The sequence below is a fragment of the Dyadobacter beijingensis DSM 21582 genome, from assembly GCF_000382205.1.
Lineage (GTDB): Bacteria > Bacteroidota > Bacteroidia > Cytophagales > Spirosomataceae > Dyadobacter > Dyadobacter beijingensis.
Genome location: NZ_KB907786.1, coordinates 1 through 461373, shown reverse-complemented (window position 1 = coordinate 461373; position 461373 = coordinate 1). Strand labels below are relative to the sequence as shown.

The following is a 461373-nucleotide window of genomic DNA, read 5'->3' as shown; positions in this document are numbered from 1 at the left end:
ATGGTTGTAGGCGGCAACAAGGCCAAGGCTCCTTCATCGTTCGAAGTGATGCTTTCCTATGCCCTGCCTTCGCCAAAACTGGGCAAAAAGGCACCCGTCCGCACGCCGCGTTTCCGCTTCTGACGGGCCGGCGCAAACGTGTCGGGCAATATTAATATTTTATCACCTAATTATTAAAAATCCAAGATTTGAATGTCAAATCGACGCTTTTTACAAACCTCTTGGTAAGTCGTGTGAAGCAGTTTGCGAAACTTTGATTTATATTTGTAAAATGTTCGGCTTCCATACCAATTGCATTATTCTTACGTTAAGTCGATAAACACCTGGTTTAGTAACTGATCCTTAGCGATTTCACCTTCGAAATCCGGGGTATACGATCTGACAGGCGTCTACATTTTGTTTTTATTTCAAGTATACTAGATATCATTCGTTGACGTTTTTAGGCTAGCATTTTATTATCAAAATTTACAAAACCACTATGAATGTGAAAGTGTTCTATCGGGATGGAGTCAAAAGCCTGCTTCTGGTAGCCGCATTGATGCTCTTGCAAAGCTGCGGTTTTCTTAAGAGCAAGTTTGGCAAGGGAGGAAAAGAAGAAAGCGGTATTCAAAACGGTGAGATTACTGCGACTGCCCGTAAAGGATTCAAGCAGACCACACCCGCCGGGATGGTCGTGATCCCCTCCGGTTCTTTTGTAATGGGCCAGGCAGACGAAGACATCGCTTCCTCCATGAACAACATGAACCGCCGCGTGACCATCAGTTCATTCTTCATGGATGATACCGAAATCACCAACAACGAATATCGTCAGTTCGTGAACGCGCTGCTGGTTGACTCTGTATCCGTATTGGGCGAGGAGGAGATCATGGCCAAATACTATCCCGACACCACCGTTTGGAAAAAAGACTTTGCCTACTCCAACGGCGATCCATTCGTAGAATACTACTACCAGCACCCGGGCTTCGATACCTATCCTGTGGTAGGCGTAAGCTGGATCGCTGCACAATACTTCTCAAAATGGCGTACCAACCTGCTCCACGACTTCCAGAACAAGGAAGGTCAGTTCAACTCGACAGGCTTCCGCCTGCCGACAGAGGCTGAATGGGAATGGGCAGCAAGAGGCGGCCGCGCCGTTGCCAAATACCCCTGGGGTAACCCATACACCATGAACGCAAAAGGTTGCTTCCTGGCAAATTTCAAACCGCAGCGCGGAAATTATGACGCCGACGGTTACCCATACACCGGGCCCGCCAATGCGTACAACCCTAACGACTTCGGTTTGTACAACATGGCCGGAAACGTGGCGGAGTGGACATCAGACGCTTACACCGACAATGCAACGGCGATCGTATGGGATATGAACCCGCGCTACGACAACCCGGATGAACCGCGTAAAGTGGTAAAAGGCGGTTCATGGAAAGATATCGCATATTACCTGCAGACAGGTACCCGTACCTACGAGTTCGAAACCGAAACCCGCGCATTCATCGGCTTCCGTTGCGTGATGGATAATGTCAACGACCGCGGAGGAGCTCGCGCCCGTCGTCGCTAAAAAACACTTTCACTTTAAAAGAAGCAGCGTTTATACTCTGCTTCTTTTTTACGATCAGACCGAGTCAATCTAACACCTTACTAACTATAATTTTTTCACTGTAACCGATTTCAATTCGTATGGCTAAGAGTAGCGGACCTAATTTTTTTTGGGATAAACTAGTACCAACAATTTATAGTGCGGGTGCTGCCGTGGTAATTTTAGGAGCTCTTTTTAAAATCCAGCACTGGGATGGAGGCGGCCCTATGCTAACAGCAGGTCTGGGCACCGAGGTTCTGATATTCTTGCTTTATGCATTGCAGACACTCACCCAATCCGTAGACAAAGAACCAGACTGGACCCGCGTATATCCTGAGCTGGCCGATGACTATTCAGGTCCGGCTATCAGCAGAAATGCAGCCCCTAGCAGCAATATCACTGCCAAACTCGACACGATGCTCGACAGCGCGAAGATCACTCCCGATATCTTCGACAGCCTTGGCAAAGGCTTCAAAAACCTGTCGGATACCGTTGGCAGAATCACTGACCTTACCGACGCAACCGTTGCTACCAACGATTACGCGAAGAATGTGAAGAATGCATCGACGGCGATCAGCGACATGAACAAGTCGTACGGTGTGGCGATCAATGCAATGACTTCCATGGCTGACGCTACGAAAGACGCGCAGTCGTACCGCGACCAGTTCCAGCAGATCACCAAGAACATGGGTGCATTGAACGCGGTGTACGAACTCGAATTGCAGGACACTACAAAACACCTGAAGGCGATGAACGCATTCTACGGTAACCTGACAGCCGCTATGGAAAACATGGCCGACGCTACGAAGGAATCGCAGGTGTTCAAAAACGAAATGTCTCGCCTGACTACCAACATTTCTTCGCTGAACAGCATTTACGGAAACATGCTGACGGCGATGCGCGGTGGCAATGCCTAACTGCCTTCTGGCAATGACTCTGCAATTCAAGGGATTGCAGAGTCATTGTTGTTAGTTAAATAATTCAATCACTGAAAACTGATTACACAACAATATGGCAGGTGGAAAAGAAACACCCCGTCAAAAGATGATTGGAATGATGTATCTGGTGCTTACGGCAATGCTCGCATTGCAGGTAAGTTCAGCGATCATCGAGAAATTCCTCCTTCTGAACAATTCATTGCAACTTTCTTCGGGAGCCGCTGACAGGATTAATCAAGAAACTGTGTTGAAAATCAAAGCGGCAGTTGAAAAATCAGGTAACCGGGCAGCCGACGTCGCCGTAATCAAAGAAGCCGAGGAGGTACGCAAGCTGTCTTCCAGTATGTCGAACGAGCTGAATGCATTGAAAGATGAAATTATCAAAGATGCAGGGGCCGGCTACAATGAGGAAGGAGCTATCAAAAATCCACAGGAAGAAACAAAAGTAGCCGAGTTGATGATCGGCGTTCGCAAGAATGGTAAGGCATATGCATTGAAACAAAAGCTGAATGCATTTACCAACGAACTCAACAAGGTATCGCCTAACAAATTCCAGGCACTCGCGCTCGATGGTCGTGAAGATCCGCTCGCAAAAGGCAACAAAGACCAGCGTAACAAGGATTTTGCCGAACTGAACTTCGAATCGACGCCCGTCGCGGCTGCATTGGCCGTTTTGAGCCAGAAGCAAACCGATATCCGTCGGATGGAGGGTGAAGTACTGAACTACCTTGCCACCAAAGTAGGTGCCGCGGACATTAAGTTCGACCGCGTACTGGCGATGGTAAGTGCCGATGCCAAAACGGTGGTGGCCGGTACCAAATTCAAAGGACAAATGTTCATCGCCGCTTCTGCTTCGGGTATCACACCCCGCATGAGCCTGAACGGTTCTCCGGTGAAAGTTGAAAACGGCGTAGGGTTGATCGAATTCACGGCGCAAGGCGGTGGTTACAATGCGGAGGGTCTTGCCAAAAGAGAGCTTCGCGGACAGATCACCATCCCTACCCCATCGGGAAAAGACACTACTTACACCATGAGCCAGGAATACTTCGTCGTGAAGCCGTCCTATCAGATCGAAACAGGAACTTTGCCTCCATTGTACTTTGGCTGCGCCAACAAACTGAGCATCCAAAGCCCGGCATTGGGAGCGCTTTGGGCACCTAATTTCTCGACAGACGGCGGTGAGATTATCAACAGCGGTCAGAAGGGCAAATTCACGATTGTACCTAACAAAGCGAGCCTGAACATTACGGTAAGCAATGCAGGCAATGTGCTTGGTTCAGAGCCATTCAAGGTAAACCGTGTTCCGAAACCATCTTTGGAAGTTCGCGTGAACGGTGCTGCATTCGATGAGCGTCGTGGTGCACCGGCTGCGGGTACAAGAAGCATTCAGATCGTGGCGGTTCCTGACGAGAGCTTTAAAAACTTCTCGCCGGAAGATGCAAAATTTCGCGTGTCACAGGTTGAAGTGTCGCTCGCCCGCGGTACAAGACGGATAAACGGCGTGACGCTTAGCGGCGGCGGCGGCTCTATTTCCTCGCTGGCACAGCAAGCACAGCCTGGCGACCGCTACGTGATCCAAATCCTGAAAGTGGAACGTCAAAATTTCAAAGGTGCTGTTAGCGAAGTGGAAATGGGTAACCAAACTCGTACCGTAGCGTTATACTAATCCAGCACTTATAGTCGTTGATTGGACAATACAACTTTATGTATGATATGAGAAGAATGAACGGAAAAACGATTGCATGGTCTTTGCTGTCGCTGTCTCTTGCAAGTACTGCCGCATTCGCGCAGGAAAAGGAGGATTCGACTGCGAATCAGTTCTCATCACGCCCCATTTCTGATGGCGATGTGATGATGAAAAGAACGCTCTGGAGACGGGTCGATTTGAAAGAAAAGCAGAACATTTCCATGTTCTCTAAAAACAATGAGATCACACGTTACTTGTTGGATGCGGCGAAAGCAGGGTTGATCGATGCTTATACCAACGATTCCTGCGCTACCAAAATCACCGGTGACGAACTTCATAAACGTGTCCTGATCCCTAACCAAACCGCCGGCCTCTCTGCCGAGGAACTTGCGGCAGGTTTCGGTGAACCGGCCAAAGCCGATGGATGGGATGCCAAAGCCAAAACCGACCCTAGCAAGCAGGCAGCTGCCGACGATGGATGGGGCAATGGTGCCAAAAAAGATCCGAAGAAAGAAGCGGTGGTAGAAGATGACGGATGGGGTCCTCCCAAGAAGAAATCTTCGAAAAAAGGTGCTAAAACCGAGGTCGCCAAAGAAGAACCAAAGGTAGAAGCGCCCAAACCAGACACCACTTCTTTCGACACGCAAAGTTTGGCTGCAACAGAAGAAGAATACTTCCCGGATCAGCTGAGCATTCTCGAAGTGAAGGAAGACTGGGTGTTCGATAAGAAAAGATCACGTTTGTACAACGACATCCAGACGATCACGATCGTGCTTCCTGCCGAGCAAACTGCAACAGGTCTCGAACTTCCGGTAGCCTCGTTCCGCTGGAAAGATGTAGAAAGACTTTTCAGAAGCGATCCTAAGAAGTATATCTGGTACAACACCCATAATACTGCTCAAAACAAGAACCTCGCGGATGCATTTGACCTTCGCTTGTTCTACGGACGGATCACCAAGTTCTCGAACGCCAACGATAAGGCATTCCTCGATATCTACAACGGCGAAAAAGAGGCCCTTATCAAATCCCTGAACTACGAACAGGAGCTGATGGAACTCGAACACGGACTTTGGGAATACTAATCAAGAAATAGCTTATAATGCAAAAAGCGCTTCCGATCGGAAGCGCTTTTTGTTTATGCCTGATTTCAAATTATCTACCGATGATCTTTCCGTTTTTAATCTTCAATTTCAGCTTGTTCATTGTTGTTACATTCGCTTCTGTCAAGCCGAATGCGGCAATGGTTTTGTTATAGTCTTTGAAGTCGATTTCCGAGCTCAAACGGCCGCCGACTGGTACCACTGAACCTGGAAGAACCACCACGCGTACATCCTGGAACTTACGAATCGGCGGCTTTGTGGCCGTGCCATTCCAGTCGGTTTGGAATACTTCAACGAAGAATGTTTTCTGATCAACACCGTGAATGAATGTGAATGAGCTTACTTCTCCGCCGCCGAAGCTGATCAATCCCGGTGTAGCCCAGTACACGCCTTGTGCTTTCAAATAAACCAACACCACCGAATTGCTGAAAAGCGTATCCAGGTCCGGTGTAAGGTTGCTCTGGCCGGTAACGAATCCACCCGTCGTGTCGGTACTTACTTCACCCAGCGAGAGGATGATTGGTGTGGCACCACCTCCTGTACCATCTTCACCAGCAGGTCCTGCCGGGCCCGCTGGTCCTGCCGGCCCCTGGGCACCCGCCGGTCCTGCCGGGCCAACCGCTCCGTCGTCTCCCTTGCAACTTATCATGGCAATCATCAGCACTAACGAGGCGAATAGTAATAATTTTTTGAACATAACTGTTAAAGTTTAGAAAGTGATAAAAAGAAATTACACGACTGAATACGCAAACCATTCCCCTTCTGACGAGGACAGAGCCGTTTAACGCATAAATTATATAAAAAAAACAACTATTCCTTTGTGGTCCCCAAAGAATCGACCTGTGCTTCCACTGAGCGGTAATGTGTAAATTCTTTCAGCATGGCCACATTTCCGTCCGGCAACTTCAATTCAATCTCCCAGTTCATCGACGACGCCAATTGGAATATCATCAACTGCACCTGGTTCCCCGCAATGCGCGGCAAATCGCTCTCCATCGCCTTGTCGTTCATCGTCTGCTTGGCCTCGTTGAGAATCGCGGTGTAGTCTTCGCTGTGAAAACGGTTCAGCCAGCCCTGCTCGATATCATAAAACTTATAATCGGTATCGATCGAAAGAATTTCAGGAGCGGGGAAAAAGTCGATAACAAGCCTGCGTTCACCGTCCGGGCGGTGGAATTTCATTTTTCCAAAATCATAGCCGACGAGCACTTTGGCCTTCGCAATGATCAATGCCTTCTTTTTGTCATTAATGAGGTTCCAGATGTTCTTGTCGTTCTGGTAATTGTAGATTTCGGTGAAATAACCCTCCGCCATCACGACTTTGAATACCTTCTCGATCCGCTCGATCAAAACGGTCGCCTCCTGCGCCGATACATATTTCTTTGTCTTCCGCTTTTGCAGCCACCCTGTGAGTGTACTGCCGGCCAAGCCGCCGGCAACGAGTGAGATCATCAAAAAAACTAGTGTGGAGGCTTCCATATCTCTATTTTTGTGCTGATTAAAATTCAAATAAAAACGGCACAATGCCAAATAGCCCACAGAAATATCTGGTTACAATCGCCGGGCCAACGGCCGTCGGGAAAACAGCCCTGTCGATCAGGCTTGCGCAGGATTTGGGGACCGAAATCATATCCGCCGATTCGCGCCAGTTCTTTCGGGAACTCAGTATCGGTACCGCCAAACCCACGCCGGACGAACTGGCGCAGGCCCGTCACCATTTTGTGGATTCCCACTCCATTGCAGAAGCATACAGCGCGGGAGATTTTGAACGCGATGCATTGGCGCTCTTAGAAGTGCTGTTTCAAAAATATGATATCGTTGTCATGACCGGCGGGTCGGGATTCTACGTCAAAGCGGTACTCGAAGGTCTCGACGAGCTCCCCGCCCCCCTACCGGGCCTGCGCGAGTCGCTCATGGAGAAATTGAACGACCAGGGCCTGCCCGCATTGCAAGAAGAAATCACGCAGATCGATCCTGAATTTGCGGCTACACCGGAGCTTGCCAATCCGCAGCGCGTAGTGCGGGCGCTGGAAGTGTTTTACACGTCGGGGACACCCATCAGTCAATTCAAGCTAAAAAATACCGGTAACCGCCCGTTTACGGCCATTAACATCGCCCTCGACCGCGACCGGCCAGAGCTGTACCATCGGATCGATCAGCGAATGGACATTATGCTGCGAGAAGGGCTCGTAGAAGAGGCCAAAAGCGTGATCGCGTACAGAGACCATCACGCATTGAAAACAGTAGGTTACCGGGAGGTATATGCCTGCTTCGACGGCGAATACGACGAGGTGGAAATGGTGCGGCTTTTGAAGCAAAACTCCCGCAGATATGCCAAACGCCAACTGACGTGGTTCAGGCACCAGGGAAATTTTGAATGGTTTCATCCCGACGAATACGATCGCATTCTGCAATACGTGCGGGAAAAGGGAGGATTGTATAAAGGCATTTGACGGGAATGGTCCCGTCAAATGCCTGCCGGAATTAGTCTTCCAGCTCGCGGTAGGCCAGAATGCCGCCCAACACGTTGCGTACGTTTGAAAAGCCCTGCGATTCGAGGTAGCGCGCTGCCTTTCCACTGCGGGCGCCTGAACGGCAGTGAATGATAATTTCCTCGTCTTTCAACGGCTCCAACTCATCCAAATGGTCGGGAAGCTCGCCTAGCGGGATCAGTACCGCGCCGAGGTTGTCCTCTTCGTATTCGTGTTCCTCACGAACATCGTAAAAGTGCAGATCTTCGCCCTTTTCCAGACGTTCCTTTAATTCTTCAACTGTAATATCCATATTTCAAAAAGTTGTGAAGATAAGCTATTTAGAGATTAACATTTTTTGCACAAAAGAACGTTTCCCGTCGGTGGCTTTAAACAGGTAAATGCCCTCACTTAAATGCCCTACCGGCGCCGATTGCTGCTCGCGGGCAGGTGTGAGCGAATGCATCAGTTTGCCGCCCGAACTATAAATGTCGATCCGGCGGAGCGATTTGTTATTCCAGTGCACTTCGCCTTTGGCAGGGTTCGGGTAAAAGATCGCACTGATCTGACCGGCCGGTTCATTGCCGGTAACAACACCCTGCGCCCTCTTTCCGAGGTACGGACGGACCATGATCGATCCTTTCAGCGTCGTTTCCTTCGCCCATTCCGTGCCCAGATTATAATATACCGCATTCCTGCCGAGCAAAGAATTACGGTCGAAACCGACCGTCACCGGCTGATCGTTGATTTGCAGCCAGCCCACATAAAAAGTATCGGATACCGCCACCGGGGTCGTGAATGCGTAATCGACAAAACCATCACGAACAGCCGGGTACCGCACCGCCACCGAACGCTGCGCGATCATCTGGTCGGGCTTACCGCCCTTGTTGCCATATATCTGAATGGTAAACCCTTGTCCTGAAATATCCTTGTTAAAAGACACCATCGACATGCGGATGCCTCCGATCGTGTCAGCCCTGGTCAACACGTATTGGATCGCAACCCGGCCCAGCTTCTGGTTTACCTGCACACCGTATTCGGCGCTTCCGTCATCATATGCAAAGTAGTCCGACAATGCGGTGCGGGCGGTAATGGTATCGTTTGTTTTGAGATTGGCGCCGGGAATGGTATCAGTGGTAGTAATGTAAAACTTGCTGATCAGATTCAGGCTGTCGAGCTGCGCGGCGGGATTCAATGCGGACGTTTTTACCCCCAGTCTCTGGGATTTCAGCGATTCCACGTAGATCGAGCGCTGCACATTGCGCAGGTATTCCGTCCCGCGCTGCGCGTCCGTGAGCGTGAATGTGCTCGTGAGGATGTTGAAGTTATTGAAATGGTTGACAATGTCGGTCTTAACAGAATCGGCCGTCACCGCTGCCGGATTCACGCGGTACTGACGCAACGGCATCGCCGTATATTTCTTCAAAACGCTTGAAACCGGCTTCCGCATGGCTACATCAAACAGGTAGGGCTGCTTAGCCGACCGTTTCGCATTCAGATAAACGTAATCCAGGTGCCAGGTGTCATACGGTCCCGAACTGCGGCCGTACGACCTGAACCGGAATTGAAACGCATCATGGAAATAATTGGCATCCTTAATGACGACAAATTGCTGGTGAAACAGCGTATCGACCTGGTAGCCGAGCTGCGTCCAAACCGGCACCCACTCCTTTGTTTTACTAAAAAATTCCAACCGCAGGAAGTCGCTCGAATCGGGCAGCTCGCCGAGGCCTTTCGCAGCCCAGTAAAAGCTCAGGTACACCGAATCCGCAGCGACTTTTCCGGCCAGGTTGACCGGCTGCGAAGTGAGCGTGTCGGTATAGCCCTGGTTCAGTGGGTTGACGAGGTTGTAGGGAACTCCGGCGGCATTCAGCCCGTCGAATGTGGCTATATTCATCGACGGATGTGAACTGGTGAGCGTATTATTAATGTATACGCCGCTTCCCGGCAACCAGTAGTTCGTGTTGGGAGCGAGTGTTTTGGTCGTGGAAAAATCGTCGAAAAACGGCAGGTTGAGCGATGCCTGCGTGCGGAGACCGGCCTCGTCGTCTTCCGTAACCTGGAACCGGGCCTGATCGATCGGCACGATGCTTATCTGCGCGCGCAATGCGGTGCTATGCGCCAAGACGAGCGCACAAATCCATATTAAAATCCTGTGTGTGATAAATCCTTTACTGCTCCGGTTGATTTTCATTATCCGTCGATTCAGGCGCCTGCGGGGTAACCCACAGGTCTATTACGTCTCCAATTCTTACCTTATTTCCAGCATCGGGGTTTTGGCGAACGATAGAGCCCGGCGCCTGTCCTTCTTCGGCCGGCACTTCCATTACCTGCCCAACTTTCAGGCCTGCACCCACGATGGCGATTTTGGCTTCATCGAGCGGCATTCCGATCGCCGAAGGCGCTTCAAACTGGGCCGTACCCAATCCTTCGCCCAGTTCCAGGTCAATTTTGGTACCTTTCGCTACCGGCTGGCCGGGCAGGATTTCCTTCCCATTGTAAAGCTGCCGCAAGACCGCATTCTGCGCCATATCGGGCACGTAGGAAATGTTACCCTCTTCCAGCCCGACACTTTTCAGCAACATCTGCGCGCTGCGGTGCGTCATATCGGTCAGCTTCGGCATTTTGATCAGCGGGGCCGTGCGCGACACGACGGTCACGTAAATTTTCCGCCCTTCTTTCACTTTCGAGCCGGGCAATGGGTATTGCGAAATGATCGTCAATGCCGGTACATTGGTCACAAAAGTACAGTCGACCTCGTAGCGCAGGTCACGATCACCGAGAAAGTCTTCGAGATCTTCCACATTCTTCTTTTTCAGGTCGGGCACGGTAATGGCCTCGCCATGATTGGTTGTAAAAGGAAGGTAAACGAAGAAAAAACCCAGAAATAGGACCAAAAGCAGCGAGACAATGATTCCGATATGTATGAAAAGATCAGTTCTGGACTGTGTACTTATTTTGGCCATGAATGTGTTAGATGCGCTTTGGGATTATAAACGGGTAAAAATAAACGTAATATTCCAAGATGCCAATATCCTAAACGGTATAGGAACCCAGAATTCTCTTGATGTATTTGCCCAGGATATCGAATTCCAGGTTCACCGAATCCCCTGCTTTCAACGAATGGAAGTTCGTAAAGTTATAGGTATAAGGGATAATTGCCACCCGGAACGTGTTTTCACCGGAATTGAAAACCGTTAGGCTCACCCCGTTAATGCAAATCGAACCTTTTTCGACGGTAATATTGCCCTTTGACGCATCATACGCAAAATCAAACAGCCAGCTGCCGTCCCGCTCCTGCACCTGCGTACATGTGGCGGTCTGGTCCACGTGGCCCTGCACGATATGCCCGTCGAAACGGCCGTTGGCAGGCATGCAGCGTTCGAGGTTTACCTTGCTGCCGGCGCTCAGTTCACCGAGATTTGTTTTCAACAGGGTTTCCTCAATGGCCGTGACCTTGTATTCGTCGCCGTCGATGGCTACTACCGTGAGGCAAACGCCGTTATGGCTTACGCTCTGATCTATTTTGAACTCATTACCGATCGGCGACCGGAATGTGAAGGTTTTGTTGGTACCTTCCGTTTCGATATGCACTACCTCTGCGAGGGATTCTACGATTCCTGTAAACATTTCAACTAGGGATTATAATGCGAAGTTACAATTTCCTAACCGCTCTCCCATCCTGTAAAATTCCCGCATTCACCATTATTAGCGGTCAACTGCTTTTCAATTAGGCATTCTTTGCGAACTTTGCACCAAAATAAGCGCTGCGGAGTTCTGGTAAGGTGCTTGTAATCCAAAATCTGTTAATGAAAAAAGTACTATTCATCGATCGCGACGGTACGATCATCGTTGAGCCCCCTACCGATTTTCAGGTTGATTCACTGGAAAAACTTGAATTCCTGCCCAAAGCCATTTCCGCATTGCGCAAAATCGCGGACGAAACCGATTATGAGCTGGTTATGGTGACCAACCAGGACGGCCTCGGCACCGCTTCTTTCCCCGAAGACACATTCTGGCCCGCCCAGAACAAAATGGTGAAAACGCTGGAAGGAGAAGACGTCCGTTTCGCCAATGTTCACATCGACCGCAGCTTTCCCGAAGATAACCTGCCTACCCGCAAACCGGGCATCGGCATGCTCACGGCCTACTTTTCCGATGAGTACGACCTGGCTAACAGCTACGTCATCGGCGACCGTCTGACCGACGTGCAGCTGGCCGTAAACCTCGGCGCGAAAGCGATCCTGTTCCGCTCCGATCTGCCCGAAGAAGGCCTGTCAGATGAGCATCATGCAACAACCGCGCTGGTTAGCAGCGACTGGGACGCGATTTACGAGCATTTGAAGCTTCCTTCCCGCAAAGCGGCCGTAGAGAGAAACACCAAGGAAACGCAGATCAAAGTGGAGCTGAACCTCGATGGCAGCGGCCGTTCCGACATTCATACCGGCCTCGGTTTCTTCGACCACATGCTCGACCAGCTCGCACGGCATTCCGGCGCCGACCTGTCGATCCACGTCGAAGGCGACCTGCATATCGACGAGCATCATACCATCGAAGACACGGCCCTCGCATTGGGCGAAGCGTACCGCCAGGCAATAGGCGATAAGCGCGGTATCAGCCGTTACGGCTTCCTGCTGCCGATGGACGAAGCATTGGCGCAGGTGGCGATCGATTTCTCCGGCCGCCCGTGGATCGTCTGGGATGCTACATTTAAAAGGGAGAAAATCGGGGAAATGCCGACAGAAATGTTTTTCCACTTTTTCAAGTCATTCTCAGACACTTCGCTTTCGAACCTGAACATTAAAGTGGAAGGCGACAACGAGCACCACAAGATCGAATCGATTTTCAAGGCATTCGCGAAGGCGATCAAAATGGCTGTGAAACGCGACCTTAAAGCGCTGGATTTCATGCCGTCGACGAAGGGAGTGCTTTAATTTTTTCGTTAACCGCAGTCCGATGTGCTTTTTTTTAGCTATTTTTGCGCATCTTACGTTGCATTATAATCGAGTACAACTATGACAATGACCATTATTATGATTGCCTTCTATGTGGTTCTGTTAACCAGTGCGTTCCTGGTGGGGCGTTGGTTGGAGAACAATGAAAAGCAATGGAAAGCGAATAAGTAAGGGTTGTTGATTCAACCCTTTTTTTGTATCTTTTCGTTTTCCGCTTAACACAAAATTCGTTTCGAAACCATACTAAAAAGTAACTTGCCAAACGTTTTAGACGCGTTAAGTGTTACTTTGGCTCTTTAAAAACCGTTTTTCCGTGCTCAGGACGCTGTGTCTCATACTACTTACGGCCTTCCTCATCTGTAAAGCCACAGATGTTGCCAGCCTGCTGCTGGTCAAGGAAAAGGCATCTGTGGTTTGCGATACGGGAACCTGTGACAACGAGGAAAAAACGGAGGTCGAAAAGCTCAATGACGACCAGCTTCTCATTTCACATAGCGTTCAATTTGGCCGTTTCGTTACCCTGATCCCGGTCAAAAGCGCATTCTTCTACACTGCCAATTTCGATAACGAGATTTATCGGAACCTGTTATCTCCGCCCCCGGAGTTTATCTGATTTCTTCCTTAAAGCATTCATCCGAGTCGTAGCAACGCCGATGTGGCCTTTCCGCGTCTAACCCGGTATGTTCCTCTATTTTTCATCCTAATATTTATTTAAGAAATCATGATAAGGGCTTATAATCAATTATTTGAAAACAATAAGAAGTGGGCGGAAGAGACGACCAAAGAAAACCCCGAATTTTTCTCAACCCTCGCCAAAGGTCAGGCTCCCAAGTTCCTCTGGATCGGCTGTTCCGATAGCCGCGTTCCGGCAAACCAGCTCACAGGCACCCAGCCCGGCGACATTTTCGTTCACAGGAACATTGCCAACATGGTGATTCACACCGATATCAGCATGCTGAGCGTACTGGATTACTCTGTGAATGTGCTCGGTGTAGAGCATATCCTCGTATGCGGGCATTATGGATGCGGTGGCGTGATCACCGCTATGGGCAACAAACAGGTGGGCCTGATCGACAACTGGTTGCGTCATATCAAGGACGTTTATCGCCTGCACGCACAGGAACTGAATGCGATCGAAGACCTTAAACTGCGCGCCGACCGCTTCGTCGAAATCAATGTGCAGGAACAGGTACGCGACCTCGCCAAAACCACCATCGTACAAACTGCCTGGGCTAACGGCAAACCGTTGCAGGTGCATGGCGTCGTGTACGACATCGGCAATGGCATTCTGAAAGACATGGACGTAACCATCGACGCGAGCAACTACGCCGACGACGTGTACCGTCTCGACATACCGCACCTGGTATAATCAGCGGTTCTGCATTCTGAGTAGTCCAATTTTTGATCCTTACTGAATCAATCGTATGTCATTGAATAATAAGAATTTGTTCGCCAACATTAAATACGATTTTCCTTCCGGGCTTGTCGTATACCTGGTAGCGCTGCCGTTATGCCTCGGCATCGCGCTGGCCTCGACCGGGCGCTCCGACCTGCTGTTTTCTGGGGTAATCGCCGGTGTCGTAGGTGGAATCGTAGTAGGCTCGCTGAGCGGCTCCTCCCTGGGTGTGGCAGGTCCGGCAGCGGGTCTGGTTGTGATTGTACTCAATGCGCTCGATACCCTGGGCACCTTTGAGGCGTTTTTGCTTGCCGTGGTGCTAGCGGGGCTGTTACAGGTGATCGCCGGTTTCCTGAAAGCAGGTATTATCGGTTATTATTTCCCTTCGTCGGTGATCAAGGGAATGCTGGCCGCCATTGGTATTACACTCATTTTAAAAGAAATCCCCCACGCATTCGGGTATGACGCCGATTTTATGGGCGACGAGGCGTTCGAGCAGAAAGACGGCCGCAATACATTTACGGAAGTATATTATTCGCTTCGCTACAACAGCACGGGCGCGATCATCATTTCCGCCATTTCACTTGCATTGCTGATCCTGTTCGACAAGCCGTTCATGAAACGCATCCAGCTGTTCCGGTACGTGCCGGGCGCATTGTTCGTAGTGGTCACCGGCGTAGTGCTGAACCTCGTTTTCGGGACTGCCGCGCCGCAATGGGCATTGTCGGGCGATCATATGGTGCAGCTGCCCGTGGCTTCTAGTGCGTCCGAATTTTTCAGTTTTTTCAAAACACCGGATTTCTCTGCATTCAGCAAGCCGGAAGTTTACACGGTGGCCATCACACTGGCAATCGTGGCGAGCCTTGAAACGCTGCTTTCCGTCGAAGCTACCGACCGCCTCGACCCATTCAAACGCAGCACGCCTACCAACCGCGAGCTCGTCGCGCAAGGTGTCGGCAATATCGTATCCGGGCTGATCGGCGGTTTGCCGGTAACCCAGGTAATCGTCCGCAGCTCGGCCAATGTCGATTCCGGCGGCCGTACAAAGATGAGCACGATCATCCACGGCACCATTCTGCTGATTTCGGTCGTATTTATCGCCAAATATCTCAACTATATCCCGCTCGCATCGCTGGCGGCTATCCTGCTGATGGTAGGTTATAAATTGTCCAAATTCGAGCTCTACAAAGGAATGTACAAGCTGGGACTCGAACAGTTCATTCCCTTCGTAGTCACCATTATCGCGATCCTGAGCACCGATTTGCTCAAAGGCATCGGTATTGGAATGGTCGTGGCGATTTATTTTATCCTCAAAAAGAACCACAAGCATTCTTATCATTATATCAAGGAACAGCACCGCGATGGCGACGTGATCACACTGCTGCTGTCCGAAGAGGTGACTTTCCTGAACAAGGGCAGCATCAGCGCCACGCTCGATAACCTGCCCGACGGCGCCACGGTAGTCATCGACGGCAGCAAGTCGATGAATATCGATTACGACGTGCTCGAAATCATTCAGGATTTCCGGAAGCACCAGGCCCCATTGCGTAATATCAGTGTGGAAACACGCGGTATCGGCAAAGTAGAGGCCGTGGGCGCACATTAATGCAGCTTCATCAAAAAACAAAGGCCCGCCTCCATGACGGAAGCGGGCCCTTTTTTGGTTGTAATAAGTCGATAAGCAGGTTAAAACTTAATTCTTTTGCTTCAACCGCTGGATAAGCATATCGTTAAATGTACGCTCAGCCTTATACAATTCGATCACCTGGCTGGCGGTAATGACCTTTAAAAATTTATTCTGGTAATCTTTTTCCAGGTCCAGCTCTTTCTGGCGCAAGTCCTGCACTTCTTTCAAGTTGTTCAGCACTGCCTCGTCGTTCTGGCCTTCGGCTTTTTTGTCGTTAATAATTTTGCGTTGGGCGCGGTGGATTTCGCGTCGTTTCTGCGCATATTCATTGTAAATGGGCCAAAAACCGGTCGATTGCTCCGGCGTCAGGTTGAGGCGGTTGGTAATGATCGCCACCTTGGCATCCTGAATGCGTTTTATTTCTTCCTCGGAACGACGCTGAGCCTGGGCTGCCGACGCAGCACCGATGAATAGGAGCAAAAGAGCAAATGTGTTCCGATACCGTCTGAATTCAAATTGTAAGTTCATTTCGATTGTTCGTTAGGGTCAAATCTTGTCCGGGGCAACCATACTTTCCTCCAACTGCTGGCGAAGAATATCGTCGTCCAGGCCATCCAGGTAATTCAGCACCGTTGAGTCGGCGTCGAATGCCTTCTGGACCACCTTGTGTTCGCTTAGGTCGTAATAACTGATGTCCTGTTCTTCCAGGTAGCTGATGATAGAGGCGTTGCTGATGCCGCTCAATGGCTCCTGGCCCAGCGATCCCTGGCGCTCCGGCACGGTCACCCACACGAGCACGAGGATCAGCGCCGATGCCGCCACAAGGCCGACAGACCGCTGCCACGACCAGCTAACGAGGGGTTTGCGCTCAGGCTCCGCGGGAATCCGTGACTGGATCATTTGCGGCAAATTGTCAAAATAACCTTCCGGCACCTTAAAGGGCGTTTCCCTTTTCAGATCATCGAGCCGTATACGTTTTTTGTCCATGATTATTTATATTTCCTGTCTTGTGACGGTTTGACCAAAGTAAATGCAAATAGTTTAATCCGTGTCGTTCAAAAAATCCTCAATTTTTTTGGAAGCCCAATGATATGAGGCTTTTAGCGCCCCTACCGACGTTCCGGTGATCTCGGAGATCTCTTCGTAGGGTAATTCTTCAAAATATTTCAGGTTAAATACCAATCTTTGTTTTTCTGGTAATTTTAATATTGCCTTCTGCAATTTCAGCTGAATGGCGTCACCGCTCATTTCGGGATCGGCTTCCAGTTTTTCGCTCAGCTCATTTTCGACATCGTAAATCGGGATGAAGTATTTCCGGCGCTTTTTGTTGAGAAAATTAATGGCTTCGTTGCTCGCAATGCGGTAAAGCCAGGTATACAATTTAGCGTCGCCACGGAAATTTTCCAGCGCGGTCCAGGCCTTGATAAATACATCCTGGGTAATGTCGTTGGCGTCGTCGTGGTCCACAACCATCTTCCGCACCAGCCAATATACTTTTTGCTGGTACTTCCGCACCAGCTGATTGAAAGCGTTTCTCCGCGTTTCGGGATTTTCAAAAAGGGATAATAATTCTTCGTCGGACATTTAATCAGTATTAACCTGATCTGTATTACAGGGAATCTGCGTGACCAATAATAGTACCTGAGCCCGAAGTCAACGCCGGTCAATAATACTTCATTTTTTTGTGCAGGGCAAATAAAAAGAGCTCTGAGATAGCAAAAACAGCATTTTGCATTCCCAGAGCTCAATTCTTTTTATTCCCATGTCCGTCGACTTAGGCCGGCGGTTATTTTCTCGCGATGGCGCGTTTCGCGGCTTCTACGATGTGCTTCGCATCCAATCCGTATTTTTGGAGCAATTGCGCCGGCGTGCCGCTTTCCCCGAAGCTGTCGTTTACAGCCACGTATTCCTGCGGAACGAGTTTATTTTTAACCAAAACCTGCGCCACGCTGTCGCCCAGGCCGCCGATGCGGTTGTGCTCTTCGGCAGTTACCACGCAGCCTGTTTTCCCGATCGATTTCAGGATCGCTTCTTCGTCGAGCGGCTTAATGGTGTGGATATTGATGATTTCTGCATTGATACCCTCCGCTTCCAGGATCTCGCCGGCCTGGATCGCTTCCCATACCATGTGGCCGGTGGCGATAATGCTTACGTCCGTTCCCTCGTTTACCATCCAAGCCTTGCCGATTTCGAATTTCTGGTCGGCATCGGTGAATACCGGGATTACCGGCCGACCGAAACGCAGGTATACCGGGCCTTCATGCTCGGCAATGGCGATGGTAGCCGCCTTGGTCTGGTTGTAATCGCAAGGGTTGATGACGGTCATGCCCGGAAGCATTTTCATCATACCGATGTCTTCGAGGATCTGGTGGGTAGCACCGTCTTCACCCAAAGTCAAGCCCGCGTGCGAAGCGCAGATTTTCACATTTTTACCTGAATAGGCTACGCTCTGACGGATCTGGTCGTACACGCGGCCCGTCGCGAAGTTTGCGAAAGTGGTAGCGAAAGGAATTTTACCGCCGATGGTCAGACCTGCGGAAACGCCGATCATATTGGCTTCGGAAATACCGCATTGAACAAAGCGCTCAGGGTTTTCCTTGATGAATGCTTCCAGTTTCAGAGAGCCCACGAGGTCGGCGCAAAGCGCTACTACATTGGGGTTCTGCTGGCCCAGCACCTGCATTCCGGCACCAAATCCGGAACGTGTATCTTTCTTCTCAGTGAAGGTGTATTTTTTCATTGTCGTTTCTCAATTAATAATCTCCCAAAGTTTCTTCCAATTGAGCAAGCGCAGCAGCCAACTGTTCGTCGTTAGGCGCTACACCGTGCCATTTGTGGCTTCCCATCATGAAATCCACCCCGTAGCCCATGCCGGTGTGGAGCAGTACCATGATCGGACGGCCATGTCCGAGGCGGCCTTTCGCTTCGTACAATCCTTTGACGATCGAGGCCATATCGTTACCTTCTTCAATGGAGATTACTTCCCAGCCAAATGCTTCGTATTTCGCGCCCAGGTCGCGGTTGTTCATTACCTTCAGCGTAGGGCCGTCGATTTGCTGCCCGTTCAGGTCGATGAACGCGATCAGGTTGTCGACCTGGTGGTGTGGTGCGAACATCGCCGCTTCCCAAACCTGGCCTTCCTGCTGCTCGCCGTCGCCCATGAGCACATATACCGTTGATTTATCGTTGTTCAGCTTCTTCGACAATGCCGCTCCGATCGCCACCGACATGCCCTGTCCGAGTGAACCGGAAGCGATCCGGATGCCTTCGAGGTGCTCGTGCGTGGTGGGGTGCCCCTGCAAGCGGGAATCCAGTTTACGGAAAGTACCCAGTTCGGCGGTCGGGAAGTAACCCTTGCGGGCCAGTACGCTGTACCATACAGGAGAAATGTGGCCGTTCGAAAGGAAGAAAAGGTCTTCGTCCTTACCGTCCATATCGAATACAACCTTGCCATCCTGCTCTTTGAGCTTCATACGCTCGAAATACAGTGCTACCAACAAATCGGTACAACCCAGGGAACCTCCCGGGTGACCCGACTGACAAGCATGTACCATGCGTACGATGTCCCTGCGAACCTGGGAAGCAACTTTTTCTAATTGTTCAATTTCCATTTTTGTTTATTTTCTATTGGACTGTCCTTGATACCGTTACCCGAACGCTGGGACGATTTAGGCGGCGTAAATGTCCTGCTATTCGGAATGTTAAAATGACTGATTATTATTCAGTTTTTCCAAGAATTTGATCAGTGTGTTTCGACGATTCCACTTTGGAAATGATCTCTTCAATGATCCCCTTTTTGTTGATGACGAAAGTTGTGCGGAGTACACCCATATAAGTGCGGCCGAACGTCGTTTTTTCTCCCCAAACTCCATACGCTTCGATCATTTTATGCTCGGTATCAGCCAGTAAGGGGAAAGGAAGGCTGTATTTTTTGATAAACCGCTGATGCGACTTTTCACTATCCGGGCTCACGCCCAATACTTTATATCCTTTTTTCAGGAGCAGTTCATGGTTGTCACGAAGGTTGCAGGCCTGATTCGTACAGGTAGGTGTGCTATCTTTCGGATAAAAGTACAAAACGACTTTTTCTCCTTTGAAATCCGACAGTTTTACTTCTTTTCCATCCTGGTCTTTTGCTGAAAATGCGGGTGCGGGGTCACCGACTTGTAGTCCCATAATCTATCTTCTACGTTTTTTGGTTTTCTTAGGTTTAACAACCAGGTCCACCAATTCTGTTCGCAAGATAGTACTATTTCCTGCCCTATCCGTCACTTCCAGCACGAGTTCTCCTTCAAATGGCTGGCTATCATCGAGTTTTTCCGACCAGATATAGCCTTTTTTGAAATCATAATTCAGCAATACCCATTCGCCGTTCACCAATGCCTTGAAATCGGCCACGCCCGACAGGCCGTCGCCCACGAACCCGCGGATGCGATGCTGGCTATGCTCGACCAGCCGCACGCGCGGCGGTGTCGTGTCCGGCTGGATCACGAATGTACCCAGCTCACGGGTGTCGAAGCGGATCATATCCCCATCCCATTTCCCGCCCAGGAAGCGATAATCGCCGTTGAGGTAACGGTAAACGAAAGTACGCGACTTGTCCTCCGGCGACTTCTCCGGCGTGAATGTCGCGTGAATATAATCGTTCAATGCCGTACCGCGGTTATTGATCGTTAATGCGTTGAAATTCCGCTGGCCCATCAGGAACAATGTGTCAAACAAGCTGGTATTGCCAAAATCCACCGACCATTTCGCCTCCTTGAATGACGACGCAATGCCCGGCAGCACCTGGCTCCGCAGGAAAGTTTTGACGATCGTCGTGCCAACTTTCACCGAATCGGGCATTTTTTCGCGTAAATCCGTCAGGAAAACAGCGGACTCGCCGGCGTACAGATCGGGCTTTTTCTGTTCTTCTTTTCCTTTTGTATAAAAAGTCGCAAATGGCTCCTGGCTGCGGTAATACTTCGCCCGGACGATGAGCGTGTTCTCCTGAACTTCCGTTTGCAGGTATTCGGGGTTCACTTCGGTATTGTACACGGGCAGTTCAGGGTTCTGCTGCTCACCTTTGATGGTGAATATCAGCTCCGAAAAATTCTCGAAAGAGTCCGAAATGCGCACTTTCACCTCGTGGCTCAGCGTATCGGTAATATTCAGCTTGCCGTTGATCGCATTCGTCTTATATAAATTGAATTTATTCCCGTCGGGCACGTAGCATTTCAGGAAACGCTGGCCGGTCGCCTGCTCGGTTTCGTAGTCGATGAGATTGTTGTAATCGCGGGTAGAAGCATTGGGAAACACTTCGATGTTGTAGGAAAATACCTCCTGTCCGTCCATCCGGATTTCAATGCATTGCAAACCATACCGGAAACCGGTGCCGGTCATCTGGTCGTGCGCCACCATATCCAGCCCGATAATGCCCGTGGCCGTAACGGGCGCATTCAGCCGCCAGGTGCCGTCTTTCAGTTTCACAGGCGCATAAACTTTCCGCTCGAACTGCCCGTTCACCCGGCCATTTATATCCAGCGGCCTGATCGCCAGGTTGACGAATTTCGGCGGCGTCACATCCTGGATTTCATTAAACCCGAAATACAGCGGGTTCAGGTAATTATCCTTGGAATCACGCACCTCGAAGTGCAAATGCGGCCCCGCGGAGCCACCCGTATTGCCCGATAATGCGATCACCTCGCCTTTTTTGAAGGTAAACTGCCCGGCTTCCGGGAACAGGTCGATTTCGAATGTCTGTTTTTTATATTGCTCCTGCCGCACCCATGTCGCGAGCGGATCGCTGAATTTCAGCAAATGGCCGTAAACGGTCGTCTGCCCGTTGGGATGCCGCAAATAGATCACATTGCCGTAACCGGTGCGCTGCACGGCCACTTTATACACATAACCTTCCGCGGCCGCGTACACGGGCAGGCCCTCGCGCTGCTGCGTGCGGATATCCAGCCCGGCGTGGAAATGGTTGCTTCGCAGATCGCCCAACCCGCCGGCCAGCGAATTGGGTAGTCCGGGGCGGATGGGAAACTGGTAATAGCCTTTGGGATATGATTGTTTTTGGGCCAATGAAACCTGTGCAACACCTGCCAACCCCAATACAAACAGCCCTGAACGGACAAATGCCCGGAAATAATGACGCATGAAAAAGTGCATGAATAGCCGGTATACCGACCGGGTGATTTGAAGAGTACGGTTTACTTAACGAACAGTTCGAGCATCTTCTTGCCTTCGATCGAGGCCGTCAGCTTGTCACCGATCTGCACCGGACCTACGCCTTTCGGGGTGCCTGTAAAGATCAGATCGCCCGTTTTGAGCATGAAGAATTTGGATACGAACGAGATCAGGTAATTAATGCGGTAGATCATCATCGACGAGTTGCCGTTCTGCCGCGTTTCGCCGTTTAGGTCGAGACTGAAATTAATGTCCTGGATATCGGCAAAGTCCGCAACCGGCACAAAGTCCGAAACGGGCGCCGACCCGTTAAATGCCTTCGCCAGCTCCCAGGGCAGGCCTTTCGCTTTCAGTTCCGATTGCAGGTCGCGGGCCGTAAAATCGATCCCTATGCCGATTTCGCTGTAATATTTGGGTGCAAATTTCTCTTCGATATTCTTTCCTGCCCGGTTGATTTTCACGACCAGTTCCACTTCGTAATGAACGTCTTTTGAAAATTCGGGATAGTAAAAATCCTCTCCCGGGCGGAGCTGTGAGGTTTCAGGTTTCAGGAATATAACCGGGGAATCGGGCGTCTGGTTGTTCAGTTCGGCGATATGCTCTGCGTAATTCCGGCCTACACAAATAATTTTCATCAGGGGTCAAATGCTAATTTAAAAGGAATGAACGTCAGGGACAAAGCTACTTACAAAGGAGGGAGCCTACAATATCTGTCACAATTTTTCGGGACTAATGCAGTTAAAATAATAATGCTATTTTTGAAAAAAGTAATCAGGCCAATTCCGCTTACGCATGAAGAAGTACCTTTCCCCATCCCTTTCCTGCACGATTTTCACACTCCTGATCACGACATGGCTGTTTTCCTGCGACACGCTCCGCAAAACGCCTGAGCGCAGTTCGTCGTACCGAAGCTCACGCGCACCTGCATCGAGAAATACAGCATCGCGGGGAAGGACATCGCCGGCCCGAAAACCGGTAGCCAAAGCCCCCACCCGAAAACCTACTCCTGCCAGAACTACCACCCCCACCTACTCCCGCCCCGGCGATGCCAATACGGGCAATGTGCCGGAAGTGGTACAGATCGCCCGGACATACACCGGTACCCCCTACCGCTCCGGCGGCAACGATAAGCAAGGGATCGACTGCTCCGGCCTTATTTGTCAGGTATATTCCGAAATGGGCGTGAAAGTGCCCCGCATTTCGTGGCAGCAATCCGAATTCGGGCAGGAGGTCGGCAGCGTGGCCGAAATCAAACCCGGCGACTGGCTGTTTTTTGTGCCCGAGGCAGGCAAGGAAGGCTACGTATCACACGCCGGCATCGTCACCGATGTTCGCAGCCGCGAGGAAATCATATTCATCCACGCTTCCACTTCGAAGGGCGTCCGGGAAGACAATCTTTTTTCCACCTATTTCAAAGGCCGTTTCGTGAAAGCCATGCGGCCATTCTGACCGTTTACGAACTCCGCCCGATTTAAATACAGAAAGCCATAGGGGTAGCGCGGAATGTGATTGTCCTTTTCGAAATTTGCAGTCATCACTCAATTCCTCCGCAATATGCCCAACACCACTGCCCCACCGCCGTTTACCGGCGACCGGACATTGACCTTACAGGCCAGTCCGGGTATCCCGGCTTACATTTACGCCACCGTATTTGCCTCGTTCTGTGTGATTACCGGGCTCATCTGGGATATATGCTGGCATTTGAGCATCGGCCGCGACGGCCTGCTTTCACCGCCGCATTTGGTCATTTACCTCGGCGCTGTGGTGGCCGGGCTGTTTTCCGGTTTTGAGATTTTACGAAAAACATTCAAAGGCACGGCCGTCGAAAAAGCGGGCAGCGTCAAAATCTGGGGCTTTTTTTACAGCTCGCTGGGTTCGCTGTTCTGTGTTTGGGGCGCATTGATGATGCTCACCTCCGCACCGTTCGACGACTGGTGGCACAACACCTACGGCCTCGACGTGACGATCCTCTCACCGCCGCATACCGTGCTCATTCTCGGCATTATCGGCATCCAGTTCGGGGCGATGATCAGCGTGATCGCCGTAAAAAACCAGATGAAGCTCTTCGCCGGGCTGGACGAAAGCAGGCATTTGGACAAAATCCTTTTCTGGCTATTTGCATTGTCGGCAGGCTTCCTGCTGACGATCTGGTTTACATTAATTTCCGAAGAATTGGGGCGGATGCGCATGCACCGTTCGAGCTTCTACATTTTCGCGGGCGCGGCGTTTCCGCTGCTGCTGATGGCTGTCGGCAAAGCCGTTTCGCACAAATGGGCCATTACCGCCGTGTCTGGCGTGTACACGGCATTGATGCTGGGCACACTCTGGATCATTCCGCTATTCCCCGCGGAACCCAAGCTAGGCCCGATTTTGAACCACATTTCCCATTACCAGGGCTTTCATTTCCCGCTGCTGCTGATCGTGCCGTCCATCGTGGTCGATATCCTCCGCCACCGCTACGCGCATTGGAACGACTGGAAACTTACCGCGCTGCTCGGCACCGCATTTCTCGTGTCTTTTTTTGTAGTTCAATGGTTCTTTGGCGGGTTCCTGATGGAATCGCCCCATGCCCGCAACTGGTTTTTCGGCAGCCACTACTGGTATTTTGGCAATGACCCCAACTGGCAATACCGCTACAAATTCGGGCCGTGGATGGTCGAGGAAATCCCTGCGCTGCTCAAAGGCCTCGGTATTGCATTGGTATCAACATTAATATCCACCCGCATCGGACTGGCGTGGGGCAACTGGATGCACAAGATTCAACGATGAAAAAATATCTGATCCTCCTGATTTTATTGCTGCAAGGCATTGCCTCGTACGCACACGTAGGCAGCGCAGGCGTGCAAATGCAGGCGCAAGCCGGCGCATATAAGGTGCTCGTGAGCGTCACCCCGCCCGACGTGATCCCCGGGACCGCCCAGGTGACCGTCTATATCGAATACGGGGAAGCCCGCAAAGTGTCGGTACGGCCCATTTATTTCTATTCGGGAGACAAAGGCGCGCCATCCCCCGACCCGCTGATGCCCGTCCCGGGCCAGAAAGGCCAGTTTCAGGGTACGGTGTGGCTCATGGAATGGGGCTCGTCCAGCGCGCAGATCAGCATTGAAGGTATTCAGGGCGATGCCCAGCTCGTCATCCCGATCGTAGCCGTCTCCACGGCCGAGCGCGATATGCCCAAGGGCCTCGGCATCGGGCTGAGCATTTTCGGATTGCTCCTGTTTTTACTCATGATCACCACCATCGGCGCCAGCGTGAGCGACGGCTTGCTGAAACCCGGCCAGACATTAACCGTAGCACAAAAGCGGAAGCGGTGGATCAATATGGGCATTGCCACGGCCGTTTGCTCACTCATATTGTACGGCGGCAGCAGCTGGTGGGATAGCTGGGCAGCGGAATACAAGCAGTGGCTTTACAAACCGCTTAATGCCAAAACGGCTGTCATCGAAGCAGATTCTCAAAGGATATTCCAATTAAAAATCGATACGACAAAATGGGACCGGAGGTCGAAAGGCAGCATGCTGAGTACGCTCATCCCCGATCACGGAAAGCTGATGCATACATTCCTCGTCCGCATGCCGGGCCTGGATGCATTCGCCCACTTCCACCCCGACCGTAAGGATAGCCTCACCTTCCAGGCCGCATTGCCCGAATTGCCGGCGGGAAAATACCTCGTCTACTCCGACATTGTTCAGTATTCCGGCTTCGCGGAAACAATGGTGGATACCCTGGAAATCAGTGCGCCGAAAGCGAAAACCAGTGCCGCATCATCCGGCGAAGACACCTACATTATCACCGATCCGCTCGACACGCCCGGCCGCGTGCCGATGGGCGAGAATGTAGTCATTTGCGGCAAGCCGGGAACGAAAACGGTTTTCAAGGACGGCTCTTACGCCATCTGGGAAGGCAAGCCCGACAAGCCGCTCGAAGCCGGCAAACCGTATCAGCTTAATTTTGAAATATTCAACCCGGATAACAGCCCCTGCTTCCCCGAACCATACCTGGGTATGCTCGGCCACGCGGTGGTTATGCGCTCCGACGGCTCCGTGTACATTCACCTGCACCCGAGCGGCTCCTATTCGATGGCGGCGGAACAATCGTTCGAAAGCCGCATTTCCGACACTTCGCGCGTAGCCAAATGGCCGAAACCCGCCACTTTCCGCGACAGCATCGACCGCCACCTGGCCCACCTCAAAGCCATGCCGACGGTAGACCGGGAGATATTTCTCATGAAGGAAATGGGTATGTATAATCCGGCGGAGGGCGGCATGACGGGCATGGAACATGGCACACGCATCACGTTCCCCTATTCCTTCCCGCAAGGCGGCCAGTACCGGATATTCCTCCAAATCAAGCGGAACGACAAAGTACTGACGGGCGCATTCGACATTAAGGTCACCGATCCCGTCACATTATAGCGTTTCAAAACAGTGCAGCGATCTTTTCGTAGGAAAGGTCGCTGTAATCGTTTACATACAGGTTGCACGGCGGCAGCTCTTCCCGCGTGTGCGAGCTCAGCACGCCTACCACCCGCATCCCTGCATTCAGCGCCGCCGAAACGCCAGAAAATGAATCTTCGAACACAACGCATTGTGCCGGTTCCATACCCAGGTTCCGGGCGGAGGTGAGGTATACTTCCGGGTCCGGCTTATGTTTTTTCACATCTTCGCTCGCCAGGATCGAGCCCAGCATTTCACGGACAGGGACTTTGCTCATAATGAGGTCGAGGTTGGCACGCGGGGCCGAGGTTGCTACACCAAGGGCCGCTCCATTGGCTTTCAGGTCCTGCATGAATGCCACGATTCCCGTAATCGGCTCCACGTACGGCTCATACAATTCACGGAAAAGGCTTTCCTTTTCGTCCTCCATTTGCAGCAACTCATCGCCTTCGATCACCCGCTGTAAAAAGTGGCTCAGAATGTAGCTGTTGCTTTTGCCATACATATGTTGGGCAAAGTCTTCTTCGGTAGGTGAAAGGTTTCTTTTGGAGAAAAACGCGCGAAATGCGCGGGAATGGTAAGGATTGGTATGGCAAATCACGCCATCCATGTCAAAAATGACTGCTATCTTGTCTCTCATAGCGCAAAGTTAACCAGCGAAAACCATCCTGAAAGTGAAAAATGCAGGGATTTACAAAGCAGGAAACCAAGAAATAGTTCTAAGATCGACTACAAAGTTTTTAACCTCACCTAACCTTTTATTAATCTTATTACATTAAATTTACCCGTAATGCCTCACACTATTGACTGAAACTTCCTTAAATTCAACGTTATAATGCACGACCGATAACTTACCCGACCAACATCCGATTAATTAATTGCAGTGTATGAATGAATTAGAACGAGCCGGCAATGGCGTTAACGGCCAGGCATTATCCAAACCCAAGACACTCACCTCGCTCGAAGTGTATGATCTGTACGGTTCGATGGCCTATGGCATCATCCTTCAAATCCTGCCTCAGGTGCATTTGGCGCAGGAAGTTCTGGTAAGCGTATTCTCCTCCCCTCAATTGCAGTCCTGTAACAGCTATCCGTTTACATTTGCCGCCTGCGTGATCAAGCTCGCTCGCGCCAAGGCCGTGGAAGCAAAACGCAAGCTGACCGCCCTTGCGCCGATCGGAGAGCACACGAGCGGCGATGCATCGCCTCAAAGCATTTTCGACCTGGCGTTTCGCCAGGGTTTCACACCCGAGGAAGTGGCAGGAAAGCTGAATATATCCAAATCAGAAGTTCTGCGGTCTTTCCATGAGTTTTTCAAGTCTTACCGAAACGTCTAACCTTCAAACCATTGAGCAAGCAGGAATTTATCGAAAGCGGTATTCTCGAATCGCATTTAATGGGTCTGACCAGCGAGGAAGAACAGGAGCAAGTGGCAGAAATGATGCTATCGGACCGAGAGCTGTCCGAATATGTGACTGAGCTGGAAGACGATATCAAGCGCTATTTTGCAGAAGGGGCCGTGGCGCCGCCGGAAGCCGTGCGCGAAATCATATTACTGAGAAGCATTCGCGAGAAAAAAGGCCGCAGCAGCTACGACTCGGGCCAGACTACGGATACTGCCCAGTACCTCAACGTAGAAGTGAACGACACCCACATGAAAGTGCACAAGCTCTGGCGGCCTGCATTCATCGCGGTGTTCGTTTTGTCCAAGATCTTCCTCATCGCCGGTCTGTATTTCTATTTCAAATCGGTGGCACAGCAGGAAGAGATCGAAAAGATCAAAACTGAAATGCAGCTGAACGGCAAGTAAAATATTGACCTGTACACACGAAAGCCGGCGGACCAAGCGATCCGACCGGCTTTTTCATTTCGGGGCAAATGCCGTTTATTTCAAAAATGCGCGCAGCATCCACGCCATTTTCTCATGCTCTCTCAACAGGCCGGTCACGTAGTCGCTCGACCCGAGGTCTTTGTAAGAATCGGCAAATTCGGTGATGAGGTTACGCAGGATACGAACGATCGTTTCGTGGTCGTTCAGCAGGTTTTGCAGCTGGGTTTTCTCGTCGGTGGTGTATTCCGGTTCGAGCAGGTCGGTGAGTTTCAGGATGTCCACCAGGCGTGCTTCCGAGTAGTGGCCGATGGCGCGGATACGTTCTGCGATCTCGTCCATGATCTCCTGCAACTGCTCGTACTGGCCTTCAAACAGTTTGTGAAGTTCGAAGAAATTCATTCCGCCGATGTTCCAGTGGTAGTTGCGGGTTTTGGTGTAAAGTACAAACTCGTTGGCCAGCAGCTTGTTCAACTGATATGCAACAGCCTGGGTATGCTCATCCGATATTCCGATGTTAGTTTTCATGCGTTGAAAATGGTTAATGTAGTTAATTGTGCTGATTCATATACGTAACCAAAGCTAAGCGCTAAAAAGTTGCCCTGCAATGCCGAAAACAGCGATTTTAATGACTTTTTTAACCCCTAAAAAATAGCGGCAAACAAGAGCGTTACCAAAAACCGATTCTTCCGTATAGGTAGTAAAGAATTGTTATATTTGTTAACGTATGATTTATGAAAGACAGCGAAAGAATCAGTAATCTGGAAGAAATGGCAGCAGACATCTATCTTATTCTTGACCGGGTTGACAATGATCTTAAAAAGATACGGTTGCTTGACATTAACATGGCAAACGACATCCGGTCCGTTTCCAGCATGGCAGCGCGCACGAAGCGTCAACAGCAGATCTACGAAATGAGGCATGCCAAGTTACACAGGACACTTCTCGACGTATTTGCCATAACCCGCAAAAACGCCGAGCACATAGAGAAGTACGCAAGAAACACGCTCGCCAAGGATGATCTTTCGCTATTGTACGAATATATGATGAGAAAGTTCGATCTGGCCAGGGAGCATACCAGCCGGCTGGAAGCCGCATTGGCGAAGCACAGAGGAAAAGCCAGCAAGCTGGACCGCAGTATCGACGCCATTAAAAGAAAGTTAGATAACCTGTAATAATCCCCCCGAGTACAATCATTATGTCCCCTTTCCGCGTAGGCCAAGGCTACGATGTTCATCAGTTGGTAGAAAACCGGCCGTTCTGGCTCGGTGGCATTTTAATCCCCCACACACATGGTGCCAAAGGGCATTCCGACGCCGACGTGGTTTGCCACGTCATGTGCGATGCATTGCTCGGCGCAGCCAATATGCGCAATATCGGCTACCATTTTTCCGACAAAGACCCGCAATGGAAGGGTGTCGATAGCAAAATCCTGTTAGCCAAAGTGCTGGAAATGGTCCGGGCAAAAGGGTATGAAGTCGGGAATGTGGATGTGACGATCGTCCTGCAAAACCCGAAACTGAACCCGCACATTCCGGCCATGAAAACCTGCCTGGCAGAAGTTACCAACATCTCAGAAGAAGATATTTCGATCAAAGCGACCACGTCCGAGCACCTCGGGTTTGTAGGACGGGAGGAAGGCATTGCAGCGCATTGTGTGGCTTTGATCTATAAACCCGGCGCATTTCCGGGTAATGCCTAGTCAACGATCCTGCTAAATGATAGATCCGCAATGAAGAAAGTATTACTATTCCTCTCCGTTTCCATAGGTATCAATTTCAGCGCCTGCGCGCAGCAACAGTCGGCACCGCTTACCGAACAGCCGCTCGGTTTCGAAGAATACGACCCTATTTCGACCCTGAAAGTGGAAGAACACCCGCTGAAAAAGGCGAAATTCCCCTTTATCGACGTCCATAACCACCAGTACCAGATGCCGACGCAGGACCTGAAAGCGCTCGTCCAACAAATGGACGCGCTGAATATGGGCATTATGGTCAACCTCAGCGGCCGCGGCTGGTCGCAGGAATGGGCGGAGGGCACGGCCACATTGAAAGGTTCGCTCGAAAATGTGGCGAAGAACGAGCCGAAGCGCATTGCCGTTTTCACCAACTTGCAATTCAAAGGTTTTGGTGAAAAGGACTGGTCGGCCAAAGCGGTAAAGCAGTTGGAAGAAGATGTGAAAATGGGAGCGAAAGGGCTGAAAATCTACAAAAGCCTCGGTTTTGCAGGCATTAAGGATGATAAAGGCAACCGCGTGCCGGTGAGCGATCCGCGCTTGCAACCCGTTTGGCAGAAATGCGGCGAGCTGGGCATTCCGGTGCTGATCCACACGGCCGATGTGCCGTCCTTCTGGGACCCGATGGACCGCTATAACGAACGCTGGCTGGAATTAAAAACCCACCCCGGACGCAAGCGCGGCATAAACGACCCGATCCCGTTCGACTCGCTGATTGCCGAGCAACACCATATTTTTAAGATGAACCCCAAAACGACGTTCATTAATGCGCACATGGGCTGGTACCCCAACAACCTCAAAAAGCTCGATAGCCTGATGATCGCTTTCCCGAATATGTATGTGGAAATCGGTGCGGTAATTGCAGAACTCGGCCGCCAGCCGCGTACGGCGAAGAAGTTTTTTGACAAATACCAGGACCGCGTGCTATTTGGAAAAGACAGCTGGGTGCCCGCCGAATACGCGACCTACTTCCGCGTCCTCGAAACGGAAGACGAATATTTCCCGTACCACAAAAAATACCACGCATTCTGGCGCATGTACGGCATGGGGCTATCCGACGAGGTGCTGAAAAAGCTGTATTACAAAAACGCCCTGAAAATCATCCCGGGACTCGACAAAAGCCTCTTCCCGAACTGATTTTCATCAATATCGCCTCATTTGAATGCCTTGGCCTCCCGTACTACCGACCGGTATTCGGCTTTGCCAAGGCATTTTTTATAATACTCTTTGGCTTTGGCCTTGTTGCCCGCGCGTGCGGAAATGCGCGCCAGGCCCGCATACGCGAATGCGTGATATTCCTTCGTGTACTGATCGTCGTGCGGCGTTTTGAGCGCGGCCAGGTATTCCTTCTGCGCTGCGGCGTCATTTTTCCGGTCTTTTTCTTCCAGAATTCCCTGGAAGGTACGCCATGCTACCGGGTAAAAGCCGGCATTTTGCCTGCGAAGCAACTGCACACCTTCGTGCGCCGCATCGTATTTGCCCGAGAGCAGCTGCGCTTCCACGTGTTTCATGAGGAAAATCGGGTTCCGGGGATAGGTTTCCACGAGTTTATCCATATACACAGCCGCCTTCTCAGGCTTACCTTCGTATTTGAGATAAATGTGTGAAATGTAAAAGCACGATTCCGCCTTCGTAATCGTACCCACTCTGGTAGCCGTATCTATTTGTTTCAAACCCAATGCCTTATCTCCATTTTTAAAGAAAACCAGCAGCGGTTTTACGATCGGGTGTTCTTCCGGGTACACTTCCACATAATAGTTATACATCCCAGAGGTAAAATAGAACTCCGGATTCTTGTTCATCAGTTTGAAGCCTTCCACGAATGCATTATAGGCCTTTTTCCCTTCTCCCGCCGCCGCCATCATTTCGCCCCGGTAATTGTACATCATGGCCATGTAGCCTCGCGCCACCATCGTGTAAAATACCGCTTCCGGGTCGAGGCTATTCTTTCCGTAACGCTTATTGATCGCTTCCAGGCATTGGTCGAGCTTCTGAATATACTCCTTCGATTTCGCCGGGTTATCCTTGATAGGCAGGTATTTCCAATACAAAATAAATGAATCGAGAATGTAGGAAACGGGATGATTGGGATACTTTTTCTCGACCTGGTCGATGATCTGAACGGCCTCGTCGAACTCGTAATTGTAGATCTTGTCGAGGCCGCTTTGAATGTTTTTTAGAGAGGCAGGGTCATTGAGCAGCTGTGCATGGGCCTGCGTGGAACAGAGTGCAAGCAGTACCCATATGCATAGGCGACGAAGTGTAATTTGCATGGCTTTGAACTGAAATTGGTTTGGTGGTGTCCCAGCTGAACAGTAGCTTTGTTTATAACCCATATTTGAATCCGGTGGTTTCGGTCGCCGGTTTTATTTTGGCCAAAAAGTACTCACTCAACTTCCTTTTTTCGAATATATGATCCGCTATAAGCAGTTTACACTGGGTAATGGCCTTCGGGTTTATGTCCACGAAGACTTTTCGACACCCATGGCTGCGGTAAATATCCTGTACAATGTCGGCTCGCGCGATGAGGACGAAGAACGCACCGGTTTCGCGCATTTGTTTGAGCATTTGATGTTCGGGGGTTCCAAAAACATACCGAGTTACGATATTCCCGTGCAGAATGTAGGTGGCGAAAACAATGCATTCACCTCGCCGGATATCACCAATTACTACATCACATTACCGGCAGATAATGTCGAAACGGCATTCTGGCTCGAATCCGACCGGATGCTAAGCCTGTCGTTCGACCCGAACGTGCTGGAAGTACAGCGGAAAGTGGTGATCGAGGAGTTCAAGCAGCGGTACCTCAATCAGCCCTACGGCGACCTGTGGCTGAAACTCCGCCCGCTGGCTTACAAAAAGCACCCGTACCGCTGGGCGACCATCGGAAAGGACATTGGCCACATCGAACGTGCCACGATGGACGACGTGCAGGACTTTTTCTTCCGCTTCTACCGCCCGAACAATGCGGTAATGGTCGTGGCAGGTGCCGTGACCTTCGAAAAAGTGCAGGAACTGGCCGAAAAGTGGTTCGGCAATATCCCGGCAGGCCCGGCTTACGTGCGCAACCTGCCCGCGGAACCGAAGCAAACCGAAGCGAGGCATCTGGAAACCTCCGCCGCGGTGCCGCTCAACTCGCTCATCAAGGTATTCCATATGCCGGGCCGGTACGACGATGATTTCTACGCCAGCGACCTGCTGAGCGACATTCTGGGGCGCGGCAAGTCCTCGCGGTTGTACCAAAAACTGCTCAAAGAACGCGCCCTGTTCAACGGTATCAGCGCCAGCATTATATCTTCGCTCGATCCGGGATTGTTGATGATTAAAGGTAACCTGAACCCCGGCGTAACATTGGAAGAGGCAGATCAGGCGGTGACCGAAATTTTGCAGGAAATCGTGGCAAACGGCGCTTCGGAAGAAGAAGTGACGAAGGTCAAGAACCAGTCGGAAGCCTCGCTGGCATTCTCTGAAGTAGAGCTGCTGAACCGCGCCATGAACCTCGCATTCGCCGCAAATGCAGGTAATGTGGAATGGGCCAATGCCGATGCCGACATAATCCGCGCATTGACGCCCGCAGACATCAATAAGGCTGCCAAAAATATCCTTCGCCCGGAAAATTCCTCGACGATCTATTACCGAACCGAGGCGAAATAAAGACCCGTATCCCTAAAAAACGCCCTGCCGGTATGGTACCGGCAGGGCGTTTTTTAGGATGCCAAAAGTATAAGCCTACTCTTCCGGCAGGAATGTGAGGTAGCTGAAATTCTGCTCATTGAACAAATCAACGGCGATTTCCTGCAACTGCCCGGACGTAATCTGCTCGATTTCCGTAAAAATCTCGGGCAGCGAATCCACCTTCCCGGTATCGAGAATGCTTTTCGCCATCATCAGCATAAAACTCATATTGCTTTCCTCCGACATAGCGAGCTGGCCCATGAGCTGCACTTTCGTCTGGTGCAGCTGCAATGTCGAAAGCGGCACTTCGCGAATGCGCTTCAATTCCTTGTGGATCAATGCGATGCTCTTATTCAGCTGTTTTTTCTCCGTACCAAAGAAAATGCCCATGAAACCCGTGTCCAGGTAAGGCGTGTAATTCGCTTCAATCGAGTACACAAACCCGTATTTCTCCCGCAGCGAGAGGTTGAACCGTGAGTTCATCCCCGGTCCGCCGAGCAGGTTCACGAGCATGAAAAACGGCAGACGGCGCTCGTCGAGCAATGCGTAGGCGGGCTGGCCCATCGCGCATTGCGCCTGCTGAATGGGGCGCTCGCGTTCCTGGCGCACGGGCGTGTAAATGGTTGGTGCCACCCGTTCACGATTGGTTTTGCAATGCGGCACGCCGCCGAGGTACTTTTCGGCAATGCGGATCACCTTCGAAAACGGCAGCCGGCTCACCGACGACACGACGATCCGCTCGGTATCGATATTGTGGTTGATAAACTCGTACAGTTGTTCGCGCCCGAAAGAATTGACCGTCTCCGCCGTGCCCAGGATATTGCTTCCCAATGCATGATCGGGGAAAATCAGCTGATCGAAATCGTCCTGGATAGCATCTTCGGGCGAATCGACATACATCGACATTTCTTCCAGGATCACATTCCGCTCCCGCTCGATCTGCTTGTCGGGAAACACCGAATGGAACGTTATATCAGCCAGCAAATCCATCGCCTTCTCGAAATGATCATCGAGCACAGAGGCGTGGAAGCAGATTTTTTCTTTGGTAGTATACGCATTCAATTCGCCGCCCACGTTTTCCAGGCGGTTGATCACGTGGTAGGAACTCCTCTTCTCGGTGCCTTTGAAAGCCATATGCTCCCAAAAGTGCGCGAGCCCCTGCTGATGCGGGAGTTCGTCGCGGCTACCGATGTCGAGCATGATGCCGCAATGCGCTATTTGCGTGTAAGGAACCTGCTTGTGGGCAATGCGAATCCCGTTGGCCAGCGTGTGTATCTGATATTCTTCGGTTGTAGAAAGGGACGTTGCTTTGGGGTTAGCCCGTTTGCGGCCATTGTTTCTCTTCATTCCTTTGTAACACAAAATAGCCACCAATAATTTTCGGTGGTATCCGCAAAAATACGGACTTTTGCCCGGAAAGCCTTGCAGTTACACATGATGCGCATCGGATTTGACGCCAAAAGAGCGTTCGCCAACAAAACAGGTCTCGGAAATTACAGCCGCTTCATTCTCGGCGCATTGGCCGAGCACCAACCCGGCCACGAATACCTCGCTTTCACACCCAAAAACAACCGGAATCTCTTCGACGAATTTCCCAGCGGGTCAATCCATTATCCCATCGGCTTCATGGATCGCAAGCTCCCGGCCTACTGGCGTTATGCACGCATTACCCGCCAGCTGCGCGAGGAAAAAGTGGATCTTTACCACGGCCTCAGCAACGAAATCCCACAGGGCCTGCAACAGGCCGGGATACGATCGGTAGTAACGATCCACGACCTGATTTTCGAGCGCTTGCCGCAGTTGTTCAAACCGGTCGACCGGGCCATTTACCGCCACAAATTCCAATCGGCCTGCCGGCGTGCCGACTCGGTAGTGGCCGTAAGCGACCAGACGCGCCGGGACCTGATCGAGCTGTATGGTGTGGATGACGCGAAAATCCGGGTCATTTACCAGGATTGCAATCCGGTATTCCAAAATCGGCTTGCATTAGCCGAACGTGACCGCACTTGCGCTGAATACGGCATTTCAGGGCCGTTTGTGCTGTGCGTCGGCACGTTGGAAGAGCGGAAGAACCAGCACCGGCTGGTAGAATCATTTGCCCGGTTGCAAAACCACGATTTCACGTTGGTTCTCGTCGGCAGACCTACCGGATATGTGAAGAAGATACAGGAAACGATCAGTCGTTTGAAGCTCGAAAACCGTGTTAAGCTGCTCCATAACGTATCCACGCCGCATTTGCCCGCATTGTACCAATCGGCGGAAGTATTCGCCTACATTTCCATTTACGAAGGATTCGGCATTCCCATTGTAGAGGCACTGCACAGCGGCACGGCGGTGCTGGCGGCGAAAGGGTCGTGCCTGGAAGAAGCCGGCGGTCCCGGCGGATTATATGCAGACCCCTATCAAACAGAAAACATCAGCGAACAGCTGCAAAAGCTGGTCACCGATGTTCATCTTCGGAATGCGTTATCGGAAGCAGGCAGGGCGCATGTCAAAGAATTTGCGGGTAAAAAGATCGCCGCGCAAATGGTTGGGCTCTACGAAAGCCTGCGCTGATTATTTCTCGCGATACTGCTCGATAATACGGTACAATGCTTTTTGTTTTTCCAGATCGGGGAAAAAGTCGAAAAGCTGCTCGTGGCCGTCGTAATCGAGCGTCAGGCCGATTTCCAGGTTAACCAACGCCTCGCGGTACTGACCTGCGTGGATTTGATAAACGGCCATTCTGTAATATAGGTCCGCCTCTTCGGACATTTCATCGATCGCCGCCTGCAACAGGTCGCAAGCACGGGCATAATTACCTTGCTCGAACAGCACATACGACCATTTCAGCCAGATATCCGGGTTGGAAGGTTCTATTTCTGCCGCCTTTTCAAATGCTTCGAATGCCGACACGACATTACCTACCTTGAATTCGGTTTCTGCCAGTGCCAGCCAGTAGTCCGGGTTCAGCTCCGTGATCTGGATCGCTTTTCTCAGGAAACCAACGGCTTCATACCACCGGCCCAGTTCGCTGAAACAAATGCCGAGGCCATACCAGCCGTCGTCCCACTGGCTGTCCAGTTTCACGGTTTGGCGGTAGTATTTAATGGCTGTTTCAAATTCGCCTAACTTCTCGTAGCAGGTACCCAGGCAGCAGCACGTTTCGGGCTGGTCGCCTTCGAGCTCGATGGCGCGGAGATATTGCACTTTGGCATCCTCGTACTTTTCCAGGTTCATATAGGAATTGCCCAGCTGGAAGAATGCCGAAGCGAAATCGTCCTTGATCAGCGTCGCGTACTCGTAGGCGTGCACAGCATCCTCGTGGCGTTCCAGCTTGCTGAATGCGATCCCGAGGTTATACCAGGCATGGTGCGAGAACGGGTCACGGTCGACGAGGTCGTTATAATATCCCAAATGGCTCTCCAGCTGCCCTACCAGATCGAGGCAATGGGCGAGTTCGTAAAGCGCATTCTCGTTGTTCAGATTGTTGCGAAGCGACCGTTTGTAGTATTTGATCGCATCTTCATATTTACCCCAGTTCTGGTAAGTCTGCCCGATCTGGAAGTAAATCTCGTCACGGTCTTCGACCCTGCCGAGCAAATTTTCGAGGATTTCAATCGCTTCCTCATATTCTCCCATCATATTGGCGACAGCCACCTGCATGAAAGAAATTTCGATATCACCGGGGTGGAAAAGCGAGGCGCGTTCGAGTATTTCGAGGGCCAGTTCGTGCTCGCCGCGGTTGGCGTGGAGCTGCACCATGCTCAGCAGCAGGTCGAGCGAATAAGGGTAATCCGAGAGGCCCATCTCACAGGCTTTGAACGCCTTTTCCCAATCCCCCTTTTCAATGTAATGTACTGTAACCTTTTCGTAAGTATCCAAATCAAAAAAGACCGGCTCGTCGGTTTTCAGCATTCTTTCGAACCTGAGCAGTGTCTCCTTCATATAATCCTTCCTTTCACCGAAATTTTTCTCCATCATACGAACCGCTAGGTTAGAATCGAGGGCAAACGCACCACTATTAATGAAAGAAAGTTATAAAATAATTCCCCGGATTTCAAATCCTCCCGAGCAAACTTTCACTAATGCGCGACACCGTTTCCTCAACAGACTGAAATTGAAAATCTAATGCTTTCCGGACCTTGGCGTTGTCGTAAGTGATTTTCCGTGCGGCCGATTGCGCTGTTTCCCTGGTTATCAAAGGCTTCGTACCCAGCAACCACGTCCGCACCGCCTCCACGCGCCAGATCACCCCCGCCAGTCCCGGCCCGACCTTGAAAGAAGGCCGTTTGCGGCGCATTTTATCCGCTATCATATTGAACAAATTATGATACGAAATGCTCCCCGCATTCAGCAAAAAGCGTTCGCCGGTAATGTCCGAACCCGCCAACCGGTACACCACTTCGGCCACGTCTTTCACATCCACCACATTGGCGATACCTTCCGTGTAGAATGGCTTTTCTTTATATATGTATCTGAAAATCTGCGTACTACTCTTTTCCCAGTCACCTTCGCCAAGAATCAGCGTCGGGTTCACGATCACGGCATTCAAGCCTTCGGCAATACCGCGCCACACTTCCAGCTCGGCCAGATGTTTCGTTTTTGCATATTCCGAATTTTCCGGCGAATCCTCCCAGCGCTGGTCTTCATTGAGCACCACAGCCTGTGCAGCAGCCTGCTTTCGCTTGTCCGGACGGCCTATGGCGGCAATACTACTTACGTGTACCAGTTTTTGTGTTTTGTATTTCAAACAGACATTCACCACGTTGGCAGTACCTTCCTGATTTACCTTGTACATCCACTTGCGGTCGCGCGGCACAAAGGATACCACGGCGGCTGTGTGCACGACGTAATCGACCTGCTCTATGGCTTTTTCCAGGGACAGAATATCGAGGATATCGCCTTCTACCCAGGTCAGGCGCGGGTGTGCGTCCGCAAGCAGGCGCTTGTCGGCACCGGGGCGCGTTAATGCAAACACTTCATGATTTTCCGACAGGAACTTCCGGGCCGCTGCGCTGCCCACCAGGCCCGTCGCGCCGGTAATGAGAACTTTCATGTAAGTGAAACAAATTGTTTGGGTCAAAGTTCGTAGTAAAAAAGCAGTTTGTCACGCCATTGCAAGCCTTTTTACTAATTTTACACTCCGGTCGCACCGGGGGGCTATTCCGTCCCGACGATTGAACCATATTCAAAATCCCTGATTGCAAATGCCGATTTCAAATCCTAAAAGATATACCGTCACAGCTGCGCTCATCTACGCCAACGGCCCGATCCACATCGGACACCTGGCCGGTTGCTATGTACCTGCTGATATATACGTTCGCTATTTGCGCTCCTCCGGCAAGGAGGTGGCGTTCATCAGCGGCACCGACGAGCACGGCGTACCCATTACCATCCGCGCCAAAAAAGAAGGTTTGACGCCCCAGCAGGTGGTCGATAAATACTACGAGCAGATCGACGCGTCGTTCAAGGCATTAGGCGTTTCGTTCGACGTGTATTCCCGCACCAGCAAGCCTGTCCATCACGAAACTTCCCGCGAAATTTTCAGGGATTTGTATGATAAAAAGGTGTTCGTGGAAGAAACAACCGAACAATACTACGACGAAACCGCCCAACAGTTCCTGGCCGACCGCTACATTGTCGGTACGTGCCCCGTTTGTGCCAATCCCAACGCCTACGGCGACCAATGCGAACGCTGCGGCTCGACATTAAGTCCATTGGAACTGAAAGACCCGCGTTCGACGCTCTCGGGCTCGAAGCCGGTTTTGAAAGCGACAAAAAACTGGTACCTGCCGCTGGATAAAATGCAGCCGGACATCGAAGCCTACGTGAACGGCCATTCCGAATGGAAGACCAATGTATTCGGTCAATGCCAAAGCTGGCTGAAAGACGGGCTGAAACCCCGCGCCATGACCCGCGACCTCGACTGGGGCATTAAAGTGCCCGTGGAAGACACCGACGGCAAGGTGCTGTATGTGTGGTTCGAAGCGCCGATCGGCTACATTTCCGCGACCAAAGACTGGCTGATCCAGAAGAACGGCAGCGAAGAAGGCTGGCAGAAATGGTGGCAGCCGGGCAAAGACGCCGCGGAAGGCGAAACCAAGCTGGTGCATTTCATCGGAAAAGACAATATCGTTTTCCACTGCATTATCTTCCCGGCTATGCTGATGGCGGAAGGCAACTATATTCTGGCCGATAATGTGCCTGCCAACGAATTCATGAACCTCGAAGGCGACAAGATATCCACTTCCCGGAACTGGGCCGTGTGGCTGCACGAATACCTCGAAGAACTGCCCGACAAACAGGACGTGCTGCGCTACGTGCTCACAGCGAATGCGCCCGAAACGAAGGATAGCGAATTCACCTGGAAAGACTTCCAGACCCGCAATAACAGCGAACTGGTGGGCATTTACGGCAACTTCATCAACCGCGCCGTCGTGTTGACGCAGAAATTCTGCGACGGTAAGGTGCCGCAGCGCGGCGAATTGCAGGAAATCGATCAGGCTGCTTTGGCCGACCTGGCGGCATTCCCCGGCAAAATCGCCGAGTCGATGGAAAATTACCGTTTCCGCGAAGCATTATCCCTCATTATGGACCTCGCGCGGACGGGCAACAAGTACCTGGCCGACACGCAGCCGTGGCATGCGATCAAGACCGACCCCGGGCGCGTGAATACGATCCTGAACATCGCACTGCAGATTTCAGCAACGCTTTCGATCGTTTCAGAGCCGGTACTGCCATTTACAGCGGCGAAAATCCAGGATCAGCTGAGCATCTCCGGTAAAAACTGGCAGGACGCAGGCGACGCGGATTTGCTGGCCGTCGGACAGCCGGTTTTGGAAGGAAAACTCCTTTTCGAAAAAATAGAAGACAGCGTCATTGAAAAGCAGGTCCAGAAACTGCACGACGCCAAACGCCTCAATGAATTGGAAGGAAAAACAGTAGCGCCCGTCAAAGCCGAAATCCAGTTCGATGATTTCGCTAAAATGGATATCCGTATCGCGACCATCCTCGAAGCCGAAAATGTGCCTAAGAGCAAGAAATTGCTGAAACTGCTGATCGATATCGGTTCCGAGCAGCGCACGGTACTGAGCGGTATTTCGGAGCATTTCAAAGCGGAAGAGGTGATCGGAAAAAAAGTATTGTACCTCGCCAACCTGGCTCCCCGCAAAATGATGGGAATGGAAAGTCACGGAATGATCCTCATGGCCGAGGACCGCGACGGAAGCCTGGCATTTATGCAGCCGGGCAAGGATGTCTGGAACGGCGGGACTGTCAATTAAAACGTACTGGCCCTGCATTGGCGGAGTACCGTGCAGGGCCTTCTCTTATTGAAACTCCTTCCGCACCGAGTCGTAAATCGAGTGCACCCGCGCTACGAGCGACTGGCATTCGTTGTCGCTCAGGTGATCGATCGTGTTACTCACAGCATTCGAAACCACTCGGCCTTCCTCATTGACTTTGGCCCCTTTCTGCTTGATCATCGAAAGAATGCTTTCCCATTCCCCGATTAATCCTTCCGAAAAATACCTGGGTTCGATAATGTTGAAGTAGGCCGACTGGGATTTCAGTTTCTGCCTGATCTTGGACTGGTCGCCTTTAAGCTCATCGACCAGCTTGGTTAGTTCAATAAAAGCGAAAATATTAGACTTTTTCATAACGTTGAGAATGAGGAGCAATAAGGTATATGCATGCAAGATACAGATATGTCACTCCTTTTTTTGATAAAGTGTGGAATCTTTACTCAATCTTAATGCATTCTATTAAAAGGATACAACCGGCGCTGGAATAAGTACTATAACATCGCAATTATTTCCCGCATTATTTGTCAAAATCGCCTTCTGGGACGCTCAGGGCACAAAAAAAGCCCGGCTGATGGCCAGGCTTAAAGTGATAATCTGTAATGCGTTACCAGCGTTCGATATCTACCTTTCGGTGATAATCTCCCTGCTCGTCCCCAAAAGGGAGGAAAAGCACCAGCTGACGATGGCTGTCATCGTACCTTGCCGAGATATTATCTATATCCACTCCGTCGGGGATGACGAAGGTATTTATGAAACGGATTGTCTTCCACTGCTCGTCGTCGGACAAATTTTCCTGTGAAAAAATCGGCAGTAAGTGGAAAAGCTTCAAATTATTCGAGTTCCTCTTACCTTTTACAACTTCCAATTGCAGATCCTCAACTTCGATGCCTGGAATTTTCACAACAACTTCAAAACCGTCCGATCCTTTGTCAAGCTTGATAGAGGGCTCACTCATTCCACCGTTCACTGTGTTGATAAAATCTATGTTCATCAACATCTCCCGTGGTATTTTCAGTTTGCTTTCCATAGCTATCGCGTTTTAGGTTCACAAGTTTTACCTATTAACGAAAAACTGCGTGCCAAAGATCGAATTTCGGTAAAAAAGTGCAGTGAATAGCGTCCCTAAAAGTGCGCCTATGAACTGATTATCACCTATTGCGTCGAAATAGGCCAATTTGGGAAAGCATTTAACCGGGCTGCGGAACAAGCCGAAATCTCAATGCCAAAATTGCAGTATCACAGATTCCCGCCAGCCATAATGGCATTAAATCGGGCAGACCATCGCCTTAACGGTCGCTGTGGCCAAGGCTGCGTTCCGGCGCGATAATGTCCCGCACCCGCTGTTTGATTTCCTTGGGTTCAGGGAAATGGCCTTCGCGTTTCCTGTCCCAAAGCAGCTCTTCGCCCAAGGTAATGGTGTAACGCCCCGCCACTTCGGAAGGGCGTAGCTGCACGGCATGCAGGTCGTCGGAAAAAGTAGTGAGAAGCTCCTGGGCCATCCACGCCGCCCGCAGCAGCCAGCCGCATTTGGGGCAATATTCTATTTCGATTGTCGGTTTCATCGCGTTATTTTCTGAAAGGTCAAAAGTCGGCATTGAAACGGAAACAATCAAAAAAGCCGCCAGGGACATCCCTCGCGGCTTTCTGCTATAACCTAACCCTTTAATCTTGATGAGAAAGCTTTGTTACAAGTCTTCCCTAACGCTTTACAAATGTACAGGGCTATGAACAAGCTTTTTAGCGTCAAAAACCCTGATTTTCAATATGGGTAGGCTTACAAGTGCCACCTCGTAGTATTGCCCGGCGACTATACGTAAAATTACGCGATTTTCTGCCGCGCCGAACAAATTTGATTGATTTACAACTAGTTACAATTTTACCGTTAAATCAATTGCAATTCGTTACCTTGACCTTCCCTACCCTGCTCTTTACATTTACAATGCTTAATTGTTAATACTTTACCTAAAACCATGGAAACAAAAAGATTTACAGGTCGGGAGGGGCGATTGATCTCGGTATCCGAAGCCCAGGAGCTTACCCATCCGCATCAAAAGAAAGAGCGCGACTTCACGGCACGCGGCGAAAATTATGTGAAAGCCGAATTTTTTGGCATACACACTTTTAACGAGTTGATTAAACTTCACGGCGAAAACTGTGTTGGGTTCAGAGTATATTACGGTTTGAGAGATGAGGAAGAGGATGACGATTCTAAAACTGAAAAGTCAAAAAAACCAACACCTCGGCTGGTTCTCGTTCCTGTTGATGAAGACGGCAAAGACATTATGAGAGCTGCTGCCGGCGGATTGAAGGATATGCCGGTTCAAGGGGGAGCCATGACAGGCGGCCCACTCTGCCCACGCCAATGTTAAGAAGCTTTCGTTAATCGACCTTTGTATGTTCGATACCTATTCTGCATATATTGTAAATAATCCAATTTCAAGTATTGCAGTATTTATCACAGTATTACCATTAACACTCACTATCGCCAGAAGGGCATTTCTGGACAAATCGCTCCGCCTGCTTTTCTGTTACCTTGCTGTGAAATTGATTATTGACCTCGCGATGCTTCATTACGCATCCAACAGGACCAATAACATCATCCTATACAATCTGAGCATCCCGCTTTTTTACGCATTACTCGGCGGGATGTTCTATTTTAAATTTGCAGAGAAGCCCCGGCGGCAGTTCCTGATAATTTCCATTATCGGACTTTTCTTTTTTTGCGCTTGGGATATAGTCAACTCGAATGAAGACCTTCAAAATATGAGGGAGCACCGGGTTGTCCTCTACTCGAAAATGGTTGAAGGCGTTCTGATGATCCTGGTGATCCTGCTGTATTTTTATGAAATCATCAAATCGCTTCAAATACCTAACTTGCTGACATTTCCATTCTTTTGGGTTTGTTCAGGACTGCTGCTTTATTATTCGAGTCTGATATTTATTGCACCAGTCATCCATTATGCATACACGTGGAACAATACAATGGATCTGGGGATCACCGAATTTATCCCCAGTATTTTTGAAATTATTTGTGCCTTGTTTTTTAGCGTAGGCATCTATCACTATTCCCCGAAGGATTATGCAAAACAGTGAAGAACTAAAATGGGCACTACTAATAGCCTCTCTGGCTATGCTGGCCATGGCGTTTTGCATGATCGCCTTCGTGATGTATTACCAAAAGCGCAGGTTCGAAGAAGAAAAGAAAATCAGCGACATCGAAAAAAATTATAACCGCCTCCTGCTCGACACGGCGCTGAATTCCGAAGAAACCGAGCGGCGGCGGATTGCACAGGACCTGCATGATGACATCGGGACGATGCTCTCGCTGACGAAGCTTAGTCTCAATCAATTAAGTAAACTGGTGGCAAACTCGGGAAATGAGAAGGAGGAAAGTATTATGAAGAAATCGCAGTCGCTGGTGGAGGAAACGATCCTGCATGTGCGGCGCATCACGCGGGACCTCGTGCCGACAACGCTCGAAAGGTTCGGGCTCATGGAGGCGATCGAAGAGTTTATTCATAAATTGGAGGAAGATAACAACCTCGTCATTGCATTTCAGTCGAATACAGAAGAATTTCCGCGTCAGGGCCAGAAGCTGGAACTGACGCTTTACCGCATTATGCAGGAACTCGTGAACAATGCGATCAAGCATGCGAGCTGTTCAAAAATCGATATTGTGCTGGAAATTGACGAAGAAATGATAGGTTTGCGGGTTACCGATAATGGCGTCGGTTTCGACCCCGAAAAGATAAAGGAGAGCAACCTGGCGGGCCTGGGCTTGCTGGGGATCGAAAGCCGGCTGGCTATCGTTAACGGAACAGTCCAGTACGAACAACCTGCCAAAGGGGGTTCCAGCGCCATCGCGAGGATTCCGGTGAACCCGGTGTCCGGTAACAAACCTGAACCATTACATCCATTCCGCCGGGAAAAGGTGAATATTTAATGCTATGAGCACCCTTAAACTAGGAATCGCCGACGATCACGAATTGTTCAGAAAGGGGTTTATCTCCATGCTGAGCGGCATTCCCGATTTCGAATTTGTACTGGAAGCCGGTAACGGACAGGAACTCCTGGACCGCCTGCCCGCCAATACCCCCGACATTGTTTTCATGGATCTCCAAATGCCGGTCATGGACGGCATCCAGGCAACGGAAGCCGCGTTCGAGCGCTTCCCGAACATCAAGATCATCGTTGTGTCCATGTATAATGAGGACCGCTTCGTGATCCACATGCTCGAAAAAGGCGTGCAGGGTTATCTGCTGAAAGATACCAGCCCCGACGAGGTAGAAAAAGCGATCCGCCGCGTCCATGAGGAAGGATTTTACTATAACGACTTCGTTTCCAAGGCCATGCACCGGAAAATGGTGAACCGGCAGGTCAACAAGCACCCGTTCTTCCCGAATGCGTGCAACGTGGCGCTCTCGTCACGCGAGAAGGAAGTACTGCAACTGATCTGCGACGGCCTCTCGACGACCGAGATCGGCGACAAGCTGTTTATCAGCGTGCGTACCGTGGAAGGGCACCGTTTACGTGTTTTGGAAAAAACAGGCACCAAAAGCACCGCCGCAGCCGTGGCATTCGCCTACAAAAACCAGTTGCTGAGCTAAGCGCAATGCTTTCGTGATTTTCGCTGGAAACTTCCGGGCTTTGTGCTATATTTCCCGGCGGCCGTGCTATCGCGGTCATTTTAAGGGCCATTTCCACGCATTGCTATGAAAGTCCTGATCGTCTGCACGAATCACGATACCTACCCTGCCAAAACCTCCAAAACGGGTTTGTGGCTGAGCGAATTGACGCATTTCTACGATGTCATGGCCAAACGGCGCATTATCATGGATTTCGTAAGTCCGCTCGGTGGGGCCATTCCCGTGGACGAACGCAGCCTCGACCTGAAAGACGAATGCAATGCACGTTACTGGGAAGATTCTGCATTCCGGCAAAAACTGGCAAATTCATCGAAGCCTTCCGAAATCCACGCGAACGACTACCGGCTGATCTACTTCGCCGGCGGGCACGGCGCGATGTGGGATCTTACGGAAAACAGCGAGCTGCAAACGCTCACCAGGACCGTTTATGAACGCAACGGAATGGTAACCGCCGTGAGCCACGGTGTGTGCGGGCTGCTCAATATCCGCCTTTCCGATCATACGCTGCTCATTCAGGACAAGTATGTAACAGGCTACTCCAATGTGGAAGAAGCGCTCGTGAGCTTTGTGAGCGAAGTACCGTTTTACCTGGAAGACAAACTCAAAGAACAGGGCGCGCATTATACCAAAGCGATGATCCCTTTCGTGGAACACATCGAAATGGACGAACGCCTCATTACCGGCCAGAATTCACATTCGGCGCGAAAAGTCGCTTCCAAAGCCCTGGAAGAGCTCTTTGAGAAATAATTTCTGAAAATTTACCTGATCAACTCCCCAAACAACGAACGGAAAGTCGGCAGGATGAGGTCTTTCTCGGACACGATCGGATCGGTGATGCCCCAGTCGATATTCAAATCGGGATCGTTCCAGAGAATACCGGATTCGGAAGCCTTATTGTACAGATTAGTGCATTTGTAGCTGAAAATCGAATCTTCCAAAGCCACGAAACCGTGTGCGAAACCCTCAGGGATGTACGCGACATTGTTCTGCTCGCCGCTTAGTTCGAATACCTCGTGCTTTCCGAATGTAGGTGAATCAGGACGGATATCCACCGCCACGTCCAGCACTCTTCCCGTAATCACACGCACCAGCTTGCCTTGCGCGAATGGCGCATTCTGGAAGTGCAAGCCCCTTACCACGCCTTTTTTGGAGAACGACTGGTTATCCTGAACGAAGTTGACAGGCAATCCGAGTTTGGCAAAAGTCTCCTCATTATACGATTCAAAGAACATCCCACGGTCATCACCGAAGACCCTTGGAAAAATTTCAACTAGACCGGCAATGGAAGTTTCTCGAATCTGCATATATCGTTATGTGTTGGTTGGAGCAAAGTTTAATGTTGAGGCAAATTTATGAATCTATTGGAAGAGGTTGTAATTTCGTCGCAATATTTACAAAATCATGAATTATCAAGAGCTCTTCCGGCAAATTTCGACTAAAAGGTCCTATTTGAGTGTGGGTTTGGACACGGATATCCAGAAAATCCCGGCGCATTTGTTGAAAACCGCCGATCCTATTTTTGAATTCAACAAACAGATCATCGACGCCACCGCCGATTATTGTGTTTCCTACAAACCCAATATCGCTTTTTATGAAGCATTGGGACCGAAAGGTTGGGAGAGCCTTCAAAAAACGGTCGAATACATTCCCAAAAGCCATTTCACCATTGCCGATGCCAAACGCGGCGACATCGGCAACACGTCGGGGCTCTACGCCCGGGCGTTTTTCGATAAAGCATCGTCCGGCCTCGAATTCGACTCCATTACCGTGGCCCCCTATATGGGCAGCGATTCGGTGACGCCTTTCCTGGCATTCGAAGGCAAATGGGTGATCCTGCTTGCATTGACCTCCAACCCCGGCAGCGCAGATTTTCAGCGACTGGATGCCGGGGGCGCCGCATTGTACGAAAACGTCCTGCGCACGTCGCAGACATGGGCGGGCGCCGAGCGTATGATGTACGTCGTGGGCGCTACGCAAGCTTCCGATTTCCAGCAAATCCGCAGCATTATCCCCGATCATTTCCTGCTCGTACCCGGCGTAGGCGCACAAGGCGGTAACCTTGAAGAAGTGTCGAAATTTGGTATGAACAAAAGCTGCGGGCTGCTCGTGAACGCCTCGCGCAGCATAATCTACGCCGGCAACGGCACCGATTTCGCAGAAAAAGCGAAGCAGGAAGCCGCGGCGCTGCAACAGGAAATGGCCATCTACCTGGATAAATATTGTAATTAATCATTCCGGCACCCCGCGTGCCGCCCATATTTCGCAATGCAACTCTCTGACCATTACCCCTATTCGATCCAGGGAATCGACCCGATCCAGTTGATCAACCAGTACGGCAGCCCGCTTTACGTGTACGACGGCGCGACCATCCGCCGGAAGGCCGCGGAGCTGCAACACGCATTCGCAGGTGTGAATATGAAGATCAAATATGCCTGCAAGGCCAATACCAACCTGGCGATCCTGCGCCTGATGCGCGAGATCGGGGTGGAGCTGGATGTGGTATCGCCCGGTGAGCTGGAAATGGGCAAACTGGCCGGCTACGAAGGTTCGCAGATCACATTTACACCCAGCGGCGTCGATTTCGAAGAAGTACGCGAAGCGGTAGAAGCGGGGTCGATCGTGAATGTGGACAGTATTCCGCTGCTTGAATGGTTCGGGCAGACTTATGGAAATACAAAACCCTGCATGATCCGCATTAAGCCCAATGTGGCAGCAGGTGGCCACGCGAAAATCATGACGGCGCACGCGGATTCCAAGTTCGGGATTTCGGTATTGCTGCTGGAAGATATTCTCGCAGTCATCAAAAAATACGACATCAAAGTCATCGGCCTGCACCAGCATACCGGGTCCGACATCAAGGATGCCGAGCCGTTTTTGAAGGTAGCCGACATTCTTTTTGAAACCGCCAAACATTTCCCGGACCTGCAAGTAGTGGACCTCGGCGGTGGCTTCAAAGTGTCTTACCTCCCCGGCGATGCCATTACGGACATGGATTTGTTAGGTAAAAAAATATCGAAACGCTTCCAGACCTTTTGCCAGGAATACGGGCGTGAGCTGCAACTCTGGTTCGAGCCGGGCAAGTTCCTCGTGAGCGAATCAGGTTTTCTGTTTGTGACGACCAATGTCGTGAAGGAAGATCCGGCCCGCAACTTCGTACACGTGGATTCGGGCCTCAACCACCTGATCCGTCCGATGATGTATGGCTCCTACCACCACATTCTCAACATTTCGAACCCGAAAGGCGAATTGAAGCATTACAATGTGGTAGGCTACATTTGCGAAACAGACACTTTCGCTTCCGACCGCGAGCTCCCGGAAGTGCGCCAGGGCGACGTACTCGCATTCCTGAATGCAGGCGCGTACGGATTAACCATGAGCTCCAACTACAATGCCCGCTTTCGCCCCGCCGAAATACTAATCGACAACGCCGAAGCGAAGCTGGTAAGGCGCCGCGAAACGATGGAAGATTTGCTACGGACTCAAACCGGCATTTGAGCGATAGATTGAACAAAGACGCAAAGAAGCTGCATCCGACTCCCGGAGCAGCTTCTGGCTTTTCAGTGCACAAACCGTCGTTATCTATTGCCAATTTGTCCGAATCGCCCGCTTATCAGCGCTTTTTCAAGACAAAATTTCCGATTCAAACCATCGGCACAGCCTTTTTTGCATCGCATTGTATCATTAACAAAGCGATTCACGCCATGAACTTTAACCAATATACTATCAAGGCGCAGGAGGTGATCCAGCATGCGGCGCAGATGGCCCAGGGCAACCAGCAGCAGGCCATCGAAACCGGTCATGTGCTGAAATCCATTCTGGAAGAAGACCCGAATACGTCTTTATTTCTATTGAACAAACTCAATATCAGCGCGGACGTGCTCGACAGCCGGTTGCAAAAGATATTGGACGGCTATCCGCGCGTGAGCGGAGGCCAGCCCTATCTGGGCAACGATATGGCCGCTGCCAGCGGCAAGGCACAGAATTATCTGAAAGAATTCGGAGACGAATTTATCAGTATCGAACTGTTGATGCTGGGTATTCTCAGCGGAAAAGATTCCACAGCCACCCTCATGAAGGAGCTGGGATTCAAGGAAAAGGAACTCATCAATGCCATCAAAGAACTTAGAGGAAAGAATAACCCTGTGAAAGATCAAAACGCGGAAGCCAAATACCGCTCCCTGGAACGGTACAGCAAAAATTTGAACGAATTGGCCAAAGCCGGCAAAATTGACCCGGTGATCGGCCGTGACGAAGAAATCAGGCGGGTGTTACAAATCCTGAGCCGTCGCACGAAGAATAACCCGATCCTGCTCGGCGAGCCCGGCGTGGGTAAAACGGCGATTGTCGAAGGCTTGGCGCAACGCATTGTGCAGGGCGACGTTCCTGAAAACCTGAAATCGAAAACCATCGTGTCGCTGGACATGGGCTTGCTCATCGCCGGCGCAAAATATAAGGGTGAGTTTGAAGAAAGGCTCAAAGCGGTCATCAAGGAAGTGACCGATTCGGAAGGGGAAATCGTCCTATTCATTGACGAAATCCACACATTGATCGGCGCTGGCGGCGGTGGCGAAAGCGCTATGGACGCTGCTAACCTGCTGAAACCGGCCCTCGCCCGCGGGGAGCTGCATGCAATCGGCGCGACGACTTTGAAGGAATACCAGAAATACGTCGAGAAAGACAAGGCCCTGGAACGTCGTTTCCAGGCTGTTATGGTGGATGAACCAAACATTCCCGACGCCATCAGCATTCTTAGGGGTATTAAGGAAAAATACGAATTGCACCACGGTGTGCGGATTCAGGACGACGCGGTAATCGCGGCCGTGGAGCTTTCCAACCGCTACATCAGCGACCGTTTCCTGCCCGACAAGGCCATTGACCTGATGGACGAGGCTGCTTCTAAACTACGCCTCGAGATGGACAGCGTACCCGAAGAGCTCGACGAACTGAACCGCCGCATTATGCAGCTCGAAATCGAGCGCGAGGCGATCCGTCGGGAAAATAATAAGGACAAGGAAACCGTCCTGAACAAGGAAATCGCCGACCTCGGAGAGCGGCGCAACGCATTGAAGGCTCAATGGGAAAATGAAAAAGGCAAGGTCAATGAGGTTCGCGCATTGAAGGAACAGAGCGAGCAGCTTCGCCTCGAAGCCGAACAAGCCGAGCGTTCCGGTGATTTCGGAAAAGTTGCCGAAATCCGCTACGGACGCATTCCGGAAGTGAATGCAAAGCTGGAAGAGCTGCAAAAGTCCGAAAATTCGGAAAGCCTGATGCAGGAAGAGATAACGCCGGAAGACATTGCCGAAGTAGTTGCCAAATGGACGGGCATCCCGGTGAGCAAAATGCTCCAGAGCGACCGCGAGAAGTTGTTGCAGCTCGAAGAGCATCTGCACCACCGCGTAGCCGGTCAGGACGAGGCGATCGAAGTCGTATCCGACGCCGTGCGCCGCAGCCGCGCCGGTTTGCAGGATGCCAAACGGCCGATCGGCAGCTTCTTGTTCCTCGGCCCGACGGGCGTAGGTAAAACGGAGCTTGCCAAGACATTGGCCGAATACCTGTTCAACGACGAGAATGCGATGGTCCGCATCGATATGAGCGAATACCAGGAACGTCACGCCGTAAGCCGCCTCGTGGGTGCGCCTCCGGGATATGTGGGCTACGACGAAGGCGGCCAGCTGACCGAGGCCGTGCGCCGTAAACCATACAGCGTGATCCTGCTCGACGAAATCGAAAAAGCGCACCCAGACGTGTGGAACATCCTGCTGCAAGTGCTCGATGAGGGCCGGTTGACCGATAATAAAGGCCGTGTCGCGAACTTCAAGAACACGATCATTATCATGACGTCGAATATCGGCAGTCACATTATCCAGGAGAAATTCGCCGAGGATGAAGGCTGGAACCACACGTTGATCATCGAGGAAGCGAAACAAGCAGTACTCGACTTGCTGAAAGCTTCGGTAAGGCCCGAGTTCCTCAACCGGATCGACGAGATCGTACTGTTCGAGCCGTTGACGCTGAAAAACATCCGCAAAATCGTGGATATCCAGTTCAAAGGCATTCAAAGTATGCTGAAAGAACAAGGCATTACGCTCGACGCGACCGACGAAGCACTGACAAAACTCGGTGAAGAAGGTTTTGATCCCGCATTCGGTGCGCGTCCGTTGAAACGGGTGCTCCAAAGAAAAATCCTGAACGAATTGTCGAAAGGCATTCTGAGCGGACAGGTTGCGAAGGATGCGGTGATTATGATGGAACTGAACTCTAAAGGCGATCTGATTTTCGAGAACGTCGGTGGAGTGGAGATATAATCCCGGAATAATACTAACAGAAAGGGCGGCAGCGATGCCGCTCTTTCTGTTTTCCCCAAACCGTGAACTGCCGCATTCCTGTTTCCCCACCTGTGGAAGCCCCGCACAGGCCATACGCTGCGTGCTCGACCCAAATATAATTCTCTATTTAGGCATGATTTTTGTACAATTAATTGTTGCAATAATCTAACCCTGTAATCCCACACCAGAATCCATGGAACAATCGCTGAATTTGATCAAGGTCGCTGTGCTCGTTGCCGATGGATTCGAGCAGGTAGAGATGACCTGTCCCAGAAAAGTCCTAAACCAGCACGGAGCGACCACCCACGTTATTTCCCCAAACAAGGATAGCGTAAGGGGATGGAGCCATATGGATTGGGGTGAAAAGCACAAGGTGGACGTACCGCTGGATATGGCAAGGCCCGAGTACTACGATGCCTTGTTGCTTCCCGGAGGCGTCATGGGCCTGGACGCCCTGCGTATTAACCAGAAAGCTGTCGACTTCGTCCGCGCATTCTTTTTTGCCGGCAAACCCGTTGCAGCCATTTGCCACGGCCCGCAAATTCTGATAGATGCCGACGTGGTCCTCGGCCGTACGCTTACCTCCTATTCAGCCATCCGCCACGACCTCGAAAACGCCGGGGCGATCTGGGTGGACCAGGAGGTAGTGACTAACAATGGCCTCATCACCAGCCGCACTACCGACGATCTCTCGGCATTCGTGGACATGATGGTCAAGGAATTTAATATGGAATTTCATCATTAACCGCACTACACACTGATTCAAACGCTTGGCAAAGGCATCCGGAAACGGATGCCTTTTTGTTTCCATTTAAGGCCAAAAATGTGGTATTTGCCCTTTCATTACTTTGGCTTACGCATGACACTCATTTCGCTTCAAAACGTCTCCGTCCGCAAATACGAATCGACGGTCCTTTCTGAAATCAACTGGAATATCGAACATGGAGAAAACTGGGCCATCGTAGGCCCGAATGGCTCGGGAAAATCGGTGCTGCTGGAAGTGATCGCCGGGAAATGGCCGGTACTGTCCGGTAAGATCGCCTACCCGTGGACGACGCCTTTACGCGAAAACATCGAACTCGCGTCCAACGACTACTCGTTCAACCGCATTGTGAGCGCCGGGGCCGAGTACTACCAGCAGCGGTTCCACGCGTACGAAGCCGAGCGTGCGCCCACATTGCGCGCGATCCTGACCGACCAACTCAGACCGGTAGGAACCGTCGACGACAAATCGGTGAAGCTTGAACCGTCCAAAGTATCTGAGGACGAGCTCGCCCGCGTGACCGGGTTGCTTTCCCTCACCCATTTGCTCGACCACCCATTCGTAACATTGTCCAACGGCGAAACAAGGCGCATGCTATTGGCCAAATCCCTCCTGAAAAAGCCGAAAGTACTCATGCTGGACAATGCATTCAGCGGTCTCGACGTGCATTCACGCGAAGTACTGCGCAATGCCTTGACCGAACTGACCAGACAAGACGTGACGGTCATCATGGCGACCACCGCCACCGAGATACCTCCGTGCATTACAAATGTACTGGAACTGGAAGGAGGCAAAATCGCCGCTTTGACGCCGGCAGCGGAGTTTCGTACCGCCGATACCCACGCACGGCATTTTCCCCAGCCCGATCCGCAGAAGCTCGCGCATTTCGGCCACCCCGAATTCACCGGTTTTCAATACGCGCTGGATTTGAGAAATGTCCGCGTAAAGTACGGCGAAGACCTGATCCTCGACAATGTCAGCTGGAAGATAGCAAAAGGTGAAAAATGGGCATTATCCGGCCCGAACGGTTCCGGCAAATCAACGTTGCTCAGCATTATTACCGCCGACAACCCGCAGCGTTTTGCCAATGATTATGATTTGTTCGATCAAAAACGGGGCGGCGCAGGGGCATCGATCTGGGATATCAAACAGAAAATCGGCCACGTTTCACCGGAATTGCATTTGTATTTTCCGAGAAATACGACGGTTTTTAAAACCATCGCCTCCGGCTTCTTCGATGCTACGGGCGTTTTCTTCAAAAAACTGACCGAAACGCAGATCGAGCGGGTCCATGAAGTGGCCCAACTCCTGCACGTACACGATCTGATCGAAAAGGACTTTTCACAATTATCGAAAGGTCAGCAAAGAATGGTGCTGCTGGCGCGCGCATTGGTTAAAAACCCGCCGCTGCTCATCCTCGACGAGCCCTGTCAGGGCCTGGACGCCGACGCGATCGACTATTTCAAATCAGTCGTAAATGCGATTTGCGACACCGACGAGCGGACGCTGATTTACGTATCGCATTACCCCAACGAGATCCCGAGCTGCGTGACGCATTATTTGAAACTGGAAAAAGGCAAAGTTCTTCGAAATGGTCAGGCGTAGTTGAGTTATTGTCGGGGGTTGTCAAATTTGGTCAGGAATTGGCAACACCTGACAACCCCTGCTCCCGCCCGGCCACCAATACGGTCACTTACAGTCCTTCACGAACCCGTTTTTCAGGTTCATTACCACCGACAGCGAGCTGCTTCCGAAGCCGGGCACGTATTGCGCCCTTCCGTAGCCTATTTCGAAACGCTTCACGCGCAGCCAGGCCCCGAACGAGAAACCGGCCAATGCGCCGCGGTTGTTCAGGCGGAGCTCTTGCCTTTTCAAATGGTCATAACCGAGTAGTATGCGGAAGTTGGAATGCGCCAGAATCTCCGCGCCGAGCGACAGATGCCTGCCCAGTTTTTCGGCTATCCCTACCTTTTTAGCGAGTTTATTACCATTGATATCATAGGTAAAAAAGAGGTTGGGATCATTGTAAACCATATCGAAACGGTTCAGATGATGCGCCGTGAGCGACACCCGCACCGGCATATATTTTGGTTTGAAGGTGACGCCTACGCGCAGATCAAGTGGTAAAACAGGCGACGTGGCGCCATGGTAGTTTTGCCTTAAAAACCCAAAATTCCTCGCTGCAAAGCCAATCGTAAGGTCTTCGCGCGGGTGCCGAAATGTAGCGCCCCAGTCGAATGCCATTCCCCAGGTCCGATAACTTTCAATGGACGCGCCCACGAATTTGGCCGTCGCGCCGAGCGTAAATGCACCTATTGTGTGCCCGTAACCGGCAGACAGTCCATAGTCCGCCGCCCGGAACTCCCCGATTACATTGCCGATGTCGTCGGTTTCCGGCATCGTGCCGTAGTTCAGATATTGCAGGCCCACAGCCCAGGTGCCGCCTGTCCGGCGCACACGGTTGGCATAACCCAGGCTCACGAATTTCGTGTCCGCCAGATAAGGCATCAGGTTCAGCGATACATTATTGATCTTCGCGGAATCCAGCAATGCGGGGTTTTGGAGGAAGATCAGCGGGTCGTTACCCTGTGCGGTAATGTGGTTGGAGCCGAGCGCCGTGCTCCGTGACTGGGCGGGCAGTTGCAGGAAATCCATGCGCGTACGGCCGCCGGTAGATTGTGCATAAGCGGTATTCCATGGTGAACAAAGCCATGTGATCAGGAAAAGCAAACCGCAGCCTGTCGACCTCATAAACATCCAATATTTTCCCGAATCATTAAAAATTGACGCTATATTTATAACCCGTTCACCAGCAAATGTAACCATATCGCCTGTATTACATGGAATACCAATCGGCCGCCGCTTCAAAAAAAGAACTTTTAGATCAAAAAAATGCGGAGGCAGAGCTGGGCGGCGGGGAAAGCCGGATTCAGGCACAGCACGCGAAGGGCAAACTCACCGCCCGCGAACGCGTTTCCATCCTGCTCGATAAGGGCTCTTTTGAAGAAATAGGCCGGTTTGTCATGCACCGCAGCAAGGATTTCGGGCTGGATAAGGAGCATTACCTGGGCGACGGCGTGGTGACCGGCTACGGCAAGGTGAATGGCCGGCTCGTGTATGTTTTCGCGCAGGATTTCACCGTTTTCGGCGGCTCGTTATCCGAAACACATGCCGAGAAAATCTGCAAGATCATGGACCTCGCGATGAAAAACGGCGCTCCGCTCGTAGGATTGAACGACTCCGGCGGTGCGCGCATTCAGGAAGGGGTACTTTCGCTGGCGGGTTATGCCGATATTTTTTACAAAAACACCCTGGCTTCCGGCGTCATTCCGCAGATATCGGCTGTCATGGGGCCTTGCGCGGGCGGCGCCGTTTATTCCCCGGCTATCACCGATTTCATTTTGATGGTCGAGAACACAAGCTACATGTTCGTGACGGGGCCTAATGTGGTCAAAACCGTGACCCACGAGGAAGTAACGTCCGAAGAACTCGGCGGCGCGATGACCCACGCGACCAAGTCGGGTGTGACGCATTTCGTGTCGGCCAATGAGGTCGAATGCCTGCTGGCGATCAAGAAGTTGCTGAGTTATATGCCGCAAAACTGCGAGGACGATGCCCCGCGCCAGCCTTACACGCCCGGCGACGAGCTCCGGCCCGCATTGAACCACCTCATCCCCGAAAGTGCCAACCAGCCTTACGACATGCGTGAGGTGATCACGGAACTCTCCGATCCCGACAGCTTCTTTGAAGTACACGAAAATTTCGCCGAAAACATCGTCGTAGGCTTTTCCCGGATTGCCGGGCGCAGCATCGGCATCGTGGCTAACCAGCCAGCCGTGCTCGCCGGCGTGCTCGACATTCACGCAAGCCAGAAAGCCGCGCGGTTTGTCCGTTTTTGCGATAGTTTCAATATCCCTCTGCTGGTACTCGAAGACGTACCCGGCTTCCTGCCCGGCACCGACCAGGAGTGGAATGCGATCATTACCAATGGCGCCAAGCTGCTGTATGCATTCTGCGAAGCGACGGTCCCGCGTATTACCGTGATCACGCGCAAGGCGTACGGGGGCGCGTACGATGTGATGAATTCCAAACACATCGGCGCAGATATGAACTTCGCGTGGCCTTCCGCCGAAATCGCCGTTATGGGTGCGAGCGGGGCGGCCGAGATTATTTTCAAACGCGAGATCGCGCAGGCGGAAAATCCGGCGGAGAAATTGCAGGAGAAAATAGACGATTACACCCACAAATTTGCCAATCCCTACCGCGCCGCCCACCGCGGCTATATCGACGAGGTGATCCACCCCGACCAGACGCGTGCCAAGCTCATCCGGGCGTTCGAAATGCTCGAAAACAAGGTGGACGTATTGCCTCGAAAGAAGCACGGTAACATTCCGTTGTAACGAGCACGCAGCACGTATTGTCACTTTTTCGGGTTTTTTAATGCCATTCCGGGGCCTTGCCCGATTAATGTGCGGTAATGCCGGGCAATGCTTTGGCGCATTCCTGATATTGTCATAATTTCACAAGGACTTAACTATTACTTTTTCCTAAAAACCTTAACGAATGAAAGAGAAAGGAACTTCCGCGTCCCGCCGGAGCTTCATCAAGGGGTCGCTGGCGACGCTGGCGACGTTTTCGATCGTTCCCCGCCACGTGCTGGGGAAAGGTTACCTCGCCCCGAGCGACACGCTCACGAAAGCCATCGTCGGCACCGGCTCCATGGGCCGCGGCCACATTCCCTACGCAGGTACCAAAGTGGTCGCACTATGTGACGTTGACAAAAAGCACCTGGACATCGCCGTGAACATGGTGGACAAGGGCGTCAAAACCTTCTCCGACTACCGCGAGCTGATCCAGCTTCCCGAAGTGGACATTGTACACGTGGCCACGCCGCCCCATTGGCACGGTATCATCGCCGCCGACGCCGCGCGGGCAGGCAAGGACGTGTGGTGCGAAAAACCCATGACACGTACCATCGGTGAGGGCAAGCGCCTCGTGGAAGCCGTGCAGCAGCATGGCCGCGTGTTCCGGCTCAATACCTGGTTTCGCTTCGAAAGCAACTTCTACGGCATGAATACCACGGTAAAACCGATTAAGAAACTCGTACAGAGCGGATTGCTAGGCTGGCCATTGAAGGTCACCGTAAGCAAGCATACCGGTTTCGACTGGAAATTTTATTGGGTAGGTAAAACAAATAATGCCCCTCAGCCGGTACCGGCGGAGCTGGACTACGATATGTGGCTCGGCCCGGCACCTTATAAACCATATAGCGAGCACCGTGTGCACCAGACATTCCGCGGCTACTGGGATTACGACGGCGGCGGCCTGGGCGATATGGGGCAGCACTACATCGACCCTATTCAATATTTCCTCGGCAAGGACGATACCAGCCCCGTGAGCGTGGAAGTGGACGCGCCTCAGCAGCATACCGAAGCGGTAGGCACCTGGCGCCGCATAACCTACACCTATGCCGACGGCTGCCAGATCGTGCTCGACGGTGAGGCCAAGGACGAAAAAGTCCCTTACATCGAAGGACCGAAAGGCAAACTGTACCCCAATTTCAAATCGGATATCCCCGACCTGGAAAAGAAGCTCGCCGCATTCCCCGATCCCGAGCCGCAGGTTACCGACTTCGTGGATGCCGTGAAAAACCGCAAAAAGTTCGCGCTCAATGAAGAAAACGGTCACCGCTCGTGCACGATCGTCAATATGGGGCTGATCGCCCTGCGACTCGGCCGCTCGCTGAAATTCGATCCCGATAAGCAGGAGTTTATCGACGATGAAGGTGCCAACCGGCTCATTAATCAGCCTATGCGCGCTCCCTGGACCATTTAAGAACTCAAAAGCTGGCTGCGTCCGCAGGTTGCAGCAATGGCATTTCCGATGAAAAAACAACTATCCCATATACTAGCCCTCTGCCTGGCTTCCTCGCAGCTGATGGCCCAAACCGATAATTCGCTCGACGCCAAAGTGAAGGCGGTACTGGCGAAATTCCCCTCTCAGAACGAGGCGGCATTGAAGAAAAACATGGAAGAGCTCGCCCAGCTCGGTAAGCCCGGCCTGGTACAGATCGCTTCCATGCTCACGCCGCTCGGCAAAGGCGACAACACCAAAATCCAGTACGCATTGGGCGGCTTCACCTACTATGCGTCGCAGCCCGGCAAGGAAGCATTGCGCAAAGATGCCGCCGAAGCCTACGGCGAGGCATTATCCAAAGTAAACGACCCCGACAGCAAGAATTTCCTCATTTACCAGCTCCAAACAGTGGGTAAGGATGAATCGGTGGAGGTTTTGAAAGGTTATCTCAAAGACGAGCGACTGTCCCAGCCAGCTTCGCGCACGTTGTCGCGAATCGGCTCACCGGCTGCGGGGGAGGCATTGTTCCAGGCGCTCGGTAGTGCCAATGGACCGGCTCAGCTGGCCATTACAGAGGCATTAGGCGGTGCGCATTACAAAGAGGCCGCAGGTACCATCGAAAAAACAGCGGCGAGTGCTGAGCTCAATCTCCGGAAAGTAAGTCTTTATGCCCTTTCGGAAATTGGCGCGCCATCTTCGGAGGGCATTCTGGCAGGCGCCGCGCAGAAAGCCTCATACGGGTACGACGAAGCCGACGCAACGGCCGTTTACCTGAAATACCTGGCCCGGCTGGCAGCAAACGGCAATGGGGCTGCGGCAGAAAAATCGGCGCTGGCGTTGATCAAAAATACGCCGGATGTGAAGCAATCGGCGACGCGCTCATCGGCATTGAAGATTTATTCGGATATCAAAAAACGGGAATCCGTACCGGTACTGGTGAGCGCATTGCAGAGTACCGACGCCCAGTACCGCGCAGCTGCATTGAAATTGGGACAAAAATACCTGATGGCCGACGGTACCACGCCCTGGCTGAATGCTTATAAAAAGGCTAATCCCACCGTACAAGCGGAAATCATTACCATGCTCGGCCGCGCCGAATCGACGGACGCATTGCCGGTGGTGCTGAAAGCCCTTGCTTCCAAAGACAGTAAAGTAAAAACAGCGGCCATTTGGGCGGCGGGCAAAATCGGGAAAGAAAGCAGCATTGCCAAGCTGATCCCGGTTTTGAAAACAGCCAATGCGGAAGAAGTGGCAGCAGTAAAAAACAGCTTACTGACAATCAAAGGCGCATCCCTCGTAGACCAGGTGGCTGCGGCGATCCCTGCCGTTCCGGCGGCGGCACAGCCCGCATTGATCGACGTACTGGCGGCGCGTGGAGCGAGTTCGAAACTGCCGGTTGTGTCGGCGCAATTGAAGAGTACCAATGCGGAGGTGCGCAAATCGGCGTTCGGTGCCCTGAAATCGCTCGCTACGGGCAATGACCTGCCGCAGCTTTATGCATTGCTGAACAGCGCCTCGGCGCCAGAGGAGATTACTGCTACCCAGCAGGCGATCAGCGCAGCGGTGAAGGAAACCGGCGACGCCGGCAGCCAGACGGAAGCCGTTTTAAAACAAATCAGCGCCTCTCCGGCCGACAAGCAGGGCAATTACCTTGCCGTACTGGCCGGCATTGGCGGTAAAAAGGCGCTGGCATCGGTGGTATCGGCCTACGGAAGCGGCGACGCGGCCAAGAAAAAAGCGGCCATCGCGGCTCTTTCCGCGTGGACGGACGCGAGCGCAGCCAAAGAATTGCTCAGCATCGCCCGCAGCACTTCCGATTCCGACGATTTCAATGCGGCATTGACCGGCTATGTAGCTGCGACAGCCAAATCGGGCAAGACGGCGGCTAGCAAGGTGATTATGCTCCGCGAAGCACTGGCCATTGCGAAAACCGACGCGCAAAAGGAAGCGATCATCAAAGAACTGGGAAGAAACAGGACCTTTAATTCATTGTTACTAGCCGGAAAATACCTCGACAATGCCGGTTCGCAGCAAGCGGCGGCGCAGGCGGTCATGAGCATCGCACTGGCTAACAAAAACCTGTACAGCGCAGAAATCCGCGACCTGCTGGCCAAAGCGGGGCCGCTTCTGAAAGGCCAGGATGCCGATTACCAGCGTGAATCGATCCGCAAGCATCTGGCGGAGTTGCCGACTGGCGAAGGTTTTGTGCCGCTTTTCAACGGGAAAGACCTTTCGGGCTGGAAGGGATTGGTACAAAACCCGATCGCGCGGGCTAGAATGAGCCCCGATTCACTGGCTTACAAGCAGAAAAAGGCCGATGAAGCGGCATTCAAGGATTGGTTTGCCAAAAATGGCGAACTCGTATTCTCCGGCCACGGCGACAATCTTTGTACCGTGAAACAGTACGGCGACTTCGAAATGTATGTCGACTGGCAAATCCAGAAGGACGGCGATGCGGGTATTTACCTCCGCGGAACGCCCCAGGTGCAGATCTGGGACACGGCGCGCGTGAATGTGGGCGCACAGGTAGGCTCCGGCGGTTTGTATAACAATCAGAAAAACCCGAGCAAGCCGTCCAAAGTAGCCGACCATGCGATCGGCGAATGGAACACCTTCCATATCACGATGATCGGCGACCGGGTGTCGGTGGATCTGAATGGAGAAAATGTTGTGGATAATGTGGTGCTGGAAAACTACTGGGACCGTAACCTGCCGATTTTTGCCAAGGAACAGCTCGAATTGCAGGCGCACGGGAACGAAATACATTACCGTGACATTTACGTTCGCGAAATCCCCCGTCCCGAATTCGCATTGCCCGAAGCGGAGCAGAAAGACAATTTCAAGGTGCTGTTCGACGGTACCAACATGTTTGAATGGGTAGGCAACAAAACTGACTATTTCATTCAGAACGGCGAACTCGTCGTCGATCCTAAGAAAGGCGGCAAGGGTAACCTGTACACGAAAGACGAATACAGTGATTTCGACTTCCGATTCGAGTTCCAGCTGACGCCGGGCGCTAACAACGGCCTCGGTATCCGCACGCCGATGGAAGGCGACGCCGCGTATGTAGGAACGGAAATCCAGATACTGGACAACGACGCGGAGATTTACAAAGACCTCCACGAGTACCAGTACCACGGCTCGGCCTACGGCATTATCCCTGCGAAAAGAGGATTTTTGAAACCGCTCGGCGAATGGAACTACGAAGAAGTACGCGTGCAAGGTTCCAAGATCAAGGTGACGCTGAACGGGACAGTGATCCTGGACGGCGACCTGGCCGAAGCCAGCAAAAACGGTACCGTCGACCATAAGGAACATCCCGGCCTGAAACGGACCAGCGGGCACCTCGGATTTCTCGGGCACGGTTCCGAGCTCAAATTCAGGAACATCCGCATTAAGGACCTGACCAAAGCAGCACCCGAACCGGTTGAAACAAGCAAGAAAAAAACGAAGAAGAAAAAGTGATACCAGAAGCCCCGCCGAGTTTTGGCGGGGCATTTTTATTTAGTAAATTAGTGCAGAAATAGACTGACCATAGTCTAAATTTACACTATCATGAAAAAACACACACCAAAGACCTATCCCGAGCCGGACGAAAATGCCGGCAATATGCTCCAAGAGCCCTATGCGGCTCACTACGCTGCCAATCCCGCCGTAATCTTCAAAACCCCGTTGCAACGTCCCGAAAGCCAGATGACGAGTTTCCAGAAGATCGATATGATCCGGAGGGGAATCAGCAAGAACGATTTTGAAGGTTTCAAGAACAAAACCGGGCTTGACTATGATCAGCTGGCCAATGCGTTGTCGGTTGCCCGTGCGACGCTCATCAACAAAAAGGGTGATGAGAAGTTCAACCAGTCACTGAGCGAACGGATCGTCAGCCTTGCGGATATTTACTCCTATGGTTATGAGGTGTTTGAAGATGTGGAGCGCTTCAACAGCTGGGTTTTCAGGCCGAACAAGGCGCTGGGCGGTCAGCGGCCTTTTGATTTTCTGGACAATCAGTTTGGCCGGGAAGAGGTCAAAAATCTGATTGGAAGGATCGACTACGGCGTTTACTCCTAAGCGCCCTCAGCCCATGACAGTTTACCGGATCGGGCGTACACGTTACGCCCACGACCTCGACGGGGAAGGTGCGCGCCTGCACGGCGGCCGCTGGAACCACCCGCTCGTACCCTGCATTTACACCTCCGAAAGCCGGGCGCTGGCATTACTCGAATATACTGCCAATGTGAACATCGACGACATTCCGCGGGCACTGAGCATTACCGCATTCGAAATCGACCCGGCTTACCTGCTGGACCTGCCCGTGAGCGCATTACCGGGCGATTGGAGAACGGCCCCTGCCCCGGCGTCAACCAGGGATTTCGGGAGCAATCTGCTGAAAAAGGGGGACTACGGCATTATCAGAATACCTTCGGCCATCATAGGCGACGAATGCAACTTTCTGCTTAATCCGCTATTCCGAAAGGCTACAACCTACTCGATCACGTCGGTGCGGGATTTCGTTCATGATGTACGGCTTAAATTATAGAAAAAAATTAAAAAATGCCCTGTTGGATCAGATTGGGCAATTTTATTTAGCTTTGATATAAAGATCAGAAAATCAAGGTCGGGAAAAGTAAATAAGCCGGGTTTAGCTCTTGATATGAAGATGAACAGCACCCGGCGGCGCGCACAAGTTTCGCGGCGTATCGATTAAAATAAATATATTTATAACATCTAAATCAATTTAATAAACAAGGCGTTTCATGGACATTTTTGTTGGGAGTCTTTCCTTTAAGTTAAGGGAAAGCGAGCTGCGTGAAGCTTTCGAAAAGTATGGCAAAGTGAGCTCGGCGAAAATTATCATTGACAAGATCACGCGTCAAAGCAAAGGTTTCGGGTTTGTAGAAATGCCCGATGAAGTGGAGGCCAGGGCCGCCATTAACGCATTGAATGGGGCAGATATGTATGGCAGGCCACTCGTTGTGAATGAATCCCAAAAGAGAGAACCCAGAGGCGAAGGAGGAGGTGGTACCCGACCTGACAATCGCGGCCGCGAAGGGGGCTACAATCGGGAGGGTGGTTACAACCGCGAAGGTGGCTACAATCGCGAAGGCGGCTACAATCGTCCGCCAAGACCTGCCGGAAACACCGCACCAGGCAGCGGCAGGCCATACCCGACCGATGATAGAAATACCGGAAGAGGTTACATCCGACCGGCGTCGGCAGACGACGATCAGGACGACGACGACGATGCCCCCAGCAAACCAACCCCTCCGGACCGCAGTTTCACCGACCGTGGTTTTGCAGGCGGAGGTAGTGCAGGCGGAGCAGGCTTCCGGCAACCGGATAAACAGCGCGACAAAGGCCACCACGACCGTGGCCATAACGACCATAACCGTCACCAGCAAGGTGGCAAGCCCAAATTCGAAGACCGTTACAGCAGCAAAAAAGGCGGGGGCGGATCGAAAGATTACAGCCGCCGCATCAACGAGGACGACGACGATTGGTATTGATATTTCACAAAAAAGCCTGCAAGTTTCATCGCTTGCAGGCTTTTTTTATTTCCTGAATATGAAGTAAACCGCCAGGACAAGGAAGACGAACCCGACGAGATGGTTCCAGCGGAACGTTTCCGTTTTGAAAAAAACCAACGTAAAAACCGTGAAAATGACGAGGGTAATCACCTCCTGGATCACTTTCAGCTCGACGAGCGAGAATGGCCCGCCGTTTTCCTTGAAGCCGATGCGGTTGGCCGGCACCTGGAAACAATATTCAAACAGGGCTATTCCCCAACTAATGAGAATAACGGAGAACAGCCCCAGTTTGCTAAACCAGCCCAGCTCCTTGAATTTCAAATGCCCGTACCACGCCATCGTCATGAAGGCGTTGGACAAAATCAGAAGGCCGATGGTTATGAAGGATTTCATGCGGTGGCTTTAACCTTGTTATCCCGGAAGAACAACACGAAAAGCACGAGTACCACGGCGGCAATGCCGGCCGGCACCATCCAGATGCTCGTCCAGTTCTTCACATTGTCGACGGTGTACATATCAGCTACTACACCCGAAATCCACGAACCGATACCCATACCGATCCCGTAGGTGGCGATGGAGATCAATCCCTGGGCAGATGAGCGGTATTGCTCGCCGGCTTTGCTGTCGGTGTAGATCTGGCCGGTTACGAAGAAGAAGTCGTAGCAAACACCGTGCAGGACGATCGCCAGGTAAAGGAGCCATTCGCTGGAGGCGTCGCCGTAGCCGAAACCGACGAAACGGACGATCCAGGCGATCAGGCCGACTACCAGCATCCACTTAACCCCGAAACGCGCGAATGCAAATGGTATAAGCAGCATGAAAACAACTTCGGAAGCCTGACCGAGCGACATTTTGTTTTCTACGTTCGTCATACCCGAGTCGGTCAGCGACGGGTTGGCCATCGCATAGTAGAACGACAGCGGGATACAGATCAGCAGGGAAGAAATGAAGAAGATGGCGAAGGAGCGGTCTTTAAACAATTTGAACGCATCCAGACCCAGAATGTCCGAGAAAGAGGTGTGGGAGCTTGGTTTTGGTGGGGTATTGGGCAAGAAGAAGGAGTAAACGCCCAAAAACGCTGCCGTGAACATCGAGATTTTGAAGATCAACGCCGTACCACCTATCTCGTAGTAGCCGATAATGTTCGTTACCGCGATCCAGGCGACAGTTCCCATCACGCGGATGCCCGGGAAGTCTTTTTCAGAGTTGGTAACCTGCTGCATGGCGATCGACGTGGTAAGCGACATCGCAGGCGCAAATGTGATACAGTAGGCCAATATCACCCAGAAAAACGTGTCGGGGTCTTTCACTTCCGACAAGACATAGAGAATGCCGGCGCCGGCGAGACTTAATATGCCCAACACTTTCTGCGCGGCGAAATAGCGGTCGGCGATCATTCCGACAAAAAATGGCGCGATGATCATCGCAATGGAGAACGCCGCGTAGGCATTTCCCACCTGGACGCCCGTCGCACCCAGTTCGGTAAACATATACTTGCTCATTTGCCCATACCACGAGCCCCATACAAAATAGAGCAGGAACATCATGGCCATCAACTGAAAACGGGTCGAGTTTTTCATAAACTAGGTTATCGGTTATAGGAGATTTTGTATTGGTATTAAAAGTTAAAAATGGTATTATTTCTTGATCAGTTTCTGAAACTCGTTCAGTTTTAACAATGCCTCGATCGGCGACAATGTATTCACGTCCACGAGCGCAAGCTTTTCTTTGAGCTCTTCCAGTTTCGGATCGGCCGGTTCGAAAATGCTGAGCTGGAAGTTGTTTTTCGGAATTTCCTTCACGCGTTTTTTATGATCGTGCGCCACATGGTCTTTTTCCAGGTGCTGCATGATCTCGCTCGCGCGCAGCACGATCGGCTGTGGCATACCGGCGATCTGCGCCACGTGGATACCGAAGCTGTGCGCACTGCCTCCCGGTTTCAGTTTACGGAGGAAAACGACCTTGTTATCTACCTCCTTTACGGCCACGTTGAAGTTTTTGATGCGCGGAAAATCCTCGGCAAGCTGGTTGAGCTCATGATAATGCGTGGCAAAAAGCGTTTTCGCCCGGCAATTCGACTGGTTGTGCAGGTATTCGGTAATAGCCCAGGCAATGGAAACACCGTCATAAGTACTCGTTCCACGGCCGATTTCGTCCATCAACACGAGGCTCTTGCTGCTGAGGTTGTTCAGGATACTGGCCGTTTCCGTCATCTCGACCATGAATGTACTTTCTCCGCGGCTGAGGTTGTCGCTCGCTCCTACCCTCGTGAATACCTTGTCGACAATGCCTAACGTGGCCGCTTTCGCAGGTACGAACGAGCCCATTTGCGCCATGAGCACGATCAATGCCGTTTGCCGCAGTAACGCCGATTTACCGGCCATGTTCGGGCCGGTGATGATGATGATCTGCTGGCTGGAATCGTCGAGGTACACGTCGTTGGGGACGTAGCTTTCGCCGACAGGCAGCTGCTGCTCGATGACCGGGTGGCGGCCGTCCTTGATATCCAGCTCATTCCCGTCGCTGATGACGGGTTTGGAATACTTATTCTTCCGGGCGGCCAGTGCAAAAGAGCTCAGCACGTCCAATGCCGATATCACCAATGCATTCTGCTGGATGCAAGCCACGAATTCGGCCGCCTTCTGCACCAGCTCCGTAAAAATCCGGAATTCGATGGTTGCGATGCGGTCTTCGGCATTCATGATTTTTTCCTCGTACTCTTTGAGTTCCGGGGTAATATATCGTTCCGCATTCACGAGCGTCTGCTTGCGAATCCAGTCGGCAGGTACCTTGTTCTGATGCGCGTGGGTGACTTCGAGGTAGTAGCCGAATACTTTGTTATAGGCGATTTTGAGTGAACCAATGCCCGTCCGCTCGATTTCCCGGTTTTGAAGTTTGATCAGGTAATCCTTGCCTTCGTAGGAAATCGCATGCAGCTCGTCGAGTTCGCTATCGACCCCGCTCTTGATCATCCGGCCCTGGTTAGAGAGTACCGGGGCATCGTCGCGCAGCTCACGTTCGATTCTTTCGATCAACTCTTCGCACACGTCCAGCTGGGAGGCGTATTTGCCCAGAATGTCGCCCGTCAGCAGTGCTTTTACGCCTTTAATCGGGTTGAGCGACTTTTTAAGCTGCACCAGTTCCCGCGGGCTGATCCGCCGCACGGCTACCTTGGAAATCAAGCGTTCCAAATCGCCGATCTGTTTGAAATACTGTACCAGCGACTCGTGCAGATCCTCCTGTTTCAGAAAGAACTCCACTGTATCGAGGCGCTCCTGAATGGGCGCCTTGTCTTTGAGCGGCAGCACCATCCATTTGCGCAGCTGCCTGGCGCCCATGGGCGTAACAGTATGATCCAGGATGTCGATCAGCGGCACGCCGCCTTCCTGCTGCGGGTATACGAGTTCGAGATTTCTGACGGTAAAGCGGTCGAGCCACACATATTTCTCCTCTTCCAGGCGCGTGATGCGGCTGATGTGCGCCACCTCCTTATGCTCGGTCTCGCGCAGGTAATGCAGGATCACGCCGGCGGCGATGATGCCCAGGGGCAATGCCTCGATGCCGTAGCCTTTGAGTGTGGTGGTCTGGAAATGGCCGGTGAGCTGCTCGTAGCCGTAGTCGTAGCCGAAGCACCAATCTTCCAGATGAAAAGTGTGGTATTTGCCTCCGAAGAGGTCGTTGAATTCCTGCTTGTGCTTCTTGCAGTAAAGCACCTCCGCGGGGCCGAAGCCCTGCAACATTTTATCGATATAGGCGGCATTGCCCTGTGAGGCCATGAACTCGCCCGTAGAAATATCCAGGAATGAAATCCCGTACAGCCCGTCGTTGCCTACGTGCACGGCCGCCAGGTAGTTGTTTTTGCGGATATCGAGCACATTGTCGTTAAACGACACGCCGGGCGTCACCAGTTCGGTCACGCCGCGTTTGACGATACCCTTGGCTGCGGCGGGGTCTTCGAGCTGGTCGCAAATGGCCACGCGCTCGCCGGCACGTACGAGCTTGGGCAGGTAATTATCCAGCGAATGATGTGGAAACCCGGCCAGTTCCTCGTGCGCCCCGCCATTGTTGCGGCGCGTCAGCACGATGCCCAGGATTTTGGAAGCCCTTACCGCATCCTCTCCGAAAGTCTCATAAAAGTCACCAACCCTGAAAAGCAGCAATGCGCCCGGGTACTTGGCTTTGATCTGATTGTATTGTTTATTAAGCGGAGTTTCTTTGTGTGCCTTTGCCAATTATCAGCCTAATTTAAAGAACAAGGATTTGTACAAAATTAAGCCTTCTCCCCGGTTTGGCAAGTCGGGGCAAATGTTTTATCCCCTCGCTAAAAGGTTCTTTCATAAAAAAGTTTGGCCTCTTTTGGCGTAACTTCCCATACGTCCCCCGGGTTAGGAAAATTATTTTCTTTCCGGGCTAATGAAATTTTTCCGATAGCCCACCGCACGAGCCGCAAGGTCGGGAAACCGACCGCCGCCGTCATCCTGCGCACCTGCCTGTTCTTGCCTTCATGCAATGTAACCGCCAGCCACGAAGTAGGTATATTCTTCCGGAACCGGATGGGCGGATTGCGCTCCGGGAGCTCCGGTTCATCGATTTTCGCGATCTGCGCAGGGAGCGTTCTGTATTGTTTCCCATTAATCGAAATGTTGACCCCGGCGGAAAGCTGCCGGCAAGCTTCGTCCGTCGCCTCGCCTTCTACCTGCACGTAATAAGTACGCGTATGCCGGTTACGCGGTTCGAGCAATTTTGTTTTCAGAAAATTATCGTTCGTCAGCAGCAAAAGCCCCTCGCTGTCGGCATCGAGCCGCCCGACGGGGTAAATGTCTTTGGCAAATGTAAAATCCAGATCGGCCAGCGTCTGATGATCCCCCTCGCGCGAGAATTGCGAGAGCATGCCGAAGGGTTTGTAGATGAGGTAGTATTGGAACAAGGCAGAGAATGTTAGTAAGAGCAGGCATCTAAGCAACCCACCTGCTCAAATCAAGAGAAAAACCGGGTAATACACCCTCCCCGGAAAGGACCGTGGTAATAGCCACAACGTCCACCGACCCATCAGCACGAAATATCCGTACATTCTTTTCAAGTCGGTCGATCAGCCACCCAAGCTTGGTGCCGTTCCTGATGTACTCCTTCATTTTATCAATGACATATTTCAATCCGTCTGAATCGGAACGAACTTCCACGACAAAATCAGGACATATTGCTACAAAGCAATCTTTCTTTTTGCGTGCTACAATTTCTGCCCATCGCCCCTTTTCGATCCAGGCCATGTCGGGAGCTCTTACAGCACTGTTTGGCAATGTGAAGCCGGCCGCAGAATCGAACACTTCACCTAGATCGGATTCTGCGTTCCAATTGTACAATGCTGCCAAAATGTGGGGATGAAAATTACCTGTAAAGGTTCCTGTCGGTGACATAACAATAATATTTCCATGCGAGTCCCTTTCGAACTCTAGTGTGTCATTGATTTGGCAGAACTCAAAGAATTCGTCATCACTCATCGGCCTAACCGTTCTAAAAGTCACCAACATTTCGGTATCCATGGGTCATTGAGTTTTTGCTTCTACCAAATTTAAACAAATATCACCGCTATCGAAAACCGGGTAAGTTCCAATTCCCTACTCGATTTCTAACCATACCGGACAGTGGTCCGAGTGGATGGCGTCGTTGTATTGCCGGGCGGCAGTGATGCGGGATTTGAGAGATTCGGCGACGGAAATGTAGTCGATACGCCAGCCTTTGTTATTGCCCCGGGCGCCGGCGCGGTAGGTCCACCAGGAGTATTGGCGGAGAGTGGGGTTCATGAAACGGAATGCGTCGGTGTAGCCGTTTGCAAACCATTCGGTCATCCAGGCGCGCTCTTCGGGCAGGAAGCCGGACGATTTCTGATTTCTTACCGGGTCGTGGATGTCGATTTCAGTGTGGGCGATATTATAGTCGCCGCAGATGATCAGGTTCGGGCGTTCTTTTCTCAATTCATTTACCCAAATCAAAAAATCGGCGAGAAAGCGCATCTTTACACCCTGGCGCACTTCTCCGCTCGTACCCGACGGAAAATAGCAGTTGAGCACGGTAATGTCGCCAAAATCTACACGGAGTACGCGGCCCTCCGAATCATAAGCCGGAATACCGCAGCCCTCGATCACGCGATCGGGCTTCGTTTTGGAAAATATGGCCACGCCGCTGTAACCCTTTTTCTCCGCCGCATGCCATCCGGCAAGTTCGTAACCCAATGTGTTGAAGCCCGATAGATCGACCACGTCGGGCGTGGCTTTCACTTCCTGGAAACAAAGGATGTCGGCGGGCGTCGTTTGGAGCCATTCCAGCAGGCCGTTTTTCAATGCGGCGCGGATGCCGTTCAGGTTATAGGTCAGTATTTGCATAAACGAGGGTCGGCCGTTTCAGGCCTTAGTAAAACAGCACTTGCTTTCCGGTGTCCTCCGACTCCCATTGCCCCGATTTGCCGCGGGACATGATCCACGCTTGGTATCTGCCTTCGGGAAGCTTCGGTTTATAAAGCGCGTACTGGTAGTTGTTGCTATAATAAGTGGCTTTTCGCAAAAAATCACCGAACGTGTTCGGCACCGGCACCGCGGGAAGCACAATGCTACGCTGCGGTGATTGTAATACAAAGTAAAACGTTTCCCGCTGCTCCGTCTCCGGGGTCGCCGAAAATTTGAAATACTTCATATAGCGGTTATAGTCGCCATTGCGGTATTGAAACTGTGCATCGAATGCCCCTGCGAACAAGCGCCGTTTGGAGCCGGTTTTTTGAATAAGCTCTTCCTGCGCCGGCATATCGTAATAATGGTAAAAGTCGGTTAACCCGTCGGACTCGAGGCCGATCACGAGGTCGCGCATGCGGGTGGGGTGGTTCCAGAAAGGAATGTCCGTAAAGAGCTCCCCTACCGTGAGGAATGTCTTGTAATTTTTCCAGAAATAGCTGTCGATCACGAGCTCGTCATGCAGTTTGCGGACCTGCACGATCGACATGAAGTAGCTCACGAAATTCAGCACGACAAATGCGGCCACGCCGGCCAATCCCAATGCATTCTTCCATTTACCCTGATCCTTCAACAAAACCACGAGGCACACGTAGCAGGTCGCGAGCAATACCACACCGAAAATCATGTAGCGCCGCGAAAATACAGTGCCGCCATACATGACGTAATCCGGAATCGGCCGGCTGATGACGAACATCGCGCCCGTGCCCATGACGAACATCAGAGCGCCCCACAGGAACCATCCGGCCCAGCCGGGCTTGTGCGAAACGATCATGCGGATGGCCCATATGGCGAATACCAGCGCGATAAATGCACCCAGCAGCACACACGCAACGAGGTCTTTGTGAAATTCCGGCACCAGCGGGTGGCGGACATCCATAAATAATGCATTACCCCAGAATGCAAACACGTATAAAGTATTGAAAATGGGGTGGTTCCAGACCTTTTCGCCGGTGGACGGAATGAATGTGTAATCGAAAAAGAAGTAAAAAACGAGCACGGTAGCCATGCACAAAAGCCATCCGATCCCCTCTTTAATGCGCTTCTGAAAAGCCAGTATCACGAGCCCGACCATCCATGCCAGCATTCCGCTTCCGCTCGTGAAAGTGGTAAGCAATGCCGCGATCAATGCGATCTGCAAACCCTTCGAGTCCTGGCGCGCGAGGCCGTGGGCCGTCAGGAAAGCGAAAAAAATGAGGGGTGTATTCTGCAATGCGGCAATGCCCCAATAAGCGTTTTCGAAGTATATCAGGTTAAAAAGAATGTAGGGCACCGGGATGAAGAGGTACCACGAAATCTTCTCTTTTTTGAACCCCAAAAACAACAGCCAGGCGATACCCAGCAGGAACAGGTTACCGATGACGATCTGCGTTTTGATATTGACCGTCCCCGTGAGCAGGAACATGATCAGCATCACAATGCGCTCGAATGCGAACCTGTGCTGGTTGACCTGTTCGAAAAGTACTTTCAGCATTTCCACGAAGCCTCCCGCATTGCGCAGCTTCTGGACGGTTTCGAGCAGGTTAAAATCGTCGGTGTAAGGGATGTTGACGACGTGGGCGTCGAGCAGGACGTAGAAATAGACAACGGGCAATGCAATGAGGCCGATTCCCAGCCATTGCCGCCAGGGCTGCATTTTTTTGATTAAAAACGTAGTACCAAAAAGCAACAGCAGGGCGACGACAATGCTGTAATACTCAAACAAATGAGGATTTTCTAGAAATGACTTCAAAACAGTGTGGCAGTTGGATGCTTATGTGTAAATCAATTGCTACCGCGCTCCGGTGAGCATCTGGCTGGTTATCTCTTTTTCGAAAGTAATGTAGCCGGGATAATTGACCTGCTTGCCGGCAATATCCAACGTAGGCCGCACTTTCACAACGAATTTCGTCGGTTTCGCATCGGACTTGCCCGTGAGCGACAGGATCATGCTCACGAACTGGTCGCGGGTCTGGTCGTTGGAAATCAGCTGGTATGCATTCGTTTGCAGGCTCACGGGTACGCGTGTGGGTGTGGTGCCGGGCATTACCTCGATGAGCTGGCTCAGGTAACCGTTAAATATCTCGCTTTCCGTCAGCAGTACCTTGTATTCAAGCTGGTTGATCGCCGCGCGTTTGCGCGTTGGATTGGTAATATCGACATTCACGCGGAGGTTAAGCGGGACATTTTTGCGCAGCAGGCCCATCGCCAGCTGCGGGTACCGCGCCAGGTCCAGGTCGGCAAAACTTTTTACATTCCTGAATTCCCGGATATCGATACCGGCCAGGTACACGCTGTCGACCGACGCGATATTGTATTTGCAATCGCCGAAAACCTTCGCCTCCGATACCTGGCGGCTCACTCCACAACCCGTCATTACAGCCGCAACGAGCACGATAGCGGCTATCCAAATGTGTTTTTTCATTACAATATATTTTGCGCAAGTTAAACAGTAGGTATCAGAACGCATGCCTGCGGCGGGGATTATTACTTTGTGGAGTTATTTTTTGCGTGCTTTCGGGCCAGCCTCTACATTTGCAGACTCTAAATTTTCACCCAATCGACACAAACATGGCCAGCTGGTATTTAGGAAAAATTCGGTATCAAAAAGAAGATGAAGCAGGAAGGTTGAAAACGATCAACGAGACATATCTCGTTGATGCCGTTTCGTATACGGAGTCCGAAGCGCGGCTGTACAAGCAGATCGTGACCGATGCCAGCGATTTCAGCGTAACTGCCATTTCAAAAATGCGCCTGGCCGATCTTTTCGCCTACGAAGACGGCGAACAATGGTTCAAGGCCAAGGTAATTTACTTTTCCGTGGACGAAAAAAGCGGTAAAGAGAAGAAGATCGTGAATTATATGCTGGTCAACAGCGAGGGCATTCAGCAGGCGCTCGACCGTATTAACGAGAGCATGCGTAACTTCCTGATTCCCTACGAAGTGACGGACATCAACCTCACGCCGATCCTCGACGTGTTCCCATACTCCGCAGATGAAGATAAGGAGCCTGAAATACCGGCCAATATGCGGCCATTGAGTGAAGTAATGGCAGAACGTGCGGCGGCGGAGAATGCGGCCGAAGCGGTACCAGCCGAGAATGCATAAAATCAAAAATGGGCGCTATGGGCGCCCATTTTTGATTAATCGTTGACCTTCACCACCGCGTAACCTTTGGCATTAGCCGTGTAAGGGTCTTTCCCAAAGCTTTTCAGTTTCAAAACCACATCTTTCGAATTGATCTCCGAAAGCAGCAGGTCAGATGGCAGCAGGTTCATGTAATCGAATGAAACCGGCAGGCTGACGGCACTTTCCACAAATTCCAGGCCGTAGATCGGGTATACGCTGAATGGCGTTTGGGTGAGCCAGATCTTTTCCTGCGTGCCCGAGGTCGCATACGTGAGATCGTATTCCGTGCTGGCCAGGCCAAAGTCGTCCCGTTTGTTCCCGGTCGGCACTACATAAGTCTTGAAATCGTCCTGCTGCTGCTTTTTGGTATCGACATCGGGCTTAAATTCTTTCACAACCTCGTTCACCCGCACTTTTTTGCCGTCTTCGTCGGTGCCGCAAAAAATGTATTTCCCATCGGGAAAACCGATCACGAAATCGAAGCTCTTACCGCCCTGGCCGAAGCTCGTTTCTTTCACGAAACACATGCCACCCGTCACCGGGTCGACGTGGATTTTAAGCGTTCCGCTCGTTTTGTCGGATTTGTTCTGATAATCGAAAACGAGCGCGTGACTGAAATAATACTGCCCCTTGTCGGGCTTCCAGAGCAATGCGCGCTGCTTGTCGGCGGGGATCTTCTTCGGGGCCTGGGCAAATGCAGGCGCAAACACGGCCAGCAGGGCTGCCGACAGCATCAAAATGGATAGGTATCGTTTCATTTCACAGGTTCTTTAAATGAATGCAAGCTAGAAAGAGCCTTTTGAAAAACCATACCACCGCTACATTTTCACGAATTCCACCCGCCGGTTACCTGCTTTGCCTTCCGGAGTTGTGTTCGGCGTGGTAGGCTCCGATTCGCCCTTGCCGTCGGTTTGCATGCGTGAGCCATCCACGCCGAAGTCGCCCGACAGTGCCGCCCTAACAGCTTCGGCCCGCTTTTTGGATAATGCCAGATTTGCCGCATCGTCGCCGTCGGAATCGGTATGACCGATGATATTCACTTTCACCGTCGCATTCTCCGTCAGAACGGTGGCGATATCTTTCAATGTACCGTAGGATTCGGGCTTGATCGTGGCCGAATTCACATCGAAATGGATGCCCGTCGTCGAAAACTTGCCTTCGGTGATGAGCTTGCTGCGGGTATCGGGCGCACCTACGGCGAGGCGCAGGTTGGAGATAAAATACCGGTTGGCCTGCTCGTGGTAGCCGTGGTTGGAAAAGGCGATGAAATTGTACTTCCGCGCCGGATCGAATGCACGAGGCAAATCCCAAACCTTGTAATCATCGACATACAACCTCAAACGGGCTTTCTGCCGCCATACCGACACCTTGACCACATTATGCTCCGGCACATGAAAAGCGGGAAAGCTCTTTTCGTTGCGCATGATCGAAGCGCCGTCCTCCCCGAACACGTTGAATGCCGCCAGCCCCTGGCTGCCGCCGGCGTCTTTGGGATGGAGGCCCATTTCCACCCCGTTTTTCTTCCCGCCGTCATACCATTGCCACTTTGTAAATTCCTTCGAAGGCACACCGACTTCCGCAATGACCGTGCGCAGAAATCCCGTATAAAAACTGAATTCGGAGGTGGTAGCCAGGTTAAATTCCAGTGTAAAATTTTCGGGTAGCTCGGTGACGAATTCGGGATAAAACACACCCTCCGGCCCGAGCATCAGCCATTTGCCCTCGGTACCTTCGATCGTCACCACTTCCCCCGACGAATTGGTATTCCATTTGGCCGGAAAATCCCCTACGGCATCCTGTGCGAAATCCTCCACGGCTACAATTTTTTCCCCGGGAATAAAATCGAATTTGCTGTACGATTTCAATGTGGGCTTTTCCGTCTTCGCAGATGCCCCGGCAGCTTCATTTCCGCCATTTTCCGGCTGTTGACCGGCATCGGCATTACTATTCGGCTTATCGGATTCAGCCGGTTTCCCGGCAGCTTTCTTATCCTTTTTCTTAAACATATTCCCGATCCCTTCCTCCAATGAATCGAAACCCTTGTCTACCGCCTGATCGATCTTGCGGTTGGCCCGGTACTCGGCATTTCTCTCCACCACCCGGCCGGGGTCGTTGATCCTCACCTGCGCTGCCGACATTTCCGACACCGCAGCCAGCAGCAAAATACCGCCTGCAACCTTGTTCGTGATATTCTTCATGTGCGTTACTAGTATGGGGTGAACACTATACTAAATTTACACAATTGGTGGAAGTAGCTGATAATAATTGAGTTAGTGGTCTGCCGCCGCATTCATGCAAAGCATTTGGCGCGAACGTTGTAAATTGCGGGGCATTTGCCATTTGTATGAGCCTTCAATTCCAGCAAAAGAGCATTACGCTCGCACCCGGTCGCCGCATTTATTTTGCCTCGGATTTTCACCTCGGAGTTCCCACCGCCGCCGCCAGCCGGGAGCGTGAAAAACGCATTGTAGCCTGGCTCGATTCCATACGGCACGATGCGCAGACGATCTTCCTCGTCGGCGACATTTTCGATTTCTGGTTTGAATACCACCGCGCCATCCCGAAAGGATTTGTAAGGTTACTGGGGAAACTGGCCGAACTGGCCGACGAAGGCATTGAACTGATCATTTTCACGGGCAACCACGATATGTGGATGTCGGGCTACCTCACCGAAGAGCTCGGCGCCCCCATTTACCGCAACCCGGTGAGCTTTACTGTCCGCTCACCGTCGGGCGAGAAAAAGCTGCTAGTAGGCCACGGCGACGGACTGGGACCGGGAGACGACACCTACAAGTTCTTGAAAAGAGTATTTGAAAACAGCTTCTTTCAGGGTCTGTTCCGCATCGTACACCCTGATGTGGGCATGTGGATCGCCTCGGAATGGTCGAAACGGAGCCGGCTGGCTAATGTGAACAAGGGGGAAGAGCGGTTCTTAGGTGCCGACAACGAATGGCTGTTCCAATACTGCCGTGAAGTGGAGGCATCGCTGCCCCACGACTTCTACATTTTCGGACACCGCCACCTCGTACTCGACATGCACGTGAGCGCCCGCTCGCGGTACATTAACCTCGGCGAATGGGTCACGCAGCAGCATTACGCTGTTTTTGACGGGAATGAATTACAATTGCGGAGATTCGAACCGGCCGCCGGCTAGTTGCTGTTCTTCTTTCTGGCGTCGATCTCGCTCTGGCTGGGGACGATGAAGTCCTGCTTGGTGATATTCTCACGCGGGGTCGCATTCAGCTCCTTGCTCCAATCTTTCTGCTTCAAATCGCCGTTCTTGACGGATTTGATAAACTTAGCCCATGCGAACGGGTTCAGGAACGGGAAGCTGGTCGCGAAGCCCTTGTTAGCCGCCGATTCACGCCCGAACATAAGCTGGTCCATCGAATAACGGTAATTGGTTTGCGCATTGTTCGGCATTTGAGCGGCCAAACGGTTGATATAATCCGGATCGGTACTTTTCGCCAACGCGTCGCGCTCGGCCTGATCGGGCAGTTTCAAGGCAAGGAAAGCCTTTTTAAATTCTTCTTCGGTAGAATATGGGTAGATGGTCACGCCGGAGAGCGTTACCACGTCTTCGCGCAGGGCCACAATCGCCGAGTAAATGTCGGAATTGTAGCCTCTCGGCACCACGTGGTATTGTTTCTTATAACCCACGTAGCTGAACACGATGCTATCGCCCGGGAAAACGGGGATCGTGAAGGAACCGTCGCTTTTCGCCAGCGTTCCACGGCCTGCATTTACGATGAATATGGTTGCACCGGGCAGCCGTTCGGTAGTTTTACCGCCTACGACGACACCCGAGAAGATGATCGCCTTTTGTTCTCCCTGAGCAAAAGCCTCCCGGCCACACAACATTCCCGCCAGCACGAGGAAAAATATTAAAAAACTCCGTTTCATTCCTTCCAGATTACGCCCCGGGAACCCATTCCCGAAAGCTTTGATTTGCACGATGATAAATTTCCTTCCGATAGTGTCTGCCGAAAACTTGTAAAAATTCCGTTCCTTCATTTACAAACGACCCGGGTAACCGGGCATTGCCCTGCATTTTACACAAAGCCGCTTTGGTCAGGAAAATAACTTCAAAAATGTAACAATAAATGGTGCCGACAACAAAAGACCGTCGAAACGATCAAGAAAACCGCCGTGCCCCGGAATGCTGCTCCCCGAATCCTTGATGGCAATGCTGCGCTTGAACAACGATTCGACGAGGTCGCCGTAAGTACCCACCACCACGATAATGGCACCGATGCAATACCACTTCCAGGGTTCGAAGGTACGGAAATAATGGCCCAGCGCAAATGCAATAATCCCCGCAAAAACTGCACTGCCCATCGATCCCTCCCAGGACTTCTTCGGTGAAATCCGCTCGAACAACTTCCGTTTCCCGAACTTGGTACCGGCAAAATAACCCCCGATATCCGACGCCCACAACAACAGCAAGCTTCCCAGTACGATCTCGTAATTGTACGTCCCGCCGCGCAATGCCATCACGATGATCAAGGCAAATGGCAAAGCCACGTAAATAATGCCCAGAAACGTAAAACCAATGTTCGTAAAGGGTTTCAGGTCGTTCTTTTTATAGAGTTTGATAAAAAAGATCATCGACAGCAACGGGCTGATAATGAAGTAATTTTCAAACTCGACAATGTCCTGTTCTATCAAATACGCCAAAAGCATCATGACTGTGCCACAGAAGGTGCCATAATACGTCAGCGGCTGGTTGCCGTCCAGGCCCAGCAGTTTGTAAAATTCAAGTTGTGTCAGGGAACTGATCGCGCAAAAAAGCAGCAGGAAGGACCATTCGCTGTAAACAATGCAACTGATAATGACAACTACGCCTGCAAGTCCGGTGATGGTTCTTTGCTGTAAATTATTCAGAGTCTCTAAGCGCTTCTTCATTCTTCAGTATCGTTTGGGCCGTCGCGAGGTCGGCAGCGGGGACATGCACTTCAAAGTTGCCGAAAACCGGGTAGTTGCTATCCTTCTTGTCCACGATCACCGCTGCAATGCCGTTCTGTTCCAAAATTTCACGAGCTATTTCAGCCCGTATCGCCTGTCCGCTCTGGTAGGCTTTCGCCCAGGTATCCTCCATTATTTTTGAAATGTTAAATTATCTTAAAAGTTTCGGGAAGCGTCCGGTCCGCTGCTCTTTCGGATGATGCCGAGTATTACCGCGGACACCACCAGCGAAGCCAGGATGAGCAGGAACGGCATCGATTTCGACTCCTCGATATTGATCTCCACAATCCCCACATTATGCAAATACATCATTACCAGCACAAAACCGTTGTTCACGAAATGCGCGAGCACGGGCACCCATAAATTCCCGGTCCAATAATACAGATAGCCGAACAATGCACCAAGCATCATGCGCGGCAGAAACCCATAAAACTGGAAATGAATGGCGCTGAAAATGGCGGCCGCGAGCCAGATCGCCACGTGGATATTGCGCAATTCCTGGTGTAATTTCGTTTGGATCACGCCCCGGAACAGGAATTCCTCCCCCAGCGCTGGCAGCAGCGTCACTACGAATAATGCAATCAGTAATTGGCCGAAACTCTTGTAACTAGTCAAAAATTCGGTCATCACCGAAAGCTGGTCTTCCTTGTCGCGCATCCATTTTTCCAACCCCGACAATGCATCCGGCAGGTCCATTGCCGCATTCCATTCGATAAACTTACTGTTCACGGGTATAAATGCGAGTACCAGCACAAATGCCAATGCCCAGACATGCGCGGCCGGCGCACGGCCCGTACTGAACTGGGCGATCGTACGGCGTTCGATGTAAAACCAGTAAATGAGTGTCGGAAGCAGGTAGGAGAAGAAATGAACGGTACCCTGCATGATCATCAGCGCATTCCACCCATTCGGTATTTTTCCGGGATCGGCGAAGAGTTGCGTGAGCAGGGCCGTCACGCTTTCGGTGTCGGCTCCGAGGTAAATGGCGAGCGCCATCACTGCCAGGACATTGCCCACGGCCATGCCGATGAGCATGAAACCGACCAATACCAATAAGCTGCCCCAGGTGCCGGGTACACGGGATACGACCAGATTCGGGTTACTATTTTGCATAATTGGTGTAAATTTACAGTTTATTATAATACTGCGAAGTGCAGACGAAGGATTATGGTTAAGATTGGAAATATTGAGCTGAGTGAATTCCCGCTGCTGCTTGCGCCCATGGAGGATGTGAGCGACCCGCCGTTTCGTGCCGTATGCAAGGAAAACGGTGCCGATTTGATGTACACGGAGTTCGTGTCGTCGGAAGGTCTCATCCGGGATGCCGCCAAAAGCGTTCAGAAACTGGATATATTCGAATATGAAAGGCCGGTCGGTATCCAGCTTTTCGGCAGCGATGTGGAAACGATGGGCTCGTGCGCGGAGATCGCGTCACGCGTGAACCCCGACCTCATCGATATCAATTACGGCTGCCCGGTGAAGAATGTCGCTTGCCGCGGCGCGGGGGCCGCATTGTTGCAGGACGTGCCCAAAATGGTCAAAATGACCGAATCCGTAATCAAATCGACGCATTTGCCCGTCACGGTCAAAACCCGCCTCGGCTGGGACGACAATACCAAAAACATCCAGGAAGTGGCGGAGCGTTTGCAGGACATCGGCATTAAAGCATTGTCCATACACGGGCGTACCCGCGTGCAGATGTACAAGGGCGCGGCCGACTGGTCGCTGATCGCCAAAGTGAAGGAAAACCCGCGCATTACCATCCCCATTTTCGGTAATGGCGATATCGATACGCCCGAGAAGGCTTTGGAATACAAAAATACCTACGGCGTGGACGGCATTATGATAGGCCGTGCGACGATCGGTAACCCGTGGATCTTCAACGAGATCAAGCATTATCTCAAAACCGGTGAAAAACTGCCGCCTCCGACCATGGAGCAGCGTGTGGACGTCTGCCGCAGGCACCTCGAATTCTCGATCCGCTGGAAAGGGCCGGTAGCAGGTGTTTTTGAAATGCGCAGGCATTACACCAATTATTTCAAAGGGCTGGAACACTTCAAACCGTACAGAATGCGTCTCGTGGAAGCGCCTACGTTCGACGAACTCGACAGCATCCTCAAAGAAATCTCGAACGATTACAGCGAAATGGTATGCTGAAAATAAACGTGGGCAGCAAGCCGGGCGAGCAGCCTGAACAGACATTTGACCTAGACCAGCGGAAAGAAGGCTGGTTTATCGACGGCGACGCGTTCGGGGGCGACATCGCGCCGCTCGGCGGCAACCGCTTCCACGTGATCTGGAAAAACAAATCCTACAACATCGAAGTGCTCGACCGCGACCAGGCGGGCAAATCGGTGCATTTGCTCATCAACGGGCAGCATTACCATACCTCGGCGAAAGACGACCTGGATATGCTGCTGGAAAAAATGGGTATGCAAAACGGCGCCGCACAGAAGATCAACAACGTGAAAGCACCCATGCCCGGCCTGATCCAATCCATCGCCGTGGCGGAGGGCGACAGCATTGAAAAGGGCGACAACCTGCTCGTGCTGGTGGCGATGAAAATGGAGAACGTGATCAAATCCTCCGGCAGCGGCGTCATCAAAACGCTGAAAGTGGTGCCGGGGCAGATTGTGGAAAAAAACCAGGTATTATTGGAGTTTCATTAAAAACTTGTTATTCTGAGCTTCGTCCGCTTATTTTTACGGATCAAAACACCACATCACAACCATGCCGGAACCAAAATACAAACGTTTATTACTGAAACTCAGCGGAGAAGCACTCAACGGGGGCGATAAAGCCCAGGTCATCGACTTTAACATTCTCGACAATTATGCCAAGGAAATCAAAAGGATTACCGAGGTCGGCGTGCAGGTGGCAATCGTAATTGGTGGTGGAAATATTTTCCGCGGTGCTTCCGTGGAAAAATCGGGGATCGACCGGGTTCAGGGCGATCATATGGGCATGCTCGCGACCGTGATCAACGGGATGGCGATCCAGAGCTCGCTTGAAAAACACGGGATGAATACCCGCCTGATGTCGGCGATCAAAATGGAGCAGGTTTGCGAGCCATTGATCCGCCGCCGCGCAGTACGTCACCTTGAAAAAGGCCGTGTCGTTATTTTCGGTGCGGGAACCGGTAACCCTTACTTCACGACCGACACTACCGCAGGCCTTCGTGCCATCGAGTCGGAATCGGAAGTGGTTTTGAAAGGCACCCGCGTGGACGGCGTTTATACGGCCGATCCTGAGAAAGACCCTACCGCTACAAAATACGACCAGCTTTCATTTGATGAAGCTTTGTCCAAAAACCTTAAGATCATGGACCTTACCGCATTCACCTTGTGCAAGGAAAATGACCTGCCGATCATCGTATTCGACATGAACAAACCCGGCAACCTGTATGACCTGGTGATGGGCGGCAATGTCGGAACACTGATCTCGAATCAATAGAAAAATACAGCTTACTATAAAACAATGGAAGAAATAGACTTATATCTGGACGTCGCCAGGGATACCATGGACGGAGCGATCAAACACCTTATCATTGAATTGGGTAAAATCCGCGCCGGAAAAGCATCCCCTCAAATGCTGGAAGGTCTTCAGATCGAATACTACGGCTCCATGACGCCGATCCAGAACGTCGCGACGATCAACACACCCGACGCACGGACGCTGGCTATCAAGCCTTTCGAGAAAAAGACCATTAACGACATCGAGAAAGCGATCCGCAACAGCAACCTCGGCTTTTCACCTTCCAATGACGGCGAATTGATCCGGATATCTGTTCCCCCATTGAATGAAGAGCGCCGCCGTGAACTGGTGAAGCGTGCCAAGAACGAGATTGAAACAGCAAAAATCAATGTGCGCAACATCCGTCAGGATGCGAACAACTCCCTGCGTAAGCTGACCAAAGAAGGCGTTTCCGAAGATCTGGTAAAAGGCAGCGAAGAACGCGTTCAGAAACTGACAGACAGCTACGTGGCCAAAATCGAGCAAATATTCTCCGTCAAGGAAAAGGAGATCATGGAAGTATAATAACGACTGATTCCCTACCTTAACCAACAAAAACCCGCCTTCGAGCGGGTTTTTTGTTTGATTAAGGTCCCCGGACTGAAGTCCGGGGCAACAGGATCATATAGCCCCGGACTTCAGTTCGGGGAAACTAAATTATTTGTTGGCGCTGAAGCCTTCGAATCCTCTGTGGTTCGACTCTTCGTACAGGCGCTCTTTCGGCAGGCTGCGGAAGTAATCGTAGGTAATTCTGAGGCCCTCTTCGCGGGAAACTTTCGGTTCCCAGCCCAGCACTTCCTTCGCTTTTGAAATATCCGGCTGACGCTGTTTCGGATCGTCCTGCGGAAGTGGCTTGTACACCACTTTCTGGTCGGTGCCCGTCAGCTTGATAATCTCTTCGGCGAACTGGCCGATCGTGATTTCCTTCGGGTTACCGATGTTGACAGGCAACGAGTAGTCGCTCATCAGCAGGCGGTAGATACCTTCCACGAGGTCGTCCACGTAGCAGAACGAGCGGGTTTGCGTACCATCACCAAAAACGGTAATGTCCTCGCCGCGCAACGCCTGGCCCATGAATGCAGGCAATACCCGTCCGTCGTTGAGGCGCATTCTCGGTCCGTAGGTATTGAAAATACGTACAATGCGGGTTTCCAGGCCGTGGTAGCGGTGATAAGCCATCGTAATGGCCTCCTGGTAACGTTTCGCTTCGTCGTAGCAGCCGCGCGGCCCGATCGGGTTCACGTGGCCCCAGTAATCTTCGGTTTGCGGGTGCACCAGCGGGTCACCGTACACTTCCGAAGTGGAAGCGATAATGAAACGTGATTTTTTGGCACGGGCCAATCCCAGCAGGTTGTGCGTTCCCATCGCGCCTACTTTGAGCGTCTGGATAGGGATTTTCAGATAGTCGATCGGACTGGCGGGTGATGCGAAGTGCATAATGTAGTCGAGCTCGCCCGGTACGTGCACGTATTTGGTCACATCGTGATGGTAAAACTCGAAGTTCGGGTTTGGCATCAGGTGCTCGATATTGCGCATATCACCGGTGATCAGGTTGTCCATCCCGATCACATACATTCCCTCCTTTAAAAAACGCTCGCAGAGGTGCGAACCCAGGAAACCTGCTGCTCCCGTAATTAAAACACGTTTCATTAAGATGAGTAAGTTAGAGTATTTACTAGTTTAGATCAGGCCGGCACCACCTTTTCGCGACCGATGCTGTAATAGGTATACCCCATTTCGCGCATCTGTTCGAGTTCGTACAGGTTTCTGCCGTCGAAAACGACTTTGTTTTTGAGCAGTTTACCCATTTTTTCGAATTCCGGTGTGCGGAACTGCGGCCATTCTGTAAAGATCATGAGCGCATCCGCGTCGTCCAGCGCTGCATAAGGCGTGTGGGTGAAAGTGATTTGATCTCCCAGAATGCCCTTTACATTCGTCATCGCTTCCGGGTCGTAAGCGACCACTTTCGCTCCGGCTGCGAGCAATGCTTCAATGTTTTCCAATGCCGGCGCTTCGCGGATATCGTCGGTATAAGGCTTGAATGCCAATCCCCAAACGGCGATCGTCTTGCCTTTCAGGTCGCCCGAGAAGTAATTCTCTACCATCGGCAGCAATTTCTTCTTCTGATCGTAATTCACGTCCATGACCGATTTCAGAATACGGAAATCATAGTCGTAATCCTTCGATGTTTTGGCCAATGCCTGCACATCTTTTGGAAAACAACTGCCGCCGTAACCGATACCTGCGAAAAGGAAGCGCTTGCCAATGCGGCTGTCGGTCCCGATACCACGACGAATATCGTCCACGTTCGCACCTACTTTCTCGCAAAGGTTCGCGATTTCGTTCATGAAAGTGATTTTCATCGCCAGGAACGAGTTCGCCGCATACTTCGTCATTTCCGCCGAACGCTCGTCCATGAAGATAACCGGGTTGCCCTGGCGCACGAGCGGAGCGTACAACTTCTCCATGACCTTTTTGGCTTTTTCCGAGGTCGTTCCTACCACCACGCGATCGGGTTTCATGAAATCCTCTACCGCCACGCCCTCGCGGAGGAACTCGGGATTAGACACTACATCGAAATCCACTTTCGCGTTTTTCGCAACGGCTGCGCGTACTTTTTCGGCTGTTCCAACGGGCACGGTGCTCTTGTCGATGATCACCGCGTACTGATCGAGGATCGGGCCGAGGTCGTCGGCCACTTTGAGAATATATTTAAGGTCAGCAGAGCCGTCTTCGCCGGGAGGCGTTGGCAATGCGAGGAATATCACCTGCGCATCCTTGATACCTTCTGCGAGATTGGTCGTGAACAACAAGCGTCCTTCGGCCACATTGCGGTCGAACAGCACGTCGAGGCCAGGCTCGTAAATGGGTATTTCTCCTTTTTGAAGGCGTTCCACCTTTCTGACGTCGATGTCGACGCAAGTCACCTGGTTGCCGGTTTCGGCAAAGCAGGTACCTGTCACCAAACCAACGTATCCTGTTCCTACTACTGCAATTTTCATAAACGGTTAATTATTATATAGCTGTTTCGGCACTTGTTTAATAAAATCCGGGAATTGTACTTAACTAAGTCCAGTGCGTAAGGACGGTTGCAAAAGTAATTTTTTTAAGCGAATCTTCACCTTCGCCATTTGGATTTGTTCGTTAGTGGCTAGCGATTTTGTCGCATTCTCACTATCATTGGGTAATCACACAAATATAAGCATCAACACCTATGGACACACGAGAAAAAGACCTGACCAAGAACCCTTCCGACGAGATTTGTAACCTTATCAAAGAAACCGTCAGGGATTTCGCCACGCTGCACATCAAACCGCACATCCGCACCTGGGACGAACAGCAGCATTTTCCGAAAGATCTTTTCGAACAAATGGGCGAGCTCGGCCTGATGGGCATGCTCATTCCCGAAAGTCTCGGCGGCGCCGGTCTTGGCTACCGGGAATACGTCACCGCCATCATCGAACTCGCTAAGGTCGACCCGTCCGTCGCACTATCAATGGCGGCCCATAATTCGCTTTGTACCAATCATATATACATGTTCGGCAACGACGACCAGCAAGCGAAATACCTCCCCGGCCTCGCTGCGGGCTCGCTCGTAGGCGCGTGGGGCCTCACCGAGCCGAATACCGGTTCCGATGCCGGCAACATGCGCACGGTAGCTGTCAGGGACGGTGATGAATGGGTTATCAACGGCTCTAAAAACTTCATTACCAACGGCAAAAGCGCCGACGTACTCGTGATCATGACGCGCACCGGCGAACCCGGCGACAAGCACGGCGCGACCGCATTCGTGATCGATGCCAACACGCCCGGTTTCAGCGCGGGACGTAAGGAAGACAAACTCGGCATGCGTGCTTCGGAAACGGTGGAATTGCTCTTCCAGGACTGCCGCATTCCCGACAGCCAGCGCCTCGGCGAGATCGGCGACGGGTTTATACAGTCATTAAAAGTGCTCGACGGCGGCCGCATTTCCATCGCCGCACTGGGCGTAGGTACGGCCTGGGGCGCATATGAGGCCGCATTGGCCTATTCCAAAGAGCGGAAGCAGTTCGGGAAAGCCATTTGCGACTTCCAGGCAATCGCATTCAAGCTCGCGGACATGTATACCGACGTGCAGGCGTCTTCCCTGCTCACCTTCCACGCTGCTTCATTGAAAGACGCCGGCGAGAAAGTGACACTGGCCAGTTCGGTAGCCAAATACCATTCATCCGAAACCGCCGTGCGCGTAGCCAACGAAGCCGTGCAGATATTCGGAGGGTATGGTTTTGTGAAGGATTATCCGGCCGAAAAATTCTACCGCGACAGCAAGCTCTGCACAATCGGCGAAGGCACGAGTGAAATTCAGAAAATGGTGATTTCCAAAGAAATATTGAGGAATTAATTCCCGTTTCTCACAAAGCCTTTGTACCCGCCAGACTAATGTAACCGGATATGCCAACCGGCTAGTAAATAAGCCTTGCCGGTTGGCATTTGTCATTGATATTCGCAGCAAAAGGCACACATATCCTGTGAACATTCCCAAACAAACAGAATTGTTATGGGAAAATTCACATTGTTACTGATCCTGCTCACCCCAGCTTACGCCCATGCACAGCAAGCCGGGTCATTACCTGGCCAGCCCGTCATTTCACACACACCCCTGTCGGCGCAGGTGGTGCTGCTCACAATCAGCGAGCGGTTCGATACGACGGGATGCTACAACACGGGGCACTACGCCATTTCTTCGACGAATGATGCAGACTACCAGTCGGCCACCAATCCATCCCGCGTCGGGCGTCACAGTTTTGTGAAAGGGATTTCCGTTTCAGGTACACCGGAGATCAGATTTGAATTGTACCTGATTTTTTCAAAACCGCTTAAAAACGGGAAAGTCTATCACCTGAAAACCGACGCTATCCGCGACACCGAAGGGAATGGCTCGGCATTGGATGCGACATTTACATTCGATGACCACGAGATTCGCGGAAATGTAAAAGCCAATCAGGTCGGTTACCTGCCGGATAGTCCGAAGCTGGCGAAACTCGGCCGGTTTCTCGGCGATGCGTGGTATATGCCCGCCGATACCGTTGCACCACCACCATTTCAGATTGTCGACATAGCTGGGAAGACGGTTCTGACCGGAAAATGCCAATATCTGAAATCCGATCCCGCATTCAGCGGCGAGCGTGTATTCGAGATCGTCTTTTCATCGCTCCAGACGGCGGGGCAATATCACGTGTACGTGCCGGGTTACGGACGCTCCGAAACTTTTACGATCAGTCCCGAAGTTTACAACGATCTGTATTTCCAAACGGCGAGGGCATTATACTACCAGCGGTCTGGTGCCATCGACTCCCCGCATGGCGGTAACTGGGCACGCGCTGGCTTGCCTGCCCAAACGGCGGTCATCCACGCATCCCATACAGCTTCTGCGCTGTATGGGGCGACGGACTATCCCCCAGGCACCCAACTTCCCATGCAAGGCGGATGGCTCGACGCCGGCGACTACGGCCGCTATGTACCTACCGCTGCCAGTGCATTGTTCAGCCTGTTCACGGCCTTTGAACTATATCCTCAAAAATTCCCCGACAACCACCTGAACCTCCCTGAAAGCGGCAACGGCATACCCGACTGGCTCGACGAGGCCAGATACGAAACCGACTGGCTCATGCAAATGCAGGCGCCCGATGGCGGCGTTTATTTCCGCGTTACGCCCGCAACATGGTCGCAAGGCTTGCCCGGCGAGGAACACGGCACGTTTTATATTTCGGAAAAAACCACCCAATCCACTGCGCTGTTCGCTGCCGCAATGGCGATGGCTGCCCGGAATTTCAAAAAATTCAATGGCACGTACGCCGCATCATGCCTTGAAAAGGCCAAAAAAGCGTGGCTGTTCCTGAAAAGTCATACTACTCCCACGCCACCCGTCAACGTACCGGGCATCTCGGCCGGCCCCTACCCCGACCCGATCGACGCGGACAACCGCGCATGGGCTGCCGCAGAACTGTACAAAACCACCGGCGAAGCACAGTATAATGCTGATTTCAACCAATGGTACGGCCAGATCCCGCACCAGTTCCACGCCACCATGAGCTGGCAACAGCATACATTTAAAGCCGCATGGGCCTACGCGACCTGCCCTTTTCCGACCAGTCAGTTATTTGTTGATGAGTTTAAAAACAAGCTGAACAGCGAAGTGCTGGTCAACTATTACAACCGGACCATGAACATTCACGCTTATCACGGCGCTTACCATCATTTCAAAGGTTATATCGGCTACGGCTCATTCGGGATGGCGCAGAGTTATGCATTCGACTATATCCTTTTCGCCGCATTGCTCAAAAAGCCCGAATTGCTCGGTTATGCCAAAATACAGCTCGATATTCCGCTCGGCAACAATCCGCTTTCACAATGTTTCATCACTGGCGTAGGCAAAATTTCCCCGCAATATCCGCTGCATTGGTCCACCGTGCCCGGCAAGTTTCAGCAACCCGTTCCGGGCGTACCGGTTTTCGGGCCGGCGGCTTCCCTGCTTATGAACCGGCCTTCCAGTTTCGCGATCCAGGATTTGTCAAACCGGTATCCCGCCGGTTATCGCAAAGAAGACCCCTACCCGGTGCTCCGACGCTATACCGATGCGCGGCAGGCAGTAGAGATGTCGGAATTCACCGTGCAGGAAATCGCCGTCACCGCTGCCGTATTTGCTTTTTTCAGCAACGTTGTCGCCGATCCGTTACCAGTTCGCCTCCAATATTTTGAAGCAAAAGAAACAGCCTGCCAGGTAGGGCTGCGATGGACTACGTCCGAAGAAATCAATGCCGCATACTTTTGCATCCAGCGAAGCGGCGATGGCCGGGCTTTCTCTGAGATCGGCCGCGTAAATGCCTCCGGCACCAGCAGTACGGCACGGCATTACACATTTGAAGACGTCTCCCCGCAAGCCGCCAACTACTACCGGCTGCGCATCGTCGACGCGGATAGCACAGCCGAGCTTTCTTCCACACGCCATGTAATGCTCCCCTGCAAACAGCTGGAATGGTTCGTCGCTCCGGTTAATACACAGATTTACAGGATTTTTATCAAAAGTGCGGCGGACCCGTCCGGTAACCATCTCTGGGCTGGGCTTTACAGCCTGCAAGGCGTTCTGGTGCGGAAAACGACGTCGCGCCAGGGCCTCGCGTTCCATACCGGCGGCCTTCCCGCAGGCGTGTACATTGCACGGCTGCGGGCACGCACGGGAGAGGACTATGGAAGCCGGCGGCTGGCGGTCCCCTAACCATGTAACCATTTATCCGGGACATCGACCGGCGGCCACCGTAACCTTACATTGATCCGAGACCGGTAGGAATGCAGGTTGCTTCCTGTTATTTTCGCCATAGACCTTAAAACGACTTGTTATGACCCCTTTAATTGTCCTGCTAGTACTGGTAGTCCTTACCATTCTGATGACCGTGAAGGTCGTGCCGCAGCAAAGTGCTTACATTCTGGAACGTCTGGGAAAATTCTACGCCGTCCTGCAACCGGGCGTCAACTTCATCATCCCGTTTTTCGACCGCATTGCATATAAATACACGCTTAAAGAAGCGGCCGTCGACATTCCCGAACAGATTTGTATCACCCGCGACAATGTGCAGGTACGCATGGACGGCGTCATATTCATCCAGGTCATCGATCCGCGGAAAGCGGCGTATGGTATTTCGGACTATACATTTGCCGTGATCCAGCTGGCCCAGACCACCATGCGGAGCGAGATCGGTAAGCTGGATCTGGACAAGACGTTTGAGGAACGTATGACCATCAACCGTGCCGTGGTGGAATCCATTGACGAGGCCGCTACGGGCTGGGGCGTGAAAGTGCTTCGTTACGAGATCAAGAACATTACCCCACCGCAAAGCGTATTGAATGCGATGGAAAAACAAATGCAGGCCGAGCGCGAACGCCGCGCCGTGATCCTGCAATCGGATGGTGAAAAACAGGCGGCGATTAACGTGGCCGAAGGTCAGAAACAGAAGGTCGTGCTGGAATCGGAGGGTATCCGTTTACGACAGATCAATGAGGCCGAAGGGGAGGCTTCCGCATTGAAATCGGTTGCAGAAGCGACGGCCGAAAGTATCCGTTTGGTAGCTCAGGCGATCCGCGAGGAAGGCGGCGCCGAGGCCGTGCAATTGAAAGTGGCTGAAAACTACGTGGAGCAGTTCGGAAAGCTGGCCAAAGCCGGCAACACACTCATTCTCCCGGCCAACCTCGCCGATATGGGCTCACTCATCGCGACCGCATTAACCGTCGTCAAATCTGAACCTAAGAAATAGCATGGATTTGACCTTACCACAGATTTGGCTCATCGTTGGGCTGGTAATGCTGCTCGCAGAACTGGTCAGTGTCCTGCTCGTATTTGTATTCTTCGCGGTAGGCGCATTGCTCACATCCCTGCTCACTTCCATCGGGCTGCTACCCACCACCGAAAGCCAGATCCTCGCATTCTCGGCCATTTCATTGGTTTCGCTGCTGATCCTGCGCAAACAGGCCCGCATTCTACTCAATCGCCGTACTCACCCCGAATACAGCGAATTCACAGGCGAAACCGCCATGGTGATCAGGGATATTCCGGGTAACGGCGAAGGCCGCATTTACTACCGCGGCGCCGAATGGAAAGCCGTTTCGGAAACACATCAGCATATTCCCGCCGGCAGCAAAGTTGTGATCAAGAAAACAGAAGGCATTGTGCTGATCGTTGAAGAGTCCTGATTTTTGAAATACTGTATAACAAAAAAAGCCGTGGGTGACGTTAATGCATCCCCACGGCTTTCTCTTTGATGATAGCATCCTATTTCTTCAGCGCTTCCTCTACCGGAAGGCCGATATTTCCGCTGCCCGGCAAAATGTGCAGCAGAGCGGCAATGGTAGGCGCAATGTCGCAAACGGACGTTCTCTTCACCGTCTCGCCATGCTTAATGCCCCATCCGAACATCACGAACGGCACCTGGGTGTCATAATTGTAAGGCGTACCGTGCGAAGTGCCGGTGGAAGTGCCATAGAACCAGCCCGGCTGCGAAATCACCTGCAAATCGCCGCTGCGCTTCGCATTCACATTGTTTTTGTATAATTCCAGCTGATAGGTATTCAGCGGTGCCTTACCCATATCCGTCAGGTCGATCACATCGGCGATGCCGGGTACCGTCAATGCCGCTTCGCGCACCACGCTATGTACGGCCGCGATGTTGATGTTTTTCTTTTTCAGCAAAGCATGGTCGAAATAGAGCTGGTTGTTATCCGTTGCTACCACATATTTGTCTTTGCCGAATGCGCCGTTCAATGCCTCGGTCACGGAAGCCGTCAGCAATCTGCGGTCTACCAAGCCTGCCGGCAGCTTGTGTTCCAGCGCGAAGCCGGGGACGTCCACTACGCCATGGTCGGCCGTGAGGAACACGGTATATTCACCTTTGCCCACCCAGCCGTCGAGGAAGTTGAATAAATCGGCGAATTCGCGGTCGAGGCGCAGGAAGTCGTCCTGCTGCTCGATGGAGTTCGGGCCCGCGCGGTGACCGATTTTGTCCGTCGATGAAAAGCTGATCGCGATAAAATCGGTATCCTTGCCTTTGCCTAACTGCTCGCCTTTAATGGCTTCAATAGCGATCTCCTTGGTGAGCGTATTGCCCCAGGGCGTATCCGTCACCACGCCGAATGCGTCGCCCGACATACCCATCAGTTCATAGGGAAAAACAGGCTTTTTCGCACCCGGCAATTTGCCTTCCCACGCCACGTCGTCCGGCGAGCTTTGCGTGTAGGCATCGGCCGTCAGCAGCAACTCCCAGCCTTTTTTCAGGTATTCGGCAGGCATTTTTTTGGCGTTATAATCCTTGGCCCACTGGGGAAGGTCGTCCATATAATAGGTACTAGTCACCCAGTTGCCCGTTTTAGAATCGAACCAGTAGGCTGCATTGGCGGCATGGCCGGCAGGCAGGATCGAACCGCGGTCTTTGATCGCCACGCCGATCGTTTTGGAACGGAAGTTGGTGGCAATGCGGAGCTGATCGGTCACGGTGCTTACCAGCAGGTTTTTAGGCGACATTTTACCTACCGCCAAATTATTGCTGCCTACCGTTTTCACGGTGCTGTCTTCCACGCAATACACTTCCTGCTTTGCAATGGGATCGTACCATTCATTGCCCACAATGCCGTTGATGGCCGGGATAGAGCCGGTGTAAGCCGAAGCGTGGCCCGCTGCGGTGACCGTCAATGCATAGCTGTAATGGTTGTTGCGGCAGTTGAAACCCTCATTCATCATGCGTTTAAAGCCACCTTCCGTGTATTGGTCGTAATAGCGGTAGAGGTAGTCGTAGCGCATCTGGTCCACTACAATGCCTACTACCAATTTTGGACGGGCAATCGTCTGCGTAGCTGGCTTTGCAGCAGCTTTCGCGGGAGCTTTCTTGGGAGTTTGCGCATAGACGCCCGTAGACGCCATTGCAGCCAACACCCAGCAAGTCAATTTTCTCACGGTAAAGGATTTAAGATTAAAGATATTCAGGTTACTTTTTCAACGCCTCTTCCACGGGATTGCCGACGTTACCGCTTGGCGGCAGGATATGCAGCAATGCGGAAATGGTAGGCGCAATGTCGGCGATCGTCGTGCGGCGGAGCGTTTCGCCCTTGTTGATGCCCCAGCCGTACAGCAGGAACGGCACGTGCGTATCGTAGTTGTAAGGCGTGCCGTGGTCGGTACCAGTGCTCATCGTAGAGGCAAACCAGCCCGGCTGCACGAGTACCTGCAAATCGCCGCTGCGCTTGGCATTGACATTGTTTTTGAAAAGCTCCAACTGGTAGGTGTTCAGCGGCGCCCGGCCCATATCGCGGAGATTAATGAGGTCGGCCACGCCGTCAACGGCCAGCAAGGCGTCGCGGAGAGTCTGGTGTACGTCGGCGACGGAGATTTTCTTATCCTTCAAAATGGCCTTGTTCAGGTAAATCTGATAGTTTTCGAATGCAGTTACATATTCCGCTTCGCCGTAGGCATCGTTCAATGCCTTCACGATCGTGCGCGTGAGCGTGGTCGCGCTCATGAGGCCCGCGGGCAGTTTGTGCTCCTGCCAGAATGCCGGTACGTCCATCGCGCCGTGGTCGGCGGTGAGGAATACCGTATAATTGCCTTTTCCGGCCCAGCTGTCGAGGAAGTTGAAGAAATCCGCAAATTCCATGTCGAGTTTCAGGTAGTCATCCTCCTGCTCTACCGAGTTCGGGCCGAACATGTGTCCGATCCGGTCCGGGGAAGAGAAACTTACCGCCAGAAAGTCGGTATCTGCGCCTTTTCCCAGGTTTTCACCCTTGATCGCGGCAATCGCCATTTCCTTCGTGATGGTGTTACCCCAGGGCGAAGTCGTCATCGGGCCGTAGGCATCGCCTGCATTGCCTGTGAGGTCGTGCGGGAACACGGGTTTCGTTGCGGAAGACAATTTACCTTCCCAGGCCACGTCGTCGGGCGAGCTTTGGGTATATTGGTCAATCGGCAGCAGCGTGTTCCAGCCCTTGCCCATATATTCCGCCGGTTTTTTCAAAGTATTGTAATCCGTCACCCATTGCGGCAAAGCATCGCGGTAGTAGGTGCTCGTTACGAAATTGCCCGTTTTGGAATCGAACCAGTAGGCGCCGGACGCCGCATGGCCGGCAGGGAGGATGGACGCGCGGTCCTTGATCGCCACACCGATCGTCTTCGAACGAAAGTTCGTCGCAATGCGGAGCTGGTCGGTCACCGTACTGACGAGCAGGTTTTTCGGCGACATTTTGCCTACCGTTACATTGCTGCTGCCCACCGTTGCCACGGTGTTATCATCCGTACAATACACATTTTTGGCCTGCGCGACGTCGTACCAGTCGTTGCCCACAATGCCGTTAATGGCCGGCATGGAACCGGTGTACACCGCCGAATGGCCCGCGGCCGTGACCGTCAATGCGTAGTGGTAATGGTTATTGCGGCAGTTGAAACCGTCGTTGATCAGTCTTTTCAGGCCGCCTTCCTTGTACTTGTCGTAATAGCGGTACAGGTAATCGTAGCGCATCTGGTCCACGACCATGCCCACCACCAGTTTCGGGCGGGCCAGCTTGGTAGCAGGCGCTGCGGTTTTGGATTTGGTTTGACTGAAAACCGGCTGGGAAAGAACCAGTCCGGCGAACAAAACTCTGAGAAGCGGGTGGTATATCAATTTCATCGTTGAAGCTAATGACAGCAGTGAAGTTCGTTGTTAATACGGGGCAAAGATAAAGATGTACTACCGTTAAAAGCAGAAAACCGGCGCGCTTTTCGCGGCCGGCTTTCCGAATCTTAATGTTATTTTAATCTTATTTCTTCTCGCTTCCGCCAAGCTGGGCCGGTGCGCCGGCGGTCGGAGCGCCTTTTTTGGCCTTCTCGAAATCACCTGCCTTGATGATCACCAACTTGTTGTAATCGATATGCTTGTTGAATGCAGCCTTGATCTGATCGGGCGTAAGCGCCTCGATTTTCTTCTCAAAATCGGCATCCCATTGCATCGTCCGGTTCAGGTAAAGATTGCTTGTGAGCGTGGTCGCGAGCGAAGCGTCCTGCGAGCGCGCCACCTGCCGCGATTGCAGGTAACCCGATTTCGCCGCTTTCAGCTCGTCGGCCGTGAAGCCTTCCTTCATCACCTTCTCGATTTCCTCCTTGAATGCCGCTTCCAGCTTCTCGGCATTTTGCGGCGCATAAATAGCGTACGACGTGAAGGTACCGTTCTTATCCAGCGGGCTGGCCGAGAATTGCGATCCTACGCCATAGCTTAGCCCCTCTTTCTGTCGAATGCGGGTCGCGAGGCGGGAGTTCAGGAAGCCGCCGCCGAGCATATAGTTGCCCATAATGAGCGCCGGGTAATCGGGGTCCGTATCCTGCAATGGCATATTCAGGCCGGCAACGAACATTGCATTGGCCTTATCCGGCGTTTCAATGGCCTTGTTTTCGGCCTTCACTGCCTGGTAGGGCGATGCAATGCGGGTGAACGGCTTCGCGCTTTTCCAGCTTCCGAATTCGTCGGTCAGGATTTTCTGGACCTGTTCTTTATCAAAATCACCTACCACCGTCGCCGACGCATTGTTCGCACCATAAAAATCCTTGTGGAACTGGCGCAGCTGATCGATCGTCGTGGCTTTAATGCTTTCCACATCCTCGTCGAACGTCCCCACATAGCGGATATCGCTCTTGGCATAAGGCGACGTAATGCGGCGGTACTGGTTGAATGCGATCGCCTGCGGCTCGCTGCGCTGCGATTCGATGCCCGCCAGTTCTTCCTGTTTCAGTTTGTCGAACTCGTTTTCGTCGAATGCAGGTGTTTTCAAAACTTCGGCCACGAGTTTCAGCACGGCGGGCAGGTTTTCTTTCGTCGTTTCGACGCTGGCGCCGGCCTGGTTGGCTGCTCCGAAGAAGCTCACGCGCGCTTTCAGGCGGTCAAATTCGTCTTTCACCTGCTGGCGCGTTTTCGTTTTCGTGCCCTTATCGAGCATCGAACCCGTCAGATCGGAGATCGTCGCCTTATTTTGCAGGCTCTTTTCATCGCCGTAACGCAGGGTAATGCGTGCTGCCACCACGTTTCCACGGGTCTTTTTAGGCAGTAAAGCCGTTTCGATCACATTGGCTTTCTCCACACGGGCCGTACGGCTTTCCACATTCGCCGGTGAAGGGTCGAATGCCTCGCCTTCCGCTACCACGGCCTCGCCCTTGTAATTCTTCACGAGGTCGGCCACATTGGGCGCATCCGGGATTTCCGCACGCAGCGGGTTAGACTCCGGTACAAACGTTCCCAGCGTCCGGTTCGATGGTTTGAAATAATACTGGGCTACTTTGGCCACATCTTCCGGCGTTACCTTGCGGATATTGTCGCGGAAAAGGAATGCGAGCCGCCAGTCGCCCGTCGCGATGGATTCGCTGATGCTGAGCCCTACGCGTTCGGAATTCCGGAATTCCAGGTCCCAGTTTTTGAGAATGGTCGTTTTTGCCCGTTCCACATCCTCTTTGGAGGGCTTGAAGCTGGCCGTGGAATCGAGCGTGGCGGTAAATGCCTTTTTCGCTTCATCCAGCGATTTTTCCTTCAATACCTCCGCCCCAAACAATACAAACCCAGGATCGTACAGCTGGAAGGTGTATCCAAACTGCGAAGACGCTTTTTTGGTATCCACCAAATTCTTGTACAAACGGCCGTTCGGCTCGGTGGTCAGCACTTCGGTAAGCACTTCCATGGCCGGGTAATCGGCGTGAGAGCCGGGCATAATATGGTACATGGCCATCAGCATCTGCACATCGCCCGTCCGTTTCAGCTCCACGAAGCGCTCGCCGTCCTGGGTAGGCTCCACGGTGTAGGATTTCGGCAATACGCGGGTCGGTTTCGGAATTTTGCCGAAATAATCATTGATAAGCGCCAATGTTTTCGGCTCGTCGATCTTCCCGGCCACGGTCAGTACCGCATTGTCGGGCTGGTAATATCTTTTGTAAAATGCTTGCAGGTTTTCAATGGGCACCCGCTCGATGTCCGACCGGTTCCCGATCGTCGATTTGCCGTAATTGTGCCACAGGTAACCGCCCGAAATCACGCGCTGCATGAGCACGCGGAACGGGCTGTTTTCACCCGATTCAAACTCGTTCCGCACGACGCTGAATTCGCTGTCGAGGTCTTTTTTGGCAATGAACGAGTTCACCATCCGGTCCGATTCCAGGTCGAGCGCCCATTTCAGGTTCTCGTCGCTGGCCGAGAAGGTTTCGAAATAGTTGGTCCGGTCGTACCAGGTAGTCCCGTTCGGGCGTGCGCCGTGCTCGGTGAGCTCCTGGGGAATATTGGTATGCTTCGGCGATCCTTTGAATACAAGGTGTTCGAGCAAGTGGGCCATCCCGGTTTCGCCGTAGCCTTCGTGGCGCGACCCTACGAGGTAGGTCACGTTCACCGTGATGGTGGGTTTCGAAGGATCGGGGAACATGAGTACTTTCAAACCGTTTTCCAGGCTGTATTCCGTAATCCCTTCAACCGAAGTGATTTTGGTAACACCTTTCGGCAGTTGCTGCGCTTCCGAAGGCCCTGCCAGCAATGCAGCAAGCACCATTCCGACCAGCGAACCCTGCCTGAACAAATTTGTTCTTTTAGATTTCATGACCATGCTAAAATCAATTAGTTTAGATTTTCAATCCTTGAAAATAATGCAGAATATCGCATTTAGCAATGGATTGGTGACAAATGGAAAAATAATATACGTTGCAACATCATGTCGCATCCGCGGTGTAATGGTTGCAGTTTCAAACATATCCCTCGTTGGAAGAAAATGATCAATATCAAGAGTACCCGCTACCTGCATTGCTTTTTTGTTGCCGCCATGCTCTCGGCCTGCGCCGGCAACGGCATCCCCATTTCGTCGAATACCAAATATCCTATTGAGGTCCTGTACGATAGCCAGCCGCTGGAACGCCCCTATTCCGAGATCGGAATTGTGGAAATCGGCAGCGAGGACACGCTGACCGAGCGCCAGACGCAGGACAAGCGGATGATGTTCCGCGGGAACGACGCCAAAACCAAGGAACTGCTGACGGCCAAGCTCGTCATGAAAGCCCAGAAGATCGGCGCCGACGCCATTATCAATGTCAAATACAAATACTACACAAGCGTGAACAAGGAAGGCTATATGCTGAGTGGGCTGGCCGTGCGCTACCGCGGGGAATAATACGCTTCTGACAAAACATAACTTCAAACCATGCTCTTTACTGCCAAACTATCCGACATGCCCGTCGAAGCGGAATCGCGGGTGATCATCCGTTTCCAGGACTGCGACCCGCTGATGCATTTGAATAACTCCAAATACTTCGATTACTTCTTCAATGCGCGGGAGGACCAGGTTTCTAAATTGTACGGTTTCAGTTTTGAAGCGATGTTCCGCGAGCTGCGGACGAGCTGGGTCGTGTACCAGCACCAGATCGCGTACGTACGGCCCGCGCGCATCAGCGAATGGGTACGCATTACGTCACGCGTGATTTATTATAACGAGGACACGATGGTGACCGAGTATTTCATGACGAACGACCTCCGTACGGAGCTCAAAACCGTGCTTTGGACAACGTCGAAGCACATTAATGTCACCACCGGCCAGCGCGTGCCGCATGTACAGGAAATTATGGATTACCTGGGCGCTACCTGCGTGCCGGGCGTCGATTTCCAGCATTTGCATTTCAACGATCGCATTCACGCGATCAAGCAGGAGCTCGCGCAGGGCGCTAGTGCGTAGGTTGTTTCTCCGAAATGAGTTTGCCGGTCGTGTCCTGGCGGGTCGAATCCGGCAGGAACGGCACCCTTACACCCGGCTTCGGCGCGCGGGTGAAGCGGTTGAAGCTGTGGGTAAACTGCATGCTCACACCGCCCGTCGTAAATGTACCGCTGTTGAACATGAGGTTGTTCTGGATATTGCGGTTGTAGGCCTTCACCCGAACCGAACCTTTGGCATTCAGCCAGTACTCCAATGTCCATTCGCCGAGCAGGCTGGCCGCGTCGTACTGTGATGCGCCCGTCTGCGATTGCGCACCGGAAGTAAAGCGGCCGTCGCGGGTGACGCGGAAACGGTCGTTCAGGAACCGGTAGGAGAAACGGAGTTGCAGGTTGTTCCAGGCATTCTGGTCGAGCGAGAGGCCCGATACCCCCACTTCCAGGTTCTCGTTGATCCCTGACGCCCAGCGGCTGATCTGGTTCGAAACGAGCTCGCTGATGCTGCTTCCGAGGAAGTTCTGGCTGCCCACGGCGGCGAGGCTGCTTTCGGGCAGCAGCTGGTTCACGACGAGCAGGCTGCTCACCTGCCGGCTCAGCTCCTGTTCGTCGGATTTCAATTTGTTCTGAAATGCTTCCAACTGGCCCCGGTAGGTACTCAATGAGGGGTTATCGAGGATTTTGAGGTCGTATTTGATGGTCGGCGACATCAATCGCTCCGACAGCCCGATCGTCACCTCCACGGGGTACCTTCTCGACAATGCGTCGCCGCTGTTGGTACCCAGGTTACTCGTGTTCGGGAGCACTCCTGCGAGGGATACCATTTGCGTGTACCCGGCCTTAATGTCCAGCTGCGCGCCGTACGGGTCGCCTGCCCATACGATCCGGCTGCCGGGCTTAATGCTGAACTTCTTGTTGATCACGTTTTGCAGCGTGAAATTATACTCCCCTTTTTCGATTTCGTAAGTACCGGCCATCGTGAAATCGCCCTGAGTGTCAATATTCAGGTTGAGACGGCCGCTGCCGTTTCCGCGGAGCACGTCGCCGGTTTGGCGGTCGAAAATAATTTCGCAGGTCGCGTCGGGGGTGAGGTTGAAATTGAAATCCATTTTAATCCCGCCGGCGATCTGGCTGCGGGCGACGGAGTCGGGGCGGGCTTCGGAAGTGCTGTCGACGGCCACCATTTTACTTACAAACTGGATATAATCCTGCGTTGCCACCTCGGTAGCGCCGTCGAGCGGGATGTAGATACGCGTGCCCTTGTTACTGGTCACATTGGCCTCGATATTGAGGTTATTAATCGGCCCGAACACGGCCACAGGTCCCGTCACGTAGGCCGTTCCGTAAAACATATCGTTATCCTTCGCATTGGTATTCAGTATTTTAAAATTGCGAAGGTCGGCATTGAACCCGAGTGAGAAATACTTGAACCCATCGTGGAAAACCCCGCCGCGCAAGGTGGCGGTGTTGCCGTCCGAGTCGGTAACGAGGATGTTGTTCACGGTGATCTCACTTTCCGTAAAATTGATCTTGTCACTGAACGTAAATACCGATTGCAGGTAATCGAACTTCATGCGCCCCTTATCCACCGTGAGCGAGCCTTCCAGCACCGGCGCATCCACCACGCCTTTAATCGACACCACGCCTTGCGCCGTGCCGCTCACGCCCGAAATAAGCCCTTCCGCGAACGGTTCCAGCGCCTTGAAATCGGCCTGGTTGAATACCGCCTTCAAATTCAGGGTATTCGTTTCCAGTTTCGGGCGGTAGGAACCCACGAGGTTGAACACGCGCCTCGCATTCTTGTTGAGCTGCGCGTCGATCTGCAACTCGCTCGTCGTCTGGTCCCAGTCGCCCGTTCCCGAGAGGTTACCAAACTCGTATTGTCCGTAGCCGAGCCCTTCGATCGCGAAACCGGCGTCGAGGATCACGCTGTTGTAAATATCCTTCACCTTGGCCGAGCCGTCCATAATACCCGACAGCTTGGTACTGAAAACCGGGTTCAAACTCGCCAGTTTGAAGTTCTTGATGTCCAGCAAAAGGCTTTTCTCCGGATCTTCCGATGCTGTTCCGCTGAGAAAAATGCGTTGCTTGCCGCTTACCAGCCCGAGGTTCGACATGGTAATGTCATCGCCCACAATGGAAATCAGGCTCTCCGACGGCACGTTCCATTCCTCGTCGAGCAGGTACATTTTAGAATTTTTAAACCCGATATCCAGGCCAGCCGGCAGGAACCGGATCTCGCCCGCGAGATTGGCGCGGTTGGTGCTTTTCACCTGGTGGATCGCCCCGTTGAAATCGATGTGGTCCACGTCCCAGGTCCCTTCCAGTTCCATCTTTTCGGAAGGCACCATTTTGCTGATCTGCTGCTTGTCCGAAGTAACCAGAATGGAAGCCAGTACCTCGGCGCTATTCACGAATTTAGAGGTGGTAACGTCCACCTCGGCCTTCATAAACTGGTTTTTACCATACCTCACGGTATCCGACACCGCATTGAAAGTCAGCACGGCGGTATTATCCATTTTAAATATCCCCTCGGCCTTGGCACCCTTTGAAATGTAGATATCGGGGCTGAGAAATGCCAGGAAACGCGAAAGGTTGTGTGTCTCCACCGTGTAGTCGATCTGGTACCGTCGGGCCAGCTGCTTTAATGGCTTCCGGGCATAATAGTCGTTCCGCGCGGCTTCGTTTTCGAAGAAATAGAGCTTGTACTCGTCCAGCACCTGGCTCACGTCCTTCCAGGCCTGCGTGGGCAGGAAGTTCCCGTCGACGCGCGCCGTCAGGAATTCGCTATCGAGCTGCAAACGGCGCTTGCCGGCATGGTTCCGGGAAGACAGTACGAGCGTGTCCACCACGAGATTCCGCTCCTTACTGGTCATGACCAGGTAGGTATCGAGCAGTTTCGCATCGCCTGTCAGCTCGTCCACGGTATTGCCGACCACATTCACATTCAGTTCCGTACGCAGCGTAATGGGGTCTTTGCTGAAACCGAGCTCTTTCAGATTCGCCTTTTCGATGATCCCTTTCACATCGAACATATTCTGCTGCTTCGAAAGGTCGAACTCGCCGTCGAGCGTGACCGCGAGGTTGCTGTCGCGCGCGCTCACGAGGCCGTTGAAATACTGGTTTTGCAGGTTGCCTTTCAACCGGATATTCTTGTAATCGTAATTCCGGAAGCCTATGCGGTGCACCATCGCATTCATATCCGTGGATGCCGAGGCCAGTTCGAAACCTTTTCCGTACACTTTTCCTTCGAAATCCAGCTCCTGCCAGTTATCCTCGTCTTCCAGCAAAGTCCCCAGCCCGAATGCAGCCGTTTTCACCTCGCCTGAATAGGTCGTCGTTTTGGCATCGGCAATGTGGAAAACAAGGTCGCCGGAGAGCTCGCCGAGCTCGGAAGAGGACGAAGCATTTACCGCGAAATCCTCCAAAGTACCTTTGAATGTACCATCAAGAATGGTATAGCCGAATTTTTGCAAATCGGGGTGCATGTCCCATTCGGGGTAATACTGCACGAGGTCCGTCGGATCGATTTTCGAAGCCGACAGCCGGATGTCCATCAGCACGCCCTCGATCGTAGGCAGGCCTTTGAAACCAATGTCGCCGACGAGGCGGCTGTTTTTGCCAAATTGCAAATCCGTGTTGGACAGTACAAAATCATCGACTTTCCCATTGAAGTCGCCCGAAATAAGCCAGGTTTCATTCAATGCATCGATATAGCTCGAAAACAGCCCAAGGTCGCGCGAGTCCACGCGGCTGCCCACGAGGTGCCCTTTCATGCGGATTTTGTGGTTGAAGTCGCCCAGCTCGCCGGAGCGGTTATAGTAGAATATTACCTCGTCCTTCAAATGCGATTTGCCGATATGCGCGTCGAGCTCTTTCAGCTCCATTTTCTTTTGGCAAAAAAGGAACCGCGTATCGAGGTCGTGCATTTCGAGGCCCGTCTGCTTATCGACGGTTTTCAGGTTTTTGGCCAGAAACGAAATGGTATCGCCCCGGACGAGAAAGTCGTTCAGCTCGCCATACAGATGGTCGAGCCGAAAATGCGAGTAGTCGAACACGCGCGCGCCCCGGTCGCGGGGGCGGCGGGGATCGTCGTAACCGAAAGTGCCGTCGATAACCTTGGCTTTACCGATAATGAATGGCGTATTGTTCTCCGGCGCATTGGGCGGCCGGGGTACGGCGGGGGCGGTGAGTTCGTTGATGCGGGCAATGAACCCGTCGATATTGAGGTCGCCCGATTGGGGAACGATCACCAGATGCACATTCGGCTGGAAGACATTCACCTCATCGAGAAAAATCTCCTTGGCCGAATCGCGGATAATGTTGTTCACATTCAGGTTCACGTCGATTCGCCCGACGTCGATCATGTCCGCGCCCGACGAATCTTTCACCGAAACGCCTTCGAGCGAAACCACATCGAACCATTTGATGTTGACCTTATCGATCGTAATAGGATAGCCGAGTTTGCCGGAGATATTGGCCGTCAGGTAGCCTACGGCCCATGTTTGTACCGAAGGGAGCTGTAAAGCCGTGGTAGCAATCCCGAGCGCCAGGAGCACGAAGATCACCGTTACGATCAGACCATTACCAAGCGCCTTCAGGAATTTTAACATATATAGCTTCGCAGTGCCATACTGCTTATCTTATTGTTAATGCTTAATTTTGCGAATATTTTCCAGTGTATGAACATCCTCGCCATCGAATCGTCGTGCGACGAAACCTCCGCAGCGATAATATCAAACGGCCATATCCGCTCCAATGTTGTTGCCACGCAACTGATCCATACCCAGTATGGCGGCGTCGTGCCCGAGCTGGCTTCGAGAGCCCACCAGCAACACATTCTGCCAGTGGTGGACAAAGCACTGAATGATGCAAAAATAGGAAAAAAAGACCTGGATGCCATTGCTTTTACCAAGGGACCCGGTTTGCTAGGTGCATTGCTGGTAGGCACTTCCTTCGCGAAGTCGATGGCGCTGGGCCTGGATATTCCGCTGATCGAGATCAATCACATGCAGGCGCACGTGCTGGCGCACTTCATCGATGACCCGAAACCTGCATTCCCGTTCCTCTGCCTCACGGTGAGCGGCGGGCATACGCAGATCGTGAAGGTAACCGGCCCGCTCGACATGGAAATCATCGGCGAAACCCGCGACGACGCCGTGGGGGAAGCATTTGACAAGACGGCCAAACTGCTCGATCTGCCCTACCCGGGCGGTCCGCTGATCGACAAATATGCGGCTGAGGGAAATCCACAGGCCTATCCGTTCCCGCTCCCGGAAATGCCCGGACTAGACTTTTCTTTCAGTGGTATCAAAACCTCATTCCTGTATTTTCTGCAAAAACAAGTCCGTCAAAACCCGGATTTCATCAGGGAAAATACCGCCGACATTTGCGCCAGCATTCAATATACCCTCATCGATATTTTGCTGAAAAAGCTGAAAAAAGCGGCCCGTGAAACGGGGATTAAGGAAATCGCCATTGCCGGCGGCGTTTCGGCCAACTCGGGTTTACGTGCTTCATTGAAAGAACTGGGCGCGCAGCTGGGCTGGAACGTGTATATCCCGGCATTTGAATATTGTACCGATAATGCGGCGATGATCGCCATTGCGGCGCATTACAAGTTTGAAGCGGGCGAGTTCTGCGACCAGACCGTGAGCCCGCTCGCCCGAATGGAATTTTAATCAAAGAATGATGGCCATGAAACTGTCTGAAATCTGGATCTACCCCGTCAAATCGCTGGGCGGGATTCGTCTCCCCAAAGCATTGACCGAAGAAAGGGGCCTGCAATACGACCGCCGGTGGATGATCATCGACGAAAACAATGTATTTATCACCCAGCGTGCCCATCACCAAATGGCGCTTATCGACGTGGCATTGCAGGACAGCGGCCTGAAAATCTTCCTCCGTAATGACCCGGCGGACTTCGTCATCGCGCCTTACCAGCCCATTGCGGCAGTGCCCGTGAAGGTGACCGTCTGGGACGATGTGGCAGAAGCCGTGACGGTATCCGCGGAAGCCGACGAATGGCTCAGCCGGCATCTGGGGCTGAATTTACGCCTCGTGATGATGCCCGATTCGACCGAAAGAAAGGCCGATCCGCGCTACGCCCAACATAATGAAAATGTGAGCTTCGCCGACGGCTTTCCCTACCTGGTCATTTCACAGGCATCGCTCGACGAGCTGAATAGCCGCCTCGCCGAACCGATCACGATGAGGCGCTTCCGGCCCAACCTTGTCATCAGCGGCACGGAGCCTTTTGCAGAAGATCAATGGAAGCACATTACCATCGGAAACCTGCGCTTCGAGGTGGTGAAACCCTGCGCCAGGTGCGTACTGACGACCATTAACCCTGAAACTGCCGAAAAAGGCCCGGAACCATTGAAAACGCTGGCGAGCTACCGCCGGGCGGGCAACAAGATTTTGTTCGGCCAGAATGTGACGGCGCAGGATTTCGGGGAGATCAGCGAGGGGGATATTCTTCAGGTACAGGCATAAAAAAATGCCCCCGCAAAGCATTTCAGCTTTTGGGGGGCAACGTAGTGGAGGCATTAATATCTAAATGATCACGACTGGGCTTCGGTATCCGTAGTGCCGTTCGTTTGAAACGGACTTTTCATGATCCCTCTTTCCGAGTTGCGTATAAAGTTAATAATCTCGTCGCGCTCATTCGAAGGCGGCATTTCCAGTTCGATCTTTTGCAGCGCCTCCGCATTATTGAGGCCTCTCATATAGATGTACCGGTAGATGTTCTGGATATCCACAATTTTCTCATTGCTATACCCTCTTCTTCTCAAACCCACCGAGTTGATCCCTACATAGGAAATAGGCTCACGCGCGGCTTTTGTAAATGGCGGGACATCCTTGCGCACCAGTGAAGCACCGGACACAAATGCGTGAATACCAATCTTAACAAACTGATGTACAGCACTTAACGCACTTACAATAGCCCAGTCGCCCACGTGGACGTGACCAGCCATTTGTACATTGTTCCCGATAATGCAGTTGCTTCCCACGCGGCAGTCGTGCGCTACGTGTGCGTAGGCCATAATCAGACAGTCGGAACCGACGACGGTTTTCCAATGCTCCTCGGTACCGCGGCTGATGGTCGCGTACTCACGGATGGTCGTATTGTCGCCGATGATGGTCAGTGTGTATTCGTTATTGTATTTCAAATCCTGCGGGGTAGCCGAAACGACCGCACCGGGATAGATCTTACAGTTTTTACCGATCCTCGCTCCCGAATTGATTACGGCATGCGAACCGATCCACGAGCCTTCGCCGATCTCCACATCGCCGTGGATCATCGCGAAAGGTTCAATGGTTACATTCTGAGCGATCTTGGCGTCAGGATGGATATATGCTAATGATTGAGTCATTTTTTCTTTACCAGGCTTGCTATCATATCCGCTTCACATACCAGCTGTCCGGCTACGTATCCCCGGCCACTCATTTTGACGATCCCTCTCTTCATCGGGGATGTAAACTCACATTTGAAAATAACGGTGTCCCCCGGGAACACGTTACGACGGAAACGGCATGCGTCGATTCCGATCAGGTACGGCCAGTAATTGTCGGGATCGGGCACGCTGGACAATACCAGGATACCGCCCGTCTGTGCCATCGCTTCCAATTGCAAGACGCCGGGCATTACCGGGTTACCCGGAAAGTGGCCCAGAAAAAATTGTTCGTTGATCGTCACATTCTTTACCCCTACGACGCTGTTTTCGTCCAGGGCGATGATCTTGTCGATCATCTGGAACGGGTAGCGGTGCGCGAGCAGCTGGCCGATCTGGTTGATATCGAATACCGGCGCTTTGTTCGGATCGTATTGCGGAATGTCGCCTTTGCCCGATTTGATCAGTTTTTTGATCTTTTTAGCCAACGCCACGTTTGCAGCGTGCCCCGGACGTGCCGCCAGGATCTGCGCCTTGATAGGCCGTCCTACGAGCGCCAGATCGCCAATGAGGTCGAGCAGCTTGTGCCGCGCCATTTCATTGGAATAATGCAGGTCTACATTGTTGAGAATGCCTTTCGATTTGTCGACGCTAACTTTCGGCTTGTTCAGTAATTGCGACAAATGGTCGAGCTCACCGTCCTGCACCTCACGGTCCACGATCACGATCGCATTGGTCAGGTCGCCGCCTTTGATCAGGTTCTGCTTGTAGAGCGTTTCGAGTTCGTGCAGGAACACGAATGTCCGGCAGGATGCGATATCGTCTTTGAAGAGTGTAATATCATTCAAAGAAGCGTGCTGGCTGCTGATGACGGTAGAGTTGTAGTCCACCATCACGGTAAGGCGGTAGTCCGAGAGCGGCAATGCCACCAGCTCGGTATCCTTGTCCTTATTTTTATAATGTACGTATTCCGGTACTTCGAAATAGTTGCGGTAGGCATTCTGCTCCTCGATGCCCGCATCGAGCAATGCATCCACGAATTTGATCGAGCTGCCGTCCATAATCGGCGGTTCGGGACCGTCGAGCTGGATCAGCACATTGTCGATCTGCAATCCTACCAATGCAGCGAGTGTGTGCTCAACGGTATGAATGCGCGCGCCGTTCTGTTCGATGGTCGTGCCCCTGGAAAGGTCCACCACGTTGTCGACATCCGCATCGACGATCGGCTGGTCGGGTAAATCAACACGTTGAAACTTGTATCCGTGGTTGGCTGGCGCCGGCACGAATGTCATGGTAGCCACGACACCGGTATGTAAACCCACTCCAGTTACGGATACAGACTTAGAAATGGTTTGTTGTTTTTCGTTCATTATATCTATTTCCTTTTCTAAATAAGGTGCGCTCGGGCATGCGGGACGATGTTACTGAAAGTCGGACGTTTCCTGCTTGCGTTCCAGGTCTTTCAACCGTTCTTCCAGTTCGGGCAGCCTTCGCACCAATGCCATGGACCTCAAATGTTCGTTCAGGTCCCTGGCCGGGGAGCCGGACAGCGACAGGCCTTCCTTTTTAATGGATTTGCCGAGGCCGCTTTGTGCTCCGATTTTAGTATTGTTTGCCACCGTAATATGGCCTACCAATCCTACCTGGCCAGCGATCACGCATTGTTCGCCCACGGTGGTGGAGCCGGATACGCCGGACTGGGCCGCAATTACGGTATTTTTTCCAATCTCTACATTATGTGCGATCTGAACCAGGTTATCAATTTTCGCTCCCTGGCGGATAATGGTCGAGCCCATCGTCGCGCAATCGATCGTTGCGTTCGACCCGATGCTGACATTATCTTCAATGATCACATTTCCCAGCTGCGGGATGGTTTTATAGCTTCCGTCGGGCTGCGGTGCGAAGCCGAAGCCGTCGCTGCCGATGACGGTATTGGCAAAAATCGTGCAATTCTTCCCGATGATGGTGTTATCGTAAATTTTAACACCGGGATGGATCACCGAATAGTCGCCCACCTCGACGCCGTCGCCCAGCCAGGCTTGAGGGTAAATCTTTACATTTTTACCGATTACGCAGTTCTTGCCGATATACGAAAAGGCACCGCGGTAGCAGTTCTCCCCGGTCTCGCTGTTTTCTCCGATAAAGCTGGGCTGTTCTACGCCCGACTTGCTGCCGGCGATCCGTTTCTGGTATTCTTCAAGCAGGATGGTAAAAGCGGTGTAGGCATTATCGACGTAGATCAACGTCGCGGAAATATCTTTTTTGGGAACAAAATCTTTATTGACAATTACAGCCGAAGACAGTGTGGAGTAGATATAAGGCTCATATTTGCTGTTGGCCAGAAAAGAAATACAACCCGGCAGGCCTTCTTCAATTTTTGCAGCCGAATTAATTGTAATCTGATCATTTCCAACAACAGTTCCATTCAGCATCTGAGCAATCTCGCTGACAGTAAATTTCATATTTTATCGGCTAATTTCGGGTAATGGTATTCGAGTACGTTGTAAAAATTATTAATTCGGCTTTTCTTTTTAGCGTCCTGATTAACCACGCAAAGATACATTTTTACCCCAACATACATAGTACTTGCGTACAATCTTAGTCAGGGCCTCGATGGTCGGAAGATCGGATGCATCGGCAGTATCGAGCAAAGCCCCGCTTTTCATTTTCACGCGGATAGGGTCCTGCTCCTTGGCATAGGCGGAGTTGGTGGTTTCGCCCGTGATCAGGAAGTAGTCCATATGCTCCGCAGGCACGCCGGCCGCCGTAAGATGTGCTCTCAACGGCGCCAGCACCTCCTCGCCCGGAGGTTCATTGAAAAAACTGATTTTAAACAGGTTACGATTAAGCAGCATCTCGCACAAGGTCGACAATACAAGGTCCGGGTGATTTTTCCATCCTTTCACAGATGCCCATACGTCGTTATCGTCCAATCCGTTGAATGCTTCCAGCAAATCGGGCTGCTGGTAGAAATCAGCGAGGGTAAAACGGTTATAGAGAAAGCGTGCGAAGTCCGGCGTGGCAAATAGCTGGTCGCCATTTGCGGCGAGCTCGCGGGCGCGGTGCATGATCTGCGTGAGCATGGCCTGCGCGCTCAGGAGCGTCTTGTGCAGGTACACCTGCCAGTACATGAGCCGGCGCGCATGCAGGAAATTTTCGATGCTTAACAGCCCTTTTTCTTCCACCACCAGCTGGTCCTGGCTCACATCCAGCATTTTGATCAGCCTGTCGGCGCCGATGGCACCCTCCACCACGCCGGAGTAGAAACTGTCGCGGTTCAGGTAGTCCATCCGGTCCATATCGAGCTGACTGGAAATCATCTGATGGAAAAACCTGCGGGGATAAGTGCCTTCGAACATCTGGATGGCAATATCGAGCCGGCCGTTCATTTGGCGGTTAAGGTCCTTCATCATGGCGAGGGTGATCGCTTCGTGCGGCACGTCGGGGATCACCACGCTTTCGAGTACGTGGGAAAAAGGCCCGTGGCCGAGGTCGTGCAGCAGAATGGCCGCCTGGGCCGCTTCCATTTCCAGTTCCCAGATCAGATTTCCTTTCTCCTGCAATACCCGCAAAGCCTGGCTCATGAGGTGCATGGCGCCCAATGCGTGATGGAAACGTGTGTGCAAGGCCCCCGGGTAAACGATGTCGGCCAATCCCAGCTGCCTGATCCGGCGCAAGCGCTGGAAGTAAGGATGATCGACCAGGTCGTAGAGCAGGTCCGACCCGATGGAAATAAACCCGTAAACCGGATCGTTAATGATTTTCCTTTTATTCAAAATCAGTTTTTTGGCAAAAGTAATAAACAACCAACGGACAAAAGAAGCTATTCTTATTGTATTCGTTTGGAGATTTGAACCGTTTCGCTAATTTTGCATTCCAAATGGGCGTTAAAAACGGGCCAGCAGCTCACAAAGCGTTTGTCCAGTCAGCAACAGCGACTGACCGCACGGCAGCCGCTCATAATCAGCAGGTACCAGCGCCTCATTTGAATATTGAAAAGGGCCTATAGCTCATTCGGTTAGAGCAACTGACTCATAATCAGTAGGTGCCTGGTTCGATCCCAGGTGGGCCCACTTGAAAATCAAGCACTTACGAGTTAGACCTCGCTAAGTGCTTTTTTATTTGCAAACATTTTGATGGGAAGTTTTTAGCAAGTCAAGAGAAACAATCCAGCTTCTGTTGTCCTGAAAACGTTAACAGGTGTGGGGTATGCCAGAGGTGCAAACAGCCCCAATAAAAAATCAAATCTCCCGGAAAGTCCGGGAGATTGACCTTCACTCAACGTTTCCCGAAGCCTCGGCTAAGACTTTCGGATCATCCATTGAGTCTCAACGTAGTCCCCTATTCTATCACAAGGGTACCTGTGTGGCTCGAGCTTTGTGCCGGAACTCCTGTATTCGACCCCAGGGCTGGCCCCTGAGGGTTTGTAGTAAATATTGCATGGGTTCACTGATCACGAATCTTTGGTGTTGGCAGTTGCGAACAATCCTCCATGATTACTTCACTTTAGAAGACTTATTCCTGATCTGGATAAAACTTTGGCCCCAATCTATCGGCACAAGTGGTCAGCGCTAAAACATATGCCAAAAGTAAATTGTATCTCATTTGCTGAATGCTCTGTTGATGGAACGGAAAACTTTTGATATAAAAGTCCATCAATCTATTAAAGGAGTGGTATTGAAATCTTGCCTCATAACGGTAGTTATTCTGTCAAGTGAGAATAACCTGCTGGCTTATATGCTTTCACCTCATATTCTTTGGCTTGAACCTGCTCGGTGGCAAGTTCTATTTATGAAGTTAAAACATTGCGTCTGGTTAAATGCGGCCTCATCATTTTCACGGTCAATCTAAATTCAGCCCGTCTCAATTTACTTTTTGACAAGATTGTGCCGGTTCTTTGATAAGATCACTGCCTATCCATGTCCTAACATTTTTTGAATATTACAATGATTCAAAATAGTCACCCTGCGCCCTGGAGAATAACAAAACTGCCGGCATGTGAAATAAAAGCATTTTGCAATGCGAGGAGGATTTAATTTAAACGGCCGCTTTGCCTGACCCCTGTAACGCAGTCGAAACTACCGCTAAAATCCAGAATCAAATCAACATCAGACTTGACTTAATTCTGATGTTGAGCCCTTCTATAAATGAATCAAGGCTATTGATTTACACACCACTTTAAACTTCTCAATTAAATGAAAAAAGTCTATTGTATTAAACCATTTTTTAAAGGTGCATTGGCAATTTGTACGTATTTGATGGGCGTTCCCGTTAGCTGGGGACAAGAACCTACGGCATTTACCTGCACCAGCAGCGCGTATCAGGTGAGCGGGCCAAACACCGGCAACTCCACGCTTTACTCTTACAACGTATCAACGGGCACTCAAACGATAATAGGTGCATTGCCGGCAAGAATTAATGCTATCGGTTACAACACGCTCGACAATTACATTTGGGGTATCAATGTCCTGACTAATCAGGTTGTGAAGATCGGAGCGAATGCCGCCCTGTCCACGTATTCAGTTCCTAATTTACCTGCTCCGACGGTCACCCCATACTACAATGTCGGAGAGGTTTTTGGAGACGGCTATCTATTCATATACAGCAGGCTGGCAGCGAGATATTACGTAATCGATATTAATCCCGCCAGAACATCGACTTATCTGCAATTGGTTGATCCCACAGCTTCTTATGCATTGGATACCGCTCCGTTCGGAAATACTTTTGCCGGCGTAAGCAGTCTGGATATATCAGATATTGTCTATGACGCTTCAAACGGGCTGTTACATGGTATTATCGACGCCCAAAGTGCAACCAACGCATACCGCAGATTTACCATCAACCCGGTAACGCAGCAGGTAACAATCACCCCAACCACCGTCGCCGGAGGCGGGATACAAAATAATGAAAAGGTAGCTTTTGGTTCAATTTTTATTGATCAGACGCCCAATACATTTTATGTGTTTGCCAATACATTGGGAGGATTCTACCGGGTCGATGTAACAACCAATACCGCCACACTCATTTCAACGGCTTTAACCGGGGGAGCAAACAATAATGACGGGGCGAGCTGCCCTAATGCGCTCCTGGTAACCTCTATTTCGGGTATGGTATTGCATGACCCGGATGGAGGAAACGTTAACAACAGCACAGGGAACGCCAATTCAGTTCCCTCCGGGCTTTATGCCAATCTGATCGGCACTGACGGAAATGTTGTTGCTGTCGCTCCTGTAAACTCATCCGGATTTTACGGATTTAATAATATTCCTGTCGGAAATTACTACGTAGTCCTAAGCACAACAAATGGTACGCCGGGAACCCCTGCCCCACTGCCTGAACTTCCGGCAGGCTGGGCAAATACGGGAGAATTTATCGGACCTGAAAATACAGGAAACACAGCCCCAGCAGATGGAATAAGCCCTGTGTTTACGGTAGGCGGAAATAGTACCGACATTAACTTCGGAATCCAGCAGCCCCCAGTTGCCGATGTCAAATCGTATCTGGTGCCCAACGCGGCGTTTAGCGCCACCCCAATTGCCGGGTATCCGTCTTTACCAGGTTACCAGTCTATTCCGGCATCCTCGGCAAATTTGACGGGCTACCCCACTGGCGGCGCACTTTCGGGTTCCGATCCGGAAGACTGTGCAGGCCCCGGCACCTGTAACACCGGGACGGGTACCACTTTCAATATCGAGACCATCAACGGATCTACTGAATTGTATTACGACTTTGGAGCAGGCCCAGTAGCCATAGATGTTTCTGGCGGCCCCGTAAGTATTTCAAACTTCGACGTTGCGAAACTAGTGATCTACGGAATAACCGGAAGTGGCACAGGCGGTAACCTCATTGGTTTCACCTATTCCCTTACAGACAACGCCGGAGCAACAAGTTCCAGCGCGGCCTACTCCATTGAGACGGAAAGCCCGATGCCGGTAACACTGGTCAGCTTCAAAGCCCGTCTGGAGAGCAACACCGTGAATTTGACATGGATTACATCCAGCGAAGAAAACAGCAAAGGTTTTGAGATCGAGCGGAGCACCAACGCATCCGTCTGGGCCCGGATAGGGTTTGTACAATCCATTTCTCCCGAAGCAGGCAGCACGAATCAACTTGACTATCGCTTCACAGATCTTGCCCCTCTGCAACGTAAGAGCTATTATCGTCTGAAGATGATCGATTTTGACGGTAAATACACCCACAGCTCAGTAAGAGTGATCACCGCTGAAAATGGCGCGTCCGTCCATGCTTTTCCGAATCCGGCTATGGATGAGTTGACTATCGACGGCTTAACCGGCTCGGAGACGGTTAAGGTCCTGGATATTTTCGGGCGTACATTGGTAGAAAGTTCTAACAACGAAGCAGAAGTCAGAAAAACACTTGACATCAGGCATCTTCCAAATGGAACATACCTGATCAATATTAGAATGCCGGACGGCACTTCGGTGTCACAAAAATTGATCAAAAGCAAATAGAACCAACATATCGAGTAACCCCAGAAAATGTGTATTTTCTGGGGTTATTTTCTATTTGAATCTACTGTTGCCGAGCTTATCATTAATGTAAACCAGGATAGCTTCTTCTGAACAAGTAATACAAAGCAATATATCGAAGCTTGCAAGTCTTCGAACTCCAAGAAAATTGATCTGCTTACACGGAGTTGCTCTTCCTAACTTCGCTGGGATTTAGACCAAAAACCTTTTTAAACTCGTTGCTGAAATGCCTTGCGCTGTCATATCCAACTATTGAAGCTACTTCACTGACGTTGTAAACACCCGATTCCAGTAATTTTTTCGCCTCATTGAACCGGATCGTCTTCACAAAATCGTTGACCGTCATCCCTGTCAGCGAACGAACCTTCCGGTACAGAACTGACACACTCATCCCAGCCTGTTTCGCCAGTTCGTTGACCCCAAAGTCTGAATCGGATATACTTTCCGTGACCATATATTTCAGCTTCACAATGAAAGCTTCGTTTACATCCTGTGCGATGCTGCGGCCGGGATCCGGATCTTCTGCAGAAATCGAACTTCTATACCGCTCTTTTTGCTCATCCCGTAAGCGGATCAGATTGTTGACCTTTAATTGTAAAACCCGTGAGTCGAATGGTTTGATCAGATAGTCGTCTGCACCTGCCCGCAAACCTTCGATGACCTGCTCGCTTTGCATCCGGGCCGTCAGCAAGAGTACCGGGATGTGCGAGGTCGCTAAATTGGTTTTCAGCCGCATGCTCAAATCCAGACCATTCATTTCGGGCATCATCACATCGGATAAAATAATATCGGGAAGATGTTCTTCGGCCAATTCCAGACCCCGAAGCCCATTTTCTGCTTCCAGAACGTTGTAATTTGCGTGAAAAAGATCCCTGATAAATGCGCGCAGCTGCTCGTTGTCCTCAATGATCAGGATCGTGTTAGATCGTTTCGCAGATACAATGTCGGTTCTGGCAGGTACCCCCGTGGCATTGATTAGTTCACCGCTCAGAAGGCCAGTATCTTGCATCCCAATCTGATCTGGAGAGAAATGGCGGTTTTCTCGCAGCAAACGGATCGTTAACGAAGTACTTCCAGGCCTTGAATCAGTGGCAAGCCGACTTTCGGCGGTAAGATAACCGTGATGTTGCTCTACAATACTTTTAGACAGGGCAAGCCCTATTCCGTAACCCGGCTTCCCAGAGTCGGCCTGATAGTAATAGGTAAACAGCTTCTTCAAATGCTCCTCTGAAATACCTTTTCCGGTATCTTCTATGGTTATGGCTACTTCATTGGACATTTCAACAATTCGTACCGTCACCTGCCCACCCTCAGGCGTAAACTTGTAGGCGTTGCTCAGCAAATTATAGAACACCTTCTGCATTTGGGCGATGTCCAACCAAAGAAGGACGGGGGTATCCTGACAAACAAGTGATGTGTTGATTCCCTTTTCCCTGGCGATATGCTCAAATGCAGCTATAACACTGTTTACAATCCTGATCACGTCGTGTTGTTGCACCCGGAGCTGGACGCCGCCGCTCTGGATTTTACGAAAATCTAGCAATTCGTTGACCAGCAACATCAGCCGGTCTGAGCTGTCCCTGGCATAATTTACGTAATCAGCAGGATTTTCCCCTTCGTTCAGTTGCTGGTGGGCCTGCTCCAATGGCCCGCTGATCAGCGAAAGGTGAGTCCGGATCTCGTGCGAAACGTTCGTAAAGAAGTCCAGTTTGGCCTGGTTCATCGCCGTTTCTTGCCTAAATGAAGACCGTAACCAGAAGAAACGGTTGACCGCATATATGCTCGCGGCTGCTGCAATGAAATAAAAAAGATAGGCATACCAGGTTTTCCACCAGGGCGGCAGGATGGTGATTCTCAACTGCAATGGTTCTTTTACCCAGAAACCATCTCCATTGGCAGCTTTGACCTGAAAAGTATAAGTTCCCGACGGCAAATTTGTGTAGGTAGCGGAAGGTATCCTGACGTAATTCCAATCTCGGTCTATGCCGTCGATTTTGTACGCATAGTTGTTATGAGCAGAGCGAACATAATCCAGCAGCGCGAAATCGATCGTAAAAATACTCTGGTCATGCCGGAATGTAACCTCCTTGGTTTTCCAGAAAGGTTCCGGCAAAAGCCCGGTACTGTCGCCGGTGACAACTTCCTTGTTATACAGTTTTAGAGAAGTCAGCCTGATGGGAGGAATATTTTCATTCAAAGCAATAGCCGCCGGGTCAAACGAGAACATTTCCTGATTTGTCTCAAAATAAAGGCGCCCATCCGCGTCATGAACGCCGGTAGCTTGGATCAACTGGCTATTTTGGGGTAAACCGTCATCGTAGCCATAAGACTGAACCCTCCTATTCTTGGGGTTGTACCTCAGAAGCTGTTGGGCAGAATTGAGCCACAGGTAACCCTGATTATCCGGTACCACGTCCTTTATATTGCCTCCGGGAACGTCTTTGTTTGGTTCAAACCGGTTGCCTTTGGGTAAATATAAAAAAAGTGAGGAGGTTCCCGCCGCCCAGATGTCTCCATACTGATCTTCGGCTATCCGCCAAAAGTAGTTGGTTATCTCCTGCCCAACAGAGATTTTCTCCAGCGGTGGCGCTTGTGCCGAACCATTGCCTGGATTGATCCGATAAATTTCGTTCGCACAACCGATCCAGATATTCCGCCGCGAATCTTCGAAAATATGACGGACGCTGATGTCCGGCCGGGTTTGCTTAACAAATGTTCCCCGCTTTTCATCAAACAGAAGCAGGCCATAATACCCCCCGATCCAGAAACGTCCGTTGCTATCCTTTAAAATGGTGAAAGTCCTGGCATTTACAGGGGTAGTGGCACCTTCAATCGTAAGCGAGTAATGCTTGTAATTTCCTGTGCGTAGGTTAAAACTTGTCAATACCGCATTGCCTGCGGCCCAAAACACATCATTTTCATCGAGATAGAATGAATAATAATCGGCGCCTACGGGAAGTTTTAATGTGAATACTGAGGGGTTCTTACCGTAAATATCGAAGACCAGAAGCTTATCCTGGTTAGCAGAAACAGCCCAAATTTTTTTGGATTTGCCTTTTCCCAGCCAAGCGTTAGAGAACGAACGAATGCGCAAATCATCGGGGCCGAATGGCCAGGTAGTGAATCTGGGGGAGTCAAAATGGAGATAGCTGACACCGGTGTAAAAGGAACCACTCCACACGCCACCCTGCCGGTCCCTGAACAAGGAGAAAATCGAGGTGTTGGCTATGGTATTGGGGTCGCCGGGTCGATTAGTGTACCAATCGGCTTTCAAAGTGACGGGGTCTACATGCGCAAGACCTGAATACGTCGCTATCCAGTATTTGCCTCTGCCATCAGGCACCATTTTGGAGGCACGGGGAAATTCCCCGTTGGGAGCCCGGAGGGTTTCCAGGAATTTAAACTCCTCAGAATTCGGGTCAAATTGATATACCCCCCCATTTGTTCCCACCCATATGGTACCCTTATTGTCCGCGTAGGCGAAAATGAGTTCATTTACCTGAACTTCTGACTTTTGTGTCGGAATTCGGTACAGCTTCGGCTTGCTCCCGTCATTTCGCATCTTCACCAGTCCATCAGCAGTTGCCATCCAGATCATGCCGGCGTTATCTTCGGAAAGTGATCTTACCAGCAAGGTTAGGCCGGAGAATTCAGTTAGCAAATGCCGCGTGATCTTTATCTTACCGTGGTCGTTTATAATTCGTGACAAGCCATGCTGGGTACCTGCCCAGATTTGCTTTTTCCGGTCTACCAAAACGCAGTTTACAGAACTGTGCGAGAGGGAATTAATGTTCGATGAATCATGTTCAAACTGCCTAAAACTGTCTGTATTCGGGTCATAGCGAAATAAACCGGATGTCGTCGAAGCGATCCAGAGATTTCCCTCGGGATCAGTCAGCAGGTCTCTTATAAACTTCGGATTGTTCAGCTTGTCGGACCGGTATACGCTGAACGTTCGGCCATCGTACCTGTAAAGTCCCGCTTCGGTACCAAACCACATAAATCCCTGTTCATCCTGCGTAATCCCTAATGTGGTGGACAACGCAACTCCGTTTACTTCCCGGAAATTCTTAAAAACCTGTCCGTATGCACTAGCAAAAAACACTAACGAGCAGACCATTATTGACATTACACGCTGATAGACCGGCATATTGAAAGGGCGGCTGTAGGGGATCTTTCTTAGGACGAGCAAGCAGAGACCACACAAATTCATAGTGGCAAATATATGTTAAGTTCGCAGATGGTCGAAAGAAGCTTAGTCGCGAGAAAGACAGCAGTCAATTACCTCCGGACTGATTTCGAACTTTACTAGGGTTTTTCCCATGAATCCTTTTGAATTCGTTGCTGAAATAGCGGACACTCTCGTAACCTACCATCAACGCGACCTCATTTACCTGGTAACCACCTGACTCTAAAAGCTGAAGGGCCCTCTCCATTTTAACAGTCTTCATAAAATCGTTAACGGTCATACCCGTTAACGATCGTACTTTGCGATACAAAACCGACACGCTCATGCCGACTTGAAATGCCAATTCGTTAACACCAAAATTGGGCTGAGAGATGTTTTGTATCAGCAAACTACGAAGCTTTTCAATAAATTCTTCGTTGGCACCGGACGTTATCCATTCATTTGAACCAGCAGACTGGCCATTTCCATTTAAACCCTTGGTTACCGTACGGGCATTGATCAAATTTTGTATTTTTAGTAACAAAATGTTGATGTCGACAGGCTGAACCAGGTAGTCATCCGCCCCAGCCCGAAGTGCCTGAATTACCTGGCCCAATGCATTTTGTCCGGTCAGAAGGATAATCGGAATATGAGCTGTACGCGTATCCGCCTTTAACTGGCTGCAAATTTGTATCCCACCCTGTTGCGGCAGTTCCACATCACATAAAATTAGGTCAGGGAGATTGATAAGCGCCAACTTTAAACCGTCGGGACAGTTCGAAGCTTCCATCACCTGATACTTTCGGGAAAGCAGTTCAGACTCAAACGCTCTGAGTTCCTCATTATCCTCAATGAGCAATACGCTATAACGTTTCTCCGCCCGCGCCGAAGGCTCCGGCTCGTTGATTTCGTCGTCGTGAAAGCCCGGGGAATCTTTGAAAACGGCTTCGTCCATAGCGAGTTCGTTGCGAGAAAAACGGCTGCTGCCCGTTGTGGCGCCCGGCGGGAAAAGAGTTTGGCCATCCCATTCTCCATCATTGTTCAGGCCCCCGTTTTCCATCGTTTCGTAGGCGAGGAACCCGTTCAAAAGCTGGATGAGCTGCTGCGAGTTACTCCTGGCTTGCCCCAAATGATGTCTTGCCATCTGATCATCTGTCACCAGACGAAATGCCTTTTCGATACGCGCGTCGATGAGTGAAAGATGTGTGCGTGCATCCCGGGATATTTTTGCGAAATGGTCTACCTTGGTTTCGTAGCGCTCGCTCGTTTCCTTTAGGGCTGCCTTCACTCGAAGTAACCGTAAGTGCAAGTGAATAACGCCTCCCAAAACCACAACGCAGCAAAACACCCAATACCACTCTTGCCACCATGGGGAATGAGCTCTCAAAAATCGTATGCTATCGCCTTCTACAACCTGTCGTAAAATTCCGATAGGAACCTGCTCGTATTGCAAGCAGAAGATGCATAGCAACAATTCGATGAAATAGACAGATTTCAATGCAGGTAGTCGGATGGTGTGTCGAATTTTTTCTCATTCAACTGAGGTAGGGCAAACTTAAACACCTCGAATCAATTTGCATTTAGTGGTTTATGGTGCAAACCAGTTTATACAAGAAACATGCACATAATTGACAAGATAATGACCAAGATATGTAGCGCGACGCGCCAAGACACGGGTCCTAAAACGTTATAGCCATCCGTTTTTTTGCGGCATCCTTATCGATACATGAGACTCACCTGGTAGTAGAAAATACTCAATAAGGTATAGCCCAGCAAATAGGCGTGATTGGGGTAAGTTTCACTAGCTGTCGCCGTGCAACACGGATATTATAGTAAAGCGGAAGATTTCCTGATAAAGTGCCGATAATATAATCGTACAAAATTGACAACATTTCAATCATTCCCTTTCCAATGAAATAGAAATATTGCGATGCCAATTAATACAAGATAAAATGTATTTTGAATGATGAGCTCATCTCCCGTCTACGTAAACGTAGACTTAATTGCTGTTGTTGATTACCGGCCTTTGTTCAGAAAAGGTTTCAGGTATATTTTGTCCAAAACACGTAAATCCTTGACTGTAATCGAAGCGTCCAGTTGTCAGGAGCTAGAAAAAAAGTACGCCGGACAAGAACCGGAAATCATTTTTTTCTCGGGGGCAGGTCACTCAGACTTGGAAATCATTAACCTGGCCAACCGACTGAGGCGATATAGCCAGTTCGCGGGGATTGCCGTTTACGATAACCGCAGGTCCCTGGACTTCCTTATTACATTTTTTCAGGACAGTATCGGAGGATACCTGCCCGAAGATTTCGATGAGCGTGACCTGGATATGTGCATCAATTCACTAGCGGCCGGGCTGCATTATGTTAACAGCGAAATAGCCTACCGGCTTATTACCCAAAAACGTTCCAGTCATAAACAACCGCGTACAATGGCGCTCTCAGGGCTGGAAAGAAAGGTTGCCGGCTGCCTGATAAGGGGAATGACCACCTCCGAAATAGCCCATACATTGGATCGGAGAAGCTCAACGATCAGCACTGTCAAATCGAACATTTACAGAAAGACAAAAGTGCATAATATCATAGACCTTGCCGAAACGCTCAAAAACCAGGATACTTCGCTGGAAATTTCGGTCGACAAATGAGCTCCGCCGGATGGTTAGGGGGCAACATCCAACTTCGAAGGTCAGTTTGAACAAAAAAACGCACATCATTGACAAGATTACCACACGCCAGTTGCAAACAATGCAGAAATATTTGCAACTACGATCAACAAATTTCAAAGTTTCAAATATAACTATGTCTACATAACTATAAACGCCCCAATCCGACGTCCCTTGCCATGATTGCCTTGTTGGATTCGAAAAGATTCTACTAAACACCGATCTTAACGCACCTACGTATATAGCAATTCGTTTGCCATATGCATGAGCCTTTTTTGCCCTAGTTTTTCGCTATATACACTTAGTTACTGCTCAAAATCCCCCTCATCCAACGCAACGGATTGATTTTTTCAATTAAACAACCAACATATGAACAAAAAGTTACGAAGTGGCTTGGCGGCTCTTGCACTGACGATGCTTGGCCTTTCCGGGACCAAGGCACAGTCACCCGGGGGCATCTCCGCCAACTTGAAGATCTGGCTCAGACCAGAGACTTTCTCCCCGTCCACCTGGACAGATGCGTCAGGATCAGGCAACGATTTCACGCAATCCAATGCCAGCCGGCAGCCATTCCTGGCATCGTCTCAAGAATTGTACAATTTCAATTCGGCCGTTGACTTTGGTACGACCGGCTCCGACGCCCGGTTTATGGTAGTACCGGCAGGGAGGCCTTATAGCGCAAATGGCACTAGCAGTACACTCTTTACCATGTCGCTCAATCGAAATGTTTCGGGTTATTCGGACATCATCGGCTTTGGCGCAACAACAACAGGCACCGGGCTTATCAATGCAAATTCGCCGGTTTTTACTAATCTGTCTTCTAACGTTGTCATTTATCCTTACATTACCAATGCGGGATTACCGCAGGTAGAGGTCGGGAAAATGTACCTGAATGACGTCTCCTTCACCGTGGGTACAGCGGGGATTAAATATGGGCAGAACGGGCAGAACGGCACAGTGAACAACACGTTCACCGCCGGCAATGCAGATCACGCCAATGGCGCTGTGCTGGGCTCTCAGCCGGAGGTCAGAAACGGTCTGATAGGCGAAGTGATTGCCTACGAGCGCGATCTGACCGAAGCAGAAAAGATCCGCGTAAGGAGTTATCTTGCTATCAAGTACGGCCTCACATTGCCCCATGACTATATTGCCAGCGATGGTACGACCATTTTCTGGAACCAGGGCACGAACACAGGCTACAACAATAACATTGCAGGTATAGCCCGTGATGCGGGGAGTCTGCAAAACCAGAAGCAGTCAAAAAGTGTCAACGACGGCAAACAGGTGCTGATTTCCACAACCGGCCTGGCCGACGCGAATGCCGTGAATTCTGTGGAGCTCGCCCCGGGCCAGTTTTTGGCATGGGGTGATAACGGTCTGCCTAAAGCCCCAGCAGTAGCCCTTTCTGGTCCGGGCATCAATTTCCGGTTTGCCGCGATCTGGAAAGTTCAGCGGACCGGAAGCGTTGGTACGGTCCGCATTGCGTGGCCGGCAGGATTGACAAATCTGAAACTGATCCAGAGCTCTGATGAGACTATCGATAGCTCCGATCCCTCGACCGACATGAGCGCAACGCAGACTGTTAACGGTATCTCTTACAATTATGCGGATGTCAGCCTAGCAGACGGGCAGTTTTTCACATTCGCAGCCTTCGTACAGGCTCCGGGCGGAGTAGCAGCAAACCTTCTGATGTGGCATAAAGCCAACGACGGTGCTAACCCGGCCGGTCCTAAAAATGTATGGAAAGACATGTCCGTTAATGGGAGGGACGTTTCCCAGAATAATAATGCAGCCTACCAGCCAAGCCTGATAACAGATGCAACACATGCTGCTGACAGCAAAACCTATTCATTCAATTTCAATCCATTCTATTACTTCGACGGTTCCAACGACTTTCTCTATCGCGACAACGATGCCTATTTTCCGTCGCAGACCAGTCCAGGCTCAACTTATGGCGTCATGTACAACTCGGCTTCGGGCGGTTTCCGGACAGCTTACGGCTGGGGCGACGATGACCCGAACCTCGTGCGTGGCGATAACAATTATTATGTGGCCCGCGACAACGGAGTGACGATCAATGAGAATGTAGGCTTGAATACAACCCCTGCCCACATAGGGGGAATGGCATGGAAAGGCAGCGGCGCTGCGAACAATGGCATGTACCTCAATCTGAACGGCAAGATTTACAGCAGTACCAACACGAATATCGGCAATATTAACGACGCCAATAATTTCGCAATTGGTTCCGAAGGCATTAGCCTGACCGGAAACGGTAACGAATTGTATCAAGGAGGAATTTCCGAGGTCTTTGCGTACAGCACAGATCATCAGAACTCCGCAGGTGATGAAAAGCAGCGGATTAATTCGTACCTGGCCATCAAGTACGGCATTACGCTGAGCAACGATGCGGAAACGGGTGTGCCCAATTACCTCAGTAGTAAATCTGCGGTAATCTGGAATGCTGCGACCAATGCGGGTTACAATAACAACATCGCCGGTATCGCCAGGGACGAGAACAGTGCCTTGCATCAGAAGCAATCTTTCAGCGCCAATGCAGGCCAGCAAGTGACCATCGGGACTACCGGCTTAGGCAATACCAATGAAGGCAATACAGCAGGCCTTACCGAAGGCCAGTTTTTGATCTGGGGCGACAATGGCCTAGCCAAAGCTCCGGGTAATTACAGTGCGGGACTAGGCCACGGCGTTAATTTGCTTTTTAAAGCCATCTGGAAGGTGCAGAATACCAGCAGTGTTGGAACTGTCAGGATTGCCTGGCCCACCGGCTTGAATAACCTGACACTCGTGCAAAGCGGTGACGAAACATTCGACGGTTCGGATACCTTTACGCCAATGGCTTCTAATAGTCAAACGATCAACGGGGTAACTTATAACTACGCGGATGTCACTTTGTCAAACGCCCAGTATTTCACTTTCGCGACGGCTGTTGAACATGCGCCGGGTGGCGTATTCGCTGGACTTTCTCATTGGTACCGTGCCGATATAGACGCGGTAAATACGGGTGACGCGACGGATCTGACTTCCTGGACGGACTATGCATCAGGTGTAATTTCAACACAAATCGCAGGTTCTCCGCTTCCCAAATTCAAAACGGGAGCAGCAGATTATTTCAACTTCAATCCGGGAGCAAACTTCACGGCGACTAACCAAAAGATCGGTAACATCGGTGTTCAAACGCTGTCATCACTGAATTTCGACATCTTTACCTTGACCAAAGAAGGCATGGGTGGAGGCGGAAGATTCTTCAATATAGGAATGGATAACACCACTTTCAACGGCACCAACTGGGATCAGCCCGGGTTATACGAAAGTGGGGCATTTGCCAGACGCACTAACACCGGTAATCTGGTAGTAAACGGCGGCATTGGCGGCGGAAATCCAAATTTTGCTACCAACGCCCCAAGCATCATGTACCATACTTTCACCAACACCAGTGTAAGTAAAGGACTTAACGGAGCGAACAACGGAACCCCTTACGTCCATGGTGCAATAGGCGAAGTCACTGGAGGCCACATCTTCGGCGCCAACAATGGTGCGGGGTCTTCGGGGGACGATGGCGGCTTCATTGGTAGCATAGGAGAAACCATTATTTACGGTGCAGGTATCATTACCGCGGCCGAACGTAATAAAGTGGATTCCTACCTGGCGGTTAAATATGGCGTTACGCTTAGCAACACCAACAACTACATTACATCTGCCGGAGACACAATATGGTATGCCGCTTCGAGCGCTTCGTTTTACAACAACGTGGCAGGTTTAGGTAGAGACGACATCTCGGATTTGCACCAGAAACAAAGCCGCAGCCAGCATGCCAATACCAACAACCAGGTTACTATCGGATTGGGACAAATTGCTGCCACCAACACTGCAAACCCTGGCACAATCGCCAACCGCCAATTCCTGATCTGGGGCGATAATGGCCAAACGCAGGCGATGACCAACAGTAGCAGCAGCTATTCCGCATTTCTGTACAATGGAAGCACGGACAACGGCCGCATGACGAAACGGGCGTGGAAAGTCCAGAATACCGCTATGGGGCAGGAAGTGCTGATCCGCTTCCCGCAGGCGTCGGTAGGTAGCACAACTTTCCCTAGCGAAGGATGCAGTCAATTTGTCTTGATTCTGGCCGATGACGCCGGGTTTACTACAAACCAGTACGTGGTGGCGCTGACACAAAACGGGACCGATTACGAGGTGAGACATACATTCCCGGCAGGGGTCAGTTATTTCGCTTTTGGTAAGGTAAACGGATGGGCCCCGGGCGTGGTACAACTTCCCGCCACGGTCACTGCTGCGCCAGACTTCTCGACTTGTGCTTCCAATAGTTGGTACTATGCGAAACAAACAGCGGGCACCGACAAATACCTTGCTGTCCAAGGTATGACACCTGCCCAGCTGAACAACCTCAACGTAATCATAGACCCGGCAGGTGCAGAGTTTAATGGTACAATCCATACCAGATTAATGCCTCGCGTCGCCACGGTGGTCGATGCGGGAACTGGCACGTACACAGGCGTAAAAGTGCGGGTGTATTACAGCCAGAGCGAATTGGATGCAACCATTGTTGGAGGAGCTAAAAGAAATGGCTGGTTCAAGTTTGAAGGCGATGCCAACGCTGCCCGTGCGGACATCAATGCAGACGGCCTCCTGAACCCGGCAAATGCAATAGAGCTCGTTCCAAGTCGCACTGGTGTAGAGGATGGTATTAAATACGTTGAGTTTGATAACATTACCTCATTTTCTTCATTCGTCTACATTTCAACAACGAATGAAACGGCGCTACCTGTCACACTCATACGATTCGACGCGGCGAAAAGAGGCAACTCTGTATTGTTAACGTGGGATACTTCTGAAGAATCGTCCAATAAAGGTTTTGAAATCCAACGCGGCGGCGTGAACATTGGCTGGCAGACCGTAGGTTTCGTGGGAGGTCAGACAGAAGATGGTAACAGCAACGCACTGCTGCAATACAGATTTTCGGATGAGACTCCACAAGCAGGCAAGAACTACTACCGCCTGAAACAACTGGATTGGGATGGCAGCTATCAATACAGCCGTATTGTCGTCGTAGATTTTCCGACGGCTACGACGAGTCTGGTGCTGTATCCAAACCCGGTTACGGATGGCAACATTAACCTAGATTTGCCGGAAAACGGTATGCTCGAAGTGAAGATTTTTAATCTCTCGGGCCAGCAGGTGAGAACTTTCAAACAAAGCGGTCGTGTTCTGAACGTGAAAGGACTTTCATCGGGCAAATACGTTCTCCGAACAGTTTCAAGGAATGGCCAAGTTTATGAAAAGACATTCATTATCCCATAAGGCAAATTGTTAGTATTTGCAACCCTGGTAGCAACTATCACCGTATAGTTGCCACCGGGGTTTTTTGTCATTAATGTGACGGACCTTTTATTGCCACCATAACTAACTCCTAGTGCAAGGAATTTATTTGGGAACTGTTATGCAGAAATTTGTAGATGAGGGCAATTCCGCTCGATGAAAGCGCACCTTCCAATTGTTTCCAATTCACTGCCGATTTGCCGGCCATTCTAATCTGATCTGCCAGCTCGTAACGAATTTTTATCCTTTCCTCTAAGCTGGCCTCGGTTAACCAGCAGGCCCACAAAAAAGCACCGTCACCGGTGCTTTTTTCGTTTGCGGGAGATGCATTGGATGAAATCTCTGTCATTTTGTGACTTCGAAACGCACTGTTTCGCAGGCTTCGGTGCCGTTCGTAAAATTGGCACAGATGGTCATTACCATGTCCGTTGTTTTATTCACCGGATACGCAAATGCCCTCTCGATGTCCAGCGGCTGCTTGCCCTTGCATTCACAATAACCGGTGGCAGCGTAAATATCGCTTCCCTTCTTATCCTGAACCATAATGCGCCAATTCGCCACACTTGAATCCGACGGCGTAATGGTGGCCCTGATCCGCACGCTGTCACTCCCTGCAACCGACTGCTTTTTCATCGGTGATTCGATCGAAATGTATGGCGAATCAAATTCCTTCTCCTTGCATGAAAATACCAGCATGAAGCACAATGCTGCGAAAGCGGCTAATTTTTGAGCAGTATTCATAGGACTATTGGTTTGGTTGGTACTACCTTCCAACCCAATAAAAACGTGCGCTGCCATGCCGTATCGGTCACGTAATGTGTAACCGGCAGGACTCAGCTATTCACCGATGGAAATAGGGAGTTATTTGAAATACCGGTTTAAAAAAGTGGGGAGTAAAAGGACAAAGGTAAATCCCTGCCGATTGATAAGCCTATTTGATCCGTTCGCTAACTGTTTCTTGGCATTACACCTGCAAGCCTGCATTTTCGTATCTCCTTTACACTATTTGCAAGATACTTATGCTCACACTTTACATCATCGCCTTGCCTGTACTGGCTGCCGTTATGCTGGTTGGCGGAGGGAACTGGTTTCAAATGCGCGAAAGCCGCAAATTGAAAAGGGTACTGAAAAACGGCCGGGAGTACGAGGCCATTATCCTCGAAGCCTGGCCCATTAACCCTTCCGTTTTTTATACCGAAAACATCCGTCTCAAGGTACAGATCCTGTCCGAAACGCCCGTCGTAGTCGAATTCGATTTCGATGCCTCCTTTCCCGAATCCCAAAGAGAGCTCGTCGTCGGCAAGGTCATCACCGTCGATATCGACCCGGCCGATCCGCGGAATGTGCTGATCGTCCGCAAGTCTTCACGTCCATCGGCACTATCGCCTTCGAAAGGAAACTCGCTGCTCGCTATTTAAAGGATGACCATAATGTCCGGGTTCGGACGGTCCTTCTTTTCGAGGTATTCCCAGGATACAATGTCCTCTTCCGGGTAAATATTGCCCGTATCTTCCGGCCCCTCGTCGCCGATGGCTTCGATAAATGCTTTTGAAGCCTTTTTGTAAGTCCCCTCCCGGGGCACACCGTTCATATCCGTAAACAAAACCAGCGACTGGTCTTCGGGGAGTTTTCTATCTTTCATTGCTGTACCGGTTAAAGTCTTGCGCCCCGCGTCGGGCCCCATTCATTCTAAATGTCAAAATTTCGTACCTGCTACTTGTCCGAAGTGAATTTCTTCGCGAACCGGACGAAATTGCCCCAATCGTAAACCGTCATATTATGCTCGCCCTCGCGGTTATGATAGCCGAAATGCGCGCCTATGCTCGGCATATTAATACCCGGCTGCGCCGAAGGCAATTCGGGCCTGACACCATATAATGCATACACGGGTTCGGCCGCCTTCATCGCCAGGAATGTTCCCTTGGGATCAGCCCAGAGGTCTTTCGAGGCATTGGTTGCGTATACGGGCCGGGGTGCGATGAGCGCGATGAGCATGTGCTGATCCACCGGCAGCGCATTTTCCTTGTCGTTGTATTTTTTATAAGTATTGTTAAACCAATGCGGAAACGTGGCGTTAATGCGGCTGATCCGCTCGCCAAACTGCCTGCGGGACAATGCTGCCCCCGTGTTGCCCGAGCAATTGGTAATGCATGCCGCGAAACGCTGGTCCTCGGCCGCCGCCCACAGCGATGTTTTACCTCCTCTCGAATGCCCCACCACGATCACCTTTTTCGAGTCGATATCCCTGTCCGTTTCAAAATAATCCATCACCCGGCTCGCGCCCCACGCCCAGGCGCCGATCGCTTTCATGCCGTTGTCCATTTTCAATTGTTCGGGATAAAGTTTTTGCAAAACGCCGCTCGCATAAGTGTCCTTGTTGTCCGGCGCTAGGTCGCTCACCTGGAATGCGGCAATGGCGAAACCGCTGTCGATCACCATTTCGGCGGGCCAGAATTCGCTCTTTTTCACGCGCGTCGGATCGGTATTTTCCTTTCCGCGGTTGTTGATCAGCAAAAACACCGGCACCGGCTTGCGTGCCTGGGTAGGAACAAAAAGTACCACATTGATCTGCACCGATTGCCTGTTACGGAAAACCGTCACCGCCACCTGCTTCAACGTCGCCTTACCATTCATTTCAGGCACGTCGTCCTGCGTGAGCGAGTAGCGGATGCTATCGTAATCCGTCGGCATGCGGCCATAGATATTATTTTCAAAAAGTTTTAAAACTTCCGGCCGGCGCAGTTTCTCCCATTTATCTTCATTGCGGATCACTTTTCCTCCGGCGGTTTTCAGCACGTCGGGCAGCACGTAACGCGGCACTTTGGATTCATCGTAATTCTGCGCAAAAGCCACGGACTGCGACAGCAGCAACATCAGGGAATAGACAAGTATTTTTTTCATGAGGCGGTTAGTCAGGTCACTCATTGTAAATGTAAAACGATTTTTTTTCCCCTATACCCAACCTTCCGGCCATTCCTTGCAGTTTATTTTATTGACAGGGAGGCCTCCTGATTACATCTTTCAAAATCTTAAACAAATGATGGTCATGAGAAAAGAAAAATGGCTGGTATGGGGCATTGTGCTGATACTGATCCAAATGGTTGCCTGCGAGCGGAGTAAAATGGAAGAAAATGCGCCAGCACCGGTTTCGGCGCGGACGGGGGTGGACTCGCTGGGGGCGGACAGCACGCATACCGACAGCACCGGTACTGACAGCACCGCCGTGCCCGATTCCCTGACAAGACGTATTTACACGGAAAAAACGACCGGTATCGAGCAAAAATTCCCCGCAGTTTTTACATTGATCAACGGCAAAAGCCCATTCGTAAAATGGCGGGTATTACCGCAGGAAGTAACTCACAACAAGGGCATCAAAACCACTATCTATTTCCAAAAAGCCGGCAAATACCGCGTTTTGGCGATCGACAGCCTGAGTAATGACACGACATTCATCGACGTACAGGTGAGCGACCAGGTGTATCAGCTGCCCGCATCCGAGAAACCGCTCGCGGCCAACGACGTTTTGAATGTGGCGCCCGTAGCATTCGGGGATACGGTCGAAAACATGATCGGCCTCAAATTTGCCACCGTCCAAAGCTATCCGTGTTCGCAAAACTATCTTTCGGCCGTGTGGAGCAAAATCGGGAATTCGTATCAGATCAAAATCGGCAAAACGCTGACGGGGGCTCGATGTTACTCGCCTGAAAAATCGCCTGGTACCGGCTTTCAGTCGATTTACAACATTCCGGCTGATTTCAGCGGCACGGTGGAAATCCATTTCAACGACCAGGTCTATACAGGCACGATGACACGAAAAGGAAAATCCGGCTACACATTCGAATGGCCTTATCAAACCGGCGTGGTGTTTACCAAAAAAGAGTTGTAAGCGTTTAGTGTAAAATCCGTGTGGCCGGGGCTGGCCGGCCACACTTCTTATGCGTACTATTTGAATCCATTAACGGATATATTGGCGGGTTGCAGGCGTCAGGAACGCCAGAGTCAGGAAAAATTGTACCGGCAATTTTACCCTGTCCTGTTCGCGCTTTGCAAAAATTTCTTCGACGACAAGCACGATATCGTCACGGCGGTCAACAACGGGATGCTCAAAGTGTTCGCCAACATCGGGCAGTACGACGCGTCCAAGGGCGAGTTCTTCAACTGGATGTACACCACCGTCCGCAACGCGGCGCTCACCATGCTCCGCGACCGCAAGACGCAGGCATTCGATTACGTGGGAATCGAGGACAAAATGGGCTTCGTTTCACAGGAAAACCCCTTCGAACAGCTTTCAGGGACCGACATTCACGTGTACCTCATGCAGCTGCCCATTGCCACACGCCGCATTTGCAGCTTGTATTATATGGACGGGTTCTCGGTAAAGGAAATCGCGGACGCGCTGACGATCAGCGAAGGCACCGTGAAATGGCATTTGAGTGAAAGCCGCAACCGGCTGAGAATCATTTTTGAAAAATCCCTCTGATGAACAGGAAAGGCAAACATATCAACAAATATCTCCAAGCCCCGCTGCCCGACCCGGAAGTGCCGGCGGACGACGCCTGGGCGGAGATGAACGATATGCTGGGCGCGGCAGCAGGCCAGGCGGTACCTGATCCGGGCCAACCAGCACCCAATCCCGGCCAATTGACACAGGCGCTGAAAATAATTGCCCAATTCAAAGGTTTCCTGATCGCCGCTTCCGCTGTTGTTACGTCGGTGATGATTGCATTGATCCTCGTCCGGCAGGAAGCGCCGGTTGGGAAGGCTGTCCAAAAGCAATCGGCTCTGGCGACTGCGAAAGATTCTGTCGGGGAAAGTTTTGTGGAGGAAAATTTGATGAATGGGGATTCAGCCAATGCGCATTCGCTTGCGGGGGATTCCAAGGTACAGGATATTTCTGATGCAGGTAATTCCTCAAATGAAAACACAAACCCACATACCCCTGACCATCAATCAGCTAAAAACAATGCTAACCATCAACAGGCAGCCGACAGCCGCTTGACTAATACCGGCCGGGCTGAAAATCATCGCACGAACCCGCGTAGCGCCAGTGCGCTCGCCCGCGCTACGCCTGCACGAGACACCTATGTACCTGCACGCAGGCGCGCAACGAATGTCCAGCCGACGCCGGCAAATTCCGGCAGCATTGAAAACTCGCGCAGTACCGTCAACGAGCGCATTACCGACCATGATAACAGTCAAAACCCTCCGGTAGTCCCTCGTAACCCGGGCAGCGAAAACACGCCCGGCAGCCGAAACAACCTTGGTAACGGGCGTAATGCGGAGGGCAAGATCAATCCGGGCGGCCGAGCCAATTCACCCGATCAAAACCCCGTCGATCCCAGCACGCTGCCAGCGGCACGAAATGCATCATTTAGCCAGGAAAACACGCCGGCAACGGCAGCAAAATCCATATCCCTCAGCAGCCTGAGCCCGCTTCCGGGACATTTCAGCAGTGCGGTCAAAGATTTTGGTCCATACATTCAGAAACCTGCCATACCCGTGGCGAAGCCGCTGCCGAAAGCGCGCCGGCCCGTATTGAGCAGCCTGCATTTCGGGCCGGAATGGAACCTCACGCGGGGATTTGCCTCTACGGACTACCTCTTTGCCGGCGCCGACAGCGTGAAGCATCCGTGGCGGATAGCGATACCCGGCCTGTTTGTGTCCCAAAGCTGGAACCGGCATTCGGTAACATTGATTCTCAATCCGCTGCATTCGTATTTCGGCAAAAAAGAGCAGGTCGCGCAGCGCGTGGATACGGTACGTGTTACGGATTCGCTTTTTCACACGATTACCCACAATACCAATTTTATCAAATCATTCGGATTGAATTTCTCTCTGCAATACCAGTACCAGGCCCTGCGCTGGGTGTCGCTCGTCGGCGGCGTTTCCTACGCCCGGTACTCGTCCGCATTGCTTCGCCGAGAGACCTCCTATTCCACCGGGACCGTCGTCGACGAGTCGCATCTGGAGGTGAAAGGGCAGGAGTCGCTGAAAACTTACATTCGTCCTCAGCAATGGAACCTCCGTGCGGGTGTGCTGTTACATTTGCCGCAGCTGCTGGATAACCGGGTTCAGGTGGGGTGGACGGTGATTGTTCCCGTATCGAGCCTGTCGAATAGCGGGTTCAGGAGTGTCAGGTCGCCTAATATGCAGCTTTCGTTAAGGTTTTTAGTAAAATAATTGCGCGAACGTCTGCGTTCACGCCGTCAGTACTGCCCGGTACCCGGGTGGAATGTGCGCCAGCTATGCCAGAATTCCTGGTAGGCATTGATGCGTTTCAGGTCACTGCCCGCGCCGGTAAGGCGTTTGCCGAGCAGGTCATAGGCACCGTTGGGTGTGAAAATGGTGTCGTTTTTAATGGTAAACGGCTGGTCGGCACCTTTGTCGAATGCGAAGAAGCTGTTGTTGTCGGCGCTGATGGCCAATGCAACGGGTGTAGCACCGACCTGCGCGTTGATGATGCGCTCTTTTTTGAGCCGGTTCCAGTCGAATGCCTTCGCGGCGCTGCCGGACTGAATACCCACTACCCACGATTTATCCTTCCACGACAAGGTATCCGTGCGGGTAAGCGCCGACTTGCCCCTGCCCGATTCGTAACGGCTCATGGAATCGTATTTGGCCTGGTATACCGGGTCGGGCTGCATGATTTTGCTGTTAGGGTGCAATTTCAGCCATTGGCTCAATGACGTTTGCGTACTGGCGAGCTCGGGGAGCATTTTGCCTTTCAACGGACCGGCAATCGCCTCGCCATTGGCCTGCCGCCACCAGCTTCCCGTTTCGCCGTCTTCGAACATTGCATTGAAATGGTCCATTCCCACAAGCCTGAACACCTCCGGCTTGCCATCCACCACCGGCTCAAAAACCCGGCCGGTGCGGCAAACGGTGCAGTAGGTAACCATAATGGGTTTGCCGCCGAGTACATCGCGGACCTGGTGATGGTAACCAATGTACTGAATCGGGTACGCTTTGGCCTCGCCGTTCGCCTCCACGCCGATCACAAGGCGGTCCATATCCACCTTATTGGCAGCCGCATTATGATGGACCACCTGAGAGGGCTGGTAAAACATCGTATCTGCCGCCATTTCGTAGTTGGTAGCATAGGTAATCCCGGCGGCCAAAAGCAGAAAAATAGCCGGCAGCCATTTCATTTTACCCGAAAACACGGAAAATGCCCCGCCGACGACCATTACCCAGAACAACATCCGCAGCGGCCAGCGCCAGGTATGCAGGAAATAGGCGGCATCGATGCTGTTCATCCGCTGGCTGCCGGGCATAGGCATAATAAAGTATACTTTCGCGATTTCGTAAAGGATAATGCCGATGATTCCGAGATAGAAGAGCTTCTTCATAAGTAGGTTTGAAAGAAATCAGGAGAGGGAGGCGAAGCGTATTTCAAGTTAAAAAAAGAAATGGGTTCACCAAGCGGCGAACCCGTTTGCCTAATATATTAACCTATGATAATACGCAAAACCAATTCATTTGCTTCTGAACGTGACGATCAATGCAATTGCGAACGGCAGTGAGAATACCAGCAAGGCATTCCCGAACCCGCCCAGCACCGTCACCAGGGAGCCAATGAAAAACACCGCCGTGGCCGTAAAGAACCGCCCGACGTTGAAACAAAAACCGGTAGCCGTGCCGCGCACCGCCACCGGGAACAGCTCGGGAATGTAGCTGGACAATGCGCCCTGGCTGATCCCGAAACAAAATGCCAGCACCGCCGTCTCGAAATAAATGATGTTCGAAAAGGTACGGTTGGTGACGAACAGGATACCGCACATCACGACGCAGGTCGCGAAGGTGCCCATTAATGTGCTGCGTTTCCCGAAACGGTTCATGAGAATACCCGAGAAAACGCCGCCCGTAATGCCGCCCATACCCAGCAGGATCATGAGCAGGCCGCGCTCTTTCTGGCCGTCCTGCCCGCTCGCGAGCAACGTCTGTGCCCACGTAGGCAGCCACGAGAATATTCCCCAAAGGCCGATCAGCACAGCGCCGAAAATCAGCGAGCCTTTGAGCACATTAGGTCGGTTATGGGCGTCAAAAATGCTTTCCTGGCTTCCGCGAGCTTGTTTTACACCCTTCCATCGATCCGATTCCGGCAACAGCAGGAAAATCAGCAGCGCCGCCACGACCGGGATAAGCCCGATACCGAATGCGGTACGCCAGTTGGAAAACAGCAGGTTGAGGCTGCCGGTGGTCACAATCCCGATCGGGAAGCAGACGGCCAGCACGCCCAGGATTACCGCCCGGCCGCGGTCGTGCCAGATTTCGGAAATGTACACCGTCGTGATCAGCAGCACGCCGCCTACGCCCATACCGGCCGTGAAGCGGATGGCGAGCAAAGAGTACCAGTCGGGCACGATGGTGACGAGGCAGGTAGAAAGACCGTACAATGCCGTCACGAGCGTGAGCGATATTTTGCGGCCGATACGGTCGCTGATCACGCCGAACAGCAGGCCGCCGCACATCCAGCCGTAGAGGTAGATCGCATTCACATAAGCCCCTATTTCACCCAGTTCCGCCTCGCTTACCGCCGCGCCTTTCAGCTCCGGAATGGCCACGGGCAGGTACACCGACATCAATGTCGATACCGTGCCGCTCAGCGTGTACGCCACGACGCACAGCGCGAACGCCAGCCATTTCCGGCTTACGCTAATACTTTCCACGCGATGTATTTCCAATGTCTCCATAGCGGTCTAGCGGAAAATTTCGTCAAAATTCAGACTCACATAATACAGTCCCCCAACAGCGGGCGAGCCGTAGGCCTGCACGATATACTTGTTGGTGATGTTGGAACCTCCCAGTTTCACCACCGTTTTCAGGCTCGGGATGCGGTAGCTCACCTGTGCGTCGAGCAGATTGTAGGCATTCACACGGCCGGGGCGCATTTCGGTGAATGTGCCGTACCAGTCGAATGCTTCCTGCCAATGCCACGCCACGTTGAAACCGAGGCGGTCGGTCAGTTTTCCATTACCGAACATCACATTCGTTTTCCATTTCGGGGTGTTAAATGCGGGGATGTTGTTCGGATCGGCTTCGCCCATGTTGAAATCGATCCAGGTCGCATTGGCAGACAGTTTATAGCTTTTAGGCAAAGCGTAAGTCAAACCGGCGCTTACACCCTGGATCGACACTTTGTCTTTGGCATTGGTATACAACTGATACAACTGACGGCCGGAGCCGAGCAATTCCATTGCCGCCGCCTGGTTCACCGAGCCATCGGCGGCCAGGATGCCGGACGGTGCCGCAGCTACCACGGTGTTGATGATAAAATCGGTGTATTGGCTGTAATAGTAATTGACATCCAGCAATAATTTCTTGGCGATCAATCCCTTATAACCCACTTCGTAGCTTTTTACCTTTTCCGATTTGATATAAGGCACATTCGATTTCACGAGTTTATCCTTGTTGTTCGCCACCGCCTGCGGAAAAGGAATTCCTTTGGCCATATCCGCACCAAATGCCGAGGCAAATGCCGAAAACGAAGCGATCGTCACCGAATTGGAATAGGCATTCAGCTCCGTGGAATTCACCGGCGCACCACCGAGAATGATGATCGGCCCTACATTCAGCTTGATATACTGGTCGCCGATCGTCGGGTTACGGAAGCCCGTTTGGTAAGAAGCGCGGAAATGGTGATTTTCATTGGGTGAGAAAACGGCCGACGCACGGGGCGTAAAGCGGCCGTCGAAGTTCTCGTTTTTGTCGTAACGACCCGATACCGTCAGTTTCAAATGATCTTTGAATACCGATTTCGAAGCTTGCGCGAACACGCCGTATTCTTCGTTGGCGAGGTTCTTGTCCTTATCGTCAAATAGCGTACCGCCAGTATTCAGGAAGTATTTGCGGTAATTGCCGCCCACCTGGAAATTGACCACTTTCAATGCGGAGCTGAAATCGTACATGCCTTCGATGTGGTTCAGGCTGCATTGGCTCAGAATACCCGCACCCGCCAGTCCCCGCGTTTTGATCAGCTGGTCGCGGGCGGAGTCAAACGCCTGCGAGCCGGGAAGAATGCGCCCCTGGTCGGCGAATGAGCGCGCCGCCGTGTGGCTCTGCTGCGTCACGCCTGAGATCGCGCCGGTGTAGGCGGCTGTATAGCGCGCAAACCAAACCGAATCGGCCTTGTTCGGCGCTACCGTGTTGCCTGCCAGGTCTTTCACCCAGGTCCGGTTGATCTGCTGGCCCAATGCACGGGTATTATAGGAATTGGTCGAATACTCGTGATTGGTATAAGCGCGCACGTAAAAATTGCTGCCGCGCAATTCGAGCCGGTGCTGTACGAATTTGAAATCGTTGATCACAAACCTGTTGGAGCCGGTGTATTGCGCCGTACCCTGATTGTAATTACCCTGATAAATGGCTTCCAGCTTGTCGGTAATGCGATAATGCAGGGCTGCATTGAGTTTCAGGCTGTACACGCCGTACGTCGCCAGGTCTTTTTCCTCATAGCCCGTGCGCGACACGCGGCCGATGTTCGGCAATGTCTGCGCCACCTCGTCGCCATAGATATTCAAGGCATTGCGGCCGGGATTGTTGGGGCCGCGGTTTTCGGGGTTCGTATTAGGGTCAATGTCCGTGTAGTCGTTGGCATACCAGTCGGTGCCTTTCAGGTAGGAAGCATTGACCTTGAATGCAAACTTGTTATTGAATGCCTTCGCATAACGAACGGCGAGGTCGTACATCGGCTTGGCTCCCAGGCCGGTGCCGTCGCCGATGTGGTTCACGCCAAACTTCGTCTGTGCGCTAAGTCCCTGGTATTCAAATGGATTTTTGGTGCGTGTATTGAGCATTCCGTTGAATGCGATCGGCCCGTACAGGGCAGAAGCAGCGCCGGGGATCAATTCCGCGCTTTCCACGTCGATATCGTGCGGCCCGAAGAGGTTACCCATCGCGAAGCCAAGCCCCGAAGGCTGATTATCCACGCCGTCGACCAGTTGCAGAAAGCGGCTGTTGCCCGTCGTGTTGAACCCGCGGGTATTGATCTGCTTGTAAGTGAGGCTGCTCGTCACCATATCGAGCGATTTCAGATTGACCAAACCATCATAAAAATTCGCCGAAGGTGTCTGCTGGATCGCGCGCGAATCCATTTTTTCGATGCTCACCGGCGAGCGTAAAATGTTCTCTTCCACGCGGGAAGCCGTTACCACCACCTGGTTCAGTTCCTCGATGGCCGGTGCCAGGTTAATGCGCAGCGCTTCCGCCGACGCCACTTCTTTTTCCTGCCGCGCATAGCCTACAAAAGAGATGACCAGCGTCGCAGGGGTATTGGTTTTTAATTCAAAAAAACCTTCCGTATTCGTGATCGTGCCGGTGTTCTTGCCCTTTACAGAAACCGAGACGCCCGGAACGGGTTTTTGGGAGTCGTTGTCAAAAATGTGGCCGGAAATTATCGTACTCTGCGCGACTGCTGCCAGCGAGAAGCACAGGTTGATCATCAGGAGGAGGATGGGTATAAGTTTCTTCATAGGTTCGATTTAATGAGCGGTCAGGCTGGCTGGTTTTGTTTTTTCAAATGGTCGTAACCATTCGGAAGGCGGTTATAACCGTTGTCCACTAAACGTTGGCCAAGGCCTCTGTAAAATTGCGAATCGGCCGGTGCGACGGTCGCCATCCCGTCGACATAGCGGTTATAGAGGCAGAAAAGTCCGGCGATGAGCACGGTATCGTGGATTTCCACATCCGTAGCACCCTGCTGCTTCGCGAATGCAACGGCTTCGGGCGTCACGGCTTTACCGCTCACCTGCACCAGTTTCGCGATTTTGAGCAATGCTTTCATCTTGTCGCTCACCGGTGTGGCGTCGATATCCTGTTTCATGATCCGGCAGGTTTCGGTATCGCCCAGCAGCAAATCGGCGGCGGCGGTATGCGCGGCCGTACAAAAGCGGCATTCGTTGTGATGCGACACGACGGTCGCGATCAGCTCGCGCTCACCCGGCGACAGCGAGTTTTCGCCCCGCAGAATGAACTGGGTAAGCTGACGTATAGGCTCGGCAGTTACGCGGCTGTATTCCAGTAAGCCGGTAATGCCGGGCAAATGCTCCGGTAGTGGGATATGTGGCATGGTGCTTGGTAGTGATTTTGCTAAACTTCCGCGGTATCGGCCTTCACCGGAAACCGTACATAACCTGTAAATGCCATGCGCTGGCCCATTTCGCGGTATGCTTCGTTTTCCTGCGGCGCCCAGGTACCCAGCCCGTCTACATAGCGGTTGAACATGCTGAAGGCCGCGGCGATCAGTACCGTGTCGTGGATATCGCGGTCGCCGGCGCCTTCGGCCCGTGCGGCGGCAACGTCCTCATCGGTCACCGCTTTGCCGCTTTTCTGCACTTTGCCGGCAATATGCAGCAATGCGCGCAACTTCGGCGACACTTCGATTTGCTGAAAGCCATTCTTAATGTCGTCGATCAGGCTCAGGTCATAGCCCAGGTGTGCCATCGCGGCCGAACCGTGGGAGGTGTGGCAGAAATGCGTGTCGTTGAGCAGCGACACATAGGAAGCGATCAGCTCGCGCTCGCCGCTGGTAAGGGGCGATTCGCCACGAAGCAGGGTTTCCGCCAGCAATTGCAGCGGTGCGGCCGTTTCCGGCCGGAAGTTGAAGAGGCCGACAATGCCGGGAAGCGATTCGTCAGGCAGGGCAATATGCGCCATCTAAGGGAAGATTTCTGGTTAGTAAATCGGTCTTTCCTCCTGCATACGGGCATTCGCAGTCGTCATTGCATGCCTATTCGCATAACGCGGATACGCAAGGCGCATACGTAGGAACGTCCGGAAAAATCAGGAAGAATGGAAAGGATTAACTAGGCCAGGTCTGGCGGCGGGGATGGTATCGAAGAATATCTTTCTGGCAGGATAGATCTGACGGGAAACGGCACGGTCGCGAGGGAAGGCTCCCATTCCAGCACATAAAAGACATGCTGGCGCCCGGCGGTCATGTATTCTTTGAGAAAATGTTTTAAAATACTTGAATGCGTATCATTTTGCGGGTTGGTCGATTGCCCCGTCACCTGGTCGTTGATCTTCGATACCAGGTCTGAAAAGCGGTCACGGGCATTCTGATCGAATTCGCAATGCACGTACAGGGTGTCATTGATGAGCTGCTGGCTTTTCATTTGGTAAAACTGCCCTTCATGCTCAATCTGCCCCTGCACCGGCTCCGGCGCATCCCAGTTGTTCTGATAAGGGACCGCCACAGGCACTTTGATCACGATATCGGCAGAGCCGGCAGACTGCTCCACAAGGTCCTTCCCGGCAGCACTGATGCTACGACGCTCCTCCGACAAGTAGACTATCGAATAGCCTACCATATTGTAAAGCAGCAGCCCCAGCAGCAATATGGAAATGATCCTGCGCAATGTTGAAATATTGAAATTTTAAGCAGTTTACACAAATGTATGGAAATGAAGCTGAAATGCGAGAAATGGTCGGACAAATTTTTTGCTCCCGACTCCGATAGATCAACAACCTGATCCACTTGCTCATTAACATCTAACGTATACTAATTATGGTTACCCACCCAACCGCTCGTCCCGGGTTTCCCGCCGCAGAATAATTCCGCTCCAACCACTTGGACATTGAGGGGTTTTTGTATGGAAATACATTGAAAACGGGATTGTAAATAGCAGATGCTTTTGTGCCACACTATTTTACAACGATGCAATGAAAAACAGCTATCCGCGCCTGTTAATCCGTTTTCTGGCCATCATTTTCGCGCTGACAATCAGCCATACAACCGATGCACAGGTTAAAAGCGCGGCCAAACCCAAATCGCGAGCGGATAGCACCGCCCAAGTCCGTCCGTGGGATGTGAGTATGGATTTGTATGGTCTGTCAACAATCAACCTGGGATCATGTTGAAAATCGGAGTGAAGGCTACTCCCGCAAAGTTGGCGCGGGATTCAATCCATTCAAATCACTTCGCGTAGTGTATCACTTTTAACATTTTAACTTATGAAAAAAATTGTATGTACATCGCTCGTCATTTTATTGCTGGCATTTCAATTTGCCAAAGCCCAGGTAACCATTGGCTGCACATCTGGCTGCAACGCAGCGTTACCTAATGGCACGGAGCACGAATACGTCGCAACCGATGCGAGCTTTTCGGGTTGCAGCCCCAGTAAAGTAGGAGCATGTCGATTCAAATGGGTATAAATGCAGATAAAATTGCCCAGAGGCATCTATTTCCTGCACATCGTTCACGGAAGGATCGTCAACAAAAGCCAAGAGAAAATCCGGGTGCTTCTGGAATGACATTGCAAAGCAAAAAAGTTAGTCACCGCATGATCACTATTGGGCACCAAATTGTATTTTTAACAAATTGATAAACTTAAAACCAGACGCTAATATTTTGAAAAAGAACCTCTTTGTCCGTTTGCCGCTCTTTGGAATGACGCTGCTGCTATCTTGTTCGGGTGATGTAGAACCGACTGTTGCTTCTCAGTATTTACGTCCCGATGGTACCCGCGAAGAACAACGACGCCAGGCATTGCGTGAGCTATACCAGTTTTATTCCACTTCCGACAAGTCCAAAGTGTATTATGAAGTACTGGCGAAGAGAAATGGCAGGTTTATTCTCAATTATTACCCCACCGGCGAGTTGCTAACCTACTGCACAGATCCCGGCAGCGGATGGTCGGGACAGGTTACGAATGTGAGTACAGCACAACTTCAGCGACTCGCCAGCTTGAAGCTCTTATTGGACAGCCTGAAAGGTTTCGTCCAAAAAGACAGTGTGTTAAAACATTCCCAGCCATTTATACAGGTGAGGACAAACGGAAGTCCAAGCCTGTAAAGTGTTAATGACATCCGTTCACCAGAAAATATCAGGACGGCGCTCGTTGATTGGCTACCTTTGCCCATCAAACATCCAAACACCCAACCAACACCATGCCTTTCGTCAATTTCAAGACCAATAAAGTAGTCAAAATCTGGGATGGTATTTATGGGACGCTGGGGCATTCGGAACAGCAGACTTTCGGGCATTTTACTATCGATGCCGGAACGGTGCTGCCGGAACACAGCCATTTCCATGAACAATGGTGCCATATACTCGAAGGCGAGCTAGAATTTACCGTCGATGGCGAGACTATGCTGCTTACGCCCGGGATGACCGCTCATATTCCCCCGCACGTACCGCACTCGGCCGTTGCGCATACGCAATGCAAGGTGATCGATTGCTTTACGCCTGCCCGCCAGGATTTTATCGAGCTCGAAAAGCAGTCTTAGGTCTGCATTCTACTACCCGGGGGCGCCCTGTTATTAGAGCCGCACGCCGGTAGTACCGCCTTTTTCCATGGAAATATCGATCGGCATGTTGGTTTTCCAGGCGCCGCGGGTGAAGTCGGGAACGTCGATCGAATTGGAACGGTGCGATACCGACCATTCGCTGAGCGGGCCGACGGAACTCCATAAAGCGGCATCATACACATCCTGATCCAGCGGGAGGCCGTTGCGCAGGCAGTCGATCGTGCGCCAGTCCATGAGGAAATCCATGCCGCCGTGGCCACCGACCTGCTTGGCCGCCTCCCCTATTTTCTTCACAATGGGCGGTGTGTGCTGCCTTTCAAGTGTTTGATATTCCTCCGGCGATAGCCATTCATGCCCTTTGGCAATGCGGGCCGGCTCCGGGTATTTCAATGCGGCGCCTTTCGTGCCGCTTACCAGCTGAATGCGTGAGTAAGGCCGCGGCGACGCCACGTCGAACTGCACCATAATAGTCTTGCCCTTTTTGGTGCGGATCGTCGAGGTGTTCATCATGCCATTGAACGGCTTACCGACGAACGGTTTGAAATCCGCGTCGCTGGACGCCAGGCGCCGGGCGGTGCCGGCCATCACAAAATCGTTGTTAGACATCGATACGAGGTAATCCATCGCGTCGCCGCGGTTGATGTTCATCACCTGGCATATCGGGCCCAGGCCGTGTGTGGGGTAAAGGTTACCGGTCCGCTGCGAGAGCTCTTTCAGCTCCCAGAATTGATAAAAACGCTCTTTATCAAACACATATTCCTGCAAATTGTGGATGTAAGCGCCTTCCGCGTGGGTAATCTCGCCGAAAAAACCCTGCCGGGCCAGGTTCAGGGTAAGCAGCTCAGCGAAATCATAGCAGCAGTTTTCGGTCATCATACAATGCCTGCGCGTTTTTTCCGACGTTTCCACGAGCTCCCAGCATTCGTCGATCGTCTTCGCGGCGGGTACTTCCACGCAAACGTGCTTGCCGTGGTTCATCGCAAAAACCGCCATCGGCGTATGCAATGCCCAGGGCGTCACGATGTAAATCAGGTCGAGGTCTGTCCTTTCGCACAGCTTTTTCCAGGCATTCGGGTCGGTGTGGTAACCTTGCGGTTTATGCCCGTTGCGGGCCGTCAATTGAATCGCCTCGTTGACTTTGCTTTCCCGCAAATCGCAAACGGCCTTGATTTCCACGCCGGCGATCTTGTTCATCCGCTCCACCGCCGCCATTCCCCTGTTACCCACGCCGATAAAGCCAATGCGAACCGTTTCCAGCTTCGGCGCCGCATAATTGCACATATTGAACTGCTGCGCTCCGGCGCGGTGCCCGGCATGTTGTCCCACCCGGTCCGACAATACTTCAGACGAAAAATCAGCTGTACCAGAGCCATTTATGCCCATACCGGCCATCCCGAGGCTTGTCACCCCAAACCCTGCTTTTTTGATAAAATCTCTGCGGTCGTGATGCATTGAAAGCGTGGTTAGGAATGGGAAATCGATTCGGTCAAAAACTGGGGCGTGTAGCCGTTGTCCTTCGCCCATTGCACGGCAGTGCGGATTTTATCTCGAAAATCCGGCTGATAATTGAAATAGAACGGATAGAAATATTGCTCATGCACCAGCAGATCGAGGTAGGGAGGTTTGTGGCCGTTCTGCCCGTGTGCGTCGAGGTGCGGGCGGATGTCTTCCAGCTTTTTTGTGTCGATCACGATGCTGGCCCGCACGAACGTGATGTCCTCGGCCGTGTCGTGCCATACGAAGCGCTTTTTGAGGTGCCTGCGCTGGTCGGCAGTGAGGTAATAGGAAGCAGACGGCAGGTGATCATCCACGTTGAAATACCCCACCTGCCCCACGTAACCCGCGTCGCGCATCGCACGCGAGCCTTCAACGGTGGCCTCGCCCCAGTGAATGGTCGTCACCGAATGCATTACTTCTGCTCCCGCAAACCGCCGGATTTCACCCATAATGAGGTCGCAATCACGCTTTACCTCGTCATATCCCGCATTCACATAAGGCATATCCGGGAATTCCTGGTAGGCGTGAAAGCTCAGCCGCAGCCAGTCGGCATTGGCCTTCCATTCGGCTTTGTATTGGTCCGTAAAATCGGAGAGGTTGAAACCGTCGGTCTGGTAAAAGAGGTTCAGGTGGATTTTGGTACCGAACCCGACGTTGATTTCTTTCAAAAAACCCAAATAAGGATTCTCGAAAAGCGACGCATAACGGTTCTGCTGAATGTCGCGCAGGAACCAGATATTATCGTCGATCGACAGCCGGTAGTGCCCGGCGAAATCTTGGAGCAAAAACACCCTGACCTCCGCAGATTCCCCTGTTTTGAGGTTTTCGGCACGTAATGTATTGGCATACGCATCCAAAATCACCTCTGCTTCGAAATGGTCGCCCCGCCAGGTGGCCGGTGCTCCGTTCACCGCGATTTCAGCGTCGGTTGACGCCGCGATCTGCACGGCAATTTGCAATTTACCGTCCATCAAATGGCCGTCAAAGGCATGAAAAACGTCTCCTTCGAGGGGAGAAAGGAAGTTGATATTCATCGTAATGCGTTTTTGACCGGCGACGGCCGACCGCTGACCGCCGATGATTTTTACAATGGTTTTGTCGGGACCTGCGTAGCTCCGGAGGGGCATTCTGTTTCTAGCAACCAGCCGGATTACCACCCTCACCCCCGCGGGGTGTCCTGTGACGTGCCGCAGGAAGCCCCTCCTGGGCAACCCCGCCCTAATACGTGGCCCTGCCCCCTGAAAGATCGAAACAGAACCCTGTCGTAAAACTGTTGTCCGGCGAGACGATGAATGCTGCCATGTTGGCGGCTTCTTCGAGGGTGCCGCAGCGTTTCATGGGGATTTTGTCGGTCATGTATTTCACCTGTGCGTCGGGCATGGCATCCACGAGGGGCGTTTGGATCACGGCCGGGGCCAGCGCATTCACCGTAATGCCCGTTTCGGCATATTCCTTGCCCTGCACTTTGGCCATCCCGATCACCGCCGCTTTCGAAGCCGAGTAGGCGAGCATACCGGCATTTCCTTCCTTACCGGCAATGGAGGCGATATGCAATATGCGGCCGTAATTGTTTTTGAGCATATGGGGCAGCACGGCTTTGGCCGTAAAGAAGCTGCTCATAAAATTGACATTGAATACCTTCTGTAAATTGGCGGTATCTACCTCGTGACTTTTGATGTTCGTCGCGCCGGTGATGCCCGCGCAGTTGATCAGGATATCGATCTTCCCGAAGCGTTCCACGACGCGGCCCACTGCCTGAGCAACCAGCGCTTCGTCGGTAACATCCACGCCGATCAGCTCTTCGCGATCGGCATTTCCTACAAATTCTTCGTTCAACGCTTTCTCGTTTAAATCCAGCAGGCCTATCCGAGCTCCTTCATTCAGCATTTTATGGGCAATTACGAGGCCTAGCCCGGAAGCGGCGCCGGTGATCACGGCGACCTGATTCTCGAAAGTGTTCATCTTACCAGCTTTTTTGTTAGTGGGTTTATTGCTGGTTCTAAATGTACTTTTTTTACCGTTCTGTATCACGCTTTTGACAAGGTTGTTTCGAGTGACTTGATTTCCCACGTTTCGTCATTTACTATATCCAAAATCCTCTGGTTCAATTCTTTAATATAAGAAATAGAAGAAGGGTCCGGGATATACGCAGCCTTGCGCGCAATGCTGTTCCTGAGCACGCCGCGTGCGATCAAAAGCTCCTTTTCGGCGTAGTGGAATAGCTCCATGTTTTGCAGGGAAAAGAATATCTGCGGCATCACTTTTTCAAACAAATCGAACGCCCGGCGGTGTTCGCCCTGGTTACGGAGCGTAAATACCTTTTGCAAAATGTCCGACACCGCCAGACCTGGCATGACGCCGCGAATGCCCAGCGGGATCAGTTCCAGCATGTACAATCCACCCCAGCCCTCGAACAGGCCGATCTTCCCGCCGGTTTCTTTGATAATGTTTTCAAACTTGGGGGCACAAAGCGGCTCTTCCAGTTTGAGGTATTTGAAATTCGGGTGCCGGGCCATCAGCTCGCTGATCAGCCCGACGCTGATAGACGCACCGCCGGGGTTGAAATCCTGCACGAGCACCGGCGTATCCGGTACCGACTGCAAAAACCCGGAAAGATACTCCCGCAGCGATTCTTCCGGCAGGCTGAATATGCGCGGCACGGCGAGCGATACCACGTCCGCACCGGCCTCCACATTGGCCTGCGCGAGCCGGATCGCCTGTTTCAGAGACGGGTGGTTGGACTGCGCGACGATTTTCACGCGCCCCGCCGAATGGGCCACCGCTACCCGTACGACCTGCAACTTCTCGTCGTCCGTCAGTTTGTAAAATTCGCTCGCATACGCGGGCAGGCACACGGCCTCCACGCCGCACGAGACGGCGAAGTCGATCAGGTTACGGAGTGCGGGCTCGTCAATCTCCTCGTCTTCCGTGAACGGCGTCGGGATAATGGGTACCACGCCGAACAATTCATTTGCTTCATTCATACTAGTCAGGGTTTATGGATTGACATTAACCAGTTCTTCCGCAGCCTTTTGCCGGGCTGCTTTGCTATCTACAATTGTGAGTATCAATGTCGAGGCCAGCACGAGGATGCCGCCGATAATGGCCTGCGTTTTTAAGGTTTCCCCCAATACAAATGCCGCAATGGGCAGTCCCATGAAGGTGATGAGGTAATTGGACAATGCTACCTGCGTGGCATCGAGGTATTTGAGCACTTTAAAAAACATCAGCATCGACAGGAAGTTGTGGAACAGCGTAAGGGCGATCATACCCGTCCACGTCTGCGCGGTGTAATGCGGAATCACGGCGAACATGCCGGGCTCGTAATACCATACCAGCGGTGCCAGCAGGATCACCATCACGAGGTAGGTGTAAAAAACCATTTCCATTTCGGTGTATTGCTCGGCCACTTTTTTGCAGCCGACATTGTAATACCCATTGCCGAGGATCGCGAGGAAAATCAGGATATTACCCAGCGCGTACTGCGAGCTCATGTCCATATTCCGGATGTCGTCCGTCGAGCACAGGAGTACGCCCACGATCGCGATCCCAAAGCTGATCCAGCGGATGCGGTTCATTTTTTCTTTGAGTATAAAAAACGCAAACACGGCTGTGACGACGGGTAATGCGAGGATCAGGATGGCTGCATTGCTGGCAAGCGAATACTGCGTGCCCCAGGTCATAAGTACCTGCGAGGGAAATGCCCCGACGGCCGCGAGTTGTACGAAAATGAGTACGTCTTTCAGTTTTTTACCGCCTTTTTTGAAATCCCGCCATACGAACGGCGCCAGGAATACCGTGGCCAGCAGCATGGGCAGCCACACCGTAAAATACGGCCCCACCTGGTCCTGGGTGAGCTTAATGCACGTAAAATGGAACGACCATATCAGGTTGCACAGGAAAAGGATCGTCCAGGAGAAAACGGCTTTCTTCATGAATGCGCGGTGATGATTTTTCCGGTTTGAAATTTTTTAATCGCTTCTTCGTCGAGCGTTATGCCCAGCCCGTGGCCCTGCGGCACTTTGGCCGCCCCGTTTTCGAATGCAATGGGTTCGGAGATGAGGTCGTCGACGCGCACCAGCTCGCCGAAAATGTCCGACGGAATCGTACAGTTAATGCTCGCCGCGGCGATATGCAGGCCCATCGTCTCCGAAATGCCCAGATCCACCTCCGATCCCCGCCAGCATGCTTTGCCTTCCAGGTGCGCGATCTCCGCCAGCAGCACGCAATTGTAAGCCGAGCCATTGAAATTGTAGCCGTCGGCGGCATCTGCACGCACGAAAGTGATCATGTCCCGGATATCCTGCGTGTAGGGCAGCGAAATGTGGCGGTATATCGGGATGCCCAGTTTTTGTTTCAAATACTGAAAACCTTCCACATCCGCATGCAGAATAGGATCTTCGAGGCCCAGCATCACGTCCATTTCCACGCCTTCCATCAGTTTCATCGTCGTATCCACGTCGTTCCAGCGCTGGTTCGGGTCGAGCAGGACTTTGATGCCATCGCCGCATTTGCGTTTAATTTCTTCCGTCCAGAGCCGCACAGGATCTTCGTCGGAGCATTTGAATTTGAACACCTTATGCCCTTTCCGCATCGCTTCGAATGCCTTTTGCGCGGCATCTTCGGGGGTACGGCGGCCGGTCCAGCCCATGCAATCGATGGTAGCGCGGTAACCTCCGCCAAGCAGCTGGTATACGGGCACGTGCAGGAGCTTGCCTACCAGGTCGAGCACGGCGCTTTCGAATGCCTCGTAAATCCGCTGATCGATGACCGGCAGGCGGCGCCAGTTCAGTTTCAGCACATCCTGTCCGGCAAATGCCTGCATCGCTTCGCGGATCTGCTCGCCGGATGCGCTGCGGTAGGTTTCGCCAATGCCCGTGAGCCCGTTCGAAAGCGTCATTTCGACGATCCACTTCGGCTGATTGGCAAATTCCGTCCAGCTTTCGCCGGTCAGGAACTTTTGGGCAAATGCGCTGTCCTTGTCGAGCACCGTCTCGGAATTGAGGCTACCCGGTTTGGCAGGCACGATCACCTCGGTGGCGCGGATGGCTGTAATAGTTGTCATGCTCCTGAATGCTGCGGGTACTTTTCAGCCAGCTTTCGGATGTCGTAGCTGAAATCGATAAATGCTTTTTCCCAGGCTTCCGCCGATTCGTGTGTATAAGGGTAAAATCCTTGCGCGTTGCTCACGCCCTTCGCGCCCGAGGCTACCAGCTTTTCCATCATTTCAGGGGTCGACTGGCGGTTATCGAGGTCGGGGAAGAGGTCTTTCATCACGGTGAGGTAGGCCGGAATGCCCGTGAGGTCCATAAACCGGAACGGTCCGGCGAATGTGATCCAGTAACCCAGGTCGTTGCGCAGCGAGCGGTCCACGTCCTCCACCGTCGCATAACCATTCTCGACCAGGTTGAACGCTTCCCGCAGCATGGCGTACATAATGCGGTTGGTGATAAACCCCCGGATGTCCTTCCGCAGCAGCGACGGCTCCTTGCCCCAGCTTTCGGCCAGCTGCACGATCTGTTGCGCGTACAACAGCTCCGAATCCTTCCCGCAAATCACCTCCATAAACCGGGTAATATGCGCCGGTTCAGCCCAGTGAATGCCCAGCAGCCGGCCGGGATGCTGCAAGCCGTCCTGCAACACCGACACGGGAATGGCCGACGTATTGCTGCCGATAATCGCCGTGGGCGAAAGCACGGTTTCCAATGCATGGTACACCGCCTTTTTGGCTTCCACATCCTCGGTAATGGATTCGATCACGACCGAAATGCCGGCCAGGTCGTTCACATCGGTTGTAACGGTAATGCGCTGTGCCACTATTTCCGGTGTTTCATTCAGCAAGCCTTCTTCCGAAAGCTCCGTCAGGAAGCCTAGAATACGTTTACGGGCCGGTTCGGCCTCGCTGGCGTCCCTGACAAGCGATGTTACCGCATGCCCGGCCGCGAGGATGCAGGTAGCAATGCTGCTGCCCATCAATCCAAGTCCCACGGTGCCGATGCGTTGTTTCAAACTCATGGTATCAATCCTAAAACAGTTCACTAACCGATCAGCGCGATGGCGTCGATCTCGATTTTAATGCCGTCGCCGAGTACCGATTGTACAGTCGTGCGGGCGGGTAAAATGCCCTTGAAAAAAGACGCGTAAGCCGCATTGTAGCGGTCGAAATCGTTGATATCCAGCAAATGGACCGTACATTTCATAATATCGTCCACGGTACCGCCCGCCGCCTCCACCACCTTTTTCACATGTTCGAGCGTGAGCAACGTCTCTTCCTCGATGGTACCGCGCTTCACCTCGCCGGTAGCAAGGTCCAGCGGCCCCTGGCCACTCACGAACAGCAGTCCGTTTTTCAAAACACCGGCAGAATACGCGCCGGTGCTGACACTTTTATCAGGGTGCTTTATTTCTTGTTTCGGCATGTTGAAGTAGCTATAAGCTTTAAGCCTTAGGCTATATTTAGTGAAACATCATACAGAATCAGATCCTTGGTTATCGCTTACAGCTTACAGCCTATCGCTTACAGCCTTCCTCCAATCTCCCATGCCCCAAACGCCCGCAGGAACGTTACCAATGCTTGCGTCGCCTTAGCGATCAGGTGTGCGCCTTTTTCGGGGGTGGCTTTTTGGGGTTCGCCGCTGCTGCCGTTGCTGGAAATGAAAGCGGTCTGTTTGAATAGCGTCACGCCGCGGTAGGGCTCGTCGTCCTCCCAGGGAATGTAGCCGTTGCTGGCGGGCCTTGATGCGCGTTCTGCCCTATTCATCCATACTTTTTCCGGAAAAAGGTGCAGCATCATGCTCGTTTCGTATTCGCAGGCGTGGCTCAGGGCCGGGCTTTCCATCGGCAACTCGCCCGCGAAAGGCTTTCCGGCCAGCTCCCAGTAGGTCACCAATGCAATGTTGGCTGGCATAGTGTGATCGTAATCCTTGCTCAGGACCGCCAGCGCCTGCCTCACCGGCGTGATGTTACCGCCGTGGCCGTTCAAAAGCACGATCCGGCGAAAGCCGTTTTGCAGCAAACTGCCGACCATATCCACCACCACCTGCGTGTATAATGCGGGGCTGATGCTGATCGTACCGCCGAACGACAAATGGTGATGGCTCGAACCGAACGGCATCGTCGGGCAAAGCAGCACTTCGCCCGGCAGCGATTTCTCCGCCTCACGTGCCAGGTGCGTCACGATATCCGTATCCGTTGCCACGGCCATATGCGGCCCGTGCTGCTCGATGGCACCTAGCGGAAGTACCACCACGGCGCTGCCGGCTTGTTCACGGATTGCAGGATAGTTCAGGTCGGCAAATAGCATAGCGGGTTCGTACAAGAGCTGTTGTTCAAATGTATGACTTAATTTTTTGTTTACAAAATTTATATAAAATAGTTTACAAAAATAAATTCACCTGTTTTAATCCTGCTTTTTCACGGGAACATTAAAATATCCGGCAGCGCCCGTGAAGGCAGCGGTCTAATTCGCCAATCTTTAAAAATCAGGTTTGAACAATGCCTCGAATGACTGATCAGCTACGTGTTCCGGTTTATTTTCAATGCGGTAGTCGATCACTTTGAGGAACAGCTTCTGCCACAGCGCATATTCGACATCGAAGCGGCCCAGCATCGTATTCATCCGGTAAGGCAGGTATTCCGACTTCCACGCTTCCGAATAGGCCGTTTTCAGCTCTCCATTCTCGTCCATTACGTCGATCAGCAGGCCGTGGCAGAGATGGGTAATGTCGTATACCACGAAGTCGTTCTTCTTCCGCTGCAGCATCGATTCGTCCCACCGGTCGCTAATCGTTTTTGCCCACAGGAAACGCGTTGCCGAGTAAGCCATAAGCCGCGCCGTGACGATCATCGAATGGATGAACGCCGTGTCTTTCGGACTTGCAGTATGCAATGCGGTGATCAGCTCGCCCTGGGCCAACTCGCTCAGTTTGCGGGCATTCCGGAAATCGGCAACGTGTTCGGTGGTGTTTTTCAGGTAGTAAGGCAAAAACGGGTTCGACCAGCTTTCGATGATCGTTCCCCGCGGCATGCCGGCGGTATTGCGGCCGAGGCATTTATCGAGCGCCGCGTTCGACGCGGCCAGGTAATCGAATGCCTTCCCCATGCCGGCCGCTACCGAAGGGTACATGATTTGCGAATAACGTTCGGTAAAATCCTTTTTATCAGGCACTTTACCCTGCCAGGCACCAATGCAGCCATAAGCCATAAACAGCCACGACGCCCGCACAAACGGCTCCACGGGATCGGTCCATACTGAGTGAATAAACCCTAATGTGTTGTTGCGCATGCCTGCCTGCAGGCAGAGGTCGATGTTGGTATAGGTGTAATCCGCGTCGGGGTAAATATGGCCCCAGCCCGACACCGCCGGCTGGATAAAAAATGGTTTTTTCTCTTTCAGCACCGGGTTCAGGTAGCGGTTAATCTCCACCGTATCAGGCTTATACTCCCATATGACGGGAATGACCTCTTTCGGGATTTTCTTAATAATGTCGGGATAGTAGTTGTTCATATCCGTCCACGCCAGCACGGTTTTGCCGTACTTTTCGAGCTCTTTCTGGACGAATGTGAGCTGCTGTACCCAAAGGTTTTCGGAGCTGATCCGGCCGTCCCGGTCGTCGGCAATGCGCTTGGTTTCCCAGGTTTCATCGAAACCGACATGGATGAAAGGGCTTGGGAAGAGGTCGGTATATTGTTTGATCCAGTCTTGCAGCATTGCATTGATCGCCGGCTTGCGCGGGTCGAGCTCGTGGCCGTATTGACCGATAGCCAGATCGGCGTATTGCTCGCTCCGCAGCAGCTCGTGCAAATGCCCGTAGAGATTCAGGAACGGCACCACATCCATATGACGCTCCTTTCCGTATGCGACAATCTCCCGGATTTGCGCCTTCGAGTAGCCCGCGCGGTAGGCGACAGTCGGGTAACCTTTCAGCTCGATACTGACCTCATTGTAAAAGTAGTACTGGTTGGTTTTCCACATCGCCAGGAAATCGATCTGCCGCTTGATCTCGTCGACCGTCAGCAAGCCGCCGTGTGCGAAATCCATCATCACGCCGCGGTAGGCCAGTTTCGGACGGTCCTCGATGATCACGCCGGGGATAAATGCATTTTTGCCTGCACCACTTACCAGCTGGCGCAATGTCTGCACGGCATAGTACAATCCGGCCGACGTTTCCGCCTCCACCCGCACGCCCGCGCCCGACACGGTCAGTTTATAATGCTCCCGGCTGCTTTTTCCGTTTTTTTCGCCCGCATCGGGCAATGCACCGCCTTCCTTCGCGACCGCGTACCGGAATCTGGCCGCAGACGCAGAGTTCGACGTTTTAATGCCCACACCCGCCCGCTCGCCGACCAGTTTTTTTAGTTCCTGCAATGCAAACTGCACTTCTTTCGGCGCCTTGGCGGGAATCGCCACGGTGAGCGATGATAACGGCAATCTTTCCGACGTGTAGCGCACTGTTTCCGGTTCAGGGAAAAGTACAGGCGTATTTTGTGCAAAAACAGGTGTAACGAGCAGGCAGGCCAGTAAGATGCGGATGAGCATTGTTCAATGTTGAATAACTGAATGATCGAATGAATGACTGAATGTTAGTTCTTGTCCCACCAGAGCGGCGTAGCGGCATTGTCCGGGCCGTTGAGCATTTTCACGGCCTTCTCCACTTCCGCGGCGTTGGTTTGCTTTTCGGTGTCCAGGAATGGAATGCGGCGGATGAATTTACCGGCCGGCAGGTCTGTGTTTTCGCTGTGCACGATCGGGTAAAGTTCCGGCAGGCCTGAGCGGCGCACTTCCGACCATCCTTCCATGCCGTCGGGGAATAATGCGAGCCATTTTTGCTGGGCTACCTGCTTGCGGTTCATATCGGCGGAAGCTGCCCATTTGGCGGGATAATTGTTTACCGGCGGAGAGTTCTGTCCGTCCTGCGGCGCGATCGGCGTGGCCGGGTTTGCAATGTATTTCGCGATCACGGCCTGGTCGGTAATGCCCCATTGCGCCATCGACATTTTAATACCCGTTTCGTAAAGGCTCTGGGCGCTCTCACCCATATTCCAGCCGTTGAGCGCGCCTTCCGCCCTCAGGAAATATGCTTCCGCAGCATGCAGGATATTTTGAGGGGTATTGAAAACCGCCGTAAAGCTGCCGTTCCCGACATTCACCGCCCAGCGCGAGCCGAGGTTGGAGTTGAATTTCCGCGAATTGATATCCATTTGCTTCTCCACTACCAGCAAGCCGTTCCGAACGCCATCGTATTTACCCGTAAAACTGGCCGGCTGGAAGTAAATCGGCATCCGCGGATCGTCATACCCTTTCATAATGGACTCCATGGTGGAGCTCATGCGCAGCTCGTCCCACGCCACTATCTGCGACAAACCGTTGCGCTCTGCATACACGGACGATGATTTCGGCATATAAGCATCGTCCGCCGTGCTTGTCATCACGCCCGCCGCCACGGCCGCCTCCGCCTGCTGTTTGGCGAGCGTCGGGTTAGCTTTTGAAATACGTAATGCGAGGCGGAGGCGCAATGTGTTGGCGAATTTCGCCCAGTAGGCCGGAGATTGGTTGCCTTTCGCATTGTAAATCAGGTCAAATTTGTCGTAAGGCGTCGCGGCACCCGCGCTTTTCAATGTATTCGAGGCCGATTCCAGCTTTTTGAAAAAATCATAGTAGATCGAGTCCTGCGGCGTGTAGGCCACGGCATCGCCGCCATTGGCAGCCTGGAAGTATGGTACCGGCCCGAAATAGTCGGTCACGCGGTGGAACATCCATACCCACCACACTTTCGCGATCGCATTCTCGGGCAGCTTTTCGTCCGTATTCTCCATGATCGTTTTCAGCTGCGGTGCCGAAGAAATGTACACCGGGTTCCAGGCCGCGGGCATCCATTCCTGCTTGATCACGTAACGATCGGTAGGGAACGACATGGCGGCTTGTGAATAGAACTGCGAGTACACTCCGGCGACAGTGCCTTCGCCGATCTCGAAGTCGTTCGGCGCGAGCGTGGAGGCCATTAATGCATTGGCGAACATGTAGGGATATTCGGCCGCGCCCACCGAGCCCAGCTTGGTATTATCCGTGTTGATGGCGTCGAAATCGTCGGTACAGCCGATCATCAGGCCTGCACCCAGGAGCAGGCACGCGAGCGAAAGCTTATATTTTTGGATATTGAAATGCATGGTGATAGGTTGGCTTAGAATGAAAGTTTCAAATTGACACCCATACTTCTGGTGGACGGCAGGTTGTTGTACTCGATGCCCTGGTAGTTGCTGTTGCCGATGCTGACCTCGGGATCGAAATCCATTTTGCGCTTGCCGATGCCGGGAATGTCGAGAATGGCATTACCGCGGTAAATGAAGAACAGGTTACGCGCTACAAAAGAAATTTTCACGCTTTTGATAAACTTCGGCATGGATTTGAATTCGTACCCGAACGTGAGCTCGCGCATACGCACGGCCGTGGCGTGGTAGGTAAAAAACTCGGCCCACGAATAGTTGTTCTGCGAAACGGTCTGCCAGAATTTCTCCGCATTGATCGCCACATTGTTCGCGGCGCCTTCCGCCGTCACGCCCGGTAGCGTCCACGAGCCGGCATCGCGGTACATGGTCGTGTAGTCCGCATTCCCGAAATAGGCATTCTGCGCGGCGGTACCCGAGGTCACTACGCCGCCAAATTTACCGTCGACGAGCAGGCCTAGCGTAAAGTTTTTGTAATTGAAATTATTGCTGAAACCCGCCGTAAATTTCGGATTGTAGTTCCCTACCTTCTCGATCGCCGCCGTTTTTACCGGCACGCCGTTGGCATCCACGACAAACTGTCCATTCTGCCGCAGCCATTTATAACCGTACAAATCGCCGTAGCTTTCGCCTTCGATCACGAGCGGCGTAGCCGTGCGTACGTTCGTGGTCGAGCCCAGGTACACGCGCGGCACTCGCGGGTCGAGCTCCACCACCTTGTTGTGGTTCACCGCGTAATTCAAGCCCATATTCCAGGAAAAGTTACTGCCTTCCAGCACGCGGGCCGACAGCACGAGTTCCACACCCGTATTCTGAATATTACCCGCATTGAAATACCGGGAAGCATAGCCCGAAGATGCCGGCGCACTCACCGTCAGCAGCTGGTTTTTCGAATTGGTCTTATAATAGGTCACATCAATCCCGAAGCGGTTGTTTACGAAACGCCAGTCGGTACCGAATTCAATGGACTGGGTCAACTCGGGCTTCAAATTGCCGATCGACTTCGTAATGCTGCTCGTGACAAACCCGCCGAAAGAACCACGGGCATAGGTATACGTCTGGTTGATCAGGTAGGGGTCCGCGTCGTTACCTACCTTGGTATAGGAGCCGCGTACCTTCGCCAAACTCACCCAGTTGGGCAGCTGCACCATGTCCGACAGGATAGCCGACAGCCCGACCGACGGATAGAAGTACGAATAAGGCTCCGGCAATGTGCTCGACCAGTCGTTCCGCGCCGTCAGGTCCAGGAAAAGGTAATCTTTGAATGAAAACTGGGCCGTTCCATACACCGAATGCAGGTCGCGCTTCGTGGTGGTGGACGTCACGCCAAGGTTCGTCGCGAAGCCGAGGTCGAATTTATTGGGGATACCGAGGCCGTCGGCGTAGTTAACGCGGCGGCGCAGGTTGCGCATCAGCATGGAACCTCCTACATTATACGTAATCTTGATATCCGGGGTGATGCTGTTGGTACCGTTCAGCAACACTTCGAGGTTGCGTTCGCTGACCTGTGCATTCTCTTCGGCATAATAGCCTCCCGGCAGGCGGGCGTAGTTGGCGGTATTGTTGGCATAAGCGTGGGTATTGAAGTCGTTGTAAACGTCGGAGCTCACGCGGCCCTGGATGTTGAGCCAGTCGGTCAGCTTGTATTTGACGGCCAGCAAGCCGGTTACCCTGCTGCGGTTTTCGACGTGGCGTGTATTGTAAATCGTCCAGTAAGGGTTCATGTAAACCGGGTCGGGGTTGGTCCAGTAGCGTTGTGTTTCGATACCTGTCGAACTCACCGTTTTGTAATCCTTCAAATCTTCCAGGTTTACCGAGCGCGGAATGTGCGCCAAGTTCGCCACCACAAAGCCGTCACCGCCTACGCCGGGGCGGTTTTTCACCTTTTGCAGCGTGTAAGTCACCTTCGCATCCACCGAAAGCCGCTTGGTCAGGTCGATGCCCATCCGGCCGTTGAATGTGTGGCGCATGAGGTTGTTGGTAGGCACGATGCCGTTGGCGTTGTTGTTGGCGTAGGAAAGGTAAGTGGTCATCCGGTCGGTGCCGCCGCTGATACCGATGGCATTATTGGTCGACACGGCGGTGCGGTAGAAGTCGCTGATATTGTGAGGATAAGCTTGCAGGGGCACATTCTTTCCGGCCCAGTCGGTTACGCTCTGGCCGGTAATTTTAGCGCCCCAACTGCCGGTCCCCAGCGCCGAATAGATACCGCCGGCGCCCTGGCTGTATTCATTCTGCAATGCGGGGGTGGTCAATGCTTTTTCAAAGGAGACGCCGGAATTCACATTCACGCTCAACCCGCCGCTTTTTCCTTTTTTGGTCGTGATCATCATGACGCCGTTCGCCGCGCGGCTACCGTACAACGCTGCACCGGCCGCGCCTTTAAGAATGCTGATCGACTCGATATCGTCGGGGTTGATGTTCGCCACCCCATCGCTGCCGCTCGTTCCGCGGTTATCGTCGCCAGAGTCGTTGCGCACCTGGCCCGACACGGTAGAGTTATCGATCGGCACGCCGTCGACCACGATCAATGCATTGTTAGTCCCCTGAATGGACCGGTTACCGCGCAAAATAATGCGTGTAGCACTTCCCGGCCCGCTCGCAGAAGGCGTTACGGTAAGCCCCGCCACCTTACCCGACAGGGTATTGGTAAAGTTCGCATCCCGCACCTCGTTGATCTGCTCGCTGCCGATTTTCTGGGTGGCGTAGGTCAGCGTCTTGGCCGCCCGCTCGATCCCCAGCGCCGTTACCACCACTTCCTGCAAGCCCACACTTTCCTCCGCTAATGTAATGGTACCGAGGCTGGTGCGGTTACCGATCCCGACTTCCAACGTTTTCATACCTATATAGGAAATCACCAACACCGTAGCATTGTCGGGTACCGAAATGCTGAAATCGCCATCCTTATCGGCAATGGCGCCCATCGTAGACTGCTTTGCGACGATCGATGCGCCTGGAACGGGGGCATTCTTCGAATCGACGACTTTTCCTGTAATTTTTTTGGTCTGTTGTGCATAGGTCCGGCCGAAAAGCGCGGCAATGGCCAACAGGCACATTACCAATAACAAAATCCGGGAGCGGTTACGTAAACGGAGCGATGGCAAAGGATCTCCGGCTGAGAGGAGTCTGAGGAATTTTAGAGATTTTTTCATAAACAAAGATTTCGGAACAGTTAATGGGTTCAAAGGGCAACGAAACCTCTCCCCCGGCTGGGCGAGCAAAGCAAGAATAGCAAAAATTATGTTAACAAATATATTATTTTTTTGTCAACAAAAAGAATTTAGAAAAAATTATTCATGCTGATTTTCAGCAAATCTTCTATCGCGCTATCCGGCACAGGCCAAATACTCGTCGGCGTTATGACCATCGAAGCCAATTCCGAAGGGCACAAAAAAAGCCGGCTCCGTAGGATCAGAACCGGCTTTAATAGCGGCATGATGTAATTTGGGGCCATCAGGCCAGGTCGAGCGAGGCTACTTCCCCGCGGGTGAGGTGGCGGAGCAACGCGTCCTCGGCACGTTTGATATCACTTTCTTTAATACCCGTGACGATTTCGCGATGCTCCTGGTCTGTAAGTTCGTAATCATCCATATGGGTCTGTGTTTTACCCAGTTTCTGGTGAAATAGGGGGATATTGCTCGCCTGGTAAAGGTCAACAAGCTTCTCATTACCAGCAAATTCAATCAATGTTTCGTGAAATTTCACATCTGCTTCACATGCGCCGCCGAAGTAACCTCGCTCCACCATGGAGGAGAAATCGTCGCAAATGCGGTCGAGCTCGGTGATCTGCGCGGGAGTAATTTTCTGGATCAGCAGCCGTAATGCGCCTACTTCCAGTATTTCGCGCAGTTCGCGGATTTTATGACTATCTTCCAGGGTAAGTGTTTTCACAAAAAAGCCCCCTTTTTCGCCCTGTACGATCAATTGCTCGCCCAGCAGCCGCGTCAACGCCTCACGGATCGCCATCCGGTTCACATCCAGCTTTTTAGACCATTCATCCTCTTTCAACCGCGTACCGGAAGTGAGCTGGTTCGACAGTATCTTTTTCCGCAATTCAGTATAGGCCCTGTTCGATAGTGAGTCTTCCTTCATTTCAATGTAAACAAGAATTCAAAATTTAGTAAACCAAAACATTTATATAAAGGTAAGCAATAATTGCATAATCCGGTGTCCCGCGCCTTGGATATGCAGATGGCCTGAAAAAGGATCGGGCGACAAATGAACTGTGATGTTCATTGCCGCCCGGTGGTTCAAGTGTGTGAAAATTTTCGTTTAGTGTGTCTTCATTAACCTCTTCTATACTAATTCACTTTCATATTGCAACCCGATGTGTGCCGGTGGATAGCTTAGGATCCGGTTGAATTCTGATATGGTTTGATTGATGTGCCGCTGCGTGATACCGCTGTATTCCATTAAAAGTACCCTGGCCTGTTGCGCGCTGGACCGCTTCATCTTCCAGTATTGCGGGTGGTTGATCCCGATCGGGGTGCGGAAGTATTTTTCTTTGGGCTCCCGGATCAGTATCTCGCATTCCGTGTCGCGCTGGGGATTGTCGTGCAGGAAATAACTTTTAACGACTACCTTGACCTCCCTTCCGCTTTTTAGTTGAAAAATTTTCTCGTGAATCATGGCTGACTTCTTTATGTGTTAAGGATCGATGAATATGATGTGCTTGACTTTTTACAAAAATGCCAGGTCGGCTGTAAATATCAACAATCCGATTAGTGAACGGCACGATCAATGATTGATCGGTAACATATTGATTCATAAGCAGGTAAATTTACGCATTTCGCTTATCGCGTTCCGCTAATCTACGACGTGGCCTACAAACTGTGCCGTATTGTCGAGGATCTTTCCGCCCCGCCGGAAACCCAGCCCGCAAGCCTCACCTGCAAAAAACACGCCGGCCTGGTAAGTCCGCCCCTCGGCGTCGGTCGGAAAAGTGATGTACTCCTGGTAAATACGGGGCTGGTCGCCGTACTCGCCGGCCGCGGTTTCCAATACCTCGCCGCCCTTCTCGTGGATCGCGACGTTAGCGCCCTCACGACCCAGCAGCACCTTGCTCACCGACTTCTTGTGCGGCAGCAGGTATCGTTCCGTTTGCAGCAGCAACGGGTGATACGGATAAAGGTCCCACAGCACTTTCAGTATATATTTGGATTGGAATAACAAGGTATACGCCGGGTTGAGCACCACCGCCTTGCGATTTTTGACGATTTCCGTCAACATGCCGGCCAATTCGGGTTCGTCGGCGCCGATGTACTCCCAGGGCACCAGCTTAAACCAGAAATCGAACCGTACAAACTCCCCGTGCTCCGGCTCCTGGTAAAATATCCCTTCGCCATTCGAAAACTCCACGTCATCGACGTAAGCAAATTCCACATCGAAGCCCGCCTCCTTGGCTGCGCCCATCAGTACGGTCACATTCGTGTCGTCTTCCGGGCTGTCGTGCATGGTAGAGAAGAGCATGGAAGGCGTAAGATCGCTGTTTTGTTCCCTGAGGAAACTAAACTGGCCTACGAGCGTTTCAAACAGTGTATTGAACTGCCTCGATTCGTCCATACCGTTGATCCGCAAATGGGCCCATTGCACCACGGCTGTTTCGGGAATGCAGGTAGCGGTATCCGCATTGAATTCGATCAGTTTAATAGGCTCGTCGCCAAAGCCGCCCGCGAGGTCGAAACGGCCGTAAAGATGAATATGGCGATCGTCGTTCCAGGACAACTTGATGAGCTCCACCAGGTTTTGGGGAATGCCCATTTCCCTGAACAAGTCATGATCGATTGCGTACTGGCCTGCTTCGACCAGCATATCATATAATGTACCGGCCGCTTCGTAATAGCTCTCGGCCTGTTGCTCGGTGACGATCACCATGTCGTTCACCACGTAGGGTGTCGTGTCGGTACCCAGCGCCCAATCCCAGCCTGCCCGCTGCAATGCGGCCTGCGGCGGATTGGGGAGTGATTTAAGTGTTACCATTTTTAGGAGTTGAGGAGTTGATGAGTTCAAAGTCTATGAGTTAAATGTTACCCTCAACCTGGAACTCCTGACTTCAAACTTAGCCGCTGCTGCGGCCTGAGAATCGGCTGAAAAATCCTTTACGGCCACCGGATGGTCTTGCCTTCACGGTGCGCATCGAACGGGATGCGTCCACGCTTTGCGCGGCCATACGCGAGCTTGCCCAGGCCGTCGAACCGGAGTAAAACGAACGGCTGCGCTCGTCGCCCATGCGGTCGCGGTAGGAGTTCATGTAGGAATAGCCGGAATTGCGGCCGAGCATATAACCGATGCCGCCGTACAGCAGCATGCTCGAAAGCCCGCTGTGGTAGCCCATGTGCGGGTTTCTGCGGATTTCGTCGTCGATGAGCGCTTTCGCCGCCATCGGGTTCAGCGTGTCTTTGTGGCCGTCGAGGTAAGACACGATCGCCATAGAACTATCGGAAGGAACACTTTCCTCGTTCACGATCTTGAATTCGCCCGGGGTCACTTCCTTGATATACGACCGGATTCCCTTTCCGTAACTGGTCTCTTCGTAACTGTAATCGGATTCGTCCTCGTTCGAAGAGCAGGAAACGAGCGCGGTACCGGACAGCAAGGCCAGCGCCAGCGCGCCCCCCATGCCAATGTCTTTTACCTTTTTGATAAAAGAGCCCTTTCGTAACTGTGTCATATAAATGGTTTTCTGTTGAGGATTTATCAAAAGTAATGTATCAATTTTCCTATGACGAATGGAATCGTGCCAAAGGTTGCCTGGCCGGATGTCGAAACGTGTGGAATTACAGGCGGTAAAAAAAATCGGGCACGGCCGGTTGCCCACCCGACCATGCCCGTGGCATATTGCTATTTTAGCAGGTCATGCTTTCTTGGCAATCTTTTCCAGCGCGCCCACCAGCTTGTCCAGATCGCTCGTTTTGGTGTATACATGCGGCGTCACGCGTACGCAATGGATGTTTTCCCAATTGATACCCACGGTATGGATCTGATAGTCTTTCATCAGTTTACCATCGAGCTCCTCTGGTTTCATGCCCTCGATGCTTACGCCTGCGATCGCGCACGAGAATTCCGGTTTCAGTGAAGTATGGATTTTCACGCCCGGGATTTGCGCGGCTTTTTCTGCCCAGTATTTTTTCAGATAATGAATGCGGTCCTGCTTGCGCTTGTTACCGATGCCCTCCTGGAAATTGATGGCCTCGCCAATGGCCTGCTCGATGGGGAAGCTGCGGGTACCGAGCGTTTCAAACTTACGGATATTGCCGCTTTTCGGCTCGCTGTTGCAAAGCAGCGGCCATATCTTTTCGATTTTATCCTTTTTGATCCACATCATCCCGCTGCCCACCGGCGCGCTGAGGAACTTATGCAGGCTGGTACCAAAGTAATCACATTCAAGTTCGGGGATTTTGTAATCCAATAATCCGAATGTATGCGCACCGTCGCACACGACCTCGATGCCTTTGGCATGTGCCATTTGCGAAATCTCTTTCACCGGCATAATCTGCCCTACCCAATTGATAATGTGGGTAACGTGGATGATTTTGGTCCGCGGCGTGATCGCGTCGGCGTATGCTTTTACGATTTGTTCCTTGTTTTCGATGGGAAAATCGAAGGAAAGCTGCTTGTACACGATACCGTCCCGCATCTGGCGCTGTTTGTAGGCCTGTACCATATTCGGGTAATCCTGCAAGGTACCGATCACCTCGTCGCCTTTTTCCAGCGGTAGTCCGAAAATGATCGTGTTCAACGCCTCGGTCGCATTGCGGTTGATCGCGATTTCTTCGGCATCGGCGCCGGCGAGTTTGGCCAGGCGCTGGCGGAGCGGCTCGCGGCCTTTGTCCATGATGCGCCACATGTAATAGGAAGGACCCTGTGCGGCGGCTTTGTTGTATTTGTCCAAAGCTTCCTGCACCACGATCGGTGATGGCGATACGCCGCCATTGTTGAGGATAATCACCTCGCTTTTGCTGGCGGTGTAGGCATCCTGGATCACCGACCAGTATTCTTCATTGCTTTCGCTGAACGGGTCCCAGCGGGCTTCCGCTTCCAGGAAATGCTCCGCGTGGAGCTGGTTGAAAAGGCTGTTGATCCCGAAAGCGCCCATACCCAAAGCGGCACTCTTTCGGAAGAAGGAACGGCGATTGTTCATAAAAGTTCTGTTAAGGAATAGTAATGGAGTGAAGCACAATATATTGAATATCTACTTCATTCCCTATCACTCGCCCTCCAAAGAACCCTTCACTGCGGCTTGTTTAAGCCATTCGTAGGTATTTTCCGGCATCGGCAGGCCGTCGGCGTCCAGGTGCAGGTACATCAGGTGCAAATGCGTGGGGGAGCGCTTCTGGTAGGCATTGTAGCCGCTCCTCCCCATTTCAGAAATCTTGTCGCCGGCATTCACCCATTGCCCCGGCTGCACTTCCACGATATTGTTATGGGCATAGTAGAACAGCCCGTCGAGGCAGGGGTCGTAGATCCATATCCAGTTACCGCCGCGGTACTCGCTATCGTATTTCCAGCTCGTTTCCGTGGCTATCACCAGGCCCGAGGTGAATGCCAGTACGTCTATCGGCTTCCAGGTATGGTCGTCGAGCACGTCCTGGTCCTTGTCGCGCACAAACAGGTCGTGGGCCGGGTGGCTGCCTGTTACATTCATATCGAACAGGTCGAAGCCGTTGGGACGGTACCCGCGGCCCCGCGAACCGATGGATTCCCGCGGCGAGTAGGCGCGCACCGGGTAAACGAAATAGGAAGAGTCGATGCCCCGGCAGGTATCTCTTTTATACTCGGCGCGGAGATTCCGCATCACAGCCCCGAACGCCGCGCGGGCGGAGTCGGGCGAGATGGCACCGTCGCGGATATCTATCTGGATCTGATGAAAAGTTCGGCAGTATTCTGCAATTTTATCGGAAGATTCACTCTGGTTTGTCAAACCGGCAATACAGATCACCAACACAATCCCGGCAATTCTCTTGAATGTCATCAACAATGCATTAATCAACCCCTTATCTTTCACTGAAACCCTGTTTTGGAGGAATGGTAGGCACAAAACTCACTAATAAAAAAGTCGTGCAAAGGTATTCTTTCTAGGTTAAATAAATGCAGCAGAGTTCTTTAATGGTCTAACACTAAATTCAGATTACAATGCAAAAACGTCGTTTTGGACGAACCGGCTGGGAAATCAGCGAAATAGGTTACGGGATGTGGGGACTGGCGGGCTGGACTGGCTCCGACCGCAAGGAAACGGACGACTCCCTCGACCTGGCCGTCGAATCGGGTGTCAACTTCTTCGATACGGCCTGGGGCTACGGCGAAGGGCTGAGCGAGCGCATTCTCGGCGAACTTATCAAGCGCAATCCCGACAAGAAAATTTATGCAGCTACCAAAATCCCGCCTAAAAACCGCCAGTGGCCGTCGCGCCCGGAATTCGCGTTGAAAGACGTGTTCCCGGCCGATTACATTATCGAATACACGGAAAAAAGCCTTCAAAACCTAGGACTGGAACAAATCGACCTGCTGCAATTCCACGTGTGGGAAGATGCGTGGGCACAGGAAGACGAATGGAAAGAAGCCATTCAGAAGCTCAGCAAAGAAGGGAAAGTGGGTGCCTGGGGCATCAGTATCAACCGATGGGAGCCGGATAATGCATTGAAAACCCTCGAAACAGGGCTGATCGACGCCGTGCAGGTGATCTACAATATTTTCGACCAGGCGCCGGAAGATAATTTGTTCCCCCTTTGCCGGAAGCTAGACATCGGCGTGATCGCCCGCGTGCCGTTCGACGAAGGTACGCTCACCGGCACGTTGACGAAGGAAACGACTTTCCCCGCCGACGACTGGCGCTCGACCTATTTCGTGCCTGAAAACCTGAATGCGAGCGTAGACCATGCCGAAGCATTGCGCGCCGACATTCCGGCAGGTATGACGATGGCGGAACTCGCATTGCGCTTCATCCTCAACAATCCCGATGTGCACACGACGATCCCCGGCATGCGCAGGCTCGCGAACGTACGTGCGAATGTGGCCGTGAGCGACGGCGCAGCGCTCGATGCCACCGTGGCCAACCGCATGAAAGCCCATCGCTGGGACCGCCAGCCGACCAAATGGTCGCAATAGCAGTAGCAACAAAAATGCCTTCCCGAACAACAGGAAGGCATTTTGTTTTTATCACCAAGAAATACTAGCGATAAAGTTTCGCATCGACCGAAAACCGGCCCGGGCCCGTGAGCAACAATGAGATGTAGGCGAAAAGGAACAACAGCCCGTGCTCTTTCTTATCGATCGGATCGGGGCCGTGGACGATGAAAACGACGACGAGCATCGTAAAAATCAGTCCCAGCAGTGCCGCACGCGAGCCCAATCCCAGGATCAGCAGCAGGGAACAACCGAATTCCGCGGCAATGGTGAGCACATATGACGCTTCCTCGCCTATCCCGATCGGATCGGCGAAGGAGTGGTCGCCGCTGAGAAAACCCGTTAGTTTCGCGTACCCATGCGTGAGCATCATGCACGAGACACCGACCCGCAGGATCAGCACCGCCCAATCCACCGATGCCGGCAGCTTCATGGGCTTCAAAAATCTTTTAAGCATAGTGGGTTGAATTGGTTTATAGGTAAATCTGCATTCAATGTAGCATAACCCGTACCAAGCCGAAGATAGTTTCCACTGAAAATGATTTCATGTAACCAAATTTTTAATTTTTATATATCAAGTTTTATTTTTAGGTTTGTCTAAATTTATATTGAGATAAAAGGAAATTTATAATTCGGCCATACTATGAAACTACGCATACTCCTATTGCTCAGCTTTCTGACTAACCATGCATTTGCGCAGTTTACGTTGTCCGGAAAGATCGCGCTGGAAAATCAGTCCGATCCCGCATTCGGGGCATCGATATATATCAATGAATTGAAAACCGGCACCACTGCCGACACTGCCGGAAATTATCGCATTACCGGCATCCCAAAAGGTACGTATACGGTTAGGGTGAGCTTCGTTTCCATGCCGGCCATTACCGAGAAGAATGTGAAGGTGGAACGCAACATCGTGAAGGATTTTGTACTAAAATCAGGCGCCAATGCGCTGAACGAGGTCGTGGTAACTGGCACGATGAAGGAAGTCTCCAAGCTCGACAGCCCTGTACCGGTGGACATTATCACTTCCAAATTCATTTACAAAAACCCCGTACCGAGCATTTTTGAAGGGCTCAGCTACGTCAACGGCGTGCGGCCCCAGCTGAACTGCAACGTCTGCAACACGGGCGATATCCACATTAATGGCCTCGAAGGTCCCTACACGATGGTACTGATCGACGGGATGCCGATGGTGAGCGGACTGTCGACGGTATACGGTCTTTCGGGCATTCCCAACAGCCTGATCGAACGCGTGGAGATCGTGAAAGGGCCTGCGTCTACGCTGTACGGTTCGGAGGCAGTGGGCGGTTTGATCAATATTATTACCAAAAATCCTTCGAAGGCGCCGCTGCTGTCGGCCGACGTTTTCAGCACGACCTGGCGGGACTATAATGTAGACCTCGGCGTGAAGTTTACGCCAGGCGAAAAAAGCAGTTCATTACTGGGGATCAATTACTTCAATTACCAGAACCCCATCGACAATAATAAGGACGGCTTCACCGACCTGACGCTGCAAAAGCGCATTTCGGTTTTCAACAAATGGTCGTTCAACCTGAAAAACGACCGGCAGGCGAACGTTGCCGCGCGCTACTACTACGAAGACCGCTGGGGCGGGCAAATGCAGTGGAACCGCTCCTACCGCGGCGGCGACGAAGTATATGGCGAGAGCATTTATACCAAACGTTTCGAATTGCTGGGTAACTACCAGCTGCCGCTGAGCGAAAAAGTTACCCTGCAATACTCTTTCAGCTCGCACAATCAGAACTCGGCTTACGGGCATGTACCGTTCAATGCCGACCAGAAAATCGCATTCGCGCAGTTTTTGTGGGACAAGGAGATCGGCAAGCACAGCCTGCTGATGGGGACGCCGTTCCGCTATACTTTTTATAATGACAACACCCCGGCCACGCGCTACGCCGATGGCCAGGACCATGCCGATAAGATCTATTTGCCGGGCATATTCATTCAGGACGAGATCAAAAGCGGACGGCATTCGGTATTGCTTGGCGCGAGGTATGACTATAACAGCCGCCACGGGAGCATTTTCACGCCGCGTGCCGCTTACAAATACAAATTCAACCAAACCGATGTGGTGCGGCTGAACATCGGTCGCGGCTTCCGGATCGTGAACCTCTTCACCGAGGATCACGCGGCATTGACCGGCTCTCGCGAGGTGATTTTGAAGGAGGCATTGAAACCGGAGCAAAGCTGGAATGCGAACATCAATTTCGTGAAGAAGGTCGTGACCGGCAATTCATTCATCGGCATCGACGCGTCGGCTTTCTATACGCATTTCACCAACCGGATCCTGCCGGACTACGATACCAATCCGAATCAGATCATTTACGATAACCTAGACGGTTACGCCGTTTCCAAGGGCATCAATCTCAACCTCGATTTCAACTTCGCATTCCCGCTGAAAATCATCGCCGGCGGTACTTTTATGGACAACTTCCAGAAAGAAAACGGTGTGCGTTTCAGGCCGGTACTGACCGAAAAATTCACCGGAACGTGGTCGGTATCGTATGAAATCGAGAAAGCGGGCATTTCATTCGACTACACGGGCAACATTTACGGCCCGATGCGCCTGCCGGTCCTGAGCGAGGACGACCCCCGTGCCGCTAACTCGCCGGTATGGTCTTTGCAGAACATCCAGATGACCAAAAAATTTGATAATGGACTGGAAATTTATGGGGGTGTCAAGAACCTGCTCAACTTCACCCCACCCGCGAACTCGATCGCCCGCGCAAACGATCCGTTCGACAAAAACGTAAAATTCGACGATCAGGGACAGGTGATTGCGACACCTGATAACCCCTACCGGCTGACCTTCGATCCGTCGTATGTTTTTGCGCCCAACCAGGGCATCAGGGCATTTTTAGGCATGCGTTACACGTTGCGATAAGGTGGCGGGACGACATGCAAAAAATGTCGCCTAATAGGTTATTATATAACTTTTCAAAGATCAATAGCATTTAGCGCATTGATATTCATTGATTTGAATATTTTTTGATTGTATCTTTGAGCCATCAACCAATTAACACTACCCATTATGGCATTAACAAAACAGTTTGTAAAAAGTAAATCTGTTTACAAAGTAACGTTTACCGTTCCTGCTGAGGCGGCGTCAGAAGTGAAGAAAGTTGCCCTCGTAGGTGAGTTCAATGGCTGGAACCCGGAAGAAGCCATTGCATTGAAAAAACAAAAAGACGGCTCTTTCAAAACCAGCCTGGAATTGGGCGCGGGCGAATACCAGTTCCGTTATATCCTCGACGGGGACAAATGGGAAAACGACTGGGCAGCAGACAAATATGTTCCTGCGGGCGTAGATGCGACTGAGAATTCAGTAGTGGTACTTTAAGGGCGTTAAGCTGTACGCGTTAGGCTTTAAGCATTAGGCTTTAAGCTGTAAGCGTTAGGCTTTAAGCAAAAAACCGGAACTGTATGGTCCCGGTTTTTTGTGTTAAAATCTAATACCAAAAGCATGTAGCTTAAAGCTTATAGCCCAACGCTTACAGGCCTTACAGCTCCTTTATATCTGAAAATTATCACTCTCCACATACGCCTTGATCAGCGCCTCTTCTCCTTCTTTGCCTTGTTTTGAATTGCCGTGCTCCATACCCATAATGAACGACTTGCCTTCTTTTTTGCTGCGGTCGTAGATGTATTTGAACACGTTTTTGTAGTTGATTTCACCCGTTGTAGGCTCTTTCCGGCCTGGTTCGTCGCCGATCTGGAAATAGTCGATTTCGCTCCAAGTCTGATCGATGTTGTAGATCAGGCGCCCCTCGTTTTTCTGCATGTGGTAAATATCGTACAGGATTTTGCACGACTTGCTGTTCACGCCGCGGCAGATTTCGTACGTCTGATCGGAAGTTCGAAGGAACAGGTTGGGCGAATCGCTGAGCGGTTCCAGCACCATGACCAGGCCGTGCGGTTCGAGGATTTCGGCACCACGGCGCAATGCGTCGATGACATTCCCGGTTTGCACGCCGATCGGGATATTTCTTTCAAAATCGCCGGGCACGACGGTCATCCATTTCGCATTCACGCGCTTGGCGACCTCTACCGCTTTTTTACAGCCATTGAGGAAAATGTCGATATATTCTTTTTTACCGGCTGCTAATGTATTTGCGCCATTACCGCCTTTATCCACCACAAACACGCCCATTTCCATACCCAGGCGGGTCATTTCCTTGGCAATGGCTTCCTGCTGCTCCACGGGGCGGCCCATCATGCCATTGTCTTCCAAAGCCATAAACCCTTGATCCGCCATAAATTTAAGCTGGTCGATCACGTCCTTTCCGGCGCTGTTCTGGAACATACCGAAATGCGATGCGTATTTGAGCTTAAACTTGTTCTTGGCCGCAGGAGCGGCGCCCAATGCATCTCCTGCTGCGATTGCGGCACCAGCCAAACCAAGGGTAGATTTTACAAAATTTCTGCGGAGCATAAATGTTTTAATGTTTTCGTTTCAGATGTAAAGATGTACAGTCGTGAAATATACCTCAAAATCGCTCCGGAATCTTCGTATTACTGGTTTTTTCTCCGTTTCCGGCGTTCCTTCTTACCACTTTTGGGCTCGTCCGCGGGCTTGGTAGCGACCTCCTCCACAGGCGGTTTGGGCAGGTATGGCGCCAGCTGCACCTTGATCTCCTCGCGGAATGCGTTCTTCACCCCTTCCAATGCGGCTTCCTTCACTTCCCCGTCGATCTGATTGCCCGTCAGCAGCTTTACCACAGCCTCCTCGCCCGGCCAGCTTGCACCCAGGTAACGCGCCGCATTCTTGCGCACATTCTCCGATTCTCCCCCGTTCAGCACAGTCGAACGCAGCAGGTAAACAGACTCCGAGCTGCCGACGGTTTGTATCGAGGCAAGCAATGCCGACTTTTTCGCATCGTTCATCCCGGCTAGTTTCTGGGTCAGGTAAGTAATGCCGCCTTGTTCCAGCAGCAGCGCGCCGGCATCGCGGCCGATCACCTCGTCGGATTTGTCCAAAGCGAGTTTCAGCAGCCGGTCGTTCTCCGATTCGAGTTCGTAGCGGGTCATGAGATCAATGTAATGCTCGGTACCGTAGGTTTCGTCGAGCAGCTTGTTCAAGGCGGTGAGGCCTTGCTGGGAGTTGGTGACAAATGATTTATCCAAATGCAAAAGTGCCAGCTTACTCACCTCGATACGGTCCGAGGAAGGCACATTCAGCACGTTCAGCAAAGCTTGCGTTTTCTCGTAGCCGGCATGAAAAAAGTCGAACGACCGGAAATACCGGAGCCGGCTTTTGAAACTCACCGACGTATCGGCCGCCAGCTCGCTCAGATACGGAATGGCCTTCCGCGTACGTGCAAGCCAGATAATATCCTTGCCGGCGTCGCTCAGCCATGGTTTCGGGCCCTGTCTTTCCAGCCAGGCCGGGAAAAGGCGCTCCCATTGGTCGTAAGCGCCGATGCTCAGTGCCTCCACGGTCCAGCGGTCGTTGCCTTTATATTGTTTGGCCAGTTGCAGCCACACGTCCAGGGCTTCGTAGGTATGATTATGGTTAATGGCCAATGCGCATTCGCGGCGCACCTGCGGGTCTTTGTCGGATGTGAGGCGCTTGATGTACTCGGTAGGATCGCTGTTGCGCTGGCGCACGGCGCGCAATGCGGTAATGCGCAGGTTCGGATTCAACTCGCGGAAGCCTATGTCGAGGTTCCGGTAGTTAAACCCTTCGATCCGGTTGAGCACCCATAATGCCCGGGCACGGAGCTTGGGGTTACCATTATAGAGTCGGAAAAGTTCTTCCAAAAACGGCTCCGCGGCCCATCCATGTTTCACGCAGGCATTCCAGGCCAGGTATCGCTGCGACAAGTTGGGGCTCTGCAATGCTTTCACCGCCTGCTCGGGGACCGACAGATCGTAAACGGGGATTTTATAGGCAACCCCCGTCGGCGCGACGCGGAAAATACGGCCCCGGCTACGGTCTTTCATTTTATGAGAACCCATTACCGGATCGTACCAATCGGAAATGATGAGTGAGCCGTCGGGCGCCACGCAAACGTCCGTCGGCCGGAACCATTTATCGCGTTTGCCTTCGATAATGGGCAAAATGCCGGTGGATTTGTAGCCGGCGCCATCATTCTGTACCGGGAATGCGCTTACGTAGCCCTGGCCGGCGTCGGCGAGCAATATCTGGTCCCAGTAGCGGCGCGGCAGCAGTTCGCCTTCGTAAATCGTCATCCCCATTGGAAAACCTGAACCGGTTTCCAGCAAATCAGGAACTACCCCCGGATCATTCTGGTGCCAGTGGCGGCGCGGGATTTCATCTTCCAGGTTGGTCCGGTTGAGACGCCAGCTCGCACCGGTCATTTCATCGATATACCCGAAATTTCCATTTTCCATCACATACGACACCCGGTCGCCCCCGTTACCCGGCTCCTCCTGGTCCGACTGCCACATGGTGCCATAACTGTCCACAGCCACTTCCCAGCCATTGCGGAAGTTTTCGGCCATGATCTCGACTTTGGTAAAATCCTGCTCACAGCGGAAGATCACGCCTTGTTTGTATTGCCGGAAATCGATCGGCCTTTCGTATTTATCGAGCAGCGGCCGGTCCTGCCCATCCACAAGCTGCCGGCCCGCATTACCGAAGTTGAAGTAAAATTTTCCGTCCGGCCCGAACACGAATGCGTGTACACCGGCGTCGTTCTGCGCACCGCCGATGCCTTTGAACAGGATTTCTTTCGTATCCGCTTTATCGTCGCCATTGGTATCGGTGAAAAGCCACACGTACGGGCTCTGCGAAACGATCGCCTTGTTGCCCATTACCCAAATCCCCAGCGGTGCATTGAGTTCCGGGCCCTGGTAAAAGACCTTGGTCACATCGGCCTTGCCGTCGCCGTCCTTGTCTTCCATGATCACAATGCGGTCGCCCTGCCCGAGTTCGGATTTGCCGTTCACATTGGGGCGGTAATTGTACGCCTCACAGGCCCACACGCGGCCGCGGTGGTCGACATCGATATTGATCGGGTTGATCACGTTCGGTTCCGAAGCGAAGAGCGTCGCTTCGAGCCCGTCGGCTGTCTGCACCCCCGCGACGGCGTTACGCGAGAAGCGCCGCTCGGTCTCCGACAACGCCGCATAGGCGCTATCCGGATTTACAACAACCAATGAATCAGCAACTTGACTAAAACCTTGAAAGGAAAAAGAGGCAAAAAGAACCGCAGCACACCACGCAGATCTCACGATACGAAATTGTTTCAAAACGAATTTTTGACGATGCAGATAATTTCAAAAGAAGTGATAAAAATACCTGATGTTTCGGGAATTACGAAATGCAATTCCCGGAAATTGTAACCTTTCGGCGATTTGAAGTGGCTTGACTTCGAGGGAAAAGGTGGGTTAAATTACGTTACGATTTACATGCACTATCAGTATTCATGAAAGTAAAAATCAGGCATTTGATTACCGGGAAGATTATTGAGCAAGGAGAGATTAAGCTTTTGATACAAAGTCTCCCGACAAACGGTGCGCTCACTAACCAACTTCAAAACCATTACTTGGACAGGCTAAACGCTCTCGAGGAAGATATCGAAAATCTCAAAAGGCGTTAAGGATGTTGAACGAATAAACCTAAAAAGAATGGAGAAGCATCAAATAATAAAGGCATTATACGGTGCAAAAACGCTGTACCATCAATACGGTGAACATATGCTGGAAAGATCCAGACTATCAAGCCTCGAGGTACAAAAAGTCCTGGCTGAATTCGAGGCCATGAAACTCGCAGAATCCCAGCACCAATAAAAGTAAAAGAGGAGCCTGACGGCTCCTCTTTTACTTTTATTGCTTCTTCAAATTACTCAGGTAATCCACCAAACTCACCAGTTCCTCCGTACTCATCGCGTCCTGCAAGCCTGAGGGCATCATCGAATCTTTCAGCTGCTTCATCGACTTCACTTGCGACATTTTGTATTCCTGCGTGGAGCCGCCGGGGAATTTGAGGATCAGGTCGGTTTCCGTTTTGCTGGAAACGATGCCCGATACCGCGGTACCGTCTTTGAAAGTCACTTCAAAACCTTCATAGCCAAAGCCAATACCCGCGCTAGGATCCAAAATGGCGGCATACTGGGCTTCCTTCGGCAGCTTACTGCCGATTTCGGAAAGTTTCGGGCCGAAATCCATCCCCTCGCCGTTCACCTGGTGGCAGACCGAGCAATAGGACGTAAATACCTGTTTACCTTTGGAAATATCCCCTTTCATCCCCACGAGTTGCTTCACTTCCGGGTGCTTGCTGGCGGCGGCTACGGCCCCGTCGAGGTATTGGGCGGCTTCCAGCTTCACCGATTTACGCCACGCGCCGCTCAGGCCTTGTACCGCGGCTGTTTTCACTTCACCTTTCAATTTTCCTTCCTTCAATAACGCCAGCACCTGGTCTTCCCCGCTCATGGTACCGCCCAGCGATTTTGCCGCAATGGTTCGCAGGTTTTCAGAGTAGCTGTCGGTGGAAGCGACGGTTTTCAGCAGGTCGAGCGCGTCTTTGCTTCCGACCGATTTCAGCACCGTCAGCACATTTGCGGTTTTGCTTTCGTCACCACCTTTCACCACATTCCAGACCAACTGCGTTCCGCCCTGCTTGATGAGCTGCGATGCCGCGCCGGCACCGATACGGCTCGACGATTGCTCCAAAGCCAGCCCCAAAAGCCGCTGGTTTTCAGAGGCCAGCTCATACTTCGCAACCAGTTCGAGGTAGGCCTGGGTGCCGTACGTTTTATCGAGCATCTTCTTCAATGCTGCCATCGCTTCCGGGCTTTGTTTCACGAAAGACGGGTCGAGGTGGCGCATGGCGAGTTCGTTCACTTTGTCCTGGTCCGCGCCCGAGCCATTCATGAGTTTCAGCAACGCCATCGATTTTTCGCGACCTGCCGAATTGAAATCGAATGCGCGGAAATAGCGCAGACGGCTTTTCAGGTCAACCGTCGGGTCACCGGCAAGCGAGGCGAGCAGGTCGACGGATTCCTTTCCGCGTGCCCGCCACACAATATCCTTGCCCGCCTGCGTAGCGATGGGGTTGGTACCCGCTTTGTCGAGCCACGCCTTGAAAAATGTCTCCCATTGACGGTCGGCGCCGATACCCAGCGCTTCGAGGTACCAGCGGTCTTTGCCGTCGTACTGCTGAGCGAGCGTAGCCCACAATGCCGGTGCTTCCGGGGATGCATTGTGATGGAGCAGCAATGCACATTCCCGGCGGACTTGTGCGTCGGCGTCTTTGGACAAAGTTTTTAGGTAAGGTATCAAATCCACATGCTTCGACTCACCCGCGGCGCGAAGCCCGGCAATGCGAATGTCCGCATTAGCGTCTTTCACGGCCAGATCCACCGCTTTTTTGGCCGTAAACGGCCATTTGCTAAGCAGCCACAACGCACGTGCCCGCATTCGGGGCTCTGTATTTTTATTGGTAAAAAGCTTTTCCAGCGATGGTCCCGCTTTCGCGCCCAAGCCATTCAATGCATTCCACGCGTGGTAGCGGACGGAAAGATTCGGGCTTTGTAACGCATTTACCGCACCAGCTACGGTTGTAAAATCGGCTTTGGGAATGCGGTATGGCGTGTTGGCAGGTGCTACGCGGTAAATGCGGCCCTTACCCTGGTCGCCGGCCTGGTGACCGCCCACACCCGGATCGTACCAGTCGGATACCAGCAGCGAGCCATCCGGCGCCACACACACATCCGAGGGCCGGAACCATTGGTCGCGCTTGCCGTCGACGATATTGACGATTTTGGCCGTGTAACCCGCGCCGGCCTTTTCAACCGGATACGAGCGCACCACATTGTGGCCCGGCTCGCAATGGATCATCTGGCCCCAGAACTCTTTCGGAAGCAGTTTGCCTTCGTATACCACCATTCCCGTCGGTGAGCCCGAGCCGGTTTGCAGCAGGTTCGGCACTACACCCGGATCGTTCAAATGCCAGTGGCGGTACGGGATCGAATCCTCGATATTGGTACGGTTCGCGCGCCAGCCGGCACCGGTCATTTCGTCGGTGTAGCCGTAGTTGCCGTATTGCATTACGTAGTTGATCCGCACGCCTTTGTTTCCGTCGTCGTCATTGTCCGACTGCCACATGGTGCCGTAGCTGTCGACGGCCACTTCGAAATTGTTACGGAAATTGTTTCCCAAAACTTCAATATTGGTAAAATCAGGATCGCAGCGGAATACCATTCCCTGTTTTAACTTCTTGAAATCGATAGGCTTGCCGTCTTTACCTGCGACCGGGTTACCCTTACCATCGAGCAGCTGCCCGCCTTCGTTTCCGAAATTGAAATACAACTTTCCGTCCGGCCCGAATACGAATGCATGCATCCCGTGGTCGTGCTGATCTCCGCCGATGCCTTCGAAGATGACCTCCTTTTTATCTGCTTTCAAATCGCCGTCCTCGTCCGTGAAAAGCCACACGTACGGGCTTTGCGAAACGATCACCTTGTTGCCCATCACCCAAACGCCCAGCGGCGCATTGATTTCCGCCCCCTGATAAAAGACGGTCGACTTATCGGACTTGCCGTCGCCGTTGGTATCTTCCAGTACCATAATGCGGTCGCCCACGTCTTTCGTCGGGTTACCATTAATTTTCGGCCGGTAGTTGTAAGCTTCGCAAACCCATACCCGACCCAGGTGGTCGACGTCGATATTCGTCGGGTTGGTGATCGTCGGCTCCGAAGCAAACAGGTTTGCTTCCAGGCCGTTGGTCACGGTAAGGCCGGCTACGGCATAGCGCGACGACCTTTTCTGCGCGTCGGTGAGGTCCTTGTAGAGCGTATCGGCCGTTGCGGCGTCGAGCGTGCTCGGGTTGGAACGCTGGTAAGAGGCGACCATCAGACCAGCCAGCAGGCATCCGGCGGGAAAGAGGAAGAGCGATTTTTTGAAGTTCATAGGGTAAATCGAGCGCTCTCAGGCCTTGAATCATAAAGTGTTACACGATCCAAAACCCTAAACGTGTCATTTTTACAATAATAAATTTAATTAAGTGTATAAGAGACCACCGACTTATATTTACTATCATGAAAAAGACTTTTTTTTCCTGCCTGGCGCTTTGTATGGCTGCTGAAATTTCGGCGCAGACGATCCCTTCACCCGACATCCAGATCAAGACCGCCGTGATGGCCGCCCCTTCCGACAAGCAGGCCGGCGCGAAGGTTTACGGTTATGCTTCCGACGGCACATTCAAGGTGTTACGCGAAGGCAGCAACGACTTCGTCTGCCTGGCCGACGACCCGAAGAAAGAGGACATTGGCGTATCGTGCTACCTCGCTGAGCTCGACCCGTTTATGGAGCGCGGCCGGGTACTTGCCAAAGAAGGCAGGAATGCGAAAGAAATATTCGATATCCGTGAAAAAGAGGTGAAGGGCGGCACGCTCAAAATGCCGAAGCAATCCTCGACATTGTACGTACTATCAGGTTCAAAAGATAACTACGACGCCGCAACGGGCGCGCTCAAAAACGGCTACTTGCGCTATGTGGTATACATTCCGTTCGCGACAGCCGAAAGTACCGGCCTGCCGTTGAAACCGGACGTCCCCGGCATGCCGTGGATCATGGACCCCGGCACGCACCGGGCGCACATTATGATCAACCCGCCGAAGCCTTGAAATAGGTCTTTTAAGTATCTTTCGACCTGCAAAGTGATGCCGGACAATCCCGAACAGCTCAATCTCGAAGTAAAAAGATGGTTACCGGCCATTTGAGGGTATATTGCATTCAGAGACGTCTTTTCGAGGAAAAGATCACTATCAATGAAAAAAACAGCACGTATCCTCACCGTTTTGAGCCTGCTCGCGTTATCCGTCCCCACAATGGCACAAACAGAAACAATAAAACTCTGGCCCGAAGGTAAAGTCCCCAATTTCAAATCCAGCGACGTGGAAGAAAAGTCGGTCACCGATGCGCAGGGCATTCTGCGGATCAGCGGCGTCACCGTCCCGACCATTACGGCCTACATTGCACCGAAAGATAAGGCTACCGGAGCGGCGGTGATGATCTGTCCGGGTGGAGGCTACGGCATTTTGGCGGCGTCCCACGAAGGCAGCGATTTTGCTAAATGGTTCAACGAACGGGGCATTTCCGCATTTGTGCTCAAATACCGTCTGCCCAACGAAAAGGCGATGACGCACCAGCACGAGGTACCGCTGATGGACGCTATGCAAGGCATGAAACTGATCCGCCAGAATGCTTCGAAATGGAATATCGATGTGAACAAGATCGGCGTGATGGGCTTTTCGGCGGGGGGGCACCTCGCGGCGACGCTCTCCACCCATCATAATATGGGTGCCAAAGCTTCTGCCGACGGCAAACCCAATTTCTCGATCCTCATTTATCCCGTGATCTCCTTCCAGCCTGCCATTTCGCACGGCGGCTCGCGCGACAACCTGCTCGGGCCTGAAAAATCGGAAGAGCTGATGAAATATTACTCCAACGAATTGCAGGTGTCGGACCAGACGCCGCCCGCATTCCTCGTGCATGCCCAGGACGACACCGGCGTACCCGTCGAAAACAGCATTGAATATTACCTCGCATTGAAAAAGAAGAAGATACCGGCCGAAATGCATTTGTACCCTAAAGGCGGCCACGGCTACGGCATGCGCACGGAAGGCAAAGGTTCGCTCGCCAACTGGCCCGCAGCGATGGAAGGCTGGCTGAAAGCGATGGGTTACCAGAAAAATTAAAAGCGCCAATGGCTAATTATCCCTAGTTTTGAGAAAAAATCAACGCTAGGGATAAACCTGTTCATGAACGCTTTCAACCGCCTTGTGGTCAATAAGAGATCACTGTTGTTTATTGTTTTGGGAATCGCGGCATTCGCTACGCTGCAATCGGTATTCTCCCATCCCAAAGACTTTGGACAGAAACAGCTTTACACCACCTACAATAACTACGTCATTTTCAAACAGTCCTTCTTCCATTTGATCGAAGGCAAAAACCTCTACCGGTGGCACGTCACCGAGCATTGGGACTTGTTCAAATATAGCCCGGCTTTCGCGCTCGTTTTCGGCATATTTTCCATTATGCCCACATTTGTCGGCTTGTTTTTCTGGAATTTGCTCAATGTGGCGGTGCTCTTTTTCTCGGTTTACTTTTTACCCCGAATCGACCTGCGCACGAAGGGACTGATGATCACATTCATGCTCGTGGAGCTACTTACCGCCACACAGAACGAGCAAAGCAACGCATTGATCGCCGGCTTGCTGCTATTTGCATTCGGCTTTCTCGAAAGGGACAAATACTGGCTAGGGACACTCTGCATTGTCTGTACGATTTTCATCAAGCTGTTCGGCATCGTGGCGCTGGCATTGTACTTGCTTTATCCCAACAAATTCAAACTCGCCTACACGACTGCCGCCTGGGTGGTCCTGCTCACGATACTGCCCATTGTCGCCGTCACGCCGACGCAGTTTGTCGTTTTGTATAAAACCTGGTGGAAGCTACTCGCCGCCGACCGCGACTTTTCCGACGGGCTTTCAGTGATAGGCTGGCTTAAAATCTGGTTTTCGCTCAATGTGAATAAAACCTACGTCAACCTGGCCGGAATGGCACTTTTTTGCCTTCCGCTGCTGCGTGTCAAACAATATGGCAACTTCGTTTTCCGCGCATTGGTACTCGCCTCGGTGCTGGTGTGGGTAGTGATTTTCAACCATCGCGCCGAATCGCCGACATTCATCATCGCCATTGCGGGCGTGGCCGTCTGGTATTATATGCAGGCGCCGAACAGGCTGAACTACGTGCTGCTCGTGCTCGCATTTGTGTTCACGACGTTGTCCCCCACCGACCTTTTTCCGCCATTTATCAGGAACCAGTATTTCTGGCCATATGTCGTGAAAGCAGTGCCGTGCATATTTATTTGGGGTAAAATCATTTACGACCTCCTGCTGACAGACCTGCAACCACGCCCGGTAGAAGTGGAGGCTAGGCAATAAAGAAGGCGTTACAGGAATGCTGCGGCTGCCTCCTGTAACGCGTAACAATGATTTGGGTCGATATCAATTCGAGCCGATGAGCGTGCGGTTAACTTCCCGCACTTCCTTGGTTGACAGGAATACGCTTTTCACGATTTTCTCGGATTCGTCAGAAATCTCGATGGTGTAAACGCCGTCGCTCATTTCCTCGAAATTCAGTTTACGGCCCGTTTTCGTGACGTACCTGGGTACGAATTCCTCATGCAGCAAATTCCCTTTGCTATCGAGCAGGCGTATCGCAACTTTCTCTCCTTTCTCCTTTTCCATCATCACATTCATCGACATCGTATCGCGCACGCGATACATCCCTACGCGGAATTTCTCACAAGTGTTGTTTTTGCATTCCGCTTTCGGCGAAACGATCGGATCGGCCTGGGCGGCTAATGTAAATAATGCGAATGCGGCAGCTGCGGCGGTTTTTAAGATGTTCCTCATGGCTTCTGAAGGTTAGCTGATTGGTACTCGTTTCCGAATGATTTTGCACCAATGAGGTAACCGTAAAAGCCTTTGTTGCATACAAAGTTCAGACGGTTTAAAATGAGGTTGAGTGGTTACTAACCCCCGATCGCGATCATTTCGCGGTTTTGTTCGTAGTCGGCTTTGGCCTGGCGTTCGGTGAAGCTCGCGTGGCCGCCGTGGGCGAAATGTTTCTTTTGGAAATGGGTGTAAATGAGCGGACGGATGTCGTCGCCTTTGCGGAGTGGCGTAAGCAAATCGACTTCCGAGGTGTCGAACAGGCAGTTTTTCAGCTTGCCGTCGGCGGTGAGGCGAATGCGGTTGCAGCCTTCGCAGAATGGGTGGGTGACCGTCCCGATGATGCCGAACGTCCCGGCGCCGCCATTGACCCGGAACCGCCGGGCCGTGTCGTGCACTTCCCCCGCTACGGGTTGGAATTCAAATTCCTGGCTTACGTTCGCGATCAGGTCGGCGTAGGAGACAATTTTGGAAAGGTCCCATTGATTGCCTTTAAACGGCATGAATTCGATAAACCGCACGTGCAGGTTAGGCTCGGCGAGTGTCATTCGCACGAAGTCGTTCACTTCGTCGTCGTTCGTGCCGCGCATAACCACCATGTTAACCTTCACCACAAAACCCTCGTCCAGCAGCAGGCGGATGTGGTTCAATGTTTTGGTGAAATGATCGCGCTTGGTAATGGCCTGAAAACGCTCCTCTTTCAACGTATCGAGACTGACGTTCAATGAAGTAACCCCGGCTTCTTTCAATTGCGGAAGAAACTGGTCGATGTAGACGGCATTCGTGGTAAGCGTGAGGGACGGAGCCAATTTGCCAAGTCTGGAAATAATGTCGCCCGCGTCCTTACGTACGAGCGGCTCTCCCCCGGTCAGCCGGATCTTTTCGACGCCCATTTCCACGAACAATCCGGCCAGGTAAGCGATCTCATCGGCCTGCATGAGCCATTTGGTCGGCATGAACTGCATATCCTCCTGCGGCATACAATAGGTACAGCGAAGATTGCACTTATCTGTCAGCGAAATGCGCAGATAAGTATGCTTGCGGCCAAATGTATCAACTATCGGTAATGCCATCGCTTGTCGCTAATCGTGTCTCTTTCCTTCCAGAACATTAAAAACGTGTAAAACATGCGGGAACAGCGCATCGATGTATTCGGTAACGCCCCCCGTACTGCCCGGCATCGTGATCACAAGCATTTCACCGATAAAACCAGCCGCCGATCTCGACAGCATCGACGTAGGGATGCGCTCCTGTCCGTACTGGCGGGCCGTTTCGGCAATGCCCGGGATCTCGCGGTCGAGCAGCCCGGATACCGCTTCCGGCGTAACGTCGCGCGGCGACAATCCGGTGCCTCCCGTGAGCAGTACCATGTTGAAACCGGCTGTTTCCAATGCCTTTAATTTGGCCTGGATACCCGCCTTATCGTCGGCAACAATGCTGTAATCGCTTACTTCCAGCTTGAAAGCCGCCAGTTTTTCTATGATCTTTTTACCTGATTTATCTTCTCCGATGCCTTTTGAAATGCTGTCGGAGCAGACTACAACCCCTACTTTCAACCCTTCCGGAGCCGGTTTGCGATCGCTTTTGCCGCCTTTCTTTTCCAGCAAACGGATATTCCGTATCTCGACGCCCTTATCGATCGGTTTCAGCATGTCGTACATCGTCAATGCCACTACCGACGCGCCGTGCATCGCTTCTACCTCCACACCCGTTTTGTATATCGTCTTGACCGTCAATTCAATCACGATCGTCAAATCCTCGATCCGGTACTGCACGCCGGTGTATTCAACCGGAATCGGGTGGCAATCGGGTAGCAGGTCCGGTGTTTTTTTCACCGCCAGAAACCCCGCCGCCTTGGCCATTTCAAAGACATCTCCTTTCGGCACCGTCCGGTTTTGTATCGCCTCCACCGTTTCCTGCTTGCTCACCTGCACGGTAGCCTGCGCGGTAGCAATACGAAGTGTATTGGTTTTATGCGTGATATCAACCATTTATAATAAACTAAGTATTTTCTTTCCAAACATGCCCCGAATCGCCGGTAAGCTCCTTGCCGAAAATGGGCACTTTGGCTTTAATTTCCTCCACAATATATTCCGATGCTTCGAAAGCGGCCCGGCGGTGCGGGGACGATACGAATACAAACAGACTGATTTCACCTGTCGGGACGAGGCCCAGGCTGTGGTAAATGTGCATGCAGGTCAGTTCGAACCTGGCAAAAGCGGCTTCGCGGATGTCATGGAACGCCTGTTCGGCCATTTCTTCGTAGGCCGTATAATCGATCCCCGTGACGACGCCGCCTTCTTTCTGGTCGGCGCGGATCTGGCCGAGGAAAATGGCGTGCGCGCCGATGCCTGTTTTGGACTGATGGCTGGCAATCGATTTTGCAACAAAATCAGGGCTGATAGGTCCCTGCACAAATACTTTTTTGGGTTTATGTACCTTTTCCATGGGTCTCCGGTTATCCTCCTGCAAATGGCGGCAGCAATGCAATTTCCGCCGGGGTTTCAATGGACACAAAATCGTCCAAAATGCGCTGGTTCACCGCTATTTTGAACTTCTTATCACGCATGGCCGGGTATTTGTCCAGCACCTGCGCACGAAACTGGCCGACGGTCATGCTGCCGCCTGCATTCCAAAGCTCGTCGGACAGCCCGGCGATCTCGGCCAGCATTCCGAAATATTTAACTTGAAAACTCATTGATTTGATGGTCAATTCATCCCAATAACCCGCAGGATGTACTTCGGGTTCAGACGGGCAGCAAATGTACTTCCACCAGATCGCCCGCTGCCACCTGGTTTTGTCCAACGGGCAAATAAATAAGCGCGTTCGCAACGGCAAACGAGCCGATCACAAACGACTCCTGCCCATCCAGCGACACGACTTCCTTTCCTTCGACCCGCGCTTTCAGGAACTCGTCGCGCTCACCGTCGAAACGGTACGCATGGCGGATCGGCAGTTTCACCGAGCGTAAAAACGGTTCTCTTGCGCCCATTGTTTTTCGCAATGCCGGCAGCACATATTCATAATAGCAAACGAGCGACGACGCCGGGTTACCGGGCAATGCAAAAATTAGTTTATCACCCTTTTTACCAAACAAAAGTGGCTTGCCGGGCTTTTGGCGCACTTTATAAAACACCGTCTCCGCTCCCAGCGCTTCCAGAGCCTTTCCGACGAAGTCATAATCCCCGACAGAAATCCCCCCGGAAGCCAGCACCACGTCGTGCGTTTCGAGCAATTTGCCCAATGCTTCAATGGTCGCCTCCAGCTCGTCGGAGGCGTAGCTCACCGTCACTTCACCGATACCGGTCTGGCCTAACGCGGCTTTGAGCATGTCGGAGTTGGATTCGTAAATCTTCCCCGGAACGAGCGGCTCGCCGGCTTTCAGGAGCTCGTCGCCGGTTACCAGCAGGCCAACGCGCGGTTTGGAGTGCACAGCGACCTCGGTGATATCCATTCCTTTCAAAAAACCTACCGCGCCCGCGGATACGGGCGTACCCGCCGGTAATGCGACGGCCCCTTTCGCGATCTGCTGTCCGGCACGGCGCACATTTTTGCCTTCGCCCACGGGAAATTCCAGGATCGTAACGCGGCCATCGGTCACCGAGGTGTGCTCCTGCATGACCACGGCTGTTGCGCTATCGGGAACGGGCGCGCCTGTGAAGATGCGCACGCAGGTACCCGGCCGTACGTCGGGCAACTCGGCCTGCCCTGCCCTGGATTCACCGGCGAGCTGCAATGCGATGCCGTTTTCCGTAATGTCGGAGTGGATGAGCGCATAACCGTCCATCGACGACTGGCGGAACGGCGGCAGCGCAATAGGCGCTATCACATCTTCGGCCAGCACGCTTCCTACCGCTTCGGCTAGTGGTAACCAGGTCGCAGTGCGCGCCTCCGTGTTGGCAATAATCCGTTGTTTTGCCTCGTTGACAGTGACCATATTTCAAAAAATGTCTTGCGAAAGTGCAAGTTAATACATTCGCCAACTCAAATGATAAGTACCTAAAATGTCGCCCGGTTTACGGTTTTCGCCGGCAATTGCCGACATTTTCCACAATAATACTATTAATACCACATCCACTCATTTTGTAACCAATTGATGCTCAAATTAATAAACATTCTCCCAAAAAAGGCCTCCCTTGCTATAATTACATTCATTGTATTGATAAGCATTTGGTACTAAGCGTGTTTTACCAATTAAAATTTTAGCTCTCACAGGCCTGGCGCGGTTTTTATTCCTGTTACGTCGTGGAACACAAAATTCAGTGTTCTTACTTTTATCCTAGAATTACTTTTACCAAACCCCTAAAAATCAGTTTTTTACCCCTTTTTCAAATTTTATTAATTCAATCCCGTTATCTTTGCACCTCGGCCTTGTGCCTGAAATGATGTTTCACGAAATAATAAATGCATGATTAGACTTATCTTTATGGCCTTCTCAATCGCAATATTCGGCAAAAGCCCGGTGAGCGAGGTGGAGGTGGAAAAGAAGGAGCTGAAAGAAACAACCATTATTGATTCAGATCTTCTTGCTATTGACTTCTGTGGCGAAGCTATCCCATTATCAGAGCTTCGAATCGCCGAGCGATATCAAAACATGATCAGAAATTACGACAACCCCACTTTTCGTAAGCTGATGACCACGACAAAAAAGAGAATACGGATCATCGAACCGATTCTCAAGAAGTACGGAGTACCAGCCGATTTTAAGTATATTCCATTGATAGAGAGCGCAATGAACGACGATGTAACATCCCGTCGCGGCGCAGGCGGATACTGGCAACTGATGCCTTCCACCGCCAAATCTCTCGGGCTGGTAATAGATGAAACCAGGGACGACCGCAAACATTTGGTCAAATCAACCCACGCGGCAGGAAAATACCTGCGCGATCTGTATAAACAACTGGGTTCCTGGACATTGGTAGCTGCTGCATACAATGCAGGCCCGACGCACATCCAGAACCGGATGGACTCGCAAAACAAAGACGATTATTTCAAACTCCGACTGAATTCGGAAACGGCGAGATACCTCTACAAGATCCTCGCTGTGAAAGAATGGTTCTCCAACCCCGAAAGAAGCCGTGAATGGGGCAGTGGCGACGTAGTGGAACGACTGGCCGCATTCAAGACCGAACAGAAAAAGGCAGCGGCACTGGCCAAGGCCGAGACCAGGCCAGAGTCCGGATCATAATCTCCGTCATTTTATTTAAAAGTTCATATGAAGAAAAGGATACATTATCCTTTTCTTTGTGTTATTATGGCAAGGGCACATGGCTGCCCGGCTTATTTTTCGTACCTCTTTAATACTCACTTTTGACATGACAAAAGCGGAAATGATCACTGATAAGGGCACGATGCTCATCGAGTTTTACGATGAGGATGCTCCAAACACGGTGAAAAACTTTGTAGATCTTTCAAAAAAAGGCTTTTATGACGGTGTGATTTTCCACCGCGTGATCCCTGATTTCGTGATCCAGGGCGGTGACCCTACCGGAACAGGTCGTGGAGGCCCGGGCTACCACATCGACTGCGAGCTGACCGGCGGTAACCAATACCACGACCGCGGCGTGCTTTCGATGGCACATGCGGGGCGTAACACGGGTGGTTCACAGTTCTTTATCTGCCACAGCCGCAATAACACCGCGCACCTCGACAGGAACCATACCTGCTTCGGCCGCGTGGTGGAAGGCGTCGAAACCGTTGACGCGATCCGCCAGGGCGACAAGATCCAGAAGATCACGATTATCGAAGAAGCTTAAGCTTTCAGTTTTTACAAAAAAGGGCCGGAATGTAAGATTCCGGCCCTTTTTTGTTTTACTATGACGGCGATCTCACCAGAAATGGCCGTACAGGTAAGAGATAATCGCGATGACGATCACCGCACCGATAATGAAGGTTTTGTGCGGCACAAACATCGAAGCGTCGATCGCGAGGCCCTTTTTCTCGTCAGGCATTACCAGCCCGAGGATAAACATCACTGCCACGCAGATCAGGAATACGATTCCCATACGATCCAGAAAAGGCACTTGCGTCCAGTCGGCGAACGGAAAATAATTGTTATGCATCGCGAGGGCGATCAGGAAGCCGCCCACGATCGCGAACAATGCGCCCGCCGAGTTGGTCCGTTTCCAGAAAAAGCCCATGATGAATGAGGCAAAAATACCCGGCGACAACAAACCGGTCATTTCCTGAATGAATTGGAAGCCACCTTTTTTATCGATACCCATGTAAGGCGAAACGATGATCGCGAGGATCATGGAGATCACCACTACGGCGCGGCCGATGCGTACAAGCGTTTTTTCGTCGGCATTCTTACCGATGTAGTTTTTGAAAATATCCAGTGTAAAAATGGTCGAAATACTGTTAGCCTTGCCCGCCAGCGAGGCTACTACGGCGGCCGTCAATGCGGCGAAGGAGAGACCTTTCAAACCGGTCGGTAGCAGGTTGAGCAATACCGGATAAGCGCGGTCGGCATTGATGACGCCGTCTTCACCGAGCATTTCGGCCTGGAACATGCCTTTGCTATACAATGAGTAAGCCGCGATACCGGGCAATACGACGATGACGGGCATCAGCAACTTCAAAAATGCCGCAAAAAGGATGCCGTTACGGGCCGTTTTGAGATCGGCGCCCAAAGCGCGTTGCGTAATGTACTGGTTACAGCCCCAATAGTTGAGGTTCACGATCCACATACCACCGAGCAGCACCGTCAGGCCGGGCAGCTGCATGTAGAAAGGGCTCGATTTGGGGAAAATCATGTGGAAGTGATCGTCGTGGTTTTCGCGCATTACCTTGAAACCCTGCACAAGGCCTTCCACGCCGGCATTATCGGACACGAGGTTGATCGCCAGGTATGTAGTTGCCAACCCGCCGATCACGAGGAAGAACACCTGGATTACATCCGTAAAACCGATCACTTTCATACCGCCGATGGTAATCACAATCGCGAAAACTGCCAGGGCGATCATACAGAACTGAAAATCGAGCCCCGAAATACCCGAAACAGCCAATGCACCGAGGTACAGGATCGACGTCAGGTTCACGAGAATGTATAGCGCCAGCCAGAACACCGCCATAATCAAGCTCACGGATTGATTATACCGCTGACTGAGGAACTGGGGCATCGTGTAAATCTTGTTTTTAAGATAGATAGGCATAAAAAAAACAGCCACGATCACCAATGTAGCTGCTGCCATCCATTCGTAGGTCGAAATCCCCAAACCCATCGAAAAGCCATTCCCCGACATCCCGATAAACTGCTCCGCCGAAATATTGGACGCGATCAGCGACGCACCGATCGCCCACCACGTGAGGGTACCTTCCGCGAGGAAGAAGTCCTTGGTAGACTCGACTTTCGATTTTTTCCGCTGATAAATCCAATAACCGTAACCGGAGACTACAATGAAGTAAAAGAAGAAAACGACATAATCCAGGGTTTGTAATTGTTGCATTTCAAATAATAAAATAGATGAATGAATGAGGCATCAGCGCTATTAGCCCATAAATATAGCCTGTAAGCACCTATTCGTAATGCTTTACTCTGATATTTTCTTCGAATCTTTAAAATGGTGGGGATTTGCCGGGCCATAAGCGTCCGTAAACGACGCACCGTCCCGCATTTGAGCGATAAAGCGCTGTAATCCAGTATTCTTACGCAAAAGCAGCCAGTACGACACTTCCATTCCGGCCGTCATGTACGCGGTCATCACGTGTTGCTGGTCGCCACCGAAAAATGCGCGCATCGTGGATATGTCTTTGAGCAGAAGCAGGTCGCTGCCGTTGCGGGTGTAGTAGCGCCACTCGTAACGGTAGGATTTATACCTCTCGCGGGGATCGGTCTGGCGCACGAAGCGCTGGTCGAGCATAAGCGCCAGGCCCTCGTTGAACCATTGCGGCACGTCGCTCGTCGTTTTCCACCACCCTATCCTTTCGAGGAGTTCGATGTGGCTCATTTCGTGGGCAATCACGTCGGTGTTCATGCCCTGCGCATTCAGGACCACGTAGGCGCTCCCCCACGGCATCCCGATGCTGCAACCGGCGCCTTCCGTGCTGCTGCAATATTTCTGGTACTGCTGCGGCGTATGGCAGATGATGATTTTCGGACTGGATTTTTGGCCCTGATAAAAGGAATCGACACGTGCCCCGGCGAGCGCGATGGTGTTTTTGAGGCTTTTGTATTTATTGGGATTGATATCAGGACTGAAATAGACCTTTTTATCTGTTGACTTGAAATTGGAGAATGCGATGAGCTCGCAATAAAATACTTGCGGGAAGAGAAAAAAGAGGCTGCCCACCAGGATGATGAATCCGGTCAGAAGGAATCGGGTGACTTTCCGGAGTGGGTTCAAGGGGAATTATTTTTGCCACCGCAGCAGCGGACCGCGACGGTGGCAATCTATAATTTTAATGCTTAAAGTGACGAACGCCGGTCGTTACCATTGCAAGCCCATTCGCATTGCAATAATCCACCGAATCCTTGTCACGAATAGAACCGCCCGGCTGAACCACCGCGGTAATACCTGCATGGTGCGCGATTTCCACGCAATCCGCAAACGGGAAGAACGCGTCGGAAGCCATTACAGCGCCATTCAGGTCAAAGCCAAATGCTTTCGCTTTCTCGATTGCCTGGCGCAATGCGTCCACGCGTGAAGTCTGGCCGGTTCCGCTTGCGAGCAACTGGTTTTCCCTGGCCAGGACAATCGTGTTCGATTTGGTATGCTTGCAGACTTTCAATGCAAACTCCAATGCGGAAACCTCATCGGCGGTCGGTGCCTTTTCTGTTACGGTCGTGAACTGCGCAGCCACTTCCGTAGCGAGATCTTTGTCTTGTACCAAAACACCATTCAGGATGGTTTTGAACATGATTTGAGGCAGTTCAACGGCATTGCGTTTCAGGAGAATGCGATTCTTCTTGGATTTCAAAAGCTGCAATGCATCTTCATCATAAGCAGGCGCGATGAGGATTTCCATGAACAGCTTGTTCAGTTCCTCGGCCGTCGCCAGGTCAACCTTTGTATTGGTGATTACAACACCACCGAATGCTGAAACCGGATCACAGGCCAATGCATTGTCATAAGCCTCTTTCGCCGTCGGTGCCGTAGCGATACCGCAGGCATTGGTATGCTTGATGATCGCGAATGTCGGCTGTGCGTCGGCGAATTCGTCGATCAGGCTCACGCACGCGTCCACGTCCACGAGGTTGTTGTAGGAAAGCTCTTTTCCGTGCAGTTTATCGAAAATACCTTCGAGGTCACCGTAATAAGTGGCGCTCTGGTGCGGGTTTTCGCCGTAACGCAAAATTTGCGAAGCCAGGTTGGTGAAATCGAAAAGCTCCTTGTCGGTCGCTGGTTTCGCAGCCGTGAAGAAGCTGTTGATCGCCCCGTCGTAATGCGAAGAAACGCCGAATGCCAGGCCGGCATAGTAGCGGCGGTCTTCGATATCGGTAGCACCCGCTTTCGCATTCAGCAGCTCCACCACTTCCGCATACTGGCTGCGGGAAGAAACGATGAGCGTGTCTTTGAAATTCTTGGCCGTTGCGCGGATCAGGGAGATGCCGCCAATGTCTATTTTTTCGATAATATCCGCTTCGCCAGCGCCGGAAGCAACCGTTTCCTCGAAAGGATACAGGTCCACCACCACCATATCGATAGCCGGGATATTGTACTGCTCAGCCTGCGCTACGTCGCCGGCATCGTCGCGGCGGTACAGAATGCCTCCCATAATGGCTGGGTGCAATGTTTTGACACGGCCTCCGAAAATCGAAGGATAACCTGTCAGCTCCTCAGCAGCGGTCACCGGAATATTGAGATTTTCGATGAAAGTCTGCGTTCCCCCGGTCGAGTAAAGCTTCACGCCATTGTTGTGCAGGAGGCGAACCAAAGGCTCAAGTCCGTCTTTGTAATAAACAGAAATAAGCGCGGATTGGATTTTTTTAGACATTGTGCAACGGTTGCTCTAAGATTACAAATGCAGGATTTTGCTTACTTTCGGTATTTCGGCTGGTCCCATGTTGAAAAATAAACCGCAAAGATAGCCGAAAAATCAACGAAACGGGAAGCGGGGCAAACGATTTTCAAAACGTTATCAATCTGAAACCAAGTTTAAAAACAAAACCATGAACCTCGACCTGACCGGAAAAACAGCGATCGTATGCGGAAGCACGCAAGGCATCGGGCTCGCCGCCGCCGTTGAAATCGCATTGCTGGGTGCCAATGTGACGCTTGTAGCGCGAAATGAAGAAAAACTCCGCGACGTAATCGAGGACCTCGACACATCGCTCGGGCAGCTTCACCGGTACGTCGTAGCCGATTTCGCCGACCACGAAAATGTGAAATCCGCCATCGAAAATTACCTGCGCCTCTGCCCGGAGGTGCATATACTCGTGAACAACACCGGTGGCCCGTCGGGCGGCCCGATCATCGAAGCCGAAACCGGCCAGTTCCTGAAAACCTTTCAAATGCACATCGTCAACAACCAGTTTCTGGCCCAGGCGGTGGTGCCATCGATGAAAAAAGAAGGCTTCGGGCGTATTATCAATATCATCAGCACGTCGGTAAAGCAGCCGATCATCGGCCTCGGCGTCTCCAACACCATCCGCGGCGCCGTAGCCAGCTGGGCCAAAACACTCTCCCTCGAACTGGGCCAGTTTGGCATCACCGTCAATAATGTACTCCCAGGCTACACCGAAACCGCCCGCCTCGACGCCGTGCTCGACATGCGCAGCAAAAACCAGGGCAAAACAAAAGAACAGGTCGCCGATGAACTCAGAGCCAGCATTCCCATCCGTCGTTTCAGCGAAGCGAAGGAGGTAGCGGCAGCAGTAGCATTCCTGGCCAGCCCCGCCGCGGGCAGCATCAGCGGCGTGAACGTGCCTGTGGACGGCGGACGAACGGAGAGTTTGTAATAATTGAAGAAGATTTAGTATTTAAGTATACTTTGATATATTTGAAATATTAAATCTCTTTTATGACCCGACTTCTCCTCGCATTTCTAACTGTTTGGTTATCAACAAATGCATTGTGCCAGACGGACTCCGTATTCCTGAATCAAAACCCCGAACCTATTTTGGGGAAGGTTCTCATTAATTACAAAAAAGGAAAAGTGAATGTAAAGGGTCGAGATAGCAGCCCTGCTGCATTTCCATTTACTGAAATCCGAAAAATAGGGCTGGCTAATGGCGCGGTTTATTTAAATGAAAATCTGAAATCTGAATCGCACTTATTGCTGCTGCTGGTCGAAGGTAAATTCAGCCTGCTATTCAATGAAAATGACAAATTGTTTTACGTACGCAGGAATGACTCGTTGCTCGTCATTTCACAGGCACATTACAAACGCGCACTACCACTGATTTTCGGGAAAGAGCTGACTGACGCCTACTACGTTACCTCAAACATCGGTGCGGAGTACACTGCGAAGTATCTTAAAAGACTTACATCTTACGCAAACTCGGCAGGTAATTCACCTCAAACCATCTACACAAAGACGATCGATCAGTTCAAAGTACGGGCGAGCATCGGAATTTATGCGGGCTTCGGGCATAACAGGACAGCTTTTGATGTGGGGGAAGGCGATGGAGTCGGCAATGTTGTTTATAAAAAAACTGGTTATGCTTCCGGCTCTACCCTACCGCTGGGATTGAGCATTGACATTGCCATGGCCAAAAGAATGAGCATTCTCGTGGACGCTTACGGAAACAACACTTCCATTGAAAACTTAAACATCGGCGGTTTCGGGGCGGCGGAAATTATATTCCCGAACTACCTGATTCACCCGGAACTCTACGATCGCAGTCTGAATTTATCCGAGCTTTCCTACAAGACATTTCAAATAGACATTGCCGGGAGCTATTCCTTAATGCGTCCCGAAAGAAGTAAAATCAGGCCTTACTTGTTCGGGGGACCTACCATTATGAGACTGCGTAGCGCTGAAATGGGGCTTTCCACCGGGTATCGCGAAACCAAAGATGCACCTTTCAGCTACGTGACGGGATATGTCGAAATCGACAGACCCGCGCACATGATCGGTTTCAATGCCGGTGTGGGCGCCCAATATGACCTGCACAAAAGATGGACGCTTCGACTGTCCGCAAAATTCGTAGGCGGCATTTATCCGAAGATTTCACACACAAAGGTGTCGTCCAGGATTGAAAACGGAACCACCATGCCAGATAAGACCTGGAACTTCCGATTCAATAACTTAATGGGCACCTATGATCAGTATGTGCGCAATTTCAGCATCAATGGAGGGCTCTATTTCAGATTGTAGCCCTATTTCCCGCTCTTAATCACCATCAGCGCCGCATCGTTCCGCGCCGCCACGAAAGCCGGTCCCGTTTTCAACTGAATGCGTTTCAAGCGCTTGACCTGCCCGCGTGCCTGCAAGCCGTTCAATGGCTCCGGTGCGAAATTGCAGTTGCCCCTGTTGATGAGCAGCATGCCGTAATCGGCGTCGTAGCGGCCCATTTGAATGTTGCAGTCGTAGAAGTTACCCATCAGCAGCACGTCGGGGAGCTTATCGCCGTTGGCGTCGATGATCTGGGCGTCGTAGTAGGGCGCCCATTGTGCCCGGAATGGCAGGGGTTTGAGGGTGAAATTGCCCTTCCCGTCATTTACGAGCACGGCGTTCTGGAAATAATCCGCCGTGAGCAGCTGCGCCTCGGATAGTTTGTCCCTGCCCAGGATGTCGGCGATGTCCGCTTTGGCAAAATCGGCAGCATAAATGTACTTCTTGCGAATGGCCGGCATTTGTTTCTCCATTTCCATTTTGGTCGGGAATAATGCTTCCTTACCGTTCAGGAACGTCGTGAGTACCGGCTCTTTCCGGCCGTTTCCGTCGAAATCATTGATATACATCTTGACCGGATGGTCACGGTCGGCTTTCAAACGGCTGTTCAGGCCCAGGTTACCTGCCAGTATGTCGATATCGCCATCGCCGTCGAAATCATAAGGCATCGCGAAATTCCACCAGCTTTTTTCCTTCGTCAGCATTCTCTTCTGGAATACCTTTCCTGTCCGCTGCATGACGCAAATACCGTCCCACTCCAATGCAAGCACAAGATCCTGGCTGCCATTGCGGTCCATGTCGGTCAGCCGGGCACTTCTTACATACCCGATCGAGGCCAGCTCCGGCGCATACTGCTTCGTGACGTCCGTAAAGCGACCGGTACCGTCATTTTGCAGCAAATACGAGCGCGGTATTTCGCCGTAATTCAAAGGCACGGCACGGCCGCCGATGAACAGGTCTGGGATGCCGTCGCCGCTGAAATCGAAAGGCACCACGCAAGAGGCGGTGGTGAAAATATTTTGAAATGCATCTTCTTTGGCCGTCAGGTTGCCCTTTCCGTCATTGAGGTACACCCGCGGCATCTGGTACGGTGAATGATGGCTGAATTCATTGCCGCCCGTAGCCACTACCAGGTCGGGATGGCCGTCCCGGTTCACATCCGTCCATTCCGCGTCCACCTCTTCATACGTGCTGTCGCGTGCCAGCGCCGGCTGGAACCACTCGCGGAATTTCCCCTCTTTCGTTTGCAGGAACAAATGGCTTTTCAGCATTTTGGAAGAACCGACAAATACGTCCTCCAAACCATCATGGTTAATATCGGCAATCGCCAAGGCAGGTCCCTCTGCCGTTACTTCGAACGGGATCAGCGAGTTGCGATCAAATTCAATAAAGTTATTTTCCTCATGCTTCACGGCAATGCCCAGCCGCGACGCTATGTCCTGGAATGCAATCGCTTCGCCTTGTTTGGCTGCTTTCAGTTTCTGATAATCGAAAGCCGGCAGCCCTTCGCGGTACGCAAGCGCGAGGGAATCTTTCCATTCGTTCGGCTTTAACGACTGGTAACTGTTGTCCGGCCAGATCACGACGAGTGAATCCACATTGCTCTTTTTTCCCAAACCGATATTCAAAGGCACCTCCATGCTCGACTGAAAACCGCGCACCGGGAATTTTTCGTAGCTCAGCACATCGCCATCGCGAAACACGAGGCATTTGCTTCCGATCGCATTCAGGTTCCCCTTTTTTCCTTTGAGGTAGAGCCGCACGAAATCATTTTTGGCAGGCTTCTGCTCGCTCAGATTTTGGTAAATAAATGCCTTCTCGTTGATATTGTTCGTCACAATGTCCAGGTCGCCATCGTTGTCGAGGTCCGCGTAAACGGAGCCGTTCGAGTAGGAAATCTGGTCGTTTTTGATGTTTGAATGCAGATCGGTAAATGCGAGGTCACCCTTGTTGTGGAAAAATTGATTGGGCAATTTGATTTCCGGCAGCTTGTCCGTAAGCCCGGGGTCGTTTTCGTCGAAATTCTTGTTGCGGATCTTTTCCTGCACCACGTCGTCGGACACGAATTTGATGTAATCCGTATCGTTCATCCGCTTCGGAATGCCGTTGGAAATGAAAAGGTCTTTCAGGCCGTCGTTATCAAAATCGGTGAACAGCGCCGCCCACGACCAGTCCGTCGCGTGCACGCCCGCATACATGCCTATCTCGCTGAATGTGCCATTTCCGTTGTTGAATTGGAGGTTGTTACGGGCAAACTGGTAATTGTACCCCTGCCTGATCTTGTATTTAAAAATACTGTAACTATCCTCCCCTTCCGACTTTTTAAGTATCTCGTAATCAAAAGGAAGCATGTCCAGCGACACGATTTCCGGGAAAATATCATTGTTAAGGTCGCCAATATCCACGCCCATCGAAAACTGGCTGGTATGCATCAGCGACGAGTCCGTTTGATCACTGAAACGGCCATTACGCTGGTTGATATACAAATAATCATTCTCATGGAAGTCGTTACCGATGTACATATCGGGGTAGCCATCCAGGTTCACGTCACCCACGCCCAGCCCGAGGCCATACCCAAGCGCAGAGCTGTGGATACCCGCCTCGCGGGTCACCTCCACGTATTTGCCGCCGTCGTTTCGGAAAAGCTTGTCGCCAGCCAGTGGGTGAAATGTATCTGCAAATAAATCGCGCCGACCGAATGTCCCGTTCTGGTGCACCGAATGGTTGAGCTGGAACATATCGAGGTCGCCATCCAGGTCGTAATCGAAAAACAGCGCTTGCGTCCCGAATACCACGAGGTCCAGACCATATTCCTTCGATTTTTCCTCGTATACCGGGATACCTTCCGGCGTAATGCGCTGGCATTCGAAGAGCAGGTTATGACCCTTCATATTCTCAAAATCACCTACCTGACTAATGTAAATATCGAGCAGTCCGTCCTGGTTGATATCCACGATCGACACGCCGTTCGACCAGCCCTTTGCTCCTTTGAAGCCCGCTTTTTCCGTCACATCCTCAAACCGCAGCCCCGATTTGTTCAGGTAAATGCGGTTAGCCTCCTGGTTGGCGGTGAAACACAGGTCGACAAGCCCGTCGTTGTTGAGATCGCCGGCACCCACGCCGCCGCCATTATAGAAGTACATATAATAGAAGATGTTCAGGTCGGGCGTCGCTTTGAGGGTATTGGAAAAATCGATGCCCGTACGGTCGGCCGTCAGGAGCTCGAAACGGTAATCCTCCGCCTCCTCCTGCTTCGAGCACGCACCCAGCAGGGCCGCTAAGGCAAATGTCAGAACCCGGTAAAACAGCTTGTTGAATCGCATTGAACTATAAAAAGCAGATTTTCAATTAGTTGATTTTAAAAAGGACCGGCGCGGCATTGTTCACCAGGCTTACCAGGTATTTACCGCCCTGGATCGTAATCGGGCTGATCTGCTTCACCTCGCCGTCCAATGCGAAGCCGCTGCGGTTGGCCAGCAGCACATCGAACTGCATATTACCCTTATTAATGAGCACATTACCCCGGCACGCATCGAGCGCCCCGAGCTGCGGGATGAAATGGGTAAAGTTACCGCCGACGATCAGGTCAGGCTTGCCGTCGTGGTTCACGTCGCTGCTCTGGATGGCGTTCAGGCACGAAAACTGGGCCAGGTAAGGCAGCGCCACCAGCTTGAACCGCCCTTTGCCGTCGTTCACCGCAATGCCCGATTGCAGGTAGGTCACCGACTTTTCAACGGCGGATTTGAGTAAATCTTCGGGAAACAAATCCTCCACCGTCAGTACTGCATATTCCGAATGCTTGATACTTTTCTTTTTCAGGAAAGGAAACTGGGTCGTCATTTCACGCTTCAGAAGCACCGGCAGGTTTTTGGAATCCACCGTTTTGGAAATCACCTTCTCAATCGTCCCGTTTTTGTTAAAATCATTGATCCATATCTTCAAAGGGGCATTCGGGCCGGCTTTCAGCGAAAAATTCTCACCGATATTTCCCAATACCAGGTCCTGGTCGCCGTCGCCGTCGAAGTCGTCCGTTTTCAGCGAGCCCCAGAAACCCGCGTAGCTTTCCAGGCCGGTCTCCATTTGCTTGAAACTACCCGAAGCATACCTGAAAATGGCCGGCGCCATCCAGTCGCCTACGATCACGAGTTCCTTGCGGCCGTCGCCGTCCACATCCGTCCAGCTCGCATCCCTTACCATGCCTATTTTGCTCAAATCAGGTGCGGAAGATTTGGTAACATCTTTGAATACGCCTTTCCCGTCGTTCTGGTAGATGTAACTCGTCGGGCTCGACCCATATTCACGCGGCACGCTGCGGCTACCTACGAAAAGATCAAGGTCGCCGTCGCCGTCGTAGTCGTCGGCCACGATCACCGCGGTGTTCATCGCATTCGGCGGCAATGCGCGGTTATTGAGGGTAAAATTGCCTCTCCCGTCGTTCAGGTAAAGCCGCGTGGGCAGATCGGGGCTCGTCACGAGGCTTTCGTTACCGCCGCTACCCACCACCAGGTCGCGGTCGCCGTCGCCATCCGCATCGAAAAACAATGCGGCCGTGTCTTCAAACCCGGCCAGGTCACTGAATGCCTTCTGCGGCGATTTCACGAACTGCCCGCTCCGCTGCAAATACAGTTGGCCGCCCTGTTCCTTGCCGCCGCAAATATACATATCGTCCAGCCCGTCCCCGTTCACATCGCCGATCGCCGCCTTCGGGCCTTCCTGCGACAACATGGTCGGGATATTGCGCTCATTGTAAAAGTCCTCGTATTTGTTTTCCACGTGCGTGCCGAGCCCTTTCGCGGGCACGCTCGTAAGCATTTGCCCCTGCCTGGGCGCGGGTGCCACGTAATCCACGTTGGCATCGCCGACCGCCAGCGTCAGCACGGTATCCGGCTTCATCCGGCCCAGTGCAGTGACCTTGCGCGTCGGCCACAGCACGCGTACCGAATCGATTTGAGCGATTTTACCCAAACCGATCGTGAGCGGGTATTCCGTGCTCGACTGGAAGCCGCGCGACGGGTTCACCTGCTTGCTGAACACCTGCCCGCCAGCATAAACCTCCACCTTCGATCCAATGGCGCGGGTATTCATGCCCTGGCCCTTGAAATTGAATTTGATGAAATGGTTCTTATCCTTCTGCGACTCGGATTTGTTTTTATAGACAAAACACGGCTCGTTCACATTATTCACGACCAGGTCGAGGTCTCCGTCGTTATCCAGGTCCGCATAGGCCGCGCCGTTTGAAAATGAAGTTTTGCCCAAACCGAATTCCCTGGCCTTCTCGCGGAATTGCAAATTCCCTTCATTATGGAAGAAATTGTTGGCGATCGGCGTCGACGGCATGCGGTCGATGATGCTCTGCATATTTTCCTTCTCGCCCGACATCACCATTTTCTGCGTGACCTCGTTCGCGAAAAAATCGATAAAATCCTGGTCCAGAATGTCGTGATAAATACCGTTGCAGACGTAAATGTCCGTTTTCGAGTCGTTGTCCGCGTCGAAAAGCAGCGCGCCCCAGCTCCAATCGCTCGCCGCCACGCCGGAGTAATTCGCGATTTCCGAGAATGTGCCGTCCTGGTTGTTGAATTGCAGGCTGTTCTGCATGTATTGGTTGTAAAAACCCTTCTCTTTTTTCAGGTTGAAGAGGTAATGGTTTTCAAATGAAGTCGTCGTTTTGTACCGGTATTCATCGCGCGGCAGCATGTCCGTCACAAAAAGCTCGGGGTAGCCGTCGTTGTTGATATCGGCCATATCGGCGCCCATCGAGGCCAGGCTCGTGTGCTTGATCCGCTTTTCGAGTTCTTCGGAGAATGTACCGTCTTTTTGATTGATATAGAGGTAATCTTTTTCGTAAAAATCGTTGCAAATGTAAATGTCGGGGTACAAGTCGCCGTTGATGTCGCCTACCGTCACGCCCAGCCCGAAGCCGATCAGGCTTCCGTAAATACCCGCTTCTTCGCTCACATCCCTGAAATGCCCGCCGTCGTTGCGCATCAGTTTGGCGCCGCCGCCTTTCAGAAAGTCCTTCACCGGCCAGTCTTTCGCGCGGAGGTTGCGGTCGTTGGCATAGTTGAGGGTGTTGACGGGGATAAAACTGTTGTTCAGAATGTAGCAATCCAGGTCGCCGTCGAGGTCGTAATCGAGGAAGGCAGCGTGCGTGGTATAGCCCGGCTCATCCAGCCCGTATTTTTTGGATGATTCGGTAAAAGTCAGGTCGCCATTATTGATATATAGCGAGTTACCCTGCTTGTTCACAAATTTCTGGTACCCTGCATTGCAGACGTAAATGTCGAGCAGGTTATCGCCGTTCACATCGGCCATGACCACGCCCGTGCTCCATTTATCCGGCTCGGCTACCCCGGCTTTGGCGGTAATGTCCTCGAATTTCCAGTTGCCTTTATTCAGGTACAGCTTGTTTTCACCCATGTTGGCGGTGAAGTAAATGTCGGGCAGGCCATCGTTATTAACATCCCCGACCGACACGCCGCCGCCGTTGTAGAAATTCCGGTAGTTGAAAATGTTGATATCCTCCCGGTCCTCGACCTTGTTAACAAAGTCGATCCCCGTTTCGGAGGCGTCGAGCGACTGGAAAAGTCCTTCGGGCAACTCTTCCTCTTTCGTGCAGGAAACCTGGATGCATATCAGGGCAAACACGAGCATTGCCCTGCATAATTTGGCGTATTTGCTGGTCATTATTTTGAATACGTGGAACCGAAAATTGCTTGTTCACTCATGTCCCCGAAACTGATCGCCGGTTTTTTATATACCACAAGCGCTTCAAAGGGTAAATATTGGTCGGGCTTCTCAAAATCGCTGTACTTTGCCACCTCGCCTTTCAGTTCGAAAACCATTTTGTCCTTTTCAAATACAATGGCTTTAATCTCCCCTTTCGTCATCATGTAGCCCTCGCCGATCAGCTTCTCCCGGTCGACGATCTTACCCATTTTGAGACTGCTGCCGCTCTCTCCATCCCGGTCGATCTGAACCGAAACGGGCCGCTGGGCATACCATTTGTCGCCGGCAGCGTTGATGATCGTCCTGCCATCGAACTGATCGGTCAAAGTCAGGTTCATCACATCGCCCGACATGATAATTTGTCCCGAAAAAACGTTTTCTGCTCCATAAAATGGCTTCCCGGCAATGCTGGCGTGTATGATCGCCTGATTATCATTGAGTTTTTCCAGGTACTTTTCGGCCTCGCCTTCGGATTCACTCCGCCCGCGACAGCCCGCACAGACAGCAAGCAGGAGCAATACGCCTGCCCATTTTTTTACAATATTCATTCAGCTATTAAAAAACAAAAATGCTCGAACAAATCGAGCATTTTTGGCAGTATTTCACAATTAAATGATCAATAACCGGGATTTTGAGTCAGGTTTGAGTTGGAGACAAGTGCCGCAGAAGGGATTGGGTATAGTACCGTCGTAGGATCCTTCTTGGACACGCCGGCACCGTCGATGAACTTGCCGAAACGGATTTCGGTGGTTCTTTTGAAACCTTCCCAGTAAAGTTCGCGACCGATTTCCGCGAAAAGGCTTGCCTCATTAAGCGTACCCAATGCCGAAGCGCCGCGTGCTGCGCGCAACGCGTTGATCTGCGTAAGCGCGCCGCCTGCATTTCCGCCCCGAAGCTGTGCTTCCGCTTTCATCAGATAGGCTTCGGCGTAACGCATCAGGATGTATTTACCTGAGTTAGCCGGGTGGTATTTGATCACGCGGATACCTTTGTCCGTTGCAGCACCTGCCAAAGGTACATCGCGGGTGAATTGCAGCGGTTTCTGTGTACGCGAGTCGATTACCTGTGCACCTTTGTCGTCATATTGCTGCCCGATGAGGAAGCCCAATCCGATACCGGAATATTGGGTACCATCTTTTTTCGCGGCTTTACCAATGCGGGAATCTTTCGCTTCAAAGGTGTCGTAGAAGTCAGCCAATGTGGCAAATCCATTCCAGCCCGACGGGTTTTGGCCGTAGTGCAGGGTCATGAACCAGCGGTTTTGCGCAGTGCCTTCCTGTACGTTGAAAATCACTTCCGACTTCGCGGATGACGAGAACGCATTGAAATAATCTGCTTCCAGCGCGTATCCATCGGCGGTAATCGCGTCCACATAAGCAGCCACTTTGTCCATATCCGCCTTATCGAATGTGTAAGGACCTTCCGGCTTGGCGCTTTTGTACACGGCTTTGTTCAGGTACATTTTCGCGAGCATGAAGTTCGCTGCGGCCTTGTTAGCCGTTCCGTTTGAAATGGACGGTCCTGCTTTCGGCAGGTTTGGCAGCGCTTCTTCGAGGTCTTTCAGGATGAGGTCGAATGCCTCCGAGCGTGTCAGCACTTTCGGCAGGTCGTTCACGCCCTGGGTCACTTCCCGGAACGGCGCTACGCCCCAGTAATCCATTACCCAGTACATATTATACGCCCTGAGGAATTGTGCCTGTGCTTTCTGCGCGGCATTAGGGTTGGAAGCGATGATCTCCGTGGCTTTGTAGGCACGTTGGTTCAATGCATTCCATGCGCTGAGAATGTACGAGTGCGATGCGTCCCAGGTGTGCTGGTCCAAAGTACGCCATACCCCGTTATCACCCCAGTCCACACCGCGGGTAGGCGGGATCATTTCGGCCGTTACGTGCTCGCCGAGCGCGTAAATACCTGCCTGATCGGAATAGGTAGACAAATCCTTATAGGCCGAAGCCAATGCTTCCGTCACGTTTACGGGCGCAAATCCACCTTCTGTCGGCTTGCTTACTACCGAATCTTTCTCCTCGTTCACAAGGTCCGTACAGGCCGACAGCATGGCTATGCTGACCCCCGCGACTACGATTTTATATAATTTACTCTTTTTCATTGGAGTTACTAGTTAGGAATTAGAAGGAAACATTAACACCGACAGTCCAGGTGCGTGCTCTTGGGTAAGCCGTGTAGTCGATCCCGAACGATGGAATGTCGTTCAGCGACTTGTTGGTGCTTACCTCGGGATCCTGTCCGTCGTATTTAGTGAATGTCAACAGGTTTTGGCCTGTAACGAACACCCTCGCGCTGCTAATAACCTTGCTGCTTTTGATCGGCAGCCGGTATCCCAATGTCAGGTTCTGCAATCTCACAAAATCACCTTTTTGCAGGAAGCGGGTAGATACGTCGGGAGCATTCAATGCGCCCTCGCCGTTACCGACCACATCCTTGGTCACGTTGCGTCCGTTTGCGAAAGAACCTTGTGTAAAGAATGCGTTGGCAGTGTTGGAGTAAATATAGTGTCCAAACACGCCATTAAAAAACAAGTTCAGATCAAAATTGCCATAGCGAAGGTTGTTGGTCAAACCAGCTGTAACTTTCGGCAGCGGGCTTTTACCTCCGAGGAATTGCTGGAAGTCGCCATTTGGATAAATCGAGTTGCCGTTTTCGTCAAATCCACCGAATTGGCGCAGGAAGTAAGCGAACAATGGCTGCCCTTCCGAAAGGCGCTGTGCGAATGCACCCGAAAGACCCTGACCGTTGATTTCACCGGTATCATAAGTACCGATCAGGTTTTTCACGAGGTTTTTGTTGTAGGATGCATTGAGCAACACTTCCCATGAGAACTGCTTGCCGTCGATCACCGCCGCGTTCAATGAAAGCTCGATACCACGGTTCTGAATGTCTGTGTCGAGGTTACGATAAACGAACGGGTTTGGCGCCGGCTGGGCTGCAACCACTTTGAAAAGCAGGTCTTTGGTGTTTTTCTGATACAAATCGATGCTACCTCCCAGGCGGCCTTTCAGCACGGAGAAGTCGATACCGAGGTTAAATGCAGCCGTTGATTCCCATTTCAAATCCGGGTTGTTGAACGCCACCGCATTCAGACCACCGCCGGTGATGCCGTCGCCATTCTGGTTGATCACGTAATCGCTGTAACGGTCGCGACGGTCGTACACGTTGTGCGGGATCGCCTGGTTTCCGGTTACACCATAACCCACACGTATTGCGAGGTCGGTGAATGCGGTTTTGGAAATAAACTCTTCCTCCACCAGCTTCCATTTGAATGCTCCCGACGGGAAGTATCCGTATTTATTGTTACCCCCGAATTTGGAAGATCCATCGACGCGCAACGTTCCTGTGAAAAGGTATTTGCTGTTGTTGCCAAAACCCAGGTTCACACGGCCGAAGTACGATTGCAGCTCATCTTTGGTATAGCTCGAATTCTGTACTACCGAACCGACGCTTTTCAGCGCTGTCGCATCCTTGATCTCCGTCGTTCCCGCGATACCGAGGTTGTTGACCATCAGGTCCAGGTTGTTGGTACGGAAGTTGGCGGCCGCCACATTTTTGCTGCCTTGCTCGAAGCTCTGGTAAGAGTAACCAAGCAATGCGTTCAGGCTTACACCACCGAACTCCTTATCATAGGTAAAGTAGTTTTCCCACAACTGATTGTTGGCTTCCACATCGCGGATGTACACGCGGCCGATGTTCTGGATTCCGGAAACGACAAGGTCACGAGAATAGGCTTGTTTGCGCGTCGACAACGACTTGTCAAAACCGAGCACTGTTTTAAATTTCAAACCCTTGAAAATTTCCAGCTCGGCATTGATGTTTCCGAGCGCACGGAGCGTGTTACTTTTATCCTGCGACAGGTTGATGAAAGCAACCGGGTTGGGTTCGGTAGTAGAAATCTGGTTCAACGATCCGTCCGCGGCGTAAACCGGGCGTGTCGGGTTGGCTTTCAGAATGCTACCCATCAAATCACCTTCAAAACCGATGTTTTCAGAAATAGGCACACCTGTATCGAGCGTATTGGCGAAGTTCAGGTTGCTGCCGATCGTCAGTTTGTCGTTGATAAATTTCTTCGTTCCGGCGAAACCAACACTGTAACGTTTCACATTGGAAGTTTTCACGATACCGTCCTGATCCATATAACCTAATGAAAAACGGTAGTTACCCGACGCGTCGCCGGCACCGTATGAAAGGTTATGCTGGTGGGTCAATGCAGTGCGGAAAAGCTGATCCTGCCAGTCCGTGTTGGCGCCCTGATCCTGGCCGCCCGCTGCACGGTATTCCGCGGCATTCAGCAAGTCGTATTTTTTTGTGATTTTACTGAAACCCAACGAGTAGCCGTAGTCCAGCGTTCCTTTTCCTTTTCCTCTCTTAGTAGTGATAATTACCACCCCGTTCGCACCGCGTGAACCATAGATCGCCGTTGCCGACGCATCTTTCAAAATGTCCATGCTGGCGATATCGTCCGGGTTGAGGAAGTTGAGGGGGTTTTTCGCCGGCTGGCGTCCCACACCCTGGTTATCACCGCCGGATGAGGTATTGTCACCGCTCAAAGGCACACCATCGATCACGAACAATGGGTTGTTACCCCCAAGCACGGATGATGTACCCCGTATACGCACGTTAATACCCCCGCCAGGCTCACCGCTCGACTGGGTGATCTGCACCCCCGCCACACGGCCCTGCATGAGTTGCTCAGGCGAGGTTACAATACCCTTTTGAAAGTCTTTCGAACCCAGCGCCGATACCGCACCGGTAGCATCTTTCTTCTTCACGGTACCATAACCGACTACCACCACCTCTTCCAGGGCCTTGATATCCTCTGAGAGCACCACGTCGACGACCGACTTATTGCCCACGGCCACGTCCCTGGTTTCGTAACCGATCGCGCTGAAAGTGAGGGTTGCATTGGAAGGAACGCTGATCTGATAGTTACCTTCAACGTCTGTGTTTGTTCCCTTGGTAGTACCTTTTACGGTAATGGTGACGCCCGGAATACCCCCGGTTTTGGCGTCTGTAACTTTTCCGGACACGTTAATGTCCTGTGCCAGCACCTGTCCGCTCATACCGAGGAGCGCGATCAGCAAGGCAAAAATTCCCGATTTCAGATAGAATGGTTTTGTCTTGGAGCAGAAGGCCCGTAAGTCGGGCAGCTCATGCTGACGAAGTACATGAAAGGATAAATTCATCATAGGTTAGATATAATTAGGTCTGTAAGCGCGATGCGTTGTATCATTTTGACATTTCCCACACCGGTTCCTCAAAAAATGCCCCTAGAATCCAAAACAGGCCGTTTTACTGAACTTTAATGCGAAAAAATGTGAATTTTACACCACACCGTCTACAAAATAATATAAAAAATTTAGATAATACAATAACCCTTCCACCCCGAATTGGCAGAAAAATGGATTTATTTCCATAAATGGTTACATATCTGCTTTAAGTCCAAATCGCATATTTGAGAAGTACAAATGCAGCACCGCCGACAGGAATTTTTAACGGACATTTAATCACCCGTCCCACTTACCCAACTTTTTGCTGGAATTCCATCCGCGTTGTGCGTAACTTTGAATCCGTTATTTTTTCAGTCCATTGCATTTATGACATCCCTGTCTCCAGTATCAGATGCAGATCTGACTTTGCTTGCACAACGCCTTGAAGGTGAACTGTTTTACGACAATACCATGCGGACGTTATACGCGACAGACGCATCCGCCTATCGTGAAATGCCGCTGGCCGTTGCCATCCCCAAATCGATCGCCGATCTCAAAACGCTCATCGCATACGCTACCGAAAAGAAGGTTTCGCTGATTCCCCGCACCGCCGGGACGTCCCTCGCGGGCCAGGTCGTGGGTAACGGTATAGTCGTAGACGTTTCGAAAACTTTCAATCAAATACTCGAAATAAATGCGGAGGAACGATGGGTCCGCGTGCAGCCGGGCGTCGTGCGCGACGAGCTGAATATGGCCCTGAAACCGTACGGGCTCTATTTCGGACCTGAAACTTCCACCGCCAACCGTGCCATGATCGGCGGGATGGTAGGTAACAACTCCTGCGGTTCCAATTCCATCGTGTACGGGAGCACGCGCGAGCATTTGCTCGAAGTGAAGGCCATTCTGGCCGACGGTACCGATGCCGAGTTCAAAAATGTGAGCAGTGCGGAATTGCAGTCACTGCTGACTGACGCACGCCGCAAAAACGGCAGCGCATCGCTTTTGGACAAAATATACCTGAAAACCGACGCCATCCTGGCATCGGCCGAAAACCAGGCGGAAATCCGTAAAAACTTCCCGAAACCTTCGGTAGAACGACGGAATACCGGTTATGCACTGGACATGCTCCTGAATATGGCGCCCTACACGACGGGCACCGAGGCCGACAGGCCATTCAATATGTGCAGCCTGATCGCCGGCTCGGAGGGAACTTTGTGCTTTCTGACGGAGATCAAGGTAAACCTGGTGCCATTGCCGCCCAAAACGCAGGGTCTCGTGTGTGTGCATTGCGACACGATCGACGAAGCATTGCGGGCGACTATTCTCACACTGAAATACGGCCCGCACGCCGTGGAGCTGATCGACGAATACGTTTTGGAATGCGCCGCGACCAATGTAGAACAACGGAAAAATGCATTTTTCGTCAAGAATAAGCCCGATGGCACATTCCCGGCGATCCTCGTCGTAGACCTGTCGAGGGAAACGAAAGAGGAGGTCGAGCAGCTGGCCGCGGATCTGGAAAAAGAATTTAAAGAAGCCGGTATCGGTTTCCATTATCCATTGCTTTTTGGGGATGATACCAAAAAGATATGGACGCTCCGCAAAGCCGGGCTAGGCTTGCTGGGCAATATTCCGGGCGATGAAAAGGCCGTGGCGGTGATTGAAGACACGGCGATCGACGTGTACGACCAGCCTGAATACATCCGCGAATTCAATGAAATCCTGAAAAAGAACGGGATGTCGGCCGTGCATTATGCGCACGCCGGCTCGGGTGAGCTGCATTTGCGCCCGATCATCAACCTGAAAACGAGCGAAGGACACCGCCAGTTCAGGATGATCGCCGAGGAAATTGCCGACCTCGTGAAGAAATATGACGGCTCGCTATCCGGCGAGCACGGCGATGGCCGCCTGCGCGGGGAGTTTATCCCGAAAATGGTGGGCAAACACAACTACCAGCTTTTCAAGGACATTAAGAAAACCTGGGACCCGAATAATATTTTCAATCCGGGCAAAATCGTCGACACGGCACCGATGGACACGTTCCTGCGCTACGAAGCCGACCAGAAAACGCCGGAATTCAAAACCAATTTCCGCTTTTACGACCAGGACATTCTCCAACACGCCGAGCAATGCAACGGTTCGGGCGATTGCCGGAAAACGCATTTGAGCGGCGGTACCATGTGCCCGAGCTTCATGGCGACGCGCAACGAAAAGGATACGACCCGCGCCCGTGCGAACATCCTGCGCGAGATGCTTACGCGCTCGCCCAAGGAAAACCGTTTCGATAACAAGGAGATCAAGGAAGTGTACGACCTCTGCCTGGCCTGCAAGGGCTGCAAAGGCGAATGCCCGTCCAATGTCGACGTTGCAAAGCTGAAAATGGAGTTTTTGCAACAATATCACGATGTAAACGGCATTCCGGTACGCTCCTGGCTGATCGGTAATTTCTCCAAAATGACCGGCCTGGCCAGCTATGTTCCCTGGGCCTACAACCTGATTTTCAAGAATGCGCCGCTGCGGAAAATCGCCAACACGGTGGTAGGGTTCCACCCCGAGCGCACCATGCCGCTGCTGCACAGCACGACGTTGAAAAAGTGGTACGACCAGCGGAAAAGCAATGCACTGAAGTCGGACAGGAAGGTGTATTTGTTCTGCGACGAGTTTACCAATTATAATGATGTGGAAATTGGTAAAAAATCCATTCTGACGCTCGAAAAGCTCGGCTACGAAGTCATTATCCCTGACCATGGACCGTCCGGCCGGCCTCAGCTTTCCAAAGGTTTGCTGCGGGACGCGAAGAAAATTGCGGAGAGCAATATCCGGTTGCTGAAAAACCTGGTTTCGCACGACACGCCGCTCGTTGGCATCGAGCCTTCGGCGATCCTGACCTTCCGCGACGAATACCCCGACCTCGTCAGCGACGAATTGCTCGAAGACGCCAAAATGGTAGCACAGAACGCCCTGCAATTCGATGAGTTCATCGCACGCGAAATTGAGTTGAAAAATATCACGAGAAACCAGTTCACGAAGGAAAAACGGCTCATCAAACTGCACGGCCATTGCCAGCAGAAAGCCATTTCCAGCGTGGTACCGACCAAAAAAATGCTTTCATTGCCCGAAAATTACACCGTACAGCTCATCCCGTCGGGGTGCTGCGGCATGGCAGGGTCGTTCGGTTATGAAAAAGAGCATTTCGACATTTCGATGCAGATCGGCGAGCTGGTGCTCTTCCCGACCGTGCGTCAGCAGCCAGAGGAAGTGATCATCGCCGCACCCGGCACCAGCTGCCGCCACCAGATCCACGACGGTACCGGCCGCAAAGCCCTGCACCCGGCGGAGATTTTGTGGGATGCATTAGTTTGATAAACAGGTATTTAAAACAAAAGGGCCGGCAACTGAACATTGCCGGCCCTTGCTGTTCAAACGCTGCCTAGTTGGAAATAAATGGCGCCTTTCGCAGCCAGGTGTCGTCCGTCAGCTGTGCGATCATGAATGCGGCAATGTCCGCGGCGTCGATCCTGGTGCCCGGCGAATCGGTGGCACTTACCTTCACCTCCGAGCGGTCCCCGTTGAATTCAATGTACGGAACGCGCACCATCGTCCATCCGGCGTCACTTTGCGCAAGCAGCTCATACGACTTCTGCCTGTCTGCATGAATTTCAGGAAACGTTGACCGCATCCATTCCGTCGCCTTTTGCGTTTCCTCTCCTTTCACATCCGTCGGCGCATCGACATTCAGACCGGCCAGCACCACATAACGCACCGGTCGGCCGCCAGCCGCATTCAGAACATTTAGAATAGCCCCGCTAGCCACGAGCGGCTCGCCTTTCCGCTGCCCTACGGTACTTAAAACGGCATCGCAGCCTTCTACCAGTTCATGTACGGCGTGCGCGTCCAGCACATCCCCGTGCACGATGCTGACTAAGGGACTTTGAATGGTAAAATTCTCAGGATGCCTGAGCAGCAATTTTAGCGGATAACCTTTTTCGATAAGCTGATTGACAAGATATTGGCCCGTACGCCCACCGCCGCCAATCACAGCGATTTTTTGTATTCTTTTCATTTCTCTCTGATAAAATGTTGGATATAAGCAAGCTGTCCCGGCGAAGTATCCGGAACATCACAGAAGAGCCCCGCTCGATTCTGTGTGGTAATGCGGTGTTTTTATCAGGAGATTTTAATGGCTTAAAGGTAAGTAACCGAAGGAAATTACCAATCCGTTCGTATAGATTTTATTCAAAACCCCACTTTTTGGGAATGAATTCCTAAAAAACATCGACTTGAGTTGCGGACAGACATCGGCGCATTGTGGGAAAACTTCATTATTTCCGAACGGATGAAATTTACCAGCTACCAGGGTATTTGGGCCCATCAATATTACTGGCGAACCAAGGAACAAAACGAAATCGACTATCTGGAAGATATCGATGGAAAACTACATGCCTACGAGTTCAAATGGAGCTCAAAAGCCAGGGCTGTGTTATCCAAAACTTTCAGTAACGCGTACCCGGGCAGCGAGTTCAAGATCATCCATCCCGGCAATTATGATGAATTTATTTTCTAATCCTTCCCCCACCCGATATTCATCGTCGTCCCCACCCGGAACACCGTACGCTTATACCTGAACCCTTCAAAAGTATTCACCACCTCCACGCGGAGCGGGAAGCGGATACCGATGTCGAGGCCGTAGCCGAGTTCGGTATAGTTGTCGGAGTCGGGAGTGGCGAGGTAGTGGAGGAGAAAATTCTCTTTCACGCCCAGGATGCGGAACCAGGGAATCTGGGTCAGCAGGAACTGGCGGAGTTCGGTAAGGACGTGGGCTTCGAAGAATTTTTGCGAGGTGCTGTAACGGTAATAATCCAATGCCCTGAATGTACCTACCGGGTCGCCGAGCTGGAAGAAGAAGCGGTTGCCGGCGAAATGCTGGTAGTCGGGGAATTGCAGGCTGTCGCGGCCGAGGAAGCTGCCGGCGGCGACTTTGTAGCGCAGTTTGCTGCGGATACCAATGTCGAAAGCATGCTGAACGCCGATTTGCAGGAGATCATAATCCACATCGCTGCCGAATGCATTGGCGATCCCCTTTCGGTAACCGACAGAAAATTTCGGCGAATCGTCGTCATAGTAAGTCGTTTTGCCGCTACGGGTACGGTATTTCTGCCAGGGTTTGTAGGTGGCCGCAATGCCGAGGATGAACGCCTGGTGCCGTGGCATGGGCGAAGGCATCACGGCAGCATCGGTCCGGCTTTCGATATTGTCGGGGATATTGGAGGTAAATGCGCGCCGCTTCCAGTCGATCCAGCGGTAAGCCGATGTTTTTTCAAGGTTCGGCAGGGCCGTGCGATCGGCATATTCGATGTTGGCTTTCACTTCGAAATGCCCGTTCGGTTCGCTGGTTATGAACTCGGCCCGGACGAAATCCTTTTGGTATTCTTTGATAAAGTTTTGTTCCAAAAACAGCGTCGTGAAGGTGTTGAGAAGCGGATGCATCGGATTTTCTCCATTGAACTGCGCGATCCCACGGCCGCCCGAAACACGCACCTTACCGCGTTTCCAGCCATAATCGACGCCGCCAGTAGCCATGAACTGCTTCCGCCCGAATGCATAGCGCGTCAGCCCGCTGACCGACCATTCCCGCCCGTTACCTACCCACTCCGGCCTGCTTCCGGGCTTCTTGTTCTCCATTCGCCCACCTGAGCGGCGCAATTTCAGGCCCGCGCCGTCCAGTACCAGTCCTTCCACGGTATTCACCTGCAAGCCCGGCAGCGGACCAACGTAGTCCAACCGCCAGGGGCTTTCTTTTCCAAGCCGGAAATGGTGGCCCGCCAGCAAGTCCCCCAGCCCGAATTTGCTTCCCTTTTTTGCCTTCGTAGTGTCGCTTTTGGATGATTTCAGACTATCCCGCTGCTGTTCCGTACCTTCATTGATAATGACCAGGCTATCCAGCCGCGTATAACTTTTTACCTCCGCGACGGTGAGCGGCACGGTGCGCAGCGAGTCCCAGAATGCCGTGTTTCGCTGCGTGGCCATCGAATCCACCTGCGTCGAATCCTGGCGGCTGTTGTTCAGGTCCACGTCCTGGCCTTTCTTTTCCTTTTCTTTCAAATCCTGCTTTTCGTACTCCTTCATCATTTTCCGCAGGTTTTTGGCTGAGAATTCTTTCTGTTTGCTCACCACTTCATCCATTTTCTGCGCCTTGATCTCCCGGCCGGTAAGCTTCACTTTTTTGGCTTCCTCGGCATACTTTTTATCGTCGATCACGACGATATCAGGTTTGAAAGTCGGGTTAACTTTCACGTTCGTAAAGGATTGCGAGATCACAAAATCGCCCTTGCCTTTGAACCCGTAAATGCCGCCTTCGACATGAAACTGCTGGTTCACCGGCAGCCATACACCCTGTATCGGGCTATACACCTGCTTGATGTCCAATCGGAAACCTGTGTTAACCGTTTGCAAATCAAGGCTGTAAATACTCCATTCCCCGTCGATAATCTGGATCGTGCCGCGGTAAACGCCCTCGCCCCATGAGCGCGGCGTGACTTTGATTTTGTTCACCTCGATACCATTTTCGCGGAATGCACCCAGGTATTCGAATTTGTAATAGGCAAATGCGCGTGGAGACAGCGGCGAAACCGCTTTCACCACTTCGGGCTGGTAAAAACTGGCGAGCAGGTACATGTTCGGGTCGGCCATGTTCTTGTCCATGCTGCTCCGCGTGGCAATCACGCGCTGTTTATAGGCATTAGGCTGCCTGAAAGTGACTTCGGAAACGGTCTCGTTCAGCATCGGGACGCCCTTTTTGAAATTGGCTTCCTTCTCCATTTCCTTCAATTCCTTTTTATACAAAAATTCCATCGGCAGGTCCGTCACCACTACCGATGATTTGGAATAAACCTTGGCCGTGTAGGCATCCACTTGCAGGAAATGGTAGCGGCTTTTGGCAATGGCACTGCGCATAATCGTATACGCCGGGTCCTCGTCTTTACTGCCGATGCGCACTTCGCCGAGATTCAGCGCCTGCTCTTCCATAGTGAGGTCGAAAGTTTGCATTTTGTCCTCGACGGTAAAGCCTTTTTGCCCTGTCTTGAAACCGAGATATTGGAATATCACCTCGTAATAGCCCGGTTTCAGATCGAGCTGGTAGCGGCCTTCCTCATTGGAAATGGTGCTGACACTCGCGCCTTTGACGATGATCGCGGCGAAGGGCAATGGCTCGCCTTTCCTGGTTTTGATCACCCCTTTGATCCCGCTGGCAGGCGCTTGTGCGAGGGTTAGGCATGCGGAAAGAAGGACCAGACAAAATGCGAAGAGGTAGCGTATACGCATAAGGTTTCAGCAATCGGATGAATATCTTTTCAGGCTAGATGGTTTTAAAGATAGTCCGGTTGCTTTGAAATCAAAATCCGCTCGTCACATAGTTACAAATCCGAAAACTCCCAGGCACTCTGGTAGGCATTCAGCCCCTCGGCATAGGCGATGAAATTTTCATAAAAAGGCAATGCGGAAAGGGTCGCGCTGTCGCCGATCACGACGAGCTTTTTCCGTGCACGGGTCATGGCCACGTTCATACGGCGGATGTCGGCCAGGAAGCCTATCTGCGCCTCGGCATTGCTGCGCGTCATGCTGATGTACACCACGTCCCGTTCCTGTCCCTGGAAGCTGTCGATCGTATTCACGGCGATTTTGTCCAGGTAAGGCGCCAGGTCCGGCGCGTGCGCGAGCTGGTCTTTGAGGATATTGATTTGTTCTTTATAGGGAGAAATAATGGCAATGCTCGGAAAATCCTCCGTTTTTGGATTAACCTTCACAAATTCCGCTGCCAGCTGGTTCAAGTGCTTGAAAAGAAACGCCGCCTCTTCCGGGTTCGTGGAGCTGGTGCCTTCCGGTTTTTCATCAAAGCCACAGCCCGCCGTATCGATATACGCCATCGGCGGCTCGCCGGGAAACAGCACGCGGTTCGCCACCGATTCGTGCGCTTTTAATTGATCATTATAAAAAACGCGCGAAGAATAGCCCATAATAGCCTTGTTCATCCGGTATTGCTCTTCAAGCAGCACCACCGACTCGGGGTGCAATGCCACGCATTTTTCCAGTAACGTCGTGCTCAGGCCGCCTTTGCCCGCAACGTCCGACTTGATGGTCGGCGGCAGCTGCAAATGGTCGCCGGCCAACACCACTTTTTCCGCTTTCAGGATCGGTATCCAGCAGGCAGGTTCCAGGGCCTGGCCCGCCTCGTCGATCACCACGGTGCGGTACTTCATGTGGCGGACGGTGAAATGGTTCGAGCCGACGAGAGTCGCCGTGACTACCTGCGTTTTGCCCAGCACGTCATCGATAATGTATTGCTCCATATTCGCGACGTCCTTCATAATGCGGTGGGCCTCCTCGAACAACGCTTTCCGCTGGTCGCGCTCCGACTTTCCGAAATGGCGCTTGTACTTGTGCGCCATGTTCTTGTATTCGTTGGCCTGCTTTTTCAATGCCTTAATATCCTTCACATCGGCATGTGACGACATTTTACTATCCAAAGTCAGCGCCGACAGCCGCTCCGAAACGCGTACCGGGTTTCCCACCCGCAGCACGTTCAGCCCTTCTTCGCTCAGTTTTTCACTCAGCAAATCCACCGCCGTATTGCTCGGCGCGACAACGAGGACCGGCCTGCTATCCTTTTTCACCAATGCCTTGATCGCCTGCACGAGCGTGGTCGTCTTGCCCGTCCCCGGAGGCCCATGTACGATCGCGAGCTCCTGCGCGGAAAGGATCTGCTGTACGGCCCGCTGCTGCGAGGGGTTAAGTTTGGGAATGGTAATGGGGTAAATGTCAGGGTCGAACGAAGGCTTTTTCTCACCCGTTAAAACTTTGATGAGATGCCCGTCCTTCTCCGACGAACCTTGTGCGTCGGCGGTTTTCAATGCGCCTTGCATTTCGTCGTAACTGTTGTCGTCGAAAAGCAGGTCGATGCCCAGCTTGCCGTCGCGCGACCATTCCGGTAGCTCGTCCGTCCGCAATGTGATTTTCAAACGGTTACCGCCCTGGTGCGAGATCACCCCTTCGACGCGGTCCTTTTTGGGTTCGTGGTTGCTGAACAAAACCGCCGGCATGCCGAAACGCATCTGGTGTGCCAGGTCGTGGTGCGTAGTGCGTTCGACTTCCACCGTGAGGTAATCGCCCCGGCCGATTTCCTGGCCGCGTATGGCAATGGGGTACCAGGCCAGCCCGTTGGCCCGGCGTTCGGAAACGGAAGTCCGTTCGATCAATCGCAGGTACGATTGCTGGTCTTCCTCCCTTTCTATTTTCAGTAAATCGAGTAGTCGCTTGAAATAATCCATGCACAAAACTAAGCAAACGCCGCTTAATGCATCACGCCCGCATCCGCGCCTTGCTGCACCTCCACCTTGTTGGTAATAAACCTTCGTCCTATCACCAGCACCACCAATGCGAGCGTAGCCGAGGCAGCCATAGCCGTCACCATCGGGATAATGGAAGGTACTTCAAAAACGCTGATCGCGATGGAGATCAATGTCCCCGCACCCATCTGGAATGCGCCCATCAATGCCGACGCGCTTCCCGCATTACGCGTGAAGGGCGCGAGCGAAAGTGCGGCCGCATTCGGGAAGGTGTAACCCACGCAGCACAGGAAAAGGAAGAGGAATACGAGCGTGGAAGTCAGCGTAAGCGCGTCGTTCAATGCCGCGGCGAGGAATACGAGCCCGATCACCGCCTGGCAAATCAGCGCCACATTCACGATCTGCTCGCTGGTAAAGCGGCGGAGCATCAGGGTATTGACCTGCCCCGAACCGATGAAGCCCACCGACAGGAATGCGAAAATCCAGCCGTATACTTTTCCTTCGATATGAAACACTTCCATAAACACGATCGGCGAGCCCGACACGTAGGCAAACAGCCCCGCGAATGCAATAGCGCCCGTAATGGAGTAGGTGTAAAACTGCGGCTCGCGGAGCACTTCCAGGAAGTTCCTGATGATCGGCCGGGGTTTCAGCGAGAGCGTTTTATCGGGTTTGTAGCTATCCGGCAGCCAAAGCACGGTGGCGCCCAGAATGGCAACGCCCAGGATCGTCAGTATCATAAACACGGCATGCCAGCCGAATGCGTCGGTCACATAACCGCCCGCCGTAGGCGCGATCATCGGCGAAAAACCGACCACGAGCAGCAGCAGGGAGAATACTTTGGCATTTTCACTGACAGGAAACAGGTCGCGTACCATGGCTACCGACGCTACCGTAGCCGCGCAGCTGCCGATGGCCTGGATAATGCGCAGCACGATCAGCTGCTCCACCGAGGTCGCCACCGCGCAGCCCGCCGACGCGAGAATGTAGACGACCAGCCCGATAAACAGCGGTTTCTTGCGGCCGAATCGATCGAGCAATGGGCCGTACAGCAGCTGCCCGAGCGATATGCCGACGAAATAGCCCGACAATGTCAGCGAAACCTTGGCAGCAGTGGTGTCGAGGTCGCGCGCGATGGCCGGAAAACCGGGCAGGTACATATCGATCGAAAACGGGCCAAGCGCAGTCAGGCTCCCCAGGATGAGGATCAGGAAAAAGTATGTCTTTCTGGACATGGAAATTTTGTGGTGTGGAGATTTGAGTATCCGGGTAACACTGTTAGGCGGCCAAGGGTTCGGCCAGTGCACAAAAAAGGCCCCGGTAGTGCACCGGAGCCCGCTTTTATTTTCATGGCAACAGACCGAAGATCATGCTGCAACCCAGTTTAATTTTTTCTGGACTTCCTTTTCGCTTTCGCTAACCGCGTAGGGAACCTTGTTTTTGAGGTAGATAATGCAACCCTGCCCTTTCTTGTTGGGGGTAATCTTCAAAACGTCTTCCCTGTGAATAATAATATTGATGAGCTTCTGCCCAAATAATTTGAATGTACCCTTTTGTACCATGTCCTTGTCTTAGTCCTTCTTGAATGAAACGTAATCCTATGCAATTCCACTGATCGAATTCCCGGATTTCAGGTAGAGCAGGAAATAATCCTTTGAAATCAGGAAGAAACCAAGATCGGTCCTGTTACTTATCTGCAGAAAATCCGCTACTTCTCTCTGTGCTTCCGATTCAGATCTGGCACCTGTCACGTTAAGCACTGCGCCGGGTTTCAAACTTTTCGCTGGGTTGTTACCAAATGTCGCTACCATAGTTATATCCGATTTAAGAGTTAGTCTTCGTGTGAAATTGTTTTCGGGAAGGACAGTTTAAATAAACATGCCAGATTCCGCGATCCAACTAACGTATAAGGATATTTCAGCCGGGCTTACGTGGTAACTATTCAGGAATATAGAAATTCAAATGGTTGATTACAAGCACCTTGCATAATTTGATAAAAAATTTATACGCACTATTGAAAAAGTCACACTTCCCCGCCGCGCACTGTCCGTTTTTGAGGAACGGCCTATCGTTTTGATCGTCGCCCGCCGACGCTTCACTCCACAAGTCCTGCACTTCATCCGCCCCGTTCTCCCTTTCGGTGAACTTCATTTCCGTGCGTGTGCTGTGGTAGCCAATTTTGGATCAAGTCCTACGGCACATGAAAGCGACATTTACCATTATCATACTGCTGATCAGCAACCTTACTTTCGCCCAAACAAAAGTGAGCGGCAAAGTCACCGACGCGAAAGGCAACGGCCTGCCGGGTGTGAATGTGTATCTCAAAGGCACCTACGACGGCACTTCCACCGATTCGCAGGGCGCTTATGCATTCGAAACGGAGGAAAAAGGCGCCCAGCTGCTCACCGTGCAGGCATTGGGCTTCAAAACCCAGGACCTTGCCCTGCAATGCGAAGGCAAGGCGTTGACGGCGGATGTGAAACTGGCCGAGCGCATCAACGTCCTCACCGCCGTGACCATTACGGCCGGCGCGATGGAAGCGAGCGACGAAAAGAAATCAGTGGTCCTGAAACCGCTCGATATCGTGACCACATCGGGAGCGATGGGCGACATCACCGCCGCATTACTCACATTACCAGGCACTTCCACGGTCGGCAACGATGGCCGCCTGTTCGTGCGCGGGGGCGATGCTTCTGAAACGGCCATTTTCATCGACGGGATGCAGGTGGGCAACGCGTTCGGCAGCACAGCCTCCAACGTGCCTACGCGCACACGGTTCAGTCCTAATCTATTTAAAGGTTCGTTTTTCAGCACCGGCGGGTATTCCGCGGAATATGGGCAGGCATTATCGTCGGCGCTGGCATTGAACACGCTCGACCTCCCGCTCCGTAACCAGGGCGACCTGAGTGTGATGACGCCGGGCGGCGGCTACACGCAGACGCTCACGGGAAAAACGCAGGCATTGACGGCTTCGGCCAACTACTACAACCTGGCGCCCTACCAATCCATGATTAAACAACATTTCGATTGGGAACAGGCGCCGGAGAGCTGGGATTCGGAAATTTCCTTGCGCCGGAAATGGGGTAACGCGGCCAAAAGCAGCGCCGGAATGCTCAAAGCGTATTTCCACACGGAGGGCAACCGGATGGCGATCTGGCAAAAGATTCCCGGCGACGACGGCCGTGGCGACCGCGTGCAGCTGCGCAACAATTACGCCTACGGAAATGTATCGTTTCGGCAATCCAATGGTGAGGGTTGGTTACTTTACGGCGGCGCTGCATTCTCACATAATAAGGACGCGTGGAAGCTCAACCTCGACCCCATGCGGCAGGTTACTACGCTCGCACATGCCAAAATGGTGGCGGTAAAGGACTTTTCACCGCGGTTTTCCCTCAAAAACGGAGTTGAATGGTATATCAAAGGCTACTCCGAGGAATTGACCGGCCAAAACCTCCGCCGCGACTTTACCGACCATCAGCTCAACCATTTCGTGGAAGGCAGCTACTATTTCAGCAACCGGCTGGTGATGGTAGGCGGGCTGCGCACGGGTTACAGCTCGCTGGCGCGCCAGGCATGGGCCGATCCGCGGTTTTCGATGGCCTATAAATTTGAAAACGAAGGGCAGGTATCGTTCGCGGCCGGACAGTTTCACCAGCTCGCCGACGAGAAGACGCGCATTCACGACCCCGGCCTGAAAAACACCTCGGCCACGCACTATATTCTCAACTACTTCATCGTCAGCAACAATCGTACGCTCCGTGCCGAGGCATTTTACAAAGATTATAACCACCTCGTGACCTGGCAAGGCACCGCCATCAGGCCCGAGAACATCGCCCGGAACGGCTCCGGGTATGCGAGCGGTTTCGACCTGTTTTACCGGGACAAAAAAACCTTCAAATCCATCGACTTCTGGATCACATACAGTTTCGTGGACAGCAAACGGCAGTTCGCAGCCTTCGCCTCGCGCGTGCAGCCGTCGTTCGCACCCAAACACAATGGTTCGGTGGTAGCCAAGCATTTCGTAGGCCGGATGAAATCGCAGCTGGGCCTGTCGTGGTCGTGGAACAGCGGCTATCCATACAACGACCCCAACCTGCCGGGCGAAATGCAGCGCAAAACCGGCATTTACAGCGACCTGAGCCTGAGTTGGAGCTACCTGCCCCGCCCGAACGTGATCATTCACGCCGCCTGTTCCAATGTGCTCGGCCGCAGCAATGTGTTCGGCTACCGGTACGCGGCACAACCCGACGAAACGGGTTCGTACGCGAGCCTGCCTGTGGGCCAGGGCGCGAGGCGGTTTGCCTTTATCGGCCTTTTCATTACCCTTTCCAAAGACAAGAATGCCAACCAGCTAAACAATCTGTAACCATCAAATTCTCCAAACCATGAAAACCGTCACCCGCATTATCGCATTGCTGTTCATCGTTTCATTGCCAGTTTCGGCCCAGGATTCGCCTTACCAGAAGGCAATGAAGAAGGAAATCGCCGCAGTTCTCCATACCGATTCGCTGCCGCAGTTGCAGCGATCGGCGAATGCATTTGCCCGCATTGCCGAGCTGAATCCTACCGAATGGCAGCCGGCCTACTACCAGGCACTGGCCTGCACATTCCAGAGTTTTAACAAAACATTGGCCCTCGATAAAAAAGACGAAGTGCTGGCCATGGCCGATGAGCTCATCAAAAAAGCCGACGCCCTCTCGCCCGGCAATGCAGAAATCATCACGATGCAGGCATTCGTCACCATCGCGAAACTTAGCGCAGATCCGGCCGGTCGCGGCCAAAGCCTGTCGGGCGTGGCGATGCAGACACTGGGCAAATCGATGGCGATCGACAGCAAAAACCCCCGTACGCTCGTGTTGACGGCGCAAATGGAATTCGGCATGGCGCAGTTTTTCGGCTCGGGCACGGAGAAGGCTTGCGGGCTTGCGAAACAAAGTTTGGCTATATTTAGCGCACAGGACGAGGAAGCATTGAAAGCGGCCCTGCTGCCCACCTGGGGCAAAAATCAGGCCGAGGGACTGGTAGGGAAATGTAAATAAGTTTAACAGTAAATAGTCGCGCAGATGTGTGCCAAGTCTTCGAAAGGGTCTCGTGAGTTCTGGAATTTTTCACCGGGGTTTCTGGCGGGGAACGCGGTGGTTGCGCTGCTGGTCACGCTGGCGATATGCCCGTCGTGCCTGTCCCGCACGAATGCCATCAGCGAGCTGGCCGATGATTTTCTGCTGTCGTTCCTGCTCTCGACCAGCCTCAGCTACGGCGGCTACCTCGTCGAAGACTATTTCGACCGGCGCATTTCGTGGATCGAATACCCTGTGAAGCGGCTCGTGCTGGAATGCCTCTGCTATTTCCTGTATGTATTCACGATCAGTTTCCTACTCATGTTCCTGTTTGCATTCGTCGTGCGGCAGTCGTTTACTCTGGAAAATGTCCCTTGGAAACCGCTCATCCAATCGACCAAATTTCCGATGCGGCTTGCATTCGTGATATCGTTCATATTTATCAGCCGGTCGTTTCTCGTGGAATGGCGGAAGGCGGCGATCGAAGCGGAGCAGCTGAAAACGGAGCGGTTCGCGCGCCAGTACCAATCGCTCAAAGACCAGCTTAACCCGCATTTTCTCTTTAATTCGCTCAATGTGCTGAGCAATCTCGTGTACGAAAGTCCCGATGCCTCCGCGAAATTTATCCGGCAGCTGTCGCGCATTTACCGCTACGTGCTCGACGTGCAGCAGGAAGAGCTGGTGCCCCTGGAAAAGGAACTGGAATTCGCCGAAAACTACCTTGCATTACAGCAAATCCGGTTCGAGGAAGGTTTGGAATACCAGATTAATCTAAACAAAAACACACCCGGGAGCCTGCCACCGTTATCGCTGCAATTGCTGCTCGAAAACGCGATCAAACACAATGTGGCATCGGCACAAAATCCGCTGCGCATTGAAATCAGCCTTGAAAACAATGAATTGATCGTGAAAAACAACCTGCAACCCAAAACCAGCCAGCCGGAGGAATCGGCCGGGATTGGTCTGGAAAATATTGGCAAACGATACGAGCTGCTTAGCGAACGGAGGATAGCCGTAACCGATACGGGAGGGGTATTTGTGGTGAGGCTGCCGGTTTTAAGTTTTGAATGATTGAATGAGTAATTGAGTGAATGAGCCGCATTGAAACGGGGAATGGTGTTGCGATTTTTTGCTATAAACAGGGGGTTTCTCCGAAGCGCGCATTAGTTGATTTGACCATTGCTACATAAAATATACTGAATTGAACATTTTAACCGATGTGAAATACACTGACTTGAACATCCTGCTAATCGAAGACGAAGGCCCGGCGGCCCGGCGGCTGGCGCAGCTGCTTCATGAAAAACTGCCCGGAGCGCAAATAAATGGGCATATCGATACCATTACCACTGCGGTGCAATGGCTGCGAACGTACCCTGAGCCGGACCTGATATTCCTTGATATTCAGCTGGCCGACGGGATCAGTTTCGAGATTTTCGAGCAGGTGAAAGTGACTGCACCCATCATTTTCTGTACGGCATATGACCAGTACGCGATCCGCGCATTCAAGCTGAATAGCATTGATTATCTGCTCAAACCTATCGATCCAGATGAATTGGGACAGGCTTTGAACAAATTCCAAACGGGCCGGAAGGAACCTGTTTCTCAAACACCAATGATTTCGCTCGACCAGCTTCGCAGCCTTATGCAGCCTGCGGCTAAAACATTCAAAAACCGTTTTCTGGTGAAGGTCGGCGAGCGCATTCAGACGATCGATGTGCAGGAAATCGCGTTCTTTTTCAGTGAGGACAAGGTGACTTTCCTGCAAACGGCGGCCGGAAGGAAATTCATCGTCGATTACACGCTCGACGAGATCGAGGATATGGTCTCGCCTGACACATTTTTCCGGCTCAACCGGAAGTATATCAGCGCCATCTCGGCCATTCAGGACGTTTTTACCTATTCCAACAGCCGGTTGAAAATCCACCTTGCCAACTGCGGCGATAACGACATCCTCATCAGCCGCGAGAAAATGGGCGCATTCAAGGATTGGATGGGGCAATAGCGCTTCTACCCAAAGGCACGACTTTTGCTTACCTCTCATTTTCAACCGAAAAAGAGGATTATGAGAGCAATATGGTCCGGGGCGATCGGCTTTGGCCTCGTTAACATCCCTGTAAAACTGTTCAGCGCGACGCAAGCCAGCGAGCTCGACCTCGACATGCTGGACAAGAAAGATCACGCCAACATCCATTTCCAGCGCGTCAACGCCAATACCGGCCGCGAGGTAAAGTGGGAGAATATCGTCAAAGGCTACAAGGTCGACGACAATTACGTGGTCCTCGAAGACTCGGATTTCGAAAAGGCCAGTCCTGAAAAATCGAAGATCATCGAGATAGCCGAGTTTGTCGACGAGAAGGATATCGACAGCATTTATTACGAAACGCCTTATTACCTCCAACCCGAAAAATCGGGCGCGAAACCTTACGCATTGCTTCGTGATGCATTAAAAAAGACTGGCAAATGCGGCCTGGGCACCTATGTGCTGCGAAACCGCGAGAGCCTGGTGCTGATCAAACCGCAAAACGACCTGCTGATCCTCAACAAGATCCGCTTCGCGGAGGAAATCCGCGATACCGATGAGCTGAATATCCCCGACGTGAAGATCAAACCGGCCGAAATGAATATGGCGGTACAGCTGATCGAACAGCTCACGACGGATTTCGACATTTCCAATTACAAGGATACTTATAATGAGAAGTTGCTCAAACTGATCATGGCCAAGGCAAAAGGCAAAAAACCGGCCGCTACTAAAATGAAAGTCGTGCACTCGAAAAGCCGCGACCTGATGGCGCAGCTGAAAGAAAGCCTCTCCGCCCCTAAACGGAAAGCCTCATGAAAAAGAATGCGGAAATTACCCACCCGGAAAAGATTTACTGGCCCGACGAGCACATTACCAAAGGCGAGCTGATCGACTACTACCGCCAGATCGCGCCCTACATTTTACCTTACATGAAAAACCGGCCGCTCTCGCTCCGCCGGCAGCCCAACGGCATTACCGATGAAGGTTTTTTCCAGAAAGACGCGAGCGATTCCAGGCCCGACTGGATCAAAACGCACGAAATACTGGCCGAATCGACTGGGAAAATGGTGAATTACTACATTGCCAACGACGTGGAAAGCCTGCTGTACATCGCCAACCTGGGCTGCATTGAAATGAACCCCTGGAACTCGACGATCAGCAAGCTAGACAACCCGGACTATGTGGTGATGGACATCGACCCTTCCGATAAAAATACATTCAACGACGTGGTCGACGTGGCGCTGACGATCAAGGAGCTGCTCGATGACATGGGTGCCGAGGGCTTTTGCAAAACGTCCGGCGCGAGCGGCATGCACGTTTACATTCCGTTTGGCAAAAAATACGACTACGACCAGGCCCGGGACTTCGCCGAAATGCTTGCGCATATGGTCACCGAGCGCCTTCCCAAGCTCACCACCTTGGAACGATCGCTGTCGAAACGCAAGAAAGACCAGATTTACGTCGATTACCTGCAAAACCGCATCGGGCAGACGCTCGCGTGTGCGTATAGCGCACGCCCGAAGCCGGGCGCGACGGTGTCTACGCCGCTGGAATGGGCCGAAGTGCAGCACGGCCTGAGCCCGAAGGATTTTACGATCAAGAACATATTCGACCGGCTCGATAAAAAAGGGGACCTTTTCAAAGGCGCACTCGGCAAGGGTATCAAGCTGGATAAAATCCTGCAAAAATTGTCGCTTGCCGGGGAGGATTAGGAGATGATTTGAAGGTGTATTTATTTTAGCCCTTCAAAACCAAATCCAATACCATGCGCCTAGTCCCTACTCAAATGAAGCTCGGCACGGCATTGCTGCTCGTGACGCTTTTGGCCCCCCTGCTCTTCCTGAACGGTTGCAGTTCTGATAAAAAGGCGGAATCTGATGCCGATTCCACAAAACGGCCCGTCGTGATCGGTTACGTCGGCGGCTTTCATGGCTTGCTGAACACCAGCAACATCGACGCCAAAATGCTCACGCACATTAATTATGCATTTGTTAACATTAAAAACGGCAAGGCATTCCTGGACAACGAGAAGACCGACACGACCAATTTCCGCCAACTTAACCTTTTGAAAGCCGATAATCCCGATTTGAAAATTCTTATTTCAATCGGTGGCTGGGCTTGGAGCGAGAATTTCTCCGATGCCGTACTCACTGATTCATCGAGAAAGATATTCGCGAAAAGCAGTGTCGAGATCATCAAAAAATACCATCTCGACGGCGTGGATATCGACTGGGAATACCCCGGCCTGCCGGGCGAGGAAGGCAATGTATTCCGCCCGGAAGACAAGCAGAACTACACCGAAATGTTCCACGCGATCCGCAACGAGCTCGATTTACTGGAAGAAGAAACCGGCAAGAAAAAGTTGCTGACTACCGCGGTAGCCGGTTGGGTGGAATTCCTGAAAGCAACCGATATGGGCAAAGCCCAGCAATACCTGAATTACGTGAACCTGATGACCTATGACCTATTCCAGGGCGACACGGCCGTTCACCACGCGAGCTTATACCCTTCCAACATTTACAAAACCGCCAAATCGGTTGACAATGCCGTGAAAGGCTTTCATGCGGCTGGTGTTCCGATGGAAAAACTTGTGGTAGGATTGCCATTCTACGGCCGGATGTTCACGGTGGCGAAACTGGATAAAGGACTCGGTCAGAAGCAGATCAAACAGCAGTACATTGACGGCTATACCTACATCAAGGATAGTTTGGTTAACAAAAAAGGTTACAAGGAGTACCGCGACACGGTTGCGAAGGCGCCTTACCTGCTCAATGCCGATACAGGTGACGTGCTGAGTTACGACGATGAGGAATCTGTCCGGGAAAAATGCAAATATGTGCTCGCCAACAAGTTGGGCGGGGTGATGTTCTGGGAATACGATTCCGATCCCAAGAAGTACCTCTTGAACGAAATCGACAGATCGTTAAAGTAACATCTTACTTGTCTGCCAGGGGTTGAAACCCCTGGGGAGGAAACCGGGCGTGCCGCTGGCACTGCCCGTTTTTTTGTGCCCTTTACGGCCGTTTCCTTAAAATAGTTTCCAGCTCGAAAGGTCGTGGTAGCCGGCCTTGATTTCACCGGTGCGGAACTTGTTCACGTACTCGTGCGCGTAGCGCGTGGGCTCGGGCAGGCGGTGTTTGCCGGTGCATTTCAAAGCGATCGCCAGGCTGTCTTCAAGGCTCATCTGATGACCCGGCGAGATAAATACCGGTTTCACGTTTTCTTTCGTGCGCACGGCATAGCCGATTACTTCACCCTTATCGGTTACATTGGCGTACTCGCCTTTCGATGCGCCAGGTTCGGCGTACTGGCCGGCGAGTTTCTTTTTGGCACAGCCCATCGTCACGGCGCCCGTCACTACGCCGAAATGGGAGGCAATGCCCATTCGCCGGGCGTGGAGAATGCCGTTGCCGTCGAACATGATCAGGTCCGGTTTGACGGGTATTTGTTCGTAGGCTTTCAGGATAGCCGGTATTTCCCGAAATGCGAGATAGCCGGGCACATAGGGGAAAATAGTGCTGCTTTGCACGAGCGAGCAGGCGATCGGTTGGAGTTCCGGGTAACTCAGGATTACCAATCCGGCAAAGACCGTCTCACTATACAACGTCAGCGAAATGTCGGCCCCGGCAATGGTTTTGATCTCTTTCTGAAAGGGTTCCAGGCGAAGATGGCCGCGGAGCTGCTGCTGGATGAGCGTGGCTTCGCCGAGCGTGAGCTGATCGTAATTGAGTTCCGGTGTGACCACCATGCGGTTCAAAGCGTCTGGCATGATATTTCCTGATTGTGTGTCAAAGTTAATTACCCCCTGATCTTCAAAAACCACGCCACATTCATGGAACAAACCTCTGTCAAACGCAAATGGGCCAACTGGAAATTCATTTCCTTCATTGTGATACTCGTTGCCGTCTTCGTCAAATTCTATGTCCTGGACCCGCACGACGAGAACGCCCCCGTAACCGTCGCCCTCGACCTGCCGCAGGTAGCCCTGCGAAATCAGAAAGAAGTAGCCGCCATCCTGGGAAAAGGCACGCTGGAAAGTTATTACGAAGACAAGCAGGCGGGCTGCGAGCATTGCCCGAAAGCCTCCTACCGCGACGGCAAGGTCGAGATCATCTATATCAATGAAATCGCCGATCAGATACGGCTGAATGGGCTGAAAGATTACGATTTCGAAAATCGCATCATCCTGGGCCTGCTCAACCTCACCGAGAATATCTCGCCCAACGTCGACGAGGACGGTTTGAAGCAGTGGGACAATTATCAGAAATACACGCAGATCGCCGCTTTTTCCAAAGATGGCCACCTCGACTACATTCTTATCAAAGCCAAAACCGAATAGGCATTACCGTACCGACCGTTTGCTCACGGCACTCAGCATCATATAGCCGAGTATGCCCGAAAGGACGGAACCGGTGAGAATGGCAAATTTGGCTTCGGAAAGGATCCGTTGCTCGCCGGGGAATGACAGCAACGCGATGAATACCGACATCGTAAACCCGATCCCGCCCAGCATACCGACGCCGATAATGTGCGCCCAGCCAGCCCGGTTGGGCATGCTGCTGATACCCAGTTTCACCGTAAGCCACGAAAGCAGACTGATCCCCAGCGGCTTTCCTATCACCAACCCGAGGATAATACCCAGGCCCAACGTGGTAGTGAGCCCGTCGATCATACCCGCTTCAAAAGTGATATTGGTATTGGACAAGGCGAAAACGGGCATAATGAGGAAGTTCACCGGCCTTACCAGCACGTGTTCCAGCTTTTCGAGCGGCGACTCCTGCGCGTCTGGCGTGGTAGGGATGGCGAATGCCGTGAGCACGCCCGCGATGGTAGCGTGCACGCCCGAATGGTGGATAAAATACCAGATAAACATGCCCGGAATCAGATACGCGGCCAGGTTCTTCACGCCCGCTTTGTTCATCGCCAGCAATGCTGCGAAGATCGCCCCGGCGTACAGGAGATAAGTATAATGCAGTTCTGAGGAATAAAAGATTGCGATCACGAGAATGGCCATCAGGTCGTCGACGATAGCTAATGCGGCGAGGAAAATTTTGAGCGACGACGGCGCTTTGCTCCCCAGCATGGTAATGATCGCGATGGCAAATGCAATGTCGGTCGCCATCGGAATGCCCCAGCCGGCCGCGGTGTGCGTGCCGCTGTTCAGCATAAAGTAAATTCCCGCCGGGGCCAGCACACCGCCGAGCGCCGCAAAAATAGGCAATGCAGCCTTTTTGAACGACGATAGCTCGCCCTCCACCAGTTCCCGCTTGATTTCCAGCCCCACCAGCAGAAAGAAGATCGCCATCAGGCCGTCGTTGATCCACAACAGCAGCGGGTACCGCAAATGCAGGGCATCGCTGTTGAAGCCCAGCTCCGTTCCCAGCAGGTTTTCGAATGCACCGGCCAGGGGCGAATTGGCAATAATGAGGGAAATAATCACGCAGACGATCAGGATAACGCCGCCGAGCGATTCGGACTGTACAAATTCTTTGAAAGGTCGCAGGTTGATCAATTTAGCCATACCGGCAATATAGCAAATCAATCGCAATTCCATTCAATGCCAGAAATTGTACTTTTACAGCAAAAACCAGCTCATTAACAGGTCGCACCATATTTGAATATTTCAAAACAAAATAATATTCGGGAGCCATTAAATCACTCATCACCAATAAAAACCACTCATATAACCGTTCGATCACTCATTGAATAAATATATAGCCATTCATAAAATACCATTTATATTTGCATCATCAAATAAGACAAAGACAAGAACAAAAAAATAAATACAGCTATGAAAACTTTGATCACAACCTTCGTTAGCGTTATCGCATTGACCAGTTCAGTTGCATTTGCAGACGACAACAAATCGACCAACAATATCAAAAATACATTGCCTGCTTCAACCCCTGCGGTAGAAACGCCGGCACCGCCGAAAGCGAAAAGTGTTAACGCGTACAGCACGTATACCCCTACTCAGAAAGCGGCCATCGTGGAGCTTAAAACCACGAAATAAATTTTAACAAAAATTGAAAGGTGAAATTGAGATGTTAAAAAGGAGGGCATTTGCACCTCCTTTTTTTATGTCCTTACGAAGCGAAAATCAGGCCGCAGCGAGCGGCGGACCGCTTTTCTCGGCCGGGCGGCCGGTGCGGTATTTGTCGAAATAGATATTGCTGGCAGCCAGCAGCAGCAGCCCGAGCACAAATTGCAGGTACGAAAACTGCATCAGCACCCGCGACCAGCTCAGGTCTTTCATAAAAAATTCCTTGTACAGAAGCAGCCCCACACTGCCCATATAGCCGATACTTTCGCAGATGTACACAAAATACCCCGCATTGGCCTTGATGCGATACAGTGCGATCATCCGCTCGAAAACCACCGTTTGCAAAATGGTGTAAGCCAGAAACAAGCCCAGCCCCACCAGCAGCATCCAGTAGAAACCATTAATTACCGCTTTCTCGAACAAAAGTGTCCCGACGCCGATGAGCGTGATGCCGACGAACAGAATGAGGTACGCAAGCCGGAAACCGGTCAGGTTATCCCGCACGAATGCGAGCGCACCGATGATGACCAGCACCACAATGCCCGTGATCATTTCCGTCGTCGTAAGCACGCCGCTGCCCCAGTGCGCGTCTATTTCGTTCCAGATTTCGATGGTGAAATTGTCGCGGAAGTCGCGCACGACGACGAGCGTGGCGTAAAAAACAACCAGGCAAACGATCGGGAGGCCGAATTGCCGCATGACCAGCCGCTTGTCCGCGCTCGTCATGGGCACGCGCTCCGTGCGTAAGGCAATGTCTTCGGCGGTCGGCTGCGGGATTACGGAAAGCATCCACACGAAAACCAGAAAAAGCGGCAGGAAAATCAGTCCCATCAAAAACGGCATCCAGAATTCGGAAACCGCCGGAAATATGGCATGCACTTCAATGTAAATGGTTTTGAGAATGCCCGACGCCACCACCACGCTGATATTGAGACCCATTGAAAGCATTTCGGTAAAACGCCGGCCTTCCAGAAAGCTGAACACCACGCCCCACACCATCCCAAGCGGGAGGCCGTTCATGAACAGGAACACGAAATTGTAGGGGTAAGGCACAAGACCGAAAAAGAGCAATGCCAGTTCCGCCACGAGGATGAGTCCGATTACCAGCTTTACCCGGGCGCTATGCCGCAGCTCCGAAATCACTTTGATACCCGCAAACTTGGAAAGCGTATAACCGGCCACCTGCGCAATGATCAGGACTGCCTTGTAGCTCACCTCGCCCAGTTCCAGCCCCTGGTAAAGCCCCGCATTGAACGGCTTGCGGAACGCATACATACAGAAATAAGCCCCGAACGAAGCAATCAATGCCCAGCAGATAAAAAAAGTATTCGATCGCGTAAGTGCTTCTTTCAGGCGCATATGTTCCATTGTTGAGTTTTTTATACCAAAACCGAAGCCGTTTCAACGGCCTTTTCCAAAATCTGCAATGCTTCCGTAAGTTGTTCCCGGGTGATGATGAGCGGCGGGGAGAGTTGTACCACGTTCCCCTGCGATACTTTGAAACTCAGCCCGTTTTTGAGACATTCGTACATCACCGTTTCCGCTTCCTGCACGGCCTTTTCCTTCGTCGCGCGGTCCTTCACCAATTCCACGCCCCACAAAAGGCCGATCCCGCGCACCTCGCCGATGAGCGGATACTTTGCTTTCAGCTTTTCCAGGGATTCGCGCATGAATGCTTCGTCGGCATTCACTTTGGCCATCATGTCGTTCTGCTCGATAAATTCCAGCATCGCCAGCGCAGCCACGCTACCGAGCGGACTTTTTTCGTGGGTAAAATGGCCCAGAGACACGCTTTGAGCCAAATTGTAACTATCGCGTGCCACTATCGCCGCCATCGGCATCACACCGCCGCCTAATCCTTTGCCCAGGCACACGATATCGGGCTCGAAGCCGTAATGCTCGAATGCGAACATTTTACCCGTACGGCCGAATGCGATGGGGATCTCGTCGAGAATGAGCAATACCTGATGTTTGGTACAAATCTCACGTACGCGCTTCCAGTATGCCTGCGAAGGGATTTGCACGTCGGTGTTGCGGATCGTTTCGATCACGAACGCCCCGATGTCCCCTTCTTTTTCAATCACATATTCGAGGTAATCCGCATAAGGCAAGTCGCCGTTGCCTGCCGCCGCGAATGGCCCGCGGTAGGTCATCGGCGGCGGAATGCGCTCCACGCCGGGCATCAGTGGGCCCATATCTTTCCGGAAATCGAGCTCGCCGCCCGCGGAAATGGCATCCAGCGACGCGCCGTGGAATGAATCCCATAAGGACACCACCTTATGGCGGCCCGTCACGATCCGCGCCAGTTTGAGCGCCATACTGATCGCCGACGTGCCGCCGGGCGCAAAAAGGACGCGGTTGAGGTCGCCCGGCATAAGATCGCCCAGCTTTTTGGCCAGCTCGATGGCCGGAATATTGGTATACCTGCGGGGAGAAAACGGCAGGATATCCATTTGCGCTTTCAGCTTTTCGATCACATAAGGATGCCGGTAACCGAGCTGATGCACATTATTGCCATGAAAATCCATGTAGCGCTTACCCTGGACGTCGGTCAGGTAAATGCCCTCGCACGACGCCAGCACGTCCAGGCAGGGCGTGGACAGCGACTGGTGCAGAAAATGTTCCGAATCTTCATGCAGCCAACCCGCAGTTTCCGGGTCGCTGATCACCGCATACCAATCCTGGCGCGCGGATGATAGATTAATGTCGCCTTCCGTTCGGTTGTGTACAACTGCCATATGCAGGGTTCGGGGTTAAGTGCTTTGAACCAATTTACGGCTTTTCGCCAAGCCAGAGGTTCCTGGGCTCGTCCAATCCTTTGAAAACGGGCTTCACCGGCCGGCCGGTCCACGCGTAAGGCTGCTCCACGCCCAGCGCAAATGCAATGGTAGCGGCGAGGTCGTAGGTGTAAACCTGCTGCTGTATCGCATAACCCTTCTTCACCCCCGCTCCGTAAAATACACCCGCGATCTCGGCCTCCTGGGGTGTGGCACCACCGTGGCCTTTGCCGATCCCGCCATGATCCGCCCAGAGGATCACCAGCGTTTTTTCGGCTATACCGGCGTCATTAACGGCCGCCAGGATTTTACCGATAAGCGAATCCGCTTTGGTGACCGACTCGTAATATACTTTCGTCCCGTGGCCGTCATGGTGACCGGCGTGGTCGACATGATCGAAATGCACAAAGCCGAGTACCGGTTTTTTCTTTTTGATGTATTGGATAAAATCAGTGGCCGTAGAATCTTCCGTCGAGAAATGTTTGTCGTAATTCACGGCATTCTTTTGGAATAGCCTCCCAAAACCGCCCCAATGGTACACCGTACCGATTTCCGCCTGGGGCCGGGCCTTGTGTAAAATACTGAAAATGGTCGGAAAGCGACCGTCGGCCTCCTGCGCAATAGGCGGGAGCGTGTGCTTGTTCAGCTCCCAGTCGTTATCGATAATGCCGTGCTGCTCCGGGCCCGCCCCCATGATCATCGAGGCCCAGTTCTGGCTGCTGGCCGAGGTGAGTACCGTGCGCACGTTCCATTTTACGGCGCCATTGGCCACCATTTTATCGATATTCGGCGTTTCCGCCTTTTTGATACCATCCGGGCTCAGCCCGTCGACACCGATCACGATCACATGTTCGATACCCTTCGGCTTGTCGTCCGGTTGGGGAACAAATGCCGACAGCATAAATGCAGCCGCCAGTACGCAGGAAACTTTCGCAAACATATCAGTCAAGGTTTAGGAATTGTCAGATTCAGAATCATTTACGGCTGGTAAGTCCCGCCGATCACCTGATCGCAAAGGCCGAACGACAGCGTCATGCCATTGCCGCCGAGGCCGTTGATGATCGTCACGCCGCTTTCGGGCCGCATCACAAGCTCCGTCGCCCCGTTGGTCATTTTCGGGTAGATCCCGTGCCAGCTCTGGTACACTTTCGGCGATTTAAACTGCGCGAATGTGCCCAGGTAATCGAGGATCATCGTGTTGATAAATTCCCGGTCGAACGGATCGAACGTAAGCGCATACTCGTGCGAATCACCTACCGTGATCTCACCCAGCCCATTCTGCGAGGCCATTACGTGAATGCCCCATTTCAGGTATTCGGCATATTCGCTTTCGTACCGCGCTTTCAGGCCGGGCAGCGACGCTGCCGCCTTGAAACCGTGGTAGTGGATAAACGACAGCCCGCCGCACAATGCCGGGCCGATGCGCCAGTTGCCGGGCTGCGCTTCGAGGCGCATCATCTGCAATTTGCATTTGGTTAATGGCGCCGCAGAAAAATGTTCGGGGTAAAGCGTTTCGAAATCCTGGCCGCTGCACACGAAAATCTCATCCGCCGACCAGCTTTTACTGCCCGAATGCACCGTCGGATACGTTACTTTCGAAATGGCCGTATCCCAAATGAACGTTACTCCCAATGCCGCACTCAGATACCCCGGAATGGCCGCGATGGCCTCGCGCGGGTCTACGATCATTTCGTCTGCCGAATACAGCGAGCCGAGCAGGCCGTCGGGGTTCACTGCGGGCGACTTCGCCAGCGTTTCGGCCGGGCCGAGAAAGCTCACCGGCCGGTAAGGGCTCACTTCCACAAACTGCTGAATTACTTCCAGCTCGTCTTGCTGGTAAGCCATATGCAGGCTGCCCGCCTCCTGCGACCAGCATCTGGCACCCGCCAGCACCTCTTTCCAGATGCTTTTGGCCTGCAATGCCCTTTCATATAATGTGCCTTCCGGCTGGCCGATGGGCCATACCATGCCAAAATTCCGTATCGAAGCACCCACGGCCTTCGATGATCGTTCGATCACCGTTACCCGGTAGCCGCGCGTTGCCAATGCCCTGGCCGTTGCCAGGCCCACAATCCCCGCCCCTATTACTATCGCAGATTTGCTCATGCTTGTTCAGTCAAAAAAAAGTAAATGGATTACGCCTTCGCTTCCAGTGCGTGGCTTGGCGATACAATGCCGACGATCCCGGCAATGTCGTCGATAATGTGTGTGGGCTTGTACGGCAGCAGCTCTTCGCGTGTGAATGCGCCGGTGGTGATGCCGATGGCATAGCGGCAGCCCGCATTGATACCTTCGTTGATATCCACCTCGGTGTCGCCCACCTTCGCCACTCGGTCGGCGGATTCTACGCCGAGGATACCCATGATTTTACGGATCATGTCGGGGTATGGCCGGCCGAACGGCACTTCGTCGCTGGCCACGAGGCAATCGATCCGGCTTTCCCAACCGAGGCGGCCCACGATCACATCCGCGATGTCGCGCGAGAAGCCGGTATTCAATGCAATTTTGATCCCTTCGTTGCGCAACGCCACAAACGTCTCTTCCACATGCGGTAGCGGGGCTATTTCCGTCGTCGTACTATAAAAATCGATCATTCCGGCCACAAAATGCCTGTGAATCGTCTCCACCAGCGCTTCCGTGATTTTCGACTTATCCGCTTCCCGCGCTTCAAGCATCATTTTAATCGCCAGCGGCTTTTCGTAACCCATCAGCGGGTTCACGTCTTCGATCGCGATCTCGTAACCCTGCGAACGCATCGCCTGCTGAAACGCGATCCCGACAAAATTTTTATCCCTGACAGTCGTGCCTGCCATATCGAAAACTACCAGTTCTATCGACATTCCGATTGGTGTAATTGGTGAACGAATACTAAACTCGTCGATCATCGCCGGCGGACTTCCGCGCTATGCAGGAAAAGGCCCGAAATGTTAAGTAAAACTAAACCGTCACTTTTGACGTCAAGAACCTCCCGAATGATCAACCGCCTAAAAATATTGCCAGATCGGTTTATATGCAAATAAAAGTTAACTAATATTTAAAATTAATCACAATAAACCCTCGATCGCTGCAAAAGTAGCGAACTATCCGACCACGGAGGTTAAGTAAATGTTAATTAATATTTAACAAGGGAGAATTCCCAGGCCGCCTCATTGCGCCTCGTTGAAGAAGTAAATCACAAGCAGTACCGCCTCATCGCAGTCCTGGCATCTGAGGTTATGGAGCTCATTGGCATCGAAAAACATCGAATCGCCCTGGTTCAGCACATATTTATTCTTGCCCACCGTGTATTCCACCGCACCCGAAAGCACATACTTGAATTCGAACGCATTAGTCCGTACCATAGGCCGCTTCGCATCCTTTTCGAGCCGCAGCAGCACCACATCGATGTGGTTATCCTTGAATTGCTTGCTAAAAATCCGCTGGTAGAAGTAACCCTTGGCATTTTCCTTGGTGAAAGGCTGATATTCCTCCTTACGGCGGATCAGCACGTTTTCGCCGGGAGCAGTAGAGATAATGTCTTTGAAAAACACATTCAGGTCGATGTCCAGCGCCTTGATCAGCCCCAGCATCACCGGCAGCGAAGGGATCGTGCGGCTGTTCTCGATCTGCGACACGAGGCTCTTCGTCACCCCGGCCTCGTCGGCTATCTCCTGAAGAGTTACACCCTTACTTTTTCTTACTTCCTTTAATTTATTGCTGATCTGAAAAAGAATGTCCTCCTGCATATGACGAGCGTAGTAACCGGTTCCGGGCTTTAATATATTTACAAAGTAACTCCTAATTTTGCTCTAAAAATAGAAAATCTCCCGGTTGCGGCCACCGGGAGATCGTAGAGGTAAACGTAAATTAATTCTGCGGTCAGGCAAGCGGGCCGGTGACGGGGCGATGACTCAGCCCCTCTTTCACGCTGCCCAGCATCGATTCCAGGGCGAGCAGGGTGGTACGGTGCACATTCGGGCCGAAGCTTACCCGCGCCACGCCGAGGCGCTGCAGCACGTCCAGATCGGGCGCGCCCACGCGCGCCAGCACGTTCACGGGTACTTTCAATGCACCTACCAAGGTCTTGATCGTCGATTCGTCGGTGGCAAAGATCGGATACACGCCGTCCGCACCCGCCTCCACATACGCACGCCCCCGCTCGATCGCGTGTGCGAGCTTTTGCTCCTCGCTCAGGTCTGTTTTGACGAGGAAAATATCCGTCCTCGCATTGATAAAAAGCCTCGTATTGGCACGTTCGGCTACCCGCCCGATGAGTTTCAGCTTTTCCGCCTGCTCATTCACCGGCACGAGCTCACGACTGCGCACGTCGGTATCTTCTATATTAATGCCCGCCACGCCCGCGGCGATCAGCTTTTTGATATTGGATTTCAGCGTTTCGTGATCGCCCGCATAACCGGTTTCAATATCCACCGTCACGGGCAGATCCACCGATTTCACGATCTGCGACACGATCGCGAGCAGGAAATCGAACGGAATGCGTTCGCCATCCTCGTACCCGTGTGCCCGTGCAATGGCCGCACTGGCCGTCGCCACGGCGGGGTAACCGAGCTTTTCGAGCAGCAATGCGCCGGCAGCGTCCCAGATATTGGGCAAGACGAGCATTTTACCGCTATGATGCAGTTTTTTGAGCAAATCAGCCTTCTCCGACTGCGTGCTCATGCGGATAGGACGACTGTTAAACATAGCTGGGCTCTGCATTAACGATGATTTGATCGGTGATCATGATGCGGTTCCAGGCGCTGATGGCCACCACGCCCATCACCACCGCTTTGGTATACTCCTCGCCTAACAGCTCCACGGCGCGGTTGTAAACTATATCGCTCACTCCGCCATTCGCAATGAGCGTCACTTCCTCGGTCGATGCAAGTATGGCCTTTTCTTCCTCGGAGTAGATACCAGCCTCACGCCAGGCGCTTAGCATATAAATGCGCTGCTCGCTCACGCCGAGGTCTTTGGCCTGACGGGCGTGCATATCGAGGCAGAAACCGCAGCCATTCAGCTGCGACGCCCGGATTTTGATCAGTTTGTAATGCACCTTGTCGAGTCCGGTGGAAGCGACATACTTTTCAAGCTCCCTCACAGCCGCAATGGCCTTCGGGGTCAATTCACTGGTTTTTTTACGGGTGGACATAGCTAATGATTGATTGAGTGGATGATTCAAAATTAAAGCTCCGGCGGCCCAGCATGGTAATCCATTTCCCCATCTTCCCAATAGTCCAATCTTTCCTCAAAAGGGTTTACTTCGAAATTAAAAAGCTATTAAATGCAGGCCGATGGAAACTTTCCAGGATATATCTCCTATTTGAATTTTATAATATTGCGCTATGAGCCAGACTGAATCAATCCAGGAATTTTACCGTCGCGTACCGCACGCCAATCCTGCGCACCTCCCGCTGAACAACGCCGGCATCGGGCATTTCAATGTTTTTGAAAGAAACTCGTGCTACAAAAAGACGCCGTACAGCCGCCGCGATTTTTACAAAGTATCCTTCATCATCGGCACGGGAAGGCTGCATTATGCCGATAAATGGATCGAAATAGACCGTCCGGCGTTGCTTTTCTCGAATCCGATGGTACCCTATTCATGGGAGGCGATTTCGGAAACGCAGCTGGGCTGGTTTACCCTATTTACCGAAACATTCGTGCATCCGGCTGAGCGTAAGGACTTCTTGCAGGATTCGCCATTGTTCAAAATCGGGGCTAATCCCGTGTTTTTTGTCAATGAACAACAGCAGAAAGAACTCTCGGTGATATTCCGGAAAATGATGACCGAAATCGAATCCGACTACCCGCATAAGTATGGAATGCTGCGTAATTACCTGCATCTGATCATCCACGAAGCGATGAAAATGCAGCCTGCGGAGACGTTCGAGCGACAGATCAATGCCTCGTCGCGGATCACGACATTATTCATGGAACTACTTGAACGCCAGTTTCCGATCGACACACCGGAGAATGCATTGCGGCTCAAAACGGCCAATGATTACGCCCAAAGCCTTTCGGTACATGCCAACCATTTGAACCGTTCGGTGAAGGAAGTCACGGGTAAAACGACTACCGAGCACATTTCGGCCCGCATTACCAAAGAAGCGCAGGCACTCCTCAATCATACCAACTGGAACATTTCCGAAATCGCTTACAGCCTCGGCTTCGAGTACCCGGCCTATTTCAATATATTCTTCAAAAAACAGACGGGACTAACACCCGGCAGCCAGCGCGCGAGGGCTGTGTGATTTTTATAAAGATCTGTTTGAATACTATAAAATGACTGCGCGCGCAGCAAGGTAGCTTTGTATTGTCAGGATCACCTGCATGAATCCATTGTTCAACCCGGCCGGAAGCGGCCGACAGCCAACAGAGAAATGAAATACAGAAACCTTGGAACAACAGACGAAAAACTATCGGCCATCGGGCTTGGCTGCATGGGCATGAGCTTCGCGTACGGCCCCACCGACGACGCCGAGAGCATTGCCACGCTGCACCGCGCCCTCGACCTGGGCATTAATTTCTGGGATACTGCCGATATGTATGCCAACGGCGAGAACGAAAAGCTGATCTCGCAGGTACTGGTACCCAACCGCAGCAAGATATTCATCGCCACGAAATTCGGCTTCCGGTATGGCGAGAATGTGAATGCACCCCGCAATTCTGCCGGCGCGTGGTTCGACGGCTCGCCCGCGTGGATGAAAGTAGCCGTTGAAGACAGCCTGAAACGGCTCAAAATCGACACTATCGACCTTTATTATGCTCACCGCGTGGACCCGAATGTGCCCGTGGAAGAAATGGTAGGCGCCATGGCGGAGCTCGTGAAAGAAGGGAAAGTGCGTTACCTCGGCCTGAGCGAGGCATCCGCGGCGTCCATCCGTAAGGCCCACGCCGTGCATCCCATTGCCGCATTGCAAAGCGAATATTCGGTGATCACACGGGATGTGGAGAATGGCATCCTCGGCACCGTTCGCGAGCTGGGCATTTCACTGGTACCCTATTCCCCGCTCGCCAGAGGGCTCGTTACCAACACATTAAACACCCAAAGCCTGGCCGATGACGATTTTCGCAAAACGCTGCCGCGCTACCAGGACAATGTGGCCGACAACAACGCCCAGCTCGTAAAAGGCTTCGCGGAGATCGCTGCGGGCAAGCAATGCACACCCGCGCAGCTCGCGCTCGCATGGGTACTCGCGCAGGGCGACGACATTATCCCGATCCCCGGCACGAAAAAGCACAAATACCTCGAAGAAAACGCCGGCGCCATCGAAGTAAGCCTCTCGGCGGAAGACCTTCAAACGATCGACGAACTGGTAGCCCGCTTCCCCGATACCGGCGAACGATACAGCGAAGGCGCCATGAAAATGGTAAACCACTAACAATGAAGAAAGAACGGGCGCGCAACGCGAGCAAGCGCCAGCGGCGCGCCCGAAACCCTCGCTCCGGGTCTCAATCCGGAAGAAAAAAGATGCGTTAAATCGTTTTTAAAGCAGGGTCGTAGAAAGTTTTCCAGAGCGCGACAGCTTCCGCGACCGTTTCGGGCGGCGAAGCGAGGTAATCCTTAATTTTCGTCAAATTCTCCGAATGCGCATCTTTCGCCGAATATTTGATCAAATTCACGAGCAGCTTGTCAATATCCGCCGTATCGTTGTTCCAATTTTTGCTGTACTTCGCAAACCATTCTTCACTGAGGAAAACGACGCCCGAATACCTGTAAACGTCTGAAAACCCGAACGCATCGATCACGATCGGTTCGGTAGGCCATTCCGCATCCAGCTCCTTATCGCTGAACCGCTCACGCCCATCGCCGAGCAGGGCGATAAATCTGTATGTTTTTACCATTACTGAAATGTACTTTAAGGGGTACTTGAAAGTCCCCAAGTTAGAGGATATTCCACAACTCCGCCATGGGTATGATGGAAAAATTCATGTTCGGTTTTTTGGCGAAAGCTGGACATGATGCTTTTTTTGTTCAGAAAATGGACATATATTCTCATCATGTTCAATATTTAACCAAAAACTGGACACGTAATGCAGCCGTACGATCGTAACCAGCCCTACACACACTCCCATTGCTCCCACCACCCGATGTGGAACACGATCCGGACATACTTCGAAAACTGGTGACCGCTTCGCGTGCATTGGCTTCCGTCAATTACAATGTGCTTCGCATTCCCAATCCGCTGATGCTCATCAATACCGTTGCATTGCAAGAGGCACGTACTTCCACGGAAATCGAGAATATCTTCACTACCGAGGATGAACTTTACATGGCCGTATCCGATACTACCCGAGCAGACAGGACCGACGTTGCTACCAAAGAGGTGCTCAGGTACCGGGAGGCGTTGTGGACAGGCTATCACGAGCTTTTAAACAAACGCCGCATCGACAATGAACTGGTCGTAAGCATTTTCCGACAAATAAAGGACACAACTGCCGCCTTTCGCCCGCCGCAGGCAATTGTTGTTATCAAACGAGGAGAAAGCGAGTTTCGGACAGGCGAAACCATTTACACGCCGCCGAGAAGCAGTAATGTGGTTGAAAATTTAATGGATAACCTGATCGGGTATTTGAATGACGACGTCAGATTCCCGACAGACCCGCTTCTTAAAATGTGCATTACGCATTATCAATTCGAAGCTATTTACCCATTCCAAGACGGGAACGGAAGAACAGGGCGAATTTTGAACCTGCTATACCTGGTAAACCAGAACTTATTGACGCAGCCTGTGTTGTACCTTTCGCAGTACATTATCCAGCACAAAGACGATTATTATTACAACCTGGCCAGCGTAACGCAGCGCGGTGACTGGAAAACCTGGGTTTTGTTTATGCTGGATGCTGTGGAAAAGACCGCCATCGTTACAAGCGAGCTCATTAATGCTATTTTGAATCAGATGGCTGAAACGTTGTCTTACGCCAAACAACAAATTAAATGGTACAGCAAGGAGATCAATGAAGCGCTTTACAGTCAGCCGTATAGCAAACCAAAAGTACTTGCGGATATCATTTCAAAGTCATCGCGCACGACCATTACCAAGTATACGGACGAACTTGTGAAAGCAAGGATATTGGCCCCGCGGAGAGAAGGCAAAGAAGTTTACTATTTAAATGAAGACCTGATTAGGATTTTGCAATCCTGAAAGTGAAAAAATAATATGATGATCCGAATCTCCCAACTCCCGCTGATCCAGAATCCCGGACAGTTTTACGCCGCCGAGGCGATCCTGCTGGTGGACGTGCTGCTCGTAGGCGACGCCCCGCGACAAATGCGGGAATATATCAAAAACACCCACGGCGGATTTATTTACGACAAGAAAACCTACATTCCCATCACGCTCACGGGTACGCCCGAGAGCCTGCTCGCCAATGCCGGTAAGCCTGTCGTCTTCAAATTCGACCGCGGTTTTGAAAACCACTACCATTTCGACGGCAATCTCAACGCCCTGATCTGGCATAAAAAGCTCTATAACATTTCCGCATTCATCAACCAGCCATCCATTGGGTTCGATCGCGAAGAGGATTTCATCATCAATCGCTACCTCTCGGGCTACCGGGAATACATCGAACCCGAAATGCCGGAAAAATTACTTTCCATTCCCGCCAAAAGCCCTTCAATCGGCACGCAGGCGATAAAAGGGTTACGGCCCGTACGGAAAGATTAAGCGCTGATTCAGCAGCTTTGATGATTCAATGCGGAGAATAAATCGTATATTCACCGCATATTTGCGGAGAATAAATCGTATATTCACCGCAAAAGCCGACACTTATGCCCCGCTACATCCATCAACGCCCTCAATGGCCCAATTTCTACTGGGACGAAACGATTGTATCGCCCGTGCTGGGCCAGGTGCGCTATATGCAAGGCAAAATATCGGGGCGTATGGAAGCGCTCGGGTTTTCCGTGCAGACAGAGGCTATCCTGCAAACGCTGACCGAGGATGTGCTGAAATCGTCTGAAATAGAGGGTGAAATACTCAATATAGACCAGGTGCGATCGTCCGTAGCGCGCCGGCTGGGCCTGGAACTGGCCGGTTTGATACCATCCGACAGGAACGTCGATGGCGTGGTGGAAATGATACTCGACGCGACCCAGCGTTACGGAACTCCGCTCACGGCCGACCGCCTTTTTGGATGGCATTCATCATTGTTCCCCAGCGGTCGCAGCGGGATGTTCAAGATTACGGTCGGGAACTGGCGCGACCATGAAAAGGGCCCCATGCAGGTCGTCTCGGGCGCTATGGGCAAAGAAATTGTGCATTTTGAAGCGCCTGACGCATCGAGATTGGAAGCGGAAATGGCGCTTTTCACACAATGGTTCAATGATGATCAGGGGCTGGACGCCGTCCTGAAATCGGGCATCGCGCATTTGTGGTTTGTGACGATCCACCCGTTCGACGATGGTAATGGCCGCATTGCGCGTGCGATCGCCGATATGCAGCTGGCGCGGGCAGACGACAGTACGCAACGCTATTACAGCATGTCATCGCAGATCCGCAGGCAGCGAAACGAGTATTACGCGATCCTGGAAAAGACCCAAAAAGGCGACCTGGACATCACCGCATGGCTGGAATGGTTTCTCCTGTGCCTGCAAGCCTCCATGAAAATCACTGCGACAACGCTCGATGCCGTCCTGAAACGGGTGCATTTCTGGGACAAACATGCCTCTACTGCGCTGAATGCAAGACAGCGGACCATGATCAATAAAATGCAGGAAGGGTTTTTCGGCCAACTGTCTTCCTCCAAATGGGCAAAAATGGTCAAATCATCGCAGGATACGGCGACCAGGGACATCCAGGACCTGGTGGAGAAAGGCGTATTGAAAAAATCGGAGTCAGGCGGCCGCAGTACGCATTACGAATTGCTATGGTGAAGCAATGGCGATGCCTTAACTTTTCCATTCACAGCAATTTCTTCTTGATCGCCTTGCCCCAGAACTCGCCGAGCACCTTTACGCCTTCCACATTGGGATGCAGGTAAAACACGCCCTGCTGGCCGTTTTCAGGCTTAAATAATGCGACGTGATGCTTTTTGAAGTATTTGAATGCCTTGGTATCCCCTTTGAAAACGCGACCGGGATCGGTGGATTGGTATTCCGAAATCAATGCATCGAGCTCGGGGACGTAGGTCTGCAGACGGGCGAGGCCTTCGGCGAGGTACTTGGAACGGTTGTAGGTGTTGGTACTATACCAGATCGGGTGGTGAATAATCACCTTGCTGCCGGGGTAGCGTTTCAGCAGTTCGGAAACGATCGTCTGCACGTTCTTTTTGTAATCTTCCTTCGAAACCGGCGCGCCGTTGGGGCCCTGAATGGCACTGTCGTTCGTGCCGAGCTTCATGGAGAAAAGCAGCTGGTGGTCCTTTTGCTGAAACAAACTATCCGCCGCGGTCGTAGCCAATGTAAAGTATTTGCCCGTTCCCGGCAGCCAATCCACGGTCGTAGAGCCGCTCCGGCCGACATTGACATAAGCCACATCTTCCACACCCTTTTGCGCTTTCAGGTAATCGACGGCATGCGTCGGCGGCGGTACACCGTCATCGCCGCCCTTACCCTGGGTAATGCTGTTGCCGATAAAGACAATGCCAAGTTTATGCTGCGCAAATGTACTGACGGATACTACGAGCAAAAGTACCGTCGAAAGAAAGCTGGATTTCATATTCAGAATGGAGATTTGAAGGACATTTCACGTTCAAAAAGACCGCGAACGCAAATACTACCGCAAAACATCCATCATTTTACGAAACTCGATCCATTCCCGACAGATTCATCCGAGGGAGGGCAATCACGACAAACTCAGTCTTGATGACTATTGAACTAATCAATATTCCCCAATGCCAGATCAATATGTGCCAGATGGTGCCGCACGTGCCATACCGACATCGCCAGCGCCTGTTTCTGGTCAAACCAGAGTTTGCGGGCCGGATGATAGTATCTTCTCGCGAATTGCTCGTCGGTGAGTGTACCTGCCAGGTACGCGTAACGCGCATGCGTGCCCTCGAAAATGGCGAGCGACGACTCCACAGGTATATTCAGCGAGTCGGGCGTGAAGGCCCAGGCGTTCATGTCAATCATCGTCACTTCGTCGTAATCCGGCTCGGTGATGGCCTTTTTCATGCGCAGGTAATGCACAAATTGCAGGTCGGCCACGTGGTGGATGAGCTGCCGGATGTTCCAGCTGCCTTCACGGTAGGTTTTGAGCAAGTCCTCATCCGAAAGATGGGCGACGCGCTTGCGGTATTCCGCCGGGATTTCGGCGATAATGCGGATAAAATCCTGCACCTCCCCGTCGGAATAAGTGTCCTTCAAGGCAATGGGACCAATGGGATAGCGGCGATCGGTCATCGTCAGGCAGATTTTTTTCTTTTTGATTCCACAAATACAGCGCCTGCCACGAGGCCCACGAGCAGCAATGACGCTACCAGATCCACTTTTTTACCAGTATCCACGGACGTCGGCTCGAAGCGGAATTTGATCGTATGCTTGCCTGCTGGCACGCGCAATGCACGCAGGACGTAGTTCGCACGCAGCATGTCGGCCGGCTTGTCGTCGATCGTCACCTGCCATTCGTTCCGGACGTTGTAGTAAATTTCCGAGAACACGGCCAGGCCGTCGCCATTCGCACTCGTTTCATAAACCAGCTCGTTTGGCTTGTAGGAAATCAGGCTGATCCTGGCCGTCGAATCCGTACCGATTTTCAAACCGTTCAGTTCTTTGGCAAAACGCTGATCTACAACGGCTTCCTCGCGGAGGTTCACCGAGCGCAAAGCGGCCATTTCGGCGTCTGCGTCAGGCACCAGTTTATACGATTTCACAAACCACGCGTGGCCGTAGGCCTGCGGGTTGGGCTGGGCGACTTTGTTGCCCTGCTGGTCCGGCGTGATGAAATATTTCGCATTCAGCATGTTCAGGATTTCCATGTTCGGCTTATCGCTAGCCAGCTGGTTTTCAAACAGTTCCTGGTAGCGGCGCATTTTCGCGGCGTGGTACCCGCCCAGCGATTTGTGGAAATACGATGCTTGCGCGCTATTGAAAGGTCCGCCCTGAGAAGCCAGGTCGTACACCCGGTAGTCGGGATCGGTATCGCGGAGGATCTGCTCGTCGGCCGGCGAAGGCGTGGTATTGCCCTGTGCCACGTACGCGGTTACGAAATCCTCGTTGTTAAGATAGCGTTTGTCTATTCCAAACAGGTCGAAAATAACCAGTATGAGCAGGACACCGGAGAACAGCACGGGTTTGATTTTATCCTGCACAAAAAACCACATGAGCCCTGCGGCCAATGCGATGAAAATCAGGCTTCGGATGGCGTCGCTTTTCATCAGGCCTTCGCGGTCCTGAATGACCGAATTCATCATCTGCTGACCGAATGCCTGATCCTGTGCCATTTGCGCAAACTGCTGGGCAAATTGCGCGTCGTTGTTCCCTTTGAAACTGAAAAACACCCCAGGCAGCAATGCCATGATAAGCATGAGCCCGCCGGTAATGCCGACCGAGATCAGGAACGGCTTCTGGAACTCCTTGACCGTTAGCTTCTTCTGCGCGAGCGTCGACAATGCCAATATGCCCACGAGCACCATCAGCAGCTGTGCCAGCGAAACCACCATCGTCATCGCCCTGAACTTGTTGAACATCGGGAAATAATCGAAAAACAGGTAGTTGATGCCTGAAAGACTCTTCCCGAGCGACCAGATGATGTATAGTAAGACCACACCCGCGGCCCAGTATTTCAATGGATTTTTAACAATAAATAATCCGAGCACGAAGAGGAAAAACACGATAGCCCCGATGTAGTTCGGCCCGCCCATGATCGGCTGGTCGCCCCAGTAAAGCGGCAGCTGCTGCACGATATTCTGGGCTGTGGATGCGTCCACACCGCGGCCTGTCAGTGTTTTGTAAGTCTCCGAAGTGTTGGAAACCGGGCCGTATGACGCGCCGCCATAGGCATTTGGGATCACCAATGTAAGCAGCTCGCCTACGCCGAAACTGTATGTAAATGCATATTCCTTGTCCAGCCCGCTTCCCTGTTTCTCCGCGCCGTTCTTGGCGGCAGACCTCAGTTCCGACTTCCCACGGATCGTTTCCTTGGTATAATCATAAGCATTCCAAAGGCGTGTAGTATGCGTTCCAACGGCCACTACCACGGCCAGCACCAGCCCGCCGAGGATGAGCGTCAGTTCTTTTACCCTACCGCTTTTGATATACGAAACACTCTCCATGATCACGAGGATCACGATGCCAATCCCCAGATAATAAGTGATTTGCACGTGGTTGGCATATAATTCCAGCGACATAAAGAAGGCCGTCAACGCCGCGCCGGCCAGCCAGCTGCGACGGAAAGCGAGGATCACCCCTGCCAGCACGCCGGGCGCGTACATGATGGCGATCACCTGCGAAATATGCCCGGCTTCGAGGTTGATGACGTTAAAACATGAGAATGCAAAGGCCACCGCGCCAATGGCCGAAAGCCATCCGCCGGCGCCGAGCACGATAAAAAGCACATAAGCGCTCACCATACCGATGAGGAAATAGCTGGCAGGTGCGGGCAAAATCCTGTTCACCCCCTGGCCGATTTTCGTCGAAACGCTGGTCGGGTAATCCGCCGCGACGAGGTAAGAAGGCATCCCGGCGAACATGCCATTCGTCCACCACGACCATTCCCCCGTTTGCTTGTTGTAATCCATCACTTCCCGTGCAGCACCTTTGGCCTGGATTTCGTCGGTCGCGCTCAGTTTCTTGCCTTGCAGCACGGGCGAAACGTAAGCGATGGACAAAATCATAAAGCCGATGACAGCTACCAGGTGGGGCCAGAGACGTTGCCAGGAGAACAGATTTTTCATTTTGATAATATTAAGCTACGGGTTGGTTTCAGGTGAAAGCGGTGCCGGCGCGGCCCGCCCTAAATATGACTTTTCAAACAGTAATAGTAGCGACGAAGGCCGGTTAAAGGATATTAAATTTCTATTAACCGGCGCAAATATATAAGTATTGGTATATGTTTGAGACGTTCAAAATGATTCTTCGTCGCGCATTTTTTTAACATAATTAAGAATCAAGGCATATATTTTAAGAAAATACCGGATAAATTTGCGGAAATTGTGCCTTTAAGGTTCAAATGGAGCTGTACATAGAAAGATTAGAAGTAACCCGAAATTATTAAATGAAACGAATTGGAGTTTTTACCTCAGGAGGAGATGCCCCTGGTATGAACGCCTGCATCCGGGCGGTAGTACGCGGAGCATGCTACCATGGTATTGAAGTATTTGGAATCAGAAGAGGATATAGCGGAATGATTGCCGGTGATGTCTACAAAATGGAGTCTCACTCGGTTAGCAATATAGTTCAAAGAGGAGGTACCATTCTCAAATCGGCCAGAAGCAAGGAGTTTATGACCCCCGAGGGCCGCAAGAAGGCTTATGATAACTTGCAGTCGCTCGGTATCGAAGGATTGATCGCCATCGGCGGTAACGGTACTTTCACCGGCGCGATGATCTTCGGAAACGAATACGGCATTCCTACCGTGGGTGCCCCCGGAACGATCGACAACGACTTGTACGGTACCGACTATACCATCGGGTTCGACACGGCTGTAAATACCGCATTGGATGCGATCGACCGCATCCGCGACACCGCGAGTTCGCACGACCGCATCTTCTTCATCGAAGTAATGGGCCGCGACTCTGGTTACATTGCTATCCAGTCGGGTATCGCAGGCGGCGCCGAGCTGGTCATGGTTCCCGAAGTGCTCACGCCGATTTCGCAGGTGGTCGACACTCTGAAACAGGGATGGAGCCGCTCGAAATCTTCTTCGATCATCATCGTAGCCGAAGGCGACGAGGAAGGCAGCGCGCAGGAAGTAGCAGATAAAATCAAATTGCAGGTGGACGAGAATGCGGACATCCGCGTAACTACACTCGGTCACACGCAGCGCGGCGGAACGCCATCGGCATACGACCGTATCCTCGCCAGCCGCCTCGGATTGGGCGCATTGGAAGGTCTTATCGCAGGCCAAAAGAATGTAATGGCCGGTATCATCAACAATGAGCTGGTATACACCCCGTTCGAAGACACGATCCGCCTGCCGAAGCCGATCAACGAAGATCTGCTGAGAATGGTGAAAATTCTGAGCGTGTAATACACCGGGCTAGCAGTAGCCCACCAACTTGTAGGCAACAAGCCCTACGAATTCATGCCAGAGCATGCAGAAGCGTGCGAAGGCATCGGGATCGGGTACGAGTTTATGGATGATAAACTCGTTGTACCCGCCATGAAAGTCGGCCGGGAAAGGGTCCGTTTTGACACCCACTTTTTCAAAGCACCCGGCCGACCGGCGCATGTGGAATGCCGAGGTAACCAGCAGATATTTCCCTCCCGGAAACATTTTATTCAGGATCTGCGCCGAGTACAATGCGTTTTCGTGCGTATTGCGGGCCTTTTCTTCAAAGAGAATATCCTGCGCGGGCACTCCCCAGCTCACCAGCAGCGACGCCGCCTGCCGCGTTTCCCCCAGCCTTCGGGCCATGAGCAACTCGCCGCTGATGCCGGTGATGAGTATTTTCTTAATTTTCCCCTGTTTGTAAAGCAGGTAAGTCTGCAATATCCGGTCGCCGTGGTCGCCCAATGCGGGGTGGTCCTGCCGTGGCGTACTCGTCATAATAAGCCCTCCCGAAAGCATAATGCCTACGTCGTACGTCTTTTTCACCTCCGCCAGGTTCACAAACCGGTGCTCCCAGGCATTGACCGCCTTGGTAACCAGGTATGGGTTCGAACCGAGAAAAAGCAGCACGATCACCAGCCCAACGGCCTGCTTCCTGCGCCGGTCGCTTTTGATGGTCCAGGCGTAGATTAATATAAAAAACACAATGCTGAGCGGCATTATGAGGAAGTCAACGGCTTTGGACAGAAAATAAAACATTTGAATAAGAACCCTGCTGATGTTAGCGTTTTGAAGTTAATTTTACGGACTTCAAAATTTGAAATAATCCAATAAACAGCTTTAAAGCAAACTTTCCATAGCGTGATGAGAGATTATACCCGCACTTCCTTGCTGATCCTGCTGATGGCTTTCAGCCTTTTTTCCAAAGCCGGGGCACAAGGTTACCACATTGAAGCCACCGTGAAAGGAATGCGTGACTCGGCTTTCGTGATCGGGCATTATAACCGCAATGCCACCCAGTTTGTCCCGAAAGATACGGCGAAGGCCGATGCCAACGGCAAGATCGTGTTCGAAGGCAAAACGCCGCTTCCCGGCGGGTTGTACGTGATCCTCTTCCCCGGGGCTCAGAAAATGATCGAGCTCATCTACTCCGGCAAAGAAACCAACTTCGCGATCGAGGTCGATACCGTGGACATGAACGGCTCCATGAAAATAACCGGTTCCAAAGAAAACGAGCTTTTTTACAACTACCGGAAGGAATTAGCCAACGGCAGCAAGGAAATGGAAGCGCTGAGCAGGCAGAACACGCCGGAAGCGCAGGCCCGTTTGCGGAAAATACAGGAAGGATTCGGCACCTACCGCAAGAAACTGCTGGCAGACAATGAAGGGACCTTCACGGCCCAGCTGCTGAAAATGTCCGCCGACCCGGAAATCCCCGCGGCGCCAAAATTAGCCAACGGCAAAACCGACTCCATGTGGGTGTTCAATTATTACAAGGCGCACTACTGGGACGCATTCGACTTCGCCGACCCGCGCATCGTGAACACGCCGTTCCTGGAACCTAAAATGGAGCGGTATTTCAAAAACCTCGTCGTGCAGGTCCCCGACTCGATTATCAAAGACGCGGATCTGATGGTGAAGAAAGTATCCGTCAACAAAGACCTGAAATCCTGGACCGTATACTACATCACCAACCAGTACGAAAACCCGAAAACGGTAGGAACGGAGGCCGTGTGGGTATATATGGCCAACAAATATTACCTCTCCGGCGAAATGGGCGTTTCGGAAGAGGTGAAAAAACGCATTGCCGAAAAGGTGACGACCATGAAGGACTTGCTGGTCAATAAAACTTTCCCTGCGCTCACGCTCACTGACCCGGCGGGCAAGAAAGTAAGCGTCCAGGCCATCGAAGCCAACTATACCGTGCTCTTCTTTTACGCGCCTACCTGCGGGCATTGCAAGGAAGCCTCGCCGATACTGAAAGCCTTCGCCGACAAGAAAAAGGCCGACGGCATCAAGGTCATGGCTATTTCAACCGAGCATAACCCGGAAGAATGGAAGACATTCGTGAAAACCTACCACCTGGAAGGGCTCATCAACGGCTTCGACACCTTGAACCAGATCGATTTCAACCGGAAGTTCGATGTCGTGACGACGCCGACGATCTATATTCTGGATAAAAACAAGAAGATCATCGCCCGCAAAATGCCGGTAGAACAGATCGAAGACTTTTTGAACTACTACCAAAACAAAATGGCCAGAAAACTCTGACCATTTCGCATACATCTCCTTCACCGGTTCCCTCAGAGGAACGCCACGCAAATGGGCAATTTCACGGCAATGCTTTCGTGCTTGAACGTGAACTTGCCCGTTTCCGCATTTACATCGTACACCACGAGGTTATCAGAACCCTGGTTGGCCACGATCATATATTTGCCGGTGGGATCAATATTGAAATCACGCGGTGTTGAGATCGATTTAGTTTGCTGGTCCACCATTTCGAGCTCACCGTTGCCCAGGATTTTGAATGCGCTCACGGAATTATGTCCGCGGTTTGACACGTAAACAAACTTGCCGTTCGGGTGCAGGTGGATCGCCGCGCTCGTATTTGTCGGGCCCGAATAGTCCGCGGGAATGGTCGGATAGGTCTTGATGGCCGTGATCACACCCTTTTTATCGATCGAGCAGGCCGTTACGGTCGCTTCGAGTTCGTTCAGCAAAAACAGCCGCTTGCCCGACGGATGGATAATCAGATGGCGCGGGCCGGCGCCGGCTTTGCCCGAAAAGAATGGCTGCGCGGCATTGGGCGTCAGCTTGCCCGTGTTGGCATCGACGGCGTAATTCATCACTTTATCACTTCCCAGGTCCGTCACATACACATATTTGCCATCCGGGCTCGCCGTCGCGAAATGCGCGTGGGCTTTTTCCTGGCGCTTCGCATTCGGCCCGCTACCGGTATATTGTTCCTTGTAAACCGGCGCACTCAGCTTGCCGTCGTCGGAAATATTGTAGGCCGAAAAACTCCCGCCGCCATAATTGGAAACATAGGCCATTTTACCTGTCGGGTGCACCGAAACGTGGCAGGGCCCCATGCCCTCCGAAGGCTCGCTGTTCAGGAACCTGAGCTTGCGGTCGGGCTCGATGGCATAGGCCGATACTTTGTTATCGGACGAAATCGCGTACAAATTCCGCTTGTTCGGCGAGATGGCCACATATCCCGGCGCTACGGATTTGTTGATGGTATCGATGAGTGTGATCTCGCCCGACGCCAGGTTCAGTTCGCAGCGGGTAATGGACGAATTGGCGCCTTTGTCCTGCGTGCCGACGTAAAAGGTAATGTTCCGGTCCTGCGCAAAAGCGTGCAATCCGGCGGAAAGCAATATGACGGATAAGAGCAGTTTTTTCATTGTGAATATTTTGAAATGGAACGTGTGAATGCAAGGGAAAGAGCGTTCGCAGGCATTTTTAATGTAAATAAGAGTGCTTTTCCTTGAATGTTGCAAACCGCAGCCAGAATTGTGTAACGACGCCGGTGTGCCCGGATTTTATCTTTGTATACCAATTTTGAAAATCATGGAAACTGCAACAGATATCAAAAATATAACAGTCCCGGTCACCGGCATGTCGTGCGCGGCCTGTGCGGTGAGCGTGGAATCCATGCTGGGCCACACGAAGGGCGTCGTGAATGCGGGCGTGAACTATGCCAACCAGTCTGTGGCCGTAAGCTACGATCCCGAACTGGTAGACCTCCCCGAAATGGACCGTGTGCTGCAAAGCATAGGTTACGGCCTCATTATCGAAGACAACGAGGAAGACGCCATTGCCGAGCAGGAAAAAATACAGTCGGAGCATTATCAAAAGCTCAGAAAAAAAGCCATTTACACCGGCATACTCACCGTCCCGGTAGTGATACTCGGCATGTTTTTGATGGATTGGGCTTATTCGAATTACATCATGTTCGCGCTCACGATACCTGTTTTGCTCGTATTCGGGCGGGATTTCTTCGTCAATGCCTGGAAGCAGGCGCAGCACGGCAAGGCTAATATGGATACGCTGGTGGCGCTGAGTACCGGAGTCGCATTCCTTTTCAGCACTTTCAATACATTCTATCCGCAATTCTGGCACGAGCGGGGGCTGCATCCGCATGTCTATTTCGAAGCCGCGGCCGTAATTATCTTTTTCATTTTGTTGGGTAAATTGATGGAAGAGCGCGCCAAATCGAATACTTCGGACGCATTGAAGAAGCTGATCGGGCTGCAACCTAAAACGGTGCGGATATACCGCGACGGCGCCGAAATCGAAGTGCCGGCGCGGGACGTGCGGCTGGGCGACGAGGTCATGATCCGCTCCGGCGAAAAAATCCCCGTTGATGGAAAGGTGGTGAGCGGCAGCTCGTTCGTCGACGAAAGCCTCATGACCGGAGAGCCCATCCCGGCAGAAAAGAAAGCCGGCGATCAGGTATTTGCCGGCACCATCAACCAAACGGGTAGCTTCACCTTCACGGCCGAAAAAGTGGGCAAACAAACGGTCCTGGCGCAGATCATCAAAACCGTTCAGGCCGCGCAGGGCAGCAAAGCCACGGTACAGCGCCTCGCCGACCGCATTGCCGGCATTTTCGTGCCCGTGGTGATCGGCATTGCCATTCTGACCTTCGGTGCGTGGATGGTACTAGGCGCAGAAAACGCCCTCACCCACGCTATGCTCGCGGCGGTATCCGTGCTCGTGATCGCGTGCCCGTGTGCGCTCGGGCTCGCAACGCCCACGGCCATGATGGTAGGCGTAGGTAAAGGAGCTGAAAACAATATCCTGATCCGCGACGCCGAGAGTCTTGAAAAAGCCTACAAAGTGGATGCGGTAATCCTCGACAAAACCGGCACGCTCACCGAAGGCCGTCCGAAAGTGACCGATTGGCAATGGATAGCGTCGCTCGAAAATCCGGCTGCGCATTCGGCTGCTGTAAAAGCGTTGGAAGCCCGTTCTGAGCACCCGCTGGCGGCTGCAATCGTGGAATTTGTGGAAGATGATGCAAAAAAAACGGTAACTGGCTTTAAATCACTGACCGGCAGTGGCATACAAGGTTCCGTAGACGGTCATAACTATATGATCGGCACATTGCGCTTCCTTGAAAAAGAAGGCATCTCCATGGCGACTGACCTCCAACCAGCCTACGAAGTCCTCACGGCCCAAGCCAAAACGGTCATCGGAATCGCCATCGACGGCCGGCATACCGGGCTGGTAGCCATCGCCGATCAACTGAAACCGACCTCCCGCGAGGCCGTTCAAAAATTGCATGAACAAGGCATTGAGGTACACATGCTCACCGGCGACAATGCCCAAACCGCCGCAGCCGTGGCGGCGCAGGTGGGCATCGACAGCTACCAGGCCGAAGTGAAACCCGACGATAAAATGCAGTTCGTCAAAACGTTACAGGCCGCAGGCAAAACCGTCGCGATGGTCGGCGACGGCATCAACGACTCCCAGGCCCTCGCCCAGGCGGACGTGAGCGTAGCGATGGGCAAAGGCTCTGACATCGCCATGGACGTCGCCAAAATGACGCTCATCACCTCCGACCTGCTCGCATTACCCAAAGCATTGAAATTATCCCGGAAAACCGTGTTAACTATCCGGCAAAACCTTTTTTGGGCATTCATCTATAACGTTATCGGCATCCCTGTCGCCGCAGGCGTCCTCTACCCTATCAACGGCTTCCTCCTCGACCCCATGATCGCCGGTGGCGCCATGGCACTGAGCTCGGTATCGGTAGTGATGAACAGCCTGCGGTTGAAGCGGGCGGGGTTGTGAATCACCAGATGCGTCTCACGATAAAGCTGACGTCGGAGACGAAGATCTGGTTCGCAGGGTCCATAATGGCGGCCGTTGCGAATTTTGACAGCCGGTTATCTTCTCCCAAAAACCATAATAAAGCGTGTGTGTCCAATAGATATTTCATGCTATTCTAGTTCAGGGAGAGGATCATTAACCCACAGAAATGATCGTATCGGGAGCCATAAGGCGCGGTTGGTTTGATAGATTCACCTACCGTTGATACGCCGCATCACCGATTTGGTAACAGTATGTAGCAGTACGTTATGATCCTGGTCGAAATTTCAAATTCTAATCCTATTTCAGTATGTCGGAAATCCCGACGCACTGCGTCCCACCCAAAAACTCTGTAACGCCACCCCACAATTCTGTAACGCCTGGCAAGGCACGGGGGCCGATATTTGTAAAACAATTTAACACATAGTACGCCCCAAGCCGGGGTATTTTAGTAACCATGGAAACCTTGCAATTCAAAACCAATATCAAATGCGGCGGGTGTGTCGCTACTGTTACACCATTTCTGAATGGCGATGAGCATGTTGAAAAATGGTCGGTGGACCTGGAAAGCGCGGACCGCGTGCTGAAAGTGGAAACGAGCCATTCGCCGGAGGAAATCGAGCAGCTGATCAAAAAGGCTGGGTATGTTGCCGAAGAAATCGCCTGATAATTAGTATTTTTGCCCAACATGAAAAACCAATTGCATCGATCGATCACCATCCTGATGGCCTTTCTGGTCCTGCTGAGCAGCACCGGATTCGTGCTGACAGAGCGCCAGTGCGCAATGATGGCGAGCAAATCGATGCAGCTGGTGGGCCAGGCCAAAGACAATTCCTGCAAACCGAAAGTCGTTGCCTCCTGCTGTGCGAAAAGCGCGGCGATGAAAATGGCCAAAGGCTCTTCCATTAAAAAAACTGCCTGCTGCAAGGAAAGCCAGAAACTCGAAAAACTCGATGTTGCTTCTGCAAACACGCATTTGCTGGCCAAGTTCCTGAAATCAACGGCGACGGGCGTCATATGGACCGCTACCCGCTTCCAGTTTATCCGCGCCGAATGGGTCCTTCCTTCCTCGCCCGATTCGCCCGACATATCCTTTTCCTCCCGCTTTCATGGGAGAACTATGCTCGCATTTATCCAGTCGTTCCTGATCTGAAATCATTGAATAACAGCCATTTAATGCAAAATCACGCATTTCATACGCGGCGATTTCGGCAAACAATCTCTTATTCCAATGAATCCATGAAATCATGAACAAATACCTTTTGGGAGGACTGCTGCTACTCATTTCCTCCTGCATTTACGCCCAACGTATAACCGGATCGGTCAACGAACAGGAGCCGCAAACGAAGAACCTGAAACCCATTACAGGTGCTAACGTGTATTGGGCGGGCACTACGCAGGCTACCGCAACCGACGAAAACGGCCGGTTCAGCATTCCGAGATCGGCGCAGTCGGCATGGCTCGTCGTGAGCTTCGTCGGCTTTCGGAACGATACCATCAAAATCGGGCAGGAAAGTGAGTTGCAGGTAGTTTTGCAGAGCGACCAGACGCTCGACGAGGTGACGGTACGCGCGGGAAACACGTCCATCGACCGCCTTTCGCCCCATCAAACCGAAATCATCACCACCCGCGCATTAGCCAAAGCCGCCTGCTGCAACCTGTCGGAGAGCTTCGAAACCAATGCTTCCGTGTCCGTTTCGTACAGCGATGCGGTGACCGGCTCCAAGCAAATCCAAATGCTCGGTTTGAACGGCACCTACATTCAAACCAACGTCGAAAATATCCCTTCCATCCGCGGCCTCGCTTCCACTTTCGGGCTCAATTTCGTACCCGGCACATGGGTCCAGTCGATCGACGTCGGGAAAGGTGCCGGCTCGGTTGTGAATGGATACGAGTCGATGACGGGGCAGATCAACGTGGAATTGCAAAAGCCGGATACGGATGAAAAGCTTTACCTGAATACCTATGTCAACAATTTCGGCCGCGCGGAAGTGAACCTGAACCTCGCGCACAAGCTGAACGACAAATGGAGTACCGGCCTGCTCACACACGGGAGCACGCTGCGCAACCGCATCGACAAAAACGGCGACGGCTTCCTCGACCTCCCGCTTTACACGCAATACAATGCCATTAACCGCTGGAAATACCAAAGCAACAAGATGATGGCCCAGTTTGGCGTGAAGGCATTGTATGAGGACCGCCTCGGCGGACAAAAGGATTTCGAACGCGAAATGAAAGGCACCACGCAGGCATACGGCTTCGGCGCGAAGGTGAACCGTTACGAGTTTTTCTCCAAAATCGCCCGGCTGTTCCCCGAACAGCCTTACAAAGGACTGGGGCTGATCCTGAATGCCTCGTTGCACGATTCGAAGTCGTATTTCGGGCTGATCAATTATGATGGTACGCAAAAAACGCTGTACGGAAACCTGATCTATCAATCGATCATCGGCAATACGAACCATTCCTACAAAGCCGGGATCAGCTATATGCTCGATAATTACGACGAGCAATACAAAGACATCCGCCTGAAACGCAACGAATCGGTGCCCGGCGCATTCTTTGAATACACCTACAACCACCTCGACAAATTCACGATGGTGGCCGGCGGACGCGTCGATTTTCACAATCTCTACGGCACGCAATGGACCCCGCGCCTGCATTTGAAATATAACCTCACGGACGAAACGACGCTGCGTGCCTCGGCAGGCCGTGGGTTCAGGGTGGCAAATCCGCTGGCCGAATACTACGGCAACCTCGTGAGCTCGCGCAATGTGGTGTTCCGCGAAGCCATCCGGCCGGAAGTCTCGTGGAACTACGGCGCCAGCGTGACCCAGGAGTTCAAAATCGGGGAAATGAGTGGTAATTTTATCGCGGACTTTTACCGTACCGAATTTCAAAACCAGCTGGTGGCCGACATGGAGGACCCGCGCTACATCCGCTTCTACAACCTGGAAGGCAAAGCCTACGCCAACAGCTTCCAGGCCGAAGCAAACCTCACGCCCGTGAAACGTTTTGAACTGAAACTGGCCTACCGGCTCTTCGACGTGAAGCAGACGATCCGCAATGTGTACGACGAAAATGTGCTGCTGCCCCGGATGATGGTAAGCCGCGACAGGGTACTTTTCAATGCGGGCTATGCATTACCGTACGATAAATGGAAGTTCGACGCCACCGTGCAATGGAACGGCAAACGGCGGCTGCCCTACATGGGCCACATCCCCGACCACCACGTGCCCGATAACCTCACGTCGACCAATGCGCCTGCATTCTACAATTTTAATGCACAGGTTACCCGCACATTCCCGAAATGGGATATTTACCTGGGCGGTGAAAACCTCGCCAACTTCCGGCAGAAAGATCCGATCATGGGGGCAAACGAGCCATTCGGTCAGCATTTCGACGCAGGAATGGCCTGGGGGCCGGTGGTAGGGCGAATGATTTATGCAGGAATGCGTTATAAGATTATCCGGTAAAAGGGAAAAAAGGAGGAATGGGAGGAGGGACAAAGGGAAGAGCTAGACATTTGAATTATGAAATTATATATCAAAAATATGGTGTGTGACCGCTGCAAGCGGGTGGTGCGCGAAGAACTGAACGGGCTGGGCATCGACCTGACCTTCGTGGAGCTGGGTGAGGTGGAAACAGTGGCGGAAGTGAATGCCGATAAATTGAAGGAAGTCAAAACGGTGCTGGAAGCGAATGGATTCGAACTGCTGGACGACCGCCGGCTTGCGCTGGTAGAGCATGTCAAAACGCTGGTGATCGACGAAGTGCAGAATCTGAAAGGCAACAAGCCTGCGCAAATGAATTTTTCGGATTATTTGTCGGAAAAAATCGGTTACGAGTATTCATACCTCAGCAACCTGTTTTCCTCCGAAACCGGGCAGACGATCGAGCAATACATCATCGCTCAAAAAGTGGAGAAAGTGAAGGAATGGCTCTCCTATAATGAATTGACATTAAGTGAAATAGCCTGGCGGCTTTCGTACAGCAGCACGGCGCATCTGAGCAACCAGTTCAAAAAAGTGACCGGCATGACGCCCGGCGAGTTCAAGAAAGGCGCATTGCAGCGGACCGCGCTCGATCAGGTTGGCCAGTAGAATCAGCCATTATTTTCATATAAAAAAAACATTATCAAGAACTTATCAAAATTCAACTGTATGAACAAAGTCATTATTGCTTCCCTGTTGTTTCTTTCGGCCGCGTGTACGGGCAACAAATCCGAAAAGGAAACTACTACCACCGAAACACACGCGGTGAGCGAGAAAAAATACGCCTGTCCAATGCAGTGCGAAGGCGAAAAAACCTACGCCGAAGCCGGCAAATGCCCCGTTTGCAAAATGGAATTGCAGGAAGTAGCCCTGGCCGAAACCGATTCGGCAGGCCATCAACATTGATTTTTAAACAGATAATATTATGAAAACGACCATTTTAAGCCTGTTTACCGCCCTGTTCCTGGGCCTTAATATCGCCGTAGCCGATGGCAGCAAAGAGGTTAAGATCAAAACCTCCGCCATTTGCGAAATGTGCAAAGCGCGCATCGAACGCAATCTTGGCCTTTCGAAAGGGGTGAAAGAATCCAATCTCGACCTTTCCAATAAGGTGATCACCGTGAAATATAACCCGGACAAAACCACCCCGGACGCCATCAAAGCGACGATCAACAAGACCGGCTACGATGCCGACGAGCTGCCTGCCAACCAGAAGGCGCACGATAAACTGCCCAGCTGCTGCCGCAAAACCGCCGCGGCGCATTAGTTACCAAATCACTTCATCATGATTCTCAGCAAACTTATTTTCATGACGGCCGTCGGAATGGCGGCCGTCATTCTCCCCGCATTTGCGCAGCACGAACACCACCAGGAGGCTGCAAAAGACACTGTCAGCCATGCAATGCACGAGATGAAAAGCATGGATCATGGGCAAATGGGCCATGATAAGCCCGCGCACATGACCCACAGCTTTTCGTTGAGTCTTCCCATGACCCGTAACGGCTCGGGTACCGGCTGGCAGCCAGACGCCACGCCTATGTACGCCTACATGAAGCACGGCGACAAATGGAACTACATGCTGCACGGAAGCATATTCCTCCGGTATACGGCCCAAAATTTCAATAACGACGGCAAAAAAGGTTCCGATTCGAAGGTGAGCGTGCCCAACTGGTTCATGGGTATGGCGCAACGGCAGGTCGGCAAAAATGGCCTGCTGAATCTCCGGGCGATGATTTCGCTCGACCGCATTGTCGATGGCGGATCGGGTTATCCGCTGCTTTTTCAATCGGGCGAAAGCTGGAAGGGCCAGCCGCTGGTCAACCGGCAGCATCCGCACGATCTGATCTCCGAACTTTCGATCGGCTATACCCAGCGCATGAACGACAAGCTCGACCTGACTATTTACGCGGGCTACCCCGGCGAGCCCGCCCTGGGGCCAACTGCATTCATGCACCGGATGTCGGCCTTTAACAACCCCGATGCCGTGCTGGGCCACCATTGGCAGGATGCGACCCACATTACTTTCGGGGTGGTGACGGCGGGTGTCCGTTATGGTAAATTCAAGCTGGAAGGCTCCTCGTTCACCGGTCGTGAGCCGGACGAAAACCGCTTCGATTTCGACAAGCCGCGCTTCGATTCGTACAGTTACCGGCTGCTTTTCAATCCGTCGGCCAACTGGGCATTACAGGTTTCAAGGGGTTTTATCAACAGCCCCGAACCACGCGAACCGGATGAAGATGTGAACCGCACGACGGCTTCTGTGCAGCATTCGGGGAATCTGGGTGGAAAAAACCGCTGGATATCGTCGACGTTCGTATGGGGCCTGAACGACGCCGGAGAACACCACAAGGAAAACTCGGTGCTGGCTGAAACGAATGTGCAATTGGACAAATGGGCCGTCTACGGGCGGTACGAATGGGTTCAGAAGAGTTACCGGGAGCTGGGCGTGACGCTCTACGACTACGATCCGGATTGGGAGAGGCTGCCGATATCCATGTTTTCCCTCGGGCTGAACCGCCAGATAGCGACTTTCAGCAACACGCTGTTACAGGCGGGCGCGCAGCTCAGCCTGTACAAACCCGACCGCCTGCTGGACAATGTGTATGGAAAAACACCGCTTTCAGGACAGGTCTACCTCCGCATCACACCCGGGCTCATGCGCATGTAAGAGCGGTTTTTAGTAGTTTTGGGTTTCTATTCAAACCAAAAATCACCGCCGTGGCCTGGTACCATACCTATTTCAAAGGACTTCCGCAACGCGCCTGGAAACTAAACCAGGACGAAGAATATACAGATTACGAAGTCGATTTCCTGCGCGATGTGCTTGAAATAACGCCGGATAGCAAGGTTTTAGACGTACTGGCAGGCTATGGCCGGCACGCAGTTCCCCTCGCGACCGACGGGACTGCGCTGACCTGCATCGACATTTCGCAGGAATATTGTGAAGAATTGCAAACTACCGCCGGCCGCGGACAATTGCCGATCGAAGTGGTCTGTGCCGATGTGCTGAACTATGCGTTACCGGCGGGACAGTTCGATGCCGCATATTGCTTCGGAAACAGTTTCAGCTTCTTCCCGAGGACGGAAATGCAGCAGTTTATCAGCCAGATCGCATCGGCATTGAAACCCGGCGCGCACGCGGCCATTCACACGGAAAACCTGGCCGAAAGCATTCTGCCCAACTTCCAGGCGCGCAACTGGATGCCCGTGCAGGACGATATTATTTACCTCGCCGAAAACGAATACCGCGCGGAAGGCGGCTACATCGAAGCGGAGCAAACCTTCATTTCCGGCTCCGAAAAGGTAACCCATCACGTCCGCCAGCACATTTACACATTAGGCGAACTTACGTACATGTTTGAACAGGCCGGATTGCTCGTGGTAGGCACATTCAGCAACCTCGAAGCCGACCCTTTCCAGCTGGGCGACGAGCAATTGTACCTCGTGGCGCGCAAGCAATGATCAATGCGGGAGCCTGGCGCGGACGAGGCCGTACACCCAGGTGCCCGCGATGGCGCTCAGCAAGGTAACGGCCACGGCCAGGTAGCCAGCTCCTATTTGGGCAAACAGCGGCCCCGGACAAGCCCCGGTAATGGCCCAGCCGATGCCGAACAGCACGCCGCCGTAAATCTGCCCCTTATCGAAAACCTTATCGGCAATGCTTACCTGCTCACCGGATAACGTTTTGATATTGAACTTCTTGATAAGCCAAATCGAAAGCAGCCCGACGGCCACCGCCGAGCCGATCACGCCATACATATGAAACGAATCGAGCCGGAACATTTCCTGTATCCGGAACCACGACACGATTTCCGCCTTCACGAAAACAATACCGAAAATGATGCCGACGAGCAGGTATTTCAGGTTTCCGGTAAAACCTTCGGTCGCTTTTTGCCTGTTAGCACCGTCGCAGCCGTCTATTTTGATGGCATCGTCGTCATCCTGTGCCAATGCTGTATTTTGAAAGCTATTTTCCATGATTTCCTTCCAATTAACGTGTAATGGGCCGAACGGCTATTTCACCAGTTCCAACAAAAACGGCAGCAGCAAATGCGTGCACGCAAATCCGCCGGCCATAAAACTCACCGTCGCCACCAGCGATGGCCATTGCAGGTTCGACAGCCCCATGATCGCATGCCCCGACGTGCACCCGCCCGCATAACGTGTCCCGAAGCCAACGAGAAATCCCCCTAACACAAAAAATATCAATCCTTTCAGCGACAGCACATTACTCAATGCAAAAATATTGGCCGGCATCAGTCCCGAAAAATCGGTAACGCCCAATGCGGCCAGCGTCTGCCGCGTATCGTCCGAAACGACGACCGCCTCGGGGTTACCTAATGCAAAATTCCCCACGAACCCGCCAATCGCGATCCCTGCCACAAAAAACAGGTTCCAGGCCTCCTTCCGCCAGTTGTACTTAAAAAACGGCAACCCCGCCGGTATCACCGCCGCACAGATATGCCGCAACGAAGAAGAAATCCCGAAAGATTTATTCCCCATCAACAACAAAACCGGCACCGTGAGGCCGATAAGCGGCCCGGCAACATACCACGGCCAGGGGTGTTTGAGTATTTCTATGATATTCATCTTAATATATAGGTTTTATATATTATCGTTGATCAAAATGAAACCTGACCGATCAGGCTCTCATATGTATCACTGATTGTTTTTCCCTAAACTACAAATAATCAGCCAAATAATCACGCCTCGGCTAAAACGGGGACGTGGGTTTTAGTGACCGCGCCGTAACCTCCGTCGATATTGACCACGTCCTCGACGCCGCGGGATTTGAGGATCGAGGCGGCGACCATGGAACGGTAACCGCCGGCGCAATGGATGTGCAGCTTGCGGTCCTTTGGAAATTCGGGCATGAGGTCGTTGATGTAATCCAACGGCAGGTTTCGGGCGCCTGCAATGTGGCCGGAAGCGAATTCATCGGGTTTTCGGACATCGATTACTTCTACATTGCCCGCCTCATACCGACCGGCAAATTCCTGCGCGCTCACGGATTCGACGGTGTCGGTTTCCTTGCCGGCCGCTTTCCAGCTTTCAAAACCGCCATTCAGGTAGCCGATCGTGTAATCGTATCCTACCCGCGCGAGGCGCGTGACGACCTCTTCCTCCTTGCCGGGATCGGTTACGATCAGCAGTTGCTGCTTCAAATCGGGGATCAAGGCGCCTACCCAGGGGGCGAAGCTGCCGTCGATACCGATATTGATGGAGTTGGGGATAAAACCTTTGGCAAAATCGCCCGGACTGCGGGTATCGAGGATCAACGCGCCGGTATTGTTGGCTTTGGCCTCGAATGCCTCCGGCGACAATGCCTGATGGCCGCGTTCGAGCACATCGTCGATGCTTTCGTAGCCGTCGCGGTTCATTTTGACATTCTCGGGAAAATATTGCGGCGGCTCGGCAAGGCCTGCCGTCACTTCGCTGATAAATTCCTCTTTCGTCATGTCGGCCCGCAATGCATAATTAAAGCGTTTCTGGTTGCCCAGCGTGTCGGAAGTTTCTTTGCTCATGTTCTTGCCGCAAGCCGAACCGGCCCCGTGCGCCGGGTACACGATCACGTCGTCGGGAAGCGGCATGATCTTCGCGCGAAGGCTGTCGTAGAGGATGCCGGCGAGGTCGTCCATGGTAAGATCGCCCTTCTGCGCCAGGTCGGGACGCCCCACGTCGCCAATAAATAATGTGTCGCCGCTGAACAATGCCACCGGCTTGCCCGATTCGTCGGACAACAAATAACTGGTAGACTCCAATGTGTGACCGGGCGTGTGCAATGCACGAATGGTGACCTCTCCGAGCCGGAACACTTCGCCGTCTTCGGCAATGTGCGCTTTGAAACCGGTTTTCGCTCCCGGACCGTACACGATGTCGGCGCCGGTTTTTTCAGCCAGGTCGATGTGGCCGGAAACAAAATCCGCATGAAAATGCGTCTCGAACACATACCGGATTTTCGCCCCGACCTTCTCCGCTTTCTGAATGTAAGGCGCTACCTCCCGCAGCGGGTCGATCACGGCGGCTTCTCCGTTTGAAACAATGAAATAAGCGCCCTGCGCGAGGCATCCGGTATATATCTGTTCTATTTTCATATGGTGTTTGCGTTTCTTGTGAAGGATGGTCAGGTGTAGTCAGGTTTGTTAAGAAAATGAAATTACACCATTAACATGGACAACCCTTAAAAATTTCTGACAGTTCCTGACCATCCCTGACAATACCTGGCCACTCCCGCCCCTTATCTGCGCGCCACCTTAACACAATAGCGTACCGCAATCAGACAGTGCCGGAACAATGCGATCAAAACATGACTTCCCCGAATAAATCCCGGCATAGTTAGACTTTTATGACCTTCCATCCCCCGAGACGGAACCGCCATATGCCCATGATGGCCAGTACGGACTCCGCGATGGGTACCGCTGCAAACACCCCGACCGGCCCTAACCCGAGGATAACGGCCAGTACATACGCAACGGGAATCTGGACTCCCCAGAACCCGATCAGGTTCAGCACCATCGGCGTTTTGGTATCGCCCGCGCCATTCAGCGACTGGATCACCACCATGCCGTATGCATAGAACCCGTACCCCAGGCACAGCACACGCAGAGCCAGCTTGCCCGTTTCGACAACGTCCTGCTGCCCGCTGAACAGGCTGATAATGTCCCCGGCGCCGATGAACATGAACACCGACAGTCCCAGCAGGAATATGAGGTTGAACCGGGCGCATTTCCATACCGAAGCTTCCGCCCGGTCGGGCTTTTCGGCACCCAGATTTTGCCCTACCAATGTAGCTGCCGCATTCGCCAGGCCCCACGCCGGAAGCAATGTGAACATGATCACCCGGATAGCGATAGTGTACCCGGCCACGACGTCGCTGCCGAATTCGGACAGGATGCGCGTCAGGAAAATCCAGCTCGCCGAGCCGATCAGGAACTGCACGGTACCGCCGGTAGCAACCTTGACAATGGCCGCGATCGTTTCAAAATCAGGACGGAGATCGGTCCAGTGAAGGCCTAATGCCCGGCTGCCTTTTGCCAGCGAAAACAATTGATAACCAACGCCAATCGACCGCCCGGTGGCCGTCGCCAATGCGGCGCCGGTTACACCCAGTTCAGGAAAAGGCCCGACTCCGAATATCAGCATCGGTCCCAGGAGCATATTGAACCCATTGGCGATCATCAGCGAACGCATGGCCGTTGCCGCTGCGCCCGCACCGCGCAATGCGCCGCTCAGCGAGTACAGCAGCACCACCACGGGACTGCTCAGGAACTGGATACGGGCAAAATCGGTACCCGTTTCGATCACTTTGGCATCGGCGCCCATAGCCCTGAGGATGTCGCTCGCGAGCCAGAAACCCAGCACGGCCGTGACCGACGAAATAGCCAGCGAAATGAAAATGACCTGCCCCACAGCATGCCGCGCCTTGTCCAAATTTCCCTCCCCGGTCCGGCGGGCAATGGTGGCCGTAGCCGCTGTGCTCAAACCAATGGCCAGGGAATAGACAAGCGTAATCACGGATTCGGTAAGGCCCACCGTCGCGACGGCCTCGGTGCTTACTTTGGAAACAAAGAAAATATCAACGACCGCAAAAAGCGACTCCATGACCATTTCTAGGATCATGGGAACGGATAAAAGAAAAATTGCACGGTTGATGCTGCCTTCGGTAAAACTTTCTTCGGAGCCACGAATAGCCTGACGAAGCAGTTGAAACCACTTTTTCATGGATAGTAAAAATTTGCAATAATGAATAAATACGAAATTGCACAGCCAGCGAGGGCCGTAAAAAGATTGCCTGTGAATAGGCAGAGAATGAGAGATGGCTAAGTATTAGCCGAAGATGAGCACCAACATAGGCTTTAAGAATTTCGGCAAAGATACAAAAGACTTTTTCGAAGAATCAAATAAAAAAATGGATTTGTTAAATGGTAAATGTAATTTCACAAATTCCTGCCGTGAACTTTTGCGGTTGACAAACCGTTGCAACTCTGCCCCTTTTCCGGCATGCGGGTATGCTTTTGCAGGATTTTTGAGCCGGGACAAGCCATAAAAACACCAGTGCATGATCGATAAGAAGAAATTATATTCCACAGCCGCCAAAAAGGAAACCGCCGTACTGGTGGCTGTAAGTACCCAAAAACAAAACGCCGAAAAAACGAAGGAATACCTCGACGAACTGGCGTTTCTGGCGACGACGCTGGGCGTGGAAACGGTTCAGACATTTACCCAAAACCTCGAACGTACCGATATCCGGACTTACACCGGAAAAGGGAAACTCGAAGAAATCCTGATCTACGTTACCGCCAACCCGGTGGACATGATCATTTACGACGACGACCTCACGCCCTCGCAGGTGCGTAACCTCGAAGCTGTTTTTAAGGACATCAAAGTCATCGACCGCAGCTTGCTCATTCTCGCCATTTTCGCGATGCGCGCCCAGACGGCCCAGGCGAAATTGCAGGTAGAACTCGCTCAGTACCAATATATGTATCCGCGACTGACCCGCCTGTGGACGCACCTTAGCCGCCAGTCGGGTGCGGGCGTAGGGATGCGTGGACCGGGTGAAACCGAGCTCGAAACCGACCGCCGGATCGTGAAGGACCGCATTGCGTTCCTGAAAGAGAAGCTGGAAAAGGTGGATAAACAGAGCGTAACGCGCCGGAAGGAACGCGACCGCCTGGTGCGCGTGGCCATTGTCGGCTACACCAACGTCGGGAAATCGACCCTGATGCGCAATCTTTCGAAGGCCGACGTTTTCGCCGAAAACAAACTCTTCGCGACCGTTGATTCAACCGTGCGGAAGGTGAATATGGAAAACATCCCGTTCCTGCTGACGGACACGGTCGGTTTTATCCGCAAGTTGCCCACGACGCTGATCGAGTCCTTCAAATCGACGCTGGACGAGGTGCGCGAAGCGGACATTCTGATGCACGTGGTCGACATTTCGCACGCATCGTTCGAGGAGCACCTGGATGTGGTGAACAAAACGCTCGAAGAGATCGGCGCCGCCAACAAGCCATCCATATTGGTTTTCAATAAGATAGACCTTTATAAACCGGGCTACAACGAAGAAGATACCGACGAAACCACGACGACGGAGCTTTCGACAAAAGAGCTGATCGAGCAGTTGAAACGCAGCTACATTGCCGAAAAAGCGGACCACGTGGTCTTCATTTCCGCCCAGGAAAAGGAAAACATCGACGAATTGAAGCGTATGCTGTTCTCATTGGTGAAGGAAAAACACTTCTCCATTTACCCGAACTGGCTCGATCTCGGCTACACCCCGGTGCAAACAGAGGAATAATCATTTGTAATTCAAACGAATTTTTCTGAGTTTTGCACCCCGAAAATGCCATTTTTCCCGATGTTCTGCGGTTCGATTCCCGTCGCAGCCACATGAAAAGGCACGATCGAAAATAGACTGCGTAGTTCAACGGATAGAATAGGAGTTTCCTAAACTCTAGATATGGGTTCGATTCCCGTCGCGGTCACAGAAGCCAGGCTTGATGCCTGGCTTTTTTTTGCATAAATCGACGCAGTTTCCCCTGGCGGGGAAATGGCTTACCTGTCATTGATTTCCTCCGTTGTTTCGAGCCACAGGGTCTCTGCACACTAAGAAGAATGAAATCTCCGCAGCAAAATCGCTATAAATCATATCCAATTACTTCCATATCAGTAGAACTATTTAAATTACCCCTTGAAGTAATATTAATTAAACCATTCTCTACAATAATAAATGATTTACAAAAATGGACTTTAAGGATCAAATTAAGCAGTTCAGTGAACGTGTTAGCAAACTTAGAGACAATATCCACACAGAAGAGGCCACAAAAAATGCATTTATAATGCCTTTTCTTCAAATTCTGGGTTATGATGTATTCAATCCCCTGGAAGTCGTCCCAGAATTCATCTGCGACATTGGTATTAAAAAAGGGGAAAAGATTGATTATGCAATTTTCCGAGATGGCTCGCCAATAATCCTTGTTGAATGCAAGCATTGGAAACAAAAACTTGACGTTCATGATGGCCAACTTCTGAGATATTTTCACGTCTCGAAGGCCAAATTTTCCATCTTAACTAACGGAACAGTTTTTCGTTTCTACACCGATTTGGTAGAACCCAATAAAATGGACGAAAAACCTTTTCTCGAATTTAATATTGAAGAGATCAAAGACGGTCAAATAGAGCAACTTAAAGAATTCCATAAAGCATATTTCGACGTCGACAGCATTTATCAGTCAGCTAGCGAACTCAAATACATAAACGAGATCCGCCATCTGATTACGCAGGAATTTAACGAGCCGAATGATGAATTTGTAAAGTACTTTGCAAGACAGGTATATCCGTCTGTAATGACTTCGAAGGTTGTTGATGCTTTTAGAACATTGGTAAAAAGGACAATAACTAATATTATCAACGATACGATCAACGAGAGACTTAAATCCGCCATCGCTAAACATGACGCACCAATCCAAGAAGAACCTGCGCCTGGAACAATGACCGTAGCAAACAGCACCGCCAGTAACCAGGATAAGGAAATCGTGACTACTGACGAGGAACTTGAAAGCTTCTATGTGGTTCGCTCGATTCTGAGAACTAAGATACCTGCATCACGTATTACACATCGCGATGCACTTTCCTATTTTGCTATTTTCATTGACGATAACAATCGAAAGCCTATTTGCCGGCTGTATTTAAACAGCCCTACAAAACGCTACATCGGTGTATTTGACGTAGACAAAAAAGAGACCAAATTTGAGATCAGGACAATTGACGACATTTACAATTATTCAGAATCACTTATCAAGATAGCTGATCTTTACGCTGATACAAAGAAATAACATCGACCCAATCTATTTGTAAAAAAGCCAGGCTTGATGCCTGGCTTTTTTTGTACCCTACCCAGAACCCGTTTACCTAAGCAGCCTTGTACATTGCGGCCATTATTTCCCAATCCCCTTGCCTGCCACTTCCCGCCGACATACATTGCCACCATATCGCGGTTACACGCAATAAACGTTGAGAATTTCATTACGGTTGGGGTTTTGCTCTGACCGTTTTTGGTTTCCTGCCCGGTGAGGTCACGAACCCCGACATTCTAAAAACAAAGCCAGTATTCCCGCCGCTGCCCGACTTATTAGGACGCTTTGCACTTTAATACAAAACTCGTCCTAATCCCATGAAAATAAATCGTTTACTCGCCTCGGGCATCTTCGCTTCCGCGGGCGCATTCGCGCAGCAACCGGCCGCCCGGCAGCAAACCAATCAGCAACCCGCTCAGCAACAAGCCGCCAACCGCCCGACGATCGTGGCCGGCTTTCCCGTGAATTACTCCGAGGATTCCGTCGGGAACTACACTTTGCCGGAGCTTTTGAAAACGAGCGACGGTAAGGCGATCACAACGGCTAAGCAATGGACCGAAAAGCGGCGGCCGGAATTGCTGCGTCTGGTAGAAGAAAACCAGTTCGGAAAAATGCCGGGACGACCGAACGAGATGACTTTCAACGTATTCGATAAGGGTACGCTGGCATTCAATGGCAGGGCGGTCCGCAAGCAGGTGACGGTGTATTTCAAAAGGATACGTCGGACCATAAAATGAACCTGCTCATTTACACGCCGACCGCCGCCACGAAGCCCGTGCCGCTGCTGCTCAACATTTCTTTCGCCGCCTATAACCAGATCATCGACGATCCCGGGCTGCGCGTCGGGGAGATCTGGAACCGCGAGGGTAAAAAGGTCAAAGCGGATAAGCCCACGCCGTTCGGTAGGCGCTTCCCGGCTTGGGAAAACCGTTCTTTGGGCCGGCATTCACGACCCGCGCTTCAAAATGGTGATTGCGAGCATTTCCGGCGAGGGCGGCGCGGCGCTAGCCCGGCGCAACTACGGCGAAGCGATCCGGCACATTTCGGACCCGTCACGGTACCTGTACCAGTTTGCGCCCAATTACCACGGCTGGGCCGACAAGGTGGATGCGATGCCCATCGATGCGCATATGCTCGTGGCTCTAATGGCGCCCCGGCCGCTGCTCTTGCAAGCCCGAAGTACCGATTACTGGTCCGACCCGAAAGGTGAATTCCTCTCCGCCGTTGCGGCGTCGCCTGTTTACCGGCTTTTTGGCGAAACAGCTCCCGCGCCCAATGCGGCCATTCCTGCCGCGGGCGACAAATCTCTGCTCATGAACCACCTCGGGTACTACATGCATGAGGGTGGTCACACGGTGCTGCCGGAGGACTGGAAGCTGTTTATCGGCTATATGCAGAAGTATTTGTAAGGCTTTTCCTTTTTGAACGCTACTGCCGCGGAGGTGCCGCAACGGCATTCAAACTATTTGCAAAATCACACAAACGCGCATTTATGCAAACGTTTGCATAAATGCGATTTTAAAGTTGCATTAACCAATTTTAAACCTTTATTTTGACTCAAATTCAACCATTTCATATTTAATAAAATATTTTAAAAATATTTTTCATCATAAACTCGGAATATTAGAAATGTCAAATACTGGTCAAAAGATAAAGGTGGCGATTGTGGGCGTGGGAAACTGCGCAAGTTCATTGGTGCAAGGCGTAGAATATTACACGAAGTTTTCTAAAAAAACGTCGGGACTAATGGCCGACGAGATCGGCGGTTACCGTGCGGAGCATATTGAATTTGTCTGCGCATTCGATATCGATGAGCGGAAGATCGGCTTGCCTTTGAAAGAAGCGATTTTCACCAAACCGAACTGCGCAATCGAGCTCTATACGGACATTGCCTCTGAAGCGCCCGTGTACCGCTCGCCGGTGATCGACGGCGTGTCGCCCCAGATGCTTGCCTATCCGGCCGACAACCGGTTTGTCATAAAAGAAGAATTACACACAACCGACCTGCTCGCCAATGCGGCTGGGTACGACCGTTCCCTGGCCGATACCATCCGACAGGAAATCATCACGCACCTGCGCGAGCATGAGGCAGAGGTATTAATCAATTATTTACCGGTGGGTTCTCAGTTAGCCACGGAATTTTATGCAGAGATTTGCCTGGAATTGGGTATTTCGCTTGTGAACTGCATTCCGGTATTCATTGCCTCCGACCCGGAATGGGAACAAAAATTCATCGACGCAGGCATTCCCATCATCGGCGACGACATGCGCAGCCAGTTTGGCGCCAGCATTCTTTCCCAAATGTTGCAGGAACTCGCCTTCGAACGCGGCCATCACGTGAAGGCCCACATTCAGCGTAATGTCGGCGGCAATACCGACTTCCTCAATATGGAAGACAAAAACCGCCTGAAATCCAAGAAGATATCCAAGGAAAATGTAATCCGGGCGCAAAACGAGATTCGTGGCATTTCTACGGCCGACAGCTTCCTGCACGCGGGACCGTCGGAATACATTGCATTTTATGGCGATAACAAGGTGGCCAACTTCCGCCTCGAACTGGAAGGCTTCATGGGTTCGCCGGTAACATTGGATGCCCAGCTTTCGGTGCAGGACTCGCCCAACTCGGCCGGCGTGGTGATCGACGCGGTGCGTTACGTATATGTGGCACGTGAAATGGGCATCGTGGGTGCATTGCGCGGGCCGTCCGCCGCCACCCAGAAAACGCCACCACAGCAAATGATGTTCGCCGACGCTACTTACGAATGTCACGCACTGGCCAAACGCGAACTCACCGCCTCTACCCGTAAGCAATTGAAAATCAGCTATGAACTAGCCGATAAAATGGATTAATACCAGCAGATTCACATCCTAAACCCTTACTTCCCTGCAACCAGCACTTTCACGCCACGGTCTTCCAGGGACTTCACGGCCTCGTCAGGCACCCCGGCATCGGTCACGATGTAGTGGACCTGGTCGAGGTCGCAAATTTTGCCGATCCCCCGCTTACCGAACTTCGTGTGGTCGGCAAGAACCACCACAATTTGCGCGGTACCGATCATTTTCTGGTTCAATCCAGCCTCGGTTAGGTTGCTGATCGACAGACCGAAATCGAAATCGATACCATCCACGCCGATAAACAGCACACCGCAGGAAATGTGTTCGAGGATGTATTCGGCATAAGATCCCGCCACCGACGACGAATTCTGGCGGATGAGACCGCCAAGTTGCAGCACTTCCACATTCGGTCGGTTGCTCAGTTCGAGCGCGACCTTCACGGCCGGCGTAATGACGGTAATCTGCCTGGCCGGATGCAGGCAGCGCGCGAGCTCGAACACGGTGGTACCCGACCCGATCATGATAGAATCGGTTTGGCGGATCAGGCTCAACGCTTCGCGGGCGATCCGCTGCTTCTCGTCCGAATTGATGAATTCCTTCTCATTAATGGGCCGCTCCACGGCGTAAGGGTTATTCAGCGAACCGCCGCCGTGTGTCCTGAACAGGAGATTTTTGTCTTCGAGGAGTTTCAAATCCTTCCGGATGGTCACACCCGATACCTGCATTTGCTCCGAAAGCTGCACGATGCTTACCGTACCAGCCCTTTTCAGCTCCTGCAAAATGAATTGATGCCTTTCCGTGATTGTCATTTCGATATGCTTTGAAAGCAAGTATAAACATAGTTTCCCGAACGCGGAAGTTCCGCGTCAAAAACAGCGCCACCATTGCCGACATATTTATTTTTGAAATACAAATAATACAAAATAAAGGACGCAAACCCGCCCATCTGACACCCTCGGCAGGATATTATCATATTGTTAAAATTAGAACGCAAAGTTTCAAATACTTTAATAATCTTTAATTTTGTTTAAATAATTTAATTTCGTTTTGTTTGCAGGGTATTTCGACTAACTATTTTCATGCTTTTTATTCCAATTATCCCAAAAAGCTATCGGTAGCAGTGCCAGTCGCTGATCTACATTCCTGAACCCCATGCAAAAGACACCAACAACACCATTCGACCGCGTCGGGCTGCCGGGGCACCTGGCCTGGGGTTACCTGGGCATTCTGATCTTCATGATGGGCGACGGCGTGGAACAAGGCTGGCTGAGCCCCTATCTCCTCGAACGCGGCATGACCATCCAGCAATCCGCCTCGCTGTTTACGGTTTACGGCATCACCATTGCCATTTCCTCCTGGTTTTCGGGTGTCCTTGCCGAGGGATACGGTCCGCGCCGGGCCATGCTGCTGGGCATTCTGCTGTACGTCATCGGCACAATCGGGTTTGTGGGATCAGGCATGGAATCGCTGAATTTCCCCGTGATGCTCCTCACCTATGCGATCCGCGGCTTCGGATACCCGTTATTCGCCTATTCGTTCCTTGTGTGGATCACCTACCGGACGCCCGAAAACGCGCTGGGACGTGCCGTAGGCTGGTTTTGGTTTGTATTTACCGGCGGGCTCAATGTCTTCGGCGCCTACTATTCCAGCTGGGCCATCGAGCGGCTGGGTTATCAGAACACGCTGTGGAGCTCGATATTCTGGGTGTCCGTCGGGGCATTTTTCGCGCTGGTATTAAACAAAGACCGCTTTCATTCCACGGGCGAGGCCGCGGGTAAGGCGAAAGAATTGCTCAAAGGTTTCACCATCATCCGGGAAGAACCGAAGGTGCTGATCGGCGGCATTGTACGCATTATCAATACCACGGCGCAGTTTGCATTTCCCGTGTTCCTGCCTACGTACATGGCCGCGCACGGGCTTTCCACGCAGGAGTGGCTCTGGATCTGGGGCACTATTTTCACGAGCAATATCATTTTCAACCTCATATTCGGTTTCGTAGGCGACCGCCTGGGCTGGCAGAACACCATTATGTGGTTCGGCGGGGTCGGCTGCGGCGTGAGCACATTGCTTTTTTACTATTCACCCGCCCTTTTCGACGGCAATTTCTGGCTCATCCTCCTTCCCGGCATTCTCTGGGGCGCCTTACTGGCCGGCTATGTGCCGCTTTCTGCATTAGTACCTTCGCTGGTTAAGGAAGAAAAAGGTGCCGCCATGGCCATTCTCAACCTAGGCGCAGGGTTACCGGTATTCATTGGCCCCGCCATTGTCGGATTGTTTATCGGCTCAATCGGCAGCGAGGGCGTAGCGTGGACATTGGCGATACTCTATTTCATCAGCGCCGTTCTGGCGCGGTTCATCAGCTTACCCAAACCACAAACTACTGCAATACCAACCCTATGAAAATACTCATCACCGCCCCGTACCACAACAAGGCGCAGCAGTTTCTGACACAACATTTCGGAGAGATCATCTACAAGCCATGGAAATTACAGGAGCGCGCCTACAACGAGGGCGAGCTCATCGCATTGCTGAACGAAACGCAGGCCGAAGCCCTGATTACCGAGCACGACCACGTCACGGCGGCGGTAATCGCGGCATTTCCCGGTCTGCAATTCATCGGCGTTTGCCGTGGAACGCCTTCCAATGTAGCCGTAGCCGCAGCCACGGCCCAGGGCATCCCGGTTTTCAACACGCCGGCGCGGAATGCCCAGGCCGTGGCCGAAATGTTCATTGCCAACCTCATTACATTGCTGCGCAACACGCTCGCAGGCATTGCCTGGCTCGAAGGCGGACGATGGGAAGCCGGGGCACACACGTCGTATTTGCAGTTTAAGGGAAATGAAATTGCAGGAAAAACGATCGGAATGGTCGGTTTTGGAGCGGTGGGGCAGACTATCGCAAACCTCGTAAAGCATTTTCCGGCCGAAATCCTGTATTACGATCCATTCTATACATCAGACGATCCGGCTTATCAAAAGGTGGGCCTGGAAGACGTTTTCCGGCTTAGCGACGTCGTTTCGATCCATTTACCCGTCAATGCCGACACCGAGGGCATGATCGGCGAAGCATTGATCGGCTTGATGAAAAAGAACGCCATATTCGTGAACACCGCCCGTGCCGTGGTGGTGAAGCGGGAGGCATTGCTCTCGGCCATCGAAAACAACGCGATCCGCGGTGCCATCCTCGACGTGTTCGACCACGAACCGCCCGATGAATTGGACTACCGCCTGATCCACCACCCGAATGTCCTCGCTACGCCGCACATCGCCGGGGCGACTTTCGAGGTGGAAGATCACCACGCCGACATTATGAACAAGGCCCTGCATGACTTTTACATCGCAGGCAACCGCCAAATCCGCCAGCTGGTGAACCGGGAGGTATTGTCTGTCAAAAACCATTAACCCATTCCGATGACATTGAAACAGGCTTATCTCGTGACGGATATCGGTACAGGCAACGTGCGCGTCGCCATTGCCGACACCGCCGGCGCGATCCTCGGCGTAGCGAGCGGCGATATGCGCTACGAGAAGGATGAACATTACCCCGAATCCATCTTTTTCGACCCGAATGCGCTTTGGGAGCAGGTGAAGACATTGGCAAAAAGCGCGTTGGCGCAGGCCGGCCCGGTCCGCATCGCCGCCATCACGGCCACCAGCCAGCGCGAAGGTATTGTTACGATAGACAAAAATGGTCATTCGCTCATTGGCATGCCCAATATCGACCACCGCGGGCGAGAATGGGAGCATGGCCCATTCGATAAACACGAGATTTACCAGCTCACGGGCCGCTACCCTACCTCGCTCTTTTCAGCCCTTAAACTCGCAGGCCTGCGCGAGCGCCGTGCCGATCTGTGGGAGCAAACGGCCACTTTCACGAGCATCAGCGACTGGGCCCAGTTCATGTTCAGCGGCATCGTGGGCTACGAGCATTCTCAGGCGTCGGAAACATTGCTGTATGACGTGGCGAAAAGCGAATGGTCGCGGAAGCTTTGTGATACCTATCAAATAAGCACTGCATGGCTTCCGCCGCTCGTGCATTCGGGCCTGGTACTGGGTAAAGTACGGGCCGAAGTCGCGCAGGAACTGGGTATTTCGGGCGGAGCGGATGTGATCGTCGGCGGAGCGGATACCCAACTGGCCATTATGAGCCTGGAACCGTCTTTGGAGGATATTGTGATTGTTTCGGGCACGACTACGCCTATTCTTAAAATAGCCGGTCATTACGTGACCGACGCGCAGGAACGCACCTGGACGAACCGCCACACCGACCATACCAGTTTCCTGCTGGAAGCCAACGCGGGCGTCACCGGCCTGAACTACCAGCGCTTGAAAGAGATATTTTACCCGAATGAAACTTACGACGTCATCGAAACCGAGGTAGCGGCCATCCGCGACACGCATTGTGTGGGCGCCCTGGGCTCGCTGCTGGCGAATGAAAAGTCGCCGCTGGTCCGTGGGGGCTTCATATTCAACACACCCGTTTCGCACCAGCTTTCCAGGGCACATTTTGTGTGGGCCACGTTGTGGGACATCGCGTGCAGCATTGCCGAAAATTACCGGGTGCTCCGCGAACTCACAAGCCACGAGCAGGACTATGTGTGGATGTGCGGCGGCGGCGTGCAGAGCGGGTTGCTGCGCCGGTTTATCGCCAATTTGTTGGGCAAAAAAGTGATGATCCGCACCAACTACCGCCAGGCCTCGGTCTCGGGCGGGGTGGCGATCTGCAATACTGCATTGGGCATTCCCAACCATTCTCCGCAAACCCTGGAGATTACGCAGCCCGACAGCGATCCGATCTACACGCAATGGTATAACGAATGGAAACGCAGCCGGGAGGCATTTAAAACCCTCAACTGAACCATGCACGCATATTTTCTGGGCATCGATGTAGGTACGCAGGGCGTACGGGTGGTCCTGCTCGACGAGCTCGGCGCAACCATAGGCAGCAGCGAACAGGTTTTCCCGCTTACCCCGGATTCCCGCGAGGAACAGTCGCCGGAAATGTGGTGGGTGGCGGCGTACGAATGCCTGCGCAGCCTGCTGATTTCGGTGAAAGACGATATCCATCTCAACGACATCAAAGCCCTATCCGTCACGTCCACGTCCGGCACCGTCATTCCGCTGGACGGGCGCAACGAGCCGCTGCACCATGCGCTGATGTATTCCGACACCCGTCCCACAGCGGAGGGAAAGCATTGCCGGGAAATAGCCGAACGCTTCCATCCGGAAGGTTATACCGGTTTCAATGCATCCAGCGGTTTATCCAAAATGGTTTGGTATTTCAACCATTTCCCTGAAAAAGCGGCGCATATTCATACCTGGATCCACGCCACGGATTTTGTCATCGGGAAATTGTGCGGAGACTATTCGGTAACGGATTATACCAATGCATTGAAATCCGGTTTCGACGTCGCGAAAGGCGAATGGCCCGCATACCTGACTTTCCATTTGCCTGTTCAAAAACACTGGCTGCAAAAAGTAGTGCCGTCGGGCACGCCGGTGGGCAGTTTACTTCCCGCATTGGCTGAGAATTTAGGTTTAAAACAAATACAAATCATCGCCGGTATGACCGACGGCTGCGCTTCCCAGGTGGCTTCCGGCGCCGTACGGCCTGGCGATTGGAACACCACCATCGGCACCACGCTCGTCGTCAAGGGTGTCACAGTCCGCGAAATCCGCGATCCCGAAGGCCGGCTGTACAGCCACCGCCACCCGGAAGGCTACTGGATGCCCGGCGGTGCAGGCAATATCGGTGCCGACTGGGTCTCTGCGGGTTTCTCCGAGGATCTGGCCGCATTGACCAAGGCGGCGGCCACCCTCATTCCCACGGGCCTGCTCGCCTACCCGCTCATGCAGCCGGGCGAGCGCTTTCCCTTCATTGCGCCGCAGGCACGCGGCTTCGCGCCGGCGGACGCGACGCGAGAGGCCCTGTTCACGGCTAACATGGAAGGTGTCGCTTTGGTGGAACGGTATGCCTATGAAATGATCGAAAGCCTGTCGGGCGAAGAAGTGGGGGCCGTTTTTACGGCCGGCGGCGGTAGTAACAGCGACGTGTGGCTGACCATCCGGGCCAATGTGCTCAACCGCCCTGTTCACAAATGCGGTAATGTGACGGGCGCTGCAGGTGCGGCCGTTGTGGCGGCTGCGGGCGCGCATTACGGCACGCTCACGAAAGCCGCCTCCGCGATGACGCGCATAGAGAAAACCGTTCACCCCGAACCGGCACTCGTGCACGCCTATGCGCGGCAATACCGGAATTTTATCCAAATTTTAACCGAAAAAGGATTTATCCCCGGCCCCGTGCCCATAACCCATTGACCATGCTCCACGTTTACCTGCTCCGCCACGGAGAAACTTTCTGGAACGCCGACGGCAACCGGTATTGCGGCGCCACCGACATCGGGCTCACCGAAAAAGGCCTGCAACAAGCGCACCAGGCGGCCGTACTGCTCAAAGACATCCGTTTCGATGCCGTGTATACCTCGCCGTTGCAACGTGCGCATCATACCGCGACCATCGCTTCCAGCAATTTCGCCGGTATCCATGTCGATCCACGCCTCATAGAAGCTTCGTTCGGGGAATGGGAGGGAAAAACACGTGCGGAATTCATCGCGGAAAACGCCGCGCTCTGGGATGCCTGGGCGCAGGAGCCCGACTACGTGCGCGCGGGCGGCACGGGCGAGACGGCAGTCGAAGTGGTGACGCGTGTGGACGAATTTTTCAATGCATTACACCAAAAACACCCCGACGGCACGGTGCTCGTGGTGGCGCATAATACGGTCAACCGCTTTTATATGGCCTGGAAACTCGGCATGCCGCTCAAAAACTACCGGCAGATCGTCCAGGAAAATTCTTCCATCACATTATTCAGTCTCGATGCCCGGGGAGAATTCAGTTTATTGAAACTCAACTGCCGCTCATGATATTTAACCGCTTTAACATGAAAAAGAAATTCGTCCTGCTACTCACCGCATTGCTCACCGGCAGCATTTCGGGATTTGCACAAAGCAAGCTCAATGTACTGAATATCAAAACCCCAAAAGACCTTCACGCACTATTCCGATATACGGAAAACGGCCCGATACTCATAGCCGGGCATCGCGGCGGAATGGTGAAAGGGTTTCCCGAAAACTCGATCGCCACCTTTGAAAATACGCTGAAATACACACCCGCATTCTTCGAAATCGACCCGCGGCTGACGAAAGACAGCGTCATGGTACTCATGCACGACGCCACGCTCGACCGCACGACGACCGGCACGGGAAAGTTATCGGATTACACATATGCCGAGCTCCAAAAATTCCGTCTGAAAGACGCCGAAGGCAACGTCACCGACTTCCCCATCCCGACCTTATCCGAGGTTATCGAATGGGCGCGCGGCAAAACCGTCCTCAACCTCGACCACAAGGATGTGCCCCTCGCCATGACCGCCGCACTGATCAAAAAGCACAAAGCCGACGCATTCGTGATGCTTACCGTGCACAGCGCTGCTGAAATGCAGTTTTATTTATCCCAAAACAAAAACCACACCTTCTCGGCATTCGTCCGGAACTTGAAAGAATATGAAGATTACGAAAAAGCCGGGGTGCCGTTTACCCAAATGATCGCCTACATCGGCCCGCACGTCAAGCCTGAAAACAAGGAATTATACACATTACTGCACCGAAAAGGCACCATGTGCATGATTTCGGCCGCCTCGTCCTATGACAAACTCAAAACCCCGGAAGAGCGCAAAGCCGCCTACCTCGCCATCGCCCGCGACGGCGCCTCGATCCTCGAATCGGATTTGCCGATAGAAGCCGCGGAGGCGGTAAAGGAATTCACAGAAAAGCGAGGCGCGAAGGCGGGGCTTTTTGGTAAAAAGTAATACAATCCCCGTGCAACCCCGAACAGGTAGCGTCCGGTTTTGAACAGGGATTTTTAGCAAAAGGGCCTCAAACAGAATGCAAATGCAGTTTCCGGATTTTGGCAAGGTTATTTTACATACGGAAATAGATATAATCCTGAACACATTCCATGAGACGAAGCGATCTGGGTGAATTTGAAGAAATCGTGCTGCTGGCCGTGGCCGCGCTGGCGCCGGGGGCGTATTCGGTGAGCATTGCCGAAGAGCTGGAAAACGAAACCGGGCAGACCGTCAGCACCGGGGCTGTACATGCCGCATTGCAGCGCCTCGAACAAAAAGGTTACCTGAGCTCGCACCTGGGCGAGGCTACACAGGAGCGCGGAGGCAGGCGGAAGCGGCTCTTCACCGTTACGGCCTATGGCGGCAAGATCCTCCACGACGTGCGTTCGGTCCGCAACAGCCTGTGGGACCGTATTACCCCCGCTGAAATGACCAAAATGGGCCTCAATTTTTCAAATAGCTAAGCCGTGCAACCACTCCCTCCCCGCTGGCTCGACAAGCTGGCCCACCGCATTTGCGCCCCGCACCTCCGCGAAGAGCTCCTCGGCGACCTCTACGAACGCTACGCCCTGCGCCACCGCCGTACCGGCGCCCGGAAGGCCAACTGGTTTTTCATGCGCGAGGTAACCGCGCTCTTGCGCCCATCCATCATGAAACGCAAACCCTCACCTTACCGCTCCCCATCCGCATTCAACCCCGAAATGTTACGTAACTATTTCAAAATCGGCTCGCGGGTGCTGCTCAAAAACAGCGGCTACTCCGCTATCCACATCACAGGGCTCTCGATAGGCCTGTGGGCATGCATGATGGTGGCTACCGTGGTAATCGACAGCCTTTCGTATGACCGGCAATGGAGCCGGAAGGATGATATTTACCGGATAGTGACGGTGAATAAAATGGCTCAAAACATATCCGAACGTAATTCATCGTCACCTTCGGGCCTTGCTCCAGTATTGCAGAAAAACTATGCAGAGGTTGAATCCTGGTCTGCCCTTAGCTCGGGTGAAAAACATTTTAAAATCCGTCTGACGGACAATGAAGGCATCAATACAAATCTACTGACCGCAGATACGTCGGTCGGCAGGATATTGGATTTAAAACTGCTTGCCGGAACGCTCAAACATCCGACACAAGCGCATCAGAGTTTAGTCGTTACCCGGTCCTACGCCGCACGGATTTTCCCCGGCCAGGACGCCGTCGGAAAGATCATATACGATATTCCTGTTTTCAGTTCCGAGCCCACACCTTATGAAATTACGGGCCTGATCGACGATTTACCGTATAATAGTCATCTACGCGCCGATGCGATCAGACTTGAAGTCTCAAAGCCTGAAACGCTTGTCAATAACGGCATCATGAGCTTCGGCAGAAACTACATACTGTTAAAACATGGCACCGACATTGCGGAATTCACCAAAAAGGTGAATGCATTTTATGTCCGGTTTATGAAAAACAATGACCGGGAACAGTTTGAATTTCAACCGCTGACAGATGTTTATCTGCATTCTGATTTTGCGGAAGGGCAACGTGTCAAAGCGAGTATCCGGACGATCTATATCTTCGGTGGCGTTGCATTGTTATTGCTATTCATTGCCTGTGTAAACTTTGTAAACCTCAGCACGGCCAAGGCATTTGCGAGGGTGAAAGAAGCCGGTGTACGGAAGGTATTAAGCGGGTCAAGGATGCAGCTTGTCATGCAACTCCTCACCGAAACCTTGCTTCTTTTTGGTATTTCAGTCGGTGTTGCGGTGTTTGCCTACTTCTTCACATTAAGTCCCGTCGAGAACTTTCTTGGGCATCGGCTGATACTGACTTTCACTTCGAATATGCTGATGGCGGCCGGCGCCTTACTCATGTTCTTTCTCACAGCCCTCCTCACAGGCTTATATCCCGCCTGGGTTATTTCAGGTTTTAAACCCGCCGCTACATTACGCGGCATGTTTACGGCATCGCTCGGGCAAATCGGCCTTCGTAAAACACTCGTGGTAGCGCAATTCTCCATTTCCATCATCGTGCTGGTGGCGACGATTGTGGTTTGGCAACAGTTCGATCTGATGAAAAATAAGGAACTAGGCTATGATAAAAACAATCTGATCGGCATTGAACAGATTTCATGGAATGGCAAGGGCGAGGCATTCAAAAACGAGGTGCAACGGATACCGGGCGTTGTGCGCAGCACTTTGAGTACGTGGATGCCCACGGAAGGCGCTGGTTATATGCAGCGAGAAGTCAAAGACCCCATTCATGCCAACCGCCGGATAAGGGTATGGTACATCGCAGGCGATATAGATTTGCCCGCAACCCTGGGGCTGAAAATGGTGAAAGGCCGCACTTTCAGCAACCGCTTCGCCGACGCATTCAATGCCGATTCCTTGCGAGAGGCGGATGTCGCAAAATTTGAACAGGCACAGATGAGGCAAAGTTCGCTTATGACCGCAACCGCTGCGCAAATGCTCGGTATCAGGCAGCTGGATACATATGCCAAGGATGCGCAATCGGTGCCGGTGGGAATTGTAAGCGATTTCCACAACGAATCACTCTACGAACCCATAAAACCCACGCTCATCCTCGCGCAAAAGGCGCCAGAGTATGGCGGTATGCTCATCCGCATTCAGCCAGGTACCGAAATGCAGGTCGCTGCCGGAATACGCAGGATTTGGAAGGGGTTTTTCGCGGACAAGCTACTCCGGATCAACAACGTGGAACAACAACTCACAAAACAATACGAAGCCGAATCCAAGCTTCATCAGCTCTTCCTTTTTTTTAGCGGGTTGACGATGTTCTTATCGGCGTTGGGCATTTTCGGGCTGGTGGTACAGGCGGCGGAGCAGCGGGCGAAGGAAGTCGGTATCCGCAAGGTACTCGGCGCTTCGGTGGCGGGCATTGTGGGGCTGATTTCCAGGGATTTTGTCAAATTGGTGGTGATTGCCATCGTCGTGGCGTCGCCGCTGGCGTGGTACGCATTGCAAAAATGGCTGGAAAGCTACCCTTACCGGACGCCGATCAGCTGGTGGGTGTTTGTCGCGACGGGCACGGCCACATTACTTGTGACAATCGGGACGGTGAGCTACCAGGCCATCCGCGCCGCTACGGCCGATCCGGTGCGGAGCCTTCGTAGCGAATGACGGGATTTTTGGGAATTAAAGAACAGCAATGGCACTTTAATTCCCCATTCTAACGGTGTGAAAGTGCATATCCAGCGGTTTTTACGTTAGCACAACAATTGTATAAATCCTGACAGCACCAAAATCACGATCGTAATGCAAATGCTGTCAGGCCTGGGTAAAGCCAGGTACATTCCCCTCCTGATCCTGTTCACGCTCGCTATCATGCAGTCGTGCCGGAAGAATCCGAAAGAAATGACCGATGCCGAGCTCGCCGCGGCGATCGGCGAGAAAAAAACCTACGACCAACTGCTTACACTGGCTGGTAATGCCGGTGTGGATGTCAAAAAATTCGAAATAAAAGGTGCACAGGCGCCCGTTTTTGCGCTGCTGGAAGAAATCGCTTACGGTCACAAGCCGGACATCCGGTTTACCCAAAAGAAAATCAAGGCCGACACATCGCTAATCCGCAATGCAGCCGAGGAACTGGTCAAAGGTGAGTCCCCGGAGAAGGTGCTGGAAAAGCTGGAACCGGTTTTTCCCGTTTACCACAACCTCAAAATCCATTACGATCGCCTGCTCAAAGCCCAGAAAAAGGACAGCGCCGCCTATGTGGCCCAGGCCCTGAATGCCTACCGATGGATCCACCGGCAAACCAAGGGCGCTCCGCGCTTTGTGGTGGTGAACATCCGCGGCGCTTACCTGACGGCGATGGATTCAGCGGGCAAAAACGTACTGACCATGCGCACCGTCGTCGGCAAGCGCGATACGCCTACGCCCACGATCGATACCTACGCGACGAGCATCGTCACGCATCCCTACTGGAACGTGCCCAAAAGCATTGCGATCAAGGAAATTTTTCCCAAGGCTGCCGCCAATCCTGAATATCTGGCTAAAAACCGCATTCAGGTAATCGGCAAGGATGGCCAGGCCATCAACCCGGAAGATCTCGAATGGGGCGACCTCACCGCCGAGAAATTCCCTTACCGCTTCCGCCAGGAAACGGGCGAGGACAATTCATTGGGGTTATTGAAAGTGGAGATCAAAAATCCGCTGGCCATTTACCTGCACGATACCAATGCGCGGTACCTGTTCGCCAGCAACCAGCGCTGGCGCAGCCACGGGTGCGTACGCGTGCAGCGGCCAACCGACCTGGCCAATTACATGGCCGGCACCAAGCTGCTCGACAGCGACTTTATGACCGAACCGGACACGGTTTCACACCCGCCGAAATGGCACAAACTGCAAGTGCGGATTCCTGTTTTTCTGCTGTATTTGCCCGCCGACTGTAACCCGAAAGGCGACCTGATGTTTTTCCCGGACGTTTACAAACGCGAAACGCCCAATGCCTGAACATCGGCAATCGCCTCCATTCCAGCCAGTAAGGATGATTTCTGGAGATAATGCTGGTCGCCGGAGTAGATGAAGAGCCCGGCACCATTGTAAAGCATATTGATCAGCTTTTTGGAATCAGCAATGGAAACGGCGGGACAACCGAGGCTGCGGCCCAGCCGCCCGGTGCTTTTGATAAATGACTCGCTCACGTAATCCGCTCCGTGCATCACGATGGCCCGTTCCAGTGCGCGGTCGTTAATACCTTTTTCCAGGCCTTCGAGCCGCAGCGAAATGCCGTGTTTGCCCTGGTAAGTGCCTAATGTTTTGTAAAAACCTAAACTCGACTGGTAGGAAGAATTGGCATTAGAGAAATGCTCGGCAAACTCGTTACCTGAATTCCGGCCATGCGCTACATAGGTATTGTAGAGCACTTTCTTTTTCAGTAAATCAATGACATACAAGCGCTTGTTGCGCGAAGATTGCGTAAAATCGCAGATCGCCAGGATCGGGTTATCCAGCTTGATTTTCTGGAAACCAAACCACGCACAATAGAATGCACGCTCCGATAAGCCCTGTTTTTTGAGATCGAGGGAGTCGTACAAGGAAACCCATTCGGGGCGTGTGGCGGCCGAATCCGTTTTCACGACGGCCGTGTTATTGTGGGAAAGATTGGAAAATGAGTCGGCCCGGTGTACACCCATTGAAATGCCTGCTGCTATCAACACCGCTACCAGAACTCCATGCGCTTTTGTCATTTCTTATTGTTTTGTTGAGATCAAATGCTTCAAAATCAATCAAGAAGAGGCGCCGCTAAACGACCCTAACCTAACAGCCCAGAAAACGCAAATGGTTCCGAAAAATTTCAGAACCATTTACAATTAACTAATAATCAATTACTTAAATACACAATTCATAACCATTCCTGACCACACTTGACAGCAGTTGTCTACTTTTTCTCAATCCCCGCCAAAACCCGTCCGATGTCATTCGCCCGGGCCATATAGGAAAGGCTGGCATCCATATCTCGGCCGTCGATCGCTTCCTTGAATTTTTTCAGCAGCTCGATATAGTCGCCCAATGCCTTGGAAACGTTCTTTTTGTTCTGGTCAAAAATCGGGGCCCACATTTGGGGCGAGCTTTTCGCCAGACGTACGGTGGAGGAAAAACCGGTGCTGGCCATGTCGAAGATCGCACGCTCGTCACGTTCCTTGTCCAAAACCGTCATACCCAATGCAAACGAGCTGATATGGCTCAGATGCGACACGTAAGCCAGATGCAAATCGTGCTCGACGGGCTTCATATAATGGATTCTCATGCCCACGTCGCGCAGGAAGGTTTCTACCAGCCCGATCGAATCCGGGTTACTTTTTTCCTTATCGCAAATGATCACGTTTTTATCGATCAGCAGCTCCTTGAATGCCGCGCCCGGGCCCGAATTTTCGGTACCGGCCATCGGGTGTGCCGCTACGAACTGGCCGCGTTTCGGGTGCTTGTCTGCCAGTTTGCATATGAGCTCTTTCGTAGAGCCCAAATCGGTGATCGTCCGGCCGTCGGGCAGGTGATCGAGCATATAAGGCAGCAATTTTGTAATGGCGTCCACGGGCGTCGCAAGCACATTCAGCTCGGCTACCTGCAATGCCTCGTCGAGCGTCAGGATTTCGTCCACGATCCCTTTCGCCAATGCTATTTTCTGGTTGACCGCCGAGTTGTCCACGCCTACGAATTTCACATGCGGGTATTTCTCGCGCAGCCCCAGGGCAAACGACCCGCCCAGCAGGCCTACCCCTATGATACTGATTATCATTATATTAAAATTTTAATACCTCTAAAAACATTACCCCTTGATCCGCGCCACTGCCTCCCAGATCCTTTCTTTGGGCAGGCACAACGACAACCGGATATAACGCTGGCCCTTGGGGCCAAAAATGAAGCCGGGCGCGATAAACACATGCTTTCCGACGAGCAAACCATTCACCAGCGTTTCGGCCGACTCCGTGGAATCGGGCAGCTTGCCCCAGAGGAACATGCCTTCCTGCTTGTTGTCCCAGGTGCAGCCTAGCGCGCTCAGCAATGCCTCCGAAGCCTCCAGGCGGCCCTGGTACACGGCATTACGCTCGGCGTGCCATTCCGGTGGGTTGGCCAAGGCGGCCACGGCAGCTTCCTGCATCGCCCAGAACATCCCCGAATCGACATTGCTTTTGATCGTCAGCACGGCGCTGATGTACTCTTTCGCGCCCGCCAGCCATCCCAGCCGCCAGCCGGCCATATTATGCGACTTGCTCATCGAATTCAGCTCGATCGCCACATCCTTCGCACCTTCCACCGAGAGCAGGCTGATCGGTTCCTTCTTATTCAGGACCAAACTGTACGGATTGTCGTGACAAAGCAATATCCGGTGCTTTTTCGCAAACGCAACGGCCTCTTCAAACAACTCCTGCGTAGCGGGCGCTCCGGTGGGCATATGCGGGTAATTAAGCCACATGATCTTCGTTTTCGGCGTCACCAGGCTTTCCATCGCATTCCAGTCAGGCTGCCAGCCGTGATCTTCGCGCAACGGATATTCCTTCACCGCCGCACCGACCATCTGGCTCACGGCCCGGTAGGCCGGGTAGCCCAGCTCAGGCACGAGGACCTCGTCGCCCGGATCGAGGAACGTCAGCGATATGTGGGTAATGCCCTCCTTGGAGCCGATGAGGGGCAATATTTCGGTATTCGGATCGAGTGTTACGCCATAAGTACGATAATAAAAATCTGCCACTGATTTTCTGAAAGCGGGGGTGCCTGTATAAGGCTGATAACCATGCGCCTGCGGTTGATAGGCAGCGGTTGTCAATGCTTCCAGCGTTTCTACTGAGGGCATCATATCCGGGTTTCCGATCCCGAGATTGATGACGTCATGCCCTTCGGCAATCAGTTTGCGCACTTCGGCCAGCTTCACCGAAAAATAGTATTCCGATGTCTGCCTGGTGCGCTGTGCAGTTTCAATGATCATTATTATGATTAAATTGTGCTTTTAGCCCTTGGCTATCAGCGGTTAAAACGTTCATCCGGAACACCCCGGCGAAACGGGGCGCAATTTACGACAATTTCCCGACGGGGCGCGCTGCGGAAACTCCAAGCGGTTATTATTGCAAAACAATATTTTAAATTGCGGCATGAACAAATTCCTGACCCTCGCCTTTTTTGCCATATTCCTGGCCGGCTGCTCGCAACCGACGGAAAAAATCATCGTCGCCACGGCCGCCAATGTGCAATATGTGATGAAGGAAATCCAGCTGGAATTTGAGAAGGAGTCGGGCAAAAAAATCGAGATCGTCGTCGCTTCATCCGGCAAGCTCACGACACAGATCCGCGAAGGCGCGCCGTTCGATGTGTTCGTATCGGCCGACACAAAATACCCGGAAGAGATATTCAAAAATGGTGGTTCCGATGTCAAACCGCAGGTTTACGCCACGGGCGCATTGGTACTCTGGTCGAAAGACATCCCGGAAGCCGACCTCAAACCCGAAGCATTAGCGACGGATAAGGTCAAGAAAATAGCCGTCCCCAACCCCAAAACGGCACCTTACGGCGAAGCGGCCGTGCAGGCATTGCAGGCATTGAAATTATACGGACAAACGGAGCAGAAACTCGTTTTCGGCGAAAGCATCGCGCAGACGGCCCAGTACATTACCACTGGCTCGGCGGAAGCGGGTTTCAACGCGTTATCCATTGTATTATCCCCTGAAATGAAAGGCAAAGGGCATTACGTGATCATCGATTCCAGCCTGCACAAACCTATTCAGCAGGCCGCCATTCTGCTTAAACACAGCGACGCATCGCCCAAAAAAGCATCCAGCGAGAAGTTCTATAATTTCTTGTACTCGCCTAAGGCACAGGCGATTTTTAAAAAGTACGGCTACAAATAAATGGATACCCAACCACTCATTCTCACTTTCAAACTCGCCGGCATAACTTCGGTATTGCTCCTGGTGATCGCGTTACCGATCGCCTACTGGCTTGTTTTCGGGAAGTTCAAGGGGCGTGGTGTGGTGGAGGCGCTGATCGGCATGCCGCTCGTGCTGCCGCCTTCGGTGATCGGTTTCTACCTGTTGCTGGCATTCAGCCCATCGCATTGGTTTGGTGCATTCATCGAAGAATGGATGGGCTTGCGGCTCGTATTCTCTTTCCAGGGATTGGTGATAGCCTCGGTCCTATATAGTTTACCATTCATGATCTACCCGATCCGCGCGGGGTTGCAAGCTTTGCCGCCATCGCTCCGGGAAGCATCGTACACGTTGGGAAAAAGTGAATGGCAGACTTTCACGCAAGTGCTTCTGCCCAACTGCAAACCGGCCGTTCTCACAGCATTCGTGCTCACATTTGCCCATACCGTGGGCGAATTCGGCGTGGTATTGATGATTGGCGGCAATATCCCCGGCGTTACCAAAGTAGCTTCCGTGGCTATTTATAACGAGGTCGAAGCGCTGAACTATCCGGCCGCCAACGCGTACGCGATGGTGCTTTTCGCGATCACTTTCATTATTTTGCTCGTGGTCTATTCAATCAACAACCGCCTGCTCCGTGTCCGACAACCTGCTTGACGTCCATATCCGGCATACCCTGCATACCGCGCACGGCGTCCTGCCCATGGAGGTCGATTTTGCGCTTGCGCGCGGGCAAATCATGGCATTGACAGGCCCTTCCGGCGCCGGAAAAACGACGTTACTGCGGCTCATCGCCGGACTGATCCATCCTAAAACCGGCCGCATTAGCTTCCAAAACGACCGATGGCTGGATTCCCGAACTCGCTTGCATATTCCTGCGCAGGACCGGCATATCGGCTTTGTTTTCCAGGATTACGCATTGTTCCCGCACCTGACGGTGCGGAAAAATCTGCTGTTTGCATTGGCCAAGAACCAATCGCCCGCAGTCGTGGACGAGCTGCTGGAAGCGACGGGCCTCGCCCAGCTCGCCGACCGTAAACCGGCCCAGCTCTCGGGCGGGCAGCAGCAGCGCGTGGCCCTCGCACGGGCGCTCGTACGCAAGCCGGAATTGCTGCTCATGGACGAACCATTCGCCGCCCTCGATCCGGAAATGCGTTACCAGTTGCAGGATTTGCTGCTTCAACTCCACCGCCAGCAGGCATTTTCGGTGATATTGGTCACCCACGATATGGGCGAAATTTTCCGCCTCGCCGACCGCGTCGCCATGATGGAAAAAGGCAAGCTGACGCATTTCGGCACGCCGTCCGAAGTTTATTTAAATGAACAAACAGCGACAGACGGCCTGGTCATCTACGGCGAAGTGCTCACTTGCGAACACCATGAAGACACACTCGCCGCCACCGCCTGGATCGACGGTAAAATCCGCCGGCTGAGCCTACCGCTGCATTATGAAAACCAGCTGCGCCCCGGCGTTACATTTACACTGCACTACGCCGGCGGCAATGCGGATTTGCGGATTATTGAAACGTGATTGTTTGACGGCCGACCGCCGACGGCCGATTACATTCAGTACTCATTAACTTCAATCAGCGGTCAGCGGTCAGCGGTCAGCCGTCGGCCGTCAGAAACGCAACCCATACGGGTAATTCCACCGCCCGTCTGTCTTTTTCCCAAAATCATATTCAACACCAAACCATGCGGGTATTTTTCAAACTATTTCAGATTGCCGTTATCGCGCTGCCATTGCTGGCTATGCGCCAGGACAAACCCATACGCGTCGTTTTCTTCGGCGATTCCATTACCCAGGCCGGCGTGAGCCCGACGGGATACATTACCAAAGTCGGTGAAATGCTGAAATCCAAGGGCCAGGACAGCCAGTACGAGCTGATCGGCGCGGGCATCGGCGGCAATAAGGTGTACGATCTTTATCTGCGCCTCGAAGACGATGTGCTGGCCAAAAAGCCGGATGTCGTATTCATTTATGTGGGTATCAACGATGTTTGGCACAAAGCATCGTCCGGAACCGGCACGGATCCCGACAAATATGTGAAGTTTTACGAGGCGTTGATCAAAAAACTCAAAGCGCAGAACATCCGCGTGATCGTCTGCACGCCGACCGTCATCGGCGAGCGCAATGATAATTCCAACCAGCAGGACGGCGATTTGAACCAGTATTCCAAACTGATCCGCGAGATCGCGACGCGCAACGGCCTGCAACTGCTCGACCTCCGCAAGCATTTCCTTGATTATCTGGCCAAAAATAATCCTGAAAACAAGGAGAAAGGCATTCTCACCAGCGACCGCGTGCATTTGACCGACGCGGGCAACCAGTTCCTGGCCGAAAAAATGCTGGAAGCTTTGGTGCAGAAATAATGTTAGAAACGGCTCAGTGCAGCCTGGATAGCCAACCATCCATCTGATTCGCAGCCATTCAGTTTACGTATGAACACAAGCCCCGGGAGCCACTTCCGGGGCTTTTTCGTGTCACGATCAGCCTTCTGATAATCGATGTGCCCATTCGTTCATTGGATTGCGAGGTAGTTTTCGGTAAGTGTAAAATTAGTGCCCGGTCCGGTCGGGCCAGATACACTTCACTTAAAACATTTGATCCATGAAACAAACCGGTAAACTCCTTCCATTGTCCATCGCAACGCCCGTTGTAGCTTTTCTGATCTACGCATTGCTAACCTGCATTTTGTTCGAAATACCGGACCATAAGTCGAACAATATTAACCCCAGCACTTCCTCAAAATCCTCCGAAAGCCCACACGGCGCCGTTCCTCCCGGGCTTTCGGCCACGATCGCCGCACGCGAATACCACATTTCTTATGACCGGCAAAAATGCATATTGCAAAGTCCGAACCGGCGGCATAACCTCCGCGCCTACTACCGCCCGGGGCATTTCACCATTAAAAACCGCATTGATTCCGCAGGCCGCAGTTTCCGGTTACAGCTGGACCACGAAGGCATTGCTGCGGACAGGCGACTCATTTATTTACCTGATAAACAAGCAGACACCAAAACCGAGGGCAACAAACTGACGATCCGGCACAACGGCTTCGACGAAGAATATATCAATAACGAAGACGGCGTCCGGCAGAATTTCATCGTCCACCGGGCTCCCGCAGGCACGCGGCAGTTGCAGGTAACCCTTGCCGCCACCGGGCTCGCCGCGATGGCGGGGAACGAGAATGAGTTGTTGTTTTATACCAAAAACAACCCGGCCCGGCCCGCGCTCATCTATCGCGACCTGCATTGCTGGGATGCCGAAGACAAGCCGTTGACAGCGCGGTTGACCCACTACGACCAGCACATTCAGATCACCGTCGATGTCGAAAACGCCGCTTATCCTGTTACGATCGATCCGCTAGTGGCGAATGGTTCCCCGGCCAATGCGGATGCCCTGCTGGAAAGCGACCAGGCCGATGCATTAATGGGGTTTTCGGTAGCCTCGGCCGGGGATGTGAATTTGGATGGATATAGTGATGTGATCGCCGGCGCACCACATTACGACCACGGAGAAAATGATGAGGGCGCCGCTTTTTTGTATTATGGTTCTACAAATGGGCTCAATCCCCTTCCCCACCTGATCGAATGCAACCAGGCCGATGCGGCAATGGGCTATTCGGTTTCCAGCGCGGGGGATATCAATGGGGATGGGGCAAGCGACATCGCCATCGGTGCGCCGTTTTATGATAAGGGACAAAGTGATGAAGGAGCGGTGTTTGTCTATTTAGGTTCGGCCAAAGGCATTAAACCGAATCCCGTCGCGATTTTAGAAAGTAACCAGTTTGAAGCCCAAATGGGCATTGCGGTAGGTTTGGCTGGTGATATCGACGGAAACGGTTTCAGCGACCTGGTCATTGGTGCAAATCTGTATGATCAGGGGCAGGTCAACGAAGGAGCTGCATTTGTTTTTTATGGATCAAAATCAGGCATCAACGCGAATCAACCGGCCATACTGGAAGTAAATCAGGCCAATGCAATGCTGGGCATGTCGGTGGCCGGCGCAGGTGACATAAACGCCGACGGGTATGGCGATGTGCTTGCCGGGGCACCTTTTTACAGTCAGGGCCAGACAGAAGAGGGAGCTGCATTCCTGTATTTTGGTTCGCCGAAAGGGTTGGGGAACAAACCTACCGTCATACAGTCAAACCAGGCGTATGCGCATATGGGCAGCGCGGTCGCCTCCGCAGGCGATCTCGACGCGGACGGTTATGCCGACATTGCCGTTGGCGCACCGCATTATGACAAAGTACAGGCCGACGTCGGTTTGACGACCATCTATTCCGGCTCCGCATTCGGCATTAATGCAAACCCGTCGGCCGCTATCGCCGGGGTGCAGATGAATGAGGAAATGGGGCGATCTGTGGCCTGCGTAGGCGATGTAAACGCCGATGGCTATGCCGACCTCATGATCGGCAGCCGGTTGCAGGGCAAAGGTCCGGCCAATGAAGGTGTCGTGTATATTTATCCCGGTTCACAGGCAGGTATGGGTAAAAAGCCGCTGTCAACTTTGAAAAGCGGGCAGGCAAATGCATACCTGGGACAATCCGTTGCCAGCGCGGGCGATGTGGATGGCGATGGCGTGAGCGACGTCGTCATCGGCTGCCACCTTTACAGCCACGGCCAGAACAACGAGGGCGCGGTGATGATTTGGCACGGCACTACTTCCGGGCCTGTGCCGGCTTCGGCATTGATGGTCAATCAGCCCGAATCGCAATTCGGCTATTCCGTATCCGGCGCCGGGGATATCGACGGCGATGGCTATGACGACATCGTGGTAGGCGCGCCGCGTTACGACAACGGCCAAGCCGATGAAGGTGCCGCATTCGTATTCCGCGGCACGGCGAATGGGATTGACAGCAACCCGTCCAATCTGCTGGAAGCCGACCAGGCCGATGCGGCTTTCGGAACGTCGGTATCGGCCGCCGGCGATGTGGATGGCAATGGCTATGCCGACCTTATCGTCGGAGCCATGCATTACCACAATGGACAGGACGAGGAAGGTGCCGCTTTTGTGTACCTGGGCTCGTCCGCCGGTATTCAGCCCATCCCGATCCGGCTGGAAAGTAACGTCGCGGGTGCGTGGTACGGGTGTGCGGTCGCACATGCGGGGGATTTGAATGCGGACGGCTTTTCGGAAATCGTCATAGGGGCCATGAACTATTCCAACGGGCAATCGGAAGAAGGGGCCATCTACATTTATCCCGGAACTTCCGCCGGCCCCGATGCCACCCAGGCCCGGATCATCGAAAGCGACCAGGACGACGCCCGGCTGGGCAATGCCGTATCCGGTGCGCATGACGTAAATGGCGATGACCAGCCCGACATCGTGGCCGGCGCGTACAGTCTGGGAGATTTGGATGCCGGGGGTATCCTGATCGGCTACGGCCATGCCGGCTCAATCGATTCGATGTCTGTTCAATGGATCAAATGCACGCAGGACTTTGCACAATTCGGATGGGACGTTTCCGGGGCCGGGGATGTGAATGCGGATGGTTTCGATGACGTGATCGTCGGCGCGCATGGGTACGACAACGGCGACGGCGCTGTGTTTCTTTACTACGGCGCGCCCGGAGGCATTACCGCCGGCAATGTAACTAATCTCTATTCGCATGAGGCGGGTATGGCTGCCGCGATGGGCGAGTCCGTTGCCGGGGCCGGGGATCTGGATGCGGACGGGTATAGTGACGTCGTGATCGGAGAGCCCTGGTATTGGGATGATAAAACTGCCGTCATGACAGGCCTCGTCATCCTATATTATGGCTCGCCTACCGGCCTCCATCCCGGCCCGCAGCGCATTACCGGCAACCAGACCGACGCCTTCGACTTTTTCGGCTGGTCGGTGGCGGCTGGCGGGGATGTGGACGGCGATGGCGACAGCGACCTGCTTATCGGATCGCCTAATTTCAGTTCAGGCCAAACCGACGCCGATGCGGCATTTGTTTACTACGGAAATAATGGGACCGGCGTTCGCAACAATGTGCGCCTCTACAACTCCGATCTCACGACATTGCTCGATCATACGCAGAAAAGTCAGGTTGATTTTGGCTTATGGCTGTTTTCCAGATCATTCCTGGGCCGCAGCCAGGGCAAACTCGTATGGGAAACGCGCCCGGCCGGGCAGGGATTTTCACAAGGCGGCAACAATTGCATTACCAATAGTGCCGCTTTTACGGCAAGTCAAAAGGGATTTAACGTGTTGGCGGGCGCAGGCATTGAATTGAAAAATAAGGTGATTAAAGAAGGTTCGCAAACGCGTTTGCGGGCACGCGTGCGGTACAATCCTGTATGGGCGTTGACGGGCCAAATGTACGGGCCTTGGCGGTATTGGTCGGGCTGCCTGTCCGGTACGGGCAGCGCGCCTGCGCCGGAGAATACAGGACGTCAGCCGTTGGCAAGAAATCTTACCGGGACACGCGTATATCCCAATCCGGCAAGCGTTAATTTGCACGTTCAACCCGGCTTCGGTCGGGAAATTGACAAAGTGACGATGTTCTCGACCAGCGGCAGACCGGTCCGTTCCTGGAAAGGCGCATCGCAGTACCTAGACACACGAGGCATCCGGGCGGGCCAATATGTCCTCCGGATCCATTACACCGACGCCACAGAAAGTAGTCACCCAATTTTACTTCACTAAATATCCTACGGCAGATTCCACCTACCAACCGGACCAAGGGCTAAGCGATGATAACCTCAGAATAATCGCTTAGCCCTTTTGTTTTCCGTCTTTGCAAAATTTGAAAACGCGGGCATTTGACCGTGATTTTAAACCAAACAAACACACGAGTATGAAAAAGATTTATCAACAGGCCATGGCGGTTGCTTTGGCCTCCACCACCCTTCTTGGCATCGGGGTTTGGCAGAAAAGCCGGCTAGCTCACCCATTGCCCGAAAAAACGATCGCTCAAAACACCGAAGCATTGCCCTCGGGCGTGACGGAAGCAACGATGGCCGACATCCGCAGCGCGTTGGAAAAGCAGGAATACCACATTTCTTACGACGATAAGGTGCAATCGCTGCAAAGCCCTAACCGGGCGCAGAACCTCCGCGCCTATTACCGTCCGGGCCAACTCACCGTCCAGACACGCGTAGACACGACGGGCCACCGTTTCAAACTGGACCTGATCAACGAAGGCATTTACGCCGACGGCAAGCCCCTCTATACTCCGCAGGCAAACGCCAAAGCGGATCACAAGGATAACAAAGTGCAGATCAGCCACACGGCATTCACGGAAGAATTTGTCAATAATGAAGACGGTGTCCGCCAGAACTTTATCATCGGCGAAGCGCCGGCAGGCACCCGCGCATTGCAGGTACGCATGACCGCCCGCGGCCTCAAAGTGCAGCAAGGCAACGGCAACGAACTCCGCTTCTACACCGAATCCAACGGCGAAACCCGCAACGAGCTGGTCTACAACAGCCTCCAATGCTGGGACGCGAACAAAAAGCCGCTCGACGCCACGCTGGCATACGTGAATAAGCGCATCGAGATTAATGTGGACGTGGCAGGAGCCGCATACCCGGTGACGATCGATCCGATCATTACGAACGGGACGCCGCAGAATTCCAATAAGGTGATTGAGATGAACCAAAGCAGCATGTGGCTGGGATATTCTGTTTCGAGCGCTGGCGACGTGAATGGGGATGGTTATTCAGATGTAATCATAGGTGCACCGAGATACGATCTGGGCCAGACTGATGAGGGTGCGGCAATCTGGTATCCCGGAACGGCGAATGGCCTGAGTGCAAACGGAACAATATTGCAATGTAACCAGGATAGCGCGCAGATGGGATATTCTGTGGCAACTGCCGGTGATTTTAATGGGGATGGTTACAGCGATATACTCGTGGGGGCTCCGCTCTTTAACATCAATGGAAAGGATGACGGCATCGTAAAAATGTACTTTGGCTCGGCACAGGGTATTGCTGCCAATGCGACTCCGAAAGATTTTTTCACGGGCAATCCCGGTGATAACTATGGAATATCTGTTGCGCCTGCGGGAGATATCGACGCTGATGGATTCAGTGATGTAATCTTAGGAGCTGCCAAATTCGATTTTGGCATAAATAATCAGGGAGCTGCAATGGTAATTTACGGAGCTCAAAACAACTACAAGAAAGTAGAACAGCTAACGGCCAGCCAAGCCAATGCCCAATTCGGATTCTCAGTTTCATCGGCGGGAGACATTAACGGCGACGGTTACAGCGATGTTCTTGTAGGCGCAAGATTTTATACCAATGTTGAAAATCAAGAAGGTGCCGTGTTTGTCTACAAAGGCGGTGCGAATGGATTGGACATAAATAATCCATCAATCATTGAAGGTAACCAGCCGGGAGCGACAATGGGTTACAGGGTAAGTACGGCAGGGGATGTCAATGGCGACGGTTACAGTGATTTCCTAGTGAGTGCAATTCAATATGATAACGGTGAATCCAACGAAGGCAAAGTATCTCTATACATGGGTATGTCTTCGGGTTTTGATCCATTTCCTAAAAAGACTTTTGAAGCAAATTCCGTGGATGCAGCGATGGGCACCTCGCTTGCCAGCGCAGGTGACGTGAACGGGGACGGCTACGCCGACATTCTCATAGGCTGCCAGCGCTGCGACTTCGGCCAGAACAACGAGGGCGGCGTATTCATCTACCACGGTTCCAAAGACGGCATTGGAAACAGCTATGCTTCGTTGCTTGAAAGTAATCAGGTAGAAGGTTGGTTCGGAACGGCCGTTGCCAGCGCGGGTGATGTGAATGGGGATGGTTACAGCGATATTGTAATTGGCTGTTACACATTTGATAATGGACAAGTGGACGAAGGACATGCGTTCATTTACCAGGGGGGTGCGGAAGGTGTTGGTACGAATGAATCTGTATTTGTGACAAACAATAAAGCAAGTGCTCAAATGGGTCTGTCGGTAGCGAGCGCCGGCGATGTGAATGGGGATGGATATAGCGATGTGATCGTGGGTGCACCAACGTACGATAATGGGGAAGCGAGTGAGGGAGTTGCCTTTGTCTATAAAGGAAGCGCAACCGGTTTAAATACCGCCAACTATAACATCTTGCAAAAAAACCAGGCTAATAGTTACTTCGGAGGCTCGGTAGCCAGTGCGGGAGATATCAATGGTGACGGATATGACGAAGTTATTGTCGGAGCAAAAGAATACACGGACGGCCACACGAATGAAGGTGCAGCATTTATATATTACGGTTCAAATACCGGTATCGATCAGGCTGCGAATCCACTGTCAATCCAAGCAAATAAGAACGATACCGACTTCGGATATATAGTTGCGGGACTAGGAGATATCAATCGCGATGGCTATGCCGACTTTGCTATCGGCGCTCCTGCGTTTGCAAACACAGGAAATATCTTTGTCTATTATGGCACTCAAAATGGTATTAGCGCGCCGGTCACCTTAGCGGGTCAAATTAACTCCCACTTTGGAGAATCGGTATCTGCTGCCGGCGATGTCAATGGGGATGGCTACGCGGATGTCGTTGCAGGGGCGTGGGGTGCCAGTTACGGAGAGCAAAGCGAGGGCGCTATCTACATTTACCACGGCTCTGCGGGCCTCATGAATACCAACTATGTTAAATCAATCGAAAGCAATCAGGTCGATGCCCGTTTCGGAATCTCAATTGCCTCTGCTGGCGATGTGAATGGGGATGGTTACGGTGACATTATTGCAGGAGCAAGCCGCCATGACCACCCTGAGGTAGATGAAGGCATCGCAGTTGTTTACTACGGTACAAACATCGGTATTGGCAATGGCCCAGCTCCTACTGTCTTGGAAGGAAACGTTGCTGGTGCATATTTCGGAGCTGCTGTGGGCGGCGCGGGTGATGTGAATGGTGATGGATACAGTGATGTAATTGTAGGAAGCTATAATCTCAGCAATGGGTTAAATCAAGAAGGGAAAGTATATGTCTTTCACGGCTCACCCGATGGCACAAAGACCGCCGCGTCGTTTAGCATAGAAGGAGAACAACTGCAAGCGCGCCTGGGATGGTCAGTTGCCGGAGCTGGGGACGTGAATGGGGATGGATATAGTGACGTTCTAGTGGGTGAACCTGCTTTTAACAACGGAGCTGTTGCAGACGCCGGTGCAACGACGGTTTTTTACGGCAACAACGGCAAAAGCCTTCGCAACAACGTCCGGCTGTACAACACTTCCGATATGACAACGCCTATAAACCATGCCCAATTTAATGCGGGCAACTTTGGTACCGGGCTGTTTGCCAAATCGTTTCTGGGTGTGAACAAAGGTAAGCTGGCCATCGAATACAAGGGACAGGGAGTGCCTTTCTCGAAGATTTCCATTTACCCCATTACAACCAGCAATCTGTACAGTTTCCTTGCTCCCAATTTCTCCAACCTCGCAGGAACCGGTACGGAGTTGAAAATAACGGGTGTGAAACAGGGTGTAAGCACCAAAGTCCGCGTGCGCGTCCGCTACTCGCCTGTACTCGCCATCACCGGTCAGATGTACGGGCCGTGGCGCTACATCCAGCCGCAGCTTTCGGGCATCAACAATGCCCCTGTACCGGAAGAAGCGATGGCCGAAACCATTAAACGCAAGGCAGAACCCTCCGAGGAATTGGAAGACGTCGTGACGCTCTTCCCGAACCCGGCGACGGACAGGCTGTCGGTGCAAGTCGCCAACCCGAATGATGTCCGCTCGGTGCGGCTTTTCAACACGGCGGGTAAGCTGGTTCACCAGTTGCCGCGGTATGAAAAAGATATCGATGTAAGCAACCTTCCGGGAGGCGTTCATATCCTCATCCTTGATCGGGCAAACGGCAAATCTTCTTCACATAAAATCCTCATCCGGCGCTAGCCGAACACTTCAAAAGCCTCCCCTTGCCGTGGGAGGCTTTTTCCTTTAATTCATTGCCCCCTCCGGCGAATAAACGGTTTGATATCAGGTTTGTGACATCGGTAAAATTTAGGGCGGCGTTCGCCATTTACTGATTGTTTCATTTAAACCAGGTTCACACTATGAAAAAAAATTACAAGTCCATTCTCTTTACCGGGATGGCGCTGGCGGGAATCTCCGCCGGTATTTTTGTTATGAATTTTCAGAAAACGCCTCCCCCTGAGGCGGTCGCCCACGTCGCCAAGGCCGACAGACTCCCGGCGGAAATGTCCGAAGCCACCCTGGCCGACATCCGCGGTATGCTGGAAAAGCAGGAGTACCACATCTCCTACGATCCCGACGCGAAATCCCTGCAAAGCCCCAACCGGGCCCAGAACCTCCGGGCCTATTACCGGCCCGGCAAGCTCACCGTGCAGACGCGTATCGACACAACCGGCGAGGGTTTCAAGCTGGAACTGATCAATGAGGGCATTTACGCCGACGGCAAGCCGCTCTACGCACCGCAGCCCAATGCGAAAACGGATCACCAGGACAACCAGGTAGAGATCGTGCACGACGCGTTCACTGAAGAATTTGTGAACAATGAAAACGGTGTCCGGCAAAACTTCATCGTCGACCACGCGCCAGCCGGCACCCGCGAGTTGCAGGTACGCATGAGCGCCCGCGGCCTGGATGTGCAGCAAGGAAACGGCAACGAGCTGCGCTTCCTAACCAGGACAGCGAACGGAGAAACCCGCAACGCACTCACATACAGCGATCTGAAATGCTGGGACGCCAACAAGCAGCCGCTATCCGCCAACCTCGCTTATGCCGACGGCCAGATCCGCATCAGCGTGGACGTAGCCAACGCCGCGTACCCGGTCACCATTGATCCGATCATAGTCAACGGCACGCCGCAGAACTCCAACAAGGTGATCGAGGTGAACCAGAGCAATATGTGGCTCGGCTACTCGGTATCGAGCGCGGGGGACGTAAACGGCGATGGTTACAGTGACATCGTCGTTGGTGCGCCGAAGTATGACAAAACAAAAACCAACGAGGGCGTAGCGATCGTCTTTAAAGGGACAGCCAACGGCCTCAGTCTTGCGGGAGAATTTCTCGTGTCCGGGCAGGAAGGCGCACAAATGGGCTATTCCGTGGCCACCGCCGGGGATTTCAACGGCGACGGGTTCAGCGATGTGCTCGTGGGAGTTCCGTTTTACAGCGTCAGCCCCACGGACAGTGTCGGCCAGGCCAGGCTCTACTTCGGCTCCGCAGGCGGCATTACCCCACAAAGCACATTCGTCACATACAGCTCCGCCAACCCGGATGCCAATACCGGCGTATGCGTAGCCACGGCAGGTGATGTGAATGGGGATGGTTACAGCGATGTCCTCATCGGTGCGCACCAGGATACGGATGGAGAGAGTAAGGAAGGGCTTGTGCGGGTGAGTTATGGAGGTTCAGGGAATAATTTGAATACGAACTTCGCGACTTTGCAATGTAATCAGGCGAATGCGATGTTTGGGTTTTCTGCGGCTTCGGCGGGGGATGTTGACGGGGATGGATTTAGTGATGTAGCGGTCGGCGCTAGATTCTATGACCACTTACATATCAACGGTGGGGCCGTTTTTGTTTATCGCGGCAGCGCAAGCGGACTGATCATCAACAACGCGGATGACGCTATGCTCACATCAGGCAGCGAAGAAGATTCTCGCATGGGCCACAAAGTTAGCTCAGCAGGTGACGTCAATGGCGATGGATTCAGTGATCTTCTAGTAAGCGAATACATGGATGATGGAGAGGATTACCTAAATAGAGGAAGAGTTATATTGTTCCTGGGATCTTCCACTGGTGTTCACTCTTATTCATCAAAGAAGTTCGACGGCACCCAAAACGACGAACGCCTCGGCACCTCCGTCGCATGCGCGGGCGATGTGAACGGGGATGGGTATGCCGATATCCTGCTGGGTGCGCAGTATTATGACAATGGCCAGACCAACGAAGGTGCGGTGTTTGTCCACCACGGCGGGCCCAATGGCGTTTCGGACACCCCGGCTGCGATCCTGGAAAGCAACCAGAACGAAGGCTGGTTTGGCACGGCGGCAGCCAGCGCGGGCGATGTGAACGGGGATGGATACAGCGATATCCTCGTCGGCTGCTACACTTTCGATAACGGGCAGAATGATGAGGGGCATGCGTTTATCTACCAGGGCGGCCCGGAAGGAATCGGGACGAATGGGGCGGTCACGCTTACCGGAAGCGACGGTGGGTCGCTGATGGGCTATTCCGTAGCCATCGCGGGCGACGTGAATGGCGATGGATTTGATGAGGTGATCGTAGGGGCGCCGGAATATGACTATAACGGCACCTTTGGCGGGATTGCTATCTTGTATTACGGTTCCATCAACGGAATTGATCCGGGTAACAAATTGGTCCTCAGTAAAAACAAAACCAGCGGTTATTTTGGTGGCTCGGTAGCGGCAGCAGGTGACGTCGATGGAAATGGCTATGGGGATATCATCATAGGAGCCCAGGGTTATACCAATGGCGAAAACGGCGAAGGAGTCGCTTTTTTATATTATGGTTCAAGTACAGGTATCAATGCAGGTGCAGGGCTGCTGATAGAAAAAAACAGCGCGATGGCAAGATTTGGCGCTTCGGTCGCCGGAGCCGGGGACGTAAACAGGGATGGATACGCAGATATCATCATTGGATCACCCCACATGGTAAGTGGCCAGGAAGCCATACACGTTTACTATGGAAGCGCAAACGGGCCTGTCAATCCAGTGACGATTCCAGTCGCAAAGGGTGGTTTCGGGTTCAGCGTATCGACAGCCGGCGACATCAATGGCGACGGGTATAGCGATATTTTGGCCGGAGCCTTTGCTGCCAACCTGGGAGAAGCCGAGGAAGGAGCTGTCTACATCTATTACGGATCTTTGGGTGGAATTAACACAACGGGTAAAGTTTTACAGAGCAATCAAGCCAGCGCCTATCTCGGGGCATCCGTTTCTGCCGCAGGGGATGTGAATGGGGATGGATTTGGCGACATTATCGCAGGTGCAAGCCGGTACAACTCGGAAGGTACTGCCATTGTTTACTACGGCGCCGCAGCCGGCATTAACGAGCTGAACCCCACATCCACCTATCTGTATGGCGATGCACCATATGCCTACTTTGGTTCCAGTGTCCGGGGTGCTGGTGATGTAAATGGTGACGGATATGCTGATGTGATCGTAGGTGCGTACCATCATGAAAACGGTCAGGTCCACGAAGGAAAAGCCTATGTGTATCACGGCTCGCCCTCAGGCATCAAACCGGCTGCCGCATTCAGCATAGAAGGCGACAAAGTTGATGGAGAACTAGGCACTTCGGTATCCGGAGCGGGCGACGTCAATGGCGATGGTTACAGCGACATTATAGTGGGTACTCCGCATGCTAATTCCCCATTGGTGGTAAATACCGGAAATGCTAAGGTGTTCTACGGCAACAACAGCAAAGGCCTTCGCAACAGCGTACGCCTGTTCAACAGCGACCTTGTGACGCCCATTAGTTACAGCCAATTTATCCTTGCTAACTTTGTGGGAGGGATGTACGCGAAATCATTCATCGGCAGAAACAAAGGCAAATTTGTGTGGGAAACAAAGGGGCCCGGTGTACCGTTCTCCAAAGTAGGGATTTACCCGATTACCACCAGCAATCAGTTCACCGATGCTACTACTTTTTCCAACCTGACGGGAACAACATTCATCAGTAGCGCTATCAACAAAACCGGCATCGCTACCAAAGTCCGTGTACGCGTGCGCTACTCGCCTGTACTGGCGATCACTGGGCAGGTGTACGGGCCCTGGCGCTACGTGCAGGCGCAGCTGGCCGGGTACAACAATGCCCCGGTGCCGGAAGAGGCCATGGCCGAGACGATCAAGCGACATGCCGAGCCCGCTATCGAGAAGGATGAACATGCTGTAACGCTGTTCCCGAACCCGGTGACCGACAGGCTGTCGATCCAGGCCGCTCACCCCGGCGACATTCGTTCGGTCAGGCTGTTCGACAATGGCGGTAAGCTGGTGTATCAATCATCGCGGTACGAAAAAAACATCGATGTGAGCAAACTGCCGGAGGGAATGCATATCCTGGTAGTTGATCAGCACAATGGCAAATCTACCTCGCATAAAATCCTGATCCGGCGATAACCGGTTTTAGCACGAAAAGCCTCCCTGCCACAGCGGGGAGGCTTTTTACCAATCCCTATTCGTGCCGTCCATTTTGCTGGCTGCCTGTTTTCAGGCATTTCAATGCATTGTTTCACCCAAAACAAACAGCCAATGAAAACACTTCACAGACTATCCATTCTCCTGGCCGTGATCGCATTCTGCGCATACCCCGTCATTCGCAAAGGTTTCCAGGCCAAAAACCGGAAGCCGGAAAAAAGCCCTGACATGAACGCGCTTCCGGTTTCAGAAAACCTGATTGGTAACATCCGAAGCACGCTCGGCAAACAGGAATATAACATTTCTTACGACCCCCAATCGCAAACCCTTCAAAGTCCCAACCGCGCCCATAACCTTCGGGCAAGTTACAAACCTGGCAAATTCAGCATTCGGAACCGTATCGACTCCGCGGGACATAATTTCAACCTGGACCTGATCCATCAAGGTATTTTCGCCGATGGCGAACTACTTCATAAGACCAGCTCTGCCGGCGCAACGGAACAGCGGGATAACACGCTCCGCATCCACCACGACGGGTTTAAAGAAGAATTTATCAATAACGAGGATGGTGTAAGGCAAAACTTCATCATAGAATCCGCACCTTCAGGCACCAAAGAGCTGACGGTACGTCTGCAAGCCCATGGCCTGAAAGCACGCCAGGGCGAAGCCAATGAAATCCGCTTTTACAGCCATTCAAAACATGGAAAAATCGAGGATCATTTGGTATACAACGACCTCCATTGCTGGGACGCCAATCAAAAACCGCTTTTGGCAAGCCTCGAACTGACCGGTAACGATATTGCCATCCGCGTGGATGTCGAGCACGCCACCTACCCGGTAACGATCGATCCCATCGTGTCAAACGGCAATCCGAACAATGCGGACAAAGTCATTGATATCAACCAGGGTAATGCCTGGCTGGGCCTCTCGGTAGCCAGCGCCGGGGATGTAAATGGCGATGGATACAGCGACATCATCGTAGGCGCGCCGAAATACGACAATGGGCAGGCCGACGAGGGCGCAGCGTTCGTCTTCAATGGTACTGCCAATGGTTTAAGTCTTGCGGGCGCGACACTGGAAGGCAATCAGGCAGGAGCACAAGCAGGATATGCTGTCGCAACGGCAGGCGATTTCAACGGCGACGGGTACAGCGATGTGCTGGTGGGAGTTCCTTACTACGATGCGCTGTTTTCAAATGAAGGAGTTGTGTTGCTGTATCTGGGGTCTGCAAATGGTATTAAGTCAAACCAGCTACCCTTCAAGAACCTGACCGGCGGCCAGCAGGCGGATGCTAACTGGGGCGTGTCCGTTGCAACGGCAGGCGATGTCAACGCCGACGGCCTGAGCGATATTCTCTACGGCGCACATGAGTATGATAACGGACAGCATAACGAAGGCGCCGTAATGCTGGTATATGGGGCAGTTTCGGGAATCGGCAGTAACGTATTTCTCGAATACAACCAGCCCGATGCCTTGTTTGGCTACGCCATCGCGCCCGCCGGGGACATCAACGCCGACGGCTATTCCGATATCCTCATCGGCGCCCGCTTTTACGATAACGGAGAAGACGCCGAAGGGGCCGCATTTATTTACAAGGGAGGCGCCAACGGCCTGGATACCAGCAGCCCGATCGTGCTCGAAAGCAACCAGCCTGACGCCCGGATGGGCCACTCCCTATCGTCGGCCGGGGATGTAAACGGGGACGGGTACTCCGACATTGCCATAGGTATTTACATGTATGATAACGGTCAGGCCAATGAAGGCGCTGTCTGGGTCTACCACGGAACAGCGGCAGGCGTCGGCAACCTTCCCAACAGCACCTTAGAAGTCAATCAGACGGAAGCGCAATACGGATGGGCGGTCAATTGTGCCGGCGATGTGAATGGCGACGGTTACAGCGACCTGGTTGTAGGGGCCCGGTATTTTGACAAGGGGCAAAACAACGAAGGCGCTGCGTTTATCCACCATGGTTCAGCAAACGGATTGCTTTCGACGCCGGCAGCAACGATCGAGAGCGACCAGAGTGACGCCTGGCTAGGCAGCTCGGTGGCCAGTGCGGGTGATGTGAATGGCGATGGACATAGTGACATTATCGTCGGAGCTTACGCATTCGATAATGGACAGGCCGATGAGGGACTGGTCCTCGTGTATCACGGAGGCCCAACGGGTGTCGGCACAGCAGGCTTCACACAAATCCTGGGTAGTGAAGCATTCGGTCAGCTCGGCTGCGCGGTCGCATCGGCAGGGGATGTGAATGGCGACGGCTACGATGACGTGATTGTAGGCGCGAACTACTATGATATGGGGCAGGTCGACGAAGGGCTGGCTTTCCTCTACTATGGTTCCGCTGCCGGGCTTAATACCAATACAGCTGTGATCCTGCAAGAAAACAAGGCGGGCGCTCGATTTGGCGCGGCGGTCGCGGGGGCCGGCGATGTGAATGGCGATGGATATGCCGACGTCATCGTGGGCGCGGATACCTATGCCAATGGGCAGGCTTACGAAGGGGCGGTGTTCATCTACCATGGCTCGGCTGCCGGTTTGTCTACGCAGGCCGCGATTCATTTCGAAAGAAATTTTGCGGACAGTTATATGGGCGGCTCCGTGGCTTGCGCCGGTGATGTAAACCGCGACGGTTATGCGGATGTCATCGTTGGCGCGGACGGTGTCAATTCAGCTTATGTGTACAAAGGGTCGGCAAATGGCCTGACCGGCAACCCGACCATCCTGCAAATACTCAACCAGCCCGACGCGCGATTTGGCGGCTGTGTGGCATCCGCCGGTGATGTTAACGGTGACGGATATGCCGACGTGATCGTAGGTGCCGACTGGTACGATGAGGGGCAAACTGACGAAGGAGCTGCATTCATTTTTCACGGCTCGGCTGCGGGGACATCTACCAATGCGGCTGTGAAATTCCAAAGCAACCAGACCAACGCGCTCATGGGCAGGTCTGTTGCCGGTGCAGGGGACATCAACGGCGACGGATATGCCGACGTACTCGTTTCCGCCCCGGACTACGATAAGGGGGAAAGCAACGAGGGCATCATTTACATTCACTACGGAGCGTCGGGCGGCATCACAAACGCCACCCCGTTTGAAATACTGGAAATTAATAAAATCGATGCCTATTTCGGTGAGAATGCACAAACTGCCGGTGATGTAAATGGTGATGGATACAGCGACATCATCGCCAGCACGGCCAACTTCACGGATGGCCAACAGCACGAGGGATCGGCGTTTGTCTTTCACGGTTCTTCTACGGGCATCAAACCGGCCGCCGCATTCAGCATTCAATCCGACATCAACGAAGCGAGGCTGGGAAGCGACGCCGCAACAGCCGGGGACATTAATGGCGACGGATACAGCGATGTGATTATCGGTGCAAGCGGTTATCCAAACGGCCAGAAGAAGACCGGGAGCACATTCGTTTATTATGGAAATAACAGCAAAGGATTGCGAAACAGCGTGCGGCTTTTGAACAGCAATCTGGTTAGCCCTCTCAGCCACAGCCAATTCAATCAGCCTAACTTTGTAGCAGGTCTTTTCGCAAAATCATTTATTGGCCGGAACAAGGGCAAATTAGTTTGGGAAACCAGAGGTCAGGGCATGCCCTTCTCGAAAACTGCGAACAATCCAATCACCACCAGTACCCAGTTTACCGGTGCAACGCCCTCTTTCAGCAATACGACCGGCGCCGCGACGCTCCTGGGCAACCTGGTCGACAAAGCCGGCCTTACGACGAAGTTACGCGTGCGTGCCCGGTACGCGCCCGCACTCGCGATCACAGGGCAGGTATATGGCCCCTGGCGGTACGTTCAGTCCCAGTTGGCTGGCTTTAATAATGCACCCGTGCCGGAAGAAGTTACTGAAAATACGTCCGATGCGCAACGGCCGGTTTCACAGCTTGAAGATGGCGCGTCGGCATTCGTTGCATATCCCAATCCGGTTGCTGACAGATTATTCATTAAAATCCCTGATCCAGGTCAATTGGAGTCCATATACCTGGTGAATGCCGCCGGCCGGATTCTTCGGAGCTATCCGAAAGCAGTAGGCGAAGTAGATGTAAGCGATCTGAAAACCGGTGCGTATTTGCTGGTCATCACCAACCGGGACGGCTCGACCAGCAGCAGGAAAGTGATCGTCAAACGATGATATGCAACGAGCGAAGCGGCCTGCTGATTAATGGCAGGTCGCTTTTACCTTAGAATCATTGCCATAACCGACTGGCTAAACGGATTCTTTGCAGGAGAATGGTAAGGGTAAAATTTGATACGGCAGTTGCCAAATCCTATTAATTACCAAAACATAGCACAAAATGAAACACACTTACAAGTCCATGCTCATCGCAGCTATGGCCCTGGCGGTCGGTTCCGCGGGTTATCTCACCACCGACCTTTGGCGGAATCATCCGGGCAGCAAAGAAATCGCTGTCAAAGAAGAGATTCCGGGTGTACCGCAATCGGCCATTGAGCGCATTAAGGAACAAATCGCCAAACAGGAATATCACATTTCCTACGACGAGGCGACCCAAACCCTTCAAAGTCCTAACAGAAAGCAGAACCTGCGGGCATACTACAAGCCGGGCCAACTGACAGTTCAGAACCGGGTGGATTCCGCGGGTCACAACTTTAAACTGCATCTGGTGAATGACGGTATTTATGCCGACGGCAAAAAGATCCTTTCCGCCCGAACCGACGCTGAACCTTCGAATAAGGAAAATAAGTTGGAGATCGATCACGACGGTTTTACCGAAGAGTTTATCAATACCGAAGACGGCGTTCGTCAGAACTTTATCGTCAGCAATGCACCGGAAGACACGCGAAACTTGCAGGTAAGGCTTTCGGCAAAAGGCTTGAAGGCACAAAACGGCGCCCGGAACGAAATCCGCTTCTATCATGAAGACACAAATGGCAAAGTTGAAAACTTTTTGGTATACAGCGATTTGCATTGCTGGGATGCCAACAAAAAGCCACTCGATGCCACACTGGCCTATGTGAATGATCATGTGGAAATTAACGTAGCAGTGGACGGCGCTGCATATCCCGTGACCATTGACCCGATTCTGGCAAATGGCAATCCCAATGACGCCGATAAAACCATTGAACTGGATCATAGTAATGCCTGGTTGGGCTTTTCGGTGTCGAGCGCAGGCGACGTGAATAAGGACGGTTACAGTGACGTGATCGTTGGCGCACCTCTATACGACTGGAATGGTGTGGACGCAGGTGTCGCCTATGTTTTCCCCGGGTCTGCAAATGGTCTTGGCCTGAACGGTCAAAGACTCAACCGAAACCAGGCGCTGGCGCAAATGGGCTACTCCGTGGCGAGCGCGGGAGACGTAAACAAGGATGGTTACAGCGACGTGATTGTCGGATCACCGTACTGGGAAGATGGTCAGAACAATGAGGGCGCTGCCTTTCTATATTATGGCGGCCCGGTTGATCCGGTAAACGCGCCGATCGGGATCAACCCAGGTAATTTTACAATCCTGCAACCCGATCAGGCAGATGCCGGATTTGGCGTTTCGGTAGCATTGGCCGGCGATGTGAATGCGGATGGGTACAGCGATTTCCTGGTAGGCGCACATATGTATGACAAAGATCAATTGAACGAAGGTGTTGCATTCTTATACTACGGCGGTAACGGCGGCCCAAATCTTGCAAAAACTGAAATCCTTGACAATATCCAGTCAGGAGCGATGTTCGGTTACGCGGTTGCCGGTGCAGGCGACGTTAACGCAGACGGAGCAAGTGACATTATCATAGGGGCCAGACTTTACACCGAAGGCGAATTATACGAAGGGGCCGCATTTGTCTATCTCGGCTCGATCAATTCGACACCTGTAATCGCAAGCCAGCCATTGAAAATCCAGATCAACCAGCCTGATGCACGCCTGGGCCACGTAGTTTCCACTGCAGGTGACGTGAACGGGGATGGATACGCAGACATCGCAATTGGAGCATATATGTTTGACAATGGACTTTCCAATGAAGGCGCGGTGTATGTCCACCTCGGCGGCCAGAACGGAATTAATCCCAACCCACATAAAATTATTGAAGGAGAGCAATTGGAAGCTCAATTCGGCTGGTCTATCGCATCGGCAGGAGATGTTAATGGCGACGGATACGGGGATATACTCGTCGGTTCTAGATTTTTTAGTAATGGGCAGAACCACGAAGGAGCTGTTTTCATTTATCAGGGTTCCTCACTTGGACTCAATGCAACCCCGGTTTCAAAGATCGAAAGCAACCAGGGGGACGGCTGGCTCGGAAGTGCAGTGGCTGGTGCCGGCGATGTCAACGGTGACGGATACAGCGACATAATCATTGGATGCTATACTTATGACCACGGTCAGAATGATGAAGGGCAAGTCTATATTTATCATGGAAAACCTGGAAATATTGGTCCGTTACCGAAAGCAGCTGGCTATTCATCCGTCTCCGGTTCTCTGGCGGGTTCATCAGTAAGTAACGCAGGAGATATTAATGGAGATGGGCTTGAAGATATGATAGTTGGCGCCCCAAATTTTGATCAGGGACAAGTCGGGGAAGGGGCTGCATTCATTAGCTATGGCGACGCGGCGACCGGAACGGTGGGAAATATCAGCTTTCCTTCCAACGAAATTAACGCCCATTTGGGATGCTCTGTCTCGGGAGCAGGTGACACGAATGGGGATGGCTACGACGACGTAATTATTGGAGCAAGCGGTGCACAAAACGGTGTGAATGTAGGGGCTGCGTATATTATACTAGGCGGACCGCAAGGGATTGCATCAGCACCCTCCAAGACCCTGTATGCCGCTAACCAAGGTTTCGGAATCAGTGTCTCAGATGCCGGCGACATTAATCGTGACGGGTACGATGACGTGATTGTGGGTGCTCCTTTCGCCAGCAAATCCAATCCTGCCATCAGTCAATGCGGTGCAGTGTTCGTGTACCTGGGATCCGCAAATGGAGTGATATCGCCGGGAACGATCGTTTATTCCGGTATTGCCGGAGCAAAAATGGGTAACAGCCTGGACAATGCCGGTGACGTAAATGGAGACGGATTCAACGACATTATTGCGGGCGCCAGCCAGGCTAATATCGGCAAAAACAAAGAGGGAGCTGCCTTTATCTGGTATGGCAATATCGCAGGTATACCATCGAACACACCATGGAGTAATTCTCTCAGCCTTGATCAGGCAGACGCTGAATTTGGAACCTCGGTGTCGGGCGCCGGCGATGTAAATGGTGACGGCTACGGCGACGTGATTGTCGGAGCGCCCAAACATGACAATGGGCAAAGTGATGAGGGTGTCGCCAGCGTATTCTATGGCTCCAACGGCGGTTGCAGTATAGGGAACAAAACACTGTTGGATGCCAATCAATCTAATGCATCATTCGGTAAGTCTGTGGGCGGTTTTACCGACGTGAATGGTGATGGATACGATGATGTAGTGGTGGGTGCACCTCAATATGATGGTCTTTCGGCTAATGGCGGAGGGGTTTGGGTATTCCATGGATCTCCGGGTGGCATTGTCACCTCAGCAGCCTTTTCGACAACGGGGGCACAAGTTGAATCTCATATGGGAGAATCCGTTTCCGGTGCGGGAGATTTGAATGGCGATGGCTACGGTGACATTCTTGTGGGCATTCCAGGTTACGATCAAAGCGGTATTACGAATGGTGGGGTTACATGGGCGTACTTCGGCAACGATGGGGCTACCGGCAAAAACAAGCGTAACAACATTCGTTTGTACAACACAAATCTCACTACCGTTATGACGGCGTCTCAGACAAGCCAAAATAACGCTGGCGTGAGTCTTTATCCAACATCCTTCCTGGGAAGAAACAACGGCCGCTTACTTTGGAGCTGGGCGCAACACGGTACAGCTTTTACCAAGCCCCAAAATGCCCCAATGACTAACAGTACCGCATCCGATGGAGCCCAGGCTTCCTACATGTCCTTGTCTGGCTCGGAGATGAAAAATCTGATCAATAAGCAATGGTCGGCGACGCGCGTTCGTGTGAGGATCAAATATGAACTTGCGACAGCCCTAACCGGACAAGTGTACAGCCCATGGCGGTATGTTCCGGAATATCTTCTTTATGTCCCGGTAGGCAGTGTGCCGGAGCTCGTTGGGGAAGAAGTAGAAACAGCCAAAATCCTGGATAAAACGCCGGAATACCGAGACATTATCTCCGTATACCCCAACCCAGTATCCGAAAGGCTGTTCATAAAAACAGACAATGCAGATCAAATCAAGTCGTTGCAACTGATTTCATCGAACGGCTCGACAGCATTGACGTCGACCAGACCGCAAACGGAACTCGATGTAAAACACCTGACACCAGGAACTTATATTTTGATGATCAACCGGAAAGATGGTACGCAAACCTCACACCGCGTTCTCATCAAAAAATAGTAGTGGAGGCTTAGAAGTGCAGAATGCTTCCCGGATTTTCCGGGGAGCATTTTTTATTGCCGGATAATCATTCGTTTCCAGCCGATCGGACATCCGTTTTTCGTTTCAGGAGATTGATTTTCAAATTGAAGTGTCCAATGAAGCCCTGCATATCCATTCACACACTATGAGAAAACATTACAAAACTGTCGCAGACGAACAAGACAAGTAAATTTGAGAAGGTTTAGGTGGTAATGTAAAAGGCGCTCACGAGTGGTTCATGAACGCCTTTTTGTTCGTTAATCCCACAACTTGCCTGGATAAACGCCCGCTTCATGCAATGCATTCAGCGATGCTTGTACCGACGGCTTGTCCTCGGGATAGGTAACGCCGAACCAGTCCGATGCAATGCGGAACACACGGCAGTCTCCGAGGCCGCCTTTGATGATGTGGGTCATCACGGTCGGGATGTAGAATTCGGCTTTGGGCGTATTGATATTCTCGCGGGCGTATTTTTCGAAAAGGTCTCTGGTAATGGGGAACATCGATGGTTTGAAGCCCCAGAAGTTCATCGATACCGGCGTTTCGGGCGCAAGCTCGGTGCGGGTTTCGCCTTCTTCGAAATAGATCGTGCCGTTTTCTTCGAATATTTTGGTGCGTTCTACCACGGAGTCGAGGTTATGATCGGGGCGCTCCACGCACACGCCGCGGGATACGGTGCCGTTTTCCGACAGCGTACGTTTCAGCTCGTAGCCGATCATCGCGTGCTGCTTGTCGTTGGTGTCGGTTTGCAGGAATTTGGCCATCGTTTCGAATGCATCGCGACCGTAGAAATCGTCCGCATTGATCACCGCAAATGGCGTGTCGGTCTGCTCCCAGGCACAAAGCGTAGCGTGGCCTGTCCCCCAGGGTTTGGTGCGCTCCACGGCGCCGAGGTCTTCCGGCACATAGGATTGAATGCCCTGGATCGCGAAGTCGAAGTCGATCTTGCCTTGCAGTTTGGGGGTAAAAACGGCCTCGGCGGTTTCCTTGATCTCCTGGCGAACGATAAAAACTACTTTTCCAAAACCTGCGCGAATGGCGTCGTATAAAGAATAATCGATGATGGTTTCTCCATTGGGACCGAACTGGTCGAGCTGCTTGATACCTCCGTATCTGCTACCGATGCCGGCAGCCAAAATCAAAAGAGTTGGTTTCATTCAATTGGATTTAAGCGTTCCTGAATGTGGTGTGTTAAAGACGGTTCAAAATAAACCCATTCAAAACGATAAAAAAAACGCGCTCCGGGTTTCGGAGCGCGTTTTTTCAAAATAAAATATTTTAATAATTTAATTATACCGCGAAGCTTTCGCCGCAACCGCAGGTACGTGTCGCGTTCGGATTGATGAACTGAAAGCCCTTTCCATTGAGCCCGTCGCTGAAATCGAGCGTCGTTCCGGCCAGGTACAGGAGGCTTTTCTTGTCTACGATAATCTTCACACCCTTATCTTCAAAAACCATATCATTCGGCTTCGAATCGGAGTTGAATTCGAGGTTGTATGTCAAACCCGAACAACCGCCGCCCAGCACGCCCACGCGAATCTGATAGTCGTCGTCAAAACCGTCGGCCTTGCGGAGTTCTACAATTTTGTTTTTGGCTGTATCGCTTACCGTAACCATTTTTCTAATGTTTTATTACCTGTCAAAATTAACGTTGCAGCCTTACCTGAAAGTTCAATGGAATGCCGAAAACGCTTCATCTGTTTACAAAAACTACAAAATAACCGCTCCGCCCTGGTTGATACCCGACACATGCACGGCCGATTCGATACCCGCGCCCGCAAAGCGCTCCTGCATTGCCTTCCCTGCATTCTGCGCATTCTCTATGCCCCTGCTCAGCGCAAACATCGACGGCCCGGCCCCCGAAATGCTGCATCCCAGCGCGCCGTTCGAAATAGCGGCCTGTTTTACTTCCTTAAATTCGGGGATAAGGATGGAACGCACAGGTTCGATGATCACATCCACCATCGAGCGGCTGATGAGGTCGTAGTCGGCCTTCATCAAACCCGCTACCAAACCGGCTACATTACCCATTTGGGCAATGGTGTTTTTCAGGGAAACTTCGTTGCGGAGGATGAAACGCGCGTCTTTCGTATTGATCTCAATATCAGGATGCACCAATGTACAATACAGGTCATCCGGAACGGGGATCGTGAAAATATCCAGGGGGTTATAGCTGCGGATCACGACAAAACCGCCCAAAAGCGACGGCCCCACATTATCTGCATGTGCCGAACCGGAAGCAATGCGCTCACCTTCCATCGCGAAAGGCAGCAACTCTTTCCGGCTTAGCGGGTTGCCGAGCAACTCGTTCATCGCCACCACACCGGCCACCGCGCTCGCGGCGCTGGACCCCATTCCGCTACCCAAAGGCATATTTTTGCGTAAAACCACTTCGCAGCCCAGGTCCGTAATGCCCAGGTGTTTCAGCAAGGCCAGCATTACCACCGTCACCGAATTCTTTTCCGCCTGGCGCGGTAACCTTCCTTCATCGCCCGTGATATCGGTAATGACAATCCCCGGCTCGTCCCGTTTGTACAACTCGACCGTATCTCCCGGCTCCTGAATGGCAAACCCGAAAATATCAAACCCACACGACACATTAGCGACTGTCGCCGGCGCAAAAGCTCTTACTGAATTCACTGTAAATGGTTGTTTTCTATCCCAAATAGCTACTAATGCTCATGATATCCGCAAACACGCCGGAGGCTGTTACTTCCGCACCGGCGCCCGGGCCTTTGATCACCAGCGGGCGGTCTTTGTAACGTTCCGTCGTGAAGGACACGATGTTGTCGCTGCCCGAAAGCGTGTAAAACGGGTGCGAGGCGTCGACGGTTTTCAGCTCGATCGTCGCCTTGCCGTTTTCGAGCGTCGCGATGTAGCGAAGCTTTTCGCCTTTGGCTTCGGCGGCGGATTGCATATCGGCGAAGAATGCGTTGGAAATCTCCAACTCTTCGAAGAATGCGTCCACCGTCGGCGCATTGAGGCAGTTGCCGGGCAGGATTTGAGAGATTTTCACCTCTTCCGGCTCCAATGCCACGCCTACTTCCCGCGAAAGGATAAGGATTTTACGTCCCACATCCGCGCCGCTGAGGTCGTCGCGCGGGTCGGGTTCGGTGAAGCCTTTGGCTTTGGCTTCTTTCACCACGTCCACAAAGCGGTTATCGCCGCCGAAATTGTTAAATATATACGATAGCGTTCCCGACAGGATCGCCTCGATTTTCAAAAACTTGTCACCGCTCGCCATCAGGCCCTGGATGGTATTGATGATCGGCAAACCAGCCCCTACATTGGTTTCGTACAGGAACTTCACACCGCGCTGCAAGGCTGTGCGCTGCAATGCAATGTATTCCGAATAGCTGCCCGAGTTGGCCACTTTATTGGGGGTAACCACGCTAATGCTGGCATCCAGCAGCATGTGGTAGTATTGTACAATGTCCTTGTCCGAGGTACAATCCACAAATACGCTGTTGGGCAGGTTGAGCTCGATCATGCGCTGCACGAATGCCGGCAGGCTCGTTTTCACACCCTCGTCCATGACGCGGTCGCGCCAGTTTTCGGGTTTGATACCGTCCGGGTCGAGGAGCATTTTTTTGGTGTTGGACAAACCGGCGATATTCAGGTTCAGCAGCTTTTCCTCGCGCAAATACTGCGTCTGGTTGCGGATCTGCTCGATCAGCGTGCCGCCAATGAGCCCTACCCCAACGATAAACAGGTTCAGCGAGCGTGTTTCCGATTGGAAAAACACCCCGTGAATGGCATTCAATGCTTTGGAAAGGTCACTTTTGGAGATTACCACCGAAATATTCAGCTCCGAAGAACCCTGCGCGGTAGCCACCACATTGATACCGTTTTTACCCAAAGCCGAAAACAGCTTGCCCGAAATACCGGTATTCTTCTTCATTCCCTCGCCCACAATAGCGACAATCGACAGGTTCTTCTCCACCGAAATTCCATCGATATGCCCCAGGCCGATCTCCGTCGCAAATTCCTTTTCCAGCACATCGATCGCCTTCTGCGCATTCTTCGGGTCGATCGAGAAACAGATCGAATGCTCCGAAGATGCCTGTGAAATGAGGATCACGCTGATCGCATTGTTCGAAAGCGCGGTGAACAAACGCCCCGAAATACCGGCCACACCGATCATCCCGCTGCCCTGGATATTCACGAGCGCGATCTCGTCGATAGACGAAATACCTGTTATCACATATTCCTTACCGTTAGCGGATTTCTGGACATAAGTCCCTTCGAAAGCGGTGTTGAATGTATTAAGGACCTTTAATGTAATATTCTTCGCAAATGCAGGCTGCAAGCTTGGCGGGTAAATCACTTTCGCACCGAAATGCGAGAGCTCCATCGCCTCTGCGTAGGAAATCGACGGGATCGTAAATGCATTCGCCACCTTGCGCGGGTCGGCGGTCATCATGCCGTCCACGTCCGTCCATATTTCGATGGAATCGGCTTCGAGCGCCGCGCCCAAAATGGATGCCGTGTAATCGGAGCCGCCGCGACCAAGCGTGGTCGTTACGCCCTCGGCGGTGGATGCGATGAAGCCGGTAATGCATTGCAATGCCGTGCTCTTCGCGAAATGCTCCAATATTAAATGATTAGTCGTTTCAAAGTTGACGTCGCCCATGCCGTAAGTGGCATTGGTGCGGATGATCTGGCGCGCGTCGCAGAACTCGGCGGACACGCCTTTGCTTTTGAGGATTTCCGTGATCACCATCGTCGAAAGCCGCTCACCGAAGCTCATAATGAGGTCGAGCGTGCGTTCGGACAGCTCCCTGATCCAGGAGACGCCGCGCAGAATGTCTTCCAGTTCATTGAAAAGGCCCCTAACGGCGGCAAATGTACTGCTTTGGTTCTTCACCGGTATCAGCCCGCGGACGACGGCAAAGTGCCGCTCCTCCACGCCCTTCAAAAACTCCACATATTCCGTATTGCCGGCAGCCGCCATTTTCCCGATCTCGATGAGCCTGTTCGTGACACCGCCCATGGCTGAAAAAACCACCGCGATACGCTCGCCGTTCGTGAGGTTTTCTTCGAGGATACTGATTACTGTTTTGATGCTGTCGACCGATCCGACAGAGGTGCCGCCAAATTTAAGAACCTTCATTTAAAGCTATATTCGAAATATGCGAATGCGGGAGCCTGCGCCGCCCGCTTTTGAACAGAATGCAAATATAGCAATTCAAACGCCGCTTGATTTCAATAATAAGCCTAAATCCAACCCGGCCTCTCCTAATTCGGTAAATGCCTGAATGCGACCTCCTGACGGCGCCCGGTTCGCCCGCCTGTCACGTCATATAAACATCTCGTTTTTAAATATAATATTTTAAACAAAATCACTTTTGTCGGAGAATATTTTATTAAAACATTTTTACTCAATCAGATATTTTTTGAAATTAATTAAAAATAGAAGATTATTCTGTTTTGAAGGATCACCTAACTGTTTCACTCCATTACTTAATCACTTATGAAGAAAGTCTTTACATTAGGCTTCTTATTGCTCTTGCTGTTCCTTGCGGGAACAGGTTTTGCACAAGACCTGACAATTAAAGGTAAAGTGCAATCGGCCGACGGGAATCTCCCGGGTGCCAGCATCCTCATCAAGGGCACAAGCCGTGGCAGCACCACGGACGCGAACGGCGACTTCACCCTCAGTGCGCCGGCCAATGCAACCCTCGTCGTTTCCTTTATCGGCTACAAAACCCTGGAATTGCCGGTAGGGTCCAAAACCACCTTCGACATTACACTCGAAAACGACGCGACGCAATTCAACGAGATCGTCGTGACGGCGCTCGGTATCGCCCGTGAAAAGAAGGCCCTGGGCTATTCGGTGCAGGAAGTAAGCGGCAAAACGCTCACTCAGGCGCGCGAAACCAACCTGGTCAATTCGCTTTCGGGACGCCTCGCAGGTGTGCAGGTGACCAATTCCAATGGCGCGCCGGGTTCGTCGTCCCGGATGATCATCCGCGGCGCGAGCTCCATCGGCAGCAATAACCAGCCGCTGTTCGTCGTGGACGGTGTACCGGTGGATAACAGCAACTTCGGCTCGGGAACGGGTATCGACTATGGCAATGCGGCGGCGTCCATCAACCCCGACGACGTGGAATCCATCAACGTATTGAAGGGGCCCAGCGCGGCGGCATTGTACGGCTCGCGCGGCGCGAACGGTGTGGTGCTGATCACGACCAAAAGCGGCAAGGGCACGAAAGGTATCGGCGTTTCATTTAATTCAAATACCGCATTCGAATCGCCGTTCCGCCTGCCTAAGTGGCAAAATGAATACGGGCAAGGCGCGAAAGGGCTTTTCTCGTACGTGGACGGCACCGGTGCCGGTGTGAACGACGGTGTGGATGAAAGCTGGGGCCCGAAACTGGACGGCCGCCTGCTCCCGCAGTTCGATTCGCCCATCGCCGCCGACGGTACCCGCACGCCTACGCCCTGGATCGCACATCCTGATAATGTCGATAAATTCTTCGAAACCGGCCGCACATTGACCAACAACGTGGCGATCACCGGCGCGAACGACAAAGGCGATTTCCGTCTCTCTTTCACCAACCTCGACCAGACCGGTATTTTGCCCAATACCGACTACGAACGCCGGACGGTATCGTTGAACGCCGGCTGGAATTTGTCCAAAAAACTGAGCATCCGCGCTACCGGCAATTACGTCAAAGACGGCAGCGATAACCGCAACAACTTCGGGCTGTACTTCATCTGGTTTGGGCGCCAGGTGGATATGGATAAATTGAAAAACTACAAAAAACCGGGCAGCATTTACCAGTACAACTGGAACGACAACTACTGGACAAACCCCTATTATATGCTCAACGAGAGCACCCGCGCCAACGAACGCGACAGACTGTACGGTAACATGTCGGCTACGTACAAATTCACGGATTGGCTGAGCCTCACGGCCCGTACCGGAACGGATTTTTACGAAGACCGCCGCAAAACCAAGAGCGCGGCACGCCAGGCTAAGATCGGCGCATCGGCATTGTACGATGCTTATAATGAAGAGCAAATCTTCGTCCGCGAATCCAATTCGGATTTCCTCCTGAATGCGACGCATAAATTCGGCGAATTCGACATTACCGCGAACATTGGCGGCAACCACCGCAGCAACTACGCGCAGCGCAACTACATGGGCGCAACCGAGCTCGCGATCCCGCGCGTGTACAACATGGGCAACTCGCGCCAGCGCCCGGTGACCGAGAACAGCTTCATCCGCAAAACGGTAAACAGCCTTTATGCCGCCGCTAACCTCGGCTTTCGCAACTATTTGTTCGTGGATTTGACGGCCCGCAACGACTGGTCGAGCTCCCTCCCGAGCGATAACCGCTCATATTTCTACCCGTCGGCGGCGGTAAGCGCGATTATCACCGATATTTTCGATGTAAAATCGTCGGTACTGTCTTTCGCCAAGCTGCGTGCGGGCTGGGCGCGTGTGGGTAATGATACGGATCCCTATCGCCTCGCAAGTACCTATAAATACGAAAACCCGTGGGGCAGTACGCCGAGCCTTTCGGAAAACAATGCATTGCTGAATGCGAACCTGAAACCCGAGCTGACCTCGTCCTACGAAATCGGAACGGACATCCGTTTGTGGCAAAACCGCATCGGATTGGACATTACCTATTACAAAAAGGTATCGTCAAACCAGATCCTGGACGTAAACATTTCCAATGCGACAGGCTATTTGTCCAAACTCCTGAATGCAGGTAAGATCGAAAACCAGGGCATTGAAATCCAGCTGACAGCTTCTCCCGTCAAAACGGAGAAATTCGAATGGGAAGTGGGCCTGAACTGGGCGCGCAACAAGAACAAGGTCGTTTCGCTGGCTAACAACCTGACTACCTATCAGTTGAATACAAGCTACAATCCATTGACCCAGACGACATCGACAAACAGCTTCCGCGGATTGTCGGTGGAAGCACGCGTGGGCCAGCCTTACGGCACATTCTTCGGAAAAGGCTTCCAGCGTGCCCCGGACGGCCAGATCGTGTACGATGCGCAGGGCTACCCGGTACTCGACCCGACGAGCCGTGTTTTGGGTAACTTCACACCCGACTGGATCGGTGGCTTCTCGAACACATTCCGTTACAAAAACCTCTCGCTGAGCACATTGATCGACGTGAAACACGGCGGCGACATTTTCTCGCAATCCATTAACATCGGTCGCTACACCGGCGTTTTGGCCGAAACTACCTTGGGACGCGAAGACGGCATCATCGGCCAGGGCGTGGTGAACAAAGGCACCGCCGCATCACCGGAATATGTGCCGAACGACAAACGTATCAGCTCCGAGGAATACCACCACAAATACTACCTGCTGACCAACAACGAAAACACCATTTTCGACGCCAGCTATGTGAAACTCCGCGAAGTGAAGCTGACGTACGTGCTTTCGGGCCAGGTATTCAAAAAACTGCCGTTCCGCGACATCGCCGTGTCGGTGGTAGGCCGCAACCTGGCGCTCCTGAAAAGCAACCTGCCGCATATCGATCCTGAAACGAGCTATTACAACGACGGTAACCTCCAAGGCATCGAAAACGGCCAGATCCCGACCACCAGAACGGTTGGTTTCAACATCAGCTTCAACCTGTAAGCCATTATCCTAACTGATTTCAAGCATGAAAAGCATCATACGTTCTTTTAAATCCAAAACATTGCTGGCGGCATCCATCGTGTGCCTGTCGGCCTGCACGGGTGATTTCGACGAAGTCAATACCAACAACAACAGCGCCGCTACCGGGACTGCGGACCTCTTCCTGCCCCACGGCATCCAGAGCGCCGTGGACTTGTACTGGGGCGGTTCGATCGGCCAGGATATCGGCGACGGTTTCTCGCAGCATTGGGCGCGCATTCAGTACACGGACATCGACCAGTACACCGTGTCGGCCGACGTGTACACCACAGGCTGGCAGACGCTCTACATCGAGGCATTGGCTGACTATCAGCGCATTCAGAAAATTTCGGAAGAATCGGGCAATACCAACTACAAAGCCGTAGCGGCGATCATGCGCTCGTGGGTATTCCTGCTGCTGACCGACATTTACGGGGACATCCCCTACACTGATGCGTTGCAGGGGCTGGAAGATAAGCTGTTACCTAAATACGATGCGCAGAAGAATGTGTACGCCGCGCTGGTCGCCGAGCTGAAAACCGCCAGCGACCTCATCGACGTGAACGACAAGAACAAGGCGATCGCAGGCGATATCCTGTTCAATGGCAATCTCACCAAATGGAAGAAGTTCGCCAACTCGCTCAGCCTCCGCGTCCTCGCGCGTATGATCGACAAAGCCGACGCGCCCATCGACGTGAAAGCAGAGGTGACCCGCATCCTGAGCGACCCGGCCAAGTATCCCGTGATGGAAGCCATTGCCGACAATATTCAGCTCAACTACCTCGATGCGACCAACAACAACAACCCGGTTAACCAAAACCGCAAAACCCGCGATGACCACCGCGTAAGTGCAACATTGGTGAACAAGCTCGCCGCATTGAACGACGGCCGCCTGGCGGTATATGCCAACAAACCGGCCGACGGAGGCGATTTCAAGGGTGTGCCCAACGGCCTGTCATCGTCCGACGCGAATGCACTGGGCTTGTCGAAAACCTCGAAAGTGGGTGACTACTTCGTCTCGGCAACGGCTCCGGGCGTGATCATGAGCTACGCCGAGCTGCTTTTCCTGAAAGCGGAGTTTGCCTACAAAGGCATTGCGGCAGCCGGTACTGCGGCGAAAAACTACTCGGACGGTATCACGGCATCATTTGCCCAGTACAAACTGACGGTGCCCGAGGCATACCTGACGGCCAATGCATTGAAACCCGGTGCTGACGGTTTCACCCAGATTATGGAGCAGAAATGGATCGCATTGTTCGGTCAGGGTGTGGAGGCCTGGACGGAATTCCGTCGCACGGGCATTCCGGCGCTCGTCCCCCCTGTGTTGAATACCAATGGAAATGTCATTCCAACGCGGCTGCCATACCCCGGCTCGGAGGAATCGCTGAACTTCGATAATTTTTCAGCGGCGCTCACCGCCCAGGGAGGCAAGAATGACATGAAAATGAAGCTTTGGTTTGCCAAATAATGCCATTGGATTATTACTAAAAAGCAAAACGGGCCAGATGCGTGCGGCATCCGGCCCGTTTTCTTTGGCAATAAATATCTGATTTAAAACGAAATACCCAGTCCGGCCCCGATATTGGCCACGCCTACAAAACGTTTTTCATTAATAGGAATACCTACCTCCGGATAATTGCCGACGCGTACATTCACGGCGACATTTTTCAGCTCAGCCTCGGTAGCAAGGAAGTCGCCGGAAAGGTGGAAATACAATGGACCGGCAATAGGCAGCCGCAGACTGGCGCCCGCCCCAACGCCGAAGCCGCTGGTGGAAGCGGGGCTCAAATGCACGAGGATCTGGTTTTCGCCGGATTCAAATCTGCCCGTCATATCCACCGTGGGCGACGTTACTTTTACATAACCGCCCTGCACATGCCCTTCCAGCTGTACCCTTCCGAAATTGAGGAAAATAGCCGGACCGACCATGAGCGCATTGAATTTCCACCGCGAAACACTCGTATCCCAGGTGTGCGCCGTCGTTTCGTTGATAAACCCTTTTATTTCTTCCACACGCCGGTCGGCGATGTCCACAATGGGCTGCGGGCGCGTGGTGTTCTGGTTCATGCTGCCGGATAATTTCAATCCAAACCAGCGTGCTATACGAAAATCATAGTTAATCTGTCCGTAATAGCCTGACCCGGTGAGGCCTGCAAACGGGTCGTTCAATTTTTCTCTTGCCAGTTCCCCTACCGGCAAACTGTATCCGGCAGTGACCGAGAAAAAGCTCCGGTTATCGTTTTGTGCCTTGCCGTCGACCTGTACAAATAAGAAAAGTGCAAAAAGGGGGACAATGAAACGATGGCTAATTTTCATGAATATGGCTGGTTTGTGAGAAGAACTAGTACGTGAAACGAAATTTCCAGCTAAGGTAACACGAAACGTCCCCGATTTATTACATTTTTATTTCAGGACTTAGTTTGGGGAAATTTTATCAACACAATATCATATAAATCGTTCGGAATGCTTTCAAATGGGGCTGGTATGGAAATGGTAGGGCTTATTTCAAACTAAATCAATAAACCCATGAACAGGCAAGAAACAGATAAGGAAGCAAGAGCCACCAAGAACGTAAAAAACGTGTGGAAGTGGATTCTAGGCATAGGAATCGCCCTTTCGCTGATCGCCTGGCTCGGCGGCTTCTTCAATCACGACAGCAATGCGGGGCGGGCGGATAACCCGGCCGATCACGCTGCACCGGCCGACACCATTGCTTCCGATACATCAGGTACCACGTTACGTGCGGATACCGTTAATGAAAGCGTCCGCGGCACTCAATAGCCGTTATTTGATCAACGCATCGTATAAAATTTCGACCGGGTGCATGGCTTTGCGCCCGGTGCCATCCTTGATCTGATGGCGACAGCTCGTCCCGGCAGCCGCGATGATCACATCCTCCGGCTGCTGCCGGACAGTTGGAAACAGCACCAGCTCCCCGATTCGCATCGAGACCTCGAAATGCTCTTCTTCATAACCGAATGATCCGGCCATACCGCAGCATCCTGACGGGATCAGCTGAACCTGATAATTTTCAGGCAGCTGCAATGCTTTTTTAGAGGCCGTCAACGTAGAAAGCGCCTTTTGATGGCAATGCCCGTGCAGTTTGATGAGCTGATTTTTAGCCACAAATGCACTTTTATGAATGCGTTTCGCATCGATTTCGCGGGCGATGAATTCTTCAAACAAGAGTGCATTTTCCGCAATTTTCTGCGCGTTCGGGCGCTCGGTTTCCCCAACCAGGTCCACATATTCATCCCGGAAAGAAAGGATGGCGGACGGTTCGATACCGATCAGCGGCGTATCATAAGTGATTTTATCTTTTAGCAAATCTACATTCCGGATGGCCAGCTTCTGCGCTTCCTTCACAAAACCTTTGGACAAATAGGATCGCCCGGACTCGACGTGCTCTGGAATGATGACCGCATAACCCAGCTTTTCGAGCAGTAAAACGGCTTTCTGACCTACTTCCGCATCATTATAATTGGTAAACTCATCGCAGAACAAATACACCTTCCGCGCGTGGGCAGCCACCGATTTACTGCGCTGGTGCTTCTCCCACCAGGTTTTCAGCGTCACGCTATCCAGCTTCGGCATGGAACGTTCCGGATGGAAACCCACCATTTTGTTGGCGATTTTCCGCAACGCGGGCGTCCCGAATATACCATTGAATGCCCAGGGCGCCACAGAGGCCAGTTTCATTTGGCTCGAAAAGTTCGCGATAAGCTTACTGCGCATCGGCACGCCGTGCGTATCGTAGTACTGTTGGGTAAATTCAGCCTTCATTTTACCAATATCCACACTCGAAGGGCATTCTGATTTGCAGCCTTTACAGGAAAGGCACAGATCGAGCACTTCTTTCACCATTTCCTGGCTGGTAGCAGGCGCAGTGGCGGGAGTCAGGTACTGGCGCAGCATATTGGCCCGTGCGCGGGTCGTGTCGCGTTCGCTGCGGGTAGCCATGTAGCTGGGGCACATGGTTCCGCCCGTGAGTTCGGTTTTACGACAATCGCCTGAACCACTGCACTTTTCAGCAAGACGCAAGATGCCTTCCTGCCGCGAAAAGTCAAATATGGTGTTGATTTGCGGATTAGGCTTATCCTGCTCGTAGCGCAAAAACTCGTTCATCGGCGGCGTGTCTACGATTTTGTTGGCATTGAAAACGCCTTCCGGGTCCCAGATGCGCTTTACCTGCCGGAACATTTCGTACACTTCATCACCCATCATGAACGGAATGAACTCCCCGCGCAGCCGTCCGTCGCCGTGCTCACCCGACAATGCGCCATTATATTTCTTGACGAGCGCCGCCGTATCGGCCAGCACGTCGCGGAATTGCTGCTTACCCGCGCTCGTTTTGAGGTTGATCATCGGCTCCACATGCAGCTCGCCTGCGCCCGCATGGGCATAGTACGAGGCGTGCAGGCCATGCTTTTCAAGCAAAATCTCCAATTCATCGATATATGCCGGCAAGTCTTCGACAGCAACCGCACAGTCTTCGATCAGGTTTACAGGTTGCGTATCACCGGGCAGGTTGCGGATCAGGCCCAGGCCCGCCTTGCGAATCTCCCAGGCCTTGTTGGCATCGTCGCCAAACAAGAGCGGATAAGCGTAGCCCAGGTTTTCAGCCTGCAACTGAGCGATCAATGCGGATGCCTGTTGCTCCACTTCTTCTTTCGCGATGCCCCAGAACTCGACCATGAGCATGGCGGCGGGGTCACCCTGCATGAAAAAGCGGTTTTGAGAATATACATTATGGTTTTTGGTGAAATCCATAATGTACTTGTCCACCAGCTCGGAGGCTTTGGGCGCATACTGCATCGCCACGCGGTTGGCGTGCAATGCTTCCGCAAGCGAGTTCGTATGTACGCATACGACGCCTACGGCTGCCGGGGGCGCATCTACCAGCGCAATTTTTGCCTCCGTCACAAAGCATAATGTACCTTCGGAGCCGGCAATGAGGTTACAGAGATTGATATTACCCTTTTCAAAGTTCCGCACCAATGCATCCAGCGCGTAGCCGGAGTTACGGCGGGTCACTGTCGGTTTGGGGAATTGTTTTTTAATTAAATCCTGGTCAATCGGATTGGATATGAGGCCGAACATCCCGGCCAGGATCGATTGCTGGCGCTGGCCTTTAACCTGCTTCTCCCGAACCGATTGGGTGAAATCTGCAATGGTCTGCTCGTTGAAAACAGCCTCGGAGCCATCAGAAAGCAATACTTTCACTTCCAGCAGATGATCACGCGTGGCGCCCCAGGTAATGGAATGCAGCCCGCACGAGTTGTTACCGATCATCCCGCCGATCATCGCACGGCTCGCCGTCGACGTTTCCGGCCCGAACAGCAGGCCGTATTGCGCCAGGTGTTTGTTCAGATCGTCGCGGATCACGCCCGGCTGCACGCGCACCCATTTTTCAGCCGCATTTACTTCAACGATCCGGCTGAAATGCTTCGAAATATCCACGACGACACCCTTACCCACCACTTGCCCGGCCAGGGAGGTCCCCGCCGCACGGGGAATGAGCGTCACCTTGTTTGTGTGGGCAAATTCGATAAGCGCCCGGATATCTTCCGTCGTTCTCGGCAATGCAACAGCCAGCGGCATTTCCTGGTAAACGGATGCGTCGGTGGCGTAAACTGCCCGCTGCGCGGTGTGTAGCGTGGAATTATCAAAATACAACTCCCCCTCGAAACGGGCACGGAGCGCATTGAACTGCAATGGTGAAACGCGGGTCATGGGAATAGTGAAATATCAGGAAGCGAATTTACGGTAGTTGACCTATTAATGCTTTGAAAAACTGCATTAATGTGCCCCCGGCCTACGCTGGCTAAGCTGCCGGCAGCGATACCGGCACGAGTTACGTATATTGGCACAATTTTTACACCCACCTGCTTTGGTAAAAACTGTTTTCCCTTTCGAACCGATGAAACATATCAACATTCTCATTCTCACACTATTCTGCCTGGCTGCAAGCCTTGCTTCGTATGCGCAAAATACCGCCAATATCACGCTCACAGCGCCCAAACAGGTTCCGGTGACGGTTACACTCGTGCTGGAAGATGTACATTTTCACCCCAATCTGGGCACCGGCCTTGCCGATACCCGGTTGGATGCGGTAGCTTCCGTGGCATTTTCCGAGAAAACTTCCGAAAAAGCGGTGATCCAGCTCAGCGAACCCAAAATGATGCGCCTGCAGTACAGCGGCGGCGGTGTGAATAAAACGTGGATGCTGTTCCTGCAACCCGGCGACGACCTGACGATCAATGTCGGGGAAAATGCTGATGTGACTTTCGCCGGTAAGAATGCCGGTTACCAGACCTTTCTGAAAAACTATTTTCTCGAAAACCAGTACCAGTACCTGCCTGTTTTCGGCTACAAGCCTTCTCAAATCGACAACAAAAGCGTGGTACAGCAGAGCGACAGCCTCAAAAAAGTGCGGCTCGATGCATTCGATAAATTCAAAATGGCCAATCCCGTCGTACCTGCATTCGAAGCTTATGTCCTCGCTACGACGGCTACTGAGCCGTCGATCACCCGCCAGCTGATCCAGGAAAAAATCATGCGCCGGAACCGAGTTGCCAAACTCGACGCCGCCCAGCGGAAAGAACTGGAAGATTTTACATTAACCGATTTCAAAATCCAGCCCGACGACGCGTTGCTCAGCCAGGCCTACCGCGACGAGCTCCGCAACTGGGCACTCATCCCGTCGACCCGTAAATTTCCTCTCGAATCCGAAACCCGCTACGAAATAAGTCCCCAGGCGTTGCAGGATGTATACGCATTCAGCAAGGAAAAACTCGCCGCCTATCCGAAACAGAAGGAATACCTCGCCACCTATTGGCTCAATTACGCCGCCACGGCCATCCCGAACGTGGAAACCGCCAAAACGCTGCTCGCGGATTACAAGGCCACCTTTCCGCAGTCGCCCTACACGGACTATATTGCCAAACTGATCCAGACGAAGGAATCGCTGCAACCCGGCGCGGCCATTGCCGACGTGACGTTGCTTAGCCCCGACAGCGCCGCAGTGGCCGTTTCTTCCCTGCAAGGCAAGCCCGTGTGCATGGTATTTTCATTCAGCATCGGCCAGCACGAGCCGGGGTTGAAGGTTTTGGAAGACAAATATGCGGACAAAGTGACGTTCGTATACGTTTCGGTCGCTTCCGGCATTCCGCTTTCTACGTGGAAACAATATGTGAAGGCACGCCCGACTGCGAAGCATTTATGGGCTTCGGACGAGAATATCGAGGTTTTGAAAGAGAAATACGGCATTGATATCCGGTATCCGTTCCTGGTGCTGGATGGCTCCGGCAAGATCGTCAACCGGTGGATTCCCCAGGAGTTCCCGAACAACAAAACCTTGGAAGCCGAGTTACAGAAAGTGGCTAGGTAATGCGAATGGAGTGAACAGGCTCGTGGTACTGGTACGAAATCTGTAAATCGCAGTTATCACAAATCTGCTTCACGATCGCCAGCCCCAAACCCAGCGATTCCGCGCCGGTGGATTCTTTTTTGAATCGCTCAAAAAGCCGCTCGGGATCGCTTTTCAGCGGGTTGCCCGTATTGCTCACCTGCACAAAGTCCGGCCCCGATTCCAGCCGGAGCTCGCCGCCATTGTAGTTGTGCCGGATCGCATTGTTGATCAGGTTCGTCAGCAGGATTTCCGCCAATGCCGGCGACATAACCTTCCTGAAACTGCCCGTCGATTGCACGGTAAGGCGAATGTCCTTATGCTGCAGAATATCTTCGAAATCTTTCAGCTTGTTCAATGCCACTTCCGAAAGATCGAGCTCCTCCTGTTCGGTAAACTGCTGATTTTCAATTTTCGCCAGCAATAAAAGTCCCTGGTTCAGCCGCGACATACGCCGGGCGGCATGGTAAATTTCCTCGATCCAGTAAGTATGGTTTTCGCCCAAATCTTTCGACTGGATAAACTGCTCTACCCGCGCATTGATGAGCGCCAGCGGCGTCTGGATCTCGTGAGAGGCATTTTCCGTGAATTCGCGCAGGCTGCGGTAATCATGCTGCATTTTGGAAGCCATCTTTTCCATCACGTCGCCCAGCTCGTTGAACTCCGTGATCTCGCTGCGGACTGTTTCCAGGGGTTTGTTTTTCGTCCAGTCAAAATCCTTAATCCGCGCCAGCGAGTCGTAAAAAGGCTTCCAGAGCTTGCCCGACAGCACGCGGTGGAAGATGAGCGTACTCACGAACAGCAATCCCAAAAACGCGATCATCGCCGCAGAAATGGCTTCGATCAGCTTGTAGGATTCGATCATCGATTTCCTGATCGCCACGCGATAGGGCGAGCCGCCGATCAATGTATAAAAAGTAAGCTGCCGGAACGGGTCGGCGGTTTCGTCATAGCGGTTGCTGATCAGCGTGTCGGTAAATGCGACCTCATTCTTGAACTTCCCGAAAATCGGCACCACCTCGATCTTGTTCTCGACAAAATAGGAATTGTTGGACCAGGTGTCGTTGCTGCGTACGTACGCCTCGAAATCCTGCTTTTCGACCATCAGCCTGCTTTCCACCTCGTCGTAGATCATGAATTTGATGATCCAGAAAAAGGCGATCCCCACCGCCGCGTAGATCAGCAGCGACGCCATGAGGTAAATGCGGCTGGCTTTTTCGAGTAGTTTCAAGGTGCCGTAAATTTGTAGCCTATCCCGTAAATCGACTGAATGTAATCTTTTCCGCCTTTCTCAACGATTTTCCTGCGGAGATTTTTGATATGCGAATACACCATATCCAGCGAATCGGCCGAATCCATGTTATCGCCCCAAAGGTGCTCGGCGATGGATTCCTTCGTAAGCGCCACATCGATATTGGACAGAAAATAGAGCAGCAGATCGTATTCCTTTTTGGATAATGTTGTCTCGGCGTCCCGGATAAATACCTTCCGCTGAGGCAGGTTTACGCGAATATCTTTCCAGGTCATATCATTGTTCCCGCCGAAATTCCGCCGGCGTATCAGCGACTTCACCCGCGCATTCAGCTCCGAGAGGTGAAACGGCTTGGTCATGTAATCGTCCGAGCCGATTTCGAGCCCTTTAAGCTTGTCCTCCAATGTATTACGGGCCGATATAATGATAATACCCGTTGCTGCTGCGATCTTTTTCAATGTTTTGATAATGTCGAAACCGGTGCCGTCGGGCAGCGTCAGGTCTACGATCGTGCAGTCGTACTGGTACAAGCTGATCTTCTCGTCGGCCTGCCAGAATGTGTTGGCCACCTCGCACACGAAGCCCTCGCGGGAAAGGTAATCCGTAATACTTTCCGCCAGTCCCTTTTCGTCCTCAACAACTAATATTTTCATTCCTCTTTCAAAAGATACTTTACAAAAATACGCGCGGAATCTGGAAACATTTAGGAAGGATAATAACGTAATAAACAGCTCTTTGCAGGCATCCGTTTCCCAAATGTTTCCAGAATTGGGCTCTAATTTCGGCTAAAAATCTCTTTACCCGAATTATGAAGCACTCCCAGTATCACCCCGTTTCCCGCCTGTTCCCGCCGGGAAATGCGCACTCCAAGGAAAGGTTCACACACCGGATCTTCAACATCAAAAGCGGCTGGCTCGCGTTGGTTTTTGCCATGCTTGCATGCATTCCCGCCTACCCGCAGCAGATCAAACTGCACGAGGCCCTCGAACAGGGAAAGGGCAATTTCCCTTTCCTGAAAGCCAAACAGGCTGAAATTCACGGCGCTGAGAGCCGTATCAAGTCCGTCAAAACGGATTACCTGCCCGCATTTATCGTGCAGGACCAATATACCTATGCCACCAGCAACAGCGTGGCCGGGGCATTTCTGCCCAATGAGGGCAGCGCATTGTCGCCCTCCGGCGGTATCCGGCCCGAAAATTATTACACGGCCACATTCGGCAGTTTTACGACGGCAATGGTCGACTGGAGGGTTTTTAATTTTGGAAAAATAAAGGCCAATGTAAACGCCGCCAAAGCCGATCTCGCCCGCGCCCAGGCCGACTATGAAAATGAATTGTTCCAGCACCAGGTCAAAATCATCGACGCATATCTGCTGCTGCTGATCAACCAGAAACTGGTCGGCGCACAGCGCCAGAACCTGGAAAGGGCATTGATTTTCAAACGTGTCACGGACGCCGCCGTCAGTTCGGGTATGCGCCCGGGCGTCGATAGCTCGCTCGCCGCGGCGGAATATGCCAAGGCGCAATTGCTGCTCCTCGAAAGCCAGCGGTCCGAAAAAGCGCAGCGATTGCGTTTCTCCGAACTCACCGGCGAGTTGCGCGACAGCATTCAGGTGGATACGATGGGTTTTTACTCCCAGCTTCCTGCTGTTCCAGGCGACGCGGCTTCGTTTTTGAAAAATCCCGCATTAAGGTTCTCGCAGGCACAAATCGATGCCTCATTGGCCCGCAGCGTAGCCGTGAAGCGTTCCTATTTGCCATCCGTTTCGCTCGTAGGCGCCGGCTGGGGCCGTGGTTCGGGCGTTTCGAATAAGGACGATTCCTTCCGCACCGACTTTTCGAGCGGGGTTAAATACCAGGTTTACAATTATCTCTTCGGCATTTCGACCCGCTGGAACCTGACCAACATTTTCAAGGTCAGGAACGATTACCACGCGGAGCAATTCCAGGTAGAACGTTTCAAATCCCTGTACCAAACCCAGCAGCTGCAACTCGACCGCCAGTCGCGCGAATCGGAGATCCAGTTCCAGCTTTCACTCGCGCAGGCACGCCTCACGCCCGTGCAGCTCGCAGCCGCGCAACGGGCTTTCAACCAGGCCGAAGCGCGCTACCAGAGCGGTATGACCGACCTTTTCACGTTGGCACAAAGCGTCAATGCATTGAACCGCGCCGAGGTCGACAAGTTCGTCACCAACGGCAATGCCTGGCGCTCGCTCCTGCTCAAAGCCGCAGCCGCGGGTGACCTCGAAATTTTTCTGAGCCAGATAAACCCATAATATTATGTACCAACTCATCAGAACTGCCCTCCGACAGCCCATTTCCATCGTGGTGGTCGTGATCGGCATCCTATTCTTCTCGGTATTATCGATCCGGAGCATTCCGGTCGACATTTTCCCAAACCTCGACCTGCCTACCATTTACGTGGTACAGCCCTACGGCGGTATGGCACCCGACCAGATGGACGGCTTCATCGCCACCCGCTACCAGGACCACTTCCTGTACGTCTCGGGTATCCGCGATGTGGATGTGAAAACGATCCAGGGCTTGTCGTTGATCAAACTCTCCTTCTACCCCGGCACCGATATGGCGCAGGCGGCGGCGGAGGTCGCCAACAACGTTTCCCGCGCGAAGGCCTATATGCCCGAGGGAACCGTGCCGCCGCAGGTAGTCCGGTTCGACGCCAGCTCCGTGCCGATCGGGCAGATGGTTTTTGAAAGCGCCAGCCGCTCGCTGAACGAGATCCAGGACTTCGCATCGTCGCGGGTACGTCCGATGTTCAGCCGCATTGAAGGTGTTTCCAGCCCCCCGCCATTTGGTGGTAACCAGCGTACGATCGTCGTCCGTGTAGACCCGGAGCGCATTCGCAGCTACCATCTGACGCCCGAAGAGGTGATCAAATCCATTATTGCCAACAACCAGCCATCCCCGGCCGGTAACATCCGCATGGGCGACAAAACTTTGATGACGCCTGTTAACTCGCTTATCAAGAAGCCGGAAGACTTTCTGAATATCCCCATCCGCGTAGGCGCAGGTCCTACCGTGTTCATCCGCGACGTAGGCATGGTGGAAGACGGCGCCGACGTGACGGTAAGCTATGCATTGATCAATGGCCGTCGGGCGGTTTATATTCCCGTGGTCAAGAAATCCGATGCTTCCACGCTCGATGTGGTGAACAATATCCGCGCTGCATTGCCGCAATTGCGGAACGCCGTGCCGGAGGATGTGAAGATTTCGTATGAATTCGACCAGTCGGTGTATGTGACCAACTCGCTCAAAAGCCTCATTACGGAAGGTATCCTCGGTGCCTTGTTGACGGGCTTAATGGTATTGCTGTTCTTGAAAGACTGGCGGAGCGTGATCATCGTGATCGTCACCATCCCGATTTCCATTCTTTCGGCCGTGATATTGATGAATTTGTTCGGTCAAACGATCAACATCATGACTTTGAGCGGCCTCGCATTGGCTATCGGGGTGCTCGTCGACCAGGCGACGGTGACGATTGAAAACATTCACCAGCACCAGGAAATGGGCAAGCCGAAGGAACAGGCCATTTGGGACGCTTGTAAGGAAATCGCATTCCCCGAGTTCCTGATTTTGCTGGCGATCCTGGCCGTTTTCGCGCCGTCTTTTGTCATGAGCGGCATTCCAAGGTCGATGTTCCTCCCGCTATCGCTGGCCGTGGGTTTTGCGATGATCGCGTCTTTTTTGCTGTCGCAAACATTGGTACCGGTGCTTTCCAACTGGCTTTTGAAAGACCATCCGCACCACGAAGCGCCTACTCTGGCATTGGATAACCGCGAAATCGAGGATGTGATCGAGGAAGGTGCACACCCCTCGTTGCCGCCGACCGGTTTCGAGAAATTTAAATTGAAATACCTGAATGTACTCAACGGCATCATGGGCAAGCGGCTGATCGTGCCCGTGTACCTCGTCGGCACCATTGCATTGATCGTCGGCGGGTTCTTCCTCATCGGTACCGATATTCTGCCCAAGGCCAACAGCCACCAGTTTCAGATGCGTATGCGGGTACCGGACGGTACGCGTGTGGAGCGCACGGAACAGGCCACATTGAAGGTTTTGAACCTGATTAAATCGGAGGTAGGAAAGGAAAATGTGGAAATATCCTCGGCTTATGTGGGTACAGTGCCTTCCAGCTATGGTACTTCCAATATTTTCGTGTTCAACAGCGGTCCGCACGAAGCGGTTTTGCAGGTGTCATTGAAGGAAGAGTATCCTGTTAAAATGGACGCATTGAAAGAAAAACTGCGGGCGAGGATCGGGAAGGAAATCCCTAACCTGGCCATTTCATTTGAACCGATCGAGCTGGTGGATAAGATCATGAGCCAGGGCGCTTCGACGCCGATCGAAGTAAGCGTGGCCGCGAAAGATGTGGAAGAAGCCGGCCGGTTTGCCCGTAAAATCCAGAAGGAAATGCAGCATATCGCATTCCTGCGCGACGTTCAGATCGCCCAGCCATTGCAATACCCTGTGCTGGATGTAAAAATCGACCGTGAAAGGGCGGGACAGTTAGGCATTACCTCCACGCAAGTGGCGCGTTCGATGGTCGCAGCCACATCTTCCAGCCGATTTACCGACAAAAACCTCTGGCTCGACGATGCCAAAGGCCTTGCCTACCAGGTACAGGTTCAGATACCGGAGTACCAGATGACTTCCGTGGAGGACATTGGCACCATCCCGTTGAAAACCGGCGTGAGCAACCCATTGCTGGCCGATGTAGCGACATTCTCCGAAAAAACCGCTCCCGGCGAATACGACCGCGCCGGCCCCAACCGGCTAGTAACTGTAACTGCCAACATTCACAAAAAAGACCTCGGGGCAGCCACAACCGCCGTTCAGAAGGCGATCAGGAACGCGGGCGAACCGCCGCGCGGGGTAATTGTAGAGCTGAAAGGCCAAACGGACCTTTTGACGGAGACATTGAGCAGCCTGCAAACGGGTTTGTTGATAGCGGTGGTGATCATGTTCCTTTTGCTGGCCGCTACTTACCAGTCGTTCAAACTGTCGCTCGTGGTACTTTCGACCATTCCTGCTGTGGTGGTAGGCTCCATTGGCTTGCTGCTGATCACCGGCGCGACGCTGAACCTGCAATCATACATGGGCCTCATCATGTCCGTGGGGGTATCCGTCGCGAATGCGATTCTGATGGTGACCAATGCCGAAAACCTGCGGTTGAAATTGCAGGATGCGCACAAGGCCGTGACGCTGGCAGCCGGCAGCCGTATCCGTCCGATCCTCATGACCAGTATCGCGATGATAGCCGGGATGGTACCGATGGCTTCGGGCCTCGGTGAAGGCGGTGACCAGATCGCGCCGCTCGGCCAGGCGGTAATCGGCGGGCTCATCGCCTCTACGCTGGCATCGCTGCTCATTTTGCCGGCGGTATTCACATTGGTACAGCGCAAAGCGTCCGTCAATTCGGTATCGCTCGACCCCGAAGATCCCGAAAGCAATTTCTTCCGTAAAAAACTCCAAACATCCGTTTCCATGAACACCCTGAAATCCATTCTGGTATTGATCGCTTTCGCCGCCGGCATGAGCGCATGCAGCAGTACCGCCGAAACAAGTGAAAAACACGAAGCGAAAGCAGCAGAACAGCCCGCCGTGGAGCTGGCCCATGTCAAAAGCATGAAACCGGCGAAACAGATCGCATTGCCCGGCGAACTGAAACCCTGGAACAAGGTGAGCATTCATCCGAAGGTGAAAGGATTTGTAAAAACGGTCAATGTCGACCGCGGGACTTTTGTCAGGAAAGGTCAGGTATTGTCGGTACTGGAAGCGCCGGAGGTCATCTCGGAACTTAGCCAGGCAAAAGCGCAACTCATCGCCGCCGAAGCCGCATTGCAACAGACCACCACACGCTACCAGGCCAGCGCATTGACATACAGCCGCTTGCAAAAAACCAACCGCACGGAAGGGGCCGTGTCGCTCAATGAACTCGATCTCGCCAGAGCCCGCGCCGCCGCCGACAGCTCCGCCATGGCCGTGGCCAAAGGCAACGTGCAGGCCTCGAAATCTTTCCTCGATACGAAAACCGAACTCTCGCGCTATCTGACGGTAACCGCGCCATTCGACGGCATTATCACCGAGCGGAATATCAGTCCGGGTGCGCTGGTAGGGCCGGGCGAAGGCGGTGCGAAGCCGTTATTCATCCTGGAAGACAATACAAAGCTCCGTCTGACGCTCGCGATCCCCGAAAACATGTCGAGCGCCATCCCGAATAAGGGCGAGGTCAGTTTCACGGTATCGGCCAGTCCTGAAAAAATATACAAGGCATCCTACGCCCGCAGCTCACGCACATTATCCGAAGAAAACCGCTCGATGATCACGGAATTCGATGTCAATAACCGCTCAAACGAGTTGAAGGCCGGCATGTATGCGCAAGTGCAGCTGAGCACCGAGCGGACGGGCAACACGCTGTTCGTGCCCGTCACGGCCGTCGTCAATTCCAGCGAGCAGGTGTTCGTGATCCGCGACAAATCCAAAAAAGCGGAATGGGTACCCGTAAAGCGCGGCATCGTGGTTGATACGCTCGTAGAAGTCTTCGGGGACCTGCATGACGGAGATGCGATTGTGAAGAAGGCATCGGAGGAATACCGGAACGGGGAGGCCTTGTAGGTTTTAACCGTAACATCAGCCGTTCGTTCATTGGAGCGGAAAAGTGGTCGCGATGCCACTTTTCCGCTCTATTTTTGTTAAAAACCACGCATACTATTATATGAATGTGATCAGTTTCAGAAAATTGAAAGAATTTTACGAAATTCATCCTGATTCCAAACCTTACCTGACCTCGTGGTTCAAAACCGTTAGAAAAGCGGAGTGGAAGGATTTCAATAGTGTAAGAAGTGATTTCAGAAGTGCAGATATGATTGCCGACAGCCGGATTATTTTCAATGTCAAAGGCAATCGGTACCGAATGGTAACCCGCTTAAGCTTTGAACATAGGCGAATCATGATCAAATGGCTTGGGACGCATGCAGAATATAACCGCATTAACGCAAAGACAATCTGAGATGGTAGACGTAAAACTGATCGAGACGGAGGAGGAATACAACGGGGCCGTGCGCCGTCTAGACGCATTGTTCGACGCGCCAGCCGGCAGCGCCGAAGCGAAGGAAGCAGACGTACTGGCATTGCTGATCAGCCAGTATGAAGAAGAGCATTATCCGATCGATGAGCCTTCGCCTGACGAATACGCTCAAATTCGCATAGAAGAAATGGGAATTAACGAAGATTGAGCGCTACAAACAAAAAAAAATGCCGGACTTGCGTCCGGCATTTTTTATGTAAGCTTCAAAACTACTTCCTGCTGTAAGTATCCATCGTCGCTTCGGGGAAGGATCTCAGGATGTCGCCCATGGTGTTTTTGATCATCGTGTTCTGATCTTCTTTTTTGGTCGGGGCTTTTACTTTGCCGGATGCCCAGCCTTGCCATACCATGCGTTCGCTGGTTTTCTGGTAGATGTTCAGGATGAAGCGGCTTTCCTGGTAGTTATAAGTGGAAATGTTGTTGCCACCGCCATACCACCACATATAGGGCGAGTACATATTATTGGAGCGGATCTGCTGACGTTCCTTCACGTCGGTCATGAAACGTACGACGATCTCGGGATTCTTATTGTCCAGCTTATAACCCTTGGCTTCCATTACTTCTACTACCGCGTCGCCCAGCCTTCTGCGGTTCAGCTCGCTGCCCAAAAGCGGGTCCTGCTCCATATTATGCTCAGCCTCCACCTTGAAGGTTTTGAATTGTTTGAGGTTCACCGACGAATCGTAATCGTAACTGACTTGAAGGGCATTGCTGCACGCCATCATGAATACTCCCGCCACAACCGCCATGCCGGCGGATTTTATCAACTTCACTACGGTTTTCATTGTGCTTTGAGTTATTTGGTTTGTTTACGTTATTCTGACAGTTTACGAGGGTAAATGGTTTAAATGCCTTCGAAACATCTATTAAACTTACAAACAATTAAAACCGATATATCGATCCTGAAAAATACTTAATCTGATGCATTTCAAACGTTTGCATGAAAATTTTTACCCTCCTTTTACCAATACCGGCCGCAGCCGCTTTCTGTTGCATCCCACACCATTAAAGACGACTTGCTGCGAAACAAAAACGCGCCCGGATTTAGCCGGACGCGATGTACTGGGAATATATGGGGACCACGAACTTTAATGACCTATCCTAGACATGTTTATAGTCTGGATGCTTGTATGGAGCCCGGTATGCGCGGGCGAGCAGCGCGTTGGCTTCTCTATCTCCCACAATTTCGCGTTTTATCGGATCATAAACAATCGAACGGCCTGTTTTCATCGAAAGATTTGCCAAAATGCAGCTTGCCGTCGAAATATGGCCCTCTTCGATGTCCGCCACCGGTCTGCCGTTGTTCTCGATCGCCGCCAGGAAATCGAGCATGTGGAGACGCGTGGCAGGGGCAGCATTCAGCTCGATTTTATCCTCTTTCAGGTCTTCGGGATACTTCTCTTTTTCGTAAACGACATCCTTGTGGATTTTTTCGCCTTTGCCCTGCGGAATGAAATCATAAGCCATGGTGCTGGCCCACAATGTGCCTTTTTCACCGTACAAAGTGAATGACCAGGGATAATCCGGGTTGTTAGGCGTGCCCCATGTCCGGTGCTGCCAGACGCAGTTCAGGCCGTCATACTCGAAAATCGCCGATTGCGTATCCGAAATATTGGATTTGCCCTCTTTCTGCACATATATACCACCGGTAGAACTGATTTTTTTCGGCCAGCCGAGTTTCAGCATCCAGCGCACGGTATCGAACATGTGCACGCACATATCGCCGGTTATGCCATTACCGTATTCCATGAACGTCCGCCACCAGCGCACGTGCGGCAGGCCGTCGTACGGACGCAGCGGCGCGGGGCCGGTCCATTTTTCATAATCCAGGAAATCGGGTACCGCTTCCACCGGCGGGTTGCCGTTGGCCCGCATATGATAATAGCAGCACATTTCGACGTGCGAAATCTTGCCCAGCAGGCCTGCATCGACGATATTTTTTTTCGCGTCGATCAAATGCGGCGTGCTTTTACGCTGCGTTCCCACCTGCACCACCTTTTTGTATTTACGCGCGGCAGCGACCATCGCTTCTCCTTCGAGCACATCGACGCTGATCGGTTTCTGGACGTACACGTGCGCGCCGGCCTTCACGGCATCGATCATCTGCAATGCGTGCCAATGGTCGGGAGAGCCGATGAGCACGATATCCATTTCATTTTCGGCCAGCATTTTCTGGTAATCGCCGTACAGCTTTGGCGTCTTACCGGATTTCTGCCGCTGGCTCACCAGTTTGCCCGCTTCGTTCAGTTGATTTTTATCCACATCACACAATGCGATCACCTCCACCGGCGCTACCTGTATCAGTCTGAAAAGATCACTTTTACCATACCAGCCGGTCCCGATCAGCCCCACGCGCCAGGTTTTGGCAGGATTGATCAGGTCCATTCCCTGCGCTCCGAAAGTAGATAATGCCAATGCGGCCGTGGCCCCGTGGAGGAAGCTACGGCGGTTGATATTGAAAGTGTTCATTCGTGATTTTGATTGGTTTTAGGAAAACTGGCACATGCCAATGCCGGTAAAAGGGCGTGCATTGCGGCGTTTTACTTTTAAGGGAAGATTATTTTACATTTGCGGCATCTTCAACACTCAACTTCCTGCATTCGATATGGGACTTCCAATCTTGCCCTTGTGGACGTGCTTCCGGATAGGGAATTGAGTGATATCGCTTCCGATGAGAACAGCCTCGATTTGAAAAAAGTCATGGCAACAGGAGCAGAATGCATACGGCTCTTTCTGAAAAAAAATCCTGATGCGGAACTACAAATTCGGGCTAATACGCCAGAAAAGAACCGTTTATATAGGATTATCATTGCTCGTGAGCTTTCCAGTATTGAAGCAAAAAACGGGTGCTTGCCGATCCAAGGGTTCAGGCTATTATCAAAGAAAAAATGGAGGCTTCCCGGGAGTTTATTGGAAACGGAGGGCTGGAAAGACTTCGCGCTACAAAACGCTAGTCTACTTCAAAAACTCCCCCACATTCCCCTTCGTCACCAGCTGAAACGGAATCAAAACTTCCTTTTCAAACGCCTCTTTCCTAGCCATTCTGCCTGCATCCCTACGCTGCGAGTTTCAATTTAATGTCCATCTCTGCCAAAAGCGTCAAAAGATGCTGTGTAAATTGGAATTTAATTTCTTCGAACTGTGAGATAGCCAGCAAATCGGGTTGCACTTGTGTTTCATGCCTGGCGATGGATGCATTTACACGAATAATCCTTTCCAGCGTGTCCTGTATTTCTACTTGAAGTTGATCAAATGGTCTCATTGTAGCAGCAAGTTTACAATGCCTTTGTTACGGCTCTGACGATCTCGGGTAAGAAAATGTAGCCAGTCTAGCTTATCAAAGTTAGTCAAAAAGTGATTCGGATGCTCTGTTGGATAACTTTTGATAAAATAGATGTCCAAACTTGGGAAGTCCAACTTGATGGAAGCTAGGATACTTTGATTCGAGTCATAAAAAGCATGATCGATAAAACACACTAAATCAATGTCATTAGGATGCAGCTTAAGTGTTGTAAAAGAACCATCAACCCAGATTTTCAGCCTCTCGATCTGCCAATCCAGCACGCGCGCTATAAAATCTCTTAGTTCTATTGCCAATTCGGCCCGCTGACGATTGAAGATAAAAATCTCCTCAAAAGTGGGCCAGCTAAAATCCGTGATTTCTTGCGTGATCAGGTAGCCATTCGTGTCAAATAAGTGTGTGTTCATGTCATACAGTACCATTTATTTCAAAAAACTCCCCACATTCCCCTTCGTCACCAGCTGAAACGGAATTAAAACCTCCTTTTCAAACGCCTCTTTCCTAGCGGCTTTCACCGCCGTTTCGATCGCTTTTCCGCCTTGCTCTTTGGCATTCTGGAATACCGTGGCGTCCAGTGGTCCCCTTTTTACGGCTTGTAATGCGTCGGGGATGGCGTCGACGCTCACTACCAGCACTTTATTTTTCAAACCGGCAGCTTCCAGTGCCTTGACGGCCCCCATGCCCATTTCGTCGTTCTGGGCGAAAATGGCGTTGATTTTATCGCCGTAGGATTGAATCCAGTTTTCGGTGAGCGACATCCCCTTGGCGCGGTCCCATTCGCCGGATTGCTCGGCGAGGAGTTTGAGGCCGGGATTGGCTTTGAGGATTTCCTTCGCACCGTTATCGCGCTTGATCTGAGCGGCCTGGCCCATGAAGCCGTGCATCATCAGCACATTACCCTTTCCCCCCAGCTTTTCGGCGATGTATTTCATCGCAATGCGGGCCGATTCGGTATCGTCCGAGCCCACGAATGCCGTCGGTTTGGCCGAAGTTTCTGAATTGACATTGATGATGGGAATCTTTGCATCCATAGCCAGTTTGACGGCCGGCGAACTGGCCTCTACCTCACAGGGGTTCATGATGATCGCGTCCACGCCCTGGCCGATGAAACTCTCTACCTGCTCCACCTGCTTCAACGCCGAACGTTCGGCGTCCACCGTGATCAGTTCCACACCCATCTCTTTCGCCTTCGCCTCCATTGCGTCGCTTACATTCACGATAAATTCGTTCTGCATGCTCAGCATCGTCGCGCCGATCACCAGCTTCTCGCCGCGGCCATCACCGGATTTTTGATCAGACGATTGATTACAGCCCGCCAGAAGACCGGTAGCAATGAGTATAGCGAAAATTGCGTTGCGTTTCATGAGTCCAATGTCATTAAGCCATCGGCCGTCAGTGTTCGGCCGTCGGTGGTCAAATTTATATTTTTACCCTAATCCTTTTTTCCAACCCCATCCAGCACCACGGCCCCGATGATGATGACGCCCATCACGACCTGCTGGTAATAGGAAGTCACATTCAGCAAATCCAGACTATTGCTGATCACGCCGATGAGCAATGCGCCGATCAGTGTACCGGTCATCGTACCTGTGCCTCCGGCTGTGCTGGTACCGCCGATAATCGCCGCGGCAATGGCATCCAGCTCGAAACCCGCCCCGGCATTAGGTTGGCCGGTCGTAATGCGGGATGTCAGCAGGATACCGCCCAATGCAGAAAGCAGCCCGCAAATCGTATATACCCACATTTTTACCCGGCTCACGCGTATACCCGACGCGCGCGCCGCAGGCTCGTTGCCCCCGACCGCATACATGTACCGCCCGAGAATGGTTTTATTCAATACGACAGAGCATACCGCGAACGCCACAATCAGGATGATGATCGGGAATGGGATGCCTGCGATATTGCCGCCGCCGATAAAGTTGAACTCGTCCGAAAGGTTGGAAACCGGCCTTCCCTTACTGAGGATCAATGCAAGCCCGCGGCCGATGGTCATCGTGCCCAGTGTGACAATGAATGGCGGCACTTTGCTTTTGGTAATTACCAATCCGTTGAAAGCACCCATTGCTGAACCGGCTGCTAATCCAACCAGTAAGGGCACGACCAACGGGTAAGCGTCAGGATGGGCAAATGTGGCCGCCGCCACGCCGGTCACGGCCACCATTGACCCGAGCGATAAGTCAATACCGCCGGTAATGATCACAAACGTCACGCCGAAAGCCAGCAACGCATTGATCGAAACCTGGTTGCCGATGATCAAAAGGTTGGAAACGGTAAAAAACTTCGGCGTACTCAGCGCCAGCACGAGGCATATCAATGCAAATGCGAGAAAAATGCCGTACTGGCCCAGTTTGGAGAGTCTGTTCATGCGTTTGTTGGGTATTGCACAGATTTCGTTTCGACGGCCGACGGCTAACCGCGGACGGCCTTACTCTGTTAGATAATTGCAATTCGTAAATTAATTATCCCTCATTCATCGGTCATCGGTCGTCAGCGGTCGGTCGTCGGCAGTCGGCACCTTTTACCCTACCGCATACCGCATAATCACCTCCTGCGTCGCTTCGGATTTCGGCAGCAGCGCCATTTGTTTGCCCTTGGAAAGTACCAGAATACGGTCGCTCAGGCCGAGGATTTCCGGCAGTTCCGATGATATCATGATGATCGCCATGCCCCGGTCGGCGAGGCTGCGGATCAGTTTGTAAATTTCGAATTTCGCGCCGACGTCGACACCGCGGGTCGGTTCGTCGAGAATGATGAGCTCCGGCGAGGCAAGCAGCACTCTGCCGATGACGACTTTTTGCTGGTTGCCCCCGCTCAGATAAGTTACATGCTGCCCGGTACCGGCCGTTTTGATCTTCAAATCGGCGATCATTTTTTCGGTAGCCGATTCTTCGCTTTGTTTGTCGATAAAACCGCCTTTGCGGTGATTGTTCATGCTTGAAAGCGTGATATTGTCCTTCACCGACATTCTTGGAATAAACCCTAACCCCTTCCTATCCTCACTGACATATCCAACACCCCTGTCGATCGCCTCACGCGGCGTCCGCGCACGAAGCGGAGAAGTTTTCAGGGTAATTTCCCCCTCATCCCATTGGTCAAGCCCGAATATCGCCCTGGCGATCTCCGTTCTCCCGGCGCCCATTAACCCTGCCAGTCCTACTATTTCACCGGATTTTACAGTAAAACTGATATTCGAGAACTTGCCCGCCCTACCCAGGTTTCGCACCGATAGAACTTCCTCGCCTACCGCTTGCGTCGCCTCGGGGAACATTTGAGCGATCTCGCGGCCCACCATCATGGCGATCAACGCATTGTGATTGAGCTCCGCCGCGGGTTTGGTGCCGATGTACTTCCCGTCGCGCAGCACGGTAATTGTGTCCGAGATCCGGAAAATCTCGTCCATTTTGTGGGAAATGTAAATAATACCGACGCCCTGCGCTTTCAGATCGCGGATGATCTGGAACAATGTGGCTACTTCCTTGTCCGAAATGGCGGAAGTAGGCTCATCCATGATGATGACCTTCGCATTGTTCGAAATGGCTTTCGCGATCTCGACCATCTGCATTTGCGCCACGCTGAGATGTTTCATTTTCGCATCCGGCGCAATGTTCACCCCCATTCGATCAAGCAAAGCCGCCGCACGCTGGTTAATTACCGAATCATTCAGCCAGCCCGAAAGCCAGCCGCTTTTACCGGAAAGCTCCTTTTCCCTCCCCAGGAAAATATTCTGTGCTACGGTCAGTTCGGGGATGATCAGGATTTCCTGGTGGATCATGGAAATGCCTTTTTTCAAAGTCTCATTCACATTGTTTCCTGCCAGGTTTGTGCCTTCCAGCAAAACCTCCCCGGAATCCGGCGCAACAAGCCCGATCAGGATTTTCATCAAAGTGGATTTCCCGGCCCCATTTTCACCCATTAAGGCATGCACTTCCCCCTTTTTCAGGTCAAAATGGATATTGTCCAGCGCTTGCACGCCGGAGAACGACTTGGAAATTTCCCTAACCCTGAGAATATGATCGGCCATCGCAGAATGGAAACTGAGGCTTTCACCTCATCCCGACTGGCAGGATATGGTCAAAGCCTCAGATTATGAATGCATTATTGTATTAACCTTCCCAATGTACGCCGGTATCTTTCCAGCTTTTGGAAGCCGCCGAATCGAGTACCGCTTCACACACCTTCTGTGTTTCATAAGCGTCTTTGAACGTCGGCGAGCATGGTTTGCCGGTTTGCAGGCTTTCGAAGAAATCGGCTGCCTGGTGTATAAACGAGTGCTCGTAACCAATGCTGGTTCCCGGAATCCACCAGCGCTTCATGTAAGGCTGGTCGCCGTCGGTAACGAGGATGGAACGCCATCCGCGCACGATCGAATCGTCGCTATGATCGAAATATTCCAGGCGGTTCAGGTCATGCAAATCCCAACGGATGGAAGCATGTTCACCGTTGATTTCAAATGTATAAAGCGCTTTGTGGCCGCGTGCGTAACGCGTCGATTCGAAAAGGCCTAGTGAGCCGTTATCGAAATGGCAATGGAATATACAGGCATCGTCGATGCCTACTTTCTGCACTTCGCCGGTACCGGTGTGCTTGCGCTCTTTGATAAATGTCTCGGTCACAGCTGATACGTCCTTGATGCCGCCGTTGATCCACATCGCCGTGTCGATACAGTGCGCGAGCAAATCGCCCGTTACGCCGGAACCGGCCGCGTCTGCATCGAGGCGCCAGGTAGCCGTTCCGCCCTGCGGTACGTCCGGGCTGATCGTCCAGTCTTGCAGAAAGTTTGCACGGTAATGGAAAATGCGGCCCAGTTTACCTGAGTCCACGATTTGCTTCGCCAAAGTCACAGCGGGAACGCGGCGGTAGTTGTACCATACCGTGTTTTTAACACCCGCGGCTTCGATGGCGTCCACCATTGTTTTAGCTTCTGCCAATGTACGTGCCAAAGGTTTTTCGCAAAGGATCATTTTGCCCTTCGCGGCCGCTGCCAATGCGATCTCGGCGTGCGTATCGTTCGGTGTACAAATATCCACCGCGTCGATATCGTCGCGCTCGATGATTTTGCGCCAGTCGGTTTCGTACGATTCGTAGCCCCATTGCTCGGCGAAAGCTTTCACTTTCTCCTCATTGCGGGAGCAAACGGCTGCCAGTACCGGGCGGTATTCGAGTTCCGGGAAGAAGTCCCCGATTCTTTTATAACCATTGGTATGCGTGCGGCCCATCAAACCGGAACCGATCAGGGCAACGCGTATTTGTTTTTTTTCTGACATTGGTTTTATTGGTTGGGGCTTTCGGCGTGTTGCTTCGAGCCTTAGGTTTTTGGAATATTGTTTTGACCGCCGATATTGGTACAGTTACCGCACAACGGTTTTCTGCATTACAAGCGATCGGCGGTCGGCTGTCAGTGGTCGGCTGTCAATTTTTCACGATCATCACGCCTGCCACCCATGCGCGTTACGCACCTTCACGAGCGCGGCGAGGATGTCGTTCCATGTTTCCTGCTTGTACATTACCTCGTTCGGGAACATACAGCCATCCCAGCAGATATGGCGGAATGCGCGGGTAAGCTCTCCCTTCTCGTCGCGGAGCCAGAAACCGGCGTGGTGCACGATATCGAGCTTGCCGTTCGGGTCGGTGGCGAGGCAGTGGCGACCGGTTTTATCGTGTGAGCCGGTTCCGTGCACCGTTCCGTCGTTTTGTGCTACGTGGAAATCGATGGTCCAAGGACGCAGAGCGGCGGTCATTTTCTTGAAAGCTTCGTCCAAAGTAGCGCGGTCTTCCCACTGGAAATCTGCGGGCAGAATGCGGTCTTCCGGCGCATTGTATCCCAGCAAATACAGGAATGTGTGCGACATATCAGCCTGGAAACCGACGTTCGGTCGGTCAGTCGCTTCGAGTGTGTCGATCATCGCTTTCCAGCTGTGCATACCGCCCCAGCAGATCTCGCCTTCGGCAGCCAGGCGCTCGCCGAAATCAGCGGCCACGTCGGCAGCACGACGGAAAGTTTCCGCAATTTGTTTGGTATTGCCTTTCGGGTCAGCCGACCATGCTTCCGGCGAAGCGGCCGAATCGATGCGGATCACGCCGCCCTGGCGCACACCGGCGTCGCGGAGTTGCTTGCCGAATTCGCATGCCTTACGCACCTGCTCCACAAACGTATCGCGCGCTTCCTTGCTGCCCATGGCCGAACCGGCCCATACATTGGCGACGAGACTGCCCGCTTCGAGGTTATAGCCCGCCAGCTTGTCGGCCAGGCGCTTTCCGCCATCGGCTGCATTGAGGTATTCACCAATATGCTCGTCGAACAAACCGATATCGACACCGTCGAATTTCACGCCGTCCACTTCCGCTGCTGCGGTTTTTTCCAGCAATGTATCAAACGGAATAATCGGCTCTGAGTCAGAACCTTTGCCCACGATGCCAGGCCATGTGGCATTATGGAGTTTGGGGAAATTATTTTCAGGCATGGTTTGAGGAATTTTAGTTTTTATGGAAAATAGCTCCGGAGGAGCCCCCTGTTTATAGCAACATGTCCGATCTGATATCTGGCTCCGTAGGTGCCTCCTGCGCATCAGGCGACTCCGATGGAGTCTTCAATATTCAATTCTTTCCTCTTTGCTAGAAACAGGGTGCCCCGCTGGGGCATTAGAGTATCAAATCCGGATTTCCGGGACCGAAGTGTTTCAAAATCACAATCGGATCTGTTTTCGACGGGTTGCTGATCACTACGCCTTCCGTAGCCGCTTTTTCCGTTACGAAATATTCGTCGTTGGTGAGCTGTCCGTAGCGGATCAATGCAGGGGTTTCGATATCCCACACCCCGAATTTGCCGTGGCCCTGCATGACGATCATTCCGTATGCCGCAGCATCTTTGATCGTCACCGTCTGGCCCGGCAACACGGTCAGTTCCTTGGCGCTGTAAGCCTCGTTTTTATAGCAAATCCAGTTTTCACTGTATCCTTCCGCCTCCATTTCAGCCACATCTTTGACCGGTTTAGGACGCATGAAATGCTTTTCCATCAGATTGGGATTGACGTTCAAATCCCAGTCGATTACCTCCATCAGCAGGTCGTAGTCACCGATTCTGTCCTTCGGCGTTCCCTTCCAAAGCAACTCTTCCGGAATAACCGCCTCATTCACAAGCGATTGATACATCGCGAAAATATCCGACGCTTTTTGAGGCTCGTAGGTACACAAGCTACCTGGCGCGTGCAACATGCCGGGAGGCACATCCCAGCCTGTTCCCGGTTCCAGACGAAACGCCTGGGAGTAATTGGTAATCTTGTTATCGCCCTTGGTAAAGTTCATCAGACACTCCTTGATCTGCTCTTTGGTCGTACCGGGGGCGATACCGATGAATGTGTATGGAAAATCGCCACCGTGGTTATTCAGCTGAGGCGGAAAATAGTAGGCTTCCGGCTTGCCGTTCTGGCCCACCATCGCCGCGTGCTCGTCCCTGTGGTGAATATGGTGCGGAAGCGGCCCCATATTGTCAAAAAACTTGGAGTACATGGGCCAGCTTTTGTATTGGTCCCAAAGTCTGTCGCCGATAATCTGGCCTTTCAGCTCTTCCACCGCATCGCGCAATGTCACTTTTTGAACGCCTGATTCATCTTCCAAAACGATTTGGCTCAAACCTTCATTTTCGCCTGTCAGCGGCCCATTTTCCGCAGGAGTTGTGGATGACAACCAACGCTCATCGATACCGCCACGCTCTCCGCCCAGCACATAATAATCGTCGGGGTGTAATTTGATCCTGCGGCCGGGAACGCAAAACGAACGCGGCACCCATGTCGGCGCCAGGCGCAAAATGCCTTTTCCCTGCTCCAACGCCTTCTCAGCTATACTTGAAAGTCCCATTGTTTTTGTATTAAAGAATTGGTTTTGGTTGAATTAATATATTCCGGCGCTGTGCACCGGTTACGACACATTTACTTTCAATTCAAACTCTTCGATCTCTTCTTTCGTCGTCAGCACGCTCAGTTCCAGGTCATATTCCCGTGTCTCTTCCGGTTCGAGGAAAATGAGCGTCCCGTCTTCGCGCGCCTTTGCCTGGCCCGAGAGCGGGTGTGTGCTGGGCTCGATGCCGGTGACATATTCCCCTTTGCCCCAATGCTGCCAGTTGGCGAGCCAGGGGAGTTGGTGTTTTTTGAATTTCAATGAAACCGCGAGCCCGAGCTGCCCGTTATGCAAGCCGCAAATGCTGTCGCCGAAAATATCCGAATCCACGTCGATCAATGCTACTTCCTCGCCGCTGCCCAAATGGCTTTCCAGTGGTGCAGGGGCTTTTTTGAATGCATTACCGTCCTTAAAAATCTTCGCATTTTCCGCGCCGTGTCGTGGGAACCATTGCCCGTTCCAGAGAATATCCGTACCCTCGTCCACCAACGGCCAGCCGAAGTTGAAATGATAAAGCAGCATGTGCGGCGCGGCGGTATTGGCTTTGTTGATCACCTCGTCATGAATGCGCAATCTGGCTTCGCCCAAGGTCGCTGAAATGGTTCTTCTAAGTTCCAAACTTGGCCCGAATGGCCGCGTTTCGCGGATAATGCCGGTGATGCTCATGTCGTATTTCCCGGCGCGCAGGTCGGGCTGTACGATGGAGACGATCTCCGCGGGCTGGTTACCGATCAAGCCGTGCAAGCCGCGGTCGCCGAAGCTGTCCGACTCGGGGCCGCCCGCATGCGAGAGGCCGCAGGTCGTGAGCAGACCGCCGCCGAACGTGCGGAGCCAGTCGATGCCCTTGTCCGAAAACGGTTGCGGGGAAGTAATGCCGCCGTGGCTGATCCACGCCAGGCTGTGTTGGTTGTGAAACGCCTCGGCGATGTCCATCGCCCGGTCGATCACCACCTTAAACCGCAGCCCTGCGCCGGTGTTGATCCACGCAATGCGGGTTCCGCGCCCAGCGCCATTGTCCAGCACGGAAGTTTCGATACCGCCCACTTGTACAGGGTTCGATACCTTGTTCTTCCAGTCCTCCGCCTGCCTTCCGGTGCCTTTCGAATCGCCGATCTCCATTATATCTTAATTAAACTGGTAATTATCTAAACCTGAAAAAGGCGCAAAATGCCTTATTTTAATGCTTTTTACTGAAAAAATGCGGGATCAGGCTACCGGTACGCGGCTCAGCCAGTTCCTCACACGGGCATTGAAATCTTCTGTATTTTCAAAATGAAATGCGTGGCCGAGCTCGTCATACAGGAAGAGTTCGGCGCCCGGAATCCCGCCGGCGACCTCTTCTGCCATCCATACCGGCGTAAAAATGTCTTCCCTGCCCCCTATCACCAGCGTTGGTGCCGTAATCCTGTCCAAGTCCGGCAATGCATGGTGGTTAATACAAGCCGCGGCCTGCCCTTCCAGGCCGTGTAATGGCTGCGGAAACGGGTTGAAAGCATCGATACGCCGTCCGTTTTCAAGGTCTTCGTGCTGCTTCGCGTCATCCCACGACTTTTTGGAAAAAATCAGCAGCTGAATATACAAACTGAACTCCTCCGGCCGGAAACGCGCCTTGGCATTCGCGATATGCTGAAAAAGGCTTTTGGCGTAGTTGTCACACCGCGCCCACGGGCACATGAGCACGAGCGATTTTACCTTTTCAGGATGACGGATCGCCAGCTGCTGGGCAATGGTACTGCCCATCGAGCAGCCTACTACATGCACATTTTCCAAACCCAGCGAATCCAGCAACCCGGCATAATCGTCGGCCATTTGCTCGGTCGAATACGGTCCAGCCGGTTTGTCCGTCAGCCCCACGCCGCGGTTATCGCCGATAATGCAGCGAAAATGATGTTTCCAGTCGGCCACATGCACGTTCCACACCGACCCCGGCGCGGTAATGCCCATAATGAGCAGCAAAGGCTCCCCGGAACCGCGTTCCTCGTAGTAAAAATTGATACCGTTGGTTTTTATTGTAGGCATAGCGCTGGAATGCTTCGTTATTTACCGACCGTCGGCGGTCAAATCACTTCAATGAGGGAATCAACTCCTGCTGAATCCATTTTCCGTCGTGCAGGGTTACGAAATCCGGGTCTTCTAGGGCTTCTTCGCCTTCGTCTTCGCAGATGATCCAGCCGGTATAATTGATGTCTTTCAGCCACTGGGTAACGCCCGGCAGATCCACCTTTCCTTTGCCCATTAATGTAAACTCAGGGGCGCCGTTCCAGTCTTTGTAATGCACGTGGTTGATGAGCGACTGGTACTCCTTCATTTTCGTAAGCGGGTCCATGCCGCCGTTGATAATGTGGCCCACATCGGGCGTCCAGCCGGTTACCGAGGCATCCAGGCCGCCGAGTACGATTTTGTAATCCTCTTCGGTGCGGATAATGGAGCTATGCGGCGAGTTGGGATGGTAGCTGCACGGCACGCCTTTGTCGGCCGCGCGGCGCGATACGGTGTTAACGATATTGATGAGGCGTTGCTGGCGCTCCTGGATGTTATGCCGGCCCGTCGGGATTTGTACGGTGTTCAGCACGGCCCCGGGGAAGCGTTGCAGCACGCGGATGGCGTGGTCGGCCACTTCGCGCTCGCGCTCAGTTTCCTCAGCTTCATTCCAGTCCAGTGCGAGAGCCAATGCGGCCAGTTCGATACCTTGTTCTTTGAGTTTGGCTTCGAGCAGATCGGGATCCTGGAGGTCGCCCATCCAGGTAAAAATGGGTTGGATGCCCGTGAAACCCGCTTTCGCGATGACTTCAATCATATGTCCTAACCGGCCTTGGTGCGTTTGGCCGCTGTTGCTCATGAACCAGGTGTAAACCTCTGACCCAAAGCGAAATGGAAGTTGCTGAGACATTAAAAAGTTTATTTTTTCAATTAATAAAAAATCATTTGGATTTCTTCTTCACGACCTCGCCCGGCATAATGAGCGAATCCCACCCGGCTAGATCTGACGGCTTTACATTCGCCTTGTACCCGCTGAAATTGAAGGTAGTGGGTTTGTAAGGGCCTACAAATGCAATGTCGTTGGTCGGTTTAATGTCCTTTTCAAGCCCCAAACCCCAGAACATCGCATTCACGACCATTCTTCTGAAACCGTCATTGAGCAAATCTTCGGAAGCACCATGCGTCGTCGTAAATGCCCGGCCCTTTTTGCCGCCTTCCATTTGATAATCATGAATCCAGGCAACCGGTAGCAATTCTTTGGTCGGATCGGCGGGCGAATCGGCCGTCATGCCGTTCAGTACCTGCCCGCGTGCCAGCACCGTGCCTTTCGGCTCGGCCGTGTAGCCGCCGGATTGTACCCACATATCCTGCACACCGCGCATAATAGCGTGGCTGGCCTGCGCTTTTTCGACGATGATTTTGGAAGATTGTTTATGGTTGGTACCGTAATGCGACACCCAGGTTTCTCCGAGGATATATTCCCCGAAACCATCTTTCCAGGCCGTTTTCGGGCCTTTGTAGTTCCAGGTATAATGCTCCCACTTCGGATCGTTTTTGATTTCAAATGCGTGGGTGGAAGTCCGGAATGCCACGATCGGGCCGCCGCGTTTCAGGTAGTTCTCGAAATGCTGCATTTCCTTGTCCTCAAAATGTGCGAAACGCATGAATAACACCATCAGATCGGCCTTATCGAGCACGTCGAGGCCTTTGACATTCGAGCTGCCGGGGTAAATGTAGCCGCTGGAGTCCAGCGCGTACACGACGGTGCACGTGAACCCGTAGCGCTTCGCCATGATGCGCGCCAGTGCTGGAAGCGATTCTTCGCCCCGGTACTCATGGTCGGTGGCGATGAAAACGATGTTCTTACCCACCCCCGGGCCCTTGTCGCCTTTATACACGACCCGGTGTTTCGCGGGGTCATCCTGCGCTTTGGAGCCGAAAGTGACCAATGCAATGCCGAGCGCCAGCATTGATTTCAAAAGATTTTTCATAAACCCGGCTGAAAAAGGTGGTTATCAGAGCCCGTGTTTCAGGCCCATTTCGCGGATGAATTTGTAGCCGTTCTCGGCAATATCCCACGGCTCGTTGAACTCCCGCCAAACGCCGATCGCATTCGCAAAACCCGGATCGTTACGCGAGAATGCCTCGATCGTCAGCCAGCCGTCATATTTAATGGCCGCCAATGCGGCGAAGGCATCGTCCCACTTTACCTGTCCCGTACCCGGCGTACCGCGGTCGTTCTCGCTGATATGCACGTGCGCGAGCACGGGCGCGATGGTTTGCAATGCGTTCAGGTAACTTTTTTCCTCAATATTGGAATGGTGCGTGTCGAACATCGCCCGCACGTTCGGATGGTCGGCGGCTTTCACCAACTTAAGCAGCTGCTCCATGGTGTTGCACAAATAGCATTCGAAACGGTTGAGTGCTTCCAATGCGAATGTGATATTGGCCTGAGCCGCGTAATCGGCTGCGGCGTTCAGCACTTCGCCTGCCAATGCATATTCCCGGTCGTTGGCCGGGCGGTTTACAAACACGGTATGCGCCGAATGGAACGGCCCGCAAATGACTTTCGAATTGAGGTCATGCGCACGGTCCACAGCCCATTTGATCTTGTCCAATGCTCTTCCGCGGACCTCGGCCGAGTCGTTCACCGGGTTTTCGTCTGCGCCCAGCGTCATGACCGCCGTTGTTTCGAGGCCCAGGTCTTTGACAAAACTTCCCATCCGCTGGTAAGCTGCCGCTTCCTGCGGGCCTAAATAGAACTCGACGCCGTCGTAGCCTATCGTTTTCAATCTTTCTATGATCGGGAACAGGTCGTCCGAAACTGCCGCCGTCCAGGCCAGCACATTAAATCCGATTTTATTCATTACAAGGGCTTTATGCTTTAAGCCTTAGGCTGTAAGCGCTGCATTAAAAGGTTTTACCGACCGACGACAGCCGACGACCGGTGTTCTCACTAATATTGTTTGATGCGCAGGTCCTTGTACTCGACCTTCATCGGCGGACCCACGTGTACTTGTACCCCTAAAAGGCCTTTTTTGGCGCCATTTACCGTGTCATTGTCGGTAACGTCGCTCATCAGGACGCCATTGATGTAATGTTGCAGGTGATTTCCCCTGACGATCAGGTGGAAAGTATTCCAGTCCTCGCTCTTGATCAACGTTTTCAAAGAATCGGAGGAGCCGAGCGAGCCTACCACTTCAAAACCAGTCCAGGCGTTTTTGGAAACATTCTTCCGGACGCCTTCCGCTGATTTTTCGCCGGTATATTCCTTGATCACCGTTTTCTGGCCGCGGTAGGCCAATGTGGTGCGCTTGCGCTCTTCGTAATTTTGCCCGGTGTAGTTGTTTTTACCGTCGATATCGGCCTGGTAGCCCTTTAATGCGAAGGGGACATCGGTGAGCTGCTCGCTGCGGTAGTTGATACCCGAGTTGCCGGCGGCCGCGATTTTAAACGAACCTTTCAGTTCGAAATCGCCCGGTTCTCCGCCGCGCCAGATGATGAATGAGTTGGTTTTCAGAAGGGTTTCCGGCGTGATTTCGCCCACGAGGGAGCCGTTTTCCACACGCCAGTATTTGGGATCACCGTCCCAGCCTTTGAGTGTTTTTCCGTCGAAGATGGATTTGAAGCCTTTTTCGGCTTTTTGCGCAAAAGTGTCGACCTGGCTGGTGAGGGTCATCGCGGCGGCCAGGAGCATTCCGGCCTTGAAAATTCTGAAACTCATTGTGATCGCATTTATAGGTTTAGTGACTCCGGAACTACTGACTTCCCTTACTTCAAGGGATATTGCGGCATTAAGTTCTCTTAAAAAAGCAGAAATTAATATCCAAAAATTCCTAAAAATATCTGATGCACTATCCTGTACTAACCTGCCCGGCCGTAGGCCCATTGATGCGAAGCGCATGCTTCGTGCCCGCTATGCCGCAGTGCTCCTGCTCTGCCTACCTGTTCGGAATCGGGTCGCCGGGCACTTTTTGCGCCGGATCGTAAACCGCCACACCTACGCGCGAGTCGGCGCAGCCATAATAGAGCAGCCATTTCTTTTTGTGGTACACCATTCCTTCAATGAAAACGGTGCCAGCCACATATTGCCCGCTTTTCTCGAACGGTTCCATCGGACGGAAAAACGGCGTGTCGAGGCGTGCCAGGACTTTGGTAGGATCATTTTTATCTAACAACACCTGGCCGGCGCAGTAACTGTTCGGCGTGTAACGCTTGTCGCCGTCCTCGCCTTTGTCGTTTTTACCGTTATAGAGTAGTACAATGCCTTTGTCCGTCAGGATGGCGGGCGGGCCGCACTCGGTCAGGTTGCTGTCGAAATAGCCTTTGCGGGGCGAAATCAGGTTCAGGAGTTCGCCTTTGCTATCCACTACGGGCTCCCAGTTGATCAAATCGGTGGAGGTAGCCACATTCACATTGGCTTCCCCGAAATAGAGCCAGTATTTGCCGTCGATTTTGGCGATTACCTGCTTGTCGCCCACGAGCTTAGTGAGGATCGAGCCTGATTTTGTCCAGATATTATTGAACTTGCCCCCGTAAGCTTCACGGAATGCCGGGCCGTATTTTTCCCAGGTAAGCAGGTCGTGCGAGGTGGCGATGCCGAGCCGGGCCTTATCCTTGTTCCATTGGGTGTAAATCACCACATACAGGCCGTCTTCGGTGACCGCCACGCGCGGGTCTTCGCAGCCGCCGGGCCATTCGTTTGCTTTCTGGCTGTCCTCGGCCGGAAATAACACGGGCTGCTTGCGCCTTTTGAACCGGATACCGTCCTCGCTTTCGGCATATCCGAGCCGCGACGTCCGCATACCGATCGCCTTGCCCGCCTTGTCCTCGGCACGGTAAAGCACGACGATCTTGCCATTCTTCATCGTAGCCGCAGGATTAAAAGTATCATTGGATTCCCAATCGACCTGGCGCTTGTTCATCGGGCAGAAGAAACGTGAATTGCTGTCAGGCGATATGACCGGGTTCACGCCGGCGGGACGTTTGAAGCCTCCGAATGCCCAGTCGGGCAGCTTGTTTTCGGTTTGGGCAAATACCTGTCCGGTAATGATCGATGTGCATATAGCGATACCAGCGATAAAATTTTTCATAGAATTACTATCAGTTATCAAATCTCAATTTTCAAATATAGACGAAAAAAAAATCCGGTCTGATCGCTCAAACCGGATTTCCGTGTCTTTTAAATATTCGCTGATTATTTGTTCGCAACCAGATTTACGTCCAGCGTAAAGTCGTTGTCGATCGCCTTGTCGCCGAGGTTTTCGAAGAAATTCGTCGAGCGGAATTTGATATCGTATTTTGTGCGGTCGATGCTCACTTTCGCGTTTGCGGTCACCTTTTTGGCATCTGCGGTTACGGTTGCGGGGAATTTCACGTCCTGGGTAATGCCCTTGATGGTGAGCTTGCCTGTTACGTCATACGCATTACCGCCCTTCGGTGTAACCGACGAGATCACCAGTTTCGCCTGCGGATGTTTCTCTACCGAGAAGAAGTCGTCGCTTTTGAGGTGATTGGTCAGTTTGCCATTCATTTCCTTATCCGTTACATCGGTCACAACCAGTGATTTGATGTCGGCCACAAAACTTCCTCCTTTGAGCTTGTCATTATCAACGATGAGTGTGCCGCTTTCCAGGGGCACGGTTCCGGCATGGGTTCCGGTCACTTTTTTCGCGCCCCAGTTGACGGTGCTCGCTTTGGGATCTACTTTCAAAGTTTTGTCGGCAGCGTTTTTTCCGGGACCGTCGGCAATGGCAGCAACATTGAAAAGCAAACCAGCTGCTGCGAGTACAAACATTCTTTTCATAATAATTTCAATCGTTTAAAGTGTAGAAGAATTGATTTGAAAGATATAAAGAATTAAAGGGACTATTCAGACCATTAACAGGCTTTAACAATCCTTTACGATATTTCTCACGAGCGCGTTGCTTCGCGTTCGAGCAATTTTACGTCCTCGAACTGTTCCAATATTTTCTTCCCCTCTACCCAATCTTCCAGCCCCGAAACGGCATTGATATGCCCTTTCTTGCCGATGTTGATGAAATCACTGCCCCAGTTCGCCGCAAATACCTTCGAGCGGCCGATGGTGGCGTAAATGTCGTTGGTACTGGCCACCACAATGGTTTTGAACGGGATCGCACGCACGGGTATGGGCGTAAATCCCACAACGAAATTCAACCGTTTCGACAGCTCCGCATCCGCCGGCGCTACCAGTAATGCGCCCTTGATAAACTCCGAACTGTGCTCCTGGGCCCAATGCGCCACGGTAATGCAGCCCAGGCTGTGCGCCACGAGGATCGTCGGCTCGGTGAGTTCGCTCACCTGCTTTTGCAGCTGCGCTACCCAATCCTCCTTCACGGGCCAGTCCCAGTTTGCCTGCTGTACGCGGTCGAAACGCTCGGGATATTGCTCTTCCCAGATAGTCTGCCAATGCTGTGGCCCGGAGCTTGCCAGGCCGGGGACGGTCAGAAAGCGCATACTCATTGCTTCGTCGGTTTGGTCAATTTTACTTTTTGTCCATTACGCAGCGGAAACCGAGGTTATTGCTGCCGCTGGTCACTTCACCCTTGCCACGGCTTCCGGCTTTGTAACGGATACAATAGTCGTCGCTGCACAGGAAGGAGCCGCCGCGCTGCACGCGTTTCACGGCGCCGGGCTCGTCGGGGTCATAACTGTCCGAAGGCCCTTTCGGGTTCGCGGCGGGACTTTTCTGGTAATAATCAGGCCGGTAAAGGTCCTCGCACCATTCCCACACGTTGCCGTCCATGTCGTACAAACCGTACGGGTTGGCCGGGAACGACCGGGTCGGTGCGGCCGTAAGATAGCCATCTTCCTTTGTATTCTTGTCGGGGAAACTTCCCTGATAAATATTCGCTACCCATTTGCCGCCGGGTTTCAGCTGGTCGCCCCAGTAATAAGTGTGGTTTCCTTTGCCACCCTGCGCCGCGAATTCCCATTCGGCTTCGGTAGGAAGCCTCTTGCCGGCCCATTTGGCGTATGCAGCCGCGTCCTCGTACGATACATGCACGACGGGGTAATTTTCCCGCCCCTTGATCGAGCTCGACGGCCCTTCGGGATGTGCCCAGTTGGCACCGGCGACGTAGTTCCACCATTGCAGCGGGTTATCGAGGCTTACGCGTGTAGGCGTAGGCGTGAACACCGCGGAGCCGGGCACGAGTTTATCGGCAGGCACGCCGGGATAATCGGCCGGGTTCAGGGGACGTTCGGCTACGGTTTTATAATTGGTGGCTTTAACAAATGCTTCAAATTCCGCATTGGTCACCTCGTGAGAATCTATATAATAACCATTCACGGTCACTTCGTGCATCGGGCGGGAGTCAGGGAACTCGTCGGCGCCCATGAGGAATTTGCCGCCGGGAATCCACACCATACCGGTGGTGTCGCCCGCGCCTTCCGTCACCAGGCTCGCATTGCGGATTGCGGACGCACGCGAGGGCATCCCGTCGGCAATGCAGGCCGCGAGGCTGTCGGCTTTGCGCTTTTCCTCGGCCGTTTGTTTGCTTCCGCAGCCCCACAATGTCACGGCTACCACTCCTGCCAGTCCGCAAAAACCTTTGATTGAAAACTTCATATTACTGAAAACGCTGTTACGCTCTTTTAACTTCTATTTTAAAAACATCCTGCAATGCCTGCCGCGCCGCATGGTACCCGCACATGCCATGTACGCCCCCGCCGGGCGGTGTAGACGAAGAGCAGATGTAAATGTCCTTCGCCGACGTCCGGTAGGGCGAAATGCTCAGCACCGGCCTTGAATACAATTGTAAAATGTCCTGGATACCGCCGTTGATATCGCCTCCGATATAGTTCGGATTATATTGCTCGAATGCGCTCGCATTTGTGCTGTGTTTTGCCTTAACAGTTTGCCTGAAACCCGGCGCATACCGCTCGATCTGGCTTTCCAGCGCTTCGGTCATGTCGCGGTCGTCGCCGTTCGGAACGTGGCAATACGCCCATGCCGTATGCTTGCCTTCGGGAGCGCGGGTGCTGTCGAACAAACTTTGCTGCGCTACCAATGCGAACGGCTTCTCGCCGCGCCTGCCATTTCCTACATGCCGCTCGTACCGCACGATTTCTTCAAAAGTATTACCCAAATGTACCGTTCCCGCCCCGCGGCATTCTTCCCGCATGAAAGGAATCGGCTCGTCCAGCGCCCAATCCACCTTGAATATCCCCGGCCCGTGCCGGTAACTTTCCAACCGCTTTTTATAGGATGAACTCAGCCTGTTTGCCGCAATGCGCACCAGCTGCCGGGGTGTCACATCCATCAATACCACTTTGGCGGAAGGCAATTCATCGACCGATTCTACCATCCAGCCTGTCTGTATCGTCCCGCCGAGCGATTGGTAATAGGCCGCCAGGGCATCGGCAATGCTTTGGCTACCGCCTACCGGGATCACCCAGCCTTTCATGTGCGCCGCCGCCATGAGCATAATCCCGAATGCCGATGTGGCGATGTTGCCCAGCGGCTGGATCGAGTGTGCCGCCATGCCGGCCCATAATGCACGCGCCTCCGCCGTCTTGAACTTACCAGCCGTCCACGTAGCCGGCAGCAATGCCGCCAGCCCGAATTCCGCCAGCCGGAAAGGCTCACCGGGCCATTGCAGCGGCCCCAGCAGGTCGGGTAGCAATGCGGGAATGGATTCCAACAGGTTACCCATCCATTTTTGGTACACCGGCCCATCGACGCCCAGCCTGGCGGCTGTTGCTTCCACCGACTGGTCGAGTACTGCCACCCTTCCGCCATCCAGCGGGTGGGCGGCGTCGTGCGTCGGTTGCGCGAATTTTAATCCAAAGTCCGCGAGCGGCAGCCGCCTAAAAAAGGGCGACATTAACGCCATCGGATGGATCGCCGAGCAGATGTCGTGCTTGTAGCCCGGCAATGTCAGCTCCAATGTCCGCATTCCCCCGCCGATGGTTTCCTTTCCTTCCACGAGCAATACCGAAAGTCCCGCTTCCTGCATGGTAATGGCGGCTGCCAGGCCGTTCGGGCCGGAGCCAACCACTATGGCATCGTATTCACGAGCTACCGCTCCGGGAGCCGCCGCTCCGGGAGCCGATGCTCCGGGAGCCGCCGCTCCTCTGGTATTGTCCATTCGGTTATCCGCCACGCTGGTCAGGGTTGGGCAGTCGCGAGGATTTTCAATGCCTCGTCGTCCTTGTATTCGTTCATCAATGCTTTGAGCTTCGTTTTCAGGTCGGCTGTAAGCTTTTCGGTCCCTTTTGTACCGTAAATATTGGAAACCTCTTTCGGGTCTTTCTGCAAATCATACAGCTCCCACGAATCGGCCCCGCCATAGAAATAGGCCAGCTTGTAACGGCTCGTCCGCAACCCGAAATGCGGGTGGACATGGTGCGGCTCGGGGAACTCGTAATAGTGGTAGTAGGCCTCCTTGCGCCAAGGTACCTGTGCCGTATTGGACGCTTTCAGCAATGGGAAAAAAGATTTGCCCTGCATATCGGTAGGGGTGTTCACGCCCGCGATGTTCAGCACGGTAGGTGCCCAGTCGATATTCACGACGAGGTCGTCCACCTTCGTTCCCGGCTTGATCACACCCGGATAGCGGATAACAAAAGGTGTTTTCAGGGATTCTTCATAAATAAACCGCTTGTCGAACCAGCCGTGCTCGCCGAGGTAAAAGCCCTGGTCGGAAGCGTAAATGACTACCGTGTTTTTAGATAAACCACTTTTATCCAGGTAATCGAGCAGCTTGCCGATGTTGCGGTCGAGCGAGTTCGCCGTCGAGAAATAATCGCGGAGGTAGCGCTGGTATTTCCATTCCACCAATGCCTTGCCCGTCAGGTTTTTGTCCGTCACCTCTTTCGAAACTTTGTCGTAATAGGCTTTGAACACCTTTTTCTGCTCCGGGTTGAGGCGTCTGTATAAAGGATCCTTGTCATAATCGACACCCACTTTCAAGTCCAACTTCATCCGCATCGTTTTATCGATGGTCATGTCCTGATCTGCGGCTGCCTTTCTTCCTTTATAGTCATCATAAAATGTCGATGGCAGCGGGAAGGTTACATCATCATATGCGCCGAGGTCCTGCAAATCGGGCATCCACTCGCGGTGTGTCGCTTTGTGGCCTACAATAAGAAAAAACGGCTTGCTATCGTCGCGCTTTTCGAGCCAGCCCGTAGCGAATTGCGTGATCAGGTCGGACACGTAGCCCGTGTATTGCGTCGTATCGTTCGGCTGGCCGATGAATTGCGGGTTATAATAATGTCCCTGGTCGGGCAGCACATTCCAGTAGTCGAAACCTGCGGGCAGGCTGTTCAAATGCATTTTACCAATCCAGGCTGTTTGGTAACCGCTTTTCCGCAATGTCTCTGAAAGCAGCGTCTGGCTGGTATCGAAGCGCGTGCGGTCGTTGCGTTTATAGCCGTTCAGGTGGCTATACTTGCCGGTGAGCAATGTCGCCCGGCTCGGGCCGCAAATGGAGTTTGTCACGAGGTTATTGGTCAGCAATGCCCCTTCGCGGGCAATGCGGTCGATATTCGGGGTTTTGGCGATCTTGTTTCCGTACGCACCAATGCCCTGATAGGCGTGGTCGTCGGAGAAAATAAAGATAATATTCGGACGCTGAGCGGGTTGCGCGAATACGGACGAAACGGACATCACCAGCGTCATCAGACCGGAGATGGCCGCCAAAGTCAATTTCGCGGGACGGGTTAGGATTGCAAACATGAAATACTCTATATAATAGGTAGACAAAATAAACTTATGCAAAATCAATTCGCAAGCGTTTTGCCGGAATTACTTTCCGCACCTGGCAAAACGCCGGCGCTAAAATTACAAATTGATGATTTGTTTTCACTATCCCGCGTTTTATAATGCAAAAAGCCCGAAACGCATTGCGCTCCGGGCCGGTAAGCTGTCAGTTAAGATTACTTGGTTTTCTTGTTGAGCGCCTCCGCCATCTCCAGGTGATGTTTCAGGGTCGGCAGTTTTCCTTCCGCCCAGGCCTTTACCTCGGGATCTTTGGCATCCTTGGCGGCTTCTTCAAATTCGCTGATATCCTCCTTGTGGTCGTCTACCATGAACGAAATATAAGCTTTGTCAAACTCGGCCCCTTCTTTCTTGGCCAGGTCGTCGTATTTCTTCTGCTTGTCGTCGCTGAGCATGGCGGGCAGCGTAATATTTTTCTGCGCAGCCAGCGTTTTCAGTTCTTCGGACGCCTTAGAGTGTTCGGTCACCATTGTTTCACCAAATTTCTTCACATCCGCGCTGGCAGCGTTTTTTTGCGCCAGCTCGCCCAGTTGCACTTCCATTAGCCCGCCGTCGGCTGCCGCTACGGCAAATTCCGCGTCGTCTTCCATGCCGGTCGTATCCAGTTTAGCTTCGTTTTGCTCCTCGGCCACTTCTTTGGTATCCTCGGATTTATTGCTGTTACAAGCAGAGAATGCCACCACGGTAGCCGCCATCATGATACTTAATGTGATCTTTTTCATAATTGGTTTTCATTTTTTGATGATTTGGATCGGGAATTTTAAAAAAGCGTGCCACCGCCAGGCTTTCCGGTCATTTCCAGCTTGCATGAACGGGCGGGACGTCACCGGGAGGACATCTAGTTTTCTGTAAAAAGAATACCTACATTTGTCGAAATCCATTGACAGGCGGCACCGGCGTTCGGGTGTTTTAAGCCTTTTCCAACTCTATCTTGCTATTAATGAACCCTGTTGATCCTGTGCGGATTTTACTGGCCGACGACGACAACGACGACACTTTCCTTTTTCAGGAAGCATTAGAACAGGTCCCCATAGCGACCGATCTTTCCGTAGCCGAAAACGGAATGGAGCTTATGCAAATGCTGAGAAACTCGACCGGCAAGCCGGATATTATCTTCCTTGATATGAATATGCCCGTCAAAAACGGCCTGGAATGCCTTGCAGAAATCAGGGCCACGCCGGGGCATGAAGCGATCCCTATCGTGATACTTTCCACATCCGTTGCACAATATCTGTGGGAATCGGCGTACAGGTGCGGTGCAAATTTGTATATTCAAAAGCCTACCAGCTTCAACGGCCTGGTCGAAATCCTTACAAAGTGCCTGCTCGACAGTGCGGCGACGACGACGCCAGAGGGGTTGGAACAATTTTTGATAAGCAACTAATTCTTATAAGTTTCAATTTGCATTCAGTATGAGTGAAGCGACTGCTTTCAACACGGAACAAGACTTATTTTTCAAAAGATTAAGACAAGAAACAGCGGAAAGCCACCAGAAACTGGAAGATAACCCCCTTTCCAGGGCCATACTCTCCCCCTCCGTTTCCATTGAGGACTATCAGACCTACCTGACCGCGCTTTTCGGCGTGACCATTGCCTGTGAGGATCAGTTATTCCCTGCTATTTCCCCCGTAATCACCGATTTGGCCGGACGTTACAAATCCCGGCTGATCATTGACGATTTGCTGGCAACGGGCTTTTCCGAAGCCGACGTAGATGCATTACCGGTTTATCGTTTCGAATTTTCTTCCGTAGGCGAGGCACTGGGCGCGATGTATGTGCTCGAAGGTTCCACGCTGGGCGGTAAGATTTTATATAAACATATACATGAGGTGCTGGGCCTGACCCCAGAAAACGGCGCTTCCTATTTTTGGGGATATGGCGCACAAACCGGCAACCTGTGGAAAAGTTTCATCTCTTCGCTTACCCAATTTGCCGGCCAGACAGAGAAGCGGGAGGAAGTGATCGCCAGCGCCAAAAAAACGTTTACCATCATTGACAATTGGCTGAGCCAGACAGGCAAGCCGGTCGCAACTGATCAGTAGGAAATGAATATCAAGGACATCGTAAATCGCGACATTGTCAACCTGACAAATTGCGAAAGTGAACCCATCCATATACCAGGAAGCATTCAACCCCACGGATTTCTGCTGGGAATCAGGAAAGGCGGTTCCCGTATCGAATTTTGCAGTGCCAACAGCGCTGAATATATCGCTTACACGCCCGAGCAGATTCTCGGAAAGCAGATCCGCGAGGTTTTTCCGGAAGAACAGGCTGCGGCATTTGCGGTTTATGCCCAAAAAGGCTTCATCGATTCGGCCCAGCCGTTCGTATTCGAACTGAACGGCACGCCGTTCAATACGACCGTTCACGAGAGCGGCGGAAACGTAATCATGGAGCTTGAACCGTTCCCGGACGGCACATTGCAGCTGCCGAACCTGTATAACCAGACCCGCAACTTCGTGTCGATCATGGAAAAATCAAGCGGGCTGCTGGATCTTTGCCAGGAAATCGCCGATGCAACCCGCTCCATTACCGGTTACGACCGCGTAATGATTTACCGCTTCGATCACGAATACAATGGCGAGGTGATCGCCGAAAGCAAGCGCGAAGACCTCGTTTCATTTGCCAACCAAAAGTATCCGCATACGGACATACCCGTGCAGGCGCGCGAGCTGTACATACGCAACCCGCTGCGGATGATCGCCGACATCAGCTACACGCCCGTGCCGCTGCTTACGATCGACGACTCGGCGGACAAGGGCAACCACTCGCTCGACCTCAGCCTGTCGGTCCTCCGAAGCGTGTCGCCGATCCATATCGAGTATTTGAAAAATATGGGTGTGGGTGCTACGCTGACGATTTCGCTCCTGCAAAACCAGAAGTTGTGGGGCCTCATTGCCTGCCACCATTATTCGCCCAAAATATTACCACACTATACCCGGCTCTCGGCATTGCTGCAAGGGCATTTCCTGACGTCGCAAATAGCGGTCAGGGAAGTAGCGGAGGAATATAACATCGGCGAAGAGGTGGATAAGGCACTCGTAGAAGCGCTCACTTCCCTGCACGAGACGGAAAACTTCATGGAGGTTAGCCATCAGTTGCCTTCGCTGCTGAAACTGGCCAATGCCTCCGGGGCCGCTATTTTTTACGATGGCGTGCTTTATACCAATGGCGACGTGCCTGCAGAGCAGGATTTGTTACAGCTTTTCAGGTTCCTCGCCGATGCCTACCCGAACAAGAGTTTTGAAACCGATCACCTTTCGGAATTTTATCCGGAGGCCAAAAAACTGTCCAAATACGCCGCCGGCGTCGTGTACCATTCGATGGTTTCGGGCGAAAACGACGGGATATTGTGGCTCAGGAAAGAGAAAGTAGAGACCATCAACTGGGCAGGTAATCCCGATAAGGCAGTTTTGCCAAATGAAGACGGCGTAAGGCTTTCGCCCCGCAAATCGTTCGAGCTGTGGATGGAAGTAGTGAAGAACAAGAGCCTTCCGTGGCGCCGATCAGAGCTGAATGCGGCTTCGAGCTTCTCCTATGCATTGCAAAAGCACATTAATTACAGGGTCATCCGTACCCAGGAAGATAAAAACCGGGCGCTTAACGACGAGCTGAAACTCGCCAACCGCGAGCTGGCCAATCTCAACTGGATCTCGACCCACGACTTGAAAGAACCGCTGCGCAAAATCCAGATTTTCGCCTCCAAGGTCCTCGACCGCGAAGATCCCGACCTTTCCGTGCAAGTGAAGGATTCGGTGGAAAGAATGCGGTTCGCGGCAGAAAAGATGCAAATGCTGATCGAGGATATCCTCAGCTACTCGAAGGCCGGCAGCATGGAAAAGGTATTTGAACTGACAGACCTCAACGAGCTGCTCCGCCATGTCCTTTCCGAATTGCAGGACACCGTGGAGGAAAAGGGCGCCTCGGTGCATTGGGACACGCTGCCTTCGCTCGACATTATCCCGTTCCAGGTACACCAGCTGTTTGTGAACCTGATCAGCAACGCGACGAAGTTTGTGAAACCGGGCGTACCGCCCCAGATCAACATTACTACCCGCATCATCGACGGTACTGAGGTGCCGAACGAGAAGGCCACGCCAGGCCAGCCTTACCACGTGATCGCATTCAGGGATAATGGCATCGGCTTCGAGAAGGAGTACGAGCACCGGATTTTCGATATTTTCCAGCGGCTGCACCCGGCGCACAAATATCCCGGAACAGGCATCGGACTAGCGATTTGCAAGAAAATCATGGAAAACCACAAGGGCTTTATCGACGCCACGTCGGTTCCCGGCGAGGGCTCCGTTTTCAGCATCTATTTCCCTGCGGAGTAGTCCTTCTATAATTGAGTACATTGTTCCTCAGCCCCGCGGGTGATCCGCCTGGGCTGGGGATTTTTTATTGGTCAGAAACAGGCGGAATACGGCGTCAGCGCGGCTGGGCGCATTCTCCTGGCATTGGTATCAATTTATTAGGTGTGGCGGTGAATTTAAATGGTAAACCACATGTCAGTAGCCGCAACACTGGACACACTAGCAGCAGAACCTGTTATCACCGCCCGGCAATTCCAGAAACTCCGTAAAAATCCGGCAGCCACCGCCGAAGCCGCAGGGCTGCATTACGTGCAATCGGCCGACGCGCCCGGCTACACGCGCAAAGGCAAGGCGCCACGGTTCTATTATACCGATCGGCAGGGCAACCGCTGCAAGGACCCGGCCGCCATCAAGCGCATTAAATCGCTCGTACTCCCGCCAGCCTGGACCGACGTATGGATCAGCGCCGATCCGGACGCACATCTGCAGGCCACCGGCATCGACGCCGCCGGCCGGAAGCAATACCGCTACCACCCGTATTGGAACCTGATCCGCAACCAGACGAAATATTATAAGCTGCTCATGTTCTCGGACGCATTGCCCCGCCTGCGCGAGCAGGTAGAGCACGACCTGCGCAAGCGTGAGTTCGATTTGTCCAAGGCGATTGCATTGGTGATCAAGCTGATGGATAAAACCTGCATTCGTGTGGGTAACCAGCGGTATAAGGTGCGCCACGGTTCATCGGGTATTACCACCCTCGACGCCCGCAGCGCGACTGTCACCGGCAGCCGTATCCGGTTTATGTTCAAAGGCAAGAAAGGCATCCGGCAGGACATTACCCTGCGCGACAAGCAACTGGCGCGGCTGGTAAAGCAATGCAAGGAAATGCCCGGCAAGCGCCTTTTTCAGTACGTCAATGAAAATGGAGGGAAATGTGCGCTCAATGCCCAGCAGGTGAACGACTATATCCGCCGCTATACGGATGCCAACTTTTCGGCCAAGGACTTCCGGACCTGGATGGGCACCGTCACGGCATTTGAATATCTGAGCCAACAGGAAAAAGCGAATTCACAGCGCCAGCTCACCCGGACGGTGAATACCTGCCTGGATGCCGTAGCAGCACATCTGGGCAACACCCGGGCGGTTTGCAAGAAATATTATGTGCACCCGGCCGTGTTCAGGGCTTATGAAAATAACCGCCTGCAACGGCTGATCAACAAGCAGGTAGCAGAAGCCGAGTATTTCTCCGAAACGGAACAGCGCGTGCAATCGCTGCTGGCCCGCCCCGTCTGATCTGATGACATTCGGAATCATATACGTGCCGCGCGCCGGGCAATATCTCCCACATATACGCAGGCCAAAAACCGCTTTGCGATGCATTTCAGGGCATTTCAGAAAAAATGGCATGGCATTTGAAACCTATGCAACCGTTTACCAATAAAACTTGTCACAAACTTTAACGACTAATAACCATGGAAACCAACGAGAATCTGATTGAAGTACTGAACGACCTGATCAGGATTAACAACGACCGCGTAGACGGCTATGAGAAGGCACTGGCAGAAGTAGAAGATATCGATGTTGACCTGCGTGGAATTTTCCAGAAGATGGCCAACGAAAGCCGTGAAAATATCAATGAACTGAGCACGGAAGTCCGCAATCTGGGTGGAGAGATCGCAACCGGCACTACCACTTCCGGTAAAATCTACCGCGTGTGGATGGACATCAAAGCTACATTCACCGGCCACGACCGTACTTCGGTACTCGAAAGTTGCGAATATGGCGAAGACGCCGCGCAGGAAGCTTATGACGATGCATTGGCCACAGACGCCGATCTGCCGGTAGATATCCGCCAGCTCATCGCTAATCAGAAAGCGGAACTGCTCGAATCGCACAACCTGATCAAGAAATACCGCGACCTGCACCATGCGGTCAGCTAACCAGCAATATCATAACGCTTATAAGAAAAATGGGTGAGACCGGAAGGTTTCACCCATTTGTTTTTGGAATATCAATCAGGATTAACGCAAATCAACCACCTCTACGCCGGGATATTGCTTGGCATTGAATGCGAAAAAATTGTCGGCTACATTCACGTCTGCGACAAACTGATCCACTTTATAGGTCACTTCCTGGCCATTTTTCTGGAAAATTTTCCAGCTTGCGATCGACTTATCGGCTTTGTTCACCTCGATCTGCACTTTGTTCACCTGGCTGTTTTTGTTGGTAGACGTCAGTTCCACCACTTCCAGCGCCTTCCCTGCCTCCTGTTTCTCCTTCACAAATGCCGATTTGAAGCCTTTTTTATACGCGGTGTAAATTTTGGTAGGGTCCAGATCGCCGCTCGCGGCCGGGTCGAAATCCTGCAAATTCACTTCATTGGTTTCCTTGATGTAAGTAGCCATCAATTTGCCGTCGTTAAAGATCTCCTGACCTGCCATTTTCAACCGAAACTTCGAGCCCTTCACAGTCGCTTCTCCTTTCAGCGGCTTTTCACCTTTGGTAATGTAGGTAAAAAGAGCTTTGAAGGATTTGATCTTCTGGTACTTGGTGCTCATGGCATTCAGAATCTCCGACGATTTTTTATCCCCCTGCGCATTGGAATCAAATGGGTTCAATATAAAAACAGTCAATACCGCGAGCAAACAAGCACTTCTCTTCAAATTTCTCATATTCAATCGTTTAATTACTTAGTGAGTTTATTAGAACGGGGTTTTAAGTGAAATATTTCAAATGATTAGATGCTGTACAATCCCGAAGGTTTAACGTGCAGACCTAGTTGACACCCATCACGCGCAGGTGTTCTTCGAGCATGTTCAGGTCGTGGAACATGACGTCGCGCGCCTTGCTGCCGGTGAATGGCCCCACTACCCCGAGCACTTCCAGCTGGTCCATAATACGGCCTGCGCGGTTGTAACCCAGCTTCATTTTCCGCTGGATCAACGAAGTACTGCCCTGCTGGTGCGTCACGATCAGTCGTGCCGCGTCGGGCAGGAGGCTGTCGAAATCGTCCGGGTTGAGTTCCGCCTTGCCTTCCGCGGCGTCTTCACCCTCGTATTCAGGCAATGCATAGGCCTCGTCGTAACCGCGCTGCCCGCCGATGTATTCGCAAATATCTTCGATTTCCCGCGTGTCGATGAACGGACATTGCAAACGGATCACTTCCGAGTTAATCGCCAAAAGCATATCGCCTTGTCCGACAAGCTGTTCCGCTCCGCCCATATCGAGGATCGTACGGGAATCGATGCTGGACGTTACCCGGAACGAGAGGCGCGCCGGGAAGTTGGCCTTGATCAGACCGGTAATAACCTTCACCGAAGGTCGTTGCGTGGCTACCACGAGGTGGATACCCACGGCACGGGCCAGCTGCGCAAGGCGTGCGATCGGCGTTTCAACTTCCTTGCCGGCCGTCATCATCAAATCCGCTAACTCATCGATGACCAGGACAATGTAAGGGAGGAACCGGTGCCCCTTTTCGGGGTTCAGGCGCCGCGCCGCGAATTTGGCATTGTATTCCTTCAAATTCCGCACCGCCGCCTCTTTCAGCAGGTCATAGCGCGAGTCCATTTCGATACACAATGAGTTGAGGGTAAAAATTACCTTTTTCGTATCGGTAATGATCGCCTCTTCGGCGTTCGGCAGCTTCGCAAGGAAATGCCTTTCCAGTTTGTTGAACAGGGTCAATTCTACCTTTTTCGGGTCTACGAGCACGAATTTCAGCTCCGCCGGGTGCTTTTTGTAAATCAACGAAGCCAGGATTACGTTCAACCCAACGGACTTACCCTGCCCCGTCGCACCCGCCATGAGCAAGTGGGGCATTTTGGCAAGGTCGGCGATATGGATATCGTTTGAAATGGTTTTACCCAAAACAATCGGCAGGTCGTAGTTCGATTTCTGGAACCGCTCGTTCGCCAATACCGACCGCGCAAAAACCGTTTCGCGGTTCTTGTTCGGCACCTCGATACCGATCGTACCCCGGCCCGGCATCGGCGCGATGATACGGATCCCAAGTGCCGCAAGGCTCAATGCAATGTCGCCTTCGAGATTTTTGATTTTCGAAATACGCACACCCGCTTCCGGGATGATCTCGTACAGCGTCACCGTCGGCCCGATGGTAGCTTTGATTTTCGATATATTAATGCCGTAGCTGCCCAGCGTATCGACGATCTTCGTCTTGTTGCTTTCCAGCTCTTCCTGGCTTACTTTCTCATGCTGGTTTTCTACAACCTCATTCAGCAGGTCGATATTCGGGAAATGGTAGGACGGCAAATCGAGCATCGGGTCATACTGACCAAATTCGCGGAGAATGGACGCATTGACGTCCTCATCTTCGAATTCCTCTTCGGCAGCCTCTTTCACCTGCGTCGTATCCTCCACTTCGAGCTCCAACAGCGGCTCGGAAGGCACGGCCGACACTTCCATCGGCATAACAGGCAGCTCCACGGTAGCGGAGGCGGCCACGGACGGCACCTGCGGCGCTACCGGTAATACCACGGCCGGATGCGGCACCACGGCAGGCGCTTCTTCCTCCCTTTCCATATCCAGGTCGGGTTCTTCTTCCGGGGCCAGTACCTCGTCGTCGTAAGTATCGTTCACGACGGACACAAATGCATTTTCGGGCACAGCAGGCTCTTCCACACCGTTCTGCGCAGCGTTTTCCGCTTTCGCTTCATCCGGCGTCATTTCCGGTTTGGCATGTTTGGCCTGCCATGATTCATACCGGTCGCGGACGTCATAGAAGAACACGGCGAATACGAACAATGCAAACAGGATCGGCACAATGCTGCCCCATTTGAGCCAGTCGAAAAACGAGATATTAACCTGATAGCCAAAACCTCCCGACAGGAAACTGAGTGTACTCTCATTGTTGCTCATGAGTACGATGTAACCCATGAGCACGCTCACCCAGAGCGTAAAGAATATCACTTCCTTGGTGGTTTTGCTCAATGGCAGTATTTCTCGGCCGAATGCCATTTTCCAGCCCGCTACAAACGGTACCAGCGGCAGTAGTAAAGCCCCGATGCCGAACCAGCGATAGACGAAAATATGCGATACCACCGCTCCGAGCACGCCCAGGAAGTTCTGGGTTTGCCGCCCGGCGTCACGGATCGACTGATGCCCCAGGCCATCGAGTACGCTCTGATCGGAGAGGCCGGTAATGATGTACGAGAAGAATGAGGTTTCGAGAATCAACCCCAGGATGATGAAGAATGTACCCCAGGCCAAAGTGTTCTTCGGGCTGGTGAATATGTGCTCCCAGTCGAGGGATACACGAAAACGGGGAGCTGCCGCCTCCTCCGGTTTCTGGCGCTGTGTGTTACCTCTTGGCTTGTTAACTGACATTTATTTCAAATCCGGGAATGCGTGACGTGCTGTGTTTCTGATTTTACTTGCTGACCAATGCCTTGCAGATCCTGCTGACCACACCGGGTCCTTCGTAAATAAAGCCGGTATAAAGCTGAATCAGGCCGGCACCTGCATTTATTTTTTCCAAAGCGTTTCCGGGAGTGGCGATACCGCCGACTCCGATAACGGGAAAAGCATGGTTGGATTGTTCACAAAGATAACGAATTACTTCCGTCGAGCGATGTGTCAGCGGGGCTCCGCTCAATCCGCCCGCCCCTATTTTTTCCACTTCCGACTTTTCGGTGGCGAGGCCCGCGCGGCTGATCGTCGTGTTGGTCGCGATCACGCCCGCAATGCCCGTTTCCTTTACAATATCGATAATATCGTCCAATTGGCTATTGGTCAGGTCGGGGGCAATTTTAAGAAAAATCGGTTTCGGAGCGGCCCTTTCAAGGTTGCGGGCCTGTAATTCCTTCAATATTTCGGTCAATGGTCCTTTTTCCTGCAAATCGCGCAGGCCCGGCGTGTTGGGCGAGCTTACATTGACCACAAAATAGTCGACCACGTCGAACAGCTCGCGAAAGCAGATCAGGTAATCGCTCAGCGCCTGCTCGTTCGGGGTATCCTTATTTTTACCAATATTCCCACCTACCAGGATCGTAGATTTGCGCTTGGCCAGTTTCGCGGCCGCTACGGACACGCCTTTGTTATTGAAACCCATCCGGTTGATGAGCGCCTTGTCTTTTTTGAGGCGGAACAGGCGCGGCTTGTCGTTGCCCGGTTGCGGGCGCGGCGTCACCGTCCCGATTTCGATAAATCCAAATCCCAATGCTTCGAGCTGGTCCACCATTTCCGCATTCTTATCGAACCCCGCCGCCAGTCCTACCGGGTTACGAAACCGCAATCCGGCCACTTCCTGCACGAGATCGGGATGCTCGTAGGTGTACATTGCCCGCATGATACGCGGCACGAGGGGGATTTTGAAAGCGAAATGCAGCACCTCGCACACCAAATGGTGAATGCGCTCAGCGTCAAACAGGAAAAGTATAGGGGAGATGAGAATCTTATACATCCTGCAAAAATAGAATCTTTCGCAGGAAGGGGGAGGTGGGTTGGGGAATTTTATTTTAGGTGTTCCACTAGCAACGCATCATACTACTTAGTACCATCGCCCCCCTTTGATTTTATAGCGATCTTTTCCAGCAGCTCATCAATCATGAGCACATCGTGAAGGTCTTTCGGGCGCCGGGCAAGTGTTTTAACTTCCCGAAGATCGTTGATTAGGCTTAGAAAAAATCAATTTGCTGATTGCTTCCGGATAGACCATATCCTCTCCAATTTCTTGAAAAAGAGCTTTATGAAACCTGCGCAGATTCCAATAAGCTTCCCACCGCTCGTCAAGAGTAGCGTTGATGTATGATTCCAGCTGGTCCTGATCAAGCTCCTCGAATGATTCGAAGACCTTTATCCTTTTCCTTTCCATAGTTGAACGTTGCCTTAAAACAAATATAACCAAAAAAAGCACCCCGCCGGTGCGGGGTGCTTTTACCAATGTATGAAGTAACACGACTACTTTTTCTCCGGCCAGACGTATTCGAACTGGCTGTTGATGGGAGCGCCGAAGTAATTGACACCCAGGAAATCGAGGCGTTTTTTGTGGATTTCGAGGCGTTTGCTGAAATCTTCGAAGTTACGGCCTTCTTTTGAAGTCCAGCCTACTTCGGCCAATGCCGTGGCGCGTGGCCATACCATATATTGTACGTATTCAGGCGTTTTCATGTATTCGGTCCAGACGTTGCCCTGCACGCCCAGGATGTGCTTGCCTTCTTCGGCCGACAGCTCCGCGGGCGTGGGCTCGAATGAATAGGACTTCGCCAGGTCGGTGAAGCCGCCGAATGCCACGGGCTGCGTTTTGGCGTCGGCCTGGTAGTGGTCGAGGTAGCAGAAGCCGCCGGGCGTCATGATTACGTCGTGGCGCTCCTTGGCCGCCGCAATGCCGCCTTCGGTGCCGCGCCAGCTCATCACGGTCGCATTAGGAGAGAGGCCGCCTTCAAGGATTTCGTCCCAGCCGATCATGCGGCGGCCCTTGGAGGTGATAAACTTGTCAACTCGCTTGATCACATAGCTTTGCAGGCCGTGCTCGTCTTTCAGACCTTCCTTTTTGATCAGATCCTGGGCAAAACGGCTTTCCTTCCACTGCAATTTCGGGCATTCGTCGCCGCCGATGTGGATATACTTGCTCGGGAAGAGGTCGATCACCTCGGTCAGCACGTCTTCCAGGAATTTAAATGTCTCTTCACGCGGCATGAACACGTCGTCGTACACACCCCACTTAGTGCCTACCTGGTAAATTTTATCGGGATTGTTGCCCAGCTGCGGGTAAGCTGCCAGCGCCGCCAGTGCATGGCCCGGCATTTCGATTTCCGGGATCACATTCACGAAACGGTCCCCGGCATATTTGATCACCTCTTTGATCTCTTCCTGTGTGTAAAAACCTTCGTACGGCGTTCCGTCGAACTTCTGGTCGCGGTAATGGCCTTTCATCGTCTCCTTCCGTTTCGAGCTGATCGTTTTCAGTTCCGGGTATTTCTTGATCTCGATACGCCAGCCCTGGTCGTCGGTCAGGTGCCAGTGGAACTGGTTTTGCTTATGCAGCGCGATCAGGTCGATGTATTTTTTCACAAATTCAATGGGCATAAAATGACGGCAAACGTCGAGCATCAAACCGCGGTAAGCATAGCGGGGCACGTCCTTGATAGTGGCGTAAGGCACGGTCCACTTCACACCGGCTACCGGTTTATCACTAAAAATCTCCACAGGCAGCATTTGCAGCAATGTCTGCACACCATAGAATGCACCCTTGGCCGTCTGCGCCTGAATGGTCACGCCTTTCGGGGTCGAAAGGAGGCGGTAGCCTTCCTCGCCCAGGCTTGCATCCGATGAAGTAACGAGGGTAATGTCGCCCTTGCCTTTGGCCACCTGCGCCGCATTGCCGGTGGCTTTGCCCAATTGCGCAGCCAGCATCCCGGCTACGTGTTGCCATGTGGCATCGGCAGGTGCGCCGATCTTTGTTTTAGCTTTCAGCGTCCATGCGCCTTTGGCGGTCAGGACCTGGGTAGGTTTGGGAATTACATGGATTTGCGCAAATGCAGAGTGTACGAGCACGCAACAAATCAGTCCAAAAAGGAAGCGTTTCATGAAGTGGGAAAACTGGATTTATTAAAATTATTTAAAAATACTGCAAGTTAACGTCTTCCCCATTTAAAATACGGCCGTTCTTAAATTTTTTATAATTTTATGTAATTATTTCAAAAAAGGGTACGTTACCATAATTACATGTAACTTTGTACTTTTTAAAGCGTTACAGCTTGTTTTTGTTACATTTCTCCACACGCTATCAGCCGTTTTGCTTTACTTAACTCCTAATAAAATCTAAAATCCTATACCCGTGAAAAGAACTCTGTTTCTTAACAGTATTGCCTTAATTTTACCTACACAACTCCTTCTTGCATCTCCCTACAACGCATCGCGTCCTGTGAATCATCCAAAATCACAGCGCGCCGTGGGTGGTAAGCTCGTGGGCAAAATCGTGGAGGGCCCGAGCAACGCCGGGGTTGCATTTGCCACGGTCGCCTTGCTGGCACCGAAAGATTCTTCGCTCGTGAATGGCGCGGTGGCCGACGAGAACGGCCTGTTCACCATCGCCGAAGTGGCTGCCGGCAACTACATTTTGCGGGTGACCAATATGGGTTACCAAACGCTTTACAAACCCAATATCAAGCTGGCCGCCGAAGCGCCCCTGCTCGACCTCGGCAGTATTACCGTCGTTGCCGAAGCACAGAAACTGGCCGAAGTGGTGGTGAAAGGCGAAAAAACGATGATCGTCGACGATATCGATAAGAAAATCGTCAACATCGGCAAGGATATGCTTGCTACCAGTAACAATGTGAGCGACCTGCTTGAAAAAGTACCCGCCGTGTCGCTCGACGAAAACGGCAACCCGCAGGTGCGCGGCAAAGGTAATGTGGTGGTGCTCATCGACGGCAAGCCTTCCAACCTCTACGGCTCCGACCTCCCTACCATTCTGCAATCATTCCCCGCCAACCTCATCGAACGCATCGACGTGATGACGACGCCATCGGCCAAATATGAAGGCGAGGGCGCTTCCGGGGTGATCGATATTATCACGAAAAAAACGAAGATCCGCGGTATGAACGGCGGCGCACGGTTAAGTATCGGCAATCGGAACAACAATGCGGCTTCGGGTAACCTGAGCTACAAATCGGGCAAGTTTGGCCTGAATGCCTCGCTCAGCGGGCAGACGCGCGCCATGACCTGGGAACGGACATTGAGCCGCGATAATTTCGTGACCGAGCAAACCACCCGTTTGCAGCAGGATGGGACCGGCGGCAACAAAGGCAAGAATGCATTTGGCCGCGTGGGTGTCAACTACGATTTTAACGACAAGAATTCGATCGAAGCGGGCGTGAACTACTCGCGCGACAACAGCCGCAACAATAGCAACATTCTCAACGAAACCACCCTCGCAACCGGTGTCGTTTCGGAAACATTCCGCCGCCTGAACAACAGCAAAGGCAATGGCGACAACGTGAACTTTAACCTGGATTACCGGTTGAAATTCGCGGAAAAAGACCATCAGTTAAACTTCAATTCCAGCTACTCGCTGGGCGGGTCGGACGGTGAGTCGTATTTCGCGCAGGAAAGCACGATCGACAGCCTGATGCGCAACCAGCAGAACCTGCGCAACAACAACCGCCATTCATTGTTCCTCAATGCGGATTACACCTGGCCCATTACGCCCAAAGCGACGCTGGAAGCCGGCCTCCGCTCGCGTACCAGCGCCAACGACAATGTGAATGCATTCTATAACCTCGACCGCGAGACCAATTCCTACGTGTTCGACAACAATATCAGCAATGTATTCGGCTATAAGGACGCGACCTACACCGGTTTCATGACCTTCTCGCAAAAAACCGACCTCTGGGGCATCCGGGCCGGTCTGCGCGTGACGGATTACAACCAGGACATCGACCAGGTGAGCCGCAACCAGGAGTTCAGCGTGCATTTCCTCACGCTCGTGCCTTCGCTCGCACTTACCCGCAAGCTGGGCGAATCGTCGCAGATCAAGCTCAATTACAGCCGCCGCGTGCAGCGCCCGGAAGCCGACTGGCTGAACCCGTTCACCGACGTGTCCGATCCGCGTAACGTGAAAACCGGTAACCCGAACCTCCGTCCGGAGTTTACGCACAAGGCCGAAATGGGCTATTCCAATTATGAGGCGAACGGCGGTTTCGGGCCGTCGCTGTTCATGGATTACTCGAACAATGCGATCACGCAGATCCGCACCATCGACGAGGCGGGCGTTTCGCTAACCCGCTACGACAATGTGGGCCGCGAACTTTCCTACGGTTTCGAAACCGATTTCTCCCAGAAACTCTTTGGCGATGTCCTGAAAATCAACGGCAGCGGCCGCGTGTTCCGCAGCGAGGTCGTCTCGGCCATTGCGCAGATCGACAACCGGACGTGGAGCTACTCGGGTAACCTCAATGCATTCATCACCCTCCCGGCCGACTTCCGCGCATCCGCCTATGTGAATTACGAAGGCCCACGTGCGATCGCGCAAGGCACGCGTGACGGCGTTTTCATCGCCAATATGGGTATCCGTAAAGATCTGCTTGAAAAGAAAGCGACGATTTCATTCAACGTACAGGACATTTTCCTCTCGCGGAACTACCGCAGCCAGCTCGCCACCGACACGTATTCGCAGTCGTCTAACTGGCACCAGACCAACCGCCTTGTAAATGTGACATTCCAATACAGGTTTGGCAAAATTTCCGCAAGTGGCGACGACGCCTGACCAGCAGGTTTAAAATTGTTAATATATGTGAAAGGAAGGGCTGCCATCGGTCCTTCCTTTTCATTTACAAGCAGTTTCAATGCATTCGAAAACGGCCCGCTATGCCCGTTTTCCACCACATCCTCCCTAATGGAACGGTTTTTGCAAATACCTCGCGCAGGAGTCGATTTATTTTACTTATTTAAACCCCAAACACGTCGTTTTATCTAAAAGCCGGAACCCCGAAAAGGTGCCGGAACATTTAAACACAAATTCACAAACCAATGAAAAAGCTCAAATTGCTGGCCGCGATGCTGATGGTATCGGTCGGTACTTACGCACAGAAACTGCCTGCTGACTCCATATTCGCACAGTTTTACAAAGCAACCGGAGGAAAGGCATTGTGGGACGGGGTTAAATCCTACAATATCAAACGGAGCTACGCCGCCGCGGCAGCCACGCCGTACGATGCCGTGATTACCGCCTCGCTGCCCGACCAATCGATTTACAAGAACAAAACCATCATGAAACGCAGCTTCGTGTATACCGTGAAGGGCGATCAGGGATGGGTAAAGGTGCCTATCGGCCCGAAAGTGGATGTGAAAGACCTCAGCCAGGCCGAACAGCAAAATATGCGCCAAGAGCTCTACGATAACCTGGTACCTTTTATAGATTATAAAAACCGCGGCCTGATCGCGACCACCGTGGGTACCGAAACGCTGAATGGCGTGCCGGTCAACAATGTGGAACTGCAAGGCAAAGGCGTTAAATACAACCTTTATTTCGATGCGAAGACCGGCTTGCTTGTGCGTCAGAAAACATCCGAGGCCGGTGTGGAAATCACGACGGATTTATCAGATTACGCCAAATCCGCGTACGGTATTTTATATCCCACCAAACTCGTGGAACTGAATAGCACGGACAAAAAACCCGTGACGATCAAATCGGCGCTGACGGTCAACGACCAGGTGAATGTAGAGTTATTTAAAAGATAAGAAAATCAAGTTTTTCAACGCCTGTATCGGATAGGGCGGAAAACAGTCGGGGATGAAGAAAGCACTCAAAGTATTGGCCATAATAATCCTGACAGTATTGATTCTGGTTGGCGTGTTGATCTGGGGCATCCAGACGCCGTTCGGCCAGAATTTTTTAACGTCCCAGGCGAATTCATTTTTACGTAAAAAACTCAAAACCAAGGTCAATATCGAAAAAGTGCGGTTCGACATACCGGACTGGGTCCTGCTCGAAGGCGTGTATTTCGAGGATTTGCACGGAGATACGCTCGTATCGGGCAAGCGCCTGTACGTAGACCTGGACATGTACAGCCTCATCAAGGGCGACATCGGTATCAACAAAGTGGAACTGGAAGATGTGAATGCGAATATCAGCCGTGTGCTGCCGGATACCGTTTTCAACTTCCAGTTCATTGTCGACGCTTTCGCGGGCACGGATACGGCTGCGATCGATACCACGAAGTCGGAGCCGCTCAAAATGCGTCTCGATCAGATTTCCCTCAAAAAGGTACGGTTCTCGTACCGCGACGCCGTGATCGGCACGGACGCTTCGGGGAATATCGATTCGGCGCTCGTGAAGTTCGACAAATTCAATCCCACATTATCCCAATACCACCTGACCAACACGGCATTGCACAACAGCCAGGTGAAACTGCGCATGTACAAGGCCCTGAAAGCGGCCGAGGCGGGCCCCGAGCCCAAGCCGGACCCGGCGGATTCGCTGGACATCAAGGTCGGCGACATTGATATCCGGCAGTTCAAATGGCAGTTCGACGACGAAACTTCCGGCCTGAAAAACGGCTTGACCGTAGGTAAGGTGGCGGGACACGTCAACAGCATTTATATGGGCACCCAGCACGTGGATGTGAAGAATGTGTCTCTACAAAACCTGTCCCTCTTCGCCGAATTTGCCAAAATGCCCAAGCCCGCGGCTGCGAAGAAGGATACGTCCGCCGGAACGCCGGCCGATGCTCCGGGCTGGTACGTGAAAGTGGGCGAGATCAAGCTGGAAAACAACGACATCCGTTACGACGATTTCAACACACCCGCCGTGCCGAAAGGCCTCGACTATGCACACCTGAACATTCAAGACCTGAATGTCGATTTACAGAACTTCCTGTTTTCGCCCGAAAACATTGCCGGAGCATTGAAATCGGCTTCTTTCAAAGACAAAAGCGGCTTCCGCATCGACGCCTTCCGTACGAATTTCGCATATGGGGAACAGGAGACTTACCTCCGCAATCTTTACCTGAAAACACCCAATACCTTGCTGCGCGACGAGCTGAGCCTGCGCTACAAAAACCTCGACCAGCTCACGAACAACATCGGCAAGGTAAAACTGAAACTGCGCCTGACCGACAGCCGCATTGCATTTGCCGATATCCTGCTGCTGGTACCCGATATGGCCAAAACGCCGCCATTTGACAAAGTACCCAACGGCCTCGTGAAAGGCTCGGGACAGATTACGGGCTCGGTGGACGATATGCTGATTTCCAAGGCCAGCTTCTCCATGCTCGACGGCACGGTACTGAATGCGAACGGCCGTGTGCAGGGCCTGCCCAATGCGGACAAACTCGCGATGGACCTGGATATCAATGAAATATCCTCGACCAAAGCCGACTTGCTCAAAATGCTGCCCGACAGCGCGGTTCCAGCTTCGATAGAGCTGCCTGAAACGGTGAAGATTTCGGGAAAAGTGAAGGGATCGATGGAAAACCTGACCCTGGCCACGACCGTAAACACTTCTTTCGGCACGGGCACATTCTCCGGCAACCTGAAAAACATTACCGACAGCCTCCGCGCACAATATAACGGTACGCTGACATTCACCGAGTTCGACCTCGGCAAGCTGACTAAACAGCCGCCCACCGAAATGGGAAAACTCACTTTCCGTACAGACATTGAAGGGGTGGGTTATGCGCCGAAAACGATGATAGCGCGGCTCGATGGAAATATCGAGAGCGCCGATATCAAAGGTTATGTTTACCAAAACCTGAGATTAAAAGGCGACATCGACCACGGCCTGGCTAACATTTCGGCGGACATGAACGACCGCAATATCGACCTCGACCTGACCGCCCGGGCCGATCTTTCAAAAGAATATCCTTCCGTTAAAGCGGATCTCGAAGTAACCAACCTCGACCTTACCGCACTGAACCTCTACGCCGATTCCTTGCAGGTGAAGGGAAATATCAAAGTCGATATGCCTTCTACCAACCCGGAAAATCCGCTGGGAACCGTGCAGGTCGACAGCCTCGTCCTCACGCACCACCGCCGGCCGATCGGGATTTCGAGCATTAACGTGCAGCTGACCGATTCGAGCGGCGGCAGGCAGGCCTACATCGATTCCCCGATTTTGAAAGCCAAAATGACGGGCCAGTACTCCTACACCGAGCTTGGCGACGCGATATTGACCGAAGTAGGCAAGCATTTCAAATCACCCGACCTTACTTATAAAGAAGTGACCAAACCGGTCAACTTCGCATTGGACGCTACGCTGAACAACCACCCGGCCGTGCAGGCATTCGTGCCGCAGATACGGGAAATGAAGACGATCGGCCTGCATGCGCAAATGGATAACCAGAAGGATTCTTCGCTGGTTGCCAGGATTACCGTGCCGATGGTTAACTACGACAGCACCATTGTGGAGCGCGTGTCCGTCGATTTTGGAACGCTGGAAGAAAAAGCGGCATTGAATGCGAATATCGGGCTGCTGAATGCCGGCGGATTCCGGATGCAGAATGCGTCACTAACGAGCGACATTGTGGACAACGACGTGAAATTCGATTTCACCGTCCGAGACTCGGTGAACACGGAAAGGCATTCCGTGAAGGGTGACCTCGCCGTGAATGGCAGCCGCTACCGCCTCAACCTGCGCGACAACCTGCTGCTGAATTACGACAAATGGGAAACCGATACGGCCGGTTATGTGCAATATGCGACCGACAGCGTATTCGTGAAGAATTTCACGATCAGCAACAAGGGGCAGTCATTGAAAATCAATTCCACGACCGAAGCGCCGAACAGCCCGCTGGACATTGCGATGAACAACATTTCGATCGGCCCGCTGATCGAGATCGCCACGCTCGACTCTACGCTCGCTACCGGTACTTTGAATGGAAAGGTGCTGCTGAGCAATTACATGACATCGCCCGTGTATACCGGCGAGCTTACGATAGACAGCCTGGCCGTGACGAAAATTCCGGTGGGTAACCTATCCATTAAATCCACAAATGAAACGGAGAACCTGATCCGCGTCGCCATGTCGCTCGTGAACGACCAGAACAACGTCGATATCCGGGGCGGCTACAATTTGAATTCCGAAACGCCGATGGATTTCAAAATGGATTTGAAAAAACTGAGTGCAAAAACGATCGAGGCATTCAGTTTCGGCGAGTTAAAGCGTGCCGAGGGCAACCTGACCGGCCAAATCGACATTACCGGCTCTACGGACAGCCCGCGGCTGAACGGCGCCATCAATTTCGATAATGTAGCTTTCAATGCGACCCAACTGGGATCGCGGTATTCGCTGGCGGGGCAAAAGATCCAGTTCAATGGCCAGAATATCAATTTCAATAACTTCACCCTGACCGATTCGCTTAACCAGGCGATGAAAATCAACGGTAATGTGAACATCGCCAAGCTGCCCGATGTCGGTTACGACCTGAATATTTCGGCCAAGAATTTCAATGTCCTCAATTCGACGCAGAAGCAGAACGAGCTGTTTTTCGGAAAAGCCAACATCGATGCAAACCTGACCGTGAAAGGCGTGGGCGCCAAATCGGTGATCGACGGTAACGTGAAAGTCGATCCGGGCAGCAATATCACCGTAGTAATGCCGAGCGATGCCACCGAGGCCGGCGACGCTACGAAAGGGGTGATCGAGTTTGTGGACATGAGCGATTCCACGCAAACCGCCAAAAAGGACTCGATCGAAACCGCACAAAATGTCGTGGTCGATTTCGCCTCTCAGATCTCACTCGACATCGATGTGGACGACAAATCGGAATTTAAGGTCGTCATCGACGAACTGAACGGCGACAATATCCGCCTCAAAGGCAATGCACAGCTGAACACCGGTATCGCGCCGAATGGTCAGCTGTTCCTCCTCGGCTCTTACGATTTGACGGAAGGCTCCTACGACCTGACGCTGCAAATCCTGAAACGGCAGTTTGAGATCAAAAAAGGCAGCACGCTGCTGTGGACGGGCGATCCGATGAAGGCGGATTTGAATATCACGGCCGCCTACCCGGTGATGGTGGACCCGGGCTCCATTTCGAGCAAATTCCAGGGATCCAGCAAAATTCCCATTGAAGTCCAGATTGTGATCACCGGAAACCTGACGACGCCTAACATTACATTCAACATTGTACCCGGCGCAACTATCGACGAGCAGATCAAGAGCGACATTCAGAACCAGACATTCTGGAGCGATATGACGAACAACCCGTCGGAAATGAACAAGCAGGCATTCGCATTGCTGATTACCAACAAGTTCATCACAGACCAGTCGACCTCCGGCTTCAACATCGGTTCCAGTGCCGAAGCCGTGGCGCGTCAAAGCGTGAGCCAGCTCCTGACCGATCAGCTGAATAACCTCGCCTCCGACCTGATCAAGGGAGTGGACCTTAACATTGGCCTGAACTCTACCGCCGACCAGACCACCGGCGCCCGCACCGACCTGAATGTAGGCCTGAGCAAGGCATTTTTGAACGACCGGTTGAAAATTTCCGTCGGTAAAAACTTCGAGCTTGAAAGTCAGGGCAATGCCGGTAATTCCACCGAGGTATTTGACAATATCGCCCTCGACTATTCGATCAGCAAGGACGGCCGGTACATGTTCCGGGGTTACCGTAAAAATCAGTACCAATCGATCCTCGAAGGTTTTATTATCGAAACCGGGGTGAGTTTTATTATTACGGCGGACTATGACCTTTTCCGTGAAATTTTCCAAAAGCAGCGCAATGAGAAGTAATATAGGTTATATACTGGCGATCTGTATTTTCCTGGGCGGCTGCTCGGTCAACAAGTATGTACCCGAAGGCCAGAGCATTTACGTCGGCAACAAGGTGAACGTGCAGCCCGATAGTATTTCGAAACCCAATGTGTCGGGCGTGGCATCGGAGCTGGAAGGTCTCGTAAAGCCGCCGCCGAATAAGACGATTTTTGGCTTTCCGTGGAAGGTATGGTTCTATTACTGGATCGGTGAGCCCAAAGACGAGGGCGGCCTGCGCAGCTGGTTTCGCAAAAAGCTCGGTGAGCCGCCACGCTATGCCACGCAGCGCATTGTGGATATCAATGCGGCCAATATGGTGGCCTACCTCGATAATGAGGGCTATTACCGGTCTGCCGTTAAAGGCAGAATCGTCGCAAACAAAAACAAGAAGAAACGGACGGCGATTACCGAGTACGATGCCTATGTCATGCCCCGCTACGTGATCAACGAGCTGAGCTACGTCGTGCCCGACAGCTCGCTTTTCAACAGGGATCTCGTACTCGCAAAAGGAAAAACGCTGCTCAGGAAAGGAGATCCCATTCGCCTCGACGTCGTTACGGCCGAGCGCACGCGGATTGATCAGGAACTGAAAGGCAAGGGTTACTATTATTTCAATCCCGACTACATTATCGTAAAAGTCGATTCCACCATTGGCAGGGCAGATTCCACATTGGCGCCGCAGCAGGTAAACCTGTATTTGGAAGTCAAAAAAGAGACCGCTCAAACTTCTCTTAAGCAATATTTTATCAACCGCATTTACGTCAATACCGGCACCTCGGAAAACAAGCAAAACGATTCGCTGCCGGTGGCGTCGACCAATCCATTTCGCAGGGGCATTACCGTCACAGACCCCGGAAATGATTACAAACGACGGATATTTTACGACGCTATCGGTTTCAGGCGCGGGAATATGTATACCAATACCATGCACGAAGTATCGCTGCAAAGGCTCGTGAACCTCCAAAACTTCCGTTTTGTCAAAAACCGCTTCGACCTGGTTCCCCGCTCCGATTCTGCACTGCTCGATGTGCATTATGATCTGGCGCCGATGAAGAAAAAATCGCTGCAAACGGTCCTTTCGGCCAGTACTAAATCCAATAACCTCGGCGGTTCGCAGCTGGATGTGACCTGGCGCCACAGAAACTTCTTCAGGGGAGCGGAAATGCTCGCTATCAGCGGCTACTTTGGCTTTGACGTGCAGTTGGGCGGGAACCGCAATTCTTCCAACAACATCGGCAACGAATATATCCGCTATGGGGCGAAGGCTGATCTTTCCTTCCCGCGCTTCATTATTCCGTTTGTACGGATCAGGCCGGAGAAAAGCCAGGCATTACCTAAAACAATCCTTTCGCTGAACTACGAAAACCGCATTCAGCGCAACTTTTACACCACCCGTTCGATACGCGGCGACTGGTCGTACGTATGGCGGCGCAACAAGGAGGTGGAACACACGCTGACCCCGATCTCGATCAACTTCGTAGAGCCCCGGAATATCAATTACGAAACCTACGAAAAGATCATTTTCGACCCCGATACCAACCCGCTCGACGTGCAACGCTATTTGCGGATACTGGAAACGAAGTACCTTATTATGGGTTCCAACTACTCGATTTCCTACCGGCCCACACCGCGCCCGTTCAGCAAAAACCAGGTCGCGCTCACGGGCGGGATCGATTATGGCGGCAACCTGCTCAGCCTCTTCGCCAAGAAAATGGGCTCCGACAGCATTCCGAAAGAGATATTTGGCGTGCCGGTATTCCAGTATGTCAAATTGGACGGCGACGTGCGCTACTACCGCACTATTACACCTTCGATCAAATGGGCAAACCGCTTGTTGCTGGGCGCCATTAAGCCCTACGGGAATTCCAAATACATGCAAACACCGCAATTCAAACAGTATTTTGGCGGGGGTAGCACGGGCATCCGGGCATTCAGGGCAAGATCGCTCGGGCCGGGTTCGTACAAAACGGATACTTCTACGATCGCATTGCTTGGTTACCAGGTTTTTGCGGATATCCGCATGGAATTCAATTCCGAGATACGGATGAAGTTTACCGATATTATCAATGGGGCTGTATTTGTGGATGCGGGAAATATATGGTCGTTCGGCAGCGCGGACCGTTCTGGTTACGACGAGCGGGCCCTCATCAGTAGTAATTTTCTCAAACAGGTTGCGGTAGGTGGTGGCATCGGTCTTCGTCTCGACTTTTCTTATTTAATCTTCCGCCTCGACCTTGCTACACCATTCCGCAAGCCGTGGTACACGGAGGAAATCGAGTCTGAAACGCCGGAGGGGGAAATCAAATACAAAAACCCGTGGGTGTTCAACGAGATCAAATTCGGAAGCAAAAGTTGGAGAAAAGAAAACCTGATCCTGAATATCGCGGTAGGTCTGCCGTTCTGACGGGCGCCCTACCCGATCTCCTGGCAAAGCTCGATCAGCACGCCGTTCGCGGTTTTGGGATGTACGAAACATACGAGCTTGTTGTCGGCGCCGCGTTTAGGGGTTTCGTTCAACAATAGGAAACCGGCTTCCCGTAACCGCTGCATTTCGGCGAGGATGTCGGCTACCTCGAATGCGATGTGGTGGATGCCTTCTCCTTTCTTTTCGATGAAACGATGAATGGCGCTTTCCTCGGCCGTAGCTTCCAGGAGCTCTATTTTAGTTTGATTAATTTGAAAAAAAGAAGTCGTCACATGCTCGGATTCGACCGTCTCCCGCTTATAAGGCTGGGTATTGAGTAGTGCGGAATACAACGCCTCAGCAGCAGCCAGGTCCGCAACGGCAATCCCGATATGTTCGACATTTTTCATCATTCATTCAATCATTGTTTATCCCTACTTCCGGTTATCATCCCCTGCCATAATGCTCAGGTAACTTTCGAAACGGCTCAGCGCGATCTTTCCTTCCGACACGGCGTCCTTCACGGCGCACCCCGGTTCATTGATGTGCTGGCAATTGTTAAACCGGCATTCGTTCAGCAAATCGCGCATTTCCGGGAAATAATGACTGATTTCTTCCTTCTCCATATCGGCGAGCCCCAGTTCCTTGATACCCGGCGAGTCGATAATGAATGTGCCCGGTTCCAGCTCGAACATTTCCGCAAATGTCGTCGTATGTACGCCCTTGTTCGCGAATGTGGATACTTCCTGGGTCTTAATATCCAGATCCGGCGCAATCGCATTCACGAGCGTCGATTTCCCGACCCCAGAATGCCCGGACAGCAGCGATACCTTGCCTTTCAGCAACGCCTTGAACGCGTCGAGGCCCAGCTCGTGCAATGCTGTGGTGGAAATGCATTGGTAACCGAGCGAAGAATAAAGGTCCATCAGTGCTGCCTGGTATTGTTTCATTTCTTCGTCCAGCAAATCCTGCTTATTGAAAACCAGTACACCCGGAATGCGGAATGACTCGATCGCAACCAGAAAACGGTCGATGAAGCCCAGCGAAGTGCGGGGAAATACCAATGTGCATATCAATATCGCCTGGTCCACATTCGCCGCGATAAGGTGCGCGTGAGCCGTTTTGTGCACCGATTTACGGATCACATAGTTTTCGCGCGGTTCAATCTCATGGATAATGCCGAAGTTTTCACCTTCATTTTCCACCTCGAAATTGACATAGTCGCCCACGGCAATGGGGTTGGTCACTTTCAGTCCCAATGCCTTGAACTTCCCTTTTAGCCGGCATTGCCACACGTGCCCGTCCCTGCTGTCCCTGACATCATACCACGAACCCGTTGAACGAAGTACCAGGCCTTTGATTAAACTCATTTTTCTTTGTTTTGGAATCAGCGAATTTAAAAGGACTTTGGGAGAAGTCGGAAAAAAATACCCGCTAAGTCAAAAAGCAGCCCAAAACAAGTAGTTTTTAATAGCCCTTGATTTTTATTGGCATTGCGTGTAATCCATCTCCTTCAAGCTAGAAATCCCATTTTGTGCCGGTACTACTATTTAGCAAACGTTTGGCGAATTGCCCGTTCTGCTAAGGATTTTACAACAAATAATAATATTTTTTAAAATCACACCCGATTTTTCTGATTATTTCATACATTAGTACCACCCAATCATAAAGAAAATTAAAAAGAACATTCTATAATTATTTTTACTCCGCATAATGGACTTAGTGGCAGAAGAACCGAGTTCGGTCATTGATATTCGCAAAAATCGCATCAGAAGCAGCCTGCTGCTGCATTTGTATCAGTCCGGGGACACTTCCATCAACAAAATGGCCAAGTTGTTCCATGCGAGTATCCCATCCGCAACCGGTATCGTGAACGACCTCATGCGAGATGGCTGGATCACGGAAACAGGCACCGGGCCTGCCAGGGCTGGCCGCCCGCCGGTTTTGTACGGCCTCAATGCTAAAAAGTACCTGACGCTGATCATGGACATCAACCGCCATGATACGCAGCTCTGCATTTTCGACCTGCATAACCAACTGATACTGAAAAGGAAAGTCGATATTCGTCTGGACGACTCGGCCAACTTCCTCGAAGAGCTTTTTGCTTCCACCGACGATTTCCTGAAATCCAACAACATTAGCCGCAGCAAATTGTGGGGCATCGGCGTGTCCATGCCCGGATTGATCAACTCTTCGCAAGGGATCAATTTGACGTATATGAACCTGACGCCGCCGAGTGTGCCGCTGGTAACGTACCTCAAAGAACATTTCGACCTTCCGGTTTGCCTTTTCAACGATACGAAGGCGACGACGATCGGTGAACACCGGTTTGGGTATGCCGTGGATAAATCGCAGGTGCTGACGATCAACATCGACTGGGGCGTGGGCCTTGGGATCATCATCAACGGGGAGGTGTTCAATGGCGCATCGGGCTTTGCCGGTGAGCTGGGACATATCCAGGTGAAACCCGACGGCATGCTCTGCCATTGCGGCAAAGTGGGCTGCCTGGACACAATTACCTCCGCCATCGCGCTCATTCGCCAGGCCAAAGAGGGCATTGAAACCGGCCGGGCGACGATCCTGAAACAGTTTGTGAACAACAACCTCGACCTGCTCGAGACTTCGCATATCATCGAAGCCGTCCATGCCGGCGACGAATTCTCCATCGACCTGCTCAGCACCGTAGGCACCGAACTTGGCAAGGGACTGGCTACGGCCGTGCATTTGTTCAACCCGGAGGTGATTATCGTGGGCGGTTTGCTCGCGGAAGCGGGGCCGTTCATTTCCAACCCCATCGAGCAGGCGATCAACAAGTATTGCCTGTCGGATTTTAAAAACCCGCTTTCGATCCACATTTCCAAGCTGGGCGCGAAGGCGAGGCTGCTCGGAACGCAGGCCTATCTGTTCGACAACCTGATCGCGAAGGAGTTTTCCTGATATTTAAATGGCTGACGGTGCATTCAAATGCAACGTCAGCTCATTGATTCCGCCACTTTCTGCATAATCATATCCGTAGCCCCGACGCCGGACAGCACGTAATCGCTTGAAATGCGGCCCGCTTGCTTCGCTTCCGCCGGGTCCTCTACCCAGCTTCGCAGCGTCTTTAAAAGCTGGTCAAAATCCGCTACCGGAAATGCCCCGCCCCTTTCAATGAGGTCTACCGCTTCCTGGAACCGGTGATAGCTTTTATTTCCAAAAACAACAGGCAACCCGAATGTGGCCGCTTCGAGTATATTATGCAGCCCCACCCCGAACGACCCGCCGATATAGGCCACATCGCCATACTGGTATAGGGAAGAAAGCATGCCGATATTGTTGATAATGAGGTAGTCGGATCCTGTCGGCGACTGGCCTGCGGCCACTTCGGAATACAAAATGGAACGACCGTTCAATTTTGCTCGCCAGCCGGCAATTTCGTCGGCTTTGATCTCGTGCGGGGCGATAATCGCTTTCAACTGCCCGGGCAACGCATTGAGTGCAGGAATGAGTACCTGCATATCCGCGTCCCACACCGAGCCTGCGATCAAACATGGGTTATTCCCTTTAAAATCACCGATTTCAGGCAGCTCGCGCGCACTGGCGGCGATGGCGCGCACGCGGTCGAAGCGCGTATCGCCCGCGACGCTGCATGCGTTGATCCCCACATTTTTCAGTAAGCCAACGGAGCTTTGATTCTGTACAAAAAGGTGGTCGAAATCGCCCAGCATTTTCCGGAAAAAACCGCCGTAAGGCTTAAAGAATACCTGATTTTCACGAAAAATAGACGAGAAAGAAAGAATATACGTGCCGTTTTTCCGCAATGCACGGAGGTAATTATACCAGAATTCGTATTTAATAAAAAACGCGATTTTCGGGTTTACGATTTGTACAAATTCATGTGCATTAGCGGCCGTATCGAATGGCAGATAGCAGATCAGATCGGCCCCGTTATAGTTTTTGCGGATCTCGTAACCCGAAGGCGAAAAGAATGTCAGCAATATAAAATGCCCCGGATAAGCTGCGCGGTAGGCTTCGATCACCGGCCTGCCCTGCTCGAATTCACCAAGCGACGCGGCATGAAACCAGGCTACCGGCCGCCCCGCGACCTGCCCCGGAAGTGTGTCGCGCAACCGCGCCAGCAGGCCCTTCCGCCCGTCGACGCCGAGCTTTATTTTATGATTGAAAGGTGCAACAAACCTGATTAGAAAAGCGAAAACCCGGATGGCGACCTGATAGATGATTTTCACCAAAGCACTCTGATTAAAAGGATGTTAAAAAAGAAATACAAGCCGCCGTCTGGGAGCGGTCAGAAATGCCCGGCAGGCTTTTTGGGTTCTTTTTTCGTTTAAAGAACATAAATGTACAAAAAACCGTTAATGTGATGTCGGTATACAGATGCTTACGCTATTATTTTGTACTTTCACTGTTCATACGACACATACATAGTCACAGGGAATTTATACTAATAATATGATGCGTGTAAAACTTTTACTTTCCGTATCGATTCTGTTTGCATTATCGACAGAGATATACGCTCAGCGCAGGTCTGTTAAGAACGAGGACACCGAGGAGACCTATAAATCTTTTACCTCTGTGGGTATTACCACCAATACCAACTCCGGGATTCTCGGCGGTGCGGTATTTCGCCAGTCGCAGGCAACAGGTTCCAAAATGTTTGGAAAGAATGCTTACCGCTACCTGGCGCTTGAGCTGGTGAATGTGAAACATCCGAAAGAACTTTCCACGCAGGATTTCGTCACCGGCGCGAGGCTGGTGTACGGCAAGCAGAATTACCTGTTTGTGCTGCGTCCCGAATATGGCCGCGAAATCGCGCTTTTCAGCAGGCAGGACGACGAGGGCATTTCGATCAGCGGAATCCTGGCAGCGGGCCCTTCACTGGGCTTCGAAAAGCCGTACATGGTGCAATACCAGGGCTCGGACGGCCGCGTAACGACGGCGCCGTTCGATCCGAACCGCTCGGGCGACATTATCGGTGCCGGCAGTTTTTTCACCGGTTTCGGCAAGTCTAAAGTGGTGCCGGGTTTGCACATCAAAACGGCGATGAGCTTCGAATTGAGCGCATTCCGGGATAATGTAACAGGCGTGGAAATCGGGTTTATCGCGGAAGCGTTCTCTCGGAAAGTGGTGATCATGGCCGATGCGCAAAACCGTTCGTTCTACACCTCCGGCTACCTGACCCTTTATTTTGGAAGCAAGAAAAGATAATTAGAGATTACAGATTGATATGATTGAATTGCCAGTAATACCGTCGGAACGTAAAAAACGCCCCGATTGGCTCCGGGTGAAACTGCCCGCAGGCCCTGAGTTCAGGAAAGTACGACAACTGGTCGATAACTATAAACTTCACACCATTTGCGAAAGCGGAAACTGCCCGAATATGGGAGAATGCTGGGGCGCCGGAACGGCTACCTTCATGATCCTCGGGAATGTGTGTACGAGAAGTTGCAGTTTTTGTGCGGTAGCAACCGGCCGTCCTAACGAATATGATACCGACGAGCCAAGACGTGTAGCCGAGGCGATCAAGCTGATGCAGGTGAAACATGCCGTGATCACGTCTGTTAACCGGGATGAATTGAAAGACAAAGGTGCCGAAATCTGGTACCAGACCGTGCGCCAGGTGAAGGAAAACACGCCGGAAACGACCATCGAAACATTGATCCCCGACGTGAAAAGCAACTGGGACGCGCTCATCCATATGATCGAAGCGGGCCAGGAAGTAGTTTCCCACAATATGGAAACCGTGGAACGTCTGTACCGCGCGGTACGCCCGCAGGCCAAATACGCCCGCAGCCTCGAACAGATCAAACGCACGAAGGAATTCGGCCAGCGTACCAAATCGGGCATTATGCTCGGCCTGGGCGAGACGCAGGATGAAGTGTACAAAGCCATGGACGATCTTGCCGAAAACGGCCTCGACATCCTCACTTTGGGACAATATCTGCAACCGACCAAAATGCACCACGAGGTAATCGAATGGATCACGCCCGAAATGTTCGACAATTACCGGGAAGAAGGTCTGAGACGCGGGTTGAAATATGTAGAATCAGGCCCGCTGGTACGGTCGAGCTACCATGCCGAGCGCCACGTCAACGTACCGATCTGATTGGCAAGCGATATACAGACCCAACGGCAAAGCCGGCTTAGCGACCCTATGCCGGCTTTGCCATTCACACAGGAAGCTAAATATCTGCCGCACAACACCATATAAATTTGCCGTTAAAAAATTCGTTCGTGGTAAAATTGATGAAAATGTTCCCGAACAATGCGATTTGCAGAGTCAATTTCTAAATGATTACTTATTTTTGCCGACGACTAGGAAACTAGAAGCACCTCTCCGGAGGAAATATTATCACACATTTAAACTTTTCTTTAACTTTTATTTCGTTTCCAATGCCATACTTATTCACCTCGGAGTCCGTATCTGAAGGACATCCTGACAAGGTAGCCGATCAAATCTCAGATGCACTGATTGACAATTTTCTAGCATGGGATACCAACAGTAAGGTGGCCTGCGAAACACTGGTGACGACCGGACAGGTAGTTTTGGCCGGCGAGGTAAAGACCAACACTTACCTGGACGTTCAGAAGATCACCCGCGACGTGATCAAGCGGATTGGTTACACGAAGAGTGAATACATGTTTGAAGCCAACTCCTGCGGTATCCTTTCGGCGATCCACGACCAGAGCGCGGATATCAACCAGGGCGTTGACCGTGCGGCTGCGGCGGAAGATTTCGAATCCAAAGCCAACGCACAGGGAGCTGGCGACCAGGGTATGATGTTCGGATACGCAACCCGCGAAACAGCCAACTACATGCCGCTCGCACTCGACCTCGCGCACAAGATCCTGCAAGAGATGTCGTACATCCGCAACAACGAGCCTTCATTGATCCCTTACCTGCGCCCGGATGCGAAATCACAGGTAACGATCGAATATAGCGACGATAACGTGCCTCAGCGCATCGATACCATCGTGGTTTCGACCCAGCACGACGACTTCGACAGCGAAGAAGCGATGCTCGCGAAAATCAAAAGCGACGTGATCAACATCGTGATCCCACGCGTGAAAGCGAAACTGACGCCGGAACTGCAGCAACTGTTCACAGGCGACATTACGCACCATATCAACCCAACCGGCAAATTCGTAATCGGTGGCCCACACGGCGATACCGGTCTCACAGGCCGTAAAATCATCGTAGATACCTACGGTGGCAAAGGCGCGCACGGTGGTGGCGCATTCTCCGGAAAAGATCCTTCCAAAGTAGACCGCTCGGCGGCATATGCGACCCGTCACATCGCTAAAAACATGGTAGCATCAGGCCTTTGCGACGAAGTACTCGTTCAGGTTTCCTACGCGATCGGTGTGGCTGAGCCTTGCGGATTGTACGTAAATACTTACGGCACTTCCAAAGTGGCAGACAACGACGGCGCTATCGCGGCGAAAATCGGTGAAATCTTCGATATGCGCCCATACGCAGTAGAGCAACGCCTGAAACTGCGCAACCCGATCTACTCCGAAACAGCCGCATACGGCCACATGGGACGTAAGAACGAAATCGTTAAGAAATCATTCAAAGGTGCCAACGGAGAAGAAAAAGAAGTGGAAGTAGAACTCTTCACCTGGGAAAAACTTGACTTCGTAGATGCTATCAAAGCGAAATTCTCGCTGTAAGAAAGCATTCCTGATCAGAACCGAGAGAGGCCGGCAGTGATGTCGTCCTCTTTTGTTTTTAGGTACGTTATCCAAATAATATTTCAATTTTCAGCTTTCAACAGCATTTTTGAAGTGAATACGGAAATTAACCAAAGCGCGTGCCAATATTACCCGCTAAACTCCGTTCTCCCGAAACCAACCCATTAATTTAAACAGCGTCTTCCCGTCGCCCTCCATGCAACTTCAAAAAGTTAAATTCACGAATCCCGAGAAAAGCACATTTTTCCCCACGCTGAGACAGCGTGTCGATCAGTACTTTTCCAGCAACAATATTTGCAAGTCGGGCGGGGCTGGCATCATATACAAAGCGTTGTTTATGCTGAGCCTATATCTGGTACCCTACGCATTAATCCTGTCCGGGCAGTTCGGTCTGCTGGCTATGGCTTGTTTCACGATGATTATGGGGCTCGGCGTCGCCGGCGTCGGAATGTCGGTCATGCACGATGCCATCCACGGCTCGCTGGCCACTTCCAACCGGCTCAACAAGGTCTTCGGCGCATCCATTTATCTTCTGGGCGGGAATGCCTACAACTGGGAGGTCCAGCACAACCGGCTGCATCACACCTACACCAACATCCACGAAGTCGACGAGGACATTACCGGCAAGTTTTTGCTGCGGCTATCCTTTCACGAAAAGCAAAAGTTCATTCACCGGTTTCAGCACATCTACGCATTCTTCCTGTACAGCCTCATGACGCTGTCGTTCCTGTGGAAAGATTTCAAGGAAATTTCCCTTTTCAATAAAATGGCCAAATCGGGAATGACAAAGCCTTTCCCGCGCAAGGAACTGGTGAAACTGATCTCCACCAAGCTCGCCTACGTGGTATTTATCTGCGTTATACCGCTCGCCGCGACGTCTGTTACCTTTACGCAATGGCTGATTGGCTTTCTGATTATGCACGGCACGGCCGGAATGATCCTGAGTACGGTATTTCAGATGGCGCACGTGGTAGAAGGCGCCGAGCAACCCGAGCCCGATCAGAACGGCTGCATCGAGAATGCCTGGGCCGTTCACCAGCTGCAGACCACCTCCAACTTCGCCGGGAAAAACCGCATATTGTCCTGGTTCATCGGCGGCCTCGATTATCAGATCGAGCACCACCTGTTCCCGACCATCTCCCACGTACATTACCACGCGTTATCGCCCATCGTTAAAGAGACGGCCCTGGAATTCGGATTGATATACAATGCCAAATCCAATTTCGGCAACGCCCTCGGCTCGCACGTGAGGATGCTTAAAAATATGGGAACGCGGTAGGTCAGAATTTGTCTTGCACTCAAAAATGCGCCGGCTCTTCCAGTTCGCTGTCCCTCGCCACGCGTTCGATCATTTTCATTTTCTCGAAGTTTTTGGGGCGTGAGAAGAAGGTGTATATCGCGGGAATAACATAGAGCGTGAGGACGAGCGAGAATAGCAGTCCGCCCATGATCACGATCCCCATCGACATCCGGCTGCGTCCTGCCGATCCCAGCGCCATCGCGATAGGCAATGCGCCCAGGATCGTGGCGAGGCTGGTCATCAGAATGGGCCGGAAACGCAGCGTGGCTGCCTCCAATGCCGCTTCGCTGATACTCCGCCCCTGTTCCCGCAGCTGGTTGGCAAATTCCACAATGAGGATACCGTTTTTCGTCACCAGCCCGATGAGCATGATCATCCCGATCTGGCTGAAAATATTGAGCGTCTGATCGAACAGCCAGAGCGAGAATACCGCGCCACCAATCGCGAGGGGTACCGTGAACATGATAATAAACGGGTCCACGAAGCTTTCGAACTGCGCCGCCAGGATGAAGTAGATCAATATCAATGCGAGGAAAAACGAGAACATCGTGTTCGAGGAGCTCTCGGCATAGTCACGGGACGAACCGCTCAGTGCCGTCTGGATCGTCTCGTCGTTCAGCTTGTCGCGGATGCGGTCCATGGCTGCAATGCCGTCGCCGATCGTCTTGCCGGGCGCCAGTGCCGCCTGTACCGTTGCGCTCATATAGCGGTTGTAGTGGAAAAGCTGCGGCGGACTGCTTTCCTCTTCGGCTTTCACGATATTATCCAGCTGCACGAGGCTCCCCGTATTCGTTTTGACAAACATACTTTTCAAATCCAGCGGCTCATCGCGGTTCGCGCGGTCGTACTGGCCGATGACCTGGTACTGGCGGCCATTCATGGTAAAATACCCGAAACGCTGCCCTGCAAATGCCAGCTGCATCGTTTGCGCCACATCCTGGACAGACACGCCGAGCGACTTAGCCTTCTCCCGGTCGATCACAATCTGGATCTCAGGCTTGCTGAATTTCAGGTTCACGTCCGTAATCGCGAAAGTGGGGTCGTTGGAAGCCTCTTCCATGAATTTGGGCAGGTATTCGCGGAGTTTTTCAAAATCCGGCGCCTGGATCACATATTGAATAGGTAATCCGCCGCGCGAGTCCACAGAAATCGTTTGCTGTTGGACCACAAACGATTTGGCGTCGGGCATTTGTTTGAGTTTTTTATTGATATAGTCCGCGATTTCCTGCTGCGATTCCTTGCGGAACTTCTTGTCTACCAAGGCAATGCGGCCACTGCCTGTGTTCGCAGCACCGAGCCCCGAGTTACCGGGCGAAGTGATGAGCATCAACCCTTTCTTGCCGGGCATCGAGTCCATCAGCATATTACCCACATCCTGCACATAGCGGTCGGTGAATTCGAATGAAGAACCTTCAGGCGTCGTCATGTTGATACGGAACCAGTTACGGTCGTCGAGGGGCGCAAGTTCCGATTGCAGGCCTTTGCCGAAGAACCAGATCATTCCCATCGTCATCGCCACGAGCGGGATCGCTACCCAGCGCATTTTGAGGAATTTGGCCAACGCATTGCCGTAGTCGTTCGTAATCTTCTCGAAAAACGGTTCCGTTTTCTCGTAGAACCAGCTCTTTTTGTGCGTCTTGCGCACGAGGTATGCATTGAGCATCGGCGTCAGCGTGAGCGATACGAATGCGGAGATCAATACAGCCGCGGAAATCACGATACCGAACTCACGGAAGAGTTTTCCTACAAAACCTTCCATAAATATCACCGGCAAAAACACGGATGCCAGCGTAATGGACGTCGATAATACGGCGAAAATGATCTCGTTAGAACCCTTGATAGCCGCTTCGATCGGGCTCATCCCCTGTTCGATCTTCTTGAAAATATTCTCCGTGACCACGATACCGTCGTCCACGACAAGCCCCGTCGCCAATACGATCGCGAGCAGCGTGAGTACATTCACCGAAAAGCCCATGATGTACATAATGAAGAATGTACCAATGAGCGAAACGGGGATATCAATGAGCGGGCGGAAAGCTATGAGCCAGTCGCGGAAGAAAAGGTAAATGATGATCACCACGAGGACGATCGCGATCAGAAGCGTTTCGCCCACCTCCTCGATCGAGCGCTCTACGAAAATGGTGTTGTCGATGAGCGTATCCAGCTCGTAATCTTTCGGAAGCTCTTTTTTAATGGCGTCCATCCGCTTGTTCACTTCCTCGGCAATATTGAGGTAGTTGGCCCCCGGCATTGGCGAAATTGCCAGGCCGATCATCGGCACATTGTCCAGCCGCAGGATAGTCTCCTCATTTTCAGGACCGAGCGTCGCCGAACCGATGTCTTTCAGGTGGATGGTCTGCGTCGCCGAGTTCTTGATGATCATTTCGTTGAAATCCTCCTCGGTACGGAAACGGCCGATGGTTTTCACCGTCAGCTCGGTATTATCCCCGGCGAGTTTGCCGCTGGGCAGCTCCACATTCTCCTTGTCGAGCGCAACCTTCACATCCTGGGTCGTAATGCCCAGCGAGGCCATTTTCACGGGATCCATCCAGATGCGCATGGCATATTTCTTTTGCCCGAAAATGCGGATTTCGCTCACGCCCTCGATCGTTTGCAGGCGTTGGGCGATCACGTTTTCGGCGTAGTCGCTCACTTCGAGGTGGGAGCGGCTGTCGCTTTTGAATGTCAATACGATAATGGGCTCGGAGTTGGCATCGGCCTTGCTCACCACCGGCGGGCCGTCGATATCGAGCGGCAATGTGCGGGAAGCTGAGCCAACCTTGTCGCGCACGTCGTTCGCGGCGCGCTCCATATCCACACCAATGTCGAACTCGACGGTGATCTGGCTGGTGCCCTGGCTACTCGTAGAGTTAATGGACTTGATGCCTTCGATACTGTTCAGCTGCTTTTCAAGCGGCTCGGTGATCTGCGATTCGATAATGTCGGCGTTGGCTCCCGTGTAGCTCGTACGGATGGAAACCACCGGCGGGTCTATCGACGGGAACTCGCGCATTCCCAGGAACTTGTATCCCAGGAACCCGAACAATATGATGAGCAGGTTCATGACAATCGCCAGAACCGGCCTTTTGATGGAAAGGGTCGAAATGCTCATAGTTTGACCTTCACGGCGGCGTTAGGTTTGATGGCAATGATACCCGACGTGATCAGCGAGTCGCCGGGCTTCAGGCCGTCGATGATCTGGATCCGCTTATCGGTGCGCAAGCCGGTGGTGACCATAACTTCCTGCGCCTTGCCTTCTTTCACGACAAACACTTTTTTACCCTTCAAAACAGGCACAATGGCTTCGGTAGGGATCATCATCGCCGCGCGGTTGGCGTCGAGGTCGGCCAGTACCTTCACAAACATGCCGGGCACGAAGCGGCCTTCCGGGTTGTTGGCAAGTGCCCGCACGCGCAATGTGCGCAGGTTTTCGTCCACTTTCGGGTCAACGGCCAGGATTTTGGCACTGAATGTCGACGGGTCTCCGTCCAGGTTGAACTTCACGGTGCCGCCTACCCGGATGCTCGGGCTGTATTTTTCAGGAACGGTGAAATCGATTTTCACCGGATTGCTTTGTACAATGGTCACGATGGGCGTACCCGGAGCCAGAAATGCGCCTTCGCTGATGAATTTCAATCCAATACGACCGCTGAACGGCGCACGGATCTCCGTTTTTTCCAGTTGCGCTTCGATTACTTCTTTCTCCGCATCGAGCACGCGGATATTGTTCGAAGTAACATCGTATTCTTCGAGGTTAATGGCCTCTACATTGAGCAGCTTGCGCTGCCGGGCCTCTATTTTTTTGCTTAAATCCTGGTTGTAGGCAATTTTCTGGAGTTGCGCGCGAAGCTCGCGGTCATTGATTTTGGCGATCAGCTGGCCTTTGTTAATGTAAGCGCCCTCCTTGATGTCGAGCTTCACGAGCCGGCCCGATATTTCCGACATCAGGTTCACTTCCTCGTTGGGCAGCACGGTACCCGAAGCAAAAATCTGGTTTTCAATCGACTCTTTTCCTACGATAAACACATTCACCGGCACAGCTCCGCCGGACGACCTCGCACTCTTTCCGTCCCCGCCCTTTTTCGCATCGGAATCTTTGCCTTCACCCGGTTTTGAAAAAATAAACAATTTCCCCAATACCAGGGCGACGATGATCCCCGCCACCAACATGATCGTACGCATAACCTAAAAATAAAATTCGTTCAAGAAGAGTAGTAATTAATTATATTTCTGCAAACGCCCTGTTTAAAGATACTTCATATTGTAAAAAGGGGCAATGTAGAGTTTTTATACTTCTACAAATAGCACTTTCCAAAGATGTTTGACGAATGACCTTTTCCGGCAGCTAAATGCCGTTTTTAGCGCTGCGGCGTTTTGTTATCTTTAAAAGAACATCAACATAAAATCCTCAGGAAACGATGAAAATAATATACACGGCCGGTTACTGCCTGTTAATCACCATCATCATATCATTAACTATGCACACACACGGACAAACGCCGGTCAAATACTACGGCAAAGAATGGAAGGCAGTGGACGAGCTGATCGGCAAGGGGCTCGACAAGGACGCGCTGGAACAGATCCGGGCCATCTACCAGCTTGCCAGGAAGGAAAAGCAGGAAGCGCAGGTGATCAAGGCCTCGGTGTATATGGTTTTTGTACAAAATGAAAACCGCGAAAATAGCATCGAAACATCCATTGCCGAGCTCGAAAAGGAGCTGCCTGCCACGAGCGGACAGGCGAGGGCCATATTCCAAAGCCTGATCGCCTCGCAGTATTATGCCTACTTCCTGAGCATCCGCTGGCAGCTCTACGACCGCACGGCCACGGTGAATTTTGATAAAAATGACCTGGCAACCTGGGGAACCGAGGATTTTTACCGGAAAATCGGCGGGCTGTTTCTCGAATCGATCCGGGAAGAAGCGTTACTGAAAAAAACCGAGCTTGAACCCTACGACGCGCTGATTATCAAGGGAAATATGCGCAAGCTTCGCCCCACGTTGTACGATCTGCTCGCGTCGAGGGCCTTGACCTACTTTTCTTCCGATGAGCAAACGCTCAAAAAGCCGGCATACGCATTTGAGATCGCTACCGCCTCGGCATTCGATCCCGCGGCGGATTTTGTGCACCGGAAATTCGAGACCAGGGATTCGGCCTCGCTGGAACATCAGGCGCTTCTGCTGTACCAGAAACTGATCGCATTCCACCTGGAAGATGACGCGCCCGACGCGCTGATCGACGTGGACCTGGCGCGACTCCAATATGTGCGGCAAAAGTCGGTGCACCCGGATAAGGACTCGCTGTATTATATGTCGGTCAACCATCTGGCCGATCAGTACCAGACCGCCCCGGCCGCTGCGCAGGCCTGGTACCTGAAAGCTGCGTGGCATCACGAGCTCGGCAACCGCTACCAGGCGGGCAAGGACACGACATACCGGTTCGAAAATGAGAAAGCCGCGGCGATATGCGAGAAGGTCATCGCCGAAAATCCTGAAACGGAAGGCGGGATCAATGCATACAACCTCCTCAACGCGATTCGGAGCAAGCAGCTGACGATCACCACCGAGCGCGCGGGCCTTCCAAAGAAGCCGTTGCTCGCATTGGTGACTTTCAAGAACATTCCAATGCTCCATTTCAGGCTGATCAGGGCCGATGCGGCGGCTATCGCGGGTTTTGAGGAAGATGACTATCAGAGCAAATTCAAAAACCTCACCGCCGCTCGCGCCATGCGTACGTGGACGCAAACGCTCCCCGACACCCGCGACTTCCAGCAGCACAGCGTGGAAATCAAGATCGACGCCCTGCCGATAGGCGACTATATCCTGCTCGCCGGCACGGATGAAGCCTTCCAGCATGGCCAAACCATCCTGGCGGCGCAGCTTTTCCATATTTCTAACCTGAGCTATATCGCCAAATCGGACCACTATTTCGTGCTCGACCGGGACAGCGGGCAGCCCATTGCCGGTGCAAGCGTCCAGCTTTGGCGGCATTCCTACAACAATACCCGCCGGAAATACGGGTATATCAAAGACGCTTTCCACAAAACCGACGCGAATGGCCAGTTTGTCGTCGCGTACGAGACTAAACCGGGCAGCCCGTTCGATTTGATCCCTGAAATTACCCACGGCGACGACCACCTGTTTATCCGCCAAAACCGCCCTCGGTACCATTACCAGTTCACCGGCGATGAAAATGAAGACGAGGACATTGACCAGATCTTCCTCTTCACCGACCGCGGCATTTACCGGCCGGGGCAAACGGTTTACTACAAGGGGATCGCCCGGAAAGGAAAAGAGGTGCTGAAAAACCGGAAATATGTGATCGAAGTGGCGGCACGCGATGCCAATGGCAGCGAATTTCACACTGCCGACCACCGGGTGAACGAGTACGGCAGCTTCTCAGGAAGTTTCACGCTTCCGCAGAATGGCCTGACGGGCGATTTCAGTATTTCGGCAGAGAATTCGCAGGTTTCTTTTAAAGTGGAAGAATACAAACGGCCGCGTTTCGAGGTAGCATTTGATACATTGAAAAACAGCTATAAAGTCGGCGACATGATCCATGTGACGGGCACGGCGCTGGCCTATGCGGGCAATACCATCGGTGAGGCGAATGTGAAGTACCGCGTGGTGCGCTATCCGCGGGTGATGTATCCGTGGCTGTGGAAGCGCTTTGCGCCGATGCTGGAATCGAAGGAGATCGCCCACGGTGAAACAGTGACCGACGCCTCAGGTAAATTTGCGCTGGATTTCGAAGCGATGCCCGATTTGGGCATGGGCCGCAACCTTGATCCGGTGTTTGAATACACCGTTCACGCCGACATTACCGACCTGAATGGCGAAACCCGCAGCAGCGAGATTGTCGTTCTGGCCGGTTATAAGTCATTTGTGTTAAAATCGGAGATTCCGAAGAAAGCACGCGCCACGGATTTCAAATCGCTGAATATCAAGTCGGAAAACCTCGCAGCAATGCCTGTTGCGACCAATGCGACGATTCGCTTCACTCGCATTGTGCCCGAAAACCGCCTGATCCGCCCGCGCTACTGGGCCCGGCCGGATGTGTTTGTGATGCGTAAAAATGAATTCGTTTCGCTCTTCCCGCACGATGAATATGACGCTGAAACCGAAATGGAGAACTGGCAACCGACGGAAGAACCGGTGATCAAAACTGCAAAATTAGGTTCGAACAGCCCCGTTTCCATCGCCGACCTGAACCTGCCTGCCGGGTATTACAAAATGCAGATTACGGCCAAAAATACCGCTGGCGAGGAAGTTACGGATGTGCGCTATCTCGAACTGACCGCCCCGGCCCAAATCAAACCACCCTATCCCACCTACCTCTGGACAGACGGCGCCAAATCTATTGAACCAGGTGAAAAAACAAGCTTCGCATTAGGTACCAGCGCGGAAAACGTGTTTTTGATCCGTCATACAGCGTCTGATAAAAAAGACCAGTTTGCATTCTCGGGCATCGACCGGCAGATCCGGACATTTCAGTTCGGAGCCATCGAAAAAGACCGCGGCGGGTATTTTGTCCATTATTTGTTTGTGAAAAACAACCGCGTTTACAGCCATATGGAGCCGATTGTGGTGCCGTGGACAAACAAACAGCTGAAAATCGCTTACGAGACGTTCCGAGACAAGACACTACCGGGAAGCAAAGAAACCTGGAAGGTGAAAATCAGCGGAATGCATAAAGACAAGGTCGCGGCGGAAATGCTCGGCAGCATGTACGACGCCTCGCTCGACCAGCTTTATATGTACCAGTGGAACGTGCCGGAGTTCTGGCAGATGAATAACACGAACTACTATGATAAAAACTGGAATGTGAGCTTCACCCCGGCGTTTGCCCAGGTGATATATGGCGCCGGACCGGCGCACAAGTCTTTCAACAAGACATTCGACCAGCTGAACGGCCCGCATAACCTGGGCATTGCGCTTGGAGGCGGACTCCCGGGCGCTACCGTGCGCGGGCAGCGCATGCGCCGGGAAATGGCAATTACCGGCGCCGTGGCGGAGGCCAAAATGGCGCCACCCGTGCCCAACGACCCCGCGCTGAGCGAAGTGGTGGTGGTAGGCTACGGCGGGCAGAAAAAAGTACCCGAACCGGCCAAAATCGAGCCTGGGGTTACCGTTACCCGCAAAAATTTCAACGAAATGGCCTTCTTCCTTCCCAATCTGAAAACAGACGCTAAGGGCGATATTACCTTCTCATTCACATTGCCCGAGGCGCTCACGCGATGGAAATTCCAGGCGTTCGCGCACACGAAAGCGCTTGCGTTCGGCTATTCGTCCAAAGAAATCGTGACCCAAAAGGAGCTGATGGTGCAGCCCAATGCACCCCGCTTCATGCGCGAAGGCGACCGGCTGAGCTTCCCCGTCAAAATCGCCAACCTGGCCAGCCACGAGCTGAAAGGCAATGCGATTTTAACGCTATCCGACAGTGAAACCGGTGAAAACATCGACACCAAACTGGCCAACAACGCGTCGGAAAAGGCATTCACCGTCGCTCCCGGGCAAAGCACCATTCTCTTTTTTGACATAAAAATCCCCAAAGGATTTACGGGAATGCTTACCTGGCGGGCGACGGCGCAATCGGGCGACTTATCGGATGGCGAGGAAAATGTGCTGCCCGTGCTGCCCAACCGAATGCTGGTCACCGAAAGCCTGCCCATTTACACCCGCGGCAATGGCGACCGGAGTTTTACATTTGAAAAACTAAAAAATTCGGATAAATCGGCAACGCTCGCACACCAGTCGGTGACGGTGGAGTTTACGAGCAACCCGTCGTGGTACGCGATCCAGGCATTGCCTTACCTGATGGAATACCCTCATGAATGCGCCGAACAGACTTGGAGCCGGTATTACGCCAATGCGATTGCGGGGCATATTGTGCGCAGTTCGCCAAGGATCGCACAGGTTTTCAGCCGATGGAAAACGCTCGATACCACCGCATTGCAAAGTAATTTATCCAAAAACCAGGAGCTGAAAGCATTGCTGCTTGAAGAAACACCCTGGGTTATGGCCGCCAAATCGGAATCAGCACAGAAAAAGAACATCGCATTGCTGTTCGACCTCGTGCGGATGGGCAACGAGCAGGAGCGGGCATTGCTGAAATTGCAGGAGATGCAAAACCCCAACGGCGGGTTCCCGTGGTTCAAAGGCGGGCCCGACGACCGGTACATTACCCAGTACATTGTGACCGGCATCGGCCATTTGAAGAAAATGAATGCATTCACGCCTGAACAGGAGCGGGAAACCGCGAAATTGCTCGACAAGGCACTGCCCTACCTAGATGCCCGCCTGAAAGAGGATTATGAAGCGCTGCTCCGTAGTAAAGTCGATCTGGCGAAGCACACGCCCGACCCGTACGCGATCCAGTACCTGTACATGCGCAGCTTTTTCCCGACCAAACCCGTGGCACCGGCTTCCGATGAGGCTTATCGGCATCATCGCCAACGTGCCAAAGCGAGCTGGATCAGCCATTCCAAAATGCTGCAAGGGATGATCGCGCTCGTGCTGGAACGGTCGGGTGACAGGCAGACGGCCGGCGAAATCCTTGAATCGCTGAGACAAAAGGCGATTCGCAGTGAAGAATTAGGCATGTACTGGAAGGATGCCCAGCGCGGATGGTGGTGGCACGAGTCGCCCATCGAGCGCCAGGCATTGCTCATCGAGGCATTCCAGGAAGCGGGCAAAGATGCGAGTACGGTGAATGAACTGAAAACTTGGCTGCTTAAAAACAAGCAGACCAGCCATTGGGAAAGCACCAAAGCCACAGCCGAGGCCTGCTATGCCTTACTGCTGCAAGGCAGTTATTGGCTGGCGGAAAGCCCGGCGGCCACGGTGAAGCTGGGTGACGTGCAAATCGGCACCAATGCCGATGCGGAAGAAGCAGGGACGGGTTATTTCAAACGTTCGCTTGGTCCCGAGGCAGTGAGGCCTGGGATGGGCGACATTCAGGTATCCGTGCGAGCCTCTGCCGGTGCCGCGCAACTCCCCACCTGGGGCGCCATCTACTGGCAATATTTCGAAGATCTCGATAAAATTACCTTCGCCGAAACGCCGCTAAAACTCTCCAAACAGCTATTTATCGAAAAAAATACCGATAACGGCCCGGTCCTCACGCCCGTGCGTGAAGGCGATGCCGTGAATGTGGGGGATAAAATAAAGGTCCGCATAGAGCTGCGCGTAGACCGCGATATGGAATATGTGCATATGAAAGACATGCGGGCGTCGGGTCTTGAGCCGGTGAATGTGCTGAGTGGCTACCGCTGGCAGGGCGGCCTCGGCTATTACGAGAGCACCCGCGACGCGAGCACCAATTTCTTCTTCCATGCATTACGAAAAGGAACTTATGTATTCGAATATCCGCTTTTTATAACGCATGAAGGCGATTTCAGCAATGGTATCACCACGATCCAAAGCATGTACGCGCCGGAGTTCACTGCCCATAGCGAGGGTGTCAGACTGAAAGCATTACCAATGAAGTAACATGTCAATACAACTTATCCAAGCTACCATCAACGATCTGGAAACCGTCAGACAAATCGGGATAGACACTTTTTATGAGTCATTTGCATCTGTCAATACAGAGGAAAACATGGCAAATTACCTGAAAACCGGTTTCAGTCTGGACAAAGTAGCGTCCGAACTCGGCAACCCGCATTCAGAATTCCATCTCGCCTACGAGGGCGACAAGCTGATCGGTTATCTCAAAATCAACCATGGCGCCGCGCAAAGCGAACTGAAAGACGATACCGCATTGGAAATCGAGCGCATATATGTCCTTCAAGCATGGCAGGGGCAGAAAATCGGGCAGCTTTTTTATGACAAGGCCATTGAAATCGCCCGTGCGCATGCGTACACGTATGTATGGCTGGGCGTGTGGGAGGAAAATGAAAAGGCGATCGGTTTTTATAAACGAAATGGTTTCGTGGAATTTGATAAGCACCTTTTTACGCTCGGGACCGACATTCAAACCGATATTATGATGCGCAAGGAGCTGTAAGCGGGTTGCACAGGAGGCATTCGGCTATCTGACCGCCTCCTGAATTTTTAAAATTGCGCTCGCAAAGGCTTCCATATCCTCCTGCTTTCCCAGCATGGCGTGTTGGAGAATCCAGACGGCGTCGGTATCACAGGCTTGTTCGGCCACCGGGCAATGTGTTCTTGAGTAGTTGGCCGTGTCTGGAATGGCGTAACACATCCAGGTTTTGTTCTGAAAAAGGGGCTGCTTGTACAGCGGATGCGGATAACCTTTGAAACTCGGCACGCCTTCGGCAGCGAGCATGGCCGCAAATTCTGTTTTAGGCAGTCCGCCGAATTTTGCCGCATCATATTTGAATATATAGATGTGGTACCCGTGCAATGTAATATGTTCATTGCGTTTCAGAGGGGATATTCCTTCTATTTTTCCCAACAAATCATTTAAATACAATCCATTGGCATCCCGCCGCCGGGTTTGTTCTTCCAGGCGTTTGAGTTGTTCGGTGAGCAGCACGGCCTGCATTTGGGTAATGCGGTAGTTGCAGCCGGGATTGTAATGCTCGTACCATTGCCCGCCCTCTATCCGGCCGACGTTGCGCAGGGAATGCATGGTAGCGTACAATTCATCGTCGTTAGTGATGACGATGCCGCCTTCGCCGGACGTCAGGTTTTTGGAAGACTGGAAACTGAAACTACCCACATGGCCGATGGAGCCCAGCTTTTTGCCCTTATACTCGGCACCATGCCCGTGCGCTGCGTCTTCGATCACTTTGAGGTTATGCCGCTCCGCAATACCCATGATGGCCTCCATATCGCAGGCCAACCCGCCGAAATGCACGGGAATGATCGCTTTCGTGCGCGGCGTAATGGCCGCTTCAATGGCGGCCGGGCTGATATTGTACGTGTCAGGATCGATATCGACGAACACCGGCACACAATTGCATTCGATCACCGACGACGCCGTCGTAATGAACGTGTAGGGCGGCACGATCACCTCGTCCCCCGGTTTCACCCCACATGCCATCAGCGCCAGCCGGAGCGATACCGAGCCATTCACACACGTAATGGCATATTTGCTTCCGCAATACGCGGCAAACGCCTTTTCGAAACGCTCCACCTCGTCGGCACAGTCGGGGTTGCCCCACTTGCCGCCCGCAACGATCGCCGACACGGCATTTACCTCATTTTCGTCATAAATGGGCCATGGAAAGGTCTTTTCGACGGTTTTAGGGCCGCCGTTGATCGCAAGTTGTGCCGCTCTGCTGGTCATAGGTTGGGTGTTTGCGGGATGGTGCTGACTGTCTTTTTAAACAAAATACGCGCGCGGCGCACATTCGGGCTATTTGAGATGAGCCACCGGCATTATGTAGTCTTTTTGAAGAATGCGGCAGTATTTATCCCACAAACCCTAAGCTGCATTCGGTACATGAATAACAGACAACTCGCTTACGCCCTGCTCGTCGCAGGTATTTCGCTGGGAACGGCATGGGCCATTCGAGGCCAGTTTGGTCACGAGCAGGGCGCGGCCTGGGCCGGCGGCATCGGCGGGCTCAGCATTGTGCTCATTGCCAAGCGGAAAGACTGGTACGCAAAGGCATTCCAGCTCGCGCTGGCTTCCGCGGCCGGCTGGGGCGTGGGCGGCATTATCAGCTATGGCAAAGTAGTCGGCTTCGCGCGCGGGCTGGAATTCGGGAATGTGTATTACGGGTTCCTGATGCTCTGCGTCATCGGCGGCCTGTTCGGACTGATCGGCGGCGGACTATTCGGTCTCACGCTGGCGTCCTCGCGCCAGAAACCGGTGCAATGGCCCCAGCTCCTCACCGAAATGACAGCCGGCGCGCTCATTTTCTATTATTTGCTCATCGAAGAATTCGGCTGGCTCATGACGCCCCCGCGCTCGGAAGCTTGGGCGGCATGTTTCGGAATGGCGGTGGCGTTATTCTGGCATATGATCCGCCACCAACAGCATTCAGCCATGCGGCTGGCCATTTTCGCCGGGTTCGGCGGCGGCTTCGGGTTTGCGTTCGGAAACTTTTTGCAGGTCATGGGCAGCGTTTCGGGCATTCATTTCAACTTCTGGAACGTCATGGAATACTCGATCGGCTTCTTCGGCGGCATTGGCATGGCGTACGGCACATTCACGTCCGAATGGGAGGTCACCGAAGAACAGGCCGCGCCTTCGCGAATACTTGCACCCGTCATTATCCTCACGCTGATCATTCCATTCGTTGTCTGGGACCAGTCATTCGAAACCAAAAGGCTTATCGAAACCATCCAGGGCTTCGACCCCCTCGCCGATGCGCCGGGCATAACCAATGCCGTCCAATGGGTTACATTATTGCTCGTGCCAGCCTTCGGCGCATACAGTATTTACAGGTATTATTTCAAACGAAAATCTTCCGCCGAACAGCTGGAATACAGCGGCATTCAAACATTTTTCTTCCTCGATCTGGGCCTGTACACGATTTACAGCCTGCTGATCACCGGTGCATTCATAAGCCTGTACCGCATTGAACAATACCTTTACATCCTGAACATGGTCGTTCTCGGCTTCCTCCTGACAAAAACACAAGCCACTTTCTCCCACCGCGGCCTAAACCTCAGCCGATGGGCCGTCAATTTCCTGTTCGTCATTGCCATTTTCGCCATCCTCACCGCCGTCGCGATCAGCACGCACGGGGAGTTGAACGGGGCGAACAGGCGGTTTGAGTGAGGTTTCGTTGGAAATTAATCGCCCGATCACATCGTTATTCGTAACAAAAATTTTAGATTAGTATTCTAACACAGATACAATGGACACGTTCACCGACGTCATGCAGATCTTGGAAAAGCTCAAACCGGAGCTTGCAGAAAAGTACCACGTAAGTTCTATCGGGCTATTCGGGTCAATTGTACGCGATGATTTTACTTCGGAAAGTGACGTGGAAATTCTTGTAGACTTCAATCAGCCGATCGGCATTGAATTCGTTGCATTAGCTGATTTTATCGAAAATAAGATTGGCAAAACCATTGATCTGGTTTCCAAGAAGGGTTGTCAAACCAAGGTATTTTGAGGAAATATCCCGAGAAATACGCTATGTCTAAGCGCTAGCCTTCGCTGCTGGCTCAGGATATTCTGGAAAGCGGTGCCAAAATTCTGATCTACACCGAAGATTTAACATTCGATCAGTTCGTCAATGACGACAAAACGGTTGACGCCGTCATTCGAAACTTCGAAATCATCGGCGAAGCTGCAAACCGCCTACCCGAAGAATTCCGCGATCAGCATCCCGAAATCGATTGGCACAAAATCCGGGGTTTCAGGAACAGAATCGTTCACGACTATTTTGGGATCGACTATTCCATTGTCTGGGAGATTAAGACGCATTTCCTACCGGAGCTCCTGACGCAATTGGGGAAGTTGAACCTCTGAGTTTGCTCAATCGCGGTTTCCCCAAATGCCCGGACGCTGAATCGTATCTACTTCGTAATCTTCAACTCATCCTTCACTTCTCCTTCCGGATTGAGGCATTTGTAATGCAGCGTGTTGCCTTTGATGGAAATGTGCTGGTAAAGCGGACCGTCTTTGTAACGCACCACGGCGTAACCTTCGTCAGGCCAGCGCTCCTGCTTGCCGGGGATGCTGATCGACATCAGGTAAATGGTGCCCTTAGCGGGGCTGGCCACTTCCTTGTCGTTGAACATCGGTTTCGTACGCAGGTAATAATGCATATGCCCGCTCATGACCATGTCTACGTGGTATTTGTCGAAAAGCGTGCACCATTCGCGTTTGATTTCGTCGTACGGCTCCTCGAAGTTGTAAGGAGGGAAATGGAACATCGCGAACTTCCACTTTGCTTTCGTGTTTTTCAATTGATTTTCGACCCACTCGCTTTGCTCGGGCACGGATAGCGTCGCGTCGATCATCAGGAACAATGCGTCCTGGTAGTTAAACGCGTACGTCATTTCGGAAGGCTGACCGGCCGGGCCATTCTCCGGCAGGCTGAACATTTCCTTGTACATCCACGCGCCGAGACCGTCCTGGCTGTCGTGGTTGCCGGGTACAGGCATGAGCGGCCGGGTGGTGAACGTTGGGCCGGCGTGTGCCCAGAGTTCGTCCCAATCGTCGCGGTGCAGGCCGGTGGTGACGAGGTCGCCGGCGATAGAGAAAAATGCCGCGTCAGGGTGCCTCTTGATGGATTTCTGCGCCATATTGCCCCAGATAGGTGAAAAATGCGTGTCGCCGAACCAGATGAACGAAAAGTCTTTTACCCGGTCGGAGGCCGTGTGAAACGACGACGGTACCGACCACCCCAACGCGCCGCTGCCGATCGAATATTGGTACTGCGAGCCCGGACTAAGTCCTTCGAGCCGCGCTGTGAAGCGGTTGACAAACCGGTCGTTCTGCAACAGCCGGTCTTCCATATTGAACGCCGACGCGTCCGTAAACAGCGTATCCGAACCACCTGCTTTCCAGTATTTAACCTTGCCTTTGAGCACTTTCGGGCTAGTCCGCCATTGAATGTTCACCGTCGTCGCCGGGTCGCCGCTCCATGTCAATATCGTCTGGTCGGGCTTGTCGGAAGATGGCGTGAGAGTTTTGCGGAACGCATTCACCAGGTGAGCCTCACGTGCCCGCCCGCGAACGGTCGTGAAGAGCGTCTGGCCTTTCAGCTGTTCAGGCATTTCGGTGAGCACGAGGCCATCCCAGTCGTGATAGGTGAATGCGCCGGGCTGCATGGTGCCGAGCGCGTATTGTGACGGCATTACATTCGATACCGACAGTTTCTCAGCCTTGTTCTGCGGCGCCACGCTGATGAAGTAAACGGGCCGTTCCTTGTCAAATCCATTGACCCCCAGGCCGACAGGCCCTTTATCGAAATCTTTTTGCCATACTTCGTAAGTATATTCCTCGTTGCGGACGAGCATTTTCGTCTTTTTAAATCCGCTTTTTTCCAGCCAGAACGGCGGTATCTTTTGGGCGGTATGCCGCATGAGCGACACTTTCACAGGCACATTTACTTCGAAAGTCCAGAAACGCGTGGCAAGGGTTTCCTGATCACGTTCGCTGAGTACGCTCAGAATATACGCATCCGAAATCGTGTCGAGCTGGGCCGGCGTGAGCGTCTGGTACATTTTGGTTACCAGCCGGTCCACCACCTCTTTCACCGATCGCTCCGGCTGTTCTCCTTCGTTCGCGTGAAAGCCCATCCAAAGCGGGCATAGCAAAGCCCAAAGGAGTATCTTTTTGTGTCTGATCATGGCTTTTCGAGTTTTCCCGTCGGGTATAGATACATCATTTTCAATGATTTACAGCACCGACTTATTATTCGTCAAAAACACCCGCGTACTCTCCGTATAGAGGTCGCCGGCCGGTGTTTTGTATTTCAAATCCACATAAAATGCACGAAAACCGTTAGCAGGCAAGTCCGCCGTTACTTTCACAGCGGATTTCTGACTGATACCCAAACTTTGGGCCGTCCAGGTATCATTGCGCAAATCCTGGTCAGGTGAGTTGGCCGACCACAGGATCACGTCCACCAGCGCGTCCGAAGTAGTTTTAATGTCGAGGTTTACCTTCCGGTTGCTCACCGACTGGCTCCATTTGCATTCCGTATAGGGCCGCTTGTTAATAGTCGCGCCGAAGAATGCACTCAATGCTTCCATCGCCTGCTTGCCGTCGCCGAGGTCGTGACCGGCATTCGGGACGTAATGCAGCATGTTGTTGCCGGGGATTTTGTCGAGGTAGTTTTTGATGTTATCCACAACCCAGTACTTGTCGTTCGTGCCCATAAATATCATTTTCGGCATCGTGAGCTTGGCGCGGTAGGAGAACGGGTCGATCATCGTGGTAATGGCCTGGCCATCGGGCGAGCCGGTAGATTGGGGGATACCCAGTTTCACATAATCCTCGATCTGAACACTGTAATCGCCCCAGGATTTGATCTGGTAGTCGAGGCTCACCGGCATATTCAGCACGTCGATCACCATCGGCGCGATCGCCTCCACGCGCTTGTCGCTCGCGCCCGTGAGCCAGGTCGTCCAGCCGCGTTTGGAAGCACCGGTCACAACGAATTTGTTAACGGTATGCTTCAATTCTTTTCCGGCAAACTGCTGTACGGCATCCATCGCCTTCACCGCGCTTTTGACCATCGGGAACAGCAGCGGCCAGGTGTAATCCTTGTCCTTTTTGAAGTGGTGTAATGTGTAGGAAATCAATGCATCCTCCGTCAAATCGCCGAAAAACGGCTGATTAGGCGTCTGTTTCAGCAATGCCACGATGGCCTGGTTGGTCGTGGCCACAGCCCCCAGCGACGCGTACATTTTCTCGTCCTTTTTGCTGTTCCAATTCGGGAGCTCATTCGTATTGGAACCGCCGGTGATGAATAGCAACGCGTCGTCGTGCTTGTTTTCTTTGGGGACAATGACCGTCAGTTGGTGCGTCCAGGTAAACTCCCGCCAATTCTGCGAGGTCAGCAGGATTTGGTAAAAAGTCAGGTTATCGCGCGAAAACGACTCTTTGAGCTCCCATTTGAATGTCTTATCCCCATTGCCGAGGTAGCTTTCGAGCGCGTTTTCCGGGGTAACTTTCTGCGCATTCGCCGCAATTGCTGCCAACAATACAAACAATGTGGAACGTAATACCTTGCCTGCCATTTTTAAAAACATGGTCACTCCTGATTAAGGTTAAAGATCGGTTTATTTGCCCCGCACCGGTGCGTTAGTCGCCGGCCATGGGCTGTCGCTGATTAGTTTCAATGCCTGTTCGATGTAAATTTCACCCGTCATTTCGCCGAGACTGGTACGGCTCACGTAGTCGTATCGTTTAAAACTGTTGAAATCGACTTTCGTAAGCATATAGCCGAATGCATCGTTGGTCAGCCCGAACAGGAACGGCTGCTTCGTATGCATATGCCTTTTCACATAATACCCGATATTCGGCAATGCCTCACCCGGCACCGTCAGCACCTGGGCTGTGCCGATGTTGAGCAGGTTCAGCTGCGTGACAATGCGGTTCTCGCTGGCCATTTCATTTTTTATCGGTGATTTTTGCAGGATAAAACGCATAATCTCCGAATCTACCGGAAACTCAAACCTGCGGGAAACGCAATACAAATCCGGATCTTCCTGCACGGCGGCATCGCGCACGATCCGCAAAGCCTCGTCGGCCAGGAGCTCGCCAATGCGCTTGCATTCGTTCCAGTCGTTGGCTTCCTTGCCGTTTTCCGTTCGGTTATCGGCAGTTACCATGCCGCCCTGCGCGCCATTCATAAAAATCGCTACGCCCCCGGCCTGCGCCTCGATGCGGTCGTACAATGGTCCGCAGAGATCGGGGCTGAGGATGCCCTTGCCGGAGCCGATCACTTCGGGGTGTATCGCATAATTGACTAATGTCGCAATGGTTTTACCTTTGTTGGCGCCCTCAGATGCCACGGCCTGCATCACCCCGCAGCGCGGGTCGTACAGCTGATCGGCGTAGTAGTTGTACGCGATTTTGCCCTTCGCATCGCCCACGGCTATTTTCAGAGAAGCGTCTTCCAGCTTGCCTGTCGCCTCGTTTACCGCATCGGCGATGAGCTGCACGCAGCTGTCGAGGTAGGCGAGGTCGGCAAACGACTCGCCTTTCTCATTGGGGAACCCATACGCGTCGGGCCCGCTATGGGTGTGCGTGGCACCTATGAGCACATTTTCGGGCGGAATGCCTCTGATCAATTTCCGCGATTTGTTGCCCAATGCCGCCGGCCAGCCCAGATTATCCACATTCACAATGGCAATCCGAACGCCGCCTTTTTCCATGACAAATGCCCTTGCATATAGTTCTCCGGCTTTCTGCGTGGCTTTTTTTGGTGTACCAATGCCGCCCGAAACCGGCAGTAACGGGTCGGGCGTGATCACCCGCACCGCCGCTGCGGCCCGGAAATGCTGCCCCATTGCCCATTGACATACGCAGAGGAAAGCACAGCAAAGTAAGATAGCCCACGTTTTCATGCACGAACGGTTTACGTAGAAAACTAAACCGGAACTGCGGCAGCATACCAGCAGTCCCGGTTTTAAATACTCACCTTAAACAAAATATGACTACCACGGCTTGCCGGTTCCTTGTACCAGCCATTGTTTCGACCACGGGCTGTTGCCGCCGTCGGCTTGCGAGTAGCTGGTCAGTTCCAGCTTGCTCACGGCTACGCCTGCATTGGCCTTGTTAATACGCAATTCGTCCTGCATATAATAGAAACGCAGGGGCAACACTTCCCTTTTCGCTGCCGGGCCGGCCTTCAATGCGGGTAAGCCGGTGCGGCGGAAATCGAACCACGCTTCGGTGGCGGCCGTCCAGCCGGCGATCCATTTCTGCTCGATGATCTGTTTCAATGTGTTATCGAATGCGACGCCCGGGGTGGCCATGTAAGCGGCATATTTGTCGCCTACCGTCCAGGTTTCCATCGATGCCTTTACCCCTGCTTCGTAACGGGCTTTGGCGGCGCCTGTCGCCCAGCCTTTCAATGCGGCTTCGGCGAGGATGAAGTTCACTTCGGCGGCCGAAATGAGGCGGGCGCGCAGCAATGGCCCCTTGGCAGCTTTGTAAATGCTGTTCAGGAACGATACGTGCGGGTTGTACGAGGTTTGTCCTGGCGTAGGGTTGAGGTTATAGGCCGAGGGCAATGCCGAAAAGCTTGGCGGCAAACCCACATATTCCGGGTCGGTGTCGATTTGCGTTTTACCAACCTTATCGGGTGAAAGAATGCGCTTGCCGTCCACGATTTTGTCCGTTCCGGCAGGCTGCGTGGCGTCCACCACGAGCGGTATCTCCACTTTATTAGCCCAGATTCCCAACCGCGGGTCTTTCAGAGTTTGCAGCCTCTCCACGAAAGTCGCACACATTTTAATGCGGCGGTAGTTGCTTCCGCTGGCGTCGGTTACGGCGTTGGCAGGCCAGGAATCGGCCTCGCTGTTACCCGGGAAGCCCATGGTGGCATCATCCGCATTCGTGGTAATGATCGGATACTGGGCCGCATTGGCTACGATTTTTTCGATGCCCGCCTTAGCCACGTCGGGTTGCTTGGCCGACAGCCGCATATAGTAACGGAGCATTAGCGAGTTAGCCATTTTGCGCCATTTTGCGGGATCTCCGCCGTAAAAAACGTCTACATTGTCCACAATACCCTCGTAATCGGCTTTGGATTTGGAAAGCAATGTATTGGCCTTTTCGAGATCGGCGATAATGCCTGCATAAATCTTGTCCTGCGTGTCGAATGCGGGCAAAATGTCGGACGTCGAGCCTGCTTCGCCCTTCAATGCATTCGTGTAAGGCGCATCGCCCCACAGGTCGGTAATGAGGCCGAACATGAACGATTTCATGACCAGCGACACGCCCTGGTGGAACTCGAAATTGGTCTGCACCGCACGGGTATATACGAGGTCGTTGTTGCGCAGCACGTCGTAGTAAGCGTTCCAGCTCTGGTCGCCGCCCCAATCGTAATCGTTATGCCCGCTCGACCAGGCGTCTTTCTGCGTATGCTGCACCACGCCGGCAATGTCCTGGTAGCCCAGGTTCACGTACAATTTCGCAGCTTCGGTGAGCACGGTCGGCAGCACCAGGTTCGGGTTTACGCTCTCGGGCGCTACGCCGTTGGGGTTTTCATTGAGCTCCGTCAGGTCTTTGCAGGAGAATACCAGGCATGCCAGCAGCAGCGGTATCACAATGAACTTTTTAGTAAGATTTTTCATGAGTTTATTTATATTAAATAGACTATGTTATTTCAAATCAGAATGTTAACCCAAGCTTGAAGCCGATCGGGATCACCCAGGGCGTCACGTTATACCGCTCGATACCCTGCTTGAACTGGGTACCGGCCTGTGCCCCAGACTCCTGCTGGAATGCCTGTTCGGGATCGATACCGATTTTAGCTTTCGTCCAAAGGATGATGTTGCGGCTGTAAACGGCTACGTTGGCATTCTGCAAACCGATCCTTTTCACGAAGGCGGCGGGAAGATCGTATCCGAGCGAAATCTCGCGCAGCTTCACGAACGAGGCATCGAATGTTGCTGCGCGGGTAAAGCTCCACGGATAGTTGTCGCCGTACGGAATGTACTTCGTGCCCGGGCCGCCGAGGTTTTCCTTGTAGCCGGTGATTTCGCCTGCCTCGTTGTATTCGGCGATCACACCGGGGTTGAACACCGCATAGTCGTACGTATTGCCGCCGTACTCAAACGGGAAGCCGCCATACTCCTTCGTAGGGCCGCCCACGATCGGAAAGTTGTTGCCGCGGATAATGACTTTATCGTTGTTAACGAGGTAATTGCGCAGCTGGTCGCCCGTCATCCCGTTCGGGTTAATGAGGTTATCCAGGAAGCGCTGCGATTTCAGGTCGGATTCGCCGTAGCGGTAAGTTTGCGATACGAAATCACCGCCCTGGCGCCAGTCGAACGACATATTGAGGCTGAAACCCTTGTAGGACAGCGAGGTTTGGAGGCCCATGATGAAATCAGGGTTGAAATTACCGATCTTGTTGCGGGTGTTCGAAGCAGAAATGCTTTGCCACGAGCCGTCGTCGTCGAGGATCGGGTAGCCGTAGTAAGGCGAGTTTTTGTCCTTCACCGTCACGATCTCAGAGTCGTAAATATCGCCGATCTTGTCTCCCACGTACGTCCATGCCCCGCCTTTCGCGTCGGTCCATAAGGTGTAGAAATCCAGCCCGTCCGAGAGCGATTTGATCGTCGTGCGGTTCCGCGACCAGTTGGCATTGATATCCCAGCGCCAGCCGTTCTTGTCGACCGGCGTTCCGCCCAGCGTCAGTTCGAGGCCCTTGCTCACGAGCAAGCCCGCATTGATATTTTTCGAAGTAAAACCACTTGATCCCGGCAGCTTGGTCGGGATGATCTGGTTGCGGTTTTCAACCTGGTAATAGGTCGCAGCAAACCGGACGCGGTTATGGTACAGGTTCAGGTCGATGCCGTATTCGTAAGAGGTCGCGATCTCCGGTTTGAGGTCGGGAAGCAAAATTTGCCCCGATTTCGACAGGCGTGTAATGCCGTCCCAGGCCCCTGCATTGCCCAATGTGGCGAGCAAGCTGTACGGGTTCGTGTCGTTACCCACCTGCGCCCAGCCGCCGCGTACTTTCAGGAGGCTGATCTGATTGTTCATCTGGAACATTTCATTGAGCAGCACGCTCAGCGACGCCGATGGATAGAAGTACGAGCGGTTCGCTTTCGGCAAGGTGCTCGACCAGTCGTTCCGGGCGGTAAGGTCGAGGTAAATCATGTCTTTGAAACCGAGGTTTGCCAATCCGTAGACGCTGAACACCGCTTTTTCATACAATGCCGAGCTGTAATTAAGGTTAGCCGGCGCAATGTTCGACATCGTGTACAGGCCCGGAATGATCAGTCCCGTTCCGTTTTTGGTCGACGAATTCACATCGGAATTTTTCTGGTAACGCGTGTTGCCACCGCCGGAAATCGAGAAGTTGAACTGATTAATGTCGCGTTTGTAGGTCAAAAGGAAGTCGGCATTGCGTTCGAAGCGTGCCAGGTTAATTTTTCCGTAACCGCCGCGACTGTCGTTGGTGTAGCTGTTCCCGATTTTCGTTTCGCGGTCTTCGCGGTAGGTATCGAGCGCATACCGGCCCATTAAGCTCAAATGCGGGGTGATCTGCCAGTCGGCCTTCACGTTCCCGAACACCCGGTCGCGCACGAAGCTGTTATTGACCTCATAAGCCAGGAACCATGGGTTATTATAGTCGCCGGGGCCTTGCGAGAGCTGCTGCAATCCCTCCTGTCCCGGCACCCAGTAGTTGCGCAGGTCGCGGATGTCGATGTGCGGTGATACGGCGTAGGCCCATTGCAACGGGTTGGTTCCGCGGTTGGTAGCAGGCCGGTTGTTCGAGTTGTTCCGGCTGAAATCCACGTTGGTGCTCACGGTAACCTTCTTGCTCAGCTTTACCGAAGAGTTGATATTGAAAGAGTTGCGGAACAAATCCGAGTTCGGGATAATGCCTCGGTTCGACATGTTGGAGTACGATAAACGGTACGTCACGAGTTCGGTGCTGTTGGCAATCGAGACGCCGTTCGTGGTGGTAATGCCTGTGCGGACGAAATTTTTCACATTATCCGGGTGCGAAACGAGCTCGGTTGGGACCGGGTTGCCGTTGGCGTCTTTCGGGCTGTTCCATTGCACGGCCTTGTAGCCTTTGTCCAGTTCCGGGCCCACGCCGCCGGCAGAGCCCTCGTCGATGATCAGCACGCCGCCGGGGTAAGGATTATTGTCCGGCGTAAATGGCAGGATACCCGTCGCGAACTTGTGGTGCATGTTCAGGTATTTGTAGGGTTTGTCAAAAACCGTATTGGAATTGACCGAAACCGTCATTTTCTTCGATTTGCTACCGCTTTTGGTCGTAATGAGCACCACCCCGTGGCCGGCGCGCGAGCCATACAATGCCGCAGCGTTCGGGCCTTTCAGGATCGATACGCTTTCCACATCGTCGGGGTTAATGCTCGAAATGGCGTTACCATAGTCGACGCGGTTGTCGTTACCGATCTGGCTGACGTTGTTGAGCGTGTTGGCAATGGGCACACCGTCCACGACAAACAGCGGCTGGTTGTCGTTACTGAGCGAGGTGGCACCGCGGATGATCATGCTTACGGACGACCCCGTGCCGCCGGTAGAGCTGATCGTTACGCCCGGAACGCGGCCGGAAAGCGAGTTGAGCACGTTTTCCTGCGCCACGCGGCTGATATCCTTACCGTCCACCTCCGTGATCGCATACCCGAGCGAGCGCTTCTCGCGCGAAAGGCCCAAAGCCGTAACCACAGTTTCGTTCAGCGTTTCAGCCCCTTCCGCCAGCACGACGTTGATGACCGACTCATTCCCCACGGTAACTTCCTGTGTTTCATGCCCGATATAGGAAAATACCAGTACCGGCCGCGTCGATTCATTCACATTGATCGAGAACGCGCCTTCCGCGTCCGACGACGTTCCGACCTGTGTGCCCTTCACGATAATGCTCACGCCGGGCAATGCGGCGCCGTCTATTTTGGAAGTAACCTTCCCTTTGATGGTCTTGTCGAGCTTCGCCGCGAATGCGGGAATAGCGAGGAGTGCAGCCGCGAAAATGCTTAGGAGCAACCTTCGCAGGCTAACGGTAGAGTTTGGATGCATAGTTTTCAAGTTTAAGGTGATAGTCACTATTCATGATACTGAAAAACAATTAGTTATGTTAAAAATGAAAGCATAGGGGAAGCTTATATAATCTGTGTCTGAGATTACTGGGGGCATTTTAAACATGTACCAGGTGAGTAGCGGAATCACCTCCCGGATTTTACCCCGGAAGGAAACTTTGAAATCCTGATGACATTACTGAGGCCGTTGTTTTTTGGACTATTGAGCAGTGTTAACTTTTAGTGATTTCCGAACAAACACAATGATAGAGGAGGATGAGTCGTGGTATTTTCAGCAATTCAGTTATTTCGGTTCGGCACCGTTGTCGGGCCGGTTTTCATTCAGGAGGCGGTTAAAGTAGATTTCGAGGGCGTCGGCGTAGGCTTTCCGCTCCTCTTCATCGGTAATCCCCGCGAGTAATTCCGCCAGCTCCCCTTCGGATATTTTATTGCCGATCAGCTTGTTAATCAATTTTTCCGCCCGGGAGAATGACATGGTGTTAGTTAGTTTTGGTATGTGAACAGGATACTGGCCGTTTTTCATAAAAGGCTACTCGTTCCGACAGGTTTTTTCACAACTATTTACTCCTTTTTTCCAAAGCGGGCCGAGGCCGATATTTCCGATTTACGTAAACCGGTGAAAAATCGAAATGATCCGGAAGCCAATTTCTGTTGACGGAATGTTGCCATTCATCGCGAACCCCTATTTTTGTTAAAATTTTATCATATTAACAGGAAGTATCGTTTCTATACCGAAACCGGGCTGTGAAGAATGAACCCTAAGAAGTGCTGTCAGGAGATTTACTTTCTGCTTTTAATACTATTGCTTTTCCATCATGCCTCTGCGCAGACGGTCGTGCCCGATAGCGCGGGCCATGTGGTGGTGGGAGATATTACCGTAGAAGGTAACCACCGCACGCGCACAAGCATTATCATGCGCGAAATGGCCATCCGCCGCGACGATACGCTCTCTACCGAATCCCTGAAAGAGAAACTTGAAATCGACCGCAGGAAAGTCGTTAATACCAACTTATTTGTTACCGTAGACCTGCTCACGAAGCCCAATCCCGACTCCGTCCACACCGATATCCGCATCGTCGTGAAGGAGCGCTGGTACTTCATTATGCTGCCCGTCTTCCAGCTCGCCGACCGGAATTTCAACGAATGGTGGTACGAGCGTAAGCGCGATTTGTCGCGCACGACTTACGGCGTATACCTGAGCTACGGTAATGTCACCGGCCGCGCCGACAAGCTCCGTTTCCTGGCCGAGTTCGGGTTCATCCCCAAGTTCGAGCTGGCTTACACATTACCTTACATTGATAAAGCCCAGAAAACCGGCATTACCGTCGGCACGTCATATTCCATTAATAAAAATACGGCGTTCAGGACCTGGCGCGACAAGCTGCAATACCTGAACAGCGAGGATATTAACCGCCGGCGCTTTTACACGTATGTGAGCGTGACGCGGCGCAACAAATATTACACATTCCACTCCCTCGACCTCCGGTGGAGCTATACGAGCATTTCCGACACCATTGCCCGGCTTAACCCCAATTACCTGCTCGATGGGGATAAACGGCAACGCTATTTCCAGCTCACCTACACGTACAGCTACGACAAGCGCGACAATGCCCAATACGCTTTACAGGGCCAGACGGCGGGTGTACAGATTTCCAAAACCGGCCTCCTGCCAACGGACGACGTGAACACGCTGTACCTCTACGGCTCGTACCGCAAATTCATACCGCTGGGTAAACGGTGGTTTTTCAATACCAATGTCCGCGGCCGGCTTTCATTCCCGAAAAGGCAGCCCTACACGCAGACGGTCGGCCTGGGTTACCGCAACGACCTCGTGCGCGGGTACGAGCTGTATGTGGTAGACGGCCAGGATTACGGACTGATCAAAAACGAATTGAAATACAGGCTGTTCTCGGTCCAGAAGCACTTGTCGTTCATTCCCGTGCGGCAGTTCAACACGATCCCGCTCGCGGCGTACATTAATACCTTTGCGGATGCAGGTTATGTTAAAAACAGTTATCCCGAGTTCAGCAACACGCGGCTTGGCAACTCGATGCTGTACGGCGCAGGCGCGGGGCTGGATATTGTGACCTTCTACAATATCGTCGCACGGTTCAACATCACGCTCAACGGCGAGGGCGAACGGCGGTTCTTTTTCAATCTTTCGAGAGAATTCTGAGGTCATTTTTGAAAGTGATAAATATGTATATATTGCAAAAGGGCGCCATCGAATTAGTTACAGGGCACGATAATTTCTCAACTACATTTTAAACCGGATGGTATAACCTCTACACTTATGAAGACGCTGAAAAACGGGGCTGCAATCCTTACATTGGCCATTATAGCCGTGGCTTGCGACACCAAGACGAACGAAAAGACCGAAACGGCAACAGCGGACTCCGTTGCCCTGCACGAGCCCGCGCCCGCAGACCTGAACAGTGATCAGTCGGCATTGCTGAAAACGATCCTCGGCCCGCCCGAGCAAAGTCCGGCAGGCACGATTTTAAGGGGTATTGCATTTGGCGACCCGATCGCCAAGGTGAAAGCGACCGAGACATTCGAAATGTTCGAAGAAACGCCCGACCATTTGGGCTACACCTCGGAAACCGCCCAGCTGGAAACGATCGACGTCCAGTATTTCCTGACGACGGACAAGAAGGTGAACAAGATCACAATCGACGTATACCTGAACAGTCCGAATGCGACGAAACAGCTCTGGAATGCCAGCAAACAGTATTTTAGCAAAGCCTATTCCGCCCCGAAAGAGGAATCCAAAAAGTTGACCTGGAACAACAAAACGATCCGCATCAATATGGAGGATGTCTCGGAAGGAAAGGATTACGGCCTTAAACTTCAATTCTTCCCGGCCGACAAGAACGTGTTGGCCGCTAAATAACACCTATGAAAACCAAAAGATCGATTATTCTGGGCGTACTTTGCCTGATCGCCGTTTCAGTTTCCGCCCAGAAAAAGTCTAAAAAAGACGAAGTAGTGACCATTGAAACCACCCAGGGCACAATGCGCTTCATCCTTTTTGACGAAACCCCTAAACACAAAGCGAACTTTATCAAACTCGCCAAAGACAAGTTCTACAACGGGCTGCTTTTCCACCGTGTGATCGACGACTTCATGATCCAGGGCGGCGACCCGGAATCCCGCAATGCCAAGCCCGACGCCATACTCGGCCGTGGCGACAACGGCTATAAAGTACCAGCCGAATTTAACGGGAAGCTCTTCCATCAAAAGGGCGCATTAGCCGCTGCGCGCGACAATAACCCCGCGAAGGAATCGAGCGGATGCCAGTTTTACATTGTGGAAGGCCGCAAATGGAGCAAGGCGGACCTGGAAAAACAATCGGCCCGCGCCGCCCGCAAACTGACCGACGCACAGAAAAAAGTATATGAAACCCTAGGCGGTACGCCGCACCTCGACGGCGCGTATACCGTGTTCGGGCAACTGATCGACGGCATGGACGTGATCGATAAAATCGCTTCGGTGGATAAGGACGAGCGCGATCGTCCCGAGAAGGACGTTGCGATGAAAGTGTCGGTCAAAAAGATGAAAAAGAAGAAGATCACCCGCAAATACGGCTGGAAATACGAGGCTTAAATTGGAAAAGAAGAAGATCCTGATCACCGGCTCCAACGGCTTGCTGGGGCAGAAACTGGTGGAACTGCTGGTGACGAAGCCGCACATCGATACCATCGCCACGGCCCGCGGCGGGAACCGCCTGCCGTTCAGCAACGGCTACCGGTATATTGAAATGGACATTACCGACCCGCAAGCCGTAGACCGCGTGTTCGGTGCCGAACGCCCGGACGTGGTCATCCACACCGCCGCCATGACGAACGTGGACCAGTGCGAGGCGGAAAAAGATGCCTGCTGGAAGCTGAATGTAACTGCGACTGAAACACTCATCGCTGCCTGCGCGAAGCACAAGACGTTTTTAGAACTCGTTTCCACCGACTTTATTTTCGACGGAACTTCGGGGCCTTATCGCGAAGACGACGAGCCCAATCCGATCAGTTTTTACGGTTGGAGCAAATTTGCGGCTGAAAAAGCGGTGGTATCGTCCAGTATCGAATGGGCCATTGCGCGTACTGTGCTCGTGTACGGGATCGCGCACGACATGAGCCGGAGCAACATTATACTTTGGGTCAAAAAATCGCTGGACGAGGGGAAGGCGATCAAGGTCGTGACGGACCAGTTTCGCACGCCTACTTTGGCCGAAGACCTTGCATTGGGCTGCTACCTCATCGCCGACCAGCAAGCCAAAGGCATTTACCACATCTCCGGCAAGGATTTCCTGACGCCCTACGAAATGGCGCTCGCCGCTGCGGATTATTTCGGACTGGACGCGTCCTTGATTTCTCCAACCGATGCCTCAGCCTTTAGTCAACCCGCGCGCAGACCTCCGCGTACGGGATTTGACCTTTCCAAATCGCGGGAAGTGCTCGGCTACGAGCCGCATTCTTTTCGGGAAGGGATTGAGATTTTGGCAGGGCAAATATTTTAATGCCACGAAGGCACGAATCAGCACATAGACATTCGTGCCAATTCGTGCCTTCGTGGCATAGTAACTATCCCAATACTCTCGCAAGATTCAGCCTAAGCCCTGCAAATACGGGTTCTCCTGAAAGCCAAATATCGAGGCTTGAATACTCAATAACAGGCCGTTCAGGCTCATAAACATATGCTTTACTGGCATACTTGTCTATCAGCCAGAAATTCGTCCTCGCTCATGATATCTCCTACAATGAATGTAACAGGCGTGTCCATAACTTAACGATGTCTTGGGAAGTCTTTCAATAATATGGTTAAATGTAACAAGTTTGCTTCTAACGCTCGACAGTGGCAGACCATTAATTCCCAGGCATACATTCCCGTTGAATTAACGGTAAGCCACGCCGCGTCAGTTGCCTTTTTACCTATTAACTGTACAACGACTCATAATACTCCCGCGCCATGCGGTCGGAATTGAACGGCTCGGAAACGTCGTTCATGCTGTTCAGCGTCATCTCCTGCCATTTCTCGGGCGCGTTGTAATAGGTCGGTATAACGGAGCGCTCGAGCGTTTCCATCAGGTTGTCGCAGTCCTGCTTGTTGATATCTTCGCCTTTGGCTACTGGCAAGAGAAATGCATTATGCCCGTCTTTCGCGAATTCGCATATCCAGCCGTCGAATGTCGAAAGGTTCAATGCGGCGTTCATCGCGGCGGTCATGCCGCTGGTGCCGGACGCTTCGCGGGTGACGACCGGCGTGTTGAGCCAGACGTCGGCGCCGTCTTTCAGGAGTTTGGACAATGCGAGTTCGTACCCCGTGAGTACCGCCATGTTCGGGAACAAATGGCTGAGGTAAAACAGGTGGTTGAATGTACCCACAGCGCCCTCGTCTTTCGGGTAGGGCTTCCCTGCCCAGATCACCTGTACGGGCTGTTCCGTATTGGCCATGATGCGTTTGAAACGTTCAATATCCCACACGAGCATATCGGGCCGTTTGTAGGCGGCGAACCTGCGCGCCCACACGATGGTGAGCACATCCGGATCGAAAAGTTTGCCGCTTTGGTCGGCCACGGTTTTGAACAATACCTTTTTCAATTCCTTCTTCCGCGCGACAATCGTGTCGATGTCTTTGTCGAGCCGGGCTTTTTCCAGCACGGGGTCCACCCAGTAGGCATTGTTCTGCGCATTGGTAATATGGCCTATCGGCGCGATTTTGGGATGCGTTTTCCACATTTTCCGCGACACTTCCCCGTGCAGTTTCGATACGCCGTTCGCCTTGTGGCTCAGGCTCAATGCTGCCAGCGAATGGTTGAAAACACCGTCGCGGATGCCGCTGATCTTACGGACGGTTTCGAGGTCGATGCCGGAGAAGAAACCAAGTTTGTCGAGAAAATGAATGTCGTGCTTCTCATTACCGGCTTCCTCCGGCGTGTGGGTCGTGAAAACGACCTTTTTCTGTACCTCGGCGACTTTCTGATATTTTTTATACAAATGAAAAAGTGCAGATACCGCATGCGCTTCATTCAAGTGGTATACTTCCGGCTCGTACTGCAATGCTTCCAGCAGGCGCGCGCCGCCGATGCCGAGCACCATGCATTGCGCCACTTTATAGGTTACATCCGAATCGTACAATGAATAGCTGATCGCACGTGTCGATTCGTCATTGCCGTCCGTGTCGGTCGTTAGCAGGAAGAGTGGCGCCGAGCCGAATGTCTCGGGAGCCAGGTAATAGGCGGCGACCCACACGTTTTTCCCCATCATGGGAATCTGGAACCGGATTTGGGTATCGACGAGATACGAGTACATTTTCTCATGGAATTCGGGCACCATACTGCCGTCCTTATTACGGCCCTGGTCGTAATACCCGTATTTCCAGAGCATTCCAATGCCAATCAGGTTCTGTTTGAGTGCGTACACGCTCCGCATATGGGAGCCTGCGAGGAAACCCAGGCCGCCGGAGTAGATTTTTAACGCCTGGTCGACGGCGAATTCCATCGAAAAGTAGGCGACTGATTTCTGGTATTTTTTATCCGCGGTAAACGGGTGTTGGTAGGGCAAAGAGAAAGTTTGATGTGACATCAGAAGCAATTTTGGTGAAAGAAAAAAACTGCATAAAAAACCCGGCCTATCGAAGAAAGCCGGGTGTAAAATCTACATTAACAATGCTATTTGCCGAAAAGACGCGCCCAGAAGCCCTTCGCCTTTGTTTTCGTCTCTACGACCTTCTCCGAGGCCTCTTCTTTCAATTCCGCGATTTCCTCTGCCGCTTTCGCTTTCAGTTCGGCCGCTTTGGCCTGTGCTTCTGCGAGTTTTTCCTTCGCGTCTTCCACGGCTTCGGCTGCGTCTTCTTTCAAGTCCTCATATTTGTCGGTCGCAGCTTCTTTAATATCGTCGAATTTCTCGGCGGCGGCTTCCTTGATGTCCTCAAACTTATCCGTCGCGGCCTCTTTCAGGTCTTCGAACTTTTCTGTGGCGGCCCCGGTAATACCGGCCAATGTCGCCGCGAAGCCCGATTTGGCCTCTTCCGCTTTCTCCTCGATCACCGCTTCCGCTTGCGTGGTTTTTGTTTCGGCCTGGGCTTTGAGGTCGTCCAGTGTTTCATAGACTTCCGTTTTAATGCCGTCCGCCGTTTCCGCGGCTGCCTCTGTGACTTCTTCTACCTTGGTTTCGGCTTTGGTTTCCAGCTCAGCCGCCTCTTCTTTCACTACATCCTTAGCCTCATCCTTGATTCCCAGCACCTCTTCCACGATTTCATCTTTGGCTTCATCTGTAGTGGTTTTGAGCTCTTCAACTTTATTTTCCAGTGATTCTTTTGCATCTCCTGGTTTAGGTTCGGTATTCTCGGCCATGGGAACTGTGGTTTTAAGGTGGGACAGTTGTTTCGATGAAAGCGTAAGCTACAAATGTCTTGCCAAGGTTCCAAGCAGCACACAAAGCTTTATGCTAGGTTAACCGTCTAACCATCAAATTTTTAACCAACTCATAAAACGGCTCCGGCTGCAAGGTACGCCAGTTGTTCAGGTGCAGCGTACCACCGAAATTGATATAGTAGTCGAGTCGGTACTTCTTCCATTGCTCTTCCACATGCTCGCGGAAACTGACCGCCGCGATCCAGCCATCCTCCACATCGTCGAACCATTCGGCGTAGTAATCGTCCTCGGCGCCGTGGAAATCGAGCACGTTTTCGCCCAGCAGTATGAACTGGTTAATGCCCTGGCCCACGAGCGGGTCTACGACCTGCCGTTTGAAAAACATAATGTCGTTGTGCAGCGTGTCGTTCCATTCGCCGAACATTTCGATGATCACAAAACGCTTGTTATAATCCGCAAAAAGGATTTTTACATACAGCGTCTCCGACCCGATGTGGTCCCAGAGCGGGTGTATATAATAGCCGTAGATCGCATTTTCATAATAATCCAGGTTATAGGTGCGGCCGTAAAATGGCGAACGCTCGTCGTGGCTCGCTACATAATGCTTTTCCCAGTTGTAATAGGGCTCTATCTCCTGCATGGCAACTTTTTGAATAGAATGAAAGACGAATACAAATGAAAACAGAAAAGGCTTGCCTGATGCTACCAAGCTATCAAATGCATTAAATTATTGTTCCGAAAAAAATCATTATTTGGACTTAATATAAATAGTGTTGTAGCTTTGCGCTGTTTCAAGTTTCACCACCAAGTTGACCCATTTGCAACCTGATATGGCTCCTTTGCTCATTCAAACGGACAAGTCGTTTGAGGAGCTTTACCATTTGCATTGGGAAAAAGTTTTCGCCGTGTGCTACCAGGGCACCCGCGACCTCGAACAGGCCGAGGACTTGATGCACGAGATCTTCCAGTCGCTCTGGGAGCGGCGCGATGAACTGCGGGTAAGCGGCCCGGTGGCGCATTACCTCGTGCGCGCGGCCAAGCTCAAACTCCTCGCCCACCACCGCGATACGGCCAACCGCCAGCAGATTTTCGATCGGGTGATGGACCGGAAACCGGGCTCGGAGGATACCACCCAGCGCCAGGTCGACTACCACCTGCTTTCCGAACGCGTCACCGAGCTGGTGGCCGATCTGCCGCACCCGTGTCAGGAGGTGTTTGTGATGAGCCGGCAGGATGGCATGTCCAACAAAGCCATTGCCGCATCGCTCGTACTATCCGAAAAAACGGTAGAATACCACCTTACCCGCGCATTGCGCTTCCTGGGAAAGCATCTGGCCGAGTACCAGCATTAATTTTTTGTACCACGCCAGGGTGCCCTGCCCCGCCGCGCAACTATTATCCGGAGGCGCATTGCTTCCGAACCGACGGGCGGCACCATGAACATCACACCAGAACTTTTACAACGTTACAGTACCGGGCAATGCACCCCGGCCGAAATGCACGCCGTGGAGCAATGGCTCGACGATCCCGCCGCAGCCTCCGAGACAGCGGACGACATCCCCGAAAGCAAAAGGCAGGAAAGCGCCTCGCGCGTGTGGGAACGTCTGCGTACAAGTAGAAAACGGCCGCTTTGGGTACAATACCGGCATTACCTGTCGGGAATGGCCGCATTGCTGGTGCTCGTAAGCGGCATGATGTGGTATTCCGCGAAGCGTGATTCCGCGCACGAAACAACACCATTCACCGTGCACACGGTTCGCACGCAGAAAGGGGAAACGCGGCGGCTGACATTGCCCGACAGCTCGGTGGTAATGCTCGGTTATGATAGCGAGCTCCGGTATCCGTCGGCATTCCGGGAAGCGGTGCGGCGGGTGGTACTGACCGGCGAGGCGCAGTTTTCGGTCAAAAAGAATGCAAAACAGCCATTTGTTGTAGAAACAGCCGCGGCACAGACGCGCGTGCTCGGGACGGTTTTCGATGTGAAGGAATATCCGGGCGAAGGCCATACCGCATTGCTCGTAACGGAAGGCAGGGTGCGGTTTACCAATAAAATTTCGACTCAATCAAAAATAATTACCGTCGGAAATGCCGGGTTGATCGAAGGGAGAAAACTGTCGGTACGTACGGTGACGGGTGCCGACGCGGAGGTTTCTTGGCTGAATAATGCATTGCGGTTCAATGACATGCCCCTTGCACACGTGGCGCGCGAGCTGGAAAGGCGGTATCATGTAACGATCGGTTTCCGCCAGGAGACATTGAAGAAAGAGCGCTACACCGGTGCATTCAGAAATCCGTCGCTGAATGGGGTACTGGGCAGTATGAGCATCGCCGTAGGCTTCCGGTACGAGGTCAAAGGACAATCCATCAGTTTATATGAATAGCATCCCATGAATTCCAGAAACAAATCGCCCTAGGTCTGCGGGATGAAAAAAACCCGATGCGCTGTCGCCAAACTTTACACCGGGTCGAATGCCAATCAATCGCAGATCAATCAACATTTAAACAAAAATATGCAGCTCATTTGTACTTCGCCCCAACCGGGCGTGAAATTCTCTTTTGCCCTCTTCCGAAAATGCATGGCCGCCGCGCTTTGCGCCACGGCTCTACTTGCCGCGAATGGCACATGGGCCCAAAACCCCGTGCTCGCCAAAGTTGTTACACTGAAATTCCAGCATGTTCGCCTGGCCGACGCCCTCACGCAGATCGGCGACCAGAGCGGGACTTCCATTTCGTACAGCAGCACACAACTCAATGTAGATAAGCGCATTACCGCCAATTTATCCAATATACCCGTCAAAGACGCACTGCACCGGGTGGTAGGCTCGGCGTTGAAGGAGCTGCACGTGCAGGAAAATGTGATCACGATCGAAGCTGCGGAAGGTCGCGGGGCACTGCGCGGCGCATTGAAAACATCCGATGGGAAACCGGCGGAATTTGTCAATATCACCATCAAGGGCATCGGCAAAGGCGCGCAAAGCGATGCGAACGGCGAGTTTGTGATCCGCAACATCCCGGCAGGCACGCACCAGATTGTGATCCAGCTGCTGGGTTACGAGGCCATCGAACGGCCTGTGACCATCGCGGCCGACGAAACCCTTACGCTCGAACCTATTTCGCTCAACGAGGACAGCAAAGCATTGCAGGAAGTCGTGATCAGCGGGAATATTAATAAGTTTTCCAAAAAAGAGAGCGAATATGTGTCCAAACTGCCCGTGAGCAATATGGAAAACCCGCAGGTTTACAGCGCATTATCCAAAACGCTGTTCACGGAACAGCTCATTACCGATTTTTCCAATATCGTCAAAAATGCGCCCGGCGTCTACAAAATCCAGGCCAACCGCGGGATCAACTCCGACGGCGCGACATTCTACGCGTTGCGCGGCTTCCGTACCGAACTGTCGGTCGTGGATGGCCTTCCCGTGCAAACCAACGGAGAGTTCGACCCGATCAATGTCGAAAAAGTGGAAGTGATCAAAGGGCCGTCGGCGACGCTGTTCGGCAGCTCGGTGACGTCGTTTGGGGGGTTAATGAATATTGTGACCAAAAAGCCGGTCGAAATACCAGGCGGCGAGATTGGCTATACCACCGGCAGCTTCGGATTGAACCGTCTCACAGCCGACATCTATTCTCCCATTAATGCTTCCAAAAACCTGCTGCTGCGCGTCAATGCGGCATACCAGTACCAGGGCAGCTTCCAGGACGCCGGTTTCCGAAGAACGCTCGTGATCGCACCTTCGCTGGAATACCGGGTGAACGAGCGGATGACCGTGCTTTTCAATGCAGGCATTTACCAGGGCGAAATGACGAGCCCGTCCGCCATTTTCCTTAACCGTACCCGGCAGTTTGTGGCCCGCACGCCGCAGGAGCTTGGTTTCGACTGGAACAAATCGTACACCAGCAACGACCTGACGATGAAAACGCCGACCATTAACGTGTATGGTCAGTTGAAATACAAGCTGTCCGGCAGCTGGACGTCCCAAACGGCATTTTCGAGCAATACCCGCAAATCCGACGGCTTTTACCAATACCAGTTCATCCGCGGCACCGTGGCCGACACCTTGCTGGAACGCAACATTTCCTTGCAGAACACGACCAACAATGCGATCGACGTGCAGCAGAATTTTATTGGTGATTTCAAAATTGGCGCATTGCGTAACCGCGTCGTCGTGGGCCTCGATTTCCTGAACCGCACGGCACACAACAACAACTCGCCCTACATTGTGTTCGATAATGTAAGCGGCATTCATAACGACCCGAATTACCTGAAAATCAACCGCACGTCCGTGGAGGCACGCCTGGCTGCTAGTGCCGATGCGCCTGCGCGCAACTACAACTCCGGCAATGTATACAGCGCCTATTTCTCCGATGTCCTCAACGTTACCGACCGCCTGCTCGCGATGATCAGCCTGCGCGTCGACCGTTTTGAAAATAAGGGTACATTAAATCACGCTACACGCACTTACGTCGCCAATACGCAGTTCAAGCAAACGGCCGTTTCTCCGAAATTCGGATTGGTATATCAGCTGATCAAAGACCGGCTTTCGGTTTTCGGGAATTATATGAACGGCTTTTTCAATGTAGCGCCCGTCGCGCAGCCGCTGCCGGACGTCTCGGGTGTTTTCAAACCCCAGCAGGCCAACCAGCTCGAAGGCGGTATCAAAATGGAAAGCTACCAGGGCAAGCTGAATATGACAGTCAGCTATTACGACATCAAAGTCGATAACATGACCCGCACCGACGTGCTCGTGCGCGATGGCAGGAATTACAACATTACCGTGCAGGACGGCACGCAATACAGCCGCGGTATCGAGGTGGAAATCATTGCCAACCCCATTACCGGCCTGAATCTCGTGGCCGGTTACAGCCATAACGACAGCAAACTGACGAAATCGACGGCAGCGCTCGAAGGCCGCCGCCCAGCCAATGCAGGTCCGGCGGATCTGGCGAATGCGTGGATCAGCTATAATTTGCCTTTCGGAAAGCTGAAAGGATTGGGCGCGGGGATCGGCGGGAATTACATCAGCGCGCATTTGACGGCCAACTCGGCGGTGACAGGCGTCTTCACCATTCCGTCGTACACAGTGCTGAACTCGACGGTGTTTTACAATACCAAAGCGTGGCGTCTCGGCCTCAAATTCGACAACATGCTCGACAAGAAATATTTCGCGGGACAGGGTGTGCTCACGCCCCAAATGCCGGCAAACTTCTCGGCTAACCTGGCTATCAAGTTTTAATAAGTGCTGGTGGATTGAAATCAAAACGGGCTGCCTCCATGGAGCAGCCCGTTTTTGCATTTAACTATATCTTGAAGCTTTTACAACTCGCGGATCCAGATATTGCGGAAGCTGGTCGTGTTGTTGTGGTCCTGCAATTTGATGGGGCCTTTTCCGTGCGGCTCGATGGTCGGCTGGCCGATGTAAGGGGTCGTTCCCTGAATGGCCGTGTGGTTTTGAACCAATACACCATTGTGGATCACCGTAATGTATGGCGGGTGCGTCATGTGGCCGTCCTTGTTGAAATGCGGCTGCGTGTAGATCACATCGTAAGTCTGCCATTCGCCCGGGCCCACCGCTGCATTCACGAGCGGCATGGTTTGCTTGTAGATCGAACCGGCCTGTCCGTTCGAGTAAGTCGGGTTGTTATAGCTGTCGAGCACCTGCAGCTCGTAGATTCCCTGCATAAAAATACCGCTGTTACCACGTCCCTGGCCGTTTCCGTCCACTTTCGCGGGGGTTCTCCATTCGATATGCAGCTGGTAGTCGCCGAAAGTCTGTTTGGTCTGAATGTCGCCTGATTTGGGCGCTACGGTCATCGCGCCGTCCGCCACGGTCCAGGGAGCGGCAGCTTTACCGTCCTTGCCGGAAACCCACTGATCGAGGTTTTTGCCATCGAAAAGCACGATCGCGTCGGAAGGGGCTGTGAAGCCGGAAACGGCAGAAGAACTTTTGCCGGGCGTTACGACGCGGGGAACGGGGTTCCACAATTCGCTGGATTCAGGCGTTTGCTTCGCAGGTTGCAGTTGCGCGTGTGCGGCAAAGGCAGCAGCCATGCTGAACGCGGTAAGCATTAATTTTTTCATTGAAAGGTAACAGTTTTAGTCTAATAACTCTTTGATTCGTATCAAAACACAACATTAGTTAAAAAGCATCAACAAAAAGGATTCTCATCTATATAAATGTAATTTTCCCGATTCTTATCACGTAATTTGCAGGGCTAAAGGCATTCGTGGCCTGGATTGCTAATCTAAAACCGACTAAGCTTACTGCAAGTATGTTTAAAACCAACCGTTCACTTTTTCAATTAATCGCCTCTGGGGTAGCGGCTTTTGCCATGCACACCGCCTACGCCCAGCAGCCCATTCCTCTCAACGACCTCAGTGCTTTCACGACCAAATCCAGTGACTGGAAGATCGTCGGCAATGCGTCGGCAGACATTACCAAGGAAAACGCGCTGATGACCAGCCCGGGTAAAGGTGTGCTGGCTTGTCTTCACGAAAAAGGCAAGTACGGCAGCGACTATGAACTGATTTCCAACTTCAAACACGGCGACCTCGACATTGAACTGGATTTCATGATGAGCAAGGGTTCCAATTCAGGGATCTATCTGCAAGGCAACTACGAAGTACAGCTTTTCGATAGCTGGGGTAAAAAAGGTGCTAAATACAACGATGCCGGTGGTATCTACGAGCGCTGGAACGACTCCAAGCCCGAAGGCGAAAAAGGCTATGAAGGATATGCGCCCCGCTTCAACGTCGCGAAAGCGCCGGGGCTCTGGCAGCATATCAAAATCTCCTACCAGGCACCGCGTTTCGACGCGAACGGCAAGAAAATCGCCAACGCGGTATTCCTTTCCGTTGTGCTCAATGGCGTTACCATTCATGAAAACGTGGAAGTAAGCGGCCCTACCCGTGGTTCACTCACAGCTGAGGACGTACCGATGGGCCCGATCCGCATCCAGGGCGACCACGGTTCATTGGCGATCAAGAATATTGTTGTCAACAATTTTGATAAAAAACCGGCGACCCTTTCCGAGCTGAGCTACAAAACCTATTACGGCGGTTTGTCGGAAACGGAAGACCTTTCAAAGCTGACTCCCGCTGAAACCGGCAAATCGGAATCCCTGAACTGGGAGATCCTGAAAGAGAACAATAACTACTCGTACGTATACAACGGACGTCTCAACGCGCCTACCGAGGGCGAATACAACTTCCGCCTGCAGGCCTCGGGTAACTCCTACCTGAAAATCGACGGCAAGGATGTGATCAAGCCGGAGTGGAAATCGAACAACGAATTCCGCAATGCATCGGTAAACCTGAAAGCAGGCGACCATACCATCGAAGTTTTCAATAACAAAAGAGACGGCTGGATGCGTCCTGTGCTCGGCCTCTGGATCAGCGGTCCGGGCTTCCGTGAGATCGCATTCCATTCCAAAAGCTCGGCGATGGGCGGTGGTTCTACCGACCCGATCCTCATCCAGGCCCCTACCAACACCATTACCCGCTCTTTCATGGATTTCCGCAAGGACGAAAAAGCGAAAAGGACACGTGTAGTACACGCGGTATCCGTGGGTAGCCCTGCGAGCCTGCATTACACGTACGACCTCGACAAAGGGACCATCCTGCAAGTATGGCGCGGTGAATTCCTGGACGCCACCCCGATGTGGCACGACCGCGGCGATGGTTCTTCGCGCCCGCGCGGCAGCGTGACGTTGCTCGGCGACGATATGTTTTTGGGCAAATCAGGAAAATCGAAATGGGAAGCGGATACGACCGGCAGCGGCTACCGCCCGAAAGGTTACGTGCTCGACGAAGCGGATGTGCCTACATTCCAGTACCAGGCGTTCGGCTCCAACATTACCGACTACATCTCGGTGGTGAACAACCAGTACTTCGAGCGTATCGTGAAGGTGAATAATCCGGCAAAAGACCTCGTGGCACGTTTGGCGGACGGTTCTTCAATCGAAAAAGTATCGGAAGGACTTTACGCGGTCGACAACAAGTCGTACTACATCCAGCTGGCCGACAAAAAACTTAAACCGGAAATCAGAAGCGCCAACGGGCAACAGGAACTCATCGTGCCTGTGACCAACGGCGAAGTGAAGTACTCGATCCTTTTCTGATTTTAACCCTATTATTTCTGATTGACAATGAAAAAACTGGCTCATATAGCATTTGCACTTTTGGCCTCCCTGTCTACGCTGAAAGCGCAGGAGTCTCCGAAAGAAGAAGATTTTTATAAAATCGTGACCCCGCCGATCCCCGAGGGCATTATCCTCGAAGTAGGTGGTCTGACGACGATGCCCAACGGTTCCCTGGCGATCTCGACCCGCCGTGGTGAGGTTTGGATCGTAGATAACCCTACCAGCCGCACACCCTATTTCCGCAAATTCGCGACGGGCTTGCACGAAATCCTGGGCTTGGCTTACAAGGAAGGTGCATTGTACTGCGCACAGCGCGGCGAATTGACAAAGCTCGTGGACAAAAACGGAGACGGTAAGGCGGACGTTTACGAAACGGTGTACGCATGGCCATTGTCGGGTCACTATCATGAATATTCGTTTGGTCCCAAATTGGCTCCGGACGGCAGCTTCTTCGTGAGTGGTAACGTTGCATTCGGTGACGAAGAATGGTGGAGAGGCGAAAGCCGCGTACCAGGCCGTGGCTGGATTTTCCACATCACCAACGACGGTAAATACGAACCCTACGCAACCGGCGTGCGCTCCCCGGCGGGTATCAGCATGCTGAACGGCGAGCTGTTCTACACCGATAACCAGGGTGACTGGATGGGTACCGGCGCGATTTTCCAGGTTAAAAAAGGCGGCTTCATGGGCCACCCTGCGGGTTTGAAATGGGCCGGGTTGCCTAACTCGCCTGTGAAACTGACGGAAAAGCAATTCTTCGCCGAGCGCGACAACCGCCAGCACCGCAATGCCCAGGACCGCGCGATCAAGCCTGAAAACACATTGGGCGAAGAACCGCAGTTCCTGTACCAATTGAAACAGAAGTACGATATGGTTCAGCTTCCGGCTGTTTGGTTGCCTTACGGTGTACACGGTGTGTCTACCGCTGAGCTCATCCTCGACGATACGAAAGGCGGTTTCGGCCCATTCACGGGCCAGGTGTTCGTGGGCGACCAGGGACAAAGCAACATCATGCGTATCGTGATGGAGAAAGTAAAAGGCGAATATCAGGGTGCCAGCATCGGCTTCCGCAGCGGGTTCCAATCAGGTGTACTGCGTATGGCATTTGACAAGGACGGATCGATGTTCGTCGGCGAAACCAACCGTGGCTGGGGATCGGCAGGTGATGCCAACCAGGGCTTGCAGCGCCTCGTTTGGAACGGCAAAATGCCTTTCGAAATGTACACTGTGAAGGCGCAGCCGGACGGTTTCGAAATCGAATTCACCATGCCTGTTGACCGCAAATCGGCGGAAGACCTGGATTCTTACAAGGTGAGCAGCTACCTCTACAAGCACTATCCCGTGTACGGCAGCCCGCAGATCAACCTGGAAGATGTGAAGATCACCGGTGTGAAGGTATCTGACGACAACAAGAAAGTACGCATTGTGCTCGACGGTATGAAGCAATATTATGTACACAAGATCTCGCTCGAAGGCGTTCGCTCCTCGTCGAACAGCTGGTCGCTCGTGCACCCGGATGCTTACTATACGCTGAATAACATTCCCGACGGCGATAAATTGAAGGTTTCGGACCTGAAAACAACCCGTTCGGGCAAAGCACAGGCATCTGTTTCGACTGAGCCTGCGAAAGAGCACGTTTCTCCGGACGGCAAAGGCAAAGCGACTCCTGCGAAAGCCGGAGCAGCCGCAAAAGCGCCAACCTGGGAAGAAGTGAAGCCATTACTGGCGAAAAACACCTGCCTTGCCTGCCACGCGCCGGACAAGAAAGTGGTAGGACCTTCCTATGCCGATGTTGCAAAACGCAAATACAGCAACGAAAAGATCGTAGAACTGATCTACGCACCGAAGCCGGAGAACTGGCCTGACTATGCGACGCCAATGGCGCCGATGCCGCAGGTTCCGAAGGCAGAAGCTGCGAAGATCGCGGCGTGGATTAATTCGCTTGCCAAATAATTTCGCGGCCCCGGTAACCCTGGGCCGTGGATTAAAAAAAGGCTGCTTCCCGATATGGAGGCAGCCTTTTTTAGTTGAATGTCAGGCTGTTTACATTAAATTTTAAAGCATTATATTCACACTGCAAATCAGACAGATGCATGATATATGGCACGTTTTGCCGTTGAAAATGCGTTATTGGGTACTGAAATGCAATACAAACCTATGTCGACGTTACGTGGCCCGTCTTTCTTAAAATCGGTAAAAGGGAAAATTTTCCTTGGCTTCCTCATTGCCTCCGTGGCGCTGGCAGCCTCCTGGGTGACCAGCAGGCTGGCGTTCAATAATATGCTCATGACGCTCGAAACGTTGTCGACGCCCGATGACAAGATGCGGCTCGTGAACAAGATTTTCAAGGAAATCCTCACGCTCGACCATTTGCAAAACGAGCGCAAACTGAAAGGCGAGGTTTTAGACTACAAAGTGCTCGCGCAATCCGTGGAACTGACAGCCACGCTCGATACGCTCAGCATGCTTAGCCTTAGCGATCCCATGCAGGTGATCCGGATCGATTCGATGAAAAAGATCCTGCGGGAACGGGAAAAAATTTATGGCGATTACGTCAAAATCCGCTCTAAGCTGGTAACCAACAAGGATTTTGAAGACGAAGTCAAATCCATTTCCGGCCTGATCACCACCAAACCGAAGCCTGACAGCACGGTTGTCAAAACCGAAAAACGGACTACCACCACGACCGTCATCACCCAGGTCCCCGACACCGCCAAACACCCCGTAGCGGAGAAAAAAGGCTTCCTGGGACGTGTATTCGGTAATAATAAAAAGAATAAAACGACTACCCCGGAGCCCACCAGGACGGTGCAGAAGCAGGAAGTCAATGTGCAGGTGGATACGATCCGCATTGTTAAAAAGGATAGTACCATCGTGAAAGTGGGGCAAGCGGTCCATGCCATTGAAAAATCCCAAAAGAAACGTGCGGTGTCGTTCGTGGACCGGGAACAGGAGCTGGCAACGGCAGGGAACTCGCTTGTGAAGCAACTCCTGGATACGATGCACGAGGTCGAAAATCAGGTGATCTCGGAGTCTGACGGGAAAAGCGCCGCCGCGAGGAAAATGGTAGAAGGCAGCATTGATTACCTCGAATGGATTATGCTCGGCTTCTTTTTACTGACCGCCGTAATGGCCTACCTCATTTTTGCCGACATCACCAAAAGTAACGACTACCGCCAGCTCCTCGAAGAAGCCAAGGAGGAAGCCGAATACCACAGCATGGCCAAGCAGCGCTTCCTGGCCAATATGAGCCACGAGATCCGCACGCCGCTGCAATCCATTATCGGTTATGCAGAAGCATTGAAAAACGAGGAAAAACCCCGGAAACAGGACCTTGAAACACTGCATTCGGCATCGGAGCATTTGCTGTACCTGGTAAACGAAGTGCTGGATTACAGCCGCATTATCTCCGACCGCTTTACTTTCGAAGACCGGGTATTTTCCATTAATCAGCTTCTCAATGAAGTGGTGCAGGTGTTGCGGCCCAATGCATTGTCCAAAGGATTGATATTGAGGCTTGAAAACAAGCTTACCCCGAACCTGTACCTGCATGGTGACCCGTTCCGGCTGCGGCAGGTTCTGTACAATTTGCTGACTAATGCAATAAAGTTTACCGAGAACGGCGAAGTCGTCCTCCGGGTGGCAGGCCACGACAACGGCCACCAGTTCAGGATCGAATATCAGATTGCAGATACCGGCATCGGACTTTCCCAGGAGCAGGTAGAACGCATTTTCACCCAGTTCGAGCAGGCAGATCCATCTATTCAGCGGCGGTATGGCGGTACCGGACTGGGACTCAGCATTGTGAAAGCGTTGGTGGAAGGCATGGGCGGCAATATCCATGTCACCAGCAAACCCGGCGAGGGCACGACTTTTTTTGTCACCGCCGGCATGAAAAAGGCAGAAGCAATGGAAATGGCGGAGGAAGCGCCGGAAAGAAGTTACCAGATCAACGGCAAGGTTTGGCTGGTAGACGACGATGCCTTTATATTGAAATGGTGCTCGTCGGTGCTGGAAATGAACGGGATACCGCATACCGCATTCTCCTCGGCCGAGGAAGTGCTGAGCCGGCCCTGGGACAATCAGGTGAAATTCCTGCTGACCGACATGCGGATGTCGGGCATGAACGGTGCCGAACTTGTGAAGCGCCTCCGCAAATACGCGCCTGCCGACGTACAGTTTTTCGTGCTTACTGCCCAGGCCTTGCCCGAAGAGCGCAAGAAGCTACTCAGTATGGGTTTCGACGGCTACCTGATGAAACCATTCCATTCCAGGGAATTACTGGAATTGCTCGAATCGTCTTCGGAAAAGGATACGGCACCGACAGCCCACGCCGCGCTGCCGGAAGCCGTTGCGGTGAGCAGTAATGGCAATGCGGGTGATAATGGTAGCCCAAGCCACAATCTGGATTTCGACTTCTCCATGCTTACCGAAATGACTTTCGGCGACGAAAGCTTACTCCGCGAAATCCTCGACCAGTTCGTGAAAGACTCCCGAGCCGATATCGAATCGTTACGTGCGCATATTGCGGCCAACGAGCCCGAGCACGTACAGGAGCTCATGCACCGCATGGCCGGGCGCACGGGGCAGATCGGCGCGCGGGATCTATCGGGCCGGTTCAGGAACCTCGAAATAGCGCTCCGCGAAAATGCATCGGAAGTGTCTGAAAAAGAAATGACGCAGGTCGTAAACGACGCTGCGTCAGTAATAGAGCAAGTGGAGGAAAAAGCGCTCTCCTACTCGATATGATATTTTTCGATCTTGTAATATAAAGTCTTGCGGTCGATGTTGAGTAACTTGGCCGCTTTGCTTTTGTTATACCGCACTTCCTGCAACACTTTTTCGATCATTTCCTTCTCGTGTGTTTCCTGCAACGCTTTCAGGTCGGAGCCGGGTGCAGGCTTCTGCTGGTCTTCCATAGCCGTAATCATTTCCGACGGCAACGCGCTCAGCGTCGCTACTTCTTCTTTGGAGAGCAACACCAGGCGTTTGATCACATTGTTCAGCTCGCGGAGGTTACCCGGCCAGTCGTATTTCAGGAAAACATCCATTACCTCTTTCGAAAGCTCGCGCACGTTCCGGTCGAGTTCCTCATTGGCCTTATCCACAAAATGCTGTACGAAAAGCGGTAAATCCTCGCCGCGCTTCCGCAATGCGGGAACTTCTATTTTAAACTCGTTCAAACGGTGGTAAAGGTCTTCACGGAAATCACCGGCCGCAGCATTGGCGATCAGGTCTTCGTTGGTCGCAGCGATGAGGCGCACATCCACTTTCACCTGCTGGGTACTGCCGATGGGCACGATAATGCGTTCCTGCAATGCACGGAGCAGCTTGATCTGCACATCGTAACTCAGGTTCCCGATCTCATCGAGAAACAACGTTCCGCCGTCGGCCGCTTCAAACTGCCCGATCTTGTCCTGCAATGCGCCGGTAAATGCGCCTTTCTTATGGCCGAACAGTTCACTCGCCGCCAGGTCCTTCGACAATGAACCGCAGTCGATCGCGACGAACGGCCCGTCGGCACGCTTGCTGAGGCGGTGTATCGACTTGGCCACATGTTCCTTGCCCGTACCGCTCTCGCCCTGGATGATCACCGACATATCGGTAGGCGCCACGAGCCGCACATATTCGAACAGCTGCTTGGCGACTTTGCTGCGTCCCTCGATGTAATCGAGCGACTGCTTGTCGGCTTTCGCACTGCTTTTGGCCTTCGGGGCCGTTTTCACGCTCGTGACCTCTCCTTTATTTAACGCCTCTCTCAGTACCATTAGCAGTTCTTCCGGGTTCACCGGTTTTGTGATATAGTCGAACGCCCCGATCTGCATGGCGGTTACCGCGGTGCGAACATCATGGAAGCTGGTCATGATGAATGCCGGTGTGCGGTTGCCCTCGCTCCTGAGCGTTTTCAGGAAATCCACTGAATTGCCATCGGGCAGGCGGTAATCGAGCATCAGTACCTCAAACGGCCCTTCCGCGGCATTTTTGCCAAGGGCCTCCCTGGCTTCTTTGATACTTGTACAAACCTTTACCTGATGACCATGCTTGCCGAGAAAATTGGTGAGCAGTTTTGAAAATGTGGAATCGTCTTCAACGAGGAGCAGATGAGCCATGGGTGATACTATTTCAAAAAATAAATATTAATTAACGAGTGGGCCGGATGTAAAATTACAAAAAACAAACACCAAAAAGCCGGAGATCTCTCCGGCTTTTCGTCATGAGCCTGCTGCAAGCCTGGAAGGGACTTTTCAAGCGACTTTTCAGTCGACTTTCTTCCCGTACTTGTCCAGATTAAGGGTAGAAGTTTCTTCCGCTCTCTTGATATTGATTTCGTAATACTGAGAATTATCGTCACGTGTAACCAGATACGCGCTCGTCACTTTCCATTCGGAGTACGAGCTGGCCAGGGTGCTCTTCACCGGTTCGGGCAGGTCCTCCGGCCTGACGGCCACTTTGCTTTGTTCAACAACGGCCACATCCTTCGGAGATTGTATGGATGCGTTTACATGAGGGGTAACGGCAAGCAGCAAGAGGGCAATCGCTATCGGGGCTATTCGCATGATCAGTCGGGCATTTAATTTTTAATGTATACTTGAAAAGATATTCGTGCCAGTGAAAGTTAGCTACAAAAAAAGTTGATTATCAGTTATTAACCAATTTTTGTTTCGAACTGTGTAACCGGCGGGAACGGGAGCTGTGCCTCAGGTTGTGGAATTTCACGTCACATATGTGAAATTTAATAACCACTTTGCCCAAGTAACCATATCTTATTACAGTAACTAAAAAAAATTCAAAATTTTTTAACCAATTATTTCCTTGTTCCCTGCATATTCCGTTATATTTGCGTAGAAATTATTGATAAGCAAAAAGTAGCACAAATACTACACACTGCCAGAACTTAACGCTATACATTCATTAATTGAATTATACCTCAGGCATTTATTTACTCAACGTTATTTAATATTAATCGGTTAGTCTGAAAGCATCGAGAGTCCCCACGAGGGACTCTTTTTGCGTATTTAGCCACCCCTCATTCCCCTTCCCTTCTCCCTTTCCTCCCTTCTCCCTTCCTCCCTTCCCCATCCTACCTTTTCTCCCCTCTCCGCTCTTCCTTTCCCACCATCTTTCAACACGTTTGATCTAAAGTCCGCCGGGCTGCGTAGGTCTGCTAAAACTCTTTCGACACACGAAGAGTGTTTCAACACAACCTTTTATTATGAACAAACACACAGAAACGAAGAAAACCCACGGCAAAGGAGAAGGGGAAATCACGTCGGTTTTTAACAGACGTCTGTTTTTGCGCTCAGCCGGTTTAGCCACTTCATTGGGAACGATCGTAATCGCCGCAGGTTGCAACGATGACGACGACGATCCGATGATCCCCGGCACAGGTGATACCGTCGACCTGGGTTCGGGAGACATTGGGGTACTCAACTATGCATATGCTTTGGAACAGCTGGAAGCAGCATTCTACACACAGGTGGTCGCTACGCCGTACGCAGGCATTACCGATGCCGAAAAAGCAATCCTGACCGACATCCGCGATCACGAGATCATCCACCGCGACTTTTTCAAGGCCGCATTGGGCGATAAGGCGATCAAGGGACTGACCCCTAACTTCTCCGGCATCGACTTCACCAAGAAAGATGCGGTGCTGGGAGCTGCGAAATTATTCGAGGACACCGGCGTAGCCGCTTATAATGGTGCCGGGAAACTGCTCAAAGATCCTAATTACTTGCTGCTGGCCGGAAAGATCGTGTCGGTGGAAGCCCGCCATGCGGCGGTGATCCGCGACCTGATCAAGCCTAAATCCACCGATTTCGCGGGCGACGATATTATCGACGCCAACGGAATGGACAAGGCCGTAGCCCCTGCCGACATTCTTTCGGCCGTGAAAGGCTATGTGAAGGAAACCGTCACCGGCGCTAACGTAGGCAAGTAATTTTCAACATTTAAAGGATCACACAACATGGATATCTTCAAAATCATAGATCAATTTCAGAAAATAGACGGTGACGCAGCGGGACGTCTCGAATACGCATCGCGCCGTCTGTTTATGAATAAATTTGGCAGCAAGCTTGCCGCGGCAGCGATACCGACCGCATTTGCGGCCGTCGTGAACAAGGCGTTTGCACAATCGGCGGCAGCGGTGGATGTGCTTAACTACGCCCTCACGCTCGAATACCTCGAAGACGAGTTCTACAAAGCTGGTAATGCGGCCGCGAACCTTATCCCGGCATCGGATAAGGCTATCTTTACCCAAATCGGCAAGCACGAAACGCAGCACGTGGCATTCCTCGTGAAAGCATTGGGCACGAAGGCGATCGCGAAGCCGACCTTCGACTTCCAATACGGCGGCGCATTCGGGGATGTTTTTACTAACTACAAAACCTTTGTGACCGTTTCGAGTGCGCTGGAAGATACAGGCGTTCGTGCATACAAGGGACAGGCGGGCGCGCTGATCGCGGATCCGCAAATCCTGGAATATGCTTTGCAGGTGCATTCGGTGGAAGCACGGCACGCGGCCGTTGCCCGCAGACTGGCGGCCACATTGCTCGGCAATGCGGCCATGAAAGGCTGGATCACGGGCAAAGAAGGTGCGGTAGCAGCTATTTACGCAGGTGAGGACAACATGACGCAAGGCGGCGTGAACATCAAGGGACTGGCATCCAAAACCGATGCGGCCATCACCGAAGCGTTCGACGAACCATTGACAAAAGAGGCGGTACTGGCCATTGCCGGTCCGTTTATCAAAAAATAATCACACCTATTTACGTAAACTTTCCCTGTTGGACATATACATGCACTTTTGAGTGAATAATGTTCAAGTTCGACTGACACACTATTAATTATGAGGAGGTTACCGGAAACGGTAGCCTCTTTTTTGTGGTATATGCCCCGAATTGTCCATGTTTTCGTGTTTTAAGCCGCACGGTTTATGTAAATTTGAAATTGATGTCACACAAGTATTCCTGAACCAGTTGATGAATTCCGAATTGAACCGTAGAGATTTTTTCAAACAGGGCAGCCTCGCCGCCCTGGCCACTGCGATGGGCAGCCAGATTGTTTTTGCCAAACATTTGCCGGAAGGTTACCGCCCGATATTCCTCGATGAAAAGGACGCATTGAAAGGAAAAAGCACCGAAATGATCGTGCAGGGCGACAAACCCTGGAATGTGGAATCGCCCGTGCATTTGCTCGACGACCGCATTACACCGGTCGACAAAATGTTTATCCGTAACAACGGGCTGGTACCCGAGAAAATCGACGCGGCCGCCTGGACACTCACCATCGACGGCGAGTCGGTGAAAGCGCCCAGGACCTATTCGCTCGCCGATCTGAAAAAGAAATTCAAATCCTATACGTATCAGCTCGTGCTCGAATGCGGCGGAAATGGCCGGTCGGGCTACCAGCCGCAGGCTTCGGGCAACCAGTGGGGCCAGGGCGCGGTGCATTGCGCGCAATGGACGGGGGTGCGTTTGAAAGATATATTAAATGATGTAGGCATTAAAAACGATGCCGTATATATAGGTTATCACGGCAAAGACCTGCATTTGAGCCGCGATCCGAAAAAAGAATCCATTTCACGCGGCGTGCCCATTGCGAAGGCGATGGAAGACGAAACGCTTATCGCCTGGCAGATGAACGGCCAGGACATCCCCGAATTCCACGGCTACCCGCTCCGGCTGGTAATCGGCGGCTGGCCGGCTTCCGTTTCGGGCAAATGGCTGAGCGGCATTTCGGTGCGCAACAAGGTGCACGACGGCTCCAAAATGGAAGGACACAGCTACAAAATGCCTAAAAACCCGGTAGCGCCAGGCACGGATATCCCGGCTACCGACGAGTATTACCGCATTATCGAATCCATGCCCGTGAAGTCGCTGATCACGTATCCGAAATCCGGCGCGATGATTGCTTCCGGCGAGGGGCTCGCATTACGCGGGCACGCATGGGCAGGCGACCACGCTGTTAAAAAGGTAGAGATTTCGATCGATTTCGGGGCTACCTGGAAAGAATGCAAACTCGAAGCACCCGTAAATCGCCTCGCGTGGCAGCATTGGAACACCCAGGTCAAATTCCCGACGAACGGCTACTATGAAATTTGGGTAAAGGCTATCGACGACAAAGGCAATGCGCAGCCGATGCTCACACCGGCCTGGAACCCGGGCGGTTACCTGAACAATGCCTGCGAGCGCATCGCCGTCAAAGTAGGATAATGTTGGACCATCATGCTTGCGGGCAATCCTGATATTTTATGAAAACCTTTTTGATCGCCCTGCTCGGTGCAGGTATTGTATTTCAAACACTGCCCGGGACAACGGTTAACGATACCAGCCATTCGGCTGCTGCCTGGGCCGATACGACGAAAAAAGACCCTGAAACGGGCCTCATCGTGGATGAAAACCTGTATATGGTGAAAGCGCAATGCACCAACTGCCATTCCACGAAACTGATCTCCGCCAACCGTTTCACCCGCGACGGCTGGAAGCAGAAGATCCGTTGGATGCAGGCCAACCATAACCTGTGGGAACTGGGCGACGCCGAAAAACCGGTGCTCGACTATCTCGAAAAAAATTATTCGCCAACTGCCTCAGTGGCAAGGAGGGCGCCTTTGAAGGACATTAAGTGGTACAAACTGGAACAGAACTGATCGGAAACAATACCTATCTTTGGGCACTTGAACCTATCATTGAATTCGCGTGCCTCGTTTCCATTCCCTGATTTCCCGATTTGCATTTTCCTGTCTGCTGTTCCTCGTTTTCACCGGTACTCCGACCATGCTCGCCTCGTGCGCGCTGTCGACGGAGGAAAGCCAGCGGCTTCGCAGCAACAGTGATTTACCCAGCCCGCTCAAAGCGGAAGTAATTGGTATCCAGGACGGTGACACCGTTGAATTGAAGTTTTTATATTCGGGCAAAAAGGCAGGGCGTAGAATGGGCAAGAATATCCGTATCCGCCTTTTGCACGTCAACTGCCCCGAGCGCGGGATGGGTTTTTACAACAATGCGAAGCAATTCACAAGCGAGAAGTGCTTCCGGAGAACGGTAACCATCCGCCACAAGGGCGAATTTGACAAGTATGGCCGCCTGCTGGGCGAAGTGGTACTGCCCGACGGCAAAGTTTTGAATAAAGAATTGGTCAAAAAAGGTTTGGCCGTGCATTTCAAAAAATACTCGAAAGACCGGGAATATGCAGCCCTGGAAATTGCTGCCAACAAACAGAAAATAGGCATTTGGAGCCAGCCGGGGATGGAACTCGGTCATTTGTAACAGTTATGGAGCATTCGCCGGTAGCGCTTTTTCAGATCCTTTACCAGCATGAAACCCTGTTTCAGCTGGAAGATCGCTTGCTGCCCGTAACGCCCGCGGTCGAAGAGCCGCAGCCCGAACCGCCCATTCCCACACCGGCCACCGTACAGGCCGACGCGCCCACCCTGCCAGCCACACCGGCCATTCCGGCCTCTGCATTGCCGGCAACGCCAACGGTGCAAACGCCCCCTGCCACACCCGCAATCGCGGCGCAGCCGCCTGCGCAGGCCGCACCCGCACAAACACCTGTACCACCGGCCGTTGCATTTCCTGCGTTAAACCACAAAGTGCTGGTATTGATCGACGAGGAGAAGCAGGAGGAAATGATCATGTCCGAGGCATTGTTCCTCGACAGTATCCTGAAAGCCGTAGGCCATTCGCTTGAAACGAGCGATATCCTCAATTTCAGCTACCTGCCGGGCCAGGATGCCCGCACCGTGCTTTCGGGCAAAAAAACGAACTTCTTTATCTCCTTCGGCGTACCGCTGATCAAGCTCCATCTCGACCTGCTGCTGGTCCCTTACACGCACAAAATGGTGGAAGGAATCTGGTTCCTGCTCGCCGATCCGCTGGTTGTTGTAGAGGCCGACCGGAATCTGAAGAAAAAGCTCTGGCAAGCTTTACAGAAGATGTTTGAAATATCCTAATCCCCAGCGCGTTACCTTTTTTAATAGCCGGTCATCACAATATTATAGCGATTTTGTTTGTTTTCATGGATAATCGCAGGCTAACCCATGAAAAACTATGGCCAAACTGACTGAATTAATTGCCAGCTGGTTTCGTCCGAGAGCGTCCGACGAAAACGAATTTTACGATGACGAGCCGATTCAGGCTAACGACACCCCTCCCCAAACAGTGCAACAAAATCCGATCCATCCAACTCCCGTTTCCGCAACGAGGCAGCCTTACGTGGCCGCTATCCCCGCGGTACCAGCCCCGCCAACCTACGCGCAACCGGCACCTGTGCAGGCAGTAGCGGCACAGGCGCCTCCTGCGCAGCCGACCTACCCGCAGCCGACACCGATCCAGGCCGCTCCCCAGCCAATGGCGCAGGCTAATCCGCGACAACCCGTCGCTAGTCAGCCCGTTCAGGAGCTTCCGAAAGTAGAGGTACCGATCCCGTACTGGCTCGAAGACGAGGACACATTGCGTGACGAGGGCGTGCTTTTCGGCCTATCGGAATCCGACCCGAACGAGAAAACCGACATTATCCATAAGTATTTCTCGAACCTGGCGGCTTCCCACATCGCCCACATCGAGCAGCATAACGAGCGCATTCAGGAGCTGAACCTTTTCATTGGTCAGAAACAGAACCGTATCGACGAATTACAGGGCCGCCTGAAAAACCCGGCGGCACGTTTGGAAGGAGAGCATCACCTCCCGCGGACGCTCATAGGCATTACGCTATGCGCGGCCATGTGCATCGGTAACTTTTTCCTGATCCGCGAATCGCTTAAACCGGCATTTGCGGATAATTCGTGGATTGCGCTCGGCGTGTTCCTCGCCGGGATGTTCAGCCTTTTCGGCCGCATTTCACTTTTCCATGATACGGATTCGAAAGTGACCTGGAAATCGCTGCTGGAAGAAATCGGGCTACCTTTTGCGGCGGCATTGTTCGTGTTCGCGAATGTGATCACATACCAGACCTGGTGGCAGGCGTTTGCGCTGTTCGTTTTCGTATTTTTCCTCTTTTTGTTTGCAGGAAAACTGCTGCTCAGCAACATTACCGTCCTGCGCAATGACTTGAAAATCTGGTTAAATATTCGACGCGACCGGCAGGATTATGTTGAAAATAACTACAACTGGGAGTCGGAATGCCAGACTTTGCAGGAAGAAATCGATGAGCTGCGCGTCAAAAAATGGCAGGTGCTGCGTGAGCAGAGCCACTCGGAGACGGAACGCGACCGCCTTTTTGCGAAGCGGGATATGCTTATAAAGCTGTTTGAGAGCGAATTTTATCTGGCCCGCCGCATGAAAAACGAGCTCACAACCCGGCAGCTCAACCTGATCCAGAAAGGCAAATAGTGGTAAAAGGATGACCAGGATACGCCCCGATGGCGCGATTTTTTACCCAAACTCACATTCGATCAACCCTGATAATGGTTATGAACGAGCAAAATCTGAATGAAAACGGAGATTACCAACACGGCTATACGCGTGGAATTGAAGGTATCGACCGGCAAGTATATGAGAACTATTTGTCCAGCAATGTGAACCAGGGCTGGATCGAGGACCGGCTGAACGAGAAGAAACAGGAGCTTTCTGAAACACGTTACCGGAACCAGCAGGCATTGACCGAGCACAAAACGGCCTACGGCAAACTGCAAAACGAGGTAATGGGGCTCAACAATGCCGCCACCCAGATGAAAGACATGGAGCGGGAGATCACCGAGATCGATTCCCAAACCGAGCAGCTCCGCGACCGGCGTGCCGAAAAAGCGCCTTCGTATTCGCTCATTGCCGGTTTGATATTCCTCGCCGCCGGTATTTCCTTCATCGCAGGTGACCTCATCATTTCACATGAGATCGTAGCCTATGCGCTGAACATCCGCAATACCAATGAAGCCTGGGCATTCGCGATTGGTTTGGCAATGCTTTCCGTGTTGCTGAAACCGGCCTACGACCGCCTTGTGGAAGAACCTTACCATCGGGACGACACGCCGAAAGCGAGATCGCGGTATGCGGGCTTTAAACTGGTTCTTTCGATTTTCGCGATTGTGACACTCGTCGTGCTCGGCTGGTTCCGTTATGAAGCCTACCGTACCGATAAGCTGAAAGAGGCTATCAACAAATCCGTAAAAAACCTGCAACTGAATGCGGTCGACCCGCTCACAGGGGCACCGGTCGACAGTCCTGCATTGACCAAAAAGATCGAGCAGGCATTGCAAAACTCCGATCAGCTGAACCTCGACCTGGTAAATAGCCCGTGGGCATTGCTGTCGTTCGTGCTGAGCGGCGTGCTGTTCGCAATTGCCGGTGCGGTGTCGTTGGGTATGGCGCTGCCGGTGCTGCAGGCCTTCTGGTACCGCTGGTTACAGATCGACCCGAAACTGGGCCGCCTGCGCCGACGCAGAAAGCGGATCTTGAAACAAATGGAGCCATTACAACTCGTGGTAACCCAGCACATGACGCAGAAAACCGTTCTCGAAAACGAAATCGGGCTGTTGCCTAAGCTGGAAGAGCTGAAAGTGGAAGAAGCAAAAATCCGGGCGGAAATAGAAGCGCTGGAAAACGAACGCAAAAACGCGATGACCGACAGCCGCATCCAGTCGTTCGGCGACGGTTATGCCCACGGCCAGGTGACCCGCGACGTGATGGACGAGGAAGAATACGACGCCTGGCGCAACAGCCATCTGACGGTTTCTAACCTTGCATTGCGCGCCAAGTCCAACGCCCAGGCCGATCGCGCGGTGCCTCGTACGCGCAACACGGGTATGCGTCCGCACCAGGCCATACGCAAGGCAATTACCGATCGCTTTGACGAAAACAATTTATAGTTCTTAAATTGGGGGGTTCATTTCCTGTATTATGATTTTGACCCCCCATTTAAGAATTATCTCCTGTGACGATACGCTTTACGATGCTATCCGAATGGGTAACAATACATTAGCCCGAGTCATGGGCGTCAATGTCCCTAAAAAGTGGACAGAGTTCCGCGATACATTCACACCGTCCTATCACCGTTGGAAAGCCCACCCGCCTCTGCGCGACTGGTGGGTTTACCTTATTATACACGTTCCCGACAACATGCTCATCGGCTCCTGCGGCTACAAAGGTGAGCCCGATTCCAATGGCATGGTCGAGATTGGCTATGAGATCATTCCGTCCTACCGCGAGAAAGGGCTCGGCACCGAAACGGCCAAAGGGTTGCTTGATCACGCATTTCAGCATCCGGCCGTTCGCAAGGTGATCGCGCATACATTGTCGGAAGAAAACGCTTCGGGGCACATCCTTGAAAAGCTGGGTTTCGCCCAGACAGAGGATATCAGCGACCCGGATGACGGGCTGCTCTGGCGGTGGGAAATCAGTCGCCGGTAATGCCTATTTGATCGATTCTACGCGTATTTGGATGTTTTTCAGGTCAAAAATAAATTGGATTGGTTCGATATTTTTTTGGCTTAAATGATTACCTTAATCACGAAACATCGTTCACACCCTTTGCTCTGAAATTATGACTGCGATATCGAAGGATACCTATCCCTGGCTTCAAAACTACCCGGAAGGCATTCCCTATGAAATAAATCCGGACGCCTATTCATCCCTGCTCGAACTGATGGAATCCAGTTTTGCAGAGAATGCCGACAAGGCTGCTTTCGTCAATATGGACAAAAAGCTGACTTTTGGCCAGTTAGACAAGCTGTCGCGGAATTTTGCCGCATACCTCCAAAGCATCGGACTGAAACAGGGCGATCGCATTGCCCTGCAAATGCCCAATCTGCTGCAATACCCGGTAGTCATGGTTGGTTCGCTGCGCGCGGGCCTCACGATCGTGAACACCAACCCGCTTTACACGCCCCGCGAAATGCAGCACCAGTTCAAGGATTCGGGCGCAAAGGCGATCGTGATCCTGGCCAATTTTGCTTCCAACCTGGAAAAAATCATCGCCAATACCAGTATCGAACATGTGATCATTACCGAAATCGGCGATATGCTGGGTTTTCCCAAAAAGCTCATCGTGAATGCGGTGGTGAAATATGTGAAGAAAATGGTACCGCCATATCACCTGAAAAATACCGTAAGCCTGGCGCACGCGCTTTCGGAAGGATCGGGCATTACCTATAAAAAGCCGAATGTTTCCGGGCTCGACCTGGCATTTATCCAATACACCGGCGGGACGACGGGCGTGTCGAAAGGCGCCATGCTTACCCACCGCAACCTGATCGCAAACGTGGAGGGCATCAACGAATGGCTGATGTCCAAAATGCGGACGTCGGAAAGGTCGGGGCAGCTGACGCTCATTGCCGCATTGCCGCTCTACCACGTTTTCGCGATGACGATCAATGGCCTGTGCGGTATCAAATGGGGCGCATTGAATGTTATGATCACCAATCCGAAAGACATCCCGGCATTCATTAAGGAATTAAAAAAACAGCCCTTCCATATTTTCCCGGGCTTGAATACGCTTTTCAACGGCTTGCTGAACAACGCTGAATTTGCGTCCGTCGATTTTTCAAACCTGAAAATCACAATTGCCGGCGGCATGGCGTTGCAAAAAGTGGTGGCCGAACGCTGGGAAAAGGCGACGGGCTGCCCGCTCGTGGAAGGTTACGGGCTTTCGGAAACATCGCCCGTATTGTCCGTAAATCCGTTGAATGGCCGGCACAAGCAAGGTACCATCGGCCTACCGTTCCCCAGCACCGAAATGCGCATTCTCGGCGACGACGATAAATGGCTTCCCGTGGGCGAACGGGGTGAAATCTGTGCCAAAGGCCCGCAAATTATGCTCGGCTACTACAACCGCCCAGACGAAACCGCCAAAGTTATCCTGGAAGACGAAAGCGGCCGCTGGTTCAAAACCGGCGACATCGGCATCGAGGATTCCGACGGCTTTTTCAAGATCGTCGACCGGAAAAAAGACATGATCCTCGTTTCTGGCTTCAATGTTTATCCCAACGAAATAGAAGACGTGGTGGCACAATGCCCCGGCGTGGCGGAAGTAGCCTGTGTAGGCATTCCCGACGAAAAATCGGGGGAAATGGTGAAGATCTATGTCGTCAGAAAAGACCCGGAACTGACTGAGGAAAAGGTGAAAGCATTCTGCAAGGAGAACCTTACCGGGTACAAAATCCCGCGGAAGATCGAGTTCCGTCCGGAGCTGCCCAAAACCAATGTCGGCAAGATCCTGCGCCGTGCATTGCGCGAGGAAGAAATGGCGAAAGTTGCCCATTGAGGCCGCAAACGGTGTAAGGTTTAGTATATTTAGGCAAACAAGTTCTCAACCTTGAATGCAAATCTATATGAATCTACACCGGAAAACTTTGGTTTTACTACATGGTCATGGCATAGACGACACGATTTGGGACAGCCTCGACGCTGCGATCAATGACACATATACCGTAGTAAGGCCCAATATTTCGCTCTTCACATCCTGCCATTCGGTGGAGGAATATGCGGATGAACTCCACCGCTTCCTGACCAACGCCAATATTCAGAAATGCACGCTGATCGGCCATTCGATGGGCGGCTACATTTCCCTGGCATTTGCCGAAAAATACATGGATATGCTCGAAGGCTTCGGGCTTTTCCACTCCACCGCCTACGCCGACGATGATACTAAAAAACATCAGCGCAGCCAGATGATCGACCTGCTGCGGAACTACGGTACGGAGTCGTTCGTGAAAAGCACGGCGGCAAATCTTTTCGGTGACCGTTACAAGGAACTCTACCCCGAACGCATCAAGGAGCACATCGCCTATTTCGGTAAACTCCCCGCCGACGCGCTCATTGCCGGCATTACCGCCATGCGCAACCGCCCCGACCGCACGGCCGTGCTCACGAGCATGCCCTTCCCGGTATTGTTCATCATCGGCATGCAGGATAAGCTCATCCCCTTCGAAAGCGTCATCGAACTCGCGGAATACCCGAAGAAAAGCTATCCGCTCATCTTCGCCGAGGCCGGCCACATGGGCATGGTAGAGCGGCCCGATGCCACTGCGCGGATGATCAACTGGTATATGAGTAAAATTTAATTCAGGAAAAAAGAAGAAACCTCATCAAAAACAGGCCGTTATGCGTTACTAACCATGTGTAATGGCCTGTTTATCTTTTAGCTATGCAAAAATCTATCCGTATTCTTCCGATTAAATACCTGTCCTTTCTCCTGTTGTGGAGTTTGCTCATCCTGAACTCCTGTAACGACGACAACAATAATCCGGTGCCGCCCGCGGAGGAGAACGTCTATTTAAAGGAAAGCACCTCCATTAAAACATTGACCAAAGCGCAGATCCTGCAAAATGCGGGAGATTTGGCTGCTTTTGTGTCGGGGTATGTAAAAAACGACGTCAAGGTTTACAAGATCACCTATAAAACAAAAAACACGGACGGCGCCGACATTACGGCTTCCGGCGCCCTGATCGTCCCGGTTGCTACTACGCCGGTGTCGATGATCAGCGTGCAGCACGGCACGATCCGCAACGGCAGCGAAGCCCCGTCGATTTTCAATGACAATACCGAAGCGGCATTATTCGGTTCGATATTCGGCTCGATGGGCTATATTATCGCCTACCCCGACTACATCGGTTATGGCGCTTCGCAGGATCTCCCGCACCCGTACGAGCACCGCGCGAGCCTCGCCTCGGCGTCGCTGGACATGCTGAGGGCGGCCAAGGAATATCTGAAAGGCCAGACGGACATCAAATGGGATGAAAAACTATATGTGGCGGGCTACTCGGAAGGCGGTTTTGCCACGATGTCGCTGCAACGCAAGATCGAGGAAGAGGCTTCGTCCGAATTCAACTTGCGGGCATCGAGCTGCGGGGCGGGCGCTTACGACAAGACCGCCTTCATGAAATATATCATCAATAGCAAAACCGATGGCGTAGCAGGGTATAATTCCCTCTACCTGTGGGTATTGCTCACTTACGACCGGATTTACAAACTCAACAAGCCAGCCAGCTACTACTTCACCGAAAAGTATGCTTCACAAATAGCTGCGTCCGGCATTAACACATCCATTTCCGAGAGCTTTCACCTTTCCCTGAACGATTCCTTCAAAAAAGCATTGAACGACGGCACCGACAAAGGATTTATCGATGCCATCGCGGATAACGATGTGTATAAGTTCAAGCCCAAAACGCCGACCCGTTTGTACCACGGGACCGCGGATCCCCTCGTCTTTTTCTTCAACTCGGAGAATGCATTCAATGCGATGCAGAAGGCAGGCGCGACGAACGTGGAGTTTATCAAGGTCCCCGGCGGTACCCATAGCAGCTCGATCTATACGTTCCTGCTCGGAACATTGGATTTTTTTACTAAGACCCCATAAATAATATGGTATATTTGCATCCCATTAATTTAATAGGGTAAATATGCTTTTGACTGCAAACCTTTTTAGATTTTCCTCCCCACGGGCATTCTTTCGGCCGTCGCGATGTTGTTGATTTATATTCCAAAAGCAAAACGGGCTTCCCGTCAACCTTTTTCAACGCACGTACCTTTTTAGCATCACAACATCACATCACCATGTCATCATTACTGGATCTGGTGGGTAATACGCCCCTGGTCGAATTAAAAAGAATCAATCCCAATCCCAAAGTCCGCATCTTCGGCAAGCTGGAAGGCAATAATCCCGGCGGAAGCGTGAAAGACCGCGCTGCATACAGCATGATCAAGGGTGCGCTCGAACGCGGCGAAGTAAAGCCCGGCATGAAGCTTATCGAGGCTACCAGCGGCAATACCGGCATTGCGCTCGCGATGATCGCCCGGCTATTCGACCTCGATATCGAACTGCTGATGCCCCAGAGTTCTACGCGCGAGCGCGTGCTCACGATGGAAGCATTCGGCGCCAAAGTGATGCTTACCGAAACGATGGAAAGCGCCCGCGACCTGGCGGAGGAAAAAGCGGCAACCGGAGCGTATTTTATGCTCAACCAGTTTGCCAACCCCGACAACTGGAAGGCGCATTACCGCACCACCGGCCCGGAAATTTACCGCGATACCGATCGGCAGATCACGCATTTCGTATCGTCGATGGGCACCACAGGTACCATTATGGGCGTTTCGCGGTATTTGAAAGAACAGAATAGCCATATCCAGATCGTCGGCTGCCAGCCCAACGACGGTTCCAGCATCCCCGGCATCCGCAAATGGCCGGTGGAATATCTTCCCAAAATATTTGAAAAAGAACGCGTGGACCGCGTCATCGAAGTGTCGCAGGACGATGCCGTACTGACGACCCGCCGACTGGCAAATGAGGAAGCCGTATTTGCAGGAATGAGCAGCGGAGGCGCCGCCTGGGGAGCAATTCAGCTCGCGAAGGAGCTGGAAGAAGGGGTGATCGTATTCATCATCTGCGATCGTGGCGACAGGTATTTGTCGAGCGATCTTTTCGGGTAAGCGGCTCCGCCGCGACCGCGGACCGTTGACTGCCGGCGGATTGGCCAGTGACCGCTGACCGCCGACGGCCGATGGCCTTAGTGCCTGCCGACCGCTGACGGATTGCGTCAGTGCTCGCTGACCGCCGACGGCGATGGCGTGATAGTTAATACCAGCTTTCGGCGGTCGGCGGTCAGTCGGCGGCGGTCAGTCGGCAGCGGTCAGTCGGCAGCCGTCAGTCCCCGGCGGTCAAATATCAGAACCAACCCGAACCCAGGTTACGGAACGGCCAGGGGATCGCTACGAGAATGATTATCAACGCCAATGCATAGAAATACAACACGGTACGGTGCTTGTCGGCCCCGGTGAGTTTCTTCGAGCGCACCCTTCCTACGGTAACGAGCACGATCGCTATGAGCATCATGAACACGTGCTCGATGGAAAAGAAGCGGAATACTTTCTCGCTGATCAGATCAAAATTAACTTTGGGGCTCATGAAGTACAGCACGAAGCCGATCAGCAGCTGCGTGTGGGTGGCAATGAGGGTAAAAAGGTACAACTTGCTATCGTCCTGGCTACCCTGCTGCCATTTGGAGTAAGCGGTAAAGATCGCTGCAATCAAAAGTCCTAACACCACATAGCGGAGGCCCGAATGGGCGTGTAGAAGAATATTCATGACAATACTGGTTACGGTGAATAAGTATATGCATGCAAATGTAACTCGCAAACAATAAACTTTTAGCATAATGATCGTCTATAACATCACAGTCAACATCAGCTACGAAGCCGAAAACGACTGGCTGCATTATATGAAAACGGTGTACATTCCCGAAATCCTCGCCACTGAACTTCCGCTGGAATGCAGGCTCCTGCGCCTGCTGACCGAGATCGAGAACGAAGGATCGACTTATACCACCCAGTTTAATTTCAGGACCATGGAAGATTTTCTGGCCTACCAGACCCACTTCCAGCCCGTGTTGCAAGAGCGTCATCACGAGCTTTTCAATGGTCAGTATGTATCGTTCAGGACACTTCTGGAAGAGGCTTAGGCCGGTGGAGCGCTTGTGATTTGTACAAATAAATGTACCTCAAAAACCACGGTTATTTCTTGACATTAACTTAATATTTCCCTTTATTTAATCTACCGTTAAGGCAGATTTAACCAGGAGATCAGCCCGGATAGCATGGGTTTTTATAACTATCCGAAGATGAATAAACCTCCGGTATGTAAATCGCAAAGGCGGTTGGAAATATTGTTTTACAACTAAATGATGTGTGCTTATGAGACTGCAGATGCAAGCAATTCACTTTGATGCCGATCCCAAACTACTGACTTTCATTCAGCAAAAATTGGACAAACTGGATACGTTCTATGACCGGATCACCAGCGGAGAGGTATTCCTTAAGCTCGCCAAAAATGACAATACCAAGTTACATACCAAGCTCCTCGAAGTGAAGCTTTACGTGCCCGGCGGGACCGTGTTTGTGAAGGAGCAGGGTACAACTTTTGAAGAAGCCACCGACTTAGCCATCGATACGCTCAAAATGCAGGTTAAGAAGTTTAAAAATAAACGCAACAACGCCCGTGTTAACAAAGGCCTCGACGAACTCTCCGAAGATAACGGGGTAGTGGTGCTGGCCGAAGACGTAGAAGAATAGGTTAATCGATATCCAATGCAGGAAGCCGCCTACCGCCAGGCGGCTTTTTGTTTTTTAAGCGTATTTTTGAAGTCCATTAAGTCACTTACCAGCTATGCAGATTGAACCCGTCGTCGATGCGACATTCGACCATTTATTCAGATTTACACAGGAACAGGTACAGGCATTCGCCGACCTCACCGGCGACAATAACCCGGTACATCTCGACGCCGGATATGCGGCGACCACCCAATTCAAAAAGCCGATCATTCACGGAATGCTGGGCATTACCGTTTTCACAAAAGTGCTCGGTACCGAATTCCCCGGGTTCGGCTCCATTTATCTCAAACAGACGGTCGAGTTTCTGCGCCCGATGTTTGTCGACACCGAATACCGCGCGGTCTTCAAGATCGTGTCCATTAACCCTGCCAAACACATCGCCGAGATTTCGACGGAGATTTTTGATGCGACGACCAAAAAAGTGGCCGTACGCGGCATCGCCACGATGATCAACGAAGAAAAATTCTGATAAAATGGAAAAGCCCCGACGGTAATCCGCCGGGGCTCCAAAATCTTCCGTGTGCTTCGTTATTTTTCGCCTTCGTTCTTCTTGTTCTGAACTTCCGCACGAATATCCTGAGCCAACGTTTTCAGGTCCTGCATACCTTTACGAACACGCGTTCCGGCAGCCTGGTTGCCTTTGTTATAGAACTTATCGAAATCGCCTTCCAATGAAAGAATCAGTTCTTTTACTTCATCGAATCTTGCCATGTTTTCTTTGTTTTTTAGTTTTAAAAAATGCCTCTCACACGCCAAAAACGCATGTTTTGACCGAAATTTAGTAATTAAAACCATTTTAGCAACCCAAAAAACAAAAAAAAACACTTCTAAAATACAATTAAATACCAAACATCACCTAATGCACTCTTTAACAGGTAGTTACATTCAGTAAATTTTATTGTAAAATGGCCACAAAAAAAGAGGGCTCTTCGAAAAAAGCCCTCTGCACGCGAAAAACGCGGTTTTATAACTATTCCACGACTTCCTGTACGGCATCGCTCTGATATACCCTGTTCTTGAGTTTGTCGGCGAGCGTCGTGAATGCATTCAACGTATATTCCACATCTTCGAGCGTGTGGGAAGCCGTCGGGATAATGCGCAGCATGATCTGGCCCTTCGGTACCACCGGGTAAACGACGATCGAGCAGAAAACGCCCATATTCTCGCGCAGGTCGCGCACCATACGGGTCACTTCGGGTACGCCGCCTTCGCTGTGCAGGAATACCGGCGTCACAGGCGACTCGGTTTCACCGATATTGAACCCGCGGCTACGGAGGCCGTCCTGCATCGCTTTCACATTCTCCCAAAGCTTCGCACGCAGTTCGGGCATGCGCTTGATCATTTCCAGACGCTTGCGGCAACCTTCTACGTAAGGCATCGGAAGAGCCTTCGCATAGGTTTGCGAGCGCATATTGTATTTAAGGAACATGATAATTTCCGGGTCGTTCGATGCAATGAATGCGCCGATAGCCGCCATGGACTTCGCGAATGTAGAGAAATACAGGTCGATTTCGTCCTGAACGCCCAGCAACTCGCCTACCCCGGCACCGGTTTCACCCATGGTACCGAAGCCGTGCGCGTCGTCGACGAGCAAACGGAAGTTGTATTTCTTTTTCAGTTCGGCGATCGCTTTCAAATCTCCCACCTTGCCCGACATTCCGAAAACGCCTTCGGTGATCACCAGCACGCCGCCGCCTTTTTCTTCGGCCAGCTTCGTTGCACGGATCAGGTTCTTTTCGAGGCTCGCCATGTCGTTATGGTTGAACTTGTAATATTCGCCCAGCTTGGCTTTGTGCAGGCGGATACCGTCGATCAGACAGGCGTGCGATTCGGCGTCGTATACGATCACGTCGCGGTGGTCGCAAAGACATTCGATCGCGGACATTACGCCCTGGTAGCCATAATTAAGGAGGAATGCATCGCTTTTACCGACAAACTGCGCCAGTTCCTTTTCAAAAGTCTCGTGCAGGGTAGAGTTCCCCGACATCATCCGTGCGCCCATCGGGTACGCGAGGCCCCATTTGGCGGCGGCTTCGGCGTCGGCCTGGCGTACTTCGGGATGATTGGCCAGACCCAGATAATTGTTGAGACTCCAATTCAATACTTCACGTCCCATAAACCTCATGCGCGGACCAAGCTCTCCTTCCAGCATCGGAAACGAAAAATAATGATGGCTGTTCAGCATTTTGGCCGGCGTTCCGATCGGACCTGAGTTGTTGCGCAATTTCTCGAAAATATCCACTCTCTCTTATTTTATGTGGGTAACTGATGATTTAAATGTTAGATAAATGCAAAAATAACGAATTTACATTTAACATAAAAAGACCGTTGTCATTGCAACTTAATGTAAGTTAGTAAAATTATAAAAACCCTGTCTTTACTCTAAGCATCGTTTCCCAAACCTTACCACCAGTTTTTTATGCCTGCAATCCGCAAAATCCTCGTTGCCAACCGGGGCGAAATTGCCCTGCGAATCATGCGTACCGCGCGGGAAATGAACATTCCGACTGTCGCGGTATTCAGCGAGGCCGACCGGACATCGCCGCATGTGCGCTACGCGGACGAGGCCGTGTGCATCGGCGCGGCACCTTCATCGGAATCTTATCTCCATGTGGATAAGATCCTGAAAGTATGCCGGGAACTCGGCGTGGATGCGATCCATCCAGGGTACGGCTTTTTGTCGGAAAATGCTGCATTCGCGCAGAAAGTTAAAGACGCCGGGCTGATTTTCATCGGCCCTTCGCCCGAATCGATCGAGGTGATGGGCAGCAAACTGGCCGCCAAACAGGCCGCCGCCAAATACAATATCCCGATGGTACCCGGTACGCCGGACGCCATCGACGACCGCGACGAGGCGAAACGCATTGCCAGTACCATCGGCTACCCGATCCTCATTAAAGCCAGCGCGGGCGGTGGCGGTAAAGGGATGCGCGTCGTGGAGAACGAAGCGGAGTTCGACGAGCAAATGGACCGCGCTGTGAGCGAGGCGCAGGCGGCGTTCGGCGACGGGTCCGTTTTCATTGAAAAATACATTACTTCCCCGAAACACATCGAAATACAGGTCCTGGGCGATCACCATGGCAACATTGTCCATTTGTTCGAGCGCGAATGCTCCATTCAGCGGCGGCACCAGAAAGTGGTCGAAGAGGCGCCGTCCATTTCCATAACCCCTGAAATACGCGCCGAAATGGGCCGGTGTGCCGTGGACGTGGCGCGTTCGTGCGGCTATTACGGAGCGGGTACCGTGGAGTTTATCATGGACGAGGACCGGAATTTTTATTTTCTCGAAATGAACACCCGGTTGCAGGTGGAACATCCGGTGACCGAAATGATCACCGGCGTGGACCTCGTGCAGGAAATGATCCGCATTGCCGAGGGCCATCCGCTCGCATTCGCACAGGACGACCTGCGCCTGAACGGCCACGCGATCGAGATCCGGGTATATGCGGAAGATGCCGCGAACCATTTTTTGCCCGATATCGGCACATTACACACCTACGTGAAGCCCGACGGCAACGGCGTACGTGTGGACGACGGCTTTATTCAGGGCATGGAAATACCGATTTACTACGACCCGATGATCGCCAAGCTGATTACTTATGGCGAAGACCGCGAAACGGCGATCCGAAAGATGATCCGGGCGATTGACGAATACCAGATTACCGGTGTGCAGACCACGCTGCCATTCTGCCGGTTTGTGATGGAACACAATGCATTTGTGGACGGCAGCTTTGATACCAATTTCGTGGCGCGGCATTTCCATCCGGATTTGTTAAATACCCATACAGGTCGTGACGGGGCTGCCCTGGCTGCATTGATTTCGGCCATGCTCGACGCTCCTTCGGCCGGGCGGGAAAGCGTTCAAAATGAGCCGGTGAGCATTACGGCATCGAAGTGGCGGGCCCGGCGGTACGCCCTATAACAAAACCCGGCGATTTATTGAATTTTTTTAAAAAAATCACTACTTTTGCGGTCTTATTTTAGGTAAGGGCTGATTATACAAATTTCAGGGCAATTTGAAACGGCTGCAAGTATTCCCGTAGCCAAATTTTCTTTGAAGAGAGAATACTTATCTAGTTAATAATTGCTATAATTCAGTTGCATTAAGTGCCGGAATCCGTCAGAAAACGGGACTTCCTGTTTTTACTGACAATACACGACCAAAGACATTCACAGAATATCCAGCTATGAAGCTATCCGAATTTAAGTTTGATCTTCCCCAGAGTTTAATCGCACTTCATCCTTCCGACCGTGGCGAATCGCGCCTGATGGTCGTTCACCGGAAAACAGGAGAAATTGAACATAAGACCTTCGCCGATGTGATCAATTATTTCGATGACGGCGATGTCATGGCGATCAACGATACAAAAGTATTTCCGGCGCGTTTGTACGGCCAGAAAGAAAAGACCGGCGCAAAAATCGAAGTATTTCTGCTGCGCGAATTGAACCGCGAAATGCGCCTTTGGGATGTTCTGGTTGACCCTGCACGCAAAATCCGCGTAGGAAACAAGCTCTATTTCGGTGACAGCGACCTGGTAGCCGAGGTAATCGACAATACCACTTCACGCGGCCGCACAATCCGCTTTTTGTATGACGGCGACAACGAAGCGTTCATGAAGCTGGTGGACGAGCTGGGCGAAACCCCGCTTCCTCCCGAAATTATTTCGCGTCGTAAGGTAGAAAGCGCCGACCGCGAGCGTTTTCAGACCATTTTCGCCGAGCACGTAGGTGCCGTAGCCGCTCCTACCGCGGGTATGCACTTCACCAAGGCCATTATGAAGCGCCTGGAAATCAAAGGAGTAAGCTTCGCACCGATTACCCTGCACGTTGGATTGGGCACATTCCGCACTGTGGATGTCGAAGATCTGACCAAACATAAAACCGACTCGGAGAACTACCGCATTACGCAGAGCACCTCCGATGTGGTGAATAAAGCGATTGACGGTAAAAAACGCATTTGCGCCGTTGGAACAACGTCACTGCGCGCAATCGAATCGTCGGTATCGGCGAGCGGCCACCTGAAACCGGTGGAAGGCTGGACCGACAAGTTCGTGTTCCCTCCTTACGATTTCAAAATCGCCAACGCATTGCTCTCGAATTTCCAGCTGCCTGAATCGATCCTGCTGATGGCCGCCTGCGCTTTCGGAGGTTTCGACCTGGTCATGAAAGCTTACGATATCGCCATCAAGGAGAAATACAAATTCTTCACGTACGGCGATGCGATGCTGATCATTTAATATACAACCCTGAAATCCAATGGTCATTTATGATCAGCGACATTTGTCCTGAGCCGTAAATGACCATTTTTGTTACAGTTCGTTCCCATGCAAGAATACGTGATCATCGTGGCCGGCGGAAGCGGCAGCCGCATGAAAAGTGATATCCCGAAGCAATTTCTGCCGGTGAACGGCCTGCCCGTGCTCATGCACACGATCCGCGCATTCGCGGAATACTCGCCGAACCTGCGCATCATCGTGGTGCTTCCGGCGGAGCAGTTTGGCTTTTGGGAAGAATTATGTCAAAAACATAGCTTCGCAATCGCCCACCAACTGGTAGCAGGCGGTAAAACGCGCTTTCACTCGGTGAAAAACGGGTTGAATTGCATCGTGGAGCAAGCGGAATTTCTTGTGGCCGTGCACGATGGTGTCCGGCCGGTTATTTCCCGCGAAATTATCGCGGAGAGTTTCACGACCGCCGCATCGCATGGTGCGGCCGTCGTAAGTGTACCATTGAAGGATTCGATCCGCATTATAGGCCAGAATGAAGGCAACAAAGCCATGGACCGCACCTTGTTCCGGCTCATCCAGACGCCGCAGACATTCCGGTCCGGCTGGATGAAAGCCGCATTTGCCGCCGAATACCATGAGTCGTTCACCGACTGCGCGAGCGTGCTCGAAGCCTGGGGCTACCACATTCAGCTGATCGACGGGGCTTACGAGAATATCAAAATCACGACTCCGGAAGACCTTCGCTGGGCTGAAATCTATCTCAAAGCCACTTCTTAAACCATTCGAAAGCCTCCTGCTGCATATCGGCATCGAATTTGTGCGGGCCGTCGTAAAAGCTGGCTTTATATTTATCCGAAACACCGGCTTTTTTGAACACATCTTTTAGGATTGCGTCCGCATCCTTCATTTCCGAAAGCGTATAAAGCTCGTCCTGGTTATTATTTAAAACCAAAGTCGGTAATGGCACGCGCAGGCCCAGAATTTCGGGAAAATCGAGGTATTTGGGGAGCAGCGGCGTGTAAGTCATCCAGGTATGGTTGAATGATTTATTCAAAATCAAATCCTTCCACGTCGTCATAAAACCCACGCAAACGGCACATTTAATGCGCGGATCGAGGCCGGCCAGGTACACTGTCCGCAATCCGCCTCCCGAAAGCCCGCCGCAGCCTAGCCGTTTGGCATCTACGTCTTTCCGGCTGGCCAGAATGTCTAGCGCCACCTGGTCTTCCGTCAAAAAAACGCCCGGCCAGGTCGTTCCCGCCGAAAAAAGCGATTTGGACATCACATGTTCATGCTCCGACGACCACGCATTGTACGCCTGAATGTTCTCCGGCTTCTCCGGATCAGCGTCCGACTTTCCTTCGGTACTCACCGCACCCCAGTTTAGCCCCTTGGTATCCTCGTAATACACCCGCCGGCTGCCGAATGCGTAAGTGTCATGCACCAGCACTACATAGCCCAGTTTGGCGATCTCGTTCGCCCACGCCTTTCCGCCATAATCGGTTTTCTGGTGTTCGACCAGAATCGGGTGCTGGTCTTCCGAGGTTTTCACGATTTTGCGCAAGCCAAAATACTTCATTCCCGCGTGGTCGTGCAGGCCGAGAATGCCCGGGAGTGGCTTCGTAGCACCGGCTGGTTTCAGCAAAACCGCCTCCGTGGGACGCCCGTAAGGCAATTGCCAGGAAAGTTCTTCTATTTCCAGGCCGTCATAAGTGTATTTTTTCTTCACCGTCACCTTCGGTAATGCAGGCTTCGGCGGCGCAGAAACCAGTTCCTGCGTCTTTTCCAGTGCGCCCTGATGCCAGCCGGCTACATCTTTCCATTTGGCCTGACGAAATGAATGCGTGGGAAGCGACGGCAATAACGACGCCGCCCAGGGACCGTAAGCGCCTATCAGGCTTTTTTCTGCTGCCATAGGAAAGATCGGGATGCTGTCTGCATGAAAAATCGAGGCGTCGGCATAGCCGCCTGCCAGCGAAATGGCGACGGTACCGGCGGTGTTTTTGAGAAAAGATCTTCTGGAAATATCGTTTTGTGCACGGTCCGCGTCGTCGGTTTTCATAGGCTAGACTTTGACAAAAATTTTGTTCTTGTATAAAAAGTAAAGGAACAGCCACACCAGCACGAAGCCGCCGAGCGCGTTGTACACCTCATGCCAATTCTCCGGCGCATGCTTGTAAATGCCGGCAAACAGCAGCCGCGACGATTCATTGAAACTCACAAAACGCACCGCGAGATAGATCACCAGCGAGTTCAGACCGATTACCCGAAAGAAAAAAGACCATTTCTGATAACCTTTCACATCGATAATCCAGTAAAAAATCGCCAGCAAGGTAAATGCCATCCCGGATGTGAGCATGATAAACGAGCTTGACCAGAGGTGCTTGTTAATGGGGAAGATGAAATTCCACACAACACCGGCGACAATACCGGTTACGCCAAATACAAGCAGTTTCGGGAGCTTATTTGCTTCGTTGGCCCGGCCCAGCAAAATGTCCCCGGCGATGGTGCCGAAAATGGTGAGGCAAATCGCCGGAAATTGGGTGAGCAGCGCGAGCTCGTCGTAGGTGCCCTGCTTTAATATTCCCGGCATAAAATTCCGGTCGATCCAGCCGACCATGTTACCTTCGAAGGTGAGATCGCCGGCTCCAAAACCCGGCACAGGCACGAGAATGAGTGTCAGATAGTAAATGACGAGAATGCCCGCTGCAATGTAAATCCGCTGATTAAACCCGAATTTCATATACAGAATGGCGGCAATAAACGTAGCGAGCCCGATGCGCCCGAGCACGCTCCCGTAGCGTATGTGCGCGGGATCGAAGATATCCATTGGCGCATTTTTGTCGAGTATACCCAATGCCATCAGGATAAGCATTCGCTTAAAAACCTTGTTCCGGATCACCGACGGCTCGATGCCTTTGGCCAATCCGCCCGTAATGCTGAATGCGAGGGAAGTTCCGGCCAGGAAAAGGAACAGTGGAAAAATGAAGTCGTAGAATGTGAAGCCGTTCCAGGCCGGGTGCTCAAACTGTGCAGCCACGGCGTCAATGAACGGAATGCCAGTTTTGCCGCCCAGCGTAGCAATAAACTGCCCGCCGCCGGCGATCATCAGCATATCGAACCCCCGCAACGCATCGATAGACGCCAATCTGCCGGGTGCATTGGCCGGTTTTACTTCCTTTTGTACGACAACAGATGGTGCTTCCATGGGTTTAGGATGATATTTTAAAATAGAAGTAACTGTACCACTGCTTTTTACCTGTAATACCGGGCTATTTGGGCATTTCAATGTCGCGGCCGGCCGTTTCGCGCTCGTTCAGTAATCCCGACGAATCACGGTCCAGAAAAAAGGTACAATCGGGGTGAAGTTGCAGAATGCTGGCCGGAAATGCGTTGCTTACTTCATTTTCCAGGCTGTTCCGTACAGCCACGGCCTTACGCTCGTCAGGTACTGAACAGATAATATGCTTCGACTTCATGATTTGCCGCACCGACATGCTGATTGCCTGCAACGGAACTTCATCCAGGGAGGCAAACCATCCTTCGCCCATTTGCTGACGGCGGCATGGTTCGTCGAGATTCACCACGAGATAAGGCGATTCCGTTTCGAAATCCGCCGGCGGATCATTGAATGCCAAATGCCCATTTTCTCCTACGCCTACGAGCGCCACGTCGATCGGATGCTCACTGATATGTGCCGCGAGGTAACTCAATTCGTTATCCAGATTATTTTCCCCATTGATCAGGTAGGCCGCACGCAACGGGGAAACTTCCGCCAGAAAGCGCTCCTTCAAATATTTCCGGAAACTCGCCGGATGGGTAACGGGCAAGCCAATATACTCGTCCAGGTGAAACATCGTGACCTTCGACCAGTCGATATCCGCTTCCGCAATAAGCTGTTTGAGCGTTTCAAACTGGCTGGTACCCGTCGCGAGGATCACATTGGCATATCCCTGGCGATCGATCGTCTCCCTGATAATCATTGCTGCGTACGCCCCGGCACTCTGCCCAAGCTCCTCTTTTGTCTCCGAAATGATGACTTTCATGCTCTTTATGATTTTACTTCTGTATTACCGCCCTGTTTCAATGCAATGTCGACGGGTTTATTTTTCTTCCAGGAACCGTTGGTGAAATCAGGGACTTCGATCGAATTAGACCGGTTAGCGACCGACCATTCGGTTAACGGCGATATCACGCTCCATGACGCTGCATCATATACGTCCTGATCCAATGGCAGGCCATTCCGCAAACAGTCGATCAATCGCCAGTCCATCAGGAAATCCATACCTCCGTGACCACCCACTTTTTTAGCCAATTCTCCTACCCGCTTCACGATTTCCGGCTGGTATTGTTGCTCGATCGCCTTGAATTCATCCGGCTTGATCCATTCATGACCGTGCGAAATGCGCCCGGATGTCCCGTCTTCCGGCAATGGATATTTTTGCGCGGCGCCTTTGGTACCGCTGATTAAATGCAAACGTGAGTAGGGGCGGGGCGAAGAAACATCGTGTTGCAGCATGATCGTCTTGCCTTTCGCTGTCTTGATCGTCGTCGTATTCATGTTGCCGCGGTAGGATTTCCCGGCAAACTTTTTGAAATCTGGATCTTTGGCGGCCATTTCGTTAGCCTTTGCTTGCAACATGTAGTCGTTGCTGCTCATCGATACAAGATAATCCATTTTGTCGCCCCGGTTAATATCCAGCACCTGCGCAATAGGGCCTAATCCGTGCATGGGGTATAGATTCCCGTTCCGCTGGTTCTCTTTCAGGCGCCAGAGCTCAAAACGTTTATCTTTTTCAAAGAGCGACTCGAAAATATCATGAATATAGGCACCTTCCACATGGACGATTTCTCCGAAATAGTTCTGACGCGCCATATTCAGGGTAAGTAGTTCAAAAAAATCATAGCAACAGTTTTCCAGCATCATACAATGCTTCCTGGTGCGCTCCGAGGTTTCGACGAGCTTCCAGCAATCTTCCACGGTCGTGGCGGCCGGAATCTCCGTCGCAACGTGTTTGCCGTGTTCCATGGCGTATAATGCCATTGGCGTATGCAGGTTCCACGGGGTGCAAATGTAGATGAGATCAATATCGTCGCGTTCGCAAAGCTTTTTCCAGGCATCGGGCGAGCCGGAGTAAGTATCGGGATTATGGCCGGCTTCCGTCAGCAGTTTCTTGGCATTATTTGCCTTTTCGGGGATAATGTCCGCAACCCCTTTGACCTGCACGCTCGATAAATGAATAATCCGCTTGATGGCGCCACCGCCGCGGTTCCCCATTCCGATGTAGCCTATACGCACGACGTCCATCTTCGGGGCCGCATATCCGCTCATGTTGAAGAGCTGCTTCCTGTCGGGCTGCGAGCCAACGATGTTGGACGCCGTACCAATGGACGGCATACCCGCCATTCCGATACCGCCGAGACCGGCTATTTTGAGAAAATCCCGCTTTTTCATCGTCTTTGATTCGTTGTACAATCCAAAAAAACGTTTGCAATCGTACAATTTTACAATGTTTTATAGCGCCATTCCAGATATTTGCCTTAAATAGTAGCGAGAACGTTATCGAAACCCAGAATTAATTTCAATGCCGTGCGGCGGTTTGCCCTAATGACAAAAAGATTGACCACCATTAAAGACATAGCCCGCGAGCTCGGGATATCTGTGGCCACTGTCTCGCGCGCGATGAGGGATACGTACGATGTAAGCGCAGAAACGCGCAAGCTGGTGCTCGATACTGCCGCCAAAATGAACTATCGTCCCAATTTCAATGCGACGGGGCTGGTCAAAAGCGGGACGCATAAAATTGCGGTCATCATTCCGGCCATTACCAATTATTATTTTTCCACTGTAATTACCGGCATTCAGGAATATGCACTGGAAAAAAATTACCAGGTAATGCTCTACCTGACCAACGACTCGGCTTATTGGGAAACGAAAGTCGTTCGTGAACTCTCTCTAAGCAGCGTCGACGGCCTGCTGGTCTGCATTACCTGCGAAACGACGGATCTGAGCCATTTTCAGGAGCTCATCGAAGCGGATATGCCCCTGGTCTTTTTTGACAGGGTGCCCGATACGATCAACACGTCGATGGTCGTGCAGGACGATTACACAGGTGCATGCAAGGCTACCGAGCACCTCATTGCCCAGGGATACACGAGAATAGCTCATTTGGCAGGGCCTCGCGGCCTGAACCTCACTCAGCAACGCATGCAGGGTTACATGGATACGCTCAAAAGGCACAACCTGGAATCCTTCGGCATTATCCACTCGGGATTCAGCGATGAAAACGGGCGGCAAGATATGCAGATGCTATTCAATGGTGATGTTAAACCGGACGCGATCTTTTCTGTCAACGATCGCAAAGCCATCGGCGCCATTCTCTGGTTGCGCGAGCGCCATATCCCGGTCGGGGCAGAGGTAGGTGTAATCGGCTTCACGAATGACCCCACGTCCAAAATTATCTCTCCGTCCCTATCCACCATTGCCGAACCCGCCTATGAAATCGGCAGAACAAGTTGCGAAGTATTGATCAGGCATATTCAAAAGCAAAATTATCCTGCTCAGGAGATATCACTGCCTACGGAATTGATTGTGAGGGAGTCGACAAAAAGGAGTTAGATATGCTTGATGAGCATAATTGCGTGAGAGCTCAAAGTGACAGCCCTAAACGCAAAAAAGCATCCTTTTGGGGGATGCTTTTTGTTTTAATAATTGTGGCGACTACCTACTTTACCAGGTTTGATCCAAGTATCATCGGCGGAACCGGGCTTAACTTCTCTGTTCGGGATGGGAAGAGGTGAACACCAGTCCAATAGTCACCAACAAGCTCTTTGAGTGGAGTTGATAGTTTAGGAGCCGTCCGCCGCAGCGGTTTAAAGTTCATGAGTGATTCTCACTCATTGACTTTTGGCTCTGAACTTTGAACTCTTTTCATGTCATATTGGAAGT

Annotated in this window: 365 protein-coding genes, 2 tRNA genes and 1 rRNA gene (1 of these 368 only partly in view); 181 read left to right on the top strand and 187 right to left on the bottom strand. The window is 52.3% G+C overall.

The window, feature by feature from the left end:
* From H144_RS0101940 to porN, 5 genes are all read left to right on the top strand, one after another.
* Nucleotides 1–123: the 3' portion of a PorP/SprF family type IX secretion system membrane protein gene (locus tag H144_RS0101940; protein WP_169409361.1), read on the top strand. The gene continues 855 nt to the left of window position 1, outside the view; the window shows 123 of its 978 coding nt (coding positions 856–978); its start codon lies off the left edge, out of view; it ends in the stop codon at nucleotides 121–123.
* A gap of 355 nt (nucleotides 124–478) precedes the next feature.
* Nucleotides 479–1552, top strand: coding sequence for a T9SS ring complex lipoprotein PorK/GldK (porK, locus tag H144_RS0101935; protein ID WP_019940341.1), 1074 nt, complete (start codon nucleotides 479–481; stop codon nucleotides 1550–1552).
* Between the two features lie 119 nt (nucleotides 1553–1671).
* Nucleotides 1672–2487, top strand: a complete 816-nt coding sequence (gene porL, locus H144_RS0101930) for a type IX secretion system motor protein PorL/GldL (protein ID WP_026350339.1) — start codon at nucleotides 1672–1674, stop codon at nucleotides 2485–2487.
* A gap of 94 nt (nucleotides 2488–2581) precedes the next feature.
* A complete protein-coding gene (gene porM / locus H144_RS0101925; RefSeq protein ID WP_084599900.1) occupies nucleotides 2582–4174 on the top strand; it encodes a type IX secretion system motor protein PorM/GldM in 1593 nt (530 codons plus the stop codon).
* 38 nt (nucleotides 4175–4212) lie between these two features.
* Entirely contained in the window at nucleotides 4213–5277 is a 1065-nt protein-coding gene (porN, locus tag H144_RS0101920; protein ID WP_157504403.1) for a type IX secretion system ring subunit PorN/GldN, read from the top strand.
* Nucleotides 5278–5347: 70 nt separating this feature from the next.
* Here porN and H144_RS0101915 read toward each other — a convergent pair whose 3' ends face one another.
* Nucleotides 5348–5992: a hypothetical protein gene (locus H144_RS0101915; protein WP_019940337.1), complete on the bottom strand. Its 645-nt coding sequence runs from the start codon at nucleotides 5990–5992 to the stop codon at nucleotides 5348–5350.
* A 113-nt stretch (nucleotides 5993–6105) separates the two neighbouring features.
* A complete protein-coding gene (locus tag H144_RS0101910; RefSeq protein WP_019940336.1) occupies nucleotides 6106–6774 on the bottom strand; it encodes a DUF4230 domain-containing protein in 669 nt (222 codons plus the stop codon).
* Between the two features lie 44 nt (nucleotides 6775–6818).
* Here H144_RS0101910 and miaA point away from each other — a divergent pair, with 44 nt between their 5' ends.
* Nucleotides 6819–7748 carry a tRNA (adenosine(37)-N6)-dimethylallyltransferase MiaA gene (gene miaA / locus H144_RS0101905; RefSeq protein WP_019940335.1) on the top strand — a complete coding sequence of 310 codons (930 nt, stop codon included), beginning with the start codon at nucleotides 6819–6821 and terminating at the stop codon, nucleotides 7746–7748.
* Between the two features lie 31 nt (nucleotides 7749–7779).
* Here the strand turns inward: miaA and H144_RS0101900 are convergent, their stop codons facing one another.
* The 4 genes from H144_RS0101900 to H144_RS0101885 all read right to left on the bottom strand — a co-directional run bounded on the left by H144_RS0101900 (nucleotide 7780) and on the right by H144_RS0101885 (nucleotide 11396).
* Nucleotides 7780–8079 (bottom strand): rhodanese-like domain-containing protein, encoded by a 300-nt coding sequence (locus H144_RS0101900; protein WP_019940334.1) that lies wholly within the window; start codon nucleotides 8077–8079, stop codon nucleotides 7780–7782.
* Nucleotides 8080–8103: 24 nt separating this feature from the next.
* Complete coding sequence (locus H144_RS0101895) at nucleotides 8104–9960, bottom strand: T9SS type A sorting domain-containing protein (RefSeq protein ID WP_026350336.1); 1857 nt, start codon at nucleotides 9958–9960, stop codon at nucleotides 8104–8106.
* On the bottom strand, nucleotides 9938–10732 hold the full coding sequence (locus tag H144_RS0101890) for a PASTA domain-containing protein (protein ID WP_019940332.1): 795 nt from the start codon (nucleotides 10730–10732) through the stop codon (nucleotides 9938–9940). Before H144_RS0101890 ends, H144_RS0101895 begins: the two co-directional genes overlap by 23 nt.
* 70 nt (nucleotides 10733–10802) lie before the next feature.
* Nucleotides 10803–11396: a riboflavin synthase gene (locus H144_RS0101885; protein ID WP_019940331.1), complete on the bottom strand. Its 594-nt coding sequence runs from the start codon at nucleotides 11394–11396 to the stop codon at nucleotides 10803–10805.
* A 179-nt stretch (nucleotides 11397–11575) separates the two neighbouring features.
* Between H144_RS0101885 and hisB the strand changes: the two genes are divergently transcribed.
* From hisB to H144_RS0101860, 4 genes are all read left to right on the top strand, one after another.
* On the top strand, nucleotides 11576–12700 hold the full coding sequence (hisB, locus tag H144_RS0101880; protein WP_019940330.1) for a bifunctional histidinol-phosphatase/imidazoleglycerol-phosphate dehydratase HisB: 1125 nt from the start codon (nucleotides 11576–11578) through the stop codon (nucleotides 12698–12700).
* Nucleotides 12701–13034: 334 nt separating this feature from the next.
* A complete protein-coding gene (locus H144_RS0101870; protein ID WP_157504401.1) occupies nucleotides 13035–13334 on the top strand; it encodes a hypothetical protein in 300 nt (99 codons plus the stop codon).
* Between the two features lie 108 nt (nucleotides 13335–13442).
* Nucleotides 13443–14090, top strand: a complete 648-nt coding sequence (can, locus tag H144_RS0101865) for a carbonate dehydratase (protein ID WP_019940327.1) — start codon at nucleotides 13443–13445, stop codon at nucleotides 14088–14090.
* Between the two features lie 55 nt (nucleotides 14091–14145).
* Entirely contained in the window at nucleotides 14146–15723 is a 1578-nt protein-coding gene (locus H144_RS0101860) for a SulP family inorganic anion transporter (RefSeq protein WP_019940326.1), read from the top strand.
* Between the two features lie 87 nt (nucleotides 15724–15810).
* Here the strand turns inward: H144_RS0101860 and H144_RS0101855 are convergent, their stop codons facing one another.
* From H144_RS0101855 to H144_RS0101820, 8 genes are all read right to left on the bottom strand, one after another.
* Nucleotides 15811–16224 carry a Spy/CpxP family protein refolding chaperone gene (locus H144_RS0101855; RefSeq protein WP_019940325.1) on the bottom strand — a complete coding sequence of 138 codons (414 nt, stop codon included), beginning with the start codon at nucleotides 16222–16224 and terminating at the stop codon, nucleotides 15811–15813.
* A gap of 66 nt (nucleotides 16225–16290) precedes the next feature.
* Entirely contained in the window at nucleotides 16291–16731 is a 441-nt protein-coding gene (locus H144_RS0101850; RefSeq protein ID WP_019940324.1) for a hypothetical protein, read from the bottom strand.
* 54 nt (nucleotides 16732–16785) lie between these two features.
* The gene (locus H144_RS0101845) at nucleotides 16786–17328 is read right to left on the bottom strand and encodes an RNA polymerase sigma factor (RefSeq protein WP_019940323.1); all 543 of its coding nucleotides are present in this window, start codon (nucleotides 17326–17328) and stop codon (nucleotides 16786–16788) included.
* Nucleotides 17329–17530: 202 nt separating this feature from the next.
* On the bottom strand, nucleotides 17531–18484 hold the full coding sequence (locus H144_RS0101840; protein WP_019940322.1) for a transketolase family protein: 954 nt from the start codon (nucleotides 18482–18484) through the stop codon (nucleotides 17531–17533).
* Between the two features lie 13 nt (nucleotides 18485–18497).
* Complete coding sequence (locus H144_RS0101835; protein WP_026350334.1) at nucleotides 18498–19355, bottom strand: transketolase; 858 nt, start codon at nucleotides 19353–19355, stop codon at nucleotides 18498–18500.
* 106 nt (nucleotides 19356–19461) lie between these two features.
* Nucleotides 19462–19920: a thioredoxin-dependent thiol peroxidase gene (gene bcp, locus H144_RS0101830; RefSeq protein WP_019940320.1), complete on the bottom strand. Its 459-nt coding sequence runs from the start codon at nucleotides 19918–19920 to the stop codon at nucleotides 19462–19464.
* Nucleotides 19921–19923: 3 nt separating this feature from the next.
* A complete protein-coding gene (locus tag H144_RS0101825) occupies nucleotides 19924–21882 on the bottom strand; it encodes a M23 family metallopeptidase (protein ID WP_019940319.1) in 1959 nt (652 codons plus the stop codon).
* 53 nt (nucleotides 21883–21935) lie between these two features.
* Nucleotides 21936–22547: a fumarylacetoacetate hydrolase family protein gene (locus H144_RS0101820; protein WP_019940318.1), complete on the bottom strand. Its 612-nt coding sequence runs from the start codon at nucleotides 22545–22547 to the stop codon at nucleotides 21936–21938.
* A 157-nt stretch (nucleotides 22548–22704) separates the two neighbouring features.
* Here H144_RS0101820 and H144_RS34535 point away from each other — a divergent pair, with 157 nt between their 5' ends.
* From H144_RS34535 to H144_RS0101805, 3 genes are all read left to right on the top strand, one after another.
* Nucleotides 22705–23361 (top strand): C40 family peptidase, encoded by a 657-nt coding sequence (locus tag H144_RS34535; protein WP_019940317.1) that lies wholly within the window; start codon nucleotides 22705–22707, stop codon nucleotides 23359–23361.
* A 105-nt stretch (nucleotides 23362–23466) separates the two neighbouring features.
* Nucleotides 23467–24681 (top strand): hypothetical protein, encoded by a 1215-nt coding sequence (locus H144_RS0101810; RefSeq protein ID WP_019940316.1) that lies wholly within the window; start codon nucleotides 23467–23469, stop codon nucleotides 24679–24681.
* Nucleotides 24678–26327 carry a DUF8832 domain-containing protein gene (locus H144_RS0101805; RefSeq protein ID WP_019940315.1) on the top strand — a complete coding sequence of 550 codons (1650 nt, stop codon included), beginning with the start codon at nucleotides 24678–24680 and terminating at the stop codon, nucleotides 26325–26327. Before H144_RS0101810 ends, H144_RS0101805 begins: the two co-directional genes overlap by 4 nt.
* A gap of 4 nt (nucleotides 26328–26331) precedes the next feature.
* Here H144_RS0101805 and H144_RS0101800 read toward each other — a convergent pair whose 3' ends face one another.
* Nucleotides 26332–26988: an HAD family hydrolase gene (locus H144_RS0101800; protein WP_026350332.1), complete on the bottom strand. Its 657-nt coding sequence runs from the start codon at nucleotides 26986–26988 to the stop codon at nucleotides 26332–26334.
* 247 nt (nucleotides 26989–27235) lie between these two features.
* On the opposite strand from H144_RS0101800, the gene H144_RS0101795 reads away from it, so the two are divergent.
* A complete protein-coding gene (locus tag H144_RS0101795) occupies nucleotides 27236–27685 on the top strand; it encodes a hypothetical protein (protein ID WP_019940313.1) in 450 nt (149 codons plus the stop codon).
* Nucleotides 27686–27696: 11 nt separating this feature from the next.
* Nucleotides 27697–28158 (top strand): hypothetical protein, encoded by a 462-nt coding sequence (locus H144_RS0101790; RefSeq protein WP_019940312.1) that lies wholly within the window; start codon nucleotides 27697–27699, stop codon nucleotides 28156–28158.
* A gap of 75 nt (nucleotides 28159–28233) precedes the next feature.
* Here H144_RS0101790 and H144_RS0101785 read toward each other — a convergent pair whose 3' ends face one another.
* Nucleotides 28234–28704 (bottom strand): Dps family protein, encoded by a 471-nt coding sequence (locus H144_RS0101785; protein WP_019940311.1) that lies wholly within the window; start codon nucleotides 28702–28704, stop codon nucleotides 28234–28236.
* 242 nt (nucleotides 28705–28946) lie between these two features.
* On the opposite strand from H144_RS0101785, the gene H144_RS0101780 reads away from it, so the two are divergent.
* From H144_RS0101780 to H144_RS0101770, 3 genes are read left to right on the top strand one after another with little or no spacing between them, the layout of a single operon-like run.
* Nucleotides 28947–29351, top strand: coding sequence for a hypothetical protein (locus H144_RS0101780; RefSeq protein ID WP_157504399.1), 405 nt, complete (start codon nucleotides 28947–28949; stop codon nucleotides 29349–29351).
* Nucleotides 29352–29374: 23 nt separating this feature from the next.
* Nucleotides 29375–29878, top strand: a complete 504-nt coding sequence (ispF, locus tag H144_RS0101775) for a 2-C-methyl-D-erythritol 2,4-cyclodiphosphate synthase (protein ID WP_019940309.1) — start codon at nucleotides 29375–29377, stop codon at nucleotides 29876–29878.
* Nucleotides 29879–29908: 30 nt separating this feature from the next.
* Nucleotides 29909–31048, top strand: a complete 1140-nt coding sequence (locus H144_RS0101770) for an amidohydrolase family protein (protein ID WP_019940308.1) — start codon at nucleotides 29909–29911, stop codon at nucleotides 31046–31048.
* Nucleotides 31049–31065: 17 nt separating this feature from the next.
* Here H144_RS0101770 and H144_RS0101765 read toward each other — a convergent pair whose 3' ends face one another.
* Complete coding sequence (locus H144_RS0101765) at nucleotides 31066–32184, bottom strand: ABC transporter substrate-binding protein (RefSeq protein ID WP_019940307.1); 1119 nt, start codon at nucleotides 32182–32184, stop codon at nucleotides 31066–31068.
* Between the two features lie 139 nt (nucleotides 32185–32323).
* Here H144_RS0101765 and H144_RS0101755 point away from each other — a divergent pair, with 139 nt between their 5' ends.
* Nucleotides 32324–33565, top strand: a complete 1242-nt coding sequence (locus tag H144_RS0101755) for a M16 family metallopeptidase (protein ID WP_019940305.1) — start codon at nucleotides 32324–32326, stop codon at nucleotides 33563–33565.
* 75 nt (nucleotides 33566–33640) lie between these two features.
* Here H144_RS0101755 and H144_RS0101750 read toward each other — a convergent pair whose 3' ends face one another.
* Nucleotides 33641–34933 carry a M16 family metallopeptidase gene (locus tag H144_RS0101750; RefSeq protein ID WP_019940304.1) on the bottom strand — a complete coding sequence of 431 codons (1293 nt, stop codon included), beginning with the start codon at nucleotides 34931–34933 and terminating at the stop codon, nucleotides 33641–33643.
* 87 nt (nucleotides 34934–35020) lie between these two features.
* On the opposite strand from H144_RS0101750, the gene H144_RS0101745 reads away from it, so the two are divergent.
* On the top strand, nucleotides 35021–36142 hold the full coding sequence (locus tag H144_RS0101745) for a glycosyltransferase family 4 protein (RefSeq protein WP_019940303.1): 1122 nt from the start codon (nucleotides 35021–35023) through the stop codon (nucleotides 36140–36142).
* Here the strand turns inward: H144_RS0101745 and H144_RS0101740 are convergent, their stop codons facing one another.
* Together H144_RS0101740 and H144_RS0101735 are read right to left on the bottom strand one after the other, a co-directional pair.
* The gene (locus H144_RS0101740) at nucleotides 36143–37549 is read right to left on the bottom strand and encodes a tetratricopeptide repeat protein (protein ID WP_019940302.1); all 1407 of its coding nucleotides are present in this window, start codon (nucleotides 37547–37549) and stop codon (nucleotides 36143–36145) included.
* Nucleotides 37550–37625: 76 nt separating this feature from the next.
* A complete protein-coding gene (locus H144_RS0101735; protein WP_019940301.1) occupies nucleotides 37626–38624 on the bottom strand; it encodes an NAD-dependent epimerase/dehydratase family protein in 999 nt (332 codons plus the stop codon).
* 151 nt (nucleotides 38625–38775) lie between these two features.
* Between H144_RS0101735 and metG the strand changes: the two genes are divergently transcribed.
* Nucleotides 38776–40851 carry a methionine--tRNA ligase gene (gene metG / locus H144_RS0101730; protein ID WP_019940300.1) on the top strand — a complete coding sequence of 692 codons (2076 nt, stop codon included), beginning with the start codon at nucleotides 38776–38778 and terminating at the stop codon, nucleotides 40849–40851.
* 45 nt (nucleotides 40852–40896) lie between these two features.
* Here metG and H144_RS0101725 read toward each other — a convergent pair whose 3' ends face one another.
* From H144_RS0101725 to H144_RS0101715, 3 genes are all read right to left on the bottom strand, one after another.
* Nucleotides 40897–41226, bottom strand: coding sequence for a hypothetical protein (locus H144_RS0101725; protein WP_229207826.1), 330 nt, complete (start codon nucleotides 41224–41226; stop codon nucleotides 40897–40899).
* Nucleotides 41227–41476: 250 nt separating this feature from the next.
* Nucleotides 41477–41899, bottom strand: a complete 423-nt coding sequence (locus tag H144_RS0101720; RefSeq protein ID WP_019940298.1) for an Hsp20/alpha crystallin family protein — start codon at nucleotides 41897–41899, stop codon at nucleotides 41477–41479.
* Between the two features lie 259 nt (nucleotides 41900–42158).
* Nucleotides 42159–42434 carry an Rdx family protein gene (locus H144_RS0101715; protein ID WP_026350328.1) on the bottom strand — a complete coding sequence of 92 codons (276 nt, stop codon included), beginning with the start codon at nucleotides 42432–42434 and terminating at the stop codon, nucleotides 42159–42161.
* A 408-nt stretch (nucleotides 42435–42842) separates the two neighbouring features.
* Here H144_RS0101715 and H144_RS0101710 point away from each other — a divergent pair, with 408 nt between their 5' ends.
* The 5 genes from H144_RS0101710 to H144_RS0101690 all read left to right on the top strand — a co-directional run bounded on the left by H144_RS0101710 (nucleotide 42843) and on the right by H144_RS0101690 (nucleotide 46265).
* Nucleotides 42843–43241, top strand: coding sequence for a hypothetical protein (locus H144_RS0101710; RefSeq protein WP_019940296.1), 399 nt, complete (start codon nucleotides 42843–42845; stop codon nucleotides 43239–43241).
* A gap of 25 nt (nucleotides 43242–43266) precedes the next feature.
* On the top strand, nucleotides 43267–43965 hold the full coding sequence (locus H144_RS0101705) for a hypothetical protein (RefSeq protein WP_019940295.1): 699 nt from the start codon (nucleotides 43267–43269) through the stop codon (nucleotides 43963–43965).
* Complete coding sequence (locus H144_RS0101700; protein WP_026350327.1) at nucleotides 43952–44815, top strand: sensor histidine kinase; 864 nt, start codon at nucleotides 43952–43954, stop codon at nucleotides 44813–44815. The genes H144_RS0101705 and H144_RS0101700 overlap by 14 nt, the downstream gene beginning before the upstream one ends.
* A 4-nt stretch (nucleotides 44816–44819) precedes the next feature.
* Nucleotides 44820–45479, top strand: a complete 660-nt coding sequence (locus tag H144_RS0101695; protein ID WP_019940293.1) for a response regulator transcription factor — start codon at nucleotides 44820–44822, stop codon at nucleotides 45477–45479.
* 105 nt (nucleotides 45480–45584) lie between these two features.
* On the top strand, nucleotides 45585–46265 hold the full coding sequence (locus tag H144_RS0101690) for a type 1 glutamine amidotransferase domain-containing protein (protein WP_019940292.1): 681 nt from the start codon (nucleotides 45585–45587) through the stop codon (nucleotides 46263–46265).
* 11 nt (nucleotides 46266–46276) lie between these two features.
* Here the strand turns inward: H144_RS0101690 and rfbC are convergent, their stop codons facing one another.
* Nucleotides 46277–46822, bottom strand: a complete 546-nt coding sequence (gene rfbC / locus H144_RS0101685) for a dTDP-4-dehydrorhamnose 3,5-epimerase (protein WP_026350326.1) — start codon at nucleotides 46820–46822, stop codon at nucleotides 46277–46279.
* A gap of 97 nt (nucleotides 46823–46919) precedes the next feature.
* Here rfbC and pyrF point away from each other — a divergent pair, with 97 nt between their 5' ends.
* The 5 genes from pyrF (at nucleotide 46920) to H144_RS0101660 (ending at nucleotide 54212) form a co-directional block, all read left to right on the top strand.
* The gene (gene pyrF, locus H144_RS0101680; RefSeq protein WP_019940290.1) at nucleotides 46920–47747 is read left to right on the top strand and encodes an orotidine-5'-phosphate decarboxylase; all 828 of its coding nucleotides are present in this window, start codon (nucleotides 46920–46922) and stop codon (nucleotides 47745–47747) included.
* A gap of 36 nt (nucleotides 47748–47783) precedes the next feature.
* Nucleotides 47784–49013 (top strand): diaminopimelate decarboxylase, encoded by a 1230-nt coding sequence (lysA, locus tag H144_RS0101675; RefSeq protein WP_019940289.1) that lies wholly within the window; start codon nucleotides 47784–47786, stop codon nucleotides 49011–49013.
* Nucleotides 49014–49219: 206 nt separating this feature from the next.
* Nucleotides 49220–51823 (top strand): ATP-dependent chaperone ClpB, encoded by a 2604-nt coding sequence (gene clpB / locus H144_RS0101670; RefSeq protein WP_026350325.1) that lies wholly within the window; start codon nucleotides 49220–49222, stop codon nucleotides 51821–51823.
* Between the two features lie 214 nt (nucleotides 51824–52037).
* Nucleotides 52038–52589: a type 1 glutamine amidotransferase domain-containing protein gene (locus tag H144_RS0101665; protein ID WP_026350324.1), complete on the top strand. Its 552-nt coding sequence runs from the start codon at nucleotides 52038–52040 to the stop codon at nucleotides 52587–52589.
* A gap of 114 nt (nucleotides 52590–52703) precedes the next feature.
* Complete coding sequence (locus H144_RS0101660; protein ID WP_019940286.1) at nucleotides 52704–54212, top strand: ATP-binding cassette domain-containing protein; 1509 nt, start codon at nucleotides 52704–52706, stop codon at nucleotides 54210–54212.
* A gap of 84 nt (nucleotides 54213–54296) precedes the next feature.
* Here the strand turns inward: H144_RS0101660 and porQ are convergent, their stop codons facing one another.
* Complete coding sequence (gene porQ, locus H144_RS0101655; protein ID WP_229207825.1) at nucleotides 54297–55358, bottom strand: type IX secretion system protein PorQ; 1062 nt, start codon at nucleotides 55356–55358, stop codon at nucleotides 54297–54299.
* 89 nt (nucleotides 55359–55447) lie between these two features.
* On the opposite strand from porQ, the gene H144_RS0101650 reads away from it, so the two are divergent.
* The 6 genes from H144_RS0101650 (at nucleotide 55448) to rbp (ending at nucleotide 63964) form a co-directional block, all read left to right on the top strand.
* A complete protein-coding gene (locus H144_RS0101650; RefSeq protein ID WP_019940284.1) occupies nucleotides 55448–57007 on the top strand; it encodes an acyl-CoA carboxylase subunit beta in 1560 nt (519 codons plus the stop codon).
* A gap of 163 nt (nucleotides 57008–57170) precedes the next feature.
* Nucleotides 57171–58442 carry a Gfo/Idh/MocA family oxidoreductase gene (locus H144_RS0101640; protein ID WP_019940283.1) on the top strand — a complete coding sequence of 424 codons (1272 nt, stop codon included), beginning with the start codon at nucleotides 57171–57173 and terminating at the stop codon, nucleotides 58440–58442.
* A 48-nt stretch (nucleotides 58443–58490) separates the two neighbouring features.
* Nucleotides 58491–61928: a 3-keto-alpha-glucoside-1,2-lyase-like domain-containing protein gene (locus H144_RS0101635; protein ID WP_019940282.1), complete on the top strand. Its 3438-nt coding sequence runs from the start codon at nucleotides 58491–58493 to the stop codon at nucleotides 61926–61928.
* A 90-nt stretch (nucleotides 61929–62018) separates the two neighbouring features.
* Nucleotides 62019–62528, top strand: coding sequence for an Xre family toxin-antitoxin system antitoxin (locus H144_RS0101630; RefSeq protein WP_019940281.1), 510 nt, complete (start codon nucleotides 62019–62021; stop codon nucleotides 62526–62528).
* Between the two features lie 13 nt (nucleotides 62529–62541).
* A complete protein-coding gene (locus H144_RS0101625) occupies nucleotides 62542–62997 on the top strand; it encodes an RES family NAD+ phosphorylase (protein WP_019940280.1) in 456 nt (151 codons plus the stop codon).
* A 217-nt stretch (nucleotides 62998–63214) separates the two neighbouring features.
* Nucleotides 63215–63964 (top strand): RNA-binding regulator, encoded by a 750-nt coding sequence (gene rbp, locus H144_RS0101620; RefSeq protein WP_019940279.1) that lies wholly within the window; start codon nucleotides 63215–63217, stop codon nucleotides 63962–63964.
* Between the two features lie 45 nt (nucleotides 63965–64009).
* Here the strand turns inward: rbp and H144_RS0101615 are convergent, their stop codons facing one another.
* The 8 genes from H144_RS0101615 to H144_RS0101580 form a co-directional block, all read right to left on the bottom strand.
* Nucleotides 64010–64378 (bottom strand): DMT family protein, encoded by a 369-nt coding sequence (locus H144_RS0101615; RefSeq protein ID WP_019940278.1) that lies wholly within the window; start codon nucleotides 64376–64378, stop codon nucleotides 64010–64012.
* Nucleotides 64375–65565: a nucleoside permease gene (locus H144_RS0101610; protein WP_019940277.1), complete on the bottom strand. Its 1191-nt coding sequence runs from the start codon at nucleotides 65563–65565 to the stop codon at nucleotides 64375–64377. The genes H144_RS0101615 and H144_RS0101610 overlap by 4 nt, the downstream gene beginning before the upstream one ends.
* 57 nt (nucleotides 65566–65622) lie before the next feature.
* The gene (gene mutS, locus H144_RS0101605; protein ID WP_019940276.1) at nucleotides 65623–68217 is read right to left on the bottom strand and encodes a DNA mismatch repair protein MutS; all 2595 of its coding nucleotides are present in this window, start codon (nucleotides 68215–68217) and stop codon (nucleotides 65623–65625) included.
* Between the two features lie 89 nt (nucleotides 68218–68306).
* The gene (locus H144_RS0101600; protein WP_019940275.1) at nucleotides 68307–68912 is read right to left on the bottom strand and encodes a pseudouridine synthase; all 606 of its coding nucleotides are present in this window, start codon (nucleotides 68910–68912) and stop codon (nucleotides 68307–68309) included.
* A 28-nt stretch (nucleotides 68913–68940) separates the two neighbouring features.
* Nucleotides 68941–69525 (bottom strand): Uma2 family endonuclease, encoded by a 585-nt coding sequence (locus tag H144_RS0101595; protein WP_019940274.1) that lies wholly within the window; start codon nucleotides 69523–69525, stop codon nucleotides 68941–68943.
* Nucleotides 69526–69600: 75 nt separating this feature from the next.
* Complete coding sequence (locus tag H144_RS0101590) at nucleotides 69601–70365, bottom strand: exodeoxyribonuclease III (RefSeq protein WP_019940273.1); 765 nt, start codon at nucleotides 70363–70365, stop codon at nucleotides 69601–69603.
* A 25-nt stretch (nucleotides 70366–70390) separates the two neighbouring features.
* Nucleotides 70391–72217, bottom strand: a complete 1827-nt coding sequence (locus tag H144_RS0101585) for an OST3/OST6 family protein (RefSeq protein ID WP_229207824.1) — start codon at nucleotides 72215–72217, stop codon at nucleotides 70391–70393.
* Between the two features lie 39 nt (nucleotides 72218–72256).
* A complete protein-coding gene (locus H144_RS0101580) occupies nucleotides 72257–72889 on the bottom strand; it encodes a hypothetical protein (protein WP_019940271.1) in 633 nt (210 codons plus the stop codon).
* A gap of 146 nt (nucleotides 72890–73035) precedes the next feature.
* On the opposite strand from H144_RS0101580, the gene H144_RS0101575 reads away from it, so the two are divergent.
* Nucleotides 73036–73572 (top strand): DUF4494 domain-containing protein, encoded by a 537-nt coding sequence (locus H144_RS0101575; protein WP_019940270.1) that lies wholly within the window; start codon nucleotides 73036–73038, stop codon nucleotides 73570–73572.
* 35 nt (nucleotides 73573–73607) lie between these two features.
* On the opposite strand, the gene H144_RS0101570 is transcribed toward H144_RS0101575, so the two are convergent.
* Both H144_RS0101570 and H144_RS0101565 read right to left on the bottom strand, forming a co-directional pair.
* Nucleotides 73608–74351 carry a hypothetical protein gene (locus tag H144_RS0101570; RefSeq protein WP_026350323.1) on the bottom strand — a complete coding sequence of 248 codons (744 nt, stop codon included), beginning with the start codon at nucleotides 74349–74351 and terminating at the stop codon, nucleotides 73608–73610.
* 60 nt (nucleotides 74352–74411) lie between these two features.
* Nucleotides 74412–75791 carry an OmpA family protein gene (locus H144_RS0101565; RefSeq protein WP_019940268.1) on the bottom strand — a complete coding sequence of 460 codons (1380 nt, stop codon included), beginning with the start codon at nucleotides 75789–75791 and terminating at the stop codon, nucleotides 74412–74414.
* 146 nt (nucleotides 75792–75937) lie between these two features.
* Between H144_RS0101565 and H144_RS0101560 the strand changes: the two genes are divergently transcribed.
* The gene (locus H144_RS0101560; RefSeq protein WP_019940267.1) at nucleotides 75938–76747 is read left to right on the top strand and encodes a UDP-2,3-diacylglucosamine diphosphatase; all 810 of its coding nucleotides are present in this window, start codon (nucleotides 75938–75940) and stop codon (nucleotides 76745–76747) included.
* On the opposite strand, the gene H144_RS0101555 is transcribed toward H144_RS0101560, so the two are convergent.
* The 4 genes from H144_RS0101555 to H144_RS0101540 form a co-directional block, all read right to left on the bottom strand.
* Nucleotides 76744–77496 carry a carboxypeptidase-like regulatory domain-containing protein gene (locus tag H144_RS0101555; RefSeq protein ID WP_033402386.1) on the bottom strand — a complete coding sequence of 251 codons (753 nt, stop codon included), beginning with the start codon at nucleotides 77494–77496 and terminating at the stop codon, nucleotides 76744–76746. The two genes, H144_RS0101560 and H144_RS0101555, sit on opposite strands and share 4 nt — an antisense overlap.
* Nucleotides 77497–77664: 168 nt before the next feature.
* On the bottom strand, nucleotides 77665–78498 hold the full coding sequence (locus H144_RS0101550) for a phosphatidate cytidylyltransferase (RefSeq protein WP_019940265.1): 834 nt from the start codon (nucleotides 78496–78498) through the stop codon (nucleotides 77665–77667).
* A complete protein-coding gene (locus H144_RS0101545; RefSeq protein WP_019940264.1) occupies nucleotides 78470–78691 on the bottom strand; it encodes a putative signal transducing protein in 222 nt (73 codons plus the stop codon). The genes H144_RS0101550 and H144_RS0101545 overlap by 29 nt, the downstream gene beginning before the upstream one ends.
* Before the next feature lie 23 nt (nucleotides 78692–78714).
* Nucleotides 78715–79671, bottom strand: coding sequence for a CPBP family intramembrane glutamic endopeptidase (locus tag H144_RS0101540; RefSeq protein ID WP_019940263.1), 957 nt, complete (start codon nucleotides 79669–79671; stop codon nucleotides 78715–78717).
* Between the two features lie 54 nt (nucleotides 79672–79725).
* Here H144_RS0101540 and dusB point away from each other — a divergent pair, with 54 nt between their 5' ends.
* From dusB to frr, 4 genes are all read left to right on the top strand, one after another.
* Nucleotides 79726–80715: a tRNA dihydrouridine synthase DusB gene (gene dusB, locus H144_RS0101535; RefSeq protein WP_019940262.1), complete on the top strand. Its 990-nt coding sequence runs from the start codon at nucleotides 79726–79728 to the stop codon at nucleotides 80713–80715.
* Entirely contained in the window at nucleotides 80709–81227 is a 519-nt protein-coding gene (locus H144_RS0101530) for an acyl-CoA carboxylase biotin carboxyl carrier protein subunit (protein WP_019940261.1), read from the top strand. Before dusB ends, H144_RS0101530 begins: the two co-directional genes overlap by 7 nt.
* A 61-nt stretch (nucleotides 81228–81288) precedes the next feature.
* Nucleotides 81289–82011 carry a UMP kinase gene (gene pyrH, locus H144_RS0101525; protein ID WP_019940260.1) on the top strand — a complete coding sequence of 241 codons (723 nt, stop codon included), beginning with the start codon at nucleotides 81289–81291 and terminating at the stop codon, nucleotides 82009–82011.
* A gap of 24 nt (nucleotides 82012–82035) precedes the next feature.
* Nucleotides 82036–82596 (top strand): ribosome recycling factor, encoded by a 561-nt coding sequence (gene frr, locus H144_RS0101520; protein ID WP_019940259.1) that lies wholly within the window; start codon nucleotides 82036–82038, stop codon nucleotides 82594–82596.
* A 132-nt stretch (nucleotides 82597–82728) separates the two neighbouring features.
* Here the strand turns inward: frr and H144_RS0101515 are convergent, their stop codons facing one another.
* The gene (locus H144_RS0101515; RefSeq protein WP_026350321.1) at nucleotides 82729–83721 is read right to left on the bottom strand and encodes a UDP-glucuronic acid decarboxylase family protein; all 993 of its coding nucleotides are present in this window, start codon (nucleotides 83719–83721) and stop codon (nucleotides 82729–82731) included.
* A 35-nt stretch (nucleotides 83722–83756) separates the two neighbouring features.
* Nucleotides 83757–85073 carry a UDP-glucose dehydrogenase family protein gene (locus H144_RS0101510; RefSeq protein WP_019940257.1) on the bottom strand — a complete coding sequence of 439 codons (1317 nt, stop codon included), beginning with the start codon at nucleotides 85071–85073 and terminating at the stop codon, nucleotides 83757–83759.
* A gap of 212 nt (nucleotides 85074–85285) precedes the next feature.
* Between H144_RS0101510 and H144_RS0101505 the strand changes: the two genes are divergently transcribed.
* The 4 genes from H144_RS0101505 (at nucleotide 85286) to H144_RS0101490 (ending at nucleotide 90795) form a co-directional block, all read left to right on the top strand.
* Entirely contained in the window at nucleotides 85286–86452 is a 1167-nt protein-coding gene (locus H144_RS0101505) for an acyl-CoA dehydrogenase family protein (protein WP_019940256.1), read from the top strand.
* Nucleotides 86453–86608: 156 nt separating this feature from the next.
* Nucleotides 86609–89326, top strand: a complete 2718-nt coding sequence (locus H144_RS0101500) for a glycoside hydrolase family 9 protein (protein ID WP_019940255.1) — start codon at nucleotides 86609–86611, stop codon at nucleotides 89324–89326.
* 121 nt (nucleotides 89327–89447) lie between these two features.
* Nucleotides 89448–90359 (top strand): SPFH domain-containing protein, encoded by a 912-nt coding sequence (locus H144_RS0101495; protein WP_026350319.1) that lies wholly within the window; start codon nucleotides 89448–89450, stop codon nucleotides 90357–90359.
* 1 nt (nucleotide 90360) lies between these two features.
* On the top strand, nucleotides 90361–90795 hold the full coding sequence (locus H144_RS0101490; protein WP_019940253.1) for an NfeD family protein: 435 nt from the start codon (nucleotides 90361–90363) through the stop codon (nucleotides 90793–90795).
* A 79-nt stretch (nucleotides 90796–90874) separates the two neighbouring features.
* Here H144_RS0101490 and pafA (H144_RS0101485) read toward each other — a convergent pair whose 3' ends face one another.
* From pafA (H144_RS0101485) to H144_RS0101475, 3 genes are all read right to left on the bottom strand, one after another.
* Nucleotides 90875–92515 (bottom strand): alkaline phosphatase PafA, encoded by a 1641-nt coding sequence (pafA, locus tag H144_RS0101485; protein WP_019940252.1) that lies wholly within the window; start codon nucleotides 92513–92515, stop codon nucleotides 90875–90877.
* Between the two features lie 64 nt (nucleotides 92516–92579).
* On the bottom strand, nucleotides 92580–94253 hold the full coding sequence (gene pafA / locus H144_RS0101480; RefSeq protein WP_019940251.1) for an alkaline phosphatase PafA: 1674 nt from the start codon (nucleotides 94251–94253) through the stop codon (nucleotides 92580–92582).
* A 130-nt stretch (nucleotides 94254–94383) separates the two neighbouring features.
* Entirely contained in the window at nucleotides 94384–97194 is a 2811-nt protein-coding gene (locus H144_RS0101475) for a M16 family metallopeptidase (protein WP_019940250.1), read from the bottom strand.
* A 162-nt stretch (nucleotides 97195–97356) separates the two neighbouring features.
* On the opposite strand from H144_RS0101475, the gene H144_RS0101470 reads away from it, so the two are divergent.
* Entirely contained in the window at nucleotides 97357–97752 is a 396-nt protein-coding gene (locus H144_RS0101470) for a hypothetical protein (protein ID WP_019940249.1), read from the top strand.
* Nucleotides 97753–97782: 30 nt separating this feature from the next.
* The gene (locus H144_RS0101465; protein WP_026350317.1) at nucleotides 97783–98310 is read left to right on the top strand and encodes an acyl-CoA thioesterase; all 528 of its coding nucleotides are present in this window, start codon (nucleotides 97783–97785) and stop codon (nucleotides 98308–98310) included.
* On the opposite strand, the gene H144_RS31310 is transcribed toward H144_RS0101465, so the two are convergent.
* Nucleotides 98300–102895: a translocation/assembly module TamB domain-containing protein gene (locus H144_RS31310; RefSeq protein ID WP_019940247.1), complete on the bottom strand. Its 4596-nt coding sequence runs from the start codon at nucleotides 102893–102895 to the stop codon at nucleotides 98300–98302. The two genes, H144_RS0101465 and H144_RS31310, sit on opposite strands and share 11 nt — an antisense overlap.
* A gap of 69 nt (nucleotides 102896–102964) precedes the next feature.
* Here H144_RS31310 and tsaD point away from each other — a divergent pair, with 69 nt between their 5' ends.
* Both tsaD and H144_RS0101450 read left to right on the top strand, forming a co-directional pair.
* Nucleotides 102965–103963, top strand: coding sequence for a tRNA (adenosine(37)-N6)-threonylcarbamoyltransferase complex transferase subunit TsaD (gene tsaD / locus H144_RS0101455; protein WP_026350316.1), 999 nt, complete (start codon nucleotides 102965–102967; stop codon nucleotides 103961–103963).
* A 7-nt stretch (nucleotides 103964–103970) separates the two neighbouring features.
* Nucleotides 103971–104777, top strand: a complete 807-nt coding sequence (locus H144_RS0101450) for an MOSC domain-containing protein (protein WP_019940245.1) — start codon at nucleotides 103971–103973, stop codon at nucleotides 104775–104777.
* Nucleotides 104778–104845: 68 nt separating this feature from the next.
* Here H144_RS0101450 and lpxA read toward each other — a convergent pair whose 3' ends face one another.
* From lpxA to H144_RS0101430, 4 genes are all read right to left on the bottom strand, one after another.
* Nucleotides 104846–105658, bottom strand: a complete 813-nt coding sequence (gene lpxA, locus H144_RS0101445; protein WP_026350315.1) for an acyl-ACP--UDP-N-acetylglucosamine O-acyltransferase — start codon at nucleotides 105656–105658, stop codon at nucleotides 104846–104848.
* Nucleotides 105655–107046 (bottom strand): bifunctional UDP-3-O-[3-hydroxymyristoyl] N-acetylglucosamine deacetylase/3-hydroxyacyl-ACP dehydratase, encoded by a 1392-nt coding sequence (locus tag H144_RS0101440; protein ID WP_019940243.1) that lies wholly within the window; start codon nucleotides 107044–107046, stop codon nucleotides 105655–105657. Before H144_RS0101440 ends, lpxA begins: the two co-directional genes overlap by 4 nt.
* Before the next feature lie 51 nt (nucleotides 107047–107097).
* The gene (lpxD, locus tag H144_RS0101435; protein WP_019940242.1) at nucleotides 107098–108138 is read right to left on the bottom strand and encodes a UDP-3-O-(3-hydroxymyristoyl)glucosamine N-acyltransferase; all 1041 of its coding nucleotides are present in this window, start codon (nucleotides 108136–108138) and stop codon (nucleotides 107098–107100) included.
* An 81-nt stretch (nucleotides 108139–108219) separates the two neighbouring features.
* Entirely contained in the window at nucleotides 108220–109455 is a 1236-nt protein-coding gene (locus H144_RS0101430) for an HD domain-containing protein (RefSeq protein ID WP_026350314.1), read from the bottom strand.
* A 220-nt stretch (nucleotides 109456–109675) separates the two neighbouring features.
* Between H144_RS0101430 and H144_RS0101425 the strand changes: the two genes are divergently transcribed.
* Nucleotides 109676–109749, top strand: a tRNA-Ile gene (locus H144_RS0101425).
* A 1122-nt stretch (nucleotides 109750–110871) separates the two neighbouring features.
* Entirely contained in the window at nucleotides 110872–113148 is a 2277-nt protein-coding gene (locus tag H144_RS0101420) for a T9SS type A sorting domain-containing protein (RefSeq protein WP_033402348.1), read from the top strand.
* A gap of 175 nt (nucleotides 113149–113323) precedes the next feature.
* On the opposite strand, the gene H144_RS0101415 is transcribed toward H144_RS0101420, so the two are convergent.
* Nucleotides 113324–117208: a hybrid sensor histidine kinase/response regulator transcription factor gene (locus H144_RS0101415; RefSeq protein ID WP_229207823.1), complete on the bottom strand. Its 3885-nt coding sequence runs from the start codon at nucleotides 117206–117208 to the stop codon at nucleotides 113324–113326.
* Nucleotides 117209–117443: 235 nt separating this feature from the next.
* Complete coding sequence (locus H144_RS33750; RefSeq protein ID WP_169409360.1) at nucleotides 117444–118832, bottom strand: response regulator; 1389 nt, start codon at nucleotides 118830–118832, stop codon at nucleotides 117444–117446.
* Nucleotides 118833–119507: 675 nt separating this feature from the next.
* Here H144_RS33750 and H144_RS0101405 point away from each other — a divergent pair.
* A complete protein-coding gene (locus tag H144_RS0101405; RefSeq protein WP_019940236.1) occupies nucleotides 119508–119981 on the top strand; it encodes a helix-turn-helix transcriptional regulator in 474 nt (157 codons plus the stop codon).
* 387 nt (nucleotides 119982–120368) lie between these two features.
* Nucleotides 120369–125336: a T9SS type A sorting domain-containing protein gene (locus tag H144_RS0101400; protein ID WP_026350311.1), complete on the top strand. Its 4968-nt coding sequence runs from the start codon at nucleotides 120369–120371 to the stop codon at nucleotides 125334–125336.
* A 363-nt stretch (nucleotides 125337–125699) separates the two neighbouring features.
* On the opposite strand, the gene H144_RS0101390 is transcribed toward H144_RS0101400, so the two are convergent.
* Nucleotides 125700–126095 (bottom strand): hypothetical protein, encoded by a 396-nt coding sequence (locus H144_RS0101390; protein WP_157504393.1) that lies wholly within the window; start codon nucleotides 126093–126095, stop codon nucleotides 125700–125702.
* 278 nt (nucleotides 126096–126373) lie between these two features.
* Between H144_RS0101390 and H144_RS0101385 the strand changes: the two genes are divergently transcribed.
* Nucleotides 126374–126772: a hypothetical protein gene (locus H144_RS0101385; protein ID WP_019940232.1), complete on the top strand. Its 399-nt coding sequence runs from the start codon at nucleotides 126374–126376 to the stop codon at nucleotides 126770–126772.
* On the opposite strand, the gene H144_RS0101380 is transcribed toward H144_RS0101385, so the two are convergent.
* Complete coding sequence (locus H144_RS0101380; RefSeq protein WP_157504391.1) at nucleotides 126769–126996, bottom strand: hypothetical protein; 228 nt, start codon at nucleotides 126994–126996, stop codon at nucleotides 126769–126771. The two genes, H144_RS0101385 and H144_RS0101380, sit on opposite strands and share 4 nt — an antisense overlap.
* 71 nt (nucleotides 126997–127067) lie before the next feature.
* Nucleotides 127068–128255, bottom strand: coding sequence for an alpha/beta fold hydrolase (locus H144_RS0101375; protein ID WP_229207822.1), 1188 nt, complete (start codon nucleotides 128253–128255; stop codon nucleotides 127068–127070).
* Nucleotides 128256–128400: 145 nt separating this feature from the next.
* On the opposite strand from H144_RS0101375, the gene H144_RS0101370 reads away from it, so the two are divergent.
* From H144_RS0101370 to H144_RS0101360, 3 genes are read left to right on the top strand one after another with little or no spacing between them, the layout of a single operon-like run.
* The gene (locus tag H144_RS0101370) at nucleotides 128401–129240 is read left to right on the top strand and encodes a hypothetical protein (RefSeq protein WP_026350310.1); all 840 of its coding nucleotides are present in this window, start codon (nucleotides 128401–128403) and stop codon (nucleotides 129238–129240) included.
* 60 nt (nucleotides 129241–129300) lie between these two features.
* Nucleotides 129301–129834 (top strand): RNA polymerase sigma factor, encoded by a 534-nt coding sequence (locus tag H144_RS0101365; RefSeq protein ID WP_026350309.1) that lies wholly within the window; start codon nucleotides 129301–129303, stop codon nucleotides 129832–129834.
* A complete protein-coding gene (locus H144_RS0101360) occupies nucleotides 129834–131534 on the top strand; it encodes a hypothetical protein (RefSeq protein WP_019940227.1) in 1701 nt (566 codons plus the stop codon). Before H144_RS0101365 ends, H144_RS0101360 begins: the two co-directional genes overlap by 1 nt.
* A 26-nt stretch (nucleotides 131535–131560) precedes the next feature.
* Here the strand turns inward: H144_RS0101360 and H144_RS0101355 are convergent, their stop codons facing one another.
* The 6 genes from H144_RS0101355 to H144_RS0101330 form a co-directional block, all read right to left on the bottom strand.
* The gene (locus tag H144_RS0101355) at nucleotides 131561–132703 is read right to left on the bottom strand and encodes a DUF3179 domain-containing (seleno)protein (protein WP_026350308.1); all 1143 of its coding nucleotides are present in this window, start codon (nucleotides 132701–132703) and stop codon (nucleotides 131561–131563) included.
* Nucleotides 132704–132829: 126 nt separating this feature from the next.
* The gene (locus tag H144_RS0101350) at nucleotides 132830–134047 is read right to left on the bottom strand and encodes an MFS transporter (RefSeq protein WP_019940226.1); all 1218 of its coding nucleotides are present in this window, start codon (nucleotides 134045–134047) and stop codon (nucleotides 132830–132832) included.
* A gap of 6 nt (nucleotides 134048–134053) precedes the next feature.
* Complete coding sequence (locus H144_RS0101345; protein ID WP_019940225.1) at nucleotides 134054–136825, bottom strand: TonB-dependent receptor; 2772 nt, start codon at nucleotides 136823–136825, stop codon at nucleotides 134054–134056.
* Between the two features lie 20 nt (nucleotides 136826–136845).
* Nucleotides 136846–137421 (bottom strand): carboxymuconolactone decarboxylase family protein, encoded by a 576-nt coding sequence (locus H144_RS0101340; protein WP_019940224.1) that lies wholly within the window; start codon nucleotides 137419–137421, stop codon nucleotides 136846–136848.
* Nucleotides 137422–137441: 20 nt separating this feature from the next.
* Complete coding sequence (locus H144_RS0101335) at nucleotides 137442–138008, bottom strand: carboxymuconolactone decarboxylase family protein (RefSeq protein ID WP_019940223.1); 567 nt, start codon at nucleotides 138006–138008, stop codon at nucleotides 137442–137444.
* A gap of 149 nt (nucleotides 138009–138157) precedes the next feature.
* Nucleotides 138158–138712 (bottom strand): hypothetical protein, encoded by a 555-nt coding sequence (locus H144_RS0101330; RefSeq protein WP_019940222.1) that lies wholly within the window; start codon nucleotides 138710–138712, stop codon nucleotides 138158–138160.
* A 304-nt stretch (nucleotides 138713–139016) separates the two neighbouring features.
* Between H144_RS0101330 and H144_RS34530 the strand changes: the two genes are divergently transcribed.
* From H144_RS34530 to H144_RS0101305, 3 genes are all read left to right on the top strand, one after another.
* Nucleotides 139017–139214 (top strand): hypothetical protein, encoded by a 198-nt coding sequence (locus H144_RS34530; protein ID WP_019940221.1) that lies wholly within the window; start codon nucleotides 139017–139019, stop codon nucleotides 139212–139214.
* A 490-nt stretch (nucleotides 139215–139704) separates the two neighbouring features.
* The gene (locus tag H144_RS0101310; RefSeq protein WP_157504389.1) at nucleotides 139705–140148 is read left to right on the top strand and encodes a hypothetical protein; all 444 of its coding nucleotides are present in this window, start codon (nucleotides 139705–139707) and stop codon (nucleotides 140146–140148) included.
* Nucleotides 140149–140243: 95 nt separating this feature from the next.
* Complete coding sequence (locus tag H144_RS0101305; protein WP_019940217.1) at nucleotides 140244–140582, top strand: cupin domain-containing protein; 339 nt, start codon at nucleotides 140244–140246, stop codon at nucleotides 140580–140582.
* A 33-nt stretch (nucleotides 140583–140615) separates the two neighbouring features.
* On the opposite strand, the gene H144_RS0101300 is transcribed toward H144_RS0101305, so the two are convergent.
* The 18 genes from H144_RS0101300 to H144_RS0101210 form a co-directional block, all read right to left on the bottom strand.
* Entirely contained in the window at nucleotides 140616–142055 is a 1440-nt protein-coding gene (locus H144_RS0101300) for a Gfo/Idh/MocA family protein (RefSeq protein WP_019940216.1), read from the bottom strand.
* A gap of 11 nt (nucleotides 142056–142066) precedes the next feature.
* Complete coding sequence (locus H144_RS0101295; protein WP_019940215.1) at nucleotides 142067–143227, bottom strand: hypothetical protein; 1161 nt, start codon at nucleotides 143225–143227, stop codon at nucleotides 142067–142069.
* A 91-nt stretch (nucleotides 143228–143318) separates the two neighbouring features.
* Nucleotides 143319–144062, bottom strand: coding sequence for an SDR family NAD(P)-dependent oxidoreductase (locus H144_RS0101290; RefSeq protein WP_026350307.1), 744 nt, complete (start codon nucleotides 144060–144062; stop codon nucleotides 143319–143321).
* A 65-nt stretch (nucleotides 144063–144127) separates the two neighbouring features.
* Nucleotides 144128–145084, bottom strand: a complete 957-nt coding sequence (locus tag H144_RS0101285) for a dihydrodipicolinate synthase family protein (RefSeq protein ID WP_019940213.1) — start codon at nucleotides 145082–145084, stop codon at nucleotides 144128–144130.
* A gap of 12 nt (nucleotides 145085–145096) precedes the next feature.
* Nucleotides 145097–146035 (bottom strand): DMT family transporter, encoded by a 939-nt coding sequence (locus H144_RS0101280; protein WP_019940212.1) that lies wholly within the window; start codon nucleotides 146033–146035, stop codon nucleotides 145097–145099.
* Entirely contained in the window at nucleotides 146032–147165 is a 1134-nt protein-coding gene (locus tag H144_RS0101275; protein ID WP_019940211.1) for a mandelate racemase/muconate lactonizing enzyme family protein, read from the bottom strand. Before H144_RS0101275 ends, H144_RS0101280 begins: the two co-directional genes overlap by 4 nt.
* Nucleotides 147162–148115, bottom strand: coding sequence for a 3-hydroxyacyl-CoA dehydrogenase family protein (locus tag H144_RS0101270; protein ID WP_019940210.1), 954 nt, complete (start codon nucleotides 148113–148115; stop codon nucleotides 147162–147164). Before H144_RS0101270 ends, H144_RS0101275 begins: the two co-directional genes overlap by 4 nt.
* Nucleotides 148116–148138: 23 nt before the next feature.
* Nucleotides 148139–148519, bottom strand: coding sequence for a RidA family protein (locus tag H144_RS0101265; protein ID WP_019940209.1), 381 nt, complete (start codon nucleotides 148517–148519; stop codon nucleotides 148139–148141).
* 98 nt (nucleotides 148520–148617) lie between these two features.
* Nucleotides 148618–149403, bottom strand: coding sequence for a creatininase family protein (locus H144_RS0101260; RefSeq protein WP_019940208.1), 786 nt, complete (start codon nucleotides 149401–149403; stop codon nucleotides 148618–148620).
* A 171-nt stretch (nucleotides 149404–149574) separates the two neighbouring features.
* Entirely contained in the window at nucleotides 149575–151638 is a 2064-nt protein-coding gene (locus tag H144_RS0101255) for a beta-N-acetylhexosaminidase (RefSeq protein ID WP_019940207.1), read from the bottom strand.
* Nucleotides 151639–151682: 44 nt separating this feature from the next.
* Nucleotides 151683–153266, bottom strand: a complete 1584-nt coding sequence (locus H144_RS0101250) for a SusD/RagB family nutrient-binding outer membrane lipoprotein (protein WP_019940206.1) — start codon at nucleotides 153264–153266, stop codon at nucleotides 151683–151685.
* A gap of 14 nt (nucleotides 153267–153280) precedes the next feature.
* Entirely contained in the window at nucleotides 153281–156475 is a 3195-nt protein-coding gene (locus tag H144_RS0101245) for a SusC/RagA family TonB-linked outer membrane protein (RefSeq protein ID WP_157504387.1), read from the bottom strand.
* Between the two features lie 301 nt (nucleotides 156476–156776).
* Nucleotides 156777–157415: a GntR family transcriptional regulator gene (locus H144_RS0101235; protein ID WP_019940203.1), complete on the bottom strand. Its 639-nt coding sequence runs from the start codon at nucleotides 157413–157415 to the stop codon at nucleotides 156777–156779.
* 204 nt (nucleotides 157416–157619) lie between these two features.
* Nucleotides 157620–157952, bottom strand: a complete 333-nt coding sequence (locus tag H144_RS0101230; protein ID WP_019940202.1) for a hypothetical protein — start codon at nucleotides 157950–157952, stop codon at nucleotides 157620–157622.
* A 177-nt stretch (nucleotides 157953–158129) separates the two neighbouring features.
* Nucleotides 158130–159302, bottom strand: coding sequence for a glutathionylspermidine synthase family protein (locus H144_RS0101225; protein ID WP_019940201.1), 1173 nt, complete (start codon nucleotides 159300–159302; stop codon nucleotides 158130–158132).
* 79 nt (nucleotides 159303–159381) lie between these two features.
* Nucleotides 159382–159993, bottom strand: coding sequence for a Cj0371 family chemotaxis-regulating polar lipoprotein (locus H144_RS0101220; protein ID WP_019940200.1), 612 nt, complete (start codon nucleotides 159991–159993; stop codon nucleotides 159382–159384).
* Nucleotides 159994–160176: 183 nt separating this feature from the next.
* Nucleotides 160177–161463 (bottom strand): aminotransferase class V-fold PLP-dependent enzyme, encoded by a 1287-nt coding sequence (locus tag H144_RS0101215; protein WP_026350305.1) that lies wholly within the window; start codon nucleotides 161461–161463, stop codon nucleotides 160177–160179.
* A gap of 66 nt (nucleotides 161464–161529) precedes the next feature.
* Nucleotides 161530–162294, bottom strand: coding sequence for a M23 family metallopeptidase (locus H144_RS0101210; protein ID WP_019940198.1), 765 nt, complete (start codon nucleotides 162292–162294; stop codon nucleotides 161530–161532).
* Nucleotides 162295–162455: 161 nt separating this feature from the next.
* Here H144_RS0101210 and H144_RS0101205 point away from each other — a divergent pair, with 161 nt between their 5' ends.
* Nucleotides 162456–163427, top strand: a complete 972-nt coding sequence (locus H144_RS0101205) for an aldo/keto reductase (protein WP_019940197.1) — start codon at nucleotides 162456–162458, stop codon at nucleotides 163425–163427.
* Nucleotides 163428–163491: 64 nt separating this feature from the next.
* On the opposite strand, the gene H144_RS0101200 is transcribed toward H144_RS0101205, so the two are convergent.
* The gene (locus tag H144_RS0101200) at nucleotides 163492–163902 is read right to left on the bottom strand and encodes a DoxX family protein (RefSeq protein ID WP_019940196.1); all 411 of its coding nucleotides are present in this window, start codon (nucleotides 163900–163902) and stop codon (nucleotides 163492–163494) included.
* A gap of 186 nt (nucleotides 163903–164088) precedes the next feature.
* On the opposite strand from H144_RS0101200, the gene H144_RS0101195 reads away from it, so the two are divergent.
* On the top strand, nucleotides 164089–166350 hold the full coding sequence (locus H144_RS0101195) for a TonB-dependent receptor (protein ID WP_019940195.1): 2262 nt from the start codon (nucleotides 164089–164091) through the stop codon (nucleotides 166348–166350).
* Between the two features lie 147 nt (nucleotides 166351–166497).
* Nucleotides 166498–166806 carry an isoamylase early set domain-containing protein gene (locus tag H144_RS0101190; RefSeq protein ID WP_019940194.1) on the top strand — a complete coding sequence of 103 codons (309 nt, stop codon included), beginning with the start codon at nucleotides 166498–166500 and terminating at the stop codon, nucleotides 166804–166806.
* 171 nt (nucleotides 166807–166977) lie between these two features.
* Here the strand turns inward: H144_RS0101190 and H144_RS0101185 are convergent, their stop codons facing one another.
* From H144_RS0101185 to H144_RS0101165, 3 genes are all read right to left on the bottom strand, one after another.
* Entirely contained in the window at nucleotides 166978–167898 is a 921-nt protein-coding gene (locus H144_RS0101185) for a hydroxypyruvate isomerase family protein (protein WP_019940193.1), read from the bottom strand.
* A gap of 80 nt (nucleotides 167899–167978) precedes the next feature.
* Nucleotides 167979–170588, bottom strand: coding sequence for a PVC-type heme-binding CxxCH protein (locus tag H144_RS0101180; protein WP_019940192.1), 2610 nt, complete (start codon nucleotides 170586–170588; stop codon nucleotides 167979–167981).
* A gap of 669 nt (nucleotides 170589–171257) precedes the next feature.
* Nucleotides 171258–174341 (bottom strand): PVC-type heme-binding CxxCH protein, encoded by a 3084-nt coding sequence (locus tag H144_RS0101165; protein ID WP_019940189.1) that lies wholly within the window; start codon nucleotides 174339–174341, stop codon nucleotides 171258–171260.
* A 128-nt stretch (nucleotides 174342–174469) separates the two neighbouring features.
* On the opposite strand from H144_RS0101165, the gene H144_RS0101160 reads away from it, so the two are divergent.
* The 3 genes from H144_RS0101160 (at nucleotide 174470) to H144_RS0101150 (ending at nucleotide 177379) form a co-directional block, all read left to right on the top strand.
* Complete coding sequence (locus tag H144_RS0101160; RefSeq protein ID WP_019940188.1) at nucleotides 174470–175057, top strand: hypothetical protein; 588 nt, start codon at nucleotides 174470–174472, stop codon at nucleotides 175055–175057.
* 144 nt (nucleotides 175058–175201) lie between these two features.
* Complete coding sequence (locus H144_RS0101155; RefSeq protein WP_019940187.1) at nucleotides 175202–176131, top strand: alpha/beta hydrolase; 930 nt, start codon at nucleotides 175202–175204, stop codon at nucleotides 176129–176131.
* Between the two features lie 63 nt (nucleotides 176132–176194).
* Entirely contained in the window at nucleotides 176195–177379 is a 1185-nt protein-coding gene (locus H144_RS0101150) for a glycosyltransferase family 87 protein (RefSeq protein ID WP_019940186.1), read from the top strand.
* A 63-nt stretch (nucleotides 177380–177442) separates the two neighbouring features.
* Here the strand turns inward: H144_RS0101150 and H144_RS0101145 are convergent, their stop codons facing one another.
* The 6 genes from H144_RS0101145 to H144_RS0101120 form a co-directional block, all read right to left on the bottom strand.
* Nucleotides 177443–177853, bottom strand: coding sequence for a T9SS type A sorting domain-containing protein (locus H144_RS0101145; RefSeq protein ID WP_019940185.1), 411 nt, complete (start codon nucleotides 177851–177853; stop codon nucleotides 177443–177445).
* A 119-nt stretch (nucleotides 177854–177972) separates the two neighbouring features.
* Nucleotides 177973–178965 carry a GTP 3',8-cyclase MoaA gene (gene moaA / locus H144_RS0101140; protein ID WP_026350304.1) on the bottom strand — a complete coding sequence of 331 codons (993 nt, stop codon included), beginning with the start codon at nucleotides 178963–178965 and terminating at the stop codon, nucleotides 177973–177975.
* Between the two features lie 9 nt (nucleotides 178966–178974).
* Nucleotides 178975–179883: a bifunctional molybdenum cofactor biosynthesis protein MoaC/MoaB gene (gene moaCB, locus H144_RS0101135; protein ID WP_019940183.1), complete on the bottom strand. Its 909-nt coding sequence runs from the start codon at nucleotides 179881–179883 to the stop codon at nucleotides 178975–178977.
* A 10-nt stretch (nucleotides 179884–179893) separates the two neighbouring features.
* Nucleotides 179894–180340: a molybdenum cofactor biosynthesis protein MoaE gene (locus H144_RS0101130; protein WP_019940182.1), complete on the bottom strand. Its 447-nt coding sequence runs from the start codon at nucleotides 180338–180340 to the stop codon at nucleotides 179894–179896.
* Between the two features lie 10 nt (nucleotides 180341–180350).
* Complete coding sequence (locus tag H144_RS0101125) at nucleotides 180351–180590, bottom strand: MoaD/ThiS family protein (protein ID WP_019940181.1); 240 nt, start codon at nucleotides 180588–180590, stop codon at nucleotides 180351–180353.
* 49 nt (nucleotides 180591–180639) lie between these two features.
* Nucleotides 180640–181830 carry a molybdopterin molybdotransferase MoeA gene (locus H144_RS0101120; RefSeq protein WP_019940180.1) on the bottom strand — a complete coding sequence of 397 codons (1191 nt, stop codon included), beginning with the start codon at nucleotides 181828–181830 and terminating at the stop codon, nucleotides 180640–180642.
* 471 nt (nucleotides 181831–182301) lie between these two features.
* On the opposite strand from H144_RS0101120, the gene H144_RS0101110 reads away from it, so the two are divergent.
* Both H144_RS0101110 and H144_RS0101105 read left to right on the top strand, forming a co-directional pair.
* Nucleotides 182302–183081, top strand: a complete 780-nt coding sequence (locus H144_RS0101110) for a lytic transglycosylase domain-containing protein (RefSeq protein WP_019940178.1) — start codon at nucleotides 182302–182304, stop codon at nucleotides 183079–183081.
* Nucleotides 183082–183208: 127 nt separating this feature from the next.
* Entirely contained in the window at nucleotides 183209–183649 is a 441-nt protein-coding gene (locus H144_RS0101105; RefSeq protein WP_019940177.1) for a peptidylprolyl isomerase, read from the top strand.
* A 72-nt stretch (nucleotides 183650–183721) separates the two neighbouring features.
* On the opposite strand, the gene H144_RS0101100 is transcribed toward H144_RS0101105, so the two are convergent.
* The 3 genes from H144_RS0101100 to purH form a co-directional block, all read right to left on the bottom strand.
* Nucleotides 183722–185341 carry a sodium:solute symporter family transporter gene (locus H144_RS0101100; RefSeq protein ID WP_019940176.1) on the bottom strand — a complete coding sequence of 540 codons (1620 nt, stop codon included), beginning with the start codon at nucleotides 185339–185341 and terminating at the stop codon, nucleotides 183722–183724.
* An 84-nt stretch (nucleotides 185342–185425) separates the two neighbouring features.
* Nucleotides 185426–186238, bottom strand: coding sequence for a hypothetical protein (locus tag H144_RS0101095; protein ID WP_019940175.1), 813 nt, complete (start codon nucleotides 186236–186238; stop codon nucleotides 185426–185428).
* A gap of 55 nt (nucleotides 186239–186293) precedes the next feature.
* Nucleotides 186294–187829 (bottom strand): bifunctional phosphoribosylaminoimidazolecarboxamide formyltransferase/IMP cyclohydrolase, encoded by a 1536-nt coding sequence (gene purH, locus H144_RS0101090; RefSeq protein ID WP_019940174.1) that lies wholly within the window; start codon nucleotides 187827–187829, stop codon nucleotides 186294–186296.
* A 175-nt stretch (nucleotides 187830–188004) separates the two neighbouring features.
* Here purH and H144_RS0101085 point away from each other — a divergent pair, with 175 nt between their 5' ends.
* Together H144_RS0101085 and H144_RS0101080 are read left to right on the top strand one after the other, a co-directional pair.
* A complete protein-coding gene (locus H144_RS0101085; RefSeq protein ID WP_019940173.1) occupies nucleotides 188005–188793 on the top strand; it encodes an SDR family oxidoreductase in 789 nt (262 codons plus the stop codon).
* A gap of 62 nt (nucleotides 188794–188855) precedes the next feature.
* Nucleotides 188856–190154, top strand: coding sequence for a hypothetical protein (locus tag H144_RS0101080; protein ID WP_157504385.1), 1299 nt, complete (start codon nucleotides 188856–188858; stop codon nucleotides 190152–190154).
* A 2-nt stretch (nucleotides 190155–190156) separates the two neighbouring features.
* Here H144_RS0101080 and H144_RS0101075 read toward each other — a convergent pair whose 3' ends face one another.
* The 5 genes from H144_RS0101075 to H144_RS0101055 form a co-directional block, all read right to left on the bottom strand.
* Nucleotides 190157–193495 carry a VCBS repeat-containing protein gene (locus H144_RS0101075; RefSeq protein ID WP_019940171.1) on the bottom strand — a complete coding sequence of 1113 codons (3339 nt, stop codon included), beginning with the start codon at nucleotides 193493–193495 and terminating at the stop codon, nucleotides 190157–190159.
* 25 nt (nucleotides 193496–193520) lie between these two features.
* The gene (locus H144_RS0101070; protein WP_157504383.1) at nucleotides 193521–196826 is read right to left on the bottom strand and encodes a VCBS repeat-containing protein; all 3306 of its coding nucleotides are present in this window, start codon (nucleotides 196824–196826) and stop codon (nucleotides 193521–193523) included.
* Nucleotides 196827–196858: 32 nt separating this feature from the next.
* A complete protein-coding gene (locus H144_RS0101065; protein WP_019940169.1) occupies nucleotides 196859–197449 on the bottom strand; it encodes a hypothetical protein in 591 nt (196 codons plus the stop codon).
* 68 nt (nucleotides 197450–197517) lie between these two features.
* The gene (locus tag H144_RS0101060; RefSeq protein WP_019940168.1) at nucleotides 197518–199008 is read right to left on the bottom strand and encodes a RagB/SusD family nutrient uptake outer membrane protein; all 1491 of its coding nucleotides are present in this window, start codon (nucleotides 199006–199008) and stop codon (nucleotides 197518–197520) included.
* 19 nt (nucleotides 199009–199027) lie between these two features.
* Complete coding sequence (locus H144_RS0101055; protein WP_229207821.1) at nucleotides 199028–202099, bottom strand: SusC/RagA family TonB-linked outer membrane protein; 3072 nt, start codon at nucleotides 202097–202099, stop codon at nucleotides 199028–199030.
* A gap of 408 nt (nucleotides 202100–202507) precedes the next feature.
* On the opposite strand from H144_RS0101055, the gene H144_RS0101050 reads away from it, so the two are divergent.
* A complete protein-coding gene (locus tag H144_RS0101050; RefSeq protein ID WP_051100053.1) occupies nucleotides 202508–205483 on the top strand; it encodes an FAD-binding and (Fe-S)-binding domain-containing protein in 2976 nt (991 codons plus the stop codon).
* Between the two features lie 67 nt (nucleotides 205484–205550).
* On the opposite strand, the gene H144_RS0101045 is transcribed toward H144_RS0101050, so the two are convergent.
* The gene (locus H144_RS0101045) at nucleotides 205551–206183 is read right to left on the bottom strand and encodes an NAD(P)-dependent oxidoreductase (RefSeq protein ID WP_019940165.1); all 633 of its coding nucleotides are present in this window, start codon (nucleotides 206181–206183) and stop codon (nucleotides 205551–205553) included.
* Between the two features lie 222 nt (nucleotides 206184–206405).
* Between H144_RS0101045 and H144_RS0101040 the strand changes: the two genes are divergently transcribed.
* Entirely contained in the window at nucleotides 206406–206684 is a 279-nt protein-coding gene (locus H144_RS0101040; RefSeq protein WP_019940164.1) for a DUF4143 domain-containing protein, read from the top strand.
* Here the strand turns inward: H144_RS0101040 and H144_RS0101035 are convergent.
* The 4 genes from H144_RS0101035 to H144_RS0101015 form a co-directional block, all read right to left on the bottom strand.
* Nucleotides 206681–209443 carry a DUF5686 and carboxypeptidase regulatory-like domain-containing protein gene (locus H144_RS0101035; protein ID WP_019940163.1) on the bottom strand — a complete coding sequence of 921 codons (2763 nt, stop codon included), beginning with the start codon at nucleotides 209441–209443 and terminating at the stop codon, nucleotides 206681–206683. The genes H144_RS0101040 and H144_RS0101035 overlap by 4 nt on opposite strands.
* A gap of 92 nt (nucleotides 209444–209535) precedes the next feature.
* Nucleotides 209536–211446: an AAA domain-containing protein gene (locus tag H144_RS0101030; RefSeq protein ID WP_019940162.1), complete on the bottom strand. Its 1911-nt coding sequence runs from the start codon at nucleotides 211444–211446 to the stop codon at nucleotides 209536–209538.
* A 23-nt stretch (nucleotides 211447–211469) separates the two neighbouring features.
* Nucleotides 211470–212699 carry a multidrug effflux MFS transporter gene (locus tag H144_RS0101025; protein WP_019940161.1) on the bottom strand — a complete coding sequence of 410 codons (1230 nt, stop codon included), beginning with the start codon at nucleotides 212697–212699 and terminating at the stop codon, nucleotides 211470–211472.
* 363 nt (nucleotides 212700–213062) lie between these two features.
* Nucleotides 213063–213275 (bottom strand): hypothetical protein, encoded by a 213-nt coding sequence (locus tag H144_RS0101015; protein WP_019940160.1) that lies wholly within the window; start codon nucleotides 213273–213275, stop codon nucleotides 213063–213065.
* A 389-nt stretch (nucleotides 213276–213664) separates the two neighbouring features.
* Here H144_RS0101015 and H144_RS0101005 point away from each other — a divergent pair, with 389 nt between their 5' ends.
* The 7 genes from H144_RS0101005 to H144_RS0100975 all read left to right on the top strand — a co-directional run bounded on the left by H144_RS0101005 (nucleotide 213665) and on the right by H144_RS0100975 (nucleotide 221473).
* On the top strand, nucleotides 213665–215830 hold the full coding sequence (locus tag H144_RS0101005) for a TonB-dependent receptor (RefSeq protein ID WP_019940158.1): 2166 nt from the start codon (nucleotides 213665–213667) through the stop codon (nucleotides 215828–215830).
* Nucleotides 215831–215849: 19 nt separating this feature from the next.
* Nucleotides 215850–216503 carry a hypothetical protein gene (locus H144_RS0101000; RefSeq protein WP_019940157.1) on the top strand — a complete coding sequence of 218 codons (654 nt, stop codon included), beginning with the start codon at nucleotides 215850–215852 and terminating at the stop codon, nucleotides 216501–216503.
* A 24-nt stretch (nucleotides 216504–216527) separates the two neighbouring features.
* Nucleotides 216528–217592: a sensor histidine kinase gene (locus tag H144_RS0100995; RefSeq protein WP_063826377.1), complete on the top strand. Its 1065-nt coding sequence runs from the start codon at nucleotides 216528–216530 to the stop codon at nucleotides 217590–217592.
* 163 nt (nucleotides 217593–217755) lie between these two features.
* Entirely contained in the window at nucleotides 217756–218523 is a 768-nt protein-coding gene (locus H144_RS0100990; RefSeq protein ID WP_026350302.1) for a LytR/AlgR family response regulator transcription factor, read from the top strand.
* A 60-nt stretch (nucleotides 218524–218583) separates the two neighbouring features.
* Nucleotides 218584–219357 carry a non-homologous end joining protein Ku gene (gene ku / locus H144_RS0100985; RefSeq protein WP_019940154.1) on the top strand — a complete coding sequence of 258 codons (774 nt, stop codon included), beginning with the start codon at nucleotides 218584–218586 and terminating at the stop codon, nucleotides 219355–219357.
* Complete coding sequence (gene ligD, locus H144_RS0100980) at nucleotides 219354–220253, top strand: non-homologous end-joining DNA ligase (RefSeq protein ID WP_019940153.1); 900 nt, start codon at nucleotides 219354–219356, stop codon at nucleotides 220251–220253. The genes ku and ligD overlap by 4 nt, the downstream gene beginning before the upstream one ends.
* Before the next feature lie 53 nt (nucleotides 220254–220306).
* On the top strand, nucleotides 220307–221473 hold the full coding sequence (locus H144_RS0100975; RefSeq protein ID WP_157504379.1) for a glycoside hydrolase family 18 protein: 1167 nt from the start codon (nucleotides 220307–220309) through the stop codon (nucleotides 221471–221473).
* 96 nt (nucleotides 221474–221569) lie between these two features.
* Here the strand turns inward: H144_RS0100975 and nfi are convergent, their stop codons facing one another.
* Nucleotides 221570–222310, bottom strand: a complete 741-nt coding sequence (gene nfi / locus H144_RS0100970; RefSeq protein WP_019940151.1) for a deoxyribonuclease V — start codon at nucleotides 222308–222310, stop codon at nucleotides 221570–221572.
* Between the two features lie 63 nt (nucleotides 222311–222373).
* On the opposite strand from nfi, the gene H144_RS0100965 reads away from it, so the two are divergent.
* Nucleotides 222374–222880: a hypothetical protein gene (locus H144_RS0100965; protein WP_157504377.1), complete on the top strand. Its 507-nt coding sequence runs from the start codon at nucleotides 222374–222376 to the stop codon at nucleotides 222878–222880.
* A gap of 3 nt (nucleotides 222881–222883) precedes the next feature.
* Here H144_RS0100965 and nhaA read toward each other — a convergent pair whose 3' ends face one another.
* A complete protein-coding gene (nhaA, locus tag H144_RS0100960) occupies nucleotides 222884–224062 on the bottom strand; it encodes a Na+/H+ antiporter NhaA (RefSeq protein WP_026350300.1) in 1179 nt (392 codons plus the stop codon).
* 270 nt (nucleotides 224063–224332) lie between these two features.
* On the opposite strand from nhaA, the gene H144_RS0100955 reads away from it, so the two are divergent.
* On the top strand, nucleotides 224333–224554 hold the full coding sequence (locus tag H144_RS0100955; protein WP_051100030.1) for a hypothetical protein: 222 nt from the start codon (nucleotides 224333–224335) through the stop codon (nucleotides 224552–224554).
* 87 nt (nucleotides 224555–224641) lie between these two features.
* Here the strand turns inward: H144_RS0100955 and H144_RS0100950 are convergent, their stop codons facing one another.
* From H144_RS0100950 to H144_RS0100915, 8 genes are all read right to left on the bottom strand, one after another.
* Entirely contained in the window at nucleotides 224642–225952 is a 1311-nt protein-coding gene (locus H144_RS0100950) for a DUF5690 family protein (RefSeq protein WP_019940147.1), read from the bottom strand.
* Nucleotides 225953–225963: 11 nt separating this feature from the next.
* Nucleotides 225964–227322: an aspartate aminotransferase family protein gene (locus H144_RS0100945; RefSeq protein WP_019940146.1), complete on the bottom strand. Its 1359-nt coding sequence runs from the start codon at nucleotides 227320–227322 to the stop codon at nucleotides 225964–225966.
* Nucleotides 227323–227356: 34 nt separating this feature from the next.
* Complete coding sequence (locus H144_RS31305; protein ID WP_019940145.1) at nucleotides 227357–228301, bottom strand: alkaline phosphatase family protein; 945 nt, start codon at nucleotides 228299–228301, stop codon at nucleotides 227357–227359.
* A gap of 38 nt (nucleotides 228302–228339) precedes the next feature.
* Nucleotides 228340–229467: a TIGR03364 family FAD-dependent oxidoreductase gene (locus tag H144_RS0100935; RefSeq protein ID WP_019940144.1), complete on the bottom strand. Its 1128-nt coding sequence runs from the start codon at nucleotides 229465–229467 to the stop codon at nucleotides 228340–228342.
* A 29-nt stretch (nucleotides 229468–229496) separates the two neighbouring features.
* Nucleotides 229497–230201, bottom strand: coding sequence for an HAD family hydrolase (locus H144_RS0100930; protein WP_019940143.1), 705 nt, complete (start codon nucleotides 230199–230201; stop codon nucleotides 229497–229499).
* Nucleotides 230202–230507: 306 nt separating this feature from the next.
* Nucleotides 230508–231086, bottom strand: a complete 579-nt coding sequence (locus H144_RS0100925) for a helix-turn-helix domain-containing protein (RefSeq protein WP_019940142.1) — start codon at nucleotides 231084–231086, stop codon at nucleotides 230508–230510.
* Nucleotides 231087–231219: 133 nt separating this feature from the next.
* On the bottom strand, nucleotides 231220–232020 hold the full coding sequence (locus tag H144_RS0100920) for an isocitrate lyase/PEP mutase family protein (RefSeq protein ID WP_019940141.1): 801 nt from the start codon (nucleotides 232018–232020) through the stop codon (nucleotides 231220–231222).
* Nucleotides 232021–232036: 16 nt separating this feature from the next.
* Nucleotides 232037–232492 carry a carboxymuconolactone decarboxylase family protein gene (locus H144_RS0100915; RefSeq protein ID WP_019940140.1) on the bottom strand — a complete coding sequence of 152 codons (456 nt, stop codon included), beginning with the start codon at nucleotides 232490–232492 and terminating at the stop codon, nucleotides 232037–232039.
* Nucleotides 232493–232685: 193 nt separating this feature from the next.
* Here H144_RS0100915 and H144_RS0100905 point away from each other — a divergent pair, with 193 nt between their 5' ends.
* Both H144_RS0100905 and H144_RS0100900 read left to right on the top strand, forming a co-directional pair.
* Nucleotides 232686–233594, top strand: a complete 909-nt coding sequence (locus H144_RS0100905; RefSeq protein WP_019940138.1) for a helix-turn-helix domain-containing protein — start codon at nucleotides 232686–232688, stop codon at nucleotides 233592–233594.
* A gap of 129 nt (nucleotides 233595–233723) precedes the next feature.
* Nucleotides 233724–234725, top strand: a complete 1002-nt coding sequence (locus H144_RS0100900; protein ID WP_019940137.1) for an aldo/keto reductase — start codon at nucleotides 233724–233726, stop codon at nucleotides 234723–234725.
* 94 nt (nucleotides 234726–234819) lie between these two features.
* On the opposite strand, the gene H144_RS0100895 is transcribed toward H144_RS0100900, so the two are convergent.
* Entirely contained in the window at nucleotides 234820–235188 is a 369-nt protein-coding gene (locus H144_RS0100895; protein WP_019940136.1) for a hypothetical protein, read from the bottom strand.
* A 230-nt stretch (nucleotides 235189–235418) separates the two neighbouring features.
* Between H144_RS0100895 and H144_RS32940 the strand changes: the two genes are divergently transcribed.
* From H144_RS32940 to H144_RS0100880, 3 genes are all read left to right on the top strand, one after another.
* On the top strand, nucleotides 235419–236489 hold the full coding sequence (locus H144_RS32940; protein WP_211220668.1) for a Fic family protein: 1071 nt from the start codon (nucleotides 235419–235421) through the stop codon (nucleotides 236487–236489).
* Between the two features lie 15 nt (nucleotides 236490–236504).
* Nucleotides 236505–237011 (top strand): hypothetical protein, encoded by a 507-nt coding sequence (locus tag H144_RS0100885; protein WP_019940134.1) that lies wholly within the window; start codon nucleotides 236505–236507, stop codon nucleotides 237009–237011.
* Nucleotides 237012–237115: 104 nt separating this feature from the next.
* The gene (locus H144_RS0100880; RefSeq protein WP_019940133.1) at nucleotides 237116–238219 is read left to right on the top strand and encodes a Fic family protein; all 1104 of its coding nucleotides are present in this window, start codon (nucleotides 237116–237118) and stop codon (nucleotides 238217–238219) included.
* Nucleotides 238220–238247: 28 nt separating this feature from the next.
* On the opposite strand, the gene H144_RS0100875 is transcribed toward H144_RS0100880, so the two are convergent.
* The 3 genes from H144_RS0100875 to H144_RS0100865 all read right to left on the bottom strand — a co-directional run bounded on the left by H144_RS0100875 (nucleotide 238248) and on the right by H144_RS0100865 (nucleotide 242181).
* Nucleotides 238248–239003 carry a GDSL-type esterase/lipase family protein gene (locus H144_RS0100875; protein WP_019940132.1) on the bottom strand — a complete coding sequence of 252 codons (756 nt, stop codon included), beginning with the start codon at nucleotides 239001–239003 and terminating at the stop codon, nucleotides 238248–238250.
* Between the two features lie 158 nt (nucleotides 239004–239161).
* A complete protein-coding gene (locus H144_RS0100870) occupies nucleotides 239162–239689 on the bottom strand; it encodes a YfiT family bacillithiol transferase (protein WP_019940131.1) in 528 nt (175 codons plus the stop codon).
* A 2-nt stretch (nucleotides 239690–239691) separates the two neighbouring features.
* Nucleotides 239692–242181, bottom strand: a complete 2490-nt coding sequence (locus H144_RS0100865) for a glycosyltransferase family protein (RefSeq protein WP_019940130.1) — start codon at nucleotides 242179–242181, stop codon at nucleotides 239692–239694.
* Between the two features lie 320 nt (nucleotides 242182–242501).
* Here H144_RS0100865 and pfkA point away from each other — a divergent pair, with 320 nt between their 5' ends.
* Nucleotides 242502–243476: a 6-phosphofructokinase gene (gene pfkA / locus H144_RS0100860; RefSeq protein WP_026350298.1), complete on the top strand. Its 975-nt coding sequence runs from the start codon at nucleotides 242502–242504 to the stop codon at nucleotides 243474–243476.
* 9 nt (nucleotides 243477–243485) lie between these two features.
* Here pfkA and H144_RS0100855 read toward each other — a convergent pair whose 3' ends face one another.
* Nucleotides 243486–244256, bottom strand: coding sequence for a YdcF family protein (locus H144_RS0100855; RefSeq protein ID WP_019940128.1), 771 nt, complete (start codon nucleotides 244254–244256; stop codon nucleotides 243486–243488).
* Between the two features lie 105 nt (nucleotides 244257–244361).
* Here H144_RS0100855 and H144_RS0100850 point away from each other — a divergent pair, with 105 nt between their 5' ends.
* Nucleotides 244362–245768, top strand: a complete 1407-nt coding sequence (locus H144_RS0100850) for a TlpA family protein disulfide reductase (RefSeq protein WP_019940127.1) — start codon at nucleotides 244362–244364, stop codon at nucleotides 245766–245768.
* 32 nt (nucleotides 245769–245800) lie between these two features.
* On the opposite strand, the gene H144_RS0100845 is transcribed toward H144_RS0100850, so the two are convergent.
* Nucleotides 245801–246904, bottom strand: a complete 1104-nt coding sequence (locus H144_RS0100845; protein ID WP_019940126.1) for a lactonase family protein — start codon at nucleotides 246902–246904, stop codon at nucleotides 245801–245803.
* Nucleotides 246905–247070: 166 nt separating this feature from the next.
* On the opposite strand from H144_RS0100845, the gene H144_RS0100840 reads away from it, so the two are divergent.
* Entirely contained in the window at nucleotides 247071–249299 is a 2229-nt protein-coding gene (locus tag H144_RS0100840; RefSeq protein WP_019940125.1) for a heavy metal translocating P-type ATPase, read from the top strand.
* A 1-nt stretch (nucleotide 249300) separates the two neighbouring features.
* Here H144_RS0100840 and H144_RS34190 read toward each other — a convergent pair whose 3' ends face one another.
* Nucleotides 249301–249447 carry a type II toxin-antitoxin system VapC family toxin gene (locus H144_RS34190; RefSeq protein WP_157504375.1) on the bottom strand — a complete coding sequence of 49 codons (147 nt, stop codon included), beginning with the start codon at nucleotides 249445–249447 and terminating at the stop codon, nucleotides 249301–249303.
* A 327-nt stretch (nucleotides 249448–249774) separates the two neighbouring features.
* Here H144_RS34190 and H144_RS0100835 point away from each other — a divergent pair, with 327 nt between their 5' ends.
* The 8 genes from H144_RS0100835 (at nucleotide 249775) to H144_RS0100800 (ending at nucleotide 256270) form a co-directional block, all read left to right on the top strand.
* Nucleotides 249775–249984 carry a heavy-metal-associated domain-containing protein gene (locus H144_RS0100835; protein ID WP_019940123.1) on the top strand — a complete coding sequence of 70 codons (210 nt, stop codon included), beginning with the start codon at nucleotides 249775–249777 and terminating at the stop codon, nucleotides 249982–249984.
* Between the two features lie 21 nt (nucleotides 249985–250005).
* On the top strand, nucleotides 250006–250470 hold the full coding sequence (locus H144_RS0100830) for a hypothetical protein (RefSeq protein WP_019940122.1): 465 nt from the start codon (nucleotides 250006–250008) through the stop codon (nucleotides 250468–250470).
* Nucleotides 250471–250564: 94 nt separating this feature from the next.
* On the top strand, nucleotides 250565–252790 hold the full coding sequence (locus H144_RS0100825; protein WP_019940121.1) for a TonB-dependent receptor: 2226 nt from the start codon (nucleotides 250565–250567) through the stop codon (nucleotides 252788–252790).
* Nucleotides 252791–252847: 57 nt separating this feature from the next.
* A complete protein-coding gene (locus H144_RS0100820) occupies nucleotides 252848–253417 on the top strand; it encodes a helix-turn-helix domain-containing protein (protein ID WP_019940120.1) in 570 nt (189 codons plus the stop codon).
* Between the two features lie 60 nt (nucleotides 253418–253477).
* Nucleotides 253478–253714, top strand: a complete 237-nt coding sequence (locus H144_RS0100815) for a heavy metal-binding domain-containing protein (protein ID WP_019940119.1) — start codon at nucleotides 253478–253480, stop codon at nucleotides 253712–253714.
* A gap of 19 nt (nucleotides 253715–253733) precedes the next feature.
* Complete coding sequence (locus H144_RS0100810) at nucleotides 253734–254075, top strand: heavy-metal-associated domain-containing protein (RefSeq protein WP_019940118.1); 342 nt, start codon at nucleotides 253734–253736, stop codon at nucleotides 254073–254075.
* An 18-nt stretch (nucleotides 254076–254093) separates the two neighbouring features.
* Nucleotides 254094–255476, top strand: coding sequence for a TonB-dependent receptor (locus H144_RS0100805; protein WP_019940117.1), 1383 nt, complete (start codon nucleotides 254094–254096; stop codon nucleotides 255474–255476).
* Between the two features lie 50 nt (nucleotides 255477–255526).
* Complete coding sequence (locus H144_RS0100800) at nucleotides 255527–256270, top strand: class I SAM-dependent methyltransferase (protein WP_019940116.1); 744 nt, start codon at nucleotides 255527–255529, stop codon at nucleotides 256268–256270.
* Here the strand turns inward: H144_RS0100800 and H144_RS0100795 are convergent, their stop codons facing one another.
* From H144_RS0100795 to H144_RS0100780, 4 genes are all read right to left on the bottom strand, one after another.
* Nucleotides 256271–256786: a YeeE/YedE family protein gene (locus tag H144_RS0100795; RefSeq protein WP_019940115.1), complete on the bottom strand. Its 516-nt coding sequence runs from the start codon at nucleotides 256784–256786 to the stop codon at nucleotides 256271–256273. It abuts the gene before it with no gap.
* Between the two features lie 36 nt (nucleotides 256787–256822).
* Complete coding sequence (locus H144_RS0100790; protein ID WP_019940114.1) at nucleotides 256823–257398, bottom strand: YeeE/YedE family protein; 576 nt, start codon at nucleotides 257396–257398, stop codon at nucleotides 256823–256825.
* Nucleotides 257399–257511: 113 nt separating this feature from the next.
* Nucleotides 257512–258903 carry an MBL fold metallo-hydrolase gene (locus H144_RS0100785; protein WP_019940113.1) on the bottom strand — a complete coding sequence of 464 codons (1392 nt, stop codon included), beginning with the start codon at nucleotides 258901–258903 and terminating at the stop codon, nucleotides 257512–257514.
* A gap of 241 nt (nucleotides 258904–259144) precedes the next feature.
* Nucleotides 259145–260530, bottom strand: coding sequence for an MATE family efflux transporter (locus tag H144_RS0100780; protein ID WP_019940112.1), 1386 nt, complete (start codon nucleotides 260528–260530; stop codon nucleotides 259145–259147).
* 337 nt (nucleotides 260531–260867) lie between these two features.
* Between H144_RS0100780 and hflX the strand changes: the two genes are divergently transcribed.
* The 6 genes from hflX to H144_RS0100740 all read left to right on the top strand — a co-directional run bounded on the left by hflX (nucleotide 260868) and on the right by H144_RS0100740 (nucleotide 266517).
* Nucleotides 260868–262109, top strand: a complete 1242-nt coding sequence (hflX, locus tag H144_RS0100770; protein WP_019940110.1) for a GTPase HflX — start codon at nucleotides 260868–260870, stop codon at nucleotides 262107–262109.
* Nucleotides 262110–262224: 115 nt separating this feature from the next.
* Nucleotides 262225–262296, top strand: a tRNA-Arg gene (locus H144_RS0100760).
* 258 nt (nucleotides 262297–262554) lie between these two features.
* Nucleotides 262555–263646 (top strand): type I restriction endonuclease, encoded by a 1092-nt coding sequence (locus tag H144_RS0100755; RefSeq protein ID WP_019940109.1) that lies wholly within the window; start codon nucleotides 262555–262557, stop codon nucleotides 263644–263646.
* A 338-nt stretch (nucleotides 263647–263984) separates the two neighbouring features.
* Nucleotides 263985–264404 carry a hypothetical protein gene (locus tag H144_RS33115; RefSeq protein WP_026350295.1) on the top strand — a complete coding sequence of 140 codons (420 nt, stop codon included), beginning with the start codon at nucleotides 263985–263987 and terminating at the stop codon, nucleotides 264402–264404.
* A gap of 72 nt (nucleotides 264405–264476) precedes the next feature.
* A complete protein-coding gene (locus H144_RS33110; RefSeq protein WP_374754580.1) occupies nucleotides 264477–265076 on the top strand; it encodes a glucuronyl esterase domain-containing protein in 600 nt (199 codons plus the stop codon).
* A 220-nt stretch (nucleotides 265077–265296) separates the two neighbouring features.
* Nucleotides 265297–266517 carry an inositol-3-phosphate synthase gene (locus H144_RS0100740; RefSeq protein ID WP_019940108.1) on the top strand — a complete coding sequence of 407 codons (1221 nt, stop codon included), beginning with the start codon at nucleotides 265297–265299 and terminating at the stop codon, nucleotides 266515–266517.
* A gap of 26 nt (nucleotides 266518–266543) precedes the next feature.
* On the opposite strand, the gene H144_RS0100735 is transcribed toward H144_RS0100740, so the two are convergent.
* Nucleotides 266544–267311 carry a DeoR/GlpR family DNA-binding transcription regulator gene (locus H144_RS0100735; protein ID WP_019940107.1) on the bottom strand — a complete coding sequence of 256 codons (768 nt, stop codon included), beginning with the start codon at nucleotides 267309–267311 and terminating at the stop codon, nucleotides 266544–266546.
* Between the two features lie 343 nt (nucleotides 267312–267654).
* Between H144_RS0100735 and H144_RS0100725 the strand changes: the two genes are divergently transcribed.
* The 9 genes from H144_RS0100725 to H144_RS0100685 all read left to right on the top strand — a co-directional run bounded on the left by H144_RS0100725 (nucleotide 267655) and on the right by H144_RS0100685 (nucleotide 278864).
* Nucleotides 267655–268902, top strand: coding sequence for an MFS transporter (locus H144_RS0100725; protein WP_019940105.1), 1248 nt, complete (start codon nucleotides 267655–267657; stop codon nucleotides 268900–268902).
* Nucleotides 268899–269903: a 2-hydroxyacid dehydrogenase gene (locus H144_RS0100720; RefSeq protein WP_019940104.1), complete on the top strand. Its 1005-nt coding sequence runs from the start codon at nucleotides 268899–268901 to the stop codon at nucleotides 269901–269903. Before H144_RS0100725 ends, H144_RS0100720 begins: the two co-directional genes overlap by 4 nt.
* Nucleotides 269904–269912: 9 nt before the next feature.
* Nucleotides 269913–271358, top strand: a complete 1446-nt coding sequence (locus H144_RS0100715; RefSeq protein WP_019940103.1) for an FGGY-family carbohydrate kinase — start codon at nucleotides 269913–269915, stop codon at nucleotides 271356–271358.
* Nucleotides 271359–271361: 3 nt separating this feature from the next.
* The gene (locus H144_RS0100710; RefSeq protein WP_019940102.1) at nucleotides 271362–272819 is read left to right on the top strand and encodes an FGGY-family carbohydrate kinase; all 1458 of its coding nucleotides are present in this window, start codon (nucleotides 271362–271364) and stop codon (nucleotides 272817–272819) included.
* Nucleotides 272820–272821: 2 nt separating this feature from the next.
* Nucleotides 272822–273424 carry a histidine phosphatase family protein gene (locus H144_RS0100705; RefSeq protein WP_019940101.1) on the top strand — a complete coding sequence of 201 codons (603 nt, stop codon included), beginning with the start codon at nucleotides 272822–272824 and terminating at the stop codon, nucleotides 273422–273424.
* 17 nt (nucleotides 273425–273441) lie between these two features.
* The gene (locus H144_RS0100700; RefSeq protein WP_157504373.1) at nucleotides 273442–274368 is read left to right on the top strand and encodes a glycerophosphodiester phosphodiesterase family protein; all 927 of its coding nucleotides are present in this window, start codon (nucleotides 273442–273444) and stop codon (nucleotides 274366–274368) included.
* A gap of 149 nt (nucleotides 274369–274517) precedes the next feature.
* Nucleotides 274518–274871: a PadR family transcriptional regulator gene (locus H144_RS0100695; protein WP_019940099.1), complete on the top strand. Its 354-nt coding sequence runs from the start codon at nucleotides 274518–274520 to the stop codon at nucleotides 274869–274871.
* A gap of 3 nt (nucleotides 274872–274874) precedes the next feature.
* Nucleotides 274875–277532 (top strand): permease prefix domain 2-containing transporter, encoded by a 2658-nt coding sequence (locus H144_RS0100690; RefSeq protein WP_019940098.1) that lies wholly within the window; start codon nucleotides 274875–274877, stop codon nucleotides 277530–277532.
* Between the two features lie 135 nt (nucleotides 277533–277667).
* Nucleotides 277668–278864 (top strand): L,D-transpeptidase family protein, encoded by a 1197-nt coding sequence (locus H144_RS0100685; RefSeq protein WP_019940097.1) that lies wholly within the window; start codon nucleotides 277668–277670, stop codon nucleotides 278862–278864.
* On the opposite strand, the gene H144_RS0100680 is transcribed toward H144_RS0100685, so the two are convergent.
* From H144_RS0100680 to H144_RS0100670, 3 genes are all read right to left on the bottom strand, one after another.
* Nucleotides 278837–279601 carry a murein L,D-transpeptidase catalytic domain family protein gene (locus H144_RS0100680; RefSeq protein ID WP_033402347.1) on the bottom strand — a complete coding sequence of 255 codons (765 nt, stop codon included), beginning with the start codon at nucleotides 279599–279601 and terminating at the stop codon, nucleotides 278837–278839. The two genes, H144_RS0100685 and H144_RS0100680, sit on opposite strands and share 28 nt — an antisense overlap.
* A 191-nt stretch (nucleotides 279602–279792) precedes the next feature.
* Nucleotides 279793–280650 (bottom strand): prephenate dehydrogenase, encoded by an 858-nt coding sequence (locus H144_RS0100675; RefSeq protein WP_019940095.1) that lies wholly within the window; start codon nucleotides 280648–280650, stop codon nucleotides 279793–279795.
* A 30-nt stretch (nucleotides 280651–280680) separates the two neighbouring features.
* On the bottom strand, nucleotides 280681–281838 hold the full coding sequence (locus tag H144_RS0100670) for a pyridoxal phosphate-dependent aminotransferase (protein WP_019940094.1): 1158 nt from the start codon (nucleotides 281836–281838) through the stop codon (nucleotides 280681–280683).
* A 163-nt stretch (nucleotides 281839–282001) separates the two neighbouring features.
* Between H144_RS0100670 and modA the strand changes: the two genes are divergently transcribed.
* From modA to H144_RS0100625, 9 genes are all read left to right on the top strand, one after another.
* Complete coding sequence (modA, locus tag H144_RS0100665) at nucleotides 282002–282754, top strand: molybdate ABC transporter substrate-binding protein (protein ID WP_019940093.1); 753 nt, start codon at nucleotides 282002–282004, stop codon at nucleotides 282752–282754.
* Nucleotides 282755–283429 carry a molybdate ABC transporter permease subunit gene (modB, locus tag H144_RS0100660; protein ID WP_019940092.1) on the top strand — a complete coding sequence of 225 codons (675 nt, stop codon included), beginning with the start codon at nucleotides 282755–282757 and terminating at the stop codon, nucleotides 283427–283429. It begins immediately after the preceding gene.
* The gene (locus H144_RS0100655) at nucleotides 283410–284303 is read left to right on the top strand and encodes a sulfate/molybdate ABC transporter ATP-binding protein (RefSeq protein ID WP_019940091.1); all 894 of its coding nucleotides are present in this window, start codon (nucleotides 283410–283412) and stop codon (nucleotides 284301–284303) included. The genes modB and H144_RS0100655 overlap by 20 nt, the downstream gene beginning before the upstream one ends.
* A gap of 164 nt (nucleotides 284304–284467) precedes the next feature.
* The gene (locus H144_RS0100650; RefSeq protein WP_019940090.1) at nucleotides 284468–285145 is read left to right on the top strand and encodes an SGNH/GDSL hydrolase family protein; all 678 of its coding nucleotides are present in this window, start codon (nucleotides 284468–284470) and stop codon (nucleotides 285143–285145) included.
* Nucleotides 285146–285383: 238 nt separating this feature from the next.
* Complete coding sequence (locus H144_RS0100645; protein WP_019940089.1) at nucleotides 285384–289415, top strand: T9SS type A sorting domain-containing protein; 4032 nt, start codon at nucleotides 285384–285386, stop codon at nucleotides 289413–289415.
* 151 nt (nucleotides 289416–289566) lie between these two features.
* Nucleotides 289567–293616 carry an FG-GAP-like repeat-containing protein gene (locus tag H144_RS31290; RefSeq protein WP_019940088.1) on the top strand — a complete coding sequence of 1350 codons (4050 nt, stop codon included), beginning with the start codon at nucleotides 289567–289569 and terminating at the stop codon, nucleotides 293614–293616.
* Nucleotides 293617–293777: 161 nt separating this feature from the next.
* Nucleotides 293778–297830, top strand: a complete 4053-nt coding sequence (locus H144_RS31285) for an FG-GAP-like repeat-containing protein (RefSeq protein ID WP_019940087.1) — start codon at nucleotides 293778–293780, stop codon at nucleotides 297828–297830.
* A gap of 132 nt (nucleotides 297831–297962) precedes the next feature.
* The gene (locus tag H144_RS0100630; protein ID WP_019940086.1) at nucleotides 297963–302003 is read left to right on the top strand and encodes an FG-GAP-like repeat-containing protein; all 4041 of its coding nucleotides are present in this window, start codon (nucleotides 297963–297965) and stop codon (nucleotides 302001–302003) included.
* Between the two features lie 163 nt (nucleotides 302004–302166).
* Nucleotides 302167–306258 carry an FG-GAP-like repeat-containing protein gene (locus H144_RS0100625; protein WP_019940085.1) on the top strand — a complete coding sequence of 1364 codons (4092 nt, stop codon included), beginning with the start codon at nucleotides 302167–302169 and terminating at the stop codon, nucleotides 306256–306258.
* A 278-nt stretch (nucleotides 306259–306536) separates the two neighbouring features.
* On the opposite strand, the gene H144_RS0100620 is transcribed toward H144_RS0100625, so the two are convergent.
* The 4 genes from H144_RS0100620 to thrA form a co-directional block, all read right to left on the bottom strand.
* Complete coding sequence (locus H144_RS0100620; RefSeq protein WP_026350290.1) at nucleotides 306537–307436, bottom strand: nucleotidyltransferase family protein; 900 nt, start codon at nucleotides 307434–307436, stop codon at nucleotides 306537–306539.
* Between the two features lie 133 nt (nucleotides 307437–307569).
* Nucleotides 307570–307896, bottom strand: coding sequence for a HesB/IscA family protein (locus H144_RS0100615; protein ID WP_019940083.1), 327 nt, complete (start codon nucleotides 307894–307896; stop codon nucleotides 307570–307572).
* A 93-nt stretch (nucleotides 307897–307989) separates the two neighbouring features.
* The gene (locus H144_RS0100610) at nucleotides 307990–308919 is read right to left on the bottom strand and encodes a homoserine kinase (RefSeq protein WP_026350289.1); all 930 of its coding nucleotides are present in this window, start codon (nucleotides 308917–308919) and stop codon (nucleotides 307990–307992) included.
* A 16-nt stretch (nucleotides 308920–308935) separates the two neighbouring features.
* A complete protein-coding gene (gene thrA / locus H144_RS0100605) occupies nucleotides 308936–311392 on the bottom strand; it encodes a bifunctional aspartate kinase/homoserine dehydrogenase I (protein ID WP_019940081.1) in 2457 nt (818 codons plus the stop codon).
* A gap of 360 nt (nucleotides 311393–311752) precedes the next feature.
* On the opposite strand from thrA, the gene H144_RS0100600 reads away from it, so the two are divergent.
* Nucleotides 311753–314890, top strand: a complete 3138-nt coding sequence (locus H144_RS0100600) for a SusC/RagA family TonB-linked outer membrane protein (protein ID WP_019940080.1) — start codon at nucleotides 311753–311755, stop codon at nucleotides 314888–314890.
* A 25-nt stretch (nucleotides 314891–314915) separates the two neighbouring features.
* Nucleotides 314916–316376, top strand: a complete 1461-nt coding sequence (locus H144_RS0100595) for a SusD/RagB family nutrient-binding outer membrane lipoprotein (protein ID WP_019940079.1) — start codon at nucleotides 314916–314918, stop codon at nucleotides 316374–316376.
* An 83-nt stretch (nucleotides 316377–316459) separates the two neighbouring features.
* On the opposite strand, the gene H144_RS0100590 is transcribed toward H144_RS0100595, so the two are convergent.
* Nucleotides 316460–317224, bottom strand: a complete 765-nt coding sequence (locus tag H144_RS0100590) for a hypothetical protein (protein ID WP_019940078.1) — start codon at nucleotides 317222–317224, stop codon at nucleotides 316460–316462.
* Between the two features lie 210 nt (nucleotides 317225–317434).
* Here H144_RS0100590 and H144_RS0100585 point away from each other — a divergent pair, with 210 nt between their 5' ends.
* Nucleotides 317435–317689 (top strand): hypothetical protein, encoded by a 255-nt coding sequence (locus tag H144_RS0100585; RefSeq protein ID WP_019940077.1) that lies wholly within the window; start codon nucleotides 317435–317437, stop codon nucleotides 317687–317689.
* 3 nt (nucleotides 317690–317692) lie between these two features.
* On the opposite strand, the gene H144_RS0100580 is transcribed toward H144_RS0100585, so the two are convergent.
* Nucleotides 317693–320641, bottom strand: a complete 2949-nt coding sequence (locus H144_RS0100580) for an FAD-binding and (Fe-S)-binding domain-containing protein (protein ID WP_019940076.1) — start codon at nucleotides 320639–320641, stop codon at nucleotides 317693–317695.
* 187 nt (nucleotides 320642–320828) lie between these two features.
* Here H144_RS0100580 and H144_RS0100575 point away from each other — a divergent pair, with 187 nt between their 5' ends.
* Complete coding sequence (locus H144_RS0100575) at nucleotides 320829–322298, top strand: thioredoxin family protein (protein WP_033402380.1); 1470 nt, start codon at nucleotides 320829–320831, stop codon at nucleotides 322296–322298.
* On the opposite strand, the gene H144_RS0100570 is transcribed toward H144_RS0100575, so the two are convergent.
* Together H144_RS0100570 and H144_RS0100565 are read right to left on the bottom strand one after the other, a co-directional pair.
* On the bottom strand, nucleotides 322291–323547 hold the full coding sequence (locus H144_RS0100570; protein WP_019940074.1) for a sensor histidine kinase: 1257 nt from the start codon (nucleotides 323545–323547) through the stop codon (nucleotides 322291–322293). The genes H144_RS0100575 and H144_RS0100570 overlap by 8 nt on opposite strands.
* On the bottom strand, nucleotides 323544–324221 hold the full coding sequence (locus H144_RS0100565; protein ID WP_019940073.1) for a response regulator transcription factor: 678 nt from the start codon (nucleotides 324219–324221) through the stop codon (nucleotides 323544–323546). Before H144_RS0100565 ends, H144_RS0100570 begins: the two co-directional genes overlap by 4 nt.
* Nucleotides 324222–324376: 155 nt before the next feature.
* Here H144_RS0100565 and H144_RS0100560 point away from each other — a divergent pair, with 155 nt between their 5' ends.
* From H144_RS0100560 to H144_RS31280, 4 genes are read left to right on the top strand one after another with little or no spacing between them, the layout of a single operon-like run.
* Nucleotides 324377–325843, top strand: coding sequence for a TolC family protein (locus tag H144_RS0100560; protein WP_019940072.1), 1467 nt, complete (start codon nucleotides 324377–324379; stop codon nucleotides 325841–325843).
* Between the two features lie 4 nt (nucleotides 325844–325847).
* A complete protein-coding gene (locus H144_RS0100555; protein ID WP_019940071.1) occupies nucleotides 325848–330203 on the top strand; it encodes an efflux RND transporter permease subunit in 4356 nt (1451 codons plus the stop codon).
* Between the two features lie 52 nt (nucleotides 330204–330255).
* The gene (locus tag H144_RS35045; protein ID WP_019940070.1) at nucleotides 330256–330597 is read left to right on the top strand and encodes a type II toxin-antitoxin system HigB family toxin; all 342 of its coding nucleotides are present in this window, start codon (nucleotides 330256–330258) and stop codon (nucleotides 330595–330597) included.
* Nucleotides 330560–330823 (top strand): hypothetical protein, encoded by a 264-nt coding sequence (locus H144_RS31280; RefSeq protein ID WP_169409359.1) that lies wholly within the window; start codon nucleotides 330560–330562, stop codon nucleotides 330821–330823. The genes H144_RS35045 and H144_RS31280 overlap by 38 nt, the downstream gene beginning before the upstream one ends.
* Before the next feature lie 61 nt (nucleotides 330824–330884).
* Here the strand turns inward: H144_RS31280 and H144_RS0100540 are convergent, their stop codons facing one another.
* Together H144_RS0100540 and H144_RS0100530 are read right to left on the bottom strand one after the other, a co-directional pair.
* On the bottom strand, nucleotides 330885–331460 hold the full coding sequence (locus H144_RS0100540; RefSeq protein WP_019940068.1) for a DUF4136 domain-containing protein: 576 nt from the start codon (nucleotides 331458–331460) through the stop codon (nucleotides 330885–330887).
* A 316-nt stretch (nucleotides 331461–331776) separates the two neighbouring features.
* Nucleotides 331777–333144, bottom strand: coding sequence for a Gfo/Idh/MocA family protein (locus H144_RS0100530; RefSeq protein WP_019940066.1), 1368 nt, complete (start codon nucleotides 333142–333144; stop codon nucleotides 331777–331779).
* A 99-nt stretch (nucleotides 333145–333243) separates the two neighbouring features.
* Here H144_RS0100530 and H144_RS0100525 point away from each other — a divergent pair, with 99 nt between their 5' ends.
* Nucleotides 333244–333753 (top strand): DUF6934 family protein, encoded by a 510-nt coding sequence (locus H144_RS0100525; RefSeq protein WP_374754572.1) that lies wholly within the window; start codon nucleotides 333244–333246, stop codon nucleotides 333751–333753.
* On the opposite strand, the gene H144_RS0100520 is transcribed toward H144_RS0100525, so the two are convergent.
* The 21 genes from H144_RS0100520 to H144_RS0100420 form a co-directional block, all read right to left on the bottom strand.
* Nucleotides 333731–333937, bottom strand: a complete 207-nt coding sequence (locus H144_RS0100520; protein WP_019940064.1) for a hypothetical protein — start codon at nucleotides 333935–333937, stop codon at nucleotides 333731–333733. The two genes, H144_RS0100525 and H144_RS0100520, sit on opposite strands and share 23 nt — an antisense overlap.
* Entirely contained in the window at nucleotides 333934–334383 is a 450-nt protein-coding gene (locus tag H144_RS0100515) for a DUF6932 family protein (protein ID WP_157504371.1), read from the bottom strand. Before H144_RS0100515 ends, H144_RS0100520 begins: the two co-directional genes overlap by 4 nt.
* Before the next feature lie 15 nt (nucleotides 334384–334398).
* Nucleotides 334399–335340, bottom strand: a complete 942-nt coding sequence (locus tag H144_RS0100510) for a sugar ABC transporter substrate-binding protein (RefSeq protein ID WP_019940062.1) — start codon at nucleotides 335338–335340, stop codon at nucleotides 334399–334401.
* Nucleotides 335341–335408: 68 nt separating this feature from the next.
* Nucleotides 335409–336341, bottom strand: a complete 933-nt coding sequence (locus tag H144_RS0100505; protein ID WP_019940061.1) for an ABC transporter permease — start codon at nucleotides 336339–336341, stop codon at nucleotides 335409–335411.
* 153 nt (nucleotides 336342–336494) lie between these two features.
* Nucleotides 336495–337997 (bottom strand): sugar ABC transporter ATP-binding protein, encoded by a 1503-nt coding sequence (locus H144_RS0100500; RefSeq protein WP_019940060.1) that lies wholly within the window; start codon nucleotides 337995–337997, stop codon nucleotides 336495–336497.
* Between the two features lie 82 nt (nucleotides 337998–338079).
* Nucleotides 338080–339240: a Gfo/Idh/MocA family protein gene (locus H144_RS0100495; RefSeq protein WP_026350286.1), complete on the bottom strand. Its 1161-nt coding sequence runs from the start codon at nucleotides 339238–339240 to the stop codon at nucleotides 338080–338082.
* A 162-nt stretch (nucleotides 339241–339402) separates the two neighbouring features.
* Nucleotides 339403–340437: a TIM barrel protein gene (locus H144_RS0100490; protein WP_019940058.1), complete on the bottom strand. Its 1035-nt coding sequence runs from the start codon at nucleotides 340435–340437 to the stop codon at nucleotides 339403–339405.
* Nucleotides 340438–340615: 178 nt separating this feature from the next.
* Nucleotides 340616–341830, bottom strand: a complete 1215-nt coding sequence (locus H144_RS0100485) for a hypothetical protein (RefSeq protein ID WP_026350285.1) — start codon at nucleotides 341828–341830, stop codon at nucleotides 340616–340618.
* 60 nt (nucleotides 341831–341890) lie between these two features.
* Complete coding sequence (locus H144_RS0100480) at nucleotides 341891–342988, bottom strand: aldose 1-epimerase family protein (protein WP_019940056.1); 1098 nt, start codon at nucleotides 342986–342988, stop codon at nucleotides 341891–341893.
* An 87-nt stretch (nucleotides 342989–343075) separates the two neighbouring features.
* On the bottom strand, nucleotides 343076–343888 hold the full coding sequence (locus H144_RS0100475; protein ID WP_019940055.1) for an alpha/beta fold hydrolase: 813 nt from the start codon (nucleotides 343886–343888) through the stop codon (nucleotides 343076–343078).
* A gap of 43 nt (nucleotides 343889–343931) precedes the next feature.
* Nucleotides 343932–344759 (bottom strand): sugar phosphate isomerase/epimerase family protein, encoded by an 828-nt coding sequence (locus H144_RS0100470; RefSeq protein ID WP_026350283.1) that lies wholly within the window; start codon nucleotides 344757–344759, stop codon nucleotides 343932–343934.
* 31 nt (nucleotides 344760–344790) lie between these two features.
* Nucleotides 344791–345840, bottom strand: a complete 1050-nt coding sequence (locus H144_RS0100465) for a ThuA domain-containing protein (protein ID WP_019940053.1) — start codon at nucleotides 345838–345840, stop codon at nucleotides 344791–344793.
* 24 nt (nucleotides 345841–345864) lie between these two features.
* Complete coding sequence (locus H144_RS0100460) at nucleotides 345865–346716, bottom strand: sugar phosphate isomerase/epimerase family protein (RefSeq protein WP_019940052.1); 852 nt, start codon at nucleotides 346714–346716, stop codon at nucleotides 345865–345867.
* Nucleotides 346717–346805: 89 nt separating this feature from the next.
* Nucleotides 346806–347573 (bottom strand): 3-keto-disaccharide hydrolase, encoded by a 768-nt coding sequence (locus H144_RS0100455; protein ID WP_026350282.1) that lies wholly within the window; start codon nucleotides 347571–347573, stop codon nucleotides 346806–346808.
* A gap of 217 nt (nucleotides 347574–347790) precedes the next feature.
* A complete protein-coding gene (locus H144_RS0100450; RefSeq protein ID WP_019940050.1) occupies nucleotides 347791–348942 on the bottom strand; it encodes a beta-1,2-mannosidase in 1152 nt (383 codons plus the stop codon).
* 104 nt (nucleotides 348943–349046) lie between these two features.
* Nucleotides 349047–349646 carry a YceI family protein gene (locus H144_RS0100445; protein ID WP_019940049.1) on the bottom strand — a complete coding sequence of 200 codons (600 nt, stop codon included), beginning with the start codon at nucleotides 349644–349646 and terminating at the stop codon, nucleotides 349047–349049.
* Between the two features lie 116 nt (nucleotides 349647–349762).
* Nucleotides 349763–350332: an RBBP9/YdeN family alpha/beta hydrolase gene (locus H144_RS0100440; protein ID WP_026350281.1), complete on the bottom strand. Its 570-nt coding sequence runs from the start codon at nucleotides 350330–350332 to the stop codon at nucleotides 349763–349765.
* A gap of 22 nt (nucleotides 350333–350354) precedes the next feature.
* Nucleotides 350355–351440 (bottom strand): formylglycine-generating enzyme family protein, encoded by a 1086-nt coding sequence (locus H144_RS0100435; RefSeq protein WP_019940047.1) that lies wholly within the window; start codon nucleotides 351438–351440, stop codon nucleotides 350355–350357.
* Nucleotides 351441–351456: 16 nt separating this feature from the next.
* Complete coding sequence (locus H144_RS0100430) at nucleotides 351457–352962, bottom strand: phytoene desaturase family protein (RefSeq protein ID WP_084599921.1); 1506 nt, start codon at nucleotides 352960–352962, stop codon at nucleotides 351457–351459.
* A gap of 20 nt (nucleotides 352963–352982) precedes the next feature.
* Entirely contained in the window at nucleotides 352983–354554 is a 1572-nt protein-coding gene (locus tag H144_RS0100425) for a sulfatase family protein (protein ID WP_019940045.1), read from the bottom strand.
* A 200-nt stretch (nucleotides 354555–354754) separates the two neighbouring features.
* A complete protein-coding gene (locus H144_RS0100420) occupies nucleotides 354755–355318 on the bottom strand; it encodes a DUF4142 domain-containing protein (protein WP_019940044.1) in 564 nt (187 codons plus the stop codon).
* A gap of 218 nt (nucleotides 355319–355536) precedes the next feature.
* Between H144_RS0100420 and H144_RS0100410 the strand changes: the two genes are divergently transcribed.
* The 5 genes from H144_RS0100410 to H144_RS0100385 all read left to right on the top strand — a co-directional run bounded on the left by H144_RS0100410 (nucleotide 355537) and on the right by H144_RS0100385 (nucleotide 360849).
* Nucleotides 355537–355980 (top strand): response regulator, encoded by a 444-nt coding sequence (locus tag H144_RS0100410; RefSeq protein WP_019940042.1) that lies wholly within the window; start codon nucleotides 355537–355539, stop codon nucleotides 355978–355980.
* 28 nt (nucleotides 355981–356008) lie between these two features.
* Nucleotides 356009–356638, top strand: a complete 630-nt coding sequence (locus H144_RS0100405) for a biliverdin-producing heme oxygenase (protein ID WP_019940041.1) — start codon at nucleotides 356009–356011, stop codon at nucleotides 356636–356638.
* Nucleotides 356639–356641: 3 nt separating this feature from the next.
* A complete protein-coding gene (locus H144_RS0100400) occupies nucleotides 356642–358930 on the top strand; it encodes an ATP-binding protein (protein ID WP_019940040.1) in 2289 nt (762 codons plus the stop codon).
* A gap of 171 nt (nucleotides 358931–359101) precedes the next feature.
* Complete coding sequence (locus H144_RS0100390) at nucleotides 359102–360202, top strand: DNA topoisomerase IB (protein WP_051100051.1); 1101 nt, start codon at nucleotides 359102–359104, stop codon at nucleotides 360200–360202.
* Between the two features lie 179 nt (nucleotides 360203–360381).
* Entirely contained in the window at nucleotides 360382–360849 is a 468-nt protein-coding gene (locus H144_RS0100385) for a ferritin-like domain-containing protein (protein ID WP_019940037.1), read from the top strand.
* An 81-nt stretch (nucleotides 360850–360930) separates the two neighbouring features.
* Here H144_RS0100385 and lolA1 read toward each other — a convergent pair whose 3' ends face one another.
* From lolA1 to H144_RS0100360, 4 genes are all read right to left on the bottom strand, one after another.
* Nucleotides 360931–361581, bottom strand: a complete 651-nt coding sequence (lolA1, locus tag H144_RS0100380) for an outer membrane lipoprotein periplasmic chaperone LolA1 (protein ID WP_051100028.1) — start codon at nucleotides 361579–361581, stop codon at nucleotides 360931–360933.
* A gap of 103 nt (nucleotides 361582–361684) precedes the next feature.
* Nucleotides 361685–364252 carry an FtsK/SpoIIIE family DNA translocase gene (locus H144_RS0100375; protein WP_026350277.1) on the bottom strand — a complete coding sequence of 856 codons (2568 nt, stop codon included), beginning with the start codon at nucleotides 364250–364252 and terminating at the stop codon, nucleotides 361685–361687.
* Nucleotides 364253–364295: 43 nt separating this feature from the next.
* The gene (locus H144_RS0100370; RefSeq protein WP_019940034.1) at nucleotides 364296–365327 is read right to left on the bottom strand and encodes a quinone-dependent dihydroorotate dehydrogenase; all 1032 of its coding nucleotides are present in this window, start codon (nucleotides 365325–365327) and stop codon (nucleotides 364296–364298) included.
* Between the two features lie 497 nt (nucleotides 365328–365824).
* Nucleotides 365825–367453 carry a beta-N-acetylhexosaminidase gene (locus tag H144_RS0100360; RefSeq protein WP_019940032.1) on the bottom strand — a complete coding sequence of 543 codons (1629 nt, stop codon included), beginning with the start codon at nucleotides 367451–367453 and terminating at the stop codon, nucleotides 365825–365827.
* A gap of 337 nt (nucleotides 367454–367790) precedes the next feature.
* Between H144_RS0100360 and H144_RS0100355 the strand changes: the two genes are divergently transcribed.
* The 4 genes from H144_RS0100355 to tamL all read left to right on the top strand — a co-directional run bounded on the left by H144_RS0100355 (nucleotide 367791) and on the right by tamL (nucleotide 378525).
* On the top strand, nucleotides 367791–370133 hold the full coding sequence (locus H144_RS0100355) for a TonB-dependent receptor (RefSeq protein WP_019940031.1): 2343 nt from the start codon (nucleotides 367791–367793) through the stop codon (nucleotides 370131–370133).
* A gap of 263 nt (nucleotides 370134–370396) precedes the next feature.
* Complete coding sequence (locus tag H144_RS0100350; RefSeq protein ID WP_019940030.1) at nucleotides 370397–371107, top strand: hypothetical protein; 711 nt, start codon at nucleotides 370397–370399, stop codon at nucleotides 371105–371107.
* 52 nt (nucleotides 371108–371159) lie between these two features.
* Nucleotides 371160–376100 (top strand): translocation/assembly module TamB, encoded by a 4941-nt coding sequence (locus H144_RS0100345; RefSeq protein ID WP_019940029.1) that lies wholly within the window; start codon nucleotides 371160–371162, stop codon nucleotides 376098–376100.
* Nucleotides 376090–378525 (top strand): translocation and assembly module lipoprotein TamL, encoded by a 2436-nt coding sequence (gene tamL / locus H144_RS0100340; RefSeq protein ID WP_026350276.1) that lies wholly within the window; start codon nucleotides 376090–376092, stop codon nucleotides 378523–378525. The genes H144_RS0100345 and tamL overlap by 11 nt, the downstream gene beginning before the upstream one ends.
* An 8-nt stretch (nucleotides 378526–378533) precedes the next feature.
* Here tamL and mce read toward each other — a convergent pair whose 3' ends face one another.
* The gene (gene mce, locus H144_RS0100335; protein WP_019940027.1) at nucleotides 378534–378938 is read right to left on the bottom strand and encodes a methylmalonyl-CoA epimerase; all 405 of its coding nucleotides are present in this window, start codon (nucleotides 378936–378938) and stop codon (nucleotides 378534–378536) included.
* Nucleotides 378939–378959: 21 nt separating this feature from the next.
* A complete protein-coding gene (rsgA, locus tag H144_RS0100330) occupies nucleotides 378960–379895 on the bottom strand; it encodes a ribosome small subunit-dependent GTPase A (protein WP_019940026.1) in 936 nt (311 codons plus the stop codon).
* Nucleotides 379896–380238: 343 nt separating this feature from the next.
* Here rsgA and H144_RS0100325 point away from each other — a divergent pair, with 343 nt between their 5' ends.
* Entirely contained in the window at nucleotides 380239–381462 is a 1224-nt protein-coding gene (locus H144_RS0100325; protein ID WP_019940025.1) for an ROK family transcriptional regulator, read from the top strand.
* 35 nt (nucleotides 381463–381497) lie between these two features.
* Here the strand turns inward: H144_RS0100325 and H144_RS0100320 are convergent, their stop codons facing one another.
* Nucleotides 381498–382754 (bottom strand): 3-deoxy-D-manno-octulosonic acid transferase, encoded by a 1257-nt coding sequence (locus H144_RS0100320; protein ID WP_019940024.1) that lies wholly within the window; start codon nucleotides 382752–382754, stop codon nucleotides 381498–381500.
* Between the two features lie 220 nt (nucleotides 382755–382974).
* On the opposite strand from H144_RS0100320, the gene H144_RS0100315 reads away from it, so the two are divergent.
* The 4 genes from H144_RS0100315 (at nucleotide 382975) to H144_RS0100295 (ending at nucleotide 387496) form a co-directional block, all read left to right on the top strand.
* Complete coding sequence (locus H144_RS0100315; RefSeq protein WP_019940023.1) at nucleotides 382975–383730, top strand: hypothetical protein; 756 nt, start codon at nucleotides 382975–382977, stop codon at nucleotides 383728–383730.
* 19 nt (nucleotides 383731–383749) lie between these two features.
* Nucleotides 383750–384628 (top strand): lipoyl synthase, encoded by an 879-nt coding sequence (gene lipA, locus H144_RS0100310; protein WP_026350275.1) that lies wholly within the window; start codon nucleotides 383750–383752, stop codon nucleotides 384626–384628.
* A gap of 287 nt (nucleotides 384629–384915) precedes the next feature.
* Nucleotides 384916–386196, top strand: coding sequence for a methionine adenosyltransferase (gene metK, locus H144_RS0100300; protein ID WP_019940020.1), 1281 nt, complete (start codon nucleotides 384916–384918; stop codon nucleotides 386194–386196).
* 217 nt (nucleotides 386197–386413) lie between these two features.
* Complete coding sequence (locus tag H144_RS0100295; RefSeq protein WP_019940019.1) at nucleotides 386414–387496, top strand: fatty acid desaturase family protein; 1083 nt, start codon at nucleotides 386414–386416, stop codon at nucleotides 387494–387496.
* Between the two features lie 19 nt (nucleotides 387497–387515).
* Here H144_RS0100295 and H144_RS0100290 read toward each other — a convergent pair whose 3' ends face one another.
* Nucleotides 387516–390629, bottom strand: a complete 3114-nt coding sequence (locus tag H144_RS0100290; RefSeq protein ID WP_019940018.1) for an efflux RND transporter permease subunit — start codon at nucleotides 390627–390629, stop codon at nucleotides 387516–387518.
* Nucleotides 390626–391699: an efflux RND transporter periplasmic adaptor subunit gene (locus H144_RS0100285; protein WP_019940017.1), complete on the bottom strand. Its 1074-nt coding sequence runs from the start codon at nucleotides 391697–391699 to the stop codon at nucleotides 390626–390628. The genes H144_RS0100290 and H144_RS0100285 overlap by 4 nt, the downstream gene beginning before the upstream one ends.
* A gap of 296 nt (nucleotides 391700–391995) precedes the next feature.
* Between H144_RS0100285 and H144_RS0100280 the strand changes: the two genes are divergently transcribed.
* Both H144_RS0100280 and H144_RS0100275 read left to right on the top strand, forming a co-directional pair.
* On the top strand, nucleotides 391996–398007 hold the full coding sequence (locus tag H144_RS0100280; RefSeq protein ID WP_229207819.1) for an alpha-2-macroglobulin family protein: 6012 nt from the start codon (nucleotides 391996–391998) through the stop codon (nucleotides 398005–398007).
* Between the two features lies 1 nt (nucleotide 398008).
* Nucleotides 398009–398524, top strand: coding sequence for a GNAT family N-acetyltransferase (locus H144_RS0100275; RefSeq protein WP_026350274.1), 516 nt, complete (start codon nucleotides 398009–398011; stop codon nucleotides 398522–398524).
* Nucleotides 398525–398548: 24 nt separating this feature from the next.
* On the opposite strand, the gene H144_RS0100270 is transcribed toward H144_RS0100275, so the two are convergent.
* Complete coding sequence (locus tag H144_RS0100270) at nucleotides 398549–399772, bottom strand: DegT/DnrJ/EryC1/StrS family aminotransferase (RefSeq protein ID WP_019940014.1); 1224 nt, start codon at nucleotides 399770–399772, stop codon at nucleotides 398549–398551.
* A 156-nt stretch (nucleotides 399773–399928) separates the two neighbouring features.
* Between H144_RS0100270 and H144_RS0100265 the strand changes: the two genes are divergently transcribed.
* The 3 genes from H144_RS0100265 to H144_RS35040 all read left to right on the top strand — a co-directional run bounded on the left by H144_RS0100265 (nucleotide 399929) and on the right by H144_RS35040 (nucleotide 401914).
* Nucleotides 399929–401215 carry a hypothetical protein gene (locus H144_RS0100265; protein ID WP_019940013.1) on the top strand — a complete coding sequence of 429 codons (1287 nt, stop codon included), beginning with the start codon at nucleotides 399929–399931 and terminating at the stop codon, nucleotides 401213–401215.
* Between the two features lie 79 nt (nucleotides 401216–401294).
* On the top strand, nucleotides 401295–401555 hold the full coding sequence (locus tag H144_RS32930; RefSeq protein ID WP_019940012.1) for a nucleotidyltransferase family protein: 261 nt from the start codon (nucleotides 401295–401297) through the stop codon (nucleotides 401553–401555).
* Nucleotides 401556–401599: 44 nt separating this feature from the next.
* Nucleotides 401600–401914 (top strand): HepT-like ribonuclease domain-containing protein, encoded by a 315-nt coding sequence (locus H144_RS35040; RefSeq protein WP_211220678.1) that lies wholly within the window; start codon nucleotides 401600–401602, stop codon nucleotides 401912–401914.
* 47 nt (nucleotides 401915–401961) lie between these two features.
* On the opposite strand, the gene H144_RS0100250 is transcribed toward H144_RS35040, so the two are convergent.
* From H144_RS0100250 to H144_RS0100225, 6 genes are all read right to left on the bottom strand, one after another.
* Complete coding sequence (locus tag H144_RS0100250) at nucleotides 401962–403743, bottom strand: purple acid phosphatase family protein (protein WP_026350273.1); 1782 nt, start codon at nucleotides 403741–403743, stop codon at nucleotides 401962–401964.
* 48 nt (nucleotides 403744–403791) lie between these two features.
* A complete protein-coding gene (locus H144_RS0100245; RefSeq protein ID WP_019940009.1) occupies nucleotides 403792–405150 on the bottom strand; it encodes a PhoPQ-activated pathogenicity-related family protein in 1359 nt (452 codons plus the stop codon).
* A gap of 30 nt (nucleotides 405151–405180) precedes the next feature.
* Nucleotides 405181–406470, bottom strand: coding sequence for a hypothetical protein (locus H144_RS0100240; protein WP_026350271.1), 1290 nt, complete (start codon nucleotides 406468–406470; stop codon nucleotides 405181–405183).
* A gap of 90 nt (nucleotides 406471–406560) precedes the next feature.
* Nucleotides 406561–408204: a SusD/RagB family nutrient-binding outer membrane lipoprotein gene (locus H144_RS0100235; protein ID WP_019940007.1), complete on the bottom strand. Its 1644-nt coding sequence runs from the start codon at nucleotides 408202–408204 to the stop codon at nucleotides 406561–406563.
* Nucleotides 408205–408241: 37 nt separating this feature from the next.
* Nucleotides 408242–411631: a SusC/RagA family TonB-linked outer membrane protein gene (locus H144_RS0100230; protein ID WP_026350270.1), complete on the bottom strand. Its 3390-nt coding sequence runs from the start codon at nucleotides 411629–411631 to the stop codon at nucleotides 408242–408244.
* A gap of 303 nt (nucleotides 411632–411934) precedes the next feature.
* A complete protein-coding gene (locus H144_RS0100225) occupies nucleotides 411935–412126 on the bottom strand; it encodes a hypothetical protein (protein WP_019940005.1) in 192 nt (63 codons plus the stop codon).
* Nucleotides 412127–412402: 276 nt separating this feature from the next.
* Here H144_RS0100225 and H144_RS0100220 point away from each other — a divergent pair, with 276 nt between their 5' ends.
* From H144_RS0100220 to H144_RS0100205, 4 genes are all read left to right on the top strand, one after another.
* Nucleotides 412403–413827, top strand: a complete 1425-nt coding sequence (locus H144_RS0100220) for a BamA/TamA family outer membrane protein (protein ID WP_026350269.1) — start codon at nucleotides 412403–412405, stop codon at nucleotides 413825–413827.
* A gap of 117 nt (nucleotides 413828–413944) precedes the next feature.
* The gene (locus tag H144_RS0100215; RefSeq protein WP_019940003.1) at nucleotides 413945–414544 is read left to right on the top strand and encodes a hypothetical protein; all 600 of its coding nucleotides are present in this window, start codon (nucleotides 413945–413947) and stop codon (nucleotides 414542–414544) included.
* 5 nt (nucleotides 414545–414549) lie between these two features.
* A complete protein-coding gene (locus H144_RS0100210; RefSeq protein WP_019940002.1) occupies nucleotides 414550–415257 on the top strand; it encodes a peptidylprolyl isomerase in 708 nt (235 codons plus the stop codon).
* A gap of 1 nt (nucleotide 415258) precedes the next feature.
* Entirely contained in the window at nucleotides 415259–416164 is a 906-nt protein-coding gene (locus H144_RS0100205) for an SDR family oxidoreductase (RefSeq protein ID WP_019940001.1), read from the top strand.
* A gap of 415 nt (nucleotides 416165–416579) precedes the next feature.
* Here H144_RS0100205 and glgP read toward each other — a convergent pair whose 3' ends face one another.
* The 3 genes from glgP to H144_RS0100190 form a co-directional block, all read right to left on the bottom strand.
* The gene (glgP, locus tag H144_RS0100200) at nucleotides 416580–418229 is read right to left on the bottom strand and encodes an alpha-glucan family phosphorylase (RefSeq protein ID WP_019940000.1); all 1650 of its coding nucleotides are present in this window, start codon (nucleotides 418227–418229) and stop codon (nucleotides 416580–416582) included.
* An 86-nt stretch (nucleotides 418230–418315) separates the two neighbouring features.
* Nucleotides 418316–418999 (bottom strand): hypothetical protein, encoded by a 684-nt coding sequence (locus H144_RS0100195; protein WP_019939999.1) that lies wholly within the window; start codon nucleotides 418997–418999, stop codon nucleotides 418316–418318.
* A gap of 94 nt (nucleotides 419000–419093) precedes the next feature.
* Nucleotides 419094–419660: a hypothetical protein gene (locus H144_RS0100190; protein ID WP_026350268.1), complete on the bottom strand. Its 567-nt coding sequence runs from the start codon at nucleotides 419658–419660 to the stop codon at nucleotides 419094–419096.
* A gap of 190 nt (nucleotides 419661–419850) precedes the next feature.
* Here H144_RS0100190 and H144_RS0100185 point away from each other — a divergent pair, with 190 nt between their 5' ends.
* The 3 genes from H144_RS0100185 to H144_RS0100175 all read left to right on the top strand — a co-directional run bounded on the left by H144_RS0100185 (nucleotide 419851) and on the right by H144_RS0100175 (nucleotide 424254).
* Nucleotides 419851–420372 carry a sigma-70 family RNA polymerase sigma factor gene (locus H144_RS0100185; protein ID WP_019939997.1) on the top strand — a complete coding sequence of 174 codons (522 nt, stop codon included), beginning with the start codon at nucleotides 419851–419853 and terminating at the stop codon, nucleotides 420370–420372.
* A gap of 84 nt (nucleotides 420373–420456) precedes the next feature.
* Nucleotides 420457–421401, top strand: coding sequence for a FecR family protein (locus H144_RS0100180; RefSeq protein WP_019939996.1), 945 nt, complete (start codon nucleotides 420457–420459; stop codon nucleotides 421399–421401).
* 129 nt (nucleotides 421402–421530) lie between these two features.
* Nucleotides 421531–424254: a TonB-dependent receptor gene (locus H144_RS0100175; protein WP_157504367.1), complete on the top strand. Its 2724-nt coding sequence runs from the start codon at nucleotides 421531–421533 to the stop codon at nucleotides 424252–424254.
* Between the two features lie 80 nt (nucleotides 424255–424334).
* On the opposite strand, the gene H144_RS0100170 is transcribed toward H144_RS0100175, so the two are convergent.
* Nucleotides 424335–425099 (bottom strand): 3-keto-disaccharide hydrolase, encoded by a 765-nt coding sequence (locus H144_RS0100170; protein WP_019939994.1) that lies wholly within the window; start codon nucleotides 425097–425099, stop codon nucleotides 424335–424337.
* Nucleotides 425100–425290: 191 nt separating this feature from the next.
* Here H144_RS0100170 and H144_RS0100165 point away from each other — a divergent pair, with 191 nt between their 5' ends.
* The 3 genes from H144_RS0100165 (at nucleotide 425291) to H144_RS0100155 (ending at nucleotide 431908) form a co-directional block, all read left to right on the top strand.
* Nucleotides 425291–427138, top strand: coding sequence for a 3-keto-alpha-glucoside-1,2-lyase-like domain-containing protein (locus H144_RS0100165; RefSeq protein ID WP_229207818.1), 1848 nt, complete (start codon nucleotides 425291–425293; stop codon nucleotides 427136–427138).
* A 27-nt stretch (nucleotides 427139–427165) separates the two neighbouring features.
* Nucleotides 427166–429112: a c-type cytochrome gene (locus tag H144_RS0100160; RefSeq protein WP_019939992.1), complete on the top strand. Its 1947-nt coding sequence runs from the start codon at nucleotides 427166–427168 to the stop codon at nucleotides 429110–429112.
* A 204-nt stretch (nucleotides 429113–429316) separates the two neighbouring features.
* Nucleotides 429317–431908 (top strand): hybrid sensor histidine kinase/response regulator, encoded by a 2592-nt coding sequence (locus H144_RS0100155; RefSeq protein WP_033402375.1) that lies wholly within the window; start codon nucleotides 429317–429319, stop codon nucleotides 431906–431908.
* Here H144_RS0100155 and H144_RS0100150 read toward each other — a convergent pair.
* The gene (locus tag H144_RS0100150; protein WP_019939990.1) at nucleotides 431896–433269 is read right to left on the bottom strand and encodes a sigma-54-dependent transcriptional regulator; all 1374 of its coding nucleotides are present in this window, start codon (nucleotides 433267–433269) and stop codon (nucleotides 431896–431898) included. The genes H144_RS0100155 and H144_RS0100150 overlap by 13 nt on opposite strands.
* 147 nt (nucleotides 433270–433416) lie before the next feature.
* Nucleotides 433417–433716 carry a hypothetical protein gene (locus tag H144_RS0100145; protein WP_019939989.1) on the bottom strand — a complete coding sequence of 100 codons (300 nt, stop codon included), beginning with the start codon at nucleotides 433714–433716 and terminating at the stop codon, nucleotides 433417–433419.
* A gap of 656 nt (nucleotides 433717–434372) precedes the next feature.
* Here H144_RS0100145 and H144_RS0100140 point away from each other — a divergent pair.
* From H144_RS0100140 to cysM, 13 genes are all read left to right on the top strand, one after another.
* Nucleotides 434373–435098 (top strand): ferritin-like domain-containing protein, encoded by a 726-nt coding sequence (locus tag H144_RS0100140; protein ID WP_019939988.1) that lies wholly within the window; start codon nucleotides 434373–434375, stop codon nucleotides 435096–435098.
* A gap of 27 nt (nucleotides 435099–435125) precedes the next feature.
* Complete coding sequence (locus tag H144_RS0100135; RefSeq protein WP_019939987.1) at nucleotides 435126–435917, top strand: ferritin-like domain-containing protein; 792 nt, start codon at nucleotides 435126–435128, stop codon at nucleotides 435915–435917.
* 223 nt (nucleotides 435918–436140) lie between these two features.
* On the top strand, nucleotides 436141–437373 hold the full coding sequence (locus tag H144_RS0100130) for a sulfite oxidase (RefSeq protein WP_026350266.1): 1233 nt from the start codon (nucleotides 436141–436143) through the stop codon (nucleotides 437371–437373).
* A gap of 38 nt (nucleotides 437374–437411) precedes the next feature.
* Nucleotides 437412–437807, top strand: a complete 396-nt coding sequence (locus H144_RS0100125; protein ID WP_019939985.1) for a hypothetical protein — start codon at nucleotides 437412–437414, stop codon at nucleotides 437805–437807.
* 49 nt (nucleotides 437808–437856) lie between these two features.
* The gene (locus H144_RS0100120) at nucleotides 437857–438426 is read left to right on the top strand and encodes a thermonuclease family protein (RefSeq protein WP_229207817.1); all 570 of its coding nucleotides are present in this window, start codon (nucleotides 437857–437859) and stop codon (nucleotides 438424–438426) included.
* Between the two features lie 5 nt (nucleotides 438427–438431).
* Nucleotides 438432–439112 carry a hypothetical protein gene (locus tag H144_RS33105; RefSeq protein WP_051100026.1) on the top strand — a complete coding sequence of 227 codons (681 nt, stop codon included), beginning with the start codon at nucleotides 438432–438434 and terminating at the stop codon, nucleotides 439110–439112.
* A 97-nt stretch (nucleotides 439113–439209) separates the two neighbouring features.
* Nucleotides 439210–440490, top strand: coding sequence for a hypothetical protein (locus H144_RS0100110; RefSeq protein WP_019939983.1), 1281 nt, complete (start codon nucleotides 439210–439212; stop codon nucleotides 440488–440490).
* An 80-nt stretch (nucleotides 440491–440570) separates the two neighbouring features.
* The gene (locus H144_RS0100105; protein WP_033402373.1) at nucleotides 440571–441962 is read left to right on the top strand and encodes a hypothetical protein; all 1392 of its coding nucleotides are present in this window, start codon (nucleotides 440571–440573) and stop codon (nucleotides 441960–441962) included.
* Nucleotides 441963–441993: 31 nt separating this feature from the next.
* Complete coding sequence (locus H144_RS0100100) at nucleotides 441994–442503, top strand: GNAT family N-acetyltransferase (RefSeq protein WP_026350265.1); 510 nt, start codon at nucleotides 441994–441996, stop codon at nucleotides 442501–442503.
* Between the two features lie 133 nt (nucleotides 442504–442636).
* Entirely contained in the window at nucleotides 442637–444355 is a 1719-nt protein-coding gene (locus H144_RS0100095) for an AMP-binding protein (protein ID WP_019939980.1), read from the top strand.
* Nucleotides 444356–444422: 67 nt separating this feature from the next.
* Nucleotides 444423–445154, top strand: coding sequence for an alpha/beta fold hydrolase (locus tag H144_RS0100090; RefSeq protein WP_229207816.1), 732 nt, complete (start codon nucleotides 444423–444425; stop codon nucleotides 445152–445154).
* 83 nt (nucleotides 445155–445237) lie between these two features.
* Nucleotides 445238–446449, top strand: coding sequence for an alpha/beta hydrolase family protein (locus tag H144_RS0100085; RefSeq protein ID WP_019939978.1), 1212 nt, complete (start codon nucleotides 445238–445240; stop codon nucleotides 446447–446449).
* Nucleotides 446450–446646: 197 nt separating this feature from the next.
* On the top strand, nucleotides 446647–447519 hold the full coding sequence (cysM, locus tag H144_RS0100080; RefSeq protein ID WP_019939977.1) for a cysteine synthase CysM: 873 nt from the start codon (nucleotides 446647–446649) through the stop codon (nucleotides 447517–447519).
* 235 nt (nucleotides 447520–447754) lie between these two features.
* Here cysM and H144_RS0100075 read toward each other — a convergent pair whose 3' ends face one another.
* Entirely contained in the window at nucleotides 447755–448174 is a 420-nt protein-coding gene (locus H144_RS0100075; RefSeq protein WP_019939976.1) for a hypothetical protein, read from the bottom strand.
* 70 nt (nucleotides 448175–448244) lie between these two features.
* On the opposite strand from H144_RS0100075, the gene H144_RS0100070 reads away from it, so the two are divergent.
* The 3 genes from H144_RS0100070 to H144_RS0100060 all read left to right on the top strand — a co-directional run bounded on the left by H144_RS0100070 (nucleotide 448245) and on the right by H144_RS0100060 (nucleotide 449665).
* Nucleotides 448245–448547 carry a DUF4286 family protein gene (locus tag H144_RS0100070; protein WP_019939975.1) on the top strand — a complete coding sequence of 101 codons (303 nt, stop codon included), beginning with the start codon at nucleotides 448245–448247 and terminating at the stop codon, nucleotides 448545–448547.
* A 232-nt stretch (nucleotides 448548–448779) separates the two neighbouring features.
* A complete protein-coding gene (hpf, locus tag H144_RS0100065) occupies nucleotides 448780–449157 on the top strand; it encodes a ribosome hibernation-promoting factor, HPF/YfiA family (RefSeq protein ID WP_019939974.1) in 378 nt (125 codons plus the stop codon).
* Nucleotides 449158–449251: 94 nt separating this feature from the next.
* Nucleotides 449252–449665 (top strand): MaoC family dehydratase, encoded by a 414-nt coding sequence (locus H144_RS0100060; protein ID WP_019939973.1) that lies wholly within the window; start codon nucleotides 449252–449254, stop codon nucleotides 449663–449665.
* A 59-nt stretch (nucleotides 449666–449724) separates the two neighbouring features.
* On the opposite strand, the gene H144_RS0100055 is transcribed toward H144_RS0100060, so the two are convergent.
* Nucleotides 449725–449907 carry a BF3379 family histone-like protein gene (locus H144_RS0100055; RefSeq protein WP_015812714.1) on the bottom strand — a complete coding sequence of 61 codons (183 nt, stop codon included), beginning with the start codon at nucleotides 449905–449907 and terminating at the stop codon, nucleotides 449725–449727.
* A 259-nt stretch (nucleotides 449908–450166) separates the two neighbouring features.
* Entirely contained in the window at nucleotides 450167–451438 is a 1272-nt protein-coding gene (locus H144_RS0100050; protein ID WP_019939972.1) for an aminotransferase class I/II-fold pyridoxal phosphate-dependent enzyme, read from the bottom strand.
* Between the two features lie 177 nt (nucleotides 451439–451615).
* On the opposite strand from H144_RS0100050, the gene accC reads away from it, so the two are divergent.
* The 3 genes from accC to H144_RS0100035 all read left to right on the top strand — a co-directional run bounded on the left by accC (nucleotide 451616) and on the right by H144_RS0100035 (nucleotide 455201).
* Nucleotides 451616–453118 (top strand): acetyl-CoA carboxylase biotin carboxylase subunit, encoded by a 1503-nt coding sequence (accC, locus tag H144_RS0100045; RefSeq protein ID WP_019939971.1) that lies wholly within the window; start codon nucleotides 451616–451618, stop codon nucleotides 453116–453118.
* A gap of 265 nt (nucleotides 453119–453383) precedes the next feature.
* Entirely contained in the window at nucleotides 453384–454433 is a 1050-nt protein-coding gene (queA, locus tag H144_RS0100040) for a tRNA preQ1(34) S-adenosylmethionine ribosyltransferase-isomerase QueA (RefSeq protein WP_019939970.1), read from the top strand.
* 87 nt (nucleotides 454434–454520) lie between these two features.
* Complete coding sequence (locus H144_RS0100035) at nucleotides 454521–455201, top strand: 2-C-methyl-D-erythritol 4-phosphate cytidylyltransferase (protein ID WP_019939969.1); 681 nt, start codon at nucleotides 454521–454523, stop codon at nucleotides 455199–455201.
* Here the strand turns inward: H144_RS0100035 and H144_RS0100030 are convergent.
* The 4 genes from H144_RS0100030 to H144_RS0100015 form a co-directional block, all read right to left on the bottom strand.
* Complete coding sequence (locus H144_RS0100030) at nucleotides 455185–456486, bottom strand: dienelactone hydrolase family protein (RefSeq protein WP_019939968.1); 1302 nt, start codon at nucleotides 456484–456486, stop codon at nucleotides 455185–455187. The genes H144_RS0100035 and H144_RS0100030 overlap by 17 nt on opposite strands.
* A gap of 3 nt (nucleotides 456487–456489) precedes the next feature.
* Complete coding sequence (locus tag H144_RS0100025) at nucleotides 456490–457632, bottom strand: acyltransferase family protein (protein ID WP_019939967.1); 1143 nt, start codon at nucleotides 457630–457632, stop codon at nucleotides 456490–456492.
* A gap of 64 nt (nucleotides 457633–457696) precedes the next feature.
* Complete coding sequence (locus tag H144_RS0100020; RefSeq protein WP_019939966.1) at nucleotides 457697–458470, bottom strand: glucosamine-6-phosphate deaminase; 774 nt, start codon at nucleotides 458468–458470, stop codon at nucleotides 457697–457699.
* A gap of 5 nt (nucleotides 458471–458475) precedes the next feature.
* Nucleotides 458476–459879 carry a Gfo/Idh/MocA family protein gene (locus H144_RS0100015; protein WP_019939965.1) on the bottom strand — a complete coding sequence of 468 codons (1404 nt, stop codon included), beginning with the start codon at nucleotides 459877–459879 and terminating at the stop codon, nucleotides 458476–458478.
* Nucleotides 459880–460044: 165 nt separating this feature from the next.
* Between H144_RS0100015 and H144_RS0100010 the strand changes: the two genes are divergently transcribed.
* Nucleotides 460045–461043 (top strand): LacI family DNA-binding transcriptional regulator, encoded by a 999-nt coding sequence (locus tag H144_RS0100010; RefSeq protein ID WP_229207815.1) that lies wholly within the window; start codon nucleotides 460045–460047, stop codon nucleotides 461041–461043.
* 93 nt (nucleotides 461044–461136) lie between these two features.
* On the opposite strand, the gene rrf is transcribed toward H144_RS0100010, so the two are convergent.
* Nucleotides 461137–461248 (bottom strand): 5S ribosomal RNA (gene rrf, locus H144_RS0100005).
* Nucleotides 461249–461373 lie beyond the last annotated feature (125 nt).

Coding starts and splice junctions, on each gene's coding strand:
- H144_RS33105 (WP_051100026.1), top strand. CDS start 438,432: ATGGAGCATTCGCCGGTAGCGCTTTTTCAGATCCTTTACCAGCATGAA.
- H144_RS0100425 (WP_019940045.1), bottom strand. CDS start 354,554: ATGTTTGCAATCCTAACCCGTCCCGCGAAATTGACTTTGGCGGCCATC.
- porL (WP_026350339.1), top strand. CDS start 1,672: ATGGCTAAGAGTAGCGGACCTAATTTTTTTTGGGATAAACTAGTACCA.
- H144_RS0101725 (WP_229207826.1), bottom strand. CDS start 41,226: ATGAAAAAGTCTAATATTTTCGCTTTTATTGAACTAACCAAGCTGGTC.
- H144_RS0100805 (WP_019940117.1), top strand. CDS start 254,094: ATGATTCTCAGCAAACTTATTTTCATGACGGCCGTCGGAATGGCGGCC.
- H144_RS0101305 (WP_019940217.1), top strand. CDS start 140,244: ATGCCTTTCGTCAATTTCAAGACCAATAAAGTAGTCAAAATCTGGGAT.
- H144_RS0101825 (WP_019940319.1), bottom strand. CDS start 21,882: ATGCGTCATTATTTCCGGGCATTTGTCCGTTCAGGGCTGTTTGTATTG.
- H144_RS0100230 (WP_026350270.1), bottom strand. CDS start 411,631: ATGCATCCAAACTCTACCGTTAGCCTGCGAAGGTTGCTCCTAAGCATT.
- H144_RS0100360 (WP_019940032.1), bottom strand. CDS start 367,453: ATGAAACGCTTCCTTTTTGGACTGATTTGTTGCGTGCTCGTACACTCT.
- H144_RS0100480 (WP_019940056.1), bottom strand. CDS start 342,988: ATGGAGATCGGCGATTCGAAAGGCACCGGAAGGCAGGCGGAGGACTGG.
- H144_RS0101750 (WP_019940304.1), bottom strand. CDS start 34,933: ATGAAGAGAAACAATGGCCGCAAACGGGCTAACCCCAAAGCAACGTCC.
- H144_RS0100150 (WP_019939990.1), bottom strand. CDS start 433,269: ATGGCTCATCTGCTCCTCGTTGAAGACGATTCCACATTTTCAAAACTG.
- H144_RS0100850 (WP_019940127.1), top strand. CDS start 244,362: ATGAGAGATTATACCCGCACTTCCTTGCTGATCCTGCTGATGGCTTTC.
- H144_RS0101390 (WP_157504393.1), bottom strand. CDS start 126,095: ATGAATACTGCTCAAAAATTAGCCGCTTTCGCAGCATTGTGCTTCATG.
- H144_RS0100265 (WP_019940013.1), top strand. CDS start 399,929: ATGAATAACAGACAACTCGCTTACGCCCTGCTCGTCGCAGGTATTTCG.
- H144_RS31290 (WP_019940088.1), top strand. CDS start 289,567: ATGAAAAAGATTTATCAACAGGCCATGGCGGTTGCTTTGGCCTCCACC.
- H144_RS0101165 (WP_019940189.1), bottom strand. CDS start 174,341: ATGAACTTCAAAAAATCGCTCTTCCTCTTTCCCGCCGGATGCCTGCTG.
- H144_RS0101805 (WP_019940315.1), top strand. CDS start 24,678: ATGAAAAAATATCTGATCCTCCTGATTTTATTGCTGCAAGGCATTGCC.
- H144_RS0100840 (WP_019940125.1), top strand. CDS start 247,071: ATGGAAACTGCAACAGATATCAAAAATATAACAGTCCCGGTCACCGGC.
- H144_RS0100725 (WP_019940105.1), top strand. CDS start 267,655: ATGCAAAAGACACCAACAACACCATTCGACCGCGTCGGGCTGCCGGGG.
- accC (WP_019939971.1), top strand. CDS start 451,616: ATGCCTGCAATCCGCAAAATCCTCGTTGCCAACCGGGGCGAAATTGCC.
- H144_RS0100270 (WP_019940014.1), bottom strand. CDS start 399,772: ATGACCAGCAGAGCGGCACAACTTGCGATCAACGGCGGCCCTAAAACC.
- H144_RS0101755 (WP_019940305.1), top strand. CDS start 32,324: ATGATCCGCTATAAGCAGTTTACACTGGGTAATGGCCTTCGGGTTTAT.
- H144_RS0101565 (WP_019940268.1), bottom strand. CDS start 75,791: ATGAAGAATATCACGAACAAGGTTGCAGGCGGTATTTTGCTGCTGGCT.
- rbp (WP_019940279.1), top strand. CDS start 63,215: ATGGACATTTTTGTTGGGAGTCTTTCCTTTAAGTTAAGGGAAAGCGAG.
- H144_RS0101385 (WP_019940232.1), top strand. CDS start 126,374: ATGCTCACACTTTACATCATCGCCTTGCCTGTACTGGCTGCCGTTATG.
- ligD (WP_019940153.1), top strand. CDS start 219,354: ATGAAAAAGAATGCGGAAATTACCCACCCGGAAAAGATTTACTGGCCC.
- H144_RS0101050 (WP_051100053.1), top strand. CDS start 202,508: ATGACATCCCTGTCTCCAGTATCAGATGCAGATCTGACTTTGCTTGCA.
- H144_RS0100490 (WP_019940058.1), bottom strand. CDS start 340,437: ATGCCTGAAAATAATTTCCCCAAACTCCATAATGCCACATGGCCTGGC.
- H144_RS0101380 (WP_157504391.1), bottom strand. CDS start 126,996: ATGAAAGATAGAAAACTCCCCGAAGACCAGTCGCTGGTTTTGTTTACG.
- H144_RS0100015 (WP_019939965.1), bottom strand. CDS start 459,879: ATGAAAAAGCGGGATTTTCTCAAAATAGCCGGTCTCGGCGGTATCGGA.
- H144_RS0100590 (WP_019940078.1), bottom strand. CDS start 317,224: ATGAAAATTAGCCATCGTTTCATTGTCCCCCTTTTTGCACTTTTCTTA.
- lysA (WP_019940289.1), top strand. CDS start 47,784: ATGCAACTCTCTGACCATTACCCCTATTCGATCCAGGGAATCGACCCG.
- H144_RS0100110 (WP_019939983.1), top strand. CDS start 439,210: ATGGCCAAACTGACTGAATTAATTGCCAGCTGGTTTCGTCCGAGAGCG.
- H144_RS0101225 (WP_019940201.1), bottom strand. CDS start 159,302: ATGGTAACACTTAAATCACTCCCCAATCCGCCGCAGGCCGCATTGCAG.
- H144_RS0101230 (WP_019940202.1), bottom strand. CDS start 157,952: ATGATTCACGAGAAAATTTTTCAACTAAAAAGCGGAAGGGAGGTCAAG.
- H144_RS0100185 (WP_019939997.1), top strand. CDS start 419,851: ATGGCTCCTTTGCTCATTCAAACGGACAAGTCGTTTGAGGAGCTTTAC.
- H144_RS0100430 (WP_084599921.1), bottom strand. CDS start 352,962: ATGGACAATACCAGAGGAGCGGCGGCTCCCGGAGCATCGGCTCCCGGA.
- H144_RS0101500 (WP_019940255.1), top strand. CDS start 86,609: ATGGGAAAATTCACATTGTTACTGATCCTGCTCACCCCAGCTTACGCC.
- H144_RS0100740 (WP_019940108.1), top strand. CDS start 265,297: ATGTCAAATACTGGTCAAAAGATAAAGGTGGCGATTGTGGGCGTGGGA.
- H144_RS0100505 (WP_019940061.1), bottom strand. CDS start 336,341: ATGAACAGACTCTCCAAACTGGGCCAGTACGGCATTTTTCTCGCATTT.
- H144_RS0101740 (WP_019940302.1), bottom strand. CDS start 37,549: ATGATGGAGAAAAATTTCGGTGAAAGGAAGGATTATATGAAGGAGACA.
- H144_RS34190 (WP_157504375.1), bottom strand. CDS start 249,447: ATGAAATATCTATTGGACACACACGCTTTATTATGGTTTTTGGGAGAA.
- purH (WP_019940174.1), bottom strand. CDS start 187,829: ATGTCTAAAAAAATCCAATCCGCGCTTATTTCTGTTTATTACAAAGAC.
- H144_RS0100400 (WP_019940040.1), top strand. CDS start 356,642: ATGAATATCAAGGACATCGTAAATCGCGACATTGTCAACCTGACAAAT.
- hisB (WP_019940330.1), top strand. CDS start 11,576: ATGAAAAAAGTACTATTCATCGATCGCGACGGTACGATCATCGTTGAG.
- H144_RS0101355 (WP_026350308.1), bottom strand. CDS start 132,703: ATGAAGAAGCTCTTCTATCTCGGAATCATCGGCATTATCCTTTACGAA.
- modA (WP_019940093.1), top strand. CDS start 282,002: ATGAACAAATTCCTGACCCTCGCCTTTTTTGCCATATTCCTGGCCGGC.
- H144_RS0100100 (WP_026350265.1), top strand. CDS start 441,994: ATGATTTTGACCCCCCATTTAAGAATTATCTCCTGTGACGATACGCTT.
- H144_RS0100455 (WP_026350282.1), bottom strand. CDS start 347,573: ATGAGTTTCAGAATTTTCAAGGCCGGAATGCTCCTGGCCGCCGCGATG.
- H144_RS0100885 (WP_019940134.1), top strand. CDS start 236,505: ATGATGATCCGAATCTCCCAACTCCCGCTGATCCAGAATCCCGGACAG.
- H144_RS0101235 (WP_019940203.1), bottom strand. CDS start 157,415: ATGAAGGAAGACTCACTATCGAACAGGGCCTATACTGAATTGCGGAAA.
- H144_RS0100540 (WP_019940068.1), bottom strand. CDS start 331,460: ATGAAAACCGTAGTGAAGTTGATAAAATCCGCCGGCATGGCGGTTGTG.
- H144_RS0100445 (WP_019940049.1), bottom strand. CDS start 349,646: ATGTTTGTACTCGCAGCAGCTGGTTTGCTTTTCAATGTTGCTGCCATT.
- H144_RS0100870 (WP_019940131.1), bottom strand. CDS start 239,689: ATGACCGATCGCCGCTATCCCATTGGTCCCATTGCCTTGAAGGACACT.
- H144_RS0101370 (WP_026350310.1), top strand. CDS start 128,401: ATGAGAAAAGAAAAATGGCTGGTATGGGGCATTGTGCTGATACTGATC.
- H144_RS0100560 (WP_019940072.1), top strand. CDS start 324,377: ATGAAGCACTCCCAGTATCACCCCGTTTCCCGCCTGTTCCCGCCGGGA.
- H144_RS0100945 (WP_019940146.1), bottom strand. CDS start 227,322: ATGGCAGTTGTACACAACCGAACGGAAGGCGACATTAATCTATCATCC.
- ispF (WP_019940309.1), top strand. CDS start 29,375: ATGTCCCCTTTCCGCGTAGGCCAAGGCTACGATGTTCATCAGTTGGTA.
- H144_RS0101700 (WP_026350327.1), top strand. CDS start 43,952: ATGCAAAACAGTGAAGAACTAAAATGGGCACTACTAATAGCCTCTCTG.
- H144_RS0101270 (WP_019940210.1), bottom strand. CDS start 148,115: ATGAGTTTGAAACAACGCATCGGCACCGTGGGACTTGGATTGATGGGC.
- H144_RS0101130 (WP_019940182.1), bottom strand. CDS start 180,340: ATGGAAAAGGTACATAAACCCAAAAAAGTATTTGTGCAGGGACCTATC.
- H144_RS0101710 (WP_019940296.1), top strand. CDS start 42,843: ATGGAAACAAAAAGATTTACAGGTCGGGAGGGGCGATTGATCTCGGTA.
- H144_RS0100090 (WP_229207816.1), top strand. CDS start 444,423: ATGAATCTACACCGGAAAACTTTGGTTTTACTACATGGTCATGGCATA.
- H144_RS0100390 (WP_051100051.1), top strand. CDS start 359,102: ATGTCAGTAGCCGCAACACTGGACACACTAGCAGCAGAACCTGTTATC.
- H144_RS0101515 (WP_026350321.1), bottom strand. CDS start 83,721: ATGAAACGTGTTTTAATTACGGGAGCAGCAGGTTTCCTGGGTTCGCAC.
- H144_RS0100195 (WP_019939999.1), bottom strand. CDS start 418,999: ATGGCCGAGAATACCGAACCTAAACCAGGAGATGCAAAAGAATCACTG.
- H144_RS0101265 (WP_019940209.1), bottom strand. CDS start 148,519: ATGCCGAAACAAGAAATAAAGCACCCTGATAAAAGTGTCAGCACCGGC.
- H144_RS0100835 (WP_019940123.1), top strand. CDS start 249,775: ATGGAAACCTTGCAATTCAAAACCAATATCAAATGCGGCGGGTGTGTC.
- H144_RS0100855 (WP_019940128.1), bottom strand. CDS start 244,256: ATGTTTTATTTTCTGTCCAAAGCCGTTGACTTCCTCATAATGCCGCTC.
- H144_RS0101080 (WP_157504385.1), top strand. CDS start 188,856: ATGACCCGACTTCTCCTCGCATTTCTAACTGTTTGGTTATCAACAAAT.
- H144_RS0101640 (WP_019940283.1), top strand. CDS start 57,171: ATGAAAGAGAAAGGAACTTCCGCGTCCCGCCGGAGCTTCATCAAGGGG.
- H144_RS0100290 (WP_019940018.1), bottom strand. CDS start 390,629: ATGAGCATTTCGACCCTTTCCATCAAAAGGCCGGTTCTGGCGATTGTC.
- porK (WP_019940341.1), top strand. CDS start 479: ATGAATGTGAAAGTGTTCTATCGGGATGGAGTCAAAAGCCTGCTTCTG.
- H144_RS0101835 (WP_026350334.1), bottom strand. CDS start 19,355: ATGGAAATTGAACAATTAGAAAAAGTTGCTTCCCAGGTTCGCAGGGAC.
- H144_RS0100715 (WP_019940103.1), top strand. CDS start 269,913: ATGACATTGAAACAGGCTTATCTCGTGACGGATATCGGTACAGGCAAC.
- H144_RS0101780 (WP_157504399.1), top strand. CDS start 28,947: ATGGCAGCAGACATCTATCTTATTCTTGACCGGGTTGACAATGATCTT.
- nfi (WP_019940151.1), bottom strand. CDS start 222,310: ATGCCAGACGCTTTGAACCGCATGGTGGTCACACCGGAACTCAATTAC.
- H144_RS0100485 (WP_026350285.1), bottom strand. CDS start 341,830: ATGGGACTTTCAAGTATAGCTGAGAAGGCGTTGGAGCAGGGAAAAGGC.
- H144_RS0101570 (WP_026350323.1), bottom strand. CDS start 74,351: ATGAAACGATACCTATCCATTTTGATGCTGTCGGCAGCCCTGCTGGCC.
- H144_RS0101125 (WP_019940181.1), bottom strand. CDS start 180,590: ATGAGTTTTCAAGTTAAATATTTCGGAATGCTGGCCGAGATCGCCGGG.
- H144_RS0101800 (WP_026350332.1), bottom strand. CDS start 26,988: ATGAGAGACAAGATAGCAGTCATTTTTGACATGGATGGCGTGATTTGC.
- H144_RS0101015 (WP_019940160.1), bottom strand. CDS start 213,275: ATGGTAGCGACATTTGGTAACAACCCAGCGAAAAGTTTGAAACCCGGC.
- H144_RS0100105 (WP_033402373.1), top strand. CDS start 440,571: ATGAACGAGCAAAATCTGAATGAAAACGGAGATTACCAACACGGCTAT.
- H144_RS0101195 (WP_019940195.1), top strand. CDS start 164,089: ATGAAACTACGCATACTCCTATTGCTCAGCTTTCTGACTAACCATGCA.
- H144_RS0100615 (WP_019940083.1), bottom strand. CDS start 307,896: ATGGTTACGGTAAGCGATACAGCCAAAAACAAAATTGTAGAACTCCGC.
- H144_RS0100060 (WP_019939973.1), top strand. CDS start 449,252: ATGCAGATTGAACCCGTCGTCGATGCGACATTCGACCATTTATTCAGA.
- H144_RS0100055 (WP_015812714.1), bottom strand. CDS start 449,907: ATGGCAAGATTCGATGAAGTAAAAGAACTGATTCTTTCATTGGAAGGC.
- H144_RS0101250 (WP_019940206.1), bottom strand. CDS start 153,266: ATGCATTTCAATATCCAAAAATATAAGCTTTCGCTCGCGTGCCTGCTC.
- H144_RS0101720 (WP_019940298.1), bottom strand. CDS start 41,899: ATGGAAAGCAAACTGAAAATACCACGGGAGATGTTGATGAACATAGAT.
- H144_RS0100370 (WP_019940034.1), bottom strand. CDS start 365,327: ATGTATAAGATTCTCATCTCCCCTATACTTTTCCTGTTTGACGCTGAG.
- H144_RS0100025 (WP_019939967.1), bottom strand. CDS start 457,632: ATGGAAGCACCATCTGTTGTCGTACAAAAGGAAGTAAAACCGGCCAAT.
- H144_RS0101900 (WP_019940334.1), bottom strand. CDS start 8,079: ATGGATATTACAGTTGAAGAATTAAAGGAACGTCTGGAAAAGGGCGAA.
- rfbC (WP_026350326.1), bottom strand. CDS start 46,822: ATGCAGATTCGAGAAACTTCCATTGCCGGTCTAGTTGAAATTTTTCCA.
- H144_RS0100475 (WP_019940055.1), bottom strand. CDS start 343,888: ATGCCTACAATAAAAACCAACGGTATCAATTTTTACTACGAGGAACGC.
- H144_RS31310 (WP_019940247.1), bottom strand. CDS start 102,895: ATGTTAAAATTCCTGAAGGCGCTTGGTAATGGTCTGATCGTAACGGTG.
- H144_RS0101715 (WP_026350328.1), bottom strand. CDS start 42,434: ATGAAACCGACAATCGAAATAGAATATTGCCCCAAATGCGGCTGGCTG.
- H144_RS0100075 (WP_019939976.1), bottom strand. CDS start 448,174: ATGAATATTCTTCTACACGCCCATTCGGGCCTCCGCTATGTGGTGTTA.
- dusB (WP_019940262.1), top strand. CDS start 79,726: ATGGTTAAGATTGGAAATATTGAGCTGAGTGAATTCCCGCTGCTGCTT.
- H144_RS0101610 (WP_019940277.1), bottom strand. CDS start 65,565: ATGAAAAACTCGACCCGTTTTCAGTTGATGGCCATGATGTTCCTGCTC.
- H144_RS0101555 (WP_033402386.1), bottom strand. CDS start 77,496: ATGAAACGGAGTTTTTTAATATTTTTCCTCGTGCTGGCGGGAATGTTG.
- H144_RS0100245 (WP_019940009.1), bottom strand. CDS start 405,150: ATGTTTTTAAAAATGGCAGGCAAGGTATTACGTTCCACATTGTTTGTA.
- H144_RS0100650 (WP_019940090.1), top strand. CDS start 284,468: ATGCGGGTATTTTTCAAACTATTTCAGATTGCCGTTATCGCGCTGCCA.
- pyrH (WP_019940260.1), top strand. CDS start 81,289: ATGCCGGAACCAAAATACAAACGTTTATTACTGAAACTCAGCGGAGAA.
- H144_RS0100295 (WP_019940019.1), top strand. CDS start 386,414: ATGCAACTTCAAAAAGTTAAATTCACGAATCCCGAGAAAAGCACATTT.
- H144_RS0101885 (WP_019940331.1), bottom strand. CDS start 11,396: ATGTTTACAGGAATCGTAGAATCCCTCGCAGAGGTAGTGCATATCGAA.
- H144_RS0100125 (WP_019939985.1), top strand. CDS start 437,412: ATGAAAACCTTTTTGATCGCCCTGCTCGGTGCAGGTATTGTATTTCAA.
- H144_RS0101205 (WP_019940197.1), top strand. CDS start 162,456: ATGCAAAAACGTCGTTTTGGACGAACCGGCTGGGAAATCAGCGAAATA.
- H144_RS0100900 (WP_019940137.1), top strand. CDS start 233,724: ATGAAATACAGAAACCTTGGAACAACAGACGAAAAACTATCGGCCATC.
- H144_RS0100825 (WP_019940121.1), top strand. CDS start 250,565: ATGAACAAATACCTTTTGGGAGGACTGCTGCTACTCATTTCCTCCTGC.
- H144_RS0100345 (WP_019940029.1), top strand. CDS start 371,160: ATGAAGAAAGCACTCAAAGTATTGGCCATAATAATCCTGACAGTATTG.
- clpB (WP_026350325.1), top strand. CDS start 49,220: ATGAACTTTAACCAATATACTATCAAGGCGCAGGAGGTGATCCAGCAT.
- H144_RS0100670 (WP_019940094.1), bottom strand. CDS start 281,838: ATGATCATTGAAACTGCACAGCGCACCAGGCAGACATCGGAATACTAT.
- nhaA (WP_026350300.1), bottom strand. CDS start 224,062: ATGGCTAAATTGATCAACCTGCGACCTTTCAAAGAATTTGTACAGTCC.
- H144_RS0101530 (WP_019940261.1), top strand. CDS start 80,709: ATGCTGAAAATAAACGTGGGCAGCAAGCCGGGCGAGCAGCCTGAACAG.
- H144_RS0100875 (WP_019940132.1), bottom strand. CDS start 239,003: ATGAAATCCAGCTTTCTTTCGACGGTACTTTTGCTCGTAGTATCCGTC.
- H144_RS0100145 (WP_019939989.1), bottom strand. CDS start 433,716: ATGCGAATAGCCCCGATAGCGATTGCCCTCTTGCTGCTTGCCGTTACC.
- H144_RS0101690 (WP_019940292.1), top strand. CDS start 45,585: ATGAAAGTCCTGATCGTCTGCACGAATCACGATACCTACCCTGCCAAA.
- H144_RS0101295 (WP_019940215.1), bottom strand. CDS start 143,227: ATGCCCCTCCGGAGCTACGCAGGTCCCGACAAAACCATTGTAAAAATC.
- pfkA (WP_026350298.1), top strand. CDS start 242,502: ATGAAACGAATTGGAGTTTTTACCTCAGGAGGAGATGCCCCTGGTATG.
- thrA (WP_019940081.1), bottom strand. CDS start 311,392: ATGAAGGTTCTTAAATTTGGCGGCACCTCTGTCGGATCGGTCGACAGC.
- H144_RS0100815 (WP_019940119.1), top strand. CDS start 253,478: ATGAACAAAGTCATTATTGCTTCCCTGTTGTTTCTTTCGGCCGCGTGT.
- queA (WP_019939970.1), top strand. CDS start 453,384: ATGAAGCTATCCGAATTTAAGTTTGATCTTCCCCAGAGTTTAATCGCA.
- H144_RS0101210 (WP_019940198.1), bottom strand. CDS start 162,294: ATGACATTCAAGAGAATTGCCGGGATTGTGTTGGTGATCTGTATTGCC.
- H144_RS0100600 (WP_019940080.1), top strand. CDS start 311,753: ATGAAGAAAGTCTTTACATTAGGCTTCTTATTGCTCTTGCTGTTCCTT.
- H144_RS0100735 (WP_019940107.1), bottom strand. CDS start 267,311: ATGACAATCACGGAAAGGCATCAATTCATTTTGCAGGAGCTGAAAAGG.
- H144_RS0101465 (WP_026350317.1), top strand. CDS start 97,783: ATGCTCTTTACTGCCAAACTATCCGACATGCCCGTCGAAGCGGAATCG.
- H144_RS0100070 (WP_019939975.1), top strand. CDS start 448,245: ATGATCGTCTATAACATCACAGTCAACATCAGCTACGAAGCCGAAAAC.
- H144_RS0101100 (WP_019940176.1), bottom strand. CDS start 185,341: ATGCAACAATTACAAACCCTGGATTATGTCGTTTTCTTCTTTTACTTC.
- lpxA (WP_026350315.1), bottom strand. CDS start 105,658: ATGACTCAATCATTAGCATATATCCATCCTGACGCCAAGATCGCTCAG.
- H144_RS0100585 (WP_019940077.1), top strand. CDS start 317,435: ATGAACAGGCAAGAAACAGATAAGGAAGCAAGAGCCACCAAGAACGTA.
- H144_RS0101495 (WP_026350319.1), top strand. CDS start 89,448: ATGACCCCTTTAATTGTCCTGCTAGTACTGGTAGTCCTTACCATTCTG.
- H144_RS0100780 (WP_019940112.1), bottom strand. CDS start 260,530: ATGAAAAAGTGGTTTCAACTGCTTCGTCAGGCTATTCGTGGCTCCGAA.
- H144_RS35045 (WP_019940070.1), top strand. CDS start 330,256: ATGCCACTTTTCCGCTCTATTTTTGTTAAAAACCACGCATACTATTAT.
- cysM (WP_019939977.1), top strand. CDS start 446,647: ATGTCATCATTACTGGATCTGGTGGGTAATACGCCCCTGGTCGAATTA.
- H144_RS0101840 (WP_019940322.1), bottom strand. CDS start 18,484: ATGAAAAAATACACCTTCACTGAGAAGAAAGATACACGTTCCGGATTT.
- pyrF (WP_019940290.1), top strand. CDS start 46,920: ATGAATTATCAAGAGCTCTTCCGGCAAATTTCGACTAAAAGGTCCTAT.
- H144_RS0100515 (WP_157504371.1), bottom strand. CDS start 334,383: ATGAACACACACTTATTTGACACGAATGGCTACCTGATCACGCAAGAA.
- H144_RS0100285 (WP_019940017.1), bottom strand. CDS start 391,699: ATGCGTACGATCATGTTGGTGGCGGGGATCATCGTCGCCCTGGTATTG.
- H144_RS0101505 (WP_019940256.1), top strand. CDS start 85,286: ATGGACACACGAGAAAAAGACCTGACCAAGAACCCTTCCGACGAGATT.
- H144_RS31280 (WP_169409359.1), top strand. CDS start 330,560: ATGCAGAATATAACCGCATTAACGCAAAGACAATCTGAGATGGTAGAC.
- H144_RS0100450 (WP_019940050.1), bottom strand. CDS start 348,942: ATGAAAAATTTTATCGCTGGTATCGCTATATGCACATCGATCATTACC.
- lolA1 (WP_051100028.1), bottom strand. CDS start 361,581: ATGAGAAATTTGAAGAGAAGTGCTTGTTTGCTCGCGGTATTGACTGTT.
- tsaD (WP_026350316.1), top strand. CDS start 102,965: ATGAACATCCTCGCCATCGAATCGTCGTGCGACGAAACCTCCGCAGCG.
- H144_RS0101845 (WP_019940323.1), bottom strand. CDS start 17,328: ATGTCCGACGAAGAATTATTATCCCTTTTTGAAAATCCCGAAACGCGG.
- H144_RS0101490 (WP_019940253.1), top strand. CDS start 90,361: ATGGATTTGACCTTACCACAGATTTGGCTCATCGTTGGGCTGGTAATG.
- H144_RS0100020 (WP_019939966.1), bottom strand. CDS start 458,470: ATGAAAGTCATCATTTCGGAGACAAAAGAGGAGCTTGGGCAGAGTGCC.
- H144_RS0101745 (WP_019940303.1), top strand. CDS start 35,021: ATGATGCGCATCGGATTTGACGCCAAAAGAGCGTTCGCCAACAAAACA.
- H144_RS0100785 (WP_019940113.1), bottom strand. CDS start 258,903: ATGAAAATAGAACAGATATATACCGGATGCCTCGCGCAGGGCGCTTAT.
- H144_RS0101580 (WP_019940271.1), bottom strand. CDS start 72,889: ATGAAAAAACACATTTGGATAGCCGCTATCGTGCTCGTTGCGGCTGTA.
- mce (WP_019940027.1), bottom strand. CDS start 378,938: ATGATGAAAAATGTCGAACATATCGGGATTGCCGTTGCGGACCTGGCT.
- H144_RS0101795 (WP_019940313.1), top strand. CDS start 27,236: ATGAATGAATTAGAACGAGCCGGCAATGGCGTTAACGGCCAGGCATTA.
- H144_RS0101440 (WP_019940243.1), bottom strand. CDS start 107,046: ATGAACGAAAAACAACAAACCATTTCTAAGTCTGTATCCGTAACTGGA.
- H144_RS0101595 (WP_019940274.1), bottom strand. CDS start 69,525: ATGGATACCGAAATGTTGGTGACTTTTAGAACGGTTAGGCCGATGAGT.
- metK (WP_019940020.1), top strand. CDS start 384,916: ATGCCATACTTATTCACCTCGGAGTCCGTATCTGAAGGACATCCTGAC.
- hflX (WP_019940110.1), top strand. CDS start 260,868: ATGATCGATAAGAAGAAATTATATTCCACAGCCGCCAAAAAGGAAACC.
- H144_RS0100705 (WP_019940101.1), top strand. CDS start 272,822: ATGCTCCACGTTTACCTGCTCCGCCACGGAGAAACTTTCTGGAACGCC.
- H144_RS0101070 (WP_157504383.1), bottom strand. CDS start 196,826: ATGCTCGTGTTTGCCCTGATATGCATCCAGGTTTCCTGCACGAAAGAG.
- H144_RS0101695 (WP_019940293.1), top strand. CDS start 44,820: ATGAGCACCCTTAAACTAGGAATCGCCGACGATCACGAATTGTTCAGA.
- H144_RS0101820 (WP_019940318.1), bottom strand. CDS start 22,547: ATGAAAATTATTTGTGTAGGCCGGAATTACGCAGAGCATATCGCCGAA.
- H144_RS0100790 (WP_019940114.1), bottom strand. CDS start 257,398: ATGAATATCATAGAAATACTCAAACACCCCTGGCCGTGGTATGTTGCC.
- H144_RS0101000 (WP_019940157.1), top strand. CDS start 215,850: ATGAAAACCGTCACCCGCATTATCGCATTGCTGTTCATCGTTTCATTG.
- modB (WP_019940092.1), top strand. CDS start 282,755: ATGGATACCCAACCACTCATTCTCACTTTCAAACTCGCCGGCATAACT.
- H144_RS0101030 (WP_019940162.1), bottom strand. CDS start 211,446: ATGGATTATTTCAAGCGACTACTCGATTTACTGAAAATAGAAAGGGAG.
- H144_RS0101450 (WP_019940245.1), top strand. CDS start 103,971: ATGATGGCCATGAAACTGTCTGAAATCTGGATCTACCCCGTCAAATCG.
- H144_RS0100225 (WP_019940005.1), bottom strand. CDS start 412,126: ATGTCATTCTCCCGGGCGGAAAAATTGATTAACAAGCTGATCGGCAAT.
- H144_RS0101160 (WP_019940188.1), top strand. CDS start 174,470: ATGAAAAAGACTTTTTTTTCCTGCCTGGCGCTTTGTATGGCTGCTGAA.
- porM (WP_084599900.1), top strand. CDS start 2,582: ATGGCAGGTGGAAAAGAAACACCCCGTCAAAAGATGATTGGAATGATG.
- H144_RS0100280 (WP_229207819.1), top strand. CDS start 391,996: ATGCACACACACGGACAAACGCCGGTCAAATACTACGGCAAAGAATGG.
- H144_RS0100180 (WP_019939996.1), top strand. CDS start 420,457: ATGAACATCACACCAGAACTTTTACAACGTTACAGTACCGGGCAATGC.
- miaA (WP_019940335.1), top strand. CDS start 6,819: ATGCCAAATAGCCCACAGAAATATCTGGTTACAATCGCCGGGCCAACG.
- H144_RS0101300 (WP_019940216.1), bottom strand. CDS start 142,055: ATGCATCACGACCGCAGAGATTTTATCAAAAAAGCAGGGTTTGGGGTG.
- H144_RS0101185 (WP_019940193.1), bottom strand. CDS start 167,898: ATGCTCCGCAGAAATTTTGTAAAATCTACCCTTGGTTTGGCTGGTGCC.
- H144_RS0101055 (WP_229207821.1), bottom strand. CDS start 202,099: ATGATGAATTTATCCTTTCATGTACTTCGTCAGCATGAGCTGCCCGAC.
- H144_RS0100575 (WP_033402380.1), top strand. CDS start 320,829: ATGAAACATATCAACATTCTCATTCTCACACTATTCTGCCTGGCTGCA.
- metG (WP_019940300.1), top strand. CDS start 38,776: ATGCCGATTTCAAATCCTAAAAGATATACCGTCACAGCTGCGCTCATC.
- H144_RS0101150 (WP_019940186.1), top strand. CDS start 176,195: ATGAACGCTTTCAACCGCCTTGTGGTCAATAAGAGATCACTGTTGTTT.
- H144_RS0101615 (WP_019940278.1), bottom strand. CDS start 64,378: ATGAAATCCTTCATAACCATCGGCCTTCTGATTTTGTCCAACGCCTTC.
- H144_RS0100435 (WP_019940047.1), bottom strand. CDS start 351,440: ATGAAGTTTTCAATCAAAGGTTTTTGCGGACTGGCAGGAGTGGTAGCC.
- H144_RS0100250 (WP_026350273.1), bottom strand. CDS start 403,743: ATGATCAGACACAAAAAGATACTCCTTTGGGCTTTGCTATGCCCGCTT.
- H144_RS0100920 (WP_019940141.1), bottom strand. CDS start 232,020: ATGAGCACGCAGTCGGAGAAGGCTGATTTGCTCAAAAAACTGCATCAT.
- H144_RS0100460 (WP_019940052.1), bottom strand. CDS start 346,716: ATGAATAAAATCGGATTTAATGTGCTGGCCTGGACGGCGGCAGTTTCG.
- H144_RS34535 (WP_019940317.1), top strand. CDS start 22,705: ATGAAGAAGTACCTTTCCCCATCCCTTTCCTGCACGATTTTCACACTC.
- H144_RS0101145 (WP_019940185.1), bottom strand. CDS start 177,853: ATGAGGAACATCTTAAAAACCGCCGCAGCTGCCGCATTCGCATTATTT.
- H144_RS0101275 (WP_019940211.1), bottom strand. CDS start 147,165: ATGACAACTATTACAGCCATCCGCGCCACCGAGGTGATCGTGCCTGCC.
- H144_RS0100235 (WP_019940007.1), bottom strand. CDS start 408,204: ATGAAAAATCTTACTAAAAAGTTCATTGTGATACCGCTGCTGCTGGCA.
- H144_RS0101105 (WP_019940177.1), top strand. CDS start 183,209: ATGACAAAAGCGGAAATGATCACTGATAAGGGCACGATGCTCATCGAG.
- H144_RS0100495 (WP_026350286.1), bottom strand. CDS start 339,240: ATGTCAGAAAAAAAACAAATACGCGTTGCCCTGATCGGTTCCGGTTTG.
- H144_RS0100385 (WP_019940037.1), top strand. CDS start 360,382: ATGGAAACCAACGAGAATCTGATTGAAGTACTGAACGACCTGATCAGG.
- H144_RS0100710 (WP_019940102.1), top strand. CDS start 271,362: ATGCACGCATATTTTCTGGGCATCGATGTAGGTACGCAGGGCGTACGG.
- H144_RS0101120 (WP_019940180.1), bottom strand. CDS start 181,830: ATGGTCACTGTCAACGAGGCAAAACAACGGATTATTGCCAACACGGAG.
- H144_RS0100915 (WP_019940140.1), bottom strand. CDS start 232,492: ATGTCCACCCGTAAAAAAACCAGTGAATTGACCCCGAAGGCCATTGCG.
- hpf (WP_019939974.1), top strand. CDS start 448,780: ATGAGACTGCAGATGCAAGCAATTCACTTTGATGCCGATCCCAAACTA.
- H144_RS0100975 (WP_157504379.1), top strand. CDS start 220,307: ATGCGCCTAGTCCCTACTCAAATGAAGCTCGGCACGGCATTGCTGCTC.
- H144_RS0101285 (WP_019940213.1), bottom strand. CDS start 145,084: ATGAATGAAGCAAATGAATTGTTCGGCGTGGTACCCATTATCCCGACG.
- H144_RS0100405 (WP_019940041.1), top strand. CDS start 356,009: ATGAGTGAAGCGACTGCTTTCAACACGGAACAAGACTTATTTTTCAAA.
- H144_RS0101590 (WP_019940273.1), bottom strand. CDS start 70,365: ATGCAAATACTGACCTATAACCTGAACGGCATCCGCGCCGCATTGAAA.
- H144_RS0101025 (WP_019940161.1), bottom strand. CDS start 212,699: ATGTCCAGAAAGACATACTTTTTCCTGATCCTCATCCTGGGGAGCCTG.
- H144_RS0101255 (WP_019940207.1), bottom strand. CDS start 151,638: ATGCTCATCCGCATCTTACTGGCCTGCCTGCTCGTTACACCTGTTTTT.
- H144_RS0100175 (WP_157504367.1), top strand. CDS start 421,531: ATGCAGCTCATTTGTACTTCGCCCCAACCGGGCGTGAAATTCTCTTTT.
- H144_RS0100625 (WP_019940085.1), top strand. CDS start 302,167: ATGAAACACACTTACAAGTCCATGCTCATCGCAGCTATGGCCCTGGCG.
- H144_RS0100135 (WP_019939987.1), top strand. CDS start 435,126: ATGGATATCTTCAAAATCATAGATCAATTTCAGAAAATAGACGGTGAC.
- H144_RS0100165 (WP_229207818.1), top strand. CDS start 425,291: ATGTTTAAAACCAACCGTTCACTTTTTCAATTAATCGCCTCTGGGGTA.
- H144_RS0101350 (WP_019940226.1), bottom strand. CDS start 134,047: ATGGAGACATTGGAAATACATCGCGTGGAAAGTATTAGCGTAAGCCGG.
- H144_RS0100565 (WP_019940073.1), bottom strand. CDS start 324,221: ATGAAAATATTAGTTGTTGAGGACGAAAAGGGACTGGCGGAAAGTATT.
- H144_RS0100240 (WP_026350271.1), bottom strand. CDS start 406,470: ATGAAAACGTGGGCTATCTTACTTTGCTGTGCTTTCCTCTGCGTATGT.
- H144_RS0100420 (WP_019940044.1), bottom strand. CDS start 355,318: ATGAAAAAGATCACATTAAGTATCATGATGGCGGCTACCGTGGTGGCA.
- porN (WP_157504403.1), top strand. CDS start 4,213: ATGTATGATATGAGAAGAATGAACGGAAAAACGATTGCATGGTCTTTG.
- H144_RS0100925 (WP_019940142.1), bottom strand. CDS start 231,086: ATGCAGGAGGACATTCTTTTTCAGATCAGCAATAAATTAAAGGAAGTA.
- H144_RS0101280 (WP_019940212.1), bottom strand. CDS start 146,035: ATGAAGAAAGCCGTTTTCTCCTGGACGATCCTTTTCCTGTGCAACCTG.
- can (WP_019940327.1), top strand. CDS start 13,443: ATGATAAGGGCTTATAATCAATTATTTGAAAACAATAAGAAGTGGGCG.
- H144_RS33115 (WP_026350295.1), top strand. CDS start 263,985: ATGAAAATAAATCGTTTACTCGCCTCGGGCATCTTCGCTTCCGCGGGC.
- H144_RS0101260 (WP_019940208.1), bottom strand. CDS start 149,403: ATGCTATTTGCCGACCTGAACTATCCTGCAATCCGTGAACAAGCCGGC.
- H144_RS0101665 (WP_026350324.1), top strand. CDS start 52,038: ATGGAACAATCGCTGAATTTGATCAAGGTCGCTGTGCTCGTTGCCGAT.
- H144_RS0101895 (WP_026350336.1), bottom strand. CDS start 9,960: ATGAAAATCAACCGGAGCAGTAAAGGATTTATCACACACAGGATTTTA.
- H144_RS0101075 (WP_019940171.1), bottom strand. CDS start 193,495: ATGCGATTCAACAAGCTGTTTTACCGGGTTCTGACATTTGCCTTAGCG.
- H144_RS0100720 (WP_019940104.1), top strand. CDS start 268,899: ATGAAAATACTCATCACCGCCCCGTACCACAACAAGGCGCAGCAGTTT.
- H144_RS0101630 (WP_019940281.1), top strand. CDS start 62,019: ATGAAAAAACACACACCAAAGACCTATCCCGAGCCGGACGAAAATGCC.
- H144_RS0100275 (WP_026350274.1), top strand. CDS start 398,009: ATGTCAATACAACTTATCCAAGCTACCATCAACGATCTGGAAACCGTC.
- H144_RS0101345 (WP_019940225.1), bottom strand. CDS start 136,825: ATGAAGAAACTTATACCCATCCTCCTCCTGATGATCAACCTGTGCTTC.
- H144_RS0101420 (WP_033402348.1), top strand. CDS start 110,872: ATGAAAAAAGTCTATTGTATTAAACCATTTTTTAAAGGTGCATTGGCA.
- H144_RS32930 (WP_019940012.1), top strand. CDS start 401,295: ATGGACACGTTCACCGACGTCATGCAGATCTTGGAAAAGCTCAAACCG.
- H144_RS0101635 (WP_019940282.1), top strand. CDS start 58,491: ATGAAAAAACAACTATCCCATATACTAGCCCTCTGCCTGGCTTCCTCG.
- H144_RS0100820 (WP_019940120.1), top strand. CDS start 252,848: ATGAAATTATATATCAAAAATATGGTGTGTGACCGCTGCAAGCGGGTG.
- H144_RS31305 (WP_019940145.1), bottom strand. CDS start 228,301: ATGTTTGCGAAAGTTTCCTGCGTACTGGCGGCTGCATTTATGCTGTCG.
- H144_RS0101035 (WP_019940163.1), bottom strand. CDS start 209,443: ATGCGTATACGCTACCTCTTCGCATTTTGTCTGGTCCTTCTTTCCGCA.
- H144_RS0100830 (WP_019940122.1), top strand. CDS start 250,006: ATGAAAAACCAATTGCATCGATCGATCACCATCCTGATGGCCTTTCTG.
- H144_RS0101400 (WP_026350311.1), top strand. CDS start 120,369: ATGAACAAAAAGTTACGAAGTGGCTTGGCGGCTCTTGCACTGACGATG.
- H144_RS0101085 (WP_019940173.1), top strand. CDS start 188,005: ATGAACCTCGACCTGACCGGAAAAACAGCGATCGTATGCGGAAGCACG.
- H144_RS0100905 (WP_019940138.1), top strand. CDS start 232,686: ATGAGCCAGACTGAATCAATCCAGGAATTTTACCGTCGCGTACCGCAC.
- H144_RS0101045 (WP_019940165.1), bottom strand. CDS start 206,183: ATGAAAAGAATACAAAAAATCGCTGTGATTGGCGGCGGTGGGCGTACG.
- H144_RS0100950 (WP_019940147.1), bottom strand. CDS start 225,952: ATGGAACATATGCGCCTGAAAGAAGCACTTACGCGATCGAATACTTTT.
- H144_RS0100520 (WP_019940064.1), bottom strand. CDS start 333,937: ATGAGACCATTTGATCAACTTCAAGTAGAAATACAGGACACGCTGGAA.
- H144_RS0101375 (WP_229207822.1), bottom strand. CDS start 128,255: ATGAAAAAAATACTTGTCTATTCCCTGATGTTGCTGCTGTCGCAGTCC.
- H144_RS0101575 (WP_019940270.1), top strand. CDS start 73,036: ATGGCCAGCTGGTATTTAGGAAAAATTCGGTATCAAAAAGAAGATGAA.
- H144_RS0100680 (WP_033402347.1), bottom strand. CDS start 279,601: ATGACAAAAGCGCATGGAGTTCTGGTAGCGGTGTTGATAGCAGCAGGC.
- H144_RS0100675 (WP_019940095.1), bottom strand. CDS start 280,650: ATGATAATCAGTATCATAGGGGTAGGCCTGCTGGGCGGGTCGTTTGCC.
- H144_RS0101065 (WP_019940169.1), bottom strand. CDS start 197,449: ATGAATATTGTAAAAAAATGGGCAGGCGTATTGCTCCTGCTTGCTGTC.
- H144_RS0101550 (WP_019940265.1), bottom strand. CDS start 78,498: ATGAAGAAGCGCTTAGAGACTCTGAATAATTTACAGCAAAGAACCATC.
- H144_RS0101560 (WP_019940267.1), top strand. CDS start 75,938: ATGAGCCTTCAATTCCAGCAAAAGAGCATTACGCTCGCACCCGGTCGC.
- H144_RS0101290 (WP_026350307.1), bottom strand. CDS start 144,062: ATGAACACTTTCGAGAATCAGGTCGCCGTGATCACCGGCGCCGCTTCC.
- H144_RS0100595 (WP_019940079.1), top strand. CDS start 314,916: ATGAAAAGCATCATACGTTCTTTTAAATCCAAAACATTGCTGGCGGCA.
- frr (WP_019940259.1), top strand. CDS start 82,036: ATGGAAGAAATAGACTTATATCTGGACGTCGCCAGGGATACCATGGAC.
- H144_RS0100210 (WP_019940002.1), top strand. CDS start 414,550: ATGAAAACCAAAAGATCGATTATTCTGGGCGTACTTTGCCTGATCGCC.
- H144_RS0100935 (WP_019940144.1), bottom strand. CDS start 229,467: ATGAGCAAATCTGCGATAGTAATAGGGGCGGGGATTGTGGGCCTGGCA.
- pafA (WP_019940251.1), bottom strand. CDS start 94,253: ATGAAATTGATATACCACCCGCTTCTCAGAGTTTTGTTCGCCGGACTG.
- H144_RS0101660 (WP_019940286.1), top strand. CDS start 52,704: ATGACACTCATTTCGCTTCAAAACGTCTCCGTCCGCAAATACGAATCG.
- H144_RS0100500 (WP_019940060.1), bottom strand. CDS start 337,997: ATGGCCGATCATATTCTCAGGGTTAGGGAAATTTCCAAGTCGTTCTCC.
- H144_RS0101190 (WP_019940194.1), top strand. CDS start 166,498: ATGGCATTAACAAAACAGTTTGTAAAAAGTAAATCTGTTTACAAAGTA.
- bcp (WP_019940320.1), bottom strand. CDS start 19,920: ATGGGACTACAAGTCGGTGACCCCGCACCCGCATTTTCAGCAAAAGAC.
- H144_RS0100375 (WP_026350277.1), bottom strand. CDS start 364,252: ATGTCAGTTAACAAGCCAAGAGGTAACACACAGCGCCAGAAACCGGAG.
- H144_RS0101540 (WP_019940263.1), bottom strand. CDS start 79,671: ATGCAAAATAGTAACCCGAATCTGGTCGTATCCCGTGTACCCGGCACC.
- H144_RS0100130 (WP_026350266.1), top strand. CDS start 436,141: ATGAATTCCGAATTGAACCGTAGAGATTTTTTCAAACAGGGCAGCCTC.
- H144_RS0100030 (WP_019939968.1), bottom strand. CDS start 456,486: ATGAAAACCGACGACGCGGACCGTGCACAAAACGATATTTCCAGAAGA.
- H144_RS0100685 (WP_019940097.1), top strand. CDS start 277,668: ATGCAAATGCTGTCAGGCCTGGGTAAAGCCAGGTACATTCCCCTCCTG.
- H144_RS0100755 (WP_019940109.1), top strand. CDS start 262,555: ATGGACTTTAAGGATCAAATTAAGCAGTTCAGTGAACGTGTTAGCAAA.
- rsgA (WP_019940026.1), bottom strand. CDS start 379,895: ATGAGTTTAATCAAAGGCCTGGTACTTCGTTCAACGGGTTCGTGGTAT.
- H144_RS0101475 (WP_019940250.1), bottom strand. CDS start 97,194: ATGGTCATGAAATCTAAAAGAACAAATTTGTTCAGGCAGGGTTCGCTG.
- H144_RS0100160 (WP_019939992.1), top strand. CDS start 427,166: ATGAAAAAACTGGCTCATATAGCATTTGCACTTTTGGCCTCCCTGTCT.
- lipA (WP_026350275.1), top strand. CDS start 383,750: ATGATTGAATTGCCAGTAATACCGTCGGAACGTAAAAAACGCCCCGAT.
- H144_RS0101545 (WP_019940264.1), bottom strand. CDS start 78,691: ATGGAGGATACCTGGGCGAAAGCCTACCAGAGCGGACAGGCGATACGG.
- H144_RS0100645 (WP_019940089.1), top strand. CDS start 285,384: ATGAAACAAACCGGTAAACTCCTTCCATTGTCCATCGCAACGCCCGTT.
- H144_RS0101470 (WP_019940249.1), top strand. CDS start 97,357: ATGATCAATATCAAGAGTACCCGCTACCTGCATTGCTTTTTTGTTGCC.
- H144_RS0100865 (WP_019940130.1), bottom strand. CDS start 242,181: ATGAAAAATCTGTTCTCCTGGCAACGTCTCTGGCCCCACCTGGTAGCT.
- H144_RS34530 (WP_019940221.1), top strand. CDS start 139,017: ATGAAAAACAGCTATCCGCGCCTGTTAATCCGTTTTCTGGCCATCATT.
- H144_RS0100095 (WP_019939980.1), top strand. CDS start 442,637: ATGACTGCGATATCGAAGGATACCTATCCCTGGCTTCAAAACTACCCG.
- H144_RS0101850 (WP_019940324.1), bottom strand. CDS start 16,731: ATGGACAAAAAACGTATACGGCTCGATGATCTGAAAAGGGAAACGCCC.
- H144_RS0101510 (WP_019940257.1), bottom strand. CDS start 85,073: ATGAAAATTGCAGTAGTAGGAACAGGATACGTTGGTTTGGTGACAGGT.
- H144_RS0101650 (WP_019940284.1), top strand. CDS start 55,448: ATGGAATACCAATCGGCCGCCGCTTCAAAAAAAGAACTTTTAGATCAA.
- H144_RS0101785 (WP_019940311.1), bottom strand. CDS start 28,704: ATGAAAACTAACATCGGAATATCGGATGAGCATACCCAGGCTGTTGCA.
- H144_RS0101340 (WP_019940224.1), bottom strand. CDS start 137,421: ATGCCACATATCCCACTACCGGAGCATTTGCCCGGCATTACCGGCTTA.
- lpxD (WP_019940242.1), bottom strand. CDS start 108,138: ATGAAATTTACTGTCAGCGAGATTGCTCAGATGCTGAATGGAACTGTT.
- H144_RS0100140 (WP_019939988.1), top strand. CDS start 434,373: ATGAACAAACACACAGAAACGAAGAAAACCCACGGCAAAGGAGAAGGG.
- H144_RS0100155 (WP_033402375.1), top strand. CDS start 429,317: ATGTCGACGTTACGTGGCCCGTCTTTCTTAAAATCGGTAAAAGGGAAA.
- H144_RS0100555 (WP_019940071.1), top strand. CDS start 325,848: ATGTACCAACTCATCAGAACTGCCCTCCGACAGCCCATTTCCATCGTG.
- H144_RS0100170 (WP_019939994.1), bottom strand. CDS start 425,099: ATGAAAAAATTAATGCTTACCGCGTTCAGCATGGCTGCTGCCTTTGCC.
- pafA (WP_019940252.1), bottom strand. CDS start 92,515: ATGGCGTCTACGGGCGTCTATGCGCAAACTCCCAAGAAAGCTCCCGCG.
- H144_RS0101765 (WP_019940307.1), bottom strand. CDS start 32,184: ATGCAAATTACACTTCGTCGCCTATGCATATGGGTACTGCTTGCACTC.
- H144_RS0100440 (WP_026350281.1), bottom strand. CDS start 350,332: ATGAGTATGCGCTTTCTGACCGTCCCCGGCCTGGCAAGCTCCGGGCCA.
- H144_RS0100995 (WP_063826377.1), top strand. CDS start 216,528: ATGTGTGCCAAGTCTTCGAAAGGGTCTCGTGAGTTCTGGAATTTTTCA.
- H144_RS0100215 (WP_019940003.1), top strand. CDS start 413,945: ATGAAGACGCTGAAAAACGGGGCTGCAATCCTTACATTGGCCATTATA.
- H144_RS31285 (WP_019940087.1), top strand. CDS start 293,778: ATGAAAAAAAATTACAAGTCCATTCTCTTTACCGGGATGGCGCTGGCG.
- H144_RS0100410 (WP_019940042.1), top strand. CDS start 355,537: ATGAACCCTGTTGATCCTGTGCGGATTTTACTGGCCGACGACGACAAC.
- porQ (WP_229207825.1), bottom strand. CDS start 55,358: ATGAGGTCGACAGGCTGCGGTTTGCTTTTCCTGATCACATGGCTTTGT.
- H144_RS0100695 (WP_019940099.1), top strand. CDS start 274,518: ATGAGACGAAGCGATCTGGGTGAATTTGAAGAAATCGTGCTGCTGGCC.
- H144_RS0100620 (WP_026350290.1), bottom strand. CDS start 307,436: ATGAAACCAACTCTTTTGATTTTGGCTGCCGGCATCGGTAGCAGATAC.
- H144_RS0101860 (WP_019940326.1), top strand. CDS start 14,146: ATGTCATTGAATAATAAGAATTTGTTCGCCAACATTAAATACGATTTT.
- H144_RS0101735 (WP_019940301.1), bottom strand. CDS start 38,624: ATGAAAGTTCTCATTACCGGCGCGACGGGCCTGGTGGGCAGCGCAGCG.
- H144_RS0101625 (WP_019940280.1), top strand. CDS start 62,542: ATGACAGTTTACCGGATCGGGCGTACACGTTACGCCCACGACCTCGAC.
- H144_RS0100465 (WP_019940053.1), bottom strand. CDS start 345,840: ATGAAAAATCTTTTGAAATCAATGCTGGCGCTCGGCATTGCATTGGTC.
- H144_RS0101110 (WP_019940178.1), top strand. CDS start 182,302: ATGATTAGACTTATCTTTATGGCCTTCTCAATCGCAATATTCGGCAAA.
- H144_RS0100795 (WP_019940115.1), bottom strand. CDS start 256,786: ATGGAAAATAGCTTTCAAAATACAGCATTGGCACAGGATGACGACGAT.
- glgP (WP_019940000.1), bottom strand. CDS start 418,229: ATGTCACATCAAACTTTCTCTTTGCCCTACCAACACCCGTTTACCGCG.
- H144_RS0101220 (WP_019940200.1), bottom strand. CDS start 159,993: ATGACACAGTTACGAAAGGGCTCTTTTATCAAAAAGGTAAAAGACATT.
- H144_RS0101060 (WP_019940168.1), bottom strand. CDS start 199,008: ATGAAAAAGAGTAAATTATATAAAATCGTAGTCGCGGGGGTCAGCATA.
- H144_RS0101360 (WP_019940227.1), top strand. CDS start 129,834: ATGAACAGGAAAGGCAAACATATCAACAAATATCTCCAAGCCCCGCTG.
- H144_RS0100880 (WP_019940133.1), top strand. CDS start 237,116: ATGCCCCGCTACATCCATCAACGCCCTCAATGGCCCAATTTCTACTGG.
- H144_RS0101335 (WP_019940223.1), bottom strand. CDS start 138,008: ATGGCGCATATTGCCCTGCCTGACGAATCGCTTCCCGGCATTGTCGGC.
- H144_RS0100315 (WP_019940023.1), top strand. CDS start 382,975: ATGATGCGTGTAAAACTTTTACTTTCCGTATCGATTCTGTTTGCATTA.
- H144_RS0101770 (WP_019940308.1), top strand. CDS start 29,909: ATGAAGAAAGTATTACTATTCCTCTCCGTTTCCATAGGTATCAATTTC.
- H144_RS0100470 (WP_026350283.1), bottom strand. CDS start 344,759: ATGTCTCAGCAACTTCCATTTCGCTTTGGGTCAGAGGTTTACACCTGG.
- H144_RS0100035 (WP_019939969.1), top strand. CDS start 454,521: ATGCAAGAATACGTGATCATCGTGGCCGGCGGAAGCGGCAGCCGCATG.
- H144_RS0100845 (WP_019940126.1), bottom strand. CDS start 246,904: ATGAAAAAACTGCTCTTATCCGTCATATTGCTTTCCGCCGGATTGCAC.
- H144_RS0100325 (WP_019940025.1), top strand. CDS start 380,239: ATGGACTTAGTGGCAGAAGAACCGAGTTCGGTCATTGATATTCGCAAA.
- H144_RS0100220 (WP_026350269.1), top strand. CDS start 412,403: ATGAACCCTAAGAAGTGCTGTCAGGAGATTTACTTTCTGCTTTTAATA.
- H144_RS0101215 (WP_026350305.1), bottom strand. CDS start 161,463: ATGAACAATCGCCGTTCCTTCTTCCGAAAGAGTGCCGCTTTGGGTATG.
- H144_RS0100965 (WP_157504377.1), top strand. CDS start 222,374: ATGGAACAAACCTCTGTCAAACGCAAATGGGCCAACTGGAAATTCATT.
- H144_RS0101705 (WP_019940295.1), top strand. CDS start 43,267: ATGTTCGATACCTATTCTGCATATATTGTAAATAATCCAATTTCAAGT.
- ku (WP_019940154.1), top strand. CDS start 218,584: ATGAGAGCAATATGGTCCGGGGCGATCGGCTTTGGCCTCGTTAACATC.
- H144_RS0100530 (WP_019940066.1), bottom strand. CDS start 333,144: ATGAACACTTTCAATATCAACCGCCGTAGCTTCCTCCACGGGGCCACG.
- H144_RS0100810 (WP_019940118.1), top strand. CDS start 253,734: ATGAAAACGACCATTTTAAGCCTGTTTACCGCCCTGTTCCTGGGCCTT.
- H144_RS0101890 (WP_019940332.1), bottom strand. CDS start 10,732: ATGGCCAAAATAAGTACACAGTCCAGAACTGATCTTTTCATACATATC.
- H144_RS0100580 (WP_019940076.1), bottom strand. CDS start 320,641: ATGACCCGCGTTTCACCATTGCAGTTCAATGCGCTCCGTGCCCGTTTC.
- H144_RS0101005 (WP_019940158.1), top strand. CDS start 213,665: ATGAAAGCGACATTTACCATTATCATACTGCTGATCAGCAACCTTACT.
- H144_RS0101200 (WP_019940196.1), bottom strand. CDS start 163,902: ATGCTTAAAAGATTTTTGAAGCCCATGAAGCTGCCGGCATCGGTGGAT.
- H144_RS0100085 (WP_019939978.1), top strand. CDS start 445,238: ATGCAAAAATCTATCCGTATTCTTCCGATTAAATACCTGTCCTTTCTC.
- H144_RS0100700 (WP_157504373.1), top strand. CDS start 273,442: ATGAAAAAGAAATTCGTCCTGCTACTCACCGCATTGCTCACCGGCAGC.
- H144_RS0101910 (WP_019940336.1), bottom strand. CDS start 6,774: ATGGAAGCCTCCACACTAGTTTTTTTGATGATCTCACTCGTTGCCGGC.
- H144_RS0100510 (WP_019940062.1), bottom strand. CDS start 335,340: ATGAAACGCAACGCAATTTTCGCTATACTCATTGCTACCGGTCTTCTG.
- H144_RS0100630 (WP_019940086.1), top strand. CDS start 297,963: ATGAAAACACTTCACAGACTATCCATTCTCCTGGCCGTGATCGCATTC.
- moaCB (WP_019940183.1), bottom strand. CDS start 179,883: ATGGTTGATATCACGCATAAAACCAATACACTTCGTATTGCTACCGCG.
- H144_RS0100895 (WP_019940136.1), bottom strand. CDS start 235,188: ATGGTAAAAACATACAGATTTATCGCCCTGCTCGGCGATGGGCGTGAG.
- H144_RS0100350 (WP_019940030.1), top strand. CDS start 370,397: ATGAAAAAGCTCAAATTGCTGGCCGCGATGCTGATGGTATCGGTCGGT.
- moaA (WP_026350304.1), bottom strand. CDS start 178,965: ATGGCATTACCGATAGTTGATACATTTGGCCGCAAGCATACTTATCTG.
- H144_RS0100190 (WP_026350268.1), bottom strand. CDS start 419,660: ATGCAGGAGATAGAGCCCTATTACAACTGGGAAAAGCATTATGTAGCG.
- H144_RS0101245 (WP_157504387.1), bottom strand. CDS start 156,475: ATGAAAAAATCTCTAAAATTCCTCAGACTCCTCTCAGCCGGAGATCCT.
- H144_RS0101810 (WP_019940316.1), top strand. CDS start 23,467: ATGCCCAACACCACTGCCCCACCGCCGTTTACCGGCGACCGGACATTG.
- H144_RS0100955 (WP_051100030.1), top strand. CDS start 224,333: ATGAAAACTTTGATCACAACCTTCGTTAGCGTTATCGCATTGACCAGT.
- tamL (WP_026350276.1), top strand. CDS start 376,090: ATGAGAAGTAATATAGGTTATATACTGGCGATCTGTATTTTCCTGGGC.
- H144_RS0101915 (WP_019940337.1), bottom strand. CDS start 5,992: ATGTTCAAAAAATTATTACTATTCGCCTCGTTAGTGCTGATGATTGCC.
- H144_RS0100930 (WP_019940143.1), bottom strand. CDS start 230,201: ATGTCGATAGAACTGGTAGTTTTCGATATGGCAGGCACGACTGTCAGG.
- H144_RS0101155 (WP_019940187.1), top strand. CDS start 175,202: ATGAAAAAAACAGCACGTATCCTCACCGTTTTGAGCCTGCTCGCGTTA.